406 protein-coding genes, 12 tRNA genes, 1 other RNA gene and 3 riboswitches (1 of these 422 only partly in view) are annotated in these 461,373 nt (G+C 65.3%); of the genes, 237 read left to right on the top strand and 182 right to left on the bottom strand.

Features of this window, described 5'->3' with window-relative positions:
* Positions 1–63: 63 nt before the first annotated feature.
* From ribH to IP65_RS04000, 3 genes are all read right to left on the bottom strand, one after another.
* Positions 64–486, bottom strand: coding sequence for a 6,7-dimethyl-8-ribityllumazine synthase (ribH, locus tag IP65_RS03990; protein WP_022677769.1), 423 nt, complete (start codon positions 484–486; stop codon positions 64–66).
* A 5-nt stretch (positions 487–491) separates the two neighbouring features.
* On the bottom strand, positions 492–1,757 hold the full coding sequence (ribB, locus tag IP65_RS03995; RefSeq protein WP_022677768.1) for a 3,4-dihydroxy-2-butanone-4-phosphate synthase: 1,266 nt from the start codon (positions 1,755–1,757) through the stop codon (positions 492–494).
* A gap of 67 nt (positions 1,758–1,824) precedes the next feature.
* Positions 1,825–2,385, bottom strand: coding sequence for a hypothetical protein (locus tag IP65_RS04000; protein ID WP_022677767.1), 561 nt, complete (start codon positions 2,383–2,385; stop codon positions 1,825–1,827).
* Between the two features lie 168 nt (positions 2,386–2,553).
* Between IP65_RS04000 and IP65_RS04005 the strand changes: the two genes are divergently transcribed.
* The 4 genes from IP65_RS04005 to adhP all read left to right on the top strand — a co-directional run bounded on the left by IP65_RS04005 (position 2,554) and on the right by adhP (position 8,093).
* Positions 2,554–3,186: a flavin reductase family protein gene (locus tag IP65_RS04005; RefSeq protein WP_022677766.1), complete on the top strand. Its 633-nt coding sequence runs from the start codon at positions 2,554–2,556 to the stop codon at positions 3,184–3,186.
* Positions 3,187–3,375: 189 nt separating this feature from the next.
* Positions 3,376–5,871 carry a TonB-dependent receptor gene (locus IP65_RS04010; RefSeq protein ID WP_082349776.1) on the top strand — a complete coding sequence of 832 codons (2,496 nt, stop codon included), beginning with the start codon at positions 3,376–3,378 and terminating at the stop codon, positions 5,869–5,871.
* A gap of 99 nt (positions 5,872–5,970) precedes the next feature.
* Positions 5,971–6,831, top strand: a complete 861-nt coding sequence (locus IP65_RS04015) for a pirin family protein (RefSeq protein WP_054130938.1) — start codon at positions 5,971–5,973, stop codon at positions 6,829–6,831.
* A 236-nt stretch (positions 6,832–7,067) separates the two neighbouring features.
* Complete coding sequence (gene adhP, locus IP65_RS04020) at positions 7,068–8,093, top strand: alcohol dehydrogenase AdhP (RefSeq protein ID WP_022677763.1); 1,026 nt, start codon at positions 7,068–7,070, stop codon at positions 8,091–8,093.
* Between the two features lie 37 nt (positions 8,094–8,130).
* Here adhP and IP65_RS04025 read toward each other — a convergent pair.
* The 8 genes from IP65_RS04025 to IP65_RS04060 all read right to left on the bottom strand — a co-directional run bounded on the left by IP65_RS04025 (position 8,131) and on the right by IP65_RS04060 (position 14,369).
* Positions 8,131–8,206: transfer RNA gene (locus IP65_RS04025), tRNA-Lys, on the bottom strand.
* 43 nt (positions 8,207–8,249) lie between these two features.
* Positions 8,250–8,325: transfer RNA gene (locus IP65_RS04030), tRNA-Lys, on the bottom strand.
* Between the two features lie 46 nt (positions 8,326–8,371).
* Positions 8,372–8,447, bottom strand: a tRNA-Lys gene (locus IP65_RS04035).
* An 82-nt stretch (positions 8,448–8,529) separates the two neighbouring features.
* Positions 8,530–9,645, bottom strand: coding sequence for a rod shape-determining protein RodA (rodA, locus tag IP65_RS04040; RefSeq protein WP_054131221.1), 1,116 nt, complete (start codon positions 9,643–9,645; stop codon positions 8,530–8,532).
* Between the two features lie 5 nt (positions 9,646–9,650).
* Positions 9,651–11,735 (bottom strand): penicillin-binding protein 2, encoded by a 2,085-nt coding sequence (mrdA, locus tag IP65_RS04045; protein ID WP_054130939.1) that lies wholly within the window; start codon positions 11,733–11,735, stop codon positions 9,651–9,653.
* A gap of 1 nt (position 11,736) precedes the next feature.
* A complete protein-coding gene (locus IP65_RS04050; protein ID WP_028657394.1) occupies positions 11,737–12,291 on the bottom strand; it encodes a rod shape-determining protein MreD in 555 nt (184 codons plus the stop codon).
* Positions 12,292–12,302: 11 nt separating this feature from the next.
* Positions 12,303–13,214, bottom strand: coding sequence for a rod shape-determining protein MreC (gene mreC / locus IP65_RS04055; protein WP_054130940.1), 912 nt, complete (start codon positions 13,212–13,214; stop codon positions 12,303–12,305).
* A 108-nt stretch (positions 13,215–13,322) separates the two neighbouring features.
* Positions 13,323–14,369 (bottom strand): rod shape-determining protein, encoded by a 1,047-nt coding sequence (locus IP65_RS04060; protein ID WP_022674563.1) that lies wholly within the window; start codon positions 14,367–14,369, stop codon positions 13,323–13,325.
* Positions 14,370–14,561: 192 nt separating this feature from the next.
* Between IP65_RS04060 and mutL the strand changes: the two genes are divergently transcribed.
* The 3 genes from mutL (at position 14,562) to IP65_RS04075 (ending at position 17,652) form a co-directional block, all read left to right on the top strand.
* Complete coding sequence (gene mutL / locus IP65_RS04065) at positions 14,562–16,394, top strand: DNA mismatch repair endonuclease MutL (protein WP_054130941.1); 1,833 nt, start codon at positions 14,562–14,564, stop codon at positions 16,392–16,394.
* A 188-nt stretch (positions 16,395–16,582) separates the two neighbouring features.
* Entirely contained in the window at positions 16,583–17,077 is a 495-nt protein-coding gene (locus IP65_RS04070; protein WP_022674661.1) for a hypothetical protein, read from the top strand.
* A 122-nt stretch (positions 17,078–17,199) separates the two neighbouring features.
* Entirely contained in the window at positions 17,200–17,652 is a 453-nt protein-coding gene (locus IP65_RS04075; RefSeq protein ID WP_022674660.1) for a hypothetical protein, read from the top strand.
* Between the two features lie 75 nt (positions 17,653–17,727).
* On the opposite strand, the gene IP65_RS04080 is transcribed toward IP65_RS04075, so the two are convergent.
* Both IP65_RS04080 and ychF read right to left on the bottom strand, forming a co-directional pair.
* Positions 17,728–18,186 (bottom strand): MaoC family dehydratase, encoded by a 459-nt coding sequence (locus IP65_RS04080; RefSeq protein WP_022674659.1) that lies wholly within the window; start codon positions 18,184–18,186, stop codon positions 17,728–17,730.
* Between the two features lie 54 nt (positions 18,187–18,240).
* Positions 18,241–19,341 (bottom strand): redox-regulated ATPase YchF, encoded by a 1,101-nt coding sequence (gene ychF / locus IP65_RS04085; protein WP_022674658.1) that lies wholly within the window; start codon positions 19,339–19,341, stop codon positions 18,241–18,243.
* 170 nt (positions 19,342–19,511) lie between these two features.
* Here ychF and IP65_RS04090 point away from each other — a divergent pair, with 170 nt between their 5' ends.
* Positions 19,512–21,092 (top strand): tetratricopeptide repeat protein, encoded by a 1,581-nt coding sequence (locus IP65_RS04090; RefSeq protein ID WP_082349869.1) that lies wholly within the window; start codon positions 19,512–19,514, stop codon positions 21,090–21,092.
* A gap of 162 nt (positions 21,093–21,254) precedes the next feature.
* On the opposite strand, the gene IP65_RS20770 is transcribed toward IP65_RS04090, so the two are convergent.
* The 5 genes from IP65_RS20770 to IP65_RS04115 all read right to left on the bottom strand — a co-directional run bounded on the left by IP65_RS20770 (position 21,255) and on the right by IP65_RS04115 (position 25,193).
* The gene (locus IP65_RS20770) at positions 21,255–21,677 is read right to left on the bottom strand and encodes a PEP-CTERM sorting domain-containing protein (protein ID WP_082349777.1); all 423 of its coding nucleotides are present in this window, start codon (positions 21,675–21,677) and stop codon (positions 21,255–21,257) included.
* 237 nt (positions 21,678–21,914) lie between these two features.
* Positions 21,915–22,484 (bottom strand): aminoacyl-tRNA hydrolase, encoded by a 570-nt coding sequence (pth, locus tag IP65_RS04100; RefSeq protein ID WP_054130943.1) that lies wholly within the window; start codon positions 22,482–22,484, stop codon positions 21,915–21,917.
* Between the two features lie 156 nt (positions 22,485–22,640).
* The gene (locus tag IP65_RS04105; protein WP_054130944.1) at positions 22,641–23,255 is read right to left on the bottom strand and encodes a 50S ribosomal protein L25/general stress protein Ctc; all 615 of its coding nucleotides are present in this window, start codon (positions 23,253–23,255) and stop codon (positions 22,641–22,643) included.
* Between the two features lie 121 nt (positions 23,256–23,376).
* On the bottom strand, positions 23,377–24,270 hold the full coding sequence (locus IP65_RS04110) for a TraB/GumN family protein (protein ID WP_054130945.1): 894 nt from the start codon (positions 24,268–24,270) through the stop codon (positions 23,377–23,379).
* Positions 24,267–25,193 carry a TraB/GumN family protein gene (locus IP65_RS04115; protein WP_054130946.1) on the bottom strand — a complete coding sequence of 309 codons (927 nt, stop codon included), beginning with the start codon at positions 25,191–25,193 and terminating at the stop codon, positions 24,267–24,269. Before IP65_RS04115 ends, IP65_RS04110 begins: the two co-directional genes overlap by 4 nt.
* Positions 25,194–25,292: 99 nt before the next feature.
* On the opposite strand from IP65_RS04115, the gene IP65_RS04120 reads away from it, so the two are divergent.
* The 3 genes from IP65_RS04120 (at position 25,293) to ppdK (ending at position 31,172) form a co-directional block, all read left to right on the top strand.
* Positions 25,293–26,198: a glycine--tRNA ligase subunit alpha gene (locus tag IP65_RS04120; RefSeq protein WP_054131223.1), complete on the top strand. Its 906-nt coding sequence runs from the start codon at positions 25,293–25,295 to the stop codon at positions 26,196–26,198.
* A gap of 133 nt (positions 26,199–26,331) precedes the next feature.
* Positions 26,332–28,440, top strand: a complete 2,109-nt coding sequence (gene glyS, locus IP65_RS04125; protein WP_054130947.1) for a glycine--tRNA ligase subunit beta — start codon at positions 26,332–26,334, stop codon at positions 28,438–28,440.
* Between the two features lie 65 nt (positions 28,441–28,505).
* On the top strand, positions 28,506–31,172 hold the full coding sequence (gene ppdK, locus IP65_RS04130; RefSeq protein WP_022678188.1) for a pyruvate, phosphate dikinase: 2,667 nt from the start codon (positions 28,506–28,508) through the stop codon (positions 31,170–31,172).
* A gap of 127 nt (positions 31,173–31,299) precedes the next feature.
* Here ppdK and IP65_RS04135 read toward each other — a convergent pair whose 3' ends face one another.
* Positions 31,300–32,109, bottom strand: coding sequence for a methyltransferase domain-containing protein (locus IP65_RS04135; RefSeq protein ID WP_054130948.1), 810 nt, complete (start codon positions 32,107–32,109; stop codon positions 31,300–31,302).
* A gap of 67 nt (positions 32,110–32,176) precedes the next feature.
* Here IP65_RS04135 and IP65_RS04140 point away from each other — a divergent pair, with 67 nt between their 5' ends.
* From IP65_RS04140 to IP65_RS04150, 3 genes are all read left to right on the top strand, one after another.
* Positions 32,177–32,923 carry a ComF family protein gene (locus IP65_RS04140; protein ID WP_054131224.1) on the top strand — a complete coding sequence of 249 codons (747 nt, stop codon included), beginning with the start codon at positions 32,177–32,179 and terminating at the stop codon, positions 32,921–32,923.
* A 457-nt stretch (positions 32,924–33,380) separates the two neighbouring features.
* Positions 33,381–33,716: a phosphoribosyl-AMP cyclohydrolase gene (hisI, locus tag IP65_RS04145; protein ID WP_051146288.1), complete on the top strand. Its 336-nt coding sequence runs from the start codon at positions 33,381–33,383 to the stop codon at positions 33,714–33,716.
* A 33-nt stretch (positions 33,717–33,749) separates the two neighbouring features.
* Positions 33,750–34,196: a MerR family DNA-binding transcriptional regulator gene (locus IP65_RS04150; RefSeq protein WP_022675769.1), complete on the top strand. Its 447-nt coding sequence runs from the start codon at positions 33,750–33,752 to the stop codon at positions 34,194–34,196.
* Between the two features lie 33 nt (positions 34,197–34,229).
* On the opposite strand, the gene IP65_RS04155 is transcribed toward IP65_RS04150, so the two are convergent.
* The 5 genes from IP65_RS04155 to tyrS form a co-directional block, all read right to left on the bottom strand.
* Complete coding sequence (locus IP65_RS04155; protein WP_022675768.1) at positions 34,230–34,931, bottom strand: dienelactone hydrolase family protein; 702 nt, start codon at positions 34,929–34,931, stop codon at positions 34,230–34,232.
* Between the two features lie 6 nt (positions 34,932–34,937).
* Complete coding sequence (cysK, locus tag IP65_RS04160) at positions 34,938–35,855, bottom strand: cysteine synthase A (RefSeq protein WP_022675767.1); 918 nt, start codon at positions 35,853–35,855, stop codon at positions 34,938–34,940.
* A 29-nt stretch (positions 35,856–35,884) separates the two neighbouring features.
* The gene (locus tag IP65_RS04165; protein ID WP_028657730.1) at positions 35,885–37,177 is read right to left on the bottom strand and encodes an MFS transporter; all 1,293 of its coding nucleotides are present in this window, start codon (positions 37,175–37,177) and stop codon (positions 35,885–35,887) included.
* A 130-nt stretch (positions 37,178–37,307) separates the two neighbouring features.
* Positions 37,308–37,646 (bottom strand): PilZ domain-containing protein, encoded by a 339-nt coding sequence (locus tag IP65_RS04170; protein WP_022675765.1) that lies wholly within the window; start codon positions 37,644–37,646, stop codon positions 37,308–37,310.
* A gap of 110 nt (positions 37,647–37,756) precedes the next feature.
* Positions 37,757–38,983: a tyrosine--tRNA ligase gene (gene tyrS / locus IP65_RS04175; protein WP_028657729.1), complete on the bottom strand. Its 1,227-nt coding sequence runs from the start codon at positions 38,981–38,983 to the stop codon at positions 37,757–37,759.
* Between the two features lie 31 nt (positions 38,984–39,014).
* Here tyrS and IP65_RS04180 point away from each other — a divergent pair, with 31 nt between their 5' ends.
* Positions 39,015–39,581, top strand: coding sequence for a DOMON-like domain-containing protein (locus tag IP65_RS04180; protein WP_022675763.1), 567 nt, complete (start codon positions 39,015–39,017; stop codon positions 39,579–39,581).
* Entirely contained in the window at positions 39,578–40,780 is a 1,203-nt protein-coding gene (locus IP65_RS04185) for an exo-beta-N-acetylmuramidase NamZ domain-containing protein (RefSeq protein ID WP_022675762.1), read from the top strand. The genes IP65_RS04180 and IP65_RS04185 overlap by 4 nt, the downstream gene beginning before the upstream one ends.
* Here the strand turns inward: IP65_RS04185 and IP65_RS04190 are convergent.
* On the bottom strand, positions 40,774–41,202 hold the full coding sequence (locus IP65_RS04190; RefSeq protein WP_022675761.1) for a GFA family protein: 429 nt from the start codon (positions 41,200–41,202) through the stop codon (positions 40,774–40,776). The two genes, IP65_RS04185 and IP65_RS04190, sit on opposite strands and share 7 nt — an antisense overlap.
* 110 nt (positions 41,203–41,312) lie before the next feature.
* Here IP65_RS04190 and IP65_RS04195 point away from each other — a divergent pair, with 110 nt between their 5' ends.
* Both IP65_RS04195 and IP65_RS04200 read left to right on the top strand, forming a co-directional pair.
* Positions 41,313–42,053: a glutathione S-transferase family protein gene (locus IP65_RS04195; protein ID WP_022675760.1), complete on the top strand. Its 741-nt coding sequence runs from the start codon at positions 41,313–41,315 to the stop codon at positions 42,051–42,053.
* Positions 42,054–42,215: 162 nt separating this feature from the next.
* Complete coding sequence (locus IP65_RS04200) at positions 42,216–43,031, top strand: hypothetical protein (RefSeq protein WP_054130949.1); 816 nt, start codon at positions 42,216–42,218, stop codon at positions 43,029–43,031.
* Positions 43,032–43,076: 45 nt separating this feature from the next.
* Here IP65_RS04200 and IP65_RS04205 read toward each other — a convergent pair whose 3' ends face one another.
* From IP65_RS04205 to IP65_RS04220, 4 genes are all read right to left on the bottom strand, one after another.
* A complete protein-coding gene (locus IP65_RS04205; RefSeq protein ID WP_158441949.1) occupies positions 43,077–44,123 on the bottom strand; it encodes a hypothetical protein in 1,047 nt (348 codons plus the stop codon).
* A gap of 137 nt (positions 44,124–44,260) precedes the next feature.
* On the bottom strand, positions 44,261–46,168 hold the full coding sequence (locus IP65_RS04210) for a methyl-accepting chemotaxis protein (protein WP_054130950.1): 1,908 nt from the start codon (positions 46,166–46,168) through the stop codon (positions 44,261–44,263).
* Positions 46,169–46,297: 129 nt separating this feature from the next.
* Positions 46,298–48,322: a DNA topoisomerase IV subunit B gene (locus tag IP65_RS04215; RefSeq protein WP_022675263.1), complete on the bottom strand. Its 2,025-nt coding sequence runs from the start codon at positions 48,320–48,322 to the stop codon at positions 46,298–46,300.
* A 69-nt stretch (positions 48,323–48,391) separates the two neighbouring features.
* Positions 48,392–49,597 carry a penicillin-binding protein activator gene (locus tag IP65_RS04220; RefSeq protein ID WP_022675262.1) on the bottom strand — a complete coding sequence of 402 codons (1,206 nt, stop codon included), beginning with the start codon at positions 49,595–49,597 and terminating at the stop codon, positions 48,392–48,394.
* A 39-nt stretch (positions 49,598–49,636) separates the two neighbouring features.
* On the opposite strand from IP65_RS04220, the gene rsmI reads away from it, so the two are divergent.
* The 4 genes from rsmI (at position 49,637) to IP65_RS04240 (ending at position 52,650) form a co-directional block, all read left to right on the top strand.
* The gene (gene rsmI / locus IP65_RS04225; protein ID WP_022675261.1) at positions 49,637–50,479 is read left to right on the top strand and encodes a 16S rRNA (cytidine(1402)-2'-O)-methyltransferase; all 843 of its coding nucleotides are present in this window, start codon (positions 49,637–49,639) and stop codon (positions 50,477–50,479) included.
* Positions 50,476–50,826, top strand: coding sequence for a YraN family protein (locus tag IP65_RS04230; RefSeq protein WP_022675260.1), 351 nt, complete (start codon positions 50,476–50,478; stop codon positions 50,824–50,826). Before rsmI ends, IP65_RS04230 begins: the two co-directional genes overlap by 4 nt.
* A gap of 200 nt (positions 50,827–51,026) precedes the next feature.
* A complete protein-coding gene (gene gshB, locus IP65_RS04235; protein ID WP_054130951.1) occupies positions 51,027–51,977 on the top strand; it encodes a glutathione synthase in 951 nt (316 codons plus the stop codon).
* A gap of 43 nt (positions 51,978–52,020) precedes the next feature.
* Positions 52,021–52,650, top strand: coding sequence for a DedA family protein (locus IP65_RS04240; RefSeq protein WP_054130952.1), 630 nt, complete (start codon positions 52,021–52,023; stop codon positions 52,648–52,650).
* Positions 52,651–52,746: 96 nt separating this feature from the next.
* On the opposite strand, the gene accC is transcribed toward IP65_RS04240, so the two are convergent.
* The 5 genes from accC to IP65_RS04265 all read right to left on the bottom strand — a co-directional run bounded on the left by accC (position 52,747) and on the right by IP65_RS04265 (position 57,127).
* Positions 52,747–54,099, bottom strand: a complete 1,353-nt coding sequence (accC, locus tag IP65_RS04245; RefSeq protein WP_022675256.1) for an acetyl-CoA carboxylase biotin carboxylase subunit — start codon at positions 54,097–54,099, stop codon at positions 52,747–52,749.
* A gap of 13 nt (positions 54,100–54,112) precedes the next feature.
* Complete coding sequence (gene accB / locus IP65_RS04250) at positions 54,113–54,607, bottom strand: acetyl-CoA carboxylase biotin carboxyl carrier protein (RefSeq protein WP_054130953.1); 495 nt, start codon at positions 54,605–54,607, stop codon at positions 54,113–54,115.
* 119 nt (positions 54,608–54,726) lie between these two features.
* Complete coding sequence (aroQ, locus tag IP65_RS04255) at positions 54,727–55,185, bottom strand: type II 3-dehydroquinate dehydratase (protein ID WP_022675254.1); 459 nt, start codon at positions 55,183–55,185, stop codon at positions 54,727–54,729.
* A gap of 94 nt (positions 55,186–55,279) precedes the next feature.
* On the bottom strand, positions 55,280–55,702 hold the full coding sequence (locus IP65_RS04260; protein ID WP_054130954.1) for a hypothetical protein: 423 nt from the start codon (positions 55,700–55,702) through the stop codon (positions 55,280–55,282).
* Positions 55,703–55,777: 75 nt separating this feature from the next.
* On the bottom strand, positions 55,778–57,127 hold the full coding sequence (locus IP65_RS04265; protein ID WP_054130955.1) for an aldehyde dehydrogenase family protein: 1,350 nt from the start codon (positions 57,125–57,127) through the stop codon (positions 55,778–55,780).
* Positions 57,128–57,680: 553 nt separating this feature from the next.
* On the opposite strand from IP65_RS04265, the gene IP65_RS04270 reads away from it, so the two are divergent.
* The 5 genes from IP65_RS04270 to IP65_RS21240 all read left to right on the top strand — a co-directional run bounded on the left by IP65_RS04270 (position 57,681) and on the right by IP65_RS21240 (position 60,750).
* A complete protein-coding gene (locus IP65_RS04270; protein WP_197279217.1) occupies positions 57,681–58,907 on the top strand; it encodes a site-specific integrase in 1,227 nt (408 codons plus the stop codon).
* A 124-nt stretch (positions 58,908–59,031) separates the two neighbouring features.
* A complete protein-coding gene (locus IP65_RS04275) occupies positions 59,032–59,307 on the top strand; it encodes a type II toxin-antitoxin system RelE/ParE family toxin (protein WP_369801226.1) in 276 nt (91 codons plus the stop codon).
* On the top strand, positions 59,300–59,644 hold the full coding sequence (locus IP65_RS04280) for a helix-turn-helix domain-containing protein (RefSeq protein ID WP_054130958.1): 345 nt from the start codon (positions 59,300–59,302) through the stop codon (positions 59,642–59,644). Before IP65_RS04275 ends, IP65_RS04280 begins: the two co-directional genes overlap by 8 nt.
* Positions 59,645–59,924: 280 nt before the next feature.
* On the top strand, positions 59,925–60,380 hold the full coding sequence (locus IP65_RS21235) for a hypothetical protein (RefSeq protein WP_197279218.1): 456 nt from the start codon (positions 59,925–59,927) through the stop codon (positions 60,378–60,380).
* 4 nt (positions 60,381–60,384) lie between these two features.
* Positions 60,385–60,750, top strand: coding sequence for a hypothetical protein (locus tag IP65_RS21240; RefSeq protein WP_156306413.1), 366 nt, complete (start codon positions 60,385–60,387; stop codon positions 60,748–60,750).
* Positions 60,751–60,897: 147 nt separating this feature from the next.
* Here the strand turns inward: IP65_RS21240 and IP65_RS04285 are convergent, their stop codons facing one another.
* Entirely contained in the window at positions 60,898–62,064 is a 1,167-nt protein-coding gene (locus IP65_RS04285) for a hypothetical protein (protein WP_156306415.1), read from the bottom strand.
* Between the two features lie 174 nt (positions 62,065–62,238).
* Here IP65_RS04285 and IP65_RS04290 point away from each other — a divergent pair, with 174 nt between their 5' ends.
* A complete protein-coding gene (locus IP65_RS04290) occupies positions 62,239–63,450 on the top strand; it encodes an IS256 family transposase (protein ID WP_054130960.1) in 1,212 nt (403 codons plus the stop codon).
* 569 nt (positions 63,451–64,019) lie between these two features.
* Here IP65_RS04290 and IP65_RS04295 read toward each other — a convergent pair.
* The 6 genes from IP65_RS04295 to IP65_RS04320 form a co-directional block, all read right to left on the bottom strand.
* Complete coding sequence (locus tag IP65_RS04295; RefSeq protein WP_054130961.1) at positions 64,020–64,529, bottom strand: RNA polymerase sigma factor; 510 nt, start codon at positions 64,527–64,529, stop codon at positions 64,020–64,022.
* Entirely contained in the window at positions 64,526–65,035 is a 510-nt protein-coding gene (locus IP65_RS04300; RefSeq protein ID WP_231627553.1) for a hypothetical protein, read from the bottom strand. Before IP65_RS04300 ends, IP65_RS04295 begins: the two co-directional genes overlap by 4 nt.
* Positions 65,036–65,395: 360 nt before the next feature.
* Positions 65,396–65,698, bottom strand: coding sequence for a HigA family addiction module antitoxin (locus IP65_RS04305; protein WP_054130962.1), 303 nt, complete (start codon positions 65,696–65,698; stop codon positions 65,396–65,398).
* Positions 65,688–65,978 (bottom strand): type II toxin-antitoxin system RelE/ParE family toxin, encoded by a 291-nt coding sequence (locus tag IP65_RS04310; RefSeq protein WP_054130963.1) that lies wholly within the window; start codon positions 65,976–65,978, stop codon positions 65,688–65,690. Before IP65_RS04310 ends, IP65_RS04305 begins: the two co-directional genes overlap by 11 nt.
* A gap of 150 nt (positions 65,979–66,128) precedes the next feature.
* Positions 66,129–67,049, bottom strand: a complete 921-nt coding sequence (locus tag IP65_RS04315) for a HEPN domain-containing protein (protein ID WP_054130964.1) — start codon at positions 67,047–67,049, stop codon at positions 66,129–66,131.
* A 150-nt stretch (positions 67,050–67,199) separates the two neighbouring features.
* Positions 67,200–68,042, bottom strand: a complete 843-nt coding sequence (locus IP65_RS04320) for a DUF932 domain-containing protein (protein ID WP_054131226.1) — start codon at positions 68,040–68,042, stop codon at positions 67,200–67,202.
* Positions 68,043–68,623: 581 nt separating this feature from the next.
* Between IP65_RS04320 and IP65_RS04325 the strand changes: the two genes are divergently transcribed.
* From IP65_RS04325 to IP65_RS21250, 3 genes are read left to right on the top strand one after another with little or no spacing between them, the layout of a single operon-like run.
* Complete coding sequence (locus IP65_RS04325; RefSeq protein ID WP_197279219.1) at positions 68,624–70,609, top strand: ATP-binding protein; 1,986 nt, start codon at positions 68,624–68,626, stop codon at positions 70,607–70,609.
* Positions 70,606–71,277, top strand: a complete 672-nt coding sequence (locus IP65_RS21245) for a hypothetical protein (RefSeq protein WP_156306417.1) — start codon at positions 70,606–70,608, stop codon at positions 71,275–71,277. The genes IP65_RS04325 and IP65_RS21245 overlap by 4 nt, the downstream gene beginning before the upstream one ends.
* Positions 71,267–72,334, top strand: a complete 1,068-nt coding sequence (locus tag IP65_RS21250) for a hypothetical protein (protein ID WP_156306419.1) — start codon at positions 71,267–71,269, stop codon at positions 72,332–72,334. Before IP65_RS21245 ends, IP65_RS21250 begins: the two co-directional genes overlap by 11 nt.
* Here the strand turns inward: IP65_RS21250 and IP65_RS20775 are convergent.
* Complete coding sequence (locus IP65_RS20775) at positions 72,331–73,593, bottom strand: hypothetical protein (protein ID WP_082349781.1); 1,263 nt, start codon at positions 73,591–73,593, stop codon at positions 72,331–72,333. The genes IP65_RS21250 and IP65_RS20775 overlap by 4 nt on opposite strands.
* 56 nt (positions 73,594–73,649) lie before the next feature.
* Between IP65_RS20775 and IP65_RS04330 the strand changes: the two genes are divergently transcribed.
* Positions 73,650–73,994, top strand: coding sequence for a helix-turn-helix transcriptional regulator (locus IP65_RS04330; protein WP_054130966.1), 345 nt, complete (start codon positions 73,650–73,652; stop codon positions 73,992–73,994).
* 175 nt (positions 73,995–74,169) lie between these two features.
* Here IP65_RS04330 and mobF read toward each other — a convergent pair whose 3' ends face one another.
* The 7 genes from mobF to IP65_RS04365 all read right to left on the bottom strand — a co-directional run bounded on the left by mobF (position 74,170) and on the right by IP65_RS04365 (position 81,574).
* The gene (gene mobF, locus IP65_RS04335; protein ID WP_054130967.1) at positions 74,170–76,935 is read right to left on the bottom strand and encodes a MobF family relaxase; all 2,766 of its coding nucleotides are present in this window, start codon (positions 76,933–76,935) and stop codon (positions 74,170–74,172) included.
* Complete coding sequence (locus IP65_RS04340; RefSeq protein WP_054130968.1) at positions 76,935–78,818, bottom strand: type IV secretion system DNA-binding domain-containing protein; 1,884 nt, start codon at positions 78,816–78,818, stop codon at positions 76,935–76,937. The genes mobF and IP65_RS04340 overlap by 1 nt, the downstream gene beginning before the upstream one ends.
* Positions 78,815–79,126 (bottom strand): hypothetical protein, encoded by a 312-nt coding sequence (locus tag IP65_RS04345; protein WP_231627554.1) that lies wholly within the window; start codon positions 79,124–79,126, stop codon positions 78,815–78,817. Before IP65_RS04345 ends, IP65_RS04340 begins: the two co-directional genes overlap by 4 nt.
* A gap of 267 nt (positions 79,127–79,393) precedes the next feature.
* Positions 79,394–80,002: a hypothetical protein gene (locus IP65_RS04350; protein ID WP_054130970.1), complete on the bottom strand. Its 609-nt coding sequence runs from the start codon at positions 80,000–80,002 to the stop codon at positions 79,394–79,396.
* 100 nt (positions 80,003–80,102) lie between these two features.
* A complete protein-coding gene (locus tag IP65_RS04355) occupies positions 80,103–80,300 on the bottom strand; it encodes an AlpA family transcriptional regulator (RefSeq protein ID WP_054130971.1) in 198 nt (65 codons plus the stop codon).
* Positions 80,301–80,372: 72 nt separating this feature from the next.
* Positions 80,373–81,272: a hypothetical protein gene (locus IP65_RS04360; protein WP_054130972.1), complete on the bottom strand. Its 900-nt coding sequence runs from the start codon at positions 81,270–81,272 to the stop codon at positions 80,373–80,375.
* A gap of 225 nt (positions 81,273–81,497) precedes the next feature.
* A tRNA-Pro gene (locus IP65_RS04365) sits at positions 81,498–81,574 on the bottom strand.
* Between the two features lie 270 nt (positions 81,575–81,844).
* On the opposite strand from IP65_RS04365, the gene yajC reads away from it, so the two are divergent.
* From yajC to secF, 3 genes are all read left to right on the top strand, one after another.
* The gene (gene yajC, locus IP65_RS04370) at positions 81,845–82,168 is read left to right on the top strand and encodes a preprotein translocase subunit YajC (RefSeq protein WP_022675251.1); all 324 of its coding nucleotides are present in this window, start codon (positions 81,845–81,847) and stop codon (positions 82,166–82,168) included.
* Between the two features lie 77 nt (positions 82,169–82,245).
* The gene (gene secD / locus IP65_RS04375) at positions 82,246–83,844 is read left to right on the top strand and encodes a protein translocase subunit SecD (RefSeq protein ID WP_022675250.1); all 1,599 of its coding nucleotides are present in this window, start codon (positions 82,246–82,248) and stop codon (positions 83,842–83,844) included.
* A 17-nt stretch (positions 83,845–83,861) separates the two neighbouring features.
* On the top strand, positions 83,862–84,839 hold the full coding sequence (secF, locus tag IP65_RS04380) for a protein translocase subunit SecF (RefSeq protein ID WP_022675249.1): 978 nt from the start codon (positions 83,862–83,864) through the stop codon (positions 84,837–84,839).
* A gap of 138 nt (positions 84,840–84,977) precedes the next feature.
* Here the strand turns inward: secF and IP65_RS04385 are convergent, their stop codons facing one another.
* Together IP65_RS04385 and IP65_RS04390 are read right to left on the bottom strand one after the other, a co-directional pair.
* Positions 84,978–86,171 carry a glycosyltransferase gene (locus IP65_RS04385; RefSeq protein WP_054131227.1) on the bottom strand — a complete coding sequence of 398 codons (1,194 nt, stop codon included), beginning with the start codon at positions 86,169–86,171 and terminating at the stop codon, positions 84,978–84,980.
* Positions 86,172–86,275: 104 nt separating this feature from the next.
* A complete protein-coding gene (locus IP65_RS04390) occupies positions 86,276–86,848 on the bottom strand; it encodes a helix-turn-helix domain-containing protein (RefSeq protein ID WP_022676005.1) in 573 nt (190 codons plus the stop codon).
* Between the two features lie 216 nt (positions 86,849–87,064).
* On the opposite strand from IP65_RS04390, the gene IP65_RS04395 reads away from it, so the two are divergent.
* On the top strand, positions 87,065–88,891 hold the full coding sequence (locus IP65_RS04395) for a DUF885 family protein (protein ID WP_022676006.1): 1,827 nt from the start codon (positions 87,065–87,067) through the stop codon (positions 88,889–88,891).
* Between the two features lie 54 nt (positions 88,892–88,945).
* Here the strand turns inward: IP65_RS04395 and IP65_RS04400 are convergent, their stop codons facing one another.
* On the bottom strand, positions 88,946–90,739 hold the full coding sequence (locus tag IP65_RS04400; protein ID WP_022676007.1) for an ABC-F family ATP-binding cassette domain-containing protein: 1,794 nt from the start codon (positions 90,737–90,739) through the stop codon (positions 88,946–88,948).
* 107 nt (positions 90,740–90,846) lie between these two features.
* Between IP65_RS04400 and IP65_RS04405 the strand changes: the two genes are divergently transcribed.
* The 3 genes from IP65_RS04405 to IP65_RS04415 all read left to right on the top strand — a co-directional run bounded on the left by IP65_RS04405 (position 90,847) and on the right by IP65_RS04415 (position 93,410).
* The gene (locus IP65_RS04405) at positions 90,847–91,149 is read left to right on the top strand and encodes a hypothetical protein (RefSeq protein WP_369801227.1); all 303 of its coding nucleotides are present in this window, start codon (positions 90,847–90,849) and stop codon (positions 91,147–91,149) included.
* Positions 91,150–91,294: 145 nt separating this feature from the next.
* Positions 91,295–91,969 carry a response regulator transcription factor gene (locus IP65_RS04410; protein ID WP_022676009.1) on the top strand — a complete coding sequence of 225 codons (675 nt, stop codon included), beginning with the start codon at positions 91,295–91,297 and terminating at the stop codon, positions 91,967–91,969.
* Between the two features lie 121 nt (positions 91,970–92,090).
* Positions 92,091–93,410 (top strand): sensor histidine kinase, encoded by a 1,320-nt coding sequence (locus IP65_RS04415; protein WP_028657787.1) that lies wholly within the window; start codon positions 92,091–92,093, stop codon positions 93,408–93,410.
* Positions 93,411–93,485: 75 nt separating this feature from the next.
* Here the strand turns inward: IP65_RS04415 and IP65_RS04420 are convergent, their stop codons facing one another.
* From IP65_RS04420 to rph, 4 genes are all read right to left on the bottom strand, one after another.
* A complete protein-coding gene (locus tag IP65_RS04420) occupies positions 93,486–94,385 on the bottom strand; it encodes a tyrosine recombinase XerC (protein ID WP_054130973.1) in 900 nt (299 codons plus the stop codon).
* Positions 94,386–94,396: 11 nt separating this feature from the next.
* Complete coding sequence (gene hemW / locus IP65_RS04425) at positions 94,397–95,548, bottom strand: radical SAM family heme chaperone HemW (RefSeq protein WP_022677509.1); 1,152 nt, start codon at positions 95,546–95,548, stop codon at positions 94,397–94,399.
* A 151-nt stretch (positions 95,549–95,699) separates the two neighbouring features.
* On the bottom strand, positions 95,700–96,329 hold the full coding sequence (gene rdgB / locus IP65_RS04430; RefSeq protein WP_022677508.1) for an RdgB/HAM1 family non-canonical purine NTP pyrophosphatase: 630 nt from the start codon (positions 96,327–96,329) through the stop codon (positions 95,700–95,702).
* Positions 96,326–97,042, bottom strand: a complete 717-nt coding sequence (gene rph, locus IP65_RS04435) for a ribonuclease PH (protein WP_022677507.1) — start codon at positions 97,040–97,042, stop codon at positions 96,326–96,328. Before rph ends, rdgB begins: the two co-directional genes overlap by 4 nt.
* A 135-nt stretch (positions 97,043–97,177) precedes the next feature.
* On the opposite strand from rph, the gene hrcA reads away from it, so the two are divergent.
* From hrcA to IP65_RS04450, 3 genes are all read left to right on the top strand, one after another.
* On the top strand, positions 97,178–98,254 hold the full coding sequence (hrcA, locus tag IP65_RS04440; RefSeq protein WP_022677506.1) for a heat-inducible transcriptional repressor HrcA: 1,077 nt from the start codon (positions 97,178–97,180) through the stop codon (positions 98,252–98,254).
* On the top strand, positions 98,251–98,817 hold the full coding sequence (gene grpE, locus IP65_RS04445) for a nucleotide exchange factor GrpE (RefSeq protein ID WP_022677505.1): 567 nt from the start codon (positions 98,251–98,253) through the stop codon (positions 98,815–98,817). The genes hrcA and grpE overlap by 4 nt, the downstream gene beginning before the upstream one ends.
* Before the next feature lie 207 nt (positions 98,818–99,024).
* Positions 99,025–99,276 carry a glycine zipper domain-containing protein gene (locus IP65_RS04450; protein ID WP_022677504.1) on the top strand — a complete coding sequence of 84 codons (252 nt, stop codon included), beginning with the start codon at positions 99,025–99,027 and terminating at the stop codon, positions 99,274–99,276.
* Here IP65_RS04450 and IP65_RS04455 read toward each other — a convergent pair whose 3' ends face one another.
* Together IP65_RS04455 and IP65_RS04460 are read right to left on the bottom strand one after the other, a co-directional pair.
* On the bottom strand, positions 99,277–99,726 hold the full coding sequence (locus IP65_RS04455) for a hypothetical protein (protein WP_054130974.1): 450 nt from the start codon (positions 99,724–99,726) through the stop codon (positions 99,277–99,279).
* A gap of 15 nt (positions 99,727–99,741) precedes the next feature.
* A complete protein-coding gene (locus IP65_RS04460) occupies positions 99,742–100,296 on the bottom strand; it encodes a copper chaperone PCu(A)C (protein ID WP_022677502.1) in 555 nt (184 codons plus the stop codon).
* Positions 100,297–100,474: 178 nt separating this feature from the next.
* Here IP65_RS04460 and dnaK point away from each other — a divergent pair, with 178 nt between their 5' ends.
* Entirely contained in the window at positions 100,475–102,382 is a 1,908-nt protein-coding gene (gene dnaK / locus IP65_RS04465) for a molecular chaperone DnaK (RefSeq protein WP_054130975.1), read from the top strand.
* A gap of 120 nt (positions 102,383–102,502) precedes the next feature.
* Positions 102,503–103,642: a molecular chaperone DnaJ gene (gene dnaJ, locus IP65_RS04470; protein WP_022677501.1), complete on the top strand. Its 1,140-nt coding sequence runs from the start codon at positions 102,503–102,505 to the stop codon at positions 103,640–103,642.
* A 98-nt stretch (positions 103,643–103,740) separates the two neighbouring features.
* On the opposite strand, the gene IP65_RS04475 is transcribed toward dnaJ, so the two are convergent.
* Positions 103,741–106,140 (bottom strand): patatin-like protein, encoded by a 2,400-nt coding sequence (locus IP65_RS04475; protein ID WP_054130976.1) that lies wholly within the window; start codon positions 106,138–106,140, stop codon positions 103,741–103,743.
* A 189-nt stretch (positions 106,141–106,329) separates the two neighbouring features.
* On the opposite strand from IP65_RS04475, the gene IP65_RS04480 reads away from it, so the two are divergent.
* Genes IP65_RS04480 through IP65_RS04495 form a run of 4 tightly spaced genes read left to right on the top strand, consistent with a single transcriptional unit; the run spans position 106,330 to position 112,845 of the window.
* Positions 106,330–107,715 (top strand): TIGR03013 family XrtA/PEP-CTERM system glycosyltransferase, encoded by a 1,386-nt coding sequence (locus IP65_RS04480; RefSeq protein ID WP_022677500.1) that lies wholly within the window; start codon positions 106,330–106,332, stop codon positions 107,713–107,715.
* A gap of 15 nt (positions 107,716–107,730) precedes the next feature.
* Positions 107,731–109,881: an XrtA/PEP-CTERM system histidine kinase PrsK gene (gene prsK, locus IP65_RS04485; protein ID WP_022677499.1), complete on the top strand. Its 2,151-nt coding sequence runs from the start codon at positions 107,731–107,733 to the stop codon at positions 109,879–109,881.
* Positions 109,881–111,257: a PEP-CTERM-box response regulator transcription factor gene (gene prsR, locus IP65_RS04490; RefSeq protein ID WP_054130977.1), complete on the top strand. Its 1,377-nt coding sequence runs from the start codon at positions 109,881–109,883 to the stop codon at positions 111,255–111,257. The genes prsK and prsR overlap by 1 nt, the downstream gene beginning before the upstream one ends.
* Positions 111,250–112,845 (top strand): lipopolysaccharide assembly protein LapB, encoded by a 1,596-nt coding sequence (locus tag IP65_RS04495; protein WP_082349782.1) that lies wholly within the window; start codon positions 111,250–111,252, stop codon positions 112,843–112,845. Before prsR ends, IP65_RS04495 begins: the two co-directional genes overlap by 8 nt.
* A 7-nt stretch (positions 112,846–112,852) precedes the next feature.
* On the opposite strand, the gene panB is transcribed toward IP65_RS04495, so the two are convergent.
* Positions 112,853–113,722 (bottom strand): 3-methyl-2-oxobutanoate hydroxymethyltransferase, encoded by an 870-nt coding sequence (panB, locus tag IP65_RS04500; RefSeq protein ID WP_054130978.1) that lies wholly within the window; start codon positions 113,720–113,722, stop codon positions 112,853–112,855.
* Between the two features lie 228 nt (positions 113,723–113,950).
* Here panB and IP65_RS04505 point away from each other — a divergent pair, with 228 nt between their 5' ends.
* Positions 113,951–115,471 carry an amino acid permease gene (locus tag IP65_RS04505; protein WP_022675416.1) on the top strand — a complete coding sequence of 507 codons (1,521 nt, stop codon included), beginning with the start codon at positions 113,951–113,953 and terminating at the stop codon, positions 115,469–115,471.
* A gap of 88 nt (positions 115,472–115,559) precedes the next feature.
* Here IP65_RS04505 and IP65_RS04510 read toward each other — a convergent pair whose 3' ends face one another.
* Positions 115,560–116,042, bottom strand: a complete 483-nt coding sequence (locus IP65_RS04510) for a pyridoxamine 5'-phosphate oxidase family protein (protein ID WP_054130979.1) — start codon at positions 116,040–116,042, stop codon at positions 115,560–115,562.
* 30 nt (positions 116,043–116,072) lie between these two features.
* Positions 116,073–116,966 (bottom strand): alpha/beta fold hydrolase, encoded by an 894-nt coding sequence (locus IP65_RS04515; RefSeq protein ID WP_054130980.1) that lies wholly within the window; start codon positions 116,964–116,966, stop codon positions 116,073–116,075.
* Between the two features lie 147 nt (positions 116,967–117,113).
* Between IP65_RS04515 and IP65_RS04520 the strand changes: the two genes are divergently transcribed.
* Both IP65_RS04520 and IP65_RS04525 read left to right on the top strand, forming a co-directional pair.
* Entirely contained in the window at positions 117,114–118,361 is a 1,248-nt protein-coding gene (locus tag IP65_RS04520; protein WP_054130981.1) for a putative DNA modification/repair radical SAM protein, read from the top strand.
* A 3-nt stretch (positions 118,362–118,364) separates the two neighbouring features.
* Positions 118,365–119,807, top strand: coding sequence for a UdgX family uracil-DNA binding protein (locus IP65_RS04525; protein ID WP_054130982.1), 1,443 nt, complete (start codon positions 118,365–118,367; stop codon positions 119,805–119,807).
* Positions 119,808–119,868: 61 nt separating this feature from the next.
* On the opposite strand, the gene IP65_RS04530 is transcribed toward IP65_RS04525, so the two are convergent.
* Positions 119,869–122,595 carry a hypothetical protein gene (locus IP65_RS04530; RefSeq protein ID WP_054130983.1) on the bottom strand — a complete coding sequence of 909 codons (2,727 nt, stop codon included), beginning with the start codon at positions 122,593–122,595 and terminating at the stop codon, positions 119,869–119,871.
* 72 nt (positions 122,596–122,667) lie between these two features.
* Here IP65_RS04530 and IP65_RS04535 point away from each other — a divergent pair, with 72 nt between their 5' ends.
* From IP65_RS04535 to IP65_RS04555, 5 genes are all read left to right on the top strand, one after another.
* A complete protein-coding gene (locus IP65_RS04535) occupies positions 122,668–123,021 on the top strand; it encodes a hypothetical protein (RefSeq protein WP_022675073.1) in 354 nt (117 codons plus the stop codon).
* Between the two features lie 73 nt (positions 123,022–123,094).
* Positions 123,095–124,339: a hypothetical protein gene (locus IP65_RS04540; RefSeq protein WP_231627555.1), complete on the top strand. Its 1,245-nt coding sequence runs from the start codon at positions 123,095–123,097 to the stop codon at positions 124,337–124,339.
* A gap of 10 nt (positions 124,340–124,349) precedes the next feature.
* On the top strand, positions 124,350–125,300 hold the full coding sequence (locus IP65_RS04545; RefSeq protein WP_054130985.1) for a hypothetical protein: 951 nt from the start codon (positions 124,350–124,352) through the stop codon (positions 125,298–125,300).
* Positions 125,301–125,302: 2 nt separating this feature from the next.
* A complete protein-coding gene (locus tag IP65_RS04550) occupies positions 125,303–126,703 on the top strand; it encodes a sensor histidine kinase KdpD (RefSeq protein ID WP_022676549.1) in 1,401 nt (466 codons plus the stop codon).
* Positions 126,704–126,839: 136 nt separating this feature from the next.
* The gene (locus tag IP65_RS04555) at positions 126,840–127,268 is read left to right on the top strand and encodes a hypothetical protein (protein WP_156306423.1); all 429 of its coding nucleotides are present in this window, start codon (positions 126,840–126,842) and stop codon (positions 127,266–127,268) included.
* Positions 127,269–127,315: 47 nt separating this feature from the next.
* Here the strand turns inward: IP65_RS04555 and IP65_RS04560 are convergent, their stop codons facing one another.
* Genes IP65_RS04560 through gltX form a run of 3 tightly spaced genes read right to left on the bottom strand, consistent with a single transcriptional unit; the run spans position 127,316 to position 130,348 of the window.
* Positions 127,316–127,525, bottom strand: coding sequence for a hypothetical protein (locus IP65_RS04560; protein WP_054130987.1), 210 nt, complete (start codon positions 127,523–127,525; stop codon positions 127,316–127,318).
* A 15-nt stretch (positions 127,526–127,540) separates the two neighbouring features.
* A complete protein-coding gene (locus IP65_RS04565) occupies positions 127,541–128,827 on the bottom strand; it encodes a citrate synthase (protein ID WP_022676546.1) in 1,287 nt (428 codons plus the stop codon).
* A 48-nt stretch (positions 128,828–128,875) separates the two neighbouring features.
* Positions 128,876–130,348 carry a glutamate--tRNA ligase gene (gene gltX, locus IP65_RS04570; RefSeq protein ID WP_054130988.1) on the bottom strand — a complete coding sequence of 491 codons (1,473 nt, stop codon included), beginning with the start codon at positions 130,346–130,348 and terminating at the stop codon, positions 128,876–128,878.
* A 169-nt stretch (positions 130,349–130,517) separates the two neighbouring features.
* On the opposite strand from gltX, the gene IP65_RS04575 reads away from it, so the two are divergent.
* Together IP65_RS04575 and IP65_RS04580 are read left to right on the top strand one after the other, a co-directional pair.
* A complete protein-coding gene (locus IP65_RS04575; protein ID WP_156306425.1) occupies positions 130,518–132,629 on the top strand; it encodes a ComEC/Rec2 family competence protein in 2,112 nt (703 codons plus the stop codon).
* A gap of 350 nt (positions 132,630–132,979) precedes the next feature.
* Positions 132,980–134,713 (top strand): ATP-dependent endonuclease, encoded by a 1,734-nt coding sequence (locus tag IP65_RS04580; protein ID WP_082349783.1) that lies wholly within the window; start codon positions 132,980–132,982, stop codon positions 134,711–134,713.
* Positions 134,714–135,092: 379 nt separating this feature from the next.
* On the opposite strand, the gene lexA is transcribed toward IP65_RS04580, so the two are convergent.
* The 9 genes from lexA to IP65_RS04625 are packed head-to-tail and all read right to left on the bottom strand — an operon-like array spanning position 135,093 to position 143,885.
* A complete protein-coding gene (gene lexA, locus IP65_RS04585; RefSeq protein WP_054130990.1) occupies positions 135,093–135,782 on the bottom strand; it encodes a transcriptional repressor LexA in 690 nt (229 codons plus the stop codon).
* Positions 135,783–135,839: 57 nt separating this feature from the next.
* Positions 135,840–137,075: a molybdopterin molybdotransferase MoeA gene (locus IP65_RS04590; RefSeq protein WP_054130991.1), complete on the bottom strand. Its 1,236-nt coding sequence runs from the start codon at positions 137,073–137,075 to the stop codon at positions 135,840–135,842.
* The gene (gene moaC, locus IP65_RS04595) at positions 137,072–137,542 is read right to left on the bottom strand and encodes a cyclic pyranopterin monophosphate synthase MoaC (protein WP_043608145.1); all 471 of its coding nucleotides are present in this window, start codon (positions 137,540–137,542) and stop codon (positions 137,072–137,074) included. The genes IP65_RS04590 and moaC overlap by 4 nt, the downstream gene beginning before the upstream one ends.
* Before the next feature lie 8 nt (positions 137,543–137,550).
* Positions 137,551–137,997 carry a reverse transcriptase-like protein gene (locus IP65_RS04600; protein WP_231627557.1) on the bottom strand — a complete coding sequence of 149 codons (447 nt, stop codon included), beginning with the start codon at positions 137,995–137,997 and terminating at the stop codon, positions 137,551–137,553.
* Positions 137,998–138,004: 7 nt separating this feature from the next.
* Positions 138,005–138,793, bottom strand: a complete 789-nt coding sequence (gene trpC, locus IP65_RS04605; RefSeq protein ID WP_054130992.1) for an indole-3-glycerol phosphate synthase TrpC — start codon at positions 138,791–138,793, stop codon at positions 138,005–138,007.
* Positions 138,794–138,805: 12 nt separating this feature from the next.
* Positions 138,806–139,801: an anthranilate phosphoribosyltransferase gene (trpD, locus tag IP65_RS04610; protein ID WP_054131230.1), complete on the bottom strand. Its 996-nt coding sequence runs from the start codon at positions 139,799–139,801 to the stop codon at positions 138,806–138,808.
* Positions 139,798–140,382, bottom strand: a complete 585-nt coding sequence (locus IP65_RS04615) for an aminodeoxychorismate/anthranilate synthase component II (protein ID WP_054130993.1) — start codon at positions 140,380–140,382, stop codon at positions 139,798–139,800. The genes trpD and IP65_RS04615 overlap by 4 nt, the downstream gene beginning before the upstream one ends.
* A gap of 10 nt (positions 140,383–140,392) precedes the next feature.
* Positions 140,393–141,937 carry an anthranilate synthase component I gene (trpE, locus tag IP65_RS04620; RefSeq protein WP_054130994.1) on the bottom strand — a complete coding sequence of 515 codons (1,545 nt, stop codon included), beginning with the start codon at positions 141,935–141,937 and terminating at the stop codon, positions 140,393–140,395.
* 4 nt (positions 141,938–141,941) lie between these two features.
* Positions 141,942–143,885: a peptidylprolyl isomerase gene (locus IP65_RS04625; RefSeq protein ID WP_054130995.1), complete on the bottom strand. Its 1,944-nt coding sequence runs from the start codon at positions 143,883–143,885 to the stop codon at positions 141,942–141,944.
* Between the two features lie 247 nt (positions 143,886–144,132).
* Between IP65_RS04625 and tpiA the strand changes: the two genes are divergently transcribed.
* The 3 genes from tpiA (at position 144,133) to IP65_RS04640 (ending at position 147,200) form a co-directional block, all read left to right on the top strand.
* Positions 144,133–144,903: a triose-phosphate isomerase gene (gene tpiA, locus IP65_RS04630; protein WP_054130996.1), complete on the top strand. Its 771-nt coding sequence runs from the start codon at positions 144,133–144,135 to the stop codon at positions 144,901–144,903.
* Between the two features lie 73 nt (positions 144,904–144,976).
* Positions 144,977–145,363, top strand: coding sequence for a preprotein translocase subunit SecG (secG, locus tag IP65_RS04635; protein ID WP_022675537.1), 387 nt, complete (start codon positions 144,977–144,979; stop codon positions 145,361–145,363).
* Positions 145,364–145,568: 205 nt separating this feature from the next.
* Positions 145,569–147,200 carry a CTP synthase gene (locus IP65_RS04640; RefSeq protein WP_022675538.1) on the top strand — a complete coding sequence of 544 codons (1,632 nt, stop codon included), beginning with the start codon at positions 145,569–145,571 and terminating at the stop codon, positions 147,198–147,200.
* Between the two features lie 200 nt (positions 147,201–147,400).
* Here IP65_RS04640 and IP65_RS04645 read toward each other — a convergent pair whose 3' ends face one another.
* Entirely contained in the window at positions 147,401–147,865 is a 465-nt protein-coding gene (locus IP65_RS04645; protein WP_028657657.1) for an Hsp20 family protein, read from the bottom strand.
* A gap of 171 nt (positions 147,866–148,036) precedes the next feature.
* Between IP65_RS04645 and grxC the strand changes: the two genes are divergently transcribed.
* From grxC to IP65_RS04665, 4 genes are all read left to right on the top strand, one after another.
* Positions 148,037–148,312, top strand: coding sequence for a glutaredoxin 3 (gene grxC, locus IP65_RS04650; RefSeq protein WP_054131231.1), 276 nt, complete (start codon positions 148,037–148,039; stop codon positions 148,310–148,312).
* An 8-nt stretch (positions 148,313–148,320) separates the two neighbouring features.
* Entirely contained in the window at positions 148,321–149,172 is an 852-nt protein-coding gene (locus IP65_RS04655; protein ID WP_054130997.1) for a carbon-nitrogen hydrolase family protein, read from the top strand.
* Positions 149,169–149,678 carry a DUF1178 family protein gene (locus IP65_RS04660; RefSeq protein ID WP_054130998.1) on the top strand — a complete coding sequence of 170 codons (510 nt, stop codon included), beginning with the start codon at positions 149,169–149,171 and terminating at the stop codon, positions 149,676–149,678. Before IP65_RS04655 ends, IP65_RS04660 begins: the two co-directional genes overlap by 4 nt.
* A 79-nt stretch (positions 149,679–149,757) precedes the next feature.
* Positions 149,758–149,834: transfer RNA gene (locus IP65_RS04665), tRNA-Arg, on the top strand.
* A 45-nt stretch (positions 149,835–149,879) separates the two neighbouring features.
* Here the strand turns inward: IP65_RS04665 and IP65_RS04670 are convergent.
* The 5 genes from IP65_RS04670 to IP65_RS04690 all read right to left on the bottom strand — a co-directional run bounded on the left by IP65_RS04670 (position 149,880) and on the right by IP65_RS04690 (position 153,911).
* Entirely contained in the window at positions 149,880–150,308 is a 429-nt protein-coding gene (locus IP65_RS04670; protein ID WP_054130999.1) for a hypothetical protein, read from the bottom strand.
* A 77-nt stretch (positions 150,309–150,385) separates the two neighbouring features.
* Complete coding sequence (locus IP65_RS04675; RefSeq protein WP_022675544.1) at positions 150,386–150,805, bottom strand: GNAT family N-acetyltransferase; 420 nt, start codon at positions 150,803–150,805, stop codon at positions 150,386–150,388.
* Between the two features lie 57 nt (positions 150,806–150,862).
* Positions 150,863–151,513: a TadE/TadG family type IV pilus assembly protein gene (locus IP65_RS04680; protein WP_022675545.1), complete on the bottom strand. Its 651-nt coding sequence runs from the start codon at positions 151,511–151,513 to the stop codon at positions 150,863–150,865.
* On the bottom strand, positions 151,507–152,109 hold the full coding sequence (locus tag IP65_RS04685; protein WP_054131000.1) for a TadE/TadG family type IV pilus assembly protein: 603 nt from the start codon (positions 152,107–152,109) through the stop codon (positions 151,507–151,509). Before IP65_RS04685 ends, IP65_RS04680 begins: the two co-directional genes overlap by 7 nt.
* Positions 152,106–153,911 (bottom strand): TadE/TadG family type IV pilus assembly protein, encoded by a 1,806-nt coding sequence (locus IP65_RS04690; RefSeq protein WP_082209035.1) that lies wholly within the window; start codon positions 153,909–153,911, stop codon positions 152,106–152,108. The genes IP65_RS04685 and IP65_RS04690 overlap by 4 nt, the downstream gene beginning before the upstream one ends.
* Before the next feature lie 292 nt (positions 153,912–154,203).
* Between IP65_RS04690 and IP65_RS04695 the strand changes: the two genes are divergently transcribed.
* The 3 genes from IP65_RS04695 to folE all read left to right on the top strand — a co-directional run bounded on the left by IP65_RS04695 (position 154,204) and on the right by folE (position 156,861).
* The gene (locus IP65_RS04695; protein WP_043608143.1) at positions 154,204–154,533 is read left to right on the top strand and encodes a septum formation initiator family protein; all 330 of its coding nucleotides are present in this window, start codon (positions 154,204–154,206) and stop codon (positions 154,531–154,533) included.
* A 79-nt stretch (positions 154,534–154,612) separates the two neighbouring features.
* Positions 154,613–156,193 (top strand): phospholipase D-like domain-containing protein, encoded by a 1,581-nt coding sequence (locus IP65_RS04700; RefSeq protein ID WP_082349784.1) that lies wholly within the window; start codon positions 154,613–154,615, stop codon positions 156,191–156,193.
* 41 nt (positions 156,194–156,234) lie between these two features.
* On the top strand, positions 156,235–156,861 hold the full coding sequence (gene folE / locus IP65_RS04705) for a GTP cyclohydrolase I FolE (RefSeq protein WP_054131001.1): 627 nt from the start codon (positions 156,235–156,237) through the stop codon (positions 156,859–156,861).
* A gap of 55 nt (positions 156,862–156,916) precedes the next feature.
* On the opposite strand, the gene IP65_RS04710 is transcribed toward folE, so the two are convergent.
* Positions 156,917–157,396: a peroxiredoxin gene (locus IP65_RS04710; RefSeq protein WP_054131002.1), complete on the bottom strand. Its 480-nt coding sequence runs from the start codon at positions 157,394–157,396 to the stop codon at positions 156,917–156,919.
* A gap of 302 nt (positions 157,397–157,698) precedes the next feature.
* Between IP65_RS04710 and ahcY the strand changes: the two genes are divergently transcribed.
* The 8 genes from ahcY (at position 157,699) to trxA (ending at position 170,797) form a co-directional block, all read left to right on the top strand.
* Positions 157,699–159,105 (top strand): adenosylhomocysteinase, encoded by a 1,407-nt coding sequence (gene ahcY / locus IP65_RS04715; RefSeq protein ID WP_022675552.1) that lies wholly within the window; start codon positions 157,699–157,701, stop codon positions 159,103–159,105.
* A 159-nt stretch (positions 159,106–159,264) separates the two neighbouring features.
* The gene (locus tag IP65_RS04720; RefSeq protein WP_054131003.1) at positions 159,265–161,622 is read left to right on the top strand and encodes a PAS domain-containing sensor histidine kinase; all 2,358 of its coding nucleotides are present in this window, start codon (positions 159,265–159,267) and stop codon (positions 161,620–161,622) included.
* 124 nt (positions 161,623–161,746) lie between these two features.
* Entirely contained in the window at positions 161,747–162,193 is a 447-nt protein-coding gene (gene tsaE / locus IP65_RS04725) for a tRNA (adenosine(37)-N6)-threonylcarbamoyltransferase complex ATPase subunit type 1 TsaE (RefSeq protein ID WP_054131004.1), read from the top strand.
* Complete coding sequence (locus tag IP65_RS04730; RefSeq protein ID WP_022674762.1) at positions 162,190–163,182, top strand: aminoglycoside phosphotransferase family protein; 993 nt, start codon at positions 162,190–162,192, stop codon at positions 163,180–163,182. Before tsaE ends, IP65_RS04730 begins: the two co-directional genes overlap by 4 nt.
* On the top strand, positions 163,179–163,913 hold the full coding sequence (locus tag IP65_RS04735) for a nucleotidyltransferase family protein (RefSeq protein WP_022674763.1): 735 nt from the start codon (positions 163,179–163,181) through the stop codon (positions 163,911–163,913). The genes IP65_RS04730 and IP65_RS04735 overlap by 4 nt, the downstream gene beginning before the upstream one ends.
* Positions 163,913–166,924, top strand: a complete 3,012-nt coding sequence (addB, locus tag IP65_RS04740; RefSeq protein WP_054131005.1) for a double-strand break repair protein AddB — start codon at positions 163,913–163,915, stop codon at positions 166,922–166,924. The genes IP65_RS04735 and addB overlap by 1 nt, the downstream gene beginning before the upstream one ends.
* Positions 166,921–170,376, top strand: coding sequence for a double-strand break repair helicase AddA (gene addA / locus IP65_RS04745; protein WP_054131006.1), 3,456 nt, complete (start codon positions 166,921–166,923; stop codon positions 170,374–170,376). Before addB ends, addA begins: the two co-directional genes overlap by 4 nt.
* A gap of 100 nt (positions 170,377–170,476) precedes the next feature.
* A complete protein-coding gene (trxA, locus tag IP65_RS04750; RefSeq protein ID WP_022674879.1) occupies positions 170,477–170,797 on the top strand; it encodes a thioredoxin in 321 nt (106 codons plus the stop codon).
* Between the two features lie 112 nt (positions 170,798–170,909).
* On the opposite strand, the gene IP65_RS04755 is transcribed toward trxA, so the two are convergent.
* From IP65_RS04755 to argJ, 3 genes are read right to left on the bottom strand one after another with little or no spacing between them, the layout of a single operon-like run.
* Complete coding sequence (locus IP65_RS04755) at positions 170,910–171,725, bottom strand: inositol monophosphatase family protein (protein WP_054131007.1); 816 nt, start codon at positions 171,723–171,725, stop codon at positions 170,910–170,912.
* Positions 171,722–172,327 carry a glutathione S-transferase family protein gene (locus tag IP65_RS04760; protein WP_022674881.1) on the bottom strand — a complete coding sequence of 202 codons (606 nt, stop codon included), beginning with the start codon at positions 172,325–172,327 and terminating at the stop codon, positions 171,722–171,724. The genes IP65_RS04755 and IP65_RS04760 overlap by 4 nt, the downstream gene beginning before the upstream one ends.
* A 6-nt stretch (positions 172,328–172,333) precedes the next feature.
* On the bottom strand, positions 172,334–173,560 hold the full coding sequence (gene argJ, locus IP65_RS04765; protein ID WP_022674882.1) for a bifunctional glutamate N-acetyltransferase/amino-acid acetyltransferase ArgJ: 1,227 nt from the start codon (positions 173,558–173,560) through the stop codon (positions 172,334–172,336).
* A gap of 130 nt (positions 173,561–173,690) precedes the next feature.
* Here argJ and IP65_RS04770 point away from each other — a divergent pair, with 130 nt between their 5' ends.
* From IP65_RS04770 to IP65_RS04790, 5 genes are all read left to right on the top strand, one after another.
* On the top strand, positions 173,691–174,347 hold the full coding sequence (locus IP65_RS04770) for an energy transducer TonB (protein WP_022674883.1): 657 nt from the start codon (positions 173,691–173,693) through the stop codon (positions 174,345–174,347).
* 80 nt (positions 174,348–174,427) lie between these two features.
* Positions 174,428–175,045 (top strand): energy transducer TonB, encoded by a 618-nt coding sequence (locus tag IP65_RS04775; protein ID WP_158441924.1) that lies wholly within the window; start codon positions 174,428–174,430, stop codon positions 175,043–175,045.
* Between the two features lie 83 nt (positions 175,046–175,128).
* The gene (locus tag IP65_RS04780; RefSeq protein WP_022674885.1) at positions 175,129–175,395 is read left to right on the top strand and encodes a hypothetical protein; all 267 of its coding nucleotides are present in this window, start codon (positions 175,129–175,131) and stop codon (positions 175,393–175,395) included.
* 129 nt (positions 175,396–175,524) lie between these two features.
* The gene (gene secA, locus IP65_RS04785) at positions 175,525–178,260 is read left to right on the top strand and encodes a preprotein translocase subunit SecA (protein WP_054131008.1); all 2,736 of its coding nucleotides are present in this window, start codon (positions 175,525–175,527) and stop codon (positions 178,258–178,260) included.
* Between the two features lie 84 nt (positions 178,261–178,344).
* Positions 178,345–178,545: a hypothetical protein gene (locus IP65_RS04790; protein WP_022674887.1), complete on the top strand. Its 201-nt coding sequence runs from the start codon at positions 178,345–178,347 to the stop codon at positions 178,543–178,545.
* 185 nt (positions 178,546–178,730) lie between these two features.
* Here the strand turns inward: IP65_RS04790 and IP65_RS04795 are convergent, their stop codons facing one another.
* On the bottom strand, positions 178,731–180,773 hold the full coding sequence (locus tag IP65_RS04795) for a M13 family metallopeptidase (RefSeq protein ID WP_231627558.1): 2,043 nt from the start codon (positions 180,771–180,773) through the stop codon (positions 178,731–178,733).
* A gap of 145 nt (positions 180,774–180,918) precedes the next feature.
* Entirely contained in the window at positions 180,919–181,326 is a 408-nt protein-coding gene (locus IP65_RS04800) for a low affinity iron permease family protein (protein WP_022674889.1), read from the bottom strand.
* Positions 181,327–181,844: 518 nt separating this feature from the next.
* Between IP65_RS04800 and IP65_RS04805 the strand changes: the two genes are divergently transcribed.
* The 10 genes from IP65_RS04805 to IP65_RS04850 all read left to right on the top strand — a co-directional run bounded on the left by IP65_RS04805 (position 181,845) and on the right by IP65_RS04850 (position 191,773).
* Positions 181,845–184,268 carry a TonB-dependent receptor gene (locus tag IP65_RS04805; RefSeq protein WP_054131009.1) on the top strand — a complete coding sequence of 808 codons (2,424 nt, stop codon included), beginning with the start codon at positions 181,845–181,847 and terminating at the stop codon, positions 184,266–184,268.
* Positions 184,269–184,270: 2 nt separating this feature from the next.
* Complete coding sequence (locus tag IP65_RS04810) at positions 184,271–185,659, top strand: LLM class flavin-dependent oxidoreductase (RefSeq protein ID WP_054131010.1); 1,389 nt, start codon at positions 184,271–184,273, stop codon at positions 185,657–185,659.
* Positions 185,656–187,098 carry an MFS transporter gene (locus IP65_RS04815; protein ID WP_054131011.1) on the top strand — a complete coding sequence of 481 codons (1,443 nt, stop codon included), beginning with the start codon at positions 185,656–185,658 and terminating at the stop codon, positions 187,096–187,098. The genes IP65_RS04810 and IP65_RS04815 overlap by 4 nt, the downstream gene beginning before the upstream one ends.
* Before the next feature lie 403 nt (positions 187,099–187,501).
* Entirely contained in the window at positions 187,502–188,467 is a 966-nt protein-coding gene (locus IP65_RS04820) for a TauD/TfdA family dioxygenase (RefSeq protein WP_054131012.1), read from the top strand.
* An 84-nt stretch (positions 188,468–188,551) separates the two neighbouring features.
* A complete protein-coding gene (locus tag IP65_RS04825; RefSeq protein ID WP_054131013.1) occupies positions 188,552–189,223 on the top strand; it encodes a glutathione binding-like protein in 672 nt (223 codons plus the stop codon).
* The gene (locus tag IP65_RS04830; protein ID WP_054131014.1) at positions 189,220–190,071 is read left to right on the top strand and encodes a TauD/TfdA family dioxygenase; all 852 of its coding nucleotides are present in this window, start codon (positions 189,220–189,222) and stop codon (positions 190,069–190,071) included. Before IP65_RS04825 ends, IP65_RS04830 begins: the two co-directional genes overlap by 4 nt.
* 141 nt (positions 190,072–190,212) lie before the next feature.
* Positions 190,213–190,289, top strand: a tRNA-Pro gene (locus IP65_RS04835).
* A gap of 128 nt (positions 190,290–190,417) precedes the next feature.
* Positions 190,418–191,368: a thymidylate synthase gene (gene thyA, locus IP65_RS04840; protein WP_054131015.1), complete on the top strand. Its 951-nt coding sequence runs from the start codon at positions 190,418–190,420 to the stop codon at positions 191,366–191,368.
* A gap of 120 nt (positions 191,369–191,488) precedes the next feature.
* A tRNA-Asp gene (locus IP65_RS04845) sits at positions 191,489–191,565 on the top strand.
* A 131-nt stretch (positions 191,566–191,696) separates the two neighbouring features.
* Positions 191,697–191,773: transfer RNA gene (locus IP65_RS04850), tRNA-Asp, on the top strand.
* A 99-nt stretch (positions 191,774–191,872) separates the two neighbouring features.
* Here the strand turns inward: IP65_RS04850 and IP65_RS04855 are convergent.
* The 4 genes from IP65_RS04855 to IP65_RS04870 all read right to left on the bottom strand — a co-directional run bounded on the left by IP65_RS04855 (position 191,873) and on the right by IP65_RS04870 (position 193,571).
* The gene (locus IP65_RS04855) at positions 191,873–192,112 is read right to left on the bottom strand and encodes a DUF2842 domain-containing protein (RefSeq protein WP_054131016.1); all 240 of its coding nucleotides are present in this window, start codon (positions 192,110–192,112) and stop codon (positions 191,873–191,875) included.
* Positions 192,112–192,729, bottom strand: a complete 618-nt coding sequence (locus IP65_RS04860) for a 5-formyltetrahydrofolate cyclo-ligase (RefSeq protein WP_054131017.1) — start codon at positions 192,727–192,729, stop codon at positions 192,112–192,114. Before IP65_RS04860 ends, IP65_RS04855 begins: the two co-directional genes overlap by 1 nt.
* Positions 192,730–192,885: 156 nt before the next feature.
* A complete protein-coding gene (locus tag IP65_RS04865; protein ID WP_054131018.1) occupies positions 192,886–193,248 on the bottom strand; it encodes a cell division protein ZapA in 363 nt (120 codons plus the stop codon).
* A gap of 44 nt (positions 193,249–193,292) precedes the next feature.
* Positions 193,293–193,571, bottom strand: coding sequence for a hypothetical protein (locus IP65_RS04870; protein ID WP_022674900.1), 279 nt, complete (start codon positions 193,569–193,571; stop codon positions 193,293–193,295).
* A 249-nt stretch (positions 193,572–193,820) separates the two neighbouring features.
* On the opposite strand from IP65_RS04870, the gene tkt reads away from it, so the two are divergent.
* From tkt to IP65_RS04890, 4 genes are all read left to right on the top strand, one after another.
* The gene (tkt, locus tag IP65_RS04875; protein WP_054131019.1) at positions 193,821–195,788 is read left to right on the top strand and encodes a transketolase; all 1,968 of its coding nucleotides are present in this window, start codon (positions 193,821–193,823) and stop codon (positions 195,786–195,788) included.
* A 69-nt stretch (positions 195,789–195,857) separates the two neighbouring features.
* A complete protein-coding gene (gene gap, locus IP65_RS04880; protein WP_054131020.1) occupies positions 195,858–196,865 on the top strand; it encodes a type I glyceraldehyde-3-phosphate dehydrogenase in 1,008 nt (335 codons plus the stop codon).
* Positions 196,866–196,958: 93 nt separating this feature from the next.
* Positions 196,959–198,155 (top strand): phosphoglycerate kinase, encoded by a 1,197-nt coding sequence (gene pgk / locus IP65_RS04885; RefSeq protein ID WP_054131021.1) that lies wholly within the window; start codon positions 196,959–196,961, stop codon positions 198,153–198,155.
* 140 nt (positions 198,156–198,295) lie between these two features.
* Positions 198,296–199,198, top strand: a complete 903-nt coding sequence (locus tag IP65_RS04890) for a fructose bisphosphate aldolase (protein WP_022674904.1) — start codon at positions 198,296–198,298, stop codon at positions 199,196–199,198.
* Here the strand turns inward: IP65_RS04890 and IP65_RS04895 are convergent.
* Positions 199,188–199,550 carry a hypothetical protein gene (locus IP65_RS04895; RefSeq protein ID WP_133726826.1) on the bottom strand — a complete coding sequence of 121 codons (363 nt, stop codon included), beginning with the start codon at positions 199,548–199,550 and terminating at the stop codon, positions 199,188–199,190. The two genes, IP65_RS04890 and IP65_RS04895, sit on opposite strands and share 11 nt — an antisense overlap.
* A gap of 92 nt (positions 199,551–199,642) precedes the next feature.
* Here IP65_RS04895 and thiE point away from each other — a divergent pair, with 92 nt between their 5' ends.
* The 3 genes from thiE (at position 199,643) to IP65_RS04910 (ending at position 203,585) form a co-directional block, all read left to right on the top strand.
* Complete coding sequence (gene thiE, locus IP65_RS04900; protein WP_022674906.1) at positions 199,643–200,341, top strand: thiamine phosphate synthase; 699 nt, start codon at positions 199,643–199,645, stop codon at positions 200,339–200,341.
* A 99-nt stretch (positions 200,342–200,440) separates the two neighbouring features.
* Entirely contained in the window at positions 200,441–201,550 is a 1,110-nt protein-coding gene (locus IP65_RS04905) for a L,D-transpeptidase (protein ID WP_054131023.1), read from the top strand.
* An 85-nt stretch (positions 201,551–201,635) separates the two neighbouring features.
* A complete protein-coding gene (locus IP65_RS04910; protein WP_054131234.1) occupies positions 201,636–203,585 on the top strand; it encodes an OPT family oligopeptide transporter in 1,950 nt (649 codons plus the stop codon).
* Between the two features lie 43 nt (positions 203,586–203,628).
* On the opposite strand, the gene IP65_RS04915 is transcribed toward IP65_RS04910, so the two are convergent.
* Positions 203,629–204,063 carry a hypothetical protein gene (locus IP65_RS04915; protein ID WP_054131024.1) on the bottom strand — a complete coding sequence of 145 codons (435 nt, stop codon included), beginning with the start codon at positions 204,061–204,063 and terminating at the stop codon, positions 203,629–203,631.
* 93 nt (positions 204,064–204,156) lie between these two features.
* Here IP65_RS04915 and efp point away from each other — a divergent pair, with 93 nt between their 5' ends.
* The 14 genes from efp (at position 204,157) to IP65_RS04985 (ending at position 217,771) form a co-directional block, all read left to right on the top strand.
* Positions 204,157–204,720 (top strand): elongation factor P, encoded by a 564-nt coding sequence (gene efp, locus IP65_RS04920; protein ID WP_054131025.1) that lies wholly within the window; start codon positions 204,157–204,159, stop codon positions 204,718–204,720.
* A gap of 4 nt (positions 204,721–204,724) precedes the next feature.
* Positions 204,725–205,543, top strand: a complete 819-nt coding sequence (locus tag IP65_RS04925) for an inositol monophosphatase family protein (RefSeq protein WP_054131026.1) — start codon at positions 204,725–204,727, stop codon at positions 205,541–205,543.
* A 54-nt stretch (positions 205,544–205,597) separates the two neighbouring features.
* A tRNA-Leu gene (locus IP65_RS04930) sits at positions 205,598–205,681 on the top strand.
* Between the two features lie 43 nt (positions 205,682–205,724).
* A complete protein-coding gene (locus IP65_RS04935; protein ID WP_082349785.1) occupies positions 205,725–207,515 on the top strand; it encodes a chloride channel protein in 1,791 nt (596 codons plus the stop codon).
* Between the two features lie 117 nt (positions 207,516–207,632).
* A complete protein-coding gene (locus IP65_RS04940; RefSeq protein ID WP_022674913.1) occupies positions 207,633–208,145 on the top strand; it encodes a hypothetical protein in 513 nt (170 codons plus the stop codon).
* A 58-nt stretch (positions 208,146–208,203) separates the two neighbouring features.
* Positions 208,204–209,571: a DNA repair protein RadA gene (radA, locus tag IP65_RS04945; protein ID WP_022674914.1), complete on the top strand. Its 1,368-nt coding sequence runs from the start codon at positions 208,204–208,206 to the stop codon at positions 209,569–209,571.
* Positions 209,572–209,581: 10 nt separating this feature from the next.
* Positions 209,582–210,193, top strand: coding sequence for a CvpA family protein (locus IP65_RS04950; RefSeq protein ID WP_022674915.1), 612 nt, complete (start codon positions 209,582–209,584; stop codon positions 210,191–210,193).
* Between the two features lies 1 nt (position 210,194).
* Positions 210,195–210,626, top strand: a complete 432-nt coding sequence (locus IP65_RS04955) for a Fe-S cluster protein (RefSeq protein ID WP_022674916.1) — start codon at positions 210,195–210,197, stop codon at positions 210,624–210,626.
* A gap of 41 nt (positions 210,627–210,667) precedes the next feature.
* On the top strand, positions 210,668–212,275 hold the full coding sequence (locus IP65_RS04960) for an MFS transporter (protein ID WP_022674917.1): 1,608 nt from the start codon (positions 210,668–210,670) through the stop codon (positions 212,273–212,275).
* A 32-nt stretch (positions 212,276–212,307) separates the two neighbouring features.
* Positions 212,308–213,384, top strand: a complete 1,077-nt coding sequence (locus IP65_RS04965; protein ID WP_028657482.1) for an alanine racemase — start codon at positions 212,308–212,310, stop codon at positions 213,382–213,384.
* 72 nt (positions 213,385–213,456) lie between these two features.
* Positions 213,457–214,020, top strand: a complete 564-nt coding sequence (gene phaR, locus IP65_RS04970; protein ID WP_054131027.1) for a polyhydroxyalkanoate synthesis repressor PhaR — start codon at positions 213,457–213,459, stop codon at positions 214,018–214,020.
* A gap of 72 nt (positions 214,021–214,092) precedes the next feature.
* Positions 214,093–215,640, top strand: coding sequence for a proline--tRNA ligase (gene proS, locus IP65_RS04975; protein WP_054131028.1), 1,548 nt, complete (start codon positions 214,093–214,095; stop codon positions 215,638–215,640).
* Positions 215,641–215,825: 185 nt separating this feature from the next.
* The gene (locus IP65_RS04980) at positions 215,826–217,145 is read left to right on the top strand and encodes a M28 family peptidase (RefSeq protein ID WP_054131029.1); all 1,320 of its coding nucleotides are present in this window, start codon (positions 215,826–215,828) and stop codon (positions 217,143–217,145) included.
* 41 nt (positions 217,146–217,186) lie between these two features.
* Positions 217,187–217,771: a DUF805 domain-containing protein gene (locus IP65_RS04985; RefSeq protein ID WP_054131030.1), complete on the top strand. Its 585-nt coding sequence runs from the start codon at positions 217,187–217,189 to the stop codon at positions 217,769–217,771.
* Here IP65_RS04985 and IP65_RS04990 read toward each other — a convergent pair whose 3' ends face one another.
* The gene (locus IP65_RS04990; RefSeq protein ID WP_054131031.1) at positions 217,772–218,539 is read right to left on the bottom strand and encodes a class I SAM-dependent methyltransferase; all 768 of its coding nucleotides are present in this window, start codon (positions 218,537–218,539) and stop codon (positions 217,772–217,774) included.
* Positions 218,540–218,619: 80 nt separating this feature from the next.
* On the opposite strand from IP65_RS04990, the gene IP65_RS04995 reads away from it, so the two are divergent.
* Entirely contained in the window at positions 218,620–219,381 is a 762-nt protein-coding gene (locus IP65_RS04995; RefSeq protein ID WP_054131032.1) for a helix-turn-helix domain-containing protein, read from the top strand.
* Positions 219,382–219,432: 51 nt separating this feature from the next.
* Complete coding sequence (locus IP65_RS05000; RefSeq protein ID WP_054131033.1) at positions 219,433–221,727, top strand: ribonuclease R family protein; 2,295 nt, start codon at positions 219,433–219,435, stop codon at positions 221,725–221,727.
* Between the two features lie 109 nt (positions 221,728–221,836).
* Here IP65_RS05000 and IP65_RS05005 read toward each other — a convergent pair whose 3' ends face one another.
* Positions 221,837–222,298 (bottom strand): universal stress protein, encoded by a 462-nt coding sequence (locus IP65_RS05005; protein WP_043607867.1) that lies wholly within the window; start codon positions 222,296–222,298, stop codon positions 221,837–221,839.
* A 253-nt stretch (positions 222,299–222,551) separates the two neighbouring features.
* Between IP65_RS05005 and IP65_RS05010 the strand changes: the two genes are divergently transcribed.
* The 7 genes from IP65_RS05010 (at position 222,552) to IP65_RS05040 (ending at position 232,584) form a co-directional block, all read left to right on the top strand.
* On the top strand, positions 222,552–223,856 hold the full coding sequence (locus IP65_RS05010; protein WP_054131034.1) for a pyruvate dehydrogenase complex dihydrolipoamide acetyltransferase: 1,305 nt from the start codon (positions 222,552–222,554) through the stop codon (positions 223,854–223,856).
* Positions 223,853–224,227: an acyl-CoA thioesterase gene (locus IP65_RS05015; protein WP_022677071.1), complete on the top strand. Its 375-nt coding sequence runs from the start codon at positions 223,853–223,855 to the stop codon at positions 224,225–224,227. Before IP65_RS05010 ends, IP65_RS05015 begins: the two co-directional genes overlap by 4 nt.
* Positions 224,228–224,239: 12 nt before the next feature.
* Complete coding sequence (gene lpdA / locus IP65_RS05020) at positions 224,240–225,652, top strand: dihydrolipoyl dehydrogenase (RefSeq protein ID WP_022677072.1); 1,413 nt, start codon at positions 224,240–224,242, stop codon at positions 225,650–225,652.
* A gap of 141 nt (positions 225,653–225,793) precedes the next feature.
* On the top strand, positions 225,794–226,963 hold the full coding sequence (locus IP65_RS05025) for an NAD(P)/FAD-dependent oxidoreductase (protein ID WP_054131035.1): 1,170 nt from the start codon (positions 225,794–225,796) through the stop codon (positions 226,961–226,963).
* Between the two features lie 180 nt (positions 226,964–227,143).
* The gene (locus IP65_RS22160; RefSeq protein WP_022677074.1) at positions 227,144–228,598 is read left to right on the top strand and encodes a M10 family metallopeptidase; all 1,455 of its coding nucleotides are present in this window, start codon (positions 227,144–227,146) and stop codon (positions 228,596–228,598) included.
* A 118-nt stretch (positions 228,599–228,716) separates the two neighbouring features.
* Positions 228,717–230,438, top strand: coding sequence for a M10 family metallopeptidase (locus IP65_RS22165; protein ID WP_022677075.1), 1,722 nt, complete (start codon positions 228,717–228,719; stop codon positions 230,436–230,438).
* 67 nt (positions 230,439–230,505) lie between these two features.
* Positions 230,506–232,584 carry an FIST N-terminal domain-containing protein gene (locus tag IP65_RS05040; RefSeq protein WP_082349786.1) on the top strand — a complete coding sequence of 693 codons (2,079 nt, stop codon included), beginning with the start codon at positions 230,506–230,508 and terminating at the stop codon, positions 232,582–232,584.
* Between the two features lie 5 nt (positions 232,585–232,589).
* Here IP65_RS05040 and IP65_RS05045 read toward each other — a convergent pair whose 3' ends face one another.
* From IP65_RS05045 to IP65_RS05055, 3 genes are all read right to left on the bottom strand, one after another.
* Entirely contained in the window at positions 232,590–232,862 is a 273-nt protein-coding gene (locus IP65_RS05045) for a hypothetical protein (RefSeq protein WP_022677077.1), read from the bottom strand.
* A 158-nt stretch (positions 232,863–233,020) separates the two neighbouring features.
* Positions 233,021–233,659 (bottom strand): CoA transferase subunit B, encoded by a 639-nt coding sequence (locus tag IP65_RS05050; RefSeq protein WP_022677078.1) that lies wholly within the window; start codon positions 233,657–233,659, stop codon positions 233,021–233,023.
* On the bottom strand, positions 233,659–234,369 hold the full coding sequence (locus IP65_RS05055) for a CoA transferase subunit A (RefSeq protein ID WP_054131038.1): 711 nt from the start codon (positions 234,367–234,369) through the stop codon (positions 233,659–233,661). Before IP65_RS05055 ends, IP65_RS05050 begins: the two co-directional genes overlap by 1 nt.
* A 104-nt stretch (positions 234,370–234,473) precedes the next feature.
* On the opposite strand from IP65_RS05055, the gene IP65_RS05060 reads away from it, so the two are divergent.
* The 5 genes from IP65_RS05060 (at position 234,474) to IP65_RS05075 (ending at position 236,707) form a co-directional block, all read left to right on the top strand.
* The gene (locus IP65_RS05060) at positions 234,474–235,343 is read left to right on the top strand and encodes a LysR family transcriptional regulator (protein WP_054131039.1); all 870 of its coding nucleotides are present in this window, start codon (positions 234,474–234,476) and stop codon (positions 235,341–235,343) included.
* Between the two features lie 318 nt (positions 235,344–235,661).
* Positions 235,662–235,868: a cold-shock protein gene (locus tag IP65_RS05065; RefSeq protein ID WP_022677081.1), complete on the top strand. Its 207-nt coding sequence runs from the start codon at positions 235,662–235,664 to the stop codon at positions 235,866–235,868.
* A gap of 86 nt (positions 235,869–235,954) precedes the next feature.
* Positions 235,955–236,164, top strand: coding sequence for a hypothetical protein (locus IP65_RS05070; RefSeq protein ID WP_022677082.1), 210 nt, complete (start codon positions 235,955–235,957; stop codon positions 236,162–236,164).
* 33 nt (positions 236,165–236,197) lie between these two features.
* On the top strand, positions 236,198–236,326 hold the full coding sequence (locus IP65_RS22105) for a hypothetical protein (RefSeq protein WP_255352173.1): 129 nt from the start codon (positions 236,198–236,200) through the stop codon (positions 236,324–236,326).
* A gap of 123 nt (positions 236,327–236,449) precedes the next feature.
* Positions 236,450–236,707 (top strand): hypothetical protein, encoded by a 258-nt coding sequence (locus tag IP65_RS05075; protein ID WP_022677084.1) that lies wholly within the window; start codon positions 236,450–236,452, stop codon positions 236,705–236,707.
* Positions 236,708–236,710: 3 nt separating this feature from the next.
* On the opposite strand, the gene IP65_RS05080 is transcribed toward IP65_RS05075, so the two are convergent.
* Entirely contained in the window at positions 236,711–238,192 is a 1,482-nt protein-coding gene (locus IP65_RS05080; RefSeq protein ID WP_054131040.1) for an exopolyphosphatase, read from the bottom strand.
* A 7-nt stretch (positions 238,193–238,199) separates the two neighbouring features.
* The gene (locus IP65_RS05085) at positions 238,200–240,356 is read right to left on the bottom strand and encodes an RNA degradosome polyphosphate kinase (protein ID WP_171794581.1); all 2,157 of its coding nucleotides are present in this window, start codon (positions 240,354–240,356) and stop codon (positions 238,200–238,202) included.
* Between the two features lie 578 nt (positions 240,357–240,934).
* Between IP65_RS05085 and IP65_RS05090 the strand changes: the two genes are divergently transcribed.
* Together IP65_RS05090 and IP65_RS05095 are read left to right on the top strand one after the other, a co-directional pair.
* Positions 240,935–241,126 carry a YezD family protein gene (locus IP65_RS05090; protein ID WP_022677087.1) on the top strand — a complete coding sequence of 64 codons (192 nt, stop codon included), beginning with the start codon at positions 240,935–240,937 and terminating at the stop codon, positions 241,124–241,126.
* Positions 241,127–241,282: 156 nt separating this feature from the next.
* Positions 241,283–243,751, top strand: a complete 2,469-nt coding sequence (locus tag IP65_RS05095; protein ID WP_054131042.1) for a TonB-dependent receptor — start codon at positions 241,283–241,285, stop codon at positions 243,749–243,751.
* Positions 243,752–243,859: 108 nt separating this feature from the next.
* Here the strand turns inward: IP65_RS05095 and IP65_RS05100 are convergent, their stop codons facing one another.
* Positions 243,860–244,693 (bottom strand): TIGR00266 family protein, encoded by an 834-nt coding sequence (locus tag IP65_RS05100; protein WP_054131236.1) that lies wholly within the window; start codon positions 244,691–244,693, stop codon positions 243,860–243,862.
* Between the two features lie 241 nt (positions 244,694–244,934).
* On the opposite strand from IP65_RS05100, the gene IP65_RS05105 reads away from it, so the two are divergent.
* Positions 244,935–246,230, top strand: coding sequence for a cytochrome b/b6 domain-containing protein (locus IP65_RS05105; protein ID WP_054131043.1), 1,296 nt, complete (start codon positions 244,935–244,937; stop codon positions 246,228–246,230).
* Between the two features lie 54 nt (positions 246,231–246,284).
* On the opposite strand, the gene IP65_RS05110 is transcribed toward IP65_RS05105, so the two are convergent.
* The 6 genes from IP65_RS05110 to IP65_RS21665 form a co-directional block, all read right to left on the bottom strand.
* Positions 246,285–247,004, bottom strand: coding sequence for a TetR/AcrR family transcriptional regulator (locus tag IP65_RS05110; RefSeq protein WP_231627559.1), 720 nt, complete (start codon positions 247,002–247,004; stop codon positions 246,285–246,287).
* Positions 246,958–247,227: a hypothetical protein gene (locus IP65_RS05115; protein WP_054131044.1), complete on the bottom strand. Its 270-nt coding sequence runs from the start codon at positions 247,225–247,227 to the stop codon at positions 246,958–246,960. The genes IP65_RS05110 and IP65_RS05115 overlap by 47 nt, the downstream gene beginning before the upstream one ends.
* Positions 247,228–247,340: 113 nt before the next feature.
* Positions 247,341–248,780, bottom strand: coding sequence for an efflux transporter outer membrane subunit (locus IP65_RS05120; protein WP_082349787.1), 1,440 nt, complete (start codon positions 248,778–248,780; stop codon positions 247,341–247,343).
* A 20-nt stretch (positions 248,781–248,800) separates the two neighbouring features.
* Positions 248,801–250,408 carry an MDR family MFS transporter gene (locus tag IP65_RS05125; RefSeq protein ID WP_022677017.1) on the bottom strand — a complete coding sequence of 536 codons (1,608 nt, stop codon included), beginning with the start codon at positions 250,406–250,408 and terminating at the stop codon, positions 248,801–248,803.
* Positions 250,408–251,565, bottom strand: a complete 1,158-nt coding sequence (locus IP65_RS05130; RefSeq protein ID WP_022677018.1) for an HlyD family secretion protein — start codon at positions 251,563–251,565, stop codon at positions 250,408–250,410. Before IP65_RS05130 ends, IP65_RS05125 begins: the two co-directional genes overlap by 1 nt.
* Before the next feature lie 159 nt (positions 251,566–251,724).
* Positions 251,725–251,913 (bottom strand): hypothetical protein, encoded by a 189-nt coding sequence (locus IP65_RS21665; RefSeq protein ID WP_158441994.1) that lies wholly within the window; start codon positions 251,911–251,913, stop codon positions 251,725–251,727.
* Between the two features lie 145 nt (positions 251,914–252,058).
* Here IP65_RS21665 and ahpC point away from each other — a divergent pair, with 145 nt between their 5' ends.
* From ahpC to IP65_RS05155, 5 genes are all read left to right on the top strand, one after another.
* On the top strand, positions 252,059–252,622 hold the full coding sequence (gene ahpC, locus IP65_RS05135; protein WP_022677019.1) for an alkyl hydroperoxide reductase subunit C: 564 nt from the start codon (positions 252,059–252,061) through the stop codon (positions 252,620–252,622).
* Between the two features lie 205 nt (positions 252,623–252,827).
* Entirely contained in the window at positions 252,828–254,378 is a 1,551-nt protein-coding gene (ahpF, locus tag IP65_RS05140; protein WP_197279228.1) for an alkyl hydroperoxide reductase subunit F, read from the top strand.
* A gap of 241 nt (positions 254,379–254,619) precedes the next feature.
* Complete coding sequence (locus tag IP65_RS05145; protein ID WP_054131046.1) at positions 254,620–256,092, top strand: ATP-binding protein; 1,473 nt, start codon at positions 254,620–254,622, stop codon at positions 256,090–256,092.
* Positions 256,093–256,209: 117 nt separating this feature from the next.
* Entirely contained in the window at positions 256,210–256,692 is a 483-nt protein-coding gene (locus tag IP65_RS05150; protein ID WP_054131047.1) for a MarR family winged helix-turn-helix transcriptional regulator, read from the top strand.
* Between the two features lie 113 nt (positions 256,693–256,805).
* Positions 256,806–257,207 (top strand): cytochrome c family protein, encoded by a 402-nt coding sequence (locus IP65_RS05155; RefSeq protein WP_054131239.1) that lies wholly within the window; start codon positions 256,806–256,808, stop codon positions 257,205–257,207.
* A gap of 7 nt (positions 257,208–257,214) precedes the next feature.
* On the opposite strand, the gene IP65_RS05160 is transcribed toward IP65_RS05155, so the two are convergent.
* From IP65_RS05160 to IP65_RS05170, 3 genes are all read right to left on the bottom strand, one after another.
* Positions 257,215–258,003, bottom strand: coding sequence for a DeoR/GlpR family DNA-binding transcription regulator (locus tag IP65_RS05160; RefSeq protein WP_022677024.1), 789 nt, complete (start codon positions 258,001–258,003; stop codon positions 257,215–257,217).
* An 89-nt stretch (positions 258,004–258,092) separates the two neighbouring features.
* Complete coding sequence (rhaT, locus tag IP65_RS05165; RefSeq protein ID WP_054131048.1) at positions 258,093–259,157, bottom strand: L-rhamnose/proton symporter RhaT; 1,065 nt, start codon at positions 259,155–259,157, stop codon at positions 258,093–258,095.
* Between the two features lie 35 nt (positions 259,158–259,192).
* Positions 259,193–260,620 (bottom strand): FGGY-family carbohydrate kinase, encoded by a 1,428-nt coding sequence (locus tag IP65_RS05170; protein ID WP_082349789.1) that lies wholly within the window; start codon positions 260,618–260,620, stop codon positions 259,193–259,195.
* A gap of 207 nt (positions 260,621–260,827) precedes the next feature.
* Between IP65_RS05170 and IP65_RS05175 the strand changes: the two genes are divergently transcribed.
* The 3 genes from IP65_RS05175 (at position 260,828) to IP65_RS05185 (ending at position 267,845) form a co-directional block, all read left to right on the top strand.
* Positions 260,828–262,942, top strand: a complete 2,115-nt coding sequence (locus IP65_RS05175) for a bifunctional rhamnulose-1-phosphate aldolase/short-chain dehydrogenase (protein ID WP_054131240.1) — start codon at positions 260,828–260,830, stop codon at positions 262,940–262,942.
* Positions 262,943–262,964: 22 nt separating this feature from the next.
* Positions 262,965–264,257 carry an L-rhamnose catabolism isomerase gene (gene rhaI / locus IP65_RS05180; protein ID WP_054131050.1) on the top strand — a complete coding sequence of 431 codons (1,293 nt, stop codon included), beginning with the start codon at positions 262,965–262,967 and terminating at the stop codon, positions 264,255–264,257.
* Positions 264,258–264,374: 117 nt separating this feature from the next.
* Positions 264,375–267,845 (top strand): glycosyl hydrolase, encoded by a 3,471-nt coding sequence (locus tag IP65_RS05185; protein ID WP_231627560.1) that lies wholly within the window; start codon positions 264,375–264,377, stop codon positions 267,843–267,845.
* A 22-nt stretch (positions 267,846–267,867) separates the two neighbouring features.
* On the opposite strand, the gene IP65_RS05190 is transcribed toward IP65_RS05185, so the two are convergent.
* Positions 267,868–268,980, bottom strand: coding sequence for a LacI family DNA-binding transcriptional regulator (locus IP65_RS05190; protein WP_054131051.1), 1,113 nt, complete (start codon positions 268,978–268,980; stop codon positions 267,868–267,870).
* A gap of 131 nt (positions 268,981–269,111) precedes the next feature.
* On the opposite strand from IP65_RS05190, the gene IP65_RS05195 reads away from it, so the two are divergent.
* The 4 genes from IP65_RS05195 (at position 269,112) to IP65_RS05210 (ending at position 274,452) form a co-directional block, all read left to right on the top strand.
* The gene (locus tag IP65_RS05195; protein WP_369801232.1) at positions 269,112–271,352 is read left to right on the top strand and encodes a beta-glucosidase; all 2,241 of its coding nucleotides are present in this window, start codon (positions 269,112–269,114) and stop codon (positions 271,350–271,352) included.
* A gap of 5 nt (positions 271,353–271,357) precedes the next feature.
* Complete coding sequence (locus IP65_RS05200) at positions 271,358–272,899, top strand: carboxylesterase/lipase family protein (RefSeq protein ID WP_231627561.1); 1,542 nt, start codon at positions 271,358–271,360, stop codon at positions 272,897–272,899.
* Between the two features lie 102 nt (positions 272,900–273,001).
* The gene (locus IP65_RS05205) at positions 273,002–273,442 is read left to right on the top strand and encodes an Rrf2 family transcriptional regulator (RefSeq protein ID WP_022677031.1); all 441 of its coding nucleotides are present in this window, start codon (positions 273,002–273,004) and stop codon (positions 273,440–273,442) included.
* Between the two features lie 200 nt (positions 273,443–273,642).
* Positions 273,643–274,452 carry an outer membrane protein assembly factor BamD gene (locus IP65_RS05210; RefSeq protein ID WP_022677032.1) on the top strand — a complete coding sequence of 270 codons (810 nt, stop codon included), beginning with the start codon at positions 273,643–273,645 and terminating at the stop codon, positions 274,450–274,452.
* A gap of 176 nt (positions 274,453–274,628) precedes the next feature.
* Here IP65_RS05210 and IP65_RS20780 read toward each other — a convergent pair whose 3' ends face one another.
* The 6 genes from IP65_RS20780 to IP65_RS05235 form a co-directional block, all read right to left on the bottom strand.
* Positions 274,629–275,924 carry a PD-(D/E)XK nuclease family protein gene (locus IP65_RS20780; protein WP_082209185.1) on the bottom strand — a complete coding sequence of 432 codons (1,296 nt, stop codon included), beginning with the start codon at positions 275,922–275,924 and terminating at the stop codon, positions 274,629–274,631.
* Positions 275,925–276,216: 292 nt separating this feature from the next.
* A complete protein-coding gene (locus IP65_RS05215; protein ID WP_054131053.1) occupies positions 276,217–276,957 on the bottom strand; it encodes a TonB family protein in 741 nt (246 codons plus the stop codon).
* A gap of 34 nt (positions 276,958–276,991) precedes the next feature.
* The gene (locus IP65_RS05220) at positions 276,992–277,288 is read right to left on the bottom strand and encodes a hypothetical protein (RefSeq protein ID WP_054131054.1); all 297 of its coding nucleotides are present in this window, start codon (positions 277,286–277,288) and stop codon (positions 276,992–276,994) included.
* A gap of 135 nt (positions 277,289–277,423) precedes the next feature.
* Positions 277,424–278,908 (bottom strand): alpha-amylase, encoded by a 1,485-nt coding sequence (gene amyA, locus IP65_RS05225; protein ID WP_054131055.1) that lies wholly within the window; start codon positions 278,906–278,908, stop codon positions 277,424–277,426.
* Between the two features lie 98 nt (positions 278,909–279,006).
* On the bottom strand, positions 279,007–280,065 hold the full coding sequence (locus IP65_RS05230; protein ID WP_022677783.1) for a glycosyltransferase family 1 protein: 1,059 nt from the start codon (positions 280,063–280,065) through the stop codon (positions 279,007–279,009).
* The gene (locus tag IP65_RS05235; protein WP_022677782.1) at positions 280,065–280,970 is read right to left on the bottom strand and encodes a UDP-2,3-diacylglucosamine diphosphatase; all 906 of its coding nucleotides are present in this window, start codon (positions 280,968–280,970) and stop codon (positions 280,065–280,067) included. Before IP65_RS05235 ends, IP65_RS05230 begins: the two co-directional genes overlap by 1 nt.
* A 148-nt stretch (positions 280,971–281,118) precedes the next feature.
* Here IP65_RS05235 and recN point away from each other — a divergent pair, with 148 nt between their 5' ends.
* The 3 genes from recN (at position 281,119) to IP65_RS05250 (ending at position 285,644) form a co-directional block, all read left to right on the top strand.
* Positions 281,119–282,783 carry a DNA repair protein RecN gene (gene recN / locus IP65_RS05240; protein WP_054131056.1) on the top strand — a complete coding sequence of 555 codons (1,665 nt, stop codon included), beginning with the start codon at positions 281,119–281,121 and terminating at the stop codon, positions 282,781–282,783.
* Positions 282,784–282,917: 134 nt separating this feature from the next.
* Positions 282,918–285,011, top strand: a complete 2,094-nt coding sequence (gene ligA / locus IP65_RS05245) for an NAD-dependent DNA ligase LigA (protein WP_054131057.1) — start codon at positions 282,918–282,920, stop codon at positions 285,009–285,011.
* 6 nt (positions 285,012–285,017) lie between these two features.
* Positions 285,018–285,644: a LysE family translocator gene (locus tag IP65_RS05250; RefSeq protein ID WP_054131058.1), complete on the top strand. Its 627-nt coding sequence runs from the start codon at positions 285,018–285,020 to the stop codon at positions 285,642–285,644.
* Positions 285,645–285,774: 130 nt separating this feature from the next.
* Here IP65_RS05250 and IP65_RS05255 read toward each other — a convergent pair whose 3' ends face one another.
* Both IP65_RS05255 and bla read right to left on the bottom strand, forming a co-directional pair.
* Positions 285,775–286,731, bottom strand: coding sequence for a 50S ribosomal protein L11 methyltransferase (locus IP65_RS05255; protein ID WP_054131059.1), 957 nt, complete (start codon positions 286,729–286,731; stop codon positions 285,775–285,777).
* The gene (bla, locus tag IP65_RS05260) at positions 286,728–287,645 is read right to left on the bottom strand and encodes a subclass B3 metallo-beta-lactamase (protein WP_054131242.1); all 918 of its coding nucleotides are present in this window, start codon (positions 287,643–287,645) and stop codon (positions 286,728–286,730) included. Before bla ends, IP65_RS05255 begins: the two co-directional genes overlap by 4 nt.
* A 155-nt stretch (positions 287,646–287,800) precedes the next feature.
* On the opposite strand from bla, the gene sdhC reads away from it, so the two are divergent.
* The 4 genes from sdhC to IP65_RS05280 all read left to right on the top strand — a co-directional run bounded on the left by sdhC (position 287,801) and on the right by IP65_RS05280 (position 292,730).
* Positions 287,801–288,226, top strand: a complete 426-nt coding sequence (gene sdhC, locus IP65_RS05265) for a succinate dehydrogenase, cytochrome b556 subunit (RefSeq protein ID WP_022675379.1) — start codon at positions 287,801–287,803, stop codon at positions 288,224–288,226.
* Positions 288,227–288,262: 36 nt separating this feature from the next.
* Entirely contained in the window at positions 288,263–288,646 is a 384-nt protein-coding gene (gene sdhD, locus IP65_RS05270; RefSeq protein ID WP_022675380.1) for a succinate dehydrogenase, hydrophobic membrane anchor protein, read from the top strand.
* 3 nt (positions 288,647–288,649) lie between these two features.
* The gene (gene sdhA / locus IP65_RS05275; protein ID WP_054131060.1) at positions 288,650–290,455 is read left to right on the top strand and encodes a succinate dehydrogenase flavoprotein subunit; all 1,806 of its coding nucleotides are present in this window, start codon (positions 288,650–288,652) and stop codon (positions 290,453–290,455) included.
* Between the two features lie 163 nt (positions 290,456–290,618).
* The gene (locus IP65_RS05280) at positions 290,619–292,730 is read left to right on the top strand and encodes a calcium-binding protein (RefSeq protein ID WP_171794524.1); all 2,112 of its coding nucleotides are present in this window, start codon (positions 290,619–290,621) and stop codon (positions 292,728–292,730) included.
* A 63-nt stretch (positions 292,731–292,793) separates the two neighbouring features.
* On the opposite strand, the gene IP65_RS05285 is transcribed toward IP65_RS05280, so the two are convergent.
* Positions 292,794–293,399 carry a hypothetical protein gene (locus IP65_RS05285; protein WP_022675383.1) on the bottom strand — a complete coding sequence of 202 codons (606 nt, stop codon included), beginning with the start codon at positions 293,397–293,399 and terminating at the stop codon, positions 292,794–292,796.
* Positions 293,400–293,467: 68 nt separating this feature from the next.
* Positions 293,468–294,376, bottom strand: coding sequence for a neutral zinc metallopeptidase (locus IP65_RS05290; protein ID WP_022675384.1), 909 nt, complete (start codon positions 294,374–294,376; stop codon positions 293,468–293,470).
* Between the two features lie 220 nt (positions 294,377–294,596).
* Between IP65_RS05290 and IP65_RS05295 the strand changes: the two genes are divergently transcribed.
* The 4 genes from IP65_RS05295 (at position 294,597) to IP65_RS05310 (ending at position 299,451) form a co-directional block, all read left to right on the top strand.
* Positions 294,597–296,177 (top strand): M28 family metallopeptidase, encoded by a 1,581-nt coding sequence (locus IP65_RS05295; protein ID WP_022675385.1) that lies wholly within the window; start codon positions 294,597–294,599, stop codon positions 296,175–296,177.
* Between the two features lie 66 nt (positions 296,178–296,243).
* A complete protein-coding gene (gene guaB, locus IP65_RS05300; RefSeq protein WP_028657618.1) occupies positions 296,244–297,701 on the top strand; it encodes an IMP dehydrogenase in 1,458 nt (485 codons plus the stop codon).
* Positions 297,698–298,879, top strand: coding sequence for an RsmB/NOP family class I SAM-dependent RNA methyltransferase (locus IP65_RS05305; protein ID WP_054131062.1), 1,182 nt, complete (start codon positions 297,698–297,700; stop codon positions 298,877–298,879). The genes guaB and IP65_RS05305 overlap by 4 nt, the downstream gene beginning before the upstream one ends.
* Before the next feature lie 65 nt (positions 298,880–298,944).
* Positions 298,945–299,451 (top strand): tetratricopeptide repeat protein, encoded by a 507-nt coding sequence (locus tag IP65_RS05310; protein WP_148291634.1) that lies wholly within the window; start codon positions 298,945–298,947, stop codon positions 299,449–299,451.
* Between the two features lie 67 nt (positions 299,452–299,518).
* Here IP65_RS05310 and IP65_RS05315 read toward each other — a convergent pair whose 3' ends face one another.
* The gene (locus IP65_RS05315; RefSeq protein ID WP_022675269.1) at positions 299,519–300,007 is read right to left on the bottom strand and encodes an RNA pyrophosphohydrolase; all 489 of its coding nucleotides are present in this window, start codon (positions 300,005–300,007) and stop codon (positions 299,519–299,521) included.
* Positions 300,008–300,024: 17 nt separating this feature from the next.
* The gene (locus IP65_RS05320) at positions 300,025–301,059 is read right to left on the bottom strand and encodes an alpha/beta hydrolase (RefSeq protein ID WP_231627562.1); all 1,035 of its coding nucleotides are present in this window, start codon (positions 301,057–301,059) and stop codon (positions 300,025–300,027) included.
* A gap of 39 nt (positions 301,060–301,098) precedes the next feature.
* Between IP65_RS05320 and IP65_RS05325 the strand changes: the two genes are divergently transcribed.
* Positions 301,099–302,466: a deoxyribodipyrimidine photo-lyase gene (locus IP65_RS05325; protein WP_054131063.1), complete on the top strand. Its 1,368-nt coding sequence runs from the start codon at positions 301,099–301,101 to the stop codon at positions 302,464–302,466.
* A gap of 34 nt (positions 302,467–302,500) precedes the next feature.
* On the opposite strand, the gene IP65_RS05330 is transcribed toward IP65_RS05325, so the two are convergent.
* The 3 genes from IP65_RS05330 to purF form a co-directional block, all read right to left on the bottom strand.
* On the bottom strand, positions 302,501–302,851 hold the full coding sequence (locus IP65_RS05330; RefSeq protein WP_022675272.1) for a PilZ domain-containing protein: 351 nt from the start codon (positions 302,849–302,851) through the stop codon (positions 302,501–302,503).
* Between the two features lie 147 nt (positions 302,852–302,998).
* Entirely contained in the window at positions 302,999–303,730 is a 732-nt protein-coding gene (locus tag IP65_RS05335; RefSeq protein WP_054131064.1) for an SDR family NAD(P)-dependent oxidoreductase, read from the bottom strand.
* Positions 303,731–303,732: 2 nt separating this feature from the next.
* Positions 303,733–305,211, bottom strand: a complete 1,479-nt coding sequence (gene purF / locus IP65_RS05340) for an amidophosphoribosyltransferase (protein ID WP_022675274.1) — start codon at positions 305,209–305,211, stop codon at positions 303,733–303,735.
* 278 nt (positions 305,212–305,489) lie between these two features.
* Between purF and IP65_RS05345 the strand changes: the two genes are divergently transcribed.
* The 10 genes from IP65_RS05345 (at position 305,490) to IP65_RS05390 (ending at position 318,327) form a co-directional block, all read left to right on the top strand.
* A complete protein-coding gene (locus tag IP65_RS05345) occupies positions 305,490–307,292 on the top strand; it encodes a diguanylate cyclase (protein WP_054131065.1) in 1,803 nt (600 codons plus the stop codon).
* A gap of 137 nt (positions 307,293–307,429) precedes the next feature.
* A complete protein-coding gene (locus IP65_RS05350) occupies positions 307,430–308,671 on the top strand; it encodes a lipoprotein-releasing ABC transporter permease subunit (RefSeq protein ID WP_054131066.1) in 1,242 nt (413 codons plus the stop codon).
* Positions 308,672–308,678: 7 nt separating this feature from the next.
* Positions 308,679–309,353, top strand: coding sequence for an ABC transporter ATP-binding protein (locus tag IP65_RS05355; protein ID WP_022675277.1), 675 nt, complete (start codon positions 308,679–308,681; stop codon positions 309,351–309,353).
* An 86-nt stretch (positions 309,354–309,439) separates the two neighbouring features.
* Positions 309,440–309,706, top strand: coding sequence for a hypothetical protein (locus IP65_RS05360; RefSeq protein ID WP_022675278.1), 267 nt, complete (start codon positions 309,440–309,442; stop codon positions 309,704–309,706).
* Positions 309,707–309,800: 94 nt separating this feature from the next.
* Positions 309,801–310,304 carry a glutathione peroxidase gene (locus IP65_RS05365; RefSeq protein WP_082349790.1) on the top strand — a complete coding sequence of 168 codons (504 nt, stop codon included), beginning with the start codon at positions 309,801–309,803 and terminating at the stop codon, positions 310,302–310,304.
* 220 nt (positions 310,305–310,524) lie between these two features.
* Positions 310,525–312,384: a DUF885 family protein gene (locus IP65_RS05370; protein ID WP_028657590.1), complete on the top strand. Its 1,860-nt coding sequence runs from the start codon at positions 310,525–310,527 to the stop codon at positions 312,382–312,384.
* Between the two features lie 66 nt (positions 312,385–312,450).
* Complete coding sequence (gene dnaE / locus IP65_RS05375; RefSeq protein WP_054131067.1) at positions 312,451–316,044, top strand: DNA polymerase III subunit alpha; 3,594 nt, start codon at positions 312,451–312,453, stop codon at positions 316,042–316,044.
* A gap of 47 nt (positions 316,045–316,091) precedes the next feature.
* Complete coding sequence (locus tag IP65_RS05380; protein ID WP_054131068.1) at positions 316,092–317,726, top strand: long-chain fatty acid--CoA ligase; 1,635 nt, start codon at positions 316,092–316,094, stop codon at positions 317,724–317,726.
* Positions 317,723–318,043, top strand: a complete 321-nt coding sequence (locus tag IP65_RS05385; RefSeq protein ID WP_022675283.1) for a YbjQ family protein — start codon at positions 317,723–317,725, stop codon at positions 318,041–318,043. The genes IP65_RS05380 and IP65_RS05385 overlap by 4 nt, the downstream gene beginning before the upstream one ends.
* Complete coding sequence (locus IP65_RS05390) at positions 318,040–318,327, top strand: hypothetical protein (protein ID WP_054131069.1); 288 nt, start codon at positions 318,040–318,042, stop codon at positions 318,325–318,327. Before IP65_RS05385 ends, IP65_RS05390 begins: the two co-directional genes overlap by 4 nt.
* 133 nt (positions 318,328–318,460) lie before the next feature.
* On the opposite strand, the gene IP65_RS05395 is transcribed toward IP65_RS05390, so the two are convergent.
* The 4 genes from IP65_RS05395 to IP65_RS05410 all read right to left on the bottom strand — a co-directional run bounded on the left by IP65_RS05395 (position 318,461) and on the right by IP65_RS05410 (position 322,691).
* Positions 318,461–319,531: a PA0069 family radical SAM protein gene (locus IP65_RS05395; protein WP_054131070.1), complete on the bottom strand. Its 1,071-nt coding sequence runs from the start codon at positions 319,529–319,531 to the stop codon at positions 318,461–318,463.
* A 65-nt stretch (positions 319,532–319,596) separates the two neighbouring features.
* Positions 319,597–320,124: a molybdenum cofactor biosynthesis protein B gene (gene moaB / locus IP65_RS05400; protein ID WP_022675286.1), complete on the bottom strand. Its 528-nt coding sequence runs from the start codon at positions 320,122–320,124 to the stop codon at positions 319,597–319,599.
* Positions 320,125–320,139: 15 nt separating this feature from the next.
* Complete coding sequence (locus IP65_RS05405; RefSeq protein WP_054131071.1) at positions 320,140–321,915, bottom strand: lytic transglycosylase domain-containing protein; 1,776 nt, start codon at positions 321,913–321,915, stop codon at positions 320,140–320,142.
* A complete protein-coding gene (locus tag IP65_RS05410) occupies positions 321,915–322,691 on the bottom strand; it encodes a hypothetical protein (protein WP_054131072.1) in 777 nt (258 codons plus the stop codon). Before IP65_RS05410 ends, IP65_RS05405 begins: the two co-directional genes overlap by 1 nt.
* A 149-nt stretch (positions 322,692–322,840) precedes the next feature.
* Here IP65_RS05410 and IP65_RS05415 point away from each other — a divergent pair, with 149 nt between their 5' ends.
* The 7 genes from IP65_RS05415 (at position 322,841) to IP65_RS05445 (ending at position 330,995) form a co-directional block, all read left to right on the top strand.
* Positions 322,841–324,487, top strand: coding sequence for an electron transfer flavoprotein-ubiquinone oxidoreductase (locus IP65_RS05415; RefSeq protein ID WP_054131073.1), 1,647 nt, complete (start codon positions 322,841–322,843; stop codon positions 324,485–324,487).
* Between the two features lie 18 nt (positions 324,488–324,505).
* Positions 324,506–325,303, top strand: a complete 798-nt coding sequence (locus IP65_RS05420) for a 4-(cytidine 5'-diphospho)-2-C-methyl-D-erythritol kinase (protein WP_022675290.1) — start codon at positions 324,506–324,508, stop codon at positions 325,301–325,303.
* Complete coding sequence (locus IP65_RS05425) at positions 325,300–326,046, top strand: N-formylglutamate amidohydrolase (protein ID WP_054131074.1); 747 nt, start codon at positions 325,300–325,302, stop codon at positions 326,044–326,046. Before IP65_RS05420 ends, IP65_RS05425 begins: the two co-directional genes overlap by 4 nt.
* Positions 326,047–326,133: 87 nt before the next feature.
* Positions 326,134–327,990 (top strand): dihydroxy-acid dehydratase, encoded by a 1,857-nt coding sequence (gene ilvD, locus IP65_RS05430; protein ID WP_054131075.1) that lies wholly within the window; start codon positions 326,134–326,136, stop codon positions 327,988–327,990.
* Positions 327,990–328,385, top strand: a complete 396-nt coding sequence (locus tag IP65_RS05435) for a hypothetical protein (protein ID WP_054131076.1) — start codon at positions 327,990–327,992, stop codon at positions 328,383–328,385. The genes ilvD and IP65_RS05435 overlap by 1 nt, the downstream gene beginning before the upstream one ends.
* Before the next feature lie 28 nt (positions 328,386–328,413).
* Positions 328,414–329,790: an NAD(P)H-hydrate dehydratase gene (locus IP65_RS05440; RefSeq protein WP_231627563.1), complete on the top strand. Its 1,377-nt coding sequence runs from the start codon at positions 328,414–328,416 to the stop codon at positions 329,788–329,790.
* Positions 329,787–330,995, top strand: a complete 1,209-nt coding sequence (locus IP65_RS05445; protein ID WP_054131077.1) for a class I SAM-dependent RNA methyltransferase — start codon at positions 329,787–329,789, stop codon at positions 330,993–330,995. Before IP65_RS05440 ends, IP65_RS05445 begins: the two co-directional genes overlap by 4 nt.
* Positions 330,996–331,077: 82 nt before the next feature.
* On the opposite strand, the gene IP65_RS05450 is transcribed toward IP65_RS05445, so the two are convergent.
* Complete coding sequence (locus IP65_RS05450; protein WP_231627564.1) at positions 331,078–331,731, bottom strand: class I SAM-dependent methyltransferase; 654 nt, start codon at positions 331,729–331,731, stop codon at positions 331,078–331,080.
* The gene (locus tag IP65_RS05455) at positions 331,728–332,984 is read right to left on the bottom strand and encodes a DUF3419 family protein (RefSeq protein WP_231627569.1); all 1,257 of its coding nucleotides are present in this window, start codon (positions 332,982–332,984) and stop codon (positions 331,728–331,730) included. The genes IP65_RS05450 and IP65_RS05455 overlap by 4 nt, the downstream gene beginning before the upstream one ends.
* Positions 332,985–333,187: 203 nt before the next feature.
* Here IP65_RS05455 and IP65_RS05460 point away from each other — a divergent pair, with 203 nt between their 5' ends.
* The 3 genes from IP65_RS05460 (at position 333,188) to IP65_RS05470 (ending at position 337,175) form a co-directional block, all read left to right on the top strand.
* The gene (locus IP65_RS05460) at positions 333,188–334,393 is read left to right on the top strand and encodes a saccharopine dehydrogenase family protein (RefSeq protein ID WP_022678258.1); all 1,206 of its coding nucleotides are present in this window, start codon (positions 333,188–333,190) and stop codon (positions 334,391–334,393) included.
* A gap of 142 nt (positions 334,394–334,535) precedes the next feature.
* Positions 334,536–335,732, top strand: a complete 1,197-nt coding sequence (locus IP65_RS05465) for a carboxynorspermidine decarboxylase (RefSeq protein WP_054131080.1) — start codon at positions 334,536–334,538, stop codon at positions 335,730–335,732.
* Positions 335,733–335,969: 237 nt separating this feature from the next.
* Positions 335,970–337,175 (top strand): type III PLP-dependent enzyme, encoded by a 1,206-nt coding sequence (locus tag IP65_RS05470; protein WP_054131081.1) that lies wholly within the window; start codon positions 335,970–335,972, stop codon positions 337,173–337,175.
* Between the two features lie 208 nt (positions 337,176–337,383).
* Here the strand turns inward: IP65_RS05470 and IP65_RS05475 are convergent, their stop codons facing one another.
* A complete protein-coding gene (locus IP65_RS05475) occupies positions 337,384–340,821 on the bottom strand; it encodes a TonB-dependent receptor domain-containing protein (protein WP_231627570.1) in 3,438 nt (1,145 codons plus the stop codon).
* Positions 340,822–340,943: 122 nt separating this feature from the next.
* Between IP65_RS05475 and katG the strand changes: the two genes are divergently transcribed.
* On the top strand, positions 340,944–343,211 hold the full coding sequence (gene katG, locus IP65_RS05480) for a catalase/peroxidase HPI (RefSeq protein WP_054131082.1): 2,268 nt from the start codon (positions 340,944–340,946) through the stop codon (positions 343,209–343,211).
* A gap of 139 nt (positions 343,212–343,350) precedes the next feature.
* On the opposite strand, the gene hemA is transcribed toward katG, so the two are convergent.
* Positions 343,351–344,577, bottom strand: coding sequence for a 5-aminolevulinate synthase (gene hemA / locus IP65_RS05485; protein WP_022678263.1), 1,227 nt, complete (start codon positions 344,575–344,577; stop codon positions 343,351–343,353).
* 312 nt (positions 344,578–344,889) lie between these two features.
* Positions 344,890–345,720: a glutamate racemase gene (gene murI, locus IP65_RS05490; RefSeq protein WP_054131083.1), complete on the bottom strand. Its 831-nt coding sequence runs from the start codon at positions 345,718–345,720 to the stop codon at positions 344,890–344,892.
* 84 nt (positions 345,721–345,804) lie between these two features.
* Between murI and plsY the strand changes: the two genes are divergently transcribed.
* From plsY to topA, 3 genes are all read left to right on the top strand, one after another.
* Positions 345,805–346,416, top strand: a complete 612-nt coding sequence (gene plsY / locus IP65_RS05495; protein ID WP_022678265.1) for a glycerol-3-phosphate 1-O-acyltransferase PlsY — start codon at positions 345,805–345,807, stop codon at positions 346,414–346,416.
* A complete protein-coding gene (gene dprA, locus IP65_RS05500) occupies positions 346,416–347,552 on the top strand; it encodes a DNA-processing protein DprA (protein WP_054131084.1) in 1,137 nt (378 codons plus the stop codon). Before plsY ends, dprA begins: the two co-directional genes overlap by 1 nt.
* Positions 347,553–347,656: 104 nt before the next feature.
* Positions 347,657–350,275 carry a type I DNA topoisomerase gene (gene topA, locus IP65_RS05505; protein WP_054131085.1) on the top strand — a complete coding sequence of 873 codons (2,619 nt, stop codon included), beginning with the start codon at positions 347,657–347,659 and terminating at the stop codon, positions 350,273–350,275.
* Between the two features lie 40 nt (positions 350,276–350,315).
* Here topA and IP65_RS05510 read toward each other — a convergent pair whose 3' ends face one another.
* The 6 genes from IP65_RS05510 to lepB all read right to left on the bottom strand — a co-directional run bounded on the left by IP65_RS05510 (position 350,316) and on the right by lepB (position 356,356).
* Positions 350,316–351,725 (bottom strand): glycosyltransferase family 39 protein, encoded by a 1,410-nt coding sequence (locus IP65_RS05510; RefSeq protein ID WP_231627572.1) that lies wholly within the window; start codon positions 351,723–351,725, stop codon positions 350,316–350,318.
* 300 nt (positions 351,726–352,025) lie between these two features.
* The gene (locus IP65_RS05515) at positions 352,026–353,480 is read right to left on the bottom strand and encodes a glycosyltransferase family 39 protein (RefSeq protein ID WP_054131086.1); all 1,455 of its coding nucleotides are present in this window, start codon (positions 353,478–353,480) and stop codon (positions 352,026–352,028) included.
* 24 nt (positions 353,481–353,504) lie between these two features.
* Entirely contained in the window at positions 353,505–353,678 is a 174-nt protein-coding gene (locus tag IP65_RS05520; RefSeq protein ID WP_156306432.1) for a hypothetical protein, read from the bottom strand.
* A gap of 56 nt (positions 353,679–353,734) precedes the next feature.
* Positions 353,735–354,679, bottom strand: coding sequence for a GTPase Era (era, locus tag IP65_RS05525; RefSeq protein WP_022676336.1), 945 nt, complete (start codon positions 354,677–354,679; stop codon positions 353,735–353,737).
* A gap of 109 nt (positions 354,680–354,788) precedes the next feature.
* Positions 354,789–355,508 carry a ribonuclease III gene (rnc, locus tag IP65_RS05530; protein WP_369801239.1) on the bottom strand — a complete coding sequence of 240 codons (720 nt, stop codon included), beginning with the start codon at positions 355,506–355,508 and terminating at the stop codon, positions 354,789–354,791.
* Positions 355,463–356,356, bottom strand: coding sequence for a signal peptidase I (gene lepB / locus IP65_RS05535; protein ID WP_231627573.1), 894 nt, complete (start codon positions 356,354–356,356; stop codon positions 355,463–355,465). Before lepB ends, rnc begins: the two co-directional genes overlap by 46 nt.
* Positions 356,357–356,516: 160 nt before the next feature.
* Here lepB and pgi point away from each other — a divergent pair, with 160 nt between their 5' ends.
* From pgi to IP65_RS05550, 3 genes are all read left to right on the top strand, one after another.
* Complete coding sequence (gene pgi, locus IP65_RS05540; protein WP_054131088.1) at positions 356,517–358,043, top strand: glucose-6-phosphate isomerase; 1,527 nt, start codon at positions 356,517–356,519, stop codon at positions 358,041–358,043.
* A gap of 120 nt (positions 358,044–358,163) precedes the next feature.
* On the top strand, positions 358,164–359,522 hold the full coding sequence (gene gorA / locus IP65_RS05545; protein WP_054131089.1) for a glutathione-disulfide reductase: 1,359 nt from the start codon (positions 358,164–358,166) through the stop codon (positions 359,520–359,522).
* A gap of 100 nt (positions 359,523–359,622) precedes the next feature.
* Positions 359,623–360,648, top strand: coding sequence for an NAD-dependent epimerase/dehydratase family protein (locus IP65_RS05550; protein WP_216643450.1), 1,026 nt, complete (start codon positions 359,623–359,625; stop codon positions 360,646–360,648).
* On the opposite strand, the gene IP65_RS05555 is transcribed toward IP65_RS05550, so the two are convergent.
* The 8 genes from IP65_RS05555 to IP65_RS05590 form a co-directional block, all read right to left on the bottom strand.
* Positions 360,645–361,391 carry a molybdopterin-binding protein gene (locus IP65_RS05555; RefSeq protein WP_022676342.1) on the bottom strand — a complete coding sequence of 249 codons (747 nt, stop codon included), beginning with the start codon at positions 361,389–361,391 and terminating at the stop codon, positions 360,645–360,647. The genes IP65_RS05550 and IP65_RS05555 overlap by 4 nt on opposite strands.
* On the bottom strand, positions 361,388–362,161 hold the full coding sequence (locus IP65_RS05560) for a cytochrome b/b6 domain-containing protein (protein ID WP_231627574.1): 774 nt from the start codon (positions 362,159–362,161) through the stop codon (positions 361,388–361,390). The genes IP65_RS05555 and IP65_RS05560 overlap by 4 nt, the downstream gene beginning before the upstream one ends.
* 86 nt (positions 362,162–362,247) lie before the next feature.
* A complete protein-coding gene (locus IP65_RS05565; RefSeq protein ID WP_054131091.1) occupies positions 362,248–363,228 on the bottom strand; it encodes a phytoene/squalene synthase family protein in 981 nt (326 codons plus the stop codon).
* A gap of 4 nt (positions 363,229–363,232) precedes the next feature.
* The gene (locus IP65_RS05570) at positions 363,233–363,814 is read right to left on the bottom strand and encodes a TIGR00730 family Rossman fold protein (protein WP_022676345.1); all 582 of its coding nucleotides are present in this window, start codon (positions 363,812–363,814) and stop codon (positions 363,233–363,235) included.
* Positions 363,811–365,289 carry a phytoene desaturase gene (locus IP65_RS21255; RefSeq protein WP_054131092.1) on the bottom strand — a complete coding sequence of 493 codons (1,479 nt, stop codon included), beginning with the start codon at positions 365,287–365,289 and terminating at the stop codon, positions 363,811–363,813. The genes IP65_RS05570 and IP65_RS21255 overlap by 4 nt, the downstream gene beginning before the upstream one ends.
* Positions 365,290–366,486, bottom strand: coding sequence for a lycopene beta-cyclase CrtY (crtY, locus tag IP65_RS21260; protein ID WP_054131093.1), 1,197 nt, complete (start codon positions 366,484–366,486; stop codon positions 365,290–365,292).
* A gap of 93 nt (positions 366,487–366,579) precedes the next feature.
* Complete coding sequence (locus IP65_RS05585; RefSeq protein WP_054131094.1) at positions 366,580–367,830, bottom strand: PepSY domain-containing protein; 1,251 nt, start codon at positions 367,828–367,830, stop codon at positions 366,580–366,582.
* Between the two features lie 5 nt (positions 367,831–367,835).
* On the bottom strand, positions 367,836–369,962 hold the full coding sequence (locus IP65_RS05590) for a TonB-dependent siderophore receptor (protein WP_054131095.1): 2,127 nt from the start codon (positions 369,960–369,962) through the stop codon (positions 367,836–367,838).
* A 171-nt stretch (positions 369,963–370,133) separates the two neighbouring features.
* A riboswitch (TPP riboswitch) is annotated at positions 370,134–370,255 on the top strand.
* 64 nt (positions 370,256–370,319) lie between these two features.
* Between IP65_RS05590 and thiC the strand changes: the two genes are divergently transcribed.
* Entirely contained in the window at positions 370,320–372,185 is a 1,866-nt protein-coding gene (gene thiC / locus IP65_RS05595) for a phosphomethylpyrimidine synthase ThiC (protein WP_054131096.1), read from the top strand.
* 133 nt (positions 372,186–372,318) lie between these two features.
* The gene (locus tag IP65_RS05600; RefSeq protein ID WP_022676351.1) at positions 372,319–372,822 is read left to right on the top strand and encodes a glycine zipper 2TM domain-containing protein; all 504 of its coding nucleotides are present in this window, start codon (positions 372,319–372,321) and stop codon (positions 372,820–372,822) included.
* A 110-nt stretch (positions 372,823–372,932) separates the two neighbouring features.
* On the opposite strand, the gene IP65_RS05605 is transcribed toward IP65_RS05600, so the two are convergent.
* The 8 genes from IP65_RS05605 to IP65_RS05640 all read right to left on the bottom strand — a co-directional run bounded on the left by IP65_RS05605 (position 372,933) and on the right by IP65_RS05640 (position 377,874).
* Entirely contained in the window at positions 372,933–373,226 is a 294-nt protein-coding gene (locus IP65_RS05605; protein WP_022676352.1) for a hypothetical protein, read from the bottom strand.
* Between the two features lie 245 nt (positions 373,227–373,471).
* A complete protein-coding gene (locus tag IP65_RS05610) occupies positions 373,472–373,900 on the bottom strand; it encodes an OsmC family protein (RefSeq protein WP_022676353.1) in 429 nt (142 codons plus the stop codon).
* 64 nt (positions 373,901–373,964) lie between these two features.
* Complete coding sequence (locus IP65_RS05615; protein WP_022676354.1) at positions 373,965–374,267, bottom strand: alkylphosphonate utilization protein; 303 nt, start codon at positions 374,265–374,267, stop codon at positions 373,965–373,967.
* A gap of 80 nt (positions 374,268–374,347) precedes the next feature.
* The gene (locus IP65_RS05620) at positions 374,348–374,710 is read right to left on the bottom strand and encodes a hypothetical protein (RefSeq protein WP_022676355.1); all 363 of its coding nucleotides are present in this window, start codon (positions 374,708–374,710) and stop codon (positions 374,348–374,350) included.
* Positions 374,711–374,728: 18 nt separating this feature from the next.
* On the bottom strand, positions 374,729–374,947 hold the full coding sequence (locus IP65_RS05625) for a hypothetical protein (protein WP_022676356.1): 219 nt from the start codon (positions 374,945–374,947) through the stop codon (positions 374,729–374,731).
* A 90-nt stretch (positions 374,948–375,037) separates the two neighbouring features.
* Positions 375,038–375,874 carry a 2,3,4,5-tetrahydropyridine-2,6-dicarboxylate N-succinyltransferase gene (dapD, locus tag IP65_RS05630; RefSeq protein ID WP_022676357.1) on the bottom strand — a complete coding sequence of 279 codons (837 nt, stop codon included), beginning with the start codon at positions 375,872–375,874 and terminating at the stop codon, positions 375,038–375,040.
* 71 nt (positions 375,875–375,945) lie between these two features.
* Entirely contained in the window at positions 375,946–376,623 is a 678-nt protein-coding gene (locus IP65_RS05635; RefSeq protein WP_022676358.1) for a pyrimidine 5'-nucleotidase, read from the bottom strand.
* Between the two features lie 81 nt (positions 376,624–376,704).
* The gene (locus IP65_RS05640) at positions 376,705–377,874 is read right to left on the bottom strand and encodes a PQQ-dependent sugar dehydrogenase (protein ID WP_022676359.1); all 1,170 of its coding nucleotides are present in this window, start codon (positions 377,872–377,874) and stop codon (positions 376,705–376,707) included.
* 10 nt (positions 377,875–377,884) lie between these two features.
* On the opposite strand from IP65_RS05640, the gene IP65_RS05645 reads away from it, so the two are divergent.
* The 3 genes from IP65_RS05645 (at position 377,885) to folP (ending at position 381,134) form a co-directional block, all read left to right on the top strand.
* Positions 377,885–378,526, top strand: coding sequence for a ribonuclease HII (locus IP65_RS05645; protein ID WP_156306463.1), 642 nt, complete (start codon positions 377,885–377,887; stop codon positions 378,524–378,526).
* Positions 378,527–378,745: 219 nt separating this feature from the next.
* Complete coding sequence (locus tag IP65_RS05650; protein ID WP_022676361.1) at positions 378,746–379,885, top strand: site-specific DNA-methyltransferase; 1,140 nt, start codon at positions 378,746–378,748, stop codon at positions 379,883–379,885.
* Between the two features lie 139 nt (positions 379,886–380,024).
* Complete coding sequence (folP, locus tag IP65_RS05655) at positions 380,025–381,134, top strand: dihydropteroate synthase (protein ID WP_022676362.1); 1,110 nt, start codon at positions 380,025–380,027, stop codon at positions 381,132–381,134.
* 104 nt (positions 381,135–381,238) lie between these two features.
* Here the strand turns inward: folP and IP65_RS05660 are convergent, their stop codons facing one another.
* A complete protein-coding gene (locus IP65_RS05660) occupies positions 381,239–382,657 on the bottom strand; it encodes a sigma-54 dependent transcriptional regulator (RefSeq protein WP_022676363.1) in 1,419 nt (472 codons plus the stop codon).
* A gap of 143 nt (positions 382,658–382,800) precedes the next feature.
* Between IP65_RS05660 and IP65_RS20790 the strand changes: the two genes are divergently transcribed.
* The 13 genes from IP65_RS20790 to gcvPB all read left to right on the top strand — a co-directional run bounded on the left by IP65_RS20790 (position 382,801) and on the right by gcvPB (position 394,104).
* Positions 382,801–382,923, top strand: coding sequence for an aa3-type cytochrome c oxidase subunit IV (locus tag IP65_RS20790; protein ID WP_022676364.1), 123 nt, complete (start codon positions 382,801–382,803; stop codon positions 382,921–382,923).
* Positions 382,924–382,938: 15 nt separating this feature from the next.
* On the top strand, positions 382,939–384,057 hold the full coding sequence (locus IP65_RS05665; protein WP_028657878.1) for an NAD(P) transhydrogenase subunit alpha: 1,119 nt from the start codon (positions 382,939–382,941) through the stop codon (positions 384,055–384,057).
* A 70-nt stretch (positions 384,058–384,127) separates the two neighbouring features.
* Positions 384,128–384,541 (top strand): endonuclease domain-containing protein, encoded by a 414-nt coding sequence (locus IP65_RS20795; protein ID WP_082209119.1) that lies wholly within the window; start codon positions 384,128–384,130, stop codon positions 384,539–384,541.
* A gap of 3 nt (positions 384,542–384,544) precedes the next feature.
* On the top strand, positions 384,545–384,829 hold the full coding sequence (locus tag IP65_RS05670) for a proton-translocating transhydrogenase family protein (protein ID WP_022676366.1): 285 nt from the start codon (positions 384,545–384,547) through the stop codon (positions 384,827–384,829).
* Positions 384,830–384,885: 56 nt separating this feature from the next.
* Positions 384,886–386,298, top strand: coding sequence for an NAD(P)(+) transhydrogenase (Re/Si-specific) subunit beta (locus tag IP65_RS05675; RefSeq protein ID WP_028657879.1), 1,413 nt, complete (start codon positions 384,886–384,888; stop codon positions 386,296–386,298).
* A gap of 49 nt (positions 386,299–386,347) precedes the next feature.
* Positions 386,348–386,671: a hypothetical protein gene (locus IP65_RS05680; RefSeq protein ID WP_022676368.1), complete on the top strand. Its 324-nt coding sequence runs from the start codon at positions 386,348–386,350 to the stop codon at positions 386,669–386,671.
* Between the two features lie 123 nt (positions 386,672–386,794).
* Positions 386,795–387,490 carry an aspartate/glutamate racemase family protein gene (locus tag IP65_RS05685; protein ID WP_022676369.1) on the top strand — a complete coding sequence of 232 codons (696 nt, stop codon included), beginning with the start codon at positions 386,795–386,797 and terminating at the stop codon, positions 387,488–387,490.
* A 5-nt stretch (positions 387,491–387,495) separates the two neighbouring features.
* Positions 387,496–388,659 carry a deoxyguanosinetriphosphate triphosphohydrolase gene (locus IP65_RS05690; protein ID WP_043609152.1) on the top strand — a complete coding sequence of 388 codons (1,164 nt, stop codon included), beginning with the start codon at positions 387,496–387,498 and terminating at the stop codon, positions 388,657–388,659.
* The gene (locus tag IP65_RS05695) at positions 388,652–389,344 is read left to right on the top strand and encodes an NAD(P)H-binding protein (protein WP_022676371.1); all 693 of its coding nucleotides are present in this window, start codon (positions 388,652–388,654) and stop codon (positions 389,342–389,344) included. Before IP65_RS05690 ends, IP65_RS05695 begins: the two co-directional genes overlap by 8 nt.
* 38 nt (positions 389,345–389,382) lie before the next feature.
* Positions 389,383–389,491, top strand: a riboswitch (glycine riboswitch).
* Between the two features lies 1 nt (position 389,492).
* A riboswitch (glycine riboswitch) is annotated at positions 389,493–389,618 on the top strand.
* A 32-nt stretch (positions 389,619–389,650) separates the two neighbouring features.
* Positions 389,651–390,820 carry a glycine cleavage system aminomethyltransferase GcvT gene (gcvT, locus tag IP65_RS05700; protein WP_022676372.1) on the top strand — a complete coding sequence of 390 codons (1,170 nt, stop codon included), beginning with the start codon at positions 389,651–389,653 and terminating at the stop codon, positions 390,818–390,820.
* On the top strand, positions 390,820–391,191 hold the full coding sequence (gcvH, locus tag IP65_RS05705; protein ID WP_022676373.1) for a glycine cleavage system protein GcvH: 372 nt from the start codon (positions 390,820–390,822) through the stop codon (positions 391,189–391,191). The genes gcvT and gcvH overlap by 1 nt, the downstream gene beginning before the upstream one ends.
* 4 nt (positions 391,192–391,195) lie before the next feature.
* Entirely contained in the window at positions 391,196–392,554 is a 1,359-nt protein-coding gene (gcvPA, locus tag IP65_RS05710; protein ID WP_028657881.1) for an aminomethyl-transferring glycine dehydrogenase subunit GcvPA, read from the top strand.
* Positions 392,551–394,104, top strand: a complete 1,554-nt coding sequence (gene gcvPB / locus IP65_RS05715) for an aminomethyl-transferring glycine dehydrogenase subunit GcvPB (protein WP_054131098.1) — start codon at positions 392,551–392,553, stop codon at positions 394,102–394,104. Before gcvPA ends, gcvPB begins: the two co-directional genes overlap by 4 nt.
* Before the next feature lie 90 nt (positions 394,105–394,194).
* On the opposite strand, the gene IP65_RS05720 is transcribed toward gcvPB, so the two are convergent.
* Complete coding sequence (locus IP65_RS05720) at positions 394,195–394,332, bottom strand: entericidin A/B family lipoprotein (RefSeq protein ID WP_022676376.1); 138 nt, start codon at positions 394,330–394,332, stop codon at positions 394,195–394,197.
* Positions 394,333–394,439: 107 nt separating this feature from the next.
* Positions 394,440–395,351 carry a DMT family transporter gene (locus IP65_RS05725; RefSeq protein ID WP_022676377.1) on the bottom strand — a complete coding sequence of 304 codons (912 nt, stop codon included), beginning with the start codon at positions 395,349–395,351 and terminating at the stop codon, positions 394,440–394,442.
* Positions 395,352–395,441: 90 nt separating this feature from the next.
* Between IP65_RS05725 and IP65_RS05730 the strand changes: the two genes are divergently transcribed.
* Positions 395,442–395,687, top strand: coding sequence for a hypothetical protein (locus IP65_RS05730; protein ID WP_022676378.1), 246 nt, complete (start codon positions 395,442–395,444; stop codon positions 395,685–395,687).
* A 3-nt stretch (positions 395,688–395,690) separates the two neighbouring features.
* Here the strand turns inward: IP65_RS05730 and IP65_RS05735 are convergent, their stop codons facing one another.
* The 3 genes from IP65_RS05735 to IP65_RS05745 form a co-directional block, all read right to left on the bottom strand.
* On the bottom strand, positions 395,691–397,190 hold the full coding sequence (locus tag IP65_RS05735; RefSeq protein ID WP_028657883.1) for a CpaF family protein: 1,500 nt from the start codon (positions 397,188–397,190) through the stop codon (positions 395,691–395,693).
* Between the two features lie 101 nt (positions 397,191–397,291).
* Positions 397,292–398,863 (bottom strand): hypothetical protein, encoded by a 1,572-nt coding sequence (locus IP65_RS05740; RefSeq protein WP_054131099.1) that lies wholly within the window; start codon positions 398,861–398,863, stop codon positions 397,292–397,294.
* Between the two features lie 211 nt (positions 398,864–399,074).
* Positions 399,075–399,851 carry a winged helix-turn-helix domain-containing protein gene (locus tag IP65_RS05745; protein ID WP_022676380.1) on the bottom strand — a complete coding sequence of 259 codons (777 nt, stop codon included), beginning with the start codon at positions 399,849–399,851 and terminating at the stop codon, positions 399,075–399,077.
* Between the two features lie 373 nt (positions 399,852–400,224).
* Between IP65_RS05745 and IP65_RS05750 the strand changes: the two genes are divergently transcribed.
* The 3 genes from IP65_RS05750 to IP65_RS05760 all read left to right on the top strand — a co-directional run bounded on the left by IP65_RS05750 (position 400,225) and on the right by IP65_RS05760 (position 404,875).
* On the top strand, positions 400,225–401,547 hold the full coding sequence (locus tag IP65_RS05750; protein WP_054131249.1) for an MFS transporter: 1,323 nt from the start codon (positions 400,225–400,227) through the stop codon (positions 401,545–401,547).
* The gene (locus IP65_RS05755; protein ID WP_054131100.1) at positions 401,544–403,646 is read left to right on the top strand and encodes an alpha-galactosidase; all 2,103 of its coding nucleotides are present in this window, start codon (positions 401,544–401,546) and stop codon (positions 403,644–403,646) included. Before IP65_RS05750 ends, IP65_RS05755 begins: the two co-directional genes overlap by 4 nt.
* Before the next feature lie 68 nt (positions 403,647–403,714).
* Positions 403,715–404,875, top strand: a complete 1,161-nt coding sequence (locus IP65_RS05760; protein ID WP_082349797.1) for a glycoside hydrolase family 68 protein — start codon at positions 403,715–403,717, stop codon at positions 404,873–404,875.
* 27 nt (positions 404,876–404,902) lie between these two features.
* Here IP65_RS05760 and IP65_RS05765 read toward each other — a convergent pair whose 3' ends face one another.
* Complete coding sequence (locus tag IP65_RS05765; RefSeq protein ID WP_054131101.1) at positions 404,903–405,949, bottom strand: LacI family DNA-binding transcriptional regulator; 1,047 nt, start codon at positions 405,947–405,949, stop codon at positions 404,903–404,905.
* A gap of 245 nt (positions 405,950–406,194) precedes the next feature.
* Between IP65_RS05765 and IP65_RS05770 the strand changes: the two genes are divergently transcribed.
* A complete protein-coding gene (locus tag IP65_RS05770; RefSeq protein WP_054131102.1) occupies positions 406,195–408,669 on the top strand; it encodes a TonB-dependent receptor domain-containing protein in 2,475 nt (824 codons plus the stop codon).
* A 118-nt stretch (positions 408,670–408,787) separates the two neighbouring features.
* On the opposite strand, the gene IP65_RS05775 is transcribed toward IP65_RS05770, so the two are convergent.
* A complete protein-coding gene (locus IP65_RS05775; RefSeq protein ID WP_022676385.1) occupies positions 408,788–409,717 on the bottom strand; it encodes an ROK family protein in 930 nt (309 codons plus the stop codon).
* Positions 409,718–410,026: 309 nt separating this feature from the next.
* Here IP65_RS05775 and zwf point away from each other — a divergent pair, with 309 nt between their 5' ends.
* The 6 genes from zwf to IP65_RS05805 are packed head-to-tail and all read left to right on the top strand — an operon-like array spanning position 410,027 to position 415,783.
* Complete coding sequence (zwf, locus tag IP65_RS05780; protein ID WP_022676386.1) at positions 410,027–411,475, top strand: glucose-6-phosphate dehydrogenase; 1,449 nt, start codon at positions 410,027–410,029, stop codon at positions 411,473–411,475.
* On the top strand, positions 411,468–412,097 hold the full coding sequence (locus IP65_RS05785; RefSeq protein ID WP_022676387.1) for a 6-phosphogluconolactonase: 630 nt from the start codon (positions 411,468–411,470) through the stop codon (positions 412,095–412,097). Before zwf ends, IP65_RS05785 begins: the two co-directional genes overlap by 8 nt.
* On the top strand, positions 412,094–413,917 hold the full coding sequence (edd, locus tag IP65_RS05790) for a phosphogluconate dehydratase (protein ID WP_022676388.1): 1,824 nt from the start codon (positions 412,094–412,096) through the stop codon (positions 413,915–413,917). The genes IP65_RS05785 and edd overlap by 4 nt, the downstream gene beginning before the upstream one ends.
* Before the next feature lie 27 nt (positions 413,918–413,944).
* On the top strand, positions 413,945–414,913 hold the full coding sequence (locus tag IP65_RS05795; protein WP_022676389.1) for an ROK family protein: 969 nt from the start codon (positions 413,945–413,947) through the stop codon (positions 414,911–414,913).
* A 52-nt stretch (positions 414,914–414,965) separates the two neighbouring features.
* Positions 414,966–415,337, top strand: a complete 372-nt coding sequence (locus IP65_RS05800; protein WP_022676390.1) for a tRNA-binding protein — start codon at positions 414,966–414,968, stop codon at positions 415,335–415,337.
* Positions 415,334–415,783 carry a DUF488 family protein gene (locus IP65_RS05805; RefSeq protein ID WP_022676391.1) on the top strand — a complete coding sequence of 150 codons (450 nt, stop codon included), beginning with the start codon at positions 415,334–415,336 and terminating at the stop codon, positions 415,781–415,783. Before IP65_RS05800 ends, IP65_RS05805 begins: the two co-directional genes overlap by 4 nt.
* Positions 415,784–415,901: 118 nt before the next feature.
* Here the strand turns inward: IP65_RS05805 and aroB are convergent, their stop codons facing one another.
* Both aroB and IP65_RS05815 read right to left on the bottom strand, forming a co-directional pair.
* The gene (gene aroB / locus IP65_RS05810; protein WP_054131103.1) at positions 415,902–417,008 is read right to left on the bottom strand and encodes a 3-dehydroquinate synthase; all 1,107 of its coding nucleotides are present in this window, start codon (positions 417,006–417,008) and stop codon (positions 415,902–415,904) included.
* Positions 416,999–417,580 carry a shikimate kinase gene (locus IP65_RS05815; RefSeq protein ID WP_022676393.1) on the bottom strand — a complete coding sequence of 194 codons (582 nt, stop codon included), beginning with the start codon at positions 417,578–417,580 and terminating at the stop codon, positions 416,999–417,001. The genes aroB and IP65_RS05815 overlap by 10 nt, the downstream gene beginning before the upstream one ends.
* A gap of 59 nt (positions 417,581–417,639) precedes the next feature.
* On the opposite strand from IP65_RS05815, the gene IP65_RS05820 reads away from it, so the two are divergent.
* The 4 genes from IP65_RS05820 to IP65_RS05835 are packed head-to-tail and all read left to right on the top strand — an operon-like array spanning position 417,640 to position 421,690.
* Positions 417,640–417,900 carry a hypothetical protein gene (locus IP65_RS05820; RefSeq protein ID WP_054131104.1) on the top strand — a complete coding sequence of 87 codons (261 nt, stop codon included), beginning with the start codon at positions 417,640–417,642 and terminating at the stop codon, positions 417,898–417,900.
* Complete coding sequence (locus IP65_RS05825; RefSeq protein ID WP_054131105.1) at positions 417,897–419,789, top strand: hypothetical protein; 1,893 nt, start codon at positions 417,897–417,899, stop codon at positions 419,787–419,789. Before IP65_RS05820 ends, IP65_RS05825 begins: the two co-directional genes overlap by 4 nt.
* A 10-nt stretch (positions 419,790–419,799) precedes the next feature.
* Positions 419,800–420,693 carry a tyrosine recombinase gene (locus IP65_RS05830; RefSeq protein ID WP_255352174.1) on the top strand — a complete coding sequence of 298 codons (894 nt, stop codon included), beginning with the start codon at positions 419,800–419,802 and terminating at the stop codon, positions 420,691–420,693.
* A 49-nt stretch (positions 420,694–420,742) separates the two neighbouring features.
* Positions 420,743–421,690 carry an acetyl-CoA carboxylase carboxyltransferase subunit alpha gene (locus IP65_RS05835; protein ID WP_054131106.1) on the top strand — a complete coding sequence of 316 codons (948 nt, stop codon included), beginning with the start codon at positions 420,743–420,745 and terminating at the stop codon, positions 421,688–421,690.
* 164 nt (positions 421,691–421,854) lie between these two features.
* Here IP65_RS05835 and IP65_RS05840 read toward each other — a convergent pair whose 3' ends face one another.
* Positions 421,855–422,037 carry a Flp family type IVb pilin gene (locus IP65_RS05840; RefSeq protein WP_022678268.1) on the bottom strand — a complete coding sequence of 61 codons (183 nt, stop codon included), beginning with the start codon at positions 422,035–422,037 and terminating at the stop codon, positions 421,855–421,857.
* 99 nt (positions 422,038–422,136) lie between these two features.
* Positions 422,137–422,319 carry a Flp family type IVb pilin gene (locus IP65_RS05845; protein ID WP_022678269.1) on the bottom strand — a complete coding sequence of 61 codons (183 nt, stop codon included), beginning with the start codon at positions 422,317–422,319 and terminating at the stop codon, positions 422,137–422,139.
* 112 nt (positions 422,320–422,431) lie between these two features.
* On the opposite strand from IP65_RS05845, the gene IP65_RS05850 reads away from it, so the two are divergent.
* The 8 genes from IP65_RS05850 (at position 422,432) to IP65_RS05885 (ending at position 427,417) form a co-directional block, all read left to right on the top strand.
* Positions 422,432–422,902, top strand: a complete 471-nt coding sequence (locus IP65_RS05850) for an NUDIX domain-containing protein (protein WP_022678270.1) — start codon at positions 422,432–422,434, stop codon at positions 422,900–422,902.
* A gap of 50 nt (positions 422,903–422,952) precedes the next feature.
* Positions 422,953–423,029: transfer RNA gene (locus IP65_RS05855), tRNA-Arg, on the top strand.
* A gap of 55 nt (positions 423,030–423,084) precedes the next feature.
* A tRNA-Arg gene (locus IP65_RS05860) sits at positions 423,085–423,161 on the top strand.
* Positions 423,162–423,217: 56 nt separating this feature from the next.
* Positions 423,218–423,294 (top strand) — tRNA-Arg (locus IP65_RS05865).
* Positions 423,295–423,796: 502 nt separating this feature from the next.
* Positions 423,797–424,876, top strand: coding sequence for a pyruvate dehydrogenase (acetyl-transferring) E1 component subunit alpha (gene pdhA / locus IP65_RS05870; RefSeq protein ID WP_022678271.1), 1,080 nt, complete (start codon positions 423,797–423,799; stop codon positions 424,874–424,876).
* 1 nt (position 424,877) lies between these two features.
* Positions 424,878–426,251, top strand: a complete 1,374-nt coding sequence (locus tag IP65_RS05875) for a pyruvate dehydrogenase complex E1 component subunit beta (RefSeq protein ID WP_054131107.1) — start codon at positions 424,878–424,880, stop codon at positions 426,249–426,251.
* A gap of 34 nt (positions 426,252–426,285) precedes the next feature.
* On the top strand, positions 426,286–426,867 hold the full coding sequence (locus IP65_RS05880) for a hypothetical protein (RefSeq protein WP_156306434.1): 582 nt from the start codon (positions 426,286–426,288) through the stop codon (positions 426,865–426,867).
* A 76-nt stretch (positions 426,868–426,943) separates the two neighbouring features.
* Entirely contained in the window at positions 426,944–427,417 is a 474-nt protein-coding gene (locus tag IP65_RS05885) for an EF-hand domain-containing protein (RefSeq protein WP_022678297.1), read from the top strand.
* On the opposite strand, the gene IP65_RS05890 is transcribed toward IP65_RS05885, so the two are convergent.
* Genes IP65_RS05890 through IP65_RS05910 form a run of 5 tightly spaced genes read right to left on the bottom strand, consistent with a single transcriptional unit; the run spans position 427,418 to position 432,836 of the window.
* Positions 427,418–428,266 carry an HAD-IIA family hydrolase gene (locus IP65_RS05890; RefSeq protein WP_231627575.1) on the bottom strand — a complete coding sequence of 283 codons (849 nt, stop codon included), beginning with the start codon at positions 428,264–428,266 and terminating at the stop codon, positions 427,418–427,420. It abuts the gene before it with no gap.
* The gene (locus tag IP65_RS05895; protein ID WP_054131109.1) at positions 428,263–429,735 is read right to left on the bottom strand and encodes a biotin carboxyl carrier protein; all 1,473 of its coding nucleotides are present in this window, start codon (positions 429,733–429,735) and stop codon (positions 428,263–428,265) included. Before IP65_RS05895 ends, IP65_RS05890 begins: the two co-directional genes overlap by 4 nt.
* On the bottom strand, positions 429,732–431,084 hold the full coding sequence (locus tag IP65_RS05900; protein WP_054131110.1) for an acetyl/propionyl/methylcrotonyl-CoA carboxylase subunit alpha: 1,353 nt from the start codon (positions 431,082–431,084) through the stop codon (positions 429,732–429,734). Before IP65_RS05900 ends, IP65_RS05895 begins: the two co-directional genes overlap by 4 nt.
* A gap of 11 nt (positions 431,085–431,095) precedes the next feature.
* A complete protein-coding gene (locus IP65_RS05905) occupies positions 431,096–431,569 on the bottom strand; it encodes a biotin/lipoyl-containing protein (RefSeq protein ID WP_082349800.1) in 474 nt (157 codons plus the stop codon).
* 19 nt (positions 431,570–431,588) lie between these two features.
* Complete coding sequence (locus IP65_RS05910; protein WP_022678276.1) at positions 431,589–432,836, bottom strand: Tm-1-like ATP-binding domain-containing protein; 1,248 nt, start codon at positions 432,834–432,836, stop codon at positions 431,589–431,591.
* Positions 432,837–432,973: 137 nt separating this feature from the next.
* Between IP65_RS05910 and IP65_RS05915 the strand changes: the two genes are divergently transcribed.
* The 12 genes from IP65_RS05915 (at position 432,974) to IP65_RS05970 (ending at position 445,320) form a co-directional block, all read left to right on the top strand.
* Positions 432,974–433,846 (top strand): IclR family transcriptional regulator C-terminal domain-containing protein, encoded by an 873-nt coding sequence (locus IP65_RS05915; protein WP_231627576.1) that lies wholly within the window; start codon positions 432,974–432,976, stop codon positions 433,844–433,846.
* 91 nt (positions 433,847–433,937) lie between these two features.
* Positions 433,938–434,951: an NAD(P)-dependent alcohol dehydrogenase gene (locus IP65_RS05920; protein WP_054131253.1), complete on the top strand. Its 1,014-nt coding sequence runs from the start codon at positions 433,938–433,940 to the stop codon at positions 434,949–434,951.
* Between the two features lie 132 nt (positions 434,952–435,083).
* Positions 435,084–435,656, top strand: a complete 573-nt coding sequence (locus IP65_RS05925; protein ID WP_022678279.1) for a VOC family protein — start codon at positions 435,084–435,086, stop codon at positions 435,654–435,656.
* The gene (locus IP65_RS05930) at positions 435,653–436,927 is read left to right on the top strand and encodes an MFS transporter (RefSeq protein ID WP_022678280.1); all 1,275 of its coding nucleotides are present in this window, start codon (positions 435,653–435,655) and stop codon (positions 436,925–436,927) included. Before IP65_RS05925 ends, IP65_RS05930 begins: the two co-directional genes overlap by 4 nt.
* 29 nt (positions 436,928–436,956) lie before the next feature.
* Entirely contained in the window at positions 436,957–437,886 is a 930-nt protein-coding gene (locus tag IP65_RS05935; protein WP_022678281.1) for a helix-turn-helix domain-containing protein, read from the top strand.
* A 178-nt stretch (positions 437,887–438,064) separates the two neighbouring features.
* Entirely contained in the window at positions 438,065–440,623 is a 2,559-nt protein-coding gene (locus IP65_RS05940) for a TonB-dependent receptor (protein ID WP_022678282.1), read from the top strand.
* Positions 440,624–440,684: 61 nt separating this feature from the next.
* Entirely contained in the window at positions 440,685–441,218 is a 534-nt protein-coding gene (locus tag IP65_RS05945; RefSeq protein ID WP_022678283.1) for a 2,4'-dihydroxyacetophenone dioxygenase family protein, read from the top strand.
* Positions 441,219–441,235: 17 nt separating this feature from the next.
* Positions 441,236–441,772, top strand: a complete 537-nt coding sequence (locus IP65_RS05950) for a 2,4'-dihydroxyacetophenone dioxygenase family protein (protein WP_022678284.1) — start codon at positions 441,236–441,238, stop codon at positions 441,770–441,772.
* Between the two features lie 14 nt (positions 441,773–441,786).
* The gene (locus IP65_RS05955) at positions 441,787–442,323 is read left to right on the top strand and encodes a 2,4'-dihydroxyacetophenone dioxygenase family protein (protein WP_022678285.1); all 537 of its coding nucleotides are present in this window, start codon (positions 441,787–441,789) and stop codon (positions 442,321–442,323) included.
* 16 nt (positions 442,324–442,339) lie between these two features.
* A complete protein-coding gene (locus IP65_RS05960; RefSeq protein WP_054131112.1) occupies positions 442,340–443,434 on the top strand; it encodes an aromatic ring-hydroxylating dioxygenase subunit alpha in 1,095 nt (364 codons plus the stop codon).
* A 33-nt stretch (positions 443,435–443,467) separates the two neighbouring features.
* Positions 443,468–444,307, top strand: coding sequence for an SDR family NAD(P)-dependent oxidoreductase (locus IP65_RS05965; protein WP_054131113.1), 840 nt, complete (start codon positions 443,468–443,470; stop codon positions 444,305–444,307).
* Positions 444,307–445,320: a Zn-dependent alcohol dehydrogenase gene (locus tag IP65_RS05970; RefSeq protein ID WP_054131114.1), complete on the top strand. Its 1,014-nt coding sequence runs from the start codon at positions 444,307–444,309 to the stop codon at positions 445,318–445,320. The genes IP65_RS05965 and IP65_RS05970 overlap by 1 nt, the downstream gene beginning before the upstream one ends.
* Here the strand turns inward: IP65_RS05970 and IP65_RS05975 are convergent.
* Positions 445,311–446,039: a glutamine amidotransferase gene (locus IP65_RS05975; protein ID WP_156306436.1), complete on the bottom strand. Its 729-nt coding sequence runs from the start codon at positions 446,037–446,039 to the stop codon at positions 445,311–445,313. The genes IP65_RS05970 and IP65_RS05975 overlap by 10 nt on opposite strands.
* A gap of 20 nt (positions 446,040–446,059) precedes the next feature.
* A complete protein-coding gene (locus IP65_RS05980; RefSeq protein ID WP_156306438.1) occupies positions 446,060–448,393 on the bottom strand; it encodes an aminotransferase class III-fold pyridoxal phosphate-dependent enzyme in 2,334 nt (777 codons plus the stop codon).
* Between the two features lie 143 nt (positions 448,394–448,536).
* Between IP65_RS05980 and IP65_RS05985 the strand changes: the two genes are divergently transcribed.
* Positions 448,537–449,832 carry an MFS transporter gene (locus IP65_RS05985; RefSeq protein ID WP_197279221.1) on the top strand — a complete coding sequence of 432 codons (1,296 nt, stop codon included), beginning with the start codon at positions 448,537–448,539 and terminating at the stop codon, positions 449,830–449,832.
* Here the strand turns inward: IP65_RS05985 and IP65_RS05990 are convergent.
* Positions 449,798–450,715 (bottom strand): LysR family transcriptional regulator, encoded by a 918-nt coding sequence (locus IP65_RS05990; protein WP_022678292.1) that lies wholly within the window; start codon positions 450,713–450,715, stop codon positions 449,798–449,800. The genes IP65_RS05985 and IP65_RS05990 overlap by 35 nt on opposite strands.
* Positions 450,716–450,815: 100 nt before the next feature.
* Between IP65_RS05990 and IP65_RS05995 the strand changes: the two genes are divergently transcribed.
* On the top strand, positions 450,816–451,928 hold the full coding sequence (locus tag IP65_RS05995) for an S-(hydroxymethyl)glutathione dehydrogenase/class III alcohol dehydrogenase (RefSeq protein ID WP_054131118.1): 1,113 nt from the start codon (positions 450,816–450,818) through the stop codon (positions 451,926–451,928).
* 83 nt (positions 451,929–452,011) lie between these two features.
* Here IP65_RS05995 and IP65_RS06000 read toward each other — a convergent pair whose 3' ends face one another.
* Complete coding sequence (locus IP65_RS06000; protein ID WP_022678294.1) at positions 452,012–454,339, bottom strand: TonB-dependent receptor; 2,328 nt, start codon at positions 454,337–454,339, stop codon at positions 452,012–452,014.
* 109 nt (positions 454,340–454,448) lie between these two features.
* Between IP65_RS06000 and IP65_RS06005 the strand changes: the two genes are divergently transcribed.
* On the top strand, positions 454,449–455,381 hold the full coding sequence (locus tag IP65_RS06005; RefSeq protein ID WP_022678295.1) for a LysR family transcriptional regulator: 933 nt from the start codon (positions 454,449–454,451) through the stop codon (positions 455,379–455,381).
* Between the two features lie 43 nt (positions 455,382–455,424).
* Positions 455,425–455,892, top strand: coding sequence for a hypothetical protein (locus tag IP65_RS06010; RefSeq protein WP_054131119.1), 468 nt, complete (start codon positions 455,425–455,427; stop codon positions 455,890–455,892).
* Between the two features lie 19 nt (positions 455,893–455,911).
* On the opposite strand, the gene putA is transcribed toward IP65_RS06010, so the two are convergent.
* From putA to IP65_RS06025, 4 genes are all read right to left on the bottom strand, one after another.
* The gene (putA, locus tag IP65_RS06015) at positions 455,912–459,556 is read right to left on the bottom strand and encodes a trifunctional transcriptional regulator/proline dehydrogenase/L-glutamate gamma-semialdehyde dehydrogenase (protein ID WP_054131120.1); all 3,645 of its coding nucleotides are present in this window, start codon (positions 459,554–459,556) and stop codon (positions 455,912–455,914) included.
* A 186-nt stretch (positions 459,557–459,742) separates the two neighbouring features.
* Positions 459,743–460,162, bottom strand: an RNA gene (gene rnpB, locus IP65_RS07435) — RNase P RNA component class A.
* Positions 460,163–460,172: 10 nt separating this feature from the next.
* Positions 460,173–460,877 (bottom strand): N-acetylmuramoyl-L-alanine amidase, encoded by a 705-nt coding sequence (locus IP65_RS06020; protein ID WP_022675468.1) that lies wholly within the window; start codon positions 460,875–460,877, stop codon positions 460,173–460,175.
* Positions 460,878–460,893: 16 nt separating this feature from the next.
* Positions 460,894–461,373, bottom strand: partial view of a histidine phosphotransferase family protein gene (locus tag IP65_RS06025; protein WP_022675467.1) — the 3' portion only. It continues 162 nt past the right edge of the window; only the last 480 of its 642 coding nucleotides appear in the window; its start codon lies beyond the right edge, outside the window; it ends in the stop codon at positions 460,894–460,896.

The raw sequence follows: 461,373 nt of genomic DNA on the forward strand, positions 1-461,373 counted from the left end.
ATGTCGTTCGGAACATTCCCTCCCCCAGCCCCTCCCGCAAGCGGGAGGGGAGATCAGGTGTGATCAGTCACCCCACTTCTTCTTGAGATCGTATAGCGCGATAGCCGCCTTGGCCGCTTCGCCACCTTTGTCCTTCTGCGCCGGATCGGCGCGCACCAGGGCCTGCGCTTCGTTCTCGACCGTCAGGATGCCATTGCCGATCGGCAGGCCGTCCATGGTCAGCGCCATGATACCGCGCGCGCTTTCACCCGCCACGATTTCAAAGTGATAGGTCTCGCCGCGGATCACGACGCCGATGGCGATATAGCCATCATAGCTGCCGTCCTGGTCGGCCAGCGCAATGGCTGCGGGGATTTCCAGCGCACCGGGAACGGTGACGACATCGGCCTTGTGGCCGGCGGCCTTGAGCGCGGCGCGGGCGCCGGCGATGAGCTGGTCGTTGAGATGCGCGTAGAACCGGGCTTCAACGATGAGGAACTTGGCCAAGAAACTTACTCCGCTGGAATCGGACGCTCGCCCACGATGTTGAGGCCATAGCCTTCGATCGCGATCGGCGTGTGGTGGGAATTGGACAGCAAGACCAGGTCGTGGATGCCAAGATCGGCCAGGATCTGGGCGCCGATACCATAGGCGCGCAGGTCCATGTCCTGGCCCGGCGTAGCGCCGCGCACGGGATCGCTGTCTGCGGTCGGGAACAGCAGCACGATCACGCCGGCCCCAGCGCGGCCGATTTCGGTCATTGCGCGCTGCAGGGTGCGCTTGCGCGCGCCGGCCCGGCCCAGCAGATCGTCAAAGGCCGAAAAGGCATGGACGCGCGCCAGCGTGGGCGTGCCGGGAATGACCTGGCCTTTCTGCAGGACCAGGCTTTCGGTGCCATCCACCTTGTTGCGATAGGTCAGCACGCGCCAGTCGCCGCCATAGTCAGACGTGAACGGCACTTCGGCCACCTTCTGCACCAGATGGTCATGCCGGCGGCGATATTCGATCAGATCGCGGATCGTGCCGATCTTGAGGCCGTGGCGCCGGGCAAATGGAACGAGATCGTCCATTCTGGCCATGGTGCCATCGTCCTTCATGATCTCGCAGATCACACCCGAGGGGTTGAGGCCGGCCAGCCGCGAGATATCGACCGCCGCTTCGGTATGGCCGGTGCGCACCAGCACGCCTCCATCGCGTGCGATCAGCGGAAAGACATGGCCGGGCGTGACGATGTCATGGCGGCCCTTGGCCGGATCGATCGCCACGGTAACGGTGCGGGCGCGATCATGCGCGGAAATGCCCGTGGTCACGCCTTCGCGCGCCTCGATCGAAACGGTGAACGCGGTTTCGTGGCGCGTGCCGTTGTTGCGGCTCATCAGTTCGAGGCCAAGTTCCTCGACGCGCGCGCGGGTCAGCGTCAGGCAGATCAGCCCGCGCCCGTGGGTGGCCATGAAGTTGATTGCGTCGGGCGTGGCCATCTGGCCGGGGATGACCAGATCGCCTTCGTTTTCACGGTCTTCATCATCCACCAGAATGAACATGCGCCCGTTGCGCGCTTCCTCGATAATCTCTTCGATCGGCACGATGGCGGGGCTGTCGTCGCCCTCGGTCAACACCCGCTCCAGCTTGGCCAGCGTGTCGGCAGTGGGATTCCAACTGGACGAGGTGCATTCGCGCAGGGTGTTGGCGTGCAGGCCGGCGGCGCGGGCAAGCCCTGCGCGCGACATGCCGCCTTCGGTCACCAGCTTGCGGACGCGTTCGATGAGTTCGTTTGACATGCACCTGCATTGTCACATCGAAATGTGATATGCAAGAGGGTGTATCACATTGCTGTGTGAGTATTGGTCAGCCTTGCGGCACGACCAGAACCGTGATGGTGCTGGTGGCGTTGCCAACGATCTGGACGACATGGTCGCCCGGTTGCAGCGCGAAATCGATGATCTTGCGAATGCCGCTGCAATCCGGCCCATGCCCGTGCGCGGTGGTGGGCAGTGCAGCCCCGGCCGAGACCAGATCGACCCAGGCGGCGGAACTGAGTGCAACGCGATAGGTGCCCGCAGTGGTGACGTGCAGGGCAACCATTCCGCCGAAGGTGCCCGGAGCCGCAGGCTTTTGCGGCGGCAAGGCATAGTGCACTTCCGCCATGGGGTGCAGCGTCAGCGCTTCCGCTTCCCCCGGCGCAATCTTGGTCATGGCGAGGCCAGGGCGATCGGTGGCGCTTTCCAGCGTCGTGGCATTGCTCCATGCGGCAAAGGCCGGGGGCAGGGCGGCTGGTGTGGCGGGGCAGGCAGGCGCGCTGCTTGGCGCCATGGGCTGCTGCGCGAACGCGCTGCCTGCCGATGAGGCGGCGAGGACGGCCAGCGCCGAAGCGGCCAGGCGGCGGAACGGAAGGCTGGACGCGCGCATAAAGATCCTCGCTTATGATGATGTTTCTGCATGCATAGCATGCGGCAGACGGAGATGGCCATGGTGCCGCTTGCGGTCTTCGCGCGTTGTGGCCGCGCGGGCATATGGACAGTGCTTGGCGTGCGGCCCAAAGAGCGCCCACGGCATGGCGCGTGATGGAGGCAGGTGATGGAGTTCGATTTTTCCCAGGTCGCGGCGGGCGATCGCTACAAGCTCATGAGCGCCTCGATCACGCCGCGCCCGATCGCCTGGATTACCAGCCGCTCTGCCGCCGGAGTGACCAATGCCGCGCCGTTCAGCTTTTTCAACATGGTCGCCGCCGATCCGCCGCTCCTGACGATCGGGTTCCTGCGCCAGGCCGATGGCCGCCACAAGGATACACCTGCCAATATCCTGGAAACGAAGGAATTCGTTGTAAACCTGGTGTCAGAACATGACGCAGAAGCGATGAACTTTACCTGCATCGATGCCCCGCCCGAATTCGATGAGGCCGCCCACGCCGCCCTGTCGCTGGCGCCGTCGAGCGTGGTTGCGCCCGATCGCATCGCCACGGCCCCGGTGTCGATGGAATGCCGGCTCTATCAGGCGATCGAGGCGGGACAGAGCACGATCGTGCTGGGCGAAGTGGTGCGTTTCCATATCCAGGACCACTTCATCGACGCCGATCGTCTCTACGTCGATACCATGGCCATGGGGCTGATCGCGCGCATGCACGGGGCGTGGTACAGCCGCAGCGATACCTCGTTCCAGCTGACGCGGCCGCGCTATGCCGATTGGCTGGCAGAAAAGAATGACGATTGATTGACGGGATTCGTGTGAAACTGTTGCAATGCGATGACCATTTCGCCGCATTGCAATATGCAACCAAGATCGTTGCATATGTTTCTTTTGTATTCAAAAATATCACAATAAATCAACGGTATATACCGAATAGCTGTAGCAAATCTGGCATATTTGCGCCTTATCCGGCCACGGTTTCAAGGAGGCAATATGACCGAACAAAAATACCGCCTGGCGGCCCACGCCAGCGCCACCGTGCTTGCCCTGGCAAGCTTGGGCCTGGCCGCGCCGGCGCTGGCCCAGTCCACCGGCAGCATGGACTTCGGCAACCAGATCGTGGTGACCGGCACGGCCCAGAAGGGCATCGTCGGCGTCGCCAATCCCGATACCAGCAAGGCCTCGGCCATTCTCAGCCAGGCCTGGATCGAACGGCAGACGCCCGGCCAGTCGATCAACGACATGATCAATTACCTGCCCGGCGTCAGCTTCCAGAACAACGATCCCTATGGCGGCAGCGGCGGCACGCTGATGATCCGCGGCTTTGATGCCACGCGCATTTCCGAAACCATCGATGGCGTGACGCTGAACGATGATGGCAACTATGCGCTCTATTCGGGTGAGCTGCTCGATTCCGAAGTGATCGATCAGGTCGCGGTCAATTTCGGCACGACCGACGTCGATAGCCCGACCTCGTCGGCCTCAGGCTCGACCATCAACATCCGTTCGCACAAGCCGACCGAGGATTTCCACCTCAAGGCATCGGGCGCGATGGGCACCGACAATTACTATCGCGTGATGGGCATGGTCGATAGCGGCGCGATCGGGCCGGCTGGCACGCGCCTCTATGGCGAATACAGCCACTCGCACAACGATTCGCCGTTCAACAACTATGGCAAGGTGCGGCGCGAGCAGGCCAACGGCGGGATCTATCAGCCGCTTGGCGCCAATGGCGATTTCCTGTCGCTGACCGGCACGTATGTGGGCACCGAAAACAACTTCTCGGGCTCGGTCCCGCTGTCGAACGTGCCGCTGACGGCCGACACCGGCGTTGGTTTCACCTATTTCCCGACCAGCTTCAAGAACGGCTATTACCACTATGCGCCGTGCACCACGGCGGCGGCCAATGCCGGCACGGCCGACAATGCCAACACCTGCGGTTCGGCCTATGACTATCGCGTCAACCCGGCGCAGTTGCTCAACCTGCGCGGCAGCGCGCGCCTGACGCTGGCGCCGGGCCTGGTGTGGACGATCGACCCCAGCTATCAGTGGACCAAGGCCAATGGCGGCGGCACTGTGGTCGCTTCCGAAGGCACGTCGGCCGGGATGACCGGCTATGTCAACGGCAGCTATTACCTGGGTGAGGATCTCAACGGCGACGGCGATACGCTGGACAAGGTGCGCCTGCTGGCGCCCAGCCAGACGACCACCCACCGCATCGCGCTGACCACCTCAATGCGCTATGACATCGACAGCCGCCAGGCCGTGCGCATTGCCTATGCCTTTGCCCGCTCGGTCATTTCGCAGACCGGCGAACTCGGCATGCTCAACAGCGATGGCTCGCCCGTGCTGATCTCGCCGGTCAACGATCCGCTCACCGATGGCGCGGGCAACGTGGTGGAAAAGCGCGACACGCGCTCGATCGCGTTGCTCAACCAGGTTTCGGCCGAATATCGCGGCAGCTTCATGGGCAACCGCCTGAAAGTGAATGCTGGCCTGCGCGCGCCGTTCATGCACCGCGACCTGACCAACGACTGCTTCACCCGCAGCAGCAGCGGCGGCGTAAGCTGCGTGTTCGGCGCATCGGCGGCAACCTATGCCGCAGCCAACCCCAGCGCGGTTTCGCCGCAACGCCGCACCTATAACTACAATGCCGTGCTGCCCAGCCTGGGCGTGACCTATGACCTGCCCAGCGCCGGCCAGATCTTCTTCAATTACTCCAAGGGCATGTCCGTCCCGCAGACGACCTCGCTCTATCAGTCGTTCTACTTTGCCAATGGCAGCAATGCCGGCCTGGTGGACCCGGAAAAGACCGACAACTTCGACCTGGGCTTCCGCCGCACCAGCGGCCCGCTCCAGGCACAGGCAGACCTGTGGTACACCCACTTCACCAACCGCCTGGGCACGGCCTATCAGCCTGACGCCAACACCGCGATCTACACCAACCTGGGCACCGTCGATCGCTATGGTATCGATGCCAACGTGTCGTACCGCTTCACCTCGCACGTGAGCGGCTATGTCTTTGGCTCGTGGCTGCATTCGCGGATCAAGGACAATGTCGATTCGCCCACCGGCGAACTGGCCACCGCTGGCAAGTTCGAATCCGCCGTGCCGATCACCACGGTTGGCGCGCGCCTGGCGGGCAATTTCCAGCCCTTCACCCTGGGCGTTCAGGTCAAGCGCACCGGTCCGCGCTATGTCAACGATCAGAACACGCCCTATTACCTCGCGGGTACGACCACGGTGGCCTATGGCGCCAAGACGCCGTCCTACACCCTTGTCGATCTCGATGTGCGCGTGGCGCTGGGCGCGGTCGGTCTCAACGACCGGTCCTATCTCCAGCTCAACGTGACCAACCTATTCAACCAGTATTACGCGGGCGGGTTCTCGGGCACGTTCAACAACCAGGTGAGCTATACCGGTAGCTATACCAATGTGCAGATCGGTGCCCCGCGCGCCGCGATTGCCACGCTGGTTCTGGCTTACTGATCAGCCACGCGGCTGAAAAGGGAAGGGGTGGCGCGCCGGGGAGGGCACGCCACCCCTTTTTCCTTGCGTCTTTTCCGGCGCTTGGTCGTATCATGGGGTATGACCGAGAAAGCCTGCACCATTCACCGCCTGCATCCCGCCCATCGGGATGACATCGGCGATCTTGTCACCCGCCGCCCTCTGCCGGGGCCCGCGCTCGATCATCTCGGCGCGTTCCTGTTCCTCAACCACCATGGGCCGCAGGTCTATCCTTCGCCCAACCGGGGCCTGCCATTCGGGCCGCATCCGCATCGCGGCTTCGAAACGATCACCTTCATCCTCACCGGCGAGTTGACCCACCGCGACACCGGCGGCCACGAAAGCACGATCCACGCCGGCGGGGTGCAGTGGATGACGGCCGGCAGCGGCCTGATCCATGCCGAAATCTCGTCAGACGATTTCAAGCGCCGGGGCGGGGCGGTGGAAATCCTACAGTTGTGGGTCAATCTGCCGGCCCGCCTCAAGATGACCGCGCCGCGCTATACCGGGGTGCAGGCCGATGGCGTGCCGGCGTTGACCGAAGACGCCGGGCGCGTGCGCGTGCATCTGGTTTCGGGCACACGCGGTGGAGCCACAGGGCCAGTCGCATCGTTGACCGGCGTGTTCATGAGCTTTGCCGCGCTCGATGCTGGCGGCACGCTGGTGGCCGAGGGGCTGCAGGGGCGCGACGTGTTCCTCTATGTCGTGCGCGGCAGCGTGGCCGTGGCCGGTACGGTGGCGCCAGCCTTCAACCTGGTGGAATTGACGCCGGGCGACCGCCTCGAACTGGTGGCGCAGGAGGACAGTGTGATCCTGCTGGGTCATGCCGATCCGATCGACGAGCCGATCGTGTCGCACGGGCCCTTCGTGATGAACAGCGTGGCCGAAATCCACCAGGCCTATGCCGATTTGCAGGCTGGCAAGTTCGGCACGATGGGCTGAAACGCTCGGCTAGGTACGGGGCTTCGACAAGCTCAGCCCGAACGGCTCACTATCCTTCTTCGGAGCAGGGGAAATCCGCAAATTCCCCGTTCGCCCTGAGCCTGTCGAAGGGCTCTGCGCTACGCCGTGCCGTCAGTGCCTTTACGCTGACACATGGCCATCCTTGATCGAGGCCAAAGCCGCCCCTGGCAGTTCATGCCATTCTCCATGTCATTGGCGAAACATGGAGAATGGCAATGGCCGAAACGATGAAAGCCGCCGTGGTGCATGCCTTTGGGCAACCGCTGACGATCGAGCGCGTGCCCATCCCGCAGCCCGGCCCTGGCCAGGTGCTGGTGCGGATTGCGACCTGCGGGGTGTGCCACACCGATTTGCACGCCGCCTGTGGCGATTGGCCGGTCAAGCCCCAGCCTCCGTTCATTCCCGGGCACGAGGGCGTGGGCCACGTCGTGGCCGTGGGGCCGGGCGTGGTGGGTGTGAAGGAAGGCGATTGCGTGGGCGTGCCCTGGCTGCATTCGGCCTGCGGCCATTGCCCGCATTGCCTGGGTGGCTGGGAAACGCTGTGCCACGAGCAGCAGAACACCGGCTATTCGGTCAACGGCGGCTTTGCCGAATATGCCCTGGCCGATGCCGCCTATGTCGGCCACATTCCTGCCGGGCTCGATCTCGTCGAGGTCGCCCCGATCCTGTGCGCCGGGGTCACGGTCTACAAGGGCCTCAAGATGACCGATACCAAGCCGGGTGACTGGGTGGCCATTTCGGGCATCGGCGGGCTGGGCCACATGGCGGTGCAATATGCCAAGGCCATGGGCCGCAAGGTGATCGCGGTGGATGTGGACGAGGCGAAGCTCGATCTTGCCCGCCGGCTGGGCGCAGAGCTTACCGTCAACGCCGTGCAGGACGATGCCGCTGCGTTCGTTCAGGCGCATTGTGGCGGCGCGCAAGGCGTGCTGGTTACGGCCGTATCGCGCAAGGCGTTCGAACAGGCCCTGGGCATGGCCGCGCGCGGCGGCACCGTGGTGTTGACGGGCTTGCCACCGGGCGATTTTCCGCTGTCGATCTTCAATACCGTGCTGGGCGGCATCACCGTGCGCGGCTCGATCGTGGGCACGCGGCTCGACCTGATCGAGGCGCTGGACTTTGCCGCCGCAGGCAAGGTGCGCGCGACGGTGGAAACGGTGAAGCTGGAGGATATCAACGCCACATTCGAACGGATGACCGCCGGCACCATCGAAGGGCGCGTGGTGCTCGATCTGCGATAAGGGGGATGACGCTGGTGCGTCTGCTGCCAAGTAACGGTGGTGGACGCACTAGGGCTCGAACCTAGGACCCGCTGATTAAGAGTCAGCTGCTCTACCAACTGAGCTATGCGTCCGTGCCGGTTGTGGCAGGCCGGTGGGTGGCACCGGAAGAAGGGATGGTGGACGCACTAGGGCTCGAACCTAGGACCCGCTGATTAAGAGTCAGCTGCTCTACCAACTGAGCTATGCGTCCACACCTGCTGTTCGGGCAGGCCGGTGTTGGTGCACCGGAAGTAGGATGGTGGACGCACTAGGGCTCGAACCTAGGACCCGCTGATTAAGAGTCAGCTGCTCTACCAACTGAGCTATGCGTCCGGGCTCCCGAGCGACCGTCGCCGCCCGGGAGCGGCCCCAATAGCGATTTCTCCGCCCCTGCCAAGCCCCAATTTCAACTTTTTTAGGAAAGACCTGTGGAACTCCGCCGGCTCCACCGATCGACCGCCATGATCGTGCCGATGCAGATCATGTTGGTCATCATCGACGAGCCGCCGTGGCTCAGGAACGGCAAGGGAATGCCCACTACGGGCGCCAGGCCCATGACCATCATCATGTTGATGCAGGCATAGAAAAAGATCGTCGCGGTCATCCCCGCGGCCAGCAGGCGGGAAAACCGGTCAGGCGCGTTCATCGCCACTTTCAGGCCCCAGCGCATGATGAGACCGAACACCAGCAGCACGAACAGGCCGCCCAGCATGCCCCATTCTTCGGCCATGGTGGCAAAGACGAAGTCGGTGTGGGCTTCGGGCAAGTAATCGAGATGGCTTTGCGAGCCATTGCCGAAACCCTTGCCGAAAAATCCGCCCGAACCGATCGCGATCTTGGACTGCGTGATGTGATAGCCCGACCCCAGCGGATCGCTTTCCGGGTCCATGAACACCAGCACGCGCTTGCGCTGGTAATCGTGCAGGGCAAAGAAGAACGCCAGCGGCGCGATGACCGCCCCCGCGCCACCTGCACCCAGGAACCAGCGCAGCGGCAGGCCGGCCAGGAACATCACCACCACCCCGCCAAAGCAGATGGCAAGCGCGGTACCCAGATCAGGCTGGAGCATGACGAAAGCGGCGGGGAAGCCAAGCAGGCCCATGGCCGGCGCTACGGCGCGCCAGCTGCGCGTTTCGCCCGTCGGCAGCACGCTGTAGAACCAGGCGAGCACCAGCACGATGCCCGGCTTCATCAGTTCCGAGGGTTGCAGCGTCATGAACCCGAGGTTGAGCCAGCGCTGGCTCCCCCCGCCGATGCCGCCGATCAGTTCCACCAGCACCAGCAGCACGCAAAGCAGGCCATAGAGGGGCAGGGCGGCCCGCCGGAACCAATCCTGCGGCACGCGCGCCAGCACCATGGCCATGGTCAGGAACACGAAGAAGCGGGCGACGTGCATCAGCGCCCAGGGCTGGAAATGCCCGCCGGCCGCCGAATAGAGCACGGCCCCGCCAAAGCACACCAGCATCAGCAGCGGCAGCAGCACGCCCCAGGGCTGGCGGGAAAGACCGGTGGGAACATAGGCGCGGCGCATGGCGATCACTGCCCCCCGGTGGGCGCGGCACCGCCCGCCTGGGTGCCGCCAGAGGCCGGGCTCGGCGTCGGCTGCGGCTGCGGCGCATCGGGTTCGGGCGCCGGGGGCGCAGCGTCGGTTTGCGGCGCGGCCGGCGGCGGGGGCGGCTTGTTTTCGTCTTCCACCACCTGGCTTGCTTGCGCCTCGTCGGGCGCACGCGGGGCACTGGCGCCATATTGCGCGGCAAAGGTATTGTACCGGGCGGCCATGCGCTGCTGCACGTTGCCGCCCCAGCCCTTTTCCAGTTCCTCCAGCGCGGCCATCGCCTTGGCCGGATCGAACAGATAGGTCATCACGTCGCGCGCGATCGGATAGGCGCTGGGCGAGCCGCCGCCATGCTCGATCGCCACGGCGCAGGCATAGCGCGGCTTGTCGAACGGCGCGAAGCAGATGAAGTGGCCATGGTCGCGCCGCTTCCATTCCACGTTCTTGCCATTGCCGTGTTGCAGGCCGACGACCTGCGCCGTGCCGGTCTTGCCGGCCATCAACACGCCATCGATGGGGATGCGCGCCTTGCCCGCCGTGCCGCGCCCGTTGACCACTTCGTTCATTGCCGCATGGATCAGATCGAGGTGATCCTGGGCAAAACCCATCGAGGGTGGGGACGGGGCATGCTTGTCGAGCATCAGGCGCGGGGTAAGTTGCAGGCCCGAGGCGATGCGCGACACCATCGTTGCCTGCTGCAGCGGGTTCACCAGCATATAGCCTTGGCCGATAGTGGCATTCACAGTGTCATAGATCGCCCATTCCTTATGGTACTTGCGCAGCTTCCACGCGGGATCGGGCACCGTGCCATAGGATTGGCCGGGATAGGGCATGGGGAATTCCTGGCCCAGGCCCAGCCGCCGCGCCATGGCGGCGATCTTGTCCATGCCGATCTGCTGGGCGAAGTGATAGAAATAGACGTCGCATGACTGGTAGATGCCCTTGAGCATGTCGGTCTGGCCGTGGCCGTGATGGTTCCAGCAGTGGAACACGCGGTTGCCCACGCGCAGGCCCCCGGCGCAGTTGACCGAGGCCTTGGGATCGAGCCCGGCTTCCAGAAACGACAGCGCCACCAGCGGCTTGACCGTGGAGCCGGGGGGATAGAGCCCGCGCAGCACCTTGTTGCGCAAGGGCACGTGGTCGTCTTCCGACAGCATTTTCCATTCGATGCGGCCAATGCCGTCGGAAAAACTGTTGGGATCGTAGCACGGCATCGACACCATCGCGAGGACGTCACCGGTGGCGCAGTCCATTACCACGACCGAGCCGGATTCCAGGCCAATGCGCCGCGCCGCATAGTCCTGCAGCCCGCCCAGGATGGTGAGCTGGATCGGCTGGCCGGGCACGTCTTCGCGCGTGCCCAGGTCGCGCACCACGCGGCCAGTTGCCGTGGCCTCTACCCGGCGCGCGCCAGGCACCCCGCGCAGGCGGGTTTCGAAATGCTTTTCAAGACCATCCTTGCCGATCTTGAAACCCGGTGTGATGAGCAGCGGATTGTGTTCGCGCTCGTAATCCTCGGCAGAGGCGGGACCGACATAGCCGACCAGATGCCCCACCGAAGGCCCGGTGGGATAATAGCGCGAATAGCCGCGCTGCGGGATCACGCCGGGCATCTCGGGCAGGCGCACGCTGACGGCGGCAAACTTGTCCCAGTCCAGCTTGGCGGCCACTTCCACCGGCTGGAATCCGCGCACCTTGTCGAGCTTGTCCTTGATGTCGCTGACCTTGTCCGCCGTCAGCCCGAGCAGGCCCGACAGCTTGGACAGGGTATCGTCGGGATTGACCAGGCGATCGGGGATCACGTCGACGCGGAAATCGGCACGGTTGGAGGCCAGCGCGGCGCCATTGCGATCGAGCACCCAGCCGCGCCGCGGCGGGATCAGCGACAGGTTGACGCGGTTGCTTTCCGACGCCGCCTTGTACTTGTCGTTCTCGAAGATCGCGAGATAGGCCAGGCGCGTGGCCAGCAGCACGCCGACGCTGGCCTGGGCCATGCCCAGCACGAACGTGCGGCGTTCAAAGCGGTTGGTCAGGATTGCCGAAGTCAACGGCAGCTTCTGCTTCACGTCACAGCCTTTTGAGCGGGAGCAGGCGAATGCGATCGAGCAGCGCGACAATGCGCGTGACCACGGGATGAAGCAGCACGGTCAGCAGCACCTGCGGACCGACCGTGACGGGCAGGGGATAGCTGGTGACCAGACCGGCAAAGGCCGCCGTGAGCACGACATAGGCGCTCAGCAGCGTGGCAGCGGTCAACCAATCCTGGATAAAGCCGCGCCACAGGAACTTTTCATCGATCACGTCCATCGCCAGCATGGTGAGGGACCACAGCACGATGCCGCTGCCAAAGGGCTGCCCGCTGTAAAGATCATCGAACAGGCCCAGCGGCAGCCCGGCCCAGATCGGCAGCAGCGTGGGCCGCAGCAGACGCCAGCCCAGCAGCGTCATGAAGCCGAGCGGTGGCAGCACCGGCGCCGAGGCGACCACCGGCGAGAAGGTCACCATCGATGCCAGCATGATCGACAGCCACGGCAAGCCCTTGGCCAGAAATGGCAATGGCCCGCGATTGAGGCGTCGCCGCACAAGGTCTTCGGGCCGTGCGGGCAGAAAGGGGAGCGGCATCGTGGCGGGCCTTACGGGGTGTTGTCGTCGGCCGGCGGCGGGGGCGCGGCCTTTTGCGCGGCCACCAGCGCGGTCTGGGCATTGGCCTGCCAGGCCGGCAACACTATCACGAAATCAGCGTCGGCCGGATCGCTGGCGAGATGTCCGGTGGCGCCATCGCGGTGCGGCTGGGTGGCCACGGCCACCGGGATGCCCGGGGGATAGAGCCCGCCCGAACCAGAGGTGACAAAGACATCCCCGGTGCGTAGCGTGGCGACGCCGGTGTTGATCAGGCGGATTTCGATCTTGCCGTTGGCGCCGCCCTGGACGAACGCGGTCAACCCATCGGACGCACGGCGCACCGGCACCACGTTATCAGGATCGGTCACCAGCAGCACGCGCGCGGTATCCGGCCCGGTTTCCACCACGCGGCCGATCAGGCCACCGGCCGCGCGCACCGGCTGGCCCGTCTGCACGCCCTGGTGGGTGCCGACGGACAGCACGGCAAAGCGTCGGGTGGAGGTGGCGGTAGAGCCGATCAGGCGCGCGCCGGTCACCGGCTTGAACGCGGGGTCGACAATCCCGAGCAGCGCCTTGAGCCGGGCATTTTCCTGTTGCAGCGCATGCATCGTCACTGCATCGGCCCGCGCAGCCTGCACTTCGCGGGTGAGCGCGGCGTTCTGGCGGCCGGCGTTGAAATAGGCGCCGATCGCCGCGAACACACCCTGGCTGGCGCTGCGCGTTTCCGCGCCCGCCTGGCCCAGAGGGCGCGCCACTTCGCTCGCGGTGGTGCGGGCAAAGGCAAAGGCTTCCGGGTTGAACATCGAGACGCCAAGCACGACGAGACCCGCCACGACGCCGACAACGGCGATCACGTAGCCAGTAAAGATCCCGTATTGCGCCCTGCGCGAAAAGCCCGGGCGCCGGTCAGGCGACCGCGCCATGATATTCTACCCCTGATACTCTACACTATGCCAAAGCCAGAGACGCGATGAAGGCCGGCTGAACCGTCCTGGCACCGCGTGCGTCCCTGGCTCCAAATCCGGCATTCCTCAGGCGGTCATCAGCACGCCGCGATAGATCGGATCTTCCATGGCGCGGCCAGTGCCCAGCGCCACGCACGACAGCGGATCTTCCGCCACGCTCACCGGCAGGCCGGTTTCCTCGCGCAGGTGCTCGTCCAGCCCGCGGATCAGCGCGCCACCACCGGTCAGCACGATGCCCTGGTCGACGATGTCGGCGGCCAGTTCGGGTGCGGTGTTTTCCAGCGCGATGCGCACGCCTTCAACGATGGCGCCGATCGGTTCAGACAGCGCCTCGGCCACGTTGGCCTGGGTGATGGTGATTTCCTTGGGCACGCCATTGACCAGGTCGCGGCCCTTGATGTGGATGGTTTCACCAATGCCATCGGCCGGCATCGTCGCGATGCCATAGTCCTTCTTGATCCGCTCGGCCGTGGCTTCGCCGATCAGCAGGTTGTGATGGCGGCGCACATAGCTGACGATGGCCTCGTCCATCTTGTCCCCGCCGACACGCACCGAGGTGGTGTAAGCCAGGCCGCGCAGCGAGAGCACGGCCACTTCGGTGGTGCCACCGCCGATGTCGACCACCATCGAGCCGACCGGCTCGGTAACCGGCATGTCGGCGCCGATCGCGGCGGCCATCGGTTCGAGGATCAGATAGACCTGGCTGGCGCCGGCATTGCTGGCCGCGTCGCGGATCGCGCGGCGTTCCACCGAGGTGGAGCCCGAGGGCACGCAGATCACGATTTCCGGGTAGCGCAGCAGGCTCTTGCTGCCGTTCACCTTGCGGATGAAATGCTTGATCATTTCTTCCGCCACTTCGATGTCGGCAATCACGCCGTCGCGCAGCGGGCGGATCGCCTCGATGCTGTCGGGCGTCTTGCCCATCATCATCTTGGCGTCATCGCCGACGGCCTTGACCTTCTTGATGCCGTTCAGCGTTTCGATGGCAACGACCGAGGGTTCGTTGAGAACAATGCCGCGATCCTGGACATAGACGAGGGTATTCGCCGTGCCGAGGTCGATCGCAATGTTCTGGGAACCGAACTTGAAGAATCGGGAAAACATCGATGCCATCAGAAAATCCGTGTGATTCGCGCGCGGTACCAACCGCAATGGGTGGCCTATGCGCAAAAGTGAGCGCCCGGGGAAGGCGGCTCATTAGCGCAAGCGGGGGGGAAAACCCAATATTTTGTGCACTGCCGGCATGGGATAAGTCATGCTGCCCGTCTCGAAAAAGGGCACGTTCGTCGCTACCTTGCCAGGATCATGACCAGCACACCCCGCGTCATCCGCCGTCTGCCCGACACGCTGATCAATCGCATCGCCGCAGGCGAGGTGGTGGAGCGGCCCGCCAGCGCGCTCAAGGAGCTGGTGGAAAACGCGATCGATGCCGGCGCGGGGCAGATTTCGGTGCGTCTGGCCGAAGGTGGCCTCGGCCTGATCGAGGTGACCGACGATGGCTGCGGCATGCGCGCGGACGAGATCGCACTGGCGCTGGAACGCCATGCCACCTCGAAATTGCCGGACGAGGCGATCGAGCTGGTCGCAACACTGGGCTTTCGCGGAGAGGCGCTGCCTTCGATCGCCTCGGTCGCGCGCGTCACCATCGAAAGCCGCAGCCGTGCCGATGGCGAGGCGTGGAAACGCACCATCGACCATGGCACGCTGGTGAACGAAGGCCCCGCCGCGCTGCCGCCCGGCACGCGGGTGCGGGTGGAAGACCTGTTTGGCAAGATCCCGGCGCGGCGCAAGTTCCTGCGCAGCCCGCGTTCGGAATGGGCCTCCAGCCTCGATGTCGTGCGGCGCCTGGCCATGGCCCGGCCCGATATCGGCTTTACCCTGGAGCATGACGGGCGCCGCGCGCTGCATGTTCAGCCTGGTGACACCCTGGCCGCGCGCGTGGCGCAATTGGTGGCGCGCGAACTGGCCGACAATGCCGTGGCCGTCGATCTGCTGCGTGGCGACTATCACCTGATGGGCGTGGCGGGCCTGCCGACCTACAACCGCGGCGTGGCCGATCACCAGTACCTGTTCGTCAACGGCCGGCCGGTGAAGGACCGGCTGCTACTCGGCGCGGTGCGCGGCGCCTATGCCGATATGCTGGCGCGTGATCGCCATGCCGTGCTGGCGCTGTTCCTCGATGTGCCCGCCGAGGAAGTGGACGTGAACGTGCACCCCGCCAAGACCGAAGTGCGTTTCCGCGACAGCGCGCTGGTGCGCGGATTGATCGTCACCGGCCTGCGCCAGGCCCTCTCCACCGGCGATCGCCGCTCTGCCCAGGCGCCTGATGCCGGCGCGATGCGTGCCTGGCAGCCCGAATCGGTCGAGCCGGCGCCGCTCTTCACCCCGCCGCCTGCGCCCCAACCAGCGCGCCAGGGCAGCATCTTCACACCATCCTATCAGCCTGCCCGCGTGAGCGAGGCGGGGCAGGCCTGGCGCGGCTATGAAGCCGGCGTGATGGCGCCGCCCGTGGCCCGCGCCGAAACGGCGGCCGAGCCGGTGCCCGAGGCGGTGGAGCATCCGCTCGGCGTGGCGCGGGGCCAGGTGGCCAAGACCTATATCGTGGCCGAGGCAAGCGACGGCCTGGTCATCGTCGACCAGCACGCCGCGCACGAACGCCTCGTCCTCGAACGCCTGCGCGCCGCTGGCGCGGGCGAGGGCACGGCTCCCGCCCAGGCCCTCTTGCTGCCCGAAGTGGTCGACCTCGATGAACCATCGTGCGACCGCCTTGAAGAAGCCGCCCCGCGCCTTGTCGATTTCGGCCTCGCGCTCGAACGCTTTGGCCCGGCGGCCATGCTGGTGCGCAGCGTGCCGGCAGCATTGGCTAAGGGCGATGTCCAGGCCCTGGTGCGCGACGTGGCTGATGACCTCGCCAAGCACGGTGACGCACTATTCCTGGGCGAGCGGCTCGACCTGGTGCTGGCAACGATGGCCTGTCACGGCTCGGTGCGCGCCGGCCGCGTGCTGTCGGTGCCGGAAATGAACGCCCTGCTGCGCGAAATGGAAGTGACCCCACGCTCTGGCCAATGCAATCATGGCCGGCCGACTTGGGTGAAGCTGGCCCACGGCGATATCGAGAAGCTGTTCGGGCGGAAATAGCGCCCCCTCCGTCGGGCCTGCGGCCCGCCACCTCCCCCGGTGGGGGAGGATTTGTTCAGGGAGAAGATCCTCCCCCACCGGGGGAGGGGAAACGCGCGCGCAGCGCGTGGTGGAGGGGGGCGAGGAACCGTTTGGTCGCCAGCTGTTCCACGATTATCCAGATCAAAGACCTTTACGGGAGAGACCCCATGCATCGTGCCGCTATTGCCCTGCCTCTGGTTTTGCTCGCCGCGTGTCACAAGGCCCCGCAGCAAAGCGACGATGCGGCGATTGCCCAGGTTGAGGCGGCGCAGAAGGAGCGGGCACCGGCGCAGGAGATCAGCCCGCAGGTCATCGACTTTTTCGACATTACCAAAGGCAAGCTGACCGGATCGGGATGCAACTTCGTGCCTGACAATGGTGGCATGGGGGCGGTGCTGCTGGCGCAGGAAGATCGCGGCCTCATCAAGATCAAGGATCAGATCGTGGTATTGGCCGCCGACAAGGGCAGTGCCAAGCTGCCGCAGCACGGCTGGTCGCACTATACCGGGCGCGAGTGGGCGCTGACGCTGACGCGGATCGATGATGGCAAGGCCAAGACGATGGGCGTGATCGACAGCTTTGACGGGCAACTGGTGATTTCCGACGCCGATAGCCGCCCGGTTTATACCGCCAAGGGCAATGTGCAGTGCAAGCCGATGTAGGTTTGCGCACCATATCTTGCAAAAGCACCAATCTGGCGCGTTTCGGTCCATTTCGGCGTGACTCTTTGCCCTCTCATGCGTCTTGCATCGCGCGGGGGCGCCAAAGACTAAGGGAAACGCCTATGAACAAGGGTCGTCACATCGTGTTGCTTTCCGCACTTCTGCCAATGGCGCTGGCAGGGTGTGCAACCACCGGATCGGTTAAGCGGGCCCAGGCTGCGGCCGATCAGGCGCAGGCGCGCGCTGATGAAGGCGTAATGACGGCGCAGCGGGCGCAGGGTTCGGCCGATTCCGCGGCACAGGCTGCGGCGCAGGCACAGGGTTCGGCCAACAACGCTATGACTGCGGCGCAGAGCGCCGGTTCGGCCGCCCAGGCCGCCTCGATGGCGGCGCAATCGGCCGGCAGCCGTGCCGATACGCTGGAAACGCGCCTGCGCTCGCTTGAGCGTTGGAAGTGGGCCAAGACCCACCCCAAGAAGGCCAAGAAGCACCACGCGCGTCATCACCACGCCAAGCACAACGCGGCGCTGCATCGTCCGGTCACGGCCGATCAGACCTCTGCCCAGAAGATGTGATCACGCACATCTGATGCAAGGAAACGGGCGCGTGTGGCCATGCCACGCGCGCCCTTTTTCATGGACGCTGCCTGCTTAGTCGGTGCCGTTGGGGTCGCGCGTGCTCACCATGGCGTTGCTCACCATGGTCAGTACGATCACGCCATCCTGGTTGAGCACGCGGGTTTCGGCGCGGAACAGGCCCATTTCCGGGCGCGATTGGCTGCGCCGCTTGCTCAGGATCGTGGTTTCCACGCGCAGCGTGTCGCCGGGATAGACCGGGTGGCGCCAGCGCAGTTCGTCAATGCCGGGTGAACCAAGGCCCTGGTGGCCGGCGCGGTCCTGCTCTTCCACGATCATCGCCATGGTCATGGCGCAGGTGTGCCAGCCACTGGCGGAAAGCCGCCCGAAGTGCGTGGCGGCGGCCGCCTCGTCAGACAGGTGGAACGGTTGCGGGTCATACTTGCCCGCAAATTCCACCACTTCCTCTCGCGTGACGTGGCGTTGCCCGAACCGGGCAACGGCGCCCACTTCCAGATCTTCATAGTGTCGCATGGGGGGCAGGGTGAACCTGCTTTCCCCATGCGTCAACCATCCGATCGAACAGGTTCAGACGTTGAACTTGAAGTGCATCACATCGCCGTCCTTGACGATGTATTCCTTGCCTTCCTGGCGCAGCTTGCCGGCATCGCGCGCGCCCGCCTCGCCGCCCAGCGAGACGAAATCGTCAAAGGCGATGGTTTCGGCGCGGATGAAGCCGCGCTGCATGTCGGAGTGGATTTCGCCGGCAGCCTCGGGGGCCTTGGCGCCCTGATGGACGGTCCAGGCGCGGGCTTCCTTGGGGCCGACGGTGAAGAAGGTCAGCAGGTGCAGCAGGTCATACCCGGCGCGGATCACGCGGTTGAGACCGGTTTCATGCAGGCCCAGTTCGGCCAGGAACGCCAGGCGTTCCTCGCTGTCCATGCCGATCAGGTCGGCCTCGATCGCGGCAGAGACCACCACGGCTTCGGCGCCTTCTGCCTTGGCCTTTTCAAACACGCGGGCGGAGTGGGCATTGCCGGTGGCGGCGCTTTCCTCTTCCACGTTGCAGACGTAGAGCACGGGCTTGGCGGTGAGCAACTGCGCCTGCTTGAACAGGCGCTCTTCCTCGTCGTCCTTGGGCTGGGTGAGGCGGGCGGGCTTGCCTTCGCGCAGCAGTTCCAGCGCCTGGCCCAGCACCGAGGCCATGGCCTTGGCTTCCTTGTCGCCGCTGGTCGCCTTCTTGGCGGCGGCAGGCACGCGCTTTTCCAGGCTTTCCAGGTCGGACAGCATCAGTTCGGTTTCCACCGTGTCGGCGTCCGACAGCGGATCGACGCGGTTATCGACATGCTGGATATCGTCGTTTTCAAAGCAGCGCAGCACGTGGATGATCGCATCCACTTCGCGGATGTTGCCCAGGAACTGGTTGCCCAGGCCTTCACCCTTGGATGCGCCGCGCACCAGGCCGGCGATGTCGACAAAGCCAAGCTGGGTGGGGATGATCTTCTGGCTGCCGGCGATCTTGGCCAGGGTATCGAGCCGCGCGTCGGGCACGCCCACGTTGCCCACGTTGGGTTCGATCGTGCAGAACGGATAGTTGGCGGCCTGGGCCGCCTGCGTTTCGGTCAGCGCGTTGAACAGCGTCGACTTGCCGACATTGGGAAGGCCGACGATCCCGCAACGAAAACCCATCTTCGTGTCCTTGGCTATGGCCCCAAGCCGATGCGGGGCCGCATATTGCCGGCCGCGATGGTGGCTTGTAGGCCCAAGGTCAAGGGGGCAGCGCCCTGTGGCAAGGGGTTTTGCGTGGCCGGTCGGCAATCTTCACCGAAGTTTCAGGCCTTGCTGGCATGGCAACCGGCATGAGGCGCGCTATCCTGCCATCGTTTTTGCACCGCCATGCCCGTGCCGGTCTGCCGCGCGGCGCGCTGATCACGCCGGCATTGGCGCTGGCCCTGGTGCTGGCCGGCTGTGGCGACAATCCCGCCGCCCATGCTGCCAAGGCCCGCAGCGCCTTTGCCGCGCAGGATTTCGTGACGGCGCGGATGGAAGCGCTGAGCGCGCTCGACTCGGGCAAGCTGCCCGCCGCCGACTCGCAGGCGCTGCTGCGGCTGCTCGCCCGTGCGCAGTTGCAGATGGGCGATGGCGATGGCGCGCAGGCAACGCTGACGCGGCTGGAAGATGCCGGCGGTGGCGGGCGGGCGGTCAACCGCATGAAGGCCGAAGCAGCCCTGCTGCGCGGCCTGCCGCGCCAGGCGCTGTCGCTGCTGGGCCAGGATGGCGATGCCGATGCCTGGCGCCTGCGGGCCGCAGCGCACCAGGCTCTGGGTGACAATGCCCAGGCACTTTCTGCATTTCGCCAGGGCATGGCCGCCGGAGACAATGTGCAACTCGCGCGCGACTATGCCCGCTTCCTGATCACGGCCGAAGATTTTGCCGGGGCCGACCAGGTCCTGGCCGTGATGCAGCGGCTCGATCCCAAGGGCCTCGATACCGCGATGGTCGAAGGGGCGCTGCGGGTCCGGCAAGGCCAGCTAGACGCGGCCGGCGCTGCCTATGACCGCGCAATCGCGGCCTATCCCCGCCGGATCGAGCCGCTGATCGAGCGGGCCAACCTGGCTGACATGCAAAGCCAGCTCGACCGCGCGATCGGCCTCATCGGCAAGGCCGCGCGCCTCGCGCCGGGCGATTCACGCGTGCTCGATCTGCAGGTGCAGTTCGCCAGCGAAAAAGGCGATTGGGAAAAGGTACGCCAGCTCTTGGCGCCGCATGAGGTCGATCTCGATCCACGCACCCCCAATGGGCTGACCTATGCCGAGGCGCTGCTGCGCCTGGGCCATCCCGAGCAGGCCCGCGTGATCTTTGCCCGCGCGCTGCTGCTCTCGCCGCAAAATCCCTATTCGCGTATGATGCTGGCCGAAGCGCAACTGGCCACCGGCGATCCCGGCACGGCGCTGCGCACGATCCGGCCCTTGTCGGATTCGCTGCTGGCTGGCCAGCGCGAACTGGATCTGGCCCTGCGCGCGGCGCGGGCAGCGGGTGATCCCTCGGCCGATGCGCTGGCAGCGCGGTTGCGCTCGGGTCAATGGCAGCAGGACCAGCGCCTGGCCGCCGATGGCCAGGCGGCGCTGGGCCGGCGCGATTGGGCCGCAGCAATCACCGCCTATACCGCGTTGCTGGGCAATGGCAGCGATCCCGAAGTGCTCAAGCGGCTGGCGGTGGCCTGCACCAACGCTGGCCGCCACCAGGACGCGATCGCCTATGCCGACCGCGCCTTGGCCCAGGCGCCGCGCGATCCCGACATGCTGCATATCGCTGGCCTCGTGCGGCTCAACGCCGGGCAGGACATGGCCGCCGCGCAGCATCTGTTGCGCCGCGCGGTCGATGCCGATCCGGCCAACCGCCTGTTCCGCGCCGATCTCGCCCGCGCCCAGGCACGCTGAGGCCATAGACCTCTTCCGAACGCAAAAATGCCGCCCAAGCCAGGCTTGGACGGCATTTTTGGAGAAACATCGCGTGGCGGCGGGATTTGGGCCAGCCGGGCGGCATGCGCAAGGCGTGCCGGCCCGTCCCTGTGCTGGTGCCCCCAGGCCCGCGTGCCGCGATCAGCGGCGGCGACGACGCACGAACGCCAGGCCAGCCAGGCCAGCGCCCATCAGGCCCAGCATGCCCGGTTCCGGCACGTCGGTGCCACCGGTCGACGACGAGGTAGTGCTGCCGCCCGAGGTCGACGAGGTGGTCGAGCCGCCGGTCGAGGTCGAAGTGGTGCTGCCACCCGAAGTCGACGACGTGGTCGAACCGCCCGAGGTGGACGAGGTGGTGCTGCCGCCCGAAGTCGACGAGGTCGTCGACGACGTGGTGCTGCCACCCGAGGTCGAGGTCGAGCTGGACGAGCTGCTGCCGCACATCGCCGCGCCGGCCGAGTGGCCGCAGTTGCAATAGTGGGTGTGGAAGAAGGTGGCGTGGGCCGGGGCAGCAGCGATGGTGGTGGTCAGCGCGGCGGCGAGGATGGCAATCGAACGCTTCATGGTCAGTCCCCTGTCAAACTTGAAGTTTCAAACTGGAAGGCAGACGTTCGAACCATTAGATCCGAATGCACTGTCTTGGTTGACAGAGGTAAAAGCAAAAGCGGTGCCAATTGCAGAAATCAGCGCTTTTTGGTGGTTAACGCCGTTTCACGGGTGTGTCGGTTGTAAGCGATTCCGACGGTTTTTCCGGAAATTCGCGTTAACCTTTTCAGGACATTTCAATCTTGCTGGCGCGTTTCAATCCTGCTGGCGCCGGGCCACATCGCTCATGAAGCGAGTATCGTCGCCTTGGGCCAGCCGATCGGCTTCTGCTGCCACGGCGCCCAGCATGGTGACCAGGTCATCGTGCTCCGCCTTGGCAAAGGGGCCCAGCACATAACCGGTCACGCGGTCCTTGTGGCCGGGGTGGCCGATGCCCAGGCGCACGCGGCGGAATTCCGCGCCACAGTGCTGGTCGATCGAGCGCAGGCCATTGTGCCCGGCATGGCCGCCGCCCTGTTTCACTTTCACCTTGAACGGCGCCAGGTCCAGTTCGTCATGAAACACGGTGAGGGCATCGGTGGCGAGCTTGTAGAAGCGCAGTGCCTCGCCCACGGCGCGGCCGCTTTCGTTCATGAACGTGGCGGGCTTGAGCAGGATGATCTTCTGCGCGCCGATGCGGCCTTCCTGCACCCAGCCCTGGAACTTCTTCTGCACCGGGCCAAAGCCGTGGACATCGGCAATCGTGTCGAGCGCCATGAAGCCCACGTTGTGGCGGTGCAGGGCGTATTGCGGGCCGGGATTTCCCAGGCCAACCCAGACTTGCATGGCAGACGCTCCGGTTGTGGTTGGAGTTTGCAGGGTGTTTTGCGGTGAGGGCGCGCGTGCCTATTGCATGGGCGCGGCGCAAAAAAGAACCCCTCCCGGTTGGGGAGGGGTTCCTTGAACCGATGCGACAGCCCGAAAGCTGCCGTGCCGGAAAGATCAGCCTTCGCTGGCTTCGCCAGCGGGAGCTTCTTCTTCCTCGGTCAGAACGGTCGGCGTGGCGATCGTAGCGATGGTGAAATCGCGGTCGGTGATCGCCGAGCGGGCGCCGGCCGGCAGCTTCACGGCGCTGATGTGCACCGAATCGCCGATTTCCAGGCCCGAGAGATCGACGATGATGTCATCGGGGATCTTGTTGGCTTCGCACACCAGTTCCAGTTCGTGGCGCACAACGTTGAGCACGCCGCCCTGCTTGATGCCGGGGGCCTTTTCTTCGTTCTGGAACACCACCGGCACGTTCACGTGCACTTCGGCGTTCGCGCTCACGCGCAGGAAGTCTGCGTGCTGCGGACGGTCGCTCACGGCGTGGAAAGCCACGTCCTTGGGCAGAGTGCGGACCTTCTTGCCGCCGATGGTCAGTTCGACGATCGAGTTGAAGAAGTGGCCGGTGCCCAGGGCACGTGCCAGTTCCTTTTCTTCGAGGTGGATGGCAACCGGTTCCTGGTTGCCGCCATAAACCACGGCAGGAGTGCGGCCTTCGCGGCGCAGGGCACGGGAGGCTCCCTTGCCTGCCCGTTCGCGCAGCTCAGCCGACAGGGTCAGCGTCTCGCTCATGTGAAATACCTTCCGAAATAAATCTGTTGCATGTTCCTTCCGCCACGCCTCCAGGGATGACCATGACGGGGAAGCGGCGGCCCTTAGCGGATCGGGCCGAAAAAGCAAGGGGCGTGCGCGATCACTCCACCCGGCGCACCAGCCAGCCCTTGGCCTGGAGCAGCGCGGGCAGGCCATCGCTGCCGGCCACGTGCGCCGCGCCCACGGCGATGAAGGGGGCAGCACCATCCTTGAGCATGGCATCGATCTGGCTGGCCCAGGCCGCGTTGCGCGCAGTAAGCAGCGCCTGGTGCAGCGTGGGATCAGCCAGGAACCCCTTCTGGCTTTCGCGGGCAATGCCCAGGTCATCGCCGCGCAGCCACAGGCGCACCATGTCGGCATCGTCATCGCGGTTATCGGCCGCTTCCACGGCGATCTGTTCCAGCAGGGTCTGCTGCGCGCGATCGGGTAGGGCGTCGAATATGCCAAACTGCCCATCCAGCGTTTCCAGGCCCGCTACCGGCTTGGTGCCGATCAGCTTGCGCAACTGCGGCTCCACCCCGCTGGCTGGGTCCATGCCTTCCTTCTGGCCACCGATCGCGGCGATTTGCAGGGCGACCGCCCAGGATTCCTCGTTCTGGAACTGTGCGTCGGTCAGGTTGAGGTCTTTGTAGACCTTTGCCAGGGCATCGCGATACTTCATCGCCACGCGCGCCGAGGGCGGCGGCAGGCCAGGGGTATAGGCGAGGCGCGCCAGGGCGACGCCGGCGACATTGCCATCGAGCGGCTGGGCGATTTCCAGCACCAGGCGATCGGCATTGGCCAGCGCGCGGTCGATCGCCGGGCGGCGCCATTGCACACCAGCGGGCAGGGCATGCACCGTGCCGAAAATCCAGCCGCGCGTGCCGCTGGTATCGGCGATTTCCCACAACGCCACCTTGGCCGGCAGCGGCGGCGGCGCGGCCTTGTGGCACGCGGCAGCGAACAGGGCGAGGGCAGCGACGAGGAACGGTTTCCAGCGCATGGTCATGCTCATTGCACCCGCGTCACAGTGATGCCGTCGCGCGCCAGGTCTTCCTGCACGCTGCCCTTGCCGGCCAGATGCCCAGCGCCCACGGCCACGAACACCGTGCCCGGCGTTTTCAGCCGCTGCTCGATCCACTTGGCCCAGGTGGCATTGCGGCGGATCAGCAGCGCGTCGATCAGGCGGGGATCGTCTTGCATGTCGGCGGTCATCAGCTTGCCCAGTTCCTCGGCATTGCCCTGGCGCCAGGCAGCAACGATGCCGGCGATCTGTTCGCCGATCGTGTCGTACTGGGCGATCACGCTATCGAGCCAGGCGATCTGGGCATCCTGGGGCAGGCTGTCGATCAGGCCAAGCTGGAACGCCACGGTTTCCAGCCCCGCTTGCCGTTGCGGGTGGGCCGCCTGCAGTGCGGCTTCCACGCCGTGCGAAGGCTGATAGCCACGCTGCACCAGCGGCAGCATCGACAGCGCGGTGGCGGCCATCCAGGGCTTGTAGCCATCCAGTTGCGTGGCCGGCAGGCCCGAGGCGGTGAGCGTGGCTGCCAGACGCGCCGCGCGTTGCGGCCCCAGCAGGGCGGTCAGGGTCTGCCCCTTGGGCAGCAGGCCGGGCGCAGTGTCGATCGCGGCGTGCATATCGGCCTGCGTCACCTCGGTCACCAGCGTGTCCGATCCGTTCAGCGCCTTGGCCACCGGGCCGACCAGCCACGGCGTGCCGCCCTTGGGCAGCATGTGGATCGTGCCGAACAGCCAGATCGTGGTATCGGCGTCAGCCACTTTCCACAGCGCCGGGCGCGAGGGCGCGGCATCGGCCTGCTCCGCTTGCGGTGCAGGCAGCGGGATGGTCTGCGCTTGGGCAGAAAAAGGGGCCTGCAACAGCGCGATGGCGGCGCAGGCGGCGATGCGGGCGGGGATCTGGGCAAGGAAGCGGCGCATGCCCTGTCCCATGCACAGGGCAGCGCGCAATGGGAAGTCCCCATGTTGCGCCTGCTGGCGGTTGATTTGCGCTGCGCCATCGGCCATGGGCGGCACACCATGGCCGATACTGCACCAAAGCCGCTCAGCCTGCAGGACATGATCCTGCGCCTCCACGCCTATTGGAGCGACAAGGGCTGCCTTGTCCTGCAACCCTATGACATGCGCGTGGGCGCGGGTACGTTTCACCCCGCCACCACGCTGCGTTCGCTGGGGCCAGAGCCGTGGAAAGCGGCCTATGTCCAGCCCAGCCGCCGGCCAACCGACGGGCGCTATGGCGAAAATCCCAACCGGCTTCAGCATTATTACCAATACCAGGTGATCATGAAGCCGAGCCCGGCCGATATGCAGGATCTCTATCTCGACAGCCTGCGCGCCATCGGCGTCGATCCGCTGCAGCACGATATCCGCTTTGTCGAGGATGACTGGGAAAGCCCGACGCTGGGCGCCTGGGGCCTGGGCTGGGAAGTGTGGTGCGACGGGATGGAAGTGACCCAGTTCACCTATTTCCAGCAGATGGGCGGGTTTGATTGCAAGCCGGTGGCCGGCGAGCTGACCTATGGCCTAGAACGCCTGGCGATGTATATCCAGGGCGTCGATAACGTCTATGACCTGGCCTATAACAGCCACGGCGTAACTTATGGCCAGGTGTTCCTGGAAAACGAACGCCAGATGTCGAAGTGGAACTTCGAGATCGCCAACACCGACGCGCTGTTCGACCTGTTCAACAAGGCGGTGGCTGAATGCCGCAACTGCCTCGATGCCAAGCTGCCGATCCCGGCCTATGAACAGGCGATCGAGGCCAGCCACGTGTTCAACCTGTTGCAGGCGCGCGGCGTGATCTCGGTGCAAGAACGCGCCAGCTACATGGGCAAGGTGCGCGACCTCGCGCGCGGTTCGTGCGAAGCCTATATGGACAAGTACAAGGACGAATGGGCGCAGAAATTCCCGGGGTGGAGCGCATGAGCCGGTTTGTTGCGCCGGGGGCTTCGACAAGCTCAGCCCGAACGGACTTCCGGATCAGTTCTCACACTCCGTTCGCCCTGAGCCTGTCGAAGGGCGCTGACACCACCTTGACCACACCCAAGCGAGACGCCGCATGACCGCCGATTTCCTGCTCGAACTGCGCAGCGAAGAAATCCCCGCGCGGATGCAGGCCGGCGCGCGCGCCGATCTGGAAAAGCTGTTCGTCAAGGAACTGACCGCCGCCGGGCTGACGCCGGGCGCGATCACCGTGTGGTCCACGCCGCGCCGGCTGGCGCTGATCGCGCGCGATCTGCCGCTGGGCACGCAAGCTGTCAGTGAGGAAGTGAAGGGGCCGCGCGCCTCGGCCCCGCCGCAGGCATTGGAAGGCTTCCTGCGCAAGACCGGGTTGACCCGCGAGCAACTGACCGAGCGCGATGGCGTGCTGTTCGCCATCACCGAAAAGCCCGGCCGCGCGACCAAGGATGTGCTGGCCCAGGCCATCCCGGCGATCGTCCGCGCGTTTCCCTGGCCCAAGTCGCAGCGCTGGGGCGCCGCCTCGTTCAGCCCGGAATCCTTGCGCTGGGTGCGCCCGCTTTCGGGCATCATCGCGATCCTGGGCGACGAGGCGATCGACCTTGAAGTGGGCGGCATCCGCTCTGGCACGGTCACGCGTGGGCACCGTTTCCATCACCGCGGTGACATCACCATCACGGGCGCGGCCGACTATGCCGTCCGCTTGCGCGAAGCCTACGTGATCGTCGACCACGCCGAGCGCGAGGCGCTGGTGCGCGATGGCGCGCGCGCCGCGGCGCAGGCCGCTGGCCTCGTGCTGGTGGACGATGAAGGCCTGGTGGTGGAAAACGCCGGCCTCACCGAATGGCCCCAGCCGCTGCTCGGCCGCTTTGACGAGGCGTTCCTCGACGTGCCGCCCGAAGTGATTCAGCTGACCGCGCGGGTCAACCAGAAGTATTTCATCTGCCGCGATGCCGCCGGCAAGCTGGCCAATGCCTTTGTCTGCACCGCCAACATCGCCGCCACCGATGGCGGCGCGGCGATCGTGGCGGGCAACCGCAAGGTGCTCGCCGCACGCCTGTCTGACGCCCGCTTCTTCTGGGAGCAGGACAAGAAGGTGCCGCTCGCCGTCCAGGCGGAAAAGCTGGCGCGCATCACGTTCCACGAAAAGCTGGGCAGCGTGGCCGACAAGGTGGCCCGCGTGGCTGATCTTGCCGAATGGCTCGCCCGCGAAGGCGTGGTGCCCGGCGCCGATCCGGCCCTGGCGCGCCAGGCGGCGCAGCTGTGCAAGGCCGATCTCGTCACCGACATGGTTGGCGAGTTCCCCGAACTGCAGGGCCTGATGGGCGGTTATTACGCCCGCGCCGAAGGCCTGGTCGATGCCGTGGCCGACGCGATCCGCGATCACTACAAGCCGGTGGGGCAGGGTGACGATGTACCCACCGCGCCGGTTTCGGTCTGCGTCGCGCTGGCGGACAAGCTCGATACGCTGCGCAGCTTCTTTGCGATCGACGAAAAGCCCACCGGGTCGAAAGACCCCTTCGCGCTGCGCCGTGCCGCCCTTGGCATCATTCGCCTGATCACCGAGAACCATCTGCGCTTCGCCGTGGCCGAAGGCGATTTGCTCGGCTTCTTTGCCGACCGCCTCAAGGTGCAGCAGCGTGAAGCTGGCGTGCGCCACGACCTGATCGATGCCGTGCTTGCCCTTGGCGGTGAAAGCGATCTCGTGCGCCTGCTGGCGCGCGTGTCGGCGCTTCAGGCGTTCGTCGGCACCGAGGATGGCGTCAATCTGCTGGCGGGCTACAAGCGCGCGGCCAATATCCTCAAGAAGGAAGCAGCGGCCACGGCTGGCGCGCAGGGCGAAGGCGTGGTGCCGCCCACTGGCGAGGAAGACCCGCTGGTGCTTGTCGACGATCCGCTGTTCAAGGATGTCGCGGCCGAATTTGCCCATGGCGAAGCGGCGCTGTCCTACCCCCCCGAACCGGCCGAAGCGGCGTTGATGGCGGCGCTCGCCCAGGCCGAGCCGCAGGTGGAAACTGCCGTGGCGCAAGAGGCATTCACCACCGCCATGGCCGCGCTGGCCTCGCTCCGCGCGCCGATCGATGCGTTTTTCGATGACGTTACGGTGAACGACGCAGATGCGGAAAAGCGGGCCCATCGCTTGGCCCTGCTTGACCAATTCCGTGCTGCGGTGCACAAAGTAGCGGACTTCTCGCGGATCGAGGGCTAAGCGCCCTCGGTCCATTTCCTGGACCTCGCAATGACTGACCTTTGCTCAAGGAACGGACTGTAATCATGAGTGCATACGTATTCCATTTCGGCGGTGGTGCGCGCAACGACGATCCTCGGGCCAAGGATAAGACCATTACCGGGGGCAAGGGCGCCAACCTGGCCGAGATGGCGGGCATCGGCCTGCCGGTGCCGCCCGGCTTCACCATCAGCACCGAAGTGTGCACGCAATACAATTCGGCCGGCAAGCAGTTTGACGCCGACATCAAGGCCGGCGTGGCCGCTGGGCTCTCGCACATCGAAGCGGCGACCGGCCGCGTGTTTGGCGATGCGGGCAATCCGCTGCTGGTCTCGGTGCGCTCGGGCGCGCGGGTGTCGATGCCGGGCATGATGGATACCGTGCTCAACCTCGGCCTCAACGACGTGACGGTTGAGGGGCTTTCGGCCGATTCCGGCGACGCGCGCTTTGCCTGGGACAGCTATCGCCGCTTCATCCAGATGTATTCCGACGTGGTGCTGGGCGTGGACCATCACCGCTTTGAAGATGCGCTGGAAATCGCCAAGGAAGACAACGGCTATTACGCCGATGTGGAAATGAGCGCGGACAACTGGCGCAAGCTGGTGGGCGAATACAAGGCGATCGTCGAAGAGGAGCTAGGCCGTCCGTTCCCGCAGGACGTGCACGAGCAGCTGTGGGGCGCGATCGGCGCGGTGTTCGATAGCTGGGAAAGCGAACGCGCCAAGGTCTATCGCAAGCTCAACGACATTCCGGCCGAATGGGGCACGGCGGTCAACGTCCAGGCCATGGTGTTCGGCAACATGGGCGATACCTCGGCCACGGGCGTTGCCTTCACCCGCGATCCGGCGACCGGCGAAAAGGCCTATTACGGCGAATGGCTGGTCAACGCCCAGGGTGAAGACGTGGTGGCCGGCATCCGCACCCCGCAATATCTGACCTTGGCCGCACGCGAGCGGGCCGGGGCCAAGCCTCTGTCGATGGAAGAGGCCATGCCGCAGGCGTATGCCGAGCTGGCCAGCGTGTTCGAGCTGCTGGAAAAGCACTACAAGGACATGCAGGACATCGAGTTCACGGTTGAAAAGAACAAGCTGTGGATGCTGCAGACCCGCTCGGGCAAGCGCACCGCCAAGGCCGCGCTCAAGATGGCGGTGGACATGGTGGGCGAGGGCCTGATCGACGAGGCCACCGCGATCGCCCGGGTCGATCCCATGGCGCTCGACCAGCTGCTCCACCCCACGCTCGATCCCAAGGCGCCGCGCGATGTGCTGGCCAAGGGGCTGCCCGCCTCGCCGGGCGCGGCCAGCGGCGCGATCGTGTTCGACGCCGATACCGCCCAGGCGCGCGCCGAGCGTGGCGACAGCGTGATCCTGGTGCGCGTGGAAACGTCGCCCGAAGACATTCACGGCATGCATGCGGCCAAGGGCATCCTCACCGCGCGCGGCGGCATGACCAGCCACGCCGCCGTGGTGGCACGCGGCATGGGCCGCCCCTGCGTCTCGGGCGCGTCGGGCCTGTCGATCGACATGACCGCGCGCAAGGCGCGGATCGGCACCCGTGACCTGGCCGAAGGCGACGTGATCACGCTCGACGGTTCGACCGGCGAGATCATGGCCGGCGAAGTGGCGATGGTGGAACCCGAACTTGTCGGCGATTTCGCCACGCTGATGGTCTGGGCCGACAAGCACCGCCGCATGAAAGTGCGCACCAACGCCGAAACGCCGACGGATTGCCAGGTGGCGCGCCAGTTCGGCGCCGAAGGCATCGGCCTGTGCCGCACCGAGCATATGTTCTTCGAAGCCGGGCGCATTTCCGCCGTGCGCCAGATGATCCTGGCCGAAGACGAAGCCGGCCGCCGCGCCGCGCTGGCCAAGCTGCTGCCCGAACAGCGCGCCGATTTCATCGCGATCTTCGACGTGATGGCCGGCCTGCCGGTGACGATCCGGCTGCTCGATCCGCCGCTGCACGAATTCCTGCCGCATGCCGATGCAGAGTTCGAGGAACTGGCCGAAGTGACCGGCCTGGGCGTCGACCACCTCAAGCGTCGCGCCGGGGAACTGCACGAGTTCAACCCGATGCTCGGCCATCGCGGCTGCCGCCTGGGCATCACGTTCCCCGAAATCTATGAAATGCAGGCCCAGGCGATCTTCGAGGCTGCGGTGGAAGTGGCCACCAAGTCTGGCGAAGCAGTCGTGCCCGAGGTGATGATCCCGCTGGTTGCCACCAAGAAGGAACTGCAGATCCTGCGCGCGCTGGTCGATCGCGTGGCCGCACAGGTCTTTGCCGACAAGGGCAAGACGCTGGATTACCTGGTCGGCACGATGATCGAACTGCCGCGCGCCGCGCTGATGGCCGGGGAAATCGCCGAGGAAGGCACGTTCTTCTCTTTCGGCACCAACGACCTGACGCAGACCACCCTGGGCGTAAGCCGCGACGATGCCGCGCGCTTCCTCAACCCCTATGTCGACCAGGGCATCTATCCGCGCGACCCGTTCGTCAGCCTGGATATCGAGGGCGTGGGCCAACTGGTGGAACTGGCGGCCGAGCGCGGCCGCCAGACCCGCCCCGATATCAAGCTGGGCATCTGCGGCGAGCACGGCGGCGATCCCGCCTCGATCGCATTCTGCGAAAAGGTCGGCCTCGATTACGTCTCGGCCAGCCCCTACCGCGTGCCGATCGCGCGCCTGGCCGCAGCGCAGGCGGCATTGAAGGCGTAAGGATCAAAGCCCCTCCACCAGCCTGCGGCTGGTCCCCCTCCCCACGCTGTGGGGAGGACCTTGGCGATCCTCCCCATGGCATGGGGAGGGGGACCGCCGCGCAGGGGTGGTGGAGGGGGCGTTCCGCCTAAAACTTCGGCGCGCGCAGCGGCTTGGCCCAGCCGCTCAGCGTCAGGATCTCGAACGTCTCGGTAACCCGCCCTTCCGCATCAGCAGCGGCGGCAAAGGCCTCTTGCGCGCGGGCCAGGGCGGCCTTGCCGAGCGGCGCGCCGGGGCGGGCGAGGCAGTTGGACAGGCCCTGGTCGCGCAAGTCCTGCACGAGCCGGGTCAGGCTGCGATAGCGTACGGCCAGGCTGCGGCTGTCGATCACCGGATCGGCAAAGCCGGCGCGTTGCAGCAATTGCCCGCCAGCGCGCACATCCACTTGCGGGTGTACGCGCGGGGCGGGCCGATCCGCGTCGGCGGCCAGCATCACGCTGCGCAGCGCCGGCAGGCTGCCGGCGGCGGTAAAGCTCACCATCGCCAGGCCATCGGGCGCCAGCGCGCGGCGCAGATGCACCAGCGCGCCGGGCAGATCGTTCACCGTGTCGAGCGTGCCTAGCACGGCGATGAAATCAAACCCCTGGGCAAAGGGCAGGGGGGCTTCCTGGTCCACCCCGGTTTCGCCGGGCAGGGCGGCGGGATCGGCGTGGGTCACGGCAACGCCCTGCGCGGCCAGCGCCGTGCCCAGGCTGTGGTCCACATCGCCGATAATCAGCGCGGTCTGCGGTGCATGACGCAGGAATGACAGGCGATCGAGCATGTCCTCAATCATGTCATCGGCCAGGAAGCGCGCGGCATCGGGCCGTGTGGCCAGGCGGCGCATGCGCGCGCGCTGGGCCAGGCGGCGGTGGCGGGCAAAGATTTCGGGCGGGGCGGGGGGCGTGGTTTGGGCCATGCCGTGCTGCCTGCCCGCAAGCTGCGCGCTTGCCAAGCCTCTTGCGCTGGTGGAAGCATGGCCAGCGATGCTGCGCCCCGCGTTTCTTGCCCCGGTCGTTGACCTGCTGTTTCCGCCGCGCTGCCCGCTGTGCGGGGAAACCCTGGCCACGCATGGCGGGCTGTGCGCCGCGTGCTGGGCCAACCTGGAAATCCCCGGGGAGCCGAGCTGCCACTTGTGCCAGCGCCCCCTGGAAACCAGCCTGGCGCGTGATGAGGCGGCGCTGTGCGCCCCCTGCATGGCGCAGCCGCCACGGCATGATGGGATCGCTGCCGCCACGCTCTATGGCGATGCCACACGCACCCTGGTGCTGCGATTCAAGCATGGCCGCAAGGTGGGGCTGGCCGGGCTGATGGCACGCCTGATGGTGGCGCGCCTGCCGCCACTCGACGGGGAATGGCTGATCGTGCCGGTGCCGCTGCACCGCTGGCGGCTGTGGCAGCGCGGCTATAATCAGTCAGCATTGCTGGCAACGCAGATTGCGCGGGCGACCGGGCAGCGCCTGCTGGTCGATGCGCTGGTGCGGCGCAAGCGCACGCCTTCGCTCGGCGGTCTGGGTGCCAAGGCGCGCGCGCAGGCGCTGGCGGGCGCCATCGCGCCTCATCCGCGCCACGCCGCGTCTTTGCGCGGTGCCCAGGTGCTGCTGGTCGATGACGTGCTGACCAGCGGCGCCACCAGCGATGCCTGCGTGCGGGCGCTGCGCCGCGCCGGCGCGGCCAAGGTCAAGATCGCCTGCTTTGCCCGCGTGCTGCGCGAGGCCGAAGTGCGGGGGTAAAAAAGGAGAGTTGATTCGCGGGCGACAGGCGCGATGCAAGCGGCATCAAACCGAAAACGCCCGGAACCTTGCGGCCCGGGCGTTTCGTGACGAAACCTTGTGATTGACGGGGCTCCCTCTCGGCCCTGACCGTAACCCCGTCGCTCAATATCTCCAGATGGCTGCGCCTTCCTAGTCAGAAGGTCGAACCAGCCCCCCGGTCCCTCGCGTGTCCCTGAACTTTGGCGCTTGCCGCGCCGCCTTTCGGCGGTTCAGATCGCGGTTCCCTCAAACCGCACGTTCTTTCTTGACGATTGCGCCGCCGGAAGGAAGGGGGACATGCGTATGCCGCCGATTTTGCCCAGGCCATGTGGTTATCGTGCAACAATGTATGCTGTGGCAGCCCGTTTGCAGAAGGGAATTACCTACCGTGTCGGTCGATAACGATTCGCTACAGCGCGAACAGGGCACCGCCTTCATGCCGCGCTTCGATTCTCACGGCCTGGTCACCGCCGTGGCGATCGATCACCGCACTGGGCAGTTGCTGATGCTGGCGCACATGGATGCCGAGGCGATCACCCGCACGCGCGAAACCGGTCTGGCGCACTTCTGGTCGCGCTCGCGCCAGAAGCAGTGGATGAAAGGCGAAACCTCGGGCCACGTGCTCAAGGTGCTCGAAATCCGCGTGGACTGTGACCAGGATGCGCTCGAACTGCGGGTCGAGCCGGTTGGCCCGGCCTGCCACACCCTGGCGCAAAGCTGCTTCTATCGCCGGATTACCCCGCAAGGGACGCTGGAGCGGATTGAGGTTTGACGTTTACGTAAGCTGCGCGGTATCGTGGCGGGCATGGACACCGTGCCCGCCTCTTCCCACACTGGCCATCTCGACCGGCCCGATGCCCTGGCCCGCGACCAGTTCACCATCACCGACCTGTCGGCCGAATTCGGCGTAACCGCGCGGGCGCTGCGGTTCTACGAGGACGAGGGCCTGATTTCGCCGACGCGGCACGGCACGGCGCGGATCTATTCCCGGCGTGATCGGGCGCGACTGGCGTGGATCATGCGCGCCAAGAACGTCGGTTTCAGCCTGGCTGACATTCGCGAGATGATCGATCTCTACGATCTGGGCGATGGCCGTGCGCAGCAGCGCAAGGTGACGATCGCCAAGTGCCGCGAACGCATCGCTGCTCTGGTGCGCCAGCAGGCCGATATCGCCAGCACGATTGCCGAGCTGGAAGGCTTCGTCGCGCAAGTGCAGCAACTGGAAGGTGCCGAGGGCGGCGGCCCGGCCTGATCGGCCCGGCCACCGCCTCGCGGCGGATGGATATCAGCTATAGATTTCGTCGAGCAGCGCGGTCAGCGCCAGCCACGATTGGCGGTCGGCGCTGGCGTTGTAGCCGAGGAAATCCTTGCCGCGCGCCTCGCTGTCGGGATCGGTGAACCCGTGCTTGACCCCGGCATAGGCATGGAAGTGCCAGTTGCCGCTGGCGGCATCCATTTCCTTCCAGAAATCCAGTACCTGCTCGCGCGGGACGAGCGGATCGGCATCGCCGTGGCAGATCAGCAGGCGCGGCTTGATCGGGGTTTCCGCCGTGGCCGGGCGATCAGAGGTGAGCAGGCCGTGGAAGCTGGCCGCCAGCACGATCGGTGCGCCCATGCGCGCCAGTTCCAGCGCCGCCTGGCCGCCCATGCAATAGCCGATCGCCGACAGCGTCAGCCCCGGCGCCGCCTTGGCCAGCGCGTCGAGCCCGGCGGTGATGCGGGCGCGGTAGTGATCGACATCGGCACGCAGGGCATTGCCCAGCGGGAACGACGCTTCAAAGCTTTCCACCGGCTCGCCATAGAAATCTGCGACCATGGCAACAAAGCCTTGATCGGCCAGCATGCGTGCACGCTGTTCCATTCCGGCGTTGACGTTGGCGATGGTGGGCAGGATCAGGATCGCGCCGCGCGGGGTGCCTTCGGGGCGGGCAAGCCACCCCGTCAGCGCCACGTCACCATGCGCATAATCGATGCGTTCAAGGCTCAAGGCTGGTTACTCCGGAAGAAAATCGGGCACCGAGAGGTAGCGCTCGCCGGTGTCATAGTTGAAGCCGAGCACGCGGCTGCCGGCGGGCAGTTCGCGCAGCTTGGCGGCGATGGCGGCCAGCGTCGCGCCCGAGGAGATGCCGACCAGAAGGCCTTCCTCGCGCGCCGAGCGGCGGGCCCATTCCTTGGCATCGGCCGGATCGACCTGGATCGCGCCGTCGATTGCCTGGGTGTGCAGGTTGCCCGGAATGAACCCGGCGCCGATGCCCTGGATCGGGTGCGGCGCGGGCTGCCCCCCGGAAATGACCGGCGAGAGCGTCGGTTCCACGGCATAGGCCTTGAAATCGGGCCAGTGCTTCTTGAGTTCCTCGGCGCAACCAGTGAGGTGGCCACCGGTGCCAACCCCGGTGATCAGCACGTCGATCGGGCTATCGGCGAAATCGGCCAGGATTTCCTGCGCGGTGGTGCGCACGTGCACGGCCACGTTGGCGGGATTGTCGAACTGCTGGGGCATCCAGGCGCCCGGCGTTTCGGCCACCAGTTCCTTGGCGCGCTCGATCGCGCCCTTCATGCCCTTTTCGCGCGGCGTCAGATCGAACGTGGCCCCATAGGCAAGCATCAGCCGGCGCCGCTCGATCGACATCGATTCGGGCATGACGAGCACGAGTTTGTAGCCCTTGACCGCCGCCACCATGGCGAGGCCAATGCCGGTATTGCCCGAGGTCGGCTCCACGATGGTGCCGCCGGGCTTGAGGCTGCCGTCGGCTTCGGCCGCCTCGATCATGGCCAATGCGATCCTGTCCTTGATCGAGCCACCTGGATTGGTGCGCTCGCTCTTCACCCATACCTCGTGGTCGGGAAACAGGCGGGACAGGCGAACATGCGGCGTGTTGCCGATCGTGGCGAGAATGGAATCCGCTTTCATGTCGCGTGTGCTCCTTGGTGTTGAGCGGGTCAGGATTGGTATTTTGCAGCAAAGGTCCGGGCGCGGCGCAATTCGGGAAAGCCGATCGCCCAGGCCAGAGTAACGACTATCGCACCCACCCCGCCAAACACAACCGCCCCGGTTGCGCCAAGCAGGGCCGCAGCCACGCCCGATTGCATGTCACCCAGTTCGTTGGAGCAGGAAATCGCCAGGCCCGAGATGGCCGAGACGCGGCCGCGCACGGTGTCTGGCGTGTGCAATTGCACCAAGGTGGTGCGGATATAGACCGAAACCATGTCCGCCGCGCCGATCAGCACCAGCATCGCCAGCGACAGGAACAGGTTGCGCGACAGGCCAAAGCCGATTGTCGCCACGCCAAAGGCGGCGACCGCCAGCAGCATCTTGGCGCCGACCTCGCGCTCGACCGGGCGCCGCGCCAGGAATGCCGCGACCAGCGCCGCACCGAGCCCCGGCATGGCCCGCATCACGCCCAGGCCATAGGAACCCACGGAATGGCCATCGAATGTCAGGATATCGCGGGCATAGACCGGCAGCAGCGCGGTTGCGCCGCCCAGCAGCACGGCAAAAAGATCGAGCGTGATACAGCCCAGCAGAAACCGATCGTGCGCCACGAAGCGAAAGCCATCGGCGACCTGCCGAAACGGGTGCGTACGGCGATTTTCCGCTGGCGGGGGCAGGCGGCGAATGCCGAATGCGCCGAATGCGGCCAAGGCCAGCAGCGCCACCGAAACGCCATAGGGCAAGGCAGGAGAGAAGGCGAAGAGCACGCCGGCCAGCGCTGGCCCGCCCATCGAGCCGATCTGCCACGCCATGGAATTGATCGCTACCGCCCGCGGCATGAGCTTGGCCGGCACGATGTTGGGCGCGATCGATGACAGGGCCGGGCCGATGAACACGCGGCTGGTGCCATGCGCTGCGGCCATGGCAAACAGCAGCGGCAGAGACAGCGTGCCACTGGCGGTGGCGATCGTCAGCACCAGCGCGATCAGCGCGTCGAGTACCATGGTCAGCCCGGCGATCACCCGCCGGTCGAACCGATCGGCGACGACGCCGGCGACGGGCGTAAGCACGAACTGCGGCAGGAACTGCACCAGCCCCATCAGGCCAAGCTGAAACGCCGCTTCCTTGATGCCCATGCCATATTGGCCGCGCGCGACGTCATAAAGCTGGTACCCCAGCACCACGACCATGCCGGACGTGGCCAGGACGGAAAACAGGCGTGCCACCCAGAACCGCCGGAAATCGGCAATCTGGAACGGTGATGAAGGGCTATCGGGCGCCGGGGCAGGGGTGTCGGTCACGGCTTGGTCTGTGGCAGCGGCCCAGGGCTTTGCCAAGCCAACAATTGTTTGTCGTCGTTTCAGAAAATCATGATCGGCGCCAATCGCGCCGGGCCCCGATCAGCCGGCGCCCGATCACCCCCCCGCCCGATCAGCCCTTGCCGCGCAGGCGGGTGTTGGGCTGGAGTTGCTTGATCATCTTGGCAAAATCATCGTGCCGCACGATCCGCTCGAACTGGAAGCCAGCACGGCTTTCATCGCTCCACACCAAAAAGGCCTCGATCCGGCCGATCTGGGGCAGGCGAATGGTTACCCGCTCACCCCGGCCAAGGTCGAGCGTGTCGCGCACCATGAAGCCGGTCGTGGAAATGTTGACGATGTTCAGCATCACGTCGCCCAGGCGGCGATGCTCCCCGATCACCGGCAGGTGAACGGGGTGGCGGGTAGACCGGCGCAGGTCGGTCACTGAAAGCTGCGCGCCGCCGGACATGGCTTCTCCTGCCGGTATGAGGGATTACAGGCGGGAAAAATACATCCAGATTGACTTAGATTTGGTTAATGGGCGGCAGCGGCCTGCCGCCGCCCTGCAACGGGAAGTCGTTAAGCGGGCTTGATTATGCCGTGCTTCTTCTTGCCGGAAGACAACCTACGCTCGGCCGAAACCGCGATAACGGCGGTATCGTCGGTGATCGCCTCGCCATCCAGCCGGGCGCCGCCGCCGGCGATCAGGCGCTTGGCCTCACCCCGGCTCGCGGCAAAGCCCAGGCCGATTAGCGCCTCGATCACGCTGATCGTGGGCTCGCCCACTTCCAGCGTCGGCAGGTTCTGACCCAGGCCGCCGCCGGCAAACGTGGCCTTGGCCGTTGCCTCGGCAGCCTCGGCAGCCTCGCGGCCCCGGATCAGCGCGGTTACCTCGTTGGCCAGCACCGTCTTGGCGGCGTTGATCTCGCTGCCTTGCAGCGCTTCCAGGCGGGCAATCTCGTCGAGCGGAACGTCGGTGAAGATGCGCAGGAAGCGGCCCACGTCGCGATCGTCGGTATTGCGCCAGAACTGCCAGAAATCGTAGTTGGGCAGCTGTTCCTCGTTCAGCCAGACGGCGCCGTTGACCGACTTGCCCATCTTGGCGCCATCGGCGGTGGTCAGCAGCGGCGTGGTCGCGCCATAGACCTCGATCCCGTTCATGCGCCGGGTCAGCTCGATGCCGTTAACGATGTTGCCCCACTGGTCAGACCCGCCGAACTGCAGGCGGCAGCCATGGCGCAGCGCCAGCTCGCGGAAGTCATAGGCCTGGAGAATCATGTAGTTGAATTCTAGGAACGTCAGCGGCTGTTCGCGATCCAGGCGCAGCTTGACCGAATCGAACGTCAGCATGCGGTTGACGGTGAAGTGCGGCCCCACGTCACGCAGCAGGTCGATATAGCCCAGCTGCGACAGCCATTCATCGTTGTTGACCAGCGTGGCCCCGGTGGCGCTGTCGTCAAACGTCAGCAGGCGGTCGAACACCTTGCGGATCCCGGCGATGTTGCTGGCGATGATTTCTTCGGTCAGCATCTGCCGGCTGGTGTCCTTGCCCGAAGGATCGCCGATCTTGGTGGTGCCGCCGCCCATCAGTGCGATCGGCTTGTGCCCGGCCTGTTGCAGGCGGCGCAGCAGCATGACCGACGCCAGGTTGCCGACATGGAGCGATGGCGCGGTGGCGTCATAGCCATTATAGCCCACCACGATTTCCTTGGCCGCCAGGGCATCAAGGCCCTGCGCATCGGTCAACTGGTGGATATGGCCCCGCTCGGACAGCAGGCGCAGCAGGTCGGACTTGTATTCGGTCATGGTTGCCTCGATGTGGAGCGGGGCGCCTAGCATGAAAGGACGTGCCTTGGAACCGGCGCTGCTTGTTGCCCATCCCGATCACCCGGCGCTGGCCGTGCGGCAGGTTGCGGCGCGCATCATCTCGATGGACGATCACTGGCTGTGCCTGCGCTGGCGGGTGGAGGGCACCTCGGCGCTGGTCGTGCCGCCGTTTTCCGGCCGTGCGCGCACCGATGGGCTGTGGCAATCGACCTGTTTCGAACTGTTCCTGGGCGAAGACGATCCGGCCGCTGGCGGCGCCTATGCCGAATTCAACTTTGCCGCTTCGGAGCGCTGGGCGGCCTATGATTTCGATGGCTATCGCGAGGGTATGGCGCCGCGCCCGCTCCCGCGCGAACCGGTGATCACGCCGCGCCGTGGGCAGGATGTGCTGATTTTCGATGCGGCGCTGCCGATTGCCGGCCTGCCGCCGCTGCCCTGGCGCATGGGGCTCAGCGCGGTTCTGGAAGAGGCGGGCGGGGTCAAATCCTATTGGGCTCTGGCCCATCCGCGCGGCAAACCCGATTTCCACCATGCGGCTTGCTTCGCCGCGCGGGTTGAGGCACCCCACGCGCCATGAAGACCGGACTTGATCGCCTGCTGGCCGAGCCTGCGCTGCGTGCGCCGCTCGCCGGCCGCCGCGTGGCCCTGGTGGCCCATCCCGCCTCGCTTACCGATGGCCTGGTCCACGCGCTCGATGCGCTGGCCGCATGCCCGATTGTGACGCTAAGCGCCGCGTTCGGGCCGCAACATGGCCTCAAAGGCGACAAGCAGGACAACATGGTCGAATCGCCGGACTATCGCGATCCGGCCTTGGGCATTCCGGTGTTCAGCCTCTATGGCGAAGTGCGCCGGCCGACGCCCGCGATGATCGATACGGCCGATGTCTTTCTGTTCGATCTGCAGGATCTGGGCTGCCGCATCTACACGTTCGTGACCACGCTGCTCTATCTGCTGGAAGCCTGCCACGGCACCGGCAAGGCGGTGTGGGTGCTCGATCGGCCCAACCCGGCCGGGCGCCCGGTCGAAGGAACGCGGCTGGTGCCGGGCTGGGAGAGCTTTGTCGGCGCCGGGCCGATGCCGATGCGCCATGGGATGACGCTGGGCGAAATGGGCCGCTGGTTCATCGCGCACTACAACCTTGATGTGGATTACCGCGTCATCACGATGGAAGGCTGGCACCCCGATGCCGCGCCGGGCATGGGCTGGCCGCAGAACCGCATCTGGATCAACCCGAGCCCCAATGCGGCAAGCCTGGCCATGGCGCGCGCCTATGCCGGCACCGTGATGCTTGAAGGCACCACCCTTTCCGAAGGGCGCGGCACCACCCGCCCGCTCGAAGTGCTGTTCGGCGCGCCGGATGTCGATGCATTGGCCGTGAAGGCAGAAATGGCCCGGCTGGCGCCGCACTGGCTGGCCGGCACCGCAATCCGCGAATGCTGGTTCGAGCCGACGTTTCACAAGCATGTCGGCCACCTGTGCCACGGCCTGATGCTGCATCCCGAAGGCCCGTTTTACGATCACGCCGCGTTCCGCCCCTGGCGGCTTCAGGCGCTGGCGTTCAAGGCCATCCGCAACCTCACTCCCGATTATCCGCTGTGGCGCGATTTCCCCTATGAATACGTGCTCGACAAGCTGGCGATCGACGTGATCAACGGCGGCCCGGCCTTGCGCGCATGGGTCGATGACCGCGCCGCGCAGGCCGGTGATCTCGATGCCGTGGCCGACCCGGACGAGGCCAGCTGGATCGAAGAACGCGCGCCCTTCCTGCTTTATTGAGCCGGCTGGCCGGGCGCGGGCGGTTGCCCGGCAAAGCTGGCGGCGCGCTGGTCGATCTGCGCCCAGGCCGGCGCATCGTCGGTCCAGATCACCGCATCGGGTTCCAGCCCATGGCCGGGATCGAGAAAGCCCAGGCGCACCGTGCGCAGATGCATGCGACCCGATGACTGGGCCATGACCCCGGTGCCGCAGGCCGGGCAGAAAAACTGGGTGAGCGTATTCCCCGATGGCGCCACATAGGAAAACGATCCCAGGGTTCCCGCGATGGCAACGGCCTCGGCCGGGAACACCGCATTGTTGGTGCAGCCGCCGGCAGCGGCCTGCTGGCACTGCCGGCACCAGCACTGGCGCACCGCCACCGGTTCCTGCGCAGAAATGGTGGCGCTCACCGCCCCGCAGGCACAGTGTCCGGTAAAGCTCATGCGAATTCTCCGATCGGGTATTGTTAGGTTTGCAAACAATCGTTAGGCTGCGTGGACAAGACCGGGCCGCAGCCCGGGAGAGGATAACAGGCCCGAGGATAACAGGCTCCATGCTCAAGCTCTACAGTTTCGGTCCCGCCGCCAATTCCATGAAGCCTTTGCTGACCCTGTTCGAAAAGGGGCTGCCGTTCCAGGCCAATCGGCTCGACCCGGCCAAGTTCGAGCATCATTCCGACTGGTTCAAGGCGATCAACCCGCGCGGGCAGGTTCCCGCCCTGGTCGATGGCGACAAGGTCATCACCGAAAGCACGGTGATCTGCGAATACCTGGAAGATGAATATCCCACGCAAGTTTCGCTGCGCCCGGCCGACAGCTATGGTCGCGCGCAGATGCGGGTATGGACCAAGTGGGTGGACGAATACTTCTGCTGGTGCGTCTCGACCATCGGCTGGCACCGCTATGTCGGCAAGATGGTGCAGGGGCTGTCTGACCAGGAGTTCGAGGACAAGGTTAAGGCCATCCCCGTGGTGGAGCAGCAGGTGAAATGGCGCCGCGCCCGCGAAGGCTTCCCGCAGGACCTGCTGGACGAGGAAATGCGCAAGATCGCCTTTTCGGTGCGGCGCCTGGACGATCACCTGCGCGATCATGAATGGCTGGTCCCTGAGCAATATACGCTGGCGGATATCTGCAATTTTGCGATCGCCAACGGCATGCAGTTCGGGTTTGCCGAGCTGGTCAACCGCGAGGATACGCCGCACCTGGTGCGCTGGATCGAGCAGATCAAGCAGCGTCCCGCCGTACGCACCATGTTCGACAGCGTGGAACTGGAAAAGCTCGGCCCGCGCGATTGAGGTGGCTATCCTTTCCCGCGCACTGCTTTTTTTCTGGGGCGGGCGAAGGGTGGGACGCAATCGGAGGGTTTTGTCACTGGCAGCCTTGGTATAGGGCGGCCGCTTGCAGGAGTGTCCGCGCGCATGCGCGGCGCACGGGCACCCTGCGGTGACGGAGCCTTGATGCAAGACGTGCTGCTTGCGGAAGGGGGTGGGCGCTATGGCGCAGACCCTCGCCGCCGTTCCATCTCGTTCGTGCTGGCGTTGGCCATGTCGCTGCTTTTGCTGGCGGCACTTCTCTCCGTGGGCCTCTACGAGCCACCGGCCAAGCACGAGGGCGGCACGCTGACCGCGGTCAATCTGTCCGCTGCGGCCGGCGAAAAGAGCGAAAACCCCACACCCAAGCAGCAGAAGGCCGCCCAGCAGGCCACCCATGCCGCGGCCACGGCACCGGCGGCCGCCACCCCGCCGCGCGTGGTCGTGCCGACGGACAACAAGGTGGTCTGGCCCGAGGGCTTCATCCCGATGAAGCGATCAGACTTTGCCGCGTCGGACATTTCCAAAATGACCGGCCCCGCCGGCACCGGCAGCGCGGCGCAGCAGGCCTCTGCCGGCGGTGGCGGCGGCGGCACGGCCGGCACCGCGCCGGATGGTTCGCGCCTTTATAACGCGCAGTGGTATCGCGAGCCGCGCGACGCGGAAATCGATGGCTATATGCGGCCGGGGCAAGCCTCGGGCCGGTGGGCGATCATCGCCTGCCGTACGATTGCCGATTACCATGTCGACGATTGCCAGGAACTGGACGAAAGCCCGCGCGGTTCGGGCATGGCCCGCGTGCTGCGCCAGGCCGCCTGGCAGTTCCTGGTCCGCCCGCCGCGCATCAACGGCACGCCCCAGGTTGGCGCCTGGGTGCGCATCCGCTTCGATTTCATCCGTGGCAAGCGCAACGATGACGCCGGCGGCAGCGACGGCGCCAGCGGTCCCAACGCTGACGGCTGAGCCTGAAATTACCCAAGCTCGTCGGTTGGGCGTGGTGCGCAAGGTTCACGGATGGATCGTGATCGATTTGCCGTCCGATGTTTCGCTTTGTGGATGTTCGCGGTCGAGTGCGGCGATCGCCTGGTCTGGTGGCGGAAGGCTCGCATAGGCCGGATAGACCATGACCTTGTCGAACATTGTCAATGTGGCGCTATAGGTCAGTCGCTTGTCGAGCAGCGCGGACAAGGTGTTAGGGCCGACCGCCAGGGTGATACCAGCGTCGCCGAGCGCGATGACGTAGCGCTGCCTGTCGTCCGGTGCTCGATAAACGCCGTGATCGATCGATGATGATGGATCGCGGCAAAGCGTAGCGGCATAGGGCGGCGGTTCGCTGGTGGCGTCGCCCTTGGCCTCCGCCTCGTCTGCGGCGCCTTGCGATTGGGCCAGCGCAGCCCCGAGCAACGCGTCGATCAACGAATTGCTGCTCTTGCTTGGTCCGACATGCTTGGCCGGTTTGAGCGTCAGCGTATCGGTGCAGGCGATAATCGGCACGGCGGCAGGCAGCGGCTGGGCCGGGGCTGGCACGTGCAAGGCTGCGGCCGCTGTAGTCAACTGGGCGTCCAGTGCCTTGGCGTCGAGCGTGGCAGAGCTCATCCGCATGGTCACCAGCCACGGCCCGTAAGGAATGACCACCGCCCCGGTCGCCTGCCATTGTCCGCCTTGCACTGCCTGCACCACGCGCAGCGCGCTGGCATTTACATGGCCTGTGGGAGCAAACGCGGCAAAGCTGGGCGGCCCTGCCAGCGTGCCGCCGTTGCGCTGCGCGCTCATCGCCATCACCTGGCTCAATCGGTCTGCCCACAATGGCGCCTGCGGCCAACCAGCGCGAAAGACGTAGACGGTCAGCGCGGTGCGGCTGACGTTGTCCTGATAAAGGATCGAAACATCCGCCAGGCCATGATCGCTCTGCGATACTTCCGTGCGGGTGAATGCCCCGATCGCTGCTGGCAAAACGATGCCGGTGGGGCCGTGTGTCCAGGCAGCGGCGGTATCGACCACGATCGGGCCCGCTTTGGCCGGTGCCGTGGCTTCGGCAGCCTGGCTCTCGGGCACGGCCCCTGCCAAGGCCCACCCCATTGCAATCAACCGCACGCCTGCCGCCGCCTTCATGTCTCGCCCCCCACTATGCCTGCCTCAATTCACGGCAGATCAGGAACTTGGCGACATTGGAAGCGCCGTTCAAGCTGATCCTAGAACTCGGACCAGTCTTCCATACCGCTGCCTCCGCCGCCTGCCACGCTGACCTTGCGCGGGGCGGGGATGGCGGCGGGGGCGGGCAGGGCGCGCGGTGCCGGTGCTGCCACTGGCGTGGGCGCCGGCAGGGGGGCAGGGCCCGCCGAAGGGACGGCAACAACCGCTGGCGCGCGGTGTGCGGGGCCGCTGCTGCCCGCGCGGAAGCGGGCGACCAGGTTGCCCAGCGCGTCGGCCTCGCTCGCCAGGGTGCGGGCGGCGGCCGTGCTTTCTTCGACCATGGCGGCGTTCTGCTGGGTCATCCGGTCGAGCGAGCCAACGGTTTCATAGACCTTCTTCACGCTGTCGGATTGATCGGCGGTGGCTTCGGCAATACCTGCGACAAGGCCGCGCACGTTGCCGATGCGGGCGATGATCGCCTCCAGCGCCTCGCCGGTGCGGGTCACCAATTGGACGCCGGCGGCGACCTGGCCGGTGCTTTCCCCGATCAGCCCCTTGATATCGCGCGCGGCGTCGGCCGAGCGGCGGGCGAGGGCGCGCACTTCGGTGGCGACCACGGCAAAGCCTTTGCCCGCGTCGCCAGCGCGCGCCGCCTCGACCCCGGCGTTGAGAGCCAGCAGGTTGGTCTGGAAGGCGATGCCATCGATCAGGTCGATGATCTGGTTGATCGTTTGCGACGAGCGGGCAATGCCATCCATGGCCGCCACTGCTTCGGTCACCACCTGGCCGCCGTCGCTGGCAGCAAGGGCGGTTTCCTCGATCGTGTGGCGCACGGCTTCGGCCTTGGCCGCGCTGTCGTCCACCATTGCGGTCACGTTGCGCATGGCGGTGGCGGCAGTTTCCAATTGCGCCGCCTGGGCCTCGGTACGGTGGGCAAGATCGTCAGACGCGGCGCGGATCTCGGTCGATCCGGTGCGCACATTGTCGGCCGCGCTGGTCACCGCGCCGATCACTTTGCCCAGTTCGGCCGCCATGGTGTTGAAATCGTCGCGCAGCTGGGCAAACGGGCCTTCGAGCCCGCCCTCGATCCGCGCCGCCAGGTTGCCGCTCTTGAGGTCGGCCAGGGCCACGCCCAGCGTGCGCACGATCAGGTCCACCTGCGCCGCCTTGGCCGCGTCAGCCGTGGCGAGTTGGTCGCGCAGTGCGCCAAAGGCACGGGCCAGGTCGCCGAGTTCATCCGCGCTGTCAGCGTGATCGACCTGCGCTGTGCGGTCTCCCGCGCCCAGCCGGGTGAGGGCCTGGGTCACCTCCGCCACCGGGCGGGCGACCAGGCGTTCGAGCAGGCGGTAGCTCCACACCAGGACCGCGATCAGCCCAGCCAGCGCGCCCAGCCCGGTGATCAGCGAAAACCAATATGCCTGGTTGGCCGCGGCCGTCGCCTGGGTGATATGGCCACGCTGATAGTCGATCAGCTTGTCGAGGCTGGAATCGATACCCTGGGCCAGTTCCTCGTTCTGCTGGATCAACCCTTGGGCTTCGGCCATGTGGCCCTGGCCGGCCAGAGCCTGCACCTGTTCGGCCGCAGTGGCATAGCTGGTCCAGCCCTTGGCGAAATCGCCGACAAAGCCGGCTTCGTTGGCATCCAGGTCGGTGGCTTTGAGGCTGGTCACCGCCTTGTCGATCATCGCGCGGTTTTCGGCGATGCGCGCGGTGTGGCCGGCGGCCGTCTGGCTGGATGACGGCATGGTGAGGGCGCGCAGATCGGCGTCGATCTGGGCAATCGCGGTGTCCATGCCATTGGCCAGGAGCGCCTGCGGCACGTGGTCGCCGGTGATTTCAGCGTCGTTGGCGCTGATCTGGTGCAGCCCGGCACTGATCATCGCCAGGGCCGCCATGATCATCGCGGCAATGATCACGAAAAGCCGCGACAGCTTGCGGCGGATCGGCGCGTTCTTGAGATATTCCATCGACACTCACCTGGCCAGCCGGCAGCGCAGGCCGCCGGTTCTCGGTCAGATGGAATGCCACAGTCTGCTTAGGTGCCTTTCAATGCCGGGCTAAGCGAAAGCGCCTAGTCCGGCCGGCCACGCCAGACCTCAGGCGTCGATCAGGTCGCGGTCCAGGTCGCCGGCGCGGTTCTGGATGAACATGAAACGGTGTTCGGGGTTGCGGCCCATCAGGCGGTCGACCAGGTCTTTTACTGCCGCGCGGCCTTCGTATTCCGGCGGCAGGGTGATGCGCAGCAGGCTGCGGCTGGCGGGCGCCATGGTGGTTTCGCGCAACTGGCCGGGGTTCATTTCGCCCAGGCCCTTGAACCGGCCCACTTCCACCTTCTTGCCCTTGAACTTGGTCGCTTCCAGTTCGGCGCGGTGCGCGTCGTCGCGGGCATAGGCCGAAACCGTGCCGGCGGTGAGGCGATAGAGCGGCGGCTGCGCCAGGTACAGATGCCCGCGCTTCACGATCTCGGGCATTTCCTGGAAGAAATAGGTCATCAGCAGCGTGGCGATATGCGCGCCGTCCACGTCGGCGTCGGTCATGATGATCACGCGGTCATAGCGCAGCGCGTCGGGGTTGCAGTCCTTGCGCGTGCCGCAGCCGAGCGCGAGGCACAGATCGGCGATTTCCTGGTTGGCGCGGATCTTGTCGGCCGTGGCGCTGGCGACGTTGAGAATCTTGCCGCGGATGGGCAGGATCGCCTGCGTCTTGCGGTCACGCGCCTGCTTGGCACTGCCGCCAGCCGAATCGCCTTCGACGATGAACAGTTCGGTTTCGCCGCTGCCTTCGCCCGAACAATCGGTCAGCTTGCCGGGCAGGCGCAGCTTGCGTGCGTTGGTGGCGGTCTTGCGCTTCACCTCGCGCTCCGCCTTGCGGCGCAGGCGATCATCCATCCGCTCCATAACCGCGCCGAGCAGTGCGCGGCCGCGGTCCATGTTGTCGGTCAGGAAGTGGTCGAAATGGTCGCGCACGGCCGCCTCCACCAGTCGCGCGGCTTCGGGCGAGGTGAGGCGGTCCTTGGTCTGGCTCTGGAACTGGGGATCGCGGATGAACACCGACAGCATGATCTCGCTGCCGGTGATCATGTCTTCGGGCGTAATGTCCTTGGCCTTTTTCTGGCCAACCAGTTCGCCAAAGGCGCGAATGCCGCGCGTCAGCGCCGCGCGCAGGCCCTGTTCGTGGGTGCCGCCATCGGGCGTGGGAATGGTGTTGCAGTACCAGGAATAGGCCCCGTCAGACCACAGCGGCCAGGCGATCGCCCATTCCACGCGGCCCATTTCCTGCCCATCGGGCCCGGCGGGAAAGTCCTGCCGCCCGGCAAAGGGCAGGGCCGTCACGCATTCGCGGCCCTTGACCTGTTCGGCCAGGTGATCGGCCAGGCCCCCGGGGAACTGGAACACCGCCTCGGCCGGGGTATCGTCGGCAATCAGCGCGGGATCGCACTTCCAGCGGATTTCCACCCCGGCAAACAGGTAGGCCTTGGACCGGACCAGGCGGAACAGGCGCGCCGGCTTGAACTTGGCATCGGCGCCAAAGATCGTGGCATCGGGAATGAAGGTGACGGCCGTGCCGCGCCGGTTGGGCGCATTGCCGACGCGGGCCAGCGGGCCCTTGGCCAGGCCGCAGGAAAACTCTTGCGCATAGAGTTCCTTGTTTCGCGCCACTTCCACCCGGGTGAGGGTGGACAGCGCGTTCACCACCGAAATCCCCACGCCGTGGAGACCGCCCGAGGTGGCATAGGCCTTGCCCGAAAACTTCCCGCCCGAATGCAGCGTGGTGAGGATCACCTCCAGCGCAGACTTGCCGGGATACTTGGGATGCTCGTCAACCGGGATGCCGCGCCCGTTGTCGGTGATCGTCACCTTGCCGGCGGCGCCATCGGCAGCTTCCAGGAAAACCTCGATGCGGTTGGCATGGCCCGCGACGGCTTCGTCCATCGCGTTGTCGAGCACTTCGGCAACCAGATGGTGCAGGGCGCGCTCGTCCGTCCCGCCGATATACATGCCGGGGCGGCGGCGCACCGGTTCCAGCCCTTCGAGCACCTCGATGGCAGAGCCATCATAGCTTTCTTGCGGGCTGCCCTGGGGCAGCTTGTCGAACAGGGAGCCGGAATCGTCTGTCGCCATGAGAACGGCTATAGAACACGCGCGAATTACCGCGCAAGCCGTGCAGGCCCCCTTATCCGATGGAATCGCCTAGTTCGTGAACTTTTCCGGGGCGCGCGACACGGTCACCACGGTTCCGCCCGAAACCTCGCGCACTTCCAGCGCGCGCTCGGCCACGCCATTGGCATTGAAGCGGAAAACGCCATCGGTGCCGATGAAGCCGTCCGGAGCATAGAGCCTCGCTGTGGGAAACAGCGTGCCCGGCTTCCAATTGCGCGCGATGTTGAGCGTGAGCAGTACCGAATCATAGCCCAGCGTGGCGATGCGGGCGGGCGCCGTGCCGAACCGCTGGCGGTAGGACTGCTCGAAGCGCGGCAGGCGATCATCGGAAATCGCGGCAAACCACGCGCCCTTCATCGCCGGGGTGCGTGCCAGCGTCGGGTCACCCTTCCACAGTTCAGTGCCCAGCAGGCGCGTGCCCTTGGCAAAGGGCGCGGCCTGCACCGCGATCCGCGCGCCATCACCGATCAGCAGCGCATCGATCGGCCCGCGCGCCTTCACCCGGCGCACCGCGCTCGCGGCCGAGGTATTGCTGCGGTCATAGGTTTCGATGGCGGTCAGGCGAATGCCCTGCATCCGTGCGGCATCGGTCAGCGCGATGCTTACCCGCTGGCCATAAGTGCCGCTTGGCACGATCGCGCCCACGGTCCGGATCCCCTGGCTATGGGCATAGCCGATCACGCGGGCGATCGATTGACCGGGCACCTGGCCCAGCACGAAAACATCGCGATCGGCCACCGCGCTGTCGTTGGAATAGGTGATCATCGGCACCTTGGCCGGGCGGGCTACACCAGCCACGGCGCTGACATCTTCCGAGGTCAGCGGGCCTAGGATCAGGCGATTGCCATCGAGCACGGCCTTGCTCGCTGCTGCAGCGGCGCCCGCGCCGGTATCATAGGTAGTGATGCGCAAGGACTGCGCGTTGGTATCGAGCAGGGCCATCGTGGTGGCATTGGCAATCGCCTGGCCCACGGCGGCGTTGGGGCCGGTCAGCGGCACGAGCAGCGCCACGCGGTGGCGGCCGGCATCGCTCGGCAGCACGTTTTCCTGCGGCGCGGTTTCGCGCGGCGGGGGCGAGGTGCCCGGCGTTCCGGGCTTGGGAATGACCGAACAGCCGGCCAGCAGCGCCGCCGGCAGCGACAGCGCCAGCCACTGGCCCATGCGGCGGCGGCTCAAGCCGGAAGGCGCCCTGCTGCCGTCCGCAATGCCGTTGTTGCCGCTCTTGCCCATCATCATCTGCTTGCCGCTCCCGTAAGGCCGGTCCATGGAAAAGGAATGGATACACCACCCCTTGCGCCCGGGCTCTATATCGTGGCCACGCCCATCGGCAATCTTGGCGATATCACCGCCCGTGCCGCCGACATCCTCGCCCGGTGTGACGTCATAGCCTGCGAAGATACCCGCGTCACGGGCAAGTTGCTCAATCATCTGGGAATCCGCAAGGCCATGCGCCGCTATGATGACCACGCCTCGGCCGATGTGCGCGGGCGGCTGCTCGGTGAAATGGCCGAAAAGTCGGTCGTGCTGGTGTCTGACGCCGGCACGCCGCTGATTTCCGACCCCGGCTATCGCCTGGTGCGCGAGGCACGCGAACTGGGCCTTGCCGTCACCAGCCTGCCGGGGCCGAGCGCGATGATCGTGGCGCTGACGCTGGCGGGCCTGCCGACTGATCGCTTCATGTTCGCCGGTTTCCTGCCGTCGAAGGACAAGGCGCGCGGCGATGTGCTGGCCGAACTGGCCGCGATACCGGCCACGCTGGTGTTCTATGAAACCGGGCCGCGCCTGGTTGCCTCGCTCACGGCAATGGAACAGCATCTGCCGGGGCGCGAACTGGCCGTCGCACGCGAATTGACCAAGCTGCACGAGGAATGCCGCAGCGGCACGCCCGAGGAACTGATCGCGCACTACTCTGCCCATCCCCCCAAGGGTGAGATCGTACTGCTGGCCGGCCCACCGCCCGCGCCTGCTGCGCCAGCGGCCGATGACGTCGACACACTGCTGCGCGCCGCGCTGGAGCACCTGTCGCCCTCGCAGGCGGCCGGGCAGGTGGCCAAGGCCCATGGCCTTGATCGCAAGTCGCTTTATGCCCGTGCCATGGCGCTGAAAGAGGCCCCGTGAATCGCGCCCGGGCCGAGGCGCAGGGCCGGCGCGGCGAATGGCTGGCCGGGCTCTACCTGATGCTCACCGGCTGGCGCGTGCTGGCACGGCGGGTGAAGATCGGCGTGGGTGAGGTGGATCTGGTCGCGCGGCGGGGCCGCACCGTGGCCTTTGTCGAGGTGAAATGGCGGGACAGCGCGGCCGCGCTCGATACCGCGATCGACGCCCGCCGCCTGGCGCGCGTTGCCCGCGCGGCGCAGGCACTGGCACCGCGCTATGCCGGGCCAGGCGATGATGTGCGGATCGATGTGATCCTGATTGCGCCGGGCCGCTGGCCGCGCCGCATCGTCAACGCCTGGCAGCCGTGACCATCAGGCGTGTACCAGGCCCGGCACGTCGATCAGCACCACCGCGCAGGCAATGAGGCACAGAAACGGGGTAATGAGCCGGGCGGCAAGCATGGTTGATTTTTCCTGATGCGGTTGCGGCTCCTTTTTGGTCGCGCTGCTGCCAATTCGCCTTTAAACGGGCCACCCGCAAGACCACGGATATCATTCGGAGCACTGCCTTGACCCTGCGCGTTGCGGTCCAGATGGACCCTCTCCATTCGATCAAGATCGGTGGTGATTCGACCTTTGCCCTGATGCTGTCCGCCCAGGCGCGCGGGCATGAACTGTGGTATTACCACGTTACCAGCCTGGCCTGGGAAGCGGGCCGGGTAACGGCCGATGCCGCGCCAGTCACCGTGCAGCACGTCGAAGGCGATCACTATCACCTGGGTGAGACGCGCAAGATCGATCTGGGCCGTGACGTCGATGTCGTGCTGATGCGCCAGGACCCGCCGTTCGACCTGGGCTATATCACCGCCACGCACCTGCTGGAGCGGCTTGAGGGCGAGACTCTGGTGGTCAACGATCCCCGCTCGGTCCGCAATGCGCCCGAAAAGGTCTATGTGCTCGACTATGCGCGCTTCATGCCGCCCACGCTGATCACGCGTTCGGCGCTCGACGTGCGCGCGTTCCAGCACAAGCACGGTGATCGCGCCGTGGTGGTCAAGCCGCTGCATGGCAACGGCGGCAAGGCGGTGTTCAAGATCGATGCCGATGGCGGCAACCTGTCGGCGCTGGCCGAACTGTTCGGCCAGGTCTGGCCCGAACCGTTCATGGTCCAGCCGTTCCTTCCCGAAGTGGCCGAGGGCGACAAGCGCATCGTGCTGGTCGACGGCGAAGTGGCCGGCGCGATCAACCGCAAGCCGGGCGAGGGCGAGTTCCGCTCCAACCTGGCCGTGGGCGGCTATGCCGAAGCCGCCACGCTGACGGCGCGCGAGCAGGAAATCTGCGAAGCCCTCGGGCCCGAACTCAAAAAGCGCGGCCTGATCTTCGTGGGCATCGACGTGATCGGCGGCAAGTGGCTCACCGAAATCAACGTCACGTCGCCCACCGGCATCGTCGCGATCGACCGGTTCAACGGCAGCGATACCGGCGGCATGATCTGGGACGCGATCGAACGGCGGATTTGATTTTTGCGCGGGGCCGTTTGCGGCCCCGCGCGTTGTTCCGACCATGAACGACTGGATTTTGCAGCTTATTGCCGACGGCGGCTATTGGGGCATCGCGTTCCTGATGGCGCTGGAAAACATCTTTCCGCCCATCCCTTCCGAGGTGATCATGGGGCTGGGCGGGATTGCCGTGGCCCAGGGGCGCATGGATGTGGTGCCGCTGATGATCTTCGGTACGGTCGGCTCCACGCTGGGCAACTATGCCTGGTTTCTGCTTGGCCGCCATCTTGGCTATCAGCGACTTCGGCCGTTCGTGGCGCGCTATGGCCGCGTGCTCACGCTCGATTGGCCGGCCATGCGCCGCCTCGTCGCGTTCTTTCGCCGCCACGGGCAATGGGTGGTGTTCGTGATGCGGTTTTCGCCGGCGATGCGCACCATGATCTCGCTGCCGGCGGGCCTCGCCGCGATGGGCCACGCGCGCTTTCTGGTCTTTACCTTTGCCGGCGCGGCAATCTGGAATGCGTTGCTGGTCTGGGCCGGCTGGCACCTGGGGCAGCATTATGAAAAGGTGGCTGCCTATACCGGGCCCGCCTCGCTCGGGCTCACCGCCGTGCTGGTCGGCGCCTATCTCTGGCGCGTTGCCACGTGGAAGCCGCGGGAAGTTCAGCGGCACCCCGGATCAAGTCCGGGGTGACGTAAATCTATTGTCGTCGTCACCCCGGACTTGATCCGGGGTGCCGCTTGTCCAAGCAACAAAAAAGGCCGCATCCTGCGATGCGACCTTTTCGTGTTACTTGCCGCCGCCCTGGGCCAGCCATTCCTCAAGATACTTGATCGAATAGCCGCCATCGAGAACCGTCGGATCTTCCAGCAGCCGCTGGTGCAGCGGGATCGAGGTCTTGACCCCGTCGATCACCATTTCCTCCAGCGCGCGCTTGAGGCGCATGATGCAGCCTTCGCGGGTACGGCCATAGACGATCAGCTTGGCGATCATCGAATCGTAATAGGGCGGGATCTTGTAGCCGGCATAGAGCCCGCTATCGACGCGCACATGCATGCCACCGGCCGCGTGATAGCTCTTCACCAGGCCCGGCGAGGGCGCGAACGTAAAGGGATCTTCGGCGTTGATGCGGCACTCGATCGCGTGGCCCTTGAACTCGATCTCGTCCTGCGTCACCGACAGCGGCTTGCCATCGGCAATGCGGATCTGCTCGCGCACCAGGTCGACGCCGGTGATCGCTTCGGTCACCGGATGTTCCACCTGCAGGCGGGTGTTCATTTCGATGAAATAGAACTCGCCGTTTTCCCACAGGAACTCGATCGTGCCGGCGCCGCGATAGCCCATGTCGGCCATCGCCTTGGCCACCACGCCACCCATGCGGGCGCGCTCGTCAGACGAGATGACCGGCGAGGGGGCTTCTTCCAGCACCTTCTGGTGGCGGCGCTGCAACGAGCAGTCGCGCTCGCCCAGGTGGATGGCCTTGCCATTGCCGTCGCCAAAGATCTGGAATTCGATGTGGCGCGGATTGCCCAGATACTTTTCGAGGTACACCGTGGCATCGCCGAACGCAGCCTTGGCTTCAGAACCAGCCTGCTGCATCAGCGTGGCGAGGTCATCCGGGCTGTTGCACACCTTCATGCCGCGCCCGCCGCCGCCCGAAGCGGCCTTGATGATCACCGGATAGCCGATTTCCTCGGCAATCTTGCGGGCTTCTTCCACATCGGAAATCGCGCCGTCAGAGCCGGGCACCAGCGGCAGACCCAGCGCGCCGGCGGTGCGCTTGGCTTCCACCTTGTCACCCATCGTGCGGATGTGCTCGGGCTTGGGACCGATCCAGGTAATGTCGTGCGCTTCGACGATTTCGGCAAAGCGCGCGTTTTCCGACAGGAAGCCATAACCCGGATGGATCGCGTCGGCCTGGGTGATCTCGGCCGCTGAAATGATCGCGGCGATGTTGAGATAGCTGTCCTTGGCGGCGGGCGGCCCGATGCACACGGCATGGTCTGCCAGGCGCACGTGCATGGCATCGGCGTCGGCGGTGGAATGCACCGCCACCGTTTCGATGCCCATTTCGTGCGCAGCGCGATGGATGCGCAGCGCGATTTCGCCGCGATTGGCGATCAGCAGGCGCTTGATGGCCATCTTTTCTATGTCCTTAGCCGATGACCACGAGCGGCTGGTCATATTCGACCGGCTGCGCGTTTTCGACCAGGATCGCCTTGATCGTGCCGGTGGCCGGCGCGGTGATCGGGTTCATCACCTTCATCGCTTCTACGATCAGCAGCGTGTCACCAGCCTTCACCGCCTGGCCCACCGCGATGAACGCGGGCGCGCCCGGCTCGGGGGTGAGATAGCAGGTGCCGACCATCGGCGATTTCACCGCGCCGGCCAGATCGGCGGCGGCGGGAGCGGCGTCTGCCGCAGGGGCGGGGGCTGCAGCGGCCGGCGCGGCCACGGCAGCAGCAGGCGCTGCCACCATGTGTGCCACCGGGGCGGCCGTCAGCGTGCGCGCCACGCGGATCTTGCGGGCACCGTCTTCCACTTCGATTTCGGAAAGCCCGGTGTCGGCCAGCAGTTCGGCCAGTTCGCGCACAAGCGCGCTGTCGATTGCCATGGTTGCGGCGGGCTTGTCGCCGGTGTCGTGGCCCATTGTTAACCTCACAGGTGGGAAAGTCTGGCGCAGCGCCATGCCCGCACGGGGGCGCGCTGGCAAGGGGAAAGGCAGGCGAAATCGCCCACCCTTCGGGGAAAAACCGGGCCTAAGCGCGGTTAAAGATGCAAAACCGCGTCGAGCGCGACGATATAGCTCGCCGCCCCGAACCCGGCGACAGTGGCCTTGGCCGCCATGCCAACATAGCTCTTGTGGCGGAATTCCTCGCGCTTGTGCGGATTGGAAAGGTGCACTTCTATCACCGGGGTGACGATGCCCTTGATCGCATCGTGCAGCGCCACGCTGGTGTGGGTATAGGCGCCGGCATTGAGCAGCACCGCGCGCGCGCCCACGGCCTGGGCCTCGTGCAGCCAGTCGATTAGGTGGCCTTCGTGATTCGATTGGCGCACGTCCACCGTCAGGCCCAGGTCCTGGGCGCGGTCTTCCAGGCGGCCGGCAATATCGTCGAGCGTGTCGTGACCATAGATGGCCGGCTCGCGCATGCCCAGAAGGTTGAGGTTCGGGCCGTTGAGCACGAACACCACGGGCGCGGTGGCAGGGGCGGCGGTATCGGTCATGGTCTGGCTAAACTCCTGCCGGGAACGGTGCGCGGGTGATAGCGCCCTGCTGCGTTGGTGCAAGAGCTGTGCCTTGGCTGCAAGAGGCAGCCGATCAGGAAGCGACTGGCGGGCTGCCCACGTCGACCGGGCCAGGCACGCCGACCGGCGGCGGCTGAATCACCAGTTGCGGCCCTTCGTTGTCGGGCTGGAAATCGGCCGATGGCTGGTTGTCGCTTTGCTGCTGCTGATCGACGTCACCTTCCACCGGCGGCTGGTCTTCCGAGGTTGCTTCCTGGCTGTCGCTATCGTCACTCACGGTGCCGGTCGTGACGGGTGACGTCGATCCAGCAGCGGCCTCTGCCGCCGCGGCGCGCTTTTCCGCGGCAGCGGCCTTGGCCTCGGCCGCGGCAATGCGCTCTTCCATCTTGCGGTCACGCTCGCTTTCGCAACCGGCCAAGGCCAGGCTGCCCACGGCCAGCGCCATGAGCGAAAGACGGGGCAGGTGCATGCGCAAGGGTTTGGACAGGTTGGGCATCTTGAACCCGAGCCTAGCAGCCAAAGGTTACTGCAAGCTAACCACCATGACGCCGCAACCTGTCCCTCCTCCGGCTTACTGGTGGCGATAGACCGCGCGTTCATGGCTGAAGCACTTGAAGCCGAAATAGCCGTGGTAGCTGCCCATGCCACTGGTGTTCACGCCGCCAAACGGCAGGTTGTTTTCCAGGTAGTGTGAGAACACACCGTTGACGGTGACGCCGCCAGACGAGGTGCGGGCCAGCACCGTCTCGACCACCGTCTCGTCGGGGCTATAGATATACAATGCCAGCGGCTTGTCGCGCGCCTCGATATAGCCGATCGCCTGGTCGAGCGATTCATAGGTCATCACCGGGATGACCGGCGCAAAGATCTCGTCCTGCAGGATGGTCATTTGCGGCGTCACGTCGGTAAGCATAGTCGGGTGGATGGTTAGGTCTTCGGCCTCGAATGTGCCGCCCACGGCCACCGTCGCACCCTTGGTCACGGCATCATCAAACATGCCTTTCACGCGATCGAAATTGGCCTGGTTGACGACCTGGGCAATGCCATCCTTTTTCAACTGGCCATCGTCGCCATAGAGATTGGCGCGGACGCTGGCGGCAAAGCCTTCGACCAGCGCGGCTTTCTGCGCTTCCTTGACGAAGACATAGTCGGGGCTGATGCAGGCCTGCCCGCCGTTGAACTGCTTGGCGGCGGCCAGTTGCGCCGCAACCTTGCCGATATCGGCACCGTCATCGACGATCACCGGCGACTTGCCGCCCAGTTCGAGCGTGACCGTGGTCAGATGCTTTGCCGCCGCTGCCATGACGATCTTGCCCACGCGCGGGCTGCCGGTGAAGAAGATATGTGAAAACGGCAGGTCGAGCAGCGCCGTGGCCACCGAAACGTCGCCTTCGAACAGCGCGACATCCTTCTCGTCGAACGCCTCGCGAATGATCGTCGCCGTAACGCGGGCGGTCGCCGGGCACAGGTCGGTCAGCTTGACGATGCAGGTGTTGCCCGCCGCAATCGCTGCCGCCACTGGCCCGAGTGCCAGGCCGAGCGGAAAGTTCCACGGCCCGAGGACGAGGCAGACACCACGTGCTTCGTAGATGATCTGTGCGCGATCGGCCGGATTGAGCGACGGCGTCACCTCGGTGGGCGCCATCCAGGCATCGAGATTGTCGATATTGCGCTGGATATTGCCGGTTACATTGAGCACCTCGGTGACGCGGATCTCGCCCACCGGCTTGCGCGTGTCTTCCAGCACGGCGGCAATAATGGCGTCGGCATGGGCCTCCACTGCCGCCTTCAGCCGTGCCAGCTTGGCCTTGCGCACTTCTGCACTCGATGCCTTGGCCTCCCACTGATGCGCCTGTTGCAGGGCAAAGACGCGACGGATGTCGTCGGCAAGGTCGGCGGCGGTCGGGGCGGTCGTCGTCATGGCTATGGCATCCTGCTCAGTGTTTTTGTTCGTTAGACACACTAACTAGTGCAGGGGCCGCTGGCAACGATGTCCGAAGGGGTGGGCGCGGGTTGCCGGCCTGCCGATGTGGCAGTGGCGCGCTGGCGTTAATATCGGGGTTGGTCACGGACGGTCGCACGACTCAGCCAGGCTCACCAAGGGATCGGGGCGGTCAGCAACGCATATCGGGAGAGGATTTTCTGGCACGTCGATCTGTCCCGCCAGCGCCGCTTGCGGGCAATTTCGGGGAGCCCCCAGAGGGGTAGGATATCGACTATGTCAGTGAAAAATTGGTCGGGACGAGAGGATTCGAACCTCCGACCCCCACACCCCCAGCCGCCCTTTTGGGGGTTTTGAACGCCTCCAAATGCAACGGGAAAACTTGACAAATTCAGCCATTTAGCTTAGTGCATAACCATTATGGTTGTTGCGTTTGAGCGCATTTTGTTCCGCCTTGTTGCAGCAAGTTGCACCACCAGCGCACCACCAGATTTGATCGATTCGACATTTGAGGTGGCCAATGCGAACTGTATTGACACAGGCTGTGGTGGAAAAAGCGGCCTTTTCGGTTAAGCCTGTAGATCATCGCGATACGCGTCTCAAAGGGCTCGTCCTTCGGGTCATGCCAAGCGGGGTCAAGTCCTTCTATTGTGAATATGCGCGGGGCAAGCGGGTCTGGCTCGGACGGGCTGATGTGCTGGGTCTGGCTGAAGCGCGCGAGAGCGCACGTGCGGTTCTCAGTGACGTCTATCGCGGCCTCGATCCGATGGCGGCGCGCAAGCCCAAGCTGGAAGTGCCGACCTTTCGCGCTTTCCTTAAGGGGGACTATGCGGTTTGGGCCCAGGCGAACCAAAAGTCCCATGCGCAGAACCTCAAGCGCCTGGAGACGGCTTTCAAGCCGCTGCTTGATAAGCATCTCCACGACATCAAAGCGCTGGAGGTTGAACGGTGGCGCGCTGGGGAAATTGCGCGTGGCCTGAGCCTCCAAACGATCAACCGGGACATTTCCTCGATCAAGGCGGCGTTCAATCGCGCTGTCGATTGGGAGCTGATCCCGACCAATCCTCTCGCCAAGGTCAAAAAGTCGCGCACCGACGACAATCTCAAAGTCCGCTACCTCAGTGACCATGAAGAGGGGCGCCTGCGCGCCGCGATCGATATCCGTGAGGAGCGGCGTCGCGCCGAACGCGATACCGCCAATGGCTGGCGGCGTGAGCGTGGCTATGTCCAATTGCCCAGCCTTCGCATGGTCATGTTCACCGATCACGTGAAGCCGCTGATCCTGCTGTCGATCAACACCGGTTGTCGTCGGGGCGAGCTGTTCGATCTGACGTGGTCGAATGTTGATCTCGACCGGCGCATCCTGACGGTGACCGGCGCAACGGCAAAATCAAAACGGACCCGGCACATCCCGCTGAACCGCGAAGCCACGCGGGTGCTGCAAGGCTGGCGAGCCCAGGCTGAGGACACGAGCGGCCTGGTCTTTGTCAATGAAGAGGGCAAGCGGTTCGACCGCGTCAATTTCTCATGGCGGCATCTGCTCAAAGACGCGGGCATTTCAGCCTTTCGCTGGCACGATATGCGCCATCATTTTGCATCGCGACTCGTGATGGGCGGCGTCGATCTCAACACCGTGCGCGAACTGCTCGGGCACAGCGATTATGCGATGACCCTGAGATATGCGCATCTCGCGCCCGAGCATAAGCTCAAGGCGGTGGAGGTGCTGGACCGGCGAACTTCGATGGCTGCGGTCGCATGATGACGCCTCAAATTGACATTGTTGGCAGATTTGACTACATATGACGAAGCCGCGCAACACGCTCCGCACGATCTCGTGGATCAAACCGGCGAGGAGGGATTTTGAGGCGTTTCCCGTGCGGGCCATGGATCGGGCACTCGATGCGCTGACGGTGGTGGCCGATGGCGGAACACCGGACATCGCCAAGCCGCTCGCTGGCCTCGGGGCAGGGGTGTGGGAACTGGCGATCAAGGAGCGGGGCGACGCCTATCGCGTCGTCTACGCACTGCAACTGGGCGATGATATCTGGGTGGTCCATGCTTTCCAGAAAAAATCGACCAGAGGAATTTCGACACCGCGCCACGAGATCGACCTCGTGCGTGAGCGGATCAAGCGATTGAAGGACATGCTCGATGGCTGACGATAGTGAGGATTTCGAACTGATTCGCGGATCAGGCAACGTCTTTGCCGACTTCGACGCGCCGGACGCGAGCATTCGTCAGTTTCGCGCCATCCTGGCTGCTGAAATCGTCAAGGCGCTCGATGCCCAGCGGCTGACCGTGCGCGATGCCGAAGCGCGCACTGGTATCGCGGCGGCGGATTTTTCCCGCATCCGCCAGGTTAAGCTCGACCGCTTCACCATCGACCGGTTGATGCGCATTCTCGATCGACTGAATTGCGATGTCAGCGTGAAAATTTCCGTCGCGCCGCGCTCGCGTGCGACAACAAGCTCCCCGGCATCACCGCTCGCCGCCTGAAGAGCCGGTGACGGCGATAGTCGACCAGAGTCGGTCGTGCAAATCTGGTGACGCGAACGTCCGAATCTGGCAGCAACAGTTGCCTTTTGAGGCTGTCAGTGGGCCATCTAGAAGATCGCGCGCGACCGGGCGCGGGCGAGGGTTGTTCTAGGAGCTGACAGGTAAGTTTTTGGTGGATTCGAGGACGCACTGGCAGTAGGCTGCTTATGAGGCGATGTGGTTGGACCGGAACTGATTAATGGCTAGCGTTGTGATAAATAAGCCAGTTTTGTACTCGACCATGACATTCTTGGCTTACAATATAAATCTGCAATATTATGGTGGCCTGCACTATACTTGGTGCACGCCGTATTTTGGATCAGATTTTAGTTCTCCAGTATTCACAGTGCCTCCAAGCTCATCTCCGCTGCAAATCTACCTCGATCTTAAGAAAGAAGTTGACGGGGGTGATCTGCATGGAACTATTATTAAGGTAAAGAGGCTCGGCATTCGGCGCGGAGCGGACGTTATGCTTAAGAGAGGAAGGATTACTGCTGATATCAGGGATGACATCAGGGCGATTTGTAAACGCGCCACGCCAGAGCATTTTAGGCCTATTATGTGTGTCTTGCCCAAGACGGATATTATTCCTTACATTGAAACTGTGCCTGTTGAAGCGAAAGCCAACCCTCTTTCTCAGGAATATATCGTTGCAGACGTGCCGACCGAAGCGTTCGACATAATTAAGTTTGGGTGATGCCATGGTAAATTTTCATAATTTGTTGGCAAAATTTAGCGCAGATGATGCACGAAGTATTGCATATTATCTGACAAGGTACTTCAAGGGGGCACCTAGTCTCGAACTGGGTGGTAAGGACATATTCAAAGACATCGTTGTTGATTTTTTTGATGACGAGGCGGATCAGCGAATCCGCGATGCAACTCTTGAAGCGATAGCTAAGATCGAACAAGAGGTGGGCGTTCCAGCATCAGAGTTAGATGAGGATACAGTCTATCGAATCCTCGGTGCGATTGCTGATTTCGAAGATGCGATTACCGAAGAGCCCTCTGCGAAGCATGTTGCAGAAGCAATAAGTTTTCTTGGGAAAACTAAATCTATCGGTTAATTCGGCCTCTGCTGAAAATATCTGAAATCTTCTGCTTTAGATATTCAAAGTACTGGACTTCGACCGCCTCGTTGATCATCGCTCCCTGTTTCGCGGTGTGGGGGCTGTGGAAAAGGATTACCCTACGGCATCCCGGCCAGTCGTCGGCTAGACCGGATACGCTGTGCCCGTGAGTTGGCACACCAGCAGCTCGAACCGCAGCAATGTTACGATCTGGAAGAACATCGCCGAGCACCGCGAAAGGTATTCCGCGTAGGATAGCTCAACGGTGTCGCCCGCGTTGCCCTTGCCCTCGCGGTAGGTGAGAACGCCGCGCTCGGCGTCGTGGTCTAGCGCGCCGTGATGAGACGCGTTCCGGAGCTGGGCGTCGCGCTCTGCCGGCAGCGCACCCAATCCTGGCCGTTCCAGAAACGCGTCGAAACGCTTAGGCTTGTCGGACCTTAAATACGTGTTGGCGTCGATATTCCTGAACTGCCGCCAGTCGCGGCCTTCAAGTACGTTGTTCATGAAGGCCAGCAGATCGACCGAGGACGCGAACGCCTCGAACGCGTTGCCGTAAAACATGCGGACGGCGTTGAAGCCGCTTGTGGTAGCGACATGACTTTCCATGACCGGTATGCCCTTCGACACCGCGAAATGGACCTGGGAGAACTCGCTCCAGGCTGAGAAGTAGTCTCGGAAGACGCCGAAGTACCGCTGCGCCCGGCCGGCGCTGCCCTTGGCATGCTCTACGAGAAGCCCCTCGAAGGCGCCGCCCTTCAGTGGTTGCCGCACCTGATCCATCATTTCGCGCAGCGTCACCTCGTAGCTGGTCGCGCCCAGGAACATTGAGAAGCGCCAGACCCAGTCCGGTAGGTGGTTGAGCGGATCGTCGAAGTGGAAGCGCGTGGTGGCTTCGGCCATCACCTTGGTTGCTAGCTTTTCCCGACCTCTCGAATGAAGTGACCAAGCCTTCTTTAAGAGCTGCCACTCGTCGGCGTAGTCTGGCCGTCGGAATGGTCTAGGCCGCTCCTGGAAATCCTTCTCGAAGTCAACCGGGCGCATCGATCCAAAACGTTCGGTGGCTTCAAAGTGCGCCTGCATCTGAAGCATGTGGGGGAACGTCATGTCGGTGTGCCGATCCGACTCCTCGATGACGTAATTCGCATGCATGTTCACCACGAGCGCCCCGGGGGCCTCTTCGGTAAGCTCGGCGTTCTCGACTGCCTCAGGGACGGCCGACAGGTTTTCATAATCGACGTTTAGGGCGACCACCATGTCCTCGCCGCAGCCCCGGCAGGGGAAACGGTGCGTCTGCCGCGCGTCGTGCCCCATGCCGATCCTGACCAGTTAGCGTCCGCGCTCGTGGTGTAATTTCCAGTGTAGATTGAGGCGATCGCATGGGGTGGGGCATGCCCCACCCCATGCGATTTCGATCTCGGTGGCCACCGGGCTCATCGGTAAGGTGGAGTTACCACACTTCACACGCCCACCGAGGAGTTGATCCCGATGACCGACGACAGACTACCGCTTGCCGAACTGATGGCGAAGACCGGGGATGGAGATTTTCTGCGCACAATCGCAGAGAGTGTTTTGCAGATCATCATGGAAGCCGACGTTGACGGCTTGGTCGGTGCTGGCCGCCATGAACGATCCGGCGACCGGACGACCTGGCGCAATGGCTACCGCGACCGCAGCCTCGATACCCGGCTCGGCACGCTCAACCTCAAGATCCCCAAGCTGCGGACCGGCGCTTACTTTCCGGGCTTTCTGGAACCGAGGAAGACCGTTGAGAAAGCGCTGGTCGCGGTGATCCAAGAGGCGTGGATTGCTGGCGTCAGCACCCGGCGCGTGGATGAACTGGTCCAGGCCATGGGTATGAGCGGCATCTCCAAGTCCTCGGTGTCCAAGCTGTGCAAGGACATCGATGAGCGCGTCCATGCCTTCCTGAAGCGCCCGCTCACCGGCGATTGGCCCTACCTCTGGCTCGACGCTACCTACCTCAAGGTGCGCGAGGGCGGGCGGATCGTCAGCGTCGCCGCGATAATCGCCGTAGCCGTCAACACCGAGGGCAAGCGCGAGATTGTCGGCCTCCACATCGGCCCTTCCGAGGCTGAGGTGTTCTGGTCCGATTTCCTCAAGGACCTCGCACGGCGGGGGCTGACTGGCGTGAAGCTGGTGATCTCCGACGCCCACGAGGGCCTCAAGGCGGCGATCACCCGAGTGCTCAGCGCCACCTGGCAGCGTTGCCGCGTCCACTTCATGCGCAATGCCCTGGCCTACGTGCCCAAGGGCCAGAACACTGTCGTTGCCGCCGCTATCCGCCAGGTCTTCCTCCAGCCCGACCACGCTGCCGCGACACAGGCCTGGCGCCAGGTCGCCGACCAGTTGCGCGCCCGCTGGCCAAAGCTCGGCGCCTGCATGGACGACGCCGAGCATGACGTGCTCGCCTACATGGCCTTCCCCGAGCAGCACCGGGTGAAGTTGCACAGCACCAACCCGCTCGAGCGCCTGAACAAGGAAGTGAAGCGCCGTGCCGATGTCGTCGGCATCTTCCCGAACGAGGACAGCATCATCCGCCTCGTCGGCGCCGTTCTGCTCGAGCAGAACGACGAATACCAACTCCAACACCGCTACATGCAGATTGAGGGCATGGCAGCCCTCGCTACACCAATCATCGAGGAGGTTCAGCCGCTACAGATTACACCCAAGGCCGCCTGAAAATGCAGCCCGATGGCCACACCCGAATTTACACCACATTGACGGACGCGACCCCTGACCACGTGGCTCTGGTCGCACGTAAGGCACTTGAAGGCGGTCCGGATGATCATGAACCTAAAGATAGCAACATGACGCGCGATTTCAAACTGCGTCTCGCGTCAAAGTGCGGGCGGGTTCACCAGCTGACCCGTAGTGCGGCTGACTCTTGATATCACATTCCTATAGATGAAGTCAGCCTGCGCTACAGGGACTTTATAAGCTGAAATTCCGCTACCAACATAGCTTATGCTGTTATATTGCCTCGATCAGGCGACGCTAAATGTAGGCCCTGTGATACAAGCTACCATTCGGCACGTCACTCGGGAATGGCGGCTTTGTCCCAAGTTCTGCCTCGATCGGCAGGTGAAGCTGGACCTCATCCTGATATGTACGCTGCCTTCTACGTCTTACTGATGGAGTCGCGAACTCACGTCAAATTTTCTGCCTCACCCCGATTGCGTTCTTCAATCTACTAACTTTGCTGCCTGAGCCAGGCGTGTTGCCGCCCGACTCAGGCTGGAAATAGACCGTCAGTTTTGCAACGCAATCACCCGGCGGTAGCGGGCAAGGGCACTCGTCATGTGATATTGAACGGCCTTCTGTGTGATCCCAAGCCGTTCTCCAATTTCCCGATGGGTGAGATTGCGCATTCGGTGCATGAGGAAAATCCGCCTGGTCTTGGGCGTCATGGCGCGGAGTGCCTGCACGTAAGCGCGCCTAAGCTCCATGGCCTCTATATGGAATTCCTGGTCTGCACAGACCGGAGCGTCGCGCCCTTCGTCAAAGGGAAAGAAGACGGTTCGTTCCCGCGCCAATCGCCGCCCCCGCTCAATCAACAGATTTTGGGCGATCCGCGTCAGATAGGCGGAAGGGTTGTCGATCCTTTCAAGCGCATTGCTGCGAAACAGCCGGGTGAAGGCCTCTTGCACAAGGTCGGGGGCGGAGTCGGGACCGGCCTTGTGCATGAAGTAGCGCAGCAGGCGTCTTTGCTCGTTCCGATAAACGGCCTCGAATCTGGGGATGGGGCGGGGCGGCATCATGACCGCGCTTCTCCATGCTCGCCCTCATAGAGCGGGGCATCGCGCGAGGCGCGATAGAGGGTAATGCCCGCCTCGATGCGGTCGAGGATGAAGGTGTCACGCTCGGCTTTGGCGATTCGGATGTCGGCCTTCGAGTAAAATTCCAGATCGACCGCGCACCGGTCGCCACTCTCGCGCTGGATGATGTCGCGGGCGCGGCGCCAGCAGCACTCCTCCTTGAACAGCGGATGATTGACGATGACCCAAAATTCATAGTCAGAAAAATTGATCGTGCGCTCATCCTCGAACCATGAGCGCCGGGCATAGGGGCCGATCAGGATGATCCGGGTGATCTGCCCCGGCTCGGGCGCCAGCACCTGTTTCGGATCGAAGAAACTCCTCAGGATGCGCGTGATTCGTTCGATTTCGCGCTGCTTGCGGCGGATGAGATGTCCGACGCGCGCCATCACGACTTCGCGCGCGTAAACGTCGCTCGTATTGGATGCTGTCATGGTAAGCTCGCACACCAGCGGTCCGCGCGTTCATGCGCGGCTGTGCAAGCGATGTTCTCTGTGTGCCGCCGATGCGGTCTACAGCAACTGCCCGACCGTGATGGCCGAACCTACATGATGCCTGGCAGGTTTAACCCGGAGATGGCCGCCAGTCGTTCCATCTCGTGGCGGACATTATGTCAGAATCGCAGATGTCCGGCAAGTTGCCAGAGGCCCGGCTAAGCGCGGGTGGCAGCTTCGCGGGCAGCGATGCGTTCGAAACAGACTTTGGCCATTCCGCTTCTGGCGTGAAGAGGGCTTCTTAAATCCTGCGCCCATTCCTGCCACATCGCCACCGCCGCACCCGCTACTCCATTTGATCGATACAAATGTTGATCAAGCCACCAGCACCAGGCGCTCAACCTGAATGTCACCCTCATGCGCGCGCACCTGGGCCAGTTCATAGGCCGCCTGCATGCGCAACAGCGTGTCCGCCTTGACCCCGAAACCCTTCTCGAACCGGATCGCCATGTCCGGAGACAGGTTGGCATGGCCGTTCAGCAAGGTGCTGAGCGCCTGACGCGACACGCCGAAATGCTGGGCCAGCGCCTTCACTGTCAGGCCCGAGGGCTCGACGATCTCGGTCTTGAGCCAGTCGCCGACATGCACGGCGAGCGAGGTATGCATTTTAAGCGCCATGATAGTCCTCCAGATTCAGATCGGTCAGTGCGCCCTCATCATTGATGCTGACGGTCAGCCGCCAGTTGCGTGTCACCGTCATGGACCATATGCCTGACCGGTCGCCGGTCAGGGGATGCAGTCCATAGTTTGGCGGGACACTCAGTTCGTCCAGCGACCCAGCCGCAGCAATGAAGGCCAGCATCTTGCGGAGGCGGTTCACGTCACCGACCAGACCCTTGGCATTACCGGTCTCGAAGAATCGGCGCAGCGCCTTATCGGTGATGCTCTCGATCTCCATGTGTCGCGTTATACATGACACTCATGCGGCGTCAAGTCATGCTTGACACGCACTGCCCTGGGGCCTGTTTGGTCTCCCTGGCATAAGGGGCTCGACGCTGCCAGGCAGATTGATCAAGCGCAGATGCCTGGCAAGTTGCCCGTGGCCCGGCTATAGGCGGGCGGCAGCTTCCAGGGTGGCGATGCGTTCGGAACAAACCTGATGCACGACGCGGCCCAGTTCCTCGACCCGCTCGCCCAGCCAGGTCAGCTCTTCCTCGCTGATTTTGTAATGTTTTGAGTAGCGGGCCTTGGTGTAGGCCTCTTTCAGCTTCTGGAACATGGCGCGTTCGCGGTGCGTGGTTTCCGGCCAGATGCCGTAAAGGCGCCTGTCCAGCCCCTCGGCCAGCGACCGCAGGAAAGCGATATTGTGGTTGTGTGGGGCATAAAACGTCAGCGTGAGCAGCGCACCCTGATAGATATTTTCTGCGGCTTGATGCAGGAGAAAGGCCGCTCGCTTCCAATCCCCCTCTGACATACAAAAACGGAAAACCTTTAGAAAGCCAGCCGCATTCGACACATATTCCTCAAAATACTCCCGCGCGGCGCCCCACGCCTGCTGCGGTGTTTTCGGCTTCGGCGTCGTCAGTTCCCGGTCGTCCGCCTCATAGAGGGCGATCCCGTCCTTGGCGACTTCCATGAAGAACAACCGGCCATGCGCCAGCCCATCGTTCACCTCGTGCAGCGAGTGGACGATGAAATTGACCGGCGTCCGCAGGGTCTTTTCCATGGTGTAGGCGCGGATCAGCCGTTCCTCGGCCTTCATCCAATAGGCGGCGCGGTCGGTCAGCTCTTTCTGGCTGACGATCACCAGAATGTCGTAATCGGATTTGTACTGGTTGGCCGATAGCGGCGCATCAACCCAATCGCCGCGCGCGTGGCTTCCGAACAGGATGACTTTCAGAATCTGCGCGCCCTTGCGGGGGCCGGTGGCGTTCTCCGTCGCCTGGCGGAATTCGTCGAAGACCACCTCGACGATGCGCTCAAGCTCTCGCTGCTTCGTGGCAGGCAAATGGTCGAGGTCGGTGCGCATGGCGAGGATTCTTGGCCATTCTCCTTGGCTTGGCAAGCATTATCACTGCTCTTGCCCGCCGATCCGCGCCTGCGGATCGGCGCCAAATAGGACGCCGCCACCGTGAAAGGGAAGGCCGTAGAGCCGATTGTCGGCCCTACGGCTTTGCAGTCAGGCTGTTTTCGGCCGCTGCATTCCCTCGGCCAGCGTCCAGAGCGCCCGGTTCAGCCCGACATTCTGGTCGATGCTGTTGATGGCACGGCTTCGGCTGCGGCGGATGTGCCCGTCCGAGGTCTGGCGACGCCCGCTCAGGCCACCCCGGATCAGGTTTTCCTGAATGACGTTGAAGGTCTGCCACAGGCTTTGCCCGACATCTTCGCGGCGGCGCGGGGCAATGATCTGGCCGGGGCGGAGCGGGCTTTCATCCTCGCCATAGCGGGCGACGAGGCTGGCCTCGGCCAGCACCTGCTGCTCGTCCCGCGACAACCGCATGTCCTTCATCGTCTCGGTGGCATCGATCAGGCGCGGGAAATCCTTGGCGACGGTATAGACGCCCTCAATGATCTGATCCTGAATTCCGCCCTTGTGGGGAACGCGGACTTCCTCGAACCGCTCGCCCGCAATCATACTGTTGGTACAGACAAAACGCAGCATCCCGGCGAACATCTGGTAGGTGCTGGTCCCGTCATGGCTGTTGACGATGATGACTTCCGCTGCCTCCGGCTTGCCGATGCCGTCATCGCGGCGCAGGCGGAGCATATGCTTGGCGTGGCCCATGCGTTCGCCATCACGCGGGACCGCCTGCACGGCGAAGAACGGGAACCATCCTTCCCGGCGTAGACCCTCCACGATCTCAATGGTGGGGACGTAAACATAACGCTGCGAACGGCTGTCATGCGCTTCGCGGGCGAACACGGACGGCACGTGGCGGTGAAGCGCGTCGTTGTCGAGGGCTTCGCGCCCGCTGATCTGGTGGGAGTTACGGCCGAAACGGGTGGCGAGACGATAGGTCATGGCTTTGATCCTCATTGGCTTGGGTTGAAGCGCAGCGCTGCGCTGCAACCCTGGCCGTCGCCGAGACCGGGGGGTGCAAGGGGCAAGGGCGACCGGGATGGAGGGGGATCACCCGGCCTGCACGGAACGGAGGAACGAGGTGAAGGAAGGCCGGGGAAACCATCCCGATCGAGCGTCAGCGATCCCTTGCGCCGCGCCAGGGGGCAGCGCCCCCAAGCAATCTTCCCGTATGCAGCAGTTGTGGAAGCTGGGTGAGGGCGTCCAAGCCAGATCAGATACCGTGGGCTTGACGCTGAAAATACCGCAATGACGCCACTCGGATTGATTCAGAAGACGGATGCAAATCGCTGAATTAGATGATTTGATAGCATGGCAGCGGCCAAATCCGTTGCCATTCGGCCCCAACGCGCTGTAGGGGAATTTGCTTTGACATTGCTACCGTCGCGCAGCACGGTCATTTGGGACTCACATTCTTTAGAAAATTCGGCCACACTGTGAACATGCATAGGGCAGGGAGAATCGCGTGAATTGCTTATTCCAGTTAACGAGCAATTTCACCGTTGCGTGCGGCGAGAAATAACGTGAAATCGTTTCCCGTATTCGAGCAGCTAGATATCGATTCATATGGGCTCTATCCTGGCCGCGCAGGAGGCCCCGCCGGGCTGCATATCGACATCCAATCGGGCCTTACTCTTATTGTCGGTGCAAATGGGTTAGGCAAGACGACCCTCATCACACTGCTTTTTCGATTGCTGACAGGCCCGTCTGACATACCTCAGTTAGGTGCTGGCGACGAACTTGGATTCCGTCGCTTGTCGGCTGCACCCCTCCCTCCATTTCAACGTGGAATATTCGCGAGTCGCGTCTCCAATCGAGCTGAAGGTGCTACGGCACGCGTAGAGTTTTTGCTCGGAAGCACCAAAATTATAGCCGAGCGAAGGCTTGATACATTAGCCATCATCCGCGCAAATGTGGGTGATGTCGAGACCGCAGACGAAGCCACCTTCCAAGCGGAAGTGGCCAAGGCCGCGGGGCTTGGTTCATTCGGCGACTTCATTTTGATGTTACGCTATTTAGTGTTTTATTTTGAGGACCGGCGGGCTCTTGTGTGGGACGCATCCGCGCAGCGGCAACTATTGCGTATGCTATTTCTCCCGCCCGATCTCGCACAGCGCTGGACCGATTTAGAACGGTCAATATTGCAAAACGATAGCCGGATGCGCAACTTCCAGGCGGTCGTTGGCAAGGAGGAAAAGCTGCTGACGAAAGGGCTTTCCAAGATTACTAATGGGGTCGCACTTCGGGCTGAACTTCAGGCACTCGAAAAATTACAAGAGACATCCCGCGAGCGCCTCGAAGATATCGAAGGGTATACGAACGAACTCGACAGGGTGCGTCAAGAAGCTCGCTTGCGAAGCTTGCGCGCTAAGCAGGACCGCGAGTCGCGGTTTCGTGCAGTTGAACACGCAAAGCTGTTGGCTATCGAAGCTCGTTTTCCTGGCCGGCTAGAAACTGGCCGATATATGGTTGCTCACCTTATGAGTGAGCACGACTGTCTGGTTTGTGGGAGCCACGCACCCGAAGCCGCGAAAATGTATTCAGATCGCCTTATGTCGGGGCGATGCGTTGTATGCGACAGTAATCTCGAAAAATCAGAACGGATAATCGAGGCTCGCGAGGTTTCTGACGAACGTGTGAACAAGACCGCTCACCAGCTAGAGCAAAGTGATCGAGAACTGGCGACCGCCACTCGGGAACGTGAGATGGCCGAAGCGCAGTTCGATTCGCATATTTCGGAAATGACTCGATTACGCTCCGAGATCGCCGTGCGTTCTGCACGGCTTGCGCAGATTGTTGAAATGCTTCCGCCTGATGAGGCCGCATTGCGACAACAGCGGACTGAGCTTGGAGCAATTCGCGGGCGGCTTGAGACAATGAAATCCGAACTCGCGGACGAGCGCGCCGTTTTTCGAAAGTTTGTTGAGGAATGTACTGAGGCGCTTCTTTCCTCTTCGGCTGAGATTGTCGCAACGTTTGAGCAGTTCGCTGGGAAATTTCTTTCCGAACGTGTCGCTCTGACATGGACATCTCGGCCGGCAGCGGTAGGTCAGGGTGGCGAGGCAATTCCGTTTCCAGCTTTCGAACTCAATATGACCGGTAGCGATTTCTCTGAAATCGTTCGGCGCGCCGGCCCTGACGATGTTTCGGAAAGCCAGCGTGAATTTATCGACCTTGCCTTTAGGATGGCCCTAATGCAGACCGCTGGCCAAGGCGCGGCAGGCTTGGTGATCGACACACCTGAATCATCGCTCGATGCCGTTTTCGCCAAGCGCGCCGGTGAGACGCTGCTGCGCTTTGGCGCTGAGCCAGGCAACACAGTCTTGGTGACCTCGAATCTTGTTGAGGGCAGTTTGCTCCCAACTCTCATTAAGGGAATCGCGGCTACGCCTGAAAGGGCAGAGCGCTTGATCGATCTATTTGAGATCGCTAGACCGACGGCCGCAGTTACGGCAGACCGAGCTGAATATGACGAGTTGCGGGAAAAGCTTTTTGAGCCGCTGCGATGAGTGCTTATCCGGTTGATTCTCTCGAGAAGCTCGCCGGCTCGATCCGTCGCCGCGTTCGCTTGGTGTCATTGTTGGAGGCAAGCCGGGAGGCTGGGATTGAGCCGCTGCCGACCCTCCGCCTTCATTTGATTGCTTACCTTGCCAATGTGCTATCGCCGGTCTGGGACATGCCGAGCGTCGATGGCAGTGTGCTGAAGCGGAGTGGCGGTCCTTTTTATCCTGATCTGCAAAATGATCTGGATCGGCTTGTGGGACTTGGCGTGGTTCGTGTCGAAAAGCTTAGGCACCAGCGCATCGATGACGACCGTTATCGTCTGGACGGAAGCTACCGTCTCAATTCCAAATTAGCGGAACCGATCTTGTCTTACCTGAATACTATGCCAGACGAAGCTGCGGCATCACGCTTTGTCCGTGAGCTCGTGCTAGCCCTCTCAGCTCTCACGGATGAAGAAATAGATCGCGCCATTACCGAAGATGCAACTTATGCGAATCCGAATATCGGCGTCGATAATGTCATCGACTTCGGTGAGTGGTTGAGCGCCAATTATTCTGCAGCTGCGGCGGAAAAGGTAGGAGGCTTAGTGCCCACCGGAGCATCTGTTGGTGCCAGTGAAAAGGTACATCTCTACGTGCGTCATCTTCGGAAAAGGCTTCAGGGTGGCCGATAAAGACATCGGAACAGGCCTGGGTCCATGGTCGGGCGCCGATCTGCGCGCAACCGCCAAGCAGTTCGCTGGCGATGGCGCAGACGATGATCTCGATTCCGTCACCCGATTTGGTCGAAGCATTGCGAAGCTGGCTTTGCGCCGGATGCGTCAACAGCTTCACAACATGCGGCGAGATGCAATTGCGATCTTCTTACTTCAGCCCAATGGCTTGCCAAACATGGAAACCATCCGTCAGCCTATGTTGGGCGATGGCGGCGTCGAAATATGCGGGAAAATTTGGTTTGTTTCGATGACGGCGCAGGCTGGCCGTGAACTCGTTCCCCCATCGGACGAGGCCGGAAAAATGTTTGACCATATCGAAAGCCTAGGCCTTGGCGATGTGCCTGCCGCCGTCTTCAATCCCACAGTAGCAATACCCACGGTTCGCTTTTACCCCAAGGGCCTGACCGCTGAAGATGAGTTCGATACGGTGGAGGTCGCTGATCGAGAAGTAACAATTAATGATATTAAACGCGCAATCGATGAAATGCATGAGGAGCATCTGTGTACCCCAGATGTACAGATCGCAGGAAATTCGATGTGGAGCGACTCGCAAAAGCTGCATGCCAGTAGTAATGCAGAAGCGATTGCACAAACGCATGTTAAGCTGGCTTTGTCCTTTAGGCTTTTCAACTGTGATGTGCGTCCCGAGCAGCCGATGAAAGCTGGACGGGTCGATTTGGAGGTTGTCCAGCAGCTTGCCGATGGGGCAAGCATTATTCCTGCTGAAATCGAGATAAAGGTACTACGCGAACGTAATCGGCGGGGAAAAAAATGGTCTGACGCATTTAATGAAAAATGGATGCGGCGGGGCATCCGTCAGGCCGCCGCCTATCGCGATGTACGCAAAGCGAAAGCTGGAATGCTCTGTTGTTTCGATATGCGCAGTGGAGATCGAGGGGAAAGTGCTACTTTTTCTGGTGTAAAGCCCTACGCAGACGCAATTGCGGTAGAGCTCCACCGCAATTTTCTTTACAACGATTCGGAGGCTTGGCGCGTCGCGCGATATGGCACCTAGCCTCGACGCAGAACTAGCAAGCTCTCTGCGAGCTGGGCTTGGCCGCCTTGTTGCGCTGAGGTTCGCATCTCCCGAAGTATCTCATTGCGTTCAACATGCAATCCGGATGCCACGGCGAGTTCAGCAAGAATATCTGCTACGTTCACGGGGATGCCTGCATAACGACTGTCGCCGACCACAGCCCAAATCGACCCGCCTGGTCTGAGTGTAGTGCTAAGCGTGTTCACAATGCCCGACATTTCCGCGAAATACGCTCCCAGCATGGCAGGGATATGTGGGCTCCACAGGCGGTCACGTTGTTCGCCGAGCAATCCTAGTGCATCATCGAGAAGCTGTGAGCCGGTTGGAGCTGGCATATAGTCTCGATGAATTTGGACATGAGACGCCAGAGTGCTTTGTCTAAGTGCACGATTGGCATTTGGAGCATCAAGGTAGCCCAGCATCCACAGTTCGATATTGTACACATCTGTATAGTCGAACGAATTTGGATAGGGCGGTGAAAATACGGCCAAATCAAAGGGGCCGAGGCCTTGTATCGCGGTGCGGCTGTCTCCGCGCACCACTGTATAGGTTTCGGTGGCGCGCCGCCCGAATCGTCCGATTTCGCCAATTGCTGCCGACGCGGTTTCCACAAATGCCAGATCGACCTCACCAGTGCTGCGACGCCGGTTTTCCCACCCACGGCGATAGCGTCGGCCTTTCCCGTTCACGATCGCATTGCTGAGTTGAACCAGCACCCCTCCCAACAGAACCTTGAACAAGCGGCGATGAGCAGCAATGTTCAAGCGGTCAATTGCTTCGGCGATCGCGAGGATACGTTCCGCCACTTTGAAATCGAACAGCCATCGAGAATCGACACCGGGCTCGACAAAGGTCGAGGGCAATCGCTGCATACGTAAAGTCGGATCGATATCTGCCGCGCTGCGAAGCACCGCGCCCAAATCGGAAACGAGCTGCTCGGCGTCATAGCCTGTAAGCTTTGCTTCAATCAGGTCAGCCAGATAAGGATTGACCTCGATGGTGGTCGGCTCGACGCCCAGAAACTGGCATGCGAGAGCCGTAGTGCCGGACCCTCCAAACGGGTCCAGGCACGTTCTCACAGGGGCGTCGTTAGACCGAACGGCTTCATAAACGACCTCCGGCGCAAATGCTTCTTTGAAGTGCCGCCAACGCTGGAACGGTATCGTCGCTGATCCCGAGTTTGTGCCGAGGGTCGCCAGTTCGCGCCTTCCGGTCCATTGTTCAAAGCTGCTGTACAAGCGTGCGCCTTTCAAAGATATTGCAAATTATCTATGCTCGTTTATGTAAATTTGCAATGGCAAAACGATACGAACATACGCTGTCCCTCGCGAAGGCTATAAGCGCTCGTCGTCGCGAGCGTGGCCTAACCTTTGAACAGCTTGGTTTTTTGTCGGACGTCAATGCCGCCCAAGCGTTTCGAATCTGTCGCGGTGAATTTAAGACACTCAATCCAAGCGTTTTGAAAATCTGCAATGCGCTGGAGATCGAGCCGGAAACAGATGGAATGGCCCGCCAGCGATTTGGGGACACTGCAATCGAGGCGATGCTATCGGCCGAGGTGTTGACCGCTTGGGACCGAACGGTGGCGGGTGCCAAACTGATTAAGCGCGTGCTACGCGCTCTGCACGGAGAAGCCTAACGGGGCGTGGTGGTAAAGCATACTCAACACCGAGGAGACTTGCCCCATATAGCGCCAGCGGCTAAACGGAAAAGGGATACTTGAACTTACGGATCTGCCAGATTGAAATCCCACAGTCGGGCAATGGTCGGGAATGCCTGAATATGGCGCAGCCGACCTCGTCCCCACCTTACCGTCAACCCAACCCATTCCCGAAAGCCTTGGCCGCTGCTGGCTCTGGAATTGACCTTCCTGTCTGAGCGATAGCAGTCTGCACCTGTCCTGCCCGCTCATGAATGGCTGCAACCAGTTTCCCTCGATCATTGGTGAACACCGTCGCCGTATCCTTGGCGCGGGAAATCCCGACATAGAAGCTCTTCTGATCGACCAGATTGGTCGCCTTACTATCGGCATGGATCAGGACATGATCGGCAGTGCGCCCCTGGGCGGCAAAGGCCGTGTCCGCATAGGCATGCCGGATATGCTGATCACGCGCCGCATCCAGGCTCAACGTCTCGGTTTTTCCCCGCGAAGTCTGAATGGTGGCACTTCGTGTGGCTTCATCCACCGCGATCACCTCACCCCGCCCACCGTTAATGCGCCCCGCCTCGCGGTCGTTGCGGGTGAACTGGATGCGGTCTCCCACCTTCAGTTCCAAAGCCTGCGGCGCAAAAGCTTGGCTCTGCCCCGCACCCCATTGCCGTAACCGCCAATCCACCTCCCGCCCGTCCTCTGATCTCAGGGTGATGGCCGCCTTGGCCGGATCGATGGCCTCTACCCGATAGGCCGCGCCCCGGCTCACGCCCTTATCGGCATAATCGCGGGTGAAGCGCACCACATCCCCTTTGTCATAGGCCAGGGGATCGCGCGCCTCGGCGCGGGTTAGCCCCTTATTCGCGAGGCTCTGCATTGTTACTGCCGGGCCGGTCAGTGCCCCCGATCTGTTCAGGGCATCGCGAATGTCGGCAGTCAGCGCATCGCGGCCTTCCCGCGACGGTTCGATCACCAGCGTGCGGGCGCGTGCCGCCTTGTCCATCCCGGCATATTGTTTGGCCATGGCCGCGAAGCGCTCGGCCCGGTCAGCATTCTCGACAATCCGGCCTCCGCCCCGATCCAGTGCGGCCAGCGCCTTTCTGGCGTCGCCCTCGATAGAAGCCAGCACCGCGTCTTTCGTGGCCTCGTTGGTCTGCCGCACGATCTCGCTCAGCTTCGCGGTCTCCATGCCCGATGCCTGCAACTGGGCAAAGGCCGCGCCTGCCTCAACCGATCCAAGCTGCTGTACGTCGCCGACAAGGATTACGCGGGCATTCTGCTTTTCAGCCAGGTCAAACAGCCGGGCGGTGTCGCGGGCTGACAGCAAGGAGGACTCATCCACAATCCACGCTGCAGGCTGGCCCTGATTGGGCAGTTCCGGGGATAGCAGATGGCGGGCGACAGTATCGCTCCGCGCGCCCAACGCTTCGCCCAGCACCATGGCGGCTGACGCAGTGGGGGCCAGCGCGATGACTGGCACGCCCTGCGCCTCGGCCTCGCGGGCGAAGGTCGCCAGAACGGTCGTGGTCTTGGCCGTGCCTGCATACCCCTGCAACGCGGTGACGCGGTTTTGGCTGGTTAAAAGCTGCTCGGTGGCGGCGCGCTGATCGACATTCCAGCCGAACCCCGCCCGCTCAGCCTGCGCCGACGCGCTCGCAACGGCTTTGGCGGCGGTAAGCGGCGAGGCGATAGGAGCTAATGCCCCGCGCCCCTCCGCTTCAATTTTGAGCATCCTGGTCTCGATCTCGACATTCTGGCGGGTGGTGAAGCCGGAAAACTTTGCGCCGCGCCGGTCCAGAAAGGTCCGGTCAATCAGCTTGCCCTCTTTCGTGGCCGCCTCAACTGCCTCCCCGATTTGGGCATAACCAACCTTGCCCAGCCCGATTTGTCCGGCCTCTTCCCGCAAGGCTGCGGCGGAGAACACCGATTGCCGCTCGCCCAGCTTCTCGGCAGCATGGGCGACGGCGCGATCCGCCATGGTCGCCTGTGTCGCCATCTCCGCCCGATGCGTTGGGCTGGCGGCTCTGACTTCGGCCTGCTCGATCAGCGCCAATCGGGTCGCCGGACCAAACCCCGCTTTGTTGGCCGTCTCCCGCCATTCCCCGACAAGGGTAGCATGGTCGCCAGCAACCTTGGCGGCGCGGGTGTCCAGCGTGGCCATTTGCTTCTCCGCCGCACTGGCCTCCTCGCGCGAGGTGCCGCGTTCCCCCAGCTTGGCCTCGATTTCGGCGCTGCGGGTGCTGAACGCCGCGATGACCTCGCCCGAAACGCCTTTGATCTCGAACAGGGAATCTTTGCCCGCCTCGATCTCATAGCCCAGCTCGCGCACCTTCACCGCAAGCTCCTGCCGGTAGATGGCGCCGACCTGCTTCTGAAGCTGGTAGATGGCGCGCGGTTCAAGGCTGCGCCATGCGCCGTCCTCGTCCTGCGTCGCGTTCATCACGACATTATGGGTATGAAGCTGTGGGTCTTGCGCCCGGCTGGTGCCGTGCTGAAAGCTGGCGACGACCAGATTGCCGGTCGCTTCACGGGCAACACTGCCGCCCTCGCGGATGCGGGTGGCAGCCATATGCTGCTCGACATGCGCCATGGCGGTCGCTGCCGCCTCGCCATGCGCGGCGATCAGCCGCCGATCACCCGCAACCTCGGCCATGACGGACACCGACTTTGGCGCGCTCAGGGTGATGTCCCAGCCGGGGCGGTGCTCAAGCTGTCCGCCCCGGAAGGTGCCAAGCTGCTGCCCGGCGATCTGGCCGTCCAGAAGCTCGCGGAACTGGTCGCGGTCCACCTCGCCGGATAGCCCCAGCGCCTCAGCCCCCTTGCCGTGCCATTGAGAGGGCGACAGGCCGCCTTCAGCATAGTAGTCATCGGCCTCATAGTAGCTGGCGGCTTGTGCTGAACTGGTCAGCGCGGAGACGGAGGCCACCATCAGACCGGCCCCGGACCCTTGGGGGCCTCACTCTTGGACCGCTGTCTTCGGGAGGCAGGGGCCGAAGGCGTGGGCGCAGGCGCTGGTGATGATGGCGGCGCGGCGGCGGACGCCTTGTCCCAAAGGGTGTTCTTGGGATCGCCGGGGAGGAAGCCCGCCACGCGGGCGGCCCCACGCCGCGCGACATGGTCGGCGGTGAGTTTAATGCGCGCTACCGGCAAGCCATCGGGGAAGAGCAGAAACCCCTCGAATGCGGGCAGGCGCAACTCGCTTTCCAGCACGGCGGGCCGCATTTTCCGCGTCACGCCCAACGTGGTGCGCGGGCCATCGTCGCCCTCGGCCAGCGCGTCGGTCATGGTCTGCATCTCGATCTCGCATTCGCCGATGGTCTGGCTGGCCCATTGCCGGGTTTCGCTGTCGATGGTTTGCAGGAACAGCTTGGTGTTGCAGCAGCCCAGCATGGATTCGGCGATCTGCGGGCCATAGCGGTGCCGCATCTGCCCCAGCGCCTGAAAGGTCAGGATCACGGCGGCCCCGAACTTGCGGCCCTCGGGCAGGAGCCGTGCCAGATTATCGACGCGGGGAAGATCGGCCAGCTCGTCCAGCACGAACCAGATGCGCCGGTCGGGCGACGGCGGCAGACCAAGGACGGCGCTGGCGGCGCATTCCAGCCAGCAGGCGAGCAAGGGTTTCGACGCTTCGAAATAGTCCTCCTTGCGGGGCACGAAAATCCAAGGACGCGCACCCTTCCGCTTATCCAACCCGTGGATGAAGTCGCGGAAAGCAAAGGGCGTGCCCCCGCTGTCCTCGATGCGGAGGAACTGGATCAGGTCGGCGGCCTTGGCGAGCATGAACAGGACGCTGCCCGTCGCCCGGTCGGCATCATCGGCAAAGGTCCGCGCCGATGAACTGGTCGCCAGCCATTCCTTCAAATCGTCCTTGGTGCGGTTTTGCAGCGCGTGCAGCAGGTCGGCCAAGCTGCATTTGCCCTCACGCCAGAGCGCCCGGATCATGTTGGCGACAAGGATGCGGCTGGTGTCGAGCCAGACGTCGCTGTCATGCTGGCCGGTCTCGGTGATGAGCTGATGCGCGATGCGGTCCGCGTCGGCGGGGTGGGCAATCTCTGCGAAGGGCGACCAGAAGGCACAGCGGGCATCGAACGGGTTGAGGATGATGTCGCCCCGGTCGGGCCGGTGATAGTGGGCAATGAACTCGCCGCTGGTGTCGTAAACCAGAGCGGCTTCGCCCCGCGCCTCGATGCCGTCGAGCAACTGGCGGAGCGCTGTCGTCTTGCCGGAACCGGTGGTGCCGACCATCGCCATATGGCGCGTTTCCAGTCGCGCCGGGATGGGCACCGTGCCGATGGACAGAGGAACGGTGCCCGCTTCCTTGCCGGTGAGCTTGGCCAGCCCCTTTTCGGTGGTCATGGCGGTTCCGGCCATCCATCGGTCGGCCAGCAGGCGTTCGCGGCGGCGAAGCGCCACACCACGCCGAGCAAGCAGGACGCCAAGCCAGCCGACGAAGCCAAGCCCACTGCCCCATGTGGCATAGGCCCAGACCTGCCGGGCGCTTTGCTGGGAGTAGGGGAGCGCGACAACCGCCCGCGCTGACCTACCCTCAAGGATCTGGTCTCCGACATGGATATCGACTGCCGTGTCGTCGGCCCAGGCCGACACGGCCCATAGCTTGATCCGCGCCCACTCATAAGTGGCGGTGGCGACAATCGTCTGATGGTCCACCATCCAACAGGGCAAGGTTATCCCACCCATGGCGACGGAGACCAGCATGGCGATGGCCTGCCGTTTGAAGCGGGTGGCGCTGCTGCCCCGCTGCTGCTTGTGGAGGGCATCGGCATGGATGCGGCGATCATGGGAGCCGGTCATCGCTTGTCCTCCCGTGCCAGCCGCCGCTGCCGGTTGTAGGCAGCATTGATCTCCTCGCTGATCGCCTCGTCGCTCTGGGGTAGCGCCAAGGCCGCGCTGCGCGCATAGCAATAGGCGGCGCAGGCGGTGAACAGCGCGCGGTCCAGCAACCGCTCGACGTCCACCATGCGGGTGCTGACCATCGCCAGTTCCGCGACGATCTCCCTGCCGGACGTGTCGCGCGCGGGTGGGCTGGCCAGTGCCGCCACCCCGGCTTTGACGCTGCGTTGAAGCAGGGCATAGACGCTTGTGCCGTCGCGCTCGGCCATGGCCCTGAGCGCCTTATCGAGCGATGCAGGCAAGCGAACCGTGTGCTGAACCGGCCTCATCGCGCCGCCTCCTTGGGAGTGCGCGCAGCACTCCCGCAAAAGCCCGGAATTGCGCCATGCCGGCGATAGGCTGGGGCCGCGCACTCGCGGCGCAGTCGCCTAAAATGGCGGAAAACAGGCATGCACCCGTGCGTGAGGTGTGTATCTGAATTGTTGGCTCGATGCGTAGCATCGCAGCCCCTTGGGCCTGCCGTTTGGAGCTTCCGATCAAGCATGGGCCAGCCTCCTTCCGCACAGGACACAGGGCGGCGAAAGGATGTCGCTGAGGTGGCAATCGCGAGGCCGAACTGGCTGCGGATTGAGCCCATTGGCCAAGGCATTCTGCTCCTCGACCCATGCCTTGATCATGATTTTGGCGGCGGGATCGGCCACGTCCCTGTCGATGGCTATGGTCGCCCGTGGGAGGGAATAGAGGTCTTGCTCGCGGGCCCAGGCCTGGATCGCGGTCTCTATGGCCTCCTCCATCCTGCGGCGCAAAGCCTTGGCCTCGAACGGGTCGAGATGGGCTGTGACACCGGGCGTGAGGATCAGAGCGCCGAGGGGTAGCGAATGGCGGTCCACATCGTGCCACGGCCCGTCGATCCGGCAGGTGGACGTGTCGCCCCGGTAGATGTCGATGGGAGGTCGTTCCCCCCGCATCGACCGGATGAGGAAGAAACGAAGGGCTTCGCCGTCCTCGTCATCGGCGGTGATCCTGTCGAGCATCGGGCTCAAATAGGCGGCCTCGCGGGCATCGATGCGGGTGCGATAGGTGACTGTGTCGTCACGACGCAGAAGGTCAGAAAGCCGGTCCACGGCCTTGCGAAAAACAGGCATGGGTCATCCTTTCGTGAAATCACGATTGAAGGGGCAATGGTGTCGGGAGCAGCCGTTGTACGACTGGCCCACCTGGGCTGGGGTCCGTCGCGCCTGGGGATCAGTAGCGGCGCGTCTGGAGGCTGTTCAGCCAATCCTCGACATCACCCGAACGCCACCGGATCTTCCCCGCGCCGATATGGCAAGGGCAGGGGAAGCTACCGCTGCGCGCGCGGCGATAGAGAGTGGTTCGGGATTTAAAGCCCGTGAGGTTGAGCACGTCCGTGACGGTCAACAGGTGGTCGCGATTGGGGAGCATGGGGGTGTCCTTTCATTCGTCGGAATGCAGGACGTGCCCGATGCGAGCATTGGGGGACATTCAGTTCCCCATTCACGGAATTTCATTCAGGGGCAAAGTGCGCAGAAACCTTTGGAAAGACGGATAATTTCCCGAATGGACCTTTTCCATCATGCTCCAGCTGTAGCCCTCTTTTCCGATGATTTCCTTTTTGGTTTCAAAGGTCTTGCCTGCGAATTCGGGACGACGGAACGCCACAATGAGGGCGAGCACCGTGCCAGCCGCGTCATGGCGATTCCTGTTAGCATGGCCAAGCAACCATTGAAGCTGGGCCTCGAAGCGCTCGGCGTCGTCAAGGTCGATGAGCGTTTTGGAGGTCAACTCGGTTGAGGCGACTGAACCGCGTATATGGATAAGGATCTCGCCGCGCGGAACGGGCCTGCGTCTGATCAACAGCCAGTCCGCAGGATTGACGGACAAGATCAACAATTTGCCCCCATCGGCGGCGAAGCACTTCAGCCTTTCATCGATCAATTCGCGAGTCGAACCGTCAGGGAAGCGTTCGACCACGCCGAATTTGCCGCTGGCGGCCCGGTTGCAAAACTCCTCAAGGTTCAGGATGCGATCGCGTTCCTCGGGCGTTGCCTCCTCAATCAGACTTTCGAGTCTGGGCTCATCGGTTCTGGAGCCGCGCCGCATGGTGCTGCCGATCAACCAGCCACCGGGCAGGGCGGGCAGCATCGCCACAATCGCGGGGAAGGGGCGGAGCGCAATCCATAGGGAAAGCGCAACCAAGAATGCGGACAGGACGTAAAGGCCGACGCGCTTACGGGCGCTTGTGGCTGAGCTGCGCGCGGCATCGAACCACGCGGCCTGCGCCTTGGTTCCGATGAGGACTTCTGGGGTATCGGCAGGGGGGCGGTGGCAGAAACGAGCAAAGGCGACTGCCGCTCGTTCATATTTCAGATAGTCGCCCTGCGTCGCGCTGGCCAATTCGCTCGCCTTTCAAATGCATCGCAATGCATCTTAATCGGTCGGCGGTGGTGTCGCAATCAATGACGATGCGACTCAGCAGGACGCGTCATGACACCCTCGATGAGGGCACAAAAAAGAGCTGGTCAGATTTTTTCAACGGTCGATTTGCACCACCACAGCACCACCAGCGCCATTTCGGGGTTCCCCCAGAGGGGTAAAATATCGACTAAGCCATTGATTTATTGGTCGGGACGAGAGGATTCGAACCTCCGACCCCCACACCCCCAGTGTGATGCGCTACCAGGCTGCGCTACGTCCCGACCGGTGGGGCGCCTCTAAGCGGAACGTTTCGGGATGGCAAGCCCCTTGCACGGCATCTTTTTGCGCCGGCCGGGAAATGCCTGTGGATTGTGATGCGCGCAGGGCACGGCGATCAGGGTGCGAAAGGCGCGCCGATGGCGCTTCATTGCCTTGCCTTTCCCAAACTGCTAGCAGCCGCGGCCAATTGCAACAATCGGGGGAAGGTGCGGCCACACGTGCCCCGCCGGGGGTTGTAAACCCTTGTCTCCGATCCCACGAACGGTTCTGTCATGCTCAGCCTTCTCTCCGCCGCCGCCGCCAATGCGGCTTCGCCGCCCGCCTACCTCCAGTTCCTGCCGCTGGTGGCCATGGCCGTGATCTTCTATTTCCTCATCTTGCGTCCGCAGATGAAGCGCCAGAAGGAACACCAGCAGCGCCTGGCCGCCTTGCAGAAGGGCGATTCCGTGATCACCGCCGGCGGCCTGCTCGGCAAGATCGTGCGGATCGACGATGCCTATGTCGATCTGGAACTGGCCCCGGGCGTGCGCGTCAAGGCCGTGCGCTCCACCCTGGGTGAGATCGTGCAGCCCGGCGACAAGCCCGCCAACGACTGACCGTTACCGGACCCTGGCCGATCTCGTTGGTCCGACCACATAGATTTCTGGCCCGATAGATTTCTGAAAGCCCGATCATGCTCGATTTTCCGCGCTGGAAGGTACTGATGCTATGGGGGGTGACCATTCTGGTCGCCCTGGCATCATTGCCTTCGCTGTTTACGGTCTCCGGCCTTGCCTGGCCCTCGGCCCTGCCTTCGCCCACGATCAACCTGGGCCTGGACCTGGCCGGTGGCAGCCACATCCTGCTCGAGGCCGATCCATCGCAAGTGCGCGAGCAGCGGCTGGAAGGCATGGAGGAATCCGTCCGCAACAAGCTGAAGACGACCGATGCCACCATCCGCATCAGCGACATCAGCAACAACAACGGCAGCCTGACCTTCCTGGTTGACGATGTCACCAAGGTGGACGCCGTGCGCGAGGCGATCCTGCCGTTGACGTCGGGCGCGGGCCTGACCGGCCAGCGCGACTGGAACATCCAGGTGGTGGACGGCAACCGCTTCGTCCTCACCCCCACGCAGGAAGGCATCGACCAGGCCGTGAGCCAGGCGATGGACACCGCCGTGGAAGTGGTGCGCAAGCGCATCGACGGCCTGGGTACCAAGGAACCGACGATCCTGCGCCAGGGTGCGCAGCGCATCGTGGTGCAGGTGCCGGGCCTGCAAGACCCGCAGCAGCTCAAGAGCCTGCTGGGCCAGACCGCCAAGCTCGAATTCAAGCTGGTTGATCAAAGCGCGCTGCCGTCTGACCTGGCGCGCGGCATTGCCCCAGCCGGCAGCCAGATCCTGCCCTTTGCCGATCCCAAGCAGGGCGTGCCGATCGCGGTCAAGCGCCTGGGCGGCATTCGCGGCGACGAACTGACCAATGCGCAGGCGGGCAACAATCCGCAGACCAACGAACCGGTGGTGAATATCACGTTCAACACCGAAGGCGGCGCCAAGTTCGCCAAGTTGACCACGCAGAACGTGGGCAAGCCCTTTGCCATCATTCTCGATGGCAAGGTGCTGTCGGCGCCCAACATCAACGAACCGATCCTGGGCGGCAGCGCGCAGATTTCCGGCCACTTCACCGCTGAAAGCGCGGGCCAGCTGGCAATCTCGCTGCGTTCTGGCGCCCTGCCGGTCGATCTCAAGGTCGTGGAAGAGCGCACTGTCGGTCCTGACCTGGGTGCCGATTCGATCCGCAAGGGCGTGATCGCCATGGCGGTCGGCACGCTGGCCCTGGTGGTATTCATCATCGCCACCTATGGCCGCTTCGGCGTCTATGCCTGCCTTGCGCTGGTCATGAACATGCTGATGATCCTGGGGGTCATGGCCACGATCGGAGCCACGCTGACGCTGCCAGGCATTGCCGGCTTCGTGCTCACCATCGGCGCCGCGGTCGACGCCAACGTCTTGATCAACGAGCGTATCCGCGAAGAACGCCATCGCGGCCGCCGCGTCGTGGCGGCGGTCGAAACCGGCTACAAGGAAGCCAGCCGCGCCATCTTCGATGCCAACGTCACCAACGTGATTGCGGCCGTGCTGATGGCCAGCTTTGGCTCCGGCCCGGTCAAGGGCTTTGCCGTGGTGCTGATGATCGGCATTGCCACCTCGGTCTATACCTCGATGTGGCTCACCCGCATGTGGGTGGCGCAATGGCTGCGCCGCGCCCGCCCTGCCGATCTCAAGCTGTGACAGGGGAGCGATAACCCATGAAACTTTTGAAGCTCGTTCCCGACAACACCAACATCCACTTCCTCAAGTGGCGCGTGCCGTTCTACCTGGGCAGCCTGCTGCTCATGGCCGCCTCGCTTGGCCTGGTGTTCACCAAGGGCCTGAATCTGGGCGTCGATTTCGTCGGCGGTCAGATGATCCGCGTGACGTTCGAGCGCAGCGCCGAGGCGCCGGTGGCCGACCTGCGCAGTGAAGTGGCCAAGCTCGGCTATGGTGAGCCGATCATCCAGCGCTATGGCAAGCCCAACGAAATCTCGATCCGCATGAAGCTGCCCGAGGGTTCGGAGCATGATGCCGCGCAGTCTGACAAGATGGCGCGCACCATCACGGCCGATATCAAGAGCCACCACACCGATGCGCGGATCGACGGCATCGATTCGGTTTCCGGCAAGGTGTCCGGCGAACTCAAATGGGACGCGTTCAAGGCGCTTGGCCTCGCCGCGCTGGCTGTGGCCGCCTATATCTGGATCCGCTTCGAATGGCAGTTCGGCGTCGGCGCCCTGTTCAGCCTGGTGCACGACGTCACGCTCACGCTTGGCATGTTCGCGCTGACCCAGATGGAGTTCGACCTCAACATCGTGGCGGCACTGCTCACGCTGATTGGCTATTCGCTCAACGATACGATCGTGGTCTACGATCGCGTGCGCGAAAACCTCAAGAAGTATCGTAAGATGCCGCTGCCCGAACTGCTCGATCTGTCGGTCAACGAAACGCTGGCACGCACCATCGTCACGTCGCTGTCGATGCTGATCACGCTGGTGGCGCTGCTCGCGTTTGGGCCGGAAGTGATCTTCGGCTTTACCGCCGCCATCACCCTGGGCATTTTCGTGGGTACCTACAGCTCGATCTACATGGCTGCGCCCATCCTGATCTGGCTCAAGGTCAATCCCAAGAGCTTCGTGCCTACCGAAACCGCGCTGGAAAAGCAGGAGCGCCTCGCGCGCGAAGGCGCCTGATTTTTGGCGATTTAATGTAAGGTTTCGCACCACCCCCAACCCCCTCCTCTGAAGAGGAGGGGGCTTTTTTGTATCTACTCCCCATCCTCTTTAGAGGAGGGGGTTGGGGGGTGGTGGAAACCAGGCACTACAGATCGGTCAGCCGCCCGCAACGACCTTGCCGTAAACATCAGCCAGCATCGCGGCGTTGTTTTCCCAACTGAACCGCGCGGCGCAGGCTGCAACCGCTTCGGGTGCGCTGGGCTGGGAAATGAGGGCCGCCAGCGCGCGGGCAATCGCGGCAGGCTCGCGGGCGGCAATGCGCCCGGCGGCCGGCGCCATCAGCACTTCGCGCGCGCCGCCGATATCCGGAATTACCAGCGGCGTGCCGCAGGCCAGCGCCTCGATCCACACGTTGGCCAGGCCTTCGCGTTCGGACGGCAGCACCATCGCGCTGGCGCCGGCCATCAGCACCGGCATGAAATCGTGGCCCAGTGCGCCCATGAAATGCACGCGATGCGCCACGTCCAGCTGGCGGGCCAGCGCGCGCAGCGCCGCCTCGTCGGGGCCGGTGCCGGCCAGGGCCAGGCTCACTCCTTCCATGCCCGGTTCGGCCAGGGCCTTGATCGCCAGGGCCTGGCCCTTGATCGCGATCAGCGCGCCGACGCAGGCGACCAGCGGGCCATCGGCGGGAATGTGAAAGCGTTCGGCCAGGATTGCGCGCGACGCGGCGCGGGGGCGGGGGTGGAAACGGCCATGATCAAGCCCGGTATAGTGCACGGTGATGGCGCGTTCGGGCAGGCCCAGATCGGCCATGTCGTCAGCCAGCGCCTGTGACACGCTGAGCAGCGCCCCGGCGCCCTGGGCCGCGGCGGTCATCTGGCGCAGCGCCTCTGGCCGATGTCCCCATACGTGAATGTCTGATCCGCGCGCCTTGATGGCATAGGGCAGGCCCAGCGCATCAGCGATCCGCGCGGCGGCGGGGCCATCGGGATAGAAGAACTGCGCGTCCACCATGTCGAACGGCTGCTCGGCATGAAGCCGCCGCGCCAGCGGCAGCACCGCACGCACGATCAGCGCCGGGTTCAGGCGGCCGGAAAGACCCGGCAGCAGGCGAAACCGCGGATGATGCACCGGCACGCCGCTGCGCCGTTCCATCGGCGGAATTTCCAACAACGGGCGATAGATACGCGGCATCAGTGCGCCGGGCAGGGGGGGCAGGCCGATCGGATTGATCACCGTCACGTCCCAATCGGGCCGCGCGGCCAGCGCTTCCATTTGCCGCGCCACGAACCGGCCAAAACCGGGCCGAAGCGAGGCAGGATAGAGCGTGGACAAGCTGAGCAGGCGCAACGTCATGGCTCAGGGCGTAGCGCGAAAATGCTGCGTGTGCGAGGGCAAGCGTACCGGAATGGACACAAAGGGCCTGGAGAGCCGGATATTGCGGCGGTTTGGCGTCAGAGTGGGCGAACCAGAACTTCGGCCACGGCAATCCACGCCGGGCGATCGATCACCAGTTGCCGTTGGCCGGGCCCGGGCGGCAGCAACGCCACGCGGCCATCGCGATGGTCGATCATCCGGCCAAAGGCAAAGCGCCCGCCGGGCCGCGGCGCAAGCACATCGCGGTTGAGACCACGGCCGATCTCGGCGGCGTCGAGCCGGCGCAGCCATACCTGGTCACCCGCACGCCAATCACCCGCGCTGGCTTCCACAGAGAGCGCCATCAGCCCCTCGCGCCCCAGCAGCGTGTCGGGCAATTGCGCCAGGATCGGGGTTGGCACCGGTTCGGCGCCCACCGGGGTGAGGCGCGCCACGACATGCGCCTGCGCGTCGTCTCCCGCGCGCACGAGCAGTTCGGGATCGATGCCCAGGGCGGCACCGATCCGGTTCATCCACTTGAGTGAAAGCGATCGGGTGCCGGTTTCCAGGCGGCCGATCGTTTGCGCCGTAGTGGCGGGATTACAGCGCGCGGCAACGTCGGCCAGCGTAAGCCCCTTTTGCCTGCGAATTTCGCGAATTCTGTTGATCATCGGGGATGGTCCACATCTACAGGCGTGAGGTGTTATGCTTTCTTACCCGTAATTTGGACGGCAGGGCAAGCATCCTTGCACAATTGATCACGAGAACCGGCGTTGGTCGATTCATATCGTGATTTGGTCGATCGCCGTATCATTTTGATTGTCGCTGCACGGTGGCCGTGGCACCTCGTCTAACTTGAAACAAAAAGCCAGGGAGCGACCCTTTAGATGATGCACGGTTTGGAACGACGCGCCTTCCTTTCGCTGGCTGGCGGCACCATGGCGGGTGGCCTGCTGGCTGGCATGCCGGGCTTGGCATTTGCCCAAGATACTGGCGACGCAGCATTTGTTTCCCTGCTCGATCGCATTTTCTGGTCCAGCCTGCTGATCGAGCCGGAACGCGCGACCGGTCTTGGCCTCGATACCGGCGTGCGCGCCATGCTGCGCCACCGGCTCGACAGCGCCGGGCAGGGCGGCCGCGAAGCCAGCCTGGCGTTTTATCGCGATGCCCGCGCTGCGGTCGCCGGGTTCGATCCGGCCGGATTGAGCGCTGCCAACAAGCGCAATCGTGCCATCGTCCTGCATCGCCTGGGTGACCAGTTGAGCGGCGCTGCCTTTGATATCGATGATCCGCAAACGCCGTTCACTATCGATCAGCAGCGCGGCGCCTATTTCTCCGTGCCTGATTTCCTCGATAACCAGCATCCGATCGAAAAGCTCGACGATGCCGAGGCCTATCTCGATCGCCTGGCCGCGTTCCCGGTCGTGCTCGATGATCAGACCGCCGAAGTGGCGCGCCAAGCCGGCTTGGGCCGCATTCCCCCGGCCTGGGCGATCGATCTGGCGCTGGGCCAGATGGGCAAGCTGCGCGGCGTGCCGGCTGGCGAAAGCGGGCTGGTCACCTCGCTGGTGCGGCGCGCCCGTGAAAAGGGCCTGGCCGGCGATTGGCAGGGCCGCGCCACGGCGATCGTCAAGGACAAGGTCTATCCCGCGCTCGATCGCCAGATCGCGCTGCACCGCCGCCTGCGTGGCAAGTCGGCGCCCGGCGATGGCGTGTGGCGCCTCAAGCGTGGCGATGACATCTACGCCGCCGCGCTCGCCAGTGCCACCACCACCACGCTCAGCCCCGAGCAGGTGCACAAGATGGGCCTGGAGCAGGTGGCCGATATCACCGGCCAGCTCGATACCGTGCTCAAGGCGGCCGGGCACACCACCGGCACCGTGGGCGAGCGGCTTTCGGCGCTCAACCGCGCCAGCGACCAGCTCTATCCCGATACCGCGCAGGGCCGCACCGATCTGATCGCGGGGCTCAACAAGAGCGTGGCCGCGATGCGCGAAAAGCTGCCGCGCGCCTTTGCCGACATCCCCAACGATCCGCTGGTGATCCGCGCCGTGCCCACCGATATCCAGGATGGTGCGCCCAACGGCTATTACAACAGCGCTCCGCTCGACGGGTCACGCCCGGCGATCTATTGGATCAATCTCAAGTCGGTGAACGACTGGCCCAAGTACACGCTGCCCTCGCTCACCTATCACGAAGGCATTCCCGGGCACCATCTCCAGGGTGGCTATGCCCAGGGTGGCGGTGAGCTGCCGTGGATTTTGCGCGATTACTTCATCTCTGCCTATGGCGAGGGCTGGGCGCTCTATGCCGAGCAGCTGGGTGACGAACTGGGTGGCTATAACGGCATCGAGCGCGCCGGCTATCTCCAATCGTTCCTGTTCCGCGCGGTGCGCCTGGTGGTTGACACCGGCATCCACCACTATCGCTGGAGCCGGGAAAAGGCGACGGCCTATATGGTGGAAAAAACCGGCTTTACCCAGGCGCGCAGCCAGCGCGAGATCGAGCGTTATTGCACGATGATCGGCCAGGCCTGCAGCTACAAGATCGGCCACACCGCGTGGGTCGCCAATCGCAAGAAGGCGCAGGCGGCGCTGGGCGACAAGTTCAGTCTGCCCTGGTTCCACGCCGTGCTCAAGGAAGGCTCGATGCCGCTCTCGATGCTCGAAGCGCGGATCGACGAGCGCATTGCGGAGCGTTTGCGCAGCGCCTGATCAACACGGGAGCCGGGTGGCCTTGTGGCCGCCCGGCTCCCGTTGCCAGAACGTTCAGGCCCCTTCGACCTGTTCGGCCAGTTCGAGCCAGCGTTCCTCGGCCGCTTCCTTTTCCCCCCGCGCCTTGGCCACGGCCTCGCTCAGCGCGGCAAAGCGCTTGGGATCGCGGGTGTAGAGCGCCGGATCGGCCAGCGCGGCTTCATCGCGCGCGATCGCCGCATCGAGTTCCTCGATGCGCTTTGGCAGCATTTCGTAGTCGCGCTGATCCTTGTAGGTCAGCTTGGCCTTGCGCGGTGCCGGTGGCGGCGGGGGAGGGGCCGCCTCGGCCACCTTGCTCGCGCCCACCTTGGGCTGGGCGGCCAAGCGCGCCTTGCGCTGGCGCTCCCAATCGGCGTAGCCGCCCACCACGATATCGACCTTGCCCGAGCCATCCATGCCCAGGGTGATGTTGACCGTGCGATCGAGAAAGTCACGGTCGTGGCTGACGATCAGCACGGTGCCCTCGTAATCGCCGATCACTTCCTGCAACAGGTCGAGCGTTTCCAGGTCGAGGTCGTTGGTCGGTTCGTCCAGCACCAACAGGTTGGAGAACCGCGCAAACTCGCGCGCCAGCAGCAGGCGCGAGCGTTCGCCGCCCGAAAGCGTGCCCACGCGCGCTTCGACCAGGCCCGGATCGAACAGGAAGTCCTTGAGATAGCCGTGGATATGCTTGCGCACACCGCGTACGTCGATCCAGTCACCGCCTTCGGCCAGCACATCGCGCACACGCTTTTCGGGCGCCATCAGGCTGCGCTGCTGGTCGATCACTACCCCGGTCAGCGTCTGGGCCAGCGTGACGCTGCCTTCGTCGGGCGCCAGTTCGCCAGTCAGAATTTTCAGCAGCGTGGTTTTGCCCGCGCCGTTGGAGCCGACCAGGCCGATGCGGTCGCCGCGCTGGATGCGCAGCGAAAAGTCCTTGATGATCGTGCGATCGCCAAAGCGCTTGGTTACGTGATCGGCTACGATCACCGACTTGGTCTTGCTGTCGTCGCTGGCGATGGCCAGCTTGGCCGCGCCCTGCGGCCCGGTCATCGCGGCGCGTTCGGCGCGCATTTCGTGCAGCTTTTCCAGCCGGCCCATGTTGCGCTTGCGCCGCGCGGTCACGCCGCGATGCAGCCAGTGCTCCTCGATCTTGAGCTTGGCATCGAGCTTGTCGGCCGCGCGCGCCTCTTCGGCGTGGACCTGCTCCATCCACGCTTCATAGCCGCCAAAGCCCACTTCCTTGCGGCGCAGGCTGCCCCGGTCGAGCCACAGCGTGGCGCGCGTCAGCCGCGTCAGGAAGGTACGGTCGTGGCTGATCACCACGAACGCGCCGTTGAAGCGTTGCAGCCAGTCTTCCAGCCATTCGATCGCCGCCAGGTCGAGGTGGTTGGTCGGCTCGTCGAGCAGCAATACATCGGGATCTTGCGCCAGAGCGCGGGCCAGCGCCGCCCGGCGCCGTTCCCCGCCCGAGGCGTTCTGCGCCTCACGCGCCAGGTCGATGCCCAACTGGTCTGCGATCGCTTCCACCTCGTGCGGTTCGGGCGCATCGGGCCCGTGCAGCGCGAAATCGCGCAAGGTGGCAAAGCCCTTGAAGAACGGGTCCTGCTCCAGCGTCACCACGCGCGCGCCGGGCTGGACCGAACGCTTGCCTTTGTCGGCATCGATCGTGCCGGCGATCAGTTTGAGCAGGGTGCTCTTGCCCGCGCCGTTGCGCCCGATCAGGGCGAGACGGTCACGCGGGGCGATTTGGATGTCGAGGTCCTGGAAAAGCCAGCCGGTGCCTTGATGCAGGCCCAGCCCTTCCCAGCTCAGGATTGGTGCTGCCATAAGCCCCTGCGCTTAGCGGCGGGCTGGCCACAGGTCCACCTGAACATGGCGAAACGGTGCTATTCACAACTTGTTCAATAGGATTGTTGCATGCACAAGGCATGACGATGCTCCGCCGCCTTCTCCTTGCTGCTGCCAGCGTGCTGGCCCTGGCTGCCGCCGCACCGGCGGCCAACGCCCAGATTCGCAACGAACAGGACCGTGCCCGCCAGGATCTGGCAGCCGGCCATGTGCGCTCGCTGCGCGAGATCGAGGCGCGCGTGCTGCCGATGATGCGCGGCGCGCAGTATCTCGGGCCTGAATACGATCCCCAAGCGCGGGCCTATCGCTTGAAATTCATTCGTGAAGGCCGGGTGGTGTTCGTCGATGTTGATGGCCGAACGGGCCAGGTCATGGGCGAATCGCGCTGATATCCCCCGCCGGTTACACGGCATGATGCGCCACGCGGGAACCGTTTCTTGACCGTTCAGGTTCCTGGCGTCATCTAACCACCATTCCAGCACGTTCGCGCCGCCCGTCCATCCGGGCAGCCGGCGCCAGAAGGGGCCAATTGCCATGCGTATCCTGATCGTCGAGGACGAACCGACCCTGGGGCGGCAGCTCAAGTCCACGCTCGAGCAGAACGGCTATGCCGTGGACCTGTCGACCGATGGGGAAGACGGCCACTTCCTTGGTTCGACCGAAGACTATGACGCGGTGATCCTCGATCTGGGCCTGCCCGAAATCGACGGGCTCACCGTGCTGGGCATGTGGCGCAAGGAAGGCCGCAAGTTCCCCGTCCTCGTGCTCACTGCGCGTGACAGCTGGTCCGACAAGGTTGCCGGCCTAGATGCTGGCGCTGACGATTATCTCGCCAAGCCGTTTCAGACCGAAGAACTCATCGCCCGCCTGCGCGCGCTGATCCGCCGCGCCTCGGGCAATTCCTCGTCCGAACTGATCGCCGGCGATGTGCGCCTCGATACCCGCTCGGGCCGCGTCACCCTGCAGGGTGAGCCGGTCAAGCTGACGGCGCAGGAATACAAGCTGCTGTCCTATCTGCTTCACCACAAGGGCAAGGTGGTCAGCCGCACGGAATTGATCGAACACATCTATGATCAGGATTTCGATCGCGATTCCAATACGATCGAAGTGTTCGTCACGCGCATTCGCAAGAAGCTGGGCGCCGATGTGATCACCACGATCCGGGGCCTGGGCTACAGCCTCGACGATCCGGCGGCCGTGCGCGGATAAGGGCTGCGGCGTGAACCGGCTGGCCCGCCTCCTGCTGCGGCTGGGCTTCGGGCGCCACCGCGCCGAAGCCGCCGCTGCCACGGCAGGCGGGCGCCAGCACACCGGCTCGCTGTCGCGGCGTATGCTGCTGATCGCGTTTGCCTGGGTCACGGTGCTGTTGCTGGGCGGCGGCCTGGCGCTTGATCGCACGCTGACCGGACTGGTCACCCGCAATTTCGATGACCAGCTCAACTACATGCTCACCGCCATGGTCGCTTCGGCCGAAATCGGCCCAGATGGGGAGGTGTTCTTCAACCGCACCCTGGGCGACCAGCGCTTTCTCGAACCCAACAGCGGCCTCTACTGGCAGATTTCGGGGCAGGGGCATGACGATTTCCCCTCCCGCTCGCTGTGGGATCGTACGCTGAAGCTGCGCGCCGATCACGTCGACACGGCGCCGCACATCTACGATTCCAACCAGTTTGGCGATAACGAGCGGCTGCGGATGATCGAGCGTTCGGTCATCCTGCCGGGCAGCAACACGCTGTGGCAGTTTTCCGTGGCGGCCAGCCGTGGCGAACTTGATGCGCAGATCACCCGTATCCGTGCGATCCTGGTCTGGTCATTCCTGGTCTTGGGCATGGGCCTGTTCATCATGGCCGGCCTGCAAACCTATTATGGCCTGGGCCCGTTGCGCCGCGTGCGCCGCGCGATTGCGGCCATGCGCGAAGGCGGTGCATCGCGCGTGAACGAGCCGCTGCCCCTGGAAGTCCAGCCGCTGGTCGAGGAAATCAACCTGCTGCTGGCCCATTCGGAAAAGCAGGCGGAAGAAGCGCGCACCCATGCCGGCAATCTCGCCCATGCGCTGAAAACGCCACTGACCGTGGTGATGAACGCGGCGACTGCCCACGCGCCCGATCTGTCCGATACGGTGATCCGGGAGGCGGCGGTGATGCGCCGCCAGGTTGATCACCACCTCGCCCGCGCCCGCGCCGTCGGCCGCCGCGCCACTGGCCTGTCGCGGGCCACGGTATGGGAAAGCGCCGATGCCGTGGTGCGTGCCGTCACCCGGCTCTATGCCGATGTGCGCTTTGACCTTGATGGCAACCGCGAGGCGGGCGTGGCGATCGAGCGGCAGGATCTTGATGAAATCCTGGGCAATCTCATCGAGAACGCGGCCAAGTATGGCGGCGGATCGGTGTTCATCACCATCGACGCCGTGCCCACCGATCCGCGCTTTTGCGATATCTGGGTGGAAGACGACGGCATGGGCATTCCCGAGGTGGAGCGGGAGCGGATTTTCGACCGTGGCGCCCGGCTCGATACCGGCAAGCCCGGCACGGGCCTGGGGCTCGCCATCGTGCGCGACGTGGCCGAACTCTATGGCGGCGCGGTGACGCTGGGCGAAAGCGAAGACCTGGGCGGCCTGTTAACGACCCTGCGCCTCCCCCGCGCCAAATAAAAGATCCTCCCTCCGCAAAGCGGGGGGAGGGGCACCGCCGGCGAAGCCGGTGGTGGAGGGGGGCGCTGTGCCGCGCTACTCCCCCCGCTCGCGCGGATGGGCATTGCGATAGGCATCGAGCAGCGTCGCCGCATCCACCCGCGTATAGATCTGCGTCGACGACAGGCTGGCATGACCCAGCAATTCCTGCAGGCTGCGCAGATCGGCCCCGGCGCCCAGCAGGTGCGTGGCAAAGCTGTGACGCAGGGCATGGGGCGTGGCTGTGGCCGGTAGGCCCAGCGCCACGCGGGCGCGGGCCATGGCGCGCTGCACCAGGCCAGGCGAGAGCGGCCCGCCCTTGGCGCCGCGAAACAGCGCGGCATCGCGCTCCAGCGGCCAGGGCACTTGCGCGGCATAGTCGGCCACGGCCTGGCGCACCGCCGGCAACAGCGCGATCACCCGCTGGCGCCCGCCCTTGCCGGTGACCACCAGTCGCTCGCCCAGCGGCAGCACGCTGGCGGGCAGGGCCAGCGCCTCGGCAATGCGCAGGCCGGCGCCATAAAGCAGCAGCAGCACGGCGCGGTCGCGCGCGGCGATCCAGGGCGCGGCCTCGTCGGAAACCATCTCGGCCAGGGCCACGGCATCGTCAGGCGAAATCGGGCGGGGCAGGCCCTTCTTCACGCGCGGCCCACGCAGGCGCGGCGCCACGGCATCGGGCAGGCCGGCCTGGGCACGGGCAAAAGCCAGGAACGCCTTGAGCGCAGAAAGCTCGCGCGCGGCTGAGGTGTTGACCAGGCCCTCCGCCCGCCGCTCGGCCAGATGCTGGCGCAGGCGCGGGGCATCGAGCCGGGCCAAGCTGGCCCAGTCCTGCCCGGCGGGCAGAGCATCGAGCAGGCGCTGCGCGGTCTTGTGATAGGCGCGCACGGTGTGGGGCGAGCGGCGCAGCGACAGCGCCAGGTGATCGTGCCAGGCAATCAGCAGGTCTGCCCGGTCCATCGCCTGCGCCCTCAGCCCACCAACTCGGCCGGCACCAGTTCGGCCAGCAGCGCATCGAGCAGCGGCATGCCTGCCTCGGTCACCACCAGCCGCGTGCCCTCATCGCGCAGCAGCCCGCCACGCGCATGAAACGCGCGCTTGGCCGGATCGATCAGCGCGCTTTCGGCCAGGCCAAAGCGGCGGGAGAGGGCCGCCACGTCAACCCCTTCGTCCAGGCGAAGGCCCATCAATAGGGCCTCGCTGGCCTGCTCGGCCCGGCCCAGCGCGCGTTGTTCCACCAGGCCATGGCCTTGCTCTGCCACCGCGCGCAGATAGTTTTCCGGCTTGCGATGCCTGACCGTGGCAGTTTCCAGCCGCCGGCCATGCGCGCCCGGCCCGATCCCGGCATAGTCGCCATAGCGCCAATAGGTCAGGTTGTGGCGGCTTTCCTCGCCGGGGCGAGCGTGGTTGCTGATCTCGTAGGCGGGCAAGCCGGCCGCGGTCATGCGTTCGCGGGTCAGCGCAAACAGGTCGGCGGCGGCATCATCGTCAAGCGGGGTAAAGCGCCCTTCGCGCACCAAAGTGGCAAAGCGCGTGCCCGGTTCGATCGTCAGCTGATAGAGCGACATATGCCCGGTGCCCAGCGCCAGCGCCCGTGCCAGTTCGGCGTCCCACGTTTCCGGCGTGTGGCCCGGCCGGGCATAGATCAGGTCGAACGTAACGCGGGCAAAATGCCGCTGCGCCACGTCCACCGCTGCCAGTCCCTCGGCTGCATTGTGCAGGCGGCCGAGGAAATGCAGCGTCTCATCGTCCAGCGCCTGAAGGCCCAGCGACACGCGGTTGATGCCCGCGCTCGCCAGCGCGGCAAAATTGGCCGCTTCGACCGACGATGGGTTTGCTTCCAGCGTGATCTCGATATCGCTGGCCAGGCGCCAGTGCTGCCCCGCCGCTTGGATCAGCCGCGCCACCAGCGCGGGCGGCATCAGCGAGGGCGTGCCACCGCCAAAGAAGATCGAGGTCAACTCCCGCCCCGGCAGCAGCGCGGCTTCATGCGCCATGTCGGCCAGCAGCGCGCTTTCCCATGCCGCCATGTCGGTCTTGGCGCGCACATGGCTGTTGAAGTCGCAATAGGGGCACTTCGCGAGGCAGAACGGCCAGTGGATATAAAGCGCGAGGGGGGGCATTTGTTCTCCGGTTCGGGGTGTTGCGTAAGGTCTCTCACCACCCCCCGACCCCCTCCTCTGAAGAGGAGGGGGAGAGCGGCCAAATAAGCACCCTCCTCTTCAGAGGAGGGGGTCGGGGGTGGTGGCAGTTCCTGCGCTAACCCAGCCCCTTCTACCCCGCAAACTGCGCGGCGACCAGCTTGGCAAAGGCATCGGCGCGATGGCTGATGGCGTGCTTTTCGGCCGGATCGAGTTCGGCAAAGGTGCGCGTATCGCCCACCGGCACGAACACCGGGTCATAGCCAAAGCCCAGCGTGCCGCGCGGCGGCCAGGTCAGCGTGCCATCGGCCCGCCCTTCATAGCTGACCGCTTCGCCATCGGGCCAGGCAATCGCCAGAACGCACGAAAACCAGCAGTCGCGCGGGGCATCCGGGCCCAGCTCGGCCAGCTTGCCCTCAACCTTGCCCATGGCCATGTACCAGTCGCGGCCAGGCCCACCTTCAAAGGGCGCCGCTTCCGCCCAATCGGCGGTATAGACGCCGGGCGCGCCGGCCAGCGCGGCCACCGAAAGCCCGGAATCGTCAGACAGCGCCGGCAGGTTGGCGGCGCGCGCCGCTGCGTGCGCCTTGATCAGCGCGTTTTCCACAAAGGTCGTGCCGGTTTCCGCCGGTTCGGGCAGGCCAAGCTCGCCCGCCGACAAGCATTCCAGGCCATAGGGGGCCAGCAGCGCCTGGATTTCGCGCAGCTTGCCCTTGTTGTGCGTGGCGATGACCAGCTTGCCGGGGGCGAGCGTGCGGCTCACCGGGCCACGGCCTTTTCCTGCGCGGCAAAGATATCGGCGCAGCCCAGGCGCGCCAGGCGCAGCAGGCGCAGCAGCGCTTCTTCGTCATAGGTCGCGCCTTCGGCGGTTGCCTGCACTTCGGCGATGTGGCCGCCTTCGATCAGCACGAAGTTGGCATCGGCATCGGCCGAGCTGTCTTCGATATAGTCGAGATCGAGCACCGGCGTGCCCTTGACGATCCCGCACGAGATCGCCGCGACCTTGCGGGTCAGCGGATCGTCCTGGATCGCCCCGGCGTCCATCAGCTTCTGCACGGCCAGGCGCAGCGCGACCCATGCGCCCGAGATCGAGGCCGTACGGGTGCCGCCATCGGCCTGGATCACGTCGCAATCCAGCGTGATCTGGCGTTCGCCCAGCTTCTTGAGATCGGTTACGGCGCGCAAGCTACGCCCGATCAGGCGCTGGATTTCCTGGGTGCGGCCCGATTGCTTGCCCTTGGCCGCCTCGCGGCTGCCGCGGGTGTGGGTGGCGCGGGGCAGCATCGAATATTCTGCCGTCACCCAGCCTTCACCCTTGCCGCGCATGAACGGCGGCACGCGCTCTTCCACCGAGGCCGTCACCAGCACCTTGGTGTCGCCAAAGCCGATGAGGACCGAGCCTTCGGCATGCTTGGTGAAGTTGGTCTCGATGGTGATCGCCCGCATCTGATCGGCGGCGCGGCCGGAAGGACGCATGTTGAGGTTTCCTTGCAAGGGTGGGTGCCAGAATTGCGCGCTGCCTTGGCCGATTGCGTGATGGCCCGCAAGCAATTCCGCGCGGCATGCAATTCCCTTGAGCCTTGGGCCAAGGCTTCTACATATGGCTCTGGTATGAACGGCTCCACGCTTACCGATCTGTCCAACCGCGCCCGCGATATCTTCCGCCTGGTGGTGGAGGGCTATATCGCCTCGGGCCAGCCGGTCGGCTCCAAGACGCTGGCCGGCGCGGGCGGGGTCAACCTGTCGCCCGCCTCGATCCGCTCGGTATTGCAGGAACTCCAGGATGCTGGGCTGCTGGCCGCGCCGCACACCAGCGCCGGGCGCATGCCCACCGAAATGGGCCTGCGGCTGTTCGTCGACGGCATCATGCAGGTCGCCCAGCCGAGCGAGGCCGAACGCGCGCAGATCGAACGCGGCCTCAAGCGCACCCGCGCGCAGGGCGGAACGATCGAGGCGGCCCTGGCGGCGGCAACCTCGGCGCTGTCAGAGCTTTCGGCCGGGGCAGGGGTGATCATGGTGCCGCGCCACGAACCGCGGCTGATGCAGCTTTCGTTCGTATCGTTGTCGCCCACGCGCGCGCTGGCCGTGCTGGTGGCCGAAGACGGTGGCATCGAAAACCGCGTGATCGATCTGCCGGCGCCCACCGCGCCCTTCATGCTGGAACAGGCCTCCAACTACCTCACCGCACGGCTGGCGGGCCGCACCCTGGCCGAGGCGGTCGCCGCGATCCGCGCCGAAATTGCCGGCGGGCGCAGCGCGCTCGATGCTGCCAGCGCCGATCTGGTGCAGCGCGGCCTGGCAGTATGGAGCATGGACGCGGCCCAGCGCCCGGTCCTGGTGGTGCGCGGCCAGGCCAACCTTCTAGATGAAGCCGCGCTGGGCGATATCGAGCGGGTGCGCCTGTTGCTCGATGAACTGGAAAGCGCCGAGGCGATTGCCGGCGTGCTCGACGCCGCGCGCGAGGCGCAGGCCACGCGCATTTTCATCGGCAGCGAGAACCGCCTGTTCTCGCTTTCGGGGTCCTCGGTGATCGCTTCGCCCTGGCGCGACGGCGAGGGGCGGGTGGTCGGCGTAGTGGGGGTGATCGGGCCAACGCGGTTGAATTATGCGCGCGTCGTCCCCATGGTGGATTTCACGGCCCAATCCTTGGGCAAACTTATCGGACAAGACGGATTTTCACGCAAATGACGGATAACGAGACGCGCCCGCAAGATGCAGAGCTGGAAGCCGAACTGGCTGGCGTGCCCGAGGATTTGAAGGAATCCGGCGCCGCTGGCCACGATACCGAGCTGGCGGCCCTGCGCGAATCGCTCGAGGTGGCCAAGCAGGACGTGCTCTATGCCAAGGCGGAGACACAGAATGTGCGCCGCCGCATGGAAAAGGACATTGCCGATGCGCGCGCCTATGCCGCCACCAGCTTTGCCCGCGACATCCTGTCGGTGGCCGACAACCTGGCCCGCGCACTGGAAACCATCCCGGCCGACCTGCGCGAGGACGACAAGTTCAAGAACCTGGTAACCGGCCTGGAAGCCACCGGGCGCGAGATCGAAAAGGTTTTCGGCAACCACGGCATCAGCCGGATTGCCGCCAAGGGCATGCCGCTCGACCCGCATCAGCACCAGGCCATGATGGAAGTGCCCTCGGCCGAGCATGAACCCGGCACCGTGGTGCAGGAACTGCAGGCCGGCTACACCATCAAGGACCGCCTGCTGCGCCCGGCCATGGTCGTGGTGGCCAAGAAGCCGGATTGATTTTCGTGTGTGGCTAAAGGGTCGACACCACCCCCAACCCCCTCCTCTGAAGAGGAGGGGGCTTACGATTCAATGCCTTAACTCCCCATCCTCTTTACAGGAGGGGGTTGGGGGGTGGTGGCGGCCAAAAACCACGCTTTTGTGGAACCAACCGCCCGCTTCCATCGTAATATCCTGTGACAACGGGAGGGCGATGGAGGAATTGCCATGGGTAAGAAGTTCCTGATCCCCGCCGCCATTGCGCTTGGTGCCCTGTCGCTGGGCGGTTGTGCGCGCAACTATGCCGGTGAAGGTGGCCTGGCCGGGGCTGGCGTCGGCGCTGCCGTGGCCGGCATTTCCGGCGGCAATATCGGCACTGGCGCAGCGATCGGCGGCGCAGTGGGCGCTGCCGCCGGCTCGCAGGTCAAAAAGGATTGCTGGCGCACCGACGCCGATGGCCGCAGCTATCGCGTCTGCTGATCAAAACGGCAGGACTGCCCGATAGGCCGCCAGCGGTGGCTTGTCGGGCAGTGCCATGCCTTGCTCCAGCAGGAAGGCGTGGCGCACGATTTCGGCCTGTTGTTCTAGGCCATAGCGGGCAAACGGCTTGCCCGGCACCAAATCATAGGCATAGCGACAGAACGGATGGCGCTGCAGGGGCAGGAAGACGCCCCGCTGCCATTGCCACACGTGGCACAATTCGTGGATCAGCAGTCCTTGCAGGCTGAGGCGCTCTTGCGCGAAATCGGCTGACCAGAAATCTGCGCCGGGGTGAAAGTGGATGTGCCCCATCGGCGCCATCACCACGTTCACCCCTTGAAACGGCCACCAGCGGCGGCGCCGCACTTCCACCCGCTGCCAATCGATCGCCGCGCCATAGACGCTGCGTCCCAGCGCCATTTCGCCCGGCGTCAGCTTGCGCGCGACCATGATGGCGCGCTGACCTTACATATGATCCATGTGGTCCATGCTGCCGCCTGCGGCGGTGCTTGCGGCTGCGGCGCCGGGCGCGACGACCTTGGCCTTGGTCGTTGCCTTGTCACCGTTGTCGAGCGTGATGGTGAGTTCGGTCACCCCGCCGGCCTTGAGCGTGGGGGCGAGGTCGAACAGCATCACGTGGTTGGCACCGGGCTTGAACTCCACGCTCTTGCCCGATTGCAGCGGCACCGCCTTGAGCGGTGACATCTGCATCATGCCATCCTTCATCGCGCTTTCATGCATTTCCGCGCGGCCCGCGCCATCGACATGCACGGCCACCAGCTGGCGGTCGGGCCCGCTGCCCTGCGCCAGGGTGAAATAGGCAACGCCCGGATTGCCGGCCACGGCGGGCAACTGCACGGTCGCATCGGTCAGCGTGGTGCCCGGTGCGTTTTCGGGCGTGGCATCGAGGCTTGCGGCAACGCTGGGGCTTTCCTGCGGCGCAGGCTTGCTGCATCCCGCCAGGGCAAGGCCCGAAGCCAGGGCAAGACAGGCCATGCCGGCCAGAACAGGTGCGCGCATGCGATGCGATCCTTCTTTTCAAGCGAGGTGAAAATGTGACGCAGCCATAGCACGCGCGGGGCTTGTGCCAAGCGCAAGCGCACCTATATCCCGCCCGTAACGAGCCGCCAAGGTGGCGCCTGCCCACAAGGGGGACGCCCGATTAAGCGGTGTCAACACGCGAAGGATATGGGGAAACATGGCTAAAGTTATTGGTATCGACCTCGGCACGACCAACAGCTGCGTCGCGGTGATGGACGGGGGCACGCCCAAGGTCATCGAGAATTCGGAAGGCGCGCGCACGACGCCTTCGATCGTGGCTTTCACCAAGGATGGTGAGCGCCTGATCGGTCAGCCGGCCAAGCGCCAGGCCGTGACCAACCCTGACAACACGATCTTTGCGGTCAAGCGTCTGATCGGCCGTCGTTTCGACGATCCGCTGACCCAGAAGGACACCCAGCTGGTGCCCTACACGATCACCAAGGGCAAGAACGGCGATGCGTGGGTTGCGGCTGGCGGCCAGGATTACAGCCCGTCGCAGATTTCGGCCTATACCCTTCAGAAGATGAAGGAAACCGCCGAAAGCTACCTGGGCGAAACCGTGACGCAGGCAGTGATCACCGTGCCGGCGTACTTCAACGACGCGCAGCGCCAGGCGACCAAGGACGCCGGCCAGATCGCCGGCCTTGAAGTGCTGCGCATCATCAACGAGCCGACTGCGGCCGCGCTGGCCTATGGCCTCGACAAGCAGGACGGCAAGACCATTGCCGTGTACGACCTTGGCGGCGGCACGTTCGACATCTCCATCCTCGAAATCGGCGATGGCGTGTTCGAGGTGAAGTCCACCAACGGTGACACGTTCCTGGGCGGTGAAGACTTTGACACCGCGCTGGTCGAATACCTGGCGGACAAGTTCAAGGGCAAGGAAGGCCTTGATCTGCGTGGCGACAAGCTTGCCCTGCAGCGTCTCAAGGAAGCGGCGGAAAAGGCCAAGATCGAACTGTCTTCGGCCCAGACCACCGAAATCAACCTGCCCTTCATCACCGCGCGCATGGAAGGTGGCAGCACCACCCCGTTGCACCTGGTGGAAACCATCACCCGTTCGGACCTCGAACGCCTGGTCGGCAAGCTGATCGAGCGCACGCTCGAGCCCTGCCGCAAGGCGCTGGCCGATGCCGGCCTTTCGGCCAAGGACATCGACGACGTGGTGCTGGTCGGCGGCATGACCCGCATGCCCAAGGTGCGCGACGTGGTGAAGGACTTCTTCGGCAAGGATCCGCACACCGGCGTGAACCCTGACGAAGTCGTGGCCATGGGCGCGGCCATCCAGGCCGGCGTGCTCCAGGGCGACGTCAAGGACGTGCTGCTGCTCGACGTGACCCCGCTTTCGCTGGGTATCGAAACGCTGGGCGGCATCATGACCAAGATGATCGACCGCAACACCACGATCCCGACCAAGAAGAGCCAGGTCTACTCGACCGCGGAAGACAACCAGCAGGCCGTGACCATCCGCGTGTTCCAGGGTGAACGCGAAATGGCGCAGGACAACAAGCTGCTGGGCCAGTTCGACCTGCTCGGCATTCCGCCCGCACGGCGCGGCGTGCCCCAGATCGAGGTGACGTTCGACATCGACGCCAACGGCATCGTCAACGTGTCGGCCAAGGACAAGGGCACCGGCAAGGAACAGCAGATCCGCATCCAGGCATCGGGCGGCCTGTCCGACGCCGATATCGACCAGATGGTGCGCGATGCTGAAAAGTTCGCGGCTGACGACAAGAAGCGCCGCGAGGCGGCCGAGGCCAAGAACAACGCCGAAAGCCTGGTCCACGCCACCGAGCGCCAGCTCGAAGAGCATGGCGACAAGGTCGACGCGGGCCTCAAGGCCGAAATCGAGGCAGCCCTGGCAGAAGCCAAGACCGCGATCGAAAGCGGCAATGCCGAAGACATGACCGCCAAGACCCAGGCTCTCACCGACAAGGCGATGAAGCTGGGCCAGGCGATCTATGAAAAGGAACAGGCCGGTGCCGCCTCTCCGGGGGCAGAAGCGCCCAAGGACGATGGCGTGGTCGACGCCGAGTTCTCGGAAGTGGACGACACCAAGGCTTGATCTGCAACATGACCCCCTCTCTTGCCGCGCAGCGCGGCAAGGGACGGGGAGAGGGGACCAGGAACGCCTTTAACATGGCATTGCCCAGGCCCTCTCCCCGTGCGGGGCGAGGGCTTTGTTATGGCAGTTGAAGCCGATTATTACGAATTGCTGGAAGTGGAACGGACGGCTGATGACAAGGTCATCAAGTCTGCGTTCCGCAAGCTGGCGATGAAATTCCACCCCGACAAGAATCCGGGGTGCCAGGATTCCGAGGCCAAGTTCAAGCAGATCAACGAGGCCTATGCCTGCCTCTCCGATCCGCAAAAGCGCGCCGCCTATGATCGCTATGGCCATGCCGCGTTCCAGCAGGGCGGCCCCGGTGGCGGCGGTGCAGGCGGTTTTGGCGGCGGCGATTTCGGCGACATCGGCGATATCTTCGAAACGATCTTCGGCGGTGCCTTTGGTGGCGGTGGCGGCCGGCAGCAAAGCCGGCGCGGCGCCGATTTGCGCTATGACATGGAAGTGACGCTGGAAGAGGCGTTCCATGGCAAGACCGCCGAAATCAGTGTCGAGGTTTCGCAGACTTGCGAACCGTGCAGTGGTTCCGGCGCCACGCCTGGCACTTCTGCCCGCCGCTGCAACCTGTGCGGCGGACATGGCAAGGTGCGCGCACAGCAGGGCTTTTTCATGGTGGAGCGGGCCTGCCCCAACTGCCACGGTCGCGGCGAAGTGATCGAAAAGCCCTGCCGTCATTGCCGTGGCGAAGGCCGCGTCGATGCGCCGCAGACCTTGGCGGTGGATATTCCCGCCGGCGTCGATACCGGCACGCGCATCCGCCTGGCCGGCAAGGGCGAGGCCGGGCCCAATGGCGCTCCGGCGGGTGATCTCTACATCTTCCTGCACATTGCCCGGCACAAGGTGTTCGAGCGCGACGGCACCACCCTGCTGACTCGCGCCCCGATCAGCTTCACCACCGCAGCCCTGGGTGGAGAAATCGAGATCCCCGGCCTGGACGGCAGCCGCCACGCGATCGAGATTCCCGCCGGCATCCAATCGGGCAAGCAGCTGCGCAAGCGCGGCGCGGGCATGCCCGTGCTGCAAGGGCGCGGCTCGGGCGATCTTGTCGTGGAAATCCAGGTGGAAACGCCCACCAAGCTTTCGGCGCGCCAGCGCGAACTGCTGCGCGAATTTCAGAGCACCGAAACCGGCGAAGAATGCCCGCAATCCAAGGGCTTTTTCGAACGCATCAAGGATGCCTGGACCGATTTGACGGAATAACGTTTGGCTTTGGTTTGGCGCGGTTTTCGCAAATGCCCGCGCCAGGCCTAACACCACCCCCAACCCCCTCCTCTGAAGAGGAGGGGGCTTTTTTATGTCTACTCCCCATCCTCTTTAGAGGAGGGGGGCGGGGGGTGGTGGAAGCCACCATCAAACCTCGCCAAAACCTCCGCTCGCACGCTTGGCACCAACTCAGCGTCTGCCCGTAAGCGCCGTTCCTCTTCGGCCAAGATCGCCAGGAACGCATCGCGCTTGAAGGTCTCGATCAAAGCAGCATCAAGCGGCTCGTCCAGCGTTGAACAGAGCATGTCGATCAGCCGTTCCGCACCATTGAGCCGGCCCCACAGATAGTCATTCTCGCGCCAGGCACGGCTGAAGAACGCGCCGAAGTGGGTAAAGGCAATGCCCTTGAGGCAGGCGCGCGTGCCGCCGCTGCGGATGGCGGTGGCGTCTTCGGGCGAAATACGATCGACCTTGACCGGGTCGAACTCACCCAGGCCATCGCCCTGGAACAGCGGCAGCGTGGCCACGTCATAAAACGGAAAGCCCAGATAGGCGTGCAAGAAACGGCGGCGCAGCGCCTTGTCCATCATGCCCAGCGCATGGACGAACAGCCCATCCACTTCATCATCCAGCCGCGCCAGATCGCGCCGCGCGGCAATCGCGGTCAGCACCGCGCCGGGGTCTTCGCGCACCACGGCCGCGCTGGCGGCAAAGCCGGGGCCAAGGCCGCTCAGGCTGGCCCGCGCCTGATAAAGCGCCTGGGCACGATAGACCACGTCGCGCGCCGCCTCACGCGCGGCCGGGTCGATGCCGGCGGCTTCGTCCCAATCGGCGGTCAGCCGGCGGGCCAAGAGTTTCAGGCGGCGGATGCGAAATGCCAGATCGTGGGCGCGGAAAAAGGCGATGGCCGGCGCCGTCGCACCTGCGCCGCGCGCGCTCAGGTTGTCGAGGCCAAGCTGGTTGAGGTGGCGCCACAGGGCTTCTTCCACCCCGGCGTTGTCATCGGCGGGCAGGGCCTGGGTGATCACCTCGGCCAGATCGGCGACGATCCCCGCCAGCTTGACCTGGGCATAGCCATGAAACGCATAACCAGCCTGCTCGGCGGCGGCCTGCTGCGCCCGTGCCCGCCAGGTGATCAGGCGCTTGGGGTTGGGCCAATCGAAAAACAGCGTGTGGCCAAACAGCTTGGCCACGGTTTCCTCGATCTCGCCCTGCAGCGAATCGACGATCGCGCGCAGGCGCAGGCGTTCGCGCGATTGCCGCTCCAGCGCCTCCAGGTTGTCGCGAATCGGCTGCTCTCGCGGGATGGTGGACAGCGCGCCAAAGATCGCCGCGATAAACCCCACGGGCGCGGCTGCGGGCGCGGCATCGCCGGGCGCGTGTGGCGCGGGATCGAGATAGACGAAACGCCGGTCCACCTCGCGCCGGGATGGGCGGCTGCCCAGCGCGGCCATGGCCGGCGCGAACGGGCGGTTGACCAGCACGGCGCCGTCGACCAGCGCGGCCTGGTCCACCGTGCCACGCCGCCAGCGATTGGGCATGATCCGCTGCAGAAAGGCCGAGCGGCCCCGCCAGGTTTCGCCGCGTTCGGCCACCAGGCGGTCAATCTCGGCAATGGTCAGCGGCGGAAACGCACCGGGAAAGCTCGCTGTGGCGCGCGCGGCCAGCACCAGTTCGGGCAGCGGGGCCAGGCCTTCGCCGGTATGGGCGCGGGCCTCGGCGCGAAAGCCGATGCCCAGGCGGTGTTCGTTTTCCTCTACCAAGGGCGGGCTGTTGAGCCGCAGCGGCGCGGGATGGCCGGCAAAATCGGTGGCCGTCACCATCAGATCGATCGGGTGGCCCGGTGGCAGCAGCGGTGCGGCATTGCCGCTGCGCGCCATCGCATCGAGCGCCTCGGCCAGCAGGCGGGAAAAGCCGATGCCGCTGAACGGCGGGGCAAACCAGCGTGCGCGGATCAGGCGCGAAATCTTGCGGCGCACTTCGCCCCAGGCCTTGCTGTGGCGCGTTTCCTGATCCACCTGCTGCGCCAGTTCGCCGCCCGGCGCGCGAAGCGCGGGCCAGCGCAGCACGGCCCAGACCAGCGGCTGCGCCCAGAACTTGGCAAAGCGCCCCCATGGCCGCGCATCGGGATCGAGCAGGACGTCGCTATCGGCGCGGGCCAGCCACAGCCGGGTCAGCGGCTCCAGGCTTTGCCCGGTGGCAAGCGCTTGGCCCAGGAATACGGCGTTGATGCCACCGGCGCTGGCGCCCGAGAGGATATCGACCAGCACGCGCAGGCGCAGCCCGCGCTGGGCGTGGATGGTTTCCAGCAGGGCGATCCACACTGCTTCGATCCCCGGCTCTGGCACAGGGGCTGTGGCAGACCCGGCCTTGGCGTTGACCGCGCAACTGGCCCGCGACAGGTGCCACAGTTCCTTGGTAACCCCATGCATATACACCGCCAGGCTGATGCCGCCGGTGGAAACAAGGGCCAGGCGCAGTTCTTTCTGCCGCATGGCCAGACCATGGCAGGGATTGAAGCGCTCGACCAGTAGGGGCGAGAGGCTGTAAGCCGGTCCGACGCTATTAACCGCGACTTGTCAGATTCACCGACAATTTACCCGTGCGGGCCTATCCCCGCCACAGAACGATACGCGCAGTTACCGATCCGCCCCGGCAGGGCGCAGCTGGATACCCTTGGCCTGATGATCCGCTTGTTCAAACACTATATTCCCAACGCGGTCTTCCTGCTGGGAATCATCGATTTCTGGCTGCTGGTGCTGGCGGGTGAACTGGGCTGGGTGGTGCGTGCGCACCAGATCGGCATCGATGTGGGCTATGCCAGCGATCGCCTGTGGCCACTGCTTACCTTTGCCGTGCTGGTGCAGACCGCGATGGTCTCGGTCGGCGTCTATGGCTCTGACGCGCTGCGTTCGATGCGCTACGCCACGGCGCGGCTGATGGTGGCGGTCAGCCTTGGCATCATTGCGCTCTCGGTCGTCTATTTCCTGATCCCCGGCCACACGCTGTGGCGGTCCAACCTGTTCTACGCCATGGTCTTTTCCATGGTCCTGCTGGTTGGCGTGCGGCTGGTGCTGGGCGGGTTCCTCGGCACGGCGGCGTTTCGTCGCCGCGTGCTGGTGCTGGGTGCGGGCAAGCGCGCCGATCGCCTGCGCAAGCTGGGCGAGCGGCCCGAGGCCGGCTTCGTCATCGTCGGCTATGTCGCGATGAGCACGCAGCACCCGCTGATCGAGGAAGCGATCAGCCGCGACGCGCTGCCCAATCTGACGCGGTTTGTCGAAAACCTCGGCGTGAGCGAGGTGGTGCTCGCGCTGGAAGAGCGGCGCAATGCGCTGCCGCTGAAGGACTTGCTGCGGATCAAGACCACCGGCGTGCATGTGAATGACTTCTCCACCTTTGTCGAGCGCGAGACCGGCCGCGTCGATCTCGATACGGTCAATCCCAGCTGGCTGATCTTTTCCGATGGGTTTTCCTCGGGCCGCATGCTGTCGGGTGCGATCAAGCGCGCGTTCGATATCTGCGCCAGCGTGCTGCTGCTGGCGCTGACCGCCCCGATCATCGTGGTCTTTGCCATCCTGGTAAAGCTCGACAGCAAGGGGCCGGCGTTCTTCCGGCAAACCCGCGTCGGCCTCTATGGCGAGACGTTCAACCTCATCAAGCTGCGCTCCATGCGCACTGATGCCGAGGCCGGCGGCGCGCAGTGGGCCGCCAAGAACGATCCGCGCGTGACGCGCATCGGCCGCCTGATCCGCAAGCTGCGTATCGATGAACTGCCGCAGACCTGGACCGTGCTCAAAGGGCAGATGAGCTTTGTCGGTCCGCGCCCCGAACGGCCCGAATTCGTGTCAGACCTGGAAGAGCATCTGCCCTATTACGCAGAACGCCACATGGTGAAGCCGGGCATCACTGGCTGGGCGCAGATCAACTATCCCTACGGCGCCTCGATCGAGGATTCGCGGCACAAGCTGGAATACGATCTCTATTACGCCAAGAACTACACCCCGTTTCTCGATCTCTTGATCCTGCTGCAAACCCTGCGCGTCGTGCTGTGGCACGAAGGCGCGCGCTAAGCAGGCGCTGCCGCGATGCAGGCCCCTGTGGGATGGACAGGATTGGGCCAATGGGCCTTTGTGCTGGCGGCATTTGCCGGGCTGGTGCTGGGCGTGTGGCAGATCGACCGGCAACGGCGCGGCCGCCCGGTCAGCCGCGCCGGAATCGCGGCGGTGCTGGTTGGTGCGGTCTGGGCTCTGTTGCAGGCCGCATTGGGGCCGCACGCGCCCGTGGCGCTCTTGGCCGATATGGCGCGCAACCTGGCCTGGCTGCTGGTGGTCTATGCCCTCTTCGCCCGGGATGGACGGCATGAATCCGTAGCGCCGGTGCGGCCGGTGCTGATCGTGCTGGCCGTGGTCGAACTGCTCCAGGTCGTGCTTCTCGTGCTCGATTGGCGCTTTGCCGCGTTCCCGGTGGCACGGGCGATGATTTTCCAGATTGCGGTGATGCTGCGCCTGCTGGTGATCACCGGGGCGCTGGTGCTGGTCCACAATCTCTATGCCGGGGCGATGACCGCGCAGCGCAGCGCGGTACGCTGGACCTGCGCTGCCCTGGCGGTGATCTGGGGCTACGATCTCAATTTCTACACCATCGCCTATCTGGTGCGCGGCACGCCGGCCGAACTCGTCAGCCTGCGCGCGCTCGCCGCGTTGCTGGGCGTGGCCCTGCTCGCCGCTGGCGCCGTGCGCGAGCAGACCACCGGGCGCTTTTCGCCGTCGCGCACGGTGGCGTTCCAGTCGCTCTCGCTGCTGGTGATCGGCGGCTACATGCTGGTGATGGTCGGCGTGGCGCAGTCCATCGCCTGGGCAGGTGGCAGTGCCACGATGCTGACCCAGCTTGGCTTCGTGTTCGCCTCGTCGGTGCTGGTCCTGGCGCTGATGCCCTCTGGGCGCCTGCGCGGCTGGCTCAACGTCATGCTGTCCAAGCATTTCTTCCAGCACCGCTATGACTATCGCGCCGAATGGCTGCGCTTCAACGCCACGATCGGCCGGGGTGGGGCACGGGGGCCGGGCGGGATGACCAGTGGCGCGGGCGATACCGTGCCGTTGCATACCCGCGTGATCCAGGCCGTGGCCGATATCACCGACAGCGCGCGCGGCGCTTTGCTGGTGCCGGCCGATAGCGGCGAACTGGTCCTGGCGGCACGCTGGCAATGGCCCACGCTCGATGTGCCGGCCCAGGGGCTCGATGCAGCGGGCGCTGCCTTCTTCGAAACCCACGGCTTCATCGTCGATCTCGATGAAGTGCGCGGCGGCATCGATCACCGTGGCGAGGCACAGGCCACGCCCGTCTGGATGATCGAGGAAGAGGCCGTCTGGGCCCTGGTGCCGCTGCTCCATTTCGATCGACTGGTCGGCCTTGTCGTGCTCGGCCGCCCGGCCGTGGCGCGCCAGCTCGATTGGGAGGATTTCGATCTGCTGCGCGTGGTGGGCCATCAGCTGGCCAGCTACATCGCCGAAAACAACGGCCAGCTCGCGCTGCTCGAAGCCAGCCGCTTTGATGAATTCAACCGCCGCATCGCCTTCGTGATGCACGATATCAAGAACCTGGCGAGCCAGCTTGGCCTGCTGGCGCGCAACGCGCAGCGCCACGCCGACAATCCCGAGTTCCGCAAGGACATGCTCGTCACGCTGAGCAACTCGGCCGACAAGCTCAACGCCCTGATCGCCCGCCTGTCGCGCTATGGCGCCGGCAATGTGGAGCAACTCGCCGCGGTTGATGCCGTGGCGGTGGCCCAGGCGCTGGCCGGTCGCTGGCCGCATGGCGCCAGCGGGGCGCAAGTGGTGGTGACGGTGCATGGCCCCTGCACGATCATGGCCAACCGCGAAACGCTGGAGCAGGTGCTGGCCCACCTGGTGCAGAACGCCATTGATGCCAGCCCTGCCGGGCAAAGCGTGCGCGTCGAACTGCGCAGCGAGGCGCTGCACGGTTGCATCGACGTCATCGACACCGGCACCGGGATGAGCGCCGAGTTCGTGCGCAACAACCTGTTCAAGCCATTCGTTTCCACCAAGGCCGGCGGCTTTGGCATCGGTGCGTTCGAAGCGCGCGAACTGGTGCACGCCATGCGCGGCCGGCTCGACGTGGAAAGCCGGGAGGGGCTGGGCAGCCGCTTTTCCGTGCGCCTGCCGCTTGCTGCCGCCGCTGCCCTGTCCCCACCCTATTCCCAGCAGGACGTTGCATGATGACCGACACCCGCGCCAAGCAGCTGCCCAAGCTGCTCATCGTCGAAGATGATCCGGGCCTCCAGGCGCAGCTCAAGTGGGCCTACGAGGATTTCGAGGTGTTCATCGCCGGCGATCGCGCCAGCGCGCTCACGCTGTTGCGCGCCGAAGAGCCGGCAGTGGTCACGCTCGATCTGGGCCTGCCGCCCGATCCCGACGGGGTGAGCGAGGGCTTTGCCGTGCTGGACGAGATCATGGCAATCAAGCCTGACACCAAGGTTATCGTGGCCTCGGGCCACGGCGCGCGCGAATCCGCGCTGCGTGCCGTGGCGCAAGGGGCCTATGATTTCTATCCCAAGCCAGTGGATATCGACGCGCTGGGCCTGATCGTGCGCCGTGCCCTGCATCTTCACCGGATCGAGGCGGAAAACCTCAGCCTGGCCACGCGGGCGCCGGCCGATCACCGCGTCCTGGGCAACATGATCACGGCCGCGCCGGAAATGGTCAAGGTTGCCCGCACGATCGAGCGGGTGGCCAATACCAATGTCTCGGTCATGCTGCTCGGCGCCAGTGGCACCGGCAAGGAACTGCTGGCGCGTGGTCTGCACGAGGCATCGAGCCGCGCGAGCGGCGCTTTCGTGGCGATCAACTGCGCGGCGATCCCGGAAAACCTTCTGGAAAGCGAGCTGTTCGGCCACGAAAAGGGCGCGTTCACCGGTGCGGTCAAGACCACTGAGGGCAAGATCGAACTGGCCGACGGCGGCACGCTGTTCCTCGATGAAGTGGGCGATATTCCGCTGCAGTTGCAGGTCAAGCTGCTGCGCTTCCTGCAGGAACGCACGATCGAGCGGATCGGCGGGCGCCGCTCGATCGCGGTCGATACGCGGATCGTCTGCGCCACGCACCAGAACCTCGAGGCGATGATCGCCGAAGGGCGTTTTCGCGAAGACCTGTGGTATCGCCTCGCTGAAATCGTCGTGAAGATCCCCAGCTTGGCGCAACGGCCGGGCGATGCCACTTTGCTCGCCAAGGCGTTCCTCACCCGCTTTGCCGCGCAGATGAACCCCTCGGTCAAGGGCTTCGCCCCTGATGCCCTGGCCGCGATCGACGGATGGGGCTGGCCGGGCAACGTACGAGAGTTGGAAAACCGGGTGAAGCGCGCGGTGATCATGGCCGATGGCAAGCTGGTGGCGGCCGCCGACCTCGATCTCCCGCTGGCCGACGCCGGGGCAGACAATCCGCTCAACCTCAAGGCGGTACGCGAGGCGGCCGATCGCAAGGCAATCCGCCACGCCCTGGCGCGCAGCGAGGGCAACATTTCCAGCACCGCGCGTCTGCTCGGTATCAGTCGGCCGACGCTTTACGACTTGCTCAAGCAATATGACATGCATGGGTAACCGCAGGCGTGCCTTGCTCGTGTCGCTCGCGGCAACGCTCCTGGCCCTGGCGCCGGTGGGGCAGGCGGCGGCCGATGGCCCCCCGCTCGATGCGGTGCGGGCCAAGGCGCGGGCAGCGCTGGCGCGGCGCGATCCGATCTCGGCCGAAGTGGTCCTGCGCGAAGCCATGCGCCAGGGTGCGCCGGCCGATGCGCTGCGCGCCGATCTTGCCGCGGCGCTGCTGGCGCGCGGTGCTTTGGCCGATGCCCACACCCTGCTGGATGGCGCGGCGCAGTTCACGCCCGATACCGCCGCGCTCGGCTGGCGCATGCGCGGGCAACTGGCCCTGGCCGAAGGGCGCTTGCCCGCGGCGGGCCAGGCGTTTGACCAGGCCTTGCGGCTCACGCCCGACGACGCCGATCTGTGGGTGGCGATTGCCCGCCTGCGCTTTGCCGGGGGGGAGCAGGCGCAATCGGTGCAGGCGGCAGCACGCGCGGTGGCGCTGGCTCCGCGCAATGCCCGCGCCCTGGCGCTGCGCGGCATGCTGGTACGCGAGCAGTTCGGGCTGCGCGCGGCTCTTCCATGGTTCGAGCAGGGGCTCAGGATTCATCCCCAAGATCCTGATCTGCTGACCGAATATGCTGCCACTCTGGGTGACATGGGCCAGGCCCGCGCCATGCTGGTGGTGGTGCGCAAACTGGCCGAGGTGGACCCGGGCAACCCACGCGCGCTCTATTTCCAGGCCGTGCTGGCCGCCCGCGCTGGCAAGACCGAGCTTGCCCGCACCCTGCTGCAACGCACCGGCACCGCGCTGCGCGACATGCCCGCGGCCATGCTGCTGGGCGGCGTGCTGGAATATCGCGCGGGCAACTACAGCGTTTCGGCGGGATTGCTGGCGCGGCTGGTGCGGCTGCAACCCGCCAATCTCCAGGCGCAGCAATTGCTCGCCCGCGCCATCGCGCGCGAGGGCGATCTGCGCCAGGTGGCCTGGCGGTGGGATAGCGTGGCGCGGCAGCCCTTTGCCACGCCCTATCTGCAAGCCACGGTGGCGCGCGCCTGGCAGCGGCTGCGCCAGCCACAACGGGCCAAGGATTTGGCCAACGTTGCCGCCCGCATGGGCCCGATGCGGCCCTTCACGGCGATCCCGCCCGATCTGCCGCTGGGCGCGCTCGCGCTGCGCTATCAGGATGGCCCCAATTTTGCCGACGTGGCGGTGCCCTATGTCCGTGGCCTGCTCGCCGCGCGGCAGTTTGACCAGGCGCGGGCCGTTGCCGATCGGCTGCGCGCGGCCAATCCCGGCGCGGCCGAAGCCTGGCTTCTGGCCGGTGACACCCGCATGATCACCAATGACGCGCGCGGTGCGCTTGCCAGTTATGATGCCGCGGCGGCGATCCGGTTCAACGAACCGGTGCTACGCCGCATGGACGCAGCCCTGCGCGCGGCGGGCCGGGCCAGGGACGCCGACGCGATGACCGCGCGCTATCTGGCGCAAAATCCCGAAAGCCTCTTGGCGATGCGGCTGCTTGCCGTCGCCTGGGCGGGGGAAGGGCGCCAGACCGAAGCCCAGGCCATGGCCCGCGCCCTGGCGGCGCGGGGGCAGGTGCTTTAGGCGCGGATTACTTCGGCTGGTAGGTCTGCTCCGGCCCCGGAAACGCGCGCTCGCGCACTTCCTGGGCATAGTGGGCGGCCGCTTGCTCGATCGTGCCGGCCACTTCGGCATAGCGCTTCACAAAGCGGGGCACGCGCTCGAACATGCCGAGCATGTCTTCGGTCACCAGCACCTGGCCATCGCACTGGGCCGATCCGCCAATGCCGATCACCGGGCAGGGCACCGCCTGGGTGATGGCAATGGCCAGCGGTTCCACCACGCCTTCGGCCACGATGGCAAAGGCGCCGGCATCGGCCAGCGCGCGGGCATCGGCGAGGATCTTGTCGGCTTCGGCCTGGCTGCGGCCGCGCGCGCCATAGCCACCCAGCACGTTCACCGCCTGCGGCGTCAGGCCGACGTGGCCCATCACCGGGATGCCGCGCGCCACCAGGAACGCCACGGTTTCGGCCATGGCCGCGCCGCCTTCCAGCTTGACCCCGGCGCAGCCGGTGTCCTTGAGCAGCCGCGCCGCCGCCGCAAACGCCGCTTGTGGTGATGCTTCATAGCTGCCGAACGGCATGTCCACGATCACCACCGCGTGATATGAACCGCGCACCACGGCAGCGCCATGGGCGGCCATCATGTCGAGCGTGACCGGAACGCTCGATGGCAAGCCATAGATCACCTGGCCCAGCGAATCCCCCACGAGCAGGATATCGCAATGCGCATCCAGCAATTGCGCCTGGCGCGCGGTATAGGCGGTGAGCATCACGATCGGCTGCGTCGTCTTGCCATCCACCTTGCGCTGGCGAATGGCGGGCACCGACAGGCGCTTCATCGGCGCCGGGGTGGGATGGGCGCGGCTGGTGGCCGTGTCGAGCTGAAAGGTGGTGGACATGCGCACTGCTTTCCCAAAAGCTGGCCCGAAAAGCCGGTCAGGTGTGGCGCGCGCTTCTATACCATGGGGCAAAACCCGCAAGGGCAGGGGGCATTGGCACATGCAGATGAAAAAAGGCCCTTTGCCAAGCCATAGGTTGCCGCTAGCGTTGCGGCCCATGACCTGGTTACCGGTGCAACGTGTTGGCGTGGGGGTTCCCGCCGCACCGGTCCAAGGCGGGAGATTTCAATGTTTGGACGCGTCAAACCACTCGACGCTATTCTGGCGACAGCCGAAAAGAAATCATTGCACCGCTCGCTCGGTGCCTTCCAACTGACCATGCTGGGCGTTGGTGCCGTGATCGGCACCGGTATTTTCGTGCTGACCGCAGAAGCTGCGCAAAAGGCCGGGCCGGGCATGATGATCAGCTTCATCATCGCCGGCTTCGTCTGTGCGGTAGCGGCGCTGTGTTACGCCGAAATGGCAGCCATGGTGCCGGTCTCGGGTTCCGCCTATACCTATAGCTATGCCGTGATGGGCGAACTCGTCGCCTGGATGGTCGGCTGGGCGCTGATCCTGGAATATGCCATTGCCGCTGGTGCCGTGTCGGTGGGCTGGTCGGGTTACATGATCGGCTTTGTCCAGAACAGCCTGCACATAACCGTGCCGCTGGAATTGGTGCGTGGCCCGTTTGACGGTGGCCTGATCAACTTGCCGGCCATGGGTATTGCCGTGGTGATTACCGGCCTGCTGATCCTGGGCACCAAGGAAAGCGCCACGGTCAACGCGGTGCTGGTGGCGATCAAGATCGTCGCCCTAAGCCTGTTCATCGCGCTGACCATTCCGATGATCAAGGCAGGCAACTTCCAGCCGTTCGCGCCGCTGGGCTTCACCGGCATTTCCGGCGCTGCGGCATCGATCTTCTTTGCCTATGTCGGCTTCGACGCGGTTTCTACTGCGGCAGAAGAGACCAAGAACCCACAACGCAACATGCCGATCGGCCTGATCGGCAGCCTCGCGATCTGCACCGTATTCTACATGCTGGTGGCCGCTGGCGTGATTGGCACTGTTGGCGCGCAGCCGGTGTTCGGCCCCGGCCATGTTGCTCTGTCGCCCGGATCGCCCGCGCTATCGGATGCCTGCAAGGCGATCGGTGAAAACGCCGTGGTCTGCTCCAAGGAAGCCTTGGCGTGGACACTGCGTTCGGTCGGCCACCCAATGGTGGGCTGGCTGGTGGGCCTTGCCGCCATCCTGGCGCTGCCTTCCGTCATCCTGATGATGATGTTCGGCCAGACCCGCATCTTCTTCGTGATGAGCCGCGATGGCCTGCTGCCGGAATTCTTCTCCAAGATCCACCCGCGCTTCCACACGCCGCACGTGATCACGCTGCTCACCGGGGTGTTCGTGGCGCTGTTCGCCGCGTTCTTCCCGGTGGGCCTGCTGGCCGACGTGTCGAACTCGGGCACGCTGTTCGCGTTCGCGGCGGTGTCGATCGCGGTGCTGGTGCTGCGCCGGACCGATCCCACCCGCAAGCGTCCGTTCCGCACGCCGGCGGTGATGATCGTGGCCCCCATTTCGATCCTGGGCTGCATCTATCTGTTCGGCAGCCTGTCGGCCGCAACGATCCAGCTGTTCATCGGCTGGGCCGTGCTCGGCCTGATCGTGTACTATGCCTATAGCCGCAGCCGCAGCCATGTCGGCCGGGGCCTGACCGAAGTGCACGAAGGCGATGCTGACCTGCCGCCCAGCTCGGTGCCGCCGATCGACTGATCGCGCACCACCTTGGGCTAGCAAAAGAAAGGCCGCCGTTTCCCTGGGGAAGCGGCGGCCTTTGCCTATTGGAACGGGTTCGTTCCGTTTAGAGGCTGGTTTCGGCGTAGCCACCCTTGATGCTGTCGCCCACGGGCAGGCCCAGCGCCATCTTCACCGCGCCCATCACGCCCACTTCACCCGACCAGATTGCCGCTTCGCCCAGGTCCATGCGCAGGAACAGCAGGTTGGGATCGTTCTTGCCGCCCTGAAACCAGGATTCCACCATGCGGCTCCAATGCTTGTCGAGCAGGCCACGGTCGGTTTCCTCGGTCAGCGCGCCGGTGAAGCGGGCGAACAGGTCATGCCCCTTGGCGGCATAGGTCGCCGTGGCGCCACCTTGGGCAGCAAAGCGATTGTCGCGCGAGGTGAAGAACCAGATGGCATGGTTGGCATCGCGATCCAGTTGCGCGGTCATCGGCGCGGCGCTTTCTGGATCGGCATCCAATTGCAGCATCACGAAAGGCGAATGGGCCAGTTCCTTCCAGAACTTTTCCCTCAGTTCCGCCGGGTTGCCTTGGTCATAATGCATCGTTTCTCTCCTGTGAAAGGGGCGTTCGGGTCAGACGTTGGGGGTGATCAGCATTTGCGCCGTCACCGCATCGATCGCGGCCTGGCGATCATCCGGGCGACGCCCGGCCAGAAATTCGGTGAGGTCAGCGATCAGCCGCTCGGTTTCCGTGGCAAACACGCCGTGCGGCGCGCCGGAATATTCGACCAGCATGGCATGGGGGACGGCGCGGGCCACCGCGCGGCCGGTCGCCTCGATCGGCACGGTCTTGTCGCCTGTGCCGTGGATCACCAGCGTCGGCACCGTAAAGCTCGCCAGGTCACGGCGGAAATCGGTGGTGGCAAAGGCCTTTGCCGCGGCCAAGGTCGGCAGCAGCCCGGCTTGCATCGCGTGGTTCCACGACAGCGCGCGCTGTTCGTCGCTCACCGGTTGAGCCAAGAGGCCAACCCCATAGAAATCCTTGATGAACCCGGCCATGAACTTGGCCCGGTCGGCCAGCATGCCCTCGGTCATCTGGTTGAAGGTCTCTTGCGGCACGCCGTCAGGATTGTCTTCGGTCTTGGCCATGAACGGCACAACCGATGAAACCAGCGCCACCCGCCCGATGCCATCGGCACCGTGGCGCGAAAGATAACGGGCAATTTCCCCGCCACCCATGGAAAAGCCGACGAGGGCCGCGCCCGGTCGGGCGTCGGTGGCTGCCAGCACATCGGCGAGATCGTCGGCGAACGTGTCATAGTCATAGCCATGACCGGGCTGATCCGACCGGCCGAACCCGCGGCGATCGTAGGCAATGGCGCGATAGCCCGCGCCAGCCAGCGCATTCATCACCGGGTCCCAGCTATCGGCATTGAGCGGCCAGCCATGGATCAGCACCACGGCGGGACCTTGCCCCCAGGCCTTGACGTAAAGCTGGGTGCCATCGCGCGTCTTGATCATGGGCATGGTTGGGAAATCTCCGCAAATCGTCTGCCCCTCCGCGCCTATAACCGGTTGAGGGGGAAGAGCGTTCCGGTACCCTGCCCAAAATGCCGTGGGCGGTTCGCCGCATCGGCACTGGCATTGCCGGAAAGAAGAACGTATAAGGAACGAATGTCGCAACCCTCGGTCATGGAACGGCTCGGCATTCTGGCCGATGCCGCCAAATACGACGCTTCCTGTGCCTCATCCGGCACGGCCAAGCGCAACAGCGCCGGCGGCAAGGGCCTTGGCTCGACCGAGGGGATGGGCATCTGCCATGCCTATGCGCCCGATGGGCGGTGCATCTCGCTGCTCAAGATCCTGCTGACCAACCACTGCATTTTCGATTGCCACTATTGCGTCAACCGCAAGAGCTCCAACGTGCGCCGTGCGCGCTTCACGCCGCAGGAAGTGGCTGACCTGACGATAGCGTTCTATCGCCGCAACTATATCGAGGGGCTGTTCCTCTCGTCCGGCATCGTGCGGTCATCCAACCACACGATGGAGCAGTTGATCGAGGCGGCCCGCATCCTGCGCGAAGAGCATGAATTTCGCGGCTATATTCATCTCAAGACGATTCCCGAGGCTGACCCGGAACTCGTTGCGCGCGCCGGGCTCTATGCCGATCGCGTGTCGATCAACGTGGAACTGCCCACGCAGGCGGGGCTGGCGCGGCTGGCGCCCGACAAATCCACGCCGGTGATCGAAGGCGCGATGGCCAGTATCGGCAGCGCGATTGTCGAGGCGAAGGATGCGCGCAAGCGCTTCCGCCACGCGCCGCGCTTTGCCCCGGCCGGGCAATCGACCCAGATGATTGTTGGCGCCGACCAGGCCAGCGACGCTGATATCGTCGGCCGCTCGGCCACGCTCTACAGCCGTTTTCGCCTGCGCCGCGTCTATTATTCCGCGTTCAGTCCGATCCCCGATGCCAGTGCGGTCTTGCCGCTGCAACGCCCGCCCCTGATGCGTGAACACCGGCTCTATCAGTCTGACTGGCTGATGCGGTTTTATGGCTTTGCTCCGCACGAGGTGCAGCAGGCGGCCGATGCGGGCGGCATGCTGCCGCTGGATATCGATCCCAAGCTCGCCTGGGCGCTGCGCTTTCGCGATGCTTTCCCGGTCGATGTGAACCGCGCCCCGCGCGAGGCGCTGCTGCGCGTGCCTGGCCTCGGTGTGCGCGCCGTCAATGCATTGCTTTCGGCCCGGCGGCAGCGCCGGCTGCGACTGGAAGACGTGGGCCGGCTGACGGTCTCGCTCACCAAGGTGCGGCCCTTCATCGTCACGGCCGATTGGCGGCCCACGCTGCTGGTCGACCGGGCAGACCTGCGCGCCAGCCTGGCCCCGCACAAGGCGCGGCAGCTCGAACTGTTCGGCACCTGATCCTTGCGCGTCTGCCTTCCCGCGCCTGATGATACCGAGGCCTGGCGCACGGCGGCGCGCGGGCTGATCCTGGCCGGGATCACGCCCGATGCGGTGTCGTGGGAGGAGCCAGGGCAGGGGGCAGCCGACCTTTTCGCGCAAGATGTCGTGCCGATCCCGCCGCCACGGCCCGATGCCCCGCCAGTGCGCGCCAGCAAGGCGTTTCTCAACCTAGTGCGCATGGCCCTGCTGCACCGTGCGCCCGAACGGTTTGATCTGGCCTATCGCCTGCTCTGGCGCCTGCAGGGCCAGCCGCGTCTGGCCGAGGATGCGGCCGATCCGCTCGTGCGCCGGCTGGATCAATTGTCGCGTCCGGTGCGGCGCGACATTCACAAGATGCGCGCGTTCCTGCGCTTTCGCAGCGTGGCCGAGCCCGATGGCAGCGAGCGCTATGTCGCCTGGTTCGAACCGGATCATCATATCCTGCGCGCCAATGCCGGCTTTTTCGTGCGGCGCTTTGCGGCGATGCGCTGGTCGATCCTGACGCCGGCCGGATCGCTGCACTGGACCGGCGATGTGCTGGAGGAAGGGCCACCGGCCACTCGCCTGGATGCACCCGGCGGTGATCCGCTGGAAGAATTGTGGCGCACCTATTACGCCAACATTTTCAATCCGGCGCGGCTCAAGGTGGGCGCGATGCTCAAGGAAATGCCGCGCAAGTATTGGAAGAACATGCCCGAAGCCGCCCTCATTCCCGAACTAATTGCCGGGGCCCAGGCGCGCGAGGCGGCCATGGTCGAGCTGGGGCGGCAGGAGTTCGGACCTGCGCCGGATAGCCTGGCCGATCTGGCCACCGGCATTGCCGGCTGCCGCCATTGCGCGATCGGCTGCAACGGCACCCGCGCCGTGCCGGGCGAAGGCACGCGCCGCCGCGCGTTCATGATCGTGGGCGAGCAGCCGGGCGATACCGAAGAAATGGAGGGCCGCCCGTTCGTTGGCCCGGCTGGCGAGGTGCTGCGCAGCCAGTTGCAGGCTGCCGGGATCGATCCGGGGCAGGGCTGGCTGACCAACGCGGTCAAGCATTTCAAGCATCAGCCCACCGGCAAGCGTCGCCTGCACCAGACGCCCACGGCCGGTGAGATCGATACCTGTCGCTGGTGGCTGGACCGAGAGCGTGAACTGGTGGCGCCGCGCCTGATCCTGGCCCTGGGCGCCAGCGCCGCGCGCGGGTTGATCGGCCGGACTGCCAGCGTGCAGCGCGAGCGCGGATTGCTTGCCCGGCAAGGCGACACAGACATCTGGCTGACCTGCCATCCCAGCTATCTGCTGCGGTTGGATGGCGCGGCAAGGGAGGCGGAACAGACGCGCTTCGTGGCGGATTTGCGCGGGTTTGCGCAGGCGTTGGAGACAGGATTCCACCACCCCCCGACCCCCTCCTCTAAAGAGGAGGGGGAGTTAACAAGCTGAAATCAAAGCCCCCTTCTCTTCAGAGGAGGGGGTTGGGGGTGGTGGGAAGCCTAAACCAACCTCACGCCCGAAGCCGCTCGATCCCCTGCGCCAGCGCCACATAGAGCTTGCCCATGTCGGACGAGAGCAGCGTCACGCCGAGGGCATTGCCATCGCGCGTCGAGAGCAACTGGCGCAGCATGCCTTCGAAATCGTGAATATAGCGGTTCACGTGGCCGCGGAATTCAGCATCGCCGGCATAGTGCTGCTGCACCGCCTTGGCATCGGCACTGTCGAGCAGAGTGACGGCGCGGCGGGTGAAGATGCCGCGATCGCCGCGAAGGTAGGAAGCCCAGGCCGTTTCCGAAACATCGGCTGACAGCGCCTGGGCAATGTCGATCGCGGCGGAATTGAGGGACTCGGTGATCAGTGCGGTGCGGCGCGCGAAGTCGTTGTCGACCTGTTCTTCGGCACGTTCGCGCGCGCGGGCAACGCGGTTCTCCAGGTTGGTGGCCAGTTCGTCCACCTTGGCCAACTGGTCGCGCATCTGCACGGCGCTGTCGCGGCTGGCGTCGGCGGCGTTGTCGATGGCCTGCTCCAACCGGGCGATCAGTTCGGCGCCGCGGCCTTGCAACACGCGGGCGAATGCGGCGTTGCCTTCCTCGCCCAGCCGCGCGGCAAGGGCCTCGATTTCGTCCTTTAGGGTTTCGCCCATGGTATCGCCAGCGGCACGGGCGGCGGCATTGAGGCGATCGATCGCGGTGGCCATGGTGCCGGTGATGTCGCCCGAAAGCGCCTCGGCCTCGCCACGCGCGGTTTCCAGCGTGGCGCGCACTTCATTGAGCTGCGCACGCTCGGCCGCGGCCTGCTGGGCAAAGGCTTCGTGCAGGCGGGCGACATGGGCCAGCGCCTCGGCAATGTCGGCGCTGGCGCCGCGCACGGTTTCGGCAAGGGCGGTGCCCTTGTTGCCCGCTTCGCCCAGTTCGGCATGCAGGGCGGTCACGCGCTGGTCCAGTTCGGCAAGGCCGGCCTGGCTGGTGCGCAAGATCTCGGGCAGTTCGTTGCGGCTGTGCTGCCCGGCGGCCTGGATCAGTTCGAGCAGGCGCACGGCGGCATCGGTGGTGCGCGCGATATGATCGTCTTGCGTGGTCAGTTCGATGCCGGTTTCGGCCAGGCGCGTGCGCAGCAGATCGAGCGCGCGGGCCACGGCCTGGGCCGTGGTATCGCCCATGCTGGCCGAGGCTGACAGCGTTTCGGCAAGTTCTGCCGCGCGGGCGGCGGCGGCATCGCATTGTGCGGCCAGGCGGCGCGCTTCATCGTGCTGGCGTGTACGCTGGGTATCGAGCGCACGATCGAGGTCGGCCAGCTTGTGGGCCAGTGCCTCGGTCGCCTCGTTGGCAGCGGCGGCGAGCGCGCTGCGCCGCTCGGCAATGGCGCGGTCAATTTCCACCATGCGGCGGGCCAGCGTCTCGCGCTGGTCATCGGCGCCAGCTGCCAGCGCGGCACGGCGTTGGGCGACGGCGGCGTCGATCGCTTCGCCTTCCGCGTCGAGCGCGGCCACCAGCGCGCGGCTTTCCTCGGCAAAGCGGGCCAGGCGGGTCTGGGCCTGTGCCTGGGTGCTGTCTTGGGCGGCGGTCAAGTCGTCGAGCGCGGCGCGCAACGTGCGCATCTGCGCCTCGCTGCGGGCCTGCCAGCTGGCGAGCGCGGCGCTTTCCTGCTCGGCCACGGCTTCGCCCAGCGTGGCGCTGGCTTCCTTCAGCGTGGCCAGGCGCTGTTCCAGCGCCGCCAGGCTTTCGCGCTCGGCACTGGCCATGGTGCGGCGCTGCTCGCCCAGCGTATCGGCCAGCGCCTGGGCGCGGGCGCGGATCGCGGCAAGTGCGGCATGCTCTTCCTGGTCGAGCGCGGCGCGATGGCTGCTCACTTCTTCTTCCAAGGTGGCAAAGCGCGCCTCGGTCTGGCGGGCAAGGTCAACGCCGGCTGCGGTCAGCGCGCCCAGCGCGGTCTGTACCTGGTCCCGCACGCTGGCCACTTGGCGTTCGCTGGCGAGGCCAAATTCGTTCAGACGCTGGAACCCGGCGACCATGTCTTCCAGCTGCACGTGCGCGGTGCGCCCGGCATTGGCGATGGAGTTGGTCACGTCCTTGGCGCTGTTGGCGATCACCGGCAGCTGGCTGCGCAGCTTTTCCATGTTGTCGAGCGCGTTGGCCGCCACATCGGCGATCGCGTTGACCTGCGCGCCGTTGTCCTGGATCAGCCCGCGCAGGCTGTCGGCATGAGTAGACAGGCGGTCAGCCGCCACGCGGCCCAGCGCATCGAGATCGCGCGCCTGGGCGGCGATGAAATCGCGGGCGAGGGCCAGCTCGGTGTTGATCGCACCCAGCTGCTGGTGCAGCTGCGCTGATTCGCGCGACAGGCCGCTGGCAATGCTGGAAAACCGGCGCGCCTCGCGCCCGCTGCCGCGCTGGATCAGCAGCAGGGTGACCAGCACGACCAGCACCGGCGCCGCCCACTGGCCGGTGGCGGCTGCCCAGGCAGCGGGGCTGCGCACTGCAACCAGTCCAGGAACGCTGGCCCAGGCAAAAAAGCCCGTCCACACCGCGATCAGGCCCCCCGCCAAGGCCCAAGGCCAGGGGGCTGGTGACCCCGTCGCGGCATCGTCGAAAGCGTCTTCGCTTTGATCGGCAAATTCCTGTAAAGATGGGGTAATGGGCAAGGCGGTTTCTGCCTGTTCACGATCCAGCGCCAGGCCATGCCCGCCGGTTTCCGGCTGGTTGGCTTCGATCGGAATGATCCGTGGTCCCCCATTCATGGCCACGTCTCTATCATGGAAAAGGGGGGCGGTTAAACCCGCCTTAAGCCCTGATGCCACACTATCAACAGCATGGCTTATCTTGGCGATCCGATCGATGCGCAGCTGGCGGCCGTGGCGGGCAGTGACCCGGCGCTGTTTGCCGAACTGCGCGGCGCTTTTCTCGACAGCGCGCGGCGGCAGGTCGATCTCATGCGGCGCTCACGTTGTGACGGCAACTGGTCGATGGCCGGCCTGCGGCTCAAAGGCCTGGCTGCCTCGTTCCACGCGCAAGGCTTGATGCGCCTAGTGGAACAGGCGCTGGCCGGTGCGCCGGGCGATCCGGCGGTCTTGCGCAAGATCGCGATGTGGCTGGATGATTTCAGCGCCGGCGCACAGGATCCGGCGCCAGCAGATCCAGCGCCGATCGGCCCCGATCAGGCCTGATCCGAAACGCCCGACGGGCGCTTGGCACGGCGGGGTTGCCGCCCTACCATGCGCGCGATCAGGAGGCATACAGTTGCGGGTCGCGCTCATATCGTTGATGGAAAATGTGCCGGTCGATCTGGCGGGCGACGGCGCCGTCCAATCGGGTGGAAACCCCGGTTTCTTGCCGATCGCCGGGCACAGCATCGCGCGCCACCAGCTGGGCTTGGCGCTGGCGCTGGGCGCCACGCGAATCGTCGTCCATGCCGAAATGCTCTCGGCCGAGATCGTCGAGATCCAGCACGTCGCCGAACAGCGCGGCGCGCGCTTTCACATCATAACCGCGGCGCGTGCACTGGTGCCGTTGGTTTCGGCCGAGGATGAACTGATCGTCTTTGCCGAAGGGTTCCTGGCCATGCCCGAGGATGCCCGCCGCATTCTGGACGAGGCGCCGGGCGTGTTGGCCTTGCCAGTGGAAGCCGGCGTCGCAGCCGGGTTCGAACGTATCGACATCAACCATGCCTGGGCCGGGGCGATGCGCATGCCCGGCCGGGTGGTGGCCGGGCTGGGCGATCTGCCGCCCGAATGGAACCCGGTTGCCGCGCTGCTGCGCCTGGCGACGCAGGCGCGCCTGCCGTTGCGCGCAGTGCCGCAGGCCCTGCTGGCTGCGGGCCGCTGGCGCCTGGTGCGCAACGAGGCCGATGCTCATGCTGCGGAAAACGATTGGCTGGCCCAGCACACCGCGGCCGGCCACGTCCGCTCGCCGGGGGAATGGCTGGCGGTGCAGGCGGTGCGGCGGATCGGCCCTGCGCTCTTGCATGCCCGCACGCGGCCTTGGGTGGCCATGGCGGCGGCGCTCCTGCTCGTGCTGCTCGCGCTGGGCGCGGGCTGGTGGGGCAGGGCGGGGCTGGCATTTGCGCTGGTTGGCCTGGGCTGGGTGGTGTTGCAGGCCGGGCGCCTGCTGGCGCGGGTGGAGCAGGCATCGCTGATGCAGGCATCGGGCCGCTTGCGCGGGGGGGCGCTGTTTGGCCCGCTGGTGGATGGTGCGCTGGTGGCGATCTGCGCCTGGCGTGCCAGTGGCGGGCCCACGGCCCAGACGGCGTGGTTTCCGCCGCTGGTCCTGGTCCTGATCCTCTGGCTGTTTCCGGTGGTGCTGCGCGATTTCCGCTGGACGGCATGGTTGTGCGACCGCCTGCTGGTGGCGCTGACGCTGCTCGTGGTGGGGCTGTTCATGCCGCTGGAAACGGGCCTGCGGGTGATCGTCGTCGTGCTGCTTGCCACGGCCTTGGCACAGGCGCATGGTCTGTTTCCTAACCGCTTGCTAACCAATGGAACCTAGAACCACGGGCATGCAGCACCCCGCGCCCCTTTCGCACGAAGACGATGCCTGGCTTGCCGCTGGCCTGGCGCGTGCCGGTGCCGCGCTCGACAGCACGGCCCCGATTCTGCGCCATCTGGTCTTGCAGGAAGAGCGCGCGGTGTTCGGCGATACGGTGATCGCCCATGTGCGCGGCATGATCGATGATGTCGCCCGGCAACTGGCGGTGGCCCAGGCTCAGGCCGGTGGCGCAGGCGAAGGGGTTGAGCCCGACATTGACGAGGTGGCCGGGTTTGCCAGCCTGCTCAGTGCCAATGGAGCGTTCCTGGCCGCCGTGCATGGCCAGGCATTGGAATGGCAGCTTGCCTGCCGGCTTGAGCAGGATCACGGCGTGGACATGGTGGTCGCGCCCTTGGTTGAAGCGGCGATTGCGGCGCAGGACGGGGATCGCTCCGCCGCAGCCATGGCGGCCCTGGTGGCGCAGGCCCGGTTCTGCCAGGCACAGCGGCGCATGCAGCTTCCGCTGGGTGAACTGCCGCAAGACTTGCTGCGTATTGCCCTGGTCACGCTGCACGCCCGCGCACAAGACGATGCCGAGGCGCAAAGCCGTGCAATCATTGCCGAACGGTCGTTGCGCCTGCGTTTCGATGCCGAGCGCGGGCGCCTCGCGCTGCTGCGCCGCCTGGTCGATACGCTGCCCGATCTGGCGCTGGCGCTCGACCCGCTGCACGCTGGACCGGCGCTGTTCCTCACCGCGCTGGCCCGCGCCATGGGCGCCCCGCGCGAGGATGCCGCGCTGTTGACCGCGCCTTCGCATCTGGCGCGGCTGGCGCTGGTCTTGCGCGCGGCTGGCCTGGATGGCGACGCGGTGCGCAGCCATGTCGCGGTGTTCCATCCCGAAGCGCTGGTGCCGGCGGCCGTAGGCGCGCTGTCGCCGCAGGATGCGGCCGAGCGCCTGGCGCATGCCAGGCTGGGCGGCTGACTTTGGCCACGGCCGATCCGATCCACGCCCGCTGCGATGCTGCGGACACCCTGGTTGCGGCTGATGAGGCCCTGGCCCGGTTGCAGATCGCGGCCGGTGGTACGATGCCGGGCATGCTGGCGGTTCCGGCGCTGCTGGCGCTGGTCCGCCAGGTGCGGGTTTCCGGTTTGGCGCAGGCGCGGCCGATCGTGGCGATGGATGGCGATTGCGCCATCGCGTTTCATGCCCAGGCCACGCCTGACGACGATGGCATTGCCCTGGTGCTGCGCGATTGGCGCCGCGCGGCCGCGCCCGATGATGGCCTGCCCGCGTTTGATGCGTCTGCGCTGTGGCATCATCTTGCGCAGGGGCATGTCCTGCTTGATGAGCAGCAGCGGGTAATCACCGCCGATCTGGCTGCCGCCGATCTTGCCGAACTGGCCGCAGACCTGGCCGGCTCCACTGGGCGCCATTGGGCCTTGTCTCCGGCGCTGTCGCTTGGCCAGGGGCGCATCGAGACGGCGCGGCTGCACTGGCGGCTGCTCGATGACATGGTCGTCGATGTCGCCGGGTCGGCCCGGCGCTGGCGCGTGCGCCTGTTGCCGCGCGTGGGCAGCGGGTTCGATCTGCTGCTCTTGCCTGAAACTATCCTGGCGCTGCCGGCCGATCCCCTGCGTGGAGCAGAGCCTGCCATGGCCGGCGCCGATGCGCCACTGCCGCCCTGGACCGGGTTCCTCGGACGTGATCTTGCGCCCGCACTGCGCCAGCCGATCAGCCGGATCATCGCCAATGCCGAAACCATTCGCAGCCGCCTGGCGGGCCCGCTGGCCGATGCCTATGGCAACTATGCCGCCGACATTGCCGAGGCGGGGCGCCATCTGCTCGGCCTGGTCGAAGACCTGGCCGATCTCGATGCGGTAGAGGCGCCGGGCTTTGCCCCCGCGCCCGATCACATCGACCTCGCCGATTGCGCCCGCCGCGCCGCCGGTATTCTGTCCGTCCGCGCGCGCGAGCGGGGCATCGCCCTGGCCTTGCCCGAGGAGGCGTGCCACGCCCCGGCGATCGGCGAGTTTCGCCGCGTGCTGCAGGTACTGCTCAACCTGTTGAGCAATGCTATCCGCTATACCCCGGCCCATGCCACCGTAACTCTGGCCTGCGGTGTGGAAGGAGCCACGGCCTGGATCGCGGTGGAAGATCGCGGCGAGGGGCTGACTGCCGATCAGGCGGCGCGCGTGTTTGAAAAGTTCGAACGGCTGGGCCGCAGCGGCGATGGCGGATCGGGCTTGGGCCTCTATATCTCCCGCCGGCTGGCCCGCGCCATGGCCGGTGATCTTACCGTATCGAGCACACCGGGCGAGGGCGCCCGCTTTGTGCTGACCCTGCCGGCAGACCTGCCCAGCGCCGGTATCGTCAACGCGCGCTGATTCTTGGCCGCCAGGTTAACCGCACCTTTTCATGGCATTCCGCAAACGTTCAGACCGTCTCGCCCACAACGCTGGGCATCGGGGACCGGAAATCTGACGCTTGTTTCGGAGATTCGCGATGATCAGGAAAATGGCGATGGTCGGCCTGTTGGGCGCCTTGGTGGCAACCCCGGCGCTGGCCCAGGCAGTAGACCCCAACCAGCCGTTCAACGATGGTTCGGCAGCAGCGTCGATGACAGCCCCTCCGGGCGTGGTCGTTCCCGGCCAGGATCCCGGGGTCAGCGCGGTCAATCGCAACGAGGCGCAGGCGCTGGCGATCGATACCAACACCGCCCGCGCCGAGCGGAACGCCGAACTGCAAAGCTACCACGCTGCGGTGCATGACTATCACCAGGCCGTGCAGGCCCGGCGCGACACCATCGCCATGATCCGCACCACCCAGTCGCGCCGCGACGCCGCCTATGCGCGGGCAATGGATGCGTGGCACGAGCAGGTCGCGGCATGCCAGAATGGCAATCACCAGGCCTGCCAGGCGCCCACGCCAGACCCTGCCGCGTTCGAATAAATTGTGGGAATGGCGCGGCCAAGCCGGCCGGCGCGGGTCTTGTGCGATCAGCGCCGGCGACCGGCGCGCCACACGGCGGCAATGCCCAGCAGCGCCAGTACGAGGCCACGCCAGGCCCACGGTCGCTGATCGAGCATGAAGCTTTCGCGCGGCCAGTGCACCAAGCCCAGGCCTTGCGCGATCCACAGCAGGCCCATGAAAAAGGCGGCCAAGCCGATGATCCGCAGGATCGCCACCATGACCGCCTTTCTCTTCATCGTGTATCTTCCGGCTTAGCGCTGGTTGATCGGAACGTAGTCGCGCTGCGTCGGCCCGGTGTAGAGCTGGCGCGGGCGACCGATCTTCTGGCCGGGATCGCTGATCATTTCGTTCCACTGCGCCACCCAGCCCACGGTGCGGGCGAGGGCAAACAGCACGGTAAACATCGTGGTCGGGAAACCGATCGCCGAAAGGATGATGCCCGAATAGAAGTCCACGTTCGGGAACAGCTTCTTTTCCACGAAATAGGGATCGTTGAGCGCGATCTCTTCCAGGCGCAGCGCGGTTTCGAACAGCGGATCGTTGACCTTGAGCGCGTCGAACACTTCGCGCACGGTCTTCTGCATCACCGTGGCGCGCGGATCGTAGTTCTTGTAGACGCGGTGGCCAAAGCCCATCAGGCGGAACGGATCGTTCTTGTCCTTGGCGCGCTCGATATAGTGCGGGATCTTGTCGGGCGTGCCGATCTCGCGCAGCATGTTGAGCGCCGCCTCGTTGGCGCCGCCGTGTGCCGGGCCCCACAGGCAGGCAATGCCGGCCGCGATGCAGGCAAACGGGTTGGCACCCGACGAACCGGCCAGGCGCACGGTCGAGGTCGACGCGTTCTGCTCATGGTCGGCGTGCAGAATGAAGATGCGATCCATCGCGCGTTCGACTTCGGGGATCACTTCATATTCTTCGGCCGGAACGCCAAAGGTCATGCGCAGGAAGTTGCCGGTGTACGACAGATCGTTGCGCGGATAGAGGAACGGCTGACCAACCGAATACTTGTAGGCCATCGCCGCAATCGTGGGGATCTTGGCGATCAGGCGGTGCGAGCTGATCGTGCGGTTCTGCGGATCGGCGATGTCGGTCGAATCATGATAGAACGCCGAAAGCGCGCCCACCACGCCGCACATCACCGCCATCGGGTGCGCGTCACGGCGGAAGCCGCTGTAGAACTTGGTCAGCTGCTCGTGCACCATGGTGTGGCGCGTGATCGTGCGGGAGAAGTTGGCCAGCTCGTCCTGGTTCGGCAGTTCGCCGTTCAGCAGCAGGTAGCTCACTTCCATGAAGCTGGAATGCTCGGCCAGCTGGCCGATCGGATAGCCGCGGTGCAGCAGGACGCCTTCGTCACCATCGATATAGGTGATCGCGCTGTCGCAGCTGGCGGTGGAGGTAAAGCCCGGATCGTAGGTGAACTTGCCCGACTGGCCGTAAAGCTTACGGATGTCGAGGACGTCCGGCCCGATGGTGCCGCTCTTGACCGGAAGGTCGATGGTCTTGCCATCGATGGTCAAAGTAGCCTGATTGTCGCTCACGCTAGGCTCTCCTGTACAAAGAAACAGTATGTTCTGTGGGCCACCCTGTCAGGCGGCATGGTCACGCAAACGGGCCAGGCTCTCTTCCTTTCCGAGGAGAACCAGGACATCGAAAATTCCAGGTGAGGTCGCTTGTCCCGTCAGGCTTGCGCGCAGGGGCTGGGCGATCTTGCCCAATCCTACTCCCAGCTCCTCGGCCATTTGCTTGAGATTGGCCTCGAGCGTGGCCGCTGTCCAGTCGTTTGCGCCCTCAAGGCGGGTGATCACTTTGGCAAGGATTGCCCGCGCATCGGCGGTGAGCAGGCCTTGCGCCTTTTCATCGAGCGCCAGCGGACGCTGGGCAAACAGGAACACCGCGCCCTTGGCCAGTTCGTTGAGATCGGCCGCGCGCACCTTGAGCACCGGCATCGCCTCGGCCAGCTTGGCACGGTCATGGGTCGGCACCAGCGCGTCGAGCCGCGGCGCAACCAGATCAGCGAGGCGCGCATCATCCGCTTCGCGCAGATAGTGCCCGTTCAAGTTGAGCAGCTTCTTGAGGTCGAAGCGCGAGGCGCCCTTGTTGACATTGGCGATGTCGAACCATTCCACCGCCTGGTCGCGGCTGATGATTTCCTCGTCGCCATGGCCCCAGCCCAGGCGAAGCAGGTAGTTGAACACCGCTTCGGGCAGCAGGCCCATCTCGTCGCGATAGGCGTCCACGCCCAGGGCGCCGTGGCGCTTCGACAGCTTGGCCCCATCGGCGCCGTGGATCAGCGGGATGTGGCCATAGATCGGATCGGGCCAGCCACCTTCGATCGCGTTCATCGCGCGGATGATCACCAGCTGGCGGAACGCATTGTTGATGTGGTCGTCGCCACGGATCACGTGGGTCACGCCCATGTCGTGGTCGTCGACCACCACGGCGAGCATATAGGTGGGCGTGCCATCGCCACGCAGGATCACGTAGTCGTCGATTTCCACGTTCTGCACGGTGATCGCGCCCTGGACGACGTCGTCGATCACCGTCTCGCCTTCGCGCGGGGCCTTGACGCGGATGACATAGGGCTTGTCGGCCGGCCAGGTGGCGGGATCGGCATCGCGCCATTCGCTTTCCAGGCGGAACGGGCGACGTTCTTCCTGCGCCTTGGCGCGGCGGGCGGCGAGTTCTTCCTGCGTCAGATAGCAGCGATAAGCGTGGCCCGCGTCGAGCAGCTGGTGTGCCACCTGGGCATGGCGATCAGACCGCGCGAACTGGAACACCGGCTCAGCGTCGCCGCCCAGGCCCAGCCAGTTGAGGCCGTCAAAAATCGCCTCGATCGCGGCATCGGTGGAACGCGCGCGGTCGGTATCCTCGATGCGCAGCAGATAAGTGCCGCCGTGGTGGCGGGCGAAAAGCCAGTTGAACAGGGCCGTGCGCGCGCCGCCGATATGCAGGAAACCGGTGGGCGATGGGGCAAAGCGGGTGACAACGCGTGCCGCCGGGGTGGGGCTGGCGCTGGCCGTACCCGATCCTGCAGAAACGGTGTCAGTCTGGCTTGCCATCGAGGGCGCATTCCTTCCAATTCGGCGCATGGCCGGCCTTGTTGCAACACCGCCTGATCCGCAAACGGCGCTTGGCCGGGATAACGGTGCCGGCCCGCCGATAACCGGTCTTGATATGGGACCGAACGGGCTCGGGCGCCATTGGGCCAAAGCAGCGCGTTTGTCCAGCATGCTCGCGCATGCGAATGCGTGGATCGAGCAGCGCGGCACAGAACGCGGCCCTTGGCTAAGTGTGGCGTATGCTGCGGGAATCTGCGCCTGGGTGGTGCTTCCAGGGCCCTGGCAGTGGTTGGCCCTTATGGCCGCAATCGGCGGAATTTTGCTGCTTGTGCTGCCTCGCGATCGAGACGGCCGATTCGCCCATTTGCGGTTGGCCGTGCTTTCGCTGGGGCTGATGGTGGTGGCCGGCTGCGCCACGATCTGGATCAAGTCTGCCTTTTTGGGCACCCCGCCGATTCCCCGGCCCATGCTGGTGGTGCTGGAAGGCACGGTGGTCGATCGCCAGGTCCAGGCGGCGCAGGGCCGTTTGCGGCTGATCCTGCAGACGCGGGTAACCTTGTTGTCGGGCGAAATGCGGGACGGTCAGGTGCGGATCAACGTGCCCTTGGCGCCGGCCGGGCAAAACGATTCGGCGCTGGCCGACGGGGCGCGGGTGCGCCTGCGTGCGCGACTGATGCCGCCGGCGCCGCCGATGGTGCCGGGCAGCTTTGATTTTGCCCGCAGTGCATGGTTTTCCGGCCTTATGGCCACCGGCAGCAGCGTGGGGGCGATCACCCTGCTGGCGCCGGCGCCACCGGGCACGCGGCTCGATGCCGTGCGCCAGCGCCTGGCGGATCATATCCGCGCCCAACTGGGCGGCTCACCCGGTGCGATCGCCGCCGCCTTTGCCAGCGGCGATCGCGGCAGCATCGCCACGGCCGATGAAGATGCGATGCGCGACGCGGGGTTGACGCACCTCCTGTCGATCAGCGGCCTGCACGTCAGCGCGGTGGTCGGCGCGGTATACCTCATCACCGCGCGCCTGCTCGCGCTGGTGCCGTTTCTGGCGCTGCGCCTGCGCGTGCCGCTGGCGGCTGCTGCGATGGGCGCGCTGGCGGGCATCGGCTATACGCTGCTGACCGGGGCAGAGGTGCCCACGATCCGCTCGTGCCTGGGCGCGTTGCTGGTCCTGCTCGCCCTGGCGCTGGGCCGCGATCCGCTGTCGCTGCGGATGTTGGCGGTGGCCGCGTTCATCGTCATGCTGTTCTGGCCCGAAGCCGTGGTCGGCCCCAGTTTCCAGATGAGCTTCGGCTCGGTCATCGCCATTATCGCGTTCGATTCGTCCGCGCCGGTGCGGCGCTTTCTTGGCCATGCGCACGAAGGCTGGGCGATGCGGCTGGTGCGGCATCTGGCGCTCGTGCTGGCCACGGGCCTGGTGATCGAACTGGCGTTGATGCCCATGGCGCTGTTCCATTTCCATCGCGCCGGCATCTATGGCGCGGCGGCCAATGTCGTGGCCATTCCACTCACGACGTTCGTTACCATGCCGCTGATCGCGCTGGCGCTGCTGCTCGACCTGGCGGGGTGGGGTGCCCCGGCGTGGTGGGCCGTGGGCAAGTCGCTCGATGCGCTGCTGGGCCTGGCGCACGTGACGGCCAGCCAGCCTGGGGCGGTGACCCTGCTGCCGGGGATGCCCGGTTGGGTCTTTGGCCTGATGGTGGGCGGGCTGCTGTGGCTGGCGCTGTGGACCGGCAAAGTGCGCCTGTGGGGCCTGGTGCCGGTTGGCGTGGGCGCGGTGTTGACGATCCTGCAACCCACGCCCGATGTGCTGGTGACTGGTGACGGGCACCACGTCGCCCTGGCAGGCGAAGGGCCCAACCTGCTGATGCTCCGCGCCACGCGCAGCGACTATACCCCTTCGATGCTGCTCGAAAACGCCGGGCTGGAGGGAGAGGCCCGCCCGCTCGACACCTGGCCCGGCGCGCAGTGCAACGCGGACTTCTGCCGCGCGGTTCTGGTGCGCCAGGGCCGGCGCTACACCGTGCTGATGAGCCGCGGCCGCGACCAGGTGGACTGGCAGGCCCTCACCACCGCCTGCGCCGCCGCCGATATCGTGATCGCCGATCGCACCTTGCCTACCAGCTGCCACCCCCGCTGGCTCAAAGCCGACCGCCGCCTGCTGCGCCAGACCGGCGGCCTGGCGATCTATCTGGCACAAGGCAAACTGGCGACCGTTGCGGAGACGGAAGGCCAGCATGGCTGGTTTCCGGTGCCAAAGGCGTGGGCGGATAAGGGCAGGTGATGGGTAACGCCAGTTTTGATTCCGGCGCCGCCTGTTTGCTTGGGCCTTTTAATCGTTAGACTGACCGGGCAGCTGGATAGTGTCCGCTTTCGACCACATTCTGCCGTTCCTCCGTAATAGTGCGAATGTCCGAATCTGATAGGAGCCGCCGACCGAGTGTTATGAAGCTGCTGGTCTACAGCCAACAACATTTCTGGCGATAACAATCTAACAAAAAAGCTTGAAAATTGTCGTCTTGCAGGATCAATTGTAGAAAAATTCTCCCTTGGACTGCGGAGGTCGATGATATAGATGATCGATGAGTAGTTTCGTTTGCGCGGAACCTCCAGCGGTTTACCTGTGGAACAAAGATGACCAAAAGCGAACTCACCAAACCAACGATTGATCTTGAGCGACCAACTTTAGCGTTTGAGGCCGTCACCTTTTCGGATGGCTGTACTCTCACGTTTGAAGATGACGACATCGTGGTGTTCGTTGGGCCAAACAACGCTGGTAAAAGTGCGACGCTCCGAGAGATGGAGGCTATGGTCGCAAGGACGCAACCCGGTAATACTGTTCGCTCAGCCAAGCTTAAGAAAACTGGCGATTCCGGCTCGCTACGCGCTTATTTGGATCAGCATTCCCAAAAATCTGGCGCTGGCGCTGACCTGCAATTCGGAGGTATCGGCTTCAACATCCATCAAAGCCATATATCGTGGTTCGATAATCCTAATGACAGACATCCTGTAGCTCCCTTCTTTGCCAAAAGGCTCGCGACCGAAACGCGCATTCAGGATTCGATGGCAGCACCTGCGATTGCGCTCTATAACAACCCGCCAACGCATCCGATTCACATGCTTTTGATGGACGAAAAGCTAGCCGCCGAGATGAGCGGAAAATTTCGACACGCTTTCGGCGTTGACCTGATTCCATTCAGGGCTGGCGGCGGTAGCTTTCCACTTTACGTTGGTATGAAGCCGACACTTGCGTCCGGCACCGACGAGCTATCACGTGAATTTGTGGAGGAGCTCCAACGCACAAGTGTTCAGCTGGATCGTCAGGGCGATGGCATGCGGAGTTTTGCCGCTGTACTCTTGCATGTCCTCGCAGCCAGAAACCATTCTATCCAGTTTTTAGATGAGCCAGAGGCATTCCTCCATCCCCCCCAAGCAAGACTTTTGGGAAAATACATCGCGGAGGGACGACGTGAGAAATCTCAACTTTTTATTGCAACGCACAGCACCGATATTCTTGACGGCCTGATTGAGGGCGGTTCAGACAAAGTACGTATTATCCGAATCCGCCGTGAGGGCGATATCAATCGCGTTAAGGAACTGAGCAAGAGTCAAACGCGCGCCATCGCGAAGGATACTCTCACCCGATTTTCAAAAGTGTTCGACGGCATCTTCTTCGAGCATGTGATCGTATGTGAGTCTGACGCCGACTGTATGTTTTATCAGTCGATTCTTAGCTTGCCCTCAATTTCCGGAGAGCGACGCCCCGACGTGCTGTTTGTCCACACGGCTGGAAAACACCGCATGTCGAAGTTGGCGGAAACCTTAAGGGCACTGGACGTCCCCGTATCGGTTATTGCCGACATCGACGTCTTGAGCGAAGAAAATACATTCAAGACGTTGGTCGAGAAGCTTGGGGGAGAGTGGTCCGATATCCAACCGCATTGGTATGCCGTATCGCAGGCTGTTCTGAGCCAAAGGCCTCCACTTAATGCGACGCAAGTGAAAGGCATGATCGCCGACCTAATCGAAGATGTGTCCGGGATCGCTGAATTTCCCCGAGCCAAAGAAAATGCGATCAAGAAAGTCTTCAAGACGGTGTCCCCCTGGAGCGCTCTAAAGCAGAGCGGCCGTCGCGGACTCCCAAATGGCGAACCAACAACGCAATACGATCAGCTTGCGGAAAAATGTGCGTCGATCGGCCTTTGGATTGTCCCCGTCGGAGAGGTTGAAGGTTTTTGCCAATCCCTTGGATCTCACGGGCCAGGGTTCGTGGAGAAAGTTTTAGAAACCAAGGGCTTGGAAACGGATGTCGAGCTCGCAGAAGCTCGTGAATTTGTTGGCAAAATCTGGCGGCGCCGACGTTCTTAGAAGTCGGAGCGCAGAGTGCTTCGAGCTCTAAGGATGCAGGCATAGTCACCATGGGATGACCCGCGTTCGCTTTAGGCGTTCAGGTCCCAGCCCCCTGTCAGTATCCACAACATTAGCGCCATAGGCGGTAGAATGGGACATCGCCCCACAAGCGGCCGGATTTGGCTGTAGCTGTCGTTCAGCAGACCGTGCCGGGACGATGCCTTTGTCCCACTTGAAGAAATTGCAGATTATCGATCCTGAACAGTGGGGCATGCGCAAAGCGAGGTAGGCTTTCCAGATCAACCGCTGCCCACCAACCAATCATGCCCAACATTAGACCGTTGAAGGGCTTGTGCGCAAATGCGCATTCACTCAGCGCAGTTCCTCAAGCAACCCATCAATGATACCGCCGCAACAGCCCCGCCAGCTTGCCTTGCACTTCCACTTCGTCGGGCGCGTAGAACTGCGGGTCATAGGCGGCGTTGGCCGGGTCGAGGCGGATGCGGCCTTTTTCGTGGTGGAGGTATTTGAGAGTCGCTTCCTCGCCACGGACCAGGGCGACGACGATTTCGCCGTCGCGGGCGGTGTTGGTGCGGCGCACGAGGGCGTAGTCGCCGTCGAGGATGCCGGCGTCGACCATCGAATCGCCCGACACTTCCAGCGCGTAGTGCTCGCCAGAGCCGAGCAGGGCGGCGGGCACGGGCAGCATGGCGGAGCCCTCCATCGCCTCGATCGGGGCGCCCGCGGCGATGCGGCCGTGGAGCGGGATTTCGATCACGTCGTTCGCGGCCACTGGCGCTGGGCGCGGGGTGGTGGACGCGGGGGCAGTGGGGCGCGGTGCGGGAGTGCGCGCGGCGGCCTTGGTCGCCAGGCTTTCCGGTTCGCGGATCACTTCGAGGGCGCGGGCGCGGTTGGGCAGGCGGCGGATGAAGCCGCGTTCTTCCAGCGCGGAGATCAGGCGGTGCACGCCAGACTTGGACTTGAGATCGAGCGCTTCCTTCATTTCTTCAAACGAAGGCGAAATGCCGGAATCATCAAGGCGCGTCTGGATGAACGAGAGCAGTTCGTGCTGCTTGCGCGTGAGCATCCGCAAGTCTCCTATGGCGAACGAATGCGGAACGAATAAGCAACCAAACCGAACCCGTCAAGCAAATCCGCCAAATTCGAGCAGATAGATCGGCACCTTGCTCCCTTCCGGTTGCATCGCCGCGCCGGCCTCGCGCTGCACCAGGCAATTGGCGCGGGCAATGGGGGCGATCGCGCCGGAATCCTGCAACGGATCGAGTGTGACGGAAACGCCATCCCAATGGCCGCGCAGGAATTCGGTGCGCCCGCCACCGGCCGGCATGGGCTGGGCCAGTGGCATGTGCAGCGGGCTGGGCAGTGGCTGGGCGGCACCCAGCGCGGCGCGCAGCAGGGGCAGCATGAACAGGTGCGCGGTGACATAGGCCGAGGCCGGGTTGCCCGGCAGGCCCAGGATCACCTGCGGCGCGGCGCGGTCTTTGGCGCTGCGTTGCCCCACCAGCAGCGGCTTGCCCGGCTTGATCGCCACGCGCCAGAAATCGATGCGCGCGCCCACTGCCTCCAGCGCGGGGCGAACCAGATCGTGATCACCGACCGAGGCGCCGCCACTGGTGACGATGATGTCAGCTTCGCGCACGCTATCGAGCGCGGCGGCCAGGGCATCGAGCCGATCGGGCACCGGGCCGATGCGCTGCACGTCCACCGGCAGGGCGGCGGCCATCGCGGCGAGCATCGGGCCGTTGCTGGCCGGAATCTGGTGCGCGGCCAAGGCGTGGCCGGTTGCGGCCAGTTCATCGCCGCTGTCGATCACCGCCAGGCGCAGGCGGCGGCAGACTGGCACGTGGCCATGCCCGGCAGCAATCGCCAGCGCGATCTGCGCTGCGCCCAGCCGCGTGCCGGTGGGCAACAGCGGGTCTTGCGCGGCAAAATCCATGCCTGCCGGGCGAATATGGCGCGAGGGTGGTTGCGGCGGGGTGCCGGTGAGGGCGAGCGCGGCGCCATCGCGCGCGCAGTCTTCCTGCAGCAGCACGCAATCGGCACCTGCGGGCATGGCCGCGCCGGTGCTGATCCGCACGGCCTGGCCGGGCGCTACCGTGCCGGCATAGGGATGGCCGGCGGCGCTTTCGCCCACCACGGTCCATGGGCCGGGCAGATCGGCGCTGCGCAGGGCATAGCCATCCATCGCCGAAAGCGCGGTGGCCGGCTGCGTGCGCGCGGCGACGAGCGGCGCGGCGAGATAGTGACCCCGCGCCTCTGCCGTGGCGCGATGGTCGATCGGCAGGCGCGGGGCGAGGGCGATGAGCCGGGCCTGCGCCTGTTCGAGTGGCAGGGGCGGCTGGCGCGGCGGAGCATTCATGGCGCGGACCAATCGCCCGATTTGCCGCCGCGCTTGGCCACCAGGCGCACGGCTTCGATAACCATGCCCTTGTCCACGGCCTTGGCCATGTCATAGATTGTCAACAATGCCACGCAAGCGGCTGTCATCGCTTCCATTTCCACGCCGGTTTTGGCGGTGAGCGAGGCGGTGGCGGTGCATTCCACCCCGCCATCAACAAAGCCAAATTCCACCGCCACGGCATCGAGCGACAGCGGATGGCACAGCGGGATCAGCTCGCCGGTTTTCTTGGCGGCCATGATCCCGGCAATGCGGGCGGTGGCCAGCACATCGCCCTTGGGCACGGTGCCATCGCGGATCGCGGCCAGTGCCGTTGCCGACATGCGGATCATACCGCGCGCCACGGCCACGCGCTGCGTGGCGGGCTTGGCGCCGACATCGACCATGCGCGCATGGCCCTGGGCATCGAGATGGGTAAGCTCTGTCATCCCCCCGCTCATGCCATGCGGGGGAAAAGGCGCAAGCCCTGTTGATCGGCCAGCGGCTGTGGCGGAGCGAGCCCGGCGCGGCGATATTCAAGGGCAATGCCGGCAAGGTTCTGTGCGCGGCCGACATGACGCAGTCGGACGCGCGAAAATGAAACGAGGCCGTTCCGATAGGCGGCAAGGCAATCGGCCGTGGCAGGGTGGGCGGCGGTGCGGCCGGCGATCTGGTCGATCACGAAGGCGGAATCGCCGCACAGCACCACGTCTGTCTCGCCAAGCTGCCGGGCCAAGTCTATTGCGCCGAGCAGGGCCAGCCATTCGGCGCGATTGCTGTCACCCACACCGCAATCGGGGACAATCCAAGTGCGGCCGCCGGTGACGACGGCGATTTCCATGCGGCCGGGGTTGGGCCGGCAGCCGCCATCGAACCACAGCTTGCGCGGTGCGGGCGGCGGCAAGCTGGGGTCAGCCCTGCAGCAGCGCCTGGGTGGCGGCGGCCACGTCGGCCTCGCGCATCAGGCTTTCACCCACCAGGAACGTGCGCGCGCCGCAGGCGGACAGGCGCACGAGATCGGCGTGGGTGTTGATGCCGCTTTCGGCCACCAGCAGCGTGCCAGCGGGCGCCAGCGGGGCCAGGCGCTCGGTATTGGCGATGTCGGTGACGAAGCGCTTGAGATCGCGGTTGTTCACCCCGATCAGGCGGGAATGCAGGCGCGCGGCGCGCTCCATCTCGGCCTCGTCATGCACTTCGACCAGCACGTCCATGCCGTGCTCGCGCGCGGCGGCTTCGATCTCGGCCATCTGGGCATCCTCGAGCGCGGCCACGATGATCAGGATGGCATCGGCGCCAATCGCGCGGGCTTCGGCCACCTGCCAGGGATCGACCATGAAATCCTTGCGCAGTACGGGCAGCGCACAGGCGGCGCGGGCGGCGACGAGATAGTCTTCATGCCCCTGGAAATAGGGCGCATCCGTCAGGATCGAAAGGCACGCGGCGCCGCCCGCTTCATAGGCGCGGGCATGGTCGGCCGGCTGAAAATCGGCGCGGATCAGGCCCTTGGACGGGCTGGCCTTCTTGATTTCGGCAATCAGGGCAAAGCCGCTGGCGGCGCGGGCACGCAGCGCGGCTTCGAACCCGCGCGGCGCGGTTTGCGTGGCGGCGCGGGCAGCGAGGTCTGCCAAAGATAGCGCGGCCTTGCGCTGGGCCACTTCGGCGCGCTTGGTATTGCAGATTTCGGTAAGCTTGTCAGTCATGTGCACAGAGCCTTACTTCAGCGCGTCGATCCAGCAACGCAGCAGGCCAAGGGCCAGGCCCTTGTCGATGGTTTCGGCAGCTTCTTCAACGCCTTCGTGCCAGTCGGTGACATCCCCGGCGACCATCAGCGCGGCCGCGGCGTTGAACAGCACGGCATCGCGATAGGGGCCGGGCTGGCCATCGAGCAGCGCCTGGAGCGCAGCGGCGTTATAGGCAGCGTCGCCGCCGCGAATGGCATCCACCGGTGCGGTGGCCAGGCCAGCGTCGCCCGGCGCGATGCGGTGCATGAGGATCGCGCCACCATGCACGTCGGCCACTTCATTGCCGCCGGCCAGGCTCAATTCGTCGAGCCCTTCATCCCCCGAAACCACGAACGAGCGCGCCGTGCCAAGCCGCGCCAGGGCATCGGCATAGATCGGCACATAGGCGGGGCGGGCAATGCCGACGAGCTGGCGCTGCACCCCGGCGGGATTGGCCAGCGGGCCCATCAGGTTGAAGATCGTGCGGCGGCCAATGGCGCGGCGGATCGGCATGATCCGGCCCATGGCAGGGTGGTGCTTGCCGGCGAACAGGAAGCAGATGCCAAGGTCTGCCAGCGTTTCCTCGGCCGTTTCGACCGCGCGATCGAGGTTGAGACCCAGCGCCTCCAGCGTATCGGCAGCGCCCGCCTTGGAACTGGCGGCGCGGTTGCCGTGCTTGGCCACTGGCACGCCGCAGGCGGCAACAACCAGGCTTACCGCGGTGGACACGTTCAAGGTGTGGTGCCCGTCGCCACCGGTGCCGCAGACATCGATGGCGTTTTCGGGCGCGGCGATGCTGATCATGCGCGCGCGCATGGCCTGGGCCGCGCCAGCAATTTCGCTGGCGCTTTCGCCGCGATCGGACAGCGCGACGAGGAAGGCGACGGTCGCATCGTCTGCCACCTGGCCATCGAGGATCGCGGCAAAGGCAGCTTCGGCTTCATCCTGATCGAGCGGGATTTCCCCGACCGGGGGCAGCACGGTCATGCCGGCATCCGCGCCGCGATCCCGCACAATGCCAGAAAATTGGCGATCATGGCGTGGCCATGCTCGGTCGCGATGCTTTCTGGATGGAACTGCACGCCGTGGATCGGCAGGCTGGCGTGGCGAAAGCCCATGGTGTGGCCATCATCCGACCGCGCGTTGACGATCAGGCATTCGGGCACGTCTTCCACCACCAGCGAGTGATAGCGCGTTGCGGTAAAGGGCGAAGGCAGGCCGGCGAACACGCCGGTGCCATCGTGGGTGACGGGCGAGGTCTTGCCGTGCATCAGCCCACCGCGCACCACCTTGCCGCCGAAATATTGGCCGATGGATTGGTGGCCCAGGCACACGCCGAGCAGCGGCATGCCTGCCTGCGCTGCCGCGCCGACGAGATCGAGGCTGACGCCCGCTTCGTTGGGGGTGCAGGGGCCGGGCGAGAGCAGGAAGCCCTTGGCGCCCGAAGCCAGCGCTTCGGCTGCGGTCAGCGCGTCGTTGCGCACCACGTTCACTTCTGCGCCCAATTCCATCAGGTAGTGGACGAGGTTCCAGGTGAAGCTGTCGTAATTGTCGATGACGAGGATCATGGTCTAATCCCTATTGCCCGAACGCCGGCTCTGCCGCAACGCGGATCGCTTCGCGTGCGGCGGCGAACAGGGCGCCAGACTTGTGTTCGCATTCGCGCTGTTCGGCCGTCGGGTCGCTGTCGGCCACGATGCCGGCGCCGGCCTGGACGTGCATCACGCCATCCTTGAGTACGGCGGTACGCAGCACGATGCAGCTATCGACCGAGCCATCGGGCGCGAAATAGCCGACCCCGCCGGCATAGGCGCCGCGCGTTTCGGGTTCGAGTTCGGCGATGATTTCGCACGCCCGCACCTTGGGCGCGCCGCTGACCGTGCCGGCGGGGAAGCCGGCGAGCAAGGCATCGACCGAATCCGCGCGCTTGGCATCGAGCTGGCCGACCACGTTCGAGACGATGTGCATCACGTGGCTATAGCGTTCGATCGTATAGCTTTCGGTGACCTTGACCGTGCCGGCGGCGGCTACGCGGCCCACGTCGTTGCGGCCGAGATCGAGCAGCATGAGATGCTCGGCGCGTTCCTTGGGATCGGCCAGCAGGCTTTCCTCGTTGGCGCGGTCTTCGGCCGGGGTGGCGCCGCGCGGGCGGGTGCCGGCGATCGGGCGGATGGTCACTTCGCCATCGCGGATGCGCACCAGGATTTCCGGGCTCGATCCGATCAGGGCAAAGCCGGGCAGATCGAGGAAATAGAGGAACGGCGAGGGGTTGATCCGCCGCAGCGCGCGATAGAGCGCCATCGGCGGCAAGGGGAACGGCGCGGTGAAGCGCTGCGCCAGCACCACTTGGAAGATATCGCCGGCGGTGATGTAGTCGCGCGCGCGGGCCACCATCTGGCCATAGCGTTCGGGCGCCATCTGCGGCTCGCGCACCAGATCGACGGTTTTGGGCAGGCGCGGATCTGCGGGCAGGGGGCCATGCAGGCGCGCCAGCGTGGCATCGATGCGATCAGTCGCACGCTCGACCAAGGCCTGCGGTGTGCCGCCCTCGGCCCACACCGGGGCAACGGCGGTGAGTTCGTCGGTCAGGCGATCAAACACCAGGAGCACGGTGGGGCGCACGAACAGCATGTCGGGCAGTTCCAGCGCGCTTTGCGGGGCGCGTGGCAGCTTTTCCACCAGGCCGATGGTTTCATAGCCGAAATAGCCGACCAGGCAGGCCAGCGTGGGCGGCAGGCCTTCGGGCACGTCGATCCGGCAGCGTTCAACCAGCGCGCGCAGTTCCGCCAGGCTGTTGCCTGGCAGCGCGGCGAACGCGGCGCGGTCGGTCTGCCAGGCGGCATTGATCTGCGCGGTTTCGCCCGTGGCGCGGAATACCAGATCGGGATCGAGCCCGACCAGGCTGTAGCGGCCGCGCACTTCGCCACCCTGCACCGATTCCAGCAGGAAATCGCCGCGTTCCGGCTCGAACAGCTTGCGCGCGGCGCTGACCGGGGTTTCGCTGTCGGCAATCAGCTTGCGCCAGACCAGCGCCGGCTTTCCGGCCGCCAGCGCGGCAAGGGCCGCGGCGCTGTTTTCGGGCTGGGCGCCGGTTGGCGCAGGACGCGACAGGATCGTGGTCATGGCCTTACTGGTTACCGACAAGCTTGGTATTGAGCGCACGCAGCGCGGTTTCGTTGCGGGTCACACCCACCTGGTTGCGGATCGCGGTGCGCAGTTCCTCAGCCACTTCGCGGCCCATATCGAGGCCGAACTGCTTGCCCGCCTGCGCCAGGAACGGATCGCCTGCGGGGATGACGCCGGGCGTCACCGTCTTGAGCGAAACCACGTAGAACCCGGCATTGCCCGGCGCGGCGAGCGGCTTGGCCGTGCCCTTGGACATGGCGAACAGCAGCACCAGCGGCGGGGGCAGCTGGCGGCCGCTTTGCTGCATGGCCGCAAGCTGTTCGCGCGTGATCGCCACCGGCTGCGCGGGCGGCAGAGTCACGCCCAGACCCTTGAGCGCGTCGGCCAGCGAAGCACCCTTGGCCATCGCGGCGAGCACCTTGGCCGAGGCGTCCTTGGCCTTGGCGGCGCCCTGTTCGGTAGCATAGTCGCGCGCGACCTGGTCCTTGATCTGGTCAAGCGGCGCGGGGGCGGCAGGCATGATCTGGCCCACGTCGAAGATCGCGATGCGCTTGCCATCGGCGAGCGGCGCAACCTGGCCTTCGCCTTCATGCTCCAGCGCAAAGGCGCCTTGCAGCAGTGCGGCAACATCGGCCGGGGCCTTTTGCCCAGGCTGGCCGAACACGCTGCCATCGGCAGTGAGGGCGGGGGTGGTGGTCAGCGTCACGCCCTGGGCCTTGGCCACATCAGCGAGGCCGGTGTGGTTTTCGAACTGCTCTTCCAGGCGGGAAGACAGATCGAGCAGCGCGGCGTGGCGCTTTTCGGTGGTCAGTTCCGCCACCAGTTCGGGGCGGGCCTGTTCCAGCGTCTTGCCCGGCTTCTTGACGATGGCATCGACGCGAATGACGTGCCAGCCAAGGCCGCTCTTGGCCGGCGTTGCCACCTTGCCCTGGGCGGCGGCGAAGACCGCATCGGCCACGGCGGCAGAGCTTTGCGCGGCGAGCTTGTCACGCGTGAGATCGGCGATCTTGCTGGCGGCAAGGCCCTTGGCGCGGGCAGCGGCCTCGATGCTGGTGCCGGCAGAAACCTGCACGGCCAGCGCCTGGGCGGCCTGCTCGGTCGGCACGACGACCTGGGTTACCGTGCGGGTTTCGCTGGGCGCATAGACATCGGCCTTCGCCTTGTAGCGGGCGGCAATGTCAGCGTCGCTGGGGGCAGGCACGTTGGCCAGGCTCGCCTCGTCGATCACGGCATAGCGCACGGTGCGGCGCTCGGGCTGCTGATAGCGGGCGGCGTTGGCCTTGTAATAGGTGGCCAGCACGGCATCGCTCGGCTTGTCCTTGCCGGCAAAGGCGATGCTGGGCAGGAAGGCAATGTCGCCCTCGCGCTTTTCCTTGAGCATCGCGGCATAGCGCGCCACGGCCGAGGCGGGCATGGCGGCGCCTGGCGCGACTGGCGACAGCACCTGGCGGGCGATCAGGCTCTGCGTGATCGACTTGCGCACGGCGGCATCGGTCATCCCGCGCTGGGCGAGGAACGCGCGATAGACCGCGTCGCTGAACTTGCCATCGGGGCCCTGGAACGCGGGCTGCTTGGCGATTTCGCTGTCGACCAGACGATCGCTGACGCCCATGCCGTTCTTGGCGGCCCATTCCTGCATCGCGGCACGATCAGCCAGGCCGGAAAGCGCATCGTTCATCACGCCCTGGGCCAGGAACTGGCGCATCGTCAGCGTCGGGTTCTGCTCGCGCTCCTGCTCGAACGCGGTGGTGATGGTCTTGCCTAGCTCGTCCACGCCGACCCTGGCATGGCCGACCTTGGCTGCTGCCTCACCGTCCGAAGACTGGCCGATACGCAGGCCGCTCACGTCGGCGCCGGCAAAGGCCAGGGCAAGAAGACCGATGAACACCAGGGCGAAAAGCGCGCCGATGCGGGAATGGATCAGTTTACGAAACAGCGAGAGCATGGGATGCGATCAAATCCGCCTGATGACTTGGATTGGCCTGCCTTAGGAGGCTTGGACCGATCCCGCAATGCCTCTGGCACGGCACAGGCCGGCCAAGCACTTCATCGCGGGGGCCTTGCGCTGGCGGGGCAATTGCAGGCAAGGGGGGTGGCACGGAATCGGGCCTGACAACGCGCCACCGCACAACAACCGGCGCGGCAATCCCGATTTTCGGCGGGGCACACAGAACGAGGGATCAAAGCCAGCCATGGCGCAACGACCATATATCGTCGGCAACTGGAAGATGAACGGCAGCCGGGCCATGCTGGCCGAGGCGCGCGCGATCGACCGCGCTGCTGCCCGCCATCCGCAGGTGGATATCGCCCTGGCGCCGCCGTTCCCGCTGATCGGCCTGCTGCGCGAGGCCGTGACCGGCATCGGCGTGGGCGGGCAGGATTGTCATACCGAGGCCAAGGGCGCTCATACCGGTGATGTTTCGGCCGCCATGCTGGCCGATATCGGTGCCGATTTCGTGATCCTGGGTCACAGCGAGCGCCGCCGCGACCATGGCGAGAGCAATGCGCTGGTGCGCGCCAAGGCCGATGCCGCGCTGGCGGCCGGGCTGGGCGTGATCATCTGCGTGGGCGAAACGCTGGAAGAGCGTGACGCCGGCCGCGCCGAAGATGTGGTGGCCAGCCAGGTCGACCATTCCCTGCCGCAGGGCGAAGTGGCACTAGAAGCCGTCGCCGGTGGCAAGCTGGCCGTTGCCTATGAACCGGTATGGGCGATCGGCACCGGCCGTGTGGCCGATGTCGAGGATGTGATTGCCATGCACGCCGCAGTGCGGGCGCGGCTTCATGCCGCCTATGACGAAGCCGGCGCGCGCCCGCGCATTCTTTATGGCGGGTCCGTCAATGCCGGCAACGCCGCTGCATTGCTGGCTGCGCCCGAGGTGGGCGGGGCGCTGGTTGGCGGGGCAAGCCTGACGGCCGATGCCTTCCTGCCGATCGTGGCGGCCGCTGGCGCCGGCGAAGGCTGAGCGCAAAATTCGGCCCCTTGCGCAAGGGCGCCCGGCGCCCTAAGTGCGCCGCAACAGTTTCAGGCGGAACCTCATGTCGCTCTTTATCTTCCTCACCGTTATCCAGGCGCTGGTGGCTGCCGCCCTGGTTGGCGTGATTCTCATCCAGAAGTCCGAAGGCGGCGGCCTGGGCGTGGGCGGCAGCCCGGCTGGCTTCATGTCGGCACGCGGCGCGGCCGATTTCCTCACGCGCGTCACCTCGATCCTGGCGGTTCTGTTCGTCGGGCTGAGCATCGTGCTGGCGGCCATGGCCGTCAACGCCGGTGGCAGCCGCACGCTCGACACGTCGCTCCAGCGCACGGCCGATCCGCTGGCCGGCCAGGCCCAGCAGCCGGTTGCGCCCGCTGCCCCGGCGGCTGATCCTTCGGCCGCAGCCCCTGCTGCGCCGGCCGATCCGCTTGGTGGTGCCGCCAAGCAGTAACCCTATGCAAGCATGAAACCAGGCGTTCCCGCCCCGCAGGCGGGGGCGCTGGTTTTGTTTTTGCGGTCCCTTTCGTGATGCCTGCGCGTGCCTGCAACGGGCATGCGTGGTATTGCGGTTCGCCCTTGCGCCTGTGGATTGCCACGCTGTTCGGCGTCGGTTCTGCTTGCGCTCCCCTCCCTTCTGACGCTAAGGCCCAACTCCCATGGCGCGGTACATTTTTATCACCGGCGGCGTGGTCTCCTCGCTCGGCAAAGGTCTCATGGCGGCAAGCCTCGCGGCGCTGCTTCAGGCACGTGGCTATCGAGTGCGGATCCGCAAGTTCGATCCCTATCTCAACGTCGATCCGGGCACGATGAGCCCGTATCAGCACGGCGAGGTCTTCGTCACCGACGACGGCGCAGAGACCGACCTGGACCTTGGCCACTACGAGCGTTTCACCGGCGTTTCGGCCCGCCAGGCCGACAACATCACCTCGGGCCGCATCTATCGCGACATCATCGCCAAGGAACGCCGCGGCGATTACCTGGGCGCAACCGTGCAGGTGATCCCGCACGTGACCGACGCGATCAAGGACTTTGCCCAGGCCGAAACCGAAGACCTCGATTTCGTGCTGTGCGAAATCGGCGGCACGGTGGGCGACATCGAAGGCCTGCCGTTCATCGAGGCGCTGCGCCAGCTGCATAACGAGCTGGACCGCGACCAGACCTGCTTCGTCCACGTGACGCTGGTGCCCTATATCGCGGCCGCTGGCGAGTTGAAGACCAAGCCGACCCAGCACTCCGTGCGCGAGCTGACTGGCCTTGGCATCCAGCCCGATATCCTGCTGTGCCGCTGTGAAAAGCCGCTGCCCGATGGCGAACGCGCCAAGATCGCGCAGTTCTGCAACGTGCGCAAATCGGCGGTGATTCCGGCGCTTGACGCCAGCAGCATCTATGCCGTGCCACTGCAGTATCACGCCGAAGGCCTCGACGCCGAAGTACTGCGCCATTTCGGCATGACGGCACCGCAGCCGGACCTGGCGGTGTGGGACGATATCGTCGATCGCTATCAGAACCCGGAAGGCGAAGTGACGATCGGCGTGGTCGGCAAGTATGTCGGCCTGCAGGACGCCTACAAGTCGCTCAACGAGGCGCTGGCCCACGGCGGCATGGCCAACCGCGTCAAGGTCAACGTGCGCTGGATCGACGCCGAACTGTTCGAGCGCGAAGACAGCGAGATTGCCGCGCACCTCGAGCCCATGCATGGCATCCTGGTGCCCGGCGGCTTTGGCGAGCGCGGCTCGGAAGGCAAGATTGCCAGCGTGCGCTTTGCCCGCGAGCGCGACGTGCCGTTCTTCGGCATTTGCCTGGGCATGCAGATGGCCTGCATCGAGGGCGCGCGCAACACCGCCGGCATCGCCGAGGCGTCTTCCACCGAGTTCGGCCCGACCAAGGAACCGGTGGTGGGCATCATCACCGAATGGATGACCGCCGAAGGCCTGGAAAAGCGCGAAGCCGGTGGCGATCTGGGCGGCACCATGCGCCTGGGCGCCTATGAAGCGCACCTGGCCGGCAACAGCCATGTGTCGAGCATCTATGACGCCACCACGATCAGCGAGCGCCATCGCCACCGCTATGAAGTGAACGTCGCCTATCGCGATGCGCTGGAGCAGGGCGGCCTGCGCTTTTCGGGCATGTCGCCCGATGGCCTGCTGCCCGAAATCGTCGAGCGTCCCGATCATCCGTTCTTCATCGGCGTGCAGTTCCACCCCGAACTGAAGAGCCGCCCGTTCGATCCGCACCCGCTGTTCAAGAGCTTTATCGCTGCTGCAGTGAAGCAGGCGCGGCTGGTTTGATTTTCTAGTTTCGTTTCAGGCGTCCACCACCCCCCGACCCCCTCCTCTAAAGAGGCGGGGGAGCAAACGGGAAAAGCCCCATCCTCTTTAGAGGAGGGGGCCAGGGGGTGGTGCGAAGCCTTGCACAAACCCAAACCCACGCAGAAAGGGGCGCTGGCCGTATTGGCCAGCGCCCCTTCGCGTTTCCTCAGGTCAATGGATCAGGCGGCCGCGCTGGCGTCGCCACCTTCCACCACCGACAGGGCCTTCTGGTTGCCGATCAGCACCTTCTTGGGCTTCATCGCCTCGGGCACTTCGCGCACCAGGTCGATGGTCAGCAGACCATCGGCGAGGTCGGCCGCGCTCACCCGCACGAAATCGGCGAGTTCGAAGCGGCGTTCGAAGCTGCGGTTGGCAATGCCCAGGTGTAGGTACTGCTTGTCGGTCAGATCGGCCTTGCTGCCCTTGACCACCAGCAGGTTCTGCTGCGCGGTGATATCGAGGTCTTCCGGCTTGAAACCGGCAACCGCCAGCGTGATGCGATAGGCATCCTCACCCTGGCGCTCGATGTTGAAGGGCGGATAGTTATCGCCAGCATTGGCGCGGGCCTGGCGTTCGAGCAGGTCGAACAGGCGATCGAAACCCACGGTGGTGCGGCGATAGGGGGTGAAATCGAAACGGTTCATGGCAATATCCTCAATCAGAGCAATCTGCACATGCCCCTGCCCGGGAAACTCCGGCGCTGGGGCGGGTTTAACATGGCGTGCCCGTCTTGCGGCGCACGTCACAAACGACCATGTGTGGGCTGCACCGCGCATTTCAAGGCCCCCGGTTTCACCAATTTCATCGGAGCGAACATGACCCAGTCCCCAAGGCCCAAGGTCGAAATCTATACCAAGTGGGGTTGCCCCTATTGCGTGCGCGCCAAGGCCCTGCTCGATGAAAAGGGCGTGGCCTATGAAGAATATGACGTGACCATGGGTGGTCCAAAGCGCGCCGAAATGGTCGAGCGGGCGCCTGGTGCCGCTACCGTGCCGCAGATCTTCGTCAACGATCAGGCACTGGGCGGCAGCGACGACCTCCAGGCGCTCGACCGCGCCGGCAAGCTCGACGCGCTGCTCGGCCTGGCCTGACCTTGGGCATGAACGCGCCCGTGCGTGTGGCGCTGTTGCAGATGACCAGCGGGATCGACCCGCTGGTCAATGCCGCAACCATTGCCGATGCGGCCGCCCGCGCGGCGGGGGAAGGGGCAGCGATGCTGTTCACCCCGGAAATGGCCGGGCTGATCGATCGGGATCGCGCCCGCGCGACGCTGCATATCGTGGCCGAAGCGGCCAACCCGGTGCTGGCTGCCGCACAAGAGGCGGCGGCACGCCATGGCATCTGGGTGCATCTGGGCTCGCTCGCGATCCGGCCGGATCAGCCGGCAGAGGGCGGCGACGCACGCTGGGCCAACCGCGCCTTCGTGATCGACGGCGCCGGCCAGATCGCGGCCCGCTATGACAAGATGCACATGTTCGACGTGGACTTGGCCACGGGCGAAACCTGGCGCGAATCGGCTGCCTATCGCCCTGGCGAGGCGGTGGTCACGGTCGAAACCCCGGTCGGTCGCCTGGGCCTGGCGATCTGCTATGACATCCGCTTTCCGGCCTTGTTCGAGGCATTGGGCCAAGCCCGCTGCGATTGCATCGCCATCCCCGCCGCCTTCACTGTGCCCACGGGCGCCGCGCACTGGCACCTGATGCAGCGCGCCCGCGCGGTGGAGGCCAGCGCCTTTGTCATCAGCGCGGCACAGACCGGGCGGCACGAAGACGGGCGCGATACCTATGGCCATAGCCTGGTGGTCGATCCCTGGGGCGATGTACTGCTCGACATGGGCGGCAATGCCGGCCTGGGTCTTGCGGAAATCGACCTGGGGCGCCTGGCTGCGGTGCGCCAACAACTGCCCAGTCTTGCCAACAAGCGCCCCGTGCCCATATCGCGCGCACCATGATTGTCTTCGATCTGCAATGCACCGGCGGCCAGCACCGTTTCGAAGGGTGGTTCGCCTCGTCGGCCGATTATGCGCGCCAGCAGGAGCGCGGCCTGGTCACCTGCCCGATGTGCGGCAGCGGCGAGGTGATCAAGGCCGTGATGGCCCCGGCCGTGGGGCGCAAGGGCAACCAGGCGCCGGCTTTGCCCGTGCCAAGCCCGGCGGACGCTGCACCCGCCGCGCCCGCCGCTGCGGCGCCGGCCAAGTCGTCCCCGCCGGCAAAGCTGCCGCCAGAAGCCGTGGCGATGCTGCGCGCCGTGGCCCTGGCCCAGGCCGAGGCAATCAAGTCTTCGACCTGGGTGGGTGATTCCTTTGCCGACGATGCGCGCGCCATGCATTACGGCGAAAAGGATGCCGCGCCGATCCACGGCCAAGCCACCCCGCAAGAAGCGCGGGAATTGCTGGACGAAGGCATCGCCGTTGCCCCGCTGCTGATCCCCGTAGTGCCACCAGGCGAAGCGAACTGAAACCCCTACTGGCCCATGCGGGCATGCCTGCGCAAACGCACATTGCCTTGCCGCAACCACGCCCCTAAGAGAGGCGCGGGCGCCCGTAGCTCAGCAGGATAGAGCACCAGATTCCTAATCTGGGGGCCATGGGTTCGAATCCCGTCGGGCGCACCAACACCAGGCCGGTCCTGCCAAGGGCCGGCTTTTTTGCGATCACGATCAGCGTGGGCTGCCGATGCCCTTGCGGCCGAATACCGGGCGCGGGGGTGCCGGTTGGGCGGCGTTGTCCTCGATCGGCGGTGGCGGCGCGCTGGCGCGCTGGGCCAGATGGCGCGCGATGATGGCGTCGGGATCGAAATCGGATTTGGCTGGCAAGTCTTCCAGGCCGGGCGCAGCGGTGGCGCGCGGCCGCGTTTGCGCCGGTTGCATCAGGCGGCGCAGCGAAATCAGGCCGCCCAGCGCCGATGCGGCGGCAAGGGCCCAGACGCCGATGACTGCCGATTGTCCCACCCCAAACGCCCCGGCATCCGGGCCGGCATCCTGCAATTGCCAGGCGCTGACGCCCCACAGGATGGCCGAGCCGAACGCGCCGATCATGCGCAGGGCGTGGCCGGTGTTGCGGCCGGTTTTGACGAGTGTCTTGAACATGCGCCGGCACTTCCCCCGCGGCCATCAGGCTGATCACGGTGTGTGGTGTACGCCGGCAATCGTGCAGGAAAGGTTGCCTAGAGCCGCTTTTGCAGAAAGAACCGGCTTTGCCCGCGCGGATGGTCATCGAGCTGGCCGAACACGGCATAGCCGAGCTTTTCATAGAAGCGCGGCGCCTGGAATGCGTAAGTATCGAGCCAGATGCCGACGCAGCCCTGCGCCCGGGCATGCGCTTCGGCCTGGTGCATCAAGGCTTCGCCATGGCCTTGGCCACGGTGCGCATCAGGCACGGCGAGCAGTTCGATGAACAGCCAGTCGTAGGAAATCTTGCCCCACAGGCCGCCGACTTCGACGCCGTCGGCATCGGTCAGCATCAGGGCGAGGGACGACAGGCCCGGATCACCCCCCTCGCGCACGTTGTACACGCGCAGCGGCGCCAGGATCGCTTCGCGCTGGGCAGGGGTCGGTTCGGCGGCATGGACAATCGTCAGCGACATGGCCGCGGCTCTTGGCGTCTAACCACGAAGGTGACAATCACAAAGCGGTTGAAACGCTCAGCACGTTGCCGGTGTGACCGCAGGCGCCGGGTTGTAGATCTGCGTCAGATCGCGATCGTCACGAACGTACATCGCCGCGTCCTTGCGGATGACGGTGGTTTTGAACACCGTGCCGAAAAACAAGGGTTGGTAGTTGTAGGCCACTTCGACGTACATCATCGCATAAGGGCTTTCGACCGTGATGGGGGTGGGCTGCCCCATGCCGGCAAAGCTGGTGCCGGTGCTGCCGGTGCCCTGGACGCCATAGCGCGAGACGTACTTGTTGCTGCCCCAGCAACGCTGCCAGTGAATCCATTGGCCGCCCGAGCTGTTGGTCTCCAGGCTGGAGAGGATCACCCGGCCGTTGACGGGAAAATTGAGGTCTTCCACCGAAAGCGCGGCGCCCGTGAATACCTGGTTCACGTCAAATTCGCGAAACATCGGCGCGCCGCCCACCACCGATTGCTTGGCGCGTGAAGCGTTGTCGGCCACCGAAATGGCAAGCTGGTTGAGCCGGACATGCAGGATGCCCAGGTTTACCATTTCCATCGAGCCCAGGGCCATGACCATGACGAACGGCAAGCTGACGCCCAGTTCGACGACGGTAACCGCGCTGGTATTGCGCGCGAGGCGGCGCAGGAGCGGAAAGAGAGAGCGACGCTTCAGCATATCTGGGTCACCGTGCGAACGGTCTGCGTGGCAAAGGGCTGGTTGCGCAAGATCGTGCTGGCGCTTGCCGTCATGTTGGTTGGCAGGCCAAGCATGCTGGAAAAGCCGAACAGCGCGGTATAGTTCACCGTGACGGTATAGAGCACGACGTCGTTTGCGCCGCCCAGCCCGGTCTTGCCCATATCCGCATCCCAGACCCCGTTGCCGTTGGCATCGTTGAAGCATTCGCCCTGATCGTATTGCCCGTTCTTGTTGGAATCGGTGAAGACTTCGGGCTGACCGACGTTGGTGAAATCGGTATAGTTGCGGCGCGAGAACGATACCGTGGCCCATGGCACGACATGCTGGATGCGCGTGGTGACCTCGCTGTCGATGGTGGTAGTCGAGGTTTGCGCGCTTTGCAGCGAGGAATCGCGCCCGGCGGCGTTGATCGTGCCGGTCAACACGGCCTGCACATAATAGGCCAGGCCCAACTCCAGCAACACGGCCATGATCAGCAGCATGACCGGCGCAGCCAGCGCAAATTCCAGTGCGGTCACGCCCCGGGCATCGCGCCGCAGCCGGCGGACCATCTGGCGAAGCGCGAGGCCGGTCATTTGTTGAGCCGCAGGTTGGCCACTTGGCCGGCGATGTACTGGAACGTGGTGGTCAGCGCCGTGGTATTGGATGCGTAATAGGCGCGGTTGGCCGTGGCGCAGGCCTGCATCTGGGTTGTCAGGGTCTGGCCAAAGCCGATGACCCAGATGGTATAGCCCATGTTCTTGGCCAGGGTGCACGCCGCCAGGAAGCGGTTGTTGTGATAGTTGACGAGGCTGGAGGCCGAGGTGGAGGTGGGCGCATCGCGGCCATCGTATTGCGTCACGCCCCACGCCGTATAGTTGGCGGGATAGTTTTCCATGGTGCCGTCGGTCATGAAGATGATGTGGCGGCTGACCGAGGGCAGATTGCCGGCATTGACGTTGCTGGCAAAAATCCCGTTGGGATTGCCCAGGCGCGCGCCCCACAGCATGCCGATGTCGTGATAGGTACCGCCGTTGGCGTAGAGGCTGTTGACGTAATTGTTCAGCCAAGTCGGCACGGTTTGCGGCGCCGTGGTATCCACCGTGGTGAACGGCAGCATCGACTGCGGGCAATAGCCTGTTTGGTTGGACATGTCGGTGGTCGTGTTGAGCGGCATTGAATAGCCGTTGAGATAGAACTCGAGGCTTTCCAGATAGGGCTTCCAGCTGGTGGCGTCGTTGGTCGGCGCGCTCGTCACGTCCATGTCGTAGGCGCCGCTGGGAATGGGCGACATCGACAGCTGCGGCACCGTGTTGCGCTCTTCGATGCAGCCGCTCCAAGTATAGCTGGTGGTGGTGACATTGCCCACCGTGCCGGTGGCAGTGGTGCCGGTGGCGAGGTCGCGGATGGTGTAGTAGGGATTGGTGCTGGATGGCTTGGTCGTGACGTAGGATGCGCTCGATGCGTTGTTGCCGTTATAGAGCGTTACGCCCGTCGCCAGCGGCACCGAGCCGAATCCCTTGAACGCGGTCACGTCCATGGTCGTCTGGGCATAGCGATAGCTGATCGCGGGATATCGCGTCTGCTTGTTCACGGTGATGGGGGTGGTGCTGAACTGCACCAACTGGGTAATGTATGGCGAGCTGTTGACGAAATAGTTGCTGGGCATCGCGCCCGACGTCAGCAGCCCTTTGGCGTTGACCGTCATGGAATAGGGTACGAAGCCGAAGCGCACGCGGGTGTTGACCTTGTCGACCACCGCACCCGCCACCGTGGTATAAAACGAGCGGATCGCGTTCTGCAGGCCGACGATCTTGGAATCCGAACCGCTATAGCAATTGCCGCCCGACACATTGCAGGCCATCGACCCGGTCGTATCGAGCACGAACATGACGTCGGCATTGGCCATCTGCAATTCAGCGCTGCACTCCACGGTCATCGGCAGGCTGGAATAGTTGAACAGCTTCATCAGCGTGGTCGGCATCGTGGTGCTGGCCGTGCCGCTGACGTGGCCGGTGGTATCGGCGCTGGTGGTGAAAACCGCGGCAGAGCTTTCAGTGCGGTTTTCGTTGATGTTGAAGTTGAACATCTTGTTGGCCTTGGCCTGTTCGGCCGCGCCATAGACGCCCGAAGCCGCCATCGCCTTGCGTCCGGCAAGCACGCCTGCGTCGCAGGCGTCCTGAAGGCTGGTCTTGGTGAGATACGCGCGCGACATGTCCATGCCCAGGCCTGCCAGCGTGATCATCGTGAACGCCGTCAGCGTCATGATCGCCAGGGCATTGCCAGCCCGGTCCTTGGCCAGGCGGCCCATGAAGCCGCGGGCAGGACCCTGCGCGCGGTGCTGGCCGCGGCTGCCGCGATAGGCCTTCAAGCGCTGACGCAACCAACCCAAAAGCATGATCGAAACCTGAACCTTCCCGTTGCCGTGGCGCTGTCACGCACCACACCCCGGCGGCGATCATGCATCGGCAAGTGCTGCCGACCGGTTAATGTCTCGCGAAATTTTCCAACGCATTGCTACGCAGCGGCAGGCATCGTGCTGGAAGGGCAGGGTCTGCCGTGGTTAACGGGGGCAGGCGCAGCGGTTGGTGTGAGGGCGGCAAGGCCATCGCCGGACGCCGCGAAATTCTGCGGTTTTTCCGTCGCGATGCGCTTGCATTGACTGGCCAAATGTGATTCTTCTTGACGCTATGAAGCGGCGTCGCCCCAACCTCAAACTGCCTCGCAACAGCGTGACCGAGTCGCTGGCGCTGATCGCGTTGCTGCTGATCGGCGCCTGGGCCGTCGCGGGGCCGAGCGGGCTCTTGGCGTGGAGCGAAAATGCCCACACGCTGGAGCAGCGGCAAAAGGAAGTGGCGCAGCTTTCGGCAGAGCGTGATCGCCTGCAAAACCGGGTCAATCTGCTCGATCCCAAGCATGCCGATCCCGATTTGGTGGGCGAACTGCTGCGCGCCGATCTCAATGTGGCCCATCCCGATGAACTGGTTATCCCTCGGCAGGAAGCCGTGACGAACCAATAACTTCGTGCTGCTCGAACGAGGCACGTGCGATCGTTTGGAATAGGGTGGAACCTCTGCGCCGTCCCGGCGTTGCGCGGGTATGAATGCACCAGAGGGGCCACGCAATCCCGCGTCCGGCGTTGCGCCGTCCGATTCAGCCGTTCATCTCGGCAGCGAGGAAGGGATAGAAGAAGGCGTGTGGCGCTATGCCCGCGCAACGCGTGCCCATGCCGTGGTCGATGCGGCAGATTACTTTGCCCTGATGCGTGATGCGATGCTGGCGGCGCGCCAGCGCATCCACTTGATCGGTTGGGATTTCGACACGCGCATCCTGATCGGCGACGGGCGGCGCTGGTGGAACCTGCCGCGCAAGCGCGTGGCGCCGGCGCGGCTGGGCGCCTTCGTGGTGTGGCTGGCCAACCGCCGCCGCGGGCTGGAAGTTCTGGTGCTGAAATGGAATTTCGGCGCGCTCAAGGCACTGATGCGCGGGTCGATGGTGGTTGACCTGTTCCGCTGGTGGCGCCATCCGCGCATCGGCTACAAGCTGGACGCGGCCCATCCGATCGGCTGCAGCCATCACCAGAAGATCGCAGTGATTGACGATTGCTTTGCCGTGTGTGGCGGGATCGACATGGCGGGAGACCGCTGGGACACGCGCGACCATATCGATGAAGATCCCAGGCGGCGGCGGCCCGGTGGCCAGCCCTATGGCCCATGGCACGATTGCACGATGCTGCTGGAAGGGCCGGTGGCGGCGGCGCTGGGCGAATTTGGCCGCACCCGCTGGCACCAGGCCGGTGGGCGCCATCTCGAGCCCTGCCGCCCCCAGGTGGAAAGCGCCTGGCCCAATGGCATCGTCGCGCAGTTCACCGATGTGGAAGTGGGCATTGCCCGCACGCGCTCACCCTATGCCAATATTGCCGAAGTGCGCGAAATCGAGGCGCTGTTCTGCCGCCAGATTGCCGCCGCAAAGCACTTCATCTATGCCGAAAACCAGTATTTCGCCTCGCGCCGCGTGGCCGAGGCGCTGGCCGCGCGGCTCGATGCGCCCGACGCGCCCGAAGTCGTGCTGGTGATGCCGCAAGAGTCGGACGGATGGTTGGAGCAGGCGGCGATGGACCTGGCCCGCATCCAGTTGTTCGAAGCGGTGAAATGCCACGATCCTCATGGGCGCTTTTCGATCTGGCATCCGTTCACCAAAGGGGGAACGCCGATCTATGTCCATGCCAAGCTGATGATCGTGGACGATCAGGTGCTGCGCATCGGCTCTGCCAACATGAACAACCGCTCGATGGGGTTGGACAGCGAATGCGACGTGTTCATCGATGCGGGCCGGCCGGGTAACGACCACGCCATTCCGGCAATCCGCGCCTTGCGCCATTCGCTGTTGGCAGAGCATTGCGGACTGGCCGAAGAGCAGGTAGCGGCGGCCTTGGCCGATGGCGGCAGCATGGCTGCGCTGGCGGCTGAGTCGGCCAAGGCGGGCGGGCGGCATCTGCGGCCGTTCGTGCCCCGGCCACTGACCGAGGCCGAACAGGCCCTGGCCGATTCCGAAGCGCTCGACCCCGAGCGCCCCGAGGAAATGCTGGCCTTCTACCAACGCGGGCGCCTGTGGCGTGGCGGGCTGGGCAGGAAGCTGGCAAAGTTGCGGCGCCGGCGCGGCAACGCGACACAGGATTGACGCACGGGCCGCGTTGTCCGGGCATTGAGGACGGGACCAGTATGACGAATTTGCCGGGCTGCGGCCATGATCATGGCGATGACGAAGATACCGCGCGCGGCAAGGTGCCGGTGCCGCCCCATGTGCAGCAGGCGATCCGCACCCTGATCGAATGGGCTGGTGACGATCCAGCGCGCGAAGGCCTGATCGATACGCCCAAGCGCGTGGCGCGGGCGTGGCTGGAATATTGCCAGGGCTATGCCGAAGATCCGGCAGTGCACCTCACGCGCACTTTTGCCGAGGTGGGCGGCTATGACGAGATCGTCGTGCTCAAGGACATTCCGTTCCAATCGCATTGCGAACACCACATGGCGCCGATCACCGGCAAGGCATCGATCGCCTATCTGCCGCAAAACCGCGTGGTGGGAATTTCCAAGCTGGCGCGCGTGTTGCACGGCTATGCCCAGCGGCTGCAGATCCAGGAACGGCTGACCGCCGAAGTCGCGCAATGCATCTGGGATCACCTCCACCCGCAAGGCGTGGCCGTGGTGATCGAGGCGCAGCATGGCTGCATGACCGGGCGCGGCGTGCGTACGCCGGGCGTGGGCATGGTGACGAGCCGGCTGCTGGGCTGCTTCCTGGCGGATTCGCGCAGCCGCAAGGAAGTGATGAGCTTGATGGGCTATTGATCGCCGGCAGCGCCGGCTGCCCCATCGCGGAGGCAGCCGGCGCGCCGGTATCAGCTCACAGCTTTTCGAGCACGTATTCCGCCGCGCTGACCTTGAAGTCGCCCGGCGCTTCGACGTGGAGCTGTTCGACCACGCCATCGTTGATCACGGCGGCAAAGCGCTGGCCGCGCAGGCCCAGGCCAAACCCGGTGCCGTCCATCGTCAGGCCGAGCGCCTTGGCGAAATCGCCATTGCCATCGGCCAGCATCGTCACCTCGGGCGAGCCGCTGGCTTCGCCCCAGGCCTTCATCACGAACGGATCGTTGACCGCGGTGCAGGCGATTTCATCGATGCCCTTGGCCTTGAGTTCGGCGGCCTTGTCAACATAGCCCGGCAGGTGGCGGGCCGAGCAGGTGGGGGTGAAAGCGCCCGGCACCGAAAACAGGGCGACGCGCTTGCCCTTGAAGTATTCAGCCGACTGCACGGCTTCGGGGCCGTCCTTCGTGGCCTTGACCAGCTTCACATCGGGCAGGGTTTCGCCAACGGTGATCGTCATCCCCAAATTCCTTTCATTGTCATCCGCCACGAGGGAGTGGCGGCCGGTTGGGGATATAGGCGCAGGGCAGGGGCGTGCAACCGCCGCGCGCGGCAGGGCGTGGGGAAATTCGCGTTGCCGCGTGGCGGCAGGTGGTAGCGGCCCGGCGGCTGCTGTGCCGGCATCGGTAGGAATGCCGATATAAAGACTTCTTTATATTAACGTTGCCCTGTGCAGGCGGACCCGCTAAGAGCAGCCCATCAGCGGCCTGCCCCTGGCGGGTCTTTTTTGCGTTCAGACGCCCTTTTGTACGGAGATGCCTCGTGGCCAGCGCGCTCGAAGCGAACAAGGACTATGTCATTGCCGATCTCGGCCTGGCCGATTTCGGCCGCGCGGAAATCGCCATTGCCGAAACCGAAATGCCCGGCCTCATGGCGCTGCGCCAGGAATTCGGCGCGTCGCAGCCCTTGAAGGGCGCGCGCATCACCGGCTCGCTGCACATGACGATCCAGACCGCCGTGCTGATCGAGACGCTGGTTGCCCTGGGCGCCGACGTGCGCTGGGCCACCTGCAACATCTATTCCACGCAGGACCATGCCGCCGCCGCGATCGCCGCAGCGGGCATTCCGGTGTTCGCCGTGAAGGGCGAAAGCCTGGCGGATTACTGGGACTATGTCGGCCGCATCTTCGACTGGGGCGATGACACTGCCAACCTGATCCTGGACGATGGCGGCGACGCTACCATGTTCGCGCTGTGGGGCGCGCGCGTGGAAGCGGGCGAAACCCTGTTCGAGCCCAGCAACGCCGAAGAAATCGAATTCTGCCGCGCGCTCAAGGCGTTCCTCAAGGCCAAGCCCGGCTACCTGACCGAGAGCGTCAAGGCCATCAAGGGCGTTTCGGAAGAAACCACCACCGGCGTTCACCGCCTTTACCAGATCGCTAAGGACGGCAAGCTGCCGTTCCCGGCGATCAACGTGAACGATTCGGTGACCAAGTCGAAGTTCGACAACCTCTATGGCTGCAAGGAATCGCTGGTTGACGCGATCCGCCGCGCCACTGACGTGATGCTGGCCGGCAAGGTTGCGTGCGTGGCCGGCTTTGGCGACGTGGGCAAGGGTTCGGCCGCTTCGCTGCGCAATGGCGGCGCCCGCGTGATGGTCACCGAAGTCGATCCGATCTGCGCGCTGCAGGCGGCGATGGAAGGCTATGAAGTGGTGACGATGGAAGAAGCCGTCACCCGCGCCGACATCTTCGTGACCGCCACCGGCAACGAAGACGTGATCACCGCCGAGCACATGAAGGCGATGAAGCCGATGAGCATCGTGTGCAACATCGGCCACTTCGACAGCGAAATCCAGATTTCGGCCCTGTCGAACTACAAGTGGACCGAAGTGAAGCCCGGCACCGACCTGGTCGAATTCCCGGACGGCAAGCAGATCATCATCCTCGCCAAGGGCCGCCTGGTGAATCTGGGCTGCGCCACCGGCCACCCCAGCTTCGTGATGAGCGCCAGCTTCACCAACCAGACGCTGGCCCAGATCGAACTGTTCACCAAGGCCGATCAGTACAAGAATGACGTCTATGTGCTGCCCAAGCACCTGGATGAAAAGGTCGCCGCGCTGCACCTCGAAAAGCTGGGCGTGAAGCTGACCAAGCTGAGCGACAAGCAGGCTAGCTATATCGGCGTGACCCCGCAGGGGCCGTTCAAGCCGGATCACTATCGCTATTGATCCCGGATACATGACCGGCTGCGTGCCGGGCATGGCTGCAAGCGCCCTGCATCCCTTGGGATGTGGGGCGTTTTGCTGCGCGGATACTTGCGCGGGATCGGGCGAATTTCGCGCGGGTTGCGGTTGTATTTCGCCCGCGTGCAGCCTAGCCAAGGGGTGATGCTGTCCCATTCGCCTGCCGCTGTTGCCGTGACCGTTGCCGTGGCGCTGCTGCTGGCAGGCTGGACGCTGGCGGCGGGATGGGCCGTGCTGGCCGCGCGGGCGCGCATGCGCCGCGCCGAACATGCCGAGCGGCTGGCCCGCAAGCTGACCCGCATGGTGGATGAAGCGCCGGCCCTGCCGCTGCTGGTGCGCGCCGATGGGCGGATCGAGGGCGCCTCGCGCCTGGCCGGCTGGATGGGCCTTGATGCCATGCCGGGCTATCTGACCGAGCTTGATAGCGGCGAAGGGCGCGGGCTCGACGCCAAAAGCCTAGCGGCGCTGGCCGATGCGGTGCGCCACACGCAAAAGACCGGAGCGCCGCTTGCCCTTTCGCTGGTCCCGCGCGGCGGGGTAACGGCCCTGGCGGTGCGCGGCAGCCTGGCCGATCCGCAGATTGCGCCGGGCGATGCGGCCTTGCTGTGGTTTTTCGACGCGACCGACAGCGTGGCAGAAATCCGGGCCCTGCGTGCCGAGGCAGAGCAGGCCCATGCCGACTTTTCCGGGCTGGCCGGCCTGATCGAAGCCGCGCCCCTGCCGATGTGGTTTCGCGATGCGGCAATGCGCCTGCGTCTGGTCAACACCGCCTATGTGCGCGCGGTGGGCGCGGCGAGCGCGGCATCGGTGGTGGAGAACGGCATCGAACTGGTCGAGCCGGTCGACGGCCTGAGCGCGGCGCACATTGCTGCCGATGTCTTTGCCCAGCGCCGCCCGGCCGAGCGGGTGGTTTCTGCAACCATCAACGGCCAGCGCCGCACCATGCGCGTCAGCGACCTGCCGATCGCTGGCGAAGGCGTGGCCGGCTATGCCGTCGATATCGAGCAGATGGAGGAATTGACCCGCCAGTTTCGCCGCTTCCGCGATGCCCAGCGGCAGATGCTCGATACGCTGTCGGCCGCGATTGCGCAGTTCGACGCTGGCCGCAACCTGGTCTTTGCCAACCAGCCGTTCCTGCGCATCTTTGGCATCAGCCCGAGTTGGGTCAACGATACGCCGCCGTTCGATCGCGTGCTCGATCGCTTGCGCGATGGCGGCAAGCTGCCGGAAGTGCGCGATTTTCCGCAATGGCGGCGCGAGCGGCAGGCCTGGTTCCTGGCGCGCGAGCCGCGCGAGGAGCCCTGGCACCTGCATGATGGCACTCATCTGCGCGTGGTGGGCCAGCCGATGCCCGATGGCGGCCTGCTGCTGATCTTTGAAGACCAGACCGAGCAGCTGCAGCTTTCCGCCACGCGCGACACATTGCTGCGCACCCGCACCGCCACGTTCGACAATCTGTTTGAATCGCTCGCCGTGTTCGGGCCTGATAGCCGCCTGCAACTGTGGAACCGTCGCTTTACCCAGGATTGGCGATTGGACGAGGAATTCCTCGGCAGCCATCCGCGCGCCGATCTGCTGCTCACGCGGCTGGCTGGCCTGCTCAAGCGCCCGGCGCAAGTGGGCATGATCGGCCAGGTGATCCAGGCCGCCACGCTGGAACGCAAGCAGACCAGCGGCCGGCTGTCACTGGCCGATGGGCGCCATCTGGAATTTGCCGGGGTGCCACTGCCCGATGGCAATGGCCTGCTGACGGTGCTCGACATCACGGATTCGCAAAAGGCCGAGGCCGCACTGCGCGAACGTAATGCCGCGTTGACCGAGGCGGACGCGGTAAAGACGCGCTTCATCGCCAACATGAGCTATGAATTCCGCAACCCCCTGAACTCCATCGGCGGCTTTGCCGAAATGCTGCAAAGCGGGCTGGCCGGGGAATTGACGCCGCAAGCGCGCGATTATGTCGCGGCGATCCTCTCGTCGGTGGAGCGGCTGGGCGAGCAGATCGAGAACGTGCTCGACCTGTCGCAGAGCGAGGCGGGCATGCTGCCCTTGGCGCGCGATGCGGTGGATGTGTTCCCCTTGCTGGCCGATGTGGTGCGCGAGCGCGCCGAGCGGATCAACGCGGCCGGCCTGGCGCTCGATCTGCGCGGCAGCCAGGCCGTGGGCAAGGTGACCGGTGACGCGCGCCGGTTGCGCCGCGTGTTTGGCCAGTTGATCGACAATGCCATTGCCGCGACGCCAGCAGGCGGGCGCATCCTGGTGGAGTGCACGCGTGGCGCGCGCGATCTGCGCGTGGTGATTTCCGACAATGGCCGCGGCATGGATGCAGCGGCGCTGGCCCGCGCGATGGAGGGCTTGAAGCTCGCCGCCGACGGCCGCACGGCAGAGCGGCGCCAGGGCCTTGGCTTGCCGCTGGTACGCCAGTTGATCGATGCCCACGGTGGCCGCTTTGAACTGGTTTCCGAACCGGGCGAGGGCACCAGTGCCATCGTGACGCTGCCGTGACTGCAGGCGTCGTGAAGGGCCCCGGATCAAGTCCGGGGCAACGGGAATATGATAGACATACTTCCCTGGTTACCGTCACCCCGGACTTGATCCGGGGTCCCGCTTCTCTCTAGCGCGATGCCCCATGACCACGATCCCGCTTCCCGATATCGCCGCCACCCAGGCCCTTGCCACCCGTATCGCGGCAAAGCTGCGGCCCGGAGACGTGCTGGCGCTGGAAGGCACACTGGGCGTGGGCAAGACCACGCTGGCGCGCGAATTGCTGCGCGCGCTGGGCTATGCCGGCGATGTGCCGTCGCCCAGCTTTACCATCATCGAAACCTATGATCCGCCGCAGGTGCACCTGCCAGTGGTCCATGCCGATTTCTATCGCCTGGAACACCCGGCAGAGGCCGAGGAGATCGGGCTTGATGACTATCGCCATGGGGCGGTGCTGATCGCCGAATGGCCTGATCATGCCGGCGGTTTCGGGCACGAGCCCGATTGCCTCACGCTGCGTCTGGAAATCGCGGAAAACGGGCGGCAGGCCATTGTCTTGGCCGGCAAGGGGTGGTTAGAGCGGCTGCCATGACCAGCACTCTTCCTGCCGGAATCGATGCTTTCCTCGCCCGCGCGGGCTGGACGGGCGCAAGAATCGAACCCTTGCCGGGCGACGCCTCTTTCCGCCGCTATTTCCGCGTGCGCCGGGGCGAGCAGAGCGCGATGCTGATGCATGCGCCGCCACCGCAGGAAGACCCGCAGCCATTCCTGCGCGCCGCGCGCTGGCTTGATGGCAATGGCCTGCGCGCGCCGGAAATCCTGGCCGAAGAAGCCGCCCAAGGCTGGGTCTTGCTCGAAGACTTTGGCGACACGCGCATGCGCGAATATGTCGATGCCTGGCCGCAGGACGAAGACACCGTCTATCGCGCCGCGATCGATACGCTGGTGCAACTGGCGCAGCTGCCGGCCGGGCCGTTCACCGCCTATGGCATGGCCGAATACATGCGCGAGGTGCGGCTGTTCATCGAATGGTTCTGCCCAGCGCGGGCGATCTATGTCGATGTGGCAGGGTTCCAGGCGGCGTGGGAACAGGTCTTGGCCCCGTTGCTGCCGGCGCAGCGCCCCGGCGTGACCGTGCTGCGCGATTATCACGCCGAGAATATCATGCTGCTGGGCGGGCTGGATCAGCAAGGCCTGCTTGATTTCCAGGACGCGCTGGCCGGCCATCCGGCCTATGACCTGGTATCGCTGTTGCAGGATGCGCGGCGCACCGTTTCGCCCGAGCTTGAGGCGCGCATGCTGGACTATTACCTGGCCAAGGCGCAGCCACAGGGTGATTTCCGGGCGGACTATGCCCGCCTTGGGGCGCAGCGCAATACCAAGATCGTGGGCATTTTCGTGCGGCTGTGGAAGCGTGATGGCAAGCCGCGCTATCTCGATTACATTCCCCGCGTCTGGGCCATGCTGGAACGCGACCTGGCCCATCCCGCGCTGGCCCCGGTGGCGGCGTGGTTTGACGCCAATATCCCGGCAGAGCTGCGCGATCCGGCCGGGCGCCTGGGTGGGAGCTTTGCCGAATGAGCCGCGATCCGCGCAAGCCGCTGGTGTCTGACACGGCGATGGTGCTGGCCGCCGGCATCGGCAAGCGGATGCGGCCGCTGACCGTCACGCGGCCCAAGCCGCTGGTGCGCGTGGCCGGCAAGCCGCTGATCGACCATGCGCTCGACAAGCTGGCCGAAGCCGGCGTGACCCGCGCCGTGGTCAATGTGCACTACCTGGCCGACCAGCTTGAGGCCCATGTCTTGGCGCGTGACGTGCCCAAGGTGATGGTGTCTGACGAGCGCGAAACCTTGCTGGAAACCGGCGGCGGGCTGGTCAAGGCGCTGCCGCTGATCGACCGTGACACGTTCTTCTGTCTCAACAGCGACAACATCTGGCTCGATGGGCCGCGCAATGCCTTTGCTGCGCTCGGCGATTTCTGGGACGAGGAGCGGATGGACGCGCTGCTGCTGCTGGTCAGCCATGCGCAGGCGTTCAACTATACCGGGATGGGCGATTTCCATATCGACCAGATGGGCCTGGTTTCGCGGCGTAAGCCGGGGCGGGTGGCGCCCTATATCTTTACCGGCATCCAGATCGTGTCGCGCCGGCTGTTGCGCGATGCACCGCAAGGCAGCTTTTCCACCGGGCGCCTGTGGGACCGGGCGATTGCCGAAGGGCGCCTTTATGGCCTGCCGCACACCGGGCTGTGGTATGAAGTGGGCGCGCCGGAAATGATCGCCCCCACCCAAGCCGCGCTGACGCAATACTGATGGCAGGCGCCGCCCGGCCCAGCGTCTATACCATTGCCGCGCACCGGGGATTTGCCGATGCGCTGGTCGCCGGGCTGATCCCGCGCTACCGCGAAGACACGTTTGGCCTGGCGCGGCTGACGCTGCTGTTGCCCAGCCAGCGCGCCGTGCGCAACCTGACCGAGGCGTTTATCCGTGCCTCGGGTGGCGGGCTTCTGCTGCCGCGCATGGTGGTGGTGGGCGATCTCGATCTCGACGAGACGCTCGGCGCGCTGCTCGATCCCCTTGGCGGCGGGACCGTGGCACCACCGGCCTGCGATCCGGTGGTGCGCCTGCTGCGCCTGGCCGAGATTCTGCGCGAGGAACTGGCCGCGCTGGGCATCGTGCGGGGCGAGGCAGGCTTGCTGCGCCAGGCGCGCAGCCTCGCCCAGTCGCTCGATCGGCTGGCTGCCGAAGAGGTCAGTCCCGAACAGTTGCTGATGATCGACATGCTGCCCGAACTGGCCGAACACTGGCAGGACAGCCTGCGCCTGTTCGCGCGGGTGCAGGTGCGCTGGCAGTTCGAACTGGATGCGCGCGGGCAAGTGGATGCGCCGGTGCGGCGCAACCTGCTGCTGACCCATGCGGCGCAGGCGTGGCGCGCCGATCCGCCGCTCCATGCGGTGATCGCCGCCGGGGTCACCTCTGCCGCGCCGGCGATCGCCCGCCTGCTGCGTACCGTGGCCGATCTGCCGCAAGGCGCGGTGGTGCTGCCCGATCTTGACCTGGCCTTGGAGCCAGAGGTGTGGGACGCGCTGGGCCAGGCCGGCGCCAGCGAGGAGCCGGGCGGGCCGCCGTTTGGCCGCGGCGACCAGGTCACCCATCCGCAATACCACCTGAAACTGCTGCTGCATCGCATGGGCCTGTCGCGCGACGATGTGCGCAACTGGCACCGCGCCGGCATTGCCGCGGCCCCGCCGGCGCGCAGCCGTGCCATTTCCAACCTGTTCCTGCCGCCCGAGGCGAGCACGGCGTGGGTCAAGCTGGCGGCGGCCGAACGGCGCCTCGCTGGTGTGCGCCTGATGCACAGCGCCCATCCCGAGGAAGAGGCGCAGGCCATCGCCGTGCTGGTGCGCGAGGCTCTGGCCATGCCCGAACGGCGGGTGGCGGTGGTCACCCCCGATCGCGGCCTGGCGCAGCGGGTCATCGCCCACCTCGGCCGCTGGAACATTGCCGCCGATGATACCGCCGGCCGCCCGCTGCCGCAGACGGTCGCCGGGCGCCTGCTCCTGCAACTGGCGCAGGCCTGGGCAGAGCGCGCCGCGCCGGTGGGCTTGCTGGCGCTGCTCGGCCATCCGCTGGTCATGGCGGGCGAAGGCCGCGCCGCCTGGCTGGAGCGGGTGCGCCAGTTGGACATGGTGCTGCGCGGCCCGCGTCCCGGGCCGGGGCTGGAGCCGATCCGCGATGCCATTCGCGATCCCGATCGCAAGTGGGGCAAGCGCTTTCCCGGCCTTGCCGCGTGGTGGGATGGGGTGGAACTGCTGCTCGCGCCGCTGCTGGCCGGCCATGCCGCGCTGCCGCTGGGCGCCAGCATCGATCTCTTGGCCGAGATGGCAGAGGCGCTGTGCGGCCCGGCGCTCTGGGCCAATGCCGATGGGCGGTGCCTGGCGCAGTTTGTCGAACAGTGGCGTGATGCGGCGGCGCAGGCCGGCGGCTTGCCGGTCGATCCGGCCGAGTTACCCGCGCTGCTTCGCGATGCGATGGACGAGATTTCGGTGCGCCCGCCCTATGGCGGCCATCCGCGCCTCGCGATCTATGGCCTGCTCGAAGCGCGGATGAGCCGCGCCGACCTGGTGATCTGCGCGGGCATGACCGAAGGATCGTGGCCGGCATCGCCCGCGCCCGATCCGCTGCTGGCGCCGCCGGTGCTGCGCGCGCTGGGCATTCCCGGCGCCGATTTCCGCATCGGCCTGGCCGCGCACGATCTGGCCGCGATGCTGGGTGCGCCGGAAGCGGTGCTGAGCTTTGCCGAGCGGGACGCGGGTGGACCGGCGATCCCGTCGCGCTTCCTGCTGCGCATCCGCGCGATGCTGGGCGAAGATGGCGTGGCGTGGGAACGCGACGCGGTCGACCTGGCACAGGCGCTCGATGCCGCGCCCCAGGCCGCCGCCTATCCGCGCCCGCGCCCCATGCCATCGCCGCAGCAACGCCGCGTCGATATTGCCGTGACCGCGCTCGACCGCCTGCGGTCAGACCCCTATCAGTTCTATGCCTCGGCCATTCTTGGCCTCAGGAGCCTGGACCCGCGCGATGCCGATCCCACCCCGGCCTGGCGCGGCACAGCGGTGCACGCCATTCTCGAAGAGTGGCACCAGGCCGGGGCTCCGCCGGGCGAATTGGTGCCGCTGGCCGAGCGCAAGCTGGCGGAAATGAGCGCGCACCCGTTCATGCGCAGCCTGTGGCGCCCGCGCCTGACTGCCGCGCTCGCCTGGATCGAGGATGAGCAGGAAAGCCTTCTCGCCGAAGGGCGCCGCGTGGCCGCGTTCGAATGCTGGGGCGATACGCAGGTCAATGGCATCCGCATCTTTGGCCGGGCCGACCGCATCGACCTGCTGCCCGATGGCACCTTGGCGGTCGTCGACTACAAGACCGGCACGCCGCCATCGGGGCGGATGGTGCAGGAAGGCTTTGCCCTGCAACTGGGGCTCGTCGGCCTGATCGCCCAGGCTGGCGGCTTCAAGGACAAGGACGGCCGCGTGACCGTGGAGGGCGAGCCGACCCGCTTTGAATACTGGTCGCTGGCGCGCAACCGCGAGCGCGGCTTTGGCTATCGTGAAGAGCCGATCCTGGAAGGTCGGCGCAAATCGGGCATCCCGCGCGAGGATTTCCTGCCCGAAACCCGCCGCTTTCTGGACGAGGCGATTGCTCGCTGGATTCTGGGCAACGAGCCGTTCGTCGCGCGGCTCAATCCCGATTTGCCCAGCTATGCCGATTATGACCAACTCATGCGGCTGGAAGAGTGGCAGGGGCGCGGCGGGGGCGAGAGCGCATGAGCAAGGTCTATCCCCTCAAGGGCAACCAGGCGCGCGCGGTGGCGCCGCATCGCACGGTGTGGTTGTCCGCTTCGGCCGGCACAGGCAAGACCCAGGTGCTTTCGGCGCGCGTGCTGCGGCTTTTGCTGCAAGACGGGGTGGAGCCGGAAAATATCCTGTGCCTGACCTTTACCAAGGCGGGCGCGGCGGAAATGGCCACCCGCGTCAACGATGTCCTGGCGCGCTGGGTGCGGCTGGACGATCTGGCGCTGTTCCAGGAACTGGAGGCGATCGGCGCCGACGCGCGGCCGGAAACCCTGGCGCGGGCGCGCAGCCGCTTTGCCGCCGTGCTCGATTGCCCGGGCGGCGGCCTGCGCATCGAAACGATCCACGCCTTTTCGCAATGGCTGCTCTCGGCCTTTCCAGTGGAATCGGGCCTGCTGCCCGGCACCCGCGCGATGGAAGACCGCGATCGCGAACTGCTGGTGCGCGAAGTGCTGGCGCAGATGTTGGTGGAGGCAGAGGAAGCGGGTGACGAGGGCCTGCTCGATGCGCTGGCCCATCTGGCGCTGCGCATGGACCAGGGCAGCGTCATCGGCTTTCTGCTGCGCTGTGCCAAGGCGATAGACCTGTGGCAGGAACCGGGCGCGTGGCGGCCGCCGCTGCGCCCGCGCATCAACCAGATGCTGGGCCTGGCGGCAGACGAGGATGGCAGCGGCGTGGCTGCGCTCTGTGCCGACGATGCGTTTGACGTAGCCTCGGTGCGGTGCTGCATGGCCGCCAATGCGGCTTGGGGCACGCCGACTGGCGCGACGGCTGCAAACATAATGGGCGATTGGCTCGCCGCCGATCCGCAGGCGCGCCTCGCGGGGATCGACGATTTTGCCAAGCTGTTCCTGACGACCAAGGGCGAGGCGAAATCTGCCCGCAACCTGGATAAGCACGAGCCGGCCTATGCCGATTACCAGGCGAGGGTTATCGCCGGGATTACGGCGCTGCGCGATCGCCTCGCGCTGGTCAATCTGGCGGCGCTGCTCGATCCCGCGCTCACCGTGGGGCGGCGCTTTGCCCTGGCGTGGGAGGCGGCGAAGGCGCGCGAAGGCTTCATCGATTTCGACGACCAGATCCGCACCGCCGCCGCGCTGTTGACCGAACGCACCACGGCCGACTGGATTCGCTACAAGCTCGATCGCCGGTTTGATCACGTGCTGGTGGACGAGGCGCAGGATACCAACGAGGCGCAGTGGCGCATCGTGCTCGATGGCTTGGTGCAGGATTTCTTTTCCGGCCAGGGACAAAGCCAGCGAGACCCGCGCACGCTGTTCGTGGTGGGCGATTACAAGCAGGCGATCTTCCGTTTCCAGGGCACGAGCCCGGAAAACTTTGCCAAGGCGCGCGAGCGGGTGCGGCGCGAACTGGCTGGCCTGGCCGAGGCGATGGACGAGCCCGAGCGCGCGCTGCTCTCGCTCGGCCTGGGGCAGTCCTATCGCACGGCGATGCCGATCCTGGCCTTTGTCGACCGCGCGATTGCCGCCATCGGCCCTGATCGCTTTGGCCTGCCCGAAGCGCCCGAACCCCATGTGGGGGATGTGCGGCCGGGCCTGGTGCGGCTGTGGCGGCCGGTGGGCGAGGGCGACGGGGACGAAGAAGAGCTGCCCGAAGCGGGCGAGGAGGGCGGCGAAAACTGGCTCTCGCGCCCCGATCGCGATCTGGCCGACCGGCTGGCGCGCCAGGTGCGGCAATGGCTCGATACGGGATTTCCGCTGCACAAGGGCACCCCGCGCAACGCCCGTGCGGGCGACGTGATGATCCTGGTGCGCAAGCGCAAGGACTTGGCCGGGCTGATCGTGGCGCGCCTGCATGCGCGCGGCGTGCCGGTGGCGGGGGTGGACCGGCTGCGGCTGGGCGCGCCGCTGGCGGTGAAGGATCTGATGGCCGCGCTGCGGTTCTGCGCGCAGCCGCTCGATGATCTTAACCTCGCCAACCTGCTGGTGTCGCCGCTGATCGCGTGGAGCCAGGAAGACCTGCTCGAGCGCGGCTATCGCAAGGATGGCGTGCGGCTGTGGACGCATCTGGCGCACAGCCGCGATCCCGCGACCGTGCAGACGGTGGAGCAATTGCTCGACCTGTTGCGCCGCGCCGATTTCGAACCGCCAGCGCAACTGCTGCACTGGCTGCTGGTGGGGCCGTGGCGGGCACGCTTCAAGCTGGTGGCGCGGCTGGGGCGTGAGGCCAACGATCCGATCGACGAACTGCTCAACGCCGCAATGGCCTATGCCACGGGCCAGGTGCCCAGCCTGGTCGGTTTTGTGCAATGGTTCGACAGCGGCGATGGCGAATTGAAGCGCGAGGCGGGGCAGGCCGCCGATCTGGTGCGGGTAATGACCGTGCACGGATCAAAGGGGCTGCAGGCGCCGATCGTGATTCTGGCCGATGCCGCCGATGATCCCGATGCGGCCCTGGCGCGGGGCAGCGAACTGGTGGAGCACGGGCCGGGCCAGCGCCCGCGCAGCGTGCCGCTGCCCGCGTTGCGCAAGGAAGAAAAGGCTCCGCCGATCCGCGCCGCAGAAGAGCAGGCTGCACGGGAAGAGCGCGCGGAACATTGGCGCTTGCTCTATGTCGCGCTGACCCGTGCCGAAGAGGCTCTGTTCATCGCTGGCGCCTGGCCACCCTCGCGCAAGGAACTGCCCGCCGATAGCTGGTATGCCCAGCTTGCCCCCTTGTTCGGCGAGGACGAGGCGTGGGAGCCGGACGCCATCTGGGACGGCGCGCGCAGCATCGGCATACCCGGTCCGCCGGTGGTGGAGGCGCCGCGCACGGTCGAAAACCTGGGGCTGCCGCTGCTGCCGCCCTGGCTTACCACCCCGATCGGCCCCGAACCGCGCCCACCGCGCCCGCTGGCGCCATCGGCGCTGGGCGAGGACGAGGCACCCGATCCGCCCACGCGGCCTGGGCCTGGCGCGCTGTTGGCGGCGCGGCGCGGCACTTTGATCCACAAGCTGATCGAGCGGCTGCCTGCCGTGGCGCCGGGCGAGCGGGCGGAGGCGGCGCTGGCCTGGCTGGCGCGGCAGGGCGCGGAATTTGACGCTGATGCCCATGCCGACATGCTGCGTGCCGCGCTTGCCGTGCTCGATCATCCCGATTGGCAGGCGGTATTCGGCCCCGGATCGCTGGCCGAAGTGCCGCTGGCCGCCGTGGTCGAAGGCCGCGTGGTATCGGGCACGATCGATCGCCTGTTGATCGCACCCGATCGCGTGCTGATTGTGGATTTCAAGACGGCGCGGCGTCCGCCGGCCAGCTTGGCGGATGTTCCGGCGGCCTATCTGCGGCAGATGGCGGCCTATGCCGCCGCGCTGGCCACGATCCATCCCGATCGCGTGGTGGAGGCGGCGCTGCTCTATACCCACGCCCCGCAACTGATCGCCATTCCCGCAGAAGTTCTGGCGCGGCACCACCCCATGGCCGCGACATAGCTTTTGCAGGGGCGCCCCCAACAAACCTTTCGCGCATCCCGGTTGCCAAGCGCGCGGCAAATCCTAGATACCATCCCAACTGATCAACGGAGTTTCGTTCATGTCGACCAAAGCCGTCACCGACGCCAGCTTTTCCACCGAAGTCCTTCAGTCCGACAAGCCCGTGCTGGTGGATTTCTGGGCCGACTGGTGTGGCCCGTGCAAGATGATCGCCCCGGCGCTGGAAGAAATCGCCGAAGAACTGGCTGACAAGGTGACCATCGCCAAGGTGGACATCATGGAAAACACCACCATCGCCAGCGATTTCGGCGTGCAGTCGATTCCGCTGCTGATCCTGTTCAAGGATGGCAAGCCGGTGGCGCAGAAGCTGGGCGCCGCGCCCAAGAGCCAGCTCAAGGGTTGGCTGGAAAGCGTTCTGTAATGGTCAGCGGGCGCTGTGCTCGCGCCCTTCGACAGGCTCAGGGCGAACGGAACAAGGAATTTTCCTCTGAACCGTTCGGGCTGAGCTTGTTGAAGCCCCTTGGGAAGGCAGACTAGCCCGGCAAACCCGCCAGCCGTTCGGCCATGGCATCGAACAGCGCCGGCGTGCTGGCGGCAATCAGGCCCTTTTCGCCCAATTGATCGACGCGATAGGGCCGCCCATCGGGCCGTGCGGCCTTGCCGCCGGCCTCGTTGACGAACAATACCCCGGCGGCATGGTCCCAGGCCAGGGTGCGCTCGAAAATCGAGACATCGTTCACCCCCAGCACCAGGCGCGGATATTGCTCGGCCGCGCAACGCGGAATGTCCACCACGCTGTAATGCGGCAGGATATGCTGGCGCATCGCCTCGCGCTGGGCCGCGTCCATGAATACCGTGGAAATCGCCGCGACCGGCGGCACCTGGCTGGTGGGCGTGGCGCGCACCGGCTTGCCATTCACAAACGCGCCCCGGCCCAGTTGCGCGGTGCACAGCCGGCCGGATGGCACATCGTGAATCCATCCCGCCACGCACTGCCCATGCTCGGCCAGCGCGATCAGCACGCCAAACGGCGGCTTGCCCGCAGCGAAATTGTTGGTGCCATCGAGCGGATCGATGATCCAGCACAGCCCATCGCCCAGCCGTTCCATCAGCGCCGGGTCGGCATGGGCGGCTTCCTCGCCCACGATAGTGGCCTGGGGCAGGATCGTGGCGAGCCCCTCGCTCAGCAGTCGTTCCGCGTGGGTATCGGCCACGGTGACCACGTCGTTGACGGCCTTGTTGATCACGTCAGCCTCTGAAAGCTGGCGATAGCGCGGCGCGATGGCTTCCTGCGCCACGCGGGCGATCAGCGCGCTGACGGCAGCGTCGATCTCGGGCGTCCAGCTCATGAGAACGGCACCGCGGCAATGGCCTGGAAGCCGGGGCGGGTGCGCAGCCGTTCCATCCACATCTCCACATGGGGCAGGGCCGGCCGTTCAATCGGCAGGCTGAACCAGGTGTGGGCATAGGTGCCCATGGGGATATCGGCCACGCCAAAGCTGTCGCCCGACAGGAACGGCTGGCGCGCCAACTGCGCATCGACCATCGCCATCAGCGTGGCACAGGCGGTGGCAGATTTGGCCACTACCGGATCGCTGCCATCCTTGCCGCCGCGCACACAGCCCAGAAACGCATCGCGCTGCGCGTCGGCATAGAGGAACTGCCAGTCCATCCACTGGTCGCCCTGCGCGCGGATTGCCGGATCGGCGGGCCACAGCTGCGGGGCATGGGCGGCGAACAGATAGCGCAGGATCGCGTTCGATTCCCACACCGTCACGCTGCCGTCCTCGATCATCGGCACCAGGCGGTTGGGATTCTTTGCCAGGTATTCAGGCGTATAGCCAAAGCTGCCGCCCATATCCCGCCGCTCGAAATCCAGGCCGCATTCGTGCGCGCCCCAGACCACCTTCTTGACGTTGTGCGAATTGATCCGGCCCCAGATGATCAGCATGGCCGCTCAGCTCCGGTAATCGGCGTTGATCGAGATATAGCCGTGCGTCAGGTCGCAGGTCCACACCGTGGCGCGGCCCTGGCCGAGGCCCAGGTCGACCTCGATCGAAATTTCGCGGCCCTTGAGGTGCGCAGCCACCGGCGCTTCGTCATAATCGGCGAGTGGCTGGCCGTCCTTGGCTGCCCAGGTGCCGCCAAAGCCGATCGACAGGCGGTCGCGGTCGGCCGGTTCGCCGGCCTTGCCCACGGCCATGACGACGCGGCCCCAGTTGGCGTCTTCCCCGGCAATGGCGGTTTTTACCAGCGGCGAATTGGCAATCGCCAGGCCGACGCGGCGGGCGCTTTCGTCGGAAACAGCGCCGGAAACGGCCACGGCAATGAACTTCTGCGCGCCTTCGCCATCCTTGACCACCAGATGCGCCAGTTCGCGGCACACCTGCTCCAGCGCGGCGGCAAAGGCTTCACCGCCTACGTCGTCCCGGCTGGTGAGCAGGGCGTTGCCCGCCTTGCCGGTGGCAAAGGCCATGACCGTGTCGCTGGTGGAAGTATCGCTGTCGACCGTGATGCACGAGAACGTGCGCTGGTTCGCGGCCGACAGGCATTCCTGCAGGAACGCGGGCGAAACTGCCGCGTCGGTGAAGATATAGCCCAGCATCGTCGCCATGTCGGGCGCGATCATGCCCGAACCCTTGATGATCGCCGACAGTGTTACCGTGGTATCGCCCACGATTGCGGTGGCCGTGGCGCCCTTGGCAAAGGTGTCGGTCGTGCCGATGGTGTTGGCCGCCTCTTCCCAGGTGCAGGGCGTGGCCAGCAGTGCGGCCTCGATCCCGGCGCGGGCCTTGTCCTTGGGCAGCGGCACGCCGATCACGCCGGTGGACGAGACGAACACTGCCTCGCGCGCGCAGCCCAGGTGCGTGGCGACCTGGTCCATAATCGCTTCTACCGCCTCGCGCCCGCGATAGCCGGTAAAGGCGTTGGAATTGCCGGCATTGACCACCAGCGCGCGCGCGGCGCCTTGTGCTACATTCTGCCGCCCCAGCTCCACTTCCGAGGAACAGCACACATTGCGGGTGAACACACCGGCCACGGCCGTGCCTTCGTCCAGCTCCACATAGGTGAGGTCACAGCGTCCCCAATCCTTGTACCCGGCACGGGCCACGCGCGGGGTCACGCCGGCAATCGCGGGCAGGGCGGGGAAGGGCGAGGCGAGCGGGGAAACGGCGTCTGACATGGCCGCGTTCCCTAGCGATTCGATTTCCCGCCGTCCATGGCTGAGCCGGCCGCGGCACGCCGCTGGGCAGACAATTGACGCAAGAATGTGGCACCGGCATCACTTTGCCGTGAAACGGGGAAACAGACACATGCAGCATGCGATGCGCCACGCGGTCTTGATCGGCTTGGGAGTAATGCTCTGCGCGCCGGGTGCGGCGATGGCGCGCCCGCGATCGCGCCCGCCGGTCGAAACACCGGCCAAGCCCAATGGCGATGCCGGGCAATGGGTTTTGCCTGACGATTATCCTCCTGCGGCGCTGCGCAACAATGATACCGGCACAACCGGCTTCCGCCTGACCTATGACGAAACGGGCAAGGTGACCGATTGCGAGGTGACGGCAAGCAGCGGCTATGCCGATCTCGACGCCACCACGTGCCGGGTGTTGCTGTTGCGGGCCAGCTTCATACCCGGCACCCGCAATGGCAAGCCGGTGGCGAGCGCCTATACCAGTTCGGTGCGGTGGAGCATTCCCGACAACGGGGACGACGACGATGATACCGACACGCCGCGCACCCTGCCGACCGCGTACAAGGGCCAACTGGTCTATACCATTGCCGCCGATGGCACGGTGGCGCGGTGCGAGGCGGTGGAAAACGATGGCAAACGACACGAGGTGGCAGCTGGCTCCGGCCTGGTCGCCTGTCCGGCTGGCAAGACATTCCCCATTCCGCGCGATGCTGGCGGAAAGCCCGTGGCGCGGCGCGTGACCACCACGTTTTCCGTTGCGGTCGACGATGTGCCATGAACCGCGCCATCCCGGTTGACGCGCCCGCGTTCGCGCATCATCACGGTGGCTACAACGCATCAGGGACAGGGAACGGGGCAATGGCGCGGAAACTGACGGCGACGAGCCTGGCCATCGGTTTGCTGATCGGGATGCCGGCGCTGGCGCAAGACTCGACCCCGGGGCGGCCTGTCACCAATCCCGGGACATGGATCTCGGCGGCGGATTATCCGGCCAGCGCACTGCGCAATGCCGAACAGGGCGCAGTCCACTTTGCGCTGACCTATGACACCACCGGCATGCCCACTACGTGCGAAGTGACGGTAAGCAGCGGTTCGTCGCAGCTGGATGATACCACGTGCCGGATACTGATGGCACGGGCGCGGTTCGTGCCCGGCACCAAGCATGGCAAGCCTGTGGGCGATACCTTTCGCAGTTCCATCAACTGGCGCCTGCCCGGTGGGGGAGGCGGCAACGGCCTCAATGTTGTTCCGGCGCCCACCAAGCAGCAAATGGCGTTCGTGGTTGGTGCCGACGGCAAGGTGTTGCGCTGCGAGGCGTCTGAAAATGGCGGTGGATGGCATGAGGTCGCGCCGGGGACCGGCCTGATTTCCTGCCCCGTGGGCAAGCGGTTTGCCCCGGCAAAGGACACGACCGGCCGAACCGTTGCCAAGCGGGTGACGGTAACCTTTACCATCGCCGTGGACGATGCGTCCTGAGCGTGCGTTCCAGCGCTTGGGTTGAATCAAAATCTGCCGATTGCGCTTTACGCGCGGCGAGCCGTTCCCTATCTCCCATCGCAATGCGCTTTTTGCTTGTCCTGTTTGCCCTGCTCAGCGGCCTGTCGCTGCCCGAGGTGGCCAATGCCACCACGCGCACCGAAGTGGCGGGCGCCGAGCATGCCGGGCTGGCAGTGGCCCCGGTGGCCGCGCATTGCGTGGTCCAGGCGGCGCGGGTGCGCGCTGCGCGCCCGGTTTTCGACGTGGCGCAGCAGGCCGTGCCGGCGATGTTTGCGCCGTTCGCGCTGGCCAGCACCGCCACCTATCGCAGCGACCGCGCGCGCGAATAAGCCGCGCTGCTGCCCCGTTGCGGGCACCAATCCCTGACTTTCGCGTTGCCGGCCCGATGCGCGCCCGAATTTTATCACGGCCCGCGCCCGGCACTTGCCATACCCATTCGCATAACAGGAAACACCGCCATGCTCGGCGCCCTTGCCAAGTCCATTTTCGGTTCGTCCAACGATCGCTACGTCAAGTCACTCGACAAGCAGGTGAAGAAGATCGCCGCTTTCGAGCCGGAAGTGCAGGCGATGAGCGACGAGCAGCTTGCCGCGCAGACGGTGAAGTTCCGCGCTGCCCTCGAAGCGGGCGCCAGCCTCGATGACCTGCTGCCCGAAGCCTTTGCCACGGTGCGCGAAGCGGCCGTGCGCACCATGGGCATGCGCCACTTTGACGTGCAGATGATCGGCGGCATGGTGCTGCACCGTGGCGAAATCGCCGAAATGCGCACCGGCGAAGGCAAGACCCTGGTGGCGACGCTGGCGGTCTATCTCAATGCGCTGGAAGGCAAGGGTGTTCACGTCGTGACCGTGAACGACTACCTCGCCAAGCGCGACGCCGAGACGATGGGCGTACTCTACAAGTTCCTTGGCCTGACGGTCGGCGTGATCGTGCCCAATCTCAACGAGTATGAGCGGCGCGAGGCCTATGAGGCCGACATCACCTATGCCACCAACAACGAGTTGGGCTTCGACTACCTGCGCGACAACATGAAGCACGAACGCTCGCAGATGGTGCAGCGGCCGTTCAACTATGCGATCGTCGACGAAGTGGACTCGATCCTGATCGACGAGGCGCGCACGCCGCTGATCATTTCCGGCCCCACCGACGACAAGAGCGACCTCTATATCTCGGTCGATGCGGTGGTGAAGCAGATCGACCCGTCGCTCTATGAAGCCGACGAAAAGACCAAGAGCATCACCCTGACCGAAGACGGTGTGGAATGGGTGGAGCGCGCGCTGGAGGCAGATGGCCTGCTGGTTGGCTCCAACCTCTATGACGTCGAAAACACCATGGTGGTGCACCATCTCGACCAGGCGCTGAAGGCCAATGTCATGTTCAAGCGTGACATCGACTACATCGTCAAGGACGACAAGGTCATCATCATCGACGAGTTCACCGGCCGCATGATGGATGGCCGGCGCTGGTCCAATGGCCTGCACCAGGCGGTGGAGGCCAAGGAAGGCGTCAAGATCGAGCCTGAAAACCAGACCATGGCCTCGATCACTTTCCAGAACTACTTCCGCATGTATCCCAAGCTTTCGGGGATGACCGGGACGGCCGCGACCGAGGCGACCGAGTTCTTCGAAATCTACAAGATGAATGTCGTCACCATTCCCACCAACGTGCCGGTGCAGCGCGTGGACGAGGAAGACGAGTTCTACAAGAACACGCTCGACAAGTTTGCCGCGATCGCCAAGCTGATCCGCGAGAAGAACGAGATCGGCCAGCCGGTGCTGGTCGGCACCGTGTCGATCGAAAAGTCGGAACTGCTCAGCGAGTTCCTCAACCGCGAAGGCGTCAAGCACGCGGTGCTCAATGCCCGCTTCCACGAAATGGAAGCGCACATCGTGGCCCAGGCCGGCCGCCTTGGCGCGGTGACCATCGCCACCAACATGGCCGGGCGCGGCACTGACATCAAGCTGGGCGGCAACCTGGAATTCCGCATGGAGGACGAGCTGCGCGACGTGCCCGAAGGGCCGGAGCGCGATGCCGCGATTGCGCGCATGGCCGCCGAAATCGATGCGGAAAAGGCCAAGGTGCTGGAAGCCGGTGGCCTCTGCGTGATCGGCACCGAGCGGCACGAAAGCCGCCGCATCGACAACCAGCTGCGTGGCCGTTCGGGCCGCCAGGGTGACCCGGGCCTGTCGAAGTTCTACCTGTGCCTGGAAGACGATCTGCTGCGCATCTTCGGGCCCGACACGCTGTTTGCCCGCATGATGAATTCCAACCTTGCCGATGGCGAGGCGATCGGCTCGAAGTGGCTGTCCAAGGCCATCGAGACCGCGCAGAAGAAGGTGGAAGCGCGCAACTACGATATCCGCAAGCAGGTTGTCGAATACGACGACGTGATGAACGACCAGCGCAAGGTGATCTACGAGCAGCGCGCCGACATCATGGATGCCGATGCGGTGGACGATGTGGTGGTGGATATGCGCCACGACACGATCAACGCCATGGTTGGTGATGCCTGCCCGCCGGGCTCCTATCCCGAACAGTGGAATATCGCCGGCCTCAAGGAACGCGTGGCCGACGTGCTGGGCATGACGCCGCCGCTCGATGACTGGCTGGAAGAAGACGCGGTGGAAGCCGAGTTGATCAGCGAGCGCCTGATCGCGCTGGCCGATGCGCACATGGCGGCCAAGCTCGACACGGTGGACCGCGCATCGTGGGGCAACCTGGAAAAGTCGATCCTGCTCGAACGCCTCGACCACCACTGGAAGGAACACTTGGCCACGCTCGATGCGCTGCGCCAGGTGGTGTTCCTGCGCGCCTATGCGCAAAAGACGCCGATCAATGAATACAAGCAGGAAGCCTTTGGCCTGTTCGAAAAGATGCTCGACGCGATCCGCGAGGACGTGACCCGCATCCTGATGATCAGCGAAATCCGCATGCAGCCGATGGAAGACTTCCAGCTGCCCGAACTGCCCGATTTCCTGACCAGTCATATCGATCCGTTCACCGGTGAAAACGATGCCATGCCGCAGGTGCCTGGCGCTGCCGCCATGCTCGGCGCGCTGGGTGGCGGCCAAGCGACGGGCGCTACTGTGGCGGCGGGCGAAGATCCCTATGCCGGCCAGGGCATCAGCCGCAACGCGCCATGCCCGTGCGGTTCGGGCCAGAAGTACAAGCACTGCCACGGCCTGGCGGCCTGAGCCGGCGCTGGATTTTACTATCTCGACCCCGGCTGGCGCAGGCTGGCCGGGGTTTTCCATTCCGAAAACCCCAAGGAACCGATTGTGGACAAGACCATCAAGCTGACGCTGAGCGAAGATGAAGGCGAAATGATCGTCGACGCGCTGGAAGTTGACCTGGAAGGCTATCTCGAATCCGCCAAGGAAGCGCGCGGCAACAACAACCGCGCCGATGTGGAAACCTTCACCGAAGCGGCCGATCGCATCGCCAAGCTGATCGCCAAGATCCGCGCCAAGCTGGACTGAGGCATAAAAAAAGCCCCTCCTCTTCAGAGGAGGGGGTTGGGGGTGGTGGAAACCACCCCTGAAATTTGCTGTTGACCAGCGGATTTAGCTGAAAATTCGAATGGTGCAGGCGCGCGTTTGCGCATGGCCTCGCACCACCCCCAAACCCCCTCCTCTAAAGAGGAGGGGGCTTTTTTCTACCTAGCTCACCACAGCTTTGCGCGCTTTTCGGGCGGAATATACATGGTGTTGCCCGGCTTGACGCCAAAGGCCTGGTACCACGCTTCGATGTTGGGCAGCGGCCCGAGGATGCGGAAGCGGGCCGGGCTGTGCGGGTCGGTGGTGACCTGGTTGCGCAGCGAATCCACGCGCTGGTTGGCGCGCCAGGCCTGGGCGAACGAGAGGAAGAAGCGCTGGTCGCCGGTCAGACCGTCGATCACCGGCGCCGGCTTGCCACCCAGCGACTTGTGATAGGCATCAAGCGCAACCTGCAAGCCGGCAAGATCGGCGATATTTTCGCCCATCGTCAGCTTGGGATTGATGAAGGCGCCTGGCGCCGCTTCAAAGCGGGCATATTCATCGCCAAACACCTTGGCTTCCGCCTCGAAACGCTCGGCATCCTGGGGCGTCCACCAATCGGAGATGGCGCCCTTGGCGTCGATCTTGCGGCCCTGATCGTCAAAGCTGTGGCTGATTTCGTGGCCGATGATCGCGCCCGTGGCGCCATAGTTCACGGCATCATCGGCGCGCGGATCAAACAGCGGCGGCTGGAGAATGCCTGCGGGGAACACGATCTGCAGCTTGGCGCCGCCGTTGTAGGCGTTCACCGTCTGCGGGTTCATGCCCCACTTCTTGCGGTTCACCGGCTTGCCCAGGTCTTCCATCGCATAGTCGGCATTGAAGCGCGCGGCGCGGGTCACATTGCCGTAGAGATCGTCAGGCTTGATCACCAACGCCGAATAATCGCGCCACATATCCGGGTATCCGACCATCACGTCGATCCGCGCCAGCTTGGCAAGCGCGGCCTCCTTGGTCGGCGCGCTCATCCACGGATTGGCGGCAATGCGCTTTTCAAAGGCGGCGCGCAGGTTGGCGACCAGTTCCTGCATCCGCGCCTTGGACGATGGCGGGAAATAGCGCGCGACATAGGCTTGGCCGGCCGCTTCGCCCAACTGGCTGTTGACCAGATCCAGCCCGCGCTTCCACCGCGACTTGAGCTGGCCCACGCCGGTAAGCGTGCGGGTGAAGGCAAAGCGGCTGTCGACCATCGCCTTGGTCAGATAGGGCGAAGCCTGGTCGGCCACGTGGAATGCCTGCCACAGCTTGAGCGTGTCGAGCGGGGTGTTGGCATAGAGCGCCGCCAGATCGCGGATCGCGGTGTTTTCGCGCACGATCATGCGGCTTTGCGGGGCGATGTGCGCGCCTTCAAAGAAGGCCGTCCAGTCGATCCCGGGCGCATAGGCGGCAAATTCGGCCGATGACATCGGGTTGTTGGTAGCGCTGCGATCGCGGCGGCGGGCGATATCCCAGCTGCGCGTGGCGATCTCGGTTTCAAAGGCCATGATCTTTGCGGCCGCTGCTGCCGGATCGGCCACGCCCAGCGTCTGCAGCGTGCGGGTGATATAGGCGACATAGGCCTCGCGCTGCGGCGCGAATGCGGGCTTGAGGTAATAATCGCGTTCGGGCAGGCCCAGGCCACTCTGGCCCAGCGAAAGCACGTTGAGCCCCGCATCGGCGGTATCTGGTCCCACGCCATAATCGACCAGGCTGATGCCAAAGCTGCCCTCGGCGCCGCCCATGGCGCGGGCGAAGGCGGTCTTGTCGGCAATCGCCATGACCTTGGCAACATCGGCCTGGAGCGGGGCAAGGCCGCGCTGTTCGACCGCGGCCTCGTTCATGAAGCTGGCATAGAGTGCGCCGACCTGGCTGGTCGCGGGCATGGCGGCGACCAGATCCTTCATCTGCGCCTGCACTTGCTCGTCGATCAGGGCAAGCGTGCCGATGTTGGGCCGGTCTTCGGGAATGGGCGTGCGCGCCTTCCACTTGCCGTTGGCGTAAGTATCGAAATCATCGCCTGGCTTGACCGAAAGATCGCGCCCGGAAAGATCGACACCCCAGCCGCCAATCGGCCCGCTCTGAGCGCTGGCGGCAGCGGGTGCCGCCTTTGCGCGAGACGCCGGAGAGGCCAGGGCCGGCTGCATCGCCACGGCCAATGCCGTCGATGCCAAGACCATCATGCGAAGTTTCACAGTTGCATTCATCCTTGTTGACCCCTCAACGGCGCGCAACCTAGACGAAGGCGGTTTCATCTGAAAGAGTTTGATGCAGGTGATGCCATTGATAAAAAGGGCATGTCTGTGCGCTTTTTGTCGCCAATCGTGTCATTTGCAATTGTCAGCGGCGGCGCAGCAGCACCTCCACGCTTTCTTCGACACTGGCTCGGTCAGTATCGCAGCCACTTTCCTGTTCCAGCGCGGTGCGAATGTTGGAAATCTTGCTGTCGGACAGATGCTCGATCCCGATGAAATCGCCCCGCGCGCCTTCCAGGGCGCGGATCAGCTCGTCTAGCTTGGCCTGCATCGCCGCAGCATCGCGGTTTTGCGCATTCTGGATGACGAAGACCATCAGGAACGTGACGATGGTGGTGCCGGTGTTGATCACCAGCTGCCAGGTGTCTGACCAGGCGAAGATCGGGCCCGACACGGCCCAGACGACGATGATCAGCGTGGCCAGCGCGAAACTCGCCGGTTGCCCCGCCAAGGCCGAAACGCGATTGGCAAATGCGGTGAAAATCCGGTCCATGGCCGCGGTTCTTTCTGGTTTGATTGCTGGACTGTTTCCCAAAACCAGCGGGCGGGCCGCGCGGTTCCCGAAAGGGCAGGGAACCGTTGGGGGCACCCTGGCTTGGCCGTGCCCAAGAATTGCTTTGCCGCTTCCATCCCACGCCATCGCTTGACGGTAAAAAGTCTATCAAATAAATAGAGATCAAGACGCAGCGGCCTGGCCCGATGCTGCGCCGGCCCTCAGCGGCCGCCACGGGCCCGCGGCTTTTGATCGGGAAGCAGCTTGCTCCGCGTTACCAACGGCTAAAGCGCGCGAACGCTGGGGCGACATCGCCAGGCTTCGTGTTCCCCGCTGTTTCAGGGGTGATACGATGCAATGCACACGATAGCGGCATAATGCCCGCGCCCAGCCACCGTGCAGACCACGGCTGCGCCTGGGCCTGACCATAATCATATCCAGATTGCGCAAGGCCGCGCGGCGATGCCCCGCACGCGGCAGGCCGCCTTGCGCCTTCAGTCCATGAGGGACCGCTTTTCATGTCGATTTTCCATGCCACCCGCCCGGCCACGGGCCTGGGCGCGCTGCTGCTCGCCTCCACCGCACTGGCCTTGCCAGGCTTGGCCCAGGCTGCCGAAACGGCGGCGGCGCCGGCCGAACAGGCGCCGGCACCGGTCGCCGACCCAGCCAGCCCGGATGTGCCCGATGCCAATGCCATCACCGTCACCGCCCGCCACCGCGAAGAACGGCTGCAGGACGTGCCGCTGGCCATCTCAGCCATTTCCGGTGCGGAGCTGACCTCCAAGCGGATCGAGCGGGTGAGCGAATTTGCCCTGCGCGTGCCCAATTTCGGCGCGTTGCAACAGAATACCCGCGTTTCCGGTCTCTACATTCGCGGGCTGGGCGGCAATGCCAGCAACGATGGCGCCGAAGGCGGCGTTGGCCTGATCGTGGACAACGTGTTCTTCACCCACGTGGGCTTTTCCTGGCTCGATTTCGTCGACCTGGAAAACATCCAGGTGGTGCGCGGGCCGCAGGGCACGCTGCTGGGCAAGAACACCACGATCGGCGCGGTGATCGTGCAGACGGCCAAGCCCCAGTTCGAGCCTTCCTATACGCTGCAAGCCACCTATGGGAATTACGATGCGGTGCAGCTGCGCGCCAATGCCACCGGGCCGATCATCGATGACAAGCTGGCCTATCGGCTGACCTTTGCCGAAAGCAAGGGCGGGGGCTGGATCACCAATGCCTATAACGGCGTCAAGCTGCTGGGCAACCACCGCTGGTCGGCGCGCGGGCAACTGCTGTTCACGCCCAGCGCCAACGTTTCCTCGCGCCTGATCGCCGAACATTACGAATCCAACGAATACAACAATTTCTACCCGCCGGTGGCGGACGTGACGCAGAACCTGAACCTCGATGGCACGGTCAATTCGCCGCGCGCCGGTAGCTGGAGCGCCAAGCTGGCGCGGTTTGGCTATACCCCCAATCTCAACGGCCCCTACAACGCCAACCTCAACAACCAGGATCGCCTGATCGCCAAGACCGATGGTCTTTCCAACGAGATCAACTGGGATCTGGGCGGGGTGAACCTGACCGGCGTTACCGCGTGGCGGCGGCTCTATTTCCGCCCCTATAACGACAGCGACTACACTCCGCTGGATATCTACCGTGCGGGCTATGATGTTGATGTCAATCAGTATTCGCAGGAACTGCGGCTCGCCTCGGCCAAGGGCAGCACGATCGATTGGCAGGTGGGCGCGTTTTACCTGCACGAAAAGCTGCGCAGCAATCTGCGCACGATCTTCGGATCAGACGCCTCGACGTTTTTCCTGGGGGCAGGGGTGCCGTCCTCGTTCATCGACGGGCTGGAGTATGACCGCGATGGCCGGTTGACGATCGATAGCCTGGCCGGTTTTGGCCAGGTGACCGCGCACCTCACGTCCACCTTCTCGCTCACCGGCGGCCTGCGTTATACCTGGGAGAAGAAGCAGGTGAATATTGCCGGCTATGCCCTGGGCACCGGCGCGCTCAATCCCGCCGGTGCCACGGCGCGACAGGGGCTGCTCAACAACCTGGGTGGCACCAGTGGCAGCGCGGCCGGCGCCTATACGCTGGCCAACCAGGTCAGCCGTGGCTCGCTGGCCTGGCTGGTCAATCCGGCGTGGCAGGTAACGCCCAACGTGCTGCTCTATGCCTCGGCCAGCCATGGCGAAAAATCGGGCGCGGCCAATACTTCGGCCACGGCGAGCCAGGCCGCGCTGGTGATCACCCGACCGGAAAAGTCCACCGATTTCGAGGCCGGGATCAAGACCAGCTGGGCCGGCGGCAAGGCCACCGTCAACCTCAACCTCTACAACAACACGATCACCGATTATCAGGGCACCCGCGTCGACCAGGCCAATGCCTCGTTCGGCACCTATCTCGCCAACGTGGGCAAGGTGCGGCTGCGCGGGTTCGAGTTCGAGGCGACCTGGCGCCCGGTGCCGGCGCTGGGGTTCAACGCGAACCTTGCCTATAACGATGCCAAGTACCTGGACTATGCCGATGCGCCCGCGCCGCTGGAATTCCAGCTGGCCAATGGCGGCGCCGCGCGGCCCCTGTCGCTCACCGGCTATCAGGTGGCCGGTTCCAACAAGTGGACGGTGCAGGGCGGGATCGATCTTGATCAGCCGATCGGTGGGGAATGGAACCTCACCGGCTATGCCAACACCAGCTGGAAAAGCCGGATTGCCTATATCAACCCGCGCTCGGTCTATGGCTGGCAGGCGCCGGTGGCGATCACCAACGTCGGGCTGGGCCTGCGCACGCAGGACAACCGCTGGCAGCTTCAGGCCTGGGCCAAGAACGTGACCAACGAACGCTATGCCGTCTCCTATGGCGCGGCCAGTGCCTCGGCCCCGGTGATCGAGGTCTATGGCAATCCGCGCACGTTCGGCGGCACCATCACGCGGACGTTTTGACCATGAGCCACGATACCGCACATCGCCAGGCCGGCGGCAAACGCCAGATGAAGCTGGGCGCCTTCCTGTTCGGCGTAGGGCATCATGCCGCCGCCTGGCGCCATCCCGATGTCGATCCGCGCGCGCCGTTCCGGTTCGAATACTGGCGCGATCTGGCGCAAAAAGCCGAAGCTGCAAAGTTCGATGCCGTGTTCCTGGCCGACAACGTGGCGCTGTTCGGCGCCACGCCCGAGGCGATCAGCTATACCGCACCTGTCTATACCGGAGAGCCGCTGACGCTGCTGTCGGCCCTGGCCACGCACACCAGCCATATCGGGCTGATCGCCACGGTCTCCACCACCTATCTCCAGCCCTATCATGTCGCGCGAAAGTTTGCCGCGCTCGACCAGCTTTCCGGCGGCCGGGCCGGGTGGAACCTCGTCACATCGGGCAGCGATGCCGAGGCGGCGAACTTCGGGCTGGACCATCAACTCGCGCACGCCGCGCGCTATGCCATCGCGGCCGAGCATGTGGCGGTGGTCAAGCAGCTGTGGGACAGCTTTGCCGACGATGCCATCCAGGCCGACAAGGCCAGCGGCCGCTATTACGATCCGGCACGGTTGCGCCGTGTGGATCATGCTGGCAATCACTTCCGCGTGGCCGGCCCGTTGCAGACCGGGCGACCGCCGCAGGGACATCCGGTGATCGTTCAGGCCGGATCGTCTGATGATGGCCAGGCGCTGGCCGCCGCCACCGCCGAGGTGGTGTTTACCGCGCAGCAAAGCCGCGCCGCAGCGCGCGCCTTTGCCCAAGGCCTCAAGGACAAGGCGCAGGCACTAGGCCGGTCGCGCGATAGCCTGCTGGTGATGCCCGGTGTCAGCATCTATGTTGCGCCCACGCGGGCAGAGGCCGAGGCCAAGCTGGCGCGCTTGCAGGCCTTTGTCGATGTGGCCGGCGCGCTCGCCTCGATCCGCACGTTCCTCGATTGGGATCTGACCACGGTCGATCTCGACGCGCCGCCACCACCGCCGCCGTTCACGCAAGGGTGGCAAAGCCGGCAAAAGCTGTTTTACGACCTTGCGCTGGAGCAGGGCCTGAGCGTGCGCCAGCTGGTCTCGCGCATGTCGGCCGCGCGCGGGCATCTCGTGCTGGTAGGCACGCCGGCCGAAGTGGTCGACGAACTTCAGGCGTGGTTCGAGGATGGCGCGGCAGACGGCTTCAACATCCTGGCGCCGATCTTTCCCGCAGGGCTCGATGATGTGATCGAACTGGTCCTGCCCGAACTGCGCCGGCGCGGTCTGTTCCGCCAGGAATACGAAGGCGCCACCTTGCGCGAAAACCTTGGCCTGGCGCGGCCCGATGCCGGCTTTCCCGCGCCGCTTTCCCCCCAGACGAAGGAGCTTGTTGCATGAGCACGCTTGCCCTCGATGCCGCCCGGCGCGCGCCGCCCACTGCGGCGCCCACGCGGCTTGGCCCGGCACGGCTGATCGCCTTTTCCAGCCTGGGCATGCCGCTGGCCGCGGTGGAAGTGCCGCTCAGCACCTATGTTCCGCCGCTCTATGCCAGCGCGTTCGGCTTTTCGCTGGGTACGGTGGGGGTGATTTTCCTGCTGGCGCGGCTGTGGGATGCGGTGATCGATCCGGCGATCGGCTTGCTGTCTGACCGCACGCGCAGCCGCTGGGGCCGCCGCCGGCCGTGGATTGCGGTGGGGGCCGCGATCTTTGCGCTGGGCGCGGTGCCGGTGTTCCTGCCGCCCACCTGGTTTGGCCCGCTGGCGCTGTCGGCGGCGCTGTTCGTGCTTTATCTGGGCTATTCGATGATGGCGACGCCGCTGGCCGCCTGGATGGGCGAACTGTCCGGCGCTTATCACGAGCGGACGCGCATCACCACCTATGGCCAGGCGCTGACCTGCGTGGCGCTGTTGCTGGCGCTGGTCCTGCCCAGCCTGCTGGTCACCCGGCTGGCCGGGCAACCCCGGCTGGAACTGGCGGCGATGGGGGCGATGGTCTTTGCCCTGCTGCTGATCACCTTGCCGCTGGGCATTCGTGCGCTGCCCGAACCGCCGCCGCCGGCCGGCGCGCAAGACCCGGTGCGGGTGTGGCACACGCTGCGCCTGGTGTTTGGCGAAGGCATGCTGCTGCGCGTGCTGGCCTCGAACTTTGCCGTGCGGCTGGCGCAGGGCGTGCGCACCGCATTGTTCGTGTTCTTCATCAGCTTTTACATGGGCCATTCCGCCTGGGCGCCGGGGCTGTTCCTGCTGCAATATGTGTTCGGCATCTTTGCCTGCCCGCTGTGGCTGGCGATCGGCCGCCGCGTGGGCAAGGAACGCGCCGCCGTTGCCGGGGAATTGACCCAGGTGGCGATCAACCTGGCGCTGCTCGCGCTGGCGCCGGGCTCGGTCGCGCTGCTGCTGGCCCTGACCGTGGCGCAGGGGCTGGCGCAGGGTTCGGGCAATCTCATGTTGCGCTCGATCGTGGCGGACGTGGCCGATTATCATCGCCTGCGCACCGGCGAGGACCGCATCGGCCTGTTCTTTTCGGTGTTCTCGCTGTCTGACAAGGCGGGGGTTGCCCTGGCGATCGGTGTGGCCCTGCCGCTGGCCGCCTGGATCGGGTTTGATCCGCGCGGGACCAATCCGGCCGGTGTGCTGGAACATCTCAAATGGCTGTTTGCCCTGGGGCCGGCGCTGGGCCACGTGATCTCTGCCGCTGTAATCCACGGCTTTCCGATCGACGAGCGGCGCCATGGCGATATCCGCCGCCAGCTGGCCGCGCGCGATGCAGCGGGTCTGGTGTCGGACGCCAGCCGCGATCGCTGGCTGGCGCAGGCCGATCGCGGCCGGCAGGGATAATTCCGCTTGGGATAGGCCACGCAAAACTTGGGCGCGCCTGCCGCGATCCGGTCTTGCCATGCCATAGTCAAGCGATAAAGTAGAGATAGTTTGAAAGTCTTTTCCCCGGCCAGGAAAAGCGGGCCTTGCGCCCGAACCATCGGCCTGCGGCTTTTGATGGGAAGCAGCTTGCTCCGCGATACCAACGGCTAAAGCGCGCGAACGCTGGGGCGACATCGCCAGGCTTCGTGATCCCTCCATCCGATCGAGGTGATACGATGCACAAGACCCACCGAATGTGTTGATGCGCGGCGCGTGATCCGCGCCGCCGCCAAACCTGACTTTCCCGTTCCATCCCTTCGTTCGCGCGCGCCGGCCCATTGCCGGGCGATGCCTTGCGCGCCCCATGTTCAGGAGAATTTCCATGGCCACCATCGTTGCCAGCTATCCCAATGCCAAAGACCCCGCGTCCCCGCTCGATATCCGTCCCGTAACCGGCCGCATCGGCGCCGAGGTTCACGGCCTGACGCTGTCGGGCGATCTCGACGGCCCCACCGTGCAGGCGATCGAGGCCGCGCTGGTGCGGCACAAGGTGCTGTTCTTTCGCGGCCAGCAGCATCTCGACAATGCCGAGCACGAGGCGCTGAGCGCGCTGTTCGGCGATCCGGTTGCCCACCCCACGGTGCCGGTTGCCGAAGGCTCGCGCTATCTGCTCGAACTCGACAGCAAGGAAGGCTATGCCGCGTCATCGTGGCATACCGACGTCACGTTCCTGGCCGCCTATCCCAAGGCATCGATCCTGCGCGGCATCACCATTCCCGAAGCGGGCGGCGATACACTGTGGGCCAATGGGGAGACGGCCTACGAAGGCCTGCCCGAACCGTTGCGCCAACTGGTCAACAACCTGTGGGCGGTGCACAGCAACGATTACGATTACGCCGCCACGCTTGCCGCAGCCGGCACATCGGCCGATGCCAGCGACACGGCCAAGGAGCGCACGCTCTATCACAAGTCGGTGTTCGCCTCGACGATCTATGAAACCGAGCATCCAGTGGTGCGTGTCCACCCCGTCAGCGGGCAGCGCAGCCTGCTGCTGGGCCACTTCGTCAAGCGTTTCGTCGGCTTGAGCGAGGCGGATTCGGCGCGCCTGTTCAACATCCTGCAAGACCACATCACCAAGCCGGAAAACACCGTGCGCTGGCGCTGGCAACCGGGCGGCGTGGCGTTCTGGGACAATCGCAGCACGCAGCACCGCGCGATCGCCGATTTCGGCCTGCAACGCCGCACGCTGCGCCGTGCCACCGTGGCCGGTGATGTGCCGGTGGGCATCGACGGCCGCGAAAGCCGTACCACGCGCCAGGAACGCGCCACCGCTGGCCAGCCGGCCTGACGGCCACCAGGTCATTCTCACCGCGCGGGGAGGGGGCAGGGCTGCTCGCTCCCCGTTCGGTCATCTCAAGGACACTCTGGCTCGATGCAATTGCTAGCCTCTCCCGGCGCGACCAGCCTGCCGGCCCATGTCATCATCCGCGAGCTTGATCTGCCCGTGCCTGTTCGGTTGCTGCGGCTGGGGCCGGGGGGAGACGATCTCGCCCCGCTGACCCCGTTCGGCCGCATTCCGGCCCTGGTGCTCGACAATGGCACGGTCATCGGGGAAAATGCCGCGATCCTGCCGTTCCTGGCTGACCAGCGCCCCGGCACCGCGCTGTTCGCGCCGGCCGGCACGGTCGAGCGGGCGCAGATCCAGGCCTGGATCGGCTATATCAACAGCGAGATCCACGGCGCGACGCAGCGGGTGGGCAATCGCCCGCACCTCTATTCCGATGATCCAGCCGCGCACGAAGGCATCCGCCAGGCCGCCCGGCGCCGCCTGCGCGAGGCGTTCCAGCCGATCGAGGATCGCCTGGGCGAGGCGGAATGGCTGGTGGGCGATCGCTTCACCATTGCCGACGCTTATCTCGGCGTCTTTGCCAGCTATGTCCCGCATTTCGGCCCAGCCTTGGCCGATCTTCCCGCGCTTGCGGCGTTCTCCGCGCGTTTCGAGGCGCGACCGGCGGTCCGTGCCGCACGGGAAGCGGAAGGGCCACTGCCGTTCCGGCCCGGGGCCGGCCCGCGATCTGCTCCCGCTCAAGAGGTGCCGGCATGACGCTCGAAATTCGCAAGCACGGCCGCGTCGGTGCCGAAATCCTCGGCGTCGATCTCGCGCGCCCGCTGGCAGAGGCTGACTTCGCGGCGATCCGCGCCGCCTTTGCCGAACATGGCGTGGTGTTCTTTCGCGATCAGCAGATCACCGAAGAGCAGCACATCGCCTTTGCCCGTGCCTGGGGGCCGATCAACATCAACCGCTTTTTCGCGGCCCATCCGCGCTATCCCGAAATCGCGCTGGTGGTGAAAGAGCCGGAACAGCAGCACAATATCGGTGGCGGCTGGCACACTGATCATTCCTATGATGCCGAACCGGCGCTGGGCTCGATCCTGGTGGCGCGAGAATTGCCCCCGCACGGCGGGGCCACGGCCTTTGCCTCGATGTATGCGGCGTATGACGCGTTGCCGGCAGCGTTGCGGCAAGAGGTCGATGGCCTGCGCGCAGTGCATTCGGCCCGCCACGTCTTTGGCAGTAAGGCCGCTGCCTATGAAGCCTTGCAGGATACTCGCCGCGATGGCCGCATCGGCAACGCGGGCGCCGCCGACGTGCTCGACGATCCGGTGCACTCGGTGGTGATCACCCATCCGCTCAGCGGCAAGCGCGCGCTTTACGTCAATCCCGGTTTCACTGTGCGGATATTGGGCGTGTCAGACAGCGCCTCGGCCGATCTGCTCGCCACGCTCTATGCCCACGCCACGCGCGCGCAATTTCAGGAAGATTTTCACTGGCAACCCGGCTCGATCGCGTTCTGGGACAACCGCGCCACCTGGCACTATGCCTACAACGATTATCACGGGCACCGCCGCGAGATGCATCGCATCACCATCGAAGGCGTTCCGCTCGCCTGAGCTTTTGATCTAATCCATTGGTTTGTATGCAAAATGCACAAACTGTTGATAAGTTTTTGAAACAGGGCTTGCGCGGTCGGAATCGCCCGCATATAGGGCGGCCCTGCCCAGCGGGGACGGCCTAGCCCGAACCGCTCCGGTCGGGGAGTAGCTCAGCCTGGTAGAGCACTGTCTTCGGGAGGCAGGGGCCGGAGGTTCGAATCCTCTCTCCCCGACCACTTATTTTCCCTGCATTGCAGGGGCATGAAAAAGCCGGCCTTTGGGTCGGCTTTTTCGTTTCTGGGCCAGGGCCGGATGGGGCTTGTCGCTATTTGCGATTTCCGCCGGCACTTCTAAGGCTGTGGGCATGATGAGCCCCACCGAATCCCACAGCCCGCACTTCGAATGGCAATACCTTGACCTGATGCGCCAGATCTGGACGCAGGGTGACGAGCGGATGGACCGCACCGGCGTGGGCACCCGCGCGGTGTTTGGCACGCAATTGCGCTTCGATCTGTCGCAGGGCCGCGTTCCGCTGCTGTCGACCAAGCGGGTCTTCTGGAAAACCGCCACGCGCGAATTCTTGTGGTTCCTGACCGGCGACACCAATATTCGCGCGCTGTGCGCGCAAGGGGTGGAAATCTGGACTGATTGGCCGCTCGATCGCTATCGCCGCGAAACGGGCGAGGATATCAGCCGCGCCGATTTTTCCGCGCGGATCGTGGCTGACGCTGCCTTTGCCGCGCAATGGGGCGATCTTGGCCCGGTCTATGGCAAGCAGTGGGTCGATTGGCCGGTCTATGAGCCAGCCGGCCAGGACGGCCTGTTTCGCCGCCGCGGGCAGGGGGTTAACCAGGTGGCTGGCTTGGTCGAAAGCCTGCGCCACAATCCCGGCAGCCGCCGCCATATCGTAGAAGGGTGGAACGTGGCGGAGCTTGACGCCATGGCCCTGCCGCCGTGCCACAAGACCTATCAGTTCCAGGTGGCGGACAATCGTCTGTCTTGCGTGCTCTATCAGCGCAGCTGTGATGTGGTGCTGGGCCTGCCGTTCAACCTGTGGGGCGCGGCGCTGTTCGTGCACATGCTGGCCCAGCAGTGCGATCTTGAGCCGGGTGAACTGGTGTGGATGGGTGGGGACACCCACCTCTATCTCAATCATGCCGATCTGATCGAGGCGCAGTTGCAGCGCGTGCCGTCGGGCGATCCGCGCCTGGCCATCGCACGGCGGCCGGAATCGATCTTTGACTATCGCATCGAGGACTTCGTGGTGGAGGGCTATCATCCGCAAGGGCATCTGGCCGCCCCGGTCGCGGTGTAAGGCGCGCCGCGTTTGCGGCGGGGCGATCAAGTTTTACACAGCTTGCTGCGAAAATTCTGCATGACCCTTTGTTGACACCTGCCGCCGCCCGGCATAGAGGCGCCTCACCCCAAGGGGAATGCGGGTGTAGCTCAGTCGGTTAGAGTGCCGGCCTGTCACGCCGGAGGTCGCGGGTTCGAGCCCCGTCACTCGCGCCACCCCTTGGGTAAGATGTGGTTGGTCAACGAAAACCTTGCTCGAACAAGGCTTTCACGCCAATGCTGGAAACAGCAAATTGGTAGTTGACAGCATATCGGCCGCGTCTTAGAGGCGCAATCCCCAAGGGCACGCGGGTGTAGCTCAGTTGGTTAGAGTGCCGGCCTGTCACGCCGGAGGTCGCGGGTTCGAGCCCCGTCACTCGCGCCACTTGGTGGATTTTCAAAAAGGCCTCCTTCGGGAGGCCTTTTTCGTTTCCGGCATAAATGGCTCGGCGTGCTGATGGTCAGCTCTGCCTGTCCACGTGGCCTAGCCCCAGCGGCCGGTCTCCATCCAGATCAGGAAGCGGCGCAGCGGCAAGAGCCAGATCGTGCCCAGCACCAAGTAGATCGGCACTTGCACCAGCACCGGCAGGCGGCCGATCTGTTCGCCCAGGCCCATGACCACTCCGCCATAGATCGCTAGCGCGGCAAGCAGCGCCAGGATGCCCACCGGCTTGCGCCAGGTGGGCGGCGGCGGTGGATTGAAGTGTGGTTGGCGCTCGCTCATCAGAACGGACCGTAGAGGCGGGTGGGGGTGACCACCGCGCGCAAGGGGCGATCATGCACCTCGCGCGGCAGGCTATCGACGCATTGCGCGTCCCAGGCCATGCCGATCGGCACGGCATCGGGATGGGCTTCGAGCCAGCGATCGTAATGCCCGCCGCCCTGGCCCAGGCGCTGGCCTTGCGCGGTGAAGCCCACCAGCGGCACGAACAACACATCGGGCGTAAGCAGCGGCGCATCGGCGGCTGGCTGCTTTACGCCCCAGGGATCGGGTTCCAGCACATCGTCGAGCGGCGGCACCAGCCATTGGCGGAATTGCATCGGCGCGCCACGATCGGCAAACCACGGCAGCGCCACGGCGTGCCCAGCCTCGTGGAAGAACGTGGCATAGCTGGCCGCCGGCGCTTCCCACTGGCTGGCATTGTACAGCGCCACGGTGGCGCCGGCCGGGATCAGCGCCATCAGCGGCGCGGGCGGGCGGCGGAACAGCAGCGCGCGGGTGCGCGGATCGAGTGCCTCGACATGGGCGCGGCGCCGCGCCCGCAGGTCCTTGCGCAGCGCCCGCTTGGCGGCAACGGCGTTGTCTTCGTCCGGGAATGGGGGGGGTGACGGGCCCACCATGGGTCGTTCTCCGGGAAAATCCTCTGACGCCTCAACGTCAGGTGGGGACCATGTGCCTGTGCCAGGGCCCAGGTAGGGACAGCCCCCTTGGATTTGCTTATAGCCTCAGGGATGTTTCATGCGGCGCGTGCCGGGCAGAACCCGTCGCCGTGCAATTTAGGCGTTCGCGGCGTCAGGCTCAAGGGGCAGCGCCAGTTTTTGCGCCAGGTTTTCCACCCGCTCGGCGAGATTGGTCACGCGGGCGATCAATTCGGGCGGCGGCCCGGCTGGTGCGGGTGGCGGAGCAGCCGGCTCGGCCGGCGCAACCGGGGCAGGGCGGCTGTGCACCTCGTGCAGTTCATCGGCCAGCATCAGCGCGGCAAACAGCAGCATGCGCGCTTCACCCTGCGTGGCCATGTTCCCCAAGCGGCGCACCCGATCGTCGATCATGCGGCCCAGCATTTCGGCGTGGGCTTCTTCCCCGGCGGCAACCGAAATGGTCAGCGACCGTCCACCGATGGCCAGAGTCACGTTCGTCATCTGCATGCTCGTTGTTCCCCTGGCCCCTATCGGATGCGGCGCTGTTACTGCGGCAGGCTCGACAGCAGCAGGTCAAGCTGCTGCAATTCCTCGCTGACGCGTTCGCGCAGCTTGCGGTGGCGTGATTTCAACTCGCTCAGTTCTGCCTGCGCGTTGTGCGCCGCTGCGCTTTCCGCCTCGGCCTCGCGGCGGGCGACAACCTCTTCCAGCCGGGCCAGCGCCAGTTCGACCCGCTCGATCGCCGAAAAGAGATCGCCGGTGCCATCTGTGCCTGTGCCGTCGGTGGCAGTGCGCGCTGCCGAAGTGCCGTCCATGATTGCCATGTTTCATCCGGTATCACACTGGCCGTGGCCTGCAAGTTCCCCTGTGCATACAAAAGGGCGGGTCATGCCGACCAGGGCACCGATTGCGCTGTCAAACGGCACGGCCCAGCGCTGGGTATTGGCCCGATCACCTGCCATGGCCGACGCCGCGCTTGACGCTGGCAAGCCGGGGAACCAAAGAGACCCCGATTTCCCCGAATCAGACGCCCCGGCCGCGCCGGGCGCGCGAGTAAGGACACCAACCCGAAGATGACAAGCGATCCGACCGCGCTGGCTCCCATGGCCAACGCGATCCGTGCGCTGGCGATGGACGCGGTCCAGGCAGCGGAATCCGGCCACCCTGGCATGCCGATGGGCATGGCCGATGTTGCCACGGTGCTGTGGTCGCGCTTTCTCAAGTTCGATCCTGCCGCGCCCAAGTGGCCCGATCGCGATCGCTTCGTGCTCTCGGCCGGGCACGGCTCGATGCTGCTTTACGCGCTGCTGCATCTGTCGGGTTATCAGCAGCCGACGATGGATGACATCCGTCACTTCCGCCAGCTGAACAGCCCTTGCGCGGGCCACCCGGAAAACTTCCTGCTGCCTGGCGTGGAATGCACCACCGGCCCGCTGGGCCAGGGCTTTGCCATGGCCGTGGGCATGGCCATGGCCGAACGCCACTTGAATGCGCAGTTCGGCGATGACCTGGTCGATCACCGCACCTGGGTGGTGGCTGGCGATGGCTGCCTGATGGAAGGCATCAATCACGAAGCCGTGGGCCTGGCCGGCACGCTGGGCCTGGGCCGCATGATCGTGCTGTGGGATAACAACAAGATCACCATCGACGGCGATACCTCGCTGTCGACCAGCGAAGACGTTCTGGCTCGCTACCGCGCCAGCGGCTGGCACACCGAAGACTGCGATGGCCACGATTTCGCCGATATCGAGCGCGCGATTGCCGCGGCGATGGCTGATGATCGCCCCTCGCTGATCTCGTGCCGCACGGTGATCGGCAAGGGCGCGCCCAACAAGCAGGGCGGCCACAACGTGCATGGTTCGCCGCTGGGCAAGGACGAAATCGCCGCCGCCCGCGAATACCTGGGCTGGACCGCCGCACCGTTCGAAATCCCCGAGGATATCATGGCCAACTGGCGCGCCACGGGCGATGCCGGCCGCGATCTGCGCACCGAATGGGAAGCGCGCCTGGCGGCCAATCCGCAAGGGGCCGAACTGATGCGCCGCATGGCCGGCGAACTGCCATCGGGCGAAGAAGCGGGCCGCATCTTTGGCGAATGGCTGGGCAAGACCCAGAACATCGCCTCGCGCAAGGCATCGGAACTGGCGCTGGAAGTGCTCACTCCGCTGGTGCCCGAAATGGTTGGCGGTTCGGCCGATCTTACCGGGTCCAACAACACCAAGACCAAGGCCACGACGCCGTTTGGCCCAGCCGATTATGCCGGGCGCTATGTCTATTATGGCATTCGCGAATTCGGCATGTCGGCAGCGATGAACGGCATGGCGCTGCACGGCGGGATCATTCCCTATGGCGGCACTTTCCTGGTCTTTGCCGATTACTGCCGCAACGCCATTCGCATGTCGGCGCTGCAGCACGCGCGGGTGATCTACGTGCTCACCCACGATTCCATCGGCCTGGGCGAGGATGGCCCTACGCACCAGCCGATCGAAACGGTGATGAGCCTGCGCATGATCCCCAACCTGCAGGTGTTCCGCCCGGCCGATGCGGTGGAAACCGCCGAATGCTGGAACCTGGCGCTGGCATCGCCGCAGACGCCCTCGGTCCTGGCGCTGACCCGCCAGAACCTGCCGCAGCTGCGCCACGATGGCGCAATGCTCAGCGCCAAGGGCGCCTATCGCCTGGTGTCGGCCAATGCCGCGCGCAAGGTCGTGCTGCTGGCCACCGGTTCGGAAGTGGCGATCGCGGTTGACGTGGCCAAGACCCTGGAAGAACAGGGCATTGGCGCCGATGTCGTGTCGATGCCGAGCTGGGAACTGTTCGAGGCACAGGACGCGGCCTACAAGGCTGACGTGATCCCCGCCGACGTGCTCAAGGTCTCGATCGAGGCGGGCACCACGTTCGGCTGGCAGAAGCATGTCGGCGATGGCCTGACGATCGGTATCGACAGCTTCGGTGCCTCGGCACCGGCTCCCGTGCTGTATGATCATTTCGGCCTGACGGCTGCCAAGATCGTGCCGCAAATTCTCGAACGGCTCGGGTAAACTGCCCGGGCCGCTCGGCTCCAAGTCACCCCCATCCATCCGGTGTCTTCAATTCTAAGGAGTAAGACCATGGCGACCAAGCTTGCAATCAACGGTTTCGGGCGCATCGGCCGCAACGTGGCACGTGCCATTCTCGAACGGCCCGACTGCGGCCTGGAACTGGTCGCCATCAACGACCTCGCCAGCGCCAAGGCCAATGCCCTGCTGTTCAAGCGCGACAGCGTGCACGGCGCCTATCCTGGCACCGTGGAAGTGGATGGCAACGACCTGGTGATCGACGGCAAGCGCATCAAGGTGACCGCCGAGCGTGATCCCGCCAAGCTGCCGCACGCCGAACTGGGCATCGACATCGCGCTGGAATGCACCGGCTTCTTCACCGACCGTGAAGGCGGCATGAAGCACATCGAAGCCGGCGCCAAGAAGGTGCTGATCTCGGCTCCGGCCAAGAACGTTGACCTGACGGTCGTGTTCGGCGTGAACCACGACAAGCTGACCGCCGATCACGTGATCGTGTCGAATGCCTCGTGCACCACCAACTGCCTGGCGCCGTTCGCCAAGGTGCTCAACGATGCCATCGGCATCGAGCGTGGCCTGATGACCACGGTGCACAGCTACACCAACGACCAGAAGATCCTGGACCAGATCCACTCCGACCCGCGCCGTTCGCGCGCTGCGGCGATGAGCATGATCCCCACCACCACCGGTGCCGCCCGCGCCGTGGGTGAAGTGCTGCCCGAACTCAAGGGCAAGCTCGATGGTTCGGCGATCCGCGTGCCGACCCCGAACGTTTCGGTGGTGGACCTCACGTTCCAGCCCAAGCGCGACACGACCAAGGAAGAAGTCAACGCGCTGCTCAAGGCGGCGGCCGAAGGCCCGCTCAAGGGCGTGCTGGCCTATAGCGAAGAACCGCTGGTCTCGATCGACTACAACCATGATGCCCACTCGTCGACGGTCGACAGCCTGGAAACGGCCGTGATCGATGGCAAGCTGGTGCGCGTACTGTCGTGGTACGACAACGAATGGGGCTTCTCCAACCGCATGGTCGATACGGCCGGCGCGATGGGCAAGCTGATCTGATCACCTGAATGCGAAGGCCCGGTGCCCGCGCGTCTGCCCACAAGGCAGAGGCGGGCGCCGGGCCTTTTCCTTATGGAACAGGGGTATAGACCCATGACTTTCAAGACTCTCGATGATCTGGGCGACGTTACCGGCCAGGCCGTGCTGGTGCGCGAAGATCTCAACGTGCCGATGGCCGATGGCCAGGTGACCGACGACACCCGCCTGCGCGCCGCTGTGCCGACCCTGACCGAACTGGCCGACAAGGGCGCCAAGGTGCTCGTCCTTGCGCACTTCGGCCGCCCCAAGGGCGAACGCAGCGAGGCCAATTCGCTCAAGCAGGTGCTGCCCGCGCTCAGCCACGTGCTGGGCCGTCCGGTCGCCTTCATCGACGATTGCGCCGGGGCAGAGGCTGAAGCTGCGGTGGCCGCGCTCGACAATGGCACCATCGCCGTTCTGGAAAACACCCGCTTTCACAAGGGTGAGGAAAAGAACGATCCCGAACTGGTTGCCGCGATCGCCAAGCTGGGCCAGGCCTATGTGAACGACGCGTTCTCTGCCGCGCACCGCGCCCACGCTTCTACCGAAGGCCTGGCCAAGGTGCTGCCCGCCTATGCCGGTCGCGCCATGCAGGCCGAACTCGAAGCGCTGGAAAAGGCGCTGGGCAAGCCGGTGAAGCCGGTGGCCGCCGTGGTCGGCGGGGCCAAGGTTTCGACCAAGCTCGACGTGCTCAAGCACCTGGTGGCCAAGGTCGATCACCTGATCATCGGCGGTGGCATGGCCAACACGTTCCTGGCCGCGCGCGGCGTGGACGTGGGCAAGTCGCTGTGCGAGCATGACCTGACCGGCACCGCGGAAGAAATTCTCGACAATGCAGATAAGGCCGGCTGCACCGTGCACCTGCCCTATGACGTGGTCCTGTCCAAGGAATTTGCCGCCAATCCGCCCAGCCTGCGCACTGCCAACGTGCACGAAGTGGGCGCTGACGAAATGATCCTCGACGTGGGCCCGGCAGCGGTCGAAGCGCTGGGCGACGTGCTCAAGACCTGCCGCACCCTGGTGTGGAACGGGCCGATGGGCGCGTTCGAAATGGCACCGTTCGATGCCGCCACGGTGGCGCTGGCCAAGACGGCTGCGGCGCTGACCAAGGAAGGCTCGCTGGTTTCGGTGGCCGGGGGCGGGGACACGGTCGCCGCGCTCAACCATGCTGGTGTGGCGGGTGATTTCTCTTACATTTCAACCGCTGGCGGCGCTTTCCTCGAATGGATGGAAGGCAAGGAACTGCCCGGCGTGGCGGCTCTGGAAGCCTGATCGCAACTTTTTTACAGGCGCGTGTTGCAGTGCAGCGCGCGCCTGTTTATTGCGTGGGTGTGCATAGGTATGCGCAGCCAGATTCGCTCACCTGATTTGCGGCGCCCGCGCGCTGCTGCCCCAGATCCACAGGACCGATCATGAACCACGCTGAAATGACCGAAAAGATGGCCGCCGGACATGGCTTCATCGCCGCGCTGGACCAGAGCGGCGGGTCCACGCCCAAGGCGCTCAAGGGCTATGGCGTTGAGGAAAGCGCATATTCCAACGACGAGGAAATGTTCGGCCTGATCCACGAGATGCGCAGCCGGATCATTCGTTCGGGCGTGTTCAACGGCGAAAAGGTGATTGGCGCCATCCTGTTCGAACGCACCATGGATGGCACCGTGGATGGCAAGCCCGTGCCCACCGCCCTGATCGAAAAGGGTATCGTGCCTTTCATCAAGGTCGACAAGGGCCTGGAAACCGAAGCCAACGGCGTGCAACTGATGAAGCCGATGCCTGAACTCGACGCGCTTGTGGCGCGGTCCAAGGCGCTAGGCGTGTTCGGCACCAAGGAGCGTTCGGTGATCAATTCGGCCAATGCCGAAGGCATCGCCGCCGTCGTCAAGCAGCAGTTCGAAGTGGGCCTGCAGATCCTGGCCGGTGGCCTGATGCCGATCATCGAGCCGGAAGTGAACATCAAGAGCGAGACTCGCGAAGCCTGCGACACGCTGCTGCGTGACGAAATCCTCAAGGCACTCGATGCCTTGCCCCAGGGCACCAAGGTCATGCTCAAGCTGTCGCTGCCCAAGGTGCCCGGCACGTTTGACGCGCTGGTCGATCACCCGGCGGTGCTGCGCGTAGTTGCGCTGTCGGGTGGCTTTGCCCGGCCCGAGGCTTGCGTGGAACTGTCGAAGAACCGCGGCATCATCGCCAGCTTCAGCCGCGCGCTGCTGGAAGACCTGCGCTATCAGATGACCGACGCGGAATTCGATGCCGCGCTGGGCGGCGCCATCGATGAAATCTTTGCCGGCTCTACCCAGAAGCTGGTTACGGCGTAATCACGCTGAAATGAAACCGCCATGCGCCTGGCAGGATTCGCCTGTCGGTGCGCTTGGCGGGTTCGGCGCTATCGAGCGTCACGCCCGAGGCATCGGGCTTGCCCAGTTCCAGGTTGCGCGTTTCACGACCCACCCGCGTGGCAACGATGAGACGACCGGCGGTGATGCACCGGGCGTTTTCGGGGCAGCGGCTGTCTTCCACCACCGATAGCGGGCGCACCGTCTGGCTGCCCACCCGCGTCGCTTCGCCAAGCCGGGCCAGACCATCGCTGCGCGGCGATTGGGGCAGGGTGGCGCAGGCGCCAATGGCAATGAGCGAAAGCAGCGGCAGCAGCGGGGGCAGGATCCTCATGCCCATGCCAATGCTTCGCCCGCCGCGCGGGTTCCCGGGCGATTTCGCGCAAAGATGGACGCGCGATGGCGAAACCGGTAGGGGCGGCGTCCATGACCAAACTTGCCAGCCATCTTTACCTGATCTCGCCCCTCGATGTGGGTGGCGATTTTGCCGATCGCCTTGCCCGTGCGCTCGATGCCGGGCCGGTTGCGGCGTTCCAGTTTCGCGTCAAGGATGTGGACGAGCATGCCGCGGCCAAGCTGGCCGACCCGCTCCAGCGCATCTGCGCCGATCGTGACGTGGCGTTCATCGTCAACGATTCGGTCAGCCTGGCCAAGCGCCTGGGCGCCGATGGCGTGCACCTGGGGCAGGACGATGGCAGCGTGGCCGATGCGCGCCAACGCCTGGGCCGCGATGTGCAGATCGGCGTGACCTGCCATGCCAGCCGCCACCTGGCGATGGAAGCGGGCGAGGGTGGTGCCGATTACGTGGCGTTTGGCGCGTTCTATCCCAGCGGCACCAAGGAAACCAAGCACCGCGCCGCGCCCGAACTGCTGGCTTGGTGGTCTGCCGTGTTCGAACTGCCCTGCGTGGCGATTGGCGGCATCACCCCGGAAAACTGCGCGCCGTTGGTCACTGCCGGCGCTGATTTCCTCGCGGTGAGCGGGGCGGTCTGGGCCAATGGCCAGGGCCTGGATGAAGCAGGGGCGGTTGCAGCCTTCCTGCGCACCATTGCCGAGGCGCCACCGCGCGAAACCGAAGGATTGGGCGATCTTCGCGCCGACGACGCCGACGTCGAACCGGATTGATTGCGCGAACGCGGGAACCATCAGGAAAGATTGCGGTTTTGGCGTGGCAGCGCTGCGCCAACACACGCACGTGGCGGCTGCCCCGTTCACGGAGACCTGATGACCCGCAAAAGCCGGCTTGCCCCCTTCGCCGCACTTTCCCTTGTTGCCCTTGCCCTTTCTACCACGGCCTGCAACCAATCCACGCCCGACGATGCCGCCAGCGGCTCGGCCAGCGCCACCGCCAATCTGCCCGGCGCCGACAGCATGGCCTCGCAGGATGCCGGCCCGGGTGAACCGGCAGCCCATCCTGACGATGTCGCGCGCCCCGAAATGCAGATGCAGGTGCTGCTCGATCGCGCCGGCTTCTCCCCCGGCGTGGTGGATGGCACGCTGAACGCGGCCACGCGCAATGCCTTGCGCGCCTATCAGCAGGCGAACCAGTTGAACGCGACGGGCACGCTGGACGATGCCACCCGCGCCTATTTTTCGCGGCAGAGCAACATTCCCGCCACCCGTGTGGTGACCATCCCGGCCAGCTTTGCCGCCGGCCCGTTTGCGCCCCTGCCCAAGGATCCTTCGGCCCAGGCCAAGCTGCCGACGCTCGGCTATGCCAGCCTTGACGAAAAGCTGGGCGAGCGGTTCCACACCACGCCCGAAGTGCTTCACGCGCTCAACCCCGGCGCGCCACCGTTCGCCGCCGGGTCAAAGCTGCGCGTGCCCAACGTGGGCGCCGATGCCATCGATCCGGCGCAGGTTAGCAATGCCGCCTGGCGGCAGACCCTGGCCGACCTGGGCGTGGGCACACAGCAGCCCCATGCCACGCGCATCGTCGTCAGCCGCAAGGCCGGCACGCTGTCGGTCTATGACAGCCAGGACGAACTGGTCGCGCTGTTCACCGTCACCACCGGCTCGCAGCACGATCCGCTGCCGCTGGGCAAGTGGAAGATCAACGGCATCGATCGCAATCCCAAGTACCATTACAACCCCGCGCTGTTCTGGGACGTTTCGGATGCCAAGCCCGAAGCGATGCTGCCGCCTGGCCCCAACAGCCCGGTCGGCGTGGTGTGGATCGATCTGTCCAAACCGCACTACGGCATCCACGGCACGCCCGAGCCGGCCGCGATCGGCAAGAGCGAGAGCCATGGCTGTGTGCGGCTGACCAACTGGGATGCAGCGCGCCTGTCCGAGATGGTCGACCAGCAAACCCAGGTCGAATTCGTCGCCTGATCTTCGTTTGGCGCCATCTTTCCTTTGCCGTCTGCCCGTGCCACACGGCACGCAGCAAAGAGAATATGGCGGCAAGAAGGATGCAATGGTGGCAAGTGGCAGCAATCCCCGGGAATTGACGTGGCGCGGTGTCGCGCTGGGCGCGGTGCTGACGGTGGTCTTTACCGCAGCCAACGTCTATCTTGGGCTGCGCATCGGGTTGACGTTCGCCACCTCCATCCCGGCGGCGGTGATTTCCATGGCGATCCTGCGCCTCTTGCCGGGATCGACCATCCAGGAAAACAATATCGTCCAGACGATCGCCAGTTCGGCAGGCACGCTCTCGGCCATCGTCTTCGTGCTGCCGGGCCTGGTCATGGTCGGCTGGTGGAGCGGCTTTCCCTATTGGCAATCGGTGGCGGTGATCGCCATCGGCGGCATCCTGGGCGTGATGTATTCCGTGCCGCTGCGCCGCGCCTTGGTGACCGGTTCTGATCTGCCCTATCCCGAAGGCGTTGCTGCGGCCGAAGTGCTCAAGGTGGGCGCGGGTGAGGGCGGCGTCGAGGAAAACCGGCGCGGTCTTGCCGCCGTTGCCACTGGCACCGGGCTTTCGGTCGCCTATCCGCTGCTGGCCAAGCTGGGCCTGGTGGCGGAAGAGGCGAGCGGCGTGTTCCGCTTTGCCGGTGGTGCCACCACGGCCGGCGGTGGCCTGTCGCTGGCGCTGATCGGGGTGGGCCACCTGGTAGGCCTGGCCGTGGGGCTGGCGATCCTGACCGGCGTGATCATCGGCTTTGGCGTCTTGCTGCCGATCTACACCGCCGTCGGCGCGCCCGCCGGCACCGAATTGGCCGATTTCGTTTCCAGCGTGTTCCGCGCCAAGATCCGCTTCATTGGTGCGGGCACGATCGGCGTTGCCGCGATCTGGACCCTGCTGCGCGTGATCGGCCCGATCGTGCGCGGGATTGCCGGCGCGCTTGCCGCCAGCCGCGCCCGTGCTGCCGATGGCTATGCCGGGGTGGCCCTAGCCGAACGCGATCTGCCGATCGGCCTGGTTGGTGGCACCATCGTGGTCTTGATGCTGCCGATCGCGGCGCTACTGGCCGGCTTTGCCAGCGGCGGCCCGGTGGCTGATCACCTTGTGCCCACGCTGGTGGCGGCCGTCGCCTATGTCTTGGTCGCCGGTGTCGTCATCGCCTCGGTCTGCGGCTATATGGCCGGGCTGATCGGTGCATCGAACAGCCCGATCTCGGGCGTGGGCATTCTCGCCGCTCTGGGCATCGCGCTGGTCATGCTGGCGCTGTTCGGCCATGTCGCCGACCCTGCCGCCGGCAAGGCGCTGGTGGCCTTTGCCCTGTTCGTCACGGCACTGGTGTTTGGTGTCGCCACCATTTCCAACGACAACCTGCAGGATCTCAAGACCGGCGAACTGGTTGGCGCCACGCCGTGGCGGCAGCAGGTGGCGCTGGTGCTGGGCGTGGTGTTCGGCGCGGTGGTGATCCCGCCCATCCTCACGCTGCTCAACGGCACGTTCGGCTTTGCCGGCGCGCCGGGCGCCGGGCCAGAGGCACTGGCCGCGCCGCAGGCCGCGCTGATTTCCGCAATCATCCAGGGCGTGTTGGGGCAGGGCCTCGATTGGGAGCTGATCGCGCTGGGCGCGGGCATCGGCGCGGTGGCCATCGCCATCGACGAAGGCCTGCGTGCCACGCGCAAGGGTTCGCTTCCGCCGCTCGCCGTGGGCATGGGCATGTATCTGCCGATGCCGACGACGCTGCCCGTGGTGGTGGGCGCGGTGCTTGGCCATTTCTACAACCGCTGGGCCATGGGCCAGCGCGATCCTGCCCTGGCAGAGCGCATGGGCGTGCTCACTGCCACCGGCCTGATCGTGGGCGACGGGCTGTTCAACATTGCCTTTGCCGCGATCGTGGCCGGCAGTGGCAAGGCCGATGTGATGACGGTGGTGGCGCACAATGCCTGGGCCATGCCGCTGGGCCTGGCGCTGTTTGGCGCGCTGATCGCCTTTGCCTATGCCCGCATGGCGCGCGGCGCCCGCATTTGACTTGTGCTCGCCGGCCCCGTGTGTGGGCCGGCGGCAACAGTGGTCAGTTGGCCCCGTTCACGCCGGCTTCGGGCGCATCGGCAAAGCCGCCGCTGGGCGCGCCGGTGCGGGTGCAGCGCACACCGGTGCGCTTGCCGTTGGCATCAAGCTGCAGCACCGTGTTCGGGCCCTGCGCCTGAAACGTGCGGCCGTAATAGGGGCCCGAGGTAAAGCTCATCGCCCGGCCCAGCAGGATATAGGTGCCGCCCCCCTTGCCATCGGGCGTGCGATAGCTGGAATCGGGCGTAATGCGAAATTCCTGGTCGGGCACATGGCGCGGCAGAATCGCGGCATCGCCGCCCTGTTCGCAGGTCCAGCGGCCGTTGTGCAGCGTGCCCAGATCGCCGCCCGGCACGGCGTGGGCCGGCAGCGAAGCGGTGGATGCGGCCAGCATCAGGGCAAGGGCCGCCAGCGAGGCATTGCGTGCGCGCATGGTCATGCCGCACCGGCTAGCATGCATCAGCGGCTTGAAGCAATCGGCCACCTCGGCTAAGGCGCGGCCTTTCCTACTTTGGTCAGGGCTCTTTCCATCATGAAGATCAGCGGCGTGGACATCCGTCCGGGCAACATCCTGGAATACGAAAAAGGCATCTGGAAGGTTGCCAAGACCCAGCACACCCAGCCCGGCAAGGGCGGCGCGTTCATGCAGGTCGAAATGAAGAACCTGATCGATGGCCGCAAGACCAACGTGCGCTTTCGCAGCGCCGACACGGTCGAGCGCGTGCGCCTCGATACCAAGGACTTCCAGTTCCTCTATGCCGAGGGCGAAGACCTGGTGTTCATGGACGTGGAAACCTACGACCAGATCACGCTGCCCAGCGATCTTCTCGGCGATGCCGCTGCGTTCCTGCAGGATGGCATGACCGTGCTGCTCGAAATGTATGACGAGCGCCCGATCTCGGTCGAACTGCCCGAAACCGTCGAAGCCACCATCGTCGAAGCCGACGCCGTGGTGAAGGGCCAGACCGCCTCTTCGTCGTACAAGCCGGCCGTGCTCGACAATGGCGTGCGCATCCTGGTGCCGCCGCACATCGAAAGCGGCACGCGCATCGTGGTGGACGTGTACGAGCGTTCCTACGTCGGCAAGGCGGGCTGATCTCATGGCGATTTCCGGTCTCGTCCGGGTGATGGAGCGTGCCGCCCGCAAGGCTGGCACGCGCCTGCGCCGCGACTTCGGCGAAGTCGAGCACCTTCAGGTGAGCCGCAAGGGCCCGGCCGATTTCGTGTCCAAGGCTGATCGCGCTGCCGAGCAGACGATCTACGAGGAACTGCGCGCCGCGCGCCCCGACTGGGGCTTCCTGATGGAAGAAGGCGGCGTGGTTGAAGGCGATGCCACCAAGCCGCGCTGGATTATCGATCCGCTCGATGGCACCACCAATTTCCTCCACGGCATCCCGCATTTCGCGATCTCGATCGCGGTGCAGGAACCGGCGCTGGATGGTTCGGGTTGGGGCGATGTCATTGCCGGCCTGGTCTATCAGCCGATGACCGACGAAAGCTTCTGGGCCGAAAAGACCCGTGGCGCCTGGTTGCAGGATCGCCGCCTGCGCGTTTCGGCCCGCCGCAATCTCGAAGATGCGGTCGTTGCCACCGGCATTCCCTTCCTGGGTTATGGCGACATGGGCGAATGGACCCGCATCTATCATGAAATCGGCATGCGCGTGGCGGGCATCCGCCGCTTTGGCGCCGCGTCGCTCGATCTCGCCTGGGTTGCCGCTGGCCGCTATGATGGGTTCTGGGAAAGCAACCTCAAGCCGTGGGACACGGCCGCCGGGTGCCTTCTGGTGCGTGAAGCGGGCGGCTTCGTGTCGGACTATCGCGGCCGTTCGCAGCCGATCTGCGACGCAACCGTGCTGGCCGCCAACGATGCGATGCATTCCAAGCTGCACAAGCTGGTGGCAACTGCCATCAAGGCTTGAAAGTTGGTTGAACCTTTTTGCCGGGGCGGTTAAAGCGCCCCGGCAAGCCGCAGTGCCCCTGTGGTGGAATGGTAGACGCGACCGACTCAAAATCGGTTGTCGAAAGACGTGCCCGTTCGAGTCGGGCCAGGGGCACCATTTTCCGGCCATGCTGTTCCGGCTCTCGATCGCGGGTTGACCGATGCCCCATTCCGGCTCTTCCTCGCCCCGGCGCAGCATTTCCCACACATTGTCCAACACGCTGATCAAGCTGGTCGTGCGCCTGCGCCGTCTGCTGCGCGAGCGGGAAGCCGCCTTCATCGTCCTGGCGGCGATCGCCGGGGCATTGGCCGGCCTTTCGACCAACCTGCTCAGTTTCATCGCCCATGCCATGCAGCAGGTGTTCTATGGCCTGGAGGGCAACCGGCTGAGCGCGCTGGCGGAAATCCGCCATCCCTGGCGACTGCTCGCTCTGCCGCTCGGCGGCCTCGTCCTCGCGCTATGGGCGCGCTGGCTGCGCCGTCGCAATCGCCCGCTGATCGACGTGGTCGAAGCCAATGCCCTGCATGGCGGGCGCATTCCGCCCGCCGACAACCTGATCATTGCCGGGCAGACGGTGATTTCCAACGGCGTCGGCGCTTCGGTCGGGCTCGAGGCGGCCTATGCCCAGATGGGCGGTGGCATGGCATCGGTGCTGGGCCAGGCGATGAAGCTGCGCCGCAACGATCTGCGCACGCTGGTGGGTGCCGGGGCCGGCGCGGCGGTAGGCGCGGCGTTCAATGCGCCGCTCGCCGGCGCGTTCTATGCGTTCGAGATCGTGATTGGTTCGTTCGTGCCCGGCGCGGTGGCGCCGGTCATGGCGGCGGCGCTGGCCGCGGCTGGCATGTCGCGCCTGATGGGCAGCGAACCCTGGCTGATCGCTACCACGGCCGTGGGCCGCAGCCTCACGTTCGAGCATTACTTGGCCTATGGCGTGCTGGGGCTGGCGGCAGCGGTGGTCGGCATCATCGTCATGCGCCTGGTCACGGCGGCCGAACTGACGCTGGCGCGGTTTAAGTGGCTGGCGCGCTGGCGGCCGATCCTGGGCGGCTTCCTGCTAGTGCCGCTCGCCCTGCTGACGCCGCAATCGCTTTCGGCCGGACACGGCGCGCTGCATCTCAACCTGGCACTGCGGCCTGGGCTGGATTTCCTCGGCCTGGTGCTCTTGGCCAAGATTGCCGCCTGTGTCGTCGCGCTGTCCAGCGGCTTTCGCGGCGGGCTGTTCTTCGCCTCGCTGTTTCTCGGTTCGGTGGTGGGCCAGGCCTTTTCGATCATCGCGGGGCAGCTCTTTCCCGGCCTCTCGCTCGATCCCACCGACGCGGCGCTGGTCGGCATGGCGGCGCTGAGCGTGTCGATTGTCGGTGGGCCGATGACGCTCGCCATGCTCATGCTGGAAATCACACACGATTTCGCATTGATGGGCGTGGTCCTTACCGCCTCGCTGGTCTCGGGCACGCTGACCCGCGAAGTGTTCGGCTATTCGTTCTCCACCTGGCGCCTGCATGTGCGCGGCAGCAACATTCGCGGCCCGCGCGATATCGGCTGGATGCTCAACCTGTCGGCCGGCCGGATCATGCGCCGCGACTGGGTGTCGATGCCCGAAGACCTGACGATCGAGGAATTCCGCACGCGCATGCCGCTCGGCTCGGCCAGCAAGGCGGTTCTGGTCGACGATGAGGGGCACTATCGCGGGATCATGGCCACGGCAGCGGCCTATCGCCCCGATCTCGCGCCCGACATGCGGCTCCACGCCCTGGCCGGCTTGACCGGCGTCACGCTTGGCCCGGCATCAGACATCAAGGCGGTCCTGGCCCTGTTCGACGAATATGCCGCCGATGAAATCGCTGTGGTCGATGGCGTGGGCGTCGTGCAGGGGGTGATCACCGAACGCCACGCCCGCCGCCGCTATCTCGAAGAAGTGGAAGCCGCACAGCGCTCGACGTTCAGCGAATAGGCGCGGCTGCTTTTCCCTTCGCCTATGTCGTTGGCAGATTTCCGATCGCCTGGCGCGCGGGCAGGGATATAGCCCACGGCTCATCCTGTCGCGTCCGAAAAATGGAGATGCACGAGTATGTTGCAAAGCGCAGTGGCGATCGCTTCGCATACCCCGGTCTATGTCTGGTTCGTCCTTGGCCTCGTGCTGTTGCGGGCATGGCAGGCTACCCGTCCGCGCACGACCGGCCTGGCCGGGCCATTGGTGTTGCCGGGCTTGATCGTTGTCCTCGGCGTGGTCGGATTGGTTGCGGCGCATGCCACGGCGCTGGAAGTGGCCGTGTGGGTGGCCGCGTTGCTGCTGGGCGGGCTGGTCGGCCGGCCGCTGGGGCATCACCTGCTGTTGCGGGCCGAGCCGGGGCCGCCGGTTCGGCTGCATCTGCGCGGGAGCTGGCTGATCTTTGCGCTGATCCTCGTCATCTTTGCCCTGCGCTATGGCATGGCGGTGTTCGATGCGGTCGATCCCGTCACGGCGCATCAGCCCGCGCTGCGCCTGGTGGAAACGGTCGTGCGGGGCGCGCTGTCCGGGCTTTTGGTTGGTCGCGGGCTGGGCGTGCTGCTCTCAGCCCGGGCGATGCGCGCCGCTCATTGATGCCGCAATGGCGGATCCGGCGCTTGCGTTCTTGCTCTGTTCGCGTTAGCGCGGGCTCATGGCCAAGCCCAAACGTCGTTATATCTGCCAGGCCTGTGGCAGTGTCTCTCCGCGCTGGCAGGGGCAGTGCCCCGATTGCGCCGAATGGAACACCCTGGTGGAAGAAGCGCCGCAGACGGTGTTTTCCGCCAAGCATGACCTGTCGAGCGGCGGCCGCGCGGTGCAGTTCGTCTCGCTCGATAGCCCGGTTGCCCTGCCGCAGCGGCGCAAGACGGGCCTGGCTGAATTCGATCGCGCCCTGGGCGGCGGGCTGGTGCCGGGCTCGGCCATCCTGATGGGTGGCGATCCCGGGATCGGCAAGTCCACCCTGCTGCTGCAGACGGCGGCCAGCATCGCCAACAGCGGCGGCATGGTCGTTTATATCAGTGGGGAAGAGGCGTCGGACCAGATCCGCCTGCGCGCCGATCGACTGGGGCTGGGCAAGGCGCCGATCCGCCTCGCCTCCACCACCTCGGTGCGCGACATTCTCACCACGCTCGGCAGCATGGAAGCGCCGGCCCTGCTGGTGATCGATTCGATCCAGACCATGCATTCCGACCAGATCGAGGGCGCGCCCGGCACGGTCAGCCAGGTGCGCGGCTGCGCGTTCGAGCTGATCCGCTACGCCAAGGAAAACGGCGTGGCCCTTGTACTGGTCGGCCACGTCACCAAGGATGGTTCGATCGCGGGCCCGCGCGTGCTCGAACATATGGTCGACGTGGTGATGAGCTTCGAAGGGGAGCGCAGCCACCAGTATCGCATCCTGCGCGCGATCAAGAACCGCTTTGGCGCAGTGGATGAAATTGGCGTTTTCGCCATGGCCGGGGCAGGGCTGGAGGAAGTGGGCAATCCCTCGCTTTTGTTCCTGTCGGGCCGGGAAGAGCCGGTGCCGGGCAGCGCCGTGTTTCCGGCGCTGGAAGGTACGCGGCCGGTCCTGGTCGAAATCCAGGCGCTCACCGTGCGCCTTGCCAGCGGCGCCACCCCGCGCCGCGCCGTGGTCGGCTGGGATTCGGGGCGGCTGGCGATGCTGCTCGCCGTGCTCGAATCGCGCTGCGGTCTCAGCTTTTCCTCGGCCGAAGTCTATCTCAACGTGGCGGGCGGCTATCGCCTGACCGATCCCGCGGCCGATCTTGCGGTGGCCGCCGCGCTGGTCTCGGCACTGGCCGATCGGCCCCTGGCGGCTGGCACCGCCTGGTTTGGCGAGGTCTCGCTCGCCGGTGAAGTGCGCCCCGTGGCGCATTCCGGCGTGCGTCTGCGCGAGGCGGCTAAGCTGGGCTTTACCCAGCTGAACGGCCCCGATGGCGCGGCGGAAAAGGTCGAGGGTTTGCGCTATTCCCCGATCCGGCTGCTCCCAAATCTCGTTGACCGGGTGATGACCGGCGCTTAATCGCCGGGATATGACCGGCTTCGATTATGTTGTCTTCCTGGTCGTCGCGGTCGGCGCGATCGGCGGTTTCTTTCGCGGTTTCGTGGAGGAGGTGCTGTCGCTTGCGGCATGGTGCATCGTCCTGGTGGCGGTGCATTATGGCCTTGAACCGCTGACCGAGGCACTAAAACCCCACCTCAAGACCGAAACCGGCGCGGGCGTTCTTGCCTATGCGCTGTTGATGGTCGTGCCCTGGGGGCTGATGCGCCTGATCGCGCGCAAGATGGGTGCGGCCAGCCGCGATTCGATGCTGGGGCCGATCGATCGGCTGCTCGGCTTCGGGTTTGGCGCGGTCAAAGGCGCCATTCTCATGGTCCTGGGCTTTTCGCTGCTGGTCTTTGCCTATGACGTCGTCTGGGGCGTCAAGGGCCGGCCGGAATGGATCACCGCGGCGCGCACCTATCCCTTCCTCAATGCCGCGAGTGAGGAACTGGTGGCGATGATTGCCGAGCGGCGTGATGCTGCGGCCCAGGCTGCCGACGATCCCAACGCGCCTGATGGCGATGCTACGCCCAAGCCCAGCACCGCCGCGCACAAGAAAACCGCGCATCACCGCAAGCATGCGGTCAGCGCCGACAATTGAGATGAGCGCCACCTTTCTCTACACGCCCGAGGTGCTGGCCGCAGCCATGTCGCTGGCGCAATGGTCGTGGGACGAGAGCCTGCCTTTGGTGGGCGAGGCGCGTTCGCGCGCCTGCGGCAGCACGCTGCAGATCGGCCTGGCCCGTAACGACGCCGGCCAGATCAGCCGCATCGGCCTTCGTCCCCATGCCTGCGCCGTGGGGCAGGCCGCCGCCCAGGTCTTTGCCGCCGCCGCCATTGGGCACACGGCCGAAAGCCTGACGCAGGCGCGCGCCGAACTGGCCGCATGGCTGGCGGGCGAGGGGGCAGAGCCGGATTGGCCGGGCATCGGCCTGCTGCGCACCGCGCGCGACTATCCCGGCCGCCACGGCGCGATCGTGCTGGCGTGGGATGCAGCGCTGGCAGCGCTGGCGGAGCCGGCCAAGGCAGGCTAAGGCATTCCCCAATAACTGTGCCCCGGGGGAAATTGCACACCATGAACACCACCCACGCGGAACCGACCGCGGCAGACATTCGGCTGGTGATTGCCGCCAGTTCCGCCGGCACGGTGTTCGAATGGTATGATTTCTTCATCTACGGCACGCTGGGCACGATCCTGTCCAAGGCGTTCTTTCCCACCGGCAATGCCACGCTCGAACTGCTGCTGTTCTGGCTGGTCTTTGCCGTGGGCTTTGGCTTTCGGCCCCTGGGCGCTGTGCTGTTCGGCTTCCTGGGTGATCGGCTGGGGCGCAAATATACGTTCCTGGCGACTGTGGCGCTGATGGGCGTGGCCACGGCCGGCGTTGGCCTGGTGCCTTCGGCTGCCAGCATCGGCTATACCGCGCCGGCCTTGGTCATCCTCCTGCGCGTGGCGCAGGGCCTTGCCCTGGGCGGGGAATATGGCGGCGCGGCGGTCTATGTCGCCGAACATTGCGCGCCCGAACGGCGTGGTTTCTTCACCAGCTTCATCCAGGCCGGCGTGGTCGGCGGCTTCATCCTCAGCCTGGTCGTGGTGCTCAGCTGCAAGGCGGCATTCGGCCCGGAACTGTGGGCCGCGTGGGGCTGGCGCGTGCCGTTCATCCTCAGCCTGGCGCTGCTGGCAATCTCGCTGTGGATGCGGCTCAAGCTTTCGGAAAGCCCGGTATTCCAGGCGATGAAGGCGGAAAACGAGCTGGCCGGCAATCCCTTTATCGAATGCATGACGGCACCGGGCAACCGCAAGCGGCTGCTCGTCGCGCTGTTCGGCATTGCCGCCGGGCTGACGGTGATCTGGTACACCGCCATGTTCAGCAGCCTGACGTTCCTGAAAACCGCTATGCGGATGAACGACACGGCGGCCGAGATCATCGTCGGCATCGCCGCGTTGTTCGGCGTCGGCTCGTTCCTGTTCTTTGGCCACGTTTCCGATCGCGTGGGGCGCAAGGCGCCGATCGTGTGGGGCTATGTCGCCACGCTGGTGCTGCTGTTCCCGCTCTATTGGGGTATCGGCGCCCTCGCCAATCCGCATCTCGCGCGCCAGGCGCGTGAGCTGCCCGTGGTCGTGGCCGGCCCCGATTGCCGTTACGAAGCCTTTGCCATCGATCAAGCTAGCCAGTGCGGCAAGCTGCTGTCGGATCTCACCGCCACCGGCGTGCCCTATCGCCTCGAACATGCTGCCACGCTCTCGCTGCACGCCGGCGCTGCGCGCCTGCCGTTGGAAGCCTATCCCTGGGCCGACAAGAAGGCGCGCGGCAAGGCGCTGGAAGGCCTGCTGGGCAAGGCCGGCTATGATCTGGCGCGTATTACTCCAACGCCAGGCCGGGCGATCCTGGTCGTGCTGGTGCTGTTCGGCCTCATGGCGCTGTCGGGCGCCACCTATGGACCGGTTGCCGCGACTCTGTGCGAAATGTTCCCACCGCGCATCCGCTACTCCTCGCTGTCGATCCCCTATCACATCGGCACTGGCTATTTCGGCGGCTTCCTGCCGTTTCTTTCCACACTCATCATCGCCAAGACCGGCGATCCCTATGCCGGGCTGTGGTATACCTGGGTTGTCGTCCTGGTGGCCCTGGTGGTGTCGCTGTGGGGTCTCAAGGGCGGCCTGCCGCAGGACGAGCCAGTCTGAAACGCTTTCATCCATCAGGATTTGATCGAACGTTGTCTGTTTTTTCTTCCGTTCCGTTGCCCCCTGCCGCGCTGCGGCTTGCCTTTGATGCCACCGCCCTCGCCGGCAATTGGCGCGCGCTCGATCGCCTGAGCGGCGCGGCCAGCGCTGGCGCTGCGGTCAAGGCCGATGCCTATGGCTTGGGTGCGGCGCGGGTGGTGCCGGTCCTGGCGCAGGCCGGGTGCCGCGACTGGTTCGTGGCGCACTGGTGCGAAGTGCCCGATCTGCTGCCCCATGTTCCCGCCGCGTCGATCCATGTGTTGCATGGCCCGATGAACGCGGCCGACGTCGCCTATGCCCGCGCCACCGGCGTTACCCCGGTGCTCAACTCCCTGGCGCAGGTGCAGCGCTGGCTGACCGCGGGCGGCGGGCGTTGCGACCTGATGGTCGATACCGGGATCAACCGCCTGGGCCTGCCGATGGCCGATCTGGGCGATCCCGGCTTGGCGGCGCTCGATATCGACTGCTGCATTTCGCATCTGGCCAGCGCGGACGAGGATGTGGCGCAGAATGCGCAGCAACTGGCGCGCTTCCAGGCCGTGCGCACGCAGATCAAGGCCCGGCGCTACAGCCTGGCCAACAGCGCCGGCATCGCGCTGGGTGCCCCGTGGCATGCCGATGTCACACGGCCGGGTATTGCAATCTATGGCGGCATTGTGCGCAGCGAACTGGCGGGCGTGATCGCCCCAGTGGCGCGGCCGCAGGCGGCCGTGATCCAGCGGCGCCAGCTCCATCCGGGCGATCATGTCGGCTATAATGCCACGTTTACCGCCGATCGCCCTGTTGCAGCCGCGGTGGTCGCGCTGGGATATGCCGACGGCTATCTGCGCACATGGTCTGGCAGGGGCGAATTTTTGTGGCAGGGCAAGACCTTGCCAGTGATTGGCCGGATTTCGATGGATATGACCATAGTGGACGCAACAGATGCGCCCGCGCTGGTTGAAGGGGACTGGCTCGACGTGGCTTATAATCTGCCAGAAGCCGCCAAAATCAGCGGGTTGTCCCAATATGAGCTGCTTACCCTGCTGGGCCGCCGATTTTTGCGCGACAAAGCATGTCTTGCACCTTGATTAACTCATATTGCGCCGCACATACTGCATCTGCTAATCGTGTACGACATTCCCAGCGGGGGTCCGATAAAAATGGCAAATCAGGCTAAGGACGGCGATACCGTCATCATCAAGAAGTACGCCAACCGCCGTCTCTACAACACGCGGACGTCCAGCTACATCACGCTCGATCACCTCGCCCAGATGGTGAAGGAAAATGTCGAGTTCAAAGTGATCGACGCCAAGAGTGGCGCCGACCTGACCCATTCGATCCTCACCCAGATCATCATGGAAGAGGAAGCCACCGGCGAGCAGATGCTGCCGACCAACTTCCTGCGCCAGCTGATCGCGATGTATGGCAATTCGATGCAGGCGCTGCTGCCGGGCTATCTGGAAGCCTCGATGGAACACTTCCGCGAGAACCAGAACAAGCTGCGCAAGGCGATCGAGGATTCGATCGGTTCCAACCCGCTGGCGCAGATTGCCCAGCGCAACATGGAAATGTTCAAGGCTGCCGCTGCTGCGTTTGTCCCCGGCGCCACCCCGCGCGAGGATGACAAGCCGGCCGGCGCTCCTGCCGGTGGCGAGGGCGAACTTTCGGAACTGCGCAAGCAGATGGCCGAAATGCAGAAGAAGCTCGATCAACTGGGCAAGTAAGCCGCCGATTTTTGCCGGTGCGCGTGCATTGGGGCGTTGCCCCGATCCGCCGCACCGGCTAACCGGCAGGGCATGAACCAGCCCAAGATCAAGCACGCGCTGCCGATCAAGCGCGAAGAAGACTTTGCCCAGTGGTACCAGGCGGTCATCGCCGAGGCCGAGCTTGCCGAGGAATCCGGCGTGCGCGGCTGCATGGTGATCAAGCCATGGGGCTATGGCATCTGGGAACGCATCCAGAAGCTGATGGACGCACGCATCAAGGAAGCGGGCGTCGAAAACTGCTATTTCCCGCTGTTCATCCCGCTGTCGTACTTCGCCAAGGAAGCCGACCACGTGGAAGGCTTTGCCAAGGAAATGGCGGTTGTCACGCATCACCGCCTGATCGCCGATCCCAAGGGCGGGCTGATGCCCGATCCGGAAGCCAAGCTGGAAGAGCCGCTGGTCGTGCGCCCCACCTCGGAAACGGTGATCGGCGCGGCCATGGCGCGCTGGGTGCAATCGTGGCGCGATCTGCCGCTGCTGACCAACCAGTGGGCCAATGTCGTGCGCTGGGAAATGCGCACCCGCATGTTCCTGCGCACCAGCGAATTCCTCTGGCAGGAAGGCCATACCGCCCATGCGGACGAGGCCGACGCCATGGAAGAAACCCTGCGCGCGCTCGAAATGTACCGCGGCTTTGCGCAAGACGTTCTGGCGCTGCCGGTCATCGCCGGGCCCAAGCCTGAAAACGAACGCTTCCCCGGTGCCGTCGCGACCTATTCGATCGAGGCGATGATGCAGGATGGCAAGGCGCTGCAGGCCGGCACCTCGCACTATCTCGGCACCACCTTCTCGCAGGCAGCGGGCATCCGCTATCAGGACAAGGAAGGCCAGCAGGCGCTGTGCCACACCACGTCGTGGGGCGTGTCCACCCGCCTGATCGGCGGCGTGATCATGACGCATGGCGATGATGATGGCTTGCAGACGCCGCCGCAGGTGGCGCCGCACCAGATCGTGATCCTGCCGATGCTGCGCGATAACGACGGCGATGAAGCGCTGCTCGCCTATTGCGAAGACCTGCGCAAGGCGCTCGCGGCGCTTAGCGTGTTCGATGAAAAGGTGCGTGTCCTGCTCGACAAGCGTCCCGGCAAGGCCACGGCCAAGCGTTGGGCCTGGGTCAAGAAGGGCGTGCCGCTGATCCTGGAAATCGGCGGGCGCGATGCGGAAAACGGCCAGGTTTCGGCGGTACGCCGCGATCGCCTGTGGCGCGAGGATGGCAAGGTCAATTTCGTCGGCCAGGCCAAGGACGATTTCGTCGCTAGCGCCGTGGCTGAACTGGAATCGATCCAGGCTGCGCTGTTTGCCCAGGCAGAGGCGCGTCGCGATGCGCAGATCGAGCGCGGCGTGACCGATCTCGATGGCCTGGCCGCCTACTTTGCCGAAGACCGCAAGTTCCCCGGCTGGGTGGAACTGGGCTGGTCGCGCCCGACCGGCGCCGCGCTCGACAAGGTGGTGGAGCAGCTCAAGGCTTTGAAGCTTACCATCCGCAATAGCCCTCTGGATGGTCCCGCACCCACCGGCACCTGCCCGTTCACGGGAGAGCCGGCGGTGGAAACGATCTATATCGCCCGGGCTTATTGAGCGCTTTGTAAAACATTCCCTCCCCCGACCCCTCCCGCAAGCGGGAGGGGAGCAAAGGAAAAACTCTCCCGCAAGCGGAGGGGCGCCCGACGAATAGCCCCCTCCCGCTTGCGGGAGGGGGTTGGGGGAGGGCATGTCCCATGTTCCCCCTTACGCCCCGCAAAATTTCGTTTACCTTACGCAACATGACCCGCGCTCTCGTTGCTCTTCCGCTCCTCGCGCTGGCCCTGCCACTTCATGCGCAAGAGGTTTCGCCACAGCGCCTCAAGGCCGATGTCGAAACCCTGGTCGGCTTCGGCACGCGGCACACCATGTCCTCTCCCACCGATCCCAAGCGGGGTATCGGCGCGGCGCGGGCCTGGGCCAAGGCGCAGTTCGCGGCGAGCAGTGCGGCCTGCGGGCAGTGCCTCACCATCGTCACCCCCGAAACCACGGTGACCGGCGAACGCGTGCCCACGCCCACCAAGATCGTTGATGTCGTGGCCATCCAGCGCGGCACGGAGCGACCCAACGAGGTGGTCATCGTCGCCGGCCATATCGACAGCCGCGTGAGCGACGTGATGAATGTCACCGCCGATGCCCCCGGCGCCAACGATGATGGCTCGGGCACGGCTCTGGTGCTGGAGGCCGCGCGCGTGCTTTCGGCGCGCAAGTTTCCCACCACCATCGTCTATGCCGTGCTCAGTGGCGAAGAGCAGGGGCTCTATGGCGGCAAGCTGCTGGCCGATTACGCCAAGGCGCAGGGGTGGACGGTGAAGGCCATGTTCAACAACGATATCGTCGGCAATTCGCGCGGGTCTGACGGGCTGGTGGACGATACCCATGTGCGCGTCTTTTCCGAAGGGCCGCGTGGCGATGGCGATGCCGCGCTCGGCCGTGCGCAGCGCGCGATCGGGGGCGAGAACGACAGCCCCTCGCGCAATCTTTCGCGCTGGCTGGCGGGCCTGACCAATCCGGCCAAGACCGGCCTTGCCGTGCGCCAGGTCTGGCGCGCCGACCGCATGGGCCGGGGCGGCGATCACCTGCCGTTCGAGGCGCTGGGCTATCCCGCCGTGCGCTTTTCGGTCGCGGTCGAAAACTATGATCGCCAACACCAGGATCTGCGCACCGAGCAGGGGCGCCCCTATGGCGACACGGTCGATGCCATGGATTTTGCCTATCTTGCCAAGGTAACCCGCCTCAACGTTGCCGGCCTTGCTGCGCTGGCCCGCGCACCGATGCCGCCGGTCGCCACGGTCAAGGCGGCGGTGCAGACCTTTACCGATATTGCCTGGCAGCCGGTGCCCGGCGTGGTGCGCTATGCCGTGTGGCAGCGCGCCACCGACGCACCGGGCTGGCCGGCCAAGCCGGTGCTGACCACCAGCGATACCCATGTCACGCTGCCCGGCGTGCGCGGCGATGACTGGTTCTTTGGCGTCAGCGCAATTGCGGCCGATGGCAGCATGAGCCCGGTGGCCTCGGCCGTGCCGGGCGGCGGTTTCGGTCCACAGCAGGCCCAGCACTAAACCACACGATTGCGTGGCCACCAGGCCACAGGGGAAATTTCATGCTTCACGCCATCAAGCACGGCTTGCGCAATCTCGTCACGCTTACCGGCCGCGATGGCCGCAAGCAGTTCTGGCTCTATGCGGTGTTCCTGCTGCTGTTGCGCTGGGCGGTCAGCACCGTGGCAACGGTGCCCTTGATGGCCAGCACGATGAACACGGCCTTCACTGCCGCGCGCAACAGCACCGATCCTGCCGCCACGGCCACGGCCGTGCAGGCCAATATCACCGCCGCGCTGCCGCAGATCATGATCTTGGGCATCGTGATAAGCCTGATTACCGCAGCCATGCTGCTGTCCAGCCTGGTGCGGCGCCTGCACGATAGCGGGCTGTCCGGTTGGTTCGCGCTGTTGCCGGGCGTGCCCTATCTCATTTCGCTGGCGGCCGCCCCGCGCGAAGTGGCGCACACCATGGCGGTCATGCAACAACAGGGCCCTGGCCACCCCGGCGCGGCGCTGCATGCCACCAACTGGAGCATTGCCGCGATCGGCTGGCTGGCCCTTGCCTTGCTGGTGGCGGTGGCGGCGCGGCCGTCCACCCCCGGCACCAATCGCCACGGGCCGGAGCCGGTGGATCTGGACGCCTGATCAGGCAGCTACCGCCTCGATCAAAAGGGTGTCGATGGTAAAGCTGCCATCCGCCTCGATCGCAAAGTGATCCTGCACCTCGCGCGGGGCCTGTTGCTGAACCTGGCGGATCATCGCTGCATGGGCGGCGGGCGTGCCCATCCGCGCCGTCCATTCGGCAAAGTCCATGCGCAGGCGCCCCGGCTGGATCGCGGTCACGGCAAAGCCGGCCTGGCCCAGCGCCGCCACCCATTCGGCGGCGCTGTAATCGCGAACGTGTGACGCATCGCGCAGCAGTTCCATCACCTGCAGGTGCGTGTCGCACAGCGCCTGGACCGGCGCCACCACATCGGCAAACAGCGCCAAGCCGCCAGGCTGGCACACCCGCCGTGCCTGCGCCAGCCCACGGGCCAGGCTGTTCCAGTGGTGCGCCGAAAAGCGGCTGCTGATCGCATCGGCATGGCCATCGGCAAAGGGCAGGGTTTCGGCGGCGCTCACGCAGGTGACGATGTTGGCCAGGCCACGGCGCGCGCTTTCGGCTTCGACAGCGTCCAGCATGCGCGGCGAAAGATCGGTGGCGATGACCTCGGCGCAATGGGGCGCGGCGGCATAGGCCACGTGGCCACCGCCCGTGCCCAGGTCGATCAACCGGGCGGGGCGGCGTTCGGCCAGCGCCTGCGCCATGCGCGCCAGATCGGCACCCTGGGCGTGAACGGCGCTGGAAACATAGGCGGCGGCGCGGCTGCCGAATTGGGCGTCGGCGTGGCTGTCGTGGTCGGGCTGAGTCATGGTCTATCCTTTCCCGGCGGGGTGTGGCGCGCGATTTACCCTGTTACAAGATTGGCGTTTATCCTGTTATAAGCGCTGCCATGACCGATACGAGACTGGAACTCGGCCGCTTCCTGCGCGCCATGCGCGAACGCAGCCCGGCCGAGGCAGGGGGCCGCCGCCGCACCCCTGGTCTGCGGCGCGAGGAACTGGCGATCCGCGCCGGGATCAGCACCACCTGGCTGGCCTGGCTGGAGCAGGGGCGCGAGGCCAATCCATCGCCCCATGCGCTCGCCGGCCTGGCGCGGGCGCTGGCGCTGTCGGTGGCAGAGCGCGCCTATCTGTTCGAACTGGCCGGCCGGCTCGATCCCGAGGCGCCGGTCGCCCTGGCGCTGGAAGAGGCGCCCGATTCGGTGCGTGTGCTGGTCGATTTCGCGCCTGGCCCGGCCTATGGCCTCGATCGCACCTGGCGCGCGACCTGCTGGAATGCGGCCGCCGCGCGGCTGTTTCCCGGCTGGCTCGATGATCTGGGAGAGCGCAACCTGCTGCGCTACATGTTCCTGCGGGCCGAAGCGCGCGCCATGCTGCCCGATTGGCACGAGCGCGCCCGCCGCCTCATTGCGGAATTCCGCGCCGATCATGCCGGGCGCCATGGCGATCCTGTCAGCGAACGGATCGTGGCCGATCTGCGCGGGGAAAGCGCTGAATTCGCCAGCCTGTGGGACGAGCAGGTGGTGCAGGGCCGCGAAGGTGGCTTGCGCCGGTTCGACCATCCCTGGGACGGGCATCTGGCCTTTCGTCAGTTCACCTGGATTCCCGCCGATCGCCCCGATACCAAGGTGGTGGTGCTGCACCCGGCGTGATGCGCGCGGCAAAGGTTGCGCTTTGCGCGCCAAACGCCCACATGCGCTGGAATGGCCAAGACCAATTTTCCCGCGGGACTCCCTACGCGCCAGCAGGTGCTCGATTTCATCGCCCAGAGTGCAGAGCCAGCCGGCAAGCGCGAGATTGCCAAGGCATTTGGCCTGAGGGGCACGGAAAAGATCGCGCTCAAGGCGCTGCTCAAGGACATGGCCGAAGAGGGCCTGATTGACGGCAACCGCACCGCGTTCCACGCCATGGGCGGCGTGCCCAAGGTGACGGTGCTGCGCGTCGTCGAAATCGATGAAGGCCATGTCCTGGCCATTCCCGATTCATGGCAGCCCGATGATGCCAGCCCGCCGCCGCGCCTGCGCGTGATCGAGCCCAAGGGCAAGGCGCGTGATCGCCAGGCCGCGCTCAAGCCGGGCGATCGCGTGCTGGCCCGCACTGAGGAAGTTGGCGGGCCGGGCAGTGGCAAGTGGCTGGCCCACCCGATGAAGAAGCTGCCGCAGCAAAGCGAGCAGGTCATGGGCGTGGTCGAGCTCGATGGCGTGGGCAAGGGCTGGCTGGCCCCGATCGACAAGCGCGAGCGCCACGCCGCGCCGATTTCCGATCTGGGCGGGGCAGAGGCCGGGCAGCTTGTGTTGGCAGAGCCGGCCGGCCGCAGCCCACGCTCGGGCATGCGCGTCACGGCAGTGCTGGGCGATCCGCTGGCGCCGCGCGCGTTCAGCCTGATCGCGATCCACAAGCACGGCATCCCGATGGCCTTTGCGCCAGAAGCGCTGGATGAGGCGCAGGTGGCTGCCAAGCTGCCGCTCAGCCACGATCACCGCGAAGACCTCCGTGCCCTGCCGATCGTGGCGATCGATCCCAGCGACGCGCGCGACCACGACGATGCCATCTGGGCCGAGCCCGATGGCGAGGGCGGTTTCCGCGCCCTGGTCGCCATTGCCGATGTCAGCTTTTACGTGCGCCCCGGCGGTCAGCTCGATCGCGATGCACGCAAGCGCGGCAATTCGGTCTATTTCCCCGATCGCGTCGTGCCGATGCTGCCCGAAGTGCTGAGCGCCGATGTCTGCTCGCTCAAATCAGGCGCCGATCGCGCGGCCATGGCCTGCCATCTGCACATTGCCGCCGATGGCCGCATCAAGGACTTCCGCTTTACCCGCGCGCTGGTACGCATCCATGAAGTGATCGCCTATGAAGAGGCGCAGGCCCGCATCGATGAAGATCGGGCCGAGCCGCACCTGCAGAACCTGTGGGCAGCCTGGCGCCTGCTGGAAAAGGCCCGTGCCGCGCGCGATCCGCTAGAACTGGAACTGCCCGAACGCCGCGTGATGCTCGATGACCAGGGCCGCATTGCCCAGATCGCCCTGCGCGAACGGCTCGATGCGCACCGCGTGGTCGAAGATTTCATGATCGCGGCCAACGTGGCCGCGGCCAAGGCGCTGGAAGCCAAGACTGCCCCGGTGGTCTATCGCATTCACGAGCCGCCGAGCCGGGAAAAGCTGCTGGCGCTCAAGGACTATCTCGCCACATTCGATCGCAAGCTGTCGCTGGGCCAGGTGATCACGCCGGGCCTGTTCAACCGCATGCTCAAGGACGTGACTGACGAGGCGGAAAAGGCGCTGGTGATGGAAGCGGTGCTGCGCAGCCAGACCCAGGCCTATTACGGCCCGCGCAATGCCGGGCACTTTGGTCTGGCGCTGGGCAGCTATGCCCACTTCACCTCGCCGATCCGCCGCTATGCCGACTTGCTGGTGCACCGCGCGCTGGTCGATGCCTATGGCTTGGAGCAGCCGCGTCCGGCCGACCATGCCGTGCCTGCCACCTCGGGCCTGTCCGATCGTGACAGGGGCGATCTCGCGCGGGTGTCCGATGCCATCAGCGCTGCCGAGCGGCGCGCGATGGAAGCCGAGCGCGAGACGATCGATCGCTATGTCGCCGCCTGGCTATCCACCCGCGTGGGCGAGGTGTTCGACACGCGCATCAGCGGCGTGCAGAAATTCGGGCTGTTCGCCACGATCCTGGGCTTGGGCGGCGACGGCCTGGTTCCGGTCTCCACGCTGGGCGCCGAGCGCTTCAATTACGATGAAAAGGCCCAGCGCCTGGTCGGCGAACTGAGCGGCGAGGAATTTGCCATGGGCATGATCCTCAAGCTGCGCCTGGCCGAAGCCAACCCGCTCACCGGCGCGCTCAAGTTCGAGCCGGTGGACGTGGCCGAAGGCGTACAGCGTATCGAGCGGCGCGGCGGCAAGCTTGACGCCAAGGCCAAGTTCCGCGGCAAGCACATGGTCGGCCAGCGCGGCCGGCCCGGGAACATCCGCCACCAGGGCAAGCGGCGCTAACCCCCTCTGACGGCCTGCGGCCGCCACCTCCCCCGGTGGGGGAGGACCTGCTAATCCTCCCCCACCGGGGGAGGGGAACCGCCGCGCAGCGGTGGTGGAGGGGGTGGCGTCAACTCACCGCATCGATCGTCTCGTCATCGACGCCACCTGGCACGATCATCAGCACACAGGGCAGGGTGCCCGCGGCTGCGGCAAAGTGGGTGATCAGCGGGCCAGGATTGTCCTGCGCCGCGCCCAGCACCAGGGCCGACACTTCCGGGTGTTCCTTGAGGTATTCGCGCACCACCTGCGGGCCATTGCCCTGCCGCACGCTGATCAGCGGGGCGAGGCCAGATTCACTGGCGAGGCTGCCGGCAGCGGCCGTCGCCAGCACTTCGGCGCGATCGTGCGCTTCCTGTTCGATCGTGGCCTGAACGCCGGCAAAGGCGACGAATTCCTGGCGTGGCACCAGCGCCAGAATGTGCACCCCGCCGCTGGTGCGCACCGCGCGCCGCGCGGCAAAGCGCAAGGCGCGCGCCGCTTCCTCCGTCTCGTCCATGATCACCAGATAGATGCGCTGCTGTTCTGGCATGTGCTTGATCCGCCCCCGTTTCGCGCAGGTGGTATCGCGAATGGCGGGTTCTGGCAAATAGGTGAGGTGCACGGGCACGGCAGGATGCGTAAAAATCATCGCCTGTGCGCGACGCTAGAGGCTTGACCGAAGGTGCAAGGCTGGTGAAATGGAGTGGTGAAACAGAAATTCGATTTAACCCGAATTTTTGAGAAAAAACCAGTTCTGCAAACCGAATTGACACTTTTGTCAGCAAGGACACGGAAAACAGCCCATGCCCATCGCGATCAAGATGCCCGCCCTGTCCCCAACGATGGAAGAGGGCACCCTGGCCCGCTGGCTCGTCAAGGTTGGTGACAAGGTTTCCTCGGGCGACATCATGGCCGAAATCGAAACCGACAAGGCCACCATGGAATTCGAAGCGGTGGACGAAGGCACGATCGTGTCGATCGACGTGGCCGAAGGCAGCGAAGGCGTGAAGGTTGGCACCGTGATCGCCATGATCGCCGGCGAAGACGAAGATGCCAGCGCCCCGGCACCTGCCGCACCCGAGCCGGCCAAGGCCGCTGAAGCCGCGCCGACGCCGGCCGCCAGCGCGCCGGCGCCTGCTGCGCCTGCTGCCGCTCCGGCTGCTGCTGCTGCCCCGGCCGCCAAGGGCGATCGCGTCATCGCCACGCCGCTGGCCAAGCGCATTGCCGCTGAAAAGGGCATCGACCTGTCGGCCGTCAAGGGCAGTGGCCCGAACGGCCGCGTGACCAAGGCCGATGTGCTGGGGGCCAAGCCCGGTGCGGCTGCAGCGCCCGCCACCGCTGCTGCCCCGGCTGCGCCCGCTGCTGCAACGCCGGCTCCGGCTGCTGCACCGGCCCCTGCGGTCGTGCCCGATTTCGGCATTCCTTACGAAGCGCAGAAGCTCAACAACGTGCGCAAGACCATTGCGCGCCGCCTGACCGAAGCCAAGCAGACCATCCCGCACATCTACCTTACGGTCGACGTGCGCCTCGATGCGCTGCTCAAGCTGCGCAGCCAATTGAACGCCGCGCTCGAAGCGCAGGGCGTCAAGCTTTCGGTCAACGACCTGCTGATCAAGGCGCTGGCCAAGGCCCTGGTCCAGGTGCCCAAGTGCAACGTCAGCTTTGCCGGCGATGAGCTGCGCAGCTTCACCCGCGTCGACGTGTCGGTGGCCGTGGCCGCGCCTTCGGGCCTGATCACGCCGATCATCAAGGATGCCGGGGCCAAGTCGATCTCGGCTATCGCCACCGAGATGAAGCAGCTGGCCGGCAAGGCCCGCGAAGGCAAGCTGCAGCCGCATGAATTCCAGGGCGGCACGGCCTCGCTGTCGAACCTGGGCATGTTCGGCATCAAGCAGTTCGAAGCCGTGATCAATCCGCCGCAGGGCATGATCCTGGCCGTGGGTGCCGGCGAACAGCGCCCCTATATTGTCGATGGCGCGCTGGGCGTGGCCACGGTGATGAGCGCCACCGGCAGCTTTGACCACCGCGCGATCGACGGCGCCGATGGCGCCGAACTGATGCAGGCGTTCAAGCAGATCGTCGAAAACCCCTTGGCGCTGGTGGCATGAGCGTAAGCAGCCGCGAGCCGGCCATCCGCGTCACCGCCATGCCGGCGGATTGCAACGCCTATGGCGACATTTTCGGCGGATGGCTGATGTGCCTGATGGACAATGCTGCGGGGCTGATCGCCTCGCGGCGTTGTCGCGGGCGCGCGGTCACCATCGCGCTCGACGGCATGCAGTTCCTCAATCCGGTGAAGGTGGGTGACGAGGTGTCGGTCTATGGCGAAATCGAAAAGACCGGGCGCACCTCGATGACCATCGCCATCGAGGCATGGCGCCGCGAACGCCATCGCGAGCAGTCCTCGATGGTCACCCAGGCCAAGTTCACGTTTGTTGCCGTTGACGGCACCGGCCGGCCCCGCCCGGTTGACGAATAAGGAGAATTCCAAGTGGCTGATCAATATGACGTGATCGTCCTCGGTTCGGGTCCTGGCGGCTATGTGGCGGCAATCCGCTGCGCCCAGCTGGGTCTCAAGACCGCCATTGTCGAGCGCGAGCTGCTCGGCGGCATCTGCCTCAACTGGGGCTGCATTCCCACCAAGGCGCTGCTGCGCTCGGCTGAAGTGCTCAACCACATGAAGCACGCGGCCAGCTATGGCCTAGCGGCCGACAACATCCGCGCCGATCTGGACGCGGTGGTCAAGCGTTCGCGCGGCGTGGCCAAGCAGCTCAACCAGGGCGTGACGCACCTGATGAAGAAGAACAAGATCACCGTGCACATGGGCACGGGCGTCTTGAAGAGCCCCACCAGCATCGAAGTGACCGGCGACAAGGGCACCGAAACGATTTCGGCCAAGCATGTGATCGTCGCTACTGGTGCCCGTGCGCGCGACCTGCCGTTTGCCAAGGCCGATGGCAACCGCGTGTGGACCTATCGCCATGCGATGACGCCCAAGGAACTGCCGAGCAAGCTGCTGGTCATCGGCTCGGGCGCGATCGGTATCGAGTTCGCCAGCTTCTACAACGACATGGGCGCTGACGTGACCGTGGTCGAAATGCTCGATCGCGTCGTGCCGGTGGAAGACGCCGATGTTTCGGCATTCCTCGAAAAGGCGCTGACCAAGCAGGGCATGAAGATCATGACCGGCGCGGGCGTGGAAAGCCTGGCGGTGTCGGCCAATGGCGTGAAGGCCAAGATCAAGGCCAAGGACGGCAAGGTGATCGACGGCGATTACAGCCATGTGATCGTGGCCGTCGGTATCGTGCCCAATACCGAGAACATCGGGCTTGAAGCACAGGGCGTGAAGATGGAGCGCGGCTTCATCCAGATCGACGGCTATGGCCGCACCGGCGCCAAGGGCCTGTGGGCGATCGGCGACGTGACGCCCGGGCCGTGGCTGGCGCACAAGGCCAGCCATGAAGGCGTGATCGCGGCGGAAGCCATTGCGGCCGAACTCGGCAACAAGGACGTGCATCCACACCCGATGGACCGCGCCAACATCCCCGGCTGCACCTATTGCCACCCGCAGATCGCCAGCGTCGGCCTGACCGAGGCCAAGGCCAAGGAAGCGGGCTATACCGTCAAGGCCGGCACGTTCCCGTTCATCGGCAACGGCAAGGCCATCGCGCTGGGCGAGCCGGAAGGCTTCGTCAAGACGGTGTTCGATGCCAAGACCGGCGAACTGCTAGGCGCGCACATGATCGGCGCCGAAGTGACCGAAATGATCCAGGGCTTTGTCGTGGGCAAGACGCTGGAAACCACCGAGGCCGAACTGATGCACACGGTGTTCCCGCACCCGACCATCAGCGAATCCATGCATGAATCGGTGCTCGCCGCCTACGGCCGCGCCCTGCATATCTAAGGCAAACGGCCTTCCTCCCGCGTGCGGGAGGGAGGCCTATCTACTCCCCTCCCGCACGCGGGAGGGGTTGGGGGAGGGCATGTTGCACCCCAACCGCCCAGGCTCTTGCCAAACCTCCACCAATCCCCCACGGCCCCAGGCATGACGCACGATGTGATCATCCTGGGCGCCGGGGCGGCTGGCCTGTTCTGCGCGGCCACGGCGGCTGCGCGCGGGCGCCGCGTGGTGGTGCTCGATCACGCCGAAAAGCCGGGCAAGAAAATCCTGATTTCCGGCGGCGGCCGCTGCAATTTCACCAATCTGCACACCGCGCCCGATCGCTATCTGTCCGAAAATCCGCATTTCGCGCGCTCCGCGCTCAGCCGGTTTACCCCGGGCGATTTCATTGCCCTGGTCGATGCCCACGGCATCGCCTGGCATGAAAAGACGCTGGGGCAGTTGTTCTGCGATGGCTCTGCCCGCCAGATCGTGGATATGCTGATGGACCAGTGCGCCGCCGCTGGCGCGCAGGTGCGCTGCAACAGCCCGATCACCGCGGTGCGCCACGCCGATGGCCTGTTCCATGTCAGCGCGGGGGAAAGCGCATTTGCCGCCCCGTCGCTGGTCATCGCCACCGGCGGCCCGGCCATTCCCAAGATCGGCGCCACCGGCTTTGCCTATGACCTGGCGCGGCAATTCGGCCTAAAGGTGGTGCAACCGCGCCCCGCGCTGGTGCCGCTCACCCTGCCGGCCGAGGCTGCCTTGTTCCGTGAACTGTCGGGCATTGCGGCCCCGGTCGAGGCCACGTGCGGCAAGGCGCGTTTTGCCGAAGCGGCGCTGTTCACCCATCGCGGGCTGTCCGGCCCGGCGATCCTCCAGGTGTCCTCATACTGGAAGCGCGGCGAGGCGGTGCGCATCGATTTCCTGCCCGGCCGCACGGGCGATTGGCTGCTCGATGCCAAGCGCCAGCGCCCGCGCGCGGGCATGCGCAGCGTGCTGGGCGAAGCGCTGCCCGAGCGCCTGGCCACCGCCCTGGCCGACCAGCTTGGCCTGGCGGCCGAAATGGGCAACCTGCCCGACAAGGCGTTGCGCGCCGCGCAGGCGCGCCTGCATGCCTGGGATTTCATGCCCGATGGCAGCGAAGGCTTTGCCAAGGCCGAAGTGACCGCCGGCGGTATCAGCACGGCCGAACTGTCGCAGCGCACGATGGAAGCGCGCAAGGTTCCGGGTCTTTATGCCATTGGCGAGGCGGTGGACGTGACCGGCTGGCTGGGCGGGTATAACTTCCAGTGGGCCTGGGCGAGCGCGCACGCGGCCGGCATGGCCGCCTGATCGGGGAAATACCTAGGGAAACGCGGGTTGAACCGGCAGAAACCTGCCGGATAACGGCGGGATAATGCCCATTGGGTGCAAGCACGTGCCCTTAAACATACCCGCTGTTGATGGTCTATGTGGCCTGTTCGCCATGGAAAGCCCGCCAGCCGGGCATTGTGCGATCAAGGACCACAGCCCATGCCCAGCTATACCGATGCGTCGGTCGTTTCGACCTATGCGCTCACCGGCAACAAATACTTTGACGCCTTGCTCTATTCCAAGGCCATGTTCCGCTCCAAGTGGTCGACCATTGCCGATGGCAAGACGGCGATCACCTACAGCTTCCCGTGGCTCGATGGCGTCGCCAGCAAGTTTGCCAATGGCTATGGCAGCGAACCGGGCGCGGCCACCCATGGCGCCATGCCCAGCGCGCAGATCGCCAACATCAAGGCGGCGTTCCAGGCGTGGTCCGATGTGGCCAACATCACCTTTACCCAGGTGAGCGAGACCGACAGCGGCACCGTCGGCGATATCCGCGTCGCGCAATCGTCCAGCGTGAGCGGGCAATACTGGGGCTATTGCAAGCTGGTATCCAATGGCGCGGCCAATGCCCATGGCGATATCTGGATTTCGCCCAATTATGGCAACGGCTCGTTTGCCGTGGGCACCTATAACTACATGGCGATGATGCACGAGGTCGGCCACGCCCTGGGCCTCGATCACCCGTTTGAAGGCAATAAGATGCCCTCGGGCTTTGACGTGCGCAATTACACGATCATGTCCTACACCGATCCCAAGGGGGTGTGGTGGGTGAACAGTGGCACGGGGCAGACCGAATACCTCATCAAGTCGCCGATGGTCTATGACATCGCCGCGATCCAGGCGATCTATGGCGCCAACACCGGCTTTCACGCCGGCGATGACACCTACAGCTACTCCGCCACGGCACCGTTCTTCGCCGCAATCTGGGACGGCGGCGGCAATGACACGATCGATGTCAGCGCCTTTTCCAAGGGGTGCCGCGTCGATCTGCACGCCGGTGCCTATTCTACCCTGGTGTTCGACAACCTGCAGACGCTGAACAACAATCTGGGCATTGCCTTCAACTGCACGATCGAAAATGCCACGGGCGGCAGCGGGGCCGACAAACTCGTCGGCAACGATATCGCCAATGTGCTGTTCGGCCGCGACGGCGACGATACGCTGACAGGCAATGGCGGTAACGACACGCTCAACGGCGGCGCGGGCAAGGACGTGCTGCTGGGCGGCAACGATGCCGATACGCTGATCGGCGGGGCAGGGCAGGACACGCTGACCGGGGGCGCCGGCGCGGACGCTTTCGTTTTTACCGCCATTTCCGATTTTGCCGGGCAAGACCTAGCCAGTTGCGATGCGATCACCGATTTCAGCAAGACGCAGAAAGACGTGATCAAGCTCAACCAGATCGATGCGATCAGCACCAACGCCAATGCCGATGATCCCTTCACTTTCATCGGCACCGCCAATTTCCACAAGGTGGCGGGCGAATTGCGCTATATGTACAGCGGCGGGGCCACGGTGATCCAGGGTGACGTCAACGGCGATGGCGTGGCTGATTTCTGGCTGAAAGCGGCGGGCAAGATCGCCTTTGCCGCCACTGATTTCGTGCTCTAGCCTGGGCGCCTTGCCAGGGGGAGGCGCGCTCACGCCTCCACTTTGAACCTGTCGTCCGTCCCGTAACGCGGCAGGCTTGCCTACCAAGGCAGGCCTTCAACCGTTCGGGAATGCACGCGTGGCCACCTATACCCAGGCATCGCCGGTCAAGACCTATTCGCTGACCGCCGATGCGCGGTTCAATGCCTTGCTTCAGGCCGATCCCGCCTATCGCCTGGCGTGGTCCACCGTTTCGGCCGGCAAGACGGTGGTCAGCTACAGCTTCATCTGGGGCGGCGGCGTCGCCTCGGCCTTTGCCAGTGGCTATGGTACCGAAATGACCGCAGCCACAGTCGGCGCCTTGCCGTCTGGTGACTATGCCAATGTCGCCCTGGCGTTTGCGCAATGGGCCAATGTCGCCAACCTTTCGTTCAAGCAGGTGGCCGAAACCGCCGGTGGCACGGTGGGAGACATTCGCCTGGGCCTGTCCTCGCGCGTGGGCGATGCCTGGGGCTATACCAAGGCCACGGCTGGCGGCCTGGCCAATAGCCACGGCGATATCTGGATCAACCCGCTCTATGGGCGCGATTCCTACGCGGTGAACACCTACAATTTCACCGCTCTGATGCACGAAATCGGCCACGCCCTGGGCCTGGCGCATCCATCCGAAGGCTTCATCATCCCCACCGGGTATGATTATCGCAACTACACGATCATGTCCTACAACGATCCCTATGGGGTCTATGCCTATAACCCGGCCAAGGAAGACTTCGACTATATCATCCAGACGCCGATGGTTTACGATATCGCCGCGATCCAGGCGATCTATGGCGCCAACATGAGCTATCATGCCGGCGACAACACCTATGCCTATTCGCCCGGCAGCCCATTTTACGCCACGATCTGGGATGCCGGCGGCAAGGATCTGATCGACCTGCGCACGTTCAAGCTGGATTGCTGGGTCGATCTCCACCCTGGCGCCTATTCCACGCTGGGGTTCACCAATGTCAGCGTGTCCAACAACCTCGGCATCGCCTACAACGTGACGATCGAGGATTGCTATGGCGGCGCCGGCAACGACACGCTGGTGGGCAACGAGGCGAACAACGCGCTCTATGGCAACGCCGGCAACGACCGGCTCTATGGCTATGGCGGGAATGACAAGCTTTCGGGCGGCAAGGGCGATGACATTCTCTCGGGCGGCGATGGCAACGACACGTTCCTGGCCGGCGATGACCTGGGCAATGATCGCTATGTCGGCGGCCCCGGCCTCGATCTTGTCACCTATGCCGGCGCGACGGCGGGCGTCACCGTCAACCTGGCCACGAGCGTGGGCGATGGCACGGCGGCGGGCCTGGGCAAGGACACGATCTCGGGCGTGGAGCGCGTTACCGGCTCTGCCCACAATGATACCCTGCTGGGCGATGCCAACGACAACATCCTGTCGGGCAATGGCGGCAACGATACGATCAACGGCATGGCCGGCGCCGATACCTTGCGCGGCGGATCGGGCCAGGACCGGCTCACCGGCGGCAGCGGCGCCGATCGCTTCGTGTTTGAGCGGGTGATCGAATTTGCCGGAAGCACAGCCACCACGTGTGACGTGATCACCGATTTCAAGCATGCGGACGGCGATCTGATCGTGTTGACGCCGATTGACGCGAACAGCCTGACCAGCGCCGACGATGCCTTTGCGTTCATCGGCACGGCCGCCTTCCACCATGTGGCGGGCGAGTTGCGCTATGCTATCACCGGCGGCAACACCCTGGTTCAGGGGGACATCAACGGCGATGGCCTGGCTGATTTCACGCTGCTGCTGCAAGGCAGCCTGTCGTTGGTAAAGGGCGATTTCCTGCTCTGAACGGCTACGCACTTTCCGCAGGGGCGCCCAACGGTTTGTTGGCCATGGCAGGTCTAAGCCGGCCAAAATGCCGGAGACGACCATGTTCGGATTGCGCAAAGTCTTTGGGAGCCCTGCAACGCCCACGCCACTGCCCACCTTGGCGGCGTGGGATCAAGACGTGCCGCCTGTCGAGAGTTTTGTCCCGCTGGCGCAGCCGTCGATGCGTGTGGTGCGCAGCAACAGCATGCTGCACGGGCTGGGCCACGAAACCTTCCGCTTTGGCGATGTCGCGGCAGCGCTGGTCATGGCCTATGTGTCCCCGCACGTCGATTTCGAAACGGTGGTGCAGCGTTTGCGTCCGTTGTGCGCGCCGGCGCGCGTGGTGGCAGTCACCACGGCGGGCGAACTGTGCGGCGATGGCCAGGGGCCACTTTATTGCCCGGCCGATGGCGCGTGGGACAGCGTGGTGGTGCAGGTCTTCGGGCCAGACCTGTTTGCCGCCACCAGCATCCACGCCGTTCCCCTGGCGAACGCCGATATTCGCGCCGGCAGGCCCAGCAAGGCGCAAGACGCCCGCGTAGACGAGATCGCCGATCACCTCTCGCGCCTGTCCGTGTCCTTCCCGGTACGGCACCATGATACGCTGGCACTCACCCTGATCGACGGGCTTTCCGCCAGCGAGAACTTCTTCATGGAAGCGGTCTATCGCTGCGGCCGCTTCCCATGCGTGTTCATCGGTGGATCGGCTGGCGGCAAGCTCGATTTCCAGGCGACCTGGCTGTTCGACGGCGAACGCTTCTTGCAGGACCATGCGGTGATCGTCTTTGCCAAGATGCGCGACGATGCGCGCTTTGGCATCTTCAAGACGCAGAATTTCGTCGATACCGGGCGCAGTGTGATCATCATGGAGGCTTCGGCCGAAACCCGCTGCGTCACTTCGGTGGTAGAGCCCGGCTCGGTGGAGATCGTGCCGGTGGTTGATGCACTCAGCGCCATGATGGGGTGCCAGCCGCACGATCTGGAACAGCGCCTGCAAGGGCACACGTTTGCCATCCGCCTGAACGACCAGCTGTTCGTGCGCTCCATCTCCAGCATCGATGTGGCGGCCGGGGCCGTGCATTTCTATTGCGACATCAATCCCGGCGATGAATTGCACCTGGTGGCCGCCACCGATTTTGCCGGCCAGACCAGGGCCGACCTGGAGGCGTTCCTGCGGGGCAAGCCGCATCCGGTGGGCGCCCTGCTCAACGACTGCATCCTGCGCCGTCTGGGCAATGGCGCGCAGCTTGGCGCGCTCGACGGGCTGTGGGGCGATGTGCCGGCGGCGGGCTTTTCCACGTTTGGCGAATTGCTGGGCATCAACGTCAACCAGACCTTGACGGCGGTGGTCTTCTTCAAGCCGGCGCCGGGCGAGGTGCTGGCCGAACCGTTCGTGGAGCAGTTCCCCATCCACTATGCGCAGTTCGCGCGCTATTTCGTGGAAACGCGGCTCAACCAGCAGCGCCTGATCAACGGGCTGCGCCAGCAGTTGCTGGGCCGGCTTACCGATTTCGTGATCAAGACCGCGCGCCTCGCGCACGAGCTGGACCAGGTGGCCAGCGGAACCGAGGATGTGCGCCGCAATGTCGATGCGATGCGCAGCGAGATCGAGCAGCGGCTGGCGGGCCTCGCCCACAGCGACGGGGAAGGGGTGCTCGATACCGAATTCGGCCATGTCGCCCAGGCCATGGCCCAGCTGCGCGACATCGTCGAAGTGATCGACAAGATCAACATGCAGACCAACCTGCTCTCGCTCAACGCCGGGATCGAGGCGGCACGCGCCGGCGAGGCCGGGCGCGCCTTTGCCATCGTCGCCAACGAAGTGCGCAGCCTGGCCAAGATGACCCGCACCACGCTCGATCAAAGCCGCGAATCGCTGGGCCAGGTCGACAATTCGATGACGCGCCTGGGTGGCCATGTCGCGCAGACAGAGGCCAAGCTGGGCAATGCCCGCAATGGCTTTGATGTCATCACCGCCAGCCTCGGCGCGATGTTCGCCTCGTTCTCGCGCATTGGCGACTTGCTGGGGTCGGTGGAGCAGATGGCCCGCCAGCAGACCGGCATGATGTGTCAGGTCGAGCTGGAGATAGAGCGCCTGCGCCGGGTGGAGGGGCAGCAGGCGTAAGCAGCCTAGATCCGCCGCAGGGCGTCGGCCATCACATGGGCTTCATGCTGGCTGGCGATCAGCAGCGGCTGGGTGTCCTGCTCGGCCCGGCGTTCGCTTTCGGGCACCAGTGCGCGCGCGTCGCCGCTCCACTGTGCGGCAATCGCCCGCACTTCGGGCACGATCACCAGCTTGGCCACCACCAGCGATCCCGTCCACAGCGGGATCGACAACACGAGCGAGGTGATGACGCACTTCACAGCCTTGCCGGGGTGCAGGAAGTTGATGTTCCAGGTCATGGTCAATTCCCGATTGCGCTTTCCCATCGGTCCCGGGGCAGGGGCTAATGGCTGGGGCCTGACATCGGGATGAATGACCAAATTTTCATGTTGGTTCAAAAGGTAGTCTGGGCACTGCGCCGCCAGTGGCCCTGCGGCCATGGCGGCGCAGCAATGGTTCAGGCCGCCACGTAATGCGCCGTGGTCTTGGCCGCCACTTCCTCGGCCGTCACGCCCGGCGCCAGCTCCACCAGGTGGAACGGGCTGTCATGATCCGGGCGCTGGAACACGGCGAGGTCGGTGATCACCATGTCGACCACATTCTTGCCGGTCAGCGGCAGGGTGCAATCAGGAATGAACTTGGAGCTGCCGTCCTTGGCGCAGTGCTCCATCACCACGATGATGCGCTTCACCCCCGCGACCAGGTCCATGGCGCCGCCCATGCCCTTGATCATCTTGCCGGGCACCATCCAGTTGGCGATATCGCCGCCCTGCGACACTTCCATCGCGCCCAGCACGGTCAGGTCGATATGCCCGCCCCGGATCATGGCAAAGCTTTGCGCGCTATCGAAATAGGCGGTCTGCGGCAGTTCGCTGATGGTCTGCTTGCCGGCGTTGATCAGGTCGGCATCCACCTCGTCGTCGAACGGGAAGGGGCCGATGCCCAGCATCCCGTTTTCCGATTGCAGCGTCACTTCCATGCCGGCGGGAATGTGGTTGGCCACCAGCGTGGGGATGCCGATGCCCAGGTTCACATAGAACCCATCTTGCAGTTCGCGCGCCGCGCGCGCGGCCATTTCGTCACGAGTCCAGGGCATCAGGCGTTCTCCCGCGCACGGGTGGTGCGGAATTCGATCTTCTTGTCATAGGGCGCGCCCAGCACCAGCCGCTGGACATAGACGCCCGGCAGGTGGATGCCATCGGCATCGAGGCTGCCGGTCGGCACGATCTCTTCCACTTCCACCACGCAGACCTTGCCGCAGGTGGCGGCCGGCACGTTGAAATTGCGCGCCGTCTTGCGGAACACCACGTTGCCGCTTTCGTCCGCCTTCCACGCCTTGACCAGCGACAGGTCGGCAAAGATGCCGCGTTCCAGGATATAGTCCTGCCCGTCGAAATTCTTCACTTCCTTGCCTTCGGCCACCAGCGTGCCCACGCCGGTCTTGGTGTAAAAGCCGGGAATGCCCGCGCCACCGGCACGCATGCGCTCGGCCAGGGTGCCCTGGGGGCAGAATTCCACCTCAAGCTCGCCCGACAGATACTGGCGCTCGAATTCCTTGTTCTCACCCACATAGGACGAGATCATCTTCTTCACCTGGCGCGTGCGCAGCAGCTTGCCGATGCCTTCGTTGTCGATGCCGGCGTTGTTGCTGGCAAAGGTCAGCCCGCTCACCCCGGAATCGCGCACCGCATCCAGCAGCCGTTCGGGAATGCCGCAAAGGCCAAAGCCTCCGCAGGCAATCAGCAGGCCATCGTGCAACAGCCCGTCCAGCGCGGCTGTGGCAGAGGGATAGATCTTGTTGGCCATCGGCACCTCTCCATTGATGCCCCGTCTTACGCCAGCCAATCGATCGGAACTAGCGATACATTGTTATCTTTTATGATAAGACCTGGATATGATATCGCGGGGCCATGAAGCGCCTGGCCATCTATCACCTCGAAACCCTGCTGTGGATTGCCCGGCTCGGCACGTTCCGCGCGGCGGCAGAACGGCTCAACACCACGCAGCCCGCCATTTCCGCGCGCGTGAAAGAGATCGAGGAGCAATTGGGCGTCGATCTGTTCCGCCGCGAAGGGCGCAACATGGTGCTCACCGCGCGCGGCCGCGCCTTGGTTGCCGATTTCGAGCCGCTGTGGGCCGGCTTCGAACGCGCGTTGTTCAAGGCGAGCGACTTTGGCGGCGCCACCGGCATCGTGCGCATCGGCACCGGCGAGATCGCCGCCGCCAGTTGCCTGCCCGCCTTCGTCGCGGCGGTGGAGCAGGACCTGCCCGGCGTGACGCTGGAGATCGAGCTCGACCTGACCGCCCGCATGCTCCAGCAACTGCTCGCCGGCACCAGCGACATGGTGTTCCTCGCCGGCCCGGTCGCCAGCCCCGGCGTGCGCACCACGCCACTCGGCAGCGTCGCGCTGGTCTGGGCGGCCAGCAAGGCCACGGCGCAGGCCGGCGGCTTCAAGCAACCGCTGCCGGTGTGGTCGATCCCCGAACACTCCCCCATCCATGGCATCATGCAGGAATCGCTGGCGCAACACGGCATCACGCCTCCGGTCATCCGCACCTGCAACAACGTGCGCGCTCTGGTCGAAATCATTCGCCTGGGCAGCGGTGCCGCGCTGCTGCCCGAAACCATGGTGCGCGGTGAACTGGCGAGCGGGGAACTGGTGCAAGTCCTGCCATCGCCCAAGCGGCAACTGCGCTTCGAAGCGGCGATCAGGAGCGCAGAGCGCGATCCGCTGATCCTGGAGCTGTTCCGGCGGGTTGGTGGGCTGCGGATTGATTAGCCCAAACATTCCCTCCCCTAACCCCTCCCGCTGGCGGGAGGGGTTAGGGGAGGGAATGTAAGCACCACAGCTCAATTCTACCGCATTCCCCCGGCGCGGCGCGCTGTATTGCGCATCAATCCCGGCCACGATGCGGCGAAAACCGAGAATTGCCTTTCAATTTTTCGGCATCGTGTTATTAGGGTTGTGCTTACGTCGCATGCGACGGATAAATCGGCAGCTTTATGCCACCCCTTTATCCTTTTCTAGCACTACAGAAGCCGGGATGTGCCGCTGTTGGCGCATGCCCGTCAAACCATGGGATAAAGGGTTATCCATATGACGACCGGAACCGTAAAGTTTTTCAACGTCGACAAGGGCTATGGCTTCATTGCGCCCAATGACGGCGGCACCGATGCCTTCGTGCACATCTCGGCCGTGGAACGCGCCGGCATGCGCACGCTCGAAAAGGACCAGCGCGTTTCCTACGAGTTGGAAACCGATCGCCGTGGCAAGGTTTCGGCAGTCAATCTCCAGGCTGCCTGATGGATGCGGGTCGCGCGGTTGATCCAACCGCGCGACCACACCGCACCTGTCGCTACATGCCAAATTGACATTGCTGGAGGCCGAAAATGTCTGATCCGAAAAATCGTCCGTTCCTGATCAACAAGGATGCGGAAGGCAATTTCCGGCTGACCGTGCGCAGTATCCGATACAACTCGCAAGGGTATCCGTTGGTCACGGCGGCACTGCAAGACGAACTGTTCAAGACCATGGCTGGCGCACGCACATTCGCGCGCGACAACTTTGGCGCACAGCCGGGCGAATACGCTTCAAAGTAAAGAGCGTTGTTCGCAACGTGAGAAGGAATTGGCATGGCCAAGGGTCAAAAGAAATCCAACAAGGAAGTCCGCAAGCCCAAGGCGGCCAAGCCGCCCAAGCTTAACGCCTCCAATCCATCGACCAAGCCAGCGCCGGTCGGGATCGTCACGATCAAGCGGTGAGCCCGAGCGGGCAACTGCCCTGCTTTGCCACTCTGGCCGCGCCGATGCCAACGCTCGGCGCGCCGTTGGCATGCCGGAAAATCAGCAAGATTGCCGGCATCGCCAACCGGCGGAGCCAGTTTCATGACGGATAGTCCCAGCCTCATCGACCCCCAGTTGCTCGATGCGCACGAAGCGTCTGATATTTCGGCCATCAACGGCATCGTCAGCTTGGCGAATATCCTGCGCGGCCGCAATATTCTGACCGACGCCGAGGCTTCGGCCTTGCACGAGAGCATGAGTTTGCCGCTTGGCATGGCCAAATACGCAGACAATCCATCGGTCCAGGACATTCAGCTCAATCTCGACCGCCTGTTTGCGATGGTCGTCCGCCCGGGTTGAGCCCTACCGCTCCCTGATCGCCGCCTTCAGCCCCAGATGCGCGGCAAGCGCTTTCAAGTCCCGGCCCACGCTGTCGTTGATCAGCACGGCATGGCGATCTTCCACTTCCATCACCAGCACCTCGCCTTCGCGGCGCAGCGTGCTGCCGTTGAGCGCGGAGGGCGCGCCCACGGTGAACCGCCGGCACAGGCGGGTGGCAAGGCCCCAGGCCTGGGCTTCGCGCAGCGAGGCGGGGGTGGCGAGAAGGTTGAGGTCTTCGGGCAGCGTCAGCTTGCCGGTGTTGGCGATCATGGCTGCGGCAAGCATCGCGCGGTCGCGCGCGGTCGCGCCGATCCAGCGTTTGCGCAGGCCCCATTCATGCGCCAGGTCGCCGCGCAGGTTGGGCTCCACCGTGGCCGAGGCCATGCACAGCATCGTGGCGGCAAGGCGCAGGCGCTCGCGCCGGTCGGGCCCGTCGGTCTGGACCACGCCGGCGGTCCAGCCGGCCACCATGCTGGCGGTGTTGGGCGAAATGCCGTGTTCCTGGGCAAAGGCAGAGGCGCCGGCAACCAGCGGTTCCTGCCCGCGCACGGCATCGGGCATCGCTTCCCACAGCACGCCTTCGCGCAGGCCCCAAGCCGAAAACACCAGCCGTTCAGGCTTTAGCCGGGCGATCAGCACGGCGAGCAGCGCGGCAGTATCGGGCAGGCTGGCAAGGCGCCCGCCGGAAACCCCCGCGATCGGCGCCACGGCCTCTCCCTTGCGCCGCGCCAGGGCCTTGGCCAGCTTCAGCGCCAGGGCGGGATCGGCGACATAGCCGTGCGGATCATCGATCGGAAAGCGCGTTTCCACCATCATGTGGCGGGCAAAGGCGCGCAGCGAGCCGCCGACGAGATAGAGCGTCTGCCCCGGCGTGGCTTTCCATTCCGCCTTGGCCAGCGCCTTGGTGATCTTCTGCCCGAACGCGCGCTGCCCTTCGGCGCGCAGCGCGGGCAGGCGCAGCGTGCCCAGCGGCAGGCTGACACCGTGGGTGCAGCGCTGCCCGTCCACATCGACCAGTTCCAGGCTGCCACCACCCAGATCGCCCACCACGCCCTTGGCCTTGGGAAAGGCACCCAGCACGCCGTGCGCGCTGGTGATCGCCTCTTCCTCGCCCGAGAGCAGGCGCGGGGCAAAGCCCAGCTTGGCGATGGCATCCAGAAAGGCCGGACCATTGCGCGCGTCGCGGCTGGCGGCGGTGGCCACCACGTCGAGTTCGGTCACCCCCTGCAGTGCCAGGATCGCCTTGAACCGGGCGAGCGAGGCCAGCGCCAGGGCCATGGCCTTGGGTGAAAGATCGCCGCTTTCGGCCACGCCCTTGCCCAGGCGCGCGGTCACTTTCTCGTTGTGCAGCACCTTGGGCGCGCGCAGCGGCTGGCCATAGATGACCAGTCGCACGGTGTTGGAGCCGATATCGATAATGGCGCGCTTGGGCGCTTCTTTGCCACGGGACAGGCCAAATGCCATCGCGCCGTCAATCGACCGTTGCGCCACCGCGCCGCAGCGCCAGCTTGGGTACCTTGCGCCCCTTGGTAAGGGCCGCGCCGCGGCCCGAAAGCGAAGGATTGGTCATGAAATAGCGGTGCACATTGAACGGTTTCTCGCCCGCGTCGGATCGACACGAAACCCGCTGATAATCGCCATCGGCGTGCAAAGTCCAGCTTTGCTCGGTATCGATGAGGTTGGCCAGCATTACTTGGTCCAGGATCTGGTCGTGCACCGTGCGGTTGCGGATCGGCACCAGCACTTCCACCCGGCGATCCAGATTGCGGCTCATCCCGTCGGCCGAGGAGATGAACACCCGCGCGCGCCGGTTGGGCAGGGCGCCGCCGTTGCCGAACGCCCAGATGCGGCTGTGCTCCAGAAAGCGGCCGATGATCGATTTCACCGTGATCCGTTCCGAAAGCCCGGGCACGCCGGGCCGCAGGCAGCAGATGCCGCGCACCACCAGCGAAATGTCCACGCCAGCCTGCGCTGCGGCATAGAGCCGCTCGATCAGGCGGCTGTCGGTCAGCGCATTGAGCTTGGCCCAGATCGCGGCGCGCTTGCCTGCGCGGGCAAAGGCGATCTCGCGCTCGATGCAATCATACAGCGTGCGGCGCAGGCCGATCGGCGAGATCGAAAGAAACTCGGTGTTCTTGGGCTCGACATAGCCGGTGATGAAATTGAACAGCTGCCCGGCATCGCGCCCCGCCTTGGGGTCGGCGGTAAAGAACGACAGGTCGGTATAGATGCGTGCGGTCACCGGGTGATAGTTGCCGGTGCCAAAGTGGCAATAAGTGCGATAGCCATCGCCCTCGCGCCGCACCACCATCGAAACCTTGGCATGCGTCTTCCAGTCGACGAAGCCGTAGATCACCTGGACCCCGGCGCGCTCCAACTGGCTCGCCCAGTGCAGGTTCTGCTCCTCGTCGAACCGCGCCTTGAGTTCGACCACGGCCGTGACCGACTTGCCCGCCTCGGCCGCCGCGATCAGCGCGGCGATCACTGCCGATTGCTTGCCGGCGCGATAAAGCGTCTGCTTGATCGCCACCACATCGGGATCTTCGGCGGCCTGGCGCAGGAAATCGACCACCACGTCGAAACTTTCGAACGGGTGGTGGATCACCAGATCCTTTTCGCGGATCGCGGCAAAGCAATCGCCATCGTGTTCCAGCACGCGTTCGGGATAGCGCGGGTTATAGGGCTCGAACTTCAGTTCCGGGCGCGGCATGTCGACGATCTGCGACAGGCCGTTCATCGCCAGCAAGCCGCGCGATTTCACCACCAGCGCATAGTCCAGGCGCAGCTTGTCGCGCAGCAATTGCTCGGCCATGGGATCGGAATCATCCTGCAATTGCAGCATGATCACCTTGCCGCGCCGCCGCCGCTGGATCGCCGTGCGGAAATAGCGCACCAGGTCTTCGGCGTCTTCCTCGATCTCCATGTCGCTGTCGCGCAGCACGCGGAACGTGCCCGAACCCTGGATGCGAAAGCCGGGAAACACCGTGGCGGCGTTGCGGCGCACCAGTTCCTCGATGCTGATCCAGCCGCCATCGTCGGGCAGCTTGACAAAGCGCGGCAGCGCCGGCGGCACCAGGATCATCTCGGTGACCGGGTCGTTATCGGCCACCCGCACCATCGAGAACAGGATGCCCGTGCCCTGGTTGGCGATAAACGGGAACGGGTGCGCCGGATCGATCGCCTGGGGGGTAAGCACCGGCATGACATGCTCGGTGAAATAGCGCGCCAGCCAATCGGCCTGGTGGCGGGGCAGGGGCTTGTCGCCCACCATATGGATGCCGGCGTCGGCCAGCAGGTCTGACAGTTCGCCCAGCACCACGCGCTGCGCGCTGACCAGGTCTTCCACGGCGCCGTGGATCTGCTGCAACTGCTGGACCGGGCTGAACCCGTCGATCGAAACCTCGTCGATCCCGCGCCGCACCTGGCCGGCGATCCCGGCCACGCGCACCATCATGAATTCATCCAGGTTGCTGCCCGAGATCGACAGGAAGCGCAGCCGCTCCAGCAGCGGATAATTGGTGTTCTGCGCCTCGGCCAGAACGCGGCGGTTGAACATCAGCCAGCTCAACTCGCGGTTGAAATAGCGCATCGGCGGTGGACCCTCGGTCAACGCGGATAGGGCCTGCATCGGCAGCACGCCACCCGGCGCTGCGCTGGTTTCTGCCACGATTGCTGTCCTGCTTGGTGTTGTTGCGGTCCCGCGCGCCATCGTTCCGCTTTGCTACTCTTGTATGACAAGCACGATGTTAGAAACGGGCAGCGGCGCCTTGGCAAGTGCAAAGCGGCCCTGTCAGGAAACGTTACAAGCTGTGCGTTAATCTCTACTCGTTTTGTCGAGAATCATGCCCGCTTCGCCGCCCGCCCGCTCGTCAGCGGGCGTCGTTACGCTAGATTGCGAGCATGGCCCCGGTGAGTCGCGTGCCCAGGCGCGCGCCCACGGCCGATCCGCAGCGGGCTGGCCGCGCATGCCCAAGCCCGCTGCGGACTCTGGTTGTTGATGAATATTATCAAATGCTTGGTCCGCGTTGCTGGGCCGGGCCTGCTAGTGTGCGGGCGAGGCGTAGCGCCGTTCATCGTGGCGAAAGTTTCGCTATCTGGCCTCCAACAACTCGTTTAATGTCTATCGTAAAAGTTGAGTATAAGAAGGTGGCAACAGGCACCTCGCCACGGCGGGGCCAAGACCCAAGCCTTTGCAAGAGAGAGCCGATGTCCATCACACCTGCCAATGCAGATCCGGCCACCCGCGATCCGGAACAGGCCCGCCTGATCGAGCAATCGCTCGACAGCGTGCGCGAGGCCCTGGCCGGGCTGCGCTATGGCCAAGTCGGCCTCACCGTTCACGAAGGGCGCGTCGTGCAGATCGACGTGACCGAGAAGCGTCGCTTCAACAACCACTGATCCGCCAGAATTTTCGATCACGCCAAGCAATCCATGGCGGCACCACGGCTCTGGGGAGGGCCGCCGGCCATGGCAAAAACCAACAACAGACCATGCCGCCACCCGCCACGGAACCCCTCCGCGCGCGTGGTCCGGCATGTCGAAAGGGATATCAGCATGCTCGTTCGCGCCCATCTCGCCGCGTCGGTGGCTTCCGTTGGCCTTGCTCTCGCGCTTGCCGCCCCGGCCCATGCCGCCGATGCGCCTGCGCCGGCAGACGCCTCCAGCAAATCTGTGCCAGCCGCTGCCCAGCCGCCGGTGGATGACAGCATCGTCGTCACTGCCCGCCGCCGCGCCGAAACCGTGCAGACCGTGCCGCTGGCCGTTACCGTGGTGGGCGGCGCGCATATCGATGCCGCCGGTGCGTTCAACGTTGGCCGCCTTACGCAGTTGACGCCCACGCTGCAGTTCTATTCGTCCAACCCGCGCAACACCTCGGTCAACATTCGCGGCCTGGGCGCGCCGCTGGGCTTGACCAACGACGGCATCGAGCAGGGCGTGGGCGTCTATATCGATGACGTGTTCTATGCCCGTGCCGCGTCCTCCACGTTCGACTTTCTCGACGTGAGCCGCATCGAAGTGCTGCGCGGGCCGCAGGGCACGCTGTTCGGCAAGAACACCACCGCCGGCGCGCTCAACATCACCACCCGCGCTCCCACGTTCGAGCCCGAGGCCCGGCTGGAGGCGACCGCCGGCAACCTTGGCTTCGTCCAGCTCAAGGGCGCGGTGTCCGGCCCGCTCAGCGATACCCTGGCGGTGCGCCTCGCGGGCTCGTTTACCGAGCGCGACGGGACGGTCTATAACGTCAAGCAGCGCCAGTGGATCAATTCGCAAGACAACAAGGGCGCGCGCCTGCAATTCCTGTGGCGCCCGTCTAGCACGGTCGAAGTGACTTTGGCGGGGGATTACAACAAGCAGAACCCCAATTGCTGCGCGCTGGTCTATGTGCGCACCGGCGCCACCCAGCGGCCGCTCAACCGCCAGTACGCCGCGCTCGCTGCCGCGCAGAACTATGCCGTGCCCAGCACCAATCCGTTCGATCGCGTGACCGACGAAGACGTGGCCCTGCGCGCCAAGAACGAGGTGGGCGGCGTGTCGCTGCGCGCCAAGATCCAGACCGGGCTAGGCACGATCACCTCGATCACGGCGTGGCGCTATTGGGATTGGGACCCGTCGAACGACCGCGACTATCTCGGCCTGCCGATCACGACCAAGTCCAACAATCCCTCGCACCAGGACCAATATACCCAGGAACTGCGCCTGACCGGCGAAACCGGCCGCTTCAACTACACCGTCGGCGCATTCGGCTTCTATCAGAAGATCCACACCACCGGCATTCAGCAGCAGGGCCCGGCGGCGAGCGAGTTCCTGATCGCGCCGAGCAATGCGCTGTCCAACGACCCCAGTGTGCTCAACGGCCTGACCGCCGCCAACGATATAACGCTCAAGAACACCAGCGCGGCGATCTATGGCAAGTTCGGCTACAAGCTGACCGACACGCTGTCGATCCAGCCGGGTGTGCGCCTGAACTATGACAAGAAGGACGGCATCTACAATTCCACCGTCACTGATGGAAACGGCGCTCTTGTCACGTTTGCCACCAACAACACCGCGCGGCAAAAGGCCCAGCTGGCCGTGCTCGCACCGCAGTATTTCGTCGCCAATTTCAGCGATTGGAACCTGTCGGGCGACGCGACGCTGGCCTGGGATCCGACCAGCGACGTCCACGTCTATGGCACTTATGCGCGCAGCTTCAAATCGGGTGGTATCAACCTCAACGGCGTGCCGGCCAACACCGATGGCACTCCGCTGCTGCAGTTTGCCACGATCAAGCCGGAACGCGTCAACCACTTTGAACTGGGCATCAAGACGCAGTTCTGGAACCGCAAGGGCACGTTCAACGTCGCTGCGTTCCGCACCGATATCAACGACTATCAGGCGCAGGTGACGAACTACACCGTGGGTGCGCTGCGTGGCTACCTCGCCAACGCCGAAAAGGTGCGCACCCAGGGTGTCGAAGTCGATTTCGCGGTGCGGCCGAGCGAGCGGATCAGCCTCTATTCCAACGCCGCCTATACCGATGCCAAATATATCCGCTTCAAGAATGCGCCCTGCGCGCCCGAGCTTTCGGGTGGCACGCAGAATGTCGATGCCAACGGCAACCTGATCGGCACGCCGGCTGCGCCGGGCACGCCGGGGATCAGTCCGCTGTCGTGCGACATTTCCGGCCAGGTGCTGCCCGGCGTGTCGAAGTGGTCGTTCTCCTATGGCGGCGAAGTCAACCTGCCGGTCCAGGCGTTCGGCGGGGAAGGGCAGGTCTATTTCGGCGTCGATGGCAACTATCGCTCGCGCTTTTCGTCCAACCCCACCCCTTCGGCCTATACCTGGATTGAAGGTTACGCGCTCACCAACTTCCGCCTGGGCGTGCGCCGCGAGGGCCGCTTCGATATCTATGGTTGGCTGCGCAATGCCTTTGACACCCACTATTTCGAGCAGCTCGCGGTTGGTTCGGGCAACACCGGCCTGATCGTGGGCCAGGTCGGCGATCCGCGCACCTATGGCCTGACCGTGCGCACGCAGTTCTAAGCGGCACGCGGGGGAGCGGGCTTCGACAAGCTCAGCCCGAACGGAAACCAAGGGAATTTCCCCCAGGTCCGTTCGCCCTGAGCCTGTCGAAGGGCCTATCCTGAAACCCTAGCGATTGCCGTCGATGAAATCCCCGAGCGGGCCCAGCACCGAACCTTCGCCGCGGTTGCTGCCCCCGCTGGGTATGGCAGCGGCGACGACGCGGCCGGCCAGGCGGGCAAAGGGCAGGGACTGAATCCACACTTTGCCCGGCCCGGTCAGCCGCGCAAAGAACAGGCCTTCGCCGCCAAACAGCACGCTGCGCACGCCGCCCGCGCGCACCAGGTCGAAATCGATCGAGGGCGTATAGGCGGCCAGGCACCCGGTATCGACATGGAGCTGTTCGCCCGGGGCAAGCTCGCGTTCCACCAGAGTGCCGCCCATCTGGACGAACACCCAGCCATCGCCATCCAGCCGCTGCATGACAAAGCCTTCGCCGCCAAACAGGCCGGTCATGATCCGGCGCTGGAACGCGATGCCGATCGATACGCCGCGCGCGGCCGCCAGAAAGCTGTCTTTCTGGCAGATCAGCGTGCCACCCAGGTCTGACAGCTTGAGCGGCAGGATCGTGCCCGGCACAGGCGCTGCAAACGCAACGCGTGCCTTGCCGTGGCCCTGGTGGGTGAACACGGTGGTGAACAGGCTGGCCCCGGTGACGAGGCGCTTGCCCGCGCCCAGCAGCTTGCCGATGAAGCCGCCGCCATCGCCGTCGCTGCCATCGCCAAACACGGTGGTCATCTCGATCGCGGCATCCTTCCAGACAAACGCGCCAGCCTCGGCCACGGCGCTCTCGCCGGGATCGAGTTCGATCTCGACGAACTGCAGGTCGTTGCCGCGAATGGCAAAGTCCACGTCATCGGCGACGCCGGCGCGGCGGCTGTGGCTCCAGGGGCTGCTGCTCATGGGAAATGCGGTCTCCTGATGGCGCGGGGCAGGGCGCCCACGCGCGGTGACGCAGCGAACCATGGCATGGCCGCAGCGCACGCTCCAGCCTGGTTCGTCGTGATGACGATGGCGCTCGATCGGTGACATGCACCGGTTGGATCGCACCTGATCCGGCATGGATCGGCTGGGCATATCAAAAGCCACAATCGCCTGTTATAGACAACGCGGGTGGCCAAGAGGATGAGGAGATTTTCGCGGCATGAATGACACGTTTTCGCGGGTGCTGTCGCCAAAGCGCTATGCCCTGAGTGCGATCATCCTCCACTGGTCGATCGCGGCGTTGCTGCTGTTTCAGGTGTCGCTCGGCTGGCGGCTGGAAGACCTGCCCAAGGGCACGGCCAGCTTTGCCGGCTACCAGTTTCACAAGTCGGTCGGCTTCCTGATCCTGGCGCTCAGCCTCGCGCGCCTGGGCGTGCGTCTGGTGGCGCGGCGCCCGGCACCGGCCGAAGGCGCGCCGGCGGTAAAGCTGCTGGTCAAGGTCGTGCACGTCCTGCTCTATGCGGTGATGATCGTGGGCCCGCTGTCGGGCTGGATCATGGTGTCCACCTCCAAGATCCGCATGCAGACCATGGTGTTCGGCAAGCTGCCGATGCCCAATCTGCCGGTCGGCCATGCCTGGCACGAGCCGGCCGAAACCATTCACGGCGCGCTTGGCCTGGTGACGCTGGGCCTGTTCGCGCTGCACGTCGCTGGCGCGCTGCGCCATCACTTCATGGGCGATGATCTGCTGGGCCGGATGATCCCGGCCAATACCCGTCGCGGGCTGACCATTGGTGTGGTTGTGGCGCTGATTTGCTCGGCCGGCGCGATGGCGCTTGCCAAGGTCTGGCCGTTTGGTGGCCCGGCGGTGGCGCCGGTTGCAGCCGCGTCGGCTGATCCCGATGGCGATGAGTCAGAAGCGGCCACCGATATGGCCAGCGATGCCGCGGTTCAGGCGCCGGCCAGCGCGGCGGCGCCCGTGGCCGATGCATCGGCTGGCACTGAAACTGCTGCCAAGGCGGTTGCCTGGCAACTCGCGCCCGGTGGCAAGCTTGGCTTCCACGCCACCTATTCGGGTGACGCGATCAACGGCAGCTTTGGCCGCTGGGACGCCAAGATCGTGTTCTCGCCCGATGATCTTGCCCATTCCACGCTGCGCGCTACGATCGATCTGGCTTCGGTCGGCACCGGCGATGCGCAGCGCGACGACATGCTCAAGGGCGACAATTTCTTCCGCGCCGCCGCACATCCTCAGGCGATCTATACAGCATCGCGTTTCCGCGCGCAGTCGCCCGGGCACTATGTCGCCGAAGGTACGCTGTCGCTGGCCGGCAAAATCCGGCCGGTGCCGCTGGCCTTTGTGCTGACGATCGATGGCGATCGGGCCACCGCGCACGGCACCGCCACGCTGTCACGCACCGCGTTTGGCGTCGGCACCGGTGAATGGGGTGGCACCGATACGCTGCTCGATGGCGTGACGGTCGATTTCGCGCTCAAGGCCAAGCGCCAGTCCTGATCCGCGTTCCCGCCCGCGCCTGGCCGATGCCGGGCGAGGGCGGGATGCGATCGGTCAGCGCGGCGGCGCGCCGGGCGATCCTTGCTGGCGCACCCCGGCAAAGAAGAAGCTGACATAGCGATCGGCCCAGCGCATGTGCTGCGCGCGATCCTGGCCGCCTTCGGAACTGGCCATCTTGTAGTGGCCTAACAGGCCTTCGAGCCAGAACCGTGCGGCGTTCTCGCAATCGTCGATGACGATCTCGCCCCGCTGCTGCGCCATTTCGAACAGGCTGCGAATCTTGTCGACCGCGTTGCGATAGACCATCGCGCGATAGCCGCCCTGCGGGCTGCCGGCCTCGGTATCGAGCCAGTCGATCAGCCGTTCCATCAGCTTGCCATCGGGGGAATGGAGCAGTTCCAGCGTTTCCACGGCGCGCAGGCGAAACGTTTCTGCAAGTGAACGGTCGCTTTGCAGCGCGGCGATGGCATCGCGGCGCTTGGCCACGGCGTGATGCACCAGCGCTTCCAGCAGTTCGCGCTTGCCGGCAAAGCGGGAATAGATCGTGGCCTTGCCGATATGGGCATGGCGCGCAACGCGATCGAACGTGAAGGTATCCAGCCCGCTGTCCAGCAAAACCTCCCAACTGGCGTCGAGAATCTTGCCGTAAAGCTGTTCCGCCTCTGCCACCGAGGGGCGCCCCCGCCGCGGCGCGGCGGGCGATGCCATGCCGTCGGTGGCCGGCGCGTCAGTGGCGGGCGGTTGATCCGTGCTGGAATGCGGCGGCAGAGTCATCGGCCGCACTCCCGTTGCCCGTGGCCGTCGCCGCATCGATCTGCGCGACGAAGGTGTACGACGCCGAAAATTCCGCTGCCGTTCCGGGCAAGGCCGATGCACTGTCGCGTGCCGCAATCTGTCCCGGCCGCTTTACGCATTCGCGATGTGCGGGGCAGGTCATTTCCAGCCCTTCCTGATAGGCCAGCCAGACGCGGCGGCCGATATCCGAAAACCAATCCATCCTTCCCAACCCTCTGTCCGAGTGGCTCACGCCTTTGCGGCGTCTTGTGAAGGAAAATTGACACAGATTCGGGCGTTCGCAAAGCGCTATAAACGGAACGGATCTGGCTCATTTCAGCGGTCCTGGGCCGGTGCCTGCCACCCCAGGCCAAGCGCCTTTTCCACGGCGATGAAATCGGTGGTCAGCTCTGCCGCGGCCGCTGCGGTGGCTTGGGCTGCCTGCACCTGCTGGCGTTGCGCGCTCAAGGCGTCGCTGCGGGCCACGGTGCCGGCATTGGCCCGCTGTTGCTGCAGGGCTTGCGCCCGCGCGGCCTGCGCCTGGCTATCCAGCGCCTTGCCATAGACCTGGCGCTGGCTGCCAAAGCGGGTGAGGGAGCCTTCGGCATCCTGCAGCGCGGTCAGCACGGTGTTGCGATAATTGGCTTCCTGCTCGGCATAGGCCTGGCGCTTGCTGGCCACCTGTGCCTTGTTGCGCCCACCATCGAACAGGCTCCAGCGGATTTGCGGCAGGGCCAGGCCGATGATCTTGGACGGATCGACCACATCGCCGATGCTGGTGCCACCCAGGCCCAGCAGGCCCATGAAGCTGATCTTGGGCAGGCCAGCTGCGATCTGTGCGCCGATGTCGGCATTGGCGGCGGCCAGCTGGCGCTCGGCCATGCGGATATCGGGGCGGTTGCGCAGCAGGCTGGCGGGATCGCCCACGGCCACGCTGGCCGGCGGCAACGGCAGCGGCGCCGGCGTGGTCAGCGTGGCATCGAGCGCGCCCGGTTCCTGCCCGGTCAGCACCGCCAGCTGATCGATGAGTACGGTGATATCGGCCCGCGTCTTGGCGCGGTCACCCTCGGTTTGCGAAGCCTGGCCACGGGCCTGGGCCAGCGGCTGCTCGGGCGCGGTGCCGCCTTGCAGCCGTTGCTGCGCCAGGTTGACCAGCTGGGCATCGATCGCCGCCTGCTGATCGAGCAGGGCCAGCACGGCCTGCTTGGCGCGCAGCGACACATAGGCGCGGGCGATTTCGGCCGACAGCGTCACGCGGGCATCATCGGCGCCGGCCTCGGCCGCTTCGGCACGGGCGCCGGCAGCGGTGATCTTGCTGCGGGTGCCGCCGAACAGGTCCAGTTCCCAGCTCGAGTCAAAGCCCACGTTGTAGATCGTGGTGTCGGTGCGGCCGGTATCGTTGCCACCCAGGATGTTGGAGGGCACGTTGATATAGGGCACCGCGCCCGAAACATTGAGCGTGGGGATCAGCGCGGTCTTGTTGGCGGCAAGGCCTGCGCGCGCCTGGGCGATGCGGGCATTGGCCGCCGCGATATTGGGCGAATTGGCCAGGCCCTTGTCGATCAGGCTGCCCAGCACCGGGTCATTGAGCGCATCCCACCAACGCGCGGTGGGCGCCGTGGCGGTGGTGGTGGCAGCGTCGCCACGCAGGAACGCGCTGCGGGCGGCGGCGCCCGGCGCAGCATCGGGCGCGCCGGCATACTTGGGGCCAACCGTGGTGCACCCGGCAAGGGCGGCGGACGCGAGCAGGGCGATGGCCAGGGGGCGGAAAGCCATGGGGCGTGAAGAATGTTGCATCAGTGCATCGCCATGTTGTGGTGGCCCTTGGGCAGGGGCCGGAGAAGGAAAACGAGCGGCAGGACGACAGCAATGCCGACCATCAGCGCGATGAACTCATCGGTGTAGGCCATGACCAGCGCTTGCTTGAGCACCATGCCGTCGATCGATTGCAGCGCGGCAGAAAGGCCGTCGGGCCCGCCACCAAACGAGGCAGCCTGGCTCGATACCCAGTCCTGCACGCTGGGGCTGTTGGCCGGCAGGGTTTCGTGGATCGACCAGCGGTGGAATTCCTCGCGCCGTTCCTGCAAGGTGGCGAGCAGGGCCAGCGCGATCGAGCCACCGAGGTTGCGCGCCGCGTTGAACAGGCCCGATGCGTCACCGGCTTCGTCGGGCTTGACGCTGGCAATAGCTGCCTGGTTGAGGAACAGCATCGACAGGGCCTGGCCGAGCCCACGCATCAGCTGCGATACGACAAAGTCGGACCCATCGGAGTTGACCGTCAGCGTGGTATCGAGCCAGCACGACCCGGCCATGATCAGCATCCCGGTCAAGACCACGTAGCGCAGGTCAAACCGCTTCACGAGCAGAGGGAACAGCGGCATCATCATGGCTGCCGGAATGCCCGACAGGAACACGATCTGCCCTGATTGATAGGCATTGTAGCCAGCGATCGCGGCCAGGAACTGCGGGATGACATAGGCCGTGCCATAGAGCACCGAACCGATCAGCAGACCCAGCACGAACACCGCGGCAAAAGCGCGGTTGCGCAACAGTGCGAGCTTGATCACTGGCCGTTTGGCAAAGAGCTGCCCGATCGAGATGAGGATGAACCCAACGATGGTCACCCCGGTCAGTTGCCAGATCAGCGTGGATTGAAACCACTGTTCGCGGTTGCCTTCCTCCAGCACCACGGTCAATCCGCCCAGGCCCAGTGCCAGGCCAAGAATGCCCAGCCAATCGGCGTTGAGCAACTCATCAAGGCGCATCTTGGTGTTGGACAGGCCAACCGTGAGGAACACCATCAGGATGATGCAGATCGGAATGTTGATGAAGAAGGCATAGTGCCACGAGAAATTCTCGGTCAGCCAGCCGCCGGCCAGTGGGCCCATGACCGGCCCCAGGATCAGCGTGGAACCGAACAGCGCGGTGCCTACCGGTTGCTGGTGGCGCGGCAGGCGCGTGGCGATGATGGTCATCCCGGTGGGAATCATTGCCCCGCCGGTGAAACCCTGGCCGACGCGTCCCACGATCATCATGGTCAGCGTGGTGGACAGGCCGCACACGATGGAAAAGCCGGTGAACAGCACCGAGGCGATCAGCAGGAACCGCTTGAGCCCGAACACGCGTTCCAGCCAGGCGGTGAGCGGGATGATGATGATCTCGGCCACCAGATAGCTGGTGGCGATCCACGTGCCTTCGGTGGAAGACGCGCCGATTTCGCCCTGGATGGTGGGCAGGGCCGAATTGACGATCGAGATGTCGAGCGTGGCCATCAGCGCGCCGATGGCTCCGGCCACCACGGCCAGCCAGGCGGTCAGATCGGCATTGCCAGAGCTGGAACCAGCCGCTGGCTTTGCCGCGCCACCCCCGTTGCCGGCCTCGGCCGGAAGGGTTGCGGCGGCCATTACTTGGCTCCCTGGTCCTGCTCGGCGCGGATCGCCTTGATGGCGCCCTTGGCGGCGCGGGTATCAACCTTGACCGTCAGCGACAGGCCAGGGACCAGCACCTTGCGCGATTCCTCGCCCGCGTTGATGCGGATGCGCACCGGCACGCGCTGGACGATCTTGGTGAAGTTGCCGGTCGCGTTCTGCGGCGGGATCAGCGAGAAGTTCGCACCCGTGCCCGGCGTGATCGAATCCACCACGCCGTGGAAATCGACGTCAGGCAGCGCGTCGACATGCATCGTCACCGGCTGGCCGGGGCGCATCAGGCCGATCTGGGTTTCCTTGAAATTGGCTTCCACATAGATCGCCTGGGTCGGCACGATGGTCAGCAGGCGCTGGCCGGGCTGCACGAACTGGCCAAGGCGCACGGCCGAGGAGCCGACCTTGCCGGCGATCGGCGCGACGATGCGTGTGGTGCCGACATCGTTGCGGGCGGCCTGGCGGCTGGCCTCGGCAGAGGCGATCTGCGCGCTGGCCTGCTGTACCTGGGCCTTGGTCGTGGCGATCTTGCTGGCGGCGGCCTCGACCATCGCCTGCTTGGCGCGCACATCGGCTGCGGCCTTGTCGCGCGCGCTGGTCAGCTGGTCGAGCTGGGTGCGCGGTTCGGCGCCACTGGCGGCGAGCGGGGCATAGCGCGCGACTTCGCTGCTGTAGTACGCCAGGTCGCGCTGCGAGGCGGCGAGGGCGGCCTTGGCCTGGTTGAGGCTGGCCTGTGCTTCGGCGATGCCGGCAGAAGTCGCCTGCTCGGCGGCGCGGGCCACGCTGACCTGGGCATCGGCCTGATTCAGCTTGGCGCTGTAATCGGTTGGATCGATCTGCACCAGGAAAGCGCCGGCAGGAACCTGCTGGTTATCGGCGACGCCAATCTGCCGCACATACCCGGCCAGCTTGGAGCTGACGGTCACGCCATCGGCCTTCACATAGGCATCGTCGGTCGACTGGATGTACTGGCCGTTGTTGCGATAATCGATGAAGGCATAAATGCCATAGACCAGGCCCACCGCCGCCACGCCCAGTGCGATGCGGCCGATCAGCTTCTTGCGGCCGCTGGTCGCGGGCGCGGTCTCTTCGGCAGGTTCGGTGGAGGGGGTTGCGGCTGCGGTGTCGGGGGCGGGCATCGGGGGCTTCCTGTCAGATCAACAAAAATGGAACGAGACAGTTTAGTTCAATATTGGCGCAATTGGCGAGCGGTGCCTTGGGCTGCAAGTGAAAGTTTTCGAAGCGAGCTTGCGAAAATTGCAACCTGAAACATCAACATGTTGGCGGTAAAAGGTTTTCTAAGGCAATCCGTGTGCTGCCAGCGCCCAGGCGTGGGTTTTCAGGCCGGCGGGAACCAAGGCTTGCAGGCGCTGCAATTCGCAGCTGCGCAATTGGTTCCCTGCGCCGACGCTGTCCAAAGTCCATGTCGGGGCAAGACGCATGGATGCGATCAGCGCTGGGAGCGTCTTATCGAAAGGATCAATCAATCTGGGCGGAATTGATCATTGGCAATCGTCGGCGCCCATGCCTAATTGCTGCCCTGCAACGAGGGGCGCTGATGCGCTGTGGCGTGTCTTGCCCCTCTTGCCAGCATTCATTTCAGCCACGACCAACCACAAGGAAGTCGAACCCATGTCGATCGTCGGAACCAAGCTCAAGCCGTTCCAGGCCACTGCCTATCTCCAGGGCAAGTTCGTCGATGTCAGCGATGCTGACGTCCTGGGCAAGTGGGCCGTGTTCTTCTTCTACCCGGCCGATTTCACCTTCGTGTGCCCGACCGAGCTGGAAGACCTCGCCGACAAGTATGAAGAGCTCAAGGGCTTGGGCGTGGAAGTCTATTCGGTGTCGACCGACACCCACTTCAGCCACAAGGCTTGGCATGACAGCTCGCCGGCCATCGGCAAGATCAACTACTACATGCTGGGTGACCAGAACCACACCATTTCCAACAACTTCGGCATCCTGCGCGAAGGCGTTGGCCTGGCCGACCGCGGCACCTTCGTGGTCGATCCCGATGGCGTGATCCAGCTGGTCGAAATCACCCCCGAAGGCGTGGGCCGCAATGCCACCGAACTGCTGCGCAAGATCAAGGCTGCCAAGTACTGGCGCGAAAATCCCGGCCAGGTTTGCCCGGCCAAGTGGGAAGAAGGCGCCGAAACGCTTGCTCCCTCGATCGATCTCGTCGGCAAGATCTGATTCTTGCTGCCTGAACCGGGGTGGGCCAGCGCGCCCGCCCCGAACCCGGGCACCCCGGCCCCTTGCGCGCGCCCACGCGGCGCCGGCGCCTTCATCGGCCGGGAAAGCCCCCAAATGTCTGCCCGCTCCGCCCATCCCAGGCGTGAGGCCGTCCATGGCCCCACGCGGCACGCACCCTCCTGCCTGAGAGAAACACGCCATGCCTATTCTTGACGCCCCCACTACTGCCCAGCTCAAGGGCCTGCTTGGCAACCTGCGCCGCCCGATCGAACTGGTCGCGAGCCTGGACGATAGTGCCAAGTCTGCTGACACCCGCAGCCTGGTCGAAGAAATCGCCGCGCTGAGCGACAAGGTTTCGGTGCGCCTCGACGGGCAGGATGCCCGCCGCCCGAGCTTTGCCATCCGCGCGGATGAAGGGCGGGCGCAGGCGGTGTTTGCCGGCCTGCCGCTGGGCCACGAATTTACCTCGCTGATCCTGGCGCTGCTGCATGTGGGTGGTCACCCGCCCAAGGAAGACGCGGAACTGCTCGATGCGGTGCGCAACCTTGATGGGCCGCTGCATTTCGAGACGTTCTTCTCGCTCTCGTGCCAGAACTGCCCCGACGTGGTGCAGGCGCTCAACATCATGGCCGCGCTCAACCCCGATATCACGCACGTGGCGATCGATGGCGCGCTGTTCCAGGACGAGGTGGAGCGCCGCAAGGTGATGGCCGTGCCGACCGTCTATCTCAATGGCGAGCAGTTCGGCCAGGGCCGCATGGATCTGGCGCAGATCGTGGCCAAGCTCGACACCGGATCGGTGGCCCGCGCGGCGGAAAAGATCGCCGCCAAGGACCCGTTCGACGTGCTGGTGGTCGGCGGTGGCCCGGCCGGCGCGGCAGCGGCGATCTATGCCGCGCGCAAGGGCATCCGCACCGGCGTGGTGGCCGAACGCTTCGGCGGCCAGGTGCTCGATACCATGGGCATCGAGAACTTCATTTCGGTGCCGCACACCGAAGGGCCCAAGCTGGTCGCCCAGCTGGAACAGCACGTGAAGGACTATGAAATCGACGTCATGAACGTGCAGGCGGCGGTCAAGCTCAAGCCGGCCAATGGCGATGGGCTGCACCACATCGAACTGGCCAGCGGCGCAAGCGTCAAGGCCAAGATCGTGATCCTGTCGACCGGGGCCCGCTGGCGCCAGATGGGCGTGCCCGGCGAAGAGGAATATCGCAACAAGGGCGTGGCTTATTGCCCGCACTGCGATGGGCCGCTGTTCAAGGGCAAGCGCACCGCCGTGATCGGCGGCGGCAATTCGGGCGTGGAAGCCGCGATCGACCTGGCTGGCCTTGTCCGCCATGTCACCCTGATCGAGTTCGACAGCCAGCTGCGCGCCGATGCCGTATTGCAGACCAAGCTGCGCAGCCTGCCCAACGTGACGATCATCACCTCGGCCATGACCACGCAAGTGCTGGGCGATGGCCACAAGGTGACGGCGCTGGTCTACAAGAACCGTGAGACCGGCGAGGAACACACCGTCGAACTGGAAGGTATCTTCGTGCAGATCGGCCTGGTGCCCAACACCGAATGGCTGGGCGGTAGCATCGCCATGACCAACCGTGGCGAGATCGAGGTGGACGCTCACAATGCCACCAGCCTCGACGGCGTGTTTGCTGCGGGTGACTGCACCACGGTGCCGTTCAAGCAGATCGTCATCGCCATGGGCGAGGGCGCCAAGGCCTCGCTGGCGGCGTTTGATTATCTGATCCGGCACTAAGGCCAGATAACATTCCCTCCCCCCGACCCCCTCCCGCCTGCGGGAGGGGGTGGGTAAAAGCCCCCTCTTCTTCAGAGGAGAGGGTTTGGGGGTGGTGGAAACCTGGCGCTAGGCATCGCACCACCCCCCGCCCCCCCTCCTCTGAAGAGGAGGGGGAGAATGTGGCCAAGCCCACCCCGCTTTCGACAACCTTTTCCCCCAATCCCCTTGCCGCCACGGCCCTGCGCGCTAAGAGCGAGGCGTGAGCGCAACCATCGTCATCGGCGCCGACGACCGGTCGGGCGCCTCCGTCCGCATCGATGTTGAGGAACTGCTGGCCACGCGCCTTCTGGTGCAGGGCAACAGCGGCTCGGGCAAGTCGCACCTGCTGCGCCGGATCCTGGAGCAGAGCGCCAGCGTGGTGCAGCAGGTGGTGATCGATCCGGAAGGCGATTTCGTCAGCCTGGCCGAACCGTTTGGCCATGTCGTGGTCGATGGATCGGCCTATGACGGCACCGAGATCGTCAAGCTGGCCGCACGCATCCGCCAGCATCGCGCCTCGGTTATCCTGGCGCTCGACGGGCTGGAGCTGGAAGCGCAGATGCGCTGCGCCGCCGTGTTCATGAACACCCTGTTCGATGCCCCGCGCGACCAGTGGTATCCCGCGCTGGTGGTGGTGGACGAGGCGCAGATGTTTGCGCCTGCCGCCGCCGGTGATGTGGCCGACGATGTGCGCCGCCTCTCGCTGGCGGCGATGACCAACCTGATGTGCCGTGGCCGCAAGCGCGGGCTGGCAGGGATCATCGCCACGCAGCGCCTGGCCAAACTGGCCAAGAACGTCGCGGCCGAAGCATCCAACTTCCTGATGGGGCGCACCTTCCTGGATATCGACATGGCCCGCGCCGCCGATCTCCTCGGCATGGAGCGGCGCCAGGCCGAACAGATCCGCGACTTGGAGCGCGGCCATTTCCTGGCGCTGGGCCCGGCGATCTGCCGCCGCCCGGTGGGGGTGAAGATCGCCGACGTGGAAACGCGCGCGCGCAACGTGGTGCATGGCCTGATGCCGATGCCCAATGCCGCGGGCGAGGAGATGGAGGCGCTGCTGATGGCAGAGCCGCTGATGTTCGATCCGCTGCCCACCCCGCCAGAGCCGGAAGAGACCGCACCCGAAAGCGGCGAACTGCTGGAGCAGATCGAAAGCAGCGTGCCCGCCGCCGAGCAGGTGGAACCGCCGGCCGAGCCCAGCCTGTTTGCCGCCGAGGAAACCGCTGCCGATATTGCCGCGATCCTGGCGGAAATGGCAGCGGAGCCGGATTGCACGTTCCAGCCTGCGGCGCAGCTCTATCAGGATTTCACCGTGCGCTGCCGCATGCAGCGGCTGGGCCAGGTGGGCATCGACCTGGCCGCGTTCCGCCGCCGCTTTGCCATGGCGGTGGCCGGCATCCCCGACGATCGCGAGCCGCGCTGGCAACCGGCGCTCAAGCTGGCCGAAGGCGTGGCGGATGATTTGCTTGCCCCGTTCCTGGTGCTGGCCGTGGCAGCCGTCGAAGGCCTGCCGTGCCCGGATGACGAGCGCATGGCCGAGATCTATGGCACGCGCAGCCCGGGGCGCATCCGCCGCCTGCTCGATCACCTCGAAAAGAGCGGGCTGATCGTGGTGCGCACCGATTATGGCGGGCGCCGCTCCATCGGTATTCCCGGTCTGGGCATGACGACGGCACCGGTCGAAGCCTGAACCTTGGCGGTTTGCGGCCTGTTGCGCCGCAAAACATTTGCGCAAAAACGGTTCGTATGCCTAATGGACTTGATGCGGTAACATTCTGTGCCGCAGTGTGTCTTGAAAGGTTGCGCTTTGGCGTCCGAAGTTCTTACCCGTCAATCAGTTACGCCCGAACTGGTGCTGGATGGGCTGGATTCGGTCCTGGGCCTGCACATCGGCACAACTAATACGCTGTTCGTCTCGCGGCTGGAACGCCAGCTTGAACCGCTCAGCGTCACGCCCAAGCAGGTGGCGATCCTGTGGCTGGTCAACGCCAACCCCGGCGTGAAGCAGACCGACCTTTCGCGCTTTTTCAAGATCGAGCGCCCGACCGTGCACCAGTTCGTGCGCCAGTTGATGCGCAATGGCTATCTCGTCAACGAGCCGTCGAAGCTCGATCGCCGCGCTGGTGGGCTGTGGGTCACCGAAAGCGGCTTGATCACCCTGGCCGAGGCGCGGCGCGTGATCGTGGCGCATGAAGACGAATTGACCGCATGCCTGACCGTGCGCGAGCGGTCCGAATTGTTCCGCATCCTGATGAAAGTCTATCTTTCCGCCCCTTCCAAGGAAGGGTGACGGCCGGGACGCCGGCGGCCTGTGCGGCACGGCCCGTTCAGCACCTTGTCAGCCAGCGTGTGACATGGTCTGAAATCACGCGGGCCGGAATGTGGCCCGCCCGGGAGACCGTGATGAAGCTTGCTCGTTTTTCTGTTGTGGCGCTGGGCGCCTTGGGGCTGGCAATGGGGGTTGCCGGAACGGTGGCACCGGCTGCGGCGGCCGAAGGCGGTGATCCCGCGCATGGCCGTACCGTGGCGGCGCGCTGCCTGGCGTGCCACGATCTCAACACCGGGGCGACGCGGCTTGGCCCCTCGCTCAAGGGCGTGATCGGGCGGAAGGCTGGCTCGCTGCCGGGCTATGCCTATTCCGATGCGATGAAGAGCAGCGGCGTGACGTGGACGCCCGATACGCTCAACACCTATCTCAAGAGCCCGACCACCTATGTGAAGGGCACCAAGATGGCCTTTGCCGGTCTGCCCGATGCCAAAGACCGCGCAGACGTGATCGCCTATCTGCAACAGGCGACCAAGTAACACCGGTCTATTCGGCAATCACCAGTTGCACGCCGGCGTCGCGTATTGCGGCGGCGGCGGCGGCGGGAATGCCGGCGTCGGTGATGAGGGTGTCAACCTCGTCCAGCCCGCACACGATCGTGCCCGAACGGGTGGTGAACTTGCTGCTGTCGACCAGCAGGATCACCTGTTCGGCGCGGTCGATCAGGCGGCGTTCTGCTGCCACCAGCACGACATCGGCCTGCATGACGCCGGCCGCGCCCACCGACGCTGCGCCCATGAACAGCTTGGGCGCATGAAAGCGTGGCATCGATTCCTCGCCCGCCGCGGCCAGGATGATGTTCTGTTCGCGAAACACCGCGCCCGATGGCACCAGGATGCGCGTGCCGGGCTGCGGCAGCAGCGCGTTGACGATATAGAGCGAGTTGGTCAGCACCTGGAGATCGAGCCCGGCCAGATGCGGGCACATCTGCAAGGTGGTGGTACCGCCATCGAGCATGATGCCTTCGCCGGGCTGGCATAGCGCTGCGGCTGCCCGGCCGATCGCCTGCTTGGCCGCAAGGTTTTCCGTAATGGCCTGTTCGAACGGCGTGCCCGACAGGTGAAAGCCGACCGGGCGGGCAGGCGCCTCGGCGCCATCAGCCAGACGCGCGCCGCCATGCACGCGCACGATGCGCCCCTCGCTTTCCAGGCGCGACAGATCACGCCGGATCGTGGCGGGAGAGGCATCAAGCATCGCCTCGAGGTCGCGATAGCTCACGAAACCCGTGGGGCCGATCGCTTCGACGATCAACCGTTCGCGTTCCGCTGCATGCATGGCCCTGGCTCGTCCCTTTTCATTCCGGCAAGCGCTGGCTTATGCCCGCCTGCGCGCTCAAAAGCCATCATCTTCGCGCATGGGCTGCGTCAGGCAGCGGCCTGCAGCATGTTGCCCGCGCCGATCACCACGGTGGCGCCGACCAGCAGGGCGATGCCGCTCCACACGATGGTGCGGGTGCGCGCACTCGTGCCGCTCCATTCCTTGAGGGCAAAGCCCCATAGCGTGGAAAACAGGATGATCGAGGCCATGTGCAGCGTCCACGACGAGAAGCCGTACTTGCCCATCTGGCTTTCGCCCATGGTGTAGAAGAAGAACTGGCCATACCACAGCGTGCCGCCCAGCGCGGCGAGGGCATAGTTGCGCAGCAGCGGTGCGCGCCCGGTGCCGTCATTGGCCGCGCCCAGGAACTGCCCGGCGCTCCGGTTGCGCGCGATAAGGATCAGGCACCAGACCAGGTTGGTGGTTAGCCCGCCGGCAAGCACGACACACAGCACTGGCAGCCCCTGGCTGAGCGGATCGGTGCCAGCGGCCAGGGTCAGATCGCGGATCGGCTGCCCGGCATCGAGGCCCCAAGCAAAGCAGCCTGACATGACGCCGGAAAAGATCGCGATCAGGATGCCTTTCCTGAGGTTGAACTCTGCCACGCCCACGCTGGCGGTGCCGCCCAGGTCACGCTGCTTGGCGCTGCCGGCGCGGGCAACGACGATGATGCCGACAAGCGTGATGGCAATGCCCAGCAACGTGAGCTTGCCGCTGGTGGTGGCGGCAATATCGCCCAGCGTGCCATGGAAGATCGGCGGGCCCATCGTGCCGATCACGGTGGTGAGGCCCAGCGCCACGGCCATGCCCAGCGAGAGGCCGAGATAGCGCATGGTGAGGCCAAAGGTCAGCCCGCCAAAGCCCCACATCGCGCCCCAGAACCAACACCACAGCAAAGTCTGGCGCGGCGCGGCGGCGAGCACGCCAAGCAGATCATGCGTGCGCAGCGAGGCAAACAGCCAAGGCGCGATCGCCCACGAGAACAGCCCGCCCGCCAGCCAGAACACCTCCCACGACCAGCGGCTGATCCGCTTGTACGGCACATAGAAACTGGCCGAGGAAAAGCCCCCCAGCCAGTGAAACAGCACGCCCAGTGCCGGATTTCCGCCCATCGTCGTTGCTTCCTCTCGTGTTTCTTATCGTGGTGTCAGGCCGGTTGGGAAATGGCGGCGTGCCAGGCGGCGCGATAGGCGGCGATATCGCCTTCCAGCGGCGCGACCGGGACCAGTTCACCCTGTGGCTTGAGCGTGGGATCGATCAGGCGCAGCGCGCCGAACGACACGTCGTTGTGGGCATTGGCGGTATAGACCGCCAGGTCTGGGCGCAGTGCCGCCAGCGCGCGGACGAATACCTCTGCCTCGGCAAAGCGGCCTTCGACCAGAAGGTGGCCCCTGGCGCCGATCAGGCCGAGCGAGATATCGGCAACCAGTGCAGCATAGAGGCACGCGGCAGCGCGGCGGCCGTACCAGTCGCGCGGCTGGCCGATCCAGCCAAACGTGCCATGGGGCAGCGGGCCAAAGCCACGGCACAGCGTGGGCAGGATCATCGTGCCGTCGCGCAGGATATCGGGCACGGCGGCGAGCAGCGCGGGCTGATCGGGTTTGATATCGACCCGGCGCGTGTCGATCTCGATCAGGCTTTCGATCTCGCGCCCCCCCATGAACCGGGCAGAGGGCACGGGTTGGCCAAACACGTCGACATTGACCAGGCAATCGCGCGCTTCGGGCAGGGCGGCAAGATCAAATGCCCCGCGCGCCAGGCGCATGGCGATGAACCAGGTGCCGGTGGACAGGATCGTGGCATCCTGTCCGGCCAACTGGTCAAAGCCGCGCGCGGCCATCAGCGCGGCATTGGAATCGTGCAGCCCGGCAAGCACCCGCGTGGTGGCAGGCAGCCCGGTCGCGCGTGCCAGGCGCGGAGAGAGCAAGCCGACTTGCGCCGATGCGGGCACCACCGGGGCAAACTGATCGGCCCAGCCGCGCCGCGCCGCCATGGGCGCGAACGTGCCTTGGGCGGGGTTCCAAACATCGGAATGGCAGCCCAGGCTCGACACTTCGCTCGTGGCCGTGCCGGTGAGAAACCAGGCCCAATATTGCGCCCATGGCATTAGCGTGGCGCGGGTGGGGCCATCGGCAGCAAAGGCGGCGGGATAGAGCTGTTCGAGCCAGAACAACTGGCTGCCAAGGTTGAGGCCATCGGGCAGGGCGGGGGAGCCGGTGATGGCAAAGGCATCGCGCTGCGCTCGATAGGCGGCCATCACATCGTCGGGGATCGGCTGTTCGTAATCGAGCGGCGGAAACGCCAGCGCCCCTTGTGCCACGCCAACCACGCCCGCGCCATGGCCCACCGGAACGATCGTGTCGATCGGCGCATCGAGCGGGACGGCGGCAAATTCGCGCAAGGCGCCGATCAGCCATTCGCCGATGCCTTGCGCATCGAGCCGGCGTAGCCCGTCGATCTCGATCGGGGCGTTGGGCCGCACCTTGCGATCGAGCAGCGTGCCATCGGGGCGCCACAGGCTGACCTTGCTGAGCGTCTTGCCCAGATCGATGACGATGATGCTGCCCCGTGCCAAGCCACTCGCTCTCCGTTTGGTGGCGCCCGATGGGAGAATCTCCGCCGCCGACGCCTTGTGTGGAAATGATCAATATCAATCATTCTTGATCAATTCCACCAAAAATGTTAGCAGCCCTGCGACGCGATGCAATCATCCTGGTTGTGCCGCCCCACGTTCACCGGCCAATCGGGCAGCGACTCGATGGCCCAATCCACGCAGGATGCCATGACCGTCGAAACGCTTGTTGCCGCAGACGCCGCCATTCCTTTTGCCGTGCCGACCAGCCGCTGGGACGATGCCCACGCCGCCACGCTGTCGCCGGCAGAGCTGCTGCTCTATCGCTCCAACCTGCTGGGTTCCGATCTGACGGTGACCAATTTTGGCGGGGGCAACACCTCGGCCAAGCTCACCGAAACCGATCCGTTGAGCGGCGCTGCGGTCGAGGTGCTGTGGGTCAAGGGTTCGGGTGGTGACATCGGCTCGATGAAGCTCGATGGCTTTGCCACGCTCTATCAGGAAAAGCTGCTGGGCCTGGAAGCGCACTATGCCGGGCCTGACGATGACGACAAGATGGTCGGCTATCTGCCGCATTGCACGTTCAACCTGAATGGGCGCGCGGCCAGCATCGATACGCCGCTGCACTCGCTGCTGCCGTTCGCCCATGTCGACCACGTGCATCCCGACGCGATCATTGCGCTGGCAGCCTCTTCGGGCGGCGAAGCGGCGACGCAGGAGATCTGGGGCGGCAAGATCGGCTGGCTGCCGTGGAAGCGTCCCGGCTATACCCTGGGCGTCATGCTGCGCGATTATGTGCGGGCCAATCCGCAGGTCGAAGGCGTGATGCTGGCCGGCCATGGCATCATCTGCTGGGCCGACAGCGCCAAGGCCTGTTACGAGCACACCGTGCAGCTGATTGCCGATGCCGCGAACTATCTCAACGGCAAGCTGGCGGCCAAGCCGGCGTTTGGCGGGCAGAAGGTGGCGCCGAACCCGGATCGCGCGACCATTGCGGCCGACCTGATGCCGCGCCTGCGTGGTTTCATGACCGGTGCGGGCCGCAAGCTGGGTCACTGGTCCGACGATGCCGAGGCGCTGGAATTTGCCGGGTCGGTTCAGTTCGAACGCCTTGCCGCGCTCGGCACCTCGTGTCCCGATCACTTCCTGCGCACCAAGATCGCGCCGTTGACGCTCGACCCGGCGCGGCTTCAGGATGATGCCTATCTGGCCGAAAAGATCGCCGATTATCGGGCGATGTATGCCGCCTATTACGAACGCTGCAAGCGCGCCAACAGCCCGGCGATGCGCGATTCCAACCCGGTCGTGGTCCTCGTGCCCGGCGTTGGCCGCATCACGTTTGCAACCGACAAGACGACTGCGCGTCTGGCCGGTGAATTCTATGGCAATGCCATCAACGTGATGCGCGGTGCCGAAGCGATCGGCGAATATATCGCGCTCGACGAGCAGGAAGCCTTCGACATCGAATACTGGCTGCTTGAAGAAGCCAAGCTGCAGCGCATGCCGGCGCCCAAGCCGATGGTCGGCAAGATCGCGCTGGTTACCGGCGGTGCCGGTGGCATTGGTGCGGCCACCGCCGCCCGCTTCCTGCGCGAAGGCGCCTGCGTTGTCCTGGCCGACCGGGATGCCTCCGCCGCCGAAGACGTACGCGCGGGGTTTGCCAAGCAGTTTGGCAAGGACGTCGTTCGTGCCGTGGCTTGCGACGTGACCGATGAAGCCCAGGTGCAGGCGGCCTTCGCCTATGCCGCGCGCGAGTTCGGCGGGCTCGATATCCTCGTCGCCAACGCCGGCATTGCTTCGTCCGCACCGATCGAGCAGACGACGCTGGAGCTGTGGGACCGCAACTTCGACGTGCTTGCCCAGGGCTATTTCCTTACCGCCAAGCACGCCTGGGGCTTGCTCAAGCGGATGAAGGAACAGGGCGGCACTTCGGTCGTGTTCATCGGGTCGAAGAACGCGGTGGCCGCCGCCGCCGGGGCTTCTGCCTATGCCAGCGCCAAGGCTGCGGCCAACCACTTGGCCCGCTGTCTTGCCCTGGAAGGCGCGCCCGAAGGCATTCGCGTCAACGTCGTGAACCCTGATGCGGTGATCAAGGGCAGCAAGATCTGGGACGGCGACTGGCGCAAGGAACGCGCGGCCTCGAACAAGATCGACGCCGGCGAGGAACTGGAAGCGCACTATCGCAACCGCTCGATGCTCAAGCGCGACGTGCTGCCCGAAGACATCGCCGAGGCGGCCTATTGGCTGGGTTCGGAAGCATCGGCCAAGTCGACCGGCAACATGATCAACGTGGACGCCGGCAACGTTCAGGCTTTCACGCGCTGAGCATTCGGGAGAGAACAAGACAATGACACAGTTGCCCCTGTCGGCCGATCTCATCGCCGAAGCCAATGCCCGCCATGCCGAGGCGCTGGACGAAGACTATGATGCGCTGGGCCGCAAGCTGGCCCGCACCGGCATCGATATAGATGCCGTGCTGGGCCGCGTCGCCAGCTTTTCCGTGGCGGTGCCCAGCTGGGGCGCGGGCCGGGGCGGCACGCGCTTTGCCAAGTTTCCCATTCCCGGGGAGCCGACCAATATCCACGAAAAGCTGGAGGATTGCGCCGTCATCAACCAGCTTTCGCGGGTGACTCCGCGCGTATCGCCGCACTTTCCGTGGGATAAGGTGAGCGACTTTGCTGCGCTGCGCGAAGAAGCCGCCGCGCTGGGCCTGGGCTGGGACGCGGTCAATTCCAACACGTTCCAGGATCAGCCGGGCCAGGCGCATACCTACGCCAACGGCTCGCTTTCGGCGCAGGATACCGCCACCCGCCAGCAGGCGGTGGAACACAACATCGAATGCATCGAGATCGGCCAGCAGCTGGGTTCGACCGACCTGACGGTGTGGGTGGGCGATGGCACCAACTTCCCCGGCCAGCAGGACTTTGCCCGCAGCCTGGATCGCTATCTCGATGCCGCTTCGCAGGTCTATGCCGCGCTGCCCGACGATTGGCGCATGCTGCTGGAACACAAGATGTTCGAGCCGGCGTTCTATTCCACGGTGATTTCCGATTGGGGCAGCTCGATCCTGGCGGCGCAGGAACTGGGGCCCAAGGCCAAGTGCCTGGTCGACCTGGGCCACCATGCGCCCAACGTGAACATCGAGCAGATCGTGGCGCGGCTGCACCGCTTCGGCAAGCTCGGCGGCTTCCATTTCAACGATAGCAAGTATGGCGATGATGATCTCGATTCCGGATCGATCAACCCGCACCAGCTGTTCCTGGTGTTCAACGAACTGGTCGAGGCCGAGCTGAACCCGCGCGACGGTTTCAATCCGAGCTATATGATCGACCAGTCGCACAACGTGACCGATCCGATCGAATCCATGCTGTCTTCGGCTGAGGCAATCACCGGCTGCTTTGCCAAGGCTTTGCTGGTCGATCGCGATGCGCTGCATGCGGCGCAAGAAAGCAACGACACGATGATGGCGTTCCAGGCGCTGCGCCGCGCCTATTCGATCGACGTGGCGCCGATCCTAGCCAAGGCGCGCGTGGCCGCCGGCGGCGCGATCGACGTGCTGGAAGCCTATCGCCTGAGCCAGTATCGCGCGCGCAAGGCGCAGGAGCGCAAGGCCGTGGGGCTGGGCGCCGGCATCGTCTGACCCAGCGCATTGTATGATGGCGGGGCGCGACCGGGGCAGGGGGCGAAGCGCGCCAACCCCTTGCCCTGACGGGCCAAATGGCCAAAACCGAAAACGGATTTCCCAGGAGAGAATTGCATGATCGAGCCGGCGCTTTGCCGCATCCGCACCGCCCTGCTGCTGGCCAGCGCACTTGCCGGCGTGGGTGCTGGCCTTGGCGGTAGCGTGGCCATGGCGGCACCCGATCCGGCGCCAACGGTGCCGGGCGTGGCGGCGGTGCATGCCGGCACGGCCGTGCCGCTCGATCTGCAGTTCCGCGATCCGCCCGCCTCGGCGCGGCCGCGGGTGTGGTGGCACTGGATGAACGGCAATGTCACCAAGGATGGCATCGCCAAGGACATTGACTGGATGAGCCGCATGGGCATCGGCGGCCTCCAGGCGTTCGATGCCGGGTTGATGACGCCGCAGGTGGTCGATCATCGCCTGGTGTTCATGTCGCCGGAATGGAAGGACGCGTTCCGCTTTGCCGCCTATACCGCCGACGCGCGCGGGCTTGAACTGGCCATTGCCTCCTCGCCCGGCTGGTCGGAAACAGGCGGCCCGTGGGTGCAGCCGGCCGATGCGCTCAAGAAAGTGGTGTGGAGCGAAACCGTGGTGCCCGGTGGCGCCGCGCTGACCGCGCCGCTGCCAGCGCCGCCGCGCGTGACCGGCACGTTCCAGGATATGGAACTGAACGACCCGCTGGCGGCGCTGACCAAGGAAGGCCCGGAACAGGCGCACGAATTCTATGCCGACGTGGCCGTGCTGGCGGTGCCGGTGGATGCCGGCCAGGTTGATTTGCCTGTGCCGGCCATCACCGGCCCGGATGGCAAGCCGCTTGATGCCGCGGCGCTGACCGGCGACAGCTTTGCCAAGCGGCAGATGGTCGCCCATGGCAGTGCCGAACAGCCGTCGATCGTGCTGGCGCGGTTTGCCCGGCCGCAGACCGTGCGCGGTGTCAGCCTGTTCATGGCCGGGGCCAAGGCGATGTTTGCCGGCGCCGTGGTGGCGCCGCGCCTGGAAGCGAGCAGCGACGGCACGACCTGGACCAAGGTGGCCGATATTCCGGTGTCGAATGCGCCAACCTCGGTGAGCTTTGCCCCGGTTACCGCCAGCCAGTTCCGCTTGGTCCTGGCGCCGCTGCCGCTCAAGGGATCGAACCTGGGCGATCCGGCGCCGGGTGCCGCCACCGACGTGGGCTTCATGAAGATGATGTCCGCTGGCGCCACCGCGCCGTTCGATCTGCGCCACTTCCGCCTCTATGCCCAACCGCGGGTTGACCGGTTCGAGGCCAAGGCCGGCTTTGCCGTGGAGCAGGACTATTACGCGCTGGGCACGCCCGATGCTGCCGCCAGCGGGCCTGACGCGGCCAAGGTGCTGAACCTGACCGGCAAGCTGCGCCCCGATGGCACGCTCGATTGGACCCCGCCGGCCGGCAGCGCCTGGCGCATCCTGCGCTTTGGCACCAGCCTGCTGGGCACGACCAACCACCCGGCCGCGCCCGAGGCCACCGGGCTGGAAGTGGACAAGTTCGATGGCGCGGCGGTGCGGCGTTATCTGACGCACTATCTGGGCATGTACCGCGATGCCGCCGGGGCAGACCTGATCGGGCGGCGCGGGGTTACCGCGCTGCTGACCGATTCCATCGAGGTGGGCGCAGCCAACTGGACGCCCAAGATGATCGACCAGTTCAAGCGCCTGCGCGGCTATGACCCAACGCCCTGGCTGCCGACGCTGGCCGGCGTATTGATCGGCAGCCGCGCCGATGCCGATCGCTTTCTTTACGACTGGCGCCGCACCCTGGCGGATCTGCTCGCCTCGGAACACTATGGCATGGTGGCCCAGGTGGCGCACGAAAACGGCCTCAAGGTCTATGGCGAGGCGCTGGAGGACAATCGCCCGATGCTGGGCGACGACATGGCGATGCGCGCCCGGGCCGATGTGCCGATGGCCGCGCTGTGGACCTTTTCGCGCCAGGCTGGCCCCAACCCCAGCTATCTGGCCGACATGAAGGGTGCGGCTTCTGTTGCGCATGTCTATGGCCAGAACCTGGTCGCGGCTGAATCCATGACCTCGGCACTGGCGCCCTGGGCCTATACACCCAAGGACTTGCGCCGCATCATCGACCTGGAATTCGTCAGCGGGATCAACCGCCCGGTGGTGCACACCTCGGTCCATCAGCCCACCGATGACAAGGTGCCAGGCCTTTCGCTGATGATCTTTGGCCAGTTCTTCAACCGCCACGAAAGCTGGGCGGAAATGGCCCGGCCCTGGGTGGATTACATGGCGCGCAATTCGCTACTGTTGCAGCAGGGGCGCAACGTGGCCGATGTCGCCTATTTCTATGGCGAGGAAGCGCCGCTGACCGGCCTCTATGGCAAGGCGCCGGTGGCCGATGCGCCCAAGGCCAACGCCTATGACTTCGTCAATGCCGATGCGCTGGGCGGCGTGCTGCTCAACCAGGGCAACGAACTCGTCAGCCAGGGTGGGGCACGCTATCGCGCGGTCTATCTCGGCGGCTCATCGCGGATGATGACGCTCAAGACCCTGCGCCGCCTCGCCGAACTGGTCGATGGCGGGGCCAGCGTGATCGGCCTGGCGCCGCAGGGATCGCCGGCGCTCGATGATGCGCAACCTGCCAACGCGGCGCAGTGGCAGCAGCTGGTGGCGCGGCTGTGGCCCGGCAGCGGCGATGCCATGGTGGGCAAGGGCCGGGTGATCGCGCTGGCTGACGTGGACGCGGGGCTGGCGCGGCTGGGCGTGGCGCCCGATTTCCGCTTGGTCGGCGCGAGTGACGCGCAAGTGCCGTTCGTCCATCGCCAGTTGACCGATGGCGACGCGTGGTTCCTGGTCAACCGGCTTGACCGTAACGAGACGTTCGAGGCGCATTTCCGTGTGACCGGCAAGCAGCCCGAATTGTGGCATGCCGACAGCGGCAAGGTAGAGCCGGTTTCGTGGCGCAGCGAGAATGGCGAAACCATCGTGCCGTTGACCCTGGCTGCAGAGGAATCGGTGTTCGTCGTGTTCCGCAAGGCGACCACCGCCACCCATGGCGAGGTACGCGCCAGCCATGATGTGCCGCTGGGGCCCCTGGCCGGCAAGCCCGGCACCGGCTGGACCGTGGCGTTCCAGGCCGGGCGCGGCGCGCCGGCGACGCTGGCCATGCCCACGCTGGCGCGGCTGGACCAGAATGCCGATGCTGGGGTGCGCTATTTCTCGGGCATGGCCACCTATGCCCGCACGTTCCGCCTGCCCAAGGGCTGGAAGAAAGGCCAGGCACTGTGGCTCGATCTGGGGGAGGTGCACGACATTGCCGAGGTCACGGTCAACGGCCAGACGCTGGGCACGCAATGGCATGCGCCCTATCGCTTTGACGTGGGCAGCGCGGTGCACAACGGCAACAACACGATCGCCGTGCGTGTCGCCAACAGCTGGGTCAACCGCCTGATCGGCGATGCCCAGCCCGGCGCCACGAAGGTAACCTGGACGGCGATCCCGACCTACAATGCCGATGCGCCGCTGCGCCCATCGGGCCTGGTGGGGCCGGTGGTGCTGGGCACTACCCACTGACGCGGGGGCACTGAACCCCGTTTCAGGCCTCGGGCAGGGGCGGGGCGATCGAGTCCCGCTCCACCAGGTGATAGGGCAGCAGGCGCAGCGCGGGCGCCGCATCACCCTCGCGGTCCATCAGCAGGCTGGCGGCGGCATAGCTCATTTCCTGGATCGGCTGGTAAACCGTGGTGAGGTAGGGCCAGACCGACCGCGCCACCCAGCTATCGTCAAACCCGCAGATCGACACATCGCGCGGCACGGCAAGGCCGGCCCGCGAACAGGCAACCAGCGCGCCGGCCGCCGAATCGTCGTTGGTGGCAAAGATGGCGGTGGGGCGCGGGGTGTGTGCCAGCAGATCGGCCCCGGCGCTGATGCCGCCTTCAAACGAAAACCCGCCGTTGGCTTCCACCACCGGGCCGGTGTGGCCGAGGTCGGCCAGGGCGGCAAGAAAGCCAAGGCGGCGGCGCGCGGCGGCGCCATGGTTGGGCGGCCCGGTCAGCACGCCAAAGCGGCGATGCCCGGCTTGCCACAGCATCTGCGCCACGGCCGCCCCGGCGGCCGTATCGTCCATGCCGATGCCCGGCGCCTCCAGGCTGGGCTTTTCCGGTGCGACGCGCACATGGCGCACGCCCTGTTCGCGCAGGAAATCGAGCACCACTGGCAGATCGGCCAGCGGCGGGGTCAACACAAAGCCATCGCAGCGTCCGTTGCGCAGCAATGCGGCAAGATCAGCCACGATCTCGGCATCGGGACGGGCCGAATCGATACGGTCGATGCGCAGGTGATACTGGTTGTCGACACAGGCCTGATAGGCGCCGGCCTGGATTTTCATCGTGTAGTTGGGGCTGGGATTGTCGAATAGCACGCTGATGATGAACGAGCGCGCCCCGGCCAGGGAGCGCGCCGCCAGATCGGGGACATAGTCCAGATCGGCAATCGCCTTTTCCACCTTGATACGCAGCGTATCAGATACATGCGGCTCGCGGTTGATCACACGCGACACGCTCTTGAGCGACACCCCGGCATGCCGCGCCACATCGTTCATCGTGATGTTACCCGTCGCGCGGCCGGCTGTGGTGGGTGCCGCATCGTTGTCGTCGTCGGCGCTACTGGCGGTTGCAGAGGGGCGGTGGCTTTGCGCGGGATCGGGCATGGGCCAAGCTATGAACGCAATTGTCCGGCAAGCCAACCTGAACAGGTAATTGACAACGCTGACAAGCGGCGGCACGATAACGCGGAACAAGCAGGTGGCGCTGTAGCCATCAACGGGAAGGGTGCATGAAGATGGGCAGGAGATTTCTTTCGGCCGTGGCGCTGGCTGCGGTCGGAGCAGGGCTGGCGCAGGGTTCGGCCCAGGCGCAGGCGCCAAGCAGCGCGCCGGTCGACATGACCGCGGCGCAGGCACGGGCCGATCAGACCGTCAAGGCAATGCAGCCGGACGAGCGCACCACGTTGACCCACGGCATCATGGCCATCCAGCTGTTTCCCGGTGCCCCGCCGATCCCGACTGACGCGGTGCCAGGCGCCGGTTACATCGCCGGGTTGCCACGCCTGGGTGTGCCCGCGCTCAAGGAAACCGACGCCAGCCTGGGCGTGGCCTGGGTTTCGGGTGCGCGCAAGCGGGGCGCGACAGCGCTGCCATCGGGCATTGCCCAAGCGGCGAGCTGGGACCCGGCGGTGATGCAGGCGGGCGGCGCGATGATTGGCGCCGAGGCGCGCGCCAGCGGCTTCAACGTGCTGCTGGCGGGCGGCGTCAATCTGACGCGCGATCCCCGCAACGGGCGCACGTTCGAATACCTGTCGGAAGACCCGCTGCTGTCGGGCATGCTGGTGGGCGCGGCGATCCGGGGCATCCAGTCCAACAATATCATTTCCACGATCAAGCACTTCGCGCTCAATGGCCAGGAAACCGGGCGCCAGTTCGTGGACATCCAGATCGGCAACGCCGCGGCGCGTGAAAGCGATCTGCTGGCTTTCCAGATCGGCATCGAACAGGGCCAGCCCGGCTCGGTCATGTGCGCCTATAACCGCGTCAACGGTAATCGCGCGTGCGACAACAGCTGGCTGCTCAACACCGTGCTCAAGCGCGATTGGGGCTACAAGGGCTTCGTCATGTCTGACTGGGGCGCGGTACCAGGGCTCGATGCGGCGATGGCCGGGCTTGATCAGCAATCGGGCGAACAGCTCGACAAGGCGGTTTATTTCGGCAGCAAGCTGGCGGAAAAGGCGGCAAGCGACAAGGCCTGGGCCGCGCGCCTGGCCGACATGAACCGCCGCGTGTTGACCGCGATCTATGCCACCGGCGTCGACAAGAACCCGGTAACGCCGGGCGGCGAGTGGGATGCCGCGGCGCATGCGGCCGTGGCCGAACAGACGGCGATTGCCGGCATGGTCTTGCTGCGCAACCAGAACAATGCCCTGCCGCTGCTGCGCGATGCCAAGAGCGTGGCGGTGATCGGCGGCTATGCCGATGGCGGTGTGCTGTCGGGCGGCGGGTCGAGCCAGGTGCAGGGCGATGGCGGGCCGGTGGTGTCCCGCCCGGTGCTGGCTGGCGGCATGTTTGCCGGCATCATGCAGCAGCAGTTCCACCGTTCCAGCCCGCTCGATGCGATCAAGGCGCGGGTGCCGCAGGCGGCCATCCATTTCCGCGACGGGCGCTATATCGCCGATGCGGTAGAGGCGGCGCGCCGGTCTGACGTGGCGATCGTGTTTGCCACCGAATGGCGCACCGAAGGGCTCGATCAGCCCGATCTGTCCTTGCCCGATGGCCAGGATGCGCTGATCGCGGCGGTGGCAGCGGCCAATCCGCGCACGATCGTGGTGCTGGAAACCGGTGGCCCGGTGGCGATGCCGTGGCTGGACAAGACCGCGGCCGTGCTCGAAGCGTGGTATCCCGGCGCGCGCGGCGGTGAGGCGATCGCCAAGGTGCTGTTTGGAGAGGCCAACCCTGGGGGGCGCCTGCCGGTCACGTTCCCGGCCAGCGTGGCGCAACTGCCCCGGCCCAAGCTCGATGGCAGTGATACGCTCGATCCCGATTTCATGGGCAACCCGCCCACGCCAACCACCACGCTCAAGGCCGACTACAACATCGAAGGTTCGGACGTGGGCTATCGCTGGTTCGCCCGCACCGGGGCCAAGCCGCTGTTCCCGTTCGGCTATGGCCTGAGCTACACCAGCTTTGCCCAGGATGGGTTGAGCGTGGATGGCAAGACCGCACGCTTTACCCTGCGCAACACCGGCAAGGTGGCGGGCGATGATGTCGGCCAGGTCTATCTGGTCGATCGTGCCGGCACGGCCAAGCGCCGCCTCGTCGGCTTTGCCCGCGTGCATCTGGAGCCGGGCGAAAGCAAGACTGTCAGCGTGGCGATCGACCAGCGCCTGCTCGCCGATTGGCGGGATGATGGCAAGGGCAGTGGCGGCTGGACGCTGCCGGCGGGCAACTATGGCTTTGCGCTGGGCAGCGATGCGCAGACGCTGGGGCAGGTGGTGACGGTGCGCCTGGCGGCGCGCAACTGGAAGGATTGAAGATCATGACCTTTCGCAAAACGCTGATGCTGTCAGGATTGATGCTTGCTGGCGCGCTGTCGCTGCCGGGCGCTACGCTTGCCAAGGCTGCGCCAGCGGCGCCTGCCGCGCCAACCGTGACGGTGGCCCAGGGCACCCTGGTGGGGGCGGTGGAAGGCACCGTCGCCAGCTTCAAGGGCATTCCCTATGCCGCGCCGCCGGTGGGCGATCTGCGCTGGCGTGCGCCACAGCCGGCTGCGGCATGGAGCGCGCCGCGCGATGCCACGCACTATGGCCACGATTGCGCGCAGGCACCGTTCCCGCCCGATGCCGCGCCGATCCGCACCCAGCCGGCCGAGGATTGCCTCTATCTCAACGTGTGGAAGCCGGCGGGCGCGGCCGCCAACGCGCGGCTGCCGGTGATGGTGTGGGTGCACGGTGGCGGCTTCGTCAACGGCGGCACGTCGCCGGCGGTCTATTCCGGCGCGGCTTTTGCCCGCGATGGCGTGGTCCTGGTCAGCCTCAACTACCGGCTCGGCCGCTTCGGCTTCTTTGCCCATCCCGCGCTCAAGGATGAAGGGCTGGGTGGCAACTTCGGCTTCCTCGATCAGATCGCCGCGCTCAAGTGGGTGCAGGCCAATGTCGCGGCCTTTGGTGGCGATCCGGCCAACGTGACCGTGTTCGGCGAAAGCGCGGGCGGGATGAGCATGCACATGCTGCTGCAATCGCCGCTGGCACGCGGGCTGTTTGCCCGCGCGATCATCGAATCCGGCGGTGGGCGCGATGGCACCTTGCCGATGCCGACGATGGCCCGCGCGGCCAAGATCGGCGCCGATTTTGCCCCCGGCCTCGATGCCGCCGCCCTGCGCGCGCTGCCTGAGGAAAAGGTGACCGGCAACCTCAGCATGATGACCATGGCGCAGACCGGCTATTCCGGGCCGATGGTGGATGGGCAAACGATCGTGGGCGCGTCCAACGATGCCGCCGCCGCCGGCATCGATGCGCCCGTGCCGGTGATGATCGGCGCCAATTCGGCCGATGGTTTCCCGATGACGACCGACAAGGCCGCTATCTTTGCCACCTATGGCGCCGATGCCGACAAAGCGCGCGCGCTCTATGATCCCCAGGGCACGACCAGCGGCCTGATCGTGGGCACGATGACCAGCGCCGATCGCATGTTCATCGAGCCGGCGCGCACCATCGCGCGCACGCTGGCCCCGCGTCAGCCGGTCTATCTCTATCGCTTTGCCTATGCCCATCCCGAGCCGCTCGGAAAGATGGGCGGCGCGCCGCATGCCTCGGAACTGCCCTATGTGTTTGACAGCCTGGCCGGGCGCACCACGCCCAGGGCCATCGCCGCCGAACAGCCCGTGGCCGATCTGACGCACAAGATGTGGGTGGCGTTTGCCAAGACCGGGCGCCCCGATGGCCTGCCCGGCCTGGCACCCTGGCCCAAGGTGACGCCCACCGACACGACCGTCCACCTGATCACCGCAGCAGGCGCCACGCAGGTGGAAGATCCCTATCGCGCGCGGATCGATTTCGTGGAGCAGCGGATCAAGCCATAAGATACCGATCCCGGTGCAATGCCGCGGGCAATCGCCGCATTGCACCGGGATATTCAAGCGTTGGCGTTGACATTCGCGCGCAACCGGCTTTTTGTATTTCCCATGCTCTCGCAAAAAACGCGTTATACGATCCGTGCCCTGCAGCATCTGTCCGACACGTTTGGACAAGGCCCGGTGCGGCTTGACGCGATTGCCGAGGCGCAGAACATCCCGCGCAAATTCCTGACCGTGATCCTGTCGGAAATGGCCCGCGAAGGCGTGGTGGTGTCCCAGCGCGGTCGCGACGGCGGCTATGAACTGGCGCTGCCCCCGGTGGACATCCGCTATGGCGACATCATCCGCCTGACGCGCGGCAGCCTGGCCCTGGTGCCCTGCGCCAGCCGCAACGCCCACGAACACTGCGCCAACTGCCTGCCCGAGGCCGACTGCCGCCTGCGCGGGCTGATGATCCGCCTGCGCGATGAAATGGCAGACATGCTGGACAAGGTGACCCTGGCCGACGCGATCACGCTGGTCCCGCCGTTCGAAGAGACCGCGGTCTAATCCTCATCGGTTCTCGTCACCCCGGACGTGATCCGGGGTCCCGCTGCAGATGCACCGTCCAGAAAAAGCGGGATTCCGGGTCCAGCCCAGGATGACGAACGATCGGGGCATTCCCGGAAAAATGCAATCAACCGCAACTTTTGCGGGGGTCGCGCAACCTTCGCTTGGCGAGTGCCAAGCCGCTGGCTATAGGACGGCGCATGACCCTTCCTGCTTCTGGCCGCAGCCCGCTGCGCATCGCCGTTCTTGCCGCCGCCACTGTTGCCATGGGCCTGACCGCTGGGTGTGCGGGTGGGGGCAAGGCCAAGAAGGACGTGGCCTATGTCGCCCGCGACGTGGACACGCTCTACATGACGGCCAAGGACCGGCTGGACAAGGGCGACGCCAAGCAGGCCGCCGCGCTGTTCGACGAAGTGGAGCGCCAGCACCCCTATTCGCCCTGGGCCCGCCGTGCGCAGCTGATGGGTGCGTTCAGCTATTACGTGGCGCGCGACTATGCCAAGTCGGTGCAGACCGCACAGCGCTTTCTGTCGATCCACCCCGGCAACAAGGACGCGCCCTATGCCTATTACCTGGTGGCGCTGTGCTATTACGAGCAGATCAGCGACGTCACGCGCGACCAGAAGATCACCCAGCAGGCGCTGACCGCGCTGACCGAAGTGATCCGCCGCTATCCCAACACCGACTATGCCACCGACGCCCGCCTCAAGCTTGACCTGGTGAACGACCACCTGGCCGGCAAGGAAATGGAAGTGGGCCGCTTTTACGAAAAGAGCGGCAAGTGGCTGGCCGGCACGCTGCGCTTCCGCGTGGTGATCGACAAGTACCAGACCACCAGCCACACGCCCGAGGCACTGTTCCGCCTGGTCGAATGCTACTTGGCCCTGGGCATCCGGGACGAAGCCCAGAAGACCGCCGCCGTGCTGGGCGCCAACTATCCCGGCAGCGAATGGTACAAGCGCGCCTTCAAGCTGATGAACGCCAAGGGCGACGATATCAGCGCGGTGTGATTTGGGGTGCAGATTGCGAAGTTACAGAAGGGCGCCTGCGGGGCGCCTTTTTTGTGGTGGGGTTAGGGTGGTGCTGCTGATCCGGCCGTTCGTGACCACACGCGCTATCGCTGAAAGCGATCCTTCGTTCAAATTGGCCTTTATGTCATGCCATCCTGAAACTCAGGGTTTCAAGCTCAGGATAGCAGCTCCATCTTTTTACAAATGAGCAAAAGATGATTAATAATGAATTCAACGTCTGGATGCTGAGAAATATCACCATCTGGTGATTCGATCATTAAGCGAGCGGAAAATTGTGTGTCCCATAGTGTATTTTTGCTATTGATACACCATGCCCACCATGGATGAGTTTCGCCACGAGGTAATTCTGGTGTTACAATTTCATCTATTATATAGCGTTCCACACAAACCATGTGGGCATAGTTTTTAGCTTCAAAGTTGTTAGCTTTTAGAGCGCGTAATCCGAAAAAAACATGACCGAATGGTTTTCTGACGTCGTTCTGTAAGGCAATGGCCGCTCCTTTCGGCCAATTAGGACGGCGCAATGCCCATTCGCAATGCTGCCCGATAAGTCTTTCATAAAGTGAAGTTGAGCCAGGCTCGATCTGTAAATCTGGCCAGTTCTTTTTGAGGGCATCTAAGATCGCTTTTTCGATTGCTTCGATTGCCAGTCGGTGCAGATGCTGGTGCGCTTTGTTGAGCATGAACATACCGAGTGCCCGTCGGAGCGTGGGATCGCCGAAATTTTGCGAAATTTCCTGTGCATACCCTTCGAATTGATCATCGCTCATTGAACTATTCCCAAAGGTTTGATCGATCCAATTTAGGAAATCATCTAGCAGTGATCGAGTTCGCATAGCTTTTATATGTGGCATCGCCTGCTCGATTATATCTCTAAACGGTGCGGCCCAAACACCCTCTTCTTCAACATCTTCGCGACGCGCCCATGGCATGCGAATAACGGTCGACTGTGCGGTTTCTGGCGCCTGCTCTGCAAGAAAAACTAGCTTCCATGGCATTTGGCGCGTGCCATGTCGCTTTAGTATCTGTCTTGACATTTCCTCTATATAATCTGAATAATCGCTCAGTTGATTTTTCGATTGATTGGCAAAAATTTTTACTTCTACGCCCATTAATGCATTTGGGGTTTCAATTAAAAGATCGATCATTCGTCCTTTGTCAGTAAAGGCGTCAACCGTTATGGAGACTTTTTCTGGAAAAGTGGCAACTTCCGGTAAGCCCACGGCTCTCAAGAAGCAATTAAGAAAGAGAGTGCCTTGCCCATGATGGCCTGACGGGTCGAGAAGGTTTGATAGGACCGATGTTATGCGCCGCTCGTCAGGTCCCAGAATTGAGAAAGCATTGAGTCTGGGCGCGCTGTGGCGTTCTGCCGTGCGTCTCTCTGCTTCGAGTATAGGAAGCTTTTTTTCGAATTTGCGAAGGAGGTCGACAGGGAGGCGTTGTTCCGACATAGCTTAGGATTTCCGAGATTCTTGCAGAGGGTAGGCCGAAAATCTTGATTAGTTGACATGCGCAATTCCCGGCGCATGATATTTAATTTCGTTGATGATATGCACAAGTCTGGATGTCGGAAAATAACCATAGGTGCGCCGCTTTGTCTACCATTCGGCGTGATCCGCAGCCGCGGGCAACTTGGGGCGCGTTTGCTAATAATAAATGATTGAAGATCGGACTAATTTTTATCATGGACAAGACTGTTTTTGTTGTTCCTGTCCCGCAGTAGTCGCTCCCGCACGCAGCCACTCACCCCCCGTCCGTCATCATCCCCATCGTCCACTCCTGATCATAATCCACCTCTCCCGCCACCGCATACCCCGCAGCATCCCGCGCCGGGCGGAAGCGGAAGCGCTGCAGCACGAGGGCGCAGGTGGTGGTGTCGAGCGCGGCGTTGTGGCTCGATTGGGTGATGTGGCAGGCGCTGGGGCGGCCTTGTGGGGTTACCGCGATGGTGACGGAGGTGGTGCCCTGGGCGTGCGCTTCGCGCGCCGCGAGGGGATAGTCTGACGATTTGATCTTGCCGCCGGTCCATTCTGGGTCGCTGCCGCCAGCGCCGTCACCGTTTCCGCTGGCGCCCGAGCCGGTGCCATTGCCGATGCCACCAGCGCCGCTGCCGGGGCCGGGCGTGGGCGCGGCGCCGTTGTGGCTTTGCGTGCCGAGCGCCACTTGCGGGGCGACGGGGATCGGTGGCGGTGGGGCGTGGATGACCAGCGGGGCATAGACCGGCGCTGCCTTGGCGCGCAGGGCAGGGGGAGCGGAATTGCCGCTGAGCCGATGATGATGGCTGGGTGGTGGCGGCGGCGGTTGCGCGGGCGATGGCGGCGGGTCGAGCCGGACTGCCGTCAGCCAGTCGCGGGTTGCCTGGCGCAGGCCCGCCGGCTGGGCGAGGCCGAGCCATAGGGCAATGGCGAGGCCCACTTCGATGCTGGCGGCGATGCCGGCAGAGACGAGCCGGGATGATCGGGGCTGCGTGGCGGAAAAGGCCATGGTTGGCACGCTAGGCCACGCAGCCCCAGATCGATTAGCGGCAGCGCTTCTTGGCAGTAAGCGTGCGGTCGATCGCGCGGCCACCCAGGGCGCCACCCACGGCGCCGGCCACGATGCCCACCGGGCCGCCGATCAGGGCATGGCCGAGCAGCGCGCCACCAGCGCCACCGGCCACCAGACCGGTCGTGCCGCTGGAGTGACGGCACCAGCGATAGTGCGCCCGCGACGAATAGTGGTGGCGGGCAAACGCCGGCGTCGCGTCGATCGCGGTGAGGCCGAACGCCGCGACAATCGCGGGGGCCAGCGCGAGCTTGCGGTTGAATGAGCGCATGATTGTGTCCTTCCCGTTGTTACAATCCAGCAATAATGCCAGGGGTAACGACCGAGGCGGCAGTTGGTTCACGCCACGGGCGATGAAATCTCTGTAATGATCGCAAGCCTTTGTAATAGCGTGTAAAGTTCTGGTTCAGGCAGCGTCCTGGCGCACCCATACGCTGACACTGCCGCCCTCGCACCGCACGGCCAGCGCCCCCTGGTCATCCGCCACGCATTCGCCCTGAGCGTGACCCAGCCAATCGACGAACGTCGCGCCAGCGTGATCGGGGCCAAGCTCTGCCGTGAGCGTGGCGGGCTCGCCATTGCTGATGATCACCACGCAGCCCGGCGCATCGGCCGTGCCATGGCGGATGAAGCCGATGCAGGTGGGGCTGTCGAACAGATCGGTCTGGGCGCCATGGGCAAAGCGCTGGCGCGCCTGGGTCAGCCGGGCAAGGCAGGCAACCGGGGCAAGGGTAATGTCGTAGTTCTCCCCGTCGCCGCCGGTATCGGCATAGCTGGCGCCGTATAGATCGGGATGGAACAGGCAGGGCACGCCGCCTTCGCGCAGCAGGATCAGGGCATAGGCCAGCGGCTTGAACCAGTCTTCCACCGGCGCCTCGAGCGCCTGAAGCGGCTGGGTATCGTGGTTGGCAACCAGGGTAACGGCGTGTTCGGGCAGGCTTTGCACCAGCGTGCCGTCAAAGATCGTGCGCAGATCGTAATCGGCGCCCGCGTGCGATGCGTCGGAGAAATGGTGGACGAGCGCGGCATCGAACAGCGACAGCTGGTGATCGACGCGATCGAGATAGGTGTGCAGCGCGGCCAGATCGGGTTGCCAGTATTCGGCCACCACGAACAGATCGGGGCTGATGGCCTCGCGGCAATGGCCCACCCAATCGCGGAAGAACCAGGCGGGAATGTGCTTGGCCGCATCCAAGCGGAAACCATCGACCGGCACTTGCTCGGCCAGCCAGCGCCCCCAGAACTTGAGCTCCTCATAGACCGCGCGATTGCGGAATTCGACATCGGCACCCATCAGGAAATCGAAGTTGCCGAGTTCCTCGTCCACCTCTTCGTTCCATTCGCCATCGCCATACTGGTTGACCAGGCGAAACACGCCGTCTTCCTGCGGGTCTTCGATGCGGTCCACCCCGCTGAAGCACTTGTGGTCCCAAACAAAGCGCGAGTGCGCGCCAGCGCGACCGGGAAAGGTGAAGCGGGTGTGGGTGGTGGCGTCGAACGCCTCGTCCTCGATCTGCGTGCGGTCGTCGGGATTGGTGCGGCGCACGCTGACGCGCTCGGTCTCGTCGGCGCCCATCTTGTGATCGAACACCACATCGTGGATCACGCGCAGGCCATGCTCGCGCAGGGCGGCGCAGGCTGCTTCCAGCGCGGCGCGGGTGCCGTATTTCGTGGGCACGGTGCCCTTCTGGTCAAACTCGCCCAGATCGAACAGGTCGTAGGTATCGTAGCCTACCGAGCTGGTGCCGCTGGCGCCCTTGTAGGCGGGCGGCAGCCACACGTCGGTCACGCCCATCTCGGCCAGGCCCGGCGCAGCGCGGGCGGTATCGTCCCACAGCGCGCCTTCGGGCAGGTACCAATGGAACATCTGAATCAGGGTGCGCTGCGACATGGGAAGCTCCGATAGGAGAAAGCTTTCCGGCAAATGCCCCAGCGCGGGATTGGTTGCAGTGCATCATCGGGCAAGTCGCACTTGGTGATGATCGTGCCTCAGGCGGCGCAGGCGATCCGCTCCACGGCGCTGGCTAGCGCGGTTTCGAACTGGTCGGTGGCCGCTTCCCAGGAATAGCTGGCGCCATAGGCAGCGGCATCGGCCCGGCCGCAGGCCAGTGCCAGGGCAATCGCGGTGGCGAGGTCTTCGTGGCAGGCACCCACCGGGCGGGGCAGGTTGCCCTGCGCGCCGCGGCCATCCACGCCGATCACGTCGCGCGGGCCGGCCACCGGGAAGGCGGCCACTGGCACGCCGCAGGCCATCGCCTCGATCATCACCAGGCCAAACGTGTCGGTACGGCTGGGAAAGACGAAGCAATCGGCGGCGCGATAGGCCTGGGCCAGCGCGGCGCCCGAAAGCGCGCCGGTGAAATGCGCCTGGGGGTAGCGGCTTTTGAGCATGGCCAGGTCTGGTCCGTCGCCTACCACCACCTTGCTGCCGGGCACCGCGCAATCGAGAAACGCGCCAAGGTTCTTTTCCACGGCCACGCGGCCGACATAGAGCAGCACCGGTCCGGGCAGCCCAGCAAGCTGGGGCAGCGGGGCGTGGCCGGGATGGAACAGCCCGGCATCGATCCCGCGCGACCACAGCCGGGTCTGCACGATCCCGTGCCCGGCCAGCTCGCGCGCCAGGCTGGGCGTAGATACCAGCACCGCCGCGCTTTGCGCGTGAAAGCGGCGCATCACCGGCCAGAACACATCGGGGCTCAACCCTGTGCGCATCGCGGCGTAATCGGGAAATCGCGTGTGAAACGCGCTGGTAAACGGCACGCCCACCGATTTGCACCAACTGCGCGCGGCCCAGCCGATCGGCCCTTCGGTGGCGATATGCACGATATCGGGCGCAAAATCGCGCAAGGTGCGCCGCGTGCCAAAGCGCGGCGCCATGGCCAGGCGGATCTCGCCATAGCCGGGCAGGGCACACGTGCGGAACTGCTGGGGGGTGAGCAGTTCCACCACGTGGCCCCGCGCGCGCAGGTGCGCAACCGTGGTGGTCAGCGTACGCACCACGCCGTTGACTTGCGGCGTCCAGGCATCGGTAGCGAGGGCAATGCGCATCAGGCAGTTTCCGTTTCGGCCGGGCTGGGCAGGCCGGGCACGGCGGCGGGCGTGAACGGCGCCTGCTTGCGCTGTTCCTCCACCCAGTCGACAATGCTCACCGCGCCGGTGAAATCTTCGACCAGGGCGGTGCAGCTTTCTACCCAGTCGCCATCGTTGTAATAGGTGACATCGCCGATCTGGCGGATTTCGGCGCAGTGGATGTGGCCGCACACCACCCCGTCCACGCCCATGTCGCGCGCGGCGTGGGCCACGGCTTCTTCAAAGTCGCAGATGAACTGCACCGCGTTCTTCACGCGCTTTTTCATATAGGCCGAGAGCGACCAATAGGGCAGCTTGAACTGGCGCCGCACCAGGTTGACCCAGCGATTGGCGCGCAGCAGCACGGCGTAGGCGGCATCGCCCAGAAACGCGAGCCAGCGGGCATAGAGCACCACGCCATCGAAGCCGTCGCCATGGGTGATCAGCAGGCGCCGCCCATCGGCGGTGCGGTGAATGGTGTCGAGCGCCAGTTCCACGCCGCCAAAGGTCATCCCGGCATAGGGGCGCAGCATCTCGTCATGGTTGCCGGCGATCAGCACCACGCGGGTGCCGCGATGCGCCATCTTCAGCACGCGGCGGACCACTTCATTGTGCGCATCGGGCCAGTACCACCCGCGCGACAGACGCCAGCCATCGACGATGTCGCCCACCAGATAGAGCGTTTCGCATTCGATCGAGGCGAGGAAATCGAGCAGCATTTCGGCATTGCAGCCGCGCGTGCCGAGATGAAGATCGGAAATCCACACCGTGCGTACCCGCCGCTTGGGGCGAAAGCCGCGCGGTTCGGGCAAGTCGAGCCAATCGGGCGCGCCCTTGAGCCATTCGCTGACGGGGGCAAAGTTGCGGTCGCTTGGGCGGTCCATGACCCAGTCCCTTCATATGCTGCCGTTGTCTTGCGAATCTCATGGCACCGTCACATTGCGCGCTGGCGACACCGTGTCATGGTTGTGAAACAAGAGGGGAACAAATGGAGGGTGACGCCGGACGTGCAACCCGCTAGGAAGGAAAGCGATGCTGACCGGGCTTTCCATCCGCAATGTCGTCCTGATCGAGGCGCTGGACCTCGTGTTTCCGGGCGGTTTGGGCGTTCTGACCGGCGAAACCGGTGCGGGCAAATCGATCCTGCTGGATTCGCTGGGGCTGGTGCTGGGGGACCGCGCCGACAGCGGCCTGGTTCGTGCCGGAGAAGACGTGGCGAGCGTGACCGCCACATTCGAATTCGCGCGGCGGCCCGATGGCGTGGAAGCGATCCTGGCCGAAGCGGCGATCGATTGGGAACCGGGCGAGCCGCTGCTGGTCCGCCGCCGGTTGCGCGCCGATGGCGGCAGCCGTGCCTATATCAATGACCAGCCGGTGGGCGTGGCGCTGCTGCGCGAACTGGCGCGGTTTCTGGTGGAACTGCATGGGCAGCACGACGATCGCGGGCTGGTCAATGCGCGTGGCCACCGGGCCTTGCTCGATCGCTATGCCCGCGCCGACGCGGCCGAGGTGGCGCGCGCATGGGATAGCTGGCGCGCGGCCGAACAGGCCCTGGCGCAGGCGCGCGCGCGCGTGGCGAGCGCGGCGGCCGAGCAGGACCTGATCGAGGCGCACCTGGCCGAACTTGACGCGTTGAAGCCGGTGGCGGGCGAGGAGGAAGAACTCGCCCTGCAGCGTGCCGAGATGCAGAAGGGGGAGCGACTCTCGGGCGATCTCAACGAATTGCAGCACCTGTGGAGCGGATCGGACGCGCCCCTGGTGCAGTTGCGCGGCGCGGCGCGGCGGCTCGACCGGATCGCGGCAGAGCATCCGCTTTTGGCCGAGGCGCTGGAAGCACTGGACCGCGCGGTGATCGAGGCGGGCGAGGCGGAAGACAAGCTCTCGGCCGCCGCCGAGGCCTTGGCGCACGATCCCGCGCTGCTCGACCGGATCGAAACGCGGCTGTTCGATCTGCGCGCCGCTGCGCGCAAGCATGGCTGCACGGTGGACGACCTGCCCGCCCGGCGCGAGGCATTGCAGGCCGCGTTGCAATCGATCGAGGGTGGCGAGGCGCAGATCGCAGGCCTGGCGCGCGTGGCGATGGAAGCGGGCCTGGACTATCGCGCCAAGGCAGAGGCGCTGTCGGTCCAGCGGGCCGAGGCCGCCCGCAAGCTGGACAAGGCGGTGGCCGCCGAACTGGCGCCGCTGCGCTTGGATGCGGCACGCTTTCACACCGCCGTGGTGCGCCTGCCCGAGGATCGCTGGAGCGGCCAGGGCATGGACGCGGTGGAGTTCCTCATCTCCACCAACCCCGGCAGCGATTTTGCGCCGCTGGGCAAGATCGCTTCGGGCGGTGAATTGTCGCGCTTTATCCTGGCGCTGAAGGTGGCGCTGGCCGAACAGGGCGGGGCAGCGACCGTGATCTTCGACGAGATCGATCGCGGCGTAGGCGGCGCTGTGGCCAGTGCCATTGGCGAGCGCCTGGCGCGCCTGGCGCACGGTGGGCAGTTGCTGGCCGTGACGCACAGCCCGCAAGTGGCGGCGCGGGGTGACGCCCACTATCTGATCGCCAAGTCGAGCGAGGGCACAGTCACGCGCACCTCGGTGAGCAAGCTGGACGCGGCCGGCCGCCAGGAGGAAATCGCGCGGATGCTGTCTGGCGCGGAGGTGACCGCCGAGGCGCGCGCGCAGGCCAGCCGCCTGCTCGAACAGGCTTGAACCCTTTTGCCCGGGTGGGCAGGCGGTTCCTCCACAGCTATGCCTTGCCCGGACTGGCGATAGCGCTTTACGAATTGCCGTGATGGCGTATCGCGCCGGTGACTGGCGCAATTGTTTGGTGAAAGTGGCGTATAATGAGTGATCCGGCAGGCATCGATCCGGCAGCAATGGGCGAGGCGGCTGCCGCCAACGAACTGATGCGGCTGGCGCGCCAGATTGCCTATCACAACCGGCGCTATCACGCCGAAGACGCCCCGGAAATTTCCGATGCCGAGTATGATGCTCTGGTGCGGCGCAATGCCGAACTGGAAACGGCGTTTCCGCATCTGATCCGCGCCGACAGCCCCTCGCGCGCTGTGGGTCACGAGGTTTCTGCTTCTCCCCTGCGCAAGGTGACGCACGAGGTTCGCATGATGAGCCTCGACAACGCCTTCACCGACGAGGAGGTCGAGGAATTCGTCGCGCGCGTGCGCCGCTTCCTGGCGCTGCCGGCCGATGCATCGGTGGTGATGACGGCGGAAGACAAGATCGACGGCCTGTCATGCTCGCTGCGCTATGAAGATGGCCGCCTGGTGCGCGCGGCCACGCGTGGTGATGGCCAGGTGGGCGAGGATGTGACTGCCAATGTAGCCCATATCAAGGACATACCGCAGGAACTTCGCAGCGATTCCGGTGTCGTGCCACCGGCCGTGTTCGAAATCCGGGGCGAGGTCTACATGGCCAAGGCCGATTTCCTCGCGCTCAATGCCGCGCAGGAGGAAAAGGGCGACAAGGTCTTTGCCAACCCGCGCAACGCCGCCGCCGGATCGCTGCGCCAGAAGGACGCGAGCGTGACGGCAGAGCGGCCCTTGCGGTTTCTGGCGCATGGCTGGGGGGCGGCCAGCGCCGTGCCGGCCGAAACGCAGTGGGCGATGATGCAGCAGATCGCGGCGTGGGGCGTGCCAGTGTCCCCCCTGCTGACGCGTTGCGATGATACCGCGCAGATGCTGGCGCATTATCGCAGAATTCAGGCGCAACGCGTTGATTTGCCGTATGATATCGATGGCGTGGTGTACAAGGTCGATAGCCTGGAATGGCAGCGCCGGCTGGGCTTTGTCGCCAAGGCGCCGCGCTGGGGCATGGCGCATAAGTTTCCTGCCGAACAGGCGGAGACCACGGTAGAAGCGATCGATATCCAGGTGGGCCGCACCGGCAAGCTGACCCCGGTGGGCCGCCTGCGCCCGGTGCTGGTGGGCGGGGTGACTGTCACCAACGTCACACTTCACAACCGTGATGAGATCGGCCGGCTGGGTGTGCGCATCGGCGATCGCGTGGTCTTGCAACGGGCTGGCGATGTCATCCCGCAAGTGGTTGAAAACCTGACACGGGAAGAAGACCGTCCCGCCTATGTCTTTCCTGATCACTGCCCGGAATGCGGCAGCGAGGCGGTGGCCGAAGAGGGCGAGGTGGATGTACGCTGCACCGGCGGGCTGGTGTGCCCGGCGCAGCGAACCGAAAGGCTCAAGCATTTTGTCAGCCGCGCCGCGCTCGATATCGAGGGCCTGGGCGAAAAGACTATCGCCGAATTTTTTGCGCTGGGCTGGTTGGAAAGCCCGGCCGACATCTTCCGCCTGCGCAAGCGGCGTGACGACATCGTCGGCCGCGAGGGCTGGAAGGACAAGTCGGTCGACAATCTGCTCGCCGCGATCGAGGCCAAGCGCCAGCCCGATGCCGCGCGCCTGCTGTTCGGGCTGGGCATTCGCCACGTTGGCGCGGTCACCGCGCGCGACCTGTTGAAGCGCTTCGTCACGCTGCCCGCGCTGCGCGCCGTGGCCGAACGCGCCCATGGCGGCGATGAAGAGGCCAAGGCCGAACTGCTGGGCATCGACGGCGTTGGCCCGGTGGTGGTGGAAGCGCTGGGCGATTTCTTTCACGAGCCGCACAACATCGCTGTGTGGGACGATCTACTGGGTGAAGTGAGCCCGCCCGATTTCATCGTCGAAACCCGCGCCAGCGCCGTCGCGGGCAAGACCGTGGTGTTTACCGGCAAGCTGGAAACGATGAGCCGCGACGAGGCCAAGGCCCAGGCCGAGGCGCTGGGCGCACGGGCCGCTGGCAGCGTTTCGCCCAAGACCGACCTGGTCGTTGCCGGGCCGGGTGCGGGCAGCAAGCTCAAGAAGGCAGCCGAACTGGGCATCGAGGTGATCGACGAAGCGGCCTGGGCGGAAATCTTCAAGGCAGCGGGATAGGCGATCATGGCCCTTCACACTTGGTGGCTGTTTGTCGTCACCGTCTTTTTCATCTCAATCTCGCCCGGCCCCAACATGCTGCACGTGATGACGCGCAGCGTGACACTGGGCTTTGGCCGGGCGATGCTGGCAATGAGCGGCTGCTTCCTGGCGGTGCTCACGCTGCTCAGCCTGTCGGCCGCGGGGCTTTCGGCAGTCCTGGTGGCGATGCCGCAGCTGTTTACCGCGCTCAAGATCGTCGGCGCGGCCTATCTGCTTTACCTGGGGTACAAATCCTGGACCGCCAAGGAATCTCCGGTGGACATGGTGGGCGATGGGGCAGTGGCCCTGCCATCGCCGCTCGGCCTGTTCCGCACGGGATTTCTGATCGGTATCAGCAATCCCAAGGCATTGCTGTTTGCCGGGGCATTCCTGCCGCAGTTCATCGATCCTGCCCGGCCCAAGGCGGCGCAGTTTGCCGTCATGGTGGCAACCTTTGGCGTGATCGAGATGACCTCGTACCTGCTTTATGCGCTGGGCGGCCGCTCGGTGGCGCGCTGGCTGGAAAAACCATCGCCGCGCAAGGTGTTCAACCGGGTGACCGGCGCGATCTTTGTGGCGTTTGGCGTGGCGATGGTGGGCAGCCGGGTTTAGGCGTTTGCGCTTGGGTTCCATCACCCCCCGACCCCCCTCTTCTGAAGAGGAGGGGGAGTTAAAGATCTGATTTTTTGGCCCCATCCTCTTTAGAGGAGGGGGTTGGGGGTAGTGGACGTCGTGCGCTGTCCTACCACTTCTGCGACCACGCCGGCAGCGCACCGGGTTTGCTGGCATGGATGCGCGCGGTGGCGCGGCGGCGTAGCCACAGGATCGACCAGTCGCCGCGCACCTGGCGGGCGGCTAGGCGCAGCCCGGCGCGGGCATAGGCGGCGCGCACGGCCTTTTCCTGCGTGGCGAGTAAGCCGGCGAGGAGAATATGACCGCCCGGCTTGACCGCAGCGGCAAATTCCGGCGCTAGTTCGATCAGCGGACCCGCCAGGATATTGGCAATCAGCAGGTCATAGGGCGCCGACAGGCGCAGCAGCGGGTGGTCCATGCCCGGCGCGATGACCATGGCCAGCTTGCCCGGCCCATCGCCCAGAGGCACGCCGTTGGCATCGGCATTGGTTGCGACCACCGGGCCGCAGACGGCATCGATGTCGCTGGCGATGGCGCGCGCGCCGGGCCACAGATGCAGCCCGGCAAAGGCGAGCAGGCCGGTGCCGGTGCCGATATCGGCCAGGTTGCGCACCACCGCGCCATTGGCCTTCATGTGCGCCAGCATCGCCAGGCACCCGGCGGTGGTGGCATGCTGGCCGGTGCCAAAGGCCTGGCTGGTGGGGATCAGGAAATTGCGGATGCCCGGCATGTCCACTGCCGGATATTCCGGGGTGTGGACGTGGAACGGCCCTTCGTGGATCGGCTCTACCCCGTGCTGGCTGAGCGTGACCCAGTCTTCTTCGGGCAGTTGTTCGATCACCATCGGCGGCGCGCCGTCGGCAAACAGCGCGGCGATCGCGGCGCGTTCGTCTTCGCCTGGTTCGTCGGCCAGCCAGGCTTCCAGCTGCCAGTCTTCGGGCTTGTCCTCGGCAATCTCGCTGCCGGCGATGACGATGTCGGCGTCCCAGTCGAACACGTCTTCGTGGGCGATCAGCGCGGCCTGGACGATGGGGCGCGGCGCAAGGATGGTGATTTTCCAGCTCATGGCGCGGGTCTTTGCGGCGGCGCGGCCTCCTTGGCAAGCGTCTCGTCAAGCCGGGCGCGGCCATTGGCGGCATAGGTGCGGCAGGCACCCGGCACCGGCCGGGGCGCCCCATGCGCAAGGCGCTCGAACAGGTCGCTGGCGCCGGGATGAGGCGTGATCAGCACGGTGCAGGGCAGGGCGGCAATGCGATCGAGCGAGGCGCGAAACGCCGCGACATAGGCGGGATGATCGGCAAAGCGCCAACCCGGCGCGGCCATCGCGGTGACGCTGTCGACATAGGCCATGGCGCGGCAATCGCGGCCCTGGCAGCTGGTCCAGGTCCAGCTGGTGGAGCCGGGGGCGTGGCCTGGCGTGGCATGGGCGACAAGGCGCAATGGCCCGGCCACCAGCGTTTCGCCATCATGCAGCACGCGATCGACGGCAACGGCCGGGAACGGCTTGAGCCAAGCGGACTGGGGATCGTCTGCCGGAACCTGGCCGGTGGTGAGCACGCGCGCGGCGGCGGGCATGGCCGCCAGGCGTGCGCCGGTCATCCGTTTGAGCGCAGCCAGGCCACCGGCATGATCGGAGTGTTCGTGGCTGAGGACGATCCAGCGCACGTCATGCAGGCGAAAGCCGGCGGCAACGACGTTGCGCGCGACACTGTCGGCGGCCTGCGCCACGCCGGCATCGATCAGCACATGCCCTTGCGGCGAGGTGACGAGAACCGCGCTGATCCCGCAGGTGCCGACGTACCAGGTATTGGCAAAGATCCGTTGCGGCGGCGCCGGATCGGCCCAGCCATCGCGGTTGTGGCAGGTCTGGGCAAGGGTGGGCCGCGCCGGAATGTGCGGCGGCTGCGATCGGGCAAGCGCTGGCGCGGCCATGGCAACAAGCCCGGCGAGCGCGGCTGCGAAGATAGGAATGGGGCGCATCGCCTGTGGTTTGCGCGTGATCTTGCCGCATGACAACATACGAATTCGGCTTGGCCCTTTCGGCGGCTTGCACCCCGGGGCTTTTCGACTAATAGCGACTCGTCCCGACCGGAAACCTCATCCCGGTCGCCTTTGCGATAATAAGGGGAAGTTCCATGGCGCTGGCGCACAGCAACCGGCCACTTTCGCCGCACCTCCAGATCTGGCGCTGGGGTCCGGCCATGCTGGTCTCGATCCTCCACCGTGTTACGGGCAATGGCCTGGCCTTTGTCGGCCTGTCGCTGTTGCTGTGGTGGCTGGGTTCGATCGCCAGCGGTCCTGAAGCCTATGCGACGTTCATGACCTATGTGTGGACCGGCGCCGATGGCGGCCTTTCCGCCATTACCGCGATCCTCGGCAAGATCGTGCTGGTCGGCCTGTCGTGGGCGTTCTTCCAGCATGCCGCCACCGGCATCCGTCACCTCGTGCTCGACATCGGCGTGGGCTACGAACTTTCGGTCAATGCCCGTTGGTCGGTCTTCACGATGATCGCTTCTGTCGGTCTTACGGCTCTGTTCTGGGGCTTCGTGCTGCTGCGCTAAGCGCCGGCACGCCTTACCTGATTTCTCGGAGGTACCATGGGTAACGGAACTTCGATCGGTCGCGTGCGCGGGCTGGGCTCCAGCCACGCCGGCACGCACCACTGGCTGGCCCAGCGCCTTACGGCGGTGGGCAACCTGATCGTCATCCCCTTCCTCGGCATCAGCCTGGCGCTGCTGCCGGCGCACGATTACGTCACCGTGCATGGCTGGGCGGCCAAGCCGCTTTCGGCCACCATGCTGGTGCTGCTGGTGCTCAACACGCTTTACCACGCGCGCCTGGGCGTGCAGGTCATGCTGGAAGACTACATCCACGAAGAAGGTGGCAAGGTCGCATCCTGGATGCTGATCAACTTCGTGCCCGCCGCCGCTGCCGTGTTCGGCATCGTCTCGATCATCCGCATCGCACTGGGGGCCGCGTAAGCCATGTCTGCTGCCTACAAGATCATCGACCATACCTATGACACCGTCGTTGTCGGCGCGGGCGGTTCGGGCCTGCGCGCCACGATGGGTTCGGCCCAGGCCGGGCTGCGCACCGCGTGCATCACCAAGGTGTTCCCCACCCGCTCGCACACCGTGGCGGCGCAGGGTGGTATCGCGGCTTCGCTGCAGAACAACACGCCCGATCACTGGACCTGGCACATGTACGACACCGTCAAGGGGTCTGACTGGCTGGGCGACCAGGACGCCATCGAATACATGGTGCGCGAAGCCCCGGCCGCGGTTTACGAACTGGAGCACGCAGGCGTGCCGTTCAGCCGCAACGCCGATGGCACGATCTACCAGCGTCCGTTCGGCGGCCACATGCAGAACATGGGCGAAGGCCCGCCGGTGCAGCGTACCTGCGCCGCAGCCGACCGCACCGGCCACGCCATGCTTCACGCGCTCTATCAGCAGAGCCTGAAGTATGATGCCGACTTCTTCATCGAATACTTCGCCATCGACCTGATCATGGAAAACGGCGAATGCCGTGGCGTGATCGCGCTGTGCATGGACGATGGCTCGATCCACCGCTTCCGTGGCCATGCCGTGGTGCTGGCCACCGGCGGCTATGGCCGCTGCTATTTCACCGCGACCTCGGCCCACACCTGCACCGGCGACGGCGGCGGCATGGTGCTGCGCGCGGGCCTGCCGCTGCAGGACATGGAATTCGTCCAGTTCCACCCGACCGGCATCTATGGTGCGGGCGTGCTGATCACCGAAGGCGCGCGCGGGGAAGGTGGCTATCTCACCAACTCCGAAGGCGAGCGTTTCATGGAACGCTATGCCCCCTCGGCCAAGGACCTGGCCAGCCGCGACGTGGTGTCGCGCTCCATGGCGCTGGAAATCCGCGAAGGCCGTGGCGTTGGTCCGCACAAGGACCACATCTACCTGCACCTTGACCACATCGATGCCAAGGTGCTGGCCGAGCGCCTGCCCGGGATCACCGAAAGCGGCAAGATCTTTGCCGGCGTCGACCTGACGCGCCAGCCGCTGCCGGTGGTGCCGACGGTGCACTACAACATGGGCGGCATTCCCACCAACTACCACGGCGAAGTGATGACCATCGGTGCCGATGGCAATCCCGAAACCGTGGTGCCGGGCCTGTTCGCCGTGGGCGAAGCGGCCTGCGTTTCGGTGCACGGCGCCAACCGCCTGGGCTCCAACTCGCTGATCGACCTTGTCGTGTTCGGCCGCGCCACCGGCCTGCGCCTCAAGGAACTGATCAAGCCGGGCACGGCGCACCAGTCGCTGCCCAAGGACAGCGCGGACCTGGCGCTTTCGCGCCTGGATCACTTCCGCAATGCCAAGGGCGGTTCGCCCACGGCCAAGATCCGCACCGAGATGCAGCGCGCGATGAGCCAGCACGCGGCGGTGTTCCGCACCGACGAGCTGATGGCCGAAGGCAAGCACAAGCTGGCCGAAATCTATGCCTCGATGCAGGATATCGGCGTGTCGGACCGCTCGCTGATCTGGAACTCGGACCTGGTGGAAACGCTGGAACTGGACAACCTGATCAGCCAGGCTTCGGTGACGATGCATTCGGCACACAACCGCAAGGAAAGCCGCGGCGCCCATGCGCACGAGGATTTCCCCAACCGCGACGACGCCACCTGGATGAAGCATACCGTGGGCTGGTTCGACGGCTGGGGCGGCAAGAGCGGCGACATCAAGCTCGATTACCGCCCGGTGCACGAATACACGCTCACCGACGACGTGCAGTACATCAAGCCCAAGGCGCGCGTCTATTGATCCGCGCCTGACGGCAAGAGACCAAGGAAAGGCCGGGGTTGGCAAGACCCCGGCCTTTTTCGTTGATCCAAACTGGGGCTTGTTTCCATGGGTGGAAGCCATGCGTTGCAATAGGTTGTGAACCATCGCGCTCTCGTTGGCCGGGGCGGAGATGGGAGATATCATGACCTATTATCGCGATGGAGCGGAAGTAACGCTGGACCAGACGCAGGCGCAAAGGCGTTCTCCCTTCGCGACGTTCCTGGCCAACGGCAACATCCTGGTCATGAACGAGGACACCGCGCATCCCAATTCGGGTGACTATATCTATTCCGTATTCACGGCCGATGGCGTGGCCAGCGGGGTAACTGCCACGGTGCGCGACTATGAGGTTTTTACGCTCGCCGACGGCAATGCGATCACTGTCAAGGAGGCCGAGGGCGCCGGTAGCCCTGTCACCCTGTCGCTGTTGGACACCGATCCGCGCGATGGCACGATCAGCGGGACGATCACGGTGCCGGCGCCGTCCCCCTCGGCCACGTACACCGGCACCTCGGTGCTGGCGCTGAAGGGCGCGGATCTGGGCAAAGTGGCCGTCGTCAGCAACGTCGATTTCGGGGGGAGTGCGGCGCGGGCGGTGGTCAACATCGTTGACCTGGCAACGATGAGCGTCGTTGCGCGCTTCACGGCCTCCTCCTCGGATCGGGATTTGCCGCCCAGCGTGACGCAGTTGGCCGATGGTGCACTGCTTACGCTGGCGCTGGACAATGGGGTGTCGAGCGGCAACGTCGGCTACACCTATGCGATCCACGCTGTAGACGGCACCGAGATCAAGGCGGCGACGCTGCTGGCGCTGCCGACGCGCTATGGCAATGCAGTGGAAGTGCAGATGGTCGCGCTTGCGACGGGTGGCTTTGCCATGACCTGGGCCGAAAACCATTCCAGTGGCGGTTTCGTGTCGCTGGGGGCGCTGCATATGCAGGTGTTCGACGGCAGCGGTGCCGTGGTGCAGGCCGATACGATCGTCAGCGAGGATGGTCCGCGCTTCGTTGGCTCGACCGACGTGGTTGCCCTGGCGGGTGGCGGCTTCGCGATCGCCTGGGCCAGCGCCAACCCGGCGGGCGGCGCGAACGGCGCCAGCGAGATTGCGTTGCGGACCTATGATCATTCCGGCGGCGAAATCGGCCAGGAGCAGATCGTCAACACCACCACGGCGGGAACCCAGGATGCCGCGCAACTGGTGGCGCTGGTCGATGGTGGTTTTGCCGTGCTGTGGCGCGACGGCAACGGCACCTTGCACTCGCAGGCCTACACCGATCACCACGGGCAAACGGTGGAAGGCACGGCGGCGGCTGATAAACTGGTGGGCACCGAAAAGGACGATCTGTTTCTCGGCCATGGCGGCAACGACAGGTTTGCGGGCGGCGCGGGGAACGACACGATCAGCTTTGCCGATGCGCAGCAGGGCATCTACCTGACGCTGGCGACGACCAAGCCGGTCGACACGATCGGGGCGGGGACGGTCCAGATCAAGAGCATCGAAAACGCCATCGGCTCGCAATTCGATGACACGATCCTTGGCAACAAGGATGCCAACCGCCTGGAAGGCGGCGCGGGCAATGATCGCTTGAAGGGCGGGGCGGGGGATGACCACCTGCTCGGCGGCGCCGGCAACGACGCGCTGTTTGGCCAGGCGGGAGCCGACCGCATGGAGGGCGGCACCGGCAATGACGTCTATTATGTCGATGACGCCGGCGACAGGGTGGTGGAGCGCGGCGATGATGCCGGGATCGACAAGGTCTTCTCCACCATCAGCTATCGTCTCGATGCCAACGTTGAGCGGCTCACGCTGGTGAGCGGCGCGGGCAACATCAATGGTGCGGGCAACAACGCCAACAACACGATCGTGGGGAACGAGGGCGACAACGTGTTGAGTGGGGGCGGCGGCATAGACAGCCTGACCGGCGGGGCGGGGCACGATACCTTCGTGTTCGACACCAGCCCGCTGGCCGTCGGGCGCACGGTGATCCGCGATTTTGTGAGCGGCGAGGACAAGATTGCCCTGTCACTCGATGCGTTTGGCGCAGGTTTCTATGCACAGCCACCTGGCGCCATTGCCGATGCCGAATTCGGCTATGGAACGCGTGCGACCACAGCCGAACAAAGCCTGATCTATGACCGGGCCAGCGGAAACCTCTATTACGACGTCGACGGCACCGGGCCGGAGAAGGCGGTGCGCATCGGGGTGTTGATGGGCGCGCCCGATCTGCACCTGGCGGATATCATACTGGTCTAAGCGACCTTGCCCCGGCGCCTGCACCGCATGACAGCGGGCGGGCGCCGGGGATAGGGTGAAGGATCAGCGGTTGCGCTTTTCCTGCTTGGCCTGTTCCTTGGCCGCATCGGCAGCGGCGGCCTCGCGCGCGCGGTTGGCAGCGACGGCGCTGGCATCGCGCGAGGTTGCGCCACGCGCCGGATAAGGACAGCTGCGCGACTGGCCAACGCCCTTGAGGAACGAACGGCGGGCGGTGCCGGCGAACAGGGCCACCTGCCAACGGCGCTGTGCTTCGTTCGCGCCAGAGATTTCGCGGATGATGCCGCCGAACGGGATCAGCGAGCCGACGATCGACTTGGCCGTATTGCCCACCTTGAGGCCGCCCTTGGTGTAATCGGCAATATCGATGTCATCGCCGAGCACGGCATCGAGCCGGCGGATTTCGGACGAGATCGCCGGGCAGCTGCGCAGGCCAGCCAGAGTATAGGGCGTTTCCTGGGCGCGCTGCAGGATCGGCGGAATATCTTCCTTCTTGAGGTTCACCGTTTCGAGCGGCGTGGCGACGACATCGCCGACCTTGGCATCCTTGGGAGCCACGGCAGTCTGCGCGTGGGCGGCGAGGCTGCCAAGCGCGAGCGGGAGCATCGCGCCGAGCAGGGCGGCGCGGGCGGCATTTCGGTGTGCGAACATAATCGGTAAAACTCCCCGGTTTCCCGCATTACGCTGCAAACCGGCCTAAGTTCCACACGATCTGCCGATCACACCGCGCCCGGCGCAAAGGTGTTGCACTGCGCCGGGTTGCCGCTGTCGAGGCCCTTGCGCAGCCAGGCCATCCGCTGTTCAGAGCTGCCATGGGTAAACGCAGCCTCGACCGGGGTGCGGCCGGCGGCTTTCATCAGCGTGTCATCGCCGATCTGGTGCGCGGCGCGCAGGCCTTCCTCGACATCGCCGGTTTCGATCCGGGAACGATTTTGCGCGGCCCACACCCCTGCGTAGCAATCGGCCTGGAGTTCGAGGCGCACCGACAGGGCGTTGGCCGCATCGGGATTGGCGCGCTGCGCCTGTGTTACCTTGTCTGACGTGCCGACCAGCTTCTGGATATGGTGGCCATATTCATGGGCCATGACATAGACCCGCGCGAAATCACCGCCTGCGCCGAGCTTCTTGTCCAGCTCGGTATAGAAATCGGTGTCGATGTAGATGCCCTGGTCGCTGGGGCAATAGAACGGCCCCATGGCGCTTTGCGCCGCGCCGCAGCCCGAGGAACCCTGGCTGGAATAGAACACCAGCTTGGGTGCGCGAAACGCGATGTTCTCGCTGGCCAGCAAAGGCTTCCAGGTCTTGTTGAGCGAGGATAGCGCATTGCAGCTTTCATGGCTGAACGCGTTGACGTCACACGCCTGGGCAAGCGTTTCACCGCCGGGTTGGCCGACCTGCTGCGATGGCGTTTCTCCCACCGGCCCGGCCAACTGGCGGGGCAAGCCACCGAACAGGAACGACGCGCCAACCACGACCAAGACCCCGAGGATGCCAAAGCGTGAGCCGACCAGACTGAGGATCAGGCCAAGCGGGAAACCGCCGCCACCGCCGCCGCCCAAAGAAAAGCCGCCGCCCCGGCCGCGCTGGTCTTCCACGTCGATGTTGTTGTCGTAATCGTCGAGCCGCATCGCTTGCCTGTCGTCTGTGTGCCGTACGTGCCACGGCATATAGCGTAATTGGCAAGCCGTGGCGCGCGACAATGTTCCGCGTCATGCGCCAGGAATTTCGCGCCCAGGCTCGATTCACCGTGCTTTACAGTTTGGGAACTTGCGCGTCTTGGCGGGTTTTGTCAGCAATGAGCCTGCGCTGAAGCGTTTGGGGACATAGATGAGTCGTGGCGCAAGGCTGTTGAGGGCACTGGCCCTGGTGTCGCTGGCAGCCGTGCTGCCGGTGAACGCCACGCGTGCGGCTACCGCGCCCGCGGCCCAGACCCTGGAGCAGCGGCTGCGTGGCCATGTCGAGACGCTGGCCAGCCCGGCCTTCGCCGGCCGACGCCCCGGCACCGACGGCGAAACCCAGACCTTGCGCTATCTGGTGCGGCAGTGGTTCGAAATGGGCCTGGAATCGGGCACCAACCTGCCGGGCAGCCCGTGGTTTGCGCCGGTCGAACTGGTCGCGCGCGAGCCGGTGCTATCGCGCGCGGCCTTCATGCGTGGCCGGCGGCGCCTGGCGGCTGACGAGCATGATGTGTTCGTGGTCACCTCGGGCGTGCGCAACCTGGTGGACAGCGCGCCGGTGCTGTTTGTCGGCCATGGGGTGGTGCCATCGCGCACCGAACTGGCCGGCCGTGTGGCGCTCTTGCTGGAAAGCAAGGCAGCCGCGGGCAACAAGCGTGGTGACCATGACGAGCGCCACGGCGATGTGGAGGCAGGGCGCGAGGCCGTGGGCCGCCTGCTGGACGGCGGGGCCATGGCGGTGATCACGGTGCTGGATGGCACGCGCACCCTTGATGATGTGGCGGCGCGGCGGCGCAAGGCTGGCACGATGCTGGCCGGAGAGCGGCTCGACAACGAGATCGAGGCGTTTGTTACCCCCGACATGGCCGATCGCCTGCTGGGCGGAACCACGGCCGCGCCAGGCCAGGCGCTGGCCGCTGCCCAGGCCGAGGCAGAAAAGCCCGATTTCACGCCGCGCCTGATCGGCACTACGGCCAGTCTGGAAGCGACCAGCACCGAAACCCGCGTGCGCACGCACAACCTGATCGGCCGCATTCCCGGGCGCGATCCCGCTGCCGGCGCCGTGCTGCTCGTGGCGCATTGGGACCATTTCGGGGTTTGCACGGCGGCCGGGGCGATCTGCCCGGGCGCGGTGGACAATGCCAGCGGTGTGGCGGTGATCACCGAAGTGGCGCGGCAGATCTTGGCAGGCATGCCGCAGCGCATGCCCGATCGCGATATCTATGTTCTGGCCACCACCGGCGAGGAAATGGGCCTGCTTGGCGCCCTGGCCTTTGCCGAAAATCCGCCGCTGCCGCTGGGGCGGATCGTGGCGGCGTTCAATGTCGACAGCACCGGCCTGGTGCCGGCGGGCGGACAAGTGGCGATCGTGGGGCGGGGGATGACCCCGCTGGATGATACTGTGGCGCGGGTGCTGGCGCGGACGCGTCGCAAGCTGGTCGATGGCCGGGCGGCCAATGCCTATGTGCGCCGGCAGGACAGCTGGGTGCTGATGCAGCATGATGTGCCCGCGATCATGGTCAGCACCAGCTATGCCGACGAAGCCCGATTGGACCGGTTCATGACCGGCGCCTATCACACGCCGGCCGATACGCCGGACCATGTGAACTATGCCGGCATGGCCGATGACGTGCAGATTAACACCGAGCTGGTGCGCGAATTTGCCGATGCCCGTCGCTATGCCACAGGGGGCGTGACACCCCCGGCGACGGTGCCCGCGCCAGGGCCGACAAATAGCGCCCGAACCCCCTAGCCAATTGTTCCCGGCTTGATTACATGGGCCGCCACGATTCTACCCGGACAGGAAGTGGCAGCGCACATGGATATCCCCCTCGGCCTTACCTTTGACGACGTTCTGTTGCGTCCGGCCGAGTCAGACATTCTGCCTTCGCAGGCCGATACCCGCACCCGCCTGACCAAGGCGATCGCTCTCAACATCCCCGTGCTGTCTTCGGCCATGGACACTGTGACCGAGGCCGACATGGCCATCGTGATGGCCCAGCTTGGCGGGATCGGCGTGTTGCACCGCAACCTGACGATCGAGGAACAGGCCGCCGCCGTGCGCGCAGTGAAGCGCTATGAAAGCGGCATGGTGGTCAACCCGATCACCATTTCGCCTGATGCCACGCTGGGCGACGCCCAGGCGCTGATGAGCGCCAACCGCATCAGCGGCATTCCGGTGGTGGAAGCCGGCGGCCGGCTGGTGGGCATCCTCACCAATCGCGACGTGCGCTTTGCCGCCAATCTGGCGCAGCCGGTGCGCGAGTTGATGACGCACGAAAACCTGGCTACGGTGAAGCTGGGCACCAGCGGCGACGAAGCCCGCCGCCTGCTGCACGCCCGCCGCATCGAAAAGCTGCTGGTGGTGGACGATGCCTATCGCTGCATCGGCCTGATCACGGTGAAGGACATCGAAAAGTCGGTGACCTATCCCAACGCCACCAAGGACAGTGCCGGCCGCCTGCGCGTGGCCGCTGCCACGACCGTGGGTGAAAAGGGCATGGCCCGCACCGCCGCCCTGGTGGAAGCGGAATGCGACGTGGTGATCATCGACACCGCCCATGGCCACAACCGCGACGTGGCCCGTGCCGTGGAAGCGGTGAAGAAGCTGTCGAACGACGTGCAGGTGATTGCCGGCAACGTTGCCACCGCAGAGGCCACCCGCGCGCTGATCGATGCCGGGGCCGATGGCATCAAGGTGGGCATCGGGCCGGGCTCGATCTGCACCACCCGCATCGTTGCCGGCGTGGGCGTGCCGCAGCTGACCGCGATCATGGAATGCGCGGCCGAGGCGGAAAAGTCAGGCGTGCCGGTGATCGGCGATGGCGGCCTGCGGACGTCGGGCGATGCGGCGAAGGCGCTTGCCGCCGGTGCCAGCTCGATCATGATCGGTTCGATGCTGGCCGGCACCGAGGAAGCGCCGGGCGAAACCTTCATCTACCAGGGCCGCGCCTACAAGGCCTATCGCGGCATGGGTTCGGTTGGTGCGATGGCGCGCGGTTCGGCCGATCGCTATTTCCAGCAGGACATCAAGGATTCGATGAAGCTGGTGCCCGAAGGCATCGAAGGCCAGGTGCCGTACAAGGGCCCGGCCAAGGACGTGGTGCACCAGCTGGTCGGCGGCATCAAGGCGGCCATGGGCTATACCGGCAGCGGCACGATCGAGCACCTGCGCAAGAACGCCAAGTTCGTGCGCATCACCAATGCGGGCCTCAAGGAAAGCCACGTCCATGACGTGACGATCACGCGTGAGGCACCGAACTACCCCACGCGGTGACGCCGGCCGCGCGGGTCCAGGCCGCGATCGACATTCTGGATGGCGTGATCGCGGCCGCGCGCGGGCAGGGGGCTTCGGCCGATCGGCTGGCGGCGGAATGGTTTCGCCAGCGGCGCTTTGTCGGGTCAAAGGATCGCCGCGCCATTCGCGAGCTGGTCTGGGCCGCGATCCGCGCCTGTGGCGAAGTGCCGGTGAGCGGACGGTCTGCCGTGCTGCGCCTGGCGCAGGATGATCCCGATCTGGCCGCACGCTTTGACGGTTCGCCCTATGGCCCGGCGCCGATCCGCGCCGACGAGCCCGTGGCGCTGGCCGGCGCCATGCCGGGCTGGCTGGCCAAGGCGATGGCCGCGTCAGGGCTGGGCGAGGCGGAACAGGCCGCGTTGATGGGCCGTGCGCCGCTGGATCTGCGCGCCAATACGCTGAAGATCGACCGCGATAGCCTGGCGGCGCGGCTGCCGGTCGCGGCCGAGCCGGTGGTGGCGCCGCATGGCCTGCGCCTGCCAATGGGCACGCCCGCGGAAACCTGGCCCGAATTCGCCCAAGGGCTGTTCGAAGTGCAGGACGCCGGCAGCCAGATTGCGTGCGAGGCACTGGGCGCGCGGCCCGGCGAAAACGTGGTGGACCTTTGCGCTGGCGCCGGGGGCAAGACCCTGGCCCTGGCCGCCGCGATGCACAATACCGGGCGGTTGCTGGCGTGCGACATCGATCGCCCGCGCCTGTCACGCCTGGCACCACGGGCAGAACGCGCTGGCGCGCTGGTGGAAACGCGGCTGCTGAATCCCGGCAAAGAGACCGAGATGCTGGCCGATTGGCGCGGCCAGGCCGATGCGGTCCTGGTCGATGCGCCCTGTTCGGGCACCGGCACCTGGCGCCGCAATCCTGAGGCGCGCTGGCGGCTGAGCCCGGCCGCGATCGCTCGCTATCAGCAGATGCAGGCCCAGGTTCTGGACGTGGCGGCCGGGCTGGTGCGGCCCGGTGGGCGCCTGGTGTTCATCACCTGCTCGCTGATCGATGCCGAGGGCGCCGATGGGCTGGACGCGTTCCTGGCCAGCCATCCCGATTTCACGTGTGAACAACTGGCCATGCCGGCCGGGCGGGCGCATCGTGGCGGCTGGCGTTTGTCTCCGTATCATGACGATACGGACGGGTTTTTCTTCGCTCGGCTGGTTCGTCTGTGATAGACCCATCGGCCATGAGGGTGGTCTATCGCCGCGGTGAGCAGTCCCGGCTGAAGGAGTTCTTGATGCGTTACACGCCAGCGGCCCTTGCGCTGTCCCTGCTTGTGGCCGTGACCGGCAGCATGGGCTCGGCCCACACCAGCGAGCCTCTCGATCCGCGCGCGCAGGTGCTGTTTCAGGAAGGGCGCACGCTCATGGCCAAGGGCGACATCGACGCCGCGACCGATAACCTGGAATCGGCGCTGACCATCGATCCGGCCAATGCCAGCATCCTGGTCGCGCTGGGCGATGCCTCGCGCCAGGCCGGGCTTCAGGGCAAGGCGATCCACTATTACCGCGACGTGCTGGACCGCGAGCCCAACAATCTCGCCGCGATTGCGGGCGAGGGCGCGGCGCTTGCCGAAAAGGGCGCCATCGACAAGGCCAAGGCCACGCTCACCCGGCTGGAGGGCCTGTGCGGCAAGGCCTGCCCGGAAACGGCCGTGGTGAGCAAGGCGCTTGCCGCTGGCCCCAAGCCGCAGGTGGCGGCAGCTGAGCCGGTTGCGACGAAGGACCCGGTTCAGGCGAATTGATTTTGCGGGGGATGCGTTAGGCTTCGCACTACCCGGTGGAAGGCGAAGCCTAACGCTGATAGTAAACTCAGATCAGCGCGCGGAATTCTTCCACGACCTGGCGATAGACGCGCCGCTTGAACGGTACGATCAGATCGGGCAACTGCTCGGGATCGACCCACTTCCATTCGCAAAATTCGGCCGGATCGTGGGCGTCGAGCACCACGTCGCTGTCTTGGCCGTTGAAGCGCAGCAGCAGCCATGCCTGGCGCTGGCCGCGATATTGGCCGCGCCACAGCTTGCCCAGCAATTCGGGCGGAAGATCATAGAAATGCTCTTCGCGGCTCTGCGCCAGCACGGTGACGTGCTCGCTCGTCAGGCCGGTTTCCTCGTGCAGTTCGCGCATCGCGGCGGGGACCAGTTCCTCGCCGTCGTCGATGCCGCCCTGTGGCATCTGCCAGGCGTCACCTTCCTTGTTGTCGATACGCTTGCCGACGAAGACGCGGCCTTGGGGATTGACGATCATCAGCCCCACGCAGGGGCGATAGGGAAGAGCGGCAAAGGGGTCCGCACTCATGGATAGGTGGTCCTCGTTCAAACAATAGGGCGCCCGGCATCGAGCACACCGCGCAGCGCCGCCAGAATTGCTTCCAGATCAGCCTGCGCGCTGGGGATGGCCTTGCGCACCTGGATAAAGCCGTGGATCGTTCCCGCGCGTTCGGTGAACACGAGGGGCGATCCGGCGCGTGCCAGGGCCGCGCCATAGACCCGCCCGCTATCGCGAATCGGATCGAGGCCTGCGGTCACTAGCACCGTAGGGGGCATGCGGTCATGCCCGCCGTTGAGCGGAAAGGTGCGTATGCTGTCGGCCGGCGCGGCATAGGCATCGGCAAACCAGCGCATCACCTGCGCATCGAGCAGAAAGCCTTCGGCAAATTCGCGGAAAGAGGCGTGGCCATCCACCGCATCGGTCAATGGGTAGATCGGCACCTGGGCGATGACCGGCACGGCGGCGGGATCGGCAGCCAGCGCCTGGGTAACCACGATCGCGAGATTGCCGCCGGCGGAATCGCCGATCGGCACCAGGCCGGTGACCTCCAGGCCCAGCTCCGCCGGGGATTGCGCGATCCAGCGCGTGGCCGCCTCGGCATCGTCGGTGGCGGCAGGAAACGGATGTTCGGGGGCGAGACGGTAATCGACCGAGACCAGCGGCAAGTCCATCTGCGCGGCGATCTCGGTGCAGACGTTGTGATGGCTGTCCAACCCGCCCAGCACGAAACCGCCGCCGTGATAGAACACCAGCACTGGCCCTGGGGCGCGGGCTTCGCGGCTGTCATACAGGCGCAAGGCAATTTCGCCGGCTGGCCCCGGGCACTGCAGGTCGCGGATCACGGGCAGGTCGCGCGGCGGCAGGTCGGCCAGTTGCTGCATGGCAACATAGGCGGCACGCGCCTGGTCCAACGGCATCTGGTGCATCGCGGGGGCACCGGCGGCAGCAGCCTGGCGCAGGTAATCGAGGAACGCCTGCACATCAGGACGGACAAAGAGCGGTTCGGCCAAGGCCCATTCTCCAGTTGCGGCGCCATAGGCGCCCAGCGCACAGACCTGCACCAAGGGGCAGGCGGCCAACCATGGCCAAGTGGGCCATTACCCTGCACATAGCAAGGCATGACGAGCCCAACAATTGTCTGGCTGCGCCGGGATTTGCGCCTGCAGGACCAGGCCGCCTTCGCTGCCGCAGCCGCCAGCGGCAACCCGGTCATTCCGGTCTATGTGCTGGACGACGAAACCCCCAAGCACCGTCGCATGGGCGCCGCATCGCGCTGGTGGCTGCATCACAGCCTGGAACGGCTCGATGCGCAATTGCAGGCCATGGGATCGCGCCTGATCTTGCGCCGCGGCAAGTGCGATGCCGCGCTGGCCGCCATCCGCCGCGAGACTGGCGCGCGCGTGGTTCATGCACTGCACCATTACGAGCCGTGGTGGCGCCTGGCCGAGCGCGCGGTGGGGAAGGCGCTGGATTTGCGGCTGCATCACGGCAATTTCCTGCTGCCACCCGGCACGGTCACCACCGGTGCGGGGCAGCCATACAAGATCTATACGCCGTTCTGGCGGGCCAGCCTGCAGCAGTTGCCGCCGCCGCCGCCCCAGCCTGCGCCCGCAAGGCTACCCGCCCCAGCGTTCTGGCCAGCGAGCGACGACCTGGACGATTGGCAGCTTTTGCCCCAGCGCCCGGATTGGGCGGGAGGCATGCGCGAAACCTGGACGCCGGGCGAGGCGGGGGCAGCGCAGCGTCTGGAGAAATTCGTCGGCCGTGCGCGTCGCTATGACGAGCAGCGCAACCTGCCGTCTTGTTCGGGCACCTCGATGCTGTCGCCCCATCTCCATTTCGGGGAAGTGTCTCCCGCCACGGTGTGGCACGCCGTGGCCGATGCCGGCGGCTGCGTGGACGTGTTCCTGAGCGAACTGGGCTGGCGCGACTATGCCCAGAACCTGATCCTGCAATGCCCCGATTACGGCGCGCGCAATGGCCGCGCGGCATTCGATGCCTTGCCGTGGCGCGACGCACCCGAAGAACTTGCCGCCTGGCAGCAGGGGCGCACCGGCTATCCCATCGTCGATGCCGGCATGCGGCAACTGTGGCACACCGGCTGGATGCACAACCGCGTGCGGATGATTGCCGCCAGTTTCCTGATCAAGCACCTGCTGATCGACTGGCGCGCGGGCGAGCAGTGGTTCTGGGATACGCTGGTCGATGCCGATTACGGCGCGAATGCCACCAATTGGCAGTGGGTGGCAGGTAGCGGCCTGGATGCCAACATGTTCGTGCGGATCATGGCGCCGCTATCGCAATCGGCCAAGTTCGATGCGGCGGCCTATATTCGCGAATGGGTGCCAGAGTTGCGCCATCTCGACGATGCCGACATTCATGATCCACAGCGCCCGCCTCGCGGCTATCCGGCCAAGATCGTCGAACATGGCCAGGCGCGGGCGCGGGCTCTCGCCGCGCATGGCGCGATGAAGGCGCAGGCTTGAGACGAGATTGTCGGTAGCGGCGGGGGCGGGCGGCTCAGCGCCCGTCGCCGTCGGCCTCTCCGCCATAACGCAGCAGCAGCGCGTCATGCTCGCGCTGGGTCAAAAGATTGGCAAAGGCACAGCCGACCAGGCCTGCATGCCACCACACGACCTCGGCCTCGCGCGGTTCCAGGCCGGGTAGCGTGAGGTAAACCTTGCTGCCTTGGGCCAGCCGCACCGAAGCGAGCGCCGAAAAGCCGGCCAGTGAGAGATCAAGCACCAGGGTTTGCGCGGCGCGGGCCCCGTTGCGGCGCAACTTGGCCGGAATGACCATGCGCGAGCGCGGGGCGCAGCGATCGTCGCTGGCGGCTGCTTCGTAATCCTGCTGCCAATTGATTGTCGGCATTGGCCCTGACCTGCTGAAGCCGTGGTTCCAGGCCGCGCAGCACGCGGCCGTTGTGGAAGCATGAGGAAAGTGCGTTACCAGCAGGTTAACAGGCGCAATGACACCCTAAGATTTCATGCGATTGTGACATGTAACCGCGCGGAAAGCTCAGGCGGGTTCGTCCACCCGCTCGCGGTGCGGGCTGGTGAAATCGGCGCTGGCCAGGGCGACGATGCGCGCAGCCACCGTTTCGGGCGGCTTGACGCTGGCCGGATTTTCGCCGGGATAGGCCTTGGCGCGCATCTTGGTGCGCGTGGCACCCGGATCGACGATGGCCACGCGAATGCCCGAGATCGCGGCCACTTCCTGGGCATAGCTGGCCAGGAGATTGTCGAACGCCGCCTTGGTCGCGCCATAGGCACCCCAATAGGCGCGCGGCGCAGCGCCGACGCTGCTGGTCAGGCCGATCACGCGCGCATCCTGGCTGCCCTTGAGCAGGGGATGGAACGCGCTGATCAGCGAGTGCGTCGCCAGCACGTTGAGCGTGATCGCACGGCTGAAATCGCGCGGCTCGATCTGCCACACCGGGGTGAGGGCCGGCAGCACGGCGGCGTTGATCACCAGGATATCAAGCGCCACCCAGCGCTCGGAAATCGCCGACGCCAGGCGCGCCACGCCATCGGGTTCGGCCAGGTCGACCGGCGCGATCGTGGCATTGCCACCGGCCTGGAAGATTTCGTCTTCCACCTTTTCCAGTTCGGCCGCCGTGCGGGCCACCAGCACCACATGGGCACCAGCGGCTGCCAGCGCCCGGGCCGTGGCGGCACCGATGCCCCGGCTGGCGCCGGTCACGAGGGAGACACGGCCGGCGAGCGGCGTTTGCGCGTTGGCGGCCGACACGATCAGGCGACCTTGGCGGGCTTGGCCTTGAGCTTGACCGGCGAACAGCCCGGCGCGCGATCACCCAGATCGGTAAGGCGCGTGGGATAGTCACCGGTGAAGCAGGCGTCGCAATATTGCGGACAGGTGCTGTTGCGCTGAACCTCGCCCACGGCGCGATAGAGGCCGTCGATCGAGACGAAGGCCAGGCTATCTGCCTGGATGAATTCGGCCATGGCGGCGATGTCCATCCGCGCGGCGAGCAGCTTCGAGCGTTCCGGCGTGTCCACGCCATAGAAGCACGAATGTTCGGTCGGCGGGCTGGCGACGCGGAAGTGCACTTCGCGCGCGCCGGCTTCGCGCATCATCTGCACGATCTTGAGGCTGGTGGTGCCACGCACGATCGAATCGTCGATCAGCACGATGCGCTTGCCGGCCACCAAGGCGCGGTTGGCGTTGTGCTTGCGCTTGACGTCGGCATTGCGGGCGCCGTCGGAAGGCTGGATGAAGGTGCGGCCGACATAGTGCGAGCGGATGATGCCAAGCTCGAACGGAATGCCCGATTGCTGGGCATAGCCAAGCGCGGCGGGAACGCCGCTGTCGGGCACGGGGATCACGAGATCGGCATCGGCCGGGTTTTCCAGCGCCAGCTGCGTGCCGATCGCCTTGCGCACTTCATAGACAGAGCGGCCACCCAGGATCGAATCCGGGCGGCTGAAATAGACATGCTCGAAGATGCACGGGCGCTGCGGCGTGTCGCCAAACGGGCGATGCGTCTGGATCGAGCCGTCGAGGGCCACTTGGACCAGTTCGCCCGGCTCCACTTCGCGCACCATGTCGGCGCCCACCACGTCTAGCGCGACGCTTTCGCTGGCGAAGACCACGGCGTCACCCAGCTTGCCCATCACCAGCGGACGGATGCCGAGCGGATCGCGGCAGGCAATCATGCCTTCGGGCGTCATGCAGATCAGCGAATAGGCGCCTTCGACCAGGCGCAGCGCATCGACGAAGCGATCGAGCAGCGTGGGATAGCGGCTGGTGGCAACGAGGTGGATGATCACCTCGGTGTCGGAGGTCGACTGGAAGATAGCGCCCTTTTGCACCAGGTCGCGCTTGAGGAACATCGCGTTGGAGATGTTGCCGTTGTGCGCGATGGCAAACCCGCCCGCGGCCAGATCGGCAAACAGCGGCTGCACGTTGCGCAGGCCCGATCCACCGGTGGTCGAATAGCGGACGTGGCCGGCGGCCATCATGCCCGGCAGTTCGGCGATCGCCTGGCCGCTGGAAAAGTTCTGCGCGACATGGCCGATGCCGCGGCGGGAGAAGAACTCCTGCCCGTCGAAGCTGGTGATGCCCACCGCTTCCTGGCCGCGATGCTGCAGGGCGTGAAGGCCCAAAGCTGTCATCGCCGCCGCATCGCGCGCGCCCAGCACGCCGAAAATGCCGCATTCCTCGCGCAGCTTGTCGCCGTCGCGGTCCTCGAAGGGGTTGGTGGTGATCATCTGTCTCGCAAGCGCTCGCGCCAAAGACTCGCACCGGTGCGAAATGCCCCGGCCGAGCAATGGCGCCCATGTGGCGACGTTTGCCGCCAAAGGCAAGGGTGCGCGCAGCCCAGCCATTTGACGTGGCCCGATTCAGGAGAAATTATCAATTCGCGCCATACAGTTGTTCAAGAGCGGCGATCACGGTGCGGCTGGTTTCCAAAACTTTACCATCGTATTGCGCGCTCAGCGCTGCCCCTTAGGTTGGAATTAACCATTTGGTGGCAGGTATAAGGGCCATGCAAACCGCCGTTCTTCCTCGGCCCCGTCTGGCCATAACCCCGGCAGCATCGCTGCGTGCCGCGCTCGTTACGGCACTCGCCTTTTTCATCAGTGCTTTCCTCGCCATCGAGTACAGCCGGCTGAGCGGCGGCGTGGCGATGGTTTGGGTTTCGAACGCGGTTCTCGCTTCGCGACTCAATGCATTGCCGACCCGGGTATGGCCGGCAACGATTGCCGCAACCGGCATCGCCAGTTGGCTCGTCACCGGTTTGTTCGGGCTTGGTTGGCTCGCGGCGCCCGCGATGATGGTGATCAACCTGTTCGAGGGCGTGGTCGCTGCGGCGATCCTGCGCCGCCTCATGAAAGACCACTGGCCGCAAGACACTGCCGAGTGGATGGCGGGCTACAGCCTGGGGATCGGCTTGTTCGTCCCGGTGATCGGCGCCATGCTGGCGGCGGTGATCGTTTGGCTGACACTGGGCCAGCCGATGCGCGCCAGTTTCGTGGATTGGCTGGTGGGCCATTCGCTGGGCCTGTTGATTTTCCTGCCGGCGGGCAGCCTGTTGTGCCTGGCTTGGCAAACGCGCCAGCCGCTGGTGCCCAAGGGCAATGGCCTGCGCGCGCTGCTGCTGATCGGCGTGATGATCGTGCTGACGATCGCGGTGTTTTCGCAGATCGCCCGGCCCCTGCTGCTGTTTCCGCTGTTGCTCGTGCTGTTTGGTGCGGTTTGGGCCAATGCCATTGTCGCCCTGACCCTGCCGATCATTCTGGCAACGGTGGGCGGGTTGATGACCGTGCTGGGCCACGGCCCGATTGCCGACATGCAACTCGCACCCACCGATCTGCATGTCCTGGCCGGGCGGTTGCAGTTCTTCCAGGTCTATCTGGGCATTACCGTGCTGGCCGTGCTGCCGGTGGTGGCCGAGCAGGAACGCCGCCGCCGCCGCATGCTCGACCTGGCGAACAGCGAGGCGCGCTATCGCCTGCTGTCCGATCATGTGAGCGACGTGATCATCCACATGAGCCAGCGCGGCACGATCCGCTATGCCTCTCCTGCGATCACGCAATTGACCGGCCATGTGCCCGAACAACTTCACGGCGTGGATTTCCGCCAGATCGTGACGGAAGAGCACCGTGCCGCCGTGGCCGCTGCCTGGAATGCTGCCTTGGCCAGCCCGGGTGAACCGGTGGCGGTGGAGTTCCTGGGCTTGCCGCTGGGTGGCCCGGCGCGCTGGTTTGAGACCCATTTCCGCGCCGTGACCAACGAAAAAGGCGATGTCGATGGGCTGGTCTGCGTGACGCGCGACATCGCCCAGCGCAAGCGCATCGAGGAAGATCTCTCGCGCGCCGCGCTGACCGATCCGTTGACCGGTATTCCCAACCGCCGTGCCTTCTTCGAAACCGCCGAGCGCGTCGGCGCGCTGGGCGTGCCTTCGGCGCTGGCGGTGGTGGACATCGACTATTTCAAGCAGGTCAACGATCGCTATGGGCATGCCGTGGGCGATCGCGTGCTGCGCGCCTTTGCCGAGGCGGCCGTGGCGGCCGTGCGCTCGACCGATTTCGTGGCCCGCATCGGCGGGGAGGAATTTGCAGTCCTGCTGCCCGATACCGAACTGGTTCACGCCGAAAAGGTGTGCCAGCGTCTGGCCAAGGCGGTAAACGCGCTGGCGGTGGATACGCCGCAAGGCCCGGTCAAGATTACCATCAGCGCCGGCATCGCCGCGCTGGGTAGCCATCCAGATGCCGCGCTGGCGGCGGCAGACAGCGCGCTCTATCGCGCCAAGGCCGAAGGCCGCGCCCGGCTGCGCGTGGCCGCCTGAAAGGGCTTGGCAGCACCAGACGCGGGAACCATTGCGGCACTCCATGATTGGGCAGGGGCGTCTTGCCCTGTCGCGCCCGCCGTCCTAAAGCCGCGGCCGACAAATCCGTCCAGTTCCAGCGCGAAAGTGTGCCGCCTTTGATCCTCTCGCCTTTCGAATGGACCATCGCCAAGCGTTACATGCTACCCGGACGCGGAGAAGCGTTCATTGCCATGGTTGCCGGCATCAGCCTGGCCGCCGTGATGCTGGGCGTGGCTGCGCTGGTGATCGTGATGAGCGTGATGAACGGCTTTCGCGCCGAACTGCTCGACAAGATCGTGGGCCTCAACGGCCACGCCGTGATCCAGGCCTATGGCGGGCGGCTTGAAGATTGGCAGGATATCCTGGCCAAGCTGGAAAAGACGCCCGGCGTCACCCGCGCTTCTCCGCTGATCGAGCAGCCGCTGCTGACCAGCTTCAACGGCCGGGTGGAAGCCATCGTGCTGCGCGGCAACACGCCCAAGGATATCAACCGCCTGTCGGACAAGCTCAAGGCCGGCAATCTTGCCGCCTTGCAGCCGGGCAGCGACAACGTGGCGATCGGGTCGCGCCTGGCTGAAAGCCTGGGTGCGCAGGTGGGTGACACGATCACGATCATCAACCCCGCTGGTCGCTCCACCCCATTTGGCACGGTGCCGCGCCAGGTGGGCTATAAGGTGACGGCGATCTTTGAAGTCGGCGTCTATGACTACGACAACGCGTTCGTGGTTATGCCCATCCCAGATGCGCAGACCCTTTTGCTCACCGGCGATTCGATCGGCATGATCGAGGTGACCACCACCGATCCCGATACCGTGATGACCACACTGGGCCCGCTCAAGAAGCAGCTGGAAGGCCGGGCCCAGATCGCCGACTGGAAGACGATCAACGCCAGCCTGTTCGAGGCCCTGGCCGTGGAACGCGTGGCGATGTTCGTGGTGTTGTCGATCATCGTTCTGGTCGCGGTGTTCAACATCCTCTCGTCGCTGATCATGCTGGTTCGCGCCAAGACGCGCGATATCGCGATCCTGCGCACGATGGGGGCGTCGCGGCGCAGCCTGCTCAAGATCTTCATGGCCATCGGTTTTGTCATCGGCGCGCTGGGCACGATCATTGGCGTGGCGCTTGGCTTCGTGTTCCTCTATTTCCGCCAGCCGATCGTGCATCTGGTGGAACTGCTCACCGGCCAGAATCTGTGGGACCCTTCGATCCGTTTCCTGACCGAACTGCCCAGCCGCAGCGACCCGGTGGAAATCATCGTGATCGCGCTGATGGCGCTGGTCCTGAGCTTCCTTGCCACCCTCTATCCCGCCTTGAAGGCGGCCAGCACCGATCCGGTGCAGGTGCTTCGTTATGAATGAGACGGCCATGAACCAACCCGTCGTCCGCCTGCGCAACCTGCGCCGCAGTTTCGAGCAGGGAGGCGTGCGCATCGACGTGCTGCGCGGTGTGAACCTCGATATCCGCCCCGGCGAAATCGTCGCGCTGCTCGGGCCATCGGGCTCGGGCAAGTCCACCATGCTGCAGGCCGTTGGCCTGCTCGAAGGCGGCTTTGAAGGCATGATTGAGATTGCCGGAACAGATGCGGCCAAGCTCAACGGCGATGCCCGCACCGTGTTGCGCCGCGATCACCTGGGTTTTGTCTATCAATTCCACCATCTTCTGCCCGATTTCAACGCCACCGAAAACGTCATCCTGCCCCAGCTCGTTTCGGGCAAGGCGGAGCGGGAGGCGCGCGAGCGGGCGACCGAACTGCTCACTGCGCTGGGCCTGGGCCACCGCCTCGACCATCGCCCCAGTCAGCTTTCGGGCGGCGAACAGCAGCGCGTTGCCGTGGCCCGCGCGCTGGCCAATCGGCCGGCGCTGGTTCTGGCCGATGAGCCGACCGGCAATCTGGACGAGGCGACCGCCGATCGCGTGCTCGACGAGTTTCTCAAGCTGGTGCGCGGCGAGGGCAGCGCGGCGCTGGTCGCCACGCACAACGAACGGCTTGCCGTGCGCATGGACCGGGTCATGCGCCTGAACGAGGGCGTCTTGGTGTAAGCCCAGGTTCACATAGGTATTGCTTTGCTATGGAAACCGGAGGACGCTTTGTGCGTTGCCGGGGAACCCAAGGAGGGTTTTATCAGATGAATACCACAATTCGTGCCGAAGGCCGCGCAGGTGCCCAAGATTTCTGGAACGATCACGCCACGATCGTGACGCGCGATGCCGCGGGCAGCGTGCTGCATGGCTTTGCCGTGCTGCATTCGGGCAGCTTTGCCGAAATGGTCCGCATGATGGGCCGCATGCCCGAAGCCGATCGCAACGACCTCGTCATCGAAAAGTCCGGCGATCGCAGCTATGGCCCGGCCGAAGCGCTGGAACTGTTCAAGCGGGCTGACTTCCCGCTTTAATGCGGTGAACCAAGGCATTGATTTCGGGGGCCAAGCCGTGGCAACACGGCATGGAGACGGGACCGACCCGGAGCGATGCCTGCGGAGCACTGTCATGCATGATTCTGCCATAAGCGAGCCGAAGACCATTGCCGATTTCGACGCGCGCTTGCCCAATGGTGAGCGGGTCAGCCTGGCCGACCGGCTCGGCAAAGTCGTGCTGGTGGTGAACACCGCATCGAAATGCGGTTTCACCCCGCAATACGAAGGCTTGGAAGCGCTATGGCGCCGTCACCGCGATGCCGGGTTCGAAATCCTGGCGTTTCCCTGCAACCAGTTCGGCGCGCAAGAGCCCGGCTCGGCTGACGAGATCGCCACCTTTTGCCAGGTGAATTTCGGCCTGAGCTTTCCGCTGATGGCCAAGGTTGATGTCAACGGCGACAAGGCCGAACCCTTGTTCGATTGGCTCAAGGCGCAGGCGCCCGGCGTTTTGGGAACGAAGGCGATCAAATGGAACTTCACCAAATTCCTGATCGATCGCAACGGCCATGTCGTGCGCCGCTATGCCCCCACCGACAAGCCCGAGGCGATCGAGGCTGATATCGTCGCTTTGCTTTAGGGCGCATGCGCCGATTGGACGTGGCGATTTAGAAAGCTGGACCCCGGATCAAGTCCGGGGTGACGTGGCGTTTAACCACCACACATTATTCTCGTCACCCCGGACTTGATCCCGGGTCCAGCTTTTCTCCGGCCTCACGCTGCGCCAGCTTGTTTCGGTTGTAAACAGTTGGAGGTTTTGTACAAAAACCCCAACCGCACAATCGACGCAGGGGGCAATCATGATCAAGCCAATTCACGCCATGCTGGCTGCCACAGCCATGGTGTCATGCCTGGCAGGCGGCGCTGCGCTGGCGCGTGATACGTCCACCGCGCCTTCCGCCACCGCGCCGACCAGCGCCGCCGCAGCGCAGGACGCGCGCCTGGCGGCATTTCTCGACAAGGAATTTACCGCTGAATTGGCGCTGCGGCCGCAGCTTGCCACCCGCCTAGGCCGCAAGGAAGGCATGGACCGGCTGGACGACAACAGCGATGCTGGCATGCTGCGCCGCCTGGAATGGCGGCGGGGCAGCGTCGCGCGGATGAAAGCCGCGTTTTCCCGTGATGCGCTCTCTCCCGAAGGACGCATCAACTACGATATCTGGGCGCTGGAACTCGATCGGGCCGAGCTGCAATACCGCTTTCGCCGTTACCAGCCGCCGTTTTATTCCTACCTCTATTCCGTCCACGCCGAACTGCCCAATTTCCTGATCAACACGCACCAGGTGCAGGACGCGTCAGACATGGCCGCCTATATCACCCGGCTGCGCGCGGTTCCGGCCGTGCTTGACATTGCAATCGGCCAATCCACCCAATCAGCCGCCATGGGGATCCTGCCGCCGCGGTTTCAGCTGGAACGCGTGATTTCCGGCAGCAAGGGCCTGATCACCGGCGCGCCGTTCGACAATGGCCCGGCCTCGCCCTTGCTCAACGATGCCGAAACCAAGATCGCCAAACTGCTGGCGGCCAAGGCGATTTCGCCGGTGCAGGCAGCCCAGCTGACCGAGCAGGCTGTCGATGCGGTGCGCGCCTTGCAGCCAGCCTATCAGCGGGTAATCGCCTGGGCGCAGGGCAATCTGGACAAGGCGCGTTCTGGCGTGGTCGGCGTCGGCACGCTGCCGGGCGGGGCAGACTGGTATGCTGCGGCGCTGCGCCTCAACACCACGACCGACCTGACGCCCGAACAAATTCACCAGACCGGCCTTGCCGAAGTGACGCGCATCAATGCCGCCGAAGACGCCCTGGCGCGCAAGGCCGGGTTTGCCGATGCTGCTGCGCTGCGGGCCGATATTGTGGCCAAGGACCCGCCGCGCCCGTGGACCGACGAATTGCGCGCGGCGCGCCTGGCCAAGTCCAACGCCATCGTCAATGCCAACCGCGCCCTGCTGCCCAAGGTGTTCACCATGCTGCCGGCCTATGGCACCGAGGTGGTGCGCGAGCCGGCATTCAGCGAAGTAGCCGGTGGCGCCGCCCACGCTGCCTTTGCCAGCGCCGATGGCAAGCGGCCGGGACGGGTATGGCTGCACATGCTGGGCGAGAAAGACCCCGATGCCACGCTCTATACGCTGATGTGCCACGAGGGCATTCCCGGCCACCTGATGCAGGGCGATATCCAGGTGCGGCAGACCGGCACGCCGCAGTTCCGCAAGGCCTATACCTATGTCGCGTTCAGCGAGGGCTGGGCGCTTTATGCCGAGCGGCTGTGCAGCGAAATGGGGGCGTTCCCCGATGCCGCCGCCGATCTGGAGCGGCTGGATGCCGAACTGTTCCGCGCCGCGCGCCTGGTGGTGGATACCGGCATCCATGCCAAGGGCTGGTCGGAAGACCAGGCCGTGCAATACCTGATCGACACCGCGCATCTGCCGGCGCAGCAGGCCCGTTCGGAAGTGCGGCGCTATATCACCGTGCCGGGGCAGGCGACTGGCTACAAGGTGGGCATGCTGCGAATCGTCGCGCTGCGGGAAAAGGCGCAGGCCGCGCTGGGCGCCAAGTTCGATCTGCGCGGCTTCAACGATCTGGTGGTAAGCGCCGGTTCGGTGCCGCTGTCGGTGCTGGAAGGACGGGTTGACGCTTGGATTGACGGCCAGCGGGCCAAGGGGTGATGCTTATCTGTTGATGAGGGCACGCTGCCCCTCAAAATCAGGCGAAGGCCATGCTATCTTGCCGGCATGGCCTTCGCACCCTTCGTTCCGCTGCGCGTCTTTTCGTCGTACACCATGCTGGACGGGGCGATCGACCCCAAGGCGATTGCCAAGACCGCAGAAAAGCGCGGCTTCCCGGCCATCGCTATTACCGACCGTAATGGCCTTTACGGCAGTGCTGCCTTTGCCAAGGCGTGCAAGGACGGTGGCGTCCAGCCGATCATCGGCACCATGCTGGCCGTTGCCCGCCCCGAACGCGAGGGCGCATCCAGCCCCGGCTTTGGCCCGCAGGCGCCAACGATCGATTGGCTGGCGCTCTATGCCCAGGATGCGCGGGGCTATGACAATATCTGCCACCTGGTCAGCCGGGCCCACCTCGATCGCCCGCTGGAGCATGCACCGCACGTGCTGCTGTCCGATCTGGAAGGCTATACCGACAGCCTGATCTGCCTGACGGCAGCGGGCGAGGGCGCGCTGGTGCGCCTGCTGGCCGGTGAACAGCAAACCGCAGCCGAAGCCTATTGCACGCGGTTGCAGGCCCTGTTTCCCGATCGGCTCTATATCGAGGTGGCACGCCGCAACGAGGCCAACGAGCAGGCCGCCGAAGAGGCCCTGATCGCGCTGGCCTATGCCCGCGATCTGCCGCTGGTGGCTACGAACCCGGCCTGCTTTGCCGATGCGCAGTTCTATGATGCGCATGATGCCATGCTGTGCATCGCCAGTTCCACCCATGTCGACAGCCCGGATCGCCCGCGGTCCTCGGAACAATGGTGGATCAAGCCGATCGAGGCGATGCAGGAGCTGTTTGCCGACCTGCCCGAGGCATTGGCCAATACCCTGGTGGTGGCGCAACGCACCGCCTGCATTCCGCCCAAGCGCAAGCCGATCCTGCCCAGCCTGGCGGGCGACAAGGAAGGGGAGGCGCTGGCCTGCGCGCGCGACAGCCGCACTGGCCTGGTTACCCGGCTCAAGCCCTATTACCCGGAACACTGCCACGCCGAATTGGCGCAAGTCCTGTGCCTGGAGCCCGAGGCAGAACCGGACGGCGCAGACTATCCCGAACTTGTCGCGGCGGGCGTGTGGGACGAGGTGCTGGAATACCGCAAGCGGTTGGAGTTCGAGGTTTCGATCATCAACCGCATGGGCTTTGGCGGCTACTTCCTGATCGTGGCCGACTTTATCAAGTGGGCTAAGGATCATGACATTCCGGTGGGGCCGGGCCGTGGTTCGGGCGCCGGCTCGCTGGTTGCCTGGGCGCTGACCATTACCGATCTCGATCCGATCAAGCTGGGCCTGCTGTTCGAACGCTTCCTCAACCCGGAACGCGTATCGATGCCAGACTTCGATATCGACTTCTGCGAAACGCGGCGTGGCGAAGTGATCCGCTATGTCCAGGCCAAATATGGCGCCGATCACGTCGCGCAGATCATCACGTTCGGTAAGCTGAAAGCCCGCGCCGTGCTGCGCGATACCGGGCGCATCCTGCAGATGAGCTATGGCCAGACCGACCGGCTGTGCAAGATGGTGCCCAACCATCCCACCGATCCCTGGACGCTGGAGCGTGCGCTCAACGGCGTGATGGAATTGAAGCGCGAGTATGATCGCGATCCTGAGGTCAAGCGCCTGATCGACCTGGCGCGCCAGTTGGAAGGCCTGCCGCGCAACAGCTCTACCCACGCGGCGGGCGTGGTGATCGGGGACCGGCCGCTGGCGCAACTGGTGCCGCTCTATCGCGATCCGCGGTCAGACATGCCGGTGACCCAGTTCGACATGAAGCATGTCGAGGATGCGGGCCTCGTCAAGTTCGACTTCCTCGGCCTCAAAACCTTGTCGGTGCTGCGCAAGGCGGTGGATCTGCTGGCCAAGCGCAGCGTCACCATCGATCTGTCGCTGCTGCCGCTCGATGACGCCGCAGTCTATCGCCTGCTCCAGGTGGGTGACACGGTCGGCGTGTTCCAGCTGGAATCGGAAGGCATGCGGCGCACGCTGGCGGCGGTGAAGCCGACCAATTTCGGTGACATCATCGCGCTCGTCTCGCTCTATCGCCCTGGCCCGATGGACAACATTCCGCTGTTCGGCCGTCGCAAGAACGGGCTGGAAGCGATTGAATATCCGCATGAAAAGCTGTCGGTGATCCTGGCGGAAACCTATGGCATCTTCGTTTACCAGGAACAGGTGATGCAGGCCGCGCAGATCCTGGCGGGCTATTCGCTGGGCGACGCTGACTTGCTGCGCCGCGCCATGGGCAAGAAGATCCAGGCGGAAATGGACCAGCAGCGCCTGCGCTTCGTGGCCGGGTGCAAGGAGGTGTCGCAGATCGAGGCGGCCAAGGCCAACGAACTGTTCGACTTGATCGACAAGTTCGCCGGCTATGGCTTCAACAAGAGCCACGCTGCCGCCTATGCCTTGCTGGCCTATCACACCGCGTGGTTCAAGGCGCATTACCCGCACGAATTTTATGCCGCGTCGATGTGTTTCGACATGCACCAGTCGGAAAAGCTCAACATCTTTGTCGACGACATGCGCCGCAACGGCGTGGCGCTGGCGGGGCCTGACATCAACCATTCCGAAGCCGAATTCACCGTGGAGCGGACCGCCGATGGCCATGCCGTGCGCTATGCCCTGGCTGGCCTGCGCAACGTGGGCGAAAAGGCGATGGACGCGATCGTCGCGGAGCGGGAGGCGAGTGGCCCGTTCGCAACGCTCGACGATCTGTTCAAGCGCATTCCCGCCGGCTCGATGAATCGGCGCCAGCTCGAAGCCCTGGCGGCGGCCGGCGCGCTCGATGGGTTGGAGCCTAATCGGGCCAAGATCATTGCCAACGCCGAACTGCTGATGGCCGTGGCCGATGAAGCGGTGCGCAGCCGCACCTCTGGCCAGGGTGGCCTGTTCGGCGGCGACGAGCATGATCAGCCGGCCACGCGGCTGGCGGAAACCAAGCCATGGAGCCGCACCGATCAGATGGCGGCCGAGCGCGAGAACTTCGGCTTCTATTTCGCCGCGCATCCTGTGGAAGAATACCGCGCCGTGGCGAGCGCCAATGGCGCGCGCACCTATGGCAGCTTGATGGCGGGTTCTGGTGATGGCGGTGGCGCCGCGCGATCGGCGGCGGTCATGGCGGCGCTGGTGGAAAACGTCCAGAAGCGCAAGACCAAGCGCGGCAAGGACTTTGTCATGGCCGATTTTTCCGACAGCAGCGGGCTGTTTTCGGCCTCGTGCTTTGAAGAAACCCTGGTCGACGATTTCGTCGCCTGGGCGCGCGAAGGCATCTGCGTGCTGCTCAATGTCGAACTCGATCGGCCCAACCCTGACGAGCCGCCACGCGTGACCGTGCGCGGCGCCCGCCCGCTGTCGAGCGTGACCAGCGCGGCGCGCATGCACCTGACGCTGGACGTGACACGCGAGGAGGCCCTGCGCGAACTGGCGCTGCTCTTGCCGCGCGAGCCCGATGGCAAGGGTGAAGTTATCGCCCGGCTGCGAACCGCAAGCGGGGCCGAGCCGCGCGTGCGGCTGGGGCGCAATTTCAAGCTCGACAGCGATTTGATCGAACGATTGGTGCCGATCGAAGGGCTGGCCAACATGGCGCTGACGGCCAAGGCTGACCTGCGGCTGGTGAAATAACACGTCAGCCGGGCGACAAGACCCGGCAGTAACGAAAGGGCAGAGCGATGCTGGGCGGAATGCAGGACTGGCCGCTGCGCGTGGGCCGCTTGGTCGATCACGCCGCGCGAGAGCATGGCACGCGGGCGATCGTCAGCCGCTGGGCCGATGGCCGCGAAACAGAAACCACCTGGATAGAGGTGCGCGACGATGCGGCGCGGCTGGCAGCGACGCTGCGCCGCCTCGGTGTTCAGCCCGGTGATCGGGTGGCGACGCTGGCCATGAACCACGCCCATCACCTGGCTGCCTGGTATGGCATTCCTGGCGCCGCGGCGGTGCTGCACACGGTGAACCCGCGCCTGTTCGACGATCAACTCGAATTCATCGTCAACCACGCAGAAGACCGGGTCATGCTGTTTGACGCGGTATTTGCCCCGCTGGTGGAACGGATGAAACCGCGCTGGCCCAGCGTGGAGCACTACGTCTGCTTTGACAGCGACGGGCCTGCGCCGGCCTTTGCCGATTGGATCGGCGACGATCGTGCCGATTGGGCGGAGGGTGACGAGCGCGAAGCCTGCATGCTGAGCTATACCAGCGGCACCACGGGCAATCCCAAGGGCGTGCTCTATTCGCACCGGTCCACCGTGCTGCACGCGCTCTCGATGCTGCAACGGCAGGTGTTTGGCCTGGAAAGCCGCAGTGTGATGCTGCCGGTTGTGCCGATGTTCCATGCCGCCTGTTGGGGCGCGCCATGGGCGGCGGCGAGCGTCGGGGCCAAGCTGGTCTTTTCCGCCGTGGCCGAGCCGGCCGTGCTGTGCGATCTGCTGCATCGCCACGCGGTAACCGCCGTGGCGGGGGTGCCCACGGTTTGGCTGGGGTTGACGCAATATGTCGATGCCACGGCCGATGGCGCCTTTCCGCCGGCGCTGCGCGATGTGCTGTGTGGCGGATCGGCCCTGCCACGCACCCTGGTGGAGCGGTTCATGGCGGCGGGGCTGCGCGTCAGCCATGCCTGGGGCATGACCGAAACCTCGCCCATTGGCACGTCTGGCGGTGAGCCATGGAACTGGGACACGCTCGATTTCCAGGCGCAGGTCTCGCTCAAGGCGATGCAGGGGCGCCCGCCGTTTGGCGTGGAGATGCGCTGCGTCGATCTGGGAAATGCCACGCGCGTGCTGCCCCGCGATGGCAAGACGGCAGGCGCGCTGCAGGTGCGCGGGCCGTGGGTGATCCAGCGCTATTTCAAGGCCGAGGCCGATGCCGTGGATGGCGACGGCTGGTTCGACACCGGCGACGTGGCGATCCTCCACCCCGAGGGCACGTTGCAGATCACCGACCGGACCAAGGACGTGATCAAGTCGGGCGGGGAATGGATCAGTTCGGTCGATCTGGAAAACATCGCCGTTGGCCATCCGGCCGTGGCCGAAGCCGCCGCGATCGGCATTCCCCATCCGCGCTGGGACGAACGCCCGCTGCTGGTGGTGGTGCTGCGCCCTGGAATGACCGCCACGGCGGATGACCTGCGCGACTATCTGTCCAGCCGGGTTGCCAAATGGTGGCTGCCCGATGCCGTGGTCTTTGTCGAAAGCCTGCCGCACACCGGCACCGGCAAGATTTCCAAGAAGGATCTGCGCGCACAATTCCATGGCTTTTCATGGGATCAAGCGCCATCATCGGCGGCAATCAACGGGAGAGAACCATGATCGTCACGACCACCGAAAACATCGCCGGCCATGAAGTGGTGGAAAGCCTGGGGCAGGTTTTCGGCGTGGTGGTGCGCAGCCGCGGCCTGGCTGGCAACATCGTGGCGGGCCTGCGCACGATCATTGGCGGCGAGATCAAGGAATATTCGGCGCTGGTCGAAGATACGCGGCGCCACGCGATCGATCGGCTGGTGATGAATGCGCGGCTGATGGGTGCCGACGCCGTGGTGATGATGCGTTTCGATTCCGGCTCCATCGGCCAGACCATGAACGAGGTGGTGGCCTATGGCACGGCCGTGAAGCTGGCCAGGCCGTGACCGGCGGGGCGCGCATCGCCGCGCTGGTGACGGCGGGGCTGGTCGGCCTGGGCGGAGTGGCCCTGCATCTGGTGACGGGTCATGGCTGGGGCTTGATCGGCCTTGGCGCGGTCATTGCGCTCGGCACGCTGTTCGAAGGGCGTTACCGCGCGCGGATGCCCGAAGGACAGGTGCAGTGGCAGCGCACCGGCGAGTGCGAAGTGGACGTGGAAACCGGCGCGGTGGTGGAAGTGTGGTACGATCCGCTGACCGGCGCGCGCAAGTATGAGCCGGTCGCGGATTAATTGGGCGCTCAGGTTTCCACCACCCCCCGACCCCCTCCTCTGAAGAGGAGGGGGAGTTAAATGGCTGACATAAAAGCCCCCTCCTCTTCAGAGGAGGGGGTTTGGGGGCGGTGGAAGCCAAGCGCTGCACCTCTCAAAACAAGTCCATCTGCCCATCCCGCGAAGGCGCGCGGAACTGGCTGCAATCCAGATCGAGCCGCTCCTGCGGGATGCCGGCGCGGCGCAACGCCAGGCGGAAGCGAGTGCGGACAAGATCGGCCCAAACGCCCTTGGGCTTCATCCGGGTGTGGAAGCTGGCGTCATAATCCTTGCCGCCACGCATCGATTGCACGGTGTGCATCACCTTGGCGGCGCGATCGGGAAAATGGGTGTCGAGCCATTCGCGGAACAGCGGCGCGACCTCGTGCGGCAGGCGCAGCATGATCCAGCTGGCCGAGCGCACGCCAAGGGCGCCGGCATCCATCAGGATCTGTTCGAGGAACTGATCGGTAATGGCCGGGATGATCGGCGAGACGCCGACATGCGCGGGGATGCCGGCCTCCACCAGCGTGCCCAGCGCCGCCATGCGCTTGGCCGGGCTGGCCGCGCGCGGTTCGAGCAGGCTGGACAGGCGCGGATCGAGGCTGGTGATCGAGATGCCGACTGCCACCAGCCGGCGCGCCGCCAGGGCGCGTAGCAGATCGAGATCATCCAGCACGCGCGCAGACTTGGTGGTGATGGTGACGGGGTGGCCCACGTCCAGGCACAGTTCCAGCACCTGGCGCGTGATGCGATAATCCCGCTCGATCGGCTGATAGGGATCGGTGTTGGTGCCCATGGCCAGCGGCCTTGGGCTATATCCGCGCTTGGCAAAGGCCTGACGCAAAAGCGCCGCCGCCTGCGGTTTGGCAAACAGCTTCGTCTCGAAATCGAGGCCCGGCGAGAGATCGTGATAGGCGTGGGTTGGCCGGGCATAGCAATAGATGCAGCCATGCTCGCAGCCGCGATAGGCATTGACGCTGCGGTCAAACGGAATGTCGGGAGAGGCGTTGAACGTGAGGACCGACTTGGGAAATTCCTCAGTCACCGTGGTGCGCAGGGGCGGGGCGGTGCCATCGATATCGGGCGCGATGTCGCGCCAGTCGCCATCGGCCTCGCGCTGGGCAAGGCCGAAGCGCGTGGGCACCGCGCCGGATTGCGCACCCCTGCCTTTGATCGGTTGCATGCATGAGAACATAGCATGAACATGCGGGCAGGGGAAGGCTGATCCTCCCCGGGCCGGGGAGGAGCTTACTTTTCGAGCAGCCTTGGCATCAGTTCGACGAAGTTGCAGGGGCGATTGCGGCTGTCGAGCTGTTCGGCGAGGATGCCGTCCCAGCCATCCTTCACCGCGCCGTTCGAGCCGGGCAGGGCAAAGATATAGGTGCCGCGCGCCACCACGGCGCAGGCGCGGGACTGGATCGTGCTGGTGCCGATGGTCTTGTAGCTGAGCCAGCGGAACAGCTCACCAAAGCCGGGAATGTCGCGGGTCTTTACCCGGTCGAGCGCCTCTGGCGTCACGTCGCGGCCGGTCAGGCCGGTGCCGCCGGTGATCACCACGGCATCGACCTTGGGATCGTCGATCCAGTTGTTGAGCCGCGTGGCGATGACGCCAGCATCGTCCTTGTCGATGCCGCGCGCCACCAAGGCGTGTCCGGCATCGCGAATGCGCTGGGCAAGGATGTCGCCCGAGGTGTCCTCATCCGGTCCGCGCGTGTCGGACACGGTGAGCAGGGCGATGTTGATCGGCTTGAAAGTGCGCGTCGTGTCTATGGCCATGGCGGCGTGATGCGCTCAATTCCCGCCCATCGCAACCCGGACATTGTCTGCGCCGGCCAGGCCCGGGAACTTGGGCCACAAGCCCTGGACCAGGCCGATCCGGCTATCCGACGGGCCACCGGCCTGGCGTTCATACATCCAGTAGTTGCGCATCACGGCCGAAACATAGCCGCGCGTTTCCCAATAGGGGATCGATTCCATCCACAGCAGCGGATCACCCTGGTCCTTCACCTGGGTGTTCCAGCGCGCCACCGGCATCGGGCCGGCGTTGTAGGCGGCAATCACCTTGGGCAGCAGCCCGCCAGTGGCGCCATTGTCGCGCAGCCGCGTGAGGTAGGTCTGGCCAAACGCCAGGTTCACGCCGGGCAGATCGAGCTGGGTATCACGGCCCTGCATGACCGGATCGGCCCGTGCCATGTCACGCGCGGTGCCAGGCAGCACCTGCATCAGGCCCTTGGCGCCGGCCGGGCTGGTTACCGCCGTGCGGAAGTTCGATTCCTGCAGCGAGTGGGCAAAGAGCAGCGCGGGATCGACTTTCCAGCCATTGGCCGGAACCCACTTGGGCGCGGGGAAGCGTGCCGCTTCATCAGCGCGCGCGCCAGCCGGGGCGTTATAGGCCATCCACAGCTGGGTGGATGGCAGGCCCAAGTCACGCGCCAGGCGCGAAAGCGGGGCATACTGGCTGGGCGCACCGATCCGCGCCTGATAGCGCAGCACATCGTCGGCCAGACCATCCTCACCGATTTCAGCAAGCTGGACGGCGAGGCGCACATTGTTGACATCGCGGAGCGATTGCCAATCGGTAGCGGAGAAATCGGGGGCTGCGGGCGGCGTCGCGCTGCGCAGGCCCAGCGCCTCTGCGGCCATCATGCCATAGAGCGTGTCGCTGTTGCGGGCAGCGGCGCGCAGCATGCCGGACACCTTTTCCGGCTGGCGGCAGCGCACCATCGCGCGGCTGGCCCAGTAATAGCCGGCCGAAACCAGTTCCGGGTTGCTGCCCTGCGTGGCCGCCTGCTGGAACGCATCGGCCGCGGCCATGCAATCGTCCATGCGCCAGGCAGCGAGGCCGGCGGTCCACAGCGCCTCGGCCACCCATGGGCCAGAGCCGCCCTGTGTGGCGGAGAGCGCGACGAGCCGGGCATTGGCATCGTCGTTTTCGATGTAGAAGCTCCAGCCCACCTTCTGGCGCCATTCGGCGCGGGCGTCGGAGGAAAGGTTGGCGTCGATCCCATCGAGCAGCACGCGCGCGCCGGTGGGGTCGTCGGCCTTGATCCGCTCTTGAATGGCCTGGGCGACGCTATCGGGCATCGTGCCATCGGCAATGCTGCGCGGGCGGGTGCGGCGCGGCGTGCTGGGCAGCGTGGCGAACGATTGCGCGCTGGGCGTGATCGGCAGCGAGATGGCCCCGCGCTTGAGCGCCAGGCGGCCGAGCTGGTCGGTCCACGGCAGATCCGGCGCGCGGGCGATCAGATCGGTGAGCGAGGCGAGATCCGCCTTGGGCGAGGTGGCGGCCAGATAATACTGCGCACGGGCTACGGCCTGAAGCGGGCCATCGCTGCGCTGGGCCAGCATGGTCTGGACATTGGTCCAGTCCTGCCGCTCGATCGCGGCGAACAGCTGGGTATAATAGGTGCGGTCGTCCTGGCTGAGCAGGGTTGGCACCGCGGTGCGGTCTGCCCGGCTGCGGAAGTACTCCACGGCCGCGCTGTTGGCGTGTGCAGGCGCGGCCAGGCCGGCGATGCAGGCAAGGGCTGCAGCCGGCAGGCAAGCGCGGTGAAAGCGCCGGATCATCACGTCAGGTCTGTTCCCGTCCAGTCAAGCAAGCGGTTCCACAAGGCCGCCTTGTGCGCCGGGCGAGCCACGAGCGCCGCAAGATCGTATGCGAAAACCGCAGGTACGCATCCACCGTCATGGTTAAACTCTCGTAAATCGGCAGCATTATTCGGCAAGCTGTGGCCAAGAAGCGTTGAAATGCCGCTGCGGCCCAGGATCAGCGCGCGTTTGGGAGCTGCCATCGCGGCGTGATGGGCGAGGAGTGCGCCCAGGCCTTCTGCCCGCAACTGGCCCCAATCGGGCATCGGCACATGCACCGGCAGGGCGGCGGCGCAATAGACCTGATCGCGCGCAAGGCCCAATGCGGCCAGCATCCCGTCCACTACCTTGCCGCCTCGGCCGCTGAGCAGGCCGGCTTCGTCATCCGCCTCGGGCATGGGCAGCAGGATCATCAGCGGCGCGCCGGCCGGGCCGGTGGGGGCGATGCGGCGCGCTGGCGGGAAGGGCAGGCTGGGCGTTTCCAGCCACCAGGCGTGGAAATCATCAAGGGTTTGCGGCCAATCCCGCGCCAGGCCGCCCATCGCCGGCGGCGGTGGTGGCGGGGCAAAGCCGGCGGCGCCATTTCCGGCCTTGGCATTGGCCTTGGCCGCAGCCTTGCGGTCGCTTTCCAGCCAGGATTGCGGCGTATCGCTCAACATTCCATCGAGCCCGGCATCCTCCCACCAGGCAAAGGCAGCGTCGACCAGGGCAGACAGGGAATGGCCGGCGGCCGTGCCGGCAGGGGGCTGGCTCATGCCGCAACCTGTGGCGCGATGCCTTTTTGTCTCATGAGGCGGCTTGTCATGCACACCCTATTGACCTTGGGCGCCCCAGCTTTCAAGGCTGCGCTGCATAATCGCGTGATTAATAGCCCTCAGCAGGAACGGGCGATGGAGCGGGGACGATGAGCGAACGGGAATCGATGCCTTATGACGTGGTGATCGTCGGTGGTGGGCCTGCAGGCCTGGCTGCCGCGATCCGGGTGAAGCAGCTCAATCCCGAACTTTCGGTGTGCATCCTGGAAAAGGGCTCCGAAATCGGCGCGCATATCCTGTCTGGCGCGGTGGTCGATCCCAAGGCGTTGGACGAACTGCTGCCCGAATGGCGCACCATGGGCTGCCCGATGGCCGACGTGCCGGTGACCGACAACTGGCACTGGGTGCTGACCAAGACCAAGAAATACGCCATCCCGCACTGGCCGATGCCGCCGTTCATGTCGAACGAGGGCAACTACACCGGTTCGCTTGGCAACCTGTGCCGCTGGCTGGCCGAACAGGCGACCGAACTCGGCGTGGAAATCTTCCCCGGCTTCCCCGCTGCCGAAGTGCTGTTCAACGAGGCCGGCGCGGTGATCGGCGTGGCCACGGGCGACATGGGCGTGGCCAAGGATGGCAGCCACAAGGGCGATTACCAGCCCGGCATGGAACTGCACGCCAAGTACACCCTGTTTGCCGAGGGCGCGCGCGGCAGCCTGACCAAGCGGCTCAAGCAGCATTACGATCTTGAGCGCGATTGCCAGCCGCAGGTCTATGGCCTGGGCATCAAGGAGTTGTGGGACATCGATCCGGCCAAGCACGTGCCGGGCCGCGTGCTGCACACCCAGGGCTGGCCACTGTCGGAAAGCAATTCGTGGGGCGGCGGGTTCCTCTATCACCAGGCCAACAACCAGGTGGCCCTGGGCTTTGTCACCGCGCTCGATTACGCCAATCCCTATGTCTATCCTTACGAGGAATTCCAGCGCTGGAAGCAGCACCCGGAAATCCGCGCCATTCTCGAAGGCGGCCGCCGCGTGGCCTATGGCGCGCGCGCGATCAACGAAGGCGGCTGGCAATCGGTGCCACGCCTGTCGTTCCCCGGTGGGGCGCTGATCGGCTGCTCGGCCGGTTTCGTCAATGTGCCGCGCATCAAGGGCAGCCACACCGCGATGAAAAGCGGCATGCTGGCGGCCGAGGCGATCGTGGCGGCAGCCGCCGCCGGGCGCGAGCATGACGACATGGTGGAATACGATGCCGCCGTGCGCGACAGCTGGATCGCCAAGGAACTCAAGCTGGTGCAGAACGCCCAGCCGCTGGTGTCGAAGTTTGGCGGTTCGTGGGGCACGATCCTGGCCGGGGCCGACATGTGGGCCCGCGTGCTCAAGGTCAATCCGGTCAAGGGCCTCAAGCATCATACCGATGCCGAGGCGACGCAGCGCGCCGATCTCTACAAGCCGATCGCCTATCCCAAGCCCGATGGCGTGATCAGCTTCGATCGCCTGACCAGCGTATCGTTCTCGTACACCAACCACGAGGAAGACCAGCCGTGCCACCTGGTGTTGAAAGACCCCGAGGTGCCCACGCGCGTCAACCTGCCGCTCTATGCCGGGCCAGAGGCGCGGTTCTGCCCGGCGGGTGTCTATGAATTCGTGGGTGTGGAAGAAGGCACGCCGCGCCTGCAGATCAACGCGCAGAACTGCGTGCATTGCAAAACCTGCGACATCAAGGACAAGACCCAGAACATCGACTGGGTCACGCCCGAAGGTGGCGGCGGCCCCAATTATCCCAACATGTAAGGCCCTGTTGTTCAGACCATGGATGAAACGGCCTTTGCCAAGATCAACCTGGCGCTGCACGTCCGCGCGCGGCGCCAGGATGGCTATCACGCGCTGGAAACTGCGTTCGCCTTTGTCGACACCGGCGATGAACTGGCGGTAAGCCCGGCAGCGCAGGATGCCTTGCGCGTGGTCGGTGAATTTGGCGGAGAACTGGCCGATCCCTTTGGCAATATCGTGGCCAAGGCGCTGACTACGCTGCCGCGTGAGCAAGGCTGGGCGGTCACGCTGGAAAAGCGCTTGCCGGTGGCGGCCGGGCTGGGTGGTGGATCGGCCGACGCCGGCGCGGTGTTTCGCCTGGTCGAGCGGGCGCAGGGCCTGCCGAAGGATTGGCACGCGCGCGCCGCTGCGCTGGGCGCCGATGTGCCCGCTTGCGTAGCGAGCCAAGCCTGCATCGGGCGCGGCACCGGCACCGAGCTGGAAGCGGTGGACAATCACTTGGCAGGGTGCCCGGTGCTGCTGGTCAATCCGCGCATTCCGCTGGCGACCGGACCGGTGTTCAAGGGCTGGGATGGCGTCGATCGCGGCCCGCTGCCTACCGGAAACCTGCGCACCATCGCGCTGGACGGGCGCAACGATCTGGAAGCACCGGCGCTGGCGCTGGTGCCGCAGATCGGTGACGTGCTCGCCGCGTTGCGCGCCACGGGCGCATGGCTGGTGCGCATGTCCGGCTCTGGCGCGACGTGTTTTGCGCTGTTTGACGATACCGTCGCGCGCGATGCCGCGCAGGCGGCAATGCCTGGTGCATGGTGGACTCTGGCCGGAGCGTTGCGATGAGCGCCGAGGCCTGGACCCTGTTGGGCACGCCCACAACAGGTGGGGTGCTGATCGTTTCCGACCACGCATCGGCGCGTGTGCCAGGCGATATCGATCTGGGCATCGATCCTGCCCTGCTGACCCAGCACATGGCCATCGACATTGGCGTGGCCGGCATCGCCGCCATCCTGGCGCAAACCCCGGGCGTTGCGGCATTCCTGGGCGGGGTGAGCCGTCTGATCTGCGATTTCAATCGCGATGCCGATGCGCCGGGCGTTGTGCCCGAAGCGAGCGACGGGCATGCGATCCCCGGCAACCGGCTCGACGCCGCTGCTCGCGCAGGGCGGCTGGCGCGGTTCTTCGATCCTTATCATACCGCGCTGGCGCGAATACTGGCGGCGAATGAACCGGCACTAATCCTTTCGCTGCACAGCTTTACGCCGCGTCTTTCAAGTGATCCCGAACAGCAGCGGCCGTGGCACGTCGGCGTGTTGTACAACGACGATGCGCGCGCCGCAGCGCTGGCGCTCGATTGGCTGGGTCAAGAGCCGGGCCTGTGCGTGGGCGATCAGCAGCCCTATTCGGGCCGCCTGCTCAATGCCACGATGAACCGCCATGCCGAGGCGCACGGGCGGGCCTATGTCGGGCTGGAACTGCGCCAGGATCTGATTGGCGACGCGGCGGGCCAGGCGGAGTGGGCCGCGCGGCTCTCCCGGTTGTTGCCAGCGGTGGTTGCGGGCCTCGCCAAAAAGTCGCAAATGTAACCTTGGACGCGTCGGCTCACGTGGAGTAGGGGCACGTGCTTGCGCCTGCGCGGCGCGAGAAAATTGCATGCCTGGAGTTTCCGAACAATGCCCGCCTACCGCTCCCGCACCTCTACCCACGGCCGCAACATGGCGGGCGCGCGCAGCCTGTGGCGCGCCACGGGGATGAAGGATGGCGATTTCGGCAAGCCGATCGTCGCCGTGGTAAACTCGTTCACGCAGTTCGTGCCGGGCCACGTCCACCTCAAGGACCTGGGCCAGATGGTGGCGCGCGAGATCGAGGCCGCGGGCGGCGTTGCCAAGGAATTCAATACCATCGCGGTGGATGATGGCATCGCCATGGGCCACGACGGCATGCTCTATTCGCTGCCGAGCCGCGATCTGATCGCCGATAGCGTGGAATACATGGTCAACGCGCACTGCGCCGATGCGATGGTGTGCATCTCCAACTGCGACAAGATCACGCCGGGCATGCTGATGGCGGCGATGCGCATCAACATTCCCGTGGTGTTCGTTTCGGGCGGGCCGATGGAAGCGGGCAAGGTTGTTCTGCGCGGCAAGGAACACGCGCTCGACCTGGTCGACGCCATGGTCGTGGCCGCCGATGACAACTACACCGACGAGGAAGTGGCCGATATCGAGCGGTCGGCTTGCCCGACGTGCGGTTCATGCTCGGGCATGTTCACCGCCAATTCGATGAACTGCCTGACCGAAGCGCTCGGCCTCTCCCTGCCCGGCAATGGCTCCACCCTGGCGACCCACGCCGATCGCCAGCGCCTGTTCCTGGAAGCAGGTCGCCTGGCGGTGGACCTGTGCAAGCGCTATTACGAAGAGGGTGACGAGAGCACTCTGCCGCGCTCGATCGCCAACTTCCGCGCGTTTGAAAACGCGATGAGCCTCGACATCGCCATGGGCGGTTCGACCAACACCGTCCTGCACCTCTTGGCCGCCGCGCACGAAGCCGGGGTCGATTTCACCATGGCCGACATCGATCGCCTGTCGCGCCGGGTGCCGGTGCTGTCCAAGGTGGCACCGGCCAAGAATGACGTGCACATGGAAGACGTGCACCGCGCCGGCGGGATCATGGCGATCCTGGGCGAATTGGACCGCGCCGGGCTGCTGCATACCGATACGCCGACGGTTCATGCACGCACCATGGCCGATGCGCTGGCGCAGTGGGACGTGGCGCGCACCAATGCGCCCTCGGTACAGGAGTTCTATCGCGCGGCCCCTGGCGGCGTGCCCACGCAGACCGCATTCAGCCAGAGCCGCCGCTGGGCCGAGCTGGACCTCGATCGCGAAAACGGCGTGATCCGCAGCGCCACCCATGCCTTCAGCCAGGACGGCGGGCTGGCCGTGCTGGCCGGCAACATCGCCGCCGACGGCTGCATCGTGAAAACAGCGGGCGTGGATGAAAGCATCCTCACGTTCACCGGCCCGGCCAAGGTCTATGAAAGCCAGGACGCCGCGGTGACCGCGATCCTCACCGGCCAGGTGGTGGAAGGCGACGTGGTGCTGATCCGCTATGAAGGGCCCAAAGGCGGCCCCGGCATGCAGGAAATGCTCTATCCCACCAGCTATTTGAAGTCCAAGGGCCTGGGCAAGGCCTGCGCGCTGGTGACGGACGGGCGCTTTTCGGGCGGCAGCTCGGGCCTGTCGATCGGCCATGTCTCGCCCGAGGCGGCCGAGGGTGGGGCGATCGGCCTGGTGGAAACCGGTGACCTGATCGCCATCGACATTCCTGGCCGCAAGATCGATGTGCTGGTGTCGGCCGATGAACTCGCCCGCCGCCGCGCCGCGATGGAGGCCAAGGGCGCCGATGCCTGGCAGCCAGCCAAGCCGCGGGCGCGCAAGGTTTCGGTGGCGTTGCAGGCCTATGCCGCGATGACCACGAGCGCGGCGCGCGGCGCGGTGCGCGACCTGGCGCAGTTGAAGCGGAGCTGATGCTGCGCGCGGCCGCCCTGCTGCCGCTGCTGGCGCTGGCTGCCTGCGGGCAGGGCGCCGGCTCTGCGCCGGAACGGCCGATGGTCACCATCGAATGCGCCACCGATGGCGCCACCGCCTTTGCGCGCGATTGCAAGGTGGAGCCGGTGGTGGAGCAGGGCCGGCACTTGTTGGTCGTGCACCATCCCGCTGGCGGATTTCGCCGCCTGCTCAAGGTTGATGACGGGCGCGGCGTGGTGACGGCCGATGGCGTGGTGCCCGCCCAGGTGGCGTGGCTGGCCGATGGTCGGCTGGAAGTGACGGTGGGCAGCGACCGCTATCGCTTTCCCGCCAAAGTGAAGGCCGACGCCCCGGCCAGTGCCCCGGCTGGACCAGATGCTCCCGCCAAGCCCTGACCCTGTGCAAATCCTCACCGTCGCGCAGATGCGCGCCGCCGAAGATGCCCTGATCGCCGCCGGCACCGATGTCCATGCGCTGATGCAGCGGGCCGGGCGCGGCGCCGGGGAATGGGTGCGCCGGGTGGCGGCCGGGCGGCGCGTCACCGTGCTGTGCGGTCCGGGCAACAATGGCGGCGATGGCTATGTCATCGCGCACTATCTGGCCGAGGCTGGCTTGCGTGTGTGCGTGATCGCGCCCCGGCCGCCCGCCACTCCGGCGGCGCAGCGGGCGCGGGCGCTGTATGCCGGCACCGTTATGGAAAGCGCGGCTGACGGGCTGGGCGGCGTGCTGGTCGATTGCCTGTTCGGCAGCGGGCTGACTCGGCCGCTGGACGATGCATCGGCAGCGATGCTGGCCAATCTGGCCGCGCGGCACGCCTATCGGATCGCGATCGATGTGCCCAGCGGCGTGGCCAGCGATAGCGGCGAATGCCTCAATCCCGGTCTGCCCGATTGGCATCTGACCTTGGCCTTGGGGGCATGGAAGCATGCCCACTATGCGATGCCGGCTTGCGCCACGATGGGCGCGCTGCGGCTGGTGGATATTGGCGTGGGCACGGTGCCCGGCGCGGCGCATGTGCTGGCACGGCCAGTCTTGGCAGCGCCAACGGCCGATGCGCACAAGTATCGCCGGGGCTTGCTGGGCATCGTGGCCGGTGCCATGCCCGGCGCGGCGCTTCTGGCGGCCACGGCCGCGCTGCGCGGTGGGGCAGGCTATGTACAGGTCTTAGCGGGCGAAAGCGCGCTATCCGGGCCGCCGCCGGAACTGGTGGTGCGTGACACTGCCGAGCAAGCGGCGCTGGCAGCCGCGTTAGACGATAATCGCTTTGCCGCGTTACTGGTGGGGCCGGGGCTGGGCCGCGATGGCGTGGCGCGGGCTCGCCTGGCTGCAGCGCTTGGTGCAGGCCGGCCCATGGTGATTGATGCCGATGCGCTGGTCTTGCTGGTGCCGGCGATGCTGCGGGGAACACCCTTGGTGTTGACCCCGCATGATGGAGAGATGCAGGTTTTGGAACGCAATTTTGGACTTTCCGGCACGGGTGACCGGCGCGCGCGCGCCGTAGCACTGGCGCAAGCCGCCCGCGCTGTGGTGATTTTCAAGGGACCGGACAGTGTGATCGCCGCGCCCGATGGCGCTGTGACGGTGGCGCCGCGCGCGTCGTCGTGGCTGTCGGTGGCCGGCAGCGGCGATGTGCTGGCTGGCACCGTTGCCAGCCGCCTGGCCGTGCTGCGCGATCCGCATCGCGCCGCGCAGGAAGGGCTGTGGCTCCATGGCGAAGCAGCGCGCTTGGCCGGCCCGGCCTTTACCAGCGGCGATCTGGCCCACGCCATTGCCGGTGCGATGCAACAGGTGCTGGCATGAGCGCGGCACCGATCGTGCGCGTTGCCGCCAAGGGTGAGGGCGCTACGGCCGATGGCCGCTATGTCGCACTCTCTGCCCCCGGTGACATGCTGGAGGCCGATGGCACGCTGACCTGGGGGCCCAACCATGTCGAGCCGCCCTGCCGGCATTTTCCGGCCTGCGGTGGCTGCCAGTTGCAGCATCTTTCCGAAGCCGCGCTGACCGATTTCGTCGGCAGCCGGGTGATCGGCGCTGCCAAGGGGCAGGAACTGGACCCCGGCACGCCAGCGCCGACCCACCTTTCGCCGCCGCGCACCCGCCGCCGCGCCACCCTGCATGCGCAGGCAATTGGCCGCCGCGTGGTGCTGGGCTTTCGCGAGGGTGGCAGCCACAAGACCATCGACATGCGCGAATGCCATGTCATCGCGCCCGAACTGATGGCGCTGGTGGCTCCGCTGCGCACGCTGCTGGAAAGCTGGCAGGATCGCAAGTTGGCGGTGGACGTGGAATTGACGCTGGCCGATCAGGGCGTGGCCGTCGGCTTTTCCGGCCTGGTGGCCGATAATCTGGCACGGACCGAGGCGTTGCTGGATTTCGCCCGCGATCACCGCCTAGCGCGGCTGACGATCGATACCGGCTATGGCCCGGAAACCACGTGGGAGCCTGATCCGGCGACGATCACCCTGGGTGGTACCGCCGTGGGCATTCCGCCGGGCGCGTTCCTGCAGGCGACAGCCGATGGCGAAGCGGCGCTGGTCGCCGTCGCACAGGGCTGGCTGGCCGGCGCCAGCACGGTGGCTGATCTCTTTGCCGGGTTGGGCACCTTTGCCTTTGCTTTGGCCGGGCTGGGCACCAAGGTGCTGGCGGTGGAAGCCGCGCGCGATGCGCATCTGGCCTGCCAGGCGGCGGCGCGCAGCCAGGGCCGCCCGGTGCATGCGCTGCACCGCGATCTGTTCCGCAATCCGCTGCGGGCCGAAGAACTGAACCGCTTCGCTGCCGTGCTGCTCGATCCGCCGCGCGCCGGTGCGCGCGAGCAGGTGGGGCAGATCGCGGAATCAACCGTGGCGCGGGTGGTCTATATCAGCTGCAACCCGGCCAGCTGGGCCCGTGATGCGGCAACGCTGGTGGCGGCTGGCTATCGCCTGGAAGGGCTCAAGGCCGTGGGGCAGTTCCGCTGGTCCACCCATGTCGAACTGGCGAGCCTGTTCGTGCGCGCAGGCGCCTGATCAGGGCCGGCGCAATGCACAGGCTTTCCCGGCGATATCCAAGGATTGTGCGCAGGTTATCCACAGGCCTGCACACAGGGTGTCAGCGTGACCGGGTGAGCACGATCAGGCGGTAATAGCCAAAGGCGCCGGTATGGGTCTGGCAAGACAGGCCCTGCTGCGTGGCGATGTCCTGGGCCAGCTTGGCCAGTTCGGTGCGCGGCGTCACATGAAAGCGCGTCAGCCAGGCATGCAGCAGGCGGCGCAGCGGACCGGGCAGGCCGGCGGCATCGTGGAAATCGACGATGTGCAGCGATCCGCCCGGCGCCAGCAGGGTGGCGGCATGGGCCACCGTTTGTTGCCATGGCGGGATCATCGAGAGCGCAAACGAGATGACGATGCGATCGAAGCGTGCCGTGCCGAACAGCGCGGCTGCATCGAAAGCGCTGGCATCGGCCAGTGCCAGCCGCGCGCCATCGCCCAGCCGCGCCTGCGCGCTGCCCAGCATCTCGCGCGAGATATCGATGCCGAACAGCCGCATGCCGGGCCAGCGCCGCGCGATCATCGCTAGGTTGCGCCCGGTGCCACAGCCCAGTTCCAGCACGCGGGCGCCGGGCGCAGCGTCCAGCCCGCGGATCAGGCGATCGCGGCCGAACAGGTAATATTTGCGCGTGATGTCATAGATGCGCACCTGGCGGCGATAGATCGCATCCATCAGCGCGCCGTGCGCGCACGCCTGCCCGGCCAGCATCGTCATGCGCGCAGTTCGTAAAGGTGGACGCCGCCATAGATCGATGAGCGATCCCGCGCAGTAAAGCCGGCGCTGGCCTGCGCGTGATAGGTCCAGCGGTCAAGCAGGTCGGGCGCCACGCGGCCTGGCAGCAGCGTGGGCTGGGCCGCAGTGCGGAACAGCACGCGGGCGCCGGGCCGCGCGGTGCGGGTGATCTGCTGCCACAGCGCGTTGAGCTGGGTATCGGTCATCCAGTCTTGCGCATCGAGCAGGACATAGCGATCGCGCGAGGCATCGGGCAGCGTGGCGAGATGCTCGGTGAAATTGGCGTGAAGCACGGTCACGCGGCCGGCGCGGGCGCGCACGGCGTCCCAGTTCCCGGCCTGGAGATAGGGCGGCAGCGGCCCATCCCCATCGCGGGCATAGCCGCGTGAAAAGGCCTGCCAGGCGAAATAGTTCTCTTCGATCGGAAAATCGCAGGCCAGCTTTTCCAGGCGGCGACGCAGCACTTGCGCCATGCGCTGGTCCCCGGCCAAGGCATCGAACTGCGCCGGGGGAATGCCAAGACCAAACAGCGCGGCGGGCTGGTCGGTCAGCCAGCGCACGAAGCGCTTGTCGAACACCGGGGCCAGTTCGCGCTCGAACACGGCGCGCTGCGCCTCTTGCGTGGGGGCGGCCAGGATTTGTGCCAGGTCGATGCGATAGAGCTTGGCCAGCAGATGCGCCACGCCGATGAAATTGCCGAGCAGCCCGCGCTTGTAGATGCCCTTGGAAAAGCCGCCGATGCGGCGCCGGCCAATCAGGTCGCGTCCTTCCCAATAGCGGCGCGTCGGCTCATCGAGCATGGGCGCCAGATGCGCGCAATAGGCCGCGATGTTGGCCGGGCTATCCGCCTGGGCGAAAAAGCGGTGGAAGGCGGCATGGTCGGGAAGGCCCTGCGCTGCGGCCAGCTTGAGCTTGTTGAGCGCGATATGCGCGGTGTTAAGATCGACGGCCGTGATGCTTTCGGGATCGGCCACCAGATAGGACAGCACGTTGCACCCGCCGCTGGCGATCGCCACCACGCGGCTGTCCGGCCGGATCTGCAGGGCTCCCATGTCGACATCCGGGTCTTCCCAGATCTGCGCATAGACCAGCCCGCGAAACGCCAGGGCAAAGGCATGATCGAGCAGGCGGTGGGCAACGCCGGCGCCCTTGCGCACGACAGAGCGGGTGATCGGGTTGCCGGCGCCGGGTTGGCCCCGGTGGCGTTGCAGTTCCATGGCCAGTGTCTTTCCCATTCGTATGGATGGGCACCGGTTTAAGGCAGCGGCGTTGCGGTAATATGGCAAACCCGGCGGCATATCGGGTTTCGCCCCGGTTGCGTTGCCCGCAATAGGACTTGGGTTTGTCATGTGCTTGCCCTATGGGGCCTGCCCATGATGGGTCTGCCCTGTGCCGGGCAGGCCGAATGCCCCCTGTTTTCTCGAATTATGGAGTGACCATGGCTCAGGTTCTTGTGATTGGCGCCGGCGGCGTCGGCTCGGTCGCGGTCCACAAGATGGCGATGAATGCCGATATCTTCACCGGCATCGCGCTCGCCAGCCGCACGAAGAGCAAGTGCGACGCGATTGCCGCATCGGTGAAGGAACGCACCGGTGTTGACGTGGCCACCTATCAGATCGACGCAGACGATGTGGCCGCTACCACCGCGCTGATCAACCAGGTGAAGCCCATGCTGGTGGTCAACCTGGCACTGCCGTACCAGGATCTCACGATCATGGACGCGTGCCTGGCGGCCGGCGTGCACTATATGGACACCGCCAACTACGAACCGCGCGAAGAAGCCAAGTTCGAATACAAGTGGCAGTGGGCCTATCAGGAACGCTTCAAGGAAAAGGGCCTGATGGCGCTGCTCGGTTCGGGCTTTGACCCGGGCGTGACGTCGGTGTTTGCCGGCTGGCTCAAGAAGCACAAGCTCGACACGATTCGCACGCTCGACATTCTCGATTGCAACGGCGGCGATCATGGGCAGGCCTTTGCCACCAACTTCAACCCGGAAATCAACATCCGCGAAGTGACGGCCCCGGCGCGCCACTGGCTGAACGGCGAATGGGTGGAAACCCCGGCGTTGACGATCCGCCAGCAGTTCGATTTCGAGGCGGTCGGCCCCAAGAACATGTACCTCATGTATCATGAAGAAATCGAAAGCCTGAAGACGCACCTGCCGGAAATCGAGCGCATCCGTTTCTGGATGACGTTTGGCGACGCCTATATCACGCACCTCACCGTGCTGCAGAACGTGGGCATGACGCGGATCGATCCGGTGGTCTATGAAGGCAAGGAAATCATTCCCTTGCAGTTCCTCAAGGCCGTGCTGCCCGAACCGGCGTCGCTGGGCGCCACCACCAAGGGCAAGACCAATATCGGTGACATTGCCACCGGCACCAAGGACGGCGTTGAAAAGACGTTCTACATCTACAACATCTGCGACCATGAAGACGCCTTTGCCGAAACCGGCAACCAGGCGATCAGCTACACCACTGGCGTTCCGGCGATGATCGGCGCGGCGCTGATGGTGCAGGGCCTGTGGAAGGGCGAGGGCGTGTTCAACATCGAACAGCTCGATCCCGATCCGTTCATGGACATGCTCAACCAGCATGGCCTGCCCTGGCAGGTGAAGGAATTGGCAGGCCCACTGCAGTTCTGAGGTCTCGCAAGGCCTCGCACCACCCCCCGACCCCCTCCTCTCAAGAGGAGGGGGAGTAAGACCCAAATAGCCCCCTGCTCTTCAGAGGAGGGGGTTGGGGGTGGTGGAAGCCACCCGCACACCACAGAAAGGCCGCACCTTCATGGAAACCAGAGCCGGTGATCCGGGCGCCTTCGCCCATTTCGATCTGTCGCGCGTCGACAGCCCAGCTTTCGTCGTCGATGTGCAGGCCCTGCGGCGTAATCTGGCAACCCTGGCGGACATTCGCGATCGGGCCGGGATCAAGGTTCTGGCCGCGCTCAAGGCCTTTTCGATGTGGCAGGTGGCGCCCGTGGTGGGCGAATACCTCGACGGCGTGTGCACTTCGGGCCTGTGGGAGGCCAAGCTGGCGGCCGAGCACTACCAGGGCGAGATCGCGACCTATTGCGCGGCCTACAAGGCGGAAGACCTGGCCGAAATCTGCGCGCTTTCGGATCACGTGATTTTCAATTCGCCGTTCCAGATCGCGCGCTTTGCCCCCGTGCTGGCGCAGGCGCGCGCCGATGGCCAGGCGTTCGACGTGGGCCTGCGGATCAATCCGCTGCACCAGGAAGGTGAAGTGCCGCGCTATGACCCCTGCGCGCCGCATTCGCGCCTGGGCTTTCCGGTGGACCAGTTGCAGCCAGAGCATCTCGAGGGCGTGTCCGGCCTGCATTTCCACACGCTGTGCGAGCAGGATTTCGAGCCGCTGCGCCGCACCTGGGACGCCTTGCTGCCGCGTATCGCGCCGTTCCTGGGCCAGTTGAAGTGGTTGAACTTTGGCGGCGGCCACCATGTGACCCGCGCGGATTACCAGCGCGATGACCTGGTGGCCTTCCTGCGCGAGGTGAAGGCCCAGACCGGGTGCGAGATCTATCTCGAGCCCGGTGAGGCCGTGGCGCTCGACGCCGGCATCCTGGTGGGCACCGTGCTCGATCGCCATTGGAACGGCGTGGACATTGCGATCACCGACATTTCGGCCACGTGCCACATGCCCGACGTGATTGAGGCACCCTATCGTCCGGCAATGCTGGGCGAGCTGCCGATCGACGAATACGAGGATGGCGCCGGCGATGCTCCGGTGCGGCTGGGCGGGCCATCGTGCCTGGCGGGGGACGTGATCGGCGACTATCGCCTGCCGGTTCCGGCCGAGCCGGGCGTGCGTTTCGCGTTCTTGGATCAGGCGCATTATTCGATGGTCAAGACGACCACGTTCAACGGTGTGCCGCTGCCCTCGATCTGGTTGTGGGACAGCGGGGCGGACACGCTCAAGCTGGTACGCCGGTTTGCCTATGAAGATTTCCGCGACCGGCTGAGCTAACCGGAAAATATCTCTTTAAAACAGTCTGTTGCCCGCTCTCGTCGAGGTGCTATCTGCGCCCGGACGGGGCGGGGGTGCGCCAGTCCGAGGCTGGCACTGTGACAGATTTGTGAAAGGGGGATTTTTTCGCTTGAAGTTCCCCCCCTGAGCCTTATTTAGCGCTTCCTCGCTGCCCCATGGGGACTTCCAAACCGCAAGGCAGCTTTCGTTCCACGTTCCGTTTGGGGGTCCCTTGAGTTGCACATTCATCCTGATGCACGGGCTGTAGTTCGCGCCACCGCGCCTGACCAACCCGCCATTTTGAACCGCCCGCATGCAGCAGCGCGCGCAGCCCGCTTCTTTGTTGAGAAGTTTCCGGGCAAGTCGCTCTATGCTGTCAAAGCGAACCCCTCTCCTGACCTCCTGCGCATCCTCTGGGACGCTGGTGTCACGCACTATGACGTAGCCTCGATCACCGAGGTCAAGCTGGTGCGCGCCACGCTGCCGCAAGCTACGCTGTGCTTCATGCACCCGGTCAAGGCGCCGCGCGCCATTGCCGAGGCCTATCACGTCCATGGCGTGCGCACGTTCAGCCTCGACTCGCTCGACGAATTGGAAAAAATCCGGGAAGCGACCAATGGCGCCACCGATCTCACGCTCTGCGTGCGCTTGCGCGTATCGTCCGAGCATTCGGAACTGAGCCTGGCGTCGAAGTTCGGCGTCGACCTGGTCGATGCGCGTGAACTGCTGCAGCAGACCCGCCAGTTGGCCGATTGCCTGGGCGTGTGCTTCCACGTGGGCAGCCAGGCGATGAGCCCGCATGCCTATGTGCTGGCGCTGGAAAAGGCCCGCGCCGCGATCGTCGATGCTGCCGTGACGGTGGACATCATCGACGTTGGCGGGGGCTTCCCGTCGGTCTATCCGGGCATGGAGCCGCCGCCGCTCGAAGATTACTTCGCGCTGATCGACCGTACCTACGAATCGCTGCCGGTGTCCTACTCGGCCGAGCTGTGGTGCGAGCCGGGCCGTGCGCTGTGCGCGGAATACAACTCGATCATCGTGCGCGTTGAAAAGCGCCGCGAGAACGAGCTGTTCATCAACGACGGCGCCTATGGCGCGCTGTTTGATGCCGCACATGTGGGCTGGCGCTTTCCGGTGCGCCTGCTGCGCGAAGCCGACAACGATGCCGCTGGCAGCGTCGAGGCGCAGGACTTCAGCTTCTATGGCCCGACCTGCGACGACATGGACTTCATGGAAGGGCCGTTCCCGCTGCCCGGCGATGTCCGTGCCGGCGACTATATCGAGATCGGTATGCTCGGTGCCTATGGTGCGGCGATGAAGACCGCGTTCAATGGCTTTGAAGCGGTGGAAACCTACACCGTGGCGGACGAGCCGATGGCCAGCCAGTACAACGGCAGCCGTCGCCACCTGCGCACCGGCGACAACGTGGTTTCGCTGCGCTGAAAATATGAAACCGGCGGATTGCGGTCCGCCGGTTCATTTTTGTGTCATGTTGCAATCGATATAATTTGCCCACATCCCGAGTCCAATCGGGTCGCAACCCAGAAAAAAGGCCCCGTCGATCGCATCGGCGGGGCCTTTTTTGTTGTGTAGTATGGGGCGTTGCGGCCCGTGCTGCATGGCGGCCGAAACCGCCACGCAGCCGTGGTCATCAGAACTTGATGCCAGCCGTAACGCGCATGTAGCGGCCCATCACAGCGTCGTAGTAGCGGGTCGAAGTCGCGCTGCCGAGGGCATAGGGGAACGGCAGGCTGCGATTGAAGACGTTGTTGACGTTGAAGCGCAGGCTGAAACGGTCGTTGACGTTGAAGCCGAGTGCGCTGTTGAACAGCACATAGGCGCCCACGCGCGGGTATTGATACACCGTGTCGGCCGAGTTCACCGCAACCTTGGCCGGGCCATAGTAGGTAGCCTGCCACATCCAGTTGATCGACTTGGTGGCCCAGACTGCCGTTGCCGTGAAGTTGTCGGTCGGTTCGGCAACGCCGCCCACCGTCTTGGTGAAATCGCCTTCACCGATCTGGTAGTAGTGGCGGAAGGTATGCAGGTAGTTCACGTCGAACAGCAATGCACCGGCCGACGAAGGCAGGCCGAGGCGGCTGAGCGGGAGGTTCCACTTGGCCGAGGTCTGCAGGGCCCGGAACACTTCCAGACCGATGTTGTAGTTGCCTTCGGCAAAGCCATTAACCTGGCCTTCCGCGTCACGCGAGAACGTGCTGCAATACGGACTGCTGCCGCTGGCCGAGTCATAGCAGGCGTTCATGAGATCGGTCAGGCTGAGCGTTGCGATCTCGTTCTTGATCTTGATATTCACATAGTCGCTGGTGATCGTCAGGCCAGGGAGGAAGCTGGGCTGCAACACGCCGCCGATCGTCCAGCTGTTGGCCACTTCGTTGCGCAGCTTCGGATTGCCACCCGAGGTGCCCTGCGCTGTATAGTCAACCACGTTGGATGTGAAGTTGGCGGGAACGCCCGCTGCGGCGCAGTTGGCGGCGCGGTTCGTCGGGTTTGGCCCCTGATTGATGTACCGCTTGTCGCACGGGTCGTTGGCGGTGTCGAAAATCGACCCGATCGGTGCAAACAATTCCGTAATCGACGGTGCGCGGAACGAGCGGGTGTAATTGCCGCGCAGCGTCAAGTCCTTGACCGGTGCATAAGTGGCGCCGCCGGTATAGGTCCAGAAGCCGCCAGCGATGCTGTTCTTCACATAGCGGCCCGCCGCGTTGACTTCGAAGCGATATACCGCCGGCACTGCGTTGTCGGGCGAGATAAACGGCAGGCTGATTTCGCCAAAGCCTTCATTGGTGTTGTAGCTGCCCGCCACCGGATCGATCGGGATCGAGTTGCCATACTGCGACCGCGTGCCGTCGCCGTTGTCCTGGCCGTAATAGAACGCACCCGGATCGAAACGCGCGCTTTCATAGCGATGCTCGTAACCCAGCACGAACTTGGCAAAGCCGCCCGGCAGCTTGACGAGATCGCCCTTGATATCGGCGATGATGTCAGACTGTTTGTTGATCTGGCGGGTGGTCGCCTGTGCGGTGATATAATCGAGCGCGGCCTTGCTGGCGTTACCATTGCCAAAGATGTTCAGCGGCGCACAAGTGGAGCTGAACGTGGCAATCGCGGCATTGGTATAGCCCGGGCGGCAGATGATGTTGCCAGTGCCGTCGGTGGTGGCATCAAGCGCGTTGAAGAAATTCTGCGTGACGATTTCGCGCGAGGTGGTGCTAGAAATGGAACGGCCGTATGTGCCGTTGATTTCCCAGGTGAGCTTACGTTCACCTGCTTGAATATCGCCGGTCAGCCCGCCAACAAAGCGTAGAAGGTCGGAACTGGTGCGGAATTCGCCCGTCGAAAGATCGGTATTCGCGCGCGACATGTAGAAGCGGCTGGGGTTGGCGCCGTTCGCCGTCAGGCTGCTGATGATCGTGGCGCGATCCGCCGCGCTCAGGAACGGGTTATCCGTGCTTAGGATAAGGTTGCCGTTCGTGTCGCCCGCTCGGCCGAAACCACGATAGTTATAAAACGGCTGGCCAGCAGTGTTCGACGCGTAATTCCGGCTGAACCAAACTTCACCATTGAATCGGATGCTGTCGCTCACATCGTAGTGCGCGAGGACAGTGCCCTGATAACGCTCAGACGAAACGAGGAAGTTGCTGTAGTCGCCGATCGCAAAGCCGTCACCGCCAGCCTGGGAAATGAGGCTGCCAGTTTCCTGACCATTTTTGAACGGCACCAGTTGGCCGGCACGGTTGAAGACCAGTGCCTGGCCACCTGCGTTGGTGATCGCGGCAGCTGGAGCATTGCCTAGGATCGGATAGTTGTCCCGATACATCGGCATGCCGGTGTTGGTGAACACGTTATAGTGCAGGCCGCCACCGTAGAGCTGGTAGGCATACGTGGTATCGCCCAAGGCCGTCCCGAAGAACGATGCCTCGCCACCATAGGTGGTCGGACGCTGCGCGCCGGTGATGCCGTTCTGCTTGTCGTAGAAGAAGTTGGCAGTGATGTTGCCGCGGCCCTCGGCGAAATTCTTGCCGGCTAGCACCGAGAAGTTGTAGTCCTGACCGTCGCCATACTTCGACAGGCCATAGGAGCCATTGGCTTCCACGCCGTCGTAGTTCTTCTTCAACAGGATGTTGACGGTACCGGCGATCGCGTCAGAGCCATAGATCGGCGCACCGCCGACCGAGACGACTTCGATGCGGTCAACCAGGCTCGGCGCGATCTGGCCGAGGTCCACCGGGCTGCCGGCAACGGCGCCGAAGATCGAGCCGGTCGCCGGGCTGACGAAGCGCATGCCGTTGACGAGGGTGAGCGTGCGCTGCGAACCCAGGTTATAGAGGTTGGCAAAGGTCTGGCCGGCGCCGAAGCTGCCCTGGTCACCGGCGACGCTGTTGCCCGGAACGCCGAAGCCCGGCAGCTGCTGCAGCGCCTGGCCCACGTTGGTATAGCCGCGCTGCTCGATCAGGTCGCTGCCGAGCGTGGCCACGGGCTGGTCGGTGATCGGCGCGCGGGTGATGCGCGAACCAGTGACGACGATTTCGGCGTCGGACGCGTCGGCCGGTGCAGCCTGTTCCGCCGAGGCGGGGGCCGCGTCGGTGGATTGTGCGTGCGCCACGCCAGCCAGGGTCAGAGGAACAAGGAATGACGCCGTAGCTGCCAAGGCACGCATGCGGCGCTGCGAAAAAGTAGTCGCGGCCATAAAGCCCCCGTTTGTTGCAAGTGCGACCAAACTTGCGTGGGAGGTATCAAAACGCAACTGTTTTGCGCCAATTCGATCAATGGCTTGTCCGGGTGTTGCAGCCAGGTTACACCCTGGCCTTTGGGGCAATACTGCGGCATTCGTTCGCAACACACGGCATCGCTCGCGCGCTGCAACGCACGTGGTTGCACCTTGGTTCCCGCCCTTTTCCGCATGATCGATTTCGGCAATCTTTGTGACCGGATAAATCTGTTTCCGCCAAGCCACGAATTGCGGAAAGACACACCCTGAACTCGTGATGAAGGGGAAGTGTATTTGCAACGCCGGGATGACATGATCTGAAATCCACGAAATTGCTGTTTCTAACCTGTCATCAGGCATTTTGCCTGATGGTCGCGTTCGTTCTGTTGGTCTGAATATATTCGGAAACAATTCGTGCCGCACGCCATCGCGTTTGCGGCAGCGCCTATGTTTGTCTTATCAAAACGCAGGAGATTGTTGCAATGCGTCATATTCATCGCTCGCTGGGCGCTTTGTGTCTGGCGATGACTGCCCCTTGGGGCACATCGCTGGCCCATGCCGAAGCAGCGGCCCCCGCCGCAACCGCACCCACGGCCATGGCCGCGAGTGAGACTGCCACTACCAACAAGGATTGGTGGCCCAACCGCCTCGACCTGTCGCCGCTGCGCCAGAATGACGTGAAATCGAATCCCTATGGCGCCGATTTCGATTATGCTGCTGCGTTCAAGACGCTCGATCTGGCGGCAGTGAAGGCCGACATCGCCAAGGTGCTGACCACGTCTCAGCCGTGGTGGCCGGCCGACTATGGCAATTACGGCCCGTTCTTCATCCGCATGGCCTGGCACAGCGCCGGCACCTATCGCACGGTCGATGGTCGTGGCGGATCGGCCGGCGGCGAACAGCGCTTTGATCCGCAGAATTCCTGGCCAGATAACGCCAACCTCGACAAGGCGCGCCGCCTGCTCTGGCCGATCAAGCAGAAGTATGGCCGCAAGATCTCGTGGGGCGATCTCATGGTGCTGACCGGCAACGTCGCGCTGGAGCAGATGGGCTTCAAGACCCTGGGCTTTGCCGGTGGCCGCGTCGATGCGTGGGAGCCGGACATGGTGTTCTGGGGCAGCGAGAAGAAGTGGCTCGACGGGGCGAACAGCCGCATCGGCGCCAATGGCCAGCTCAAGGGCCCGCTCGCCGCGGTGCAGATGGGCCTGATCTATGTGAATCCCGAAGGGCCGGGCGGCAATCCCGATCCGATTGCGGCAGCGGCCGATATCCGCCGCGCCTTTGGCCGCATGGCGATGAACGACGAGGAAACTGTGGCGCTGATCGCCGGTGGCCACACTTTCGGCAAGGCGCACGGCGCGCACAAGCCGGAGGAATGCACCGGCCCGCAGCCGGCAGCCGCCCCGGTGGAAGACCAGGGCTTCGGCTGGAAGAACAAGTGCGGCAAGGGCAACGCCGAAGACACCGTGACCAGCGGCTTGGAAGGCGCATGGTCGGCCAATCCGATCGCGTTTACCACGCAGTATCTCGACAACCTGTTCGGGTTTGACTGGGTGCTGACGACCAGCCCGGCCGGTGCCAAGCAGTGGACGCCCAAGAACGCCAAGGACGTGCAGATCGTGCCCGATGCGCATCTGGCCGGCGTGACACACGCGCCGATGATGTTCACCACCGATATCGCGGTGAAGGAAGACCCCGGCTTCCGCGCCATCGCGCTCAAGTTCCGCAAGGACCCGCAGGCGTTTGCCGATGCCTTTGCCCGCGCCTGGTTCAAGCTGACCCACCGCGACATGGGCCCCAAGGGGCGCTACATCGGCCCTGACGTGCCAGCGCAATCGTTCCTGTGGCAGGATCCGCTGCCCAAGGCCGATTACGCCATGATCGATGCCGGTGACATCGCCAAGCTCAAGGCGCAAATCCTGGCGAGCGGGCTGGGGCAGCGCGAACTGATCCGCGCCGCCTGGGCTTCGGCCAGCACGTTCCGCAGCACCGATATGCGGGGTGGCGCCAATGGTGCGCGCATTCGCCTGAGCCCCGAAAAAGCCTGGGCGGTCAATGATCCGGCCGAGCTTGACGCGGTGCTAGCCAAGCTGGCGGCAATCCAGGCCGGCTTCAACAAAACCGCGCCGGGCGGCAAGAAGGTGAGCCTGGCCGATCTGATCGTGCTGGGCGGCAATGCGGCGGTGGAACAGGCCGCAGCCAAGGGCGGCGTCACGCTGGCGCTGCCGTTCACGCCAGGCCGTGTCGATGCCACCCAGGCGCAGACCGATCCGGCCAGCTTTGCCGTGCTCGAACCCGTGGCGGATCCGTTCCGCAACTATTACGATGCCCCGTCGAACTGGCAGGGCCCGGCGGAAGCCATGGTGGACAAGGCCGATATGCTGGGCCTGAGCGTGCCGGAAATGACCGTGCTGCTGGGCGGGATGCGCGCGCTCGATGCCAATACCGGCCATTCGGCCAACGGCGTGCTCACGGCCAAGCCTGGCACGTTGAGCAATGATTTCTTCGTCAACCTGCTCGACATGGGCACGGTATGGAAGAAGTCTGACAAGGCAGCGGGCCTCTATCAGGGCAGCGACCGTGCCAGCGGCAAGCCGCGCTGGACGGCGACGACGGTGGACCTGATCTTTGGCTCCAATTCCGAACTGCGCGCCGTGGCCGAGGCCTATGCCATGGACGATGCCAAGGAACAGTTCGTGCGCGATTTCGGCGCGGCCTGGACCAAGGTGATGAACGCAGATCGGTTCTGATATGGGTGGAGGTGGGGGCTGGGCTGGTGCCTGGTTTCCACCATCCCCAAACCCCATCCGCTGAAGAGGATGGGGCTTAAAGAAAAAGGCCCCCGGATTGCGGTCCGGGGGCCTTTTCCTGTGTTTGAGGATGAAAGCGTCAGGCGGCCTGGCGCTGCGACATTTCCAGTTCAAGCCGTTCCCAGATTTCCACCAGGGCTTGCGTCAGGTCGCGCATCATCGCCTCGGTGTGGGCCGGGCCAGGGGTGAAGCGCAGGCGCTCGGTTCCGCGTGGCACGGTGGGGAAATTGATCGGCTGCACATAGACGCCGTATTCCGCGAGGAGGATGTCCGACACCTTCTTGGCGCGGACCGGATCGCCGACCATCAGCGGGACGATGTGCGTAGTGCTGTCCATCACCGGCAGGCCGGCATCGCGGAACAGCTGCTTGAGCGTGGCGGCGGCGGCTTGCTGGGCGTCGCGCTCTTCGCATGACGCCTTGAGGTGGCGAACCGAGGCGAGCACGCCGGCCACGAGCACCGGCGAGAGCGAGGTGGTGAAGATGAAGCCCGGTGCATAGGAGCGGATCACGTCGATGATCCGGCTGTCGGCTGCGATATAGCCGCCCATCACGCCAAAGGCCTTGCCGAGCGTGCCCTCGATAATGTCGATGCGGTGGGCCGCGTTGTCACGGTCGGTGATGCCGCCGCCGCGCGGGCCATACATGCCCACGGCGTGGACTTCGTCGATGTAGGTGAGGGCGTTGTACTTGTCGGCCAGGTCGCAGATCGCGTGGATCGGGGCGACATCGCCGTCCATCGAATAGACGCTTTCAAACGCGATCAGCTTGGGCACGGCAGGATCGGTTTCCGCCAGAAGTTCTTCCAGATGCTCCAGATCGTTGTGACGGAACACGCGCTTTTCCGCGCCGGAGTTGCGAATGCCGGCAATCATGCTGGCATGGTTCAACTCGTCGGAAAAGATCACGCAGCCCGGCAGCACCTTGGCCAGCGTGGACAGCGTCGCGTCGTTCGAGACATAGCCCGAGGTGAACAGCAGCGCGCCCTGCTTGCCATGGAGATCAGCCAGCTCGTTTTCGAGATCGACGTGATAGTGGGTGTTGCCGCCGATGTTGCGGGTGCCGCCAGAGCCAGCGCCGACATCGTGCAGCGCTTCTTCCATGGCGGCGATCACCTTGGGGTGCTGTCCCATGGCGAGGTAATCGTTGGAGCACCATACGGTGATCGGCTTGGGGCCGTTGTGGCCGGCAAAGCAGCGCGCGTTGGGATAGGCGCCCTTGTTGCGCAGGATATCGATGAAAACGCGATAACGACCTTCGGAGTGCAGGCGATCGATGGCAGCATCAAAAATCTGGTCGTAGTTCACTGCTTGCTGCTCCTTCGTTCCTGCAGCTGACCGGCTGGGCCCGGATTGCCTCGCGATGAAGCACTGCCAGGCGGCCGCGTCTTTGTCTTATCGCAACAAAATCCCATCCTGCGGTGAATGCACGGGTTGGATAATGCCACATCGTTGTTGTGCGCCCGCCACCTCTCTCCCAAAAGGCGTTTGTCGCGGGTTGCCAGGCGCTTCTACTCCCCGCGGTAAAGTCTTGCCAAGTGACTTTTGCGGTTTGAGTGATCGAAGCGATTGCACTTTAGGTCAATGCGGCAAAATGCCCCAGGCGGCGCGCCGCAACGCTCAAGCCTTGCCCACCTGGTCAAGGCCATGTGCCGCCAGCGTGGGCGCCAGTTCGGCCACGGCATCGTCAAGGCGGGTGAACAGCGCAAGGTCGGGCACGCGGCGGGCAAATTCCTGGCCCTGGGTAAGGAACGCGATGCGCCGCGCGATGCCGTCAGAGCCATCGATGAAGCGCACTCCTGGTCCGAATGCTTTGCCCAGCTCGGCCTCTACCAACGGGAAATGCGTGCAGGCCAGCACAACGGTATCGATCTGGGCGCCGCCCGGCTGTTCGCGCAGGGCCTGGGCTGCTGCGGCAAACACAGCGGGATCAACCGCATGGCCCCGCAATTGCGCCTCTGCTGCGGCAACCAGTTCGGGCGCCCCGTGCCGCAGCAGGCGCTTGTCGGCGGCAAATTCTGCTTCCAGCCGATCGACATAGCCCTGGCGGATGGTGGCCTGCGTGCCGAGCAGGCCGATCACGCCAGTATGCGTCATCGCGGCGGCGGGCTTGATCGCCGGCACCGTGCCCACGATCGGCACCTCCAGCACTTCGCGCACCGAGGCCAGTGCAATGGTGGAGGCCGTGTTGCAGGCAATGCATACCAGGCGTGGACGCAGCCGCTCGGTCAGGCGGCCGAGCAGGCCCGATACCCGCGCAGCGATCTGTGCCTCGGTCTTGGTGCCATAGGGCAGGCCCGCATTATCAGCCACATAGATCACCGGCGCCTGGGGCAGCACCTGCCGCAGCTTGGCCAGCACCGACAGCCCGCCGACACCGGAATCGAACATCAGGATCGGCGCATCGGCCGGCGGCATGGCGGGATCGGAAGCGGTGGCAGCAGCGGTCATGGCCGCGCTTGTAGCGATAACGGTGGTAAAAAGGGAGGGCGTGCCACCTTTCGATTGTGCGCAACCACGGCTAAGAGCGGCGGCGTGACCCATGACCTTGCCCTTCCGGCCTGCATCCTGGCCTATCTGCTCGGCGCGATTCCCTTCGGCCTGATCCTCACCCGATTGACCGGGGCGGGTGATCTGCGCGCGATTGGGTCGGGCAATATCGGCGCCACCAATGTCTTGCGCACCGGGCGCAAGGGGCTGGCGGCCAGCACGCTGCTGCTCGATCTGCTCAAGGGCAGCGTGGCGGTGTGGCTGGCCCGCGCCTATGCCCCCGGCACCGAGGCGCTGGTCGCGCTGGCGGCGGTGATCGGGCACTGCTTCCCGCTGTGGCTGCGCTTCAAGGGCGGCAAGGGCGTGGCGACCACGATGGGCGTGGCACTGGGCCTCGGCTGGCCGATTGGGCTGGCTTATGCGGTGGTGTGGCTGGGCATGCTGGCGCTGGTGCGTATTTCCTCGGTCGGCGGCATGTCCGCCGTGGTGGTGGCGCCGCTGGCTGCGCTTGCCATCGGGCGCAGCGATTATGCGCTGGTGCTGGCCGTGATCGCCGCGCTGGTGATCTTTTTGCACCGGGCCAATATCGCCCGCCTGCTCGCTGGAACCGAGCCGAAGATCGGCGGCAAGAAGAACACCGGCGGGGACGCCGCCTGATGAACAGCGCGGACGAAGCTGCGGCCCTGCCGCTTTCGTCCGACGAGGCGCTGGCCCGGCTGCGGCTGCTGCGCTCACCCAACGTGGGGCCGGTTTCCTATTACCAGTTGCTGCGCCGCTTTGGCAGCGCCGGCGCTGCGGTGGAGGCTTTGCCCAGCCTGGCGGCGCGGGGCGGGGCGCCCTATCGCCCGGCCGATGCGGCGCGCATCGCGGCAGAGGCGGCCAGGGTGCGCGCGCTGGTCGGGCGTTATCTCTTTCATGATTCGCCGCACTATCCCGCGCTGCTGGCGCAGACCGACACGCCGCCACCGATCCTGACGATGCAGGGCGATGCCGCGTTGCTGGCGCGGCCGGCGGTGGCACTGGTGGGCGCGCGCAATGCATCAGCCGGGGCGATGCGGCTGGCGCGCGAATTTGGCGCGGCGCTGGCCGCAGCCGGCTTTGCCGTGGTTTCCGGCTTGGCGCGCGGGGTGGATGGCGCCGCGCACCAGGGCGCCTTGTTGCCCGACGTGGCGGCGGGTGGCGGGGGCACCATCGGCGTGATTGCTGGGGGGCTGGACAGTATCTATCCGCCCGAACATGCCGCGTTGCAGGCGCAGATCGTGGCGCAGGGCGTGCTGCTCGCAGAAATGCCGCCGGGCACCGAACCGCAGGCCCGCCATTTTCCCCGGCGCAACCGCATTATCGCCGGCCTGTGCGCCGGCACGGTGGTGGTGGAAGCCGCGCCCAAATCGGGCTCGCTGATCACCGCGCGGCTGGCGGCAGAGGCGGGGCGGGAGATCATGGCCATTCCCGGTTCCCCCCTCGACAGCCGCAGCCAGGGCTGCAACCAGCTGATCCGCGAAGGCGCGATCCTGGTGCAAAGCCCGGCCGACGTAATCGAACTGCTCGAAAGCTTTACCGGCACGCCGCGCTCCACTTTTCACGAAGCAGCCGTGCCCGTGGCGCTCGACAGCACGCCGGCCGACGATGCGCCGGCCGATATCGTCGCGCTGCTCGGCACTGCGCCGGTTGGCGTGGATGAACTGGTGCGGCTGAGCGGCGCGCCGGCCGGATCGGTGCAACTGGCGCTGATCGAACTGGAACTGGCCGGGCGCCTGCTGCGCCATGCCGGGGGGAGGGTGTCGCTTGCCTGAACGCACGCCTGAACCGTCGCTGAAAATCGGGGGCTTGACGCCACCGTCCAACCGCCCCCACCCTCATACGCACGTATACGCGTAAGGACGTTTTGCCAGTCGCCATGCAGCTTGTCATTGTAGAATCCCCGGCCAAGGCCAAGACCATCGAGAAGTACCTTGGCCCCGGCTACAAGGTCCTGGCCTCTTACGGCCATATCCGCGACCTGCCGGTCAAGGACGGGTCCGTGCGCCCGGACGAAGACTTTGCCATGGATTGGGAGCTGTACGGCGACAAGCAATCGCGCGTGAAGGCGATCACCGACGCCGCCAAGGAGGCCGACGGCCTGATCCTGGCGACTGACCCTGATCGCGAAGGCGAGGCCATCTCCTGGCACGTGCGCGAACTCCTGGCCAAGCGCCGTGCGCTGCCCAAGAATGTCTCGCGCGTAACGTTCAACGCCATCACCAAGCCGGCGGTAACCTCGGCGATGAAGGCGCCGCGCGAGCTGGACCAGGATCTGATCGATGCCTATCTGGCGCGCCGCGCGCTGGATTACCTGTTCGGCTTTACCCTTTCGCCGGTGCTGTGGCGCAAGCTGCCTGGCGCCAAGTCGGCCGGGCGCGTGCAATCGGTGGCCCTGCGCCTGATCGTGGAGCGCGAGCGCGAGATCGAGACGTTCAAGGCGCAGGAATACTGGTCTGTTGCCGCGCGGATGGAACACGATGGTACGCCGTTCGTGGCGCGCCTCGTCAAGTTCGATGGCAACAAGCTCGACCGCCTGTCGCTGGGCGAAGAAGGCAGCGCGCTGGCCGCCAAGGCGGCGGTAGAAGCCGGCACGTTCCGTGTGGAAGACGTGGACGTGCGGCCCACGCGGCGCAATCCCTCGCCGCCGTTCACCACCTCTACCCTGCAACAGGAAGCGGCGCGCAAGCTGGGCTTTTCGGCCAGCCACACCATGCGCGTGGCACAGACGCTGTATGAAGCGGGCGCCATCACCTATATGCGTACCGATGGCGTGCAGATGGACCCCAGCGCCATCGACGCCGCGCGCCGGGCAATCTCCGACCGCTACAACGGGCACTTCCTGCCCGAAAAGCCGCGCCACTATGAAACCAAGGCCAAGAACGCCCAGGAAGCGCACGAAGCGATCCGCCCCACCGATTTCACGCGCGATGTCTATGGCAGCGGTGATGAGGCGCGGCTCTACAACCTGATCTGGAAGCGCGCGCTGGCCAGCCAGATGGCCTCTGCCGCGATCGAGCGCACGACCGTGACCCTGCGCGAAGGCACCGGCAAGCACGAGCTGCGCGCCACCGGCCAGGTGATCAAGTTCCCCGGGTTCCTGGCCGTCTATGAAGAAGGCCGCGACCAGAAGGCCGACGGCGACGATGAAGACGGCAACCTGCTGCCGATGCTCAACAAGGGCGATTGCCCGGTCAAGCACGGCGTTGACGCCACGCAGCACTTCACCCAGCCGCCGCCGCGCTATTCCGAAGCCAGCCTGGTCAAGCGGCTGGAAGAGCTGGGTATCGGCCGCCCGTCGACGTATGCCGCCACGCTGCAGGTGCTCAAGGACCGCAACTATGTGCGGACCGAGAAGAACCGGTTCTTTGCCGAGGAAAGCGGGCGCATGCTCACCGCGTTCCTCGAACGGTTCTTCGAGCGCTATGTCGCCTATGAATTCACCGCCGGCATGGAAGACGAACTGGACGACGTTTCTGGTGGTCGTGCCGCCTGGAAGCAGGTGCTGGCCGAATTCTGGCGCGACTTCAAACCCAAGTCCGACGAGGTCATGGAGAAGAAGCCCAGCGAGGTTACCGCCGAGCTGGACGTATTCCTGGAAGACTATCTCTTTCCGCCGCGTGCCGATGGACACGATCCGCGTGAATGCCCCAAGTGTGGCGCTGGGCGGCTCTCGCTGCGCGGTGGCCGTTTCGGCGCGTTCATCGCCTGCTCCAACTATCCCGAGTGCAAGTTCACCCGCAAGTTCGCCCAGCCGGGCGGCAATGGCGAGGGTGGCGATGGCGAAGAAACCGGCCTGGGCAAGGATCCCGAAACCGGGCTTGAAGTGACGCGCCGCACCGGGCGGTTCGGGCCCTATATCCAGTTGGGCGAGGGCAAGGACGCCAAGCGCGCCTCGATCCCCAAGGATGTTCCCGAGCTGGATCTGGAATGGGCGCTCAAGCTGCTCAGCCTGCCACGCGAAGTGGGCGTGCATCCCGAAAGCGGCAAGCCGATTACTGCCGCGATCGGCCGCTATGGCCCCTATCTGGCGCATGACGGCAAGTATGCCCGCCTCAAATCGACTGCCGAGGTGTTTGACACGGGCATGAACGCGGCGGTGGTGCGCCTGGCCGAGGCAGCCAGTGGCGCGGGCGGACGCGGCGCGCGCACGGCAGCCGAACCGCTCAAGACCTTCGGGCCACACCCCACCTCGGGCGGTGAAATCAAGCTGATGGCTGGGCGTTATGGTCCCTATGTCACCGATGGCACCACCAACGCCACGCTGCCGCGTGACAAGCAGCCCGAAAGCCTGACGCCCGCCGAAGCGATCGCCTTGATCGACGAGCGCGCTGCCAAGGGACCGGCCAAGGGCAAGAAGAAAGCACCCGCCAAGAAGGCTGCCGCGCCCAAGAAGGCGGCTGCCAAGAAGGAACCTGCTGCGAAGAAGGAGCCGGCGGCCAAGAAGGCACCTGCTGCGAAAAAGGCCCCGGCGCGCAAGAAGGCTGCGGCGGAATAACCCTGTGCCGGGGCGGGCACGACCATGCCCGCCCTGTCGGCTACCGGGGGCGATAGAGCGCGTAGCGTTCCTGCCCCAGCGTGATCTCGGCAAAGCGGGTGTAGTCTTGGACCAGCGCCTGGGCCATGATCGTGCGCGTGGCGCGGTTGGGAAGGTAGAGGTCTTCGGGCGCGCTTTCCGACACCTGCACCACGGCGGGGCGCGTCGCCATGATGCGGCGCACTTCGGCCACCGGGTCTGCGCCGATCGCCGGGCTTTCGGTCCAGGTGTTGAGGTGGTTGGGGAAGGCAAAGCGCGTCGGCACGCACGCGCCCACGCCCCGATAGAGCGCCGGCACGCCATCGAATTGGAAATAGCAGCCGCGGTTCACGGCGCCGCGGATCACCGCAGTGGCGCGCTGAAATTGCTGCGCCGTGCCGTGGTTCTGGACCGCGCCAGCCATCACCACGACGCCGCCGATCGCGCTCGCCAGGATCAGGAAGCGCCCGCTCCACCGCGCCTGCCACGGCTGCCCCGTGCGCGCCGCAGCCGCCAGGGCAGGGGCCGACAGCACGGCGAGCGGCGCCACCAGTGGCCCGGCATAGTGATCATACCAGGTGCCGAACAGCAGGAAGCCCAGCACCGCTGCCCCGGCCCACAGGCTTAGCAGGCGATAGGCGAGCGCGCGGTGTTGATCATCCCACCCGGCGCGGCGCAGGGGATCGAACGCGATGCACAGCACGAACGGTGACAGGCCGGCCGACAGCTTGAGCAACCGGCGCCAGCTGGGCGCGCCATCGGGCAGGCGTTCCAGCACCGAGGTGAAATTGGCGAAGACGAAGGCGTGCGCCTGGTCGATCGCGGCATAGCTGCCCAGCACCAGCACGGTTGGCGCCAGGGCGATGGCGCACCACACCGCTGCTGCGCCGGCCAGCCGGGGGAGGGGCCAGCCTACCCTGCGGCCCAGTGCCAGCAGCATGATGCCGATCGCCAGGCCCTCGAACACGGCGGCGTACTTGATCTGCAGCGCCAGGCCGATCAGCAGCATGATCACTGCGCCTTGCCGCAGCAGATCGACGCCATCGGCGCGTTGCCATGCGCGCAACAGCAACAGCGCCGCCAGTGCCACCAACGGATTGTAGAACACGGGCGATTGGCCCAGCGCGCAATTGAACGCGGGCATGGCGCAAAGATAGACCAAGCCTGCCAGCCAGGCGCCACGCGGCGAGGCTAGCTCCAGCGCCAGGCGCCGCACGACCAGCGCCGCGGCCGCCGTGCTGGCAATGCCGCACACCTGATAAGCCAGCACGGGATCGCCCGGCAGGCTCACGAACAGCCGATAGAGCGCAAAGAGGCCCAGTGGCTTGCGGTCCCAGATATCGATGAAAGGCACCGCGCCATGCGCCCAGCGATCGGCCATGAAGAGATAGAACTCTTCATCGACGTGGACGAGCGGATTGCCCAGCAGCATCAGTCGAAAGACGAGGGCGAGGCCAAAATACTCGGCAAAGAGACGAGCGTATTCGATCCTGGCAGGCGGCGTTGATTTCGCCCCAACAGGATATTCTGGTCGCGATGCGATCAAGGACGGGCCAGAGATATCGATCATCGTTTATTTCCGAAGTTTTCAGCTGTATTTGTACAGGCTAAAGCTTCGGAAAATCGCTATCAAGCGCAGCGATTGTTATTATCTCAATATAACGTTCAGCGTCGCGTTTAATGCGGATGGGCTATTATTGTCGCAATGCTGACACGTAATTGTTGCGGCCTGTCACCGTGCGGCAAACAGCGCGAATGACCGCGTGCCCAGCGTGATAGTGCGAATCCGCTGATAGTGCTGTGCCAGCGCCTGGAGCACGACAGCGCGGGTCTGCATGTTGGCGCCATAGGGGTTTGGCGCGGCGTCGATCACGACCGCGCCCGGGCGGCTGGCCATGATGCGTTCCACTTCGGCGGTGGGATCGATACCCAGGGCATGTTCCTCGAACCGGGTGGAAAGATGCGCGGGAAAGGCAAAGCGCGTGGGCAGGCACGAATTTGTCGCGCTGTAGAGGGCGCTGTCGCCTTCGTAGACATAGAGGCAGTGGTTGGCGTCGATATGGGGGCGAATGGCGGCGGCTGCCTCGTCCAGGTCGGTGGTGTCGCCAAAGCGGTGCGCCTGCACCGTCGTTGCGCCCAGGCCCGCGCCAAGGCCCACGACGAACAGCACGCGGCGCAGCCAGCCGGTGGGGCGGCAGCGGCCATCGAGGGCCGGGGCGGCCAGGATTGCCAGCGGCATCAGGGCAGGGGCCACGTAATGATCGTACCAGGTGCCCGGCGCCAGGAACCCGACGACCGCCAGGCCCAGCCACATCAGCACCGCACGCCGCACGATTTCGCTTTCGCTGCGGGGCAGCGCGATCCGCCAGCCCATCGCCAGCGCCACGTAGAACGGGATCAGCGCGGCCGCCACCTTGGCCAGGCGGAACGAGGCCTCACCCAGATCCTGGCCGCGGCCAAGAATGGACACCACATTGGCAATGAGGAACGCGCGGGCTTCACCCTCTGCCGCATAGGCGGCAAAGACCAGTGCCGTGGGCAGCAGTGCCAGGGCAATCCACGCTGCGCCGGCGCCGGCCAGCCTTGGCCAACCCCAGCCGCGCCGCCAGCCGGCCCACAGCAGCATGAGGCCAAACCCGATGCCTTCGATCACCACGCTGGTCTTGATCTGCAAGGCAATGCCGATCAGAGCCATCGCCATGCAGCCGCGCGCCATCAGGCCGAAACGCTGCCCGGCGATGGTGGGCGCGGCCGTATCGGCCAGGGCACCGATCACCAGCCATGCCGCCGCGATCATCGGCAGGTCATAAAAGACCGGGGCCTGGCCCATGCCGCAATTGAACGCCATCAGGTAGATGAGATAGGCAAGCCCGGCAAACAGCGCGCCGCGTGGCCCGGCCAGGTGGCGGGCACAGCGCGCCAGAACCACTGCCGTGGCGGCGGCCGAGGTGATCGCCATGAGCTGGTAGGCCAGCACTCCATTGCCGGGAAAGGCCCGCGCCGCGCCATAGATAAGGAACAGGCCCAGCGGCTTGCGATCCCACAGATCGACGTAGGGGATCACCCCGTGCCACAGCCTGTCGCCCATCAGCAGGTAGAACTGCTCGTCTGCGTGAAACAGTGGATCGCCCAGCCACGGAGCGCGCAACACGAAGGCAACCAGGAAAAACACGGCAAAATTGCGCATTCGCGACAGTCCGATCCGATCCGGTCAGGGCAGGGCCGCAGCTGCGTTCTGGAGTTTACCCGGCGCGGCGACAACGCCCCTCGCGCACGGGTGTTCCGGATCGAGCACGGTGGCGCGGTCTGCGCATGGCGCGGCGGCGAAAACCGGCATGATGGCCAGGCCCGTCAGGTACGGCGGTGTCTGGTCAAACGCGGTCATCGGTCCCGTCCACATCCTTGCAGGCTGCGCCAGCCCCGGCGGCGGGTCAAGCGCCATTACTTCACCCAGTCGAGACCGATTTCCTCGTAGATTTCGCGGCTATCGGCCCAGTTCTCTTCCACCTTAACGTGCAGGAAGAGGTGAACCTTCGCACCAAGCAGGTTGGCCAGCTCTTTTCTGGATGCCTCGCCGATCGCCTTGAGCTTGGCGCCGCCCTTGCCCAGCACGATGCCGCGCTGGCTGTCGCGCGCGATCACGATCTGCTGATGGATTTCCACCGAGCCGTCGCGACGGTGCTGATAGCTTTCGGGACGCACCGCGCTGTCATAGGGCAGTTCGTCGTGCAACTGGCGATAGAGCTGCTCACGCGTGATTTCGGCCGCGAGCAGGCGTTCCGAGGCATCGGAGACCTGATCTTCGGGATAGTGCCACGGCCCTGGCGGCATGAGGGCAGCCAGCCGCGTCTTCAATTCGGGCACGCCGTCGCCGGTCAGGGCCGAAACGAAGAACACCTCGTCGAACTGGCCTTCGCCGCTCAGCGCCTCGGCCATGACCAGCAGCGGTTCCTTGGGGCTGGCATCAACCTTGTTGAGCACCAGGAACTTGCGTTCGGGTCGCCCGGCGAGCGAGGCGAGGATCGGTTCGAGGTATTCGCGCTTCTTCTTGCGCGCATCGACCACCAGCAGAATGGCGTCGGCCTCGCTCGCGCCTTCCCAGGCGGCGTTGACCATCGCGCGGTCGAGCCGGCGCTTGGGCTCGAACAGGCCGGGCGTATCAGCGAGGATGATCTGCGCCTGACCTTCCAGGGCAATGCCCATCAGCCGCGCGCGCGTGGTCTGCGCCTTGGCCGAAACGATGGCGACCTTCTGGCCGACCAGCGCGTTGACCAGGGTGGACTTGCCCGCATTGGGCGCGCCGAGCACCGCGACCAGGCCGCAGGTTTGCCCGCCGCCAGTCTCAGTGGGGCCGGATTCGGATGGAATGGAAGTAGTGTCGATCATGGAAACAGAATGAACCTCATGGCGCCCGCCGACAAGCGGCCGGTGCGGCACTGGAAAATGCCCGGAAAAAGTGGCGGAATTGGGGATGGACGCTCGGTCGTGCGTGCGGTCAGGCGAACTGCTTGAGGAAATCGCGCGCAGCGGCCGTTTCGGCTTCCTGCTTGCTCGATCCGCGTGCTTCCGCCAGGCCCACGCCCTTGACCTCTACGCTTACGGTAAAGATCGCGGCGTGATCGGGGCCGTCGCGGCTGACCAGGCTATAGACCGGGGGCTTGCGGCGGTTGCCGGCGGCCCATTCCTGCAAGGCGGCCTTGGGGTGCTTGCGCTGCCCGGCGCCGGTGCGCATTGGCTTGTCCCAGCAGCGGCGCACGAAATCGCGCGCGGCGGGAAAGCCGCGTTCCAGGAACAGCGCGCCGATCAGCGCTTCCATCACATCGCCCAGGATGTTGTCGCTATCGGACCCGCCATCGTCGCGGGCCTGCTTGCCCAGGCGGATATGCGCCGGCACGCCCAATGCGCGGGCCACATCGGCGCAGGTTTCGCGGCTGACCAGCGCGTTGAGCCGCTGCGACAGCTTGCCTTCGGCGGCATCGCTGGCCTCGTGCAGCCACTCGGCCACGGCCAGCCCCAGCACACGATCGCCCAGGAATTCCAGGCGCTGGTAATCGCGCGCCTCGCCCAGCGAACCATGGGTGAGCGCTTCATGCCAAAGCGCCGGTTGTGCAACCGGCGCCTGGGTCAGTTCCGCCAGGAATTTGGCGGTTTCGGGGGAAAGGGGCGTGCTCAGAACATGCCCCCGATCCGGTTCCAGCGCAGCGCGGTAAACCAGGTCCACGGCAGGAACCAGTTGGCCGAACCGTCGGTGGACCACATCACGATGGTGGCGCGGCCAACCAGGTTGTCCTGCGGCACCAGGCCGATGCCGCCGCCTTCGATCGCGGGGAAACGGCTGTCCATCGAGTTGTCGCGGTTGTCACCCATCAGGAACAGGCGGCCTTCAGGCACGACCACGGGCGGGGTATCGTCCTGCGGGCGATAGCCCAGGTCGAGCACATTGTAGGTCTTGCCGCCGGGCAGGGTTTCCTGGAACTGCGGATAGTGGCAGGTCTGCGTGCCATCGGCCTCGGTCACGGCAAAATCGGGCGAGATGCACTCGGTATTGGCCGAAACCTTGATCACGAAATCGGCCACCTTCACCTTGGGCACGGCCTTGCCGTTGAGGTGAAGCACGCCGCCGATCATCTGCACGGTATCGCCCGGAACGCCGATCACGCGCTTGATATAATCGACATCGTTGCCCGGGGGCGCCTTGAAGATCACCACGTCACCCCGGTTGGGCTGGCTGGCGAAAATGCGCTTGGGCAGCAACGGCACGCTGAACGGCAGGGAATACTTGGAAAATCCGTAGGGCCACTTGGCCGCCAGCAGATAATCGCCGTTTTCCAGCCGGGGCAGCATCGATTCCGACGGGATGTTGAAAGGCGAGAAGAAGAAGCTGCGGAAGATCGCCACGATCAGCACCAGCTTCACCAAGAACACCGGGAAGCTGTCTTCCTTCTTCTGCTTTTTCGCCGGGGCGGCAGGCGCGCCCGCGGGAGTTGGCGCGGCCGTGGGCGGCACAGGCGTTTCCACCGCAGGATTGGCGGGTTCGGGCGTTTCGTTCATCGGCTGGGTCATGTGGAGGGCAAAGGCATCCGTCAAGCAGGAATGCACGTGCCATAGCCCGAGGCAAATACGTTTGCACGATCCGTTCGTCGAGCCACGCCACCGCTTGGAAGATTGTGCGCAAGCGGGCATGAGAGGCGCATCCCGCAACCGCGAAAAAGGACGTTAGACAATGGCAGCACAGGACCAGGCCACGCTGTGGCACGCACTGGAGACGCTGGAGGTGCCAACGCTCGCCGCGCTGTTTGCCGATCCGGCCCGTCTTGAGCGCTATGCCACCACGCTCGACCTGCCCGGTGGCCCGATTCGCTTTGACTGGTCCAAGACCCATCTTTCGGCCGACGTCGAGGCGATCCTGGCCCAGCTGGCACAGGCCACCGATTTCGCCGGCAAGCGTGAAGAGCTGCTGTCTGGCGCCAAGATCAACAACACCGAAGGCCGCGCCGCCGAACACACCGCCCAGCGCGGCGTGGGCGCCGAAGCCAGCGTGGAAGAAGCCCAGGCCCTGCACGCGCGCATGGCGCTGCTGGTCGAAGCCATCCACGAAGGCGTGCTGGGCGAGGTGAAGAGCCTGATCCACATCGGCATCGGTGGTTCCGCCCTGGGCCCGGCGCTGGCGATCGACGCGCTGGCCCGCGAAGACGCCAAGGTTGCCGTGCACGTGGTGTCCAACATCGATGGCTGCGCGCTGGAACAAGCGATGAAGCAGTGCGATCCGGCCAGCACGCTGATCGCGGTCGCGTCCAAGACCTTCACCACCACCGAAACCATGACCAATGCCCACAGCGCGCTGGAATGGCTGCGCGAAGGCGGCGTGGCTGATCCCTATGGCCGCGTCATCGCGCTGACTGCTGCGCCGGAAAAGGCGGTGGAATGGGGCGTTGACGAAACCCGCATCCTGCCGTTCTCCGAAACCGTGGGCGGGCGTTATTCGCTGTGGTCCTCGATCGGGTTCCCGGTGGCGCTGGCCCTGGGCAACGAAGCCTTTGCCGCGTTCCTGGCGGGCGCCGAGGCGATCGACGAGCATTTCCGCGACGCCGCGATCGATGAAAACGTGGTAGTGCGCGCGGCCTTTGCCGATCTGTTCTACACCCAGGCGCGCGGCTGCCAGACCCGTGCGGTCTTTGCCTATGACGAGCGCCTGGCGCTGCTGCCCGACTATCTCCAGCAGCTGGAAATGGAATCGAACGGCAAGCGCGTGCTGGCCGATGGCACGCCGCTGACCCGCCCGAGCGCGCCGATCACCTGGGGTGGCGTGGGCACCGATGCGCAGCATGCCGTGTTCCAGCTGCTGCACCAGGGCACCCACCTGATCCCGGTGGATTTCCTGGCCGTGAAGGTGCCGGGCCACGATCTTGATCCGGTCCATCACAAGATCCTGCTGTCCAACTGCTTTGCCCAGGGCGCCGCGCTGATGGCGGGCCAGGCGAGCGAGGATGGCGCGCGCGCTTATCCGGGCAACCGGCCTTCGGCAACGATCCTGTGCGACGAACTCAACGCGGCCACGCTGGGCGCGCTGATCGCCTTCCATGAACACCGTGTGTTCGTTTCGGCGATGCTGCTGGGCATCAACCCGTTCGACCAGTTCGGTGTGGAACTGGGCAAGGCGATTGCCAAGAAGATCGATGCCGGTGGCGGCGAAGGCTTTGATCCCAGCACCGAAGCGCTGCTGGCCGAAGCCGGCATCGGCGTGGAATGAACGTTAGCCTGCCTAATTGAATAAACGGCGCAGATAATCGCTACGCCAGGGCTGGCGCCGGATGGGCATCGTTGCCATATCCGGCGCCAGTTTCCGATTCAGCAGCAAGAAAGCCGTGCCATGACCGAAGCCGCCTACGACTATGATCTGTTCGTGATCGGGGCCGGATCGGGCGGGGTGCGCGCCAGCCGCATCGCCGCCGGCTATGGCGCGCGGGTGGCCGTGGCCGAGGAATATCGTGTGGGTGGAACCTGCGTGATCCGTGGCTGCGTGCCCAAGAAGCTGCTGGTCTACGGTTCACACTTCGCCGAGGAACTACAGGACGCGGCCAACTATGGCTGGACCGTCGAGAAGATGACGTTCGATTGGCCGACGCTGCGCGATGCGGTGGCCAAGGATGTCGACCGTTTGAACGCGGCCTATACCAACACGTTGAATTCCAACAAGGTCGAGCATTTCCTCGAACGCGCCACGATCACCGGCCCCAACAGCGTCAAGCTGGCGAGCGGGCGCGAGATCACGGCCAGGTATATCCTGGTGGCGGTGGGCGCCTGGCCGGTAATGCCGCATTTCGATGGGGCGGAGCATTGCATCACGTCCAACGAGGTGTTCGGCCTGGAAAACCTGCCAGGCCGCGTGGTGATTGCCGGGGCTGGCTATATCGCGCTGGAATTTGCCGGCATCTTCAATGCACTGGGTAGCCATGTCACGGTGGTCAACCGCAGCGAGACGATCCTGCGCGGCTATGACGCGTCGCTGCGCGACCGGTTGCTGCAGATCACCATGGCGCGCGGCATCGAATACAAGTTCAACTGCGGGATCGAGCGGGTCGAGCGGCTCGAGAACGGCTGCCTCAACGTGCACATGAAGGGCCAGCCTGATCCGCTTGGCGCCGATGCCGTGCTGGTCGCCACCGGGCGCCGGCCCAAGACCGACGGGCTGGGCCTGGAAAACGCCGGCATCGAACTTGGCGAACATGGCGAAATCCGCGTGGACGACACCGCGCAGACATCGTGCCCCAGCATCTTTGCCGTGGGTGACGTGACCAACCGCGTGCAGTTGACACCCATCGCCATTCGCGAAGGGCACGCCTTTGCTGATCGCGTATTTGGCGGCAAGGACACGCGCGTGGCCTATGACTGCATCCCAAGCGCGGTGTTCTCGCAGCCGCCGCTGGCCAGTGTCGGCCTCACCGAAGCGCAGGCCCGCGAGATGCTGGGCAGCAACGTCAAGGTATTCACCTCTGACTTCCGCCCGATGAAGAACATCTTCGCCCACCGCCACGAACGCGGGCTGTACAAGCTGGTCGTCGATGCGCAGACCGACAAGGTGCTGGGCGTACACCTGATCGGGCCGGAGGCACCAGAAGTGCTCCAAGCTGCTGCCATTGCGGTGAAAGCCGGGCTGACCAAGGCCGATTTCGATGCCACCGTGGCGCTGCACCCGTCGATGGCCGAGGAACTTGTCCTGATGCGCTGACCCACTTGGCGCATCGGGATTCCGCATTAACCAAAGATGCCCGTTGAACTGCGCCGCCGGTACGATAGGCTGTAGGCGGAGAGGGCTGGGGGCGGAATCAATGGACAAGATCGGCGGCACCGTGCTGGTCACGGGCGGATCGGGCTATATCGCCGGATATATCATCCGGGCGTTGCTGGACGAGGGATGGACCGTCAACACGACGGTGCGTGATCTTGCACGCGAAGCGCAGCTGCGTGCCCAGCTTGGCGGCAGCTATGCCACCTTGCGGTTTTTCAAAGCGGATCTGATGGACGACAAGGGCTGGCGCGCGGCGATGGACGGGTGCAGCCACGTTTGCCACGTCGCCTCGCCCATCACCGTACAAGCCCCGCGCCAGGAAGATGAACTGATCCTGCCCGCCCGCGAAGGGGCCTTGCGCGCCTTGCGCTTTGCCCGTGCCGCCGGGGTGGAGCGGTTCGTGCAGACATCGTCGGTGGCCGCCATCGTCTATGGCCATGGCAAGGGCATCCGTCGCTTTACCGAGGCTGACTGGACCGATACCGACGGGCCGGGCGTGCATGCCTATGCCAAGTCAAAGACCCTGGCCGAACGCGCGGCGCGCGAATGGATCGCGCGCGAGGGGCGCGGCATGGAGTTCGTCTCGATCAACCCATCGGTCGTGCTGGGGCCGGTGTGGGGTGAGGACTATTCCACCTCGATCGAGCTGGTGCGGCAATTGCTGGCGGGTGCGGTACCGGGCTGCGCCGATCTTGGCTTTGGCGTGGTGGACGTGCGCGACGTGGCGGCGCTGCATGTGCGCGCGCTGACCGAGCCGGGGATCGATGGCGAACGCTTCATCGCGTCTGGCCCGTTCCTCAAGATGATCGACATTGCCCGCATCCTGCGACAGCAACTGGGCCAGCAGGCCCGGCGCGTGCCGCTGCGCCATGTGCCCGACTGGATGGTGCACGCCCTGGCACTGGTCAATCCGATGGTGCGCCAGGTGACCGGGGAACTGGGCAACGTGCGCGATACCGATGCCGGCCACGCGCTCAGCCGCCTGGGCTGGGCCACGCGGCCGGTGGAGCAGACGATCGCCGATTGCGCGCAAAGCCTGATCGAAACGCGGGTGGTGGCGGCCTAGATTCCCGCCCACCACTGATAGCCGGAATGGTCTTCCCAGTATCCGCCCTTGCCGCCGTAAAGGCCGGTAAGGCTGGCGACAAGTTCCACCCGCATCACATACTTGGCCTGCTTGTAGCCTAGCTGGCGTTCGACCCGCAGGCGCAAGGGGGCGCCATGGCCGACCGAGAGCGGCTGCCCGTTCATGGTGTGGGCCAGGATCGTCTGGGGATGCAGCGCCTCGGCCAGGTCGATCGATTCGTAATAGGGCTTGCCCGAGAAATCGTCGGCACAGTGGAACACGGCATAGCGCGCCTGAGGCAGGGCGCCGGCACCGTGCAGCAGCAGGGCGAGCGGAACGCCGGTCCATTGCGCGATGGCGCTCCAGCCCTCTACGCAATCGTGGCGGGTGATCTGGGTGCGCTGCGGCAGGGCGCGCAGCTGTGCCAGGCTCATCGCCATCGGCTTGGCCACCAGGCCATCAACCGTCAGTCGCCAATCGGCAAAGCCGCGTTCGACCTGCGCAAGATAGGCTGCGGCGGTGGGCCGGGTATTGCCGTTGACGCGAAACACCGGGGAGATATCGGCTGCGGAAAACTCCGGCGCCAGGGCATTGCCGGCGACCAGCCGCTGTGCGCTGCGGCTGGCCTTTTCGCCCAGCGACAGCAGCGACCTGGCCGTGGGCGAGGTGGTGATGCGATCGCACCCCGACAGCAGCAGCCCACCCGATCCGACCAGCAGGCCGCGCCGCGAAAACCCGCTCATGGCTGGCGCTCCGGTGGCAGGCGATACCAGCCGGTAATCATCGCGCGCAACTCGTTGAATGGCCCGGCCAGCACCACCATGGCGAGGTGCACGGCAATGAACAGCGCCATCGCCAGCGCGCAGAGGAAATGGATCGACCGGGCAGACTGTCGGCCACCCAGCAGCGTCAGCAGCCATGGGCACGCAGCGTTCATCGTCGGCGACATGGCCAGACCCGTGGCGATGATCAGCGGCAAGACGCCCAGCAGCACCGAAAGATAGGCGATCTTCTGCAAGGGGTTGTAATGCCGCGCCGCCTCTCCGCGCGGCAGGCGCAGGCGCAGATGCTCGGTAACGTCGTGCAGCAGCGCCCGTGGCCGCCGCTCTTCCCGCGAAAGGCCAAGATCGCGGCGCAAATGGCCGGAAAGCAGCGCATAGGCGAGGAAGCCCAGCAGACTGATCACCAGCATCCACGCGCCCAGGAAATGCCATCCGCGCGCCAGCGACAGGTTGTAATGCGTGGGCAGCGTTACCAGGGGCGGAAACGCCAGCGCGGTATCCTGGGCATAGCCGATCACGCCGGTGGTGGGCCATTCATGGCCGCCCAGCGCGAGAAAACCGCGCGCGCCATGGTTGCCGATTTCCAGCCAGGCCTTGTCGAAGTTGGCGCCGAACTTGCCCCAATAGAGCCGCGGATGGGCATTGAAGATCATCATCCCGCTCATCAGCATGATGAACACGGTCAGCGCGTTGATCCAGTGCCACAGCCGCACGGGCCAGCGAATGCGCATGACAAGAGGGGATCGCTCCATGCCCGATACCATGCCCTGAATCGCGGCCGGGGTCATCCCCTGATCGATGAATGACGCGCGAGGCTTCAACCCCAGGGGCGGGCCTGCGCCAGCGCGATTAGGCTTTGCCGGCTGTGGCGGCGGGCCAGCGCGCGCTCTCGGCATGTCGGCGGCACCGGGCGCAGCGCCTGCCATCCGGCGCGGAAAATCCACGCCAGCTTGGCCTTGCCCGACACCACGGTGCGGCTGTGCCAGGCGCGATCGCCACGCGCGGCCACCTTGCGGGCAATGTCGCCATAGATGCCGGCGGCGGCCAGGATCGCCCAGCGCTGGCGCGGTTGCAGCCGGCCGGCACCTATCCGGGCAGAGCATTCGTGGGCTTGGGCCATGGCGCACATCCGCTGGGCCAGGATGGCCAGCGTGGCGCGGTACTGCGGCTTGAGCTGCTCGCCCGGTGGCAGGTCAACCTCGGCCAGCCATTCGGCCGGCAGATAGCAACGACCGGCGGCATCGTCTTCGGCCAGGTCGCGGGCAATATTGGCCAGCTGGAACGCGAGACCCAGGTCCGCCGCGCGATCAAGCGTGTCATCGTCATCGGGCGAAACCCCCATGACCACCGCCATCATCACGCCCACCGCGCCCGCCACATGCCAGCAATAGCGCATGAGATCTGCTTCGGTGCGCGGCTGCCAATCGGCGGCATCGAGGGCGAATCCGTCGATCACCGCCTCGGCCATGGCCATGGTGAGGCCGGTCTCGCGCGCGACCAGGCCCAGCGCATCGAACGCGCGATTGCCGGTGGCCTCGCCCGCCATGGCCCGTGCCGTCAGATCACGGACCAGCGCCAGCCGTTCGGCCGCGCCGGATTGATCGCCCAGCGCGCCGCCCATGTCCTGCGCATCGACGATATCGTCGCACGCCCGACACCAGGCATAGAGCAGCCAGACCCGTTCGCGGGTGATGCGGTCGAACAGGGTGGAGGCGGCGGCAAAGCTTTTCGAGCCGCGCCGGATCGTGTCGCGCGCGGCAGCCACCAGCGCGGCGCGATCGGGAACAGCCGGCGTCATGGGATCAGAGGTCCGAGGCCTGCATCGCGATGATCGGGCGGTGCGGCTCGTGCGCGGCCATGCGCTGCAGCAGCAGGTCAAGCTCGTGCTCGGCGACCATGATTCCGGCGTGAACCGGGCGGATGAAGCCCACTTCGATCATGTGGCGGTTGAACGCCAGCAGGTGATCATAGAACCCGAACGCGTTGAGCACGCCCACCGGCTTGGCATGATAGCCAAGCTGCGCCCAGCTGATCGCTTCCCACAGCTCGTCCATCGTGCCGACCCCGCCGGGCAGGGTGAGGAAACCATCGGCCAGATCGACGAAAGCCTGCTTGCGCGCATGCATGCCGGGCACCACGTCAAGCCGGGTCAGGCCGTGGTGCGCCACTTCGGCGCCGACCAGCGCCTGGGGGATCACCCCGATCACTTCGCCCCCAGCGGCCAGCGCGCCATCTGCCACGGCGCCCATCAGGCCCAGGCGGCCCCCGCCATAGACCACGCCGATGCCGCGTTCGGCCAGCTGCCGGCCGACATCGGCGGCCAGCGCGACATAGCGCGGGTCGGCCGGGCTGGCCGATCCACAATAGACGGCAATACGCTTCACTGCAGGTCCTCCAGCATCAGCCTCGCCGTGGCCTTGGCGCTGCCCACCACGCCGGGGATGCCGGCGCCTGGATGGGTGCCGGCACCCACCAGATAGAAGTTGGCGATATCGTCATCACGGTTGTGCGCGCGGAACCACGCGCTTTGCGTGAGCAACGGCTCTAGGCTGAACGCGGCACCCTGATAAGCTGAAAGATCGGCCGCGAAATCGGTGGGCGCATAGTGGAACTTGGTGACGATGCGGCTGTGGATATCCGGGATCAGGCGGCGGCCCACTTCATCGAGGATGCGTTTTTCCAGCAACGGCCCAACTTCGGCCCAGTCCACCGGCAGCTTGCCCATGTTGGCGACAGGGACCAGGGCATAGAACGTGCTCATCCCCTCGGGCGCGACGGACGGATCGGTCACGGTGGGATGGTGCAGATAGATCGAGAAATCCTGCGGCAGCACCCCGTGCTGATAGATATCGTCGAGCAGGCCCTTATAGCGCGGGCCGAACAGGATCATGTGGTGCGGGATGCCCGGCCACGTGCCCTCGATGCCGAAGTGCACCACGAACAGGCTGGGCGAGAACTTCTTGCGCTTGAGCGCGCGCGACCGCTTCTTGCCCGTGGCGCTGTCGCCCAGCAGATCGCGATAGGTGTGCATGATATCGCCGTTGGAGGCGACGGCATCGAAATTGCCGTGCCAGCCACTGGCGGTGTGCACGCCGGTCACGCGGTTACCCAGCGTTTCGACCCGCACCACCGGATCGCCCATGCGCACTTCGCCGCCGATGCGCTGGAAATGGGTGAGCATGCCGGCGATCAGGCGGTTGGTGCCGCCCTTGGCCCACCACACGCCGCCATCCTTTTCCAGCTTGTGGATCAGGGCATAGATCGCGCTGGTGTTCATCGGGTTGCCACCGACCAGCAGCGTGTGAAAGCTGAACGCCTCGCGCAGCTTTTCGCTTTCGATGAACTTTGACACCATCGAATAGACCGAGCGCCAGGCCTGGTACTTCGCCAGAGCCGGCGCAGCCTTGATCATGCTGGCAAAATCCAGGAACGGCACCGCGCCCAGCTTGACGTAGCCTTCTTCGAAGACGCCGGCGGAATAGCCCAGGAACTCTTCGTAGCCGGCAACGTCACGCGGGGAAATCTTGGCGATTTCGGCGCGCAGGCTGGATTCATCGTTGGAATAATCGAAGTTGGTGCCATCGGGCCAGTTCAGCCGATAGAACGGCATCACCGGCATCAGTTCGACATCTTCCGACAGCTTGTGCCCGCTCAGGCCCCACAGCTCTTCCAGGCAGGCCGGATCGGTGATCACCGTGGGCCCGGCATCAAAGGTAAAGCCATCACGCTGCCAGTGATAGGCGCGGCCACCGGGCTTGTCGCGCGCTTCGATCAGGGTGGTCTGGATGCCGCCAGACTGCAGGCGGATAGCCAGGGCCAAGCCGCCAAAACCGGCGCCGATGACGCATGCTCTTTTCATTTACTTGCGCATCCCTGCCAAAGTGAGAGGCCGCGGCCGGGCGCCCGATCCGGCGAGCACCGCCAGGGCGCGCGAAATCGGTACCGGGGGCCGCCCCACAAAAATCCGGGCGCGATCCAGCAAGCTGCTGCGTCCGGCATAAAAGCGTTCGATCAGCCTAGTATCCAGCCGATAGAAATGTTCCATCATGCGATAGCGTGCCAACGGCTCTGCCGCCTGGAACAGCATGGCCGACAGCAGGCGGCCAAAGCTGTTGCGCTGCCAGTGGCGCTTGGCCCAGCTTTCGCTGAAGCTGGCGAGGGCCTCGTGCGTCAGATCAGGCTGCTGCGCCAGGGCCAGGGCAAAACGCACCGCTTCGGGCACGGAATAGCTGGTCACAGGATGGAACAGTCCGGCGCGCGTGCCGGCGCGGGCGATCTGTCCACCAGAGGAGCGCCAGAACGCGTCCCAATCGCCGGCGGAAACCACGGGCAGCACACCCTGTTCCTCGTGCAACACCTCCACGATCGACCAGCCCTGGCTGCGGGCATAGTCGGCGATGCGGGCGACAAGGGCAGGGTGATCGATCACCGGGCTGTCAGCGTAATAGGTGTCTTCGATGAAGATCTCGTCATCGCCAAACGGCAGGCAATAGACAAAGCGATAGCCATCGACCTGTTCGACCGTGGCATCCATGACGATCGGCTTGATCAGGCCATGGGGCTGCGCCAGCTTGACGCGCTGACCGAGGAATTTCTGCCAGCCGCCCGAAAGCTGCCCTTGCAGGCGGATGCCGCGCGCATCGACCACTGCGCCGGCTTCGATCCGGGTGCCATCGGCCAGGGTCACCGCGCCGGTGCCGGCGGCGAGCACGCGTGCGCCGGTGACGATCGCGTCAGCCGGCAAGGCAGCGCGGACCGTCGCGTCAAAGCGGGCCGAGGTCATTGAATAATAGCTGGTCGAGAGATCGCGACGATACTGCGGAAAGCGCACGGAATAGCCCGACCACGCCCCATCGACCATCGGCGCCAGCAACTCGCGCCCGGCCTTGCCCACGTCTGATCCGAAGAAGGACCACACGTGGTTGCCGCCCAGCACATGGTCCTGTTCGACAAGCAGCAGGGTGCAATCCGGGCGGGCTTTGCGCAGGGCGAGCGCGATCAATCCCCCGGCAAGGCCCCCGCCCAGGATCGCGATGTCGGCATGGCGTATGCTCATTGCCATGGCGTTAGGCCAGGCGGCGCGACCATGCAACCGCCCCTAAGGGCCTGTCAGCAATGCACGGCGCTTTTCCGCGGCGAAGTGTTGATGTCATGCCCGCGCCGGCCGGGCCGCAGCCTTGAAGCGGCGGCCGGCGCGGGCCGATCGCTTGCGCAGCCAGATCAACACGCCGGTGACCGACAGCACTGTGACGCCAAGGCCGATCACGCTGACGGCAATGCGCCATGCCAGCCCGCCGACATGGGCCATGTGCAGCGCGACAATCCAGGTGGTGAACGTCGTTGCGCCCTGGGCTCCGGTGGGCAGGGAGACGTGACGCATTGCGCCGCTGTTGCCATCAAACGCGATCCGCGTGCCGCCGCCTTCTTGCGTGATGTCGGCCGAAGACTTGACGCCATAGACATAGAGCCCGGTTGCCGGAATGTACCAGAGCCAGGCCCGCCCATCCGGGCGCAGGGACAGCCCGCGCCGCGCTGTCTCTTGCTGCGCCAGCACCGCCCCGTGTCGCGCGGCGGCGGGGAAATCGAGCGCGGGGTTCCAGCGCGGGCTGGGCAGGGCAGACGCTTCCAGCAGGGCCTCGTCATCCTGCCCGCCCAGCAGGCCAAGCACCGGGCGATAGACCTGGGGCAGGTTGAACGAGACGCTGGACAGCGCAAAGACCAGCAGGATCGGCCAGAGCCACAGCCCACCGGCGCGGTGCAGGTCGAATGTCAGCTTGTAGCTGCTGGTGGGCCGGCGCACTTTCCAACTGGGCCGCCAGCGACGCCACAGGCCGCCTTTGCCCAACGCGCCGGGCGGCAGGGTGAGATAGAACCCGACAAAGCAATCCACCGTCCAGACCAGCGCTGCCACGCCCATGGTGAACAGGCCCCATGGGCCCAGCGCCAGAGAATAGTGCAGGCGATAGAGGAACGGCATCAGATTCTTGATGCCCTGGCGCACGTCCCCATTGCGGCGATGGCCCTGCTCGGCGCCGGTCCAGGGATTGAGGAAGACATCGTCCCAATCCGGCCGATCGCGCCGTTCCAGGCCGGTCCTGGGGTCGGGCCAGGTGGCATAGAGCCGATCGGCCCGGCCGGGCAGGCGGGTGAGGTAGACGAAATCGACCCGCGCCGCGGGATGGCGGGCAAGCAGCCCGGCGCGCACCGCCAGCGGATCAAGCGCTGCCATGCCAGGGCGGGGCGGGGCTGCGTTCTGCATCGCTGGCGCCGTGGCTGCGTCGAGTTCCTCGAACCACGGCAACAGCGATCCGGTGAGCCCCGCCACCGCCAGGAACAGGGCAAGAGTCAGCCCCGCCCAGCGATGGACGATCACCCAGAACGGACGGCCGGGAAGCGCCATGACGGTCAGAACGTCACACGGACAGAGCCGGTGACATTGCGCGGCGCGGCGTAATAGGCCTGCGTCCAATACAGGCTGGTCAGGTACTTGTGGTTGGTCACATTGGCGACGTTGAAATTGAACTGAACGTTCTCGTTCAATTTATACCCGGCCTGCAATTGCAGCGTGGCATAATCGCCCTGGCGCACGGTGCCGGAATAGATCGTGTCCTGCCACTTGACCGCCGCGCCCAGTTGCAGCGGCGCGATGGGATTCCAGCGCAGTGCCAGGTTGGCGGTGTTGCGCGGCACATACGTACGCACTTGCCTGCCCGCGCCATCGTCCATCTTGAGCGTGGTGGCGCCGGCCTGGATCGTGAGCGTGGAGGTCAGCTTGCCACCCACTTCTGCCTCTACCCCGCGGCTGACGGCGCGGATGCCGTTGTACAGGGTCTGGCCGGTGGCCGTGTCGTAAGCGCCCGCATCGGCCAGGTTGCTTTGTTCGGCGCGGAACCAGGCGACCGATCCAAACAGCCCGCCGCCCGGTGTCTGCGCCTTGAGCCCGGCTTCATAGCTCTTGCCTTTGGCCGCGCCCAAGGGCCTGCGGTCGATGTCGAGATTGGCCTGCGGGGCAAAGATGCTGGAATAGCTGGCATAGAGATTGACGCCGGGCAGGGCCTTGTAGGTCACGCCGACGAATGGGCTCAGCGCCTTTTCATTCTTGTCGGTGCTGGCGCCAAAGCTGATCCCACGCGTCTTTTCGACAAGGTAACTGGCGCCCAGCAGCACGCTGAGCTTTTGGGTCAGCGATACATCCGATGCCCCGCGCAGGCGCCACTGGCGATCTTCGGTATGCTCCTGCTGCACGCTGGCGCCATAGGCGGGGAGGGCGACTTCCTGTCCGGTCCAGCTGCCGGGCAGGCCGCGAATCTGACCCCAGGCAGGATCGCTGTCAGGCACGGCGCGGCCATAGTATTCATAGGTTCCCACCGTGCGCTGCACGCCCAGCGTCAGCTGCTGGTCGCGGCCGAACAGGCGATAGCTGCCCTGTACCGTGCCGTCATAGATCCAGCCTTTGGCGACGGGGGCATAGGCGCCGGGATTGCCAAAGAGCCCGCCCCAGGCGCCGGTCTGGCTGTCGTGCTTTGGCGTGCCATAGACATAGAACAACCGCGAATCTTCGTTGTGGTACTTGCGCGTGACATGGGCGCGCACGCTCCAGCCCGGGGCGAAATCCCAGGTCAGCTGGCCATAGGCGGTCTGGTCATGCGTATTCCAATAGGTCCAGTCCATCGTGGTAGAGGCGCTGCGGTCAAACTCCAGCTGGTTGCCCTTGCTGTCCTGCAAGGGCAGGGCGCCCCACATCACCCCGGTGGACTTGCCATCCTGGCGCATATAGCCGGCCGAGAGATGCAGGTTGGGGGTGATTTCGCCATCCAGAACGCCGGAAATCGCGGTGCGGCTGTGGTGATAGCTGCGCAGGTAGGAATCGCCGTCCTGCGCCGCGCCGGTTACGCGCACGGCCCATTTGCCATCGGCGGTCAGCGGCAGGTCAAGGTCCACCTCGGCGCGCTTCTTGTTCCATGAGCCATAGGACAGCTCGGCCGACATATGGCGCTGGCCGGTGGGATGGCGGCGGTGATAATTGATCGTGCCCGAAGGATTGCCTGCGCCGGTGAGCAGCGCGTTGGCCCCGCGCACCACTTCCACGTTGTCCCACATCACCGAATCCTGGGCGCCGATCGTCGGGCCCCAGATATTGGGCAGGCTGATCCCGTCGATCATCGCGTCGACGATGTCGAACCCCCGCGCGTTGTAGTACGTGCGCTCGGTTTCGACCTGGTCGACATTGACGCCCGTAACGTAGCGCAGCAACTGGTTGGTTTCGTCCAGCGCAAAGTCATCCAGGAACTTTCGATCGACCACGCTGACCGATTGCGGCGTATCCATCAAGGATAGCGCCAGGCCGGTAGCGCCGCTTGCCACCGTCTCCCCCTTTTCGCCGTTGACCACAATGGTGCGGCCAGCGTCGGCATCACTGGCGCTGGCACTCGCGGCGTCCGCAGTGCTGTCGGCATGGGCGGGCGCCGCCGCCAGCACACCCAGCGAAACGCCGCAGGCCAGCATCGCGTGGCGCAAATGCGTGGGGGCCATGGTCTCAATCCTTCCTGAACAATGATTTCTCACCGCCCGCTAATGCGAATGGTTATCATGAGTCAAGGAGAGTGATAATCATTTTCAAAAAAGTAGCGCTTGTCTCAACTCGACCGACGATGGAGTCCGTCCGGCTTGCAGCGTTGCGCCCTTGGCCCTAGGATGCGGGCACCCCGGGGAGCCAGTGGCCTGGGCAACGCGCCTGCGTTGCCGGGTTGAGCAAAGGCTGAGAGGGGCTGGTCACGCAGCCCGACCCGTCGAACCTGAACCCGTTAGCACGGGCGGAGGGAGGGCCGGCCCAGCGTTACACGTGCGTGCCACAGCCTTTCGTTCGTCCACACGAAAGGAAACTCGTGTATGGCCGATCTCAATTCCCCGCTGGAAATCGGTGTCACCACCGGCCCCATCCGCGGCAGCCGCAAGATCCACGTGGAATCGCCGCGTTTCCCCGGCATGACCGTGGCAATGCGCGAAATCGCGCTGGAGCCGGGCTGTGGCGAGCCGCCGCTGCGCGTCTATGACACCTCAGGCCCCTATAGCGATCCCAAGCAGGCGATCGACATTCGCGCCGGCCTGCCGCGCCTGCGCCACGAATGGATCGTGGGCCGTGGCGACGTGGAGACCTACGCCGCGCGCGAAGTGAAGCCCGAGGACAATGGCCTCAAGGGGCCGGACCGTTCGGGCGGCGTACCGGCGTTTCCCAATGTCAATACAGCGCCGCTGCGGGCCAAGGCCGGCGCCAATGTCACCCAGATGCACTATGCCCGCCAGGGTATTGTCACGCCCGAGATGGAATACGTGGCGATCCGTGAAAACCTGGGCCGCCGCCAGTTGAAGGAAGCCTTGGTGCGCGACGGCCAGGATTGGGGCGCCAGCATCCCCGACTACGTCACGGCCGAATTCGTGCGCGACGAAGTGGCGCGCGGCCGCGCGATCATCCCCAACAACATCAATCATCCGGAAAGCGAACCGATGGCGATCGGGCGCAATTTCCTGGTCAAGATCAATGCCAACATCGGCAATTCGGCGGTCGCGTCTGATGTGGCCAACGAAGTGGACAAGATGGTCTGGGCGATCCGCTGGGGCGCCGACACGGTGATGGACCTGTCGACCGGGCGCAACATCCACGACACGCGCGAATGGATCCTGCGCAACAGCCCGGTGCCGATCGGCACCGTGCCGATCTATCAGGCGCTGGAAAAGGTCGGCGGCATTGCCGAAGACCTGACCTGGGACATCTTCCGCGATACCTTGATCGAGCAGGCCGAACAGGGCGTGGACTATTTCACCATCCACGCCGGGGTGCGCCTGCCCTATATTCCGCTCACCGCCAAGCGCGTGACCGGGATCGTCAGCCGGGGCGGCTCGATCATGGCCAAGTGGTGCCTGGCGCACCACCGCGAAAGCTTCCTCTACGAGCATTTTGACGAGATCACCGAGATCATGAAGGCCTATGACATCGCCTATTCGCTGGGCGATGGCCTGCGCCCGGGCAGCGTGGCCGACGCCAATGACGAGGCACAGTTTGCCGAGCTTTACACTTTGGGTGAACTGACCAAGCGTGCCTGGGCGCAGGACGTGCAGGTGATGATCGAGGGGCCGGGCCATGTGCCGATGCACAAGGTCAAGGAGAACATGGACAAGCAGCTGGCCGCCTGTGGCGAGGCGCCGTTCTATACGCTCGGGCCGCTCGTCACCGATATCGCGCCGGGTTATGATCATATCACCAGCGGCATCGGCGCGGCGATGATCGGTTGGTTCGGCACCGCCATGCTGTGCTATGTCACGCCCAAGGAACATCTGGGCCTGCCAGATCGCGATGACGTCAAGGTTGGCGTCGTCACCTACAAGCTCGCCGCCCATGCCGCCGATCTGGCCAAGGGACATCCGGCGGCCAAGCTGCGCGATGATGCGTTGAGCCGCGCCCGCTTCGAATTTCGCTGGCGCGACCAGTTCAACCTCAGCCTCGATCCCGAAACGGCCGAGCAGTACCACGACCAGACCCTGCCGGCCGAAGGGGCCAAGACCGCGCACTTCTGCTCGATGTGCGGGCCCAAGTTCTGCTCGATGAAGATCACGCAGGAAGTGCGTGAATTTGCATCGAAACAGAACCAGGCCGCCGATACCTTCATCGCCGCCGAAGAGGCCGAGGCGGGGATGCAGGCCATGAGCGACAAGTATCGCGAGGCCGGTAGCGAACTCTATCTGCCGGCCGCGCAATAAGGCGGTGCGTCCTGCGCTGGTTGCCATCGTGTAACCAGCGCAGGAACCAGCGCGGTTTCCAATCATTGCCTGTCCATCTGGAAGGTCGCGTCGCCATGGGGTGGCGCTCCGCTCTCGTGATGGAGATCGCGCCATGAAGAAGGCTTTGCTGGCAGTGGCACTTGCAGCGTCGGGCCTGACCGCCGCTTGTACCGATGGTTATGATGGTCGCCCCGGCTATGACAACGGCTATCACCGCCATCGCGGCGGTTACGGTGGCATCGAAGGCGGTTATGCCGGTGGCGGCGGCTGGGGCTATCGCGACGACGGCTATTATCGCCGCTATGGCAACTATGACTACAACCGTCCCGATCCCAGCTACGGCGGCTACTATGCCGATCGCTATTACCGCGACGATCCGCGCTACGGCGAACATCGCCTGAGCGCCAATGAGCGGATTTATCGCGGCAATGATGGTCGCTATTATTGCCGCCGTTCCGATGGCTCGACCGGCCTGATCGTCGGTGGTGTGTCGGGCGCGCTGCTCGGCTCGGTGATTGCCCAGGGCGATTCCCGTCCGCTCGGCGCGATCCTCGGCGCAATCGGTGGCGCTGCCGCCGGTGCCGCGATCGACAGCAACAACGTGCGTTGCCGCTGATCCCCAACCGGGCATCGGCACACATGAAAAAGGCCCTTTCGCCACGCGGCGAAAGGGCCTTTTTCATGTCGGCATGGCGCGGGACAATCCCACGTCAGGCCTCAACAGGCTTACTTGGCAGCGTCGACCGCGATGCCGAGCTTCTTCACGTCGTTGAGCGTGAAGGCGACCGGGCGATCGTTGAACGTGCCTTCCACCGACTTCTTGCGGATGTGCAGTTCGAAGGGCACCTTGCCGGCATAGGCGGTGCCACGGACGATCTTTTCTTCGCCCTTGGTTTCGGTGGTGTAGGAATAGCTCACGCCCTTGTAGGCGAAGCTGTCAGGCTGGGTTTCGGCCGAGGCCACGGCGGGGGCGGCAAGCACGAGAGCGGCGGCGGCGGTCGAAATGAAAGAACGAAGCATGGCAATTTCCCCTGATCATAAAGGCGAGATTGCCTTCGGACACCCGTCTGTTGTGTTCTTGTTGCAGCGCGTTTCACCCATGCTGCGCCTGCGAGCAATTGCTTAGGTTGCCCGCCCGCTTGCATGATTTGCAAGTGGCGAGCGCTCGGTTTTGAAAAGCGTTTGTTTTCATGCATAACAATATGCGCCCAGCCATGGGGGAGGTGGCCGGGCGCATACGAAAACACGGGAAAGTGCCGGAACGCTTAGGCTTCGAGCGTGCGCTCCAGCGTGACTTCGCAGTTCAGCAGGCGCGAAATCGGGCAGTTGGCCTTGGCCTCATCGGCAATTTTGGCGAAATCCGATTCGGCGATACCGGGGATTGCCGCCTTGAGTGCAAGTGCGCTGCGCGTCACCTTGAAGCCGTCGCCATCGGCCTCCAACGTAACCTTGGCGGTCGTGTCGAGCGTGCCATCGGCATAACCGGCCTTGGCGAGGGCAAAGCTGGTGGCCATGGTGAAGCACGCCGCATGCGCGGCGGCGATCAGTTCCTCCGGGTTGGTGCCCGGCTTGCCTTCGAACCGCGAGCCAAAGCCATAGGGCTGGTCTGACAGCACGCCCGAGGCCGTGCTTATCGATCCTTTGCCGGGCTTGCCGAGCCCTTCATAACGGGCAGAAGCGGTGCTGGTGGGCATTGGGGCATCTCCTTGATGGGGTTTGCCCGTTGAACGCCCTGGCCAGCGGCCCGTTCCATCCAGTTCAGCGCTTGCGCACGAACTCTGCGCGCAGCACGAGGCCCTTGATCCCATCGAACTTGCAGTCGATTTCCTGTGCGTCGCCGGTGAGGCGGATCGACTTGATCAGCGTGCCGCGCTTGAGCGTCTGCCCGGCGCCTTTGACATCAAGATCCTTGATCAGCGTAACCTGGTCACCGTCCTGCAGCACGTTGCCCACGGCGTCGCGCACTTCCACGGCGTTGGCCGCCGCGCGCCGCGTGGCCAGTTCCGCGGCCGTCATCCATTCGCCGCTTTCATCATCGTAAACGTATTCGTCGTCGCTCATGTCCCGCCCCTTTATGCTGTGGTCCCGGTGGGGCCATGGCAGGTTGGGGGCACGGGCGCCAGCCCTTGCGGGAACTTGTCTTACCACACCGCCGGGACGAGCACGATTGCGCCACCGTCGCGGGGTTTCCAGGCGCGCATGGCCAGGGCGACATTGCTTTCCCGGGCCGCGCGGTCTTCCGCCAGAGACCATGTGATGTGCCAGATGCCACCGTCCGGCCTGCGGGTGGAGCCTTCGAGCGCCACCACCAGCGCCTCCACGCCCGCGCCGTCATCGATATGGCCGACAACGCGGGCGTGGCGGATCGCTGGTGGCAAGGGATCACCGGGGCCGGCATGAACCGTGCGCGTCACATGGTCTGCCACAGTGTGCGGATAGCGTGGCGGGAAGAGCGCCATCAGGCGGTCGCGGCTATCGGGTTCGAGCTTCCAGCCGCTGGGCATCGCGCGGTTTCCGGCAGATCAGGAAGATGGCGTGGCCTGGCCACTGACGACGCCGTTGTGATCGGCCTGTGGTGTCGTGAGCGCACCGGTGATCCAGATGGCAGACAAGGCCAGGATTGCCAGCACGAGGCTGATCAGAAGTACCCAGCGCACCACGTTCAAGCCGACGGCGCTACGCGCTTCGTCGGTGGACAGCCGCGCCGGCGGCTCCTGTCGTTGGGTATGGTCGTTCTGCATGACGACTCTCCTGCGTTTCATCGGCGGGGCGCACGGGTGGCGCGCCCCTTTTGCCTGATTCTACGCGCGGAGAGCCCGCGTGGTTCCGCGTCAGTCGCGCAGCAGCTCGTTGATGCCGGTCTTGCTGCGGGTTTGCGCGTCCACCGTCTTGACGATCACGGCGCAATAGAGCAACGGCCCGGGCGTGCCATCGGGCAGCGGCTTGCCGGGCAGCGAGCCGGGCACGACCACGGCGTAAGGGGGCACGCGGCCGATATGCACTTCGCCGGTGGCGCGGTCGATGATCTTGGTGCTGGCGCCCAGGAACACGCCCATCGACAGCACCGCGCCTTCGCCCACGATCACGCCTTCGGCCACCTCCGAGCGCGCGCCGATGAACGCGCCGTCTTCGATGATCACCGGGCCGGCCTGCAGCGGTTCGAGCACGCCGCCGATGCCGACGCCGCCCGAGATATGCACGTTCTTGCCGATCTGCGCGCACGAACCCACCGTGGCCCAGGTATCGACCATGGTGCCTTCATCGACGAACGCGCCGATGTTGACGAAGCTGGGCATCAGCACGACGTTCTTGGCAATGTGTGCGCCGCGCCGCGCCACGGCGCCCGGCACCACGCGGAACCCGGCGGCGCGAAAGGCGGCTTCGTCCCAGCCGGCAAACTTGCTCGGCACCTTGTCAAAGGCCGGGGCGCCACCGGCGCCACCCTCAATCACGACATTGTCATTGAGGCGGAACGAGAGCAGCACGGCCTTCTTCAGCCACTGGTTCACGCGCCACGCGCCATCGACCTTTTCCGCCACGCGCGCTTCGCCAGCATCGAGCAGGGCGAGGGCCTGTTCCACCACCACGCGCACATCGTTGCTGGCCGGCGTCACGTCCGCGCGGTTGTCCCAGGCGGCTTCGATGGCGGCTTCAAGCTGTGCGGTCATGTGTGTTTCTCCGGGCAATACTGAGATGGTCTGGCCTTGGGGGGTCTGGACAGTCTGCTTGGGCAGGGCGCCTAGCCGAGGTGACCGTCGGCGGCAAGCGCGTCGAGCCAGGCAGCAAGATCGTCGATCGTCTCGTCGATCGCGGTCTCGTCGCGAGCGCGGGCGCCCCAATCCGTCCCGAAGTCGAGCCAGACCGTCTGCATGCCCATGGCCTTGGCCGGGGTGAGGTTACGCGCCGAATCCTCGAAGAATACCGAGCGGGTAGGGTCGATGCCAAAGGCGGAGACAAAGCCGCGATAGGCCGATGGCTCGGGCTTGGGCTTGTATTCCATGGCGTGAATGTCCCACAGGCCTTCAAAGCAGTGGGTGATGCCCAGGGCATCGAGCACCCGTGTGGCATAGGCTGCATCGCCATTGGTAAAGACCAGGCGGCGCCCGGGCAGGCGCATCAGGCGTTCTTCCAGGCGCGGCGCACGGTTCAGGGGGGCCATGTCGACATCGTGAACATAGCCAAGGAATTCATAGGGATCGACGCCGTGGAAATGCATCAGGCCAGCGAGCGTGGTGCCATGGTCGTGGAAATACATCTTCTGCACGCGGCGCGCCTCGGCATGGTCGCAGCCCAGTAGATCGGCAATATAGGCGCCCATGCGCACGTCGATCTGGTCGAACAGGCAGGTTTCGGCCGGGTACAGCGTGTTATCCAGATCGAAGATCCAGCAATCGACACGCGATGGGTCAAAGGGCATCCGTCATCCTTGCGAGCTTGGCTCTGGCCTCATGAGCGTGGCTCTGCCTTTAGAGCATGGTGCCGCCGCCTGCCCGCAAAATCAGCGCGGGGCAAGCCTCCTCAGCCGGGCGTTTTCGCCGTCTTCGAGAATCCATAGCGTACCATCGCGCGCTTCGCGAATCTCGCGTATCCGCGTGCCCAGGTCGATCCGCTCCAGTTCCTTGCCCACCGGGTGGCCGTCTGGCCCCGGTTCCAGGCCCACGCGAACGATCCCGGCCGCGCCCAGCGCCGCGATCAGCGCCTGCCCGCGCCACTGCGGAAAGGCCTTGCCCGAATAGAACACGAAATCGCCCGGCGCGATCACCGGGTTCCAGCTGATCGCCGGCGCCGCCAGGTCTGGCCGCGTTGCGTTGCGCGGGATCGGCGTGCCATCATAGTTGTCCCCATCGGACACCAGCGGCCAGCCATAGTTCTTGCCGGGTGAAAGCAGGTTGAGCTCGTCCCCGCCGGCCGGGCCGTGCTCTACATCCCACAGGCGCCCCTGGGCATCGAACTGCAAGCCCAAGGGGTTGCGATGGCCCAGCGTCCACACCTGCGCGGCAATGCCGCCTTGCGCCGCAAAGGGATTGCCCGGCGCGGGCTGGCCATCGAGCGTGAGGTGGAGGACCTTGCCCAGGTTGGTGTTCATATCCTGCGCCGGGATGAACTTCTGCCGCTCGCCCGAAGACAGGAACAGGCTTTGGCCATCCGGCGCAAAGGCGATGCGATGGCCAAAATGGCCGCGCCCGGAAACCTTGGGTACCTGCCGCCAGATCACGGTGAGGCCTTCGAGGCGGGGCGAGCCCTGATCGCGCACCAGCCGCGCGCGGCCCAGCACGGCGCCGCGCGTATCCCCCGCGCCCGCTTCCACCCAGGTGAGATAGACCAACCCGCTGGTGGCAAAATCGGGGGCGAGGGCAATATCGCCGAGGCCCCCCTGGCCGCCGGCGTCCACCTTGGGCGTGCCAGACACGACCACGGCCTTGCCCCCTTCGCGCCACAGCTTAAGCGCGCCGGTGCGTTCGGTCACCAGCACGGCGGTCTTGCCTTGGCCATCATCAGGCAGGAACGCCATGGCCCACGGGCTGTCGAAGCGCGCCAGGTCGGTAATCACGAAGCTGTCGCGCTGTTCGGGCGCCGTGGCGGCGGCGTTATCGGGCTGGGCTTGCGATCCGCAGCTTGCAGCCAGGAACGCGAGCGGCGATAGGAGGCAGAGGATCCCTTTTGTCATGCCCGCTACAATGCCCGAAACCCGCGTCCGTGCCACCAGAATTACCCGTGTTACTGCCCGCGTATCGGGGCATGTGATTGGCGTCGACGAGGCGGGGCGCGGCCCCCTGGCCGGCCCGGTGGTGGCCGCTGCGGTGGTGCTGGGGCGGCGGCCGCCCGAAGGGCTGGCCGATTCCAAAAAGCTTTCGGCCAAGCGCCGCGCGGTGTTGGAAGAGCAGATCAAGGCGTCGTGCCACTGGGGCGTGGGCGTGGTGGACCCGGCCGAGATCGACCGCCTCAACATCTTTGGCGCCACCATGCTGGCGATGACCCTCGCCGTACAGGAACTCGTGGCGCAATTGCAGGGCGATGTGGGCGAGGTGCGTGTCGATGGCAATCTCACGCCGCACGGGCGCCATGCCGATTGGTGCTGGCCGGCGCGGCCGATTGTTGGTGGCGACGCGATCGAGCCGTGCATTTCTGCGGCCTCGATCATCGCCAAGGAGCACCGTGACCGCATGATGCGGGCGGCGGCCGAACTCCATCCGCACTACGGCTGGGAGCGCAACGCCGGCTATGGCACGGCGCAGCACCTTGCCGCCCTGCGCACGCACGGCCCTACGCCGCTGCATCGGCGCAGTTTTGCCCCCGTGGCGCAGCTGCTGCTGATTTAGCCGCGACTCGGCGCAAGGCCTGCGAATAAATTTTCCACAGTTGCGCACACCATATCTTGAGTCACGCACCCCCACCGAGACTCAAGATGTGGTTGGCGGACTCGTTCCGTTCCGCTTTTGCAGCGCTGCGACTCGGCGCAAATCCGCGAGTCGCGCCTTGACCTGCGAGTCGCGATGATTCAGATTCCACGTCAACAAGCGATAGTGGAAGGAAGTATCATGGTTACGGCAGTGAAAACGCGCACCCGCGCCTTGCGGGCCAAAGTGGCCGCCAAGGTTCAGGCGCCGGTGCTGCCGGTCAACCGCATCCTCAAGGGCGATTGCATTGAAATGATGCGCTCGTTGCCCACCGGTTCGATTGACATGATCTTTGCCGATCCGCCCTACAACCTGCAGCTTGGCGGCGACCTGGCCCGCCCCGATGGCAGCCATGTCGACGCCGTGACCGATCACTGGGACAAGTTCGACAGCTTTGCCGTCTATGATCGCTTCACCCGCGAATGGTTGAGCGAGGCCTATCGCCTGCTCAAGCCCAATGGCTCGATCTGGGTGATCGGCAGCTATCACAACATCTTCCGCCTGGGCACGATGCTGCAGGACATGGGCTTCTGGATTCTCAACGACATCATCTGGCGCAAAACCAACCCCATGCCCAATTTCAAAGGCACGCGGTTCACCAATGCCCACGAAACCCTGATCTGGGCAGCCAAGAGCGAGAAGGCGAAGTACACCTTCAACTACCGCGCGATGAAGACCTTGAACGACGAGTTGCAGATGCGCTCTGACTGGGTGCTGCCGATCTGTTCGGGCAAGGAACGCCTCAAGCGCAACGGCACCAAGGCCCACCCCACGCAAAAGCCGGAATCGCTGCTCTATCGGGTGATCCTGGCCACCACCAACAAGGGTGACGTGGTGCTCGATCCATTCTTCGGCACCGGCACCACCGGCGCTGTGGCCAAGCGCCTGGGCCGCAACTGGATCGGCTGCGAGCGCGAGGACGATTATATTGAAGTGGCGCAGGAGCGTATCGACCTGGCCCTGCCGCTCGATGAAAGCGCACTCAAGACCATGCAGTCCAAGCGCGCCGCGCCCAAGGTGCCGTTCGGCTCGCTGGTGGAAAGTGGCTGGCTGACGCCGGGCACCGTGCTCGCTGACAAGAAGCGCCGCTGGCAGGCCGTGGTGCGCGCCGATGGCAGCCTGGCTGTGGGCGAGGATACCGGGTCGATCCATGGCATGGGGTCCAAGGTGCAGAACGCCGCCTCGTGCAATGGCTGGACGTTCTGGCACTTCATGGACAAGGGCGAGATGAAGCCGATCGACGTGCTGCGCCAGCGCTATCTGTTGGCGGTGGAAGACTGATCGGGTTAATTGCCGTCGTCCCGGACTTGATCCGGGGCCCCGCTTTTCCTGAAGGATAGCGCAAGGCGCCCAAAAGAAGCTGGACCCCGGGTCAAGCCCGGGGTGACGAATAGTTGGTGGTTGGGGCAAAGGCTTTGGCATGAACGAGACGGTTTACCTTCGCCCCATCGCCTTGACCGAAAGCCCGCAGTCGGATGACGGTCAGGCCGTGCGCCTGGCTGGCGGGCTCGCCTGCGCCAGCCGCTTTGCCCTGCTGGTGCGGGGTGACGGCAAGATCGTCTCGCGCCAGGTTGTCAGCGCGGGGGACGTAGTTGCTGCCATTGCTGCCTTGCCCGATGCGCTGGCCGCCGACGCCAGCGCGCAATGGGCCAACCTGAGCAAAAACCATGCGCCGATCGGCTGTGGCGAGCGGGTGCTGCGCCTCGATCAGCCGCTGGTCATGGGCATTCTCAACGTCACGCCCGACAGCTTTTCCGATGGCGGCCAGTTCCTCGACAAGCCCGATGTCGCGCTAGACCATGCCTCGGCCATGCTGGCGGCGGGCGCGGCGGTGATCGACGTGGGTGGGGAATCCACCCGGCCCAATGCCGCCGCGGTGTGGGAGGGGGACGAGATCAAGCGCGTGGTGCCGGTGATCGAGCGCCTTGCCGCCACCGGCGCTGCCATTTCCATCGACAGCCGGCGTTCCAGCGTGATTGCCGCCGCGCTTGCCGCCGGGGCGCATATTGTCAACGATGTTTCCGCCCTGCGCCACGATCCGCGCAGCATGGAGATTGTCGCTGCCAGCGGTGCGCCGGTCGTGCTGATGCATGCGCCGGGCGGTGCGGACGACCTCCACGCCGATGGGCATTATCGCGATGTCGTGCTCGACGTGTTCGATGACCTGCGCGCCCGGCGTGATGCCGCGCTGGCCGCCGGCATTGCCGCCGAGAAGATCCTGCTCGATCCCGGCATCGGCTTTGGCAAGACGCTGGCCGAAAACCTGGCGCTGATCAACGCCCTGCCGCTGTTCCACGCGCTGGGCCAACCCGTGCTGTTTGCCGCCAGCCGCAAGCGCATGATCGGCGCCTTGGCCGGCGAGGCACCGGCAGACCAGCGCCTGGGTGGCTCGGTCATGCTGGCGATCAAGGCGCTGGAGGCAGGTTGCCACATGGTGCGCGTGCACGATGTGGCCGAAACGGTGCAGGCCATGCGCGTGTGGCGCGGCCTGCGCGATGCGGCACTGACCGATTTTTCGCAGCTGGCATGAGCGCGCGGGGGGCTTCGACAAGCTCAGCCCGAACGGATTAAAGAGCAGTTTGTGAATACCGTTCGGGCTGGGCTTGTCGAAGCCCCCAGCCGCGCACGCCCCCGTCAGGCCGCGTTGTCGATGCCCAGTTCCGACAGCTTGCGGTAGAGCGTCGAGCGGCCGATCCCCAGGCGCCGTGCCACTTCGGTCATGCGGCCGCGATAGTGGCCGATCGCCAGGCGGATGACATCGGCCTCGATCTCTTCCAGCGGGCGCAGGTTGCCGTCGGCGGTGAACAGCATCACGCCGGCACCATCGCTGATCGGTGCCGGGCTGCGCGGGGTTTCGCCCACCATCGTCGAGAGATTGGGGAAGTCTTGCGCGGTCAGTGTTTCTGCATCGCAGAACACGGCGGCGCGAAACAGCGTCGCCTGTAACTGCCGCACGTTGCCCGGCCAGTCATAGGCCTTGAGCAGGGCCAGCGCGCTATCGGTGATGCCAAGCGGGCGCAGGCCCGGCTGCTCGCCAATCCGCGCGAGGAAATAGCGCGCCAGCGCGGCGATATCGCCCGACCGCTGGCGCAGCGCGGGCAGATGCACGTGCACCGTGCTGAGCGCATCGACCAGGGGCGCATGATAGAAACCCGCCTCGGCCAGATCGCGCAACGGCGCATTGCTGCACGCGAACAGGCGTACGTCGATGCGGAACGAGTGGCGCGCGCCGATCGGCTGTACATCACCGCGTTCGACGAACTGGGTCAGCCGTTCTTGTACATGAAGGGGCAGGCGATCGACCTCGTCGATTACCAGCGTGCCGCCGTCAGCGTGTTGCAGCGCGCCGATATGCCGATCGAAGGCTCCGGGAAACGCGCCCTTTTCGTGGCCGAACAGCACGCTTTCGATCTGGTTGGCGGGAATGCCGCCAGCGTTGACAATGCGCAGCGGCGCCTTGGCGCGCGGGCTGGCGGCGTGCATCGCGCGCACCAGCATTTCCTTGCCGGTGCCGCTTTCGCCCTCGATCAGCACGGTCTGCTGGGTGCGCGCCGCCTTGGCCGCCACGGCCAGTGCGGCGCGGAATGCCGGCGCGGCGCCGATCATCGAATCAAAGTCGAGCGTCGTGCCGATCTTTTCGGTGAGCGGCTGAAGCTCTGCCGCGGGCGCCTCGCGCGTGGTTGCGCTGCGCAGGGCCTGGAGCAGGCGATCGGGTGCCACGGGCTTGATCAGGTAATCGGTGGCCCCGGCGCGCATTGCTTCCACCGCCAGCAGTGGCGAGGCACTGGTGGTGAGCATCAGGATCGGCAGGGCCGGGCGCCGCGCCTTGAGTTCGGCGATCAGCGCACAGGCATCGTCGCCCGGAACCCATTGATCCAGGATGATGGCGCCCAGTTGCATGCCCTGGCGCGTGCCGAGCGTGGCAATCGCGGTTTCGGAATCGCGGGCCACGAGCGTGCGCCACCCTTCGCGTGCGGCCAGTGCCGTGATCAGCCGGCATTGCGCAGGCTCATCATCGATCAGCATCAGCAGGCGGTCGTCGGCTTCGGCCATGATTTTCCCGTCGTTGAAACAACACCCGATTACGCATTTCTGGTAAAAACCTGATTAAACAATCAGGCCATTCAATCGCCCTTGAGAGACGCGGGGCAGCGGTTTAAGGTGCGCTCAAGGATAATAACGAGGGATGAGTGAGCATGACGTCTGCCAATGATATGAAGGCTGCACGCGAAACCTACGAAGGCTTTATCTCGATGATCAAGGTCTCCGTGCCGGTGATCGCGCTCATCGTCGCTTTCGTGATCCTGATCATACAATAAAGAATGTCACATGACATAACGATCGCCGTCCTTCGGGAACGCGCGACGGGGGAGAGCCGGGTGGCGGCGACACCGGAAACGGTGCGCAAGCTTTCGGCTTTGGGGGCCAAACTGGTGGTGGAAAGCGGCGCGGGGAAGGGCGCCGATATTTCCGACGATGATTTTCAGGCCGCCGGCGCGGCGATTGCCAGCGCCGATGCCGCCGCCGGCGCGCAGATAGTGCTGGGCGTGCAGGGGCCCGATCCGGCGCTGTTGGCTGGCGCCGCGCCTGGTGCGTGGATCGTGGCAGGGCTCGATCCCTTTGGCCAGCGCGCCCGGGTCGATGCCTATGCCGCTGCGGGGCTCGAGGCGCTGGCGATGGAATTCATGCCGCGCATCACCCGCGCGCAATCGATGGATATCCTGTCATCACAGGCCAATCTCGCTGGCTACAAGGCCGTGCTGGTGGCGGCCAATCTCTATGGCCGGGCTTTCCCGATGATGATGACGGCGGCCGGCACGGTGAGCGCGGCCAAGGCCTTCATCATGGGCGTGGGCGTCGCCGGCCTCCAGGCCATCGCCACCGCTCGCCGCCTGGGCGCGCAGGTTTCCGCCACCGACGTGCGCTCTGCCACCAAGGAACAGATCCAGTCGCTGGGCGCCAAGCCGATCTTCGTGGAGAACGTGGCGGGGATCGAGGGCGAAGGCGCGGGCGGCTATGCCACCGAAATGAGCCCCGAATACCAGAAGGCCCAGGCCGAACTGGTATCGAGCCATATCGCCAAGCAGGATATCGTCATCACCACCGCGCTGATCCCCGGCCGCGCCGCGCCGCGCCTGATCAGCGATGCCCAGATCGCGACGATGCGGCCAGGCTCGGTCATCTATGACTTGGCCGTGGCGCAAGGCGGCAACGTGGAAGGCAGCGTGGCCGACCAGGTAGTGGAACGCCACGGCGTGAAGATCGTCGGCTATGCCAACACGCCCGCGCTCTTGCCGGCCGATGCTTCGGCCCTGTTTTCGCGCAACCTGTTCAATTTCCTTTCGGCCTTCTGGGACAAGGAACAAGGCCGCCCGGTGCTGGACGAGGAAATCGGCAACGCCATCCGCCTGACGCAAGGCGGGCAGGTCGTGCACGAAAGGCTCAAGGGGTGAGTATGGACGAGTGATCCTCCCCCTGCGGGGGAGGGGAACCGCCCACAGGGCGGTGGAGGGGGGGGTAGCGATGCGCGATCATAGCGTGCAAGCACTGACAAGCGCGAGAAAGCTGCGCAAAGCCATGAGCTTGCCCGAGGTTCTGCTGTGGCAGCGCTTTCGGCAGCGGCCTGCGGGAATCAAGCTGCGCCGACAGCACCCGGTGGGCGGCTTTGTCGCTGATTTCTATTGCGCTGCGTCTAGAACTGTCTTCGAGATCGACGGGATTTCGCATGACATGGGCTCTCGCCCGCTTGCTGATGCCCGGCGTTCGGCGTGGATGGAACGCCACGGGCTTCGCGTGATCCGCATTCCCGCCGCCGACGTTCTCCGCGACCCTGATGCCACGGCCCAAGCCATTATAACCGCGTGCCAAGCAGCACCCCCTCCGTCAGCGCTAGGCGCTGCCACCTCCCCCGCCGGGGGAGGATCTGAAGGTACCTGATCTATGGACTTCATATCGATCCTGAGCATTTTCGTGCTCGCCTGCTTTGTCGGCTACTACGTCGTCTGGTCGGTCACGCCGGCCTTGCATACGCCGTTGATGGCGGTGACCAATGCCATTTCGTCGGTCATCATCGTCGGCGCCCTGGTCGCCTCGGCAGCGGCGGGGTCGCCACTGGCCAAGGTGCTGGGGCTCGGCGCAGTGGTCCTGGCGTCGGTCAATATCTTCGGCGGTTTTGCCGTTACCCAGCGCATGCTGGCGATGTACAAGAAGAAGGAGAAGAAGTGATGGACTTCTCGTTCCTCTCGGCGGCTGTGAGTGTGGCGCCGCGCAATGTATTTCCGATGCCTGCGGCAGAAAACAGCGGTATCGTTCCGCTATTATACCTCATTTCGGGCGTGCTGTTCATCATGGCGCTGCGCGGGCTTTCGTCGCCGGGCACGAGCCGGGCGGGCAACCGCTATGGCATGATCGGCATGACCATTGCCGTGGCCACCACGCTGGTTACCCATTCGATCGCCAGCCTGCCGGAAATCGCGGTGGCCATCGCCATTGGTGGAGGCATCGGCTTTATCATCGCGCGGCGCATCCAGATGACGGCGATGCCGCAACTGGTGGCCGCGTTCCACTCGCTGGTGGGACTGGCCGCCGTGCTGGTGGGGCTGGCGGCCTATGCCAATCCCGAGGCATTCGGCATTCTTGATGCCCAGGGGCTGATCGAACCGCAAAGCCGCGTCGAAATGGGCCTGGGCATTGCCATCGGCGCCATCACCTTCTCCGGCTCGATCATCGCGTTCCTCAAGCTGGCTGGCAAGATGAGCGGCGCGGCGATCCTGTTGCCCGGACGGCATGTGATCAACCTGGGCACGCTGATCGCGATCCTCGGGCTGGTTGGCTGGTTTACCCAGGATCAAAGCCCCTGGGTCATCGCCACGATTACCGCGCTGTCTTTCGTGATCGGCTTCCTGCTGATCATCCCGATCGGCGGGGCAGACATGCCGGTGGTGGTCTCGATGCTCAACAGCTATTCCGGCTGGGCGGCAGCGGCGATGGGTTTCACCCTGCACAACACCGCCATGATCATCACCGGCGCGCTGGTCGGCTCTTCAGGTGCGATCCTGTCGTACATCATGTGCAAGGCGATGAACCGCTCGTTCCTGTCGGTGATCGCCGGGGGCTTTGGCGCCGAAGCAGCCGTCAGCGGCGGCGCGGCCAAGGAGCAGCGCCTGTGGAAGCGCGGATCGGCCGAAGACGCGGCATTCCTGATGAAGGAAGCCGAAAACGTCATCATCATCCCGGGCTATGGCATGGCCGTCAGCCAGGCGCAGCACGTGCTGCGCGAGATGGGCGACGTGCTCAAGGCCAATGGCGTCAACGTGAAATATGCCATTCACCCGGTGGCGGGGCGCATGCCCGGGCACATGAACGTGCTGCTCGCCGAAGCCAACGTACCCTATGACGAAGTCTTTGAACTGGAAGATATCCAGGGCGATTTCGCCCAGGCTGACGTGGCGTTCGTGATCGGCGCCAATGACGTGGTCAACCCCGCGGCCAAGACCGACAAGTCCAGCCCGATCTATGGCATGCCGGTGTTCGACGTGGACAAGGCCAAGACCATCTTCTTCGTCAAGCGCTCCATGGGCGGGGTCGGCTATTCGGGCGTCGACAACGACGTGTTCTACATGGACCAGACGATGATGCTGTTGGCAGACGCCAAGAAGATGGTGGAGGAGATCGTCAAGGCGCTCCAGCATTGATGATAACCCCTGGTTGACAGCGTCGGCGCGGCGGGGCGAGAAGGCGGGCATGAAGACCATCGTTCTTGTCGCCGTTGTCGCCGCGCTGTCGCTCGTTTCTACCGCCTGCGTCTCCAAACTGGCCGAGGGCCGCGTGCGCACGGCGCTGGTCGATGCCGGCCTGTCCCATGCCAATGCCGCCTGCATGGCCGAGCGCATGACCGATCGCCTCTCGCTGGGGCAGTTGCGCCGGTTGGAGGCACTGCAGGCGCCCAGGCGCAGCCTGGCCGATTACGTGTGGACCGTGCGCCGCCTGGATGATCCGCAACTGGTGCAAGTGACGGTCAGCGCCGCTGCGCTCTGCGCCATGGGATTGGCCCCCGAAAAGCGGTGAACCGCGTGCGCGTGCACGGTGGATCGCTGCCGGGGGCCGCTGGACCTGGGCGGTGGTCTTGCCTAAGGCTGAAAACCATCGAAACGGGACTGACCGGCGGGGGCGCCGGTGGGAGATAGTGGTTTGCGCAAGATTGGCCTTATCGGCGGCATGAGCTGGGTTTCGACCCGCACGTATTACGAGCATCTCAACAAGCTGGTTCAGGCGCGCACAAGCACGTTGTCGAGCGCGCCTTTGCTGATCGAAAGCCTGGATTTTGCCGGCTTGGCCCGGCTTTCGACTGCGGATGAGTGGGCCCACGCCGCAACCGTGCTGGTCCAGAGCGCCAAGCGGCTGGAACAGGCTGGCGCCACCGCGCTTCTGATCGGCGCCAACTCGATGCACAAGGTCTATGACCAGGTTGCCGCGTCGGTGGGTGTGCCGGTGATCCACATTGCCGACGCCGTTGGCGCACGGATGCAGGCCAATGGCGTGAAGACCGCGGCGCTGATCGGCTCGCGCAATGTCATGGTCGAAAGCTTTTACCGCAAGCGCCTGGTGGCCCATGGCGTAACGCTGCTGCCGCCGGTGATGGACAATGTCGATGAGATCGACCGGATCATCTATGAAGAGCTGATGCAGGGCCGCGCCACGCGCTCGGCCGAGCGCACGTTCAAGACCTTGTTGACCACCATGGGCCAGGCCGGCGCGCAAGGCGTGGTGCTCGGCTGCACCGAACTCGACATGGTCATCGATGTCGATGCCAACGTGCTGCCGATCTATGACGGCACGCGCATCCATGCCGAGGCGGCGGCCGACTGGATCCTGGGCGCGGGGTGACAGACATGCGCGCGCCCTGGGCCTGCGATCCCGCTGCCTCGCGTGGGCGAGAGTTCGCACCAGAGCAGGGCGGGGTGCGCGGCCCGCGCAGCGAGTTCCAGCGCGATCGCGATCGGATCATCCATTCGATCGCGTTTCGCCGGCTGCGCCACAAGACGCAGGTGTTCATCGCGCCCGACGGCGATCACTATCGCGTGCGGCTGACGCACAGCCTAGAAGTGGCGCAGATCGGGCGCGTGATTGCCCGTGCTTTGGGCGCGGACGAAGACCTGACCGAAGCACTGTGCCTGGCCCACGATATCGGCCATCCGCCGTTCGGTCACGCCGGCGAGGATGCGCTGGAGGCGGCGCTGTCAAGCTGCGGCGGATTTGATCACAACGCCAATACCTTGCGCGTGCTGATGCGCCTGGAAAGCCCCTATGTGGAGCACGATGGCCTCAACCTGACCTGGGAAATGCTCGAAGGCCTGGCCAAGCATAACGGGCCGGTGAAGAAGCCCACCTGGGCGCTTGCCGAACTCGATGCGGCGTTCCCGCTCGACCTGGCCAGTCACGCCTCGATGGAGGCGCAGATTGCCGCGATTTCCGACGACATTGCCTATGACAACCACGATATCGACGATGGACTGCGCGGCGGTTTCCTGGCGCTGGACGACCTGCTGGAACTGCCGTTCGTGGCCGATCAATGGTATGCGATCGAGGCGCGCCATCCCCATGCCCCGCGCGAACGCCTGCTGCGCGAATTGGTGCGTGGGCAGATCGGCCGGATGGTCAACGACGTGATCAGCGAAACGCAGCGGCGCCTGGATGATAGCGGCGTTGGCAATGTGGCGGCGGTGCGCGCTGCCGGGCGCGCGCTCTGCGGATTTTCCGAAGAGGTGCGGCGGGAAGAACGCACACTCAAGCAGTTCATGTACGCGCGGCTCTACCTCCATCCCGAGCAGGTGGCTGCGGCTGATCGCGCGCGCCATGTGGTCGAAACGCTGTTTGCCGCCTATCGCGCCGATGCCGGACACATGCCGGCCGCCTGGCAGGCGCGCTTGCGGCTGTCAGAGCCAGATCGCAGCCGCGTGATCGCCGATTTCATCGCCGGCATGACCGATCGCTATGCTATCGACTGTTACGCGAAGATCGTCGGTCAAGTGCCTGAAGGACTTAGCAATGTCTGATCCCATCCGCGTGCTGCTGGTCGGCGCGACGGGGCTGGTCGGCCAGGCCGTGCTGGATGCCGCTGCTGGCCGGCCTGGCGTGCGCATGGTCGCCTTGGGACGCCGTGCGGCGCCCCTGCCTGCCGGCGCGCAGATGGAGCAATTGGTGATCGCGCCTGAACACTGGGGCGATGCCGTAGCGCAGGTGCGCCCTGATGTGATCGTGCTGGCATTGGGCACGACGATCGCGGCGGTGGGTGGCGATCGCGCCGCCTTTCGGGCGGTGGACCATGACCTCACGCTGCGCTGTGCGACGGCGGCGCGCCAGACGGGCGTTGCCCATGCCATCCTAGTTTCATCGGTTGGCGCTGATCCGGCTGCGCGCACGTTCTATCTCGCCACCAAGGGTGAGGTGGAGCGCGACGTGGCAGCGCTGGGCCTCCCTCGGTGCGATATACTTCGACCCGGCCTGCTGCGCGGCGCCCGCCAAGGCGCAGTCCGCCCGGCTGAGCGCGTGGGCATGGCGGTGGCGCCGCTGGTCGATTGGGCGCTGAGGGGCGCGCTTTCCCGCTATCGCTCGATCACCGCCAGCACGGTGGGCCAGGCGATTGTAAACCTGGCCAGCGTCCAGGCCGATGGGCGGTTCGTCCACCATTTTCGCTCCATCCACAGCGCTGCGCGCGGGACTGCTTATCCAGGCAGTTGACTTGCACGGGGTGCCTGCGCGAAAGGGCGGGCCTGTCGCTGACCCGCGCGGGAGAGTTTGCTGCTGATTCGCATATGTGAAAAAAGCAGTGACGCCGAAGGAGCAACCGCCCCGGAATCTCTCAGGCTAAAGGACCGCACGGGGTCTATAGCGACACTCTGGAAAGTGTTTCATTTCCTTGCGGAAATGGGGCCGCCGAAGGGGTAACCCCGCGATGCGCCACAACTAGGGGCGCGGGGGAAAGCTCTCAGGTTTCCGTGACAGAGGGGGCACCGTTGGGTGCACCTCTGTGCGGAGTTGAAACTTGTGAGTGACACATACGATCTCGCCCCGATTGCGGGCGAAAAGCCGCTTATCCTCACCCTGCCTCTCGATGCCTGGCACCGCGCACGCGGCGGCCGGATGGTGGAATTCGCCGGCTATCACATGCCGGTGCAGTACGAAGGCATTCTGGCTGAACACCAGTGGACGCGGGCCCATGCCGGGCTGTTTGATGTGTCGCACATGGGCCAGCTGGTGCTGCGCGGTGACCATGCCGGGCAGGCGCTCGAGGCCTTGCTGCCCGGCGCCTTCACCACGCTCAAGCCCGGCAAGCAGCGCTATTCGCTGTTGCTGGCAGACGACGGCGGCGTCCTTGACGATCTGATCGTGACCAATCGCGGCGCTGATTTCTACGTGGTGGTCAACGGCGCCACCAAGCATGCCGATATCGCCCACATCACCGCGCGCCTGCCCAAGGGTGTGACGCTGGACCACCTGGCAGACCATGCACTGCTCGCGCTGCAAGGACCGGAAGCCGCCCAAGCGCTCGGCGCGTTGGGCCTGGTGCCGGCGGCCGATCCGGCGCGCACGCTTGACAGCCTGGTGTTCATGGAGGCTGCGCCGTTCGTGTGGAACGGGGTGGCGCTGGGCGTTAGCCGCTCGGGCTATACCGGCGAAGATGGCTTTGAAATCTCGGTTCATGCTGATCAAGCCGTGGCGCTGGCCGATGCGCTGCTGGCCCAGCCGCAGGTCAAGCCGATCGGCCTGGGTGCGCGAGATTCGCTGCGCCTGGAAGCCGGCCTGCCGCTCTATGGCCATGATCTTTCGCCCGATATCGATCCGGTAGAGGCCGATCTCGGCTTTGCCATTCCAGTTCGCCGCCGACTGGCTGACGCTGGTTTCCCCGGCGCGCCACAACTGGCCAAGGCTTTTGCCCAAGGCACCGCGCGGCGCCGCGTGGGCCTGCTGATTGAAGGCCGCATGGCCGCACGCGAAGGCGCCGAGGTGGTGTCAGATGGCCGCACCGTGGGCACCGTCACCTCTGGCGGCTTTGCCCCCAGCCTGGAGCGGCCGATCGCCATGGCCTTCGTCGAAACCGCGCTGGCCGTGCCCGGCACCGCGCTGACCCTTTCCGTGCGCGGCAAGAGCCTTGCCGCCACTGTCGTTTCGCTTCCCTTCCATCCCCATCGTTACGTGCGCAAAGGAGCCGCCTGATGACCCGCTATTTCACCGCTGATCACGAATGGCTTGTGGTTGAAGGCGATGCTGCAACTGTCGGCATCACCGACTATGCGCAGAGCCAGCTTGGCGACATCACCTTTGTCGAACTGCCCGCCGTGGGCGCTGCCCTGGCCAAGGGTGACAGCGCGTCTGTCGTGGATTCGGTCAAGGCCGCTTCGGATGTCTATGCCCCGGTTTCGGGCGCCGTTACCGAAGTGAACCCGGCCCTGGAAGACGCGCCCGAACTGGTCAACTCCGCGCCGGAAGGCGAGGGCTGGCTGTGGCGCATGACGCTGGCCGATGCCGCCCAGCTTGATGGGCTGATGGACGAGGCGGCCTATGCCGCCCATGTCGCGGGGCTTTGACACGATGCGCTATCTTCCCTTGAGTGACCATGATCGTGGCGAGATGCTCGCCACGATCGGGGCGCCGGATATCGACGCGCTGTTTGCCGATGTTCCGGCGGCGGCGCGGCTCTCTGGCCCGATTGCAGGCCTGCCGGGCCATGCCAGCGAAATGGCGGTGGAACGCCACATGGCGCGGCTTTCGGCCGAAAGCCTCACCGCCGGCCAGGTGCCGTTCTTCCTGGGGGCAGGGGCCTATCGCCACCATGTTCCGGCGACGGTTGACCACCTGATCCAGCGCGGCGAGTTCCTGACCGCCTACACCCCCTATCAGCCGGAAATCGCGCAAGGCACCCTGCAGGTGCTGTTCGAATTCCAGACCCAGGTGGCGCGCCTGTTCGGCACCGATGTGGCCAATGCCTCGCTCTATGATGGCTCGACCGCGTGCTGGGAAGCCATCGCCATGGCTGGCCGCATTACCCGCCGCAGCAAGGCCGTGCTTTCGGGCGGCCTGCACCCGCATTATGTGGGCACAGCGCAGACCATGGCGCGCTTTACCGGCGATACGCTGGTGACGGCCAAGCCCGAAGTGTCGGCACAGGCCGATGACGAAGCGCTGATCGCCGCGATCGACGCTGAAACATCGTGCGTGCTGGTGCAGTATCCTGACGTGCTGGGCCGCATTCCCGATCTCAAGCGCATTGCCGCAGCCACGCAGGCCAAGGGCGCGCTGCTGATCGCGGTGGTGACCGAACCGGTGGCGTTGGGCTTGATCGAAAGCCCCGGCACGCTGGGTGCTGATATCGTCGTTGGCGAAGGCCAGTCGCTCGGCGTTGGCCTGCAGTTTGGCGGGCCATACCTGGGCCTGTTCGGTTGCCGCGAAAAGTATGTGCGCCAGATGCCGGGCCGCCTGTGTGGCGAAACGGTGGATGCCGATGGCAAGCGCGCCTTCGTGCTGACGCTGTCCACGCGGGAGCAGCATATCCGCCGCGAAAAGGCGACGAGCAATATCTGCACCAATTCAGGGCTTTGTGCCTTGGCTTTCAGCATTCATCTAAGCTTGCTGGGTGGTGAAGGCCTGGCCCGCATGGCCCGCGCCAGCCATTTGCGTGCGGTCCAGGCGGCCACTGCGCTGGCGGCGCTGCCGGGCGTGGCCGTGGTCAACGCCAGTTATGTCAACGAGTTTGCCATCACGCTGCCGCGTCCGGCGGCCGAAGTGGTGGATGCGCTGGCGGCCCGTCGCGTGTTGGGCGGCGTTGCCCTGTCGCGGCTCGTGCCGGGGCAGGCTGATCTCACCCATGTGCTGCTCGTCGCCACCAGCGAACTGACGACCGATGAAGACATCGCGGCCCTGTGCGCCGCGCTTGCGGAGGTACTGGCATGACTGTTCTGAACCCCTCCGGCTGGCGCCCCGAACTGGGCGAGCGCATTCCTGCCACGCTGGAAGCGCCCGAAACCGTGACCGGCAACCGCGCGCTGCACCTGGAAGAACCGCTGCTGTTCGAAGTGGGGCGGATGGACCACTGCGGCGTCGATTTCGACGACGTACCCGGATCGCCGCTCGCTGGCCTCGCCCTGCGCGCGGCGCCGGTGGACCTGCCGGGCCTGAGCGAGCCGGAGGCGGTGCGCCACTACACCCGCCTCTCGCGCCAGAACTATGCGATCGACCTCGGGCCGTTCCCGCTCGGCAGTTGCACGATGAAGCACAACCCGCGCCTGGACGAAAAGGTCGCGCGGATGCCCGGTTTTGCCGATGTGCACCCGCTGCAACCGGTAGGCACGGTGCAGGGCGCGCTCAAGGTGATCGATGAACTGGCCGACTGGCTGGTCAAGCTGACCGGGATGGCCGCCGTGGCGATGACGCCCAAGGCCGGTGCGCATGGCGAACTGTGCGGCTTGCTAGCGATCCGCGCCGCGCTCGATGCGCGGGGGGACAAGCGCGAGGTGATCCTGGTGCCCGAAAGCGCGCATGGCACCAACCCGGCCACCGCCGCCTTTGCCGGCTTCCAGGTGGAGGCGATCCCGGCCACCGACGATGGCCGCGTCGATACCGCCGCGCTGATCGGCAAGCTCGGCCCGCATGTGGCCGGGGTGATGATCACCAACCCCAACACCTGCGGCCTGTTCGAGCGCGATCTCAAGACCATTGCCGATGCCGTGCATGCCGCCGGCGGCTATGTCTATTGCGATGGCGCCAACTTCAACGCCATCGTCGGCCGGGTGCGCCCGGGCGATCTGGGCGTGGATGCCATGCACATCAACCTGCACAAGACCTTCTCCACGCCGCACGGCGGGGGCGGTCCGGGTGCCGGTCCGGTGGTGCTGTCAGACGCGCTGGCGCCATTCGCGCCGCTGCCGTTCGTCAAGCCTGGCAGCGATGGCATGCTGCGCCTGGTGGAAGAGGCCGATAGCGCCGGTGAGGCGCCTGAGGCGTTTGGCCGCATGTGCGCGTTCCATGGCCAAATGGGTATGTTCAGCCGTGCGCTGGCTTATATCCTGAGCCACGGTGCAGATGGCCTCGCCCAGGCATCGGGCGATGCCGTGCTCAACGCCAACTATGTGCTGCGCCGGTTGGAGCATGTGCTGCATGCGCCGTTCGCGGCGGCTGGCCCGTGCATGCACGAAGCGCTGTTCAGCGATGATGGCTTTGCCGATGGCTTTGCCACGCTGGACCTCGCCAAGGGCCTGATCGACGAGGGCTATCACCCGATGACGGTCTACTTCCCGCTGGTCGTGCATGGCGCGATGCTGGTTGAGCCGACTGAGACGGAAAGCAAGGCCGGTCTCGATCAGTTCATCATGGCGATGGAAAGCCTGGGTGCGCGCGCGAAGGCTGGCGATCCCGCGCTCAAGTCTGCCCCTCACTTTGCCCCGCGCCGCCGGGTCGATGAAACCCGCGCGGCGCGCAAGCCGCGCTTGGTGTGGAGCGCCTGAGGCGCGCCGCAATGCCTGACAGCCAAACGTAAAAAGGCGCCGCAAGATATTGATCTTGCGGCGCCTTCTTTATTCATGATCCTGGCGCGATTACTTGCCGTTAATCGCGTCCGAACCGGCCTGGCCAGCAGACTGGATGTCCTTGCCGGCGCCCTTGACGGTGTTGCACGCAGCCGTGCCCAGCAGCAGGCCGCCCATGGCGGCCGCGACGATGATCTTGCGCATCATGAGATTGGCTCCCTTCCTTGTGGGACGAAAGGCTCGAAACATGCCCTTCCGAACGCGCACAGAACGAGCCAATCCGCATGCGGTTCCTTGCCCTAAGGACCCTGCGTTCACGCCATGGCAGAGGCGGTAGGCGGGCTAGGTTGCTGCTGTCGGTGCCGCACATGTTCGCGCCAGGCGATGATCAGCCCTGCCGCAATCACGATCGGCGCACCGATCCAGGTGGTGGCAGGCGGCAGGTGGGCAAAGACCAGCCAGCCCCACAGCGTGGCCCAGCCAAATTGCGAGTAATCCATCACGATCACGCTGGACACCGGGCCGAACCGCAGCGCGGCTGTCATCAGCAATTGCGCGCCGAGGCCGGCCAGGCCAATACCGCCGAGCATGAGCCAGCCGAGGGCATCATGGTGCACCCCGGTGCGGAACAGGAACAGCGCCAGGAACGGCGCGCTCATCGCGGAAAAATAGAAGACCACTGTCAGTGGCTCTTCCGTGCGGCCAAGGTCGCGCAATTGGATCGAGACCAGCGCGACCATGAACGCCGCGCCGACGCCAACCGCCACGCCCAGCGCGGGCAGGTGGGTCTGGTTCGGGCCGGCAATGATCACGATGCCCAGCAGTCCCATGGCCACCGCCGTCCAGCGCCACGGACCCACCCGTTCCTTGAGCAGGAGCGCAGAGAGGATCACGGCAAAGACCGGGGCGGTAAAGCCCAGCACGGTCGCCTCGGCCAGGGGCAGGATCTGCACCACACCGAGCGTAAGGAACATGCCGGCCGTGCCGATCATCGCGCGGCGGAAATGGACCCACGGCCGCGCCGTGCGCAGGCGATGCAATTGCCCACGTGCACCAAGCCAGCCCAGCAGCATGAGCGCCGGCAGCGTCTGCCGCCAGAACATGGTTTCGGGCAGCGGCATGCCACGCTCGCCGGTCAGCTTGACCAGCACCAGCATGGTCGACAGCATGGCCATTGCCACCAGGCGCAGGCCCAGGGCCAGAAAGGGTCTTTCACGAGACGGCATGGCCCGCGCGCCTAGGCGCAGGGCGATGCGAGTGCAAGGCTTGTCGATCGCGGGGTTGCATCGTGCCGGCGCTGCGGCCATGGCGCCGCCATGATCGAACGGTGGCGCGCGATAGACTGGCAGCAGGTGTGGCAGGGGCCGTGGCAAGCCGTGGCGGCCGTTGGCGCCGTGCTGCTGGCGGTGGCGATCGTGGCGCTGGTGGCCGAACGGCGGCGCAGCAAGCGTGCCGATCTCGATCGCGTGGGCTGCATGCCCTGGACGATGATCTACGCCCTGTGCTTTTTCATGGCCTGCGTGCTGCTGGGCGGCGCTTTGCGCGCCGCCCTGGCAAGCTGACGATCAGAGGCAGGCTTCCAGGAATGCCTGGTCAAAGCCGAACTGACGCGCCTTTTCCAGAGTATAGGGGCGCAGACCGGACGGGCGGAATTCGCCGATGATCTTGCCCTCTTCGGTTTCGTCGAGATATTCGAACTTGAACAGTTCCTGCGTCACGATCACATCGCCTTCCATCCCGATCACCTCGGTGATGTTGGTGGTGCGGCGCGAACCGTCGCGCAGGCGCTTGACCTGAACGATCAGATCGACGCTCTCGGCGATCTGGCGGCTGATCGCTTCCTTGGGGATCTTGATGTCACCCATCAGGATCATGTTTTCCATACGGCCCAGGCATTCGCGCGGGCTGTTGGCGTGCAGCGTACACATCGAACCATCGTGGCCGGTGTTCATCGCCGCCAGCAGGTCAAAGCATTCCGCGCCGCGAATTTCGCCCAGGATAATGCGGTCAGGGCGCATACGCAGCGCGTTCTTGACCAGATCGCCGATGGTGATCGCGCCCTGGCCTTCCAGGTTCGGTGGGCGGGTTTCCAGCGGCAGCCAGTGCGGTTGTTGCAGGCGCAGTTCGGCCGCGTCTTCGATCGTCAGCACGCGCTCGCCCGGGTCGATCATCTTGGACAAGGCGTTGAGCATCGTGGTTTTCCCAGAGCCCGTGCCCCCGGAAATCACGATATTCATGCGGCACGCCCCGGCGATTTTCAGCGCCGTGCACATCTTGTCGCTCATCGAGCCGAAATCGCGCAGCATATCGAGCGTGATCGGCTTTTCGGAAAACTTACGAATGGAGATCGCCGTGCCGCGCAATGAAAGCGGCGGCACGATCACGTTGACGCGGCTGCCATCCTTGAGGCGGGCGTCGGCCAGAGGCGTGGTCTGGTCGACGCGACGGCCGACCTGGTTGACGATGCGCTGGGCGATCTGGAACAGGTGGCTTTCATCGCGGAAGCGGATCGGGGCAAGTTGCAGCTTGCCCTTCTTTTCGATGTAGGTCTGTTCCGGTCCGTTGACCATGATGTCGGACACGTCGGGATCGTTGAGCAGTTCCTCCAGCGGCCCGAACCCGAGCAGTTCGTCGATCAGCACCTTTTCCAGCGCGAATTGCTCGCGCCGGTTGAGCGTCACTTTCAGTTCGGCCAGCACTTCCATGATGATCGGGCGGAATTCTTCCGACAGTTCATCCTTGGTCAGCGTTGCGGCGGCTTCGGGATCGACACGTTCGAGCAGGCGCGGCAGCACCTGTTCCTTGATCTTGTGGACCGACGCCTCGAAGCCTTCGGCCTGGTAGGTGTTGTCCACCACGCCGTTGATGCGCTCGGCCAGGCGGCTCATCGCATCGGCATGCTTGCCGCCCATGTCATCGTTGGCGCCGGGCAGAGGGCTTGCTTCGACAAAGCCAGCGGGCACGGCCGTTGCGGCTTCGCCAGTTTTCATCGGCCGGGCAACGCCGAACGAGGGGCGCGCGGCGGTGGCTCCACCCAAACCTGTCTTCCGGCCAAAAGCGCTCATGCGTCTTTTCCTGTCAACTCGTTCTTCCGGGGCCGTAGCCCGACAATGGTCAGGAACGGCTTTTCAGACGTAGTGAATACGGGGGAAACCTTCAGGATTCCCTAAAAACGGACAAAAGGCCGCAATGGCGCCGTGCATGGCGGTGTTGCCTGGCCGCGCGGCGGCAATCCTTCACCAACTCTATAGAAATGAAAGGCTTGGCCATCCAATCCGGCCGGGACGTCGCCGATCCGCCGAATCAGGGGCGGCATGTCGGGCAGGGAAAAGTCACTCAGCAGATAAAAGCTGCCTTCGTGTTTCGCCGTGGCCGCCAGTACGCGATAGAACTGCGCGCCATCGACCAGCTTTTGCGGTTCGGGATTGTTCCAGCGGGTAAAACTTTGCGTGCAGCGCTTGCCCAAGCGTTGAAATGGCATGCCGCTCAGCCCGGAAATTCCCTCGCCCGCGCTTTCCGGGAAAGCCAGCCAGCGTTCCTGGCTCAGGTTATGAGACGCGATCCAGGCGGAGGCGCGATCGCTGTTGTTGAACGGCATGATCAGGGCGACCACCGCCATGAACACGCCACACCCCGCCACCAGCCATAGCCACACGCGCATCCACACGCCGGGGCCAGGCCCCCCGGCAAGGGCCTGGCGCCAGACCATCGCCACCAGCAGCAGTGTGCTGAGCATGAGGTGGCGGACCGAGAGGGCGTAAACCGCCACGCTGAACACCAGCGTAAATCCGGCAAAGCCGGCCAGCACGAGGCGATCGGCCGGTCGGCCGCGCAGTTGTGTCCAGGCCATGGCTGCTACGGCCAACAAAGCGATCGCGCCCAGCAAAGCAGGCGGAGGCTGACCCCATTCCGGGCGCAGGCCGTGCCATTGCAGCGGCAGGCCTTGCGCGCTCATCCCAGCGAGCCAGTCAATCAGTCGTGCAAGTCGGCCAGGCTGGGTGATGGCGGGCGCCACGTCGGGCGCGGGGCGCACCCACCATGCTGCCAGCAGGCCCGAGGCGATCCACCCGCCCAGCCAGCCGAGCGGCGCGCGCCGTTCGACCCAGCGCCAACCGGCGAATACGAACGACAGCACCCCGAACAGGAAATCGCACTGCGGCAACAAGATGATGAATGGCCAGGCCCAGTGGCCGCGTCGCCACAGCGCTAAGGCAAGGAACACGCACACCGCGCCCAGGGTGAGGCTGCGCGACACGGTCAGGAATTCGAACAGCACGAATTCCGACAGGGCCAGGCACAACCGCTGGCTGCGCGCGAAGGGTGCACCTAGCAGGATGGCAAGCTGGCCCGGAACCGCAATCAGGGCGGCTGCCACCGGCAGGGTCAGCAATGGCGCAGATAGAAAGTGCGTCAGACCGCGCAGGATCGCGTACCACAGCGGGGGATGGCCTTCATAACGCAGCGCGGCAAGCAGATCGGGCCAGGTTGGCGTCTGCACCGCGATCAGCACGGCCTGCCATTCGTCCAACCAGGGTTTGTGCGTGATGATCAGCAGGATTTGCAGGGCGATAACCGCGCAAATCGCGCCGGTCCACGCAACGGTTGTGGCCAAGGCTGCGTTGACGGCGCGATCCAGCGCCAAGGTCGTGCGGGCTATCCAGGCCAGCACCCGCGCCAGCAGCGGCGCCCGCGCGCAAAGCCAGGGTGCGATCGTGTCGCCGACGTGGATCTGCGTCATGCCCCGTCTGCCCCTTTCTGTCCGTCGCTATGGCTAGGGCGGGAATAAAAGGACGGAGGCCAAGGAATGGTTAACGCGCGCTTGCTGGCGGCGTGCACGAACGCGAACGGGGCTGCACCGCTTGGCGATGCAGCCCCGTTCCAAGCCTTCCAGGACGCAGCAGCGCGGAGGGACGCGGCGCCAGGTCTTGGGGTGTTGCGTCAGTTTGCGGTCAGATGCGGGCCGCGAACAGATAGCCTTCGCCGCGTACCGTGCGGATCAGGGCGCCGCCGCCGTGGCGCACCAGCTTGGCACGCAGGCGCGAAACGGCGACATCGATGGCGCGGTCAAACGCTTCGGCTTCGTCGCCATGAACTAGGCGCAGCAGCGCTTCGCGGCTGACGACCTGGCCGGCGTGGACTGCCAGGGCATGGAGCAGCTTGAATTCGCCGCTGGTCAGGTCAACGTCGCGGCCAGCGGCATCGCGCACCACATAGAACGTGGGATCGAGCACCCAACCGGCAAAGGTCAGCACTGGAGTGGCAGCGGCGCGCGCGGTGGCGGCGTTACCACGGCGCAGCACCACGCGCAGGCGGGCGAGCAGTTCGCGCGGGTTGAACGGCTTGGCGAGATAATCGTCAGCGCCCAGTTCCAGGCCGACGATGCGATCGATATCGCTGGCGACGGCGGAAAGCAGCATGACCGGCGGCGTGCCGGGCTGTTCAGCCATCTCGCGCAGCAGGCCGAGCGAATCCTCGCCACGGGCCATGACATCGAGGATCACCGCATCGATCGGTTCCTGCGACACCAGCTGGCGCAGTTCGGTGCCATTGGCGACGGGCACCACGTGCATGCCCTGGCCTTCCAGGTATTCACGCAGCATGTCGCGGGTCTGCTGATCTTCATCGAGCAGGGCGATGCGGGCATCGTGGGTGCGGCGCATGGCGGGTTCATAACCGTTGGCCGGAGCGGGTGCGGTGATCATCGCGTCGTTGCGGGCAAAGCGCATGGCACCGGCGGGATTTGGGCGGAGTTCGGAGTGTGCAAGGGGCATTCGTCAGGGTCCATCAGTGGGAGGGGAGGGATGAGGGACACCGGCTTAACGAGGGGCGTGGCAAAACCCTTCGCGGCAAGTTTCTTTTTCTTGCGGTTCGCGCGGCTTTCGTGCCGAAGATCGACGAGCTCATTTTGCAATCGATTGTTGTAAGGGCGCATTGTCTGTGCCATGGTGCACGCGAAGGGCCGGTGAAGCCCCTTGGGAGAGCGTCATGGAATTTGCCCGCAATCAGGCCGAAACTCCGCCAGGCAGCACGGTGCCGGCCAGCGGTTGCGTGGCATCGGGATCTGCGCGGCCGCGTCTGTCCCTGGCGCGCATCCTGGAAATGAACCTGGGCTTCCTGGGTCTGCAATTCAGCTTCGGCCTGCAGCAGGGCAACATGGGCCCGATCTACAGCTATCTTGGCGCCAACGAAGCGCAGCTTCCGCTACTTGGCCTGGCCGGGCCGATCACCGGCCTGCTGGTGCAGCCGCTGATTGGGGCGCTGTCTGATCGCACCGCCAGCCGCTGGGGCCGCCGCACGCCCTATTTTCTGATCGGGGCTGTGCTCTGCGCCCTCGGGCTGTTCATCATGCCGCTGTCTTCTTCGGTGCTGATGGCCGCGTCGCTGCTGTGGCTGCTCGACGCTGGTAACAACATCACCATGGAACCCTACCGGGCCTATGTTTCCGACCGGCTCAATCCCAACCAGCGGCAAACCGGGTTTCTGTCGCAAAGTGCATTTACCGGCCTGGCGCAGATGCTGGCGTTTCTGACGCCCTCGATCCTGGTCGGCCTGGGCATGAACCAGGATTGGGTCGATGCCCATGGCATTCCCTATACCGTGCGGGTGGTGTTCACGCTCGGCGCGGTCCTGTCGCTGGTGACCATTCTGTGGTCGGTCTGGCGCGTGCCGGAATTGCCGCTGACACCGCAGGAACGCGCGCATATCGAGGCAGCGCCCAGGGGCTTTGGCGCGGCGCTGGCCGAGATTGCCGACGCCATCCGCACCATGCCGGTCGCCATGCGCAAGCTTGGGCTGATGAGCCTGTTCCAGTGGTCGGCGATGTCGGGCTATTGGCTCTATGTCACCTATTCGATCGCGCGGACGGTCTATCACACCGCCGATGCACATAGCTCGGCGTTCCATAGCGCGGTGCTGACCAATGGCGAAATGGCCGCGTTCTATAACGGCATCTCGTTCGTCACTGCCTTTGCCATGGTGCCGCTGGTGCGCCGGATCGGCCCGGGACCGCTGCACGCGCTGTGCCTGCTGGCGGGAGGCCTCGGCATGCTGGCGCTGCCGCACATTACCGACAAGGCGTTGCTATTCGTGCCGGCGGTGGGCGTGGGTCTTGCCTGGGGCAGCATCATGGGCAACCCCTATGCCATCCTCACCAATTCCATCCCGCCGGCCCGCACCGGGGTCTATATGGGCATTTTCAACATGATGATCGTGATCCCCATGTTGCTGTTCGCGGTCGTGATGAGCGAACTGGACCTGGGCTTCATCAAGCTGGGGCTGGGTGTCTATTCCCATGTGCTGCGTGGCGATCCGGGCAATATGCTGTCGCTGTGCGGCGCGCTGTTGATCGCGGCGGCGCTGTCGGTCCTGTGGGTGCGCGAAGGGCGTGCCCATGCCGTGGCCCAGGCGCAAGCCCTGGCATGAGCGGCATGTTTGCCTTGAACAGCGGCGATGCGGCAATCGTGCTGGAGCCGCGCGAGGGCCGCGCTCCCGTGTGGCGCCATTGGGGCGCGGCGGTGGATGTTGCTGGCCTGCCGCCGCTGGCCGACGCGCGCGGCGCGGCATCGTTTTCGTTTGACGAAGACGTCCCGCTCGATAGCGCCCCGGTGGGCGGGCTGGGCTGGTTCGGCCCGGCTGCGGTGGAACTGCGTGATGCCACCGGCGCCGGCATGGTCGTTTCCTGGACCAACAGTGATGTTGCCCGCACCGACGACGGGCTGGTGATCTGCCTCGATGATACGGTGCAGGGCGTGCGCCTGGTGCAGACCATCGCCGCCGATGGCCTTGGCGGCTTTCGCATGGGTGCCACGCTGACCAATATCGGCCCTGCGCCGATCCAGCTCGATTGGCTGGCCAGCGCGGTGCTGCCGCTGCCGGGCGATGCCGCGCAGCTGGTGTCCTGGCGCGGGCGGCACAATGCCGAATTGGTGCAGAAGGTCGAGCCCTTGCCGGCGCATGCCTGGCAACGCGAAGGGCGGCGCGGCATTGCCGGCCATGGCGGCCCGGCCGGGCTGTTCGTGCTGGGCGAGGGGGCAGGGCATGCCACCGGCCCGGTTCATGCGCTGCAATTGTGCTGGTCAGGCGACAGCCTGATCCGGGTGGAGCGCGATGACGAAGGGTTCTTTATCGCCATGGCTGGCGCGCGCCTGGCACCGGGCGAGGTGGTTCTGGCCCCCGGTGCCAGCTGGCACGCGCCCGATGTGTTGGCAGCCTGGTCCAGCTACGGGCGCAACGGCGCCACGGCGGTGTTCCATGCGGCGGTGCGGGCCATGGTGCGCTGGCCGGGCGGCACCATGCCGCCGCGCAAGGTTCATCTCAATTCGTGGGAAGCCTGCTATTTCGATCATGACGAGGCGCGCATCCTCGCCCTGGCCGAAGCCGCCGCGCAGATCGGCATAGAGCGCTTTGTGCTCGACGATGGCTGGTTCGTGGGGCGCAACGACGATACGGCTGGGCTGGGCGATTGGACGCCCGATCCAGCCAAGTATCCGCAAGGCCTGGCGCCGCTGGCGCACCGGATCATCGCCACGGGCATGGAATTCGGACTGTGGGTCGAGCCGGAAATGGTCAACCCCGATAGCGATCTCTATCGCGCCCATCCCGGTTGGGCACTGGCGCTACCCGATCGTGCGCGACCCACGGCCCGCAACCAGTTGGTGCTGGATCTGTCGCAGGCAGCGGTGCGTGACTATCTGTTCGATTGCCTCGATCATCTGCTGCGCGATGTGCCGATCAGCTATCTGAAATGGGACCACAATCGCGATCTGGCGCCGTCCTGTGGCGCGGCACAGGTGCGCGGGCTGTATGACTTGCTGGCCCGCTTGCGCGCCGCCCATCCCGGCGTCGAGATAGAGGCCTGTGCCGGTGGTGGCGGGCGCAGCGACGCCGGTATGGCGCCCTATGTCCACCGCTATTGGACCAGCGACAATATCGATGCCGTCAGCCGCGTGGATATCCAGCGCGGGTTCCTAGCGTTCCTGCCGCCCGAGATGATGGGCAGCCACGTGGGCGCCAGCCCCGCCCATGCCACGGGCCGGGCACAGGCCCTGGCGTTTCGCGCTGCCGTGGCCATGCCAGGGCATTTCGGTGTGGAGATGGACCCGCGCACGCTTGACGCGCCAGAGCGGGATGAACTGGCCGGTTGGATCGGGTTTCACCGCACGTGGCGCGATCTGCTGCATGGCGGGCAGGTATGGCTGGGCGAAGGCCCCGATGGCCTGGTGTGGCAGGCGCAGGGCAGCGCCCAGGCGCAATTGTTGTTTGCCATTCGCCGCGCGCCGGCCGCTGATCGGCGGCCACAGCCGCTGCGCCTGCCGCATCTGGCCGGGCAGGGGGCATGCAAGGTGCGCCTGCTGCGCCTGGCCGGTGGCACTGGTGGCCACGCCGCCCCAACCACGCCGCTCCATCGTGCCATGGTGGATGCGCCGGTAACGCTGGCGGGCAACTGGCTGGCCCATGCCGGTTTGCCGATGCCGCCGATGAATGCCCAGACCGTGGCGATCTTTCATATCGAGGCCGGGTGAATGACCTGGCCGCTTTACACCCTCCACCCTTCCTCGCGCGCCTGACGCGCCAACCAGCACGAGGTCGCATGTCCGCCGATCGTCCTTCTTTCCAGCCCGATGCGCAAACGATTGCTCACCCGGTCACCCGGCAGCCGAGCCGTTGGGAGCCGCATGGCTACGACGCCGTGCCCGAAATTCCGCTGGTGACGGCGGCCGATGTCGCGCCGATCATGCCCGGCCTCGATCTGTGGGACTGCTGGCCGCTGGCGCACGAAGATGGGCGCACGGCGGTGCATGCCGGGCGCACCTGGTGGTTCTTCCTCAGCGCGCCGTGCTTCCCCGATCCGGTGCAGCGGCACGATGTGGCGCGCATCCGCCTGCTGTCGCACGGTGCCGATGGCTGGCGCGATCATGGCAACGCCTTGCCCGATGGGCTCAACCCCGGCACCCGCGAATGGGCTGGCTGCGCCGTGGTGATGGACGACGGCGTTTCGGTGACGCTGTTCTACACCGTGGCCGGTCGCCAGGGCGGGGCCTTCTCCTATGAGCAGCGCCTGTTCGCCGTGCCGGGCACGCTGGCCGCGGATGGCCCGGGGCAATGGCAGGCCCCGCAGGAAATCGTTGCCGCCGATGGCCTCCGCTATATTGCCGATCGCCAGGAAATCACCAATCCCGCGCCTGGTTCGATCAAGGCGTTCCGCGATCCGGCGTGGTTCCGTGATCCGGCCACCGGCCAGCGTCACATCGTCTTTACCGGCAGCGCAGCCTGGACCGACAACCCGCACAACGGGCTGGTGGGCCTGGCCACTCTGAGCGATGCCGGCTGGCTGCTGGAAGATCCGCTGGTCGAGGCGATCGGCACGAATAACGAAATGGAGCGCCCCTGTGTGGTATGGCGCGACGGGCGCTATTACCTGTTCTGGTCCACCCAGCGGCATACTTTTGCTCCTGGCGCCGTCGATGGGCCCAACGGCCTTTATGGCATGGTGGCTGACAGCCTCACCGGCCCGTGGCGCCAGATCAACGGCAGCGGCCTGGTTGCCCCCAATCCGGCCGGGGAGCCCGGCCAGACCTATAGCTGGTGGGTGACGGGCGAAGGCGCGGTGTGGAGCTTCATCGACTATTGGGGCATGAACGGACGCAAGCTGGCCGATCATCCCGAACTGCTGCGGGCCCAGTTCGGTGGCACGCCGGCGCCGGTGTTCCAACTGGCGTTTGACGGGGATCGCGTCACCGTCGCGGCCTGAACCTGGCGGCTTGGCCCCCCGTGCCGGTCAGGCGCTTTCGCGCACGACCAGTTCGGGGGCCATGATCGTTGATGGGGTTTCCACGCCGGCGATGCGCTGGGTCAAGAGGTCGACCATCGCGCGCGCGCCGCCAGCGATATCCTGGCGCACGGTGGTAAGCTGCGGCACGGTCTGCGTGGCGATCGGCACATCGTCAAACCCGGTCACGGCCACATCGTGGGGCACACGCACGCCACGCTCGTGCAGCAGGCGCAACGTGGTCATCGCGATCACGTCAGACGCGCAGACGATGCCGTCGATCTGGCCAGCGAACTGCTCAAGGTGCCCGGCCACCTGTTCGGGGATTTCCTCGTTGGACAGATGGGTCGAGCACGCCACGAGCGGCGTGGCCCCCGCGCATGCCGCCACGGCATCCTGCGCCCCGGCCAGGCGATCGGCGATTTCCGGCGCGCCGGTATCGCCAAAGAACACGAGCTTGCGCTTGCCCTGGTCGAGCAGGCGCTGCGCCGCCAGGCGGCCGCCCAGGCGGTTGTCGGTGCCCACGGTGCAATGGATCTGCCCGTCACGGTGGCTGCCCCACACTACCATCGGCAGATAGCGTTCTGCCACCCGCTCGATCGCCTCCATCTGGTTGGACTGGCCGATCACTAGGGCGCCATCGAGCATGCCGGAATCGACGATGCGATCCAGCCATTCGTCATCGCCCGGGATCACGCGCGACAGCATCAGGTCGTGCCCGCTTTCCGTCAGCGCATCGGCCAAGTGCCCAAACAGCGTCATGAAAAACGGATCGGAAATGTGTTGGCGGCGCTCGTGGCCGAGCGGGATGACCACGCCGATCACGCCGGTGCGCTGCGTGCGCAGGCGGCGGGCCATCTGGTTGGGCCGGAACCCGTGCTCGCGGGCGATGGCCTGGATGCGCTCGCGCGTTTCGGCGTTGACCAGGCTCTTGCCGGCCAGCGCGCGCGAAACAGTGCCGGCCGAAACACCGGCCATGCGCGCAAGTTCCGCAATGTTGCGGATCCTGGGTTTGCTTGCCTCTCTTACGGTCTTTTCGTTGGACGTTTCGGTCATGGCCACGCTTTTAGCTGGGGGAACCCTGAAAGCAAGGTGGAGCAGGCAACTTAAAGCCCTGCAACGCCGGGCTTCGAGGCGGTGGGTGATGCAGCGATGCCACAGCCCGAGGCAAAGTGATAGCTGAAGATGCAATCCATTGCATAGCGTGCAAATGTGCATTGCAAACGATTGTAGTGGTGCGTATCAGGCTATTTATCGATTCCCGCTCCGCATGTGGGAACGTGTTCATGGGAGAGTACCTGATGAAGCCGTCCGCTTTTCTGTCGTGCGCGTCGCTCGCCGCCGTTGCCGGTGCGCTGATTGCCACGCCCGCCCTGGCGCAGGATGCCCAGCCGGCCGCGACCCCCGCCGATGACGCCGCCGATGTCGCCCCGATCGTGGTGACCGCCGCTGCCGGCGGCAAGTCTGCCCAGCTTTCGTCGATCTCGGTGTCGCAGATCAACCAGGAAGCGGTCACCAACTTCACCCCGCGTTCGCAGGCCGAAGTGCTGCGCACGATCCCCGGCCTCAACGTGCAGGACACCGCCGGCCCGGGTGGCAACGCCAACATCGGCGTGCGCGGCATCCCGGTTTCCACCGGCGGTTCGGAATATGTCGGCCTTCAGGAAGATGGCCTGCCGGTCACCCTGTTCGGCGATATCCAGTTCGGCAACAACGACTACTGGGTGCGCTTTGACAACAACGTGAACCGCGTGGAAGCGGTGCGCGGTGGTTCGGCCTCCACCTTCTCCAGCCAGGCGCCCGGCGCGGTCATCAACTACGTGTCCAAGACCGGCGAGCATGACGGCGGCGAAATCGGCCTGAGCCAGGCGCTCAACTATCGCGAAACCCGCGTCGATTTCGATTACGGCGGCCACCTGTCCGACAGCGTGCGCTTCCACCTGGGCGGCTATGCGATCGATGGCAACGGCCCGACGCACCTGCCGTACAAGGCGCAGAGCGGCTATCAGATCAAGGGCAACATCACCAAGGACTTTGACGACGGCAAGGGCTACATCCGTTTCAACTTCAAGCGGTTGGATGACAAGGAGCCGACGTTCACCTCGATGCCCAGCCTGGTGACGCTCTCGGGCAACAAGATCACCGGTTACAGCACGTTCGATGGTGTCGACGCGCGCAAGTATGCCTCCACCGGCATCTACAACCAGAACTTCCAGATCCTCGATGCCAACGGCAACGTGCGCACCGTGGCGATGGAAGGCATTCACCCGGTCGCCACCGCGCTGGGCGGCGAATTCCACTACGAATTCACCCCGGCCTTCACCGTGACCGACAAGGCCCGCTGGACCTCGATGAGCGGCACCTTTGCCAACCAGTGGACCGGTGAAGCCACCGCTGCCTCTCTCGCGGGTCTGGGCACGCTGCGCTATGCTGCCGGCCCCAACGCCGGCCAAGTCTATAACGGCCGCTTCGTCAGCAACAGCGCGCAGGCTTATGTCGACATGAAGGATGTCGGCAGCCTGGTGAACGACCTGACGTTCAGCGGCAAGTTCGACGTGGGTGACGGCGCCAAGGTCAAGGCCAACGCCGGTTGGTTCCACATGCGCCAGACGGTGGCGATGGATTGGCGCATCAACAACGCCACGCAGACCCTCAACGGTTCGAGCAACCCCGTGCCGCTCGACCTGTTCGATGCTGCCGGCAACCAGCTGACCGCGCAGGGCCTGACCGGCTTCAACAACCAGTGGGGCGGCTGCTGCGGCGGGCGTTCGTATGACGTCAGCTACACCGACGATGCGCTGTATGGTCAGCTCGAAGGCCAGGTTGGCCACCTCAACCTCGACGGCAGCGTGCGCTATGACAGCGTGAAGGCATCGGGTGCGGCCTATGCGCCGCAGGCCGTGGGCAACGTGACGGTTACCGACGCGCTCGGCTCGGCCTCGATCCCGGCCTACAACACCAAGTCCACCCCGGACAACGTGTTGAACTACACCAAGGGCTATGTCAGCTGGTCGTTCGGCGCGCTCTATGAAGTGAGCAACGACACCAGCGTGTTCGTGCGCGTCAGCCGCGGTGGCCGCTTCAACGCCGATCGCCTGCTGTACAACAACGCCAATTTCACGGCCGATGGCAAGCTGACGGCCGGTGGCGATCACCTGTCGGTCAACTATGTCAGCCAGCAGGAACTGGGCCTCAAGCAGCGCGGCAATGTGGGCGGCGGTCGCTACCACGCCGAAGTCACGCTCTATCGGGCGCAGGTGAAGGAAAGCAATTACGACTTCACCGCTCCTTCGCGCGGCGAAAGCCCGTTCATCGACGCGATCTACCACTCCTATGGCGTGGAAGCCTCGGGCGGCGTGTCGGCGGGCCACTTCTCGCTCGACGGCTATGTGGTCTATACCCACGCCGAAAACGTCGGCACCAAGACCACCCCGGTCGCCATGCCGAAGTGGACCTGGCTGGTTTCGCCCAGCTATGACGCGGGCGTTGCCGCCATCGGCTTCTCGGCCAGCGGCCAGTCCAACTTCCTGGTTTCGGGTGGCTATACCGCGCCGGGCCGCACGTTTGTGAACGGCTTCGTCAAGGTTCGCCCGGCCGACAAGCTGGAAGTGAGCTTCAACGTCAACAACCTGTTCAACACGCTCGGCTACCGCGCCAACAACGGTTCGATCGCCGTGGGCCCGGGTACGGCCGGCCTGTCTGCCAACCAGGCGATCTTCGACAACAGCGCCATGCTGGGCCGCACGATGAGCGCTTCGGTTCGTTACAAGTTCTGATCCACGGGAGGGCGGCCGGGGCATTCCCGGCCGCCTTTTTTGTGACAGATAAACAGCAAAAAGCCCGGCAAGGTCAGACCTTGCCGGGCTTTTTGTGCGCGCTTTATGGTGGGCGAGATCAGCCCGGCAGGGCCACGTCCAGCGCCTGGCAGCCCAGCGCGATCGCGCCGGTGATGCCGGCATCGTCGCCCAGGCCTGGCGTGACGATGTAGGTTTCCAGCCCAGCATCGAGGCGCGGGTGGCTGACATAGCCGTTGAGCTTGGCTTCGGTCTGGCGGCGAACCGATTCCACCAGGCCCGGCGCCTTCATCACGCCGCCGCCGAAAATCAGGCGATCGGGCATGTGCAGCAGCACCAGGCTTGCCGCGAGGTGCGCGATATAGCCGCCGATCAGATCGATCGCCGCGCTGTCACCGGCCAGTTGGTCCAGGCTCTTGCCCCAGCGCTTTTCGATCGCCGGACCCGATGCCAGGCCTTCCAGGCAATCACCGTGGTAGGGGCACGATCCTGCGAACGGATCAAGCGTGCGGTCGTGCGGGGGCAGGATATGCCCGCTTTCAAAGTGGGAAATGCCCATCAGCGAGCGGCCATGGCTGACCACGCCGGTGCCCACGCCGGTGCCGATAGTGGTATAGGCCAGCGTGCGGCAACCCTGGCCCGCGCCCTTCATCCATTCGCCCAGGCAGGCCCCGTTCACATCGGTATCGACCACGATCGGCGCGCCGAAGCTGCCCAGCACATCGTGGAAACGCGCGCCCTGCCAGCCCGGCTTGGGCGTGGTGGTGAACGTGCCATAAGTGGGCGAGGTGGGATCGATGTCGATCGGGCCGAAGCTGGCAACGCCAAAGGCGGCGACGGGGCCATGCTCTTCCTGCGCGGCGGCAAAGAAATCGGCCAGCGCGGGGAAGCAGGTTTCGGGCGTTTGCGTGGGAATGCGCGTGCGCGCCAGGATTTCGCCTTCCGGGGTGGCGAGTGCGGCGATGAACTTGGTTCCGCCTGCCTCGATCGCACCGATCAGGGGGGCACCGTTGAGCGGGGCAGCAGGCATTATTTCTCCCTTTGGATCGCACAAATCGGACGGTCCTTGAAGGCGTGATGCCAGTATGGTCAACCTCTTTGCAATCGAATTATCACGAAAACGGCGCGATCATGCGCGCGGCAGGAAATTGCGCGCGCTACCATGGCCAGGCATGGAAACGTGCTTGGCAGTGCCCACCCCGCTTGCATACTTATGCGACGTGCATCGCGCCGCATGAGCGACTAGGGCAAGCATCGACAAGGACCCAACCCAAGGGGTCGCACGTTGCCATGCAAGCGCGCACGGCATTCGTGTTGCGAAAGATAAGGAGATCCGCCGATGGCCGACAGCAGTTGTTCTGCGCTTTTGCTCTTTGGCGCAACCGGCGACCTTTCCCGCCGGATGCTGTTGCCCTCGCTCTATGCCCTGCATGAAGACGGGTTGATCGATCCGGGCCTGCGCATTGTCGGCACCGCACGCTCGGAACACACCGACGCTGATTTCCGCGATTTTGCCCACGCCGCGCTCGATGAATTCCTGCCGGAAGACCGCAAGGACGAGACCAAGCTGGCCAGTTTTCTGGCGCGCCTGGAATACCAGACGCTCGACGCATCGAACGTCGATGGCTTTGCCGATCTGGCTACCAAGCTGGGCGATACCAGCTGCGGCCTGTCGATCTTCCTGTCGACCGCGCCCGCGCTGTTCGAGCCGACGATCGAGGGCCTGCGTCGCGCTGGCCTGGCGCATGACAACGTGCGCATCGGCCTGGAAAAGCCGCTGGGCAATGATCTGGCCTCCAGCCGCCGCATCAACGATGCTGTTGCCGGGGCCTTTGCCGAAGACCAGATCTTCCGCATCGATCACTACCTGGGCAAGGAAACCGTGCAGAACCTGATGGCGCTGCGCTTTGCCAACATGATGTTCGAGCCGCAGTGGAACGCCGGCAATATCGATCACGTGCAGATCACCGTCAGCGAAACCGTAGGCCTGGAAGGGCGCAAGGGTTTCTACGACGATACTGGCGCCCTGCGCGACATGGTGCAGAACCACATGCTCCAGCTGCTCGCGCTGATCGCGATGGAGCCGCCGCGCGATTTCGATGCCACCTCGATCCGCGATGAAAAGGTCAAGGTTCTGCGCGCACTGCGCACGGTGAAGGCCGAGGAGATGGTGCGCGGGCAGTATCGTGCCGGGGCGGTGAAGGGCGGTGGGGTGGCTGGCTACCAGGAAGACCTGGGCGAGCCGTCGGACACCGAAACCTTCGTGGCGATCAAGGCGCATGTCGACAACTGGCGCTGGCAGGGCGTGCCGTTCTACCTGCGCACCGGCAAGCGTCTGGCCGAACGTCGGTCGGAAATCGTGGTGCAGTTCAAGCAGGTGCCACACAACATCTTCTCGGGCCGGGGCGGCAAGTTGCAGGCCAATCGCATGGTCATCCGCCTGCAGCCGGAAGAATACGTGCGACTTCAGGTCATGGCCAAGGAGCCGGGGCTCGATCGCGGCGGGGTGGTGCTGCGCGAGGTCAACCTCGATCTCTCGCTGACCCAGGCGTTTGCCAAGGCGCGGCGTCGCATTGCCTATGAACGCCTGCTGCTCGACCTGATCGAGGGCGAACAGACGCTGTTCGTGCGCCGTGACGAGGTGGAAGCGCAGTGGCGCTGGGTCGATGCGATCCGCGCGGTCTGGGCCGGTGGTGATATGGAGTGCAAGCCCTATGCCGCTGGCAGCTGGGGCCCCAACGCGGCCATCGCCCTGACCGAGCGCGACGGGAGAAGCTGGAATGACTGAGACCGCCAACCCGCGCGTGCGGTGGGCCAAGCCTGGCGATGCTGCCGCCGTGGCCGATCGCATCGCCACCGAACTGGCGCGTCCGGGTGAAAAGCGCCTGGCGATGACCGGCGGCTCCACCCCGCTCAAGGTCTTTGCCCTGCTCAAGGATCGCGGGCTCGATTGGTCGGGCGCCACCCTGGCGCTGACCGACGATCGCCGCGTGCCCGACGATCATCCCGCCAGCAATTTCGGCAAGCTTTACGGCGCGCTGGGTGACAGCGGTGCCAGGTTCGAACGCCTGGAAGAGGGCGCTGCAGTGGCGCCGTTCGACCTGGTGTGGCTGGGCATGGGCGAGGATGGCCACGTCGCCTCGCTGTTTCCGACCATGCAGGCGTTGGTCCGCCCCGGCGCCACGGTGATTGCCACCACGCCGATCCCGCTGCCGCCCGAGGCACCGTTCGATCGACTGACGCTGACCGCGCGGGCGCTCAAGGCCACCAAGGAAGTGATCCTGGTCGTGACCGGCGCATCGAAGAAGGCGCTGATCGAAGACGTGCTGGCGGGCAACGCCGATTACCCTGTTTCCGATTTCCTGCGCGGCAGCGATGGCCCGCCGGTTACCATCTATTGGAGCGAATGATGGCCCTTCATCCTACCGTGGCCAAGGTCACCGATCGTATCGTGGCACGCAGCCGCGATACCCGCGCCGCCTATCTCGATCTCATCGATCGCGCGCGCGAGGCAGGCGTCAACCGCCCCAAGCTGACCTGCGGCAACCTGGCCCATGGCTTTGCCGCCGCCGGGGATGACAAGCTGGCGCTGCGCGATGGCAAGGCGCTGAACATCGGCATCGTCAGCGCGTTCAACGACATGCTTTCGGCGCACCAGCCCTATGGTCGTTATCCCGAACAGATCAAGGTTTTCGCCCGCGAAGTGGGCGCTACGGCGCAGGTGGCGGGCGGCGTTCCGGCGATGTGCGACGGGGTGACGCAGGGCCAGGATTCGATGGAACTGTCGCTGTTCAGCCGCGACACCATCGCGATGAGCACCGCGGTGGGCCTGTCGCACGGCATGTTCGAGGCGGCGCTGTTCCTGGGCATCTGCGACAAGATCGTGCCTGGCCTGATCATCGGCGGCCTGCGCTTTGGCCATCTGCCCACGATCCTGGTCCCGTCGGGCCCGATGCCTACGGGCCTGGCCAACAAGGAAAAGGTGCGCATTCGCCAGCTCTATGCCGAAGGCAAGGTTGGCCGCGACGAACTGCTCGAATCCGAAAGCGCAAGCTATCACTCGGCCGGCACCTGCACGTTCTATGGCACGGCCAATTCCAACCAGATGATGATGGAAATGATGGGCCTGCACATGCCCGGTTCCAGCTTCGTCCTGCCCGGCACCAAGCTGCGCCAGGAACTGACCCGCGCCGCCGTGCACCGCGCCGCGCAGATCAGCTGGGATGGCGATGACTATCGCCCGCTGGGCCATTGCGTGGATGAAAAGGCCATCGTCAATGCCGTGGTCGGCCTGCTGGCCACGGGTGGTTCGACCAACCACGTCATCCACATTCCGGCCATGGCGCGCGCCGCAGGCGTGCAGATCGACTGGGACGACATGGACGAGCTGTCGCGCGTGGTGCCGCTGATCGCCAGCGTCTATCCCAATGGCGCGGGCGATGTGAACTATTTCCACGCCGCCGGTGGCATGCCCTATGTCATCCGCGAACTGCTCGACAACGGGCTGGCCCATGCCGACATCCGCACTGTCTATGGCGCTTCGCTTGCCGATGGCGCGCAGGAACCGGTCATGGATGGCGACACGCTCACGTGGAGCCCCGCCCCGGTCAAGAGCGGGGATGACAGCATGCTGCGCCCGGTCACCGCGCCGTTCCAGCCTGAAGGCGGCCTGCGCCTGCTACAGGGCAATCTGGGCCGTGGCACGATCAAGGTCAGCGCGGTGGATGCGTCGCGCTGGACGATCGAGGCGCCCGCGCGCGTCTTTGCCGACCAGAACGACGTGCTCAAGGCGTTCAAGGCCGGCGAACTCGAACGCGATGTGATCGTGGTCGTGCGTTTCCAGGGCCCGGCCGCCAATGGCATGCCCGAACTGCACAAGCTGACGCCGCCGCTCGGCGTGTTGCAGGATCGCGGTTTCCGCGTGGCATTGGTCACCGATGGGCGCATGTCGGGCGCATCGGGCAAGGTGCCAGCGGCAATCCACGTCTCGCCCGAAGCCAAGCTGGGCGGCCCGCTCGCCAAGCTGCGCGATGGCGATATCGTGCGCGTCTGTGCGCAGACGGGCGAACTGGTGGCGCTGGTCGATGCTGATGAATGGGCTGCGCGTGAAGACGTGGTGGCCCCGCCCGAGGCGATGGGCGTGGGCCGCGAGCTGTTTGCCCTGATGCGCCACTATTCCGATCCGGCCGAGCGCGGCGGATCGGCCATGTTGGCCGCTGCAGGCCTGTAACGTCCGGCATTCGGGGGAGAGGATATCATGGAACTCGTAGCCGTAGACATCGGCGGTACGCACGCGCGCTTTGCCTTGGCCACCGTGGAAGGTGGCCGGGTTACGCATCTGGGCGAGGCCGTCACACTCAAGACGGCCGAACATGCCAGCTTCCAGCTGGCGTGGGAGGAATTTGCCCGCCAGAACGGTGGCGCGGTGCCCAAGGCCTGCGCCATAGCCGTGGCGGGGCCGGTAGGGGGCGAGGTGATCAAGTTCACCAACAACCCGTGGATCATCCGGCCGGCGCTGATCCCGGAAAAGCTGGGCGCCGAACGCTATGTCGTGGTCAACGATTTCGCCGCCGTCGCCCATGCCGTGGCGCAGGCCGGCGAAGAACACTTCATCCACCTGTCTGGCCCCGACGTGTCGCTGCCCGATCATGGCGTATTCAGCGTCGTCGGGCCGGGCACCGGGCTGGGCGTGGCCCAGTTGTGGCGCCATGCGCATGGCTATCAAGTGCAGCCCACCGAAGGCGGACATATCGATTATGCCCCGCTCGACGGGATAGAGGACGCGGTGCTCGCCCGCCTGCGCAAGCGTCATCGCCGCGTTTCAGTAGAGCGCGTGGTGGCGGGGCCTGGCATCGTCGATATCTATGAAACGCTGGCGCTGATCGAGGGCGCGCCGTTCATCCCGCGTGACGACAAGGCGATCTGGACGCTGGGCAGCAGCGGCGAAGACAGCCTGGCCGCCGCCGCGATCGATCGCTTCTGCCTGAGCCTGGGCAGCGTGGCGGGCGACCTGGCGCTGGCCCATGGTGCCTCGGCCGTGGTCATGGCTGGCGGGCTTGGCCTTCGCATCAAGGATTGCCTGGTGCGGTCTGGCTTTGCCGAGCGATTCCGCGCCAAGGGGCGGTTCGAGCAGATCATGGCGCAGATGCCGGTCAAGCTGATCACCCATCCGCAGCCGGGCCTGTTTGGCGCAGCTGCCGCCTTTGCCCAGGCCAACAAGGACTGATCGGGCCACCGGCCGCCTTGCACATGCGGGGCGGCCGGGGCACAATTGGCCCATGCATGTTATTCACGATCCCGCCAGCGAGCCCGAAGAAACGATTGCCTTCAGCGATTTCCTGAAAGTGGACATCCGCATCGGCACCGTGCTTTCCGCTGAAGACCTGGTTGGCGCACGCAAACCCTCGATCAAGCTGGTGATCGATTTTGGCCCCGGCGTGGGGCACAAGAAAAGCTGCGCGCAAGTGGCCGCGCTGTATGATCCGGCCAGCCTGGTCGGCCGCCAGGTCGCCGCCGTGGTCAACTTCCCGCCGCGCCAGGTGGGCAAGGCGATTTCCGAAGTGCTCACGCTCGGTTTTGCCGATGCCGAAGGCCGCGTGGTGCTGGCGAGCCCCGAACGCCCCGTGCCCAACGGCGCCCGCTTGCTATGACCGCGCCCACGATCTGGACGATCGGCTATGAGCAGGCGACGCTCGATGCCGTGATCGGCACGCTCAAAGCCGCCGGCGTCGACGTGCTGGCCGACGTGCGCGCCCTGCCGCTGTCGCGCCGGCCCGGCTTTTCCAAGACCGCGCTGGCCGGAGCGCTGGCGCAGGCTGGCATCCAGTATGTGCATTTCAAGGCGTTGGGCACGCCTGCGGACGGCCGCGCCGCCGCACGCGCGCATGATCACGCGGCGCTGGAACGCATCTATGCCGGCCAACTCGAACTGCCCGAGGCGATGGCTGCTGGGGCGCACCTGCATGCCCTGGCCACGGAAAAGCGCGTTGCCCTGTTATGCTATGAACGCGCCGCGCACGAATGCCACCGCACTTTGCTGCGCGAAGCGATGCTGCCAGAGTTTGCCGCGGTCGATCTGGTGCCGGACGTAGTCTGAGGCATCGCCCCTCCACCAGCCTGCGGCTGGTCCCCCTCCCCACAAGTGGGGAGGACCTTCAAGATCCTCCCCACTTGTGGGGAGGGGGACCGCCGCGTAGCGGTGGTGGAGGGGGCGCTTAGCGCGCCAGTTCCTCGTCAAGGAACGCTGCCACATCCGCCAGGTCCACATCCTTGGCCAGGAACGTCTGGCCAATGCCGCGCATCAGCAGGAAGGGCAGGGTGCCCGCGTCCATCTTCTTGTCGTGGAGCATGTGATTCTTGAGCGTCTGCCCGTCGCAATTCATGTCCAGCCCCTTGAGCGAAGCCGGCAGGCCCACAGCAGCGATATGCGCGGCCACGCGCTCGGCATCCTGTCCGCTCATCAGGCCGATCCGCGCGGAATAGCGCGCGGCCAGGATCATGCCCAGCGCCACGCCTTCGCCGTGCAGCAGGCGATCGGAAAAGCCGGTCTGCGCCTCAAGCGCATGGCCAAACGTGTGACCCAGATTGAGCAGGGCGCGCACGCCCGTGGTTTCCTTTTCGTCGGCCGCCACGATCCGCGCCTTGGCTGCCACGCTGCGGGCGATGGCGTGCTCGCGCGCCTCAGCCTCGCCGGCCAGCAGGCGGGCGGCGTTGGCCTCGCACCAGAAGAAGAATTCGAGATCGTCGATCAGTCCGTATTTCACCACTTCGGCATAGCCGGCGCGCACATCGCGTAAGGGCAGGGTATCGAGGCTGAGGGGATCGGCCAGCACCAGGCTGGGCTGGTGGAACGCGCCCACCAGGTTCTTGCCCATGGCCGTGTTGATCGCGGTCTTACCGCCAACGCTGGAATCGACCTGCGCCAGCAGCGTGGTGGGCATCTGGATAAAGCCGCAGCCGCGCTTGACCATCGAGGCGGCAAAGCCGGTCAGATCGCCGATCACGCCGCCGCCCAGCGCCACCACGTTGTCCTTGCGCTCGATCTCCAGGCCCAGCAGCCAATCGACCACACGCACCAGGCTGTCCCAGGATTTGGTCGCTTCTCCGGCCGGCAGCACCAGCCACTGGCTGGCGATGCCCTGCGCGGCAAAGCTGGCCGTCACCGTCTCGCGCCAGGCGGCGGCGACGTTTTCGTCGGTGATCACCGCGACGCTGTCCTTGCGCACGAACGGGCGGCACAGCGCGCCAGCGCGGGCGAGGGCGCCTTCTTCGATCACCACGTCATAGGGGGCGCCGGCAATGGCGACGGGGATTACAGCCATGCGTCAATCGCTTTCAGGATGCGGTTTGCCGTCACGCCGTGGGGCAGGTTGCCGCTGGTGATATGGATTGCCGCCTGCTCATAGGCGGCGCGCCGGTCCTCGCGCAGGCGGGAAAGGATCTCGCGCGGGTTGCCGCCGCGCAGCAGCGGGCGGTTGTCCTTGCGGCCCACGCGCTCCACCAGCGTGTCGATATCGCTGTCGAGCCAGACCGACACCGCCTTGTCGAGAATCAGCCGCCGCGTATCGGGATCGACAAAGGCGCCGCCGCCGGTGGCCAGGATCTTGCGCCGCGTTGGCGTGGCGCCGTCGAGCAGGCGTGCGATGACCCGGCGCTCGCCGCTGCGGAAATAGGGTTCGCCATAGGTGGCAAAGATTTCGGGGATCGGCATCTGCGCCGCGCGCTCTATCTCTTCGTCGGCATCAACGAACGGCACGTCGAGCAGGCTGGCCAGCTTGCGGCCCACCGTGGTCTTGCCCACGCCCATCATGCCTACCAGCACCACCGGCCGATCGATCCGGCGGCCAATGCGGGCGATTTCCGCCATGGATAAGAGGGCGCTTTCGTGGTCCATTGCCGCGCCGCCTATACTTGCGCTAGGGCCAAGCGCAAGCGCCGTGGCAGCGAGGCAACGTGAACAATCAGGGTTCGATGCAAAGTGGCAAGGGTGACGGGCGCGGGCCGGAAAATCGGCCGCCGCTTTCCGCTGGTGGATTCGCGCCGTTTCAGGGGCTGCCCTGGCTGGCGATCGGCGGTGGCTTGGTGGCGGCCGTGATCGTGGCCCTGGTTATGCTGGCCTGGATGCTGGGCGGGCCACGCCAGACCGCTTGGGTGGAACAGCCCGTTGCCGTGCCCAGTAATGCCAGCTCGGCCCATTCGGAAAGCAAGCCATGAAACCGCGCCTTTTCCGCCATGCCCTGCTCGGCTGCGTTGCCATTGCCGGGATGACCGGCGCGCTGCTGGCGCAGGAATCGCTGCTGCCGCCCGGTTTTGACAAGCCGGCGGCGCAGCCCGCACGCCCGCAGCCGGCCAAGGCCAAGCCCGCGGCAGCACCTGCCGCCGCCAAGGCGGCTCCCGCGCCGGCCAAGCCGGCCGCGACCCCGGCGGCGCCTGCGGCCGTTGCGTCACCGGTGATCCAGCCGCTTCCGCTGGATGAGAATGCCGATGTGACCGGCAGTAGCGGCCCGGCCGATCCGCTCGATTCGATCGATCCCGGCACGCTCGATGCGCTGATCGCCAAGGCCCAGCCCAAGTACGATATTCCGCCCAGTACCCAGCGCAGCCTGGCGCGGGTCGGAGTGATCGACCAGGTCGATGGCGGGTTTCCGGCCAAGTCCACGCATTATCTCAACGGCCCGTTCGTGGAGCAGTTGCTCAACCACATGCGCGGGCCGATGGTGTCGCGCTGGGGGCATATCCTGGTGCGCCGCGCGCTGATGAGCCGCATGGATACCCCGGTGGGCATGAACGGCGCCGATTGGGCCGCCCTGCGCGCTGCGCTGCTGCTGCGCATGGGTGAGGCTGATCCCGCGCGCGCCATGGTGCAGTCGGTCGACAGCGGCTTTTTTACGCCGGGCCTGGAAGACGCCGCGATGGGGGCGTTCCTGGCTACGGCCGACCCGGTCGGGCTGTGCCCGATCACCGCGCTTACCGCCGCAGGGCGGCAGGGCATGCAGTGGGACCTGACCCGCGCGATCTGTTCCGGCTTTACCGGCGATGGGCCGCCGGCGATGGCACAGCTTGATCGCCTGATGCGCCGCGGCGGCACCGACAAGATTGATATTCTGCTGGCGCAGAAGCTGGCCGGCGCCACCTCTGCCACGCGCCGCGCGGTCAACATCGAATGGAAGGATGTCGATCAACTCACCCCGTGGCGCACCGGCATGGCCTTTGCAGTCGGCATCGAACCGCCGCAGAACCTGCGCGAGCAGGCCTGGGCCGATTACGCGGTGCTGGCGGTGCGTGCGCCCATGCTGCCGCTGCCGGCACGCTGCGCTGCAGCCGATGTGGCGGCGGGCCGGGGCATCCTGTCGAGCGCGGCGATGGTTGACCTCTACAGCCAGCTTGCCGAAATCAACGCCCAGGACGGGGCCGACCAGGACAAGACCTGGGGCCCGCTGGCCGACAAGCTGCGCACCGCCTATACCGCTCCTGAGGCCGCAGACCGCTTGGCCGCGATCAAGGCGCTGTGGGGTTCGGCCGACAATCCCGATCGGGCCTATTCGCGCCTGGTGCTCACGGCTTATGCCGCCGCGCGCATGCTGCCCAGCCCCGATCTGGCAGGCGATGCCGGGGGCCTGATTGCCTCGATGTTGACCGCTGGCCTCGATGCCAATGCCGCGCGGTGGAGCGGTGTCGTCGCCGTGGGCAGTGAACCCTGGGGCCTCATTGCCCTGTCCGCCCCGGCCAAAAGCACGGCGATCGGCAACGCCGCGCTGGAATCCTTCCAGAGCGGCGATGACAGCAGCGGCGCGCTGCGTTCGCAGTTCCTGCTGGCCGGGCTGATGGGCCTGGGCCGGGTGGACGATGCCACGGCCAATGCCTTTGCCGGCAAGCTCAAGATCAACATGGGCCGGCAAACGCGCTGGACCCGCGCCATCGATGATGCCGCCCAATCCGACAATCCCGCGCTGGTCGCGCTGCTCGCCGGCTTTGGCATGCAGGCGCAAAGCTGGGACAAGATGACGGCGGTGCATCTCTATCACATCGTTTCGGCGCTGCGCCGCGTCGGCCTGGATGGCGAGGCGCGGATGATCGCCGCCGAAGCGGTGGCGCGGGTGTGAAGGCACGGTTGTGACCAGGCGCGGCGCCGGCCCGGCCTCTCCGGCGGTGGCGGCGTTCCTGGCGATGATGGCGGCCGAACGCGGCGCCGCTGCCAATACCCTGGCCGCCTATGCGCGCGATCTTGCCGGCGCGGAAAGCGTGGTCGGCGATCTGCTTGCCGCCGATGTCGAGGCGCTGACCGGCCTGGCGCAAACCTGGGCCGAACTTGCCCCGGCCAGCCAGGCGCGCAAGATTTCGGCGCTGCGCCAGTTCATGGCCTTTGCCCAGGACGAAGGCCTGCGGGCCGATGATCCCAGCACCGCGCTGGTGCGGCCACGCTCCCGGCGGCCGCTGCCACGCCTGCTCGATCATGCGGAAATCGGGCGGTTCCTGGAAACGGCAGAGGCCGATGCGGCCACCGGCACGCCCGAGGGTGTGCGGCTGCTGGCACTGGTCGAACTGCTCTATGGTTCTGGCCTGCGCGCCACCGAGCTGGTCTCGCTGCCACTGGCGGCACTACCGCGCGACGTGCCGTTCCTGGCGATCACCGGCAAGGGTGGGCAACAACGCCTGGTGCCCGTGTCCACCCGGGCGCTGGCCGCCCTGCGGCGCTGGCTGGCGGTGCGACCGGGTGGTTCGCGCCACCTCTTTCCCTCGCCACGCGGCGGGCATCTGACGCGCGTTCGGCTGTTCCAACTGGTGCGCGATCTGGCGCTGCGCGCCGGAATCGATCCGGAAAAGGTCAGCCCGCACGTGCTGCGCCATGCCTTTGCCACCCATCTGCTGGAGGGCGGGGCAGACCTGCGCGTGTTGCAGACCCTGCTGGGCCATGCCGATATTGCCACCACCGAAATCTATACCCACGTGGATTCGGCCCGCCTGGTGGCGCTGGTGAACGAGAAGCACCCGCTCAGGCACCTTTGAGCTTGCGCGACCATTGACCAAACGGCCGCGTGTCCCTAGCGCAGGCGCCATGATTTCGTACCTCGAATTCGAAAAACCCGTCGCCGCCCTGGAAGCCCGCATCGCCGAACTGCGCGATACGGCTGCCGCCAGCGGTGAGCTGGATATCGCCGCCGAGATCCGTCGTCTTGAGACCAAGTCGGCCGAGCTTCTGGCCAACACCTATCGTGCGCTCTCGCCCTGGCAAAAGACCCAGGTGGCCCGCCATCCGGCGCGGCCGCACTTCCGCGACTATGTCGAGCGGATGTTCACCGGGTTCATGCCGCTGGGTGGGGACCGCCTCTATGGCGAGGATCAGGCGATCGTCGGTGGCTTTGCCCGTTTGGGCAATCGCCGCGTGATGTTGATCGGCCATGAAAAGGGCCACGATACCCAAAGCCGCATTCGCCACAATTTCGGCATGGGCAAGCCCGAAGGCTATCGCAAGGCGGTGCGCCTGATGGAAATGGCCAGCCGATTCGGCCTGCCGGTGGTCACCCTGGTCGATACCTCGGGCGCGTTTCCGGGTGTCGAGGCTGAGGAACGCGGCCAGGCCGAGGCGATTGCCCGCTCCACCGAAGCCTGCCTGGCGCTGGGCGTGCCGATGGTCGCCACGATCGTGGGCGAGGGCGGCTCAGGCGGGGCCGTGGCGCTGGCCAGTGCCGAGCGCGTGCTGATGCTCGAACACGCGGTCTATTCGGTGATTTCGCCCGAAGGCTGCGCCTCGATCCTGTGGCGCACGGCCGAAAAGGCACCCGAAGCGGCCGAGGCGATGAAAGTGACGGCGCAGGATCTGCTCTCGCTGGGCGTGATCGATCGCATCGTGCCCGAACCGGTGGGCGGCGCGCATCGCGATCCGGCCGCCACCTGCACCGCACTCGGCGCCGCGATCGGTGAAGAACTCGATCATCTTGCGGGCAAGAATGCCGATGCCCTGCGCGCCCTGCGCGCCGAACGGTTCCTGCGCATCGGCGCCTGATCCGCACAGGCCAGACATGAAAAGGCCGCCGGCACGATGCCTGGCGGCCTTTTTCGTGCCGGCCGTCTGGTGCTGCTGACAGAAAAGGGGCGGAAAAAGGCCCCCGCCTTCTTCCGCCCCTTCCTGTTGCTCACCCGGCGTGTTTCGCCGGGCGACGGCGCCTCTTAGAGGTGGCCGTCCGAAGCGTTGTTCATGTCGTTCGACACGAGGTTGAAGGTGTTGCCGAGCGAGTTGCCCAGCGCGCCCATGGCGGTGATGGCAGCAACGGCGATCAGAGCGGCGATCAGGCCGTATTCAATGGCGGTGGCGCCTTCTTCGTTGCGGAACAGGTCGCGGACGAGCTTCATAAATTCTACTCCTGAAGAGATCTTCTTTTCCCGGCCCGCCTCGGTTTTGCGTCACGCTGCGGACAATGCTGTCTCTAGGCAGTAAAACCTAAAATGCGCTTAATGCCGATTGGCCGCAGCCACCGCTGCATTGTCGATAATGTGCCAAAGACGGTAGAGTTGATTGGTAAACGCGTTGAGCCCGAAAACGATCGACAGGCCCAGTGCGCCCACCAGCAGGCCATATTCCACCAGCGTCACCGCCTCGCTTTCGCGCGCGACCCTGCGCAAGAAGTTCTTCATGTCTTGGCCCCATCCACCTGTGCATCTTTCCGCTTACCGGCACATGGCCTAAGAAACCGTTGCCGGCATGACTGGCGGTTTGCCCTTATGTTTTGCCGGATCGGATTAACCAATGTCAGCTACACTTGCCTCGCCCCTGCCGCACCAGGCATCCGCGCCGCTGCTGGTCGTCGCTGCAGCGCTGGTAGCGGGCGAGGGCAGCGAAGCCCGCCTGCTGTTGCAGCAGCGCCCGCTGGGCAAGCATCACGGCGGGCTGTGGGAGTTTCCCGGCGGCAAGGTGGAGCCAGGTGAGACGCCGGCAGCGGCCCTGGCGCGCGAGTTGGCAGAAGAGCTGGGAATTGCCGTCGATCCTGCCGATCTGGCGCCGTTGACCTTTGCCGTGCACGAGGCGGCCGCCAGCGGGCGTGATCTGGTCCTGCTGCTCTATCGCTGCCACGCCTGGCGCGGTACGCCCGTGGCCGAAGAAGGGGCGGCGCTGCAATGGGTGGATGGGGCAGCCCTGCGCAGTTTGGCCATTCCCGAAACCATGCCGCCGCTCGACATTGCACTGTGTATAACTGCACAAAATTTGCTCGGCGCCTGAACAAGGCGCTTGCCAACCTGCGCTGTGTGACATAGAGGCGCGGCTCCCCGGCACCCGTAGCTCAGCTGGATAGAGCATCAGACTACGAATCTGAGGGTCGGACGTTCGAATCGTTCCGGGTGCGCCATTCTCCTTTCAGGGGCGTGGGGCAGGGGAAGGCCTTCACTGGCCATACATGGCAGGCACCCGTAGCTCAGCTGGATAGAGCATCAGACTACGAATCTGAGGGTCGGACGTTCGAATCGTTCCGGGTGCGCCATACCTTTCCATTGGAAAGGCGCCTGCATGGGTACCCGGCAGGCACGACATTGGCAGGCACCCGTAGCTCAGCTGGATAGAGCATCAGACTACGAATCTGAGGGTCGGACGTTCGAATCGTTCCGGGTGCGCCACTCCCTTATCATCACGCTGCAGCACGATCCGCCCAAGCCGGCGCCTGTCTCGGGCGGCCGGTCGCATTGGTGTTTGCAGCCGCGGCCGCAACGCCACGATCCGGCCTGTGGTTGTGCGCGGCGCCATCCTCTTCGGCTGTCACTACGCAAACCCCGATTTGACGCACCGGGCAAATCATGCTGGCTTCGTGGCTTGTTTGGCGTGGAAAGGGCGGCGCGCATGGTGCGGCTTCCGCGTCGTTTCAGGGTGCATTGCAATGCCGCATTGCAGCGATTTTTCGTTATACTAGTATAAATCCCGAGAAACCGCGTTTTCGCTGCATCAATTGTCGTCTTGGCCGCTGTTGGCCGTTGCGCAAGGCGCGATCATGGTTCAATGGGAGAGCCGGTTTTGCGAATACGCAGAGCCTTGAGGCAGCCAGAATAAGGATATTGAGACTTGGCCAAGTCCGCCAGGCCGCGTGCCGCCAATCCCCGCTCCTCCGCCCCCAAGCCTGCTGTTGTGGCCGCGTCGGTTCCCGACGCGTCGGCCGCGCTGAGCAGTCCGGTCGAGGACGATGCCACCTTCGCTCTGCGCAGCCTTCAGCAGTCGCACGCGAACAACAAGCGCTATGATGCGTCGGACGCCGAACTGCTCAAGTTCTATGAGCAGATGGTGCTGATCCGCCGCTTCGAGGAAAAGGCGGGCCAGCTTTATGGCCTGGGCCTGATCGGCGGCTTCTGCCACCTCTATATCGGCCAGGAAGCCGTGGCGGTCGGTCTGCAGTCGGCGCTCAACGAGGGCCACGACAGCGTGATCACCGGTTATCGTGACCATGGCCACATGCTGGCCTATGGCATCGATCCCAAGGTGATCATGGCCGAATTGACCGGCCGCGGCGCGGGCATCTCGCGCGGCAAGGGCGGGTCGATGCACATGTTCTCGACCGAGCACAAGTTCTTCGGCGGCCATGGCATCGTCGGCGCGCAGGTCTCGCTGGGTGCAGGCCTGGCCTTCGGCCACAAGTATCGCGACGATGGCGGCGTGTGCATGGCCTATTTCGGCGATGGTGCGGCCAACCAGGGCCAGGTCTACGAAACCTTCAACATGGCCGCGCTGTGGAAGCTGCCGATCGTGTTCGTGGTGGAAAACAACGGCTATGCCATGGGCACCGCGGTCAAGCGCGGTTCGGCCGAAACCCATTTCTATCGCCGTGGCACGGCGTTCCGCATCCCCGGCATGCCGGTCAACGGCATGGACGTGCTCGAAGTGCGCCAGGCTGCCGAAGTGGCGCTGGAATATGTGCGCGGTGGCAATGGCCCGGTGCTGATGGAACTCAACACCTATCGCTATCGCGGCCACTCGATGTCCGACCCGGCCAAGTATCGCAGCCGTGAAGAAGTGCAGGAAATGCGCGACAAGCACGATCCGATCGAGGGCGCCAAGCAGGAACTGCTCAAGCGCGGCGTGACCGAAGAAGCGATCAAGGACATCGACAAGAAGATTCGCCAGCAGGTGGCCCAGGCCGCCGACTTTGCCGAAAGCTCGCCCGAGCCGGACATGGCAGAGCTGTATACCGACGTGCTGGTGGAGAAGTACTGAGATGGCAATTGAACTCAAGATGCCCGCCCTCTCGCCCACGATGGAAGAGGGCACGCTGGCCAAGTGGCTGGTGAAGCCCGGCGACACGGTCAAGTCTGGTGACATCCTCGCCGAAATCGAAACCGACAAGGCGACGATGGAATTCGAATCCATCGACGAAGGCACGATCGGCGAACTGCTGGTTTCCGAAGGTACCGAAGGCGTCAAGGTCGGCACCGTGATCGCCACGCTGCAGGGTGAAGACGAGCCGGCTGCGCCTGCCGCCGCGCCCGCCCCGGCGGCCGAACCGGCGCCGGCCCCCGCTGCTGATCCCAAGGCCCAGGCTGCCGCCGCGATCGCGCCCAAGCATGACGCCAAGCCTGCGGCTGATCCGGAAATCCCGGCCGGCACCACGATGGTTCCCACCACCGTGCGCGAAGCCCTGCGCGACGCCATGGCCGAGGAAATGCGCGCCGATTCCGCCGTCTTCGTGATGGGTGAGGAAGTGGCCGAATACCAGGGCGCCTACAAGGTGACCCAGGGCCTGCTCGAAGAGTTTGGCGACAAGCGCGTGATCGATACCCCGATCACCGAATATGGCTTTGCCGGCATTGGTGCGGGCGCCGCCATGGGTGGTCTCAAGCCCGTGATCGAGTTCATGACGTTCAACTTCGCCATGCAGGCGATTGACCACATCATCAACTCGGCGGCCAAGACCAACTACATGTCCGGTGGCCAGATGCGCTGCCCGATCGTGTTCCGTGGCCCCAACGGCGCCGCCGCTCGCGTCGGCGCGCAGCACAGCCAGAACTACGGCCCGTGGTACGCCGCAGTTCCCGGTCTTGTGGTCATTGCGCCCTATGACGCAGCCGATGCCAAGGGCCTGCTCAAGGCCGCGATCCGCAGCCAGGACCCGGTGGTGTTCCTGGAAAACGAACTCGTCTATGGCCGCACGTTCGATGTGCCGCAGCTTGACGATTTCGTGCTGCCGATCGGCAAGGCCCGCGTGGTGCGCGAAGGCAAGGACGTGACGATCGTCTCGTACTCGATCGGCGTGGGCTTTGCCCTCGACGCGGCGCAGCAACTGGCCGAGCAGGGCATCGATGCCGAAGTGATCGACCTGCGCACGCTGCGTCCGCTCGACAAGGAAACCGTGCTCGCCAGCCTCGCCAAGACCAACCGCATGGTCGTTGCCGAAGAAGGCTTCCCGGTCTGCTCGATCGCGTCGGAAATCATCGCCATCGCCATGGAAGAAGGCTTCGATCACCTCGATGCCCCGGTCCTGCGCGTGTGCGACGAAGACGTGCCGCTGCCTTATGCCGCCAACCTTGAAAAGGCCGCGTTGATCGACGCTGGCAAGATCGTGGCTGCGGTCAAGAAGGTCTGCTACCGCTAAGCGGTGGTGGCTGACCGGGGCGCAGGATCTCGCAGTGCATAATCCGGCAATGCAGGATCTGATCGATGGCTTGCCGCCGCTTGAACGGCTTGCGGCAAGCTATGCCCCGGCAGCCACACGCCCGCTGTGGATCGGCTATTTCGCGCTGGAACAGCGCCTGGCCGATGCCGCGCGGGATGGGCGCGACGCCATCATGATCCAGCTGCGGCTGGCATGGTGGCGCGATCGCCTGGGCGAGGATGCCGCCCGCTGGCCCAAGGGTGAACCCTTGCTGGCCATGCTTTCCCCCTGGAACCCGGCACGCCCCGCGCTTTCGGCGCTGGTCGATGGCTATGAGGCGCTGCACGTGGGCGAGGAAGGCACTGCCGCGCTTGACGAGGCCCGCGTGGGCGTGATGCTGGCGCTGGCCGGTCTGTCTGACATTGTCGATCTGGCGCCGGTGGAACTGGCCGCCCGCCAGTGGCGCGGCCTGGCGTTATCCACGCGCGGAACGGCGCCGCTGCCCCGCGCGATGCGGCCACTGGCGCTGCTACGGGGCATGGCCCTGCGCGGCGAGGGCGGCAGCCCGGCGCTGCGTTTCCTCAGTGCCTTGCGGTTGGGACTGATCGGCCGCTGATCCTGCCAAATCGGTATCGCTTGCCCCTGTGAACGTCCGCCCGGAACCGTAGAATTGCGTAAACCGGGGGGTGGACATGAACAGGACGTTGGTGGGCGCTTTGGGCGCGCTGATGCTGGTGGCTGCGGGCGTTTTCTGGTGGCAAGGCCACGCTGCCGTGCAGAAAAACCCCGCGCTTGCCGCCGTCCCCAGCAGCGCACCGTCAGCCGAGGCGAGCGAGGACGATACCCTGCCCACCGCCGATGGCGACGGATTGCAGGGACCAGCCCTGCCGCATGCCAGCGAGGCGAGCCGCGAGCAGCGCCGCTTCGACCGGTTCGACAAGGACCGCGATGGCCGCATTACCCGCAACGAACTGCTGGCCCCACGGGCCAAGGATTTCCGCAAGCTCGATGTCGACGGCAACAACCTGCTTAGCTTTGACGAATGGGCGGTGAGCACCGAGAACAAGTTCAAGAGCGCCGATGCCAACGGCGATGGCGCGTTGACCCGCGCTGAGTTCGTCACCACCAAGCAGAAAACCAAGAAGGCGTCCTGCGCCTGCAAGTGATCAGGCCAGCGCGTGTAACACCGGCTCCAGTCCATCGAGCAGAACGCCAGGCCGATCGCGCTGCGGCAGGTCGCTGGCCGATTTCATCAGGCCGGTGGTTAGGCCCACGGCCATGGCGCCAGCGCCGTTGGCCATGCGCATTTCGAGGGCGGGATCATCGCCCACCACCACCATCGCGCCCGCGGCGCTGCGCGGCAGGCCCATGATCTGGCGGGCCACGTCAAAGGCCACGCGCGATGGCTTGCCCAGGATGCGCGCTCGCTTGCCGGTCATTGCCGTGAGCATCGCATTGATGGCAAAGCTCGATCCAATCGCGCGGCCCGTGGCCGTGGCAAAGAATGGTACGTTGCTGGCGGTAAACAGCCGCGCCCCGTGCCACAGCGAATCGCAGCCGGCCTCAAGCGCGGCAAAATCGAACTCGCGGAACCATCCGGTATAGACTGCATCGACGCGCTCTGCCGGTTCCGACGGATCGATCACGTCAAGCCCGATCGCCCGCAGCGGCGCGGCGCAGCCGGCATTGCCCAGCACCCGCACCCGCCGCAACCCCTGCGCGGCAAACCACGCGGCGGCCGATGCCGATGGCGTGAGCATTTGTGCATCGTCCACCGTGAATCCGGCGTTGCGCAGCGATGCGGCATAGTCAGCCGGCGCCTTCGCCGTGCCATTGGTGAAGATCACATAGGGCGTGCCGCGCTGGCGCAGTCGCTCCAGCAGAGCCACGGCATGGGGCAGGGCCTTGTGCCCGCCGCTCTTGGCGTCGCCCAGGGCAATCGTGCCGTCCATGTCGAAGATGAAGCCGGCGGCATCGCGCAGACGCGCCACGTGATCGGGGGAAAGGACGGTCACAGGCTGGCTCCGGCATGAAGGGCGAGGCGAAAGCCGGGGCGTTCGACCACCAGGTTGCGTGCGTCGGGCTTGGCCGCCAATTGCCGCAGCAGGCTGAGTAGCGGCGCGGCCTCGGGCGTGTAGGTGGCGCGCGAGGGGCCGGCGGCCAGCATGGCATCGACCTGATCGGCGGGCATGACCGCGCGCAGCAGGAATTCCTCGTCCGGCAGGCCCTGGCCAAACTGGCGGCGCAGGTCGGCCAGGGTGGGAAACGCCGGCTCCCGCTCCAGTTCGCGCGCACGTGGCCGGTCCATGATCGTGGCCAGCACCGCCGGATCGATCGGCGAGGTGGGCTTGCCGAACTTGCCCAGGCAATAGCGGATCACCTGGTCTGAAACCTGGGCATAGCGATGGCTGCCGATCACATTGAACAGCGCCTGGTTCATGACCATCTGCGGAAACGGCGTGACCATGATGGGATAGCCCAGTTCGGCGCGTACTTGCCCGGTTTCGGCAATCACGGCCTCCATCCGGTCGGCCAGGCCCAGTTCGGTCAGTTGCCGCGCCGTGGTCGTCATTACCCCGCCGGCAATCTGGTGGCGTAGGAAACTGGCATCGAAATTCTGCGGCGCGCCCGGCGGCAGGCCTTCGGCCAGAGCCACGCGCTGCCAATAGCGGGTCAGGCGGCTGAGCGCGTCCCGGTCGATCTCCACGCTGTGGCCGGCATCCTCCAGGTTGGCGAGCATGCGGTTCGCCTCGGGCAGCGATGAGCCATCGCCACCCGGGCCCACGCCCACGTGCACGGCGCTGATGCCCAGGCGCGCTGCCTCCAGGCTGGAAAGCATGCCCTGGCCGATCGTGGTATGGGCGTGGATTTCCAGCGGCTTGGCGCCGATCACGGCCTTTACCGCCGGCACCAGCGTGCGCACCCGGTCCACCGACAACAGCCCGCCCGGGTCCTTGATATAGAACAGGTCGATATCGGGGCATTGCGCCAAGGCGCGGGCGAAATCGGCGTAGAACGCGTCGGTATGGATCGAAGACAGCGTGAAGGTGAGCGCGGCCATGACCTGCGCCCCGCCTTCCTGCTTTACCAGCCGCGCCGCTTCGATCACGGCGGGCACCTCGTGCATCGGATCGAGCAGCACGAAGCGGCCCACGCCATTGGCCTGCAGCGTGCGATAGACCACCGCCATGAAATCGGGATCGGCCTGCTGCCAGGCGATGAAACGCAGGCCCGTGGTGATGAACTGCAACGGCGTGGTCGGCATGGCGGCGGCCATGCGCCGCAGCCGTTCCCACGGGTTGTTGCGGAAATAGCGGACAGCCACCGCCATGTGGCTCGATGAGGTGAAATCCACCGCGGCAAAGCCACAGGCCTGCGTAAGCGATGCGGCCTGGAGCATGTGCGCGGTATGCAGGCCGGTGGCGCCCCACAGGCTTTGGTTGCCGTCGCGCATGGTCACATCGACAAGGCGGATCGCGGTCATGGATTGGATCCTGCAAGATTGAGGCCGGCAAGAAAGCCGGTGTCCACCCCGCCGGCGACAAAGCGCGGATCGGCCAGGATGCGGCGATGAAGCGGCGCCGTGGTCGGCAGCCCGTCGATGCTCAGGTGCTGGAGTGCCGCCGCCATGCGCGCCACGGCTTGTTCGCGCGTGGAACCATGAACGATCAGCTTGCCCAGCAGCGAATCGTAGAATGGTGGAACCTCGCCGCCGTTGGCGATGTGGCTGTCCACCCGGATGCCCGGCCCGGCCGGCCAGGCCGCGCGCGCCACCACGCCGGGCGCCGGGCGGAAATCGGCGTCGGGATCTTCGGCATTGACGCGCACCTCGATCGCATGGCCATGGGGCCGCACCATGCCTTGGGTCAGCCGCAGGGGATGGCCCATCGCCACGAGCAACTGCTGTTCCACCAGATCGACGCCGGTGATCGCCTCGGTCACCGGATGCTCCACCTGGATGCGGGCATTAAGCTCCAGGAAGTAGAACGAGAAATCGTCGGCATCGACCAGGAATTCGGCCGTACCCGCGCCGCGATAGGCGATGTGACGGGCCAGGCGCACGGCCGCATCCTCGATGGCGGCGCGGGCGGCATCGGGCATGGCCGGGGCAGGGGCTTCCTCCACCAGTTTCTGGAAGCGACGCTGGATCGAACAGTCGCGGGTGCCCAGGTGAATGGCATGCGTGCCATCGCCCAGGATCTGCACCTCGACGTGGCGTCCGCGCGCCACGAACCGTTCGACATAGACCGCAGGATTGCCAAACGATGCCTGCGCCTCCGCCCGCGCCATGGCCAGCGCCGCATCGAGGTCTTCGGCGCGGTCCACCCGGCGCATGCCCTTGCCGCCGCCGCCCGCCACCGCCTTGAGGAGCAGAGGATAGCTGGTTTCCTGCGCGCGGGCGGCCACGTCTTGCGCAGTCTCCGCCGCGCCACCGGGCAGCACGGGCAGGCCGGCTGCCAGCGCGAGTGCGCGCGCGGCGAGCTTGTCGCCCATGCCTTCCAGCGTCTGCACGGCCGGGCCGACGAAGACCATCCCGGCCTCGGCCACCGCGCGGGCAAACGCCGCGTTTTCAGAGAGGAAGCCATAGCCAGGGTGCACCGCGTCGCAGCCATGCTCCACCGCTGCTGCCACCACCCGGTCGATCGCCAGATAGCTTTGCGGCGAACTACCGGGGCCCAGCACGGCGATGGCACCAGCCAGGCGCGCCGGGAGAGATGTACGGTCTGCTTCCGAAACGCCAAGCACGGTCGCAATTCCCATGGCGTGGGCGGTGCGCAGCACGCGCAAGGCGATCTCGCCGCGATTGGCGATGAACAGGCGTTTGATCGTCATGACGGATGCTTTCAGGTTAGGCGCACGAGCGGGGTGCCCTTGGCCACGAGTGCGCCATTGGCGGCCAGCACGGCCGCAACGGTTCCCGCGCGCCCGGCATGGACCGGGTTCATCAGCTTCATGGTTTCGACGATACCCACCACGGTATCGGCGGTAATGGCGTCTCCCACGGCCACGAATGGCGGCGCGCCGGGCTGTGGTGCGTGATAGAACGTGCCGGGCAGCGGGCTGGCGATCACGTCGGGATCGGCCGCCGCTTCGCCGGCTGCCTCGGCGCTGGCAGGGCCGGCGCCGGCCGATCCATCGCCCGCCCATTGCCATTCCTGGGTCAGGCCGCCATCGCCGCCGCCGTCCTGGTCTGCCCCGCGTGACACGCGCAGGCGAAAGCGGCGGGTGGAAAGGTCAAGCTCGCGATAGCCCGAATGCGCCAGGATCTCGGCAATCTCGGCCACATCTTCGGCGGTCAATGGCAGGTCTGGAGTCATCGTGGTCCCTTTGGACGGATTAGGCCACGCACGCCGGCGCGTCGGCCAGCAGCGCCCGCGCCGTGGCGATCACGGCATCGGAAAAGGCTTCATCGTTGAAGTGCGCGTCCACGGCGGTGACGGGCACATGCGGCGGCATCACCTCGCGCAGGTATTGCGCAAAGGGGCCGGGCACCGATCGGTCCATGATGTGGCCGGCGGGGCTGTCATGGTTGGAAAAGCCGTGCAGCGGCGTGATCACGCGGACCGGCCCCTGCGCATCGCGCACATTGGCGGCCAGGTGATCGGCCAGCTTGCGCAGGTCCTCGATCGTGGTGCGTACGGCGGTCAGCTGCGGATTGTGTTCGTGATAGCGCCGGCCAGGAAACTGCGCGCGCGCCGCGTCGATCGGTCCGGCGATGATGAAATCGGCATTGCCCGGCGCCAGGATCGTGGGAATGCCGCGCGCCAGGGCCGCCTTGCCGCGATCCGGGCCGCTGTCGGCCAATCCCCCCATCAGGTGATCGAGGATTTCGGTCTGCGACAGATCGAGCACCAGGGCCACGTCCTTGGCCTGGGCCAGGCCATCCAGCGTCGGCCCGCCCGCGCCAGAGGAATGGAACACCATCACTTCGCAGCCATCGCGCTCCAGCGCCTCGCGGATGCGACGCACAGACGCTTCGGTCGTGCCCAGCGTGGTGATCAGCACCAGCGGCTTTTCGGCCGGGGCGTTGCGGTCATAACCGCGCGCCATGCCGGCAACGGCGCGCGCGGCGTTGCCAAAGACATCGCGGCTGATGGTGTTGAGGCCAGAGATATCGGTCACCGCGTTCATCATCGCGATGTCCTTGATGCCCATGTAGGGCTTGGTGAAACCCGAGGCCATGGTCGAGACGATCAGCTTGGGCAGGCCATAGGGAAACGTCTGCATCAGCGCGCCGGCCAGGGCCGAACCCATCGACCCGCCGACGGCAAGGATGCCGGAAATCGGCTCGCGCGCATCCCAGGCGTGGGCGGCGGCGATCGCGCCCTTGATCATGGCCGCCTGGCACTTGCCCTCGTGGCCCAGGGCGCGCACCTCGGCAATGGTCATGCCGGCTGCGGCGGCGACGTCTTCCGGCGCAATTTCCGCGCCGCCCAGGGTGCGCCGGACGCTGGGATCGAGGTGCACCACGCGCACGCCTGCCGCTTCCAGCGCGGCACGGGTGAAGCGGGCCTCTTCCTCCTTGGTATCCTGCGTAATGACAAGCAGCACGCTGGGCGCTGTGGCGCCTTGGCTCTGGGTCATGGTCGGTTCTCTCCCTCGGCCTTGATGTTGCGCCAATGGATTTGACTTTGCCACCGGCTGCGCCATTCTTCCGTTTCACAAGATGAAACCATAACGAGCCGCAACAGCGGTCGGGAGACAGGATGCAGGATCGGAAGGTGAAGACCGTCCGCGCGTTGGAGCGTGGCCTGGATGTCTTGCTGCAGGTGCAGGCCCGCCGCGCGGCCAGCCTGCACGAAATGCATGTGGCGCTGGGCCTGCCCAAGGCGACGTTGCTGCGCATGCTGCAGACGCTGGGCCAGAAAGGGCTGATATGGCAGCGGCTTGCCGACGGTGCCTATCTGCCCCACGTCGATGCCCGGGCGCGTTCGCAGGCGCTGACGCTGGAGCATGTCGCCGAGGTGGCCTCGCCCTGGCTCAAGGCACTGTCGACGCGCGTCTCGTGGCCATCGGTGCTCGCCATGCCGCGCCTCGATCACATGGAGATCGTGGAAACTAACAGCCCGCTGTTCCGACTCGATTCGGCCACGCTCGGCCCGGTTGGCGTCAAGCTTTCCTATATCCATACCGCCACCGGGCGGGCCTATCTCGCCGCCTGCCGCGAGGAAGAGCGCGAGGCGATCATCACCCGCCTGCGCCCTCGCAACCCGCAAGAAGGTAGCGAAGCCGATCTGCGCGCGATCCTGGCTGAAACACGCTCTCGCGGCTATGCTGCGCGCGAGCCGCTGCACCCATGGCCGGATCGGTCGAGGCAATTGGTGCTGCGCGACGGGCGCCGATCGATGGCCGTGCCGATCCTGCTGGATGGTGCGCCGGTGGCTTCGATCAACATCACCTGGCCGGCCAAGCGCGGCACCGATGATGCGGTCATGCTGCGCCATCTGGGTGCGCTCAAGCATACTGCCCGCGAAATCGCCATGGCGATCGAACGCGCGGCCTTGGCGGCAGAAGGGCGGGCGCCAAGCGGCGCGATCATGGCCCAGTTTGCCGCAGGGACCGCGAAAAGCGTTTCACCTGGTGAAAATAGTTAGTCTAGCTGATTAATTTGCCTGGCGGCTGTGCCATAATTGGCAACAAGGCGTAAGAAGCAGACCATATGCCATGGGGGAGATGGACGGCTATATGCGGCAATGGCTTATCCGCAAGGGCGCGCAATCGCTTGACGACATGGCGCTGGTCAACGTTCCGGAGCCGCACCCTGGCCCTGGCGAAGTGGCGGTGCGCGTGCGGGCCTGTTCGCTCAACTATCGCGATCAGTTGATCCCGCTGGGCCACTATTTCGGCGGCGCAGTCGATCGTGACACCGTGCCGCTGTCTGACGGCGCGGGAGAGATCGTGGCGGTGGGGGAAGGGGTGACTGGCTTGGCCGTGGGTGACCGCGTCGCTGGCCTGTTTTTCCAGAACTGGGACGATGGACCGCCCAATCCCGGTTCCGGTCCAGCGCTCGGCGCGCCGCCCGCCACCGGCATGCTGCAGGATGTGGTGGTGCTGCCCGCCCACGGCGTGGTGCCCATCGCCGCCAGCCTGTCGTTCGAGGAAGCGGCCTGCCTGCCCTGCGCCGGGGTCACGGCCTGGCATGCCTTGATGGAAGGGCCAAGGCCGGTCGGGCCGGGGCGTTCGGTGCTGGTGCTGGGCACTGGCGGGGTTTCGCTGCTCGCCGCGCAGATCGCGCTGGCGGCCGGGGCGCGGGTGATCGCCACGTCATCGTCCGATGAAAAGCTGGAGCGCGTGCGGGCCATGGGCGTGCACGAAACGATCAATTACCGCACCACGCCCGATTGGGGCGTGCGCGCGGCAGAGCTTGCCGGCGGCGGGGTGGACCATGTCGTCGAAGTGGGCGGTGCCGGCACCCTGGCGCAAAGCATCCAGGCGGTCGGCTTTGCCGGCGAGATCGCGCTGATCGGCGTCTTGACCCGCAGTGGCGATACCAGCCCGCACGGGCTGATGATCAAGGGGGCCAGCCTGCGCGGAATCTTTGTCGGCTCGGCCGGCATGGCGCGCCGGCTTAACCAGTTCATCGATGCCCACGGCATCACGCCGGTGATCGATCGCCGCTTTGCCATGGAGCAGGCGCGCGAGGCCTGGGAGTATCAGGCATCGGCAGGGTTGTTTGGCAAGGTCGTGATCACGGTGTGATCGCCGGCCTTGGGCCAGAGCAGGCGTGACGCGGCCCGATAGCGGCCGGCGCGCCAAGGGAAGAGGATGCGCGCATGGTGCGACGCCGGGTTTCCGGCGGTGGGCGCGTGCGCAAGGGGAAAGGACACGCCGTTGGACCAGCTTACGTCTGCCGTCACACCGGCCGCCACGCTCGGCTATGGCCAGCCGATCGGCGGAATTTGCCAGACTGCGTTCGTGGTGCGCGATATCAACGCCGCGATCGACCACTTCATCCGCGATTGCGGGGCAGGGCCATTTTTCCTGCTACCCCATTTCCTGACCGAGGGGCAGGTCTATCGCGGCACGCCGTCCACCGCCGACGTGGCGATCGCCATGGGTTTTGCCGGGCACATGCAGATCGAATTGATCCAGCCGCTCGATGATAACCCGTCGGTCTATCGCGAAACGATCGAGGCGCGCGGCCATGGCTTCCACCACGTTGGCATTGCCTGCCGCGATGTCGATGCGGCGCTGCCCGGCTACCTGCAACGCGGCTATACCATGGCCTTTCGCGCCCCGGTGCCCACGGGGGGCGCTGTCGCCTATCTCGAAGGGGGGCATGATGGCGCGCCGGGCTTTGTCGAACTGATCCCCGCCACGCCCGACATGGACCGCCATTTCACCGCGATGTGGCAGGCATCGCGCGGGTGGGACGGCAGCGATCCGGTAAGGCCGTTCCTGTGAGCGGGCGGGCCCACGCGCCGGCGCGCGCCAGCAGCGGCTATCAGGTCTGGGTGACCGGTCTGCTCAGCCTCAATTTCGGCATCCTGTTCTTCGATCGCAACGCGCTCAACTTTCTCATGCCGTTCGTCCAGCCCGATCTGGGCCTGTCGAACACGCAGGTTGGGCTGTTTTCCTCGGCCCTCTCGCTCACCTGGGCCTTGTCGGGCTTTGTCGTGGGGCGCGTTTCGGATCGGCTCGGCGCGCAAAAGGCCGTGGTGGTGGTTGCCACCTTGGCGTTTTGCCTGTGCTCGGTGGTGTCGGGCTTTGCCACTTCGTTCCTCATGCTGCTTGGCGCCCGTCTGCTGATGGGCGCGGCCGAAGGTGGCGTCATGCCCGTCAGCCATGCCATGATCGTGGGCGAGGTATCGCCGGAACGGCGGGGCATGGCGATGGGCGTGGCCCAGAACCTGGGCTCCAATCTGCTCGGCTCGGGGCTCGCGCCGATCCTGCTGGTGCCACTGGCGGTCGCCTATGGGTGGCGTGAGGGGTTCTACCTGGCAGCGGCGCCAGGCGTGATTACTGCGGCGCTGATCTGGTTCACCCTGCGTGAACCGCCTGCGGTTGAGCATCATGACGATGCGCCGCGCGTGACGCTGCGCGCCGCGTTTGCCCACCGCAACGTGGTGCTGTGTGCGCTGATCGCGATCCTGCTGGTGTCCTATCTGGTGGTGTGCTGGGCGTTCATGCCGCTGTTTCTCACCAAGGGGCGCGGGTTCGATCCGGGCACGATGGGCTGGCTCATGGCCACGCTGGGCATTTCGGCGGGGATCGGCAGCTTTGCCGTGCCGGCGCTGTCCGATGCCATTGGCCGCCGCCCGGTGATGATCGCCTTTTCGTTCCTGGGTGCGATCCTGCCGCTGGGCGCCATCTACTATGGCGGCTCGGCCTGGCTCTTGGGCGCCATCTTCTTCTTTGGCTGGGCGCTCAACGGCCTGTTCCCGATGTTCATGGCCACGATCCCGGCCGAAAGCGTCGACCCGCGGCTGACCGCCACCCTGACCGGCGTGGTCATGGGCATCGGCGAAGTGCTGGGCGGGGTGCTCAGCCCGTTTCTGGCCGGCTTCCTGGCCGATGCCTATGGCCTGGCGGCGCCGGTGTGGCTGATGCTCGTGCTGTGCCTGGCGGCCGGTGTGCTGGCGCTGGGCCTTGAGGAAAGCGCACCGCGCGTGCTCGCGCGGCGGGCGGCATCGGGCCGCCATCCCGTAACACCGGGGGTCGTGCCAAGCGCCTGATCTTGTTCTCGTTGGGGGAGCTCACGCCGATGAATGCCGTGCAACGCTACGCCACCGATGCCATCGCGCCCGACCAGCGCCTGTCGTATTGGAATGACCTGGTCGATCGCATCTATTCCGGCACTTATGTGAAAACCCAGGGCCGCGATTTCGTGGGCGAAATGTGGTCATGGACGGTGGGTGACCTCGCCATGATCCGCCCGCGCTCGACCGCGTCGTTCGTGGGGCGGCAGGGTGATCAGGCCACGACCGAGCGGTTGATCCTGCACCTGCAATGCCGGGGCCGCAGCCTGCATCGCCAGGGGCAGGCGGAAAGCCTGCTCGAAGCCGGCGATTTCGTGATCGGATCGCCGCACCAGTCCTACACGCTCGATCTTTCCGCGCATGAACTGCTGGTGGTAGAGTTCCCGCGCGCGCCGCTCGCCGAACGGGTGCCGGGCCTCGATGACATGCTCAGCCGCCGCCTGTGCGGGGCCAGTCCGGGCGGCCGGGTATTCCACGATTTCCTGCGCTCGCTGTGGCACCAGGGCGATCAGAGCGGGCAGGACATGGCCTGGCAGCAGGGCGTGAGTGCCGTGTTCTATGACCTCGCCGCGCTCGCCATGCGCGGCGCCACCCATCCTGAAGAGCGCGTGACCGACCATGCCTTGCGCGACAAGGTGGTGGCGCTGGTCGATGCCCATCTGGGCGATCCGGCGCTGCGCACGCAGACCCTCGCTGATGCCTGCCACACCTCGGTCCGCACGGTGCAGAACGTGTTTGCCATGATGGGCACCACGCCCAGCGCCTATATCCTCGAGCGGCGCCTGCAGCGCGCGGCCGATCGCATTACCGGCAGCCCTGGCGCCAGCATCACGCAGATCGCATTCGAAATGGGATTTAACGACAGCGCCTATTTCGCGCGCTGTTTTCGCCAGCGCTTTTGCGTGGCGCCGCGCGAATGGCGTGCTGGCAATTGAACCTTGCCGGCTGAATTGTTCGGGCGCGCTGAATTTTTCGGGGTGGTTGCGCCAGAATCCTGATCGGCTTGCGCACCAATGCAAGCGCAGATCACCCCGAACACCTACCATCGTGCACAGCGGATCGGATGTCAGGGGAATCCGGGCACAACCCGCATCGAAAAAAGGGAGAGAGACCATGAAGTTCGCACCGGTATCGGTGGGCGCACTGGCCATTGCACTGGCCAGCCCGGCCATGGCGCAGGAAGCGCCACAAGGTCAGGCTGCGCCGCAGGCAGAGGCGCAGAGCGGCAACGGGGGCATCCAGGAAATCGTCGTGACCGCGCAGAAGCGTGCGGAAAACGTCCAGGATGTGCCGATCGCCATCAGCGCCTTCACCGCAGCGGCCCTGCAGGAGCGCGCGGTGACCAGCGTTTCCTCGCTCTCGAACATCGCGCCCAACGTCACGCTTGATGCCGGTACGCCGTTTTCGGGGTCAAGCCAGGTGCTGGCGGCCTATATCCGCGGCATCGGCGCCAACGATTTTGCCTTCAACATCGATCCGGGCGTGGGCATCTATCTTGACGGCGTCTATCTTGCCCGCTCGGTCGGCGCGAACCAGGACCTGCCCGATGTCGAGCGCGTCGAAGTGCTCAAGGGGCCGCAGGGCACGCTGTTTGGCCGCAACACGATCGGTGGCGCCATCTCGATCGTCACGCACGATCCGGGCGATACGTTCCGCTTTGTCGGCAGCGCGATGACCGGCAGCTACAGCCTGTTCAGCGCCAAGGGCACGGTCGACATGCCGCTGGCCGACAAGCTGTCCTCGTCCTTGAGCTTTGCGATCACCAAGCGCGATGGCTACCTGCATCGCATTCCCTATCCGGGCGCCAACAACTATGCGTTCGATCCGATCACCTCGCTCAAGGCGGCCGGTTACGGCAACCAGGGCTACGGCACCGAAGGGGGCGACAATACCTGGAACCTGCGCGGCAAGATCCGCTACAATGGCGCCACGTTCCGCGCGACTCTGACCGGGGATTACAGCCGCACCGATACCTCGCAGATCGCCAACAAGGTGATCACCACCTTCCCGGCGGTGTTTGCCGGCACCTATAACTGCGCGATCGCCGGCAATCCCACCACCACCGTGGGCGGCGTTACCGGCCCGTGCGACAGCTTCATCGGCGGGCCGCCCTCGGCCGCCTATCTCTATCGCCGCGGCGGGCTCAACTCGATCCTCGATCTGCCCGCGATCTATGGCGTCAACACCGACAACAATCCTGACAACAACCGGCTGCCCTATGACAATCGGTTCGTCACCAACAACATCGACACGTCCTATGCCAACGGCAACAACTTCAACAAGTTGAAGCAGGGCGGCGCCGCGCTGACGCTCGATTTCGATCTGTCTGACACGGCCTCGATCAAGTCGATCACGGCCTATCGCGAATTGCACTGGGTGGTGGGCATGGACCTTGACGGTTCGCCGCTCAACTTCCTCCACACCAGCTTCTCGATGAACCAGAAGCAGTTCAGCCAGGAGCTGCAACTCACTGGCACGGCTGTGGACAAGAAGCTCAAGTATGTCCTCGGCGCCTATTACTTCACCGAAAGCGGTGACCTGCACGACTATGTGACTTTCGCCGAAGGCCTGCTGCAAGTTGACGGGCCCAACAACCTCTCGACCAAGAACTATGCATTCTATGGCCAGGTCGATTATGCCCTGTCAGACCTGATCGCGGTTACCGTGGGTGGCCGCTATACCCACGAAAAGAAGGAGTTCGAAGGCTTCCAGTCCGATGCCAACGGCTTGAACTACAAGCTGGCGAACTATTTCGGCGATCCCAACTGCGCCTCGCTCAACCCGATCAGCGACGCCTGCCGGGTGGACAATGGCTTCCCTAACGCCGGGCAGCCGCTGCGCTATTACGTTGCCGGTGTGCAGCACAAGACCTTCTCCAACTTCTCGCCCAAGGTCGGCGTGCAACTGCACCCCACGCAGGACATCATGGTCTATGCCAGCTGGTCCAAGGGCTACAAGACCGGCGGCTGGACCACGCGCCTGTCCAATCCCTTACCCTATGCGCCGGGCTTTGGCCCGGAAAAGGCCGAAACCTGGGAAGCGGGGATCAAGTCCGAGCTGCTCGATCGGCATCTGCAGATCAACGGCGCGGTGTTCCTCACCAATTACAACGGCATCCAGCTCAACTTCCAGCAGGGGGTTTCGCCCACCATCCAGAATGCTGGTGACGCGCGGATCAAGGGCTTTGAAGTGGAACTGGTGGCAGCCCCTGTGCGTGGCCTGACCGTGACCGGCTCGCTCGGCTATACCGACGCCAAATACACCAGCGTCGATGGCCCGGCGCAGGTTGCACCCTCCGCGCTCCAGGCCGGGGTCTTTGCAGGGGCCACGTTGCCCAAGACTCCCAAGTGGAAATTCAACGTATCGCCCCGCTATCAGGCCGATCTGGGCAGCCACGGCACCCTGGTGTTCCTTGGCGATGTCACCTTCACCAGCATGATGAAGAATGACACCGAAGGCACCTTCCTGCTCGACCGGCAGCATACCACGGTGCTCAACGGCTCGATCACCTATCGTGCGCCGGGCGGCAGCTGGGAACTCACCGCCGGTGGCACCAACCTGACCAACGAACGCTATCTCACCACGGGCCAGGCACAGCTGGCCGGCGGCCAGATCTACGGCACTTATAGCCGTCCGGCCGAATGGTATGCGCGCGTTGGCGTGAAGTTCTGACGCAACAAGGCCGGGCGGCGCGCGTCCCCGCGCTGCCCGGCTCCTCCCCTGGAGAACGATAATGCCCGAAGCCCCCCACGCCGAATTCTGGAAAGACATCAAGCCGGTAGAGAAAGTCTTCCGCGATGGTGGCCTGCCCGAAGTCTACATGCCCAAAATTGCCGAAGGCGATGAACGCTATTGGGTGCCGATCAGCGAAACCGTGTTTTCCAAGCCGGTGTGGATCAGCCCATCGAAAAACATGTGGGCCGACGTGCTGATGAGCAAGCAGGCTGGCCTGGTTAACCGCCACTATCACCCACACCCGATCTGGGCCTACACGATTAGCGGAAAGTGGGCCTATCTCGAACATGCGTGGACGGCCACCGCCGGCGATTTCATCTATGAAACCCCGGGCGAGAGCCACACCCTGGTCTGCTATGAACACGAAGACCCGATGAAGGTGTTCTTCGTCGTGTCGGGCCCGCTGATGTGGCTCGACGAGGCCGGCAACACCATCGGCCACTATGACGTGTTCGATTATATCGCCGCCGCCCGCGCGCATTATGCCGCTGTCGGCATCGGCGCCGATTACGTCGACACCCTGATCCGCTGAACCCCGGAGATCCCCCCATGACCGTGATGACAGCCCCGCCGTCGAACAAGGCGGAAATCGTCGACGTGAAATTCCCGCACAAGGCCCTGGTCGAACGGCTCAGCCCCGGCGGCCGCTATATCGACGCCGCCACCGACGTGGACAGCCCATGGGTGCCGTTCGGCGATGGCGCGGCGATCAAGCACCTGGCGTTCGACGTGCGCCAGAATCTGTTTTCCAACATCCTGTGGGTCAAGGGGCCGGGCGTGATCGGCACCCATTTCCATCGCGGCACGATCACCATGGTCTGCCTGGAAGGATCGGTACGCTATCTCGAATACGATTGGGTGGCAACGCCGGGGGGCCTGATCCTGGAAACGCCGGGCGAAAGCCACACGCTGGTGACCGATCACCCGCAGGGCTGCAAGCTGTTCGGCTGGATGCAGGGACCGATCGATTTCTACGATGACCAGGCCAATCTGGTCGATACCGCCGACGTCTGGTGGTTCATCAACCACTACGAGACGCACTGCCGCGAGCACGGCCTTGCGATCAATCCCAAGCTCTATCTCTGACAAAGGCAAACGCCATGGCCAGCAGCATGAAGGCGCCGCCCTCATCCGCCTATGAAATCGTCTCGGTGCCCGAACTCTATGGTGACCTGATCCGCGCCCGCGGGGTGGAAGGCACCTATGTCGGCGCGGGAGAGGCGGAAAGCCCGTGGGTTCCGTTCGGTGACAACGCCGCGATCCGCCACCTGGCTTTCGACGTGCGCGAAAACATCTATGTCAACATCCTGTGGATCAAGGGCCCCGGCGTGATCGGCACGCACAAGCACCGGGGCAAGGTCTGGGCGATCGGGCTGGAAGGCTCGTTCCGCTATCTGGAATACGATTGGGTGTGCCGCCCTGGCGAATTCATCACTGAAACGCCGGGCACCGCGCACACCTTGGTGACCGATGATCCCCAGGGGATGAAAGCGCTGTTTCACATGCAGGGCGCCAACGAGTTCTTCGATGCCCAAGGCAACCACGTGGAAACGCTCGATGTGTGGTGGTTCATGAACCACTATGAAAGCTACTGCCGCGAACACGGCATTGCCATCAACAAGCAACTCTATCTGTGAGCAGCGGGGCAGCGTGATGCCGGCGCCGGCGCTTTCCATCCCCATTCTGGCCGGTCCACCGCGCGGCACGTATCTGCGCCATTGCTGGTACGTGGCCGGGTGGGCCGATGACCTGGGCAGCGACCCGATTGATCGGGTCTTCCTGGAAGAGCCGGTTGCCTTGTTTCGCGACGAGGCGGGCATGGCCCATGCCGTGGGTGGACGCTGCCCCCATCGCTTTGCCCCGCTGGGGCAGGGCAGGGTGATCGATGGCGCGCTCGCGTGCCCCTATCACGGGTTGCGCTTTGATGGCGGGGGCGCCTGCTTGCACAATCCCCACCCCGGTGGGCAGTTGCCCGCCACACGCTTGCCGGTCTATCCGCTGGTCGAGCGCCATGGCCTGCTGTGGATCTGGATGGGTGAGGCGGAACGCGCCGATGCCGCGCTGATCCCGGATTTTTCCTGGCTGGTCGATCCCGTCTGGGCGGTGGTGCGCGGCGCCACCCGCGCCGAAGGGCATTACGAACTCTACAGCGACAATATCCTCGATCTCAGCCATGCCAACTTCGTCCACCCCGCGCTGGTCGCCCGCGCCTTTACTGAAGGAGAACGGCGCTTCTGGCAGGATGGCGAAACGGTGCATGCCGAATATGTCCGCCTGAATGATACGCTGTCTGATGGCATCGGCGCCATGCTGGGCCGCGTGGGGCAGGCGCAGGATTTCTATGGCGAGGTGATCTGGCACGCGCCGGCGGTTCTGCGCTTTGACTATGTCGCCGGGCCGCCCGGCACACCGCGTGAGCAATGCACGCTGCTGCCCTCGCTCCATGCCTTTACCCCCGAAACGCCCGATACCACGCACTATATCTGGGCCACGGGGCGCGATTTCGCGCTGGGCGATGCGGCGTTTTCGCAAGGCATGCAGGCCGCGCTCGAACATGCGTTCGAACGCGAGGACATGCCGATCATCCGCGATAGCCACCGCCTGATGCGTGGGGCTGATTTCTGGGCGTTGAAGCCGCTGGTGCTGGGCGGCGATGGCGGCGGCATCCGCGCCCGCCGGCTGCTGCAGCGCCTGATCGCACGCGAGCAGGGCGCCACCCTGCCGCAAGACACCGAAGCCACCGCGTAAACGCGGGGCATCCCCCCATTGGAGAGGAAAGTCATGGCCATTATCGATCGTTTCAGCATCGCCGGGCGCAGCGCGCTGGTCACCGGGGCTGCCAGCGGCATTGGCCTTGCCTATGCCCAGGCCATGGCCGAAGGCGGCGCGGCGGTCACTCTGGCAGACATAGACCTGCCCGGTGCAGAGCGCGAAGCCGCCCTGCTGCGCGAGGCGGGGCACGAGGCCCGCGCCGTCCATTGCGATGTATCCAGCTTCGATGCGGTGGCAGCCGCCTTTGACGACCATGCCAGCGCGTTCGGCGGGCTGGATATCTGCTTTGCCAATGCCGGGATCGATGCCGGCGCCGGCTTCTGGAACCCGGCGGGCCATCGCAACCCGGAAGGCCAGGTCGATACTTATGATCCGGCGCGCTGGGACAAGTCGATCGCGGTCAATCTCAACGGCGTATTCTACACCATTTCCAACGCCGTGCGGATCATGAAGCAACCCGGCCGCGCCAACGGGCGCAGCGGCGGCTCGATCATCTGCACCGCATCCAACGCCGGCCTGGTGACAGAGCCGATCGTGGGTCTGCCCTATATGCCAGCCAAGGCCGGGGTGCTGCACATGGTCCGTGCGCTGGGGCTGGAACTGGCCGAGTTCCGCATCCGCGTGAACGCCATTGCGCCTGGCCCGTTCGTGACTAATATCGGCGGCGGCTGGCTCAAGAAAGACCCGGTGGCGCGCGCTGCCTGGGATGCCATCGTGCCGCTGGGCAAGCTGGCCGAGACTGAGCAGATCAAGCCGCTCGCGCTGCTGCTCGCCTCTGATGCGTCTGACTATATGACCGGCAGCCACGTGGTGATCGATGGCGGCATGATGCTGGGCAAGTACCAGTAATGCGCGCGGTGGTGATGCAGGGGCTGCACCGGCCCCTGGCGCTGGAAACCGTGCCCGACCCCGTGCCAGAAGCGGGCGATCTGGTGGTGCGGGTGGGCCGCTGCGGCATCTGCGGATCGGATCTGCACATGACCGAGGACCCCGCCTATGGCCAAGGCGCCGGCTCCATCCTGGGGCATGAGTTCGCTGGCGAAGTGGTGGCCCTGGGCCGTGATGTCTCCGGTTGGCGCGTGGGTGATCGCGTGGCGGTCAGCCCGTTGAAAAGCTGCGGCGATTGCCCGGCTTGCCGCGCCGGAGAGGTGCAGTGGTGTACCGCGTTTGGCCTGCAGGGTGGCGGCTATGCCGAATATGCGCTCACCCGGCCCAACCAATGCGTGCGCTTGCCGCAAAGTGCCAGCCTGGCCGATGGCGCGATCATCGAGCCACTGGCCGTGGCGCTGCATGGCATCGGCCTGTCTGGCCTGCGTCGGGGCGACAAGGTGCTGGTGCTGGGCGCTGGGCCGATCGGCCTCGCCGTGGCGTTCTGGGCGCGGCAGCATGGCGCGGGCCGCGTAGTGGTGCAGGATATCGCCCCCTGGCAGCAGGACCGCGCCCTGGCCATGGGCGCACACGATTTCGTGGTGGCGCCCGATGATCCGGTGGGCGCGGCACAGCGCGCATTGGGTGGCCCTGCCGATCTGGTGTTCGAATGCGTCGGCGTGCCTGGCCTGATCGCGCAAGGGGTGGAAGCCGCGCGCAACCGCGGCACGATCGTACTGCTCGGGCTGTGCACCCGGCCCGACACGCTCAACACCTTTGCCATGCTGTCAAAGGAAGTGCGGCTGATCACCTCTGCCTTCTTCACGCGGCAGGAATACGAAGCCGCGCTCGACGCGCTCGATCGCGGCCTGGCCGAACCGCGCCTGTTGGTAACCGATACCATCGCGTTGGCGCAGACGCCCGATGTGTTCGAAACCCTGCGCCAGCGCACCCACCAATGCAAAGTGCTGATTGCGCCGGGTTATCAGGCCTGATCGGCCGCCGCGATGAACGCACGCAACAATGCCGGTCCGTCGGGCGTATCGGCATTGGCGGCGCGCAGGGCGGGCACGGAAAAGCCAGCGCGGGCAATGGCATCGGCATAGACGTCATAGCTGCCGGCCATGATGGCGGCATCGAATTCGGGGTGAAACTGCACGCCCCAGGCGCGCGGCGCATAGCGCACGGCGTGGTGCGGATCGTGGCCGCTGGTGGCCAGGACCTGTGCCCCTTGCGGCAAGGCCAGCACCGACTGGAAATGGAAAACCATCTGTCGCGCCACCTGCGGCAGCGCAGCAAATAGCGCGTCCTGCGCGCCGGCTGGGGTGCGCGCCACATCCACCCCGCCAAACATCGCACCGCGCGGGTTGTCATCCACCACTCCGCCCAGGGCATGGGCCAGCAACTGGTGGCCAAAGCACACGCCCAGGATCGGCGCGCCATGCGCCATGGCGTCACGCGCCCAGGCTGCCGTGCGCTCGATCCATGGGTGACCATCGGTGACCATGTCGATCGCGCCGGTAATGATCGTGGCGCGGACCTCGGCCGGATCGGGCAGGGGTTCATCCTGATAGACCTTGATCGCCAGGATCTCGTCACGCGGCACCCCGCAGCCGGCGCTGAACCAGGCGACCTCGTCCCCGTGCACGGCGCAGGTCGCGGGCATGTCGTCATACGAGGTTGCTGGCTGGATGATCAGCAAGGGCTTGGGCACGATCGGTTCTTTCGCAGGCGTTAGAGGGCGTTGAGGCTCTTGCGCAGGGCATCGATGAAGAACGCCACTTCGGTTTCCGTCCAGGTGAGCGGCGGGCGCAGCTTGAACGTGGCACGATATTCGCCCGACGTGCCCACCAGCACGCCATTTTCGCGCATCCGTTCCACCAACTGGCGCGCCTGGTGCGGGGCGGCGGTGCGAGCCGCCTGATCGGTTACGAATTCCAGCCCGGTCAACATGCCGCGCCCGCGCACGTCGCCGATCAGCGGGAATTGCCGTGCCAGCGCGCGCAGTTCGGTTCGCAGCAGGTCTCCCACCTGGTTGGCGCGGGCGATCAGGTCTTCCCGCTCGATCACGTCCAGCACGGCTTGCCCCGCCGCGCAGGACACGCTGTTGCCGCCAAACGTGCTGAACACCTCGCAATCGGCATAGAACGCCTGCCACAGGTCGCGCCGCGTCAGCACCACGCCGAGCGGATGACCATTGCCGACCGGCTTGCCCAGCGTGATCACGTCAACCTGGTCCAGGCCCTGAGTGGCAAATCCCCAGAAGCTGCCCAGGCGACCCAGCCCGGCCTGCACCTCGTCGGCAATCACCAGCGCGCCGGATGCGCGGCCGGCACGGGCAAGGCCTTGCATATAGCCTTCTGGCTGGCCGGGCACGCCGTTGCTGGTCAGCGCGGTGTCAATCATCAGGAACGCCGGCTGGTGGCCGGCTTGGGCCAGCGCTGCCACGGCCTTGGCCCAGCTTTCCGCCGGATCGGGCGCGACGCCGCGATAGAGGTCGGGCGGAGGCAGGCAGGCCACATGCGCGGGCGGCGCCTTGGTGAGCGGAGAAAGCTCTACCGTGGCGGCCGTGATCCCGTGATAGGCGCCTTGCATCACTACGGCGCCGGTGCGCCCGGTGGCAAAGCGGGCAATCTGCGCGGCCACGTCGTTGGCCTCGCTGCCGGAATTGACGAACGAGCAGACATCGAATCCGGCCGGTGCCTTGGCCAGCAGCGCCTGGGCATAGGAACCAGGGCTATCGGCCAGATAGCGCGTGTTGGCGTTGAGCGCGGCAGCCTGGCGCGCGATGGCGCGCACCACGGCCGGGTGGCAATGGCCTACCTGCGGCACGTTGTTGTAGGCGTCGAGATAGCGCGTGCCATCCGCGCCGATCAGCCAGGGGCCTTGCCCACGGGTAAGATGCAGCGGCGTTTCATAGAAGTGCCAGATCTTGCCAAACGCCGCGTCCCGCTGCGCGATCAGGCCCGTGCGCGCGGCTGCCGGATCCGGGGCCAGCGCGGGCACCGGAAAACCGCAGGCCCGGCGCAGCGCATGGGTCGCGGTATCACGCCCCACTGCCAGCAACTTGGCCAGCATCGCACTATGCTTGCGCCCGCCGCCCAGATGTGCATCGGGCGTTTCGTCTGCGGGATCACGCCGGGCATTGGCTACCAGCACGGTGTTGACCAGGCGCAGGCAGCACATATCGAATACCAGGTCGATTTCCGCTTCTTCCAGCGGATAGACCGTGTCGAAGCCCTGCGTCACCTCGGCCAGGATGACCAGCGGATCAACGCTTTCATCGGGAAAACAGTCTGCCGCCGTCACCAGATCGGCCAGCAGCGCACCATAAAGCATGTCGCCGAAATCGATCACGCCCACGATGTTTGCGGGCTGTGCAGGATCGACCAGCAGGTTGCCCATGTGCGCGTCCTGATGCACCACCTGGTGGCGCGTGCGGGCGAGCGCCGGATAGATGCGGCTGTCCGCCTCGGCCAGAATCTGGGCGCATTGCGCGCGCAGGGCCGGATCGGCAATGCGGGGCAGGGCCGGGGCCAGCGCAGTCACCCGCGAAAGATCCCAATCGTGCCGGTTGCTGGCCGCATGGGGATGGAAATAGCCACGCAACGCCAGGCTCAACCGCGCCACGAAGGCGCCCGTGGCGCGGCGCAGTGCTGCGGGATCGGTGCAGTCCGCAAAGGCATCCTGGGCGATCCTGCCGTCGAGATAGGTCAGGATGCGCAGGATGTGCACCGTGCCATCATCGGCGGTTATCGTCGTGCGCCTGGCGCCGGCAAGCGTAGGCACCATCCGTGGCACCGCCAGTTGCGGGTCGATCCGCGCGATGTGATCGAGCGCCCCGATCTGGAAATCCACCGTGGCCGGTTGCTCCATCCGGTGCGACAGCTTGACCACGTAATCCGATCCAGCATCATCGGTGAGATGCCAGGTCTGGTCCCGCTCCGAGTTGATCGCGTGCCACTGGCCGCGCAATCCCCACTCGGCGTGAACCCGCTCCTGCACCTGTTGCAGCGGAAAGGCTGGCGGAATGGCGTCGAGTGCATCATGAACTGCCAATCCCGCCACCGTATCGTTCCTGCCGCTGCTCCGTCCTTGCCGCCTGCATAGGGCCTTTGCATCTGAGATCGCAAGGGCATTGTGGTTGCGGAGACAGGCCAGGCAGCTAAAGCGGGAAGGCAACCTGATCGTATCACGGGAGAATGTGGGCCATGGCCAGCCATGCAGACCGGGGCAATGCTGCCGCCATCACCGATGCGCAGCGCCTGCGCGCGATCCTGGCCGGGTCGGCCGGCAACCTGATCGAATGGTACGATTTCTATATCTACGCCTTTACCGCGCTCTATTTTTCGGCGGAATTTTTCCCGGAAAGCAACGCCCTGGTTCAGGTCATGGCGACCAGTGGCATCTTTGCCGTGGGCTTTCTGCTGCGCCCGATCGGCGGTTGGTATTTCGGCCGCTTTGCCGATCGCCACGGGCGGCAACGGGCCATGGTCGTCTCGGTGCTGATGATGGGGCTGGGTGCCCTGCTGATCGCGGCGCTGCCGACCTATCGCCAGGTGGGGATTGCCGCGCCCGCGCTGCTGCTCCTGGGACGGATGCTCCAGGGCTTTTCCACCGGTGGGCAATATGGCACCGCAGCCACTTACCTTAGCGAGATCGCCGGGCGCGGGCGGCGCGGGTTCTGGGCCTCGTTCCAGTATGTCACGCTGATTGGCGGGCAACTGCTGGCCACGCTGGTGATCCTGGCCTTGCAACATCTGTTGGGCGAGGGCGCGATGAAAGCCTATGGCTGGCGCATCGGCTTTGTCATCGGCGCGGGCGGTGCGGCGCTGATCCTGTGGCTGTCGCGGCACATGCACGAAACCGGGCAGGCCGCGCAAGGGCGGGCCGGTGCCGGCACCCTGCGCGAACTCTTCGCCCATCACACTCGCCCGTTCCTGCTGGTCATGGCGCTCACGGCCGGGGGCAGCCTGTCGTTTTATACCTTCACCACCTATATGCAGAAATACCTCGTCCTGACCGTGGGCATGACCAAGCCCGACGCAACCTTGCTGATGACGGTAGTGCTGGTGGCGTTCATGCTGATCCAGCCGGTAATGGGCGCGCTGTCAGACCGGATCGGCCGCCGCTCCAACATCGTGCTGTTTGCTGCGCTCGCCATGCTGCTGACCGTACCGATCTTCACCGCGCTGGCGGCAAGCCGCAGCGTGTGGGTGGCCGGGTTGCTGGTGATGGTCGGCCTCGTGATCAACAGTTTCTACACTTCGGTCAGCGGGCTGTTCAAGGCAGAGCTGTTTCCCGTCCACGTTCGCGCGCTGGGCGTGGGCCTCGCCTATGGCGTGGGCAACGCACTGTTTGGTGGCACTGCGGAAAACGTGGCGCTTGGCTTCAAGCAGATCGGCCATGAAAGCGGGTTCTATTGGTATGTTACCGTGCTGGCCGCGGTTTCCCTGGTCGCGAGCCTGATGCTCAAGGACACGCGCCGGGATGATCCGCTGGCGTAAGGCCACGCGCCATCGCGGCAGGCAGTTCGGCCGCCAGAAGCGCAATGAAATCGGTGACCTTGCGGGGCACCAGGCGGCGGCGTGGGTGCATGGCCCAGACGGCTTCCTCGGTGGCGCGGAACGCCTCCAGCACGGGCTCCAGCCGCCCTTGGGTCAAGGCAGCCGCCGCATAGAAATCCGGCACCTGGCAGATGCCCAGCCCGGCCACCGCCGCCGCCGTCACCGCCGGGCCATTGTTGCAGCGCCAGCGGCCCTGCGGCTGATAGGTCGTTTCCGCGCGATGACGGCGGAAATGCCAGACATCGGCCGATCCGACCAGGCAGTCGTGGTGATCCAGTTCTTCGATCTCGGCCGGGCGGCCGCGCTGCGCGAGATAGGCAGGCGCGGCGCAGGTCACCAGGTTGCGCCCACCCAGGTGATGGGCCGCCAAGCGCAGATCGCCCTGCGGCCCGGTGCGGATCGCCACATCAAACCCTTCGGCGACGATATCGACCACGCGGTTGCTGAAATCGAGCGTCACGTCGAGCGAGGGGTTGGCCATGGCGTGGCGCAGCGCCAGCGGGGCGATGAAGTATTCCCCCAGTGCCGTGGGGCAGGTGATGCGCAACGATCCGCGCAGACCGGTATCGCCGCTGGCCACGGCCAGCGCTGCATCGCGCTCGTCGATGATGCGCCGCGCGCGCTCGGTCAGTTCGCGCCCGGCCGCCGTCAGCGAGACCTGGCGCGTCGTGCGGTGCAGCAGGGTGGTTCCAGTGCGGTGTTCCAACTGGGCAATCGCCCGGCTAACGTGCGAGGTGGAACGCCGCAGCTTGCGCGCGGCGGCCGCGAAAGTGCCGTTTTCGGCAATCGCGACAAGTTCTTCCAGCCCATCCCAGTCCGACATGGCATTATCCCAAGTAAGCAACGAACTTTTGCGCAAATGCGCTCTTTGTGCCTGCCATGCAATGATGTAGGCCACTGCGATCGATAAGGAGGATACCTTCATGAAGACCCGTGCCGCCGTGGCCTTTGAGGCCAAGAAACCGCTTGAGATCGTTGAACTCGATCTCGAAGGCCCCAAGGCGGGCGAGGTGCTGGTGGAAATCATGGCCACTGGCGTGTGCCACACCGACGCCTACACGCTCGACGGGTTGGACAGCGAAGGCATCTTCCCGTCGGTGCTGGGCCATGAAGGCGCCGGCATCGTGCGCGAGGTTGGCCCCGGCGTCACCAGCGTGAAGCCCGGCGATCACGTGATCCCGCTCTACACGCCGGAATGCCGCCAGTGCAAAAGCTGCCTTTCGGGCAAGACCAACCTGTGCACCGCGATCCGCGCCACGCAGGGCAAGGGCCTGATGCCCGATGGCACCACGCGCTTTTCCTACAAGGGCCAGCCGATCTATCACTACATGGGCTGCTCCACGTTCTCCAACTTCACCGTGCTGCCCGAAATCGCGGTGGCCAAGATCCGCGAAGACGCCCCGTTCCAGACCAGCTGCTACATCGGCTGCGGCGTGACCACGGGTGTGGGCGCGGTGGTCAACACTGCCAAGGTCCAGGTGGGTGACAATGTCGTGGTGTTCGGCTTGGGCGGCATCGGTCTCAACGTGATCCAGGGCGCGCGCCTGGCTGGCGCGGGCAAGATCATCGGCGTCGACCTCAATCCCGAGCGTGAGGAATGGGGCCGCCGCTTCGGCATGACCGACTTCCTCAATTCCAAGGGCCTGAGCCGCGAGGAAACCGTGGCCAAGGTCGTGGAAATGACCGATGGCGGCGCGGATTACACGTTTGACGCCACCGGCAACACCGAAGTGATGCGCACCGCGCTGGAAGCCTGCCACCGTGGCTGGGGCACCAGCATCATCATCGGCGTGGCCGAAGCCGGCAAGGAAATCGCCACCCGTCCGTTCCAGCTGGTCACCGGCCGCAACTGGCGCGGCACGGCGTTCGGCGGCGCCAAGGGCCGCACCGACGTGCCCAAGATCGTTGACTGGTACATGCAGGGCAAGATCGAGATCGATCCGATGATCACCCACGTCATGGGCCTGGAAGAGATCAACACCGCGTTCGACCTGATGCACGCCGGCAAGTCGATCCGCAGCGTCATCGTGTTCTGATCACGGGCTTGATGCCGCAATAAAAAAGGGGCCGGCCCATATGGGCACGGCCCCTTTTTCATAGCAGCGCGGTGGACGGCAGCCTAGAACTTGAGCGTTCCGCGCACGCCATAGGTGCGCGGCGGGCGCATCTGGTTGTAGATCACGCCGGGCTTGCCGGGGCTTTGCGTGGAATTGGCAAAGACCAGCGCGTTTTCCAGGTTGTTGACAAAGCCGGTGATCGCCAGCGAACCGGGCGCATTTTCCCAGGTCAGCCGCGCGTTCGACATCATGTAGGCGCCCTGGCGGCCCAGATCGAGATAGTCGATCGAAAGATAGCGCGAGCTTTCCACGCGGGTGTCAACCGCCGCGATGATCCGGCCGGCGCTGCCGATGTCGAATGTATGGTCATACCCTGCATTGACCACCCAGCGCGGCGCATTGACCAGCGACTTGCCCGAGCAATCGACGTTGTAGATGCGCGCCGCCGCACTCGCGCCCATCAGTGTCGTGGGCGTGATTGCGCAGCCCACCACGGGCGCGGGCCCAGTGGTGGAGTAGGCCTTGTACTGCAGGCTGTCGTACGTGGCGTGCAGGTATTGCACGTTCAGCGAGAACAGGTCGTTGCGCGTGGGTTGCCACAGCACTTCGGCTTCTGCGCCATAGAGCTTGGCCGCGCCCGCATTTTCCGTGGCAAAGACCGGGCCATAGATCGCGCCGGCCGGCGTTGCCGCCACCTGCACGGGCGCAAGATGAGAAATCTGCTGGTCGCGATAGTCCCAGTAGAAGCCTTCGACGTTGACCTGCAGCGTATTGGCAAAGAAGCGGTTCTTGGTGCCGATGGTATAGGCCGTCAGCCGTTCAGGGCGCGAATAGTTCTGCCCCAGCGCGGAAAACAGGATGCCCGATTTGAAGCCGGTGGACACGGTTGCATAGAGCAGCGAATGCGGCCCGGCGTCGAACTCCATGCCGGCCTTCCACGTCACCTTGCTGAAATTCACATCGGTGGTGGCGTTGGTCGCCAGGTCGAGGACGATCGGCGTGAAGTTGGGATAGGCCGGGGGCACGAACCCGACGAAGGGATAGGTGTGCGCTTCGGTCTGCTGCGTCTTGGTATCGTGGGTATAGCGCAGGCCGCCGGTCAGCCGCCAACGCGGGGTCAGTGAATAAGTCGCCTCGCCAAACACGGCATAGCTGTCCGTACCCAGGTTGGAATTGATCCGCGTGCCGTTGTTGCCCTGGTCGAAGAACTGCTTCGCCTTGACGCTTTCGGTGAAATAATAGCTGCCCAGCACCCACTTGAGCTGCGCATTCTGGTTGCCCAGACGCGCTTCGAGCGACATCTGGTCAGACTTTTCCGTCACGTCGATCAGGAAGCTGGACGAGTAGTTGACAAAGTCGAGGTCAGTGCGCCGCCACGCCGGAATGACCGTGAGCTTGGCAAAGCCCAGATCGGCATTCACCGTGACCAGCGCGCCGTAATACTTGTTGTTCTGATAGCCATCGCCGCGCGCGATGATCTGCGGCACGGGCGCGGTGGGCGCGCGTGACAGGTATTCAGCGAGGACACGCGGATCGCTGGGGCCAAGGCGGTCTTTGCCCGCCAGCAGCGGCATGATCGTGCCGCCCAGGCCCTTGCCGCCAACATCGCCATAATCGACCATCAGGTTGGCGTTGAAGCCGTCGCCGGTGTCAAAGCGCAGTTGCCCGCGCACGGCGGTCGTGTCCTCGTCGTCATAGCCGTCGCTGTAATAGCCGTCATGCTGGGCATGCTGGGCCGAAATGCGCAGGGCTGCCTGGCTGCCGAGCGGCAGGTTGATCGCGCCCGATGCCTTGATCGCGTTGTAATTGCCGTATTCCCCGGTGACGAAGCCGGATGCCTCGCCCAGCTTGGGCTTTACCGTGATCAGGTTGACCGCGCCGCCCGTGGCATTGCGGCCATAGAGCGTGCCCTGTGGCCCCTTGAGCACTTCCATCCGCTCAAGATCATAGAACAGCGCCGCCGGGGCAGCGGGGCGCGACAGGTAGACGCCGTCGAGGTTGAACGCCACGCCCTGTTCGGCAAAGGCATTCGCCCCGAACGTGCCGATCCCGCGCAGATAGATCTGGGTGAACGAGGCCGCCGGCGCTACCTGCAGTGCCGGGACCAGGCGGGTCAGGTCATCGGCCCGCGTCACGCTCTGCGTGGTCAGTACGTCACCGGCCACGGCGCTGACCGGAATGGCCGCGCGCTGAAGGTTTTCGGTGCGGCGCTGGGCGGTCACCACGATTTCGGCAAGGCCAGCCTGCGGTTGTTCCGGCGCGGCGGCAGCAGGTGCCTGCTGGGCTGGTCCATCTGGCGATTGGGCCGATGCGGCATGGGCAGCGGCCGGCATGGCAAGCGCTGCGGCCAGGGCCACGATCGATACCGCGGGGCGAATGTCGAAGTGCAAGATGCCTCTCCCTCTTGTGCTTTTTATGGGCGCAAGCATCGCCACCGCCTTGTCATAATGGAAATGATTTGTTTTTATCGGTTTCGATTTGTCAGAATTATGGTGTGCAATGCGCTTCAAGGGACTCGATCTCAATCTGCTGGTTTGTCTCGATGCGCTGCTCGATCTGCGCAACGTCACGCGCGCCGCCGAGCATCTCAGCCTCAGCCAGCCGGCGATCAGCGCGGCGCTGTCCCGGCTGCGCACGTTCTTCGCCGATCCGCTGCTGGTGCAGAACGGCAAGCGCATGATGCCCACGCCATTTGCCCTGCGCCTGCAGCCGGCCATCCGCGCCATCCTCAACGATGTCGATGGCCTGGTCGGCAGTTCGCCACATTTCGATCCGGCCACCAGCACGCGCGATTTCCGCATCTGCCTGTCAGACTATCTAGCCAGCGTTTTGCTGGCGCCGCTGCTGCCGCATCTGGCGCGGGTGGCGCCGGGCGTGGGGATCGACGTGATCCCGCTGAGCGACGATGCCACGCAGCGGCTCGATCGGGGCGAGATCGACCTGCTGCTGACACCGGAAAGCTATGTCAGCGACGAACATCCCGCCGAACTGCTGTTTGAAGAACACCACGTGGTGGTCGGCTGGCGTGACAATCCGGTCATGGCCAAGCCGATCGATGTGGAAGCGTTCGTGGCCGCCGGGCATGTGGCGGTGGAGATCGGGCGGTTCAACCGCGTGTCCTTTGCCGAAAGCTATATGCGCGCCCAGGGCATCACGCGGCGGGTGGAAGTGCGGGTTTCCGGCTTTACCATCATTCCCGAACTGCTGGTGGGCACCACGCGCCTGGCGGTGATGCATGCGCGCCTGGCGGCCAAGGCGGCCCGGCATTGGCCCGTGGCCGTTTCACCACTGCCCTTTGCCATGCCGCCCATGCTGGAAATGGCACAGTTCCACCGGGCCCGCGCCGAAGACGCCGGCCTGCGCTGGCTGATCGATGCATTTCATGATGTGGTTCGCTGCGAAGGGGATGGACCGGCCACCGCGTTGCTGTAACACGGGCCGCATAGGAATGCGTGCCTGGGGGAGAGAAGCGCAGATGACCAATGCAGACCTGCATATCCGCCGCGAAACGGCGATCAGCATGGTGATCAATACCGTGCTGAGCGGTGTATTTTTCCTTGCCGTATTCGGACTGCACGGGCCGGTGCCGATCTGGGGCATGGGCCACTACGTCTTCGATTTCGGGCCGCAGGCCTTTGCCGTGGCGTTCATGAGCACGCTGGTGCCCGGTGCCCTGTCGCGCAAGGCCCTGCGCGCCGGCCGCGTGGCCTCGCGCCCCAGCGCGCTGCGCCTGCCGGGCAACCTGCTGTTGCGCGGGCTGATCCTCGCGGTGCCTTCGGCCATGCTGGCATTGGCTGGGGCCGCCGCCGTGTGCCTTGCGCTGGGCCTTGCGCAATTGCCGTGGTCCGTGGCCCTCGCCGCAAAGCTTGGCTTTGGCGCCGTGCTGGCCCTGGTGATCACCCCCATCGCCCTGCGCGCCACCCTGGCCGAGGCCCTGGGCTGACGCGCAAGGGCGCTCGGGTTCAGACCATGGCCATCAGGCTGGCATTGCCGCCGGCGGCGGTGGTGTTGATCGACAGGCTCACTTCTTCGACCAAAAGATCGAGCGGGTAGGCGCCTGCCGCATCGGCGGCGTGCAGGGCCACGATCATGCCTTCGCGCGCGGCCAGCGCCTCTGCCGCTGCGCGTGCCGGCGCACCGACATGTTCGACCAGCGCGGCTGCCAGATCATCGACCGGTTCGCTGCCGGCAAAGCCGATCTGCGCGGCCAGCGCCGCCGGAAAATCGGCGGGCAGGGCAGCAAGCGGCGCGCCGGGCATAATCACGGCGTGGTTGCCCGTGGCCAGCGCCGCGCCGAGTTGTCGCCACAGCCCAGCGGTGGTCGTGGCATAGAGCGCAATGCGGCCGCGCGGCGCCAGGCGATAGCGGTTGCTTTCCCCCACCGGGCCGGTGAGTTCCACGTCGACGCCCAGCTTGCTGCGCGCGGCATCGTGGCGCACGGCGCGGGCGGTTGCGGCCTCGCCATGCTGGTCCAGCCAATCGGCCAGCATGGCCGCCGCAGGGCCCGGTTGCCCCAGCGCGCCAGCCAGAACGGGCGGGTTGCCCGTGGCGCCGCGCACCAGTCGCGCCAGATAGAGCGGGCCACCCGCCTTAGGCCCCGTGCCCGAAAGGCCCCGGCCGCCGAACGGCTGCACGCCCACCACCGCGCCGATGGTGTTGCGGTTGACATAGAGATTGCCCGCTTCCACCGCCCGCGTCACCCGCGCCACGGTATCATCCAGCCGGGTGTGCAGGCCAAAGGTGAGGCCATAACCGGTGGCGTTGATCTGCGTGATCAGACGATCCATGTCGCGCGCGGCAAACCGGACGACATGCAGCACGGGGCCAAACACTTCGCGGCCAAGGGCAGCAAGGCCAGGAATCTCGATCAGCGTCGGCGCCACGAACGTGCCGTTGGCGCACTGATCGGGCAGGGGCAGGCGGTGCACCCGCGCGCCGCGCTCGGCCATGGCTGCCACGTGTCCCTCGATCCCGTCGCGCGCCTGCGCGGTGATCACCGGCCCCACATCGGTTTCCAGCGCATCGGGATTGCCGACAGTCAGCTCTGCCATCGCGCCGCGCAGCATCGCCAGCGTGCGATCGGCCACGTCTTCCTGCAGGCACAGCACGCGCAACGCGGAACAGCGCTGGCCCGCACTGTCAAACGCCGAGGCGATGACATCGGCCACGACCTGTTCGGCGAGGGCCGAGGAATCGACGATCATCGCGTTCTGCCCGCCGGTTTCGGCGATCAGCGGGATCGGTCGGCCGCTCGCATCGCTGCGCGTGGCCAGGGTGCGCTGGATAATCCGCGCCACTTCGGTCGATCCGGTAAACATTACCCCCGCAACGCCTGGCGCCTCCACCAGCGCAGCGCCAATCGCGCCATCGCCGGGCACCAGATGCAGCACATCGGCGGGAATGCCGGCGGCATGGAACAGGCGCACCATTTGTGCCGCGATCAGCGGCGTTTCCTCGGCCGGCTTGGCCAGCACAGGGTTGCCCGCCACCAGCGCGGCGGCAATCTGCCCGGCAAAGATCGCCAACGGGAAGTTCCACGGCGAAATGCACACCACCGGCCCCAGCGGGCTGGTATGGGCCAGGGTGCTGCGCGCCTGCACCGCGTAATAGCGCAGGAAATCCACCGCCTCGCGCACTTCGCCCACAGCATTGGGGGCAGTCTTGCCGGCCTCGCGCATGATCAGGCCCATCAAGGCGCGGCCTTCGTCTTCCAGCAGGCAAGCCGCGCGTTCCAGCATCGCCGCGCGTGCGGCCACCGGGGTCGCCGCCCACATCGACGCCGCGGCTTGGGCGCGGGCCACGGCGGCTTGCGCACCTGCGGCGTCCAGCGGCCAGACTTCACCCACGATATCGCGATGATCGGCCGGATTGCGCACCGCCTCGCCCGTGCCAGGTTCGCCGGCCGTCCCTGCCTGCCATGCGCGTTCCGTGCTGGCCATCAGGCGCGGCGCAAGATCGGCCAGGATCGCTTCATCGGCCAGGTCGAGCCCGCTCGAATTGCGGCGATCGGCAAAGAGCGCGGCGGGCAGGGCCACCGCCGGGTGGGGCGCGCCGGGATCTACCTGTGCCGTCACCACCGCCACCGGATCGGCCACGAGTTCGTCAATCGAGACAGCCGGATCGTTGATGCGGTTGACGAAAGAGGAATTGGCCCCGTTTTCCAGCAGGCGCCGCACCAGATAGGCCAGCAGCGTCTCATGCGTGCCCACCGGGGCATAGACGCGGCATGGGCGGTTGAGCTTGTCGGCGCCGACGACCTGGTCATACAGCCCTTCGCCCATGCCGTGCAGGCACTGGAACTCATAGTCGCCCATCGTGAAATCGGGCCCAGCCAGGTGCAGCACGGTCGCCACCGATTGCGCGTTGTGGGTGGCAAACTGGGGGAACACCACGTCCCGCGCGGCCAGCAACTTGCGCGCACAGGCGACATAGGCAAGGTCGGTATGGACCTTTTGCGTATAGACCGGGAAATCAGCGAGGCCATCGACCTGCGCGCGCTTGATCTCGGCATCCCAATAGGCGCCCTTGACCAGCCGCACCATGATACGCCGGCCCGCGCGCCGCGCCAGGTCGACGATCCAATCGATCACGAACGGGCAGCGCTTCTGATAGGCCTGCACCACGAAGCCCAGGCCATTCCATCCGGCGAGGTCGGGATCGGTCGCCAGGCTTTCCAGCAGGTCAAGCGACAGCTCCAGCCGGTCGGCTTCCTCGGCATCGATGTTGAGGCCGATGTCATGGCCCTTGGCCATTACGCACAGCGCCTTGACGCGCGGCAGCAGTTCGGCCTTGACCCGCTCGGCCTTGGCCCGGGCATAGCGCGGATGCAGCGCCGACAGCTTGATCGAGATGCCCGGGCCCCCATGGATGCCGCGCCCGGCACTGGCCTTGCCGATCGCGGTGATCGCCTGCTCGTACGACGCGTTATAGCGATCGGCATCGGCGGCGGTCATCGCCGCTTCGCCCAACATGTCGTAGGAAAAAGCAAAGCCCTTGGCCTCGCGCGGGGCAGCACGGCGCAATGCTTCCTCGATGGTTTCGCCGGTGACGAACTGTTCGCCCATCATGCGCATCGCCGCGTCCACCGCGCGGCGGATCACCGGCTCGCCCATCCGCGCGATCAGGCGCGTCAGGCTGGCGCCGAGACCGGCCTCGTCCTCGGCCTGGACCAGGCGACCGGTCACGAGCAGCCCCCACGAGGCGGCATTGACGAACAGCGGGCGATCCTTGCCCACGTGGCCGCGCCAATCACCAGGCGCGATCTTGTCACGGATCAGCGCGTCGCGCGTGGCCACGTCGGGGATACGCAGCAGCGCTTCGGCCAGGCACATCAGCGCGACCCCCTCCGGGCTGCTCAGCGCATATTCCTGCACCAGTGATTGCACCGCGCCGGGGCGGGCATCGGCGCGCAACTGGCTGATCAGGGTGCTGGCCGTGGCCGCGATCGGCGCGCGCAGGTCTTCGGGCACGGTCGCTTGCGGCACAAGCGCTGCAATGCAGGCTCGCTCGTTGCGGCGCGTGGCGGCGGTGATCGCCTGGCGCAGCGGGGTTTCCCCGGCGAGCGGGGTGAAGAAGCGGGCGAACGGGCGGGGCGCAGGCTGATCCATAGGGCCATGGTATCACGGCCTGCACAGGCCATTGGCCCTATTTTGGCAGAGGCCCAGTCCAAATGGCCTGAATACGATACTGCAAACAGGCCGATTTCAACGCCTCGGCAGATGGCTGAGGCTGTCATGACTGACAGACGCCGCACCGGCCTAGTGGAGCTAACATTTGCCTGGTCTGACTGAATACGCGCCGGGGAGCCTATAAGCCGGGTTCTGTCGCACCGACGGTATCCCACGTGTGGACCGTATCGGCACGGGCAGCCATTCCTCTTGGCGACCTGTTGCCAAGCCGCTCTAGCAACCAACCCGGGCAACTGGCGCGAAACACGCCTGCATCCACGAGGGATGCGCGTTGCCCCTATTCGGTCTTGCTCCGGGTGGGGTTTGCCTTGCCGCTTCCGTTGCCGGTCGCGCGGTGCGCTCTTACCGCACCCTTTCACCCTTGCCCAAGGCTTGAAAAGCCCTGTCGGCGGTTTGCTCTCTGTGGCACTTTCCCTTGCCCGGTTTGCACCGGGCCGGCGGGCGTTACCCGCCACCCTTGTTTCGTGGAGCCCGGACTTTCCTCGGCATCAGACGAAGTGATGACGCGGCTGCCCGGCTCCCCGGCGCGAGGGCGTCACCTAGCATGGCCCAGGTCGCGCGCCAACAGCAGTTCGAACAGCAATGCGCCGATTTGTCCGTCCACCTCGCCGTCGATCTTGTGCGGACGCCAGCGCCGCTGGAATGCGGCAACGGCTGCTTCCTTGTCGCTGACATCATAGCCAAAGCGTTCGAGCGCCAGGAAAAACGCGCCTTCGTTATCATAGAGCAGACGCATCTTGGGGCGGGGGCGGGGCAGGGTCAGGTTATAGCGGGCCAGCATGTCCCAATCGAACAGTTCGCCCGGATCGGTCTTGCGGGCCGGCGCCACGTCGGAATGGCCCACCACGTTGGCGCGGGGAATGTCATGCCTGCGCACGATATCGCCCAGCAGCGGCACCAGCGCTTCCATCTGGGCATCGGGGAAGGGGCGATAGCCAAACTCGTGCCCGGGGTTGACCAGTTCGATCCCCACGCTGGCGGAATTGACATCGGTGATGCCGCGCCAGAAACTGCGCCCGGCGTGCCAGGCACGTTTGGCTTCGTCGACCAGGCGGATCACCGTGCCGTCTTCATCGATCAGGTAGTGCGCCGAAACCTCGGCAGCCGGGTCTTTCAGGCGCTCCAGCGCCTCGGCCGCGCTCTGCATGCCGGTATAATGCAGCACGATCATCGTTACCGGCAGCCGTCGCTCGTTGAAATTGGGCGACGGCTCCTCGCGATGGACCAGCCAGCGGTTCATGCGGCGCGGCGGTCTGTCAACGAACCGGCAGCATGGCGCCCAGCACCAGGGCGTCGGCGGCAACATGGGTCTGGAAACCACCGCCCAGGCTCTGCGCCAGCTGATAGAGCATGGCAGCCGGCGCGGTGCGGCTGGACAGTTCAGCCGGCGGCAGCGTGCCGGCCAGGGCCTGGGCCACCAGCGGATCGAACGCAATGCGCGGCCCGCTGGCGCGGATTACCAGCTCGGTCGCGCCGTTTCGCACTTCGCCGGCGATGTCCAGGCTGCCGCCACGCACCAGCGCTTCGATCCCGATCAGGGACAGGTTCAGCAGCGTTTTCACGGCCGCCTTGGGCAGCATGTCGTCCGCCAGGGCCCAGGCCACTGAAATGCGAGGATTGGCTGCAACCAGCGCATCGACCAGCGTGCGCGGTTCGGCCACGGGCACCATATCGCCAAAGCCACCGGCTGCACCGAACGCCAGGCGGAAGAAACGCAGCTTGTTGGCCGAACTGGT

The sequence above is a fragment of the Novosphingobium sp. AAP1 genome (assembly GCF_001295765.1).
In the GTDB taxonomy this organism is placed as follows: Bacteria; Pseudomonadota; Alphaproteobacteria; order Sphingomonadales; family Sphingomonadaceae; genus Novosphingobium; species Novosphingobium capsulatum.

Bases quoted from the DNA above. Each gene is read 5' to 3' on its own strand.
- IP65_RS05465 (WP_054131080.1), top strand. From the start codon at position 334,536: ATGGAAACCAGAGCCGGTGATCCGGGCGCCTTCGCCCATTTCGATCTG.
- IP65_RS05765 (WP_054131101.1), bottom strand. From the start codon at position 405,949: ATGACCGAAACGTCCAACGAAAAGACCGTAAGAGAGGCAAGCAAACCC.
- IP65_RS04135 (WP_054130948.1), bottom strand. From the start codon at position 32,109: ATGGCCCAAACCACGCCCCCCGCCCCGCCCGAAATCTTTGCCCGCCAC.
- secG (WP_022675537.1), top strand. From the start codon at position 144,977: ATGTCGCTCTTTATCTTCCTCACCGTTATCCAGGCGCTGGTGGCTGCC.
- IP65_RS05970 (WP_054131114.1), top strand. From the start codon at position 444,307: ATGCGCGCGGTGGTGATGCAGGGGCTGCACCGGCCCCTGGCGCTGGAA.
- IP65_RS04185 (WP_022675762.1), top strand. From the start codon at position 39,578: ATGAAGACCGGACTTGATCGCCTGCTGGCCGAGCCTGCGCTGCGTGCG.
- IP65_RS05950 (WP_022678284.1), top strand. From the start codon at position 441,236: ATGACCGTGATGACAGCCCCGCCGTCGAACAAGGCGGAAATCGTCGAC.
- IP65_RS05045 (WP_022677077.1), bottom strand. From the start codon at position 232,862: ATGACCTGGAACATCAACTTCCTGCACCCCGGCAAGGCTGTGAAGTGC.
- IP65_RS04000 (WP_022677767.1), bottom strand. From the start codon at position 2,385: ATGCGCGCGTCCAGCCTTCCGTTCCGCCGCCTGGCCGCTTCGGCGCTG.
- panB (WP_054130978.1), bottom strand. From the start codon at position 113,722: ATGTCCACCACCTTTCAGCTCGACACGGCCACCAGCCGCGCCCATCCC.
- IP65_RS04820 (WP_054131012.1), top strand. From the start codon at position 187,502: ATGGCCACCATCGTTGCCAGCTATCCCAATGCCAAAGACCCCGCGTCC.
- IP65_RS05795 (WP_022676389.1), top strand. From the start codon at position 413,945: ATGGAACTCGTAGCCGTAGACATCGGCGGTACGCACGCGCGCTTTGCC.
- gcvPA (WP_028657881.1), top strand. From the start codon at position 391,196: ATGCGCTATCTTCCCTTGAGTGACCATGATCGTGGCGAGATGCTCGCC.
- IP65_RS05185 (WP_231627560.1), top strand. From the start codon at position 264,375: ATGATCGAGCCGGCGCTTTGCCGCATCCGCACCGCCCTGCTGCTGGCC.
- trxA (WP_022674879.1), top strand. From the start codon at position 170,477: ATGTCGACCAAAGCCGTCACCGACGCCAGCTTTTCCACCGAAGTCCTT.
- IP65_RS05520 (WP_156306432.1), bottom strand. From the start codon at position 353,678: ATGACCGCGTTTGACCAGACACCGCCGTACCTGACGGGCCTGGCCATC.
- IP65_RS05105 (WP_054131043.1), top strand. From the start codon at position 244,935: ATGAATGACACGTTTTCGCGGGTGCTGTCGCCAAAGCGCTATGCCCTG.
- IP65_RS05100 (WP_054131236.1), bottom strand. From the start codon at position 244,693: ATGAGCAGCAGCCCCTGGAGCCACAGCCGCCGCGCCGGCGTCGCCGAT.
- IP65_RS04645 (WP_028657657.1), bottom strand. From the start codon at position 147,865: ATGAACCGTTTCGATTTCACCCCCTATCGCCGCACCACCGTGGGTTTC.
- IP65_RS04455 (WP_054130974.1), bottom strand. From the start codon at position 99,726: ATGGTCGCGCGCAAGCTGACGCCGGGCGAAATGGCGCTGGGACGCAGC.
- gcvPB (WP_054131098.1), top strand. From the start codon at position 392,551: ATGACTGTTCTGAACCCCTCCGGCTGGCGCCCCGAACTGGGCGAGCGC.
- addB (WP_054131005.1), top strand. From the start codon at position 163,913: ATGGCAGGCGCCGCCCGGCCCAGCGTCTATACCATTGCCGCGCACCGG.
- IP65_RS05365 (WP_082349790.1), top strand. From the start codon at position 309,801: ATGCATGATTCTGCCATAAGCGAGCCGAAGACCATTGCCGATTTCGAC.
- IP65_RS05905 (WP_082349800.1), bottom strand. From the start codon at position 431,569: ATGACTCCAGACCTGCCATTGACCGCCGAAGATGTGGCCGAGATTGCC.
- addA (WP_054131006.1), top strand. From the start codon at position 166,921: ATGAGCAAGGTCTATCCCCTCAAGGGCAACCAGGCGCGCGCGGTGGCG.
- amyA (WP_054131055.1), bottom strand. From the start codon at position 278,908: ATGTCGCAGCGCACCCTGATTCAGATGTTCCATTGGTACCTGCCCGAA.
- purF (WP_022675274.1), bottom strand. From the start codon at position 305,211: ATGATCACCACCAACCCCTTCGAGGACCGCGACGGCGACAAGCTGCGC.
- IP65_RS05290 (WP_022675384.1), bottom strand. From the start codon at position 294,376: ATGCGGCTCGACGATTACGACAACAACATCGACGTGGAAGACCAGCGC.
- IP65_RS04280 (WP_054130958.1), top strand. From the start codon at position 59,300: ATGGCTGACGATAGTGAGGATTTCGAACTGATTCGCGGATCAGGCAAC.
- yajC (WP_022675251.1), top strand. From the start codon at position 81,845: ATGCTCAGCCTTCTCTCCGCCGCCGCCGCCAATGCGGCTTCGCCGCCC.
- prsR (WP_054130977.1), top strand. From the start codon at position 109,881: ATGACCGACACCCGCGCCAAGCAGCTGCCCAAGCTGCTCATCGTCGAA.
- IP65_RS05940 (WP_022678282.1), top strand. From the start codon at position 438,065: ATGAAGTTCGCACCGGTATCGGTGGGCGCACTGGCCATTGCACTGGCC.
- katG (WP_054131082.1), top strand. From the start codon at position 340,944: ATGCGTCATATTCATCGCTCGCTGGGCGCTTTGTGTCTGGCGATGACT.
- IP65_RS05690 (WP_043609152.1), top strand. From the start codon at position 387,496: ATGCGCGCGCCCTGGGCCTGCGATCCCGCTGCCTCGCGTGGGCGAGAG.
- IP65_RS05965 (WP_054131113.1), top strand. From the start codon at position 443,468: ATGGCCATTATCGATCGTTTCAGCATCGCCGGGCGCAGCGCGCTGGTC.
- IP65_RS05325 (WP_054131063.1), top strand. From the start codon at position 301,099: ATGACGAGCCCAACAATTGTCTGGCTGCGCCGGGATTTGCGCCTGCAG.
- IP65_RS04735 (WP_022674763.1), top strand. From the start codon at position 163,179: ATGAGCCGCGATCCGCGCAAGCCGCTGGTGTCTGACACGGCGATGGTG.
- IP65_RS05730 (WP_022676378.1), top strand. From the start codon at position 395,442: ATGATCGAACGGTGGCGCGCGATAGACTGGCAGCAGGTGTGGCAGGGG.
- IP65_RS05840 (WP_022678268.1), bottom strand. From the start codon at position 422,037: ATGAAGCTCGTCCGCGACCTGTTCCGCAACGAAGAAGGCGCCACCGCC.
- IP65_RS05910 (WP_022678276.1), bottom strand. From the start codon at position 432,836: ATGACCCAGAGCCAAGGCGCCACAGCGCCCAGCGTGCTGCTTGTCATT.
- ychF (WP_022674658.1), bottom strand. From the start codon at position 19,341: ATGGGTTTTCGTTGCGGGATCGTCGGCCTTCCCAATGTCGGCAAGTCG.
- IP65_RS05380 (WP_054131068.1), top strand. From the start codon at position 316,092: ATGCTGGGCGGAATGCAGGACTGGCCGCTGCGCGTGGGCCGCTTGGTC.
- IP65_RS05770 (WP_054131102.1), top strand. From the start codon at position 406,195: ATGAAGCCGTCCGCTTTTCTGTCGTGCGCGTCGCTCGCCGCCGTTGCC.
- argJ (WP_022674882.1), bottom strand. From the start codon at position 173,560: ATGTCAGACGCCGTTTCCCCGCTCGCCTCGCCCTTCCCCGCCCTGCCC.
- thyA (WP_054131015.1), top strand. From the start codon at position 190,418: ATGATGAGCCCCACCGAATCCCACAGCCCGCACTTCGAATGGCAATAC.
- IP65_RS04345 (WP_231627554.1), bottom strand. From the start codon at position 79,126: ATGGCCGAGCGCGACGGCACAAGCGTCTATGCCCTGCTTCAACGCAGC.
- topA (WP_054131085.1), top strand. From the start codon at position 347,657: ATGCAGCTTGTCATTGTAGAATCCCCGGCCAAGGCCAAGACCATCGAG.
- IP65_RS04925 (WP_054131026.1), top strand. From the start codon at position 204,725: ATGGCGATTTCCGGTCTCGTCCGGGTGATGGAGCGTGCCGCCCGCAAG.
- folE (WP_054131001.1), top strand. From the start codon at position 156,235: ATGACGAATTTGCCGGGCTGCGGCCATGATCATGGCGATGACGAAGAT.
- IP65_RS05985 (WP_197279221.1), top strand. From the start codon at position 448,537: ATGGCCAGCCATGCAGACCGGGGCAATGCTGCCGCCATCACCGATGCG.
- IP65_RS05175 (WP_054131240.1), top strand. From the start codon at position 260,828: ATGACCGTCGAAACGCTTGTTGCCGCAGACGCCGCCATTCCTTTTGCC.
- IP65_RS04655 (WP_054130997.1), top strand. From the start codon at position 148,321: ATGAACGCGCCCGTGCGTGTGGCGCTGTTGCAGATGACCAGCGGGATC.
- IP65_RS05050 (WP_022677078.1), bottom strand. From the start codon at position 233,659: ATGCCCTGGACTCGTGACGAAATGGCCGCGCGCGCGGCGCGCGAACTG.
- IP65_RS05620 (WP_022676355.1), bottom strand. From the start codon at position 374,710: ATGCCCAGCGGCTGGAAGCTCGAACCCGATAGCCGCGACCGCCTGATG.
- IP65_RS05600 (WP_022676351.1), top strand. From the start codon at position 372,319: ATGAAGAAGGCTTTGCTGGCAGTGGCACTTGCAGCGTCGGGCCTGACC.
- IP65_RS04615 (WP_054130993.1), bottom strand. From the start codon at position 140,382: ATGATCCTCGTCATCGACAATTACGACAGCTTCACCTGGAACCTCGTC.
- IP65_RS04290 (WP_054130960.1), top strand. From the start codon at position 62,239: ATGACCGACGACAGACTACCGCTTGCCGAACTGATGGCGAAGACCGGG.
- IP65_RS04780 (WP_022674885.1), top strand. From the start codon at position 175,129: ATGCGCTTTTTGCTTGTCCTGTTTGCCCTGCTCAGCGGCCTGTCGCTG.
- trpE (WP_054130994.1), bottom strand. From the start codon at position 141,937: ATGACCACGATCCTGTCGCGTCCTGCGCCAACCGGCGCCCAGCCCGAA.
- pgi (WP_054131088.1), top strand. From the start codon at position 356,517: ATGGCAGCACAGGACCAGGCCACGCTGTGGCACGCACTGGAGACGCTG.
- IP65_RS05720 (WP_022676376.1), bottom strand. From the start codon at position 394,332: ATGATGCGCAAGATCATCGTCGCGGCCGCCATGGGCGGCCTGCTGCTG.
- IP65_RS04400 (WP_022676007.1), bottom strand. From the start codon at position 90,739: ATGGCAGCACCAATCCTGAGCTGGGAAGGGCTGGGCCTGCATCAAGGC.
- adhP (WP_022677763.1), top strand. From the start codon at position 7,068: ATGGCCGAAACGATGAAAGCCGCCGTGGTGCATGCCTTTGGGCAACCG.
- IP65_RS05565 (WP_054131091.1), bottom strand. From the start codon at position 363,228: ATGACGCCGGCTGTTCCCGATCGCGCCGCGCTGGTGGCTGCCGCGCGC.
- IP65_RS04050 (WP_028657394.1), bottom strand. From the start codon at position 12,291: ATGCCGCTCCCCTTTCTGCCCGCACGGCCCGAAGACCTTGTGCGGCGA.
- mutL (WP_054130941.1), top strand. From the start codon at position 14,562: ATGACCAGCACACCCCGCGTCATCCGCCGTCTGCCCGACACGCTGATC.
- IP65_RS05065 (WP_022677081.1), top strand. From the start codon at position 235,662: ATGACGACCGGAACCGTAAAGTTTTTCAACGTCGACAAGGGCTATGGC.
- IP65_RS05440 (WP_231627563.1), top strand. From the start codon at position 328,414: ATGCGCGCCGCCGAAGATGCCCTGATCGCCGCCGGCACCGATGTCCAT.
- phaR (WP_054131027.1), top strand. From the start codon at position 213,457: ATGGCAAATCAGGCTAAGGACGGCGATACCGTCATCATCAAGAAGTAC.
- IP65_RS05750 (WP_054131249.1), top strand. From the start codon at position 400,225: ATGAACCTGGGCTTCCTGGGTCTGCAATTCAGCTTCGGCCTGCAGCAG.
- mobF (WP_054130967.1), bottom strand. From the start codon at position 76,935: ATGGTGGCCTCCGTCTCCGCGCTGACCAGTTCAGCACAAGCCGCCAGC.
- IP65_RS04720 (WP_054131003.1), top strand. From the start codon at position 159,265: ATGCTGTCCCATTCGCCTGCCGCTGTTGCCGTGACCGTTGCCGTGGCG.
- IP65_RS05075 (WP_022677084.1), top strand. From the start codon at position 236,450: ATGACGGATAGTCCCAGCCTCATCGACCCCCAGTTGCTCGATGCGCAC.
- IP65_RS05220 (WP_054131054.1), bottom strand. From the start codon at position 277,288: ATGCGCTCATTCAACCGCAAGCTCGCGCTGGCCCCCGCGATTGTCGCG.
- IP65_RS04405 (WP_369801227.1), top strand. From the start codon at position 90,847: ATGCTCCGCCGCCTTCTCCTTGCTGCTGCCAGCGTGCTGGCCCTGGCT.
- IP65_RS05330 (WP_022675272.1), bottom strand. From the start codon at position 302,851: ATGCCGACAATCAATTGGCAGCAGGATTACGAAGCAGCCGCCAGCGAC.
- IP65_RS05355 (WP_022675277.1), top strand. From the start codon at position 308,679: ATGAACCAACCCGTCGTCCGCCTGCGCAACCTGCGCCGCAGTTTCGAG.
- IP65_RS05735 (WP_028657883.1), bottom strand. From the start codon at position 397,190: ATGAGCGCTTTTGGCCGGAAGACAGGTTTGGGTGGAGCCACCGCCGCG.
- IP65_RS05445 (WP_054131077.1), top strand. From the start codon at position 329,787: ATGAGCGCGGCACCGATCGTGCGCGTTGCCGCCAAGGGTGAGGGCGCT.
- IP65_RS04870 (WP_022674900.1), bottom strand. From the start codon at position 193,571: ATGGCAATCATGGACGGCACTTCGGCAGCGCGCACTGCCACCGACGGC.
- secF (WP_022675249.1), top strand. From the start codon at position 83,862: ATGAAACTTTTGAAGCTCGTTCCCGACAACACCAACATCCACTTCCTC.
- IP65_RS04060 (WP_022674563.1), bottom strand. From the start codon at position 14,369: ATGGCATCGATGTTTTCCCGATTCTTCAAGTTCGGTTCCCAGAACATT.
- IP65_RS04450 (WP_022677504.1), top strand. From the start codon at position 99,025: ATGGGTAAGAAGTTCCTGATCCCCGCCGCCATTGCGCTTGGTGCCCTG.
- IP65_RS05210 (WP_022677032.1), top strand. From the start codon at position 273,643: ATGACCCTTCCTGCTTCTGGCCGCAGCCCGCTGCGCATCGCCGTTCTT.
- IP65_RS05605 (WP_022676352.1), bottom strand. From the start codon at position 373,226: ATGCTTCGTTCTTTCATTTCGACCGCCGCCGCCGCTCTCGTGCTTGCC.
- IP65_RS04195 (WP_022675760.1), top strand. From the start codon at position 41,313: ATGCTCAAGCTCTACAGTTTCGGTCCCGCCGCCAATTCCATGAAGCCT.
- IP65_RS04190 (WP_022675761.1), bottom strand. From the start codon at position 41,202: ATGAGCTTTACCGGACACTGTGCCTGCGGGGCGGTGAGCGCCACCATT.
- IP65_RS04355 (WP_054130971.1), bottom strand. From the start codon at position 80,300: ATGCTCCCCAATCGCGACCACCTGTTGACCGTCACGGACGTGCTCAAC.
- IP65_RS05745 (WP_022676380.1), bottom strand. From the start codon at position 399,851: ATGCGCTTTGCCCGCAACGACGCGATGATCACCGCACCCGCTCCGGCC.
- ppdK (WP_022678188.1), top strand. From the start codon at position 28,506: ATGAGTGCATACGTATTCCATTTCGGCGGTGGTGCGCGCAACGACGAT.
- IP65_RS05460 (WP_022678258.1), top strand. From the start codon at position 333,188: ATGGCTCAGGTTCTTGTGATTGGCGCCGGCGGCGTCGGCTCGGTCGCG.
- IP65_RS04010 (WP_082349776.1), top strand. From the start codon at position 3,376: ATGACCGAACAAAAATACCGCCTGGCGGCCCACGCCAGCGCCACCGTG.
- IP65_RS05415 (WP_054131073.1), top strand. From the start codon at position 322,841: ATGAGCGAACGGGAATCGATGCCTTATGACGTGGTGATCGTCGGTGGT.
- IP65_RS05680 (WP_022676368.1), top strand. From the start codon at position 386,348: ATGAAGACCATCGTTCTTGTCGCCGTTGTCGCCGCGCTGTCGCTCGTT.
- IP65_RS05960 (WP_054131112.1), top strand. From the start codon at position 442,340: ATGCCGGCGCCGGCGCTTTCCATCCCCATTCTGGCCGGTCCACCGCGC.
- IP65_RS04990 (WP_054131031.1), bottom strand. From the start codon at position 218,539: ATGACTCAGCCCGACCACGACAGCCACGCCGACGCCCAATTCGGCAGC.
- lepB (WP_231627573.1), bottom strand. From the start codon at position 356,356: ATGACCCAGCCGATGAACGAAACGCCCGAACCCGCCAATCCTGCGGTG.
- IP65_RS04960 (WP_022674917.1), top strand. From the start codon at position 210,668: ATGAACACCACCCACGCGGAACCGACCGCGGCAGACATTCGGCTGGTG.
- IP65_RS04995 (WP_054131032.1), top strand. From the start codon at position 218,620: ATGACCGATACGAGACTGGAACTCGGCCGCTTCCTGCGCGCCATGCGC.
- pth (WP_054130943.1), bottom strand. From the start codon at position 22,484: ATGCAAGTCTGGGTTGGCCTGGGAAATCCCGGCCCGCAATACGCCCTG.
- IP65_RS05255 (WP_054131059.1), bottom strand. From the start codon at position 286,731: ATGAGCTGGAAAATCACCATCCTTGCGCCGCGCCCCATCGTCCAGGCC.
- IP65_RS05055 (WP_054131038.1), bottom strand. From the start codon at position 234,369: ATGGCCAACAAGATCTATCCCTCTGCCACAGCCGCGCTGGACGGGCTG.
- zwf (WP_022676386.1), top strand. From the start codon at position 410,027: ATGGCCGACAGCAGTTGTTCTGCGCTTTTGCTCTTTGGCGCAACCGGC.
- IP65_RS05955 (WP_022678285.1), top strand. From the start codon at position 441,787: ATGGCCAGCAGCATGAAGGCGCCGCCCTCATCCGCCTATGAAATCGTC.
- sdhD (WP_022675380.1), top strand. From the start codon at position 288,263: ATGGGTAACGGAACTTCGATCGGTCGCGTGCGCGGGCTGGGCTCCAGC.
- trpD (WP_054131230.1), bottom strand. From the start codon at position 139,801: ATGACCGTGCTGCCCCCGGTCGGGGAAATCCCGCTCGATCAGGATGAA.
- IP65_RS04770 (WP_022674883.1), top strand. From the start codon at position 173,691: ATGCAGCATGCGATGCGCCACGCGGTCTTGATCGGCTTGGGAGTAATG.
- IP65_RS05635 (WP_022676358.1), bottom strand. From the start codon at position 376,623: ATGCCCTTTGACCCATCGCGTGTCGATTGCTGGATCTTCGATCTGGAT.
- IP65_RS05250 (WP_054131058.1), top strand. From the start codon at position 285,018: ATGGCCCTTCACACTTGGTGGCTGTTTGTCGTCACCGTCTTTTTCATC.
- IP65_RS04080 (WP_022674659.1), bottom strand. From the start codon at position 18,186: ATGCGACACTATGAAGATCTGGAAGTGGGCGCCGTTGCCCGGTTCGGG.
- IP65_RS22105 (WP_255352173.1), top strand. From the start codon at position 236,198: ATGGCCAAGGGTCAAAAGAAATCCAACAAGGAAGTCCGCAAGCCCAAG.
- IP65_RS04685 (WP_054131000.1), bottom strand. From the start codon at position 152,109: ATGACCGGCCTCGCGCTTCGCCAGATGGTCCGCCGGCTGCGGCGCGAT.
- IP65_RS05195 (WP_369801232.1), top strand. From the start codon at position 269,112: ATGGGCAGGAGATTTCTTTCGGCCGTGGCGCTGGCTGCGGTCGGAGCA.
- IP65_RS04695 (WP_043608143.1), top strand. From the start codon at position 154,204: ATGAAGCGGCGTCGCCCCAACCTCAAACTGCCTCGCAACAGCGTGACC.
- rph (WP_022677507.1), bottom strand. From the start codon at position 97,042: ATGCGTCCTTCCGGCCGCGCCGCCGATCAGATGCGGGCGATCACCATC.
- IP65_RS04480 (WP_022677500.1), top strand. From the start codon at position 106,330: ATGATCCGCTTGTTCAAACACTATATTCCCAACGCGGTCTTCCTGCTG.
- IP65_RS05615 (WP_022676354.1), bottom strand. From the start codon at position 374,267: ATGAGCGACGACGAATACGTTTACGATGATGAAAGCGGCGAATGGATG.
- IP65_RS04625 (WP_054130995.1), bottom strand. From the start codon at position 143,885: ATGCTCTCGCTGTTTCGTAAACTGATCCATTCCCGCATCGGCGCGCTT.
- IP65_RS04520 (WP_054130981.1), top strand. From the start codon at position 117,114: ATGTCGCAACCCTCGGTCATGGAACGGCTCGGCATTCTGGCCGATGCC.
- glyS (WP_054130947.1), top strand. From the start codon at position 26,332: ATGACCGCCGATTTCCTGCTCGAACTGCGCAGCGAAGAAATCCCCGCG.
- IP65_RS04535 (WP_022675073.1), top strand. From the start codon at position 122,668: ATGGCTTATCTTGGCGATCCGATCGATGCGCAGCTGGCGGCCGTGGCG.
- IP65_RS04545 (WP_054130985.1), top strand. From the start codon at position 124,350: ATGCAGCACCCCGCGCCCCTTTCGCACGAAGACGATGCCTGGCTTGCC.
- IP65_RS05920 (WP_054131253.1), top strand. From the start codon at position 433,938: ATGCGGCAATGGCTTATCCGCAAGGGCGCGCAATCGCTTGACGACATG.
- aroB (WP_054131103.1), bottom strand. From the start codon at position 417,008: ATGGCTGTAATCCCCGTCGCCATTGCCGGCGCCCCCTATGACGTGGTG.
- IP65_RS05990 (WP_022678292.1), bottom strand. From the start codon at position 450,715: ATGTCGGACTGGGATGGGCTGGAAGAACTTGTCGCGATTGCCGAAAAC.
- IP65_RS05945 (WP_022678283.1), top strand. From the start codon at position 440,685: ATGCCCGAAGCCCCCCACGCCGAATTCTGGAAAGACATCAAGCCGGTA.
- IP65_RS05015 (WP_022677071.1), top strand. From the start codon at position 223,853: ATGAGCGTAAGCAGCCGCGAGCCGGCCATCCGCGTCACCGCCATGCCG.
- IP65_RS04330 (WP_054130966.1), top strand. From the start codon at position 73,650: ATGGCAAAACGATACGAACATACGCTGTCCCTCGCGAAGGCTATAAGC.
- IP65_RS05510 (WP_231627572.1), bottom strand. From the start codon at position 351,725: ATGCTGCTGGGCAATCCGCTCGTCCACGTCGATGAAGAGTTCTATCTC.
- hisI (WP_051146288.1), top strand. From the start codon at position 33,381: ATGCCGCGCTTCGATTCTCACGGCCTGGTCACCGCCGTGGCGATCGAT.
- IP65_RS04495 (WP_082349782.1), top strand. From the start codon at position 111,250: ATGGGTAACCGCAGGCGTGCCTTGCTCGTGTCGCTCGCGGCAACGCTC.
- IP65_RS05200 (WP_231627561.1), top strand. From the start codon at position 271,358: ATGACCTTTCGCAAAACGCTGATGCTGTCAGGATTGATGCTTGCTGGC.
- radA (WP_022674914.1), top strand. From the start codon at position 208,204: ATGGCCAAGCCCAAACGTCGTTATATCTGCCAGGCCTGTGGCAGTGTC.
- IP65_RS05115 (WP_054131044.1), bottom strand. From the start codon at position 247,227: ATGGATTGGTTTTCGGATATCGGCCGCCGCGTCTGGCTGGCCTATCAG.
- IP65_RS04760 (WP_022674881.1), bottom strand. From the start codon at position 172,327: ATGCTGATCATCTGGGGCCGGATCAATTCGCACAACGTCAAGAAGGTG.
- murI (WP_054131083.1), bottom strand. From the start codon at position 345,720: ATGACCGCTGCTGCCACCGCTTCCGATCCCGCCATGCCGCCGGCCGAT.
- IP65_RS04775 (WP_158441924.1), top strand. From the start codon at position 174,428: ATGGCGCGGAAACTGACGGCGACGAGCCTGGCCATCGGTTTGCTGATC.
- IP65_RS05235 (WP_022677782.1), bottom strand. From the start codon at position 280,970: ATGGACCGCCCAAGCGACCGCAACTTTGCCCCCGTCAGCGAATGGCTC.
- IP65_RS04110 (WP_054130945.1), bottom strand. From the start codon at position 24,270: ATGAGCATGACCATGCGCTGGAAACCGTTCCTCGTCGCTGCCCTCGCC.
- IP65_RS04580 (WP_082349783.1), top strand. From the start codon at position 132,980: ATGACCAAAAGCGAACTCACCAAACCAACGATTGATCTTGAGCGACCA.
- IP65_RS04700 (WP_082349784.1), top strand. From the start codon at position 154,613: ATGAATGCACCAGAGGGGCCACGCAATCCCGCGTCCGGCGTTGCGCCG.
- IP65_RS04180 (WP_022675763.1), top strand. From the start codon at position 39,015: ATGAAAGGACGTGCCTTGGAACCGGCGCTGCTTGTTGCCCATCCCGAT.
- IP65_RS04240 (WP_054130952.1), top strand. From the start codon at position 52,021: ATGAACGACTGGATTTTGCAGCTTATTGCCGACGGCGGCTATTGGGGC.
- sdhA (WP_054131060.1), top strand. From the start codon at position 288,650: ATGTCTGCTGCCTACAAGATCATCGACCATACCTATGACACCGTCGTT.
- IP65_RS21240 (WP_156306413.1), top strand. From the start codon at position 60,385: ATGGTAAATTTTCATAATTTGTTGGCAAAATTTAGCGCAGATGATGCA.
- accC (WP_022675256.1), bottom strand. From the start codon at position 54,099: ATGGCCATCAAGCGCCTGCTGATCGCCAATCGCGGCGAAATCGCGCTG.
- IP65_RS05435 (WP_054131076.1), top strand. From the start codon at position 327,990: ATGCTGCGCGCGGCCGCCCTGCTGCCGCTGCTGGCGCTGGCTGCCTGC.
- IP65_RS05555 (WP_022676342.1), bottom strand. From the start codon at position 361,391: ATGAGCGGGTTTTCGCGGCGCGGCCTGCTGGTCGGATCGGGTGGGCTG.
- rodA (WP_054131221.1), bottom strand. From the start codon at position 9,645: ATGCGCCGCGCCTATGTTCCCACCGGTCTTTCCCGCCAGCCCTGGGGC.
- mreC (WP_054130940.1), bottom strand. From the start codon at position 13,214: ATGGCGCGGTCGCCTGACCGGCGCCCGGGCTTTTCGCGCAGGGCGCAA.
- IP65_RS04075 (WP_022674660.1), top strand. From the start codon at position 17,200: ATGAACAAGGGTCGTCACATCGTGTTGCTTTCCGCACTTCTGCCAATG.
- IP65_RS05785 (WP_022676387.1), top strand. From the start codon at position 411,468: ATGACTGAGACCGCCAACCCGCGCGTGCGGTGGGCCAAGCCTGGCGAT.
- moaC (WP_043608145.1), bottom strand. From the start codon at position 137,542: ATGACAGAGCTTACCCATCTCGATGCCCAGGGCCATGCGCGCATGGTC.
- gltX (WP_054130988.1), bottom strand. From the start codon at position 130,348: ATGGCAAGCCAGACTGACACCGTTTCTGCAGGATCGGGTACGGCCAGC.
- IP65_RS05995 (WP_054131118.1), top strand. From the start codon at position 450,816: ATGAAGACCCGTGCCGCCGTGGCCTTTGAGGCCAAGAAACCGCTTGAG.
- IP65_RS05410 (WP_054131072.1), bottom strand. From the start codon at position 322,691: ATGAGCCAGCCCCCTGCCGGCACGGCCGCCGGCCATTCCCTGTCTGCC.
- dprA (WP_054131084.1), top strand. From the start codon at position 346,416: ATGAACAGCGCGGACGAAGCTGCGGCCCTGCCGCTTTCGTCCGACGAG.
- IP65_RS04660 (WP_054130998.1), top strand. From the start codon at position 149,169: ATGATTGTCTTCGATCTGCAATGCACCGGCGGCCAGCACCGTTTCGAA.
- IP65_RS05885 (WP_022678297.1), top strand. From the start codon at position 426,944: ATGAACAGGACGTTGGTGGGCGCTTTGGGCGCGCTGATGCTGGTGGCT.
- dapD (WP_022676357.1), bottom strand. From the start codon at position 375,874: ATGACCGCACAGCTTGAAGCCGCCATCGAAGCCGCCTGGGACAACCGC.
- IP65_RS05405 (WP_054131071.1), bottom strand. From the start codon at position 321,915: ATGATCCGGCGCTTTCACCGCGCTTGCCTGCCGGCTGCAGCCCTTGCC.
- IP65_RS04460 (WP_022677502.1), bottom strand. From the start codon at position 100,296: ATGCGCGCACCTGTTCTGGCCGGCATGGCCTGTCTTGCCCTGGCTTCG.
- IP65_RS05775 (WP_022676385.1), bottom strand. From the start codon at position 409,717: ATGCCTGCTGCCCCGCTCAACGGTGCCCCCCTGATCGGTGCGATCGAG.
- IP65_RS04895 (WP_133726826.1), bottom strand. From the start codon at position 199,550: ATGAGGATCCTGCCCCCGCTGCTGCCGCTGCTTTCGCTCATTGCCATT.
- IP65_RS04510 (WP_054130979.1), bottom strand. From the start codon at position 116,042: ATGCATTATGACCAAGGCAACCCGGCGGAACTGAGGGAAAAGTTCTGG.
- IP65_RS04825 (WP_054131013.1), top strand. From the start codon at position 188,552: ATGCAATTGCTAGCCTCTCCCGGCGCGACCAGCCTGCCGGCCCATGTC.
- IP65_RS05455 (WP_231627569.1), bottom strand. From the start codon at position 332,984: ATGGGAAAGACACTGGCCATGGAACTGCAACGCCACCGGGGCCAACCC.
- IP65_RS05845 (WP_022678269.1), bottom strand. From the start codon at position 422,319: ATGAAGAACTTCTTGCGCAGGGTCGCGCGCGAAAGCGAGGCGGTGACG.
- IP65_RS05660 (WP_022676363.1), bottom strand. From the start codon at position 382,657: ATGGCCGAAGCCGACGACCGCCTGCTGATGCTGATCGATGATGAGCCT.
- IP65_RS05675 (WP_028657879.1), top strand. From the start codon at position 384,886: ATGCCTGCGGCAGAAAACAGCGGTATCGTTCCGCTATTATACCTCATT.
- IP65_RS05560 (WP_231627574.1), bottom strand. From the start codon at position 362,161: ATGCGCATTCGCTGGCCCGTGCGGCTGTGGCACTGGATCAACGCGCTG.
- IP65_RS04915 (WP_054131024.1), bottom strand. From the start codon at position 204,063: ATGACCATGCGCGCACGCAATGCCTCGCTGGCGGCCCTTGCCCTGATG.
- gap (WP_054131020.1), top strand. From the start codon at position 195,858: ATGGCGACCAAGCTTGCAATCAACGGTTTCGGGCGCATCGGCCGCAAC.
- IP65_RS20770 (WP_082349777.1), bottom strand. From the start codon at position 21,677: ATGAAGCGTTCGATTGCCATCCTCGCCGCCGCGCTGACCACCACCATC.
- IP65_RS04310 (WP_054130963.1), bottom strand. From the start codon at position 65,978: ATGGAGATCGAGAGCATCACCGATAAGGCGCTGCGCCGATTCTTCGAG.
- IP65_RS04560 (WP_054130987.1), bottom strand. From the start codon at position 127,525: ATGAAGAGAAAGGCGGTCATGGTGGCGATCCTGCGGATCATCGGCTTG.
- IP65_RS04575 (WP_156306425.1), top strand. From the start codon at position 130,518: ATGCTCGCGCATGCGAATGCGTGGATCGAGCAGCGCGGCACAGAACGC.
- IP65_RS05640 (WP_022676359.1), bottom strand. From the start codon at position 377,874: ATGACAAAAGGGATCCTCTGCCTCCTATCGCCGCTCGCGTTCCTGGCT.
- secA (WP_054131008.1), top strand. From the start codon at position 175,525: ATGCTCGGCGCCCTTGCCAAGTCCATTTTCGGTTCGTCCAACGATCGC.
- IP65_RS04810 (WP_054131010.1), top strand. From the start codon at position 184,271: ATGAGCCACGATACCGCACATCGCCAGGCCGGCGGCAAACGCCAGATG.
- IP65_RS05420 (WP_022675290.1), top strand. From the start codon at position 324,506: ATGGATGAAACGGCCTTTGCCAAGATCAACCTGGCGCTGCACGTCCGC.
- IP65_RS22160 (WP_022677074.1), top strand. From the start codon at position 227,144: ATGCCCAGCTATACCGATGCGTCGGTCGTTTCGACCTATGCGCTCACC.
- IP65_RS04105 (WP_054130944.1), bottom strand. From the start codon at position 23,255: ATGAGCGAGACGCTGACCCTGTCGGCTGAGCTGCGCGAACGGGCAGGC.
- IP65_RS05360 (WP_022675278.1), top strand. From the start codon at position 309,440: ATGAATACCACAATTCGTGCCGAAGGCCGCGCAGGTGCCCAAGATTTC.
- IP65_RS04730 (WP_022674762.1), top strand. From the start codon at position 162,190: ATGACCAGCACTCTTCCTGCCGGAATCGATGCTTTCCTCGCCCGCGCG.
- IP65_RS05060 (WP_054131039.1), top strand. From the start codon at position 234,474: ATGAAGCGCCTGGCCATCTATCACCTCGAAACCCTGCTGTGGATTGCC.
- IP65_RS04555 (WP_156306423.1), top strand. From the start codon at position 126,840: ATGGTCGGCCTGTTGGGCGCCTTGGTGGCAACCCCGGCGCTGGCCCAG.
- IP65_RS04800 (WP_022674889.1), bottom strand. From the start codon at position 181,326: ATGGACCGGATTTTCACCGCATTTGCCAATCGCGTTTCGGCCTTGGCG.
- IP65_RS04910 (WP_054131234.1), top strand. From the start codon at position 201,636: ATGGTGGCAAGTGGCAGCAATCCCCGGGAATTGACGTGGCGCGGTGTC.
- IP65_RS05205 (WP_022677031.1), top strand. From the start codon at position 273,002: ATGCTCTCGCAAAAAACGCGTTATACGATCCGTGCCCTGCAGCATCTG.
- IP65_RS05310 (WP_148291634.1), top strand. From the start codon at position 298,945: ATGCGTTACACGCCAGCGGCCCTTGCGCTGTCCCTGCTTGTGGCCGTG.
- tkt (WP_054131019.1), top strand. From the start codon at position 193,821: ATGACAAGCGATCCGACCGCGCTGGCTCCCATGGCCAACGCGATCCGT.
- folP (WP_022676362.1), top strand. From the start codon at position 380,025: ATGAACGAGACGGTTTACCTTCGCCCCATCGCCTTGACCGAAAGCCCG.
- IP65_RS05625 (WP_022676356.1), bottom strand. From the start codon at position 374,947: ATGCAGAACGACCATACCCAACGACAGGAGCCGCCGGCGCGGCTGTCC.
- proS (WP_054131028.1), top strand. From the start codon at position 214,093: ATGAACCAGCCCAAGATCAAGCACGCGCTGCCGATCAAGCGCGAAGAA.
- IP65_RS04940 (WP_022674913.1), top strand. From the start codon at position 207,633: ATGTTGCAAAGCGCAGTGGCGATCGCTTCGCATACCCCGGTCTATGTC.
- IP65_RS05850 (WP_022678270.1), top strand. From the start codon at position 422,432: ATGTCAGCTACACTTGCCTCGCCCCTGCCGCACCAGGCATCCGCGCCG.
- IP65_RS06010 (WP_054131119.1), top strand. From the start codon at position 455,425: ATGACCAATGCAGACCTGCATATCCGCCGCGAAACGGCGATCAGCATG.
- IP65_RS04220 (WP_022675262.1), bottom strand. From the start codon at position 49,597: ATGATGATGGGCAAGAGCGGCAACAACGGCATTGCGGACGGCAGCAGG.
- IP65_RS04285 (WP_156306415.1), bottom strand. From the start codon at position 62,064: ATGGGGCACGACGCGCGGCAGACGCACCGTTTCCCCTGCCGGGGCTGC.
- accB (WP_054130953.1), bottom strand. From the start codon at position 54,607: ATGGGCCACGACACCGGCGACAAGCCCGCCGCAACCATGGCAATCGAC.
- IP65_RS05475 (WP_231627570.1), bottom strand. From the start codon at position 340,821: ATGCCTGATGACAGGTTAGAAACAGCAATTTCGTGGATTTCAGATCAT.
- IP65_RS04955 (WP_022674916.1), top strand. From the start codon at position 210,195: ATGAGCGCCACCTTTCTCTACACGCCCGAGGTGCTGGCCGCAGCCATG.
- IP65_RS05395 (WP_054131070.1), bottom strand. From the start codon at position 319,531: ATGCAACCGATCAAAGGCAGGGGTGCGCAATCCGGCGCGGTGCCCACG.
- IP65_RS05725 (WP_022676377.1), bottom strand. From the start codon at position 395,351: ATGCCGTCTCGTGAAAGACCCTTTCTGGCCCTGGGCCTGCGCCTGGTG.
- IP65_RS04890 (WP_022674904.1), top strand. From the start codon at position 198,296: ATGAACCACGCTGAAATGACCGAAAAGATGGCCGCCGGACATGGCTTC.
- IP65_RS05130 (WP_022677018.1), bottom strand. From the start codon at position 251,565: ATGCCCGCCCCCGACACCGCAGCCGCAACCCCCTCCACCGAACCTGCC.
- ilvD (WP_054131075.1), top strand. From the start codon at position 326,134: ATGCCCGCCTACCGCTCCCGCACCTCTACCCACGGCCGCAACATGGCG.
- IP65_RS04390 (WP_022676005.1), bottom strand. From the start codon at position 86,848: ATGATCAACAGAATTCGCGAAATTCGCAGGCAAAAGGGGCTTACGCTG.
- IP65_RS04070 (WP_022674661.1), top strand. From the start codon at position 16,583: ATGCATCGTGCCGCTATTGCCCTGCCTCTGGTTTTGCTCGCCGCGTGT.
- ligA (WP_054131057.1), top strand. From the start codon at position 282,918: ATGAGTGATCCGGCAGGCATCGATCCGGCAGCAATGGGCGAGGCGGCT.
- IP65_RS04905 (WP_054131023.1), top strand. From the start codon at position 200,441: ATGACCCGCAAAAGCCGGCTTGCCCCCTTCGCCGCACTTTCCCTTGTT.
- IP65_RS04210 (WP_054130950.1), bottom strand. From the start codon at position 46,168: ATGGAATATCTCAAGAACGCGCCGATCCGCCGCAAGCTGTCGCGGCTT.
- rhaI (WP_054131050.1), top strand. From the start codon at position 262,965: ATGACACAGTTGCCCCTGTCGGCCGATCTCATCGCCGAAGCCAATGCC.
- edd (WP_022676388.1), top strand. From the start codon at position 412,094: ATGATGGCCCTTCATCCTACCGTGGCCAAGGTCACCGATCGTATCGTG.
- secD (WP_022675250.1), top strand. From the start codon at position 82,246: ATGCTCGATTTTCCGCGCTGGAAGGTACTGATGCTATGGGGGGTGACC.
- IP65_RS04215 (WP_022675263.1), bottom strand. From the start codon at position 48,322: ATGGCGACAGACGATTCCGGCTCCCTGTTCGACAAGCTGCCCCAGGGC.
- IP65_RS05000 (WP_054131033.1), top strand. From the start codon at position 219,433: ATGGCCAAGACCAATTTTCCCGCGGGACTCCCTACGCGCCAGCAGGTG.
- IP65_RS05740 (WP_054131099.1), bottom strand. From the start codon at position 398,863: ATGACGCAGATCCACGTCGGCGACACGATCGCACCCTGGCTTTGCGCG.
- IP65_RS04980 (WP_054131029.1), top strand. From the start codon at position 215,826: ATGACCCGCGCTCTCGTTGCTCTTCCGCTCCTCGCGCTGGCCCTGCCA.
- tpiA (WP_054130996.1), top strand. From the start codon at position 144,133: ATGGCGCAACGACCATATATCGTCGGCAACTGGAAGATGAACGGCAGC.
- aroQ (WP_022675254.1), bottom strand. From the start codon at position 55,185: ATGACCGATACCGCCGCCCCTGCCACCGCGCCCGTGGTGTTCGTGCTC.
- IP65_RS04415 (WP_028657787.1), top strand. From the start codon at position 92,091: ATGCTGCTGATCGCGTTTGCCTGGGTCACGGTGCTGTTGCTGGGCGGC.
- IP65_RS05280 (WP_171794524.1), top strand. From the start codon at position 290,619: ATGACCTATTATCGCGATGGAGCGGAAGTAACGCTGGACCAGACGCAG.
- gorA (WP_054131089.1), top strand. From the start codon at position 358,164: ATGACCGAAGCCGCCTACGACTATGATCTGTTCGTGATCGGGGCCGGA.
- gcvH (WP_022676373.1), top strand. From the start codon at position 390,820: ATGACCCGCTATTTCACCGCTGATCACGAATGGCTTGTGGTTGAAGGC.
- hrcA (WP_022677506.1), top strand. From the start codon at position 97,178: ATGAACGGCTCCACGCTTACCGATCTGTCCAACCGCGCCCGCGATATC.
- IP65_RS04860 (WP_054131017.1), bottom strand. From the start codon at position 192,729: ATGGTGGGCCCGTCACCCCCCCCATTCCCGGACGAAGACAACGCCGTT.
- IP65_RS04015 (WP_054130938.1), top strand. From the start codon at position 5,971: ATGACCGAGAAAGCCTGCACCATTCACCGCCTGCATCCCGCCCATCGG.
- IP65_RS06020 (WP_022675468.1), bottom strand. From the start codon at position 460,877: ATGAACCGCTGGCTGGTCCATCGCGAGGAGCCGTCGCCCAATTTCAAC.
- prsK (WP_022677499.1), top strand. From the start codon at position 107,731: ATGCAGGCCCCTGTGGGATGGACAGGATTGGGCCAATGGGCCTTTGTG.
- IP65_RS05215 (WP_054131053.1), bottom strand. From the start codon at position 276,957: ATGGCCTTTTCCGCCACGCAGCCCCGATCATCCCGGCTCGTCTCTGCC.
- IP65_RS21255 (WP_054131092.1), bottom strand. From the start codon at position 365,289: ATGAAAAGAGCATGCGTCATCGGCGCCGGTTTTGGCGGCTTGGCCCTG.
- IP65_RS04410 (WP_022676009.1), top strand. From the start codon at position 91,295: ATGCGTATCCTGATCGTCGAGGACGAACCGACCCTGGGGCGGCAGCTC.
- IP65_RS04200 (WP_054130949.1), top strand. From the start codon at position 42,216: ATGCAAGACGTGCTGCTTGCGGAAGGGGGTGGGCGCTATGGCGCAGAC.
- IP65_RS04590 (WP_054130991.1), bottom strand. From the start codon at position 137,075: ATGAATGCTCCGCCGCGCCAGCCGCCCCTGCCACTCGAACAGGCGCAG.
- ribB (WP_022677768.1), bottom strand. From the start codon at position 1,757: ATGTCAAACGAACTCATCGAACGCGTCCGCAAGCTGGTGACCGAAGGC.
- IP65_RS05120 (WP_082349787.1), bottom strand. From the start codon at position 248,780: ATGGCTTTCCGCCCCCTGGCCATCGCCCTGCTCGCGTCCGCCGCCCTT.
- IP65_RS04115 (WP_054130946.1), bottom strand. From the start codon at position 25,193: ATGCGCCGCTTCCTTGCCCAGATCCCCGCCCGCATCGCCGCCTGCGCC.
- pgk (WP_054131021.1), top strand. From the start codon at position 196,959: ATGACTTTCAAGACTCTCGATGATCTGGGCGACGTTACCGGCCAGGCC.
- IP65_RS21235 (WP_197279218.1), top strand. From the start codon at position 59,925: ATGACATTCTTGGCTTACAATATAAATCTGCAATATTATGGTGGCCTG.
- IP65_RS20795 (WP_082209119.1), top strand. From the start codon at position 384,128: ATGCGCGATCATAGCGTGCAAGCACTGACAAGCGCGAGAAAGCTGCGC.
- dnaJ (WP_022677501.1), top strand. From the start codon at position 102,503: ATGGCAGTTGAAGCCGATTATTACGAATTGCTGGAAGTGGAACGGACG.
- IP65_RS04805 (WP_054131009.1), top strand. From the start codon at position 181,845: ATGTCGATTTTCCATGCCACCCGCCCGGCCACGGGCCTGGGCGCGCTG.
- IP65_RS05080 (WP_054131040.1), bottom strand. From the start codon at position 238,192: ATGGCATTTGGCCTGTCCCGTGGCAAAGAAGCGCCCAAGCGCGCCATT.
- IP65_RS05585 (WP_054131094.1), bottom strand. From the start codon at position 367,830: ATGGCGCTTCCCGGCCGTCCGTTCTGGGTGATCGTCCATCGCTGGGCG.
- IP65_RS04295 (WP_054130961.1), bottom strand. From the start codon at position 64,529: ATGATGCCGCCCCGCCCCATCCCCAGATTCGAGGCCGTTTATCGGAAC.
- IP65_RS05425 (WP_054131074.1), top strand. From the start codon at position 325,300: ATGAGCGCCGAGGCCTGGACCCTGTTGGGCACGCCCACAACAGGTGGG.
- IP65_RS05190 (WP_054131051.1), bottom strand. From the start codon at position 268,980: ATGCCCGATCCCGCGCAAAGCCACCGCCCCTCTGCAACCGCCAGTAGC.
- IP65_RS04005 (WP_022677766.1), top strand. From the start codon at position 2,554: ATGGAGTTCGATTTTTCCCAGGTCGCGGCGGGCGATCGCTACAAGCTC.
- IP65_RS04815 (WP_054131011.1), top strand. From the start codon at position 185,656: ATGAGCACGCTTGCCCTCGATGCCGCCCGGCGCGCGCCGCCCACTGCG.
- IP65_RS04120 (WP_054131223.1), top strand. From the start codon at position 25,293: ATGGCCGATACTGCACCAAAGCCGCTCAGCCTGCAGGACATGATCCTG.
- IP65_RS04305 (WP_054130962.1), bottom strand. From the start codon at position 65,698: ATGGCGCTTAAAATGCATACCTCGCTCGCCGTGCATGTCGGCGACTGG.
- IP65_RS04680 (WP_022675545.1), bottom strand. From the start codon at position 151,513: ATGCTGAAGCGTCGCTCTCTCTTTCCGCTCCTGCGCCGCCTCGCGCGC.
- IP65_RS04830 (WP_054131014.1), top strand. From the start codon at position 189,220: ATGACGCTCGAAATTCGCAAGCACGGCCGCGTCGGTGCCGAAATCCTC.
- dnaE (WP_054131067.1), top strand. From the start codon at position 312,451: ATGGCCTTCGCACCCTTCGTTCCGCTGCGCGTCTTTTCGTCGTACACC.
- IP65_RS05835 (WP_054131106.1), top strand. From the start codon at position 420,743: ATGATTTCGTACCTCGAATTCGAAAAACCCGTCGCCGCCCTGGAAGCC.
- IP65_RS05125 (WP_022677017.1), bottom strand. From the start codon at position 250,408: ATGGCCGCCGCAACCCTTCCGGCCGAGGCCGGCAACGGGGGTGGCGCG.
- IP65_RS20780 (WP_082209185.1), bottom strand. From the start codon at position 275,924: ATGTCGGAACAACGCCTCCCTGTCGACCTCCTTCGCAAATTCGAAAAA.
- IP65_RS04505 (WP_022675416.1), top strand. From the start codon at position 113,951: ATGTTTGGACGCGTCAAACCACTCGACGCTATTCTGGCGACAGCCGAA.
- tsaE (WP_054131004.1), top strand. From the start codon at position 161,747: ATGACCACGATCCCGCTTCCCGATATCGCCGCCACCCAGGCCCTTGCC.
- rhaT (WP_054131048.1), bottom strand. From the start codon at position 259,157: ATGGGCGGAAATCCGGCACTGGGCGTGCTGTTTCACTGGCTGGGGGGC.
- IP65_RS05095 (WP_054131042.1), top strand. From the start codon at position 241,283: ATGCTCGTTCGCGCCCATCTCGCCGCGTCGGTGGCTTCCGTTGGCCTT.
- IP65_RS04350 (WP_054130970.1), bottom strand. From the start codon at position 80,002: ATGCCTGTTTTTCGCAAGGCCGTGGACCGGCTTTCTGACCTTCTGCGT.
- ahpC (WP_022677019.1), top strand. From the start codon at position 252,059: ATGTCGATCGTCGGAACCAAGCTCAAGCCGTTCCAGGCCACTGCCTAT.
- tyrS (WP_028657729.1), bottom strand. From the start codon at position 38,983: ATGACCGAATACAAGTCCGACCTGCTGCGCCTGCTGTCCGAGCGGGGC.
- IP65_RS05900 (WP_054131110.1), bottom strand. From the start codon at position 431,084: ATGACGATCAAACGCCTGTTCATCGCCAATCGCGGCGAGATCGCCTTG.
- thiC (WP_054131096.1), top strand. From the start codon at position 370,320: ATGGCCGATCTCAATTCCCCGCTGGAAATCGGTGTCACCACCGGCCCC.
- IP65_RS05550 (WP_216643450.1), top strand. From the start codon at position 359,623: ATGGACAAGATCGGCGGCACCGTGCTGGTCACGGGCGGATCGGGCTAT.
- IP65_RS04170 (WP_022675765.1), bottom strand. From the start codon at position 37,646: ATGTCCGGCGGCGCGCAGCTTTCAGTGACCGACCTGCGCCGGTCTACC.
- IP65_RS04265 (WP_054130955.1), bottom strand. From the start codon at position 57,127: ATGACGACGACCGCCCCGACCGCCGCCGACCTTGCCGACGACATCCGT.
- sdhC (WP_022675379.1), top strand. From the start codon at position 287,801: ATGGCGCTGGCGCACAGCAACCGGCCACTTTCGCCGCACCTCCAGATC.
- IP65_RS04865 (WP_054131018.1), bottom strand. From the start codon at position 193,248: ATGACGAACGTGACTCTGGCCATCGGTGGACGGTCGCTGACCATTTCG.
- IP65_RS04710 (WP_054131002.1), bottom strand. From the start codon at position 157,396: ATGACGATCACCGTTGGCGAAACCCTGCCCGATGTGAAGCTGGTCAAG.
- IP65_RS05875 (WP_054131107.1), top strand. From the start codon at position 424,878: ATGGCAATTGAACTCAAGATGCCCGCCCTCTCGCCCACGATGGAAGAG.
- IP65_RS04670 (WP_054130999.1), bottom strand. From the start codon at position 150,308: ATGTTCAAGACACTCGTCAAAACCGGCCGCAACACCGGCCACGCCCTG.
- era (WP_022676336.1), bottom strand. From the start codon at position 354,679: ATGATCGACACTACTTCCATTCCATCCGAATCCGGCCCCACTGAGACT.
- rsmI (WP_022675261.1), top strand. From the start codon at position 49,637: ATGGATACACCACCCCTTGCGCCCGGGCTCTATATCGTGGCCACGCCC.
- IP65_RS05825 (WP_054131105.1), top strand. From the start codon at position 417,897: ATGAAACCGCGCCTTTTCCGCCATGCCCTGCTCGGCTGCGTTGCCATT.
- IP65_RS05070 (WP_022677082.1), top strand. From the start codon at position 235,955: ATGTCTGATCCGAAAAATCGTCCGTTCCTGATCAACAAGGATGCGGAA.
- IP65_RS05025 (WP_054131035.1), top strand. From the start codon at position 225,794: ATGACGCACGATGTGATCATCCTGGGCGCCGGGGCGGCTGGCCTGTTC.
- IP65_RS05160 (WP_022677024.1), bottom strand. From the start codon at position 258,003: ATGCATGCAGCGGAACGCGAACGGTTGATCGTCGAAGCGATCGGCCCC.
- IP65_RS05315 (WP_022675269.1), bottom strand. From the start codon at position 300,007: ATGAGTGCGGACCCCTTTGCCGCTCTTCCCTATCGCCCCTGCGTGGGG.
- IP65_RS04530 (WP_054130983.1), bottom strand. From the start codon at position 122,595: ATGAATGGGGGACCACGGATCATTCCGATCGAAGCCAACCAGCCGGAA.
- IP65_RS04950 (WP_022674915.1), top strand. From the start codon at position 209,582: ATGACCGGCTTCGATTATGTTGTCTTCCTGGTCGTCGCGGTCGGCGCG.
- IP65_RS05650 (WP_022676361.1), top strand. From the start codon at position 378,746: ATGGTTACGGCAGTGAAAACGCGCACCCGCGCCTTGCGGGCCAAAGTG.
- IP65_RS05370 (WP_028657590.1), top strand. From the start codon at position 310,525: ATGATCAAGCCAATTCACGCCATGCTGGCTGCCACAGCCATGGTGTCA.
- IP65_RS04640 (WP_022675538.1), top strand. From the start codon at position 145,569: ATGGCGCGGTACATTTTTATCACCGGCGGCGTGGTCTCCTCGCTCGGC.
- IP65_RS05385 (WP_022675283.1), top strand. From the start codon at position 317,723: ATGATCGTCACGACCACCGAAAACATCGCCGGCCATGAAGTGGTGGAA.
- efp (WP_054131025.1), top strand. From the start codon at position 204,157: ATGAAGATCAGCGGCGTGGACATCCGTCCGGGCAACATCCTGGAATAC.
- recN (WP_054131056.1), top strand. From the start codon at position 281,119: ATGCTGACCGGGCTTTCCATCCGCAATGTCGTCCTGATCGAGGCGCTG.
- IP65_RS04420 (WP_054130973.1), bottom strand. From the start codon at position 94,385: ATGGACCGGGCAGACCTGCTGATTGCCTGGCACGATCACCTGGCGCTG.
- trpC (WP_054130992.1), bottom strand. From the start codon at position 138,793: ATGACTGACAAGCTTACCGAAATCTGCAATACCAAGCGCGCCGAAGTG.
- IP65_RS04935 (WP_082349785.1), top strand. From the start codon at position 205,725: ATGCCCCATTCCGGCTCTTCCTCGCCCCGGCGCAGCATTTCCCACACA.
- crtY (WP_054131093.1), bottom strand. From the start codon at position 366,486: ATGAGCATACGCCATGCCGACATCGCGATCCTGGGCGGGGGCCTTGCC.
- IP65_RS04690 (WP_082209035.1), bottom strand. From the start codon at position 153,911: ATGCTTTTGGGTTGGTTGCGTCAGCGCTTGAAGGCCTATCGCGGCAGC.
- IP65_RS04855 (WP_054131016.1), bottom strand. From the start codon at position 192,112: ATGAGCGAGCGCCAACCACACTTCAATCCACCGCCGCCGCCCACCTGG.
- IP65_RS04275 (WP_369801226.1), top strand. From the start codon at position 59,032: ATGGATCGGGCACTCGATGCGCTGACGGTGGTGGCCGATGGCGGAACA.
- IP65_RS05695 (WP_022676371.1), top strand. From the start codon at position 388,652: ATGTCTGATCCCATCCGCGTGCTGCTGGTCGGCGCGACGGGGCTGGTC.
- IP65_RS05815 (WP_022676393.1), bottom strand. From the start codon at position 417,580: ATGGACCACGAAAGCGCCCTCTTATCCATGGCGGAAATCGCCCGCATT.
- IP65_RS05085 (WP_171794581.1), bottom strand. From the start codon at position 240,356: ATGCAGGCCCTATCCGCGTTGACCGAGGGTCCACCGCCGATGCGCTAT.
- guaB (WP_028657618.1), top strand. From the start codon at position 296,244: ATGGATATCCCCCTCGGCCTTACCTTTGACGACGTTCTGTTGCGTCCG.
- IP65_RS04315 (WP_054130964.1), bottom strand. From the start codon at position 67,049: ATGCGCACCGACCTCGACCATTTGCCTGCCACGAAGCAGCGAGAGCTT.
- IP65_RS04260 (WP_054130954.1), bottom strand. From the start codon at position 55,702: ATGCCCAACCTGTCCAAACCCTTGCGCATGCACCTGCCCCGTCTTTCG.
- IP65_RS21245 (WP_156306417.1), top strand. From the start codon at position 70,606: ATGAGTGCTTATCCGGTTGATTCTCTCGAGAAGCTCGCCGGCTCGATC.
- IP65_RS05285 (WP_022675383.1), bottom strand. From the start codon at position 293,399: ATGTTCGCACACCGAAATGCCGCCCGCGCCGCCCTGCTCGGCGCGATG.
- IP65_RS05450 (WP_231627564.1), bottom strand. From the start codon at position 331,731: ATGACGATGCTGGCCGGGCAGGCGTGCGCGCACGGCGCGCTGATGGAT.
- IP65_RS04320 (WP_054131226.1), bottom strand. From the start codon at position 68,042: ATGACCTATCGTCTCGCCACCCGTTTCGGCCGTAACTCCCACCAGATC.
- IP65_RS05010 (WP_054131034.1), top strand. From the start codon at position 222,552: ATGCCCATCGCGATCAAGATGCCCGCCCTGTCCCCAACGATGGAAGAG.
- IP65_RS04475 (WP_054130976.1), bottom strand. From the start codon at position 106,140: ATGCGGCAGAAAGAACTGCGCCTGGCCCTTGTTTCCACCGGCGGCATC.
- lexA (WP_054130990.1), bottom strand. From the start codon at position 135,782: ATGCTCACGCGCAAGCAGCACGAACTGCTCTCGTTCATCCAGACGCGC.
- hemW (WP_022677509.1), bottom strand. From the start codon at position 95,548: ATGCCCCCCCTCGCGCTTTATATCCACTGGCCGTTCTGCCTCGCGAAG.
- IP65_RS04985 (WP_054131030.1), top strand. From the start codon at position 217,187: ATGCTTCACGCCATCAAGCACGGCTTGCGCAATCTCGTCACGCTTACC.
- IP65_RS04340 (WP_054130968.1), bottom strand. From the start codon at position 78,818: ATGACCGGCTCCCATGATCGCCGCATCCATGCCGATGCCCTCCACAAG.
- thiE (WP_022674906.1), top strand. From the start codon at position 199,643: ATGACCAAACTTGCCAGCCATCTTTACCTGATCTCGCCCCTCGATGTG.
- IP65_RS05610 (WP_022676353.1), bottom strand. From the start codon at position 373,900: ATGCCCACCAGCACCGCTTCTGCCCGTTATGAAGGGCTCGGCAAGCCC.
- IP65_RS05155 (WP_054131239.1), top strand. From the start codon at position 256,806: ATGAAGCTTGCTCGTTTTTCTGTTGTGGCGCTGGGCGCCTTGGGGCTG.
- IP65_RS05515 (WP_054131086.1), bottom strand. From the start codon at position 353,480: ATGCGCAATTTTGCCGTGTTTTTCCTGGTTGCCTTCGTGTTGCGCGCT.
- IP65_RS06005 (WP_022678295.1), top strand. From the start codon at position 454,449: ATGCGCTTCAAGGGACTCGATCTCAATCTGCTGGTTTGTCTCGATGCG.
- grpE (WP_022677505.1), top strand. From the start codon at position 98,251: ATGACGGATAACGAGACGCGCCCGCAAGATGCAGAGCTGGAAGCCGAA.
- moaB (WP_022675286.1), bottom strand. From the start codon at position 320,124: ATGGCCATAGACACGACGCGCACTTTCAAGCCGATCAACATCGCCCTG.
- IP65_RS05090 (WP_022677087.1), top strand. From the start codon at position 240,935: ATGTCCATCACACCTGCCAATGCAGATCCGGCCACCCGCGATCCGGAA.
- IP65_RS04140 (WP_054131224.1), top strand. From the start codon at position 32,177: ATGCTGCGCCCCGCGTTTCTTGCCCCGGTCGTTGACCTGCTGTTTCCG.
- IP65_RS20790 (WP_022676364.1), top strand. From the start codon at position 382,801: ATGACGTCTGCCAATGATATGAAGGCTGCACGCGAAACCTACGAAGGC.
- grxC (WP_054131231.1), top strand. From the start codon at position 148,037: ATGACCCAGTCCCCAAGGCCCAAGGTCGAAATCTATACCAAGTGGGGT.
- IP65_RS04090 (WP_082349869.1), top strand. From the start codon at position 19,512: ATGAGGCGCGCTATCCTGCCATCGTTTTTGCACCGCCATGCCCGTGCC.
- IP65_RS05590 (WP_054131095.1), bottom strand. From the start codon at position 369,962: ATGGCCCCCACGCATTTGCGCCACGCGATGCTGGCCTGCGGCGTTTCG.
- IP65_RS05645 (WP_156306463.1), top strand. From the start codon at position 377,885: ATGCCCGAAACCCGCGTCCGTGCCACCAGAATTACCCGTGTTACTGCC.
- IP65_RS05935 (WP_022678281.1), top strand. From the start codon at position 436,957: ATGAATGCCGTGCAACGCTACGCCACCGATGCCATCGCGCCCGACCAG.
- IP65_RS05760 (WP_082349797.1), top strand. From the start codon at position 403,715: ATGTCCGCCGATCGTCCTTCTTTCCAGCCCGATGCGCAAACGATTGCT.
- IP65_RS05005 (WP_043607867.1), bottom strand. From the start codon at position 222,298: ATGCCAGAACAGCAGCGCATCTATCTGGTGATCATGGACGAGACGGAG.
- IP65_RS05805 (WP_022676391.1), top strand. From the start codon at position 415,334: ATGACCGCGCCCACGATCTGGACGATCGGCTATGAGCAGGCGACGCTC.
- IP65_RS04755 (WP_054131007.1), bottom strand. From the start codon at position 171,725: ATGAGCTGGACGCCCGAGATCGACGCTGCCGTCAGCGCGCTGATCGCC.
- cysK (WP_022675767.1), bottom strand. From the start codon at position 35,855: ATGAAAGCGGATTCCATTCTCGCCACGATCGGCAACACGCCGCATGTT.
- bla (WP_054131242.1), bottom strand. From the start codon at position 287,645: ATGCGCCCCATTCCTATCTTCGCAGCCGCGCTCGCCGGGCTTGTTGCC.
- IP65_RS05895 (WP_054131109.1), bottom strand. From the start codon at position 429,735: ATGACCGCGATCCGCCTTGTCGATGTGACCATGCGCGACGGCAACCAA.
- IP65_RS05230 (WP_022677783.1), bottom strand. From the start codon at position 280,065: ATGCGCATTGCCCTCGCTACCGATGCCTGGACGCCGCAAGTCAACGGC.
- IP65_RS04675 (WP_022675544.1), bottom strand. From the start codon at position 150,805: ATGTCGCTGACGATTGTCCATGCCGCCGAACCGACCCCTGCCCAGCGC.
- IP65_RS04515 (WP_054130980.1), bottom strand. From the start codon at position 116,966: ATGCCCATGATCAAGACGCGCGATGGCACCCAGCTTTACGTCAAGGCC.
- IP65_RS05110 (WP_231627559.1), bottom strand. From the start codon at position 247,004: ATGACTCTGCCGCCGCATTCCAGCACGGATCAACCGCCCGCCACTGAC.
- IP65_RS05345 (WP_054131065.1), top strand. From the start codon at position 305,490: ATGCAAACCGCCGTTCTTCCTCGGCCCCGTCTGGCCATAACCCCGGCA.
- IP65_RS04150 (WP_022675769.1), top strand. From the start codon at position 33,750: ATGGACACCGTGCCCGCCTCTTCCCACACTGGCCATCTCGACCGGCCC.
- IP65_RS05040 (WP_082349786.1), top strand. From the start codon at position 230,506: ATGCCGGAGACGACCATGTTCGGATTGCGCAAAGTCTTTGGGAGCCCT.
- IP65_RS05670 (WP_022676366.1), top strand. From the start codon at position 384,545: ATGGACTTCATATCGATCCTGAGCATTTTCGTGCTCGCCTGCTTTGTC.
- dnaK (WP_054130975.1), top strand. From the start codon at position 100,475: ATGGCTAAAGTTATTGGTATCGACCTCGGCACGACCAACAGCTGCGTC.
- putA (WP_054131120.1), bottom strand. From the start codon at position 459,556: ATGGATCAGCCTGCGCCCCGCCCGTTCGCCCGCTTCTTCACCCCGCTC.
- IP65_RS05755 (WP_054131100.1), top strand. From the start codon at position 401,544: ATGAGCGGCATGTTTGCCTTGAACAGCGGCGATGCGGCAATCGTGCTG.
- IP65_RS05800 (WP_022676390.1), top strand. From the start codon at position 414,966: ATGCATGTTATTCACGATCCCGCCAGCGAGCCCGAAGAAACGATTGCC.
- IP65_RS04395 (WP_022676006.1), top strand. From the start codon at position 87,065: ATGATGCACGGTTTGGAACGACGCGCCTTCCTTTCGCTGGCTGGCGGC.